This window comes from Pseudomonas sp. AC252 (genome assembly GCF_979258105.1).
In genome coordinates this window covers 1,762,450-2,223,822 of record NZ_OZ409837.1, presented here as the reverse complement: position 1 = coordinate 2,223,822, position 461,373 = coordinate 1,762,450, and the positions used below count along the sequence as shown (strand labels likewise).

At 60.0% G+C, this 461,373-nt stretch carries 378 protein-coding genes, 3 tRNA genes, 4 rRNA genes and 18 pseudogenes (2 of these 403 cut by a window edge); 230 read left to right on the top strand and 173 right to left on the bottom strand.

Features of this window, described 5'->3' with window-relative positions; translation table 11 throughout:
• On the top strand, positions 1 to 201 hold the end of the coding sequence (yrfG, locus tag ACZZZ4_RS10290; protein ID WP_071174081.1) for a GMP/IMP nucleotidase. Its footprint begins 462 nt before the window's first position; the window shows 201 of its 663 coding nt (coding positions 463-663); the start codon falls outside the window, past its left edge; it ends in the stop codon at positions 199 to 201.
• Positions 202 to 315: 114 nt separating this feature from the next.
• Here the strand turns inward: yrfG and lysM are convergent, their stop codons facing one another.
• The gene (gene lysM, locus ACZZZ4_RS10285) at positions 316 to 756 is read right to left on the bottom strand and encodes a peptidoglycan-binding protein LysM (RefSeq protein ID WP_129998339.1); all 441 of its coding nucleotides are present in this window, start codon (positions 754 to 756) and stop codon (positions 316 to 318) included.
• A 138-nt stretch (positions 757 to 894) separates the two neighbouring features.
• On the opposite strand from lysM, the gene ACZZZ4_RS10280 reads away from it, so the two are divergent.
• From ACZZZ4_RS10280 to ACZZZ4_RS10265, 4 genes are all read left to right on the top strand, one after another.
• The gene (locus ACZZZ4_RS10280; protein ID WP_039756453.1) at positions 895 to 1,782 is read left to right on the top strand and encodes a LysR family transcriptional regulator; all 888 of its coding nucleotides are present in this window, start codon (positions 895 to 897) and stop codon (positions 1,780 to 1,782) included.
• A gap of 92 nt (positions 1,783 to 1,874) precedes the next feature.
• Positions 1,875 to 2,714 (top strand): formate dehydrogenase accessory sulfurtransferase FdhD, encoded by an 840-nt coding sequence (fdhD, locus tag ACZZZ4_RS10275; protein WP_039756451.1) that lies wholly within the window; start codon positions 1,875 to 1,877, stop codon positions 2,712 to 2,714.
• Complete coding sequence (locus tag ACZZZ4_RS10270) at positions 2,711 to 5,059, top strand: FdhF/YdeP family oxidoreductase (protein ID WP_463547753.1); 2,349 nt, start codon at positions 2,711 to 2,713, stop codon at positions 5,057 to 5,059. Before fdhD ends, ACZZZ4_RS10270 begins: the two co-directional genes overlap by 4 nt.
• Positions 5,060 to 5,391: 332 nt before the next feature.
• Positions 5,392 to 5,877: a glycine zipper domain-containing protein gene (locus tag ACZZZ4_RS10265; protein ID WP_039756448.1), complete on the top strand. Its 486-nt coding sequence runs from the start codon at positions 5,392 to 5,394 to the stop codon at positions 5,875 to 5,877.
• A gap of 54 nt (positions 5,878 to 5,931) precedes the next feature.
• On the opposite strand, the gene ACZZZ4_RS10260 is transcribed toward ACZZZ4_RS10265, so the two are convergent.
• The 3 genes from ACZZZ4_RS10260 to ACZZZ4_RS10250 all read right to left on the bottom strand — a co-directional run bounded on the left by ACZZZ4_RS10260 (position 5,932) and on the right by ACZZZ4_RS10250 (position 9,786).
• A complete protein-coding gene (locus ACZZZ4_RS10260; protein WP_039756446.1) occupies positions 5,932 to 6,363 on the bottom strand; it encodes an acyl-CoA thioesterase in 432 nt (143 codons plus the stop codon).
• Positions 6,364 to 6,504: 141 nt separating this feature from the next.
• Positions 6,505 to 7,731, bottom strand: coding sequence for a 3-hydroxyacyl-CoA dehydrogenase (locus ACZZZ4_RS10255; RefSeq protein ID WP_415760857.1), 1,227 nt, complete (start codon positions 7,729 to 7,731; stop codon positions 6,505 to 6,507).
• Between the two features lie 123 nt (positions 7,732 to 7,854).
• Entirely contained in the window at positions 7,855 to 9,786 is a 1,932-nt protein-coding gene (locus tag ACZZZ4_RS10250) for a RecQ family ATP-dependent DNA helicase (protein ID WP_463547752.1), read from the bottom strand.
• Between the two features lie 298 nt (positions 9,787 to 10,084).
• Here ACZZZ4_RS10250 and ACZZZ4_RS10245 point away from each other — a divergent pair, with 298 nt between their 5' ends.
• The 3 genes from ACZZZ4_RS10245 to nadS all read left to right on the top strand — a co-directional run bounded on the left by ACZZZ4_RS10245 (position 10,085) and on the right by nadS (position 12,167).
• Positions 10,085 to 11,227: a lipase family protein gene (locus tag ACZZZ4_RS10245; RefSeq protein WP_415760859.1), complete on the top strand. Its 1,143-nt coding sequence runs from the start codon at positions 10,085 to 10,087 to the stop codon at positions 11,225 to 11,227.
• A gap of 335 nt (positions 11,228 to 11,562) precedes the next feature.
• Positions 11,563 to 11,877 carry a type II toxin-antitoxin system RelE/ParE family toxin gene (locus tag ACZZZ4_RS10240; protein ID WP_310404416.1) on the top strand — a complete coding sequence of 105 codons (315 nt, stop codon included), beginning with the start codon at positions 11,563 to 11,565 and terminating at the stop codon, positions 11,875 to 11,877.
• 2 nt (positions 11,878 to 11,879) lie between these two features.
• Positions 11,880 to 12,167, top strand: a complete 288-nt coding sequence (nadS, locus tag ACZZZ4_RS10235) for a NadS family protein (RefSeq protein WP_016772178.1) — start codon at positions 11,880 to 11,882, stop codon at positions 12,165 to 12,167.
• Between the two features lie 107 nt (positions 12,168 to 12,274).
• Here the strand turns inward: nadS and ACZZZ4_RS10230 are convergent, their stop codons facing one another.
• Both ACZZZ4_RS10230 and hslO read right to left on the bottom strand, forming a co-directional pair.
• Complete coding sequence (locus tag ACZZZ4_RS10230) at positions 12,275 to 13,816, bottom strand: phosphoenolpyruvate carboxykinase (protein ID WP_016772179.1); 1,542 nt, start codon at positions 13,814 to 13,816, stop codon at positions 12,275 to 12,277.
• A 181-nt stretch (positions 13,817 to 13,997) separates the two neighbouring features.
• Positions 13,998 to 14,900 carry an Hsp33 family molecular chaperone HslO gene (hslO, locus tag ACZZZ4_RS10225; protein ID WP_039756439.1) on the bottom strand — a complete coding sequence of 301 codons (903 nt, stop codon included), beginning with the start codon at positions 14,898 to 14,900 and terminating at the stop codon, positions 13,998 to 14,000.
• Positions 14,901 to 15,007: 107 nt separating this feature from the next.
• Between hslO and ACZZZ4_RS10220 the strand changes: the two genes are divergently transcribed.
• Positions 15,008 to 15,808: a phosphatase PAP2 family protein gene (locus ACZZZ4_RS10220; RefSeq protein ID WP_039756437.1), complete on the top strand. Its 801-nt coding sequence runs from the start codon at positions 15,008 to 15,010 to the stop codon at positions 15,806 to 15,808.
• A 97-nt stretch (positions 15,809 to 15,905) separates the two neighbouring features.
• Here the strand turns inward: ACZZZ4_RS10220 and ACZZZ4_RS10215 are convergent, their stop codons facing one another.
• Entirely contained in the window at positions 15,906 to 16,313 is a 408-nt protein-coding gene (locus ACZZZ4_RS10215; protein ID WP_039756436.1) for an RNA-binding S4 domain-containing protein, read from the bottom strand.
• 116 nt (positions 16,314 to 16,429) lie between these two features.
• Here ACZZZ4_RS10215 and rimA point away from each other — a divergent pair, with 116 nt between their 5' ends.
• From rimA to rimK, 3 genes are read left to right on the top strand one after another with little or no spacing between them, the layout of a single operon-like run.
• Positions 16,430 to 17,209 (top strand): S6 modification regulatory phosphodiesterase RimA, encoded by a 780-nt coding sequence (gene rimA, locus ACZZZ4_RS10210; protein WP_310404423.1) that lies wholly within the window; start codon positions 16,430 to 16,432, stop codon positions 17,207 to 17,209.
• Positions 17,210 to 17,224: 15 nt separating this feature from the next.
• A complete protein-coding gene (gene rimB / locus ACZZZ4_RS10205) occupies positions 17,225 to 17,704 on the top strand; it encodes a retropepsin-like aspartic endopeptidase RimB (RefSeq protein WP_016772184.1) in 480 nt (159 codons plus the stop codon).
• Positions 17,701 to 18,606 (top strand): 30S ribosomal protein S6--L-glutamate ligase, encoded by a 906-nt coding sequence (gene rimK / locus ACZZZ4_RS10200; protein WP_024011184.1) that lies wholly within the window; start codon positions 17,701 to 17,703, stop codon positions 18,604 to 18,606. Before rimB ends, rimK begins: the two co-directional genes overlap by 4 nt.
• Before the next feature lie 70 nt (positions 18,607 to 18,676).
• Here rimK and ACZZZ4_RS10195 read toward each other — a convergent pair.
• Both ACZZZ4_RS10195 and ompR read right to left on the bottom strand, forming a co-directional pair.
• A pseudogene (locus ACZZZ4_RS10195) lies at positions 18,677 to 19,989 on the bottom strand (ATP-binding protein).
• 114 nt (positions 19,990 to 20,103) lie between these two features.
• Positions 20,104 to 20,844, bottom strand: a complete 741-nt coding sequence (gene ompR, locus ACZZZ4_RS10190; RefSeq protein WP_039756430.1) for an osmolarity response regulator transcription factor OmpR — start codon at positions 20,842 to 20,844, stop codon at positions 20,104 to 20,106.
• A 358-nt stretch (positions 20,845 to 21,202) separates the two neighbouring features.
• On the opposite strand from ompR, the gene ACZZZ4_RS10185 reads away from it, so the two are divergent.
• The 7 genes from ACZZZ4_RS10185 (at position 21,203) to tauD (ending at position 29,589) form a co-directional block, all read left to right on the top strand.
• On the top strand, positions 21,203 to 23,527 hold the full coding sequence (locus tag ACZZZ4_RS10185; protein WP_039756429.1) for a Tex family protein: 2,325 nt from the start codon (positions 21,203 to 21,205) through the stop codon (positions 23,525 to 23,527).
• Positions 23,527 to 23,910: a PaaI family thioesterase gene (locus ACZZZ4_RS10180; RefSeq protein WP_463547751.1), complete on the top strand. Its 384-nt coding sequence runs from the start codon at positions 23,527 to 23,529 to the stop codon at positions 23,908 to 23,910. Before ACZZZ4_RS10185 ends, ACZZZ4_RS10180 begins: the two co-directional genes overlap by 1 nt.
• Before the next feature lie 246 nt (positions 23,911 to 24,156).
• Positions 24,157 to 25,740 carry a glutamate--cysteine ligase gene (gene gshA / locus ACZZZ4_RS10175; RefSeq protein WP_039756427.1) on the top strand — a complete coding sequence of 528 codons (1,584 nt, stop codon included), beginning with the start codon at positions 24,157 to 24,159 and terminating at the stop codon, positions 25,738 to 25,740.
• A gap of 257 nt (positions 25,741 to 25,997) precedes the next feature.
• Entirely contained in the window at positions 25,998 to 26,975 is a 978-nt protein-coding gene (gene tauA / locus ACZZZ4_RS10170; RefSeq protein ID WP_039756425.1) for a taurine ABC transporter substrate-binding protein, read from the top strand.
• A gap of 16 nt (positions 26,976 to 26,991) precedes the next feature.
• Positions 26,992 to 27,786, top strand: a complete 795-nt coding sequence (gene tauB, locus ACZZZ4_RS10165; RefSeq protein ID WP_463547750.1) for a taurine ABC transporter ATP-binding subunit — start codon at positions 26,992 to 26,994, stop codon at positions 27,784 to 27,786.
• The gene (gene tauC / locus ACZZZ4_RS10160; protein ID WP_039756422.1) at positions 27,783 to 28,616 is read left to right on the top strand and encodes a taurine ABC transporter permease TauC; all 834 of its coding nucleotides are present in this window, start codon (positions 27,783 to 27,785) and stop codon (positions 28,614 to 28,616) included. The genes tauB and tauC overlap by 4 nt, the downstream gene beginning before the upstream one ends.
• A 130-nt stretch (positions 28,617 to 28,746) precedes the next feature.
• Entirely contained in the window at positions 28,747 to 29,589 is an 843-nt protein-coding gene (gene tauD / locus ACZZZ4_RS10155; protein ID WP_039756420.1) for a taurine dioxygenase, read from the top strand.
• Between the two features lie 130 nt (positions 29,590 to 29,719).
• Here tauD and mgrA read toward each other — a convergent pair whose 3' ends face one another.
• The 3 genes from mgrA to ACZZZ4_RS10140 all read right to left on the bottom strand — a co-directional run bounded on the left by mgrA (position 29,720) and on the right by ACZZZ4_RS10140 (position 34,497).
• Positions 29,720 to 30,757 (bottom strand): L-glyceraldehyde 3-phosphate reductase, encoded by a 1,038-nt coding sequence (gene mgrA, locus ACZZZ4_RS10150; protein ID WP_039756418.1) that lies wholly within the window; start codon positions 30,755 to 30,757, stop codon positions 29,720 to 29,722.
• A 193-nt stretch (positions 30,758 to 30,950) separates the two neighbouring features.
• Positions 30,951 to 32,270 (bottom strand): LLM class flavin-dependent oxidoreductase, encoded by a 1,320-nt coding sequence (locus tag ACZZZ4_RS10145; protein ID WP_463547749.1) that lies wholly within the window; start codon positions 32,268 to 32,270, stop codon positions 30,951 to 30,953.
• 1 nt (position 32,271) lies between these two features.
• Positions 32,272 to 34,497: a TonB-dependent receptor gene (locus ACZZZ4_RS10140; RefSeq protein WP_463547748.1), complete on the bottom strand. Its 2,226-nt coding sequence runs from the start codon at positions 34,495 to 34,497 to the stop codon at positions 32,272 to 32,274.
• Between the two features lie 203 nt (positions 34,498 to 34,700).
• Between ACZZZ4_RS10140 and ACZZZ4_RS10135 the strand changes: the two genes are divergently transcribed.
• Together ACZZZ4_RS10135 and ACZZZ4_RS10130 are read left to right on the top strand one after the other, a co-directional pair.
• Positions 34,701 to 35,738: a LacI family DNA-binding transcriptional regulator gene (locus tag ACZZZ4_RS10135; RefSeq protein ID WP_463547747.1), complete on the top strand. Its 1,038-nt coding sequence runs from the start codon at positions 34,701 to 34,703 to the stop codon at positions 35,736 to 35,738.
• A 184-nt stretch (positions 35,739 to 35,922) separates the two neighbouring features.
• Positions 35,923 to 36,183, top strand: a complete 261-nt coding sequence (locus tag ACZZZ4_RS10130; RefSeq protein ID WP_463547746.1) for a hypothetical protein — start codon at positions 35,923 to 35,925, stop codon at positions 36,181 to 36,183.
• 26 nt (positions 36,184 to 36,209) lie between these two features.
• Here the strand turns inward: ACZZZ4_RS10130 and betT are convergent, their stop codons facing one another.
• Entirely contained in the window at positions 36,210 to 38,171 is a 1,962-nt protein-coding gene (betT, locus tag ACZZZ4_RS10125; protein ID WP_160768576.1) for a choline transporter BetT, read from the bottom strand.
• Positions 38,172 to 38,569: 398 nt separating this feature from the next.
• Positions 38,570 to 39,496: a serine O-acetyltransferase EpsC gene (epsC, locus tag ACZZZ4_RS10120; RefSeq protein WP_039756411.1), complete on the bottom strand. Its 927-nt coding sequence runs from the start codon at positions 39,494 to 39,496 to the stop codon at positions 38,570 to 38,572.
• A gap of 190 nt (positions 39,497 to 39,686) precedes the next feature.
• On the opposite strand from epsC, the gene ACZZZ4_RS10115 reads away from it, so the two are divergent.
• The 13 genes from ACZZZ4_RS10115 (at position 39,687) to ACZZZ4_RS10055 (ending at position 52,750) form a co-directional block, all read left to right on the top strand.
• Positions 39,687 to 40,685 (top strand): D-cysteine desulfhydrase, encoded by a 999-nt coding sequence (locus ACZZZ4_RS10115; protein ID WP_463547745.1) that lies wholly within the window; start codon positions 39,687 to 39,689, stop codon positions 40,683 to 40,685.
• 348 nt (positions 40,686 to 41,033) lie between these two features.
• Positions 41,034 to 41,834, top strand: a complete 801-nt coding sequence (gene tcyJ, locus ACZZZ4_RS10110) for a cystine ABC transporter substrate-binding protein (RefSeq protein ID WP_122508407.1) — start codon at positions 41,034 to 41,036, stop codon at positions 41,832 to 41,834.
• Positions 41,834 to 42,499, top strand: coding sequence for a cystine ABC transporter permease (tcyL, locus tag ACZZZ4_RS10105; protein WP_016772200.1), 666 nt, complete (start codon positions 41,834 to 41,836; stop codon positions 42,497 to 42,499). Before tcyJ ends, tcyL begins: the two co-directional genes overlap by 1 nt.
• Before the next feature lie 4 nt (positions 42,500 to 42,503).
• The gene (gene tcyN, locus ACZZZ4_RS10100; protein ID WP_039756407.1) at positions 42,504 to 43,253 is read left to right on the top strand and encodes an L-cystine ABC transporter ATP-binding protein TcyN; all 750 of its coding nucleotides are present in this window, start codon (positions 42,504 to 42,506) and stop codon (positions 43,251 to 43,253) included.
• Between the two features lie 459 nt (positions 43,254 to 43,712).
• Complete coding sequence (locus ACZZZ4_RS10095) at positions 43,713 to 44,477, top strand: hypothetical protein (RefSeq protein ID WP_463547744.1); 765 nt, start codon at positions 43,713 to 43,715, stop codon at positions 44,475 to 44,477.
• Positions 44,478 to 44,739: 262 nt separating this feature from the next.
• Positions 44,740 to 45,981, top strand: a complete 1,242-nt coding sequence (locus ACZZZ4_RS10090) for an SfnB family sulfur acquisition oxidoreductase (protein ID WP_463547743.1) — start codon at positions 44,740 to 44,742, stop codon at positions 45,979 to 45,981.
• A gap of 26 nt (positions 45,982 to 46,007) precedes the next feature.
• A complete protein-coding gene (locus tag ACZZZ4_RS10085) occupies positions 46,008 to 47,201 on the top strand; it encodes an SfnB family sulfur acquisition oxidoreductase (RefSeq protein WP_463547742.1) in 1,194 nt (397 codons plus the stop codon).
• On the top strand, positions 47,201 to 48,592 hold the full coding sequence (locus ACZZZ4_RS10080) for an LLM class flavin-dependent oxidoreductase (RefSeq protein WP_463547741.1): 1,392 nt from the start codon (positions 47,201 to 47,203) through the stop codon (positions 48,590 to 48,592). The genes ACZZZ4_RS10085 and ACZZZ4_RS10080 overlap by 1 nt, the downstream gene beginning before the upstream one ends.
• Before the next feature lie 85 nt (positions 48,593 to 48,677).
• Positions 48,678 to 49,487 carry a MetQ/NlpA family ABC transporter substrate-binding protein gene (locus tag ACZZZ4_RS10075; RefSeq protein ID WP_039756402.1) on the top strand — a complete coding sequence of 270 codons (810 nt, stop codon included), beginning with the start codon at positions 48,678 to 48,680 and terminating at the stop codon, positions 49,485 to 49,487.
• A gap of 2 nt (positions 49,488 to 49,489) precedes the next feature.
• On the top strand, positions 49,490 to 50,611 hold the full coding sequence (locus ACZZZ4_RS10070; RefSeq protein WP_463547740.1) for a methionine ABC transporter ATP-binding protein: 1,122 nt from the start codon (positions 49,490 to 49,492) through the stop codon (positions 50,609 to 50,611).
• Entirely contained in the window at positions 50,601 to 51,245 is a 645-nt protein-coding gene (locus ACZZZ4_RS10065) for a methionine ABC transporter permease (protein WP_039756400.1), read from the top strand. Before ACZZZ4_RS10070 ends, ACZZZ4_RS10065 begins: the two co-directional genes overlap by 11 nt.
• 412 nt (positions 51,246 to 51,657) lie before the next feature.
• Positions 51,658 to 52,014, top strand: coding sequence for a DUF6124 family protein (locus ACZZZ4_RS10060; protein ID WP_039756398.1), 357 nt, complete (start codon positions 51,658 to 51,660; stop codon positions 52,012 to 52,014).
• A gap of 106 nt (positions 52,015 to 52,120) precedes the next feature.
• Positions 52,121 to 52,750, top strand: a complete 630-nt coding sequence (locus ACZZZ4_RS10055; protein WP_463547739.1) for a class I SAM-dependent methyltransferase — start codon at positions 52,121 to 52,123, stop codon at positions 52,748 to 52,750.
• A gap of 90 nt (positions 52,751 to 52,840) precedes the next feature.
• Here ACZZZ4_RS10055 and ACZZZ4_RS10050 read toward each other — a convergent pair whose 3' ends face one another.
• From ACZZZ4_RS10050 to ACZZZ4_RS10040, 3 genes are read right to left on the bottom strand one after another with little or no spacing between them, the layout of a single operon-like run.
• Positions 52,841 to 55,894, bottom strand: coding sequence for an efflux RND transporter permease subunit (locus tag ACZZZ4_RS10050; RefSeq protein WP_415760871.1), 3,054 nt, complete (start codon positions 55,892 to 55,894; stop codon positions 52,841 to 52,843).
• Positions 55,891 to 56,955 carry an efflux RND transporter periplasmic adaptor subunit gene (locus ACZZZ4_RS10045; RefSeq protein ID WP_463547738.1) on the bottom strand — a complete coding sequence of 355 codons (1,065 nt, stop codon included), beginning with the start codon at positions 56,953 to 56,955 and terminating at the stop codon, positions 55,891 to 55,893. Before ACZZZ4_RS10045 ends, ACZZZ4_RS10050 begins: the two co-directional genes overlap by 4 nt.
• On the bottom strand, positions 56,952 to 58,055 hold the full coding sequence (locus ACZZZ4_RS10040; RefSeq protein ID WP_463547737.1) for an efflux RND transporter periplasmic adaptor subunit: 1,104 nt from the start codon (positions 58,053 to 58,055) through the stop codon (positions 56,952 to 56,954). Before ACZZZ4_RS10040 ends, ACZZZ4_RS10045 begins: the two co-directional genes overlap by 4 nt.
• Positions 58,056 to 58,179: 124 nt before the next feature.
• Here ACZZZ4_RS10040 and ACZZZ4_RS10035 point away from each other — a divergent pair, with 124 nt between their 5' ends.
• On the top strand, positions 58,180 to 59,340 hold the full coding sequence (locus ACZZZ4_RS10035) for an AAA family ATPase (protein WP_463547736.1): 1,161 nt from the start codon (positions 58,180 to 58,182) through the stop codon (positions 59,338 to 59,340).
• Between the two features lie 47 nt (positions 59,341 to 59,387).
• Here ACZZZ4_RS10035 and ACZZZ4_RS10030 read toward each other — a convergent pair whose 3' ends face one another.
• From ACZZZ4_RS10030 to ACZZZ4_RS09975, 12 genes and pseudogenes are all read right to left on the bottom strand, one after another.
• On the bottom strand, positions 59,388 to 60,260 hold the full coding sequence (locus ACZZZ4_RS10030) for a transporter substrate-binding domain-containing protein (RefSeq protein WP_415760873.1): 873 nt from the start codon (positions 60,258 to 60,260) through the stop codon (positions 59,388 to 59,390).
• The gene (locus ACZZZ4_RS10025; protein WP_129998357.1) at positions 60,257 to 61,039 is read right to left on the bottom strand and encodes an amino acid ABC transporter ATP-binding protein; all 783 of its coding nucleotides are present in this window, start codon (positions 61,037 to 61,039) and stop codon (positions 60,257 to 60,259) included. Before ACZZZ4_RS10025 ends, ACZZZ4_RS10030 begins: the two co-directional genes overlap by 4 nt.
• The gene (locus ACZZZ4_RS10020) at positions 61,036 to 61,695 is read right to left on the bottom strand and encodes an amino acid ABC transporter permease (protein ID WP_129998358.1); all 660 of its coding nucleotides are present in this window, start codon (positions 61,693 to 61,695) and stop codon (positions 61,036 to 61,038) included. Before ACZZZ4_RS10020 ends, ACZZZ4_RS10025 begins: the two co-directional genes overlap by 4 nt.
• Entirely contained in the window at positions 61,676 to 62,341 is a 666-nt protein-coding gene (locus tag ACZZZ4_RS10015) for an amino acid ABC transporter permease (RefSeq protein ID WP_129998359.1), read from the bottom strand. The genes ACZZZ4_RS10020 and ACZZZ4_RS10015 overlap by 20 nt, the downstream gene beginning before the upstream one ends.
• Before the next feature lie 590 nt (positions 62,342 to 62,931).
• A complete protein-coding gene (locus ACZZZ4_RS10010; protein WP_039756381.1) occupies positions 62,932 to 63,729 on the bottom strand; it encodes a MetQ/NlpA family ABC transporter substrate-binding protein in 798 nt (265 codons plus the stop codon).
• Between the two features lie 167 nt (positions 63,730 to 63,896).
• Positions 63,897 to 64,829 (bottom strand): sigma 54-interacting transcriptional regulator, encoded by a 933-nt coding sequence (locus ACZZZ4_RS10005; RefSeq protein ID WP_415760876.1) that lies wholly within the window; start codon positions 64,827 to 64,829, stop codon positions 63,897 to 63,899.
• 51 nt (positions 64,830 to 64,880) lie between these two features.
• Positions 64,881 to 65,462 (bottom strand): alpha/beta hydrolase, encoded by a 582-nt coding sequence (locus tag ACZZZ4_RS10000; protein ID WP_463547735.1) that lies wholly within the window; start codon positions 65,460 to 65,462, stop codon positions 64,881 to 64,883.
• 287 nt (positions 65,463 to 65,749) lie between these two features.
• Positions 65,750 to 66,151, bottom strand: a complete 402-nt coding sequence (locus ACZZZ4_RS09995) for an ExbD/TolR family protein (RefSeq protein WP_007972930.1) — start codon at positions 66,149 to 66,151, stop codon at positions 65,750 to 65,752.
• A 1-nt stretch (position 66,152) separates the two neighbouring features.
• A complete protein-coding gene (locus tag ACZZZ4_RS09990) occupies positions 66,153 to 66,878 on the bottom strand; it encodes a MotA/TolQ/ExbB proton channel family protein (protein WP_463547734.1) in 726 nt (241 codons plus the stop codon).
• Between the two features lie 45 nt (positions 66,879 to 66,923).
• On the bottom strand, positions 66,924 to 67,733 hold the full coding sequence (locus ACZZZ4_RS09985) for an energy transducer TonB (RefSeq protein ID WP_463547733.1): 810 nt from the start codon (positions 67,731 to 67,733) through the stop codon (positions 66,924 to 66,926).
• A gap of 272 nt (positions 67,734 to 68,005) precedes the next feature.
• Positions 68,006 to 69,349 carry an aryl-sulfate sulfotransferase gene (locus tag ACZZZ4_RS09980; protein ID WP_039756375.1) on the bottom strand — a complete coding sequence of 448 codons (1,344 nt, stop codon included), beginning with the start codon at positions 69,347 to 69,349 and terminating at the stop codon, positions 68,006 to 68,008.
• A 23-nt stretch (positions 69,350 to 69,372) separates the two neighbouring features.
• Positions 69,373 to 71,732: pseudogene (locus ACZZZ4_RS09975) on the bottom strand (TonB-dependent receptor).
• Positions 71,733 to 71,897: 165 nt separating this feature from the next.
• Between ACZZZ4_RS09975 and ACZZZ4_RS09970 the strand changes: the two are divergent.
• Positions 71,898 to 72,843 (top strand): annotated as a pseudogene (locus ACZZZ4_RS09970) (LysR family transcriptional regulator).
• A gap of 178 nt (positions 72,844 to 73,021) precedes the next feature.
• Positions 73,022 to 74,637, top strand: a pseudogene (locus ACZZZ4_RS09965) (alkaline phosphatase family protein).
• Between the two features lie 106 nt (positions 74,638 to 74,743).
• Here the strand turns inward: ACZZZ4_RS09965 and ACZZZ4_RS09960 are convergent.
• Positions 74,744 to 75,664 carry a TauD/TfdA dioxygenase family protein gene (locus ACZZZ4_RS09960; protein ID WP_039756365.1) on the bottom strand — a complete coding sequence of 307 codons (921 nt, stop codon included), beginning with the start codon at positions 75,662 to 75,664 and terminating at the stop codon, positions 74,744 to 74,746.
• A 182-nt stretch (positions 75,665 to 75,846) separates the two neighbouring features.
• On the opposite strand from ACZZZ4_RS09960, the gene ACZZZ4_RS09955 reads away from it, so the two are divergent.
• Positions 75,847 to 76,767 carry a LysR family transcriptional regulator gene (locus ACZZZ4_RS09955; RefSeq protein ID WP_129998367.1) on the top strand — a complete coding sequence of 307 codons (921 nt, stop codon included), beginning with the start codon at positions 75,847 to 75,849 and terminating at the stop codon, positions 76,765 to 76,767.
• Positions 76,768 to 76,871: 104 nt separating this feature from the next.
• On the opposite strand, the gene ACZZZ4_RS09950 is transcribed toward ACZZZ4_RS09955, so the two are convergent.
• The gene (locus tag ACZZZ4_RS09950) at positions 76,872 to 77,885 is read right to left on the bottom strand and encodes an ABC transporter substrate-binding protein (protein ID WP_310404511.1); all 1,014 of its coding nucleotides are present in this window, start codon (positions 77,883 to 77,885) and stop codon (positions 76,872 to 76,874) included.
• 396 nt (positions 77,886 to 78,281) lie between these two features.
• Here ACZZZ4_RS09950 and ACZZZ4_RS09945 point away from each other — a divergent pair, with 396 nt between their 5' ends.
• From ACZZZ4_RS09945 to ACZZZ4_RS09935, 3 genes are read left to right on the top strand one after another with little or no spacing between them, the layout of a single operon-like run.
• A complete protein-coding gene (locus ACZZZ4_RS09945) occupies positions 78,282 to 79,880 on the top strand; it encodes an ABC transporter permease (RefSeq protein ID WP_463547732.1) in 1,599 nt (532 codons plus the stop codon).
• Entirely contained in the window at positions 79,877 to 80,692 is an 816-nt protein-coding gene (locus ACZZZ4_RS09940) for an ABC transporter ATP-binding protein (protein WP_463547731.1), read from the top strand. The genes ACZZZ4_RS09945 and ACZZZ4_RS09940 overlap by 4 nt, the downstream gene beginning before the upstream one ends.
• Positions 80,693 to 80,706: 14 nt before the next feature.
• A complete protein-coding gene (locus tag ACZZZ4_RS09935; protein ID WP_463547730.1) occupies positions 80,707 to 82,317 on the top strand; it encodes an arylsulfatase in 1,611 nt (536 codons plus the stop codon).
• A 105-nt stretch (positions 82,318 to 82,422) separates the two neighbouring features.
• Here the strand turns inward: ACZZZ4_RS09935 and ACZZZ4_RS09930 are convergent, their stop codons facing one another.
• Complete coding sequence (locus ACZZZ4_RS09930) at positions 82,423 to 83,496, bottom strand: fatty acid desaturase (protein WP_463547729.1); 1,074 nt, start codon at positions 83,494 to 83,496, stop codon at positions 82,423 to 82,425.
• Positions 83,497 to 83,596: 100 nt separating this feature from the next.
• On the opposite strand from ACZZZ4_RS09930, the pseudogene ACZZZ4_RS09925 reads away from it, so the two are divergent.
• Positions 83,597 to 84,147: pseudogene (locus ACZZZ4_RS09925) on the top strand (AraC family transcriptional regulator); the annotation flags it as partial.
• Positions 84,148 to 84,300: 153 nt separating this feature from the next.
• Positions 84,301 to 84,600, top strand: a complete 300-nt coding sequence (locus tag ACZZZ4_RS09920) for a helix-turn-helix transcriptional regulator (RefSeq protein WP_463549265.1) — start codon at positions 84,301 to 84,303, stop codon at positions 84,598 to 84,600.
• Between the two features lie 3 nt (positions 84,601 to 84,603).
• Here ACZZZ4_RS09920 and ACZZZ4_RS09915 read toward each other — a convergent pair whose 3' ends face one another.
• From ACZZZ4_RS09915 to ACZZZ4_RS09900, 4 genes are all read right to left on the bottom strand, one after another.
• Positions 84,604 to 85,827 (bottom strand): type II toxin-antitoxin system HipA family toxin, encoded by a 1,224-nt coding sequence (locus ACZZZ4_RS09915; protein ID WP_039756349.1) that lies wholly within the window; start codon positions 85,825 to 85,827, stop codon positions 84,604 to 84,606.
• Positions 85,820 to 86,068, bottom strand: coding sequence for a helix-turn-helix domain-containing protein (locus ACZZZ4_RS09910; protein ID WP_039756347.1), 249 nt, complete (start codon positions 86,066 to 86,068; stop codon positions 85,820 to 85,822). The genes ACZZZ4_RS09915 and ACZZZ4_RS09910 overlap by 8 nt, the downstream gene beginning before the upstream one ends.
• A gap of 112 nt (positions 86,069 to 86,180) precedes the next feature.
• On the bottom strand, positions 86,181 to 87,569 hold the full coding sequence (locus ACZZZ4_RS09905) for a heavy metal sensor histidine kinase (protein ID WP_463547728.1): 1,389 nt from the start codon (positions 87,567 to 87,569) through the stop codon (positions 86,181 to 86,183).
• Positions 87,559 to 88,239 (bottom strand): heavy metal response regulator transcription factor, encoded by a 681-nt coding sequence (locus tag ACZZZ4_RS09900; RefSeq protein WP_039756344.1) that lies wholly within the window; start codon positions 88,237 to 88,239, stop codon positions 87,559 to 87,561. The genes ACZZZ4_RS09905 and ACZZZ4_RS09900 overlap by 11 nt, the downstream gene beginning before the upstream one ends.
• Positions 88,240 to 88,375: 136 nt before the next feature.
• Here ACZZZ4_RS09900 and ACZZZ4_RS09895 point away from each other — a divergent pair, with 136 nt between their 5' ends.
• Together ACZZZ4_RS09895 and uraH are read left to right on the top strand one after the other, a co-directional pair.
• A complete protein-coding gene (locus tag ACZZZ4_RS09895) occupies positions 88,376 to 88,861 on the top strand; it encodes a GlcG/HbpS family heme-binding protein (protein ID WP_039756342.1) in 486 nt (161 codons plus the stop codon).
• Positions 88,862 to 88,872: 11 nt separating this feature from the next.
• A complete protein-coding gene (gene uraH, locus ACZZZ4_RS09890; RefSeq protein WP_042610175.1) occupies positions 88,873 to 89,283 on the top strand; it encodes a hydroxyisourate hydrolase in 411 nt (136 codons plus the stop codon).
• Between the two features lie 158 nt (positions 89,284 to 89,441).
• Here uraH and ACZZZ4_RS09885 read toward each other — a convergent pair whose 3' ends face one another.
• The gene (locus ACZZZ4_RS09885; protein ID WP_039756339.1) at positions 89,442 to 90,119 is read right to left on the bottom strand and encodes a Crp/Fnr family transcriptional regulator; all 678 of its coding nucleotides are present in this window, start codon (positions 90,117 to 90,119) and stop codon (positions 89,442 to 89,444) included.
• An 84-nt stretch (positions 90,120 to 90,203) separates the two neighbouring features.
• Here ACZZZ4_RS09885 and ACZZZ4_RS09880 point away from each other — a divergent pair, with 84 nt between their 5' ends.
• On the top strand, positions 90,204 to 90,728 hold the full coding sequence (locus tag ACZZZ4_RS09880; RefSeq protein WP_039756337.1) for an Mpo1 family 2-hydroxy fatty acid dioxygenase: 525 nt from the start codon (positions 90,204 to 90,206) through the stop codon (positions 90,726 to 90,728).
• An 82-nt stretch (positions 90,729 to 90,810) separates the two neighbouring features.
• On the opposite strand, the gene ACZZZ4_RS09875 is transcribed toward ACZZZ4_RS09880, so the two are convergent.
• The 6 genes from ACZZZ4_RS09875 to dibA form a co-directional block, all read right to left on the bottom strand.
• Positions 90,811 to 91,800, bottom strand: coding sequence for a sulfate/molybdate ABC transporter ATP-binding protein (locus tag ACZZZ4_RS09875; protein WP_024011135.1), 990 nt, complete (start codon positions 91,798 to 91,800; stop codon positions 90,811 to 90,813).
• Positions 91,801 to 91,803: 3 nt separating this feature from the next.
• Positions 91,804 to 92,676, bottom strand: coding sequence for a sulfate ABC transporter permease subunit CysW (gene cysW, locus ACZZZ4_RS09870; protein WP_007917679.1), 873 nt, complete (start codon positions 92,674 to 92,676; stop codon positions 91,804 to 91,806).
• A gap of 12 nt (positions 92,677 to 92,688) precedes the next feature.
• On the bottom strand, positions 92,689 to 93,507 hold the full coding sequence (cysT, locus tag ACZZZ4_RS09865; protein WP_007952818.1) for a sulfate ABC transporter permease subunit CysT: 819 nt from the start codon (positions 93,505 to 93,507) through the stop codon (positions 92,689 to 92,691).
• 172 nt (positions 93,508 to 93,679) lie between these two features.
• Positions 93,680 to 94,693, bottom strand: coding sequence for a sulfate ABC transporter substrate-binding protein (locus tag ACZZZ4_RS09860; protein ID WP_039756333.1), 1,014 nt, complete (start codon positions 94,691 to 94,693; stop codon positions 93,680 to 93,682).
• A gap of 139 nt (positions 94,694 to 94,832) precedes the next feature.
• Complete coding sequence (gene oscA / locus ACZZZ4_RS09855; RefSeq protein WP_007917682.1) at positions 94,833 to 95,015, bottom strand: sulfur starvation response protein OscA; 183 nt, start codon at positions 95,013 to 95,015, stop codon at positions 94,833 to 94,835.
• Positions 95,016 to 95,313: 298 nt separating this feature from the next.
• Positions 95,314 to 97,233, bottom strand: a complete 1,920-nt coding sequence (dibA, locus tag ACZZZ4_RS09850) for a phosphodiesterase DibA (protein ID WP_463547727.1) — start codon at positions 97,231 to 97,233, stop codon at positions 95,314 to 95,316.
• 147 nt (positions 97,234 to 97,380) lie between these two features.
• Between dibA and desA the strand changes: the two genes are divergently transcribed.
• Complete coding sequence (desA, locus tag ACZZZ4_RS09845; RefSeq protein WP_463547726.1) at positions 97,381 to 98,565, top strand: delta-9 fatty acid desaturase DesA; 1,185 nt, start codon at positions 97,381 to 97,383, stop codon at positions 98,563 to 98,565.
• A gap of 197 nt (positions 98,566 to 98,762) precedes the next feature.
• Entirely contained in the window at positions 98,763 to 99,752 is a 990-nt protein-coding gene (locus tag ACZZZ4_RS09840; protein WP_039756328.1) for a GGDEF domain-containing protein, read from the top strand.
• A 134-nt stretch (positions 99,753 to 99,886) separates the two neighbouring features.
• On the opposite strand, the gene ACZZZ4_RS09835 is transcribed toward ACZZZ4_RS09840, so the two are convergent.
• From ACZZZ4_RS09835 to gabD, 3 genes are all read right to left on the bottom strand, one after another.
• Positions 99,887 to 101,098: an HDOD domain-containing protein gene (locus tag ACZZZ4_RS09835; RefSeq protein WP_463547725.1), complete on the bottom strand. Its 1,212-nt coding sequence runs from the start codon at positions 101,096 to 101,098 to the stop codon at positions 99,887 to 99,889.
• A 135-nt stretch (positions 101,099 to 101,233) separates the two neighbouring features.
• Positions 101,234 to 102,511 (bottom strand): 4-aminobutyrate--2-oxoglutarate transaminase, encoded by a 1,278-nt coding sequence (gabT, locus tag ACZZZ4_RS09830; protein ID WP_016772251.1) that lies wholly within the window; start codon positions 102,509 to 102,511, stop codon positions 101,234 to 101,236.
• A gap of 184 nt (positions 102,512 to 102,695) precedes the next feature.
• The gene (gene gabD / locus ACZZZ4_RS09825; RefSeq protein WP_203420253.1) at positions 102,696 to 104,138 is read right to left on the bottom strand and encodes an NADP-dependent succinate-semialdehyde dehydrogenase; all 1,443 of its coding nucleotides are present in this window, start codon (positions 104,136 to 104,138) and stop codon (positions 102,696 to 102,698) included.
• 432 nt (positions 104,139 to 104,570) lie between these two features.
• Here gabD and ACZZZ4_RS09820 point away from each other — a divergent pair.
• A tRNA-Arg gene (locus tag ACZZZ4_RS09820) sits at positions 104,571 to 104,647 on the top strand.
• 77 nt (positions 104,648 to 104,724) lie between these two features.
• Here ACZZZ4_RS09820 and ACZZZ4_RS09815 read toward each other — a convergent pair.
• Positions 104,725 to 104,994 carry a hypothetical protein gene (locus ACZZZ4_RS09815; protein WP_463547724.1) on the bottom strand — a complete coding sequence of 90 codons (270 nt, stop codon included), beginning with the start codon at positions 104,992 to 104,994 and terminating at the stop codon, positions 104,725 to 104,727.
• A gap of 48 nt (positions 104,995 to 105,042) precedes the next feature.
• Complete coding sequence (locus tag ACZZZ4_RS09810) at positions 105,043 to 105,603, bottom strand: YbhB/YbcL family Raf kinase inhibitor-like protein (RefSeq protein WP_016772253.1); 561 nt, start codon at positions 105,601 to 105,603, stop codon at positions 105,043 to 105,045.
• 137 nt (positions 105,604 to 105,740) lie between these two features.
• Between ACZZZ4_RS09810 and ACZZZ4_RS09805 the strand changes: the two are divergent.
• Positions 105,741 to 107,263 (top strand): annotated as a pseudogene (locus ACZZZ4_RS09805) (FAD-dependent oxidoreductase).
• A gap of 117 nt (positions 107,264 to 107,380) precedes the next feature.
• Here the strand turns inward: ACZZZ4_RS09805 and pgaD are convergent.
• The 24 genes and pseudogenes from pgaD to ACZZZ4_RS09685 form a co-directional block, all read right to left on the bottom strand.
• On the bottom strand, positions 107,381 to 107,902 hold the full coding sequence (gene pgaD / locus ACZZZ4_RS09800; protein WP_310404564.1) for a poly-beta-1,6-N-acetyl-D-glucosamine biosynthesis protein PgaD: 522 nt from the start codon (positions 107,900 to 107,902) through the stop codon (positions 107,381 to 107,383).
• Positions 107,899 to 109,254: a poly-beta-1,6-N-acetyl-D-glucosamine synthase gene (gene pgaC / locus ACZZZ4_RS09795; RefSeq protein ID WP_463547723.1), complete on the bottom strand. Its 1,356-nt coding sequence runs from the start codon at positions 109,252 to 109,254 to the stop codon at positions 107,899 to 107,901. Before pgaC ends, pgaD begins: the two co-directional genes overlap by 4 nt.
• Before the next feature lies 1 nt (position 109,255).
• A complete protein-coding gene (gene pgaB, locus ACZZZ4_RS09790) occupies positions 109,256 to 111,253 on the bottom strand; it encodes a poly-beta-1,6-N-acetyl-D-glucosamine N-deacetylase PgaB (protein WP_463547722.1) in 1,998 nt (665 codons plus the stop codon).
• A gap of 12 nt (positions 111,254 to 111,265) precedes the next feature.
• Positions 111,266 to 113,746: a poly-beta-1,6 N-acetyl-D-glucosamine export porin PgaA gene (gene pgaA, locus ACZZZ4_RS09785; RefSeq protein WP_463547721.1), complete on the bottom strand. Its 2,481-nt coding sequence runs from the start codon at positions 113,744 to 113,746 to the stop codon at positions 111,266 to 111,268.
• A 235-nt stretch (positions 113,747 to 113,981) separates the two neighbouring features.
• Positions 113,982 to 115,487: a YdgA family protein gene (locus tag ACZZZ4_RS09780; protein ID WP_129998385.1), complete on the bottom strand. Its 1,506-nt coding sequence runs from the start codon at positions 115,485 to 115,487 to the stop codon at positions 113,982 to 113,984.
• A gap of 294 nt (positions 115,488 to 115,781) precedes the next feature.
• A complete protein-coding gene (locus ACZZZ4_RS09775) occupies positions 115,782 to 116,417 on the bottom strand; it encodes a hypothetical protein (RefSeq protein WP_039756312.1) in 636 nt (211 codons plus the stop codon).
• 93 nt (positions 116,418 to 116,510) lie between these two features.
• Positions 116,511 to 117,953 (bottom strand): efflux transporter outer membrane subunit, encoded by a 1,443-nt coding sequence (locus tag ACZZZ4_RS09770; RefSeq protein ID WP_463547720.1) that lies wholly within the window; start codon positions 117,951 to 117,953, stop codon positions 116,511 to 116,513.
• The gene (locus ACZZZ4_RS09765; RefSeq protein ID WP_463547719.1) at positions 117,950 to 118,837 is read right to left on the bottom strand and encodes an efflux RND transporter periplasmic adaptor subunit; all 888 of its coding nucleotides are present in this window, start codon (positions 118,835 to 118,837) and stop codon (positions 117,950 to 117,952) included. The genes ACZZZ4_RS09770 and ACZZZ4_RS09765 overlap by 4 nt, the downstream gene beginning before the upstream one ends.
• Positions 118,834 to 119,043 carry a DUF1656 domain-containing protein gene (locus ACZZZ4_RS09760; RefSeq protein WP_016772264.1) on the bottom strand — a complete coding sequence of 70 codons (210 nt, stop codon included), beginning with the start codon at positions 119,041 to 119,043 and terminating at the stop codon, positions 118,834 to 118,836. The genes ACZZZ4_RS09765 and ACZZZ4_RS09760 overlap by 4 nt, the downstream gene beginning before the upstream one ends.
• Positions 119,040 to 121,103, bottom strand: a complete 2,064-nt coding sequence (locus tag ACZZZ4_RS09755) for an FUSC family protein (RefSeq protein ID WP_463547718.1) — start codon at positions 121,101 to 121,103, stop codon at positions 119,040 to 119,042. Before ACZZZ4_RS09755 ends, ACZZZ4_RS09760 begins: the two co-directional genes overlap by 4 nt.
• The gene (locus ACZZZ4_RS09750; RefSeq protein ID WP_463549264.1) at positions 121,100 to 121,528 is read right to left on the bottom strand and encodes a MarR family winged helix-turn-helix transcriptional regulator; all 429 of its coding nucleotides are present in this window, start codon (positions 121,526 to 121,528) and stop codon (positions 121,100 to 121,102) included. Before ACZZZ4_RS09750 ends, ACZZZ4_RS09755 begins: the two co-directional genes overlap by 4 nt.
• 361 nt (positions 121,529 to 121,889) lie before the next feature.
• Positions 121,890 to 122,171, bottom strand: coding sequence for a type II toxin-antitoxin system RelE family toxin (locus tag ACZZZ4_RS09745; protein ID WP_130912319.1), 282 nt, complete (start codon positions 122,169 to 122,171; stop codon positions 121,890 to 121,892).
• A pseudogene (locus ACZZZ4_RS09740) lies at positions 122,161 to 122,405 on the bottom strand (type II toxin-antitoxin system Phd/YefM family antitoxin). The gene ACZZZ4_RS09745 and the pseudogene ACZZZ4_RS09740 overlap by 11 nt, the downstream one beginning before the upstream one ends.
• Before the next feature lie 89 nt (positions 122,406 to 122,494).
• The gene (locus ACZZZ4_RS09735; RefSeq protein WP_122705336.1) at positions 122,495 to 122,740 is read right to left on the bottom strand and encodes a DUF2789 domain-containing protein; all 246 of its coding nucleotides are present in this window, start codon (positions 122,738 to 122,740) and stop codon (positions 122,495 to 122,497) included.
• A 78-nt stretch (positions 122,741 to 122,818) separates the two neighbouring features.
• A complete protein-coding gene (locus ACZZZ4_RS09730) occupies positions 122,819 to 124,414 on the bottom strand; it encodes an efflux transporter outer membrane subunit (RefSeq protein WP_463547717.1) in 1,596 nt (531 codons plus the stop codon).
• On the bottom strand, positions 124,411 to 125,478 hold the full coding sequence (locus ACZZZ4_RS09725; RefSeq protein WP_039756298.1) for an HlyD family secretion protein: 1,068 nt from the start codon (positions 125,476 to 125,478) through the stop codon (positions 124,411 to 124,413). The genes ACZZZ4_RS09730 and ACZZZ4_RS09725 overlap by 4 nt, the downstream gene beginning before the upstream one ends.
• A 27-nt stretch (positions 125,479 to 125,505) precedes the next feature.
• The gene (locus ACZZZ4_RS09720; RefSeq protein ID WP_463547716.1) at positions 125,506 to 127,044 is read right to left on the bottom strand and encodes an MFS transporter; all 1,539 of its coding nucleotides are present in this window, start codon (positions 127,042 to 127,044) and stop codon (positions 125,506 to 125,508) included.
• 223 nt (positions 127,045 to 127,267) lie between these two features.
• Complete coding sequence (locus ACZZZ4_RS09715) at positions 127,268 to 128,185, bottom strand: LysR family transcriptional regulator (RefSeq protein ID WP_016772273.1); 918 nt, start codon at positions 128,183 to 128,185, stop codon at positions 127,268 to 127,270.
• A 173-nt stretch (positions 128,186 to 128,358) separates the two neighbouring features.
• Positions 128,359 to 129,225, bottom strand: a complete 867-nt coding sequence (locus tag ACZZZ4_RS09710; protein ID WP_310404593.1) for an ABC transporter permease — start codon at positions 129,223 to 129,225, stop codon at positions 128,359 to 128,361.
• Between the two features lie 20 nt (positions 129,226 to 129,245).
• Positions 129,246 to 130,106 (bottom strand): ABC transporter ATP-binding protein, encoded by an 861-nt coding sequence (locus tag ACZZZ4_RS09705; RefSeq protein WP_463547715.1) that lies wholly within the window; start codon positions 130,104 to 130,106, stop codon positions 129,246 to 129,248.
• 17 nt (positions 130,107 to 130,123) lie between these two features.
• Positions 130,124 to 131,020 (bottom strand): TauD/TfdA dioxygenase family protein, encoded by an 897-nt coding sequence (locus tag ACZZZ4_RS09700; protein WP_463547714.1) that lies wholly within the window; start codon positions 131,018 to 131,020, stop codon positions 130,124 to 130,126.
• A gap of 358 nt (positions 131,021 to 131,378) precedes the next feature.
• Positions 131,379 to 132,746 (bottom strand): HlyD family type I secretion periplasmic adaptor subunit, encoded by a 1,368-nt coding sequence (locus ACZZZ4_RS09695; RefSeq protein ID WP_024011116.1) that lies wholly within the window; start codon positions 132,744 to 132,746, stop codon positions 131,379 to 131,381.
• Entirely contained in the window at positions 132,736 to 134,892 is a 2,157-nt protein-coding gene (locus ACZZZ4_RS09690) for a type I secretion system permease/ATPase (protein WP_039756281.1), read from the bottom strand. The genes ACZZZ4_RS09695 and ACZZZ4_RS09690 overlap by 11 nt, the downstream gene beginning before the upstream one ends.
• A 33-nt stretch (positions 134,893 to 134,925) precedes the next feature.
• Positions 134,926 to 136,278 carry a TolC family outer membrane protein gene (locus ACZZZ4_RS09685; protein ID WP_463547713.1) on the bottom strand — a complete coding sequence of 451 codons (1,353 nt, stop codon included), beginning with the start codon at positions 136,276 to 136,278 and terminating at the stop codon, positions 134,926 to 134,928.
• Positions 136,279 to 136,639: 361 nt separating this feature from the next.
• On the opposite strand from ACZZZ4_RS09685, the pseudogene ACZZZ4_RS09680 reads away from it, so the two are divergent.
• The 3 genes and pseudogenes from ACZZZ4_RS09680 to ACZZZ4_RS09670 all read left to right on the top strand — a co-directional run.
• Positions 136,640 to 140,089, top strand: a pseudogene (locus ACZZZ4_RS09680) (beta strand repeat-containing protein); the annotation flags it as partial.
• Between the two features lie 21 nt (positions 140,090 to 140,110).
• Positions 140,111 to 154,678, top strand: coding sequence for an immunoglobulin-like domain-containing protein (locus ACZZZ4_RS09675; protein ID WP_463549263.1), 14,568 nt, complete (start codon positions 140,111 to 140,113; stop codon positions 154,676 to 154,678).
• Positions 154,679 to 154,827: 149 nt separating this feature from the next.
• A complete protein-coding gene (locus ACZZZ4_RS09670; RefSeq protein ID WP_463547712.1) occupies positions 154,828 to 155,166 on the top strand; it encodes a tryptophan synthase subunit beta in 339 nt (112 codons plus the stop codon).
• A gap of 190 nt (positions 155,167 to 155,356) precedes the next feature.
• Here ACZZZ4_RS09670 and lapD read toward each other — a convergent pair whose 3' ends face one another.
• On the bottom strand, positions 155,357 to 157,309 hold the full coding sequence (gene lapD, locus ACZZZ4_RS09665) for a cyclic di-GMP receptor LapD (RefSeq protein WP_463547711.1): 1,953 nt from the start codon (positions 157,307 to 157,309) through the stop codon (positions 155,357 to 155,359).
• 14 nt (positions 157,310 to 157,323) lie between these two features.
• Positions 157,324 to 158,016: a cysteine protease LapG gene (gene lapG, locus ACZZZ4_RS09660; protein WP_039764200.1), complete on the bottom strand. Its 693-nt coding sequence runs from the start codon at positions 158,014 to 158,016 to the stop codon at positions 157,324 to 157,326.
• 196 nt (positions 158,017 to 158,212) lie between these two features.
• Here lapG and ACZZZ4_RS09655 point away from each other — a divergent pair, with 196 nt between their 5' ends.
• From ACZZZ4_RS09655 to ACZZZ4_RS09635, 5 genes are all read left to right on the top strand, one after another.
• Positions 158,213 to 158,923, top strand: a complete 711-nt coding sequence (locus tag ACZZZ4_RS09655) for a GntR family transcriptional regulator (RefSeq protein ID WP_039764199.1) — start codon at positions 158,213 to 158,215, stop codon at positions 158,921 to 158,923.
• Positions 158,924 to 159,619: 696 nt separating this feature from the next.
• Positions 159,620 to 160,396 (top strand): DUF3050 domain-containing protein, encoded by a 777-nt coding sequence (locus ACZZZ4_RS09650; protein ID WP_463547710.1) that lies wholly within the window; start codon positions 159,620 to 159,622, stop codon positions 160,394 to 160,396.
• Positions 160,393 to 161,322 carry a diiron oxygenase gene (locus ACZZZ4_RS09645; RefSeq protein WP_310409779.1) on the top strand — a complete coding sequence of 310 codons (930 nt, stop codon included), beginning with the start codon at positions 160,393 to 160,395 and terminating at the stop codon, positions 161,320 to 161,322. The genes ACZZZ4_RS09650 and ACZZZ4_RS09645 overlap by 4 nt, the downstream gene beginning before the upstream one ends.
• A 10-nt stretch (positions 161,323 to 161,332) precedes the next feature.
• Positions 161,333 to 164,725, top strand: a complete 3,393-nt coding sequence (locus tag ACZZZ4_RS09640; protein ID WP_463547709.1) for a non-ribosomal peptide synthetase — start codon at positions 161,333 to 161,335, stop codon at positions 164,723 to 164,725.
• Positions 164,726 to 164,747: 22 nt separating this feature from the next.
• Positions 164,748 to 165,215 carry an SRPBCC family protein gene (locus ACZZZ4_RS09635; RefSeq protein ID WP_415760915.1) on the top strand — a complete coding sequence of 156 codons (468 nt, stop codon included), beginning with the start codon at positions 164,748 to 164,750 and terminating at the stop codon, positions 165,213 to 165,215.
• Between the two features lie 126 nt (positions 165,216 to 165,341).
• Here the strand turns inward: ACZZZ4_RS09635 and ACZZZ4_RS09630 are convergent, their stop codons facing one another.
• Complete coding sequence (locus ACZZZ4_RS09630) at positions 165,342 to 166,127, bottom strand: methyl-accepting chemotaxis protein (protein WP_370593577.1); 786 nt, start codon at positions 166,125 to 166,127, stop codon at positions 165,342 to 165,344.
• A gap of 69 nt (positions 166,128 to 166,196) precedes the next feature.
• A pseudogene (locus tag ACZZZ4_RS09625) lies at positions 166,197 to 167,222 on the bottom strand (HAMP domain-containing protein); the annotation flags it as partial.
• Positions 167,223 to 167,534: 312 nt separating this feature from the next.
• Between ACZZZ4_RS09625 and ACZZZ4_RS09620 the strand changes: the two are divergent.
• The 4 genes from ACZZZ4_RS09620 to ACZZZ4_RS09605 all read left to right on the top strand — a co-directional run bounded on the left by ACZZZ4_RS09620 (position 167,535) and on the right by ACZZZ4_RS09605 (position 172,878).
• A complete protein-coding gene (locus tag ACZZZ4_RS09620; protein WP_039764190.1) occupies positions 167,535 to 168,035 on the top strand; it encodes a sigma-70 family RNA polymerase sigma factor in 501 nt (166 codons plus the stop codon).
• Positions 168,035 to 169,036, top strand: a complete 1,002-nt coding sequence (locus tag ACZZZ4_RS09615) for a FecR domain-containing protein (RefSeq protein WP_415760916.1) — start codon at positions 168,035 to 168,037, stop codon at positions 169,034 to 169,036. Before ACZZZ4_RS09620 ends, ACZZZ4_RS09615 begins: the two co-directional genes overlap by 1 nt.
• 86 nt (positions 169,037 to 169,122) lie before the next feature.
• A complete protein-coding gene (locus ACZZZ4_RS09610) occupies positions 169,123 to 171,624 on the top strand; it encodes a TonB-dependent siderophore receptor (protein ID WP_463547708.1) in 2,502 nt (833 codons plus the stop codon).
• A gap of 75 nt (positions 171,625 to 171,699) precedes the next feature.
• The gene (locus ACZZZ4_RS09605) at positions 171,700 to 172,878 is read left to right on the top strand and encodes a PepSY-associated TM helix domain-containing protein (protein ID WP_463547707.1); all 1,179 of its coding nucleotides are present in this window, start codon (positions 171,700 to 171,702) and stop codon (positions 172,876 to 172,878) included.
• A 66-nt stretch (positions 172,879 to 172,944) separates the two neighbouring features.
• On the opposite strand, the gene rrf (ACZZZ4_RS09600) is transcribed toward ACZZZ4_RS09605, so the two are convergent.
• From rrf (ACZZZ4_RS09600) to ACZZZ4_RS09565, 8 genes are all read right to left on the bottom strand, one after another.
• Positions 172,945 to 173,060 (bottom strand): 5S ribosomal RNA (rrf, locus tag ACZZZ4_RS09600).
• Positions 173,061 to 173,165: 105 nt separating this feature from the next.
• Positions 173,166 to 173,281, bottom strand: a 5S ribosomal RNA gene (gene rrf, locus ACZZZ4_RS09595).
• Between the two features lie 153 nt (positions 173,282 to 173,434).
• A 23S ribosomal RNA gene (locus ACZZZ4_RS09590) occupies positions 173,435 to 176,328 on the bottom strand.
• 247 nt (positions 176,329 to 176,575) lie between these two features.
• A tRNA-Ala gene (locus ACZZZ4_RS09585) sits at positions 176,576 to 176,651 on the bottom strand.
• Positions 176,652 to 176,681: 30 nt separating this feature from the next.
• Positions 176,682 to 176,758, bottom strand: a tRNA-Ile gene (locus ACZZZ4_RS09580).
• A gap of 81 nt (positions 176,759 to 176,839) precedes the next feature.
• A 16S ribosomal RNA gene (locus ACZZZ4_RS09575) occupies positions 176,840 to 178,376 on the bottom strand.
• Together the 16S, 23S and 5S rRNA genes with 2 tRNA genes alongside form the textbook arrangement of a ribosomal RNA operon.
• Positions 178,377 to 179,006: 630 nt before the next feature.
• Positions 179,007 to 180,227 (bottom strand): CaiB/BaiF CoA transferase family protein, encoded by a 1,221-nt coding sequence (locus ACZZZ4_RS09570; RefSeq protein WP_463547706.1) that lies wholly within the window; start codon positions 180,225 to 180,227, stop codon positions 179,007 to 179,009.
• Positions 180,228 to 180,241: 14 nt separating this feature from the next.
• The gene (locus tag ACZZZ4_RS09565; RefSeq protein WP_039757058.1) at positions 180,242 to 181,423 is read right to left on the bottom strand and encodes an acyl-CoA dehydrogenase; all 1,182 of its coding nucleotides are present in this window, start codon (positions 181,421 to 181,423) and stop codon (positions 180,242 to 180,244) included.
• Between the two features lie 156 nt (positions 181,424 to 181,579).
• Here ACZZZ4_RS09565 and ACZZZ4_RS09560 point away from each other — a divergent pair, with 156 nt between their 5' ends.
• From ACZZZ4_RS09560 to ACZZZ4_RS09515, 10 genes and pseudogenes are all read left to right on the top strand, one after another.
• On the top strand, positions 181,580 to 182,479 hold the full coding sequence (locus ACZZZ4_RS09560) for a LysR family transcriptional regulator (protein WP_039757059.1): 900 nt from the start codon (positions 181,580 to 181,582) through the stop codon (positions 182,477 to 182,479).
• 434 nt (positions 182,480 to 182,913) lie between these two features.
• Positions 182,914 to 184,035, top strand: a complete 1,122-nt coding sequence (locus ACZZZ4_RS09555) for a Re/Si-specific NAD(P)(+) transhydrogenase subunit alpha (protein ID WP_110644714.1) — start codon at positions 182,914 to 182,916, stop codon at positions 184,033 to 184,035.
• A gap of 15 nt (positions 184,036 to 184,050) precedes the next feature.
• Positions 184,051 to 184,371, top strand: a complete 321-nt coding sequence (locus ACZZZ4_RS09550; protein WP_003220416.1) for an NAD(P) transhydrogenase subunit alpha part 2 — start codon at positions 184,051 to 184,053, stop codon at positions 184,369 to 184,371.
• Positions 184,371 to 185,804 carry an NAD(P)(+) transhydrogenase (Re/Si-specific) subunit beta gene (locus ACZZZ4_RS09545; protein ID WP_463547705.1) on the top strand — a complete coding sequence of 478 codons (1,434 nt, stop codon included), beginning with the start codon at positions 184,371 to 184,373 and terminating at the stop codon, positions 185,802 to 185,804. The genes ACZZZ4_RS09550 and ACZZZ4_RS09545 overlap by 1 nt, the downstream gene beginning before the upstream one ends.
• A gap of 214 nt (positions 185,805 to 186,018) precedes the next feature.
• Positions 186,019 to 187,512, top strand: coding sequence for an acetyl-CoA hydrolase/transferase family protein (locus tag ACZZZ4_RS09540; RefSeq protein ID WP_463547704.1), 1,494 nt, complete (start codon positions 186,019 to 186,021; stop codon positions 187,510 to 187,512).
• A 321-nt stretch (positions 187,513 to 187,833) separates the two neighbouring features.
• The gene (locus ACZZZ4_RS09535; protein WP_007911656.1) at positions 187,834 to 188,049 is read left to right on the top strand and encodes a DUF1127 domain-containing protein; all 216 of its coding nucleotides are present in this window, start codon (positions 187,834 to 187,836) and stop codon (positions 188,047 to 188,049) included.
• Positions 188,050 to 188,382: 333 nt separating this feature from the next.
• A complete protein-coding gene (locus tag ACZZZ4_RS09530) occupies positions 188,383 to 188,700 on the top strand; it encodes a DUF2388 domain-containing protein (RefSeq protein ID WP_415760922.1) in 318 nt (105 codons plus the stop codon).
• 108 nt (positions 188,701 to 188,808) lie between these two features.
• Positions 188,809 to 189,126, top strand: coding sequence for a DUF2388 domain-containing protein (locus tag ACZZZ4_RS09525; RefSeq protein WP_039757068.1), 318 nt, complete (start codon positions 188,809 to 188,811; stop codon positions 189,124 to 189,126).
• A gap of 27 nt (positions 189,127 to 189,153) precedes the next feature.
• Positions 189,154 to 189,474 (top strand): DUF2388 domain-containing protein, encoded by a 321-nt coding sequence (locus ACZZZ4_RS09520; RefSeq protein ID WP_039757071.1) that lies wholly within the window; start codon positions 189,154 to 189,156, stop codon positions 189,472 to 189,474.
• Positions 189,471 to 191,433 (top strand): annotated as a pseudogene (locus tag ACZZZ4_RS09515) (DUF7844 domain-containing protein). The gene ACZZZ4_RS09520 and the pseudogene ACZZZ4_RS09515 overlap by 4 nt, the downstream one beginning before the upstream one ends.
• Positions 191,434 to 191,490: 57 nt before the next feature.
• Here the strand turns inward: ACZZZ4_RS09515 and trpA are convergent.
• Together trpA and trpB are read right to left on the bottom strand one after the other, a co-directional pair.
• Positions 191,491 to 192,300, bottom strand: a complete 810-nt coding sequence (gene trpA, locus ACZZZ4_RS09510) for a tryptophan synthase subunit alpha (RefSeq protein ID WP_024015029.1) — start codon at positions 192,298 to 192,300, stop codon at positions 191,491 to 191,493.
• Positions 192,300 to 193,532, bottom strand: a complete 1,233-nt coding sequence (gene trpB, locus ACZZZ4_RS09505; protein ID WP_039757076.1) for a tryptophan synthase subunit beta — start codon at positions 193,530 to 193,532, stop codon at positions 192,300 to 192,302. The genes trpA and trpB overlap by 1 nt, the downstream gene beginning before the upstream one ends.
• Before the next feature lie 113 nt (positions 193,533 to 193,645).
• On the opposite strand from trpB, the gene ACZZZ4_RS09500 reads away from it, so the two are divergent.
• Positions 193,646 to 194,563 (top strand): LysR family transcriptional regulator, encoded by a 918-nt coding sequence (locus ACZZZ4_RS09500; RefSeq protein WP_463547703.1) that lies wholly within the window; start codon positions 193,646 to 193,648, stop codon positions 194,561 to 194,563.
• Here ACZZZ4_RS09500 and ACZZZ4_RS09495 read toward each other — a convergent pair.
• A complete protein-coding gene (locus ACZZZ4_RS09495) occupies positions 194,536 to 194,862 on the bottom strand; it encodes an ElaB/YgaM/YqjD family protein (RefSeq protein WP_039757078.1) in 327 nt (108 codons plus the stop codon). The two genes, ACZZZ4_RS09500 and ACZZZ4_RS09495, sit on opposite strands and share 28 nt — an antisense overlap.
• Before the next feature lie 166 nt (positions 194,863 to 195,028).
• Between ACZZZ4_RS09495 and ACZZZ4_RS09490 the strand changes: the two genes are divergently transcribed.
• Entirely contained in the window at positions 195,029 to 195,244 is a 216-nt protein-coding gene (locus tag ACZZZ4_RS09490; protein WP_016772305.1) for a dodecin, read from the top strand.
• A gap of 129 nt (positions 195,245 to 195,373) precedes the next feature.
• The gene (locus ACZZZ4_RS09485; RefSeq protein ID WP_016772306.1) at positions 195,374 to 195,598 is read left to right on the top strand and encodes a DUF1161 domain-containing protein; all 225 of its coding nucleotides are present in this window, start codon (positions 195,374 to 195,376) and stop codon (positions 195,596 to 195,598) included.
• 162 nt (positions 195,599 to 195,760) lie between these two features.
• Here ACZZZ4_RS09485 and ACZZZ4_RS09480 read toward each other — a convergent pair whose 3' ends face one another.
• Entirely contained in the window at positions 195,761 to 196,762 is a 1,002-nt protein-coding gene (locus tag ACZZZ4_RS09480; RefSeq protein WP_415760925.1) for an LLM class flavin-dependent oxidoreductase, read from the bottom strand.
• Between the two features lie 240 nt (positions 196,763 to 197,002).
• On the opposite strand from ACZZZ4_RS09480, the gene ACZZZ4_RS09475 reads away from it, so the two are divergent.
• Together ACZZZ4_RS09475 and ACZZZ4_RS09470 are read left to right on the top strand one after the other, a co-directional pair.
• Positions 197,003 to 197,434, top strand: coding sequence for an OsmC family protein (locus ACZZZ4_RS09475; protein WP_463547702.1), 432 nt, complete (start codon positions 197,003 to 197,005; stop codon positions 197,432 to 197,434).
• Positions 197,435 to 197,674: 240 nt separating this feature from the next.
• Entirely contained in the window at positions 197,675 to 197,914 is a 240-nt protein-coding gene (locus ACZZZ4_RS09470; protein WP_125917048.1) for a DUF1161 domain-containing protein, read from the top strand.
• Between the two features lie 4 nt (positions 197,915 to 197,918).
• Here ACZZZ4_RS09470 and ACZZZ4_RS09465 read toward each other — a convergent pair whose 3' ends face one another.
• On the bottom strand, positions 197,919 to 198,338 hold the full coding sequence (locus ACZZZ4_RS09465) for a PA0061/PA0062 family lipoprotein (RefSeq protein WP_310409597.1): 420 nt from the start codon (positions 198,336 to 198,338) through the stop codon (positions 197,919 to 197,921).
• A 40-nt stretch (positions 198,339 to 198,378) separates the two neighbouring features.
• Entirely contained in the window at positions 198,379 to 198,801 is a 423-nt protein-coding gene (locus ACZZZ4_RS09460) for a PA0061/PA0062 family lipoprotein (protein ID WP_415760926.1), read from the bottom strand.
• Between the two features lie 58 nt (positions 198,802 to 198,859).
• Here ACZZZ4_RS09460 and ACZZZ4_RS09455 point away from each other — a divergent pair, with 58 nt between their 5' ends.
• The gene (locus tag ACZZZ4_RS09455; RefSeq protein WP_463547701.1) at positions 198,860 to 199,951 is read left to right on the top strand and encodes an aminopeptidase; all 1,092 of its coding nucleotides are present in this window, start codon (positions 198,860 to 198,862) and stop codon (positions 199,949 to 199,951) included.
• A 99-nt stretch (positions 199,952 to 200,050) separates the two neighbouring features.
• Here the strand turns inward: ACZZZ4_RS09455 and ACZZZ4_RS09450 are convergent, their stop codons facing one another.
• Together ACZZZ4_RS09450 and ACZZZ4_RS09445 are read right to left on the bottom strand one after the other, a co-directional pair.
• A complete protein-coding gene (locus ACZZZ4_RS09450) occupies positions 200,051 to 200,701 on the bottom strand; it encodes an HAD family hydrolase (protein WP_463547700.1) in 651 nt (216 codons plus the stop codon).
• A 28-nt stretch (positions 200,702 to 200,729) separates the two neighbouring features.
• The gene (locus tag ACZZZ4_RS09445) at positions 200,730 to 201,275 is read right to left on the bottom strand and encodes a gamma carbonic anhydrase family protein (RefSeq protein ID WP_016772314.1); all 546 of its coding nucleotides are present in this window, start codon (positions 201,273 to 201,275) and stop codon (positions 200,730 to 200,732) included.
• A gap of 89 nt (positions 201,276 to 201,364) precedes the next feature.
• On the opposite strand from ACZZZ4_RS09445, the gene prlC reads away from it, so the two are divergent.
• The 3 genes from prlC (at position 201,365) to ACZZZ4_RS09430 (ending at position 205,844) form a co-directional block, all read left to right on the top strand.
• On the top strand, positions 201,365 to 203,416 hold the full coding sequence (gene prlC / locus ACZZZ4_RS09440) for an oligopeptidase A (RefSeq protein ID WP_463547699.1): 2,052 nt from the start codon (positions 201,365 to 201,367) through the stop codon (positions 203,414 to 203,416).
• Positions 203,413 to 203,703, top strand: a complete 291-nt coding sequence (locus ACZZZ4_RS09435; RefSeq protein WP_039757098.1) for a YheV family putative zinc ribbon protein — start codon at positions 203,413 to 203,415, stop codon at positions 203,701 to 203,703. The genes prlC and ACZZZ4_RS09435 overlap by 4 nt, the downstream gene beginning before the upstream one ends.
• 113 nt (positions 203,704 to 203,816) lie before the next feature.
• A complete protein-coding gene (locus ACZZZ4_RS09430; RefSeq protein WP_463547698.1) occupies positions 203,817 to 205,844 on the top strand; it encodes a M3 family metallopeptidase in 2,028 nt (675 codons plus the stop codon).
• A gap of 5 nt (positions 205,845 to 205,849) precedes the next feature.
• Here ACZZZ4_RS09430 and ACZZZ4_RS09425 read toward each other — a convergent pair whose 3' ends face one another.
• Positions 205,850 to 206,497: a phosphatase domain-containing protein gene (locus ACZZZ4_RS09425; protein WP_039757100.1), complete on the bottom strand. Its 648-nt coding sequence runs from the start codon at positions 206,495 to 206,497 to the stop codon at positions 205,850 to 205,852.
• 279 nt (positions 206,498 to 206,776) lie between these two features.
• On the opposite strand from ACZZZ4_RS09425, the gene ACZZZ4_RS09420 reads away from it, so the two are divergent.
• From ACZZZ4_RS09420 to ACZZZ4_RS09410, 3 genes are read left to right on the top strand one after another with little or no spacing between them, the layout of a single operon-like run.
• Positions 206,777 to 207,523, top strand: coding sequence for a gluconate 2-dehydrogenase subunit 3 family protein (locus ACZZZ4_RS09420; RefSeq protein WP_039757101.1), 747 nt, complete (start codon positions 206,777 to 206,779; stop codon positions 207,521 to 207,523).
• A 2-nt stretch (positions 207,524 to 207,525) separates the two neighbouring features.
• A complete protein-coding gene (locus ACZZZ4_RS09415; RefSeq protein ID WP_463547697.1) occupies positions 207,526 to 209,310 on the top strand; it encodes a GMC family oxidoreductase in 1,785 nt (594 codons plus the stop codon).
• 12 nt (positions 209,311 to 209,322) lie between these two features.
• Complete coding sequence (locus tag ACZZZ4_RS09410) at positions 209,323 to 210,624, top strand: c-type cytochrome (protein ID WP_463547696.1); 1,302 nt, start codon at positions 209,323 to 209,325, stop codon at positions 210,622 to 210,624.
• Positions 210,625 to 210,694: 70 nt separating this feature from the next.
• On the opposite strand, the gene ACZZZ4_RS09405 is transcribed toward ACZZZ4_RS09410, so the two are convergent.
• A complete protein-coding gene (locus tag ACZZZ4_RS09405; protein WP_039757104.1) occupies positions 210,695 to 210,997 on the bottom strand; it encodes a hypothetical protein in 303 nt (100 codons plus the stop codon).
• A 235-nt stretch (positions 210,998 to 211,232) separates the two neighbouring features.
• Between ACZZZ4_RS09405 and ACZZZ4_RS09400 the strand changes: the two genes are divergently transcribed.
• The 3 genes from ACZZZ4_RS09400 to ACZZZ4_RS09390 all read left to right on the top strand — a co-directional run bounded on the left by ACZZZ4_RS09400 (position 211,233) and on the right by ACZZZ4_RS09390 (position 214,874).
• Positions 211,233 to 212,291, top strand: a complete 1,059-nt coding sequence (locus tag ACZZZ4_RS09400) for a PA0069 family radical SAM protein (RefSeq protein WP_463547695.1) — start codon at positions 211,233 to 211,235, stop codon at positions 212,289 to 212,291.
• Positions 212,292 to 212,528: 237 nt separating this feature from the next.
• Entirely contained in the window at positions 212,529 to 213,257 is a 729-nt protein-coding gene (locus ACZZZ4_RS09395; RefSeq protein ID WP_039757106.1) for a carbonic anhydrase, read from the top strand.
• Positions 213,258 to 213,347: 90 nt separating this feature from the next.
• Positions 213,348 to 214,874, top strand: a complete 1,527-nt coding sequence (locus tag ACZZZ4_RS09390; protein ID WP_463547694.1) for a SulP family inorganic anion transporter — start codon at positions 213,348 to 213,350, stop codon at positions 214,872 to 214,874.
• A 136-nt stretch (positions 214,875 to 215,010) separates the two neighbouring features.
• Here ACZZZ4_RS09390 and ACZZZ4_RS09385 read toward each other — a convergent pair whose 3' ends face one another.
• Positions 215,011 to 215,661 carry a hypothetical protein gene (locus tag ACZZZ4_RS09385; RefSeq protein ID WP_463547693.1) on the bottom strand — a complete coding sequence of 217 codons (651 nt, stop codon included), beginning with the start codon at positions 215,659 to 215,661 and terminating at the stop codon, positions 215,011 to 215,013.
• A 370-nt stretch (positions 215,662 to 216,031) separates the two neighbouring features.
• Here ACZZZ4_RS09385 and coxB point away from each other — a divergent pair, with 370 nt between their 5' ends.
• From coxB to ACZZZ4_RS09365, 4 genes are all read left to right on the top strand, one after another.
• Positions 216,032 to 217,159, top strand: coding sequence for a cytochrome c oxidase subunit II (gene coxB / locus ACZZZ4_RS09380; RefSeq protein WP_463547692.1), 1,128 nt, complete (start codon positions 216,032 to 216,034; stop codon positions 217,157 to 217,159).
• Between the two features lie 82 nt (positions 217,160 to 217,241).
• On the top strand, positions 217,242 to 218,828 hold the full coding sequence (gene ctaD, locus ACZZZ4_RS09375) for a cytochrome c oxidase subunit I (RefSeq protein WP_016772327.1): 1,587 nt from the start codon (positions 217,242 to 217,244) through the stop codon (positions 218,826 to 218,828).
• A gap of 129 nt (positions 218,829 to 218,957) precedes the next feature.
• A complete protein-coding gene (locus ACZZZ4_RS09370) occupies positions 218,958 to 219,509 on the top strand; it encodes a cytochrome c oxidase assembly protein (protein ID WP_016772328.1) in 552 nt (183 codons plus the stop codon).
• 25 nt (positions 219,510 to 219,534) lie between these two features.
• Positions 219,535 to 220,422 carry a cytochrome c oxidase subunit 3 gene (locus tag ACZZZ4_RS09365; RefSeq protein ID WP_129998069.1) on the top strand — a complete coding sequence of 296 codons (888 nt, stop codon included), beginning with the start codon at positions 219,535 to 219,537 and terminating at the stop codon, positions 220,420 to 220,422.
• Positions 220,423 to 220,498: 76 nt separating this feature from the next.
• Here the strand turns inward: ACZZZ4_RS09365 and ACZZZ4_RS09360 are convergent, their stop codons facing one another.
• A complete protein-coding gene (locus ACZZZ4_RS09360) occupies positions 220,499 to 220,702 on the bottom strand; it encodes a twin transmembrane helix small protein (RefSeq protein ID WP_463547691.1) in 204 nt (67 codons plus the stop codon).
• 70 nt (positions 220,703 to 220,772) lie between these two features.
• Between ACZZZ4_RS09360 and ACZZZ4_RS09355 the strand changes: the two genes are divergently transcribed.
• Genes ACZZZ4_RS09355 through ACZZZ4_RS09335 form a run of 5 tightly spaced genes read left to right on the top strand, consistent with a single transcriptional unit; the run spans position 220,773 to position 224,681 of the window.
• On the top strand, positions 220,773 to 221,513 hold the full coding sequence (locus tag ACZZZ4_RS09355; protein ID WP_463547690.1) for an SURF1 family protein: 741 nt from the start codon (positions 220,773 to 220,775) through the stop codon (positions 221,511 to 221,513).
• Positions 221,479 to 222,072, top strand: coding sequence for a hypothetical protein (locus ACZZZ4_RS09350; RefSeq protein WP_415760940.1), 594 nt, complete (start codon positions 221,479 to 221,481; stop codon positions 222,070 to 222,072). The genes ACZZZ4_RS09355 and ACZZZ4_RS09350 overlap by 35 nt, the downstream gene beginning before the upstream one ends.
• A gap of 10 nt (positions 222,073 to 222,082) precedes the next feature.
• A complete protein-coding gene (locus ACZZZ4_RS09345) occupies positions 222,083 to 223,162 on the top strand; it encodes a COX15/CtaA family protein (RefSeq protein WP_310409622.1) in 1,080 nt (359 codons plus the stop codon).
• Positions 223,150 to 224,049, top strand: coding sequence for a heme o synthase (cyoE, locus tag ACZZZ4_RS09340; protein ID WP_463547689.1), 900 nt, complete (start codon positions 223,150 to 223,152; stop codon positions 224,047 to 224,049). The genes ACZZZ4_RS09345 and cyoE overlap by 13 nt, the downstream gene beginning before the upstream one ends.
• A complete protein-coding gene (locus tag ACZZZ4_RS09335; RefSeq protein ID WP_463547688.1) occupies positions 224,046 to 224,681 on the top strand; it encodes an SCO family protein in 636 nt (211 codons plus the stop codon). Before cyoE ends, ACZZZ4_RS09335 begins: the two co-directional genes overlap by 4 nt.
• Positions 224,682 to 224,855: 174 nt before the next feature.
• Here ACZZZ4_RS09335 and ACZZZ4_RS09330 read toward each other — a convergent pair whose 3' ends face one another.
• The 3 genes from ACZZZ4_RS09330 to ACZZZ4_RS09320 form a co-directional block, all read right to left on the bottom strand.
• Positions 224,856 to 225,626, bottom strand: a complete 771-nt coding sequence (locus tag ACZZZ4_RS09330) for a MetQ/NlpA family ABC transporter substrate-binding protein (protein WP_434767273.1) — start codon at positions 225,624 to 225,626, stop codon at positions 224,856 to 224,858.
• Between the two features lie 65 nt (positions 225,627 to 225,691).
• The gene (locus ACZZZ4_RS09325; protein WP_039757124.1) at positions 225,692 to 226,366 is read right to left on the bottom strand and encodes a methionine ABC transporter permease; all 675 of its coding nucleotides are present in this window, start codon (positions 226,364 to 226,366) and stop codon (positions 225,692 to 225,694) included.
• Positions 226,366 to 227,373, bottom strand: coding sequence for a methionine ABC transporter ATP-binding protein (locus ACZZZ4_RS09320; RefSeq protein WP_039757125.1), 1,008 nt, complete (start codon positions 227,371 to 227,373; stop codon positions 226,366 to 226,368). Before ACZZZ4_RS09320 ends, ACZZZ4_RS09325 begins: the two co-directional genes overlap by 1 nt.
• A gap of 262 nt (positions 227,374 to 227,635) precedes the next feature.
• On the opposite strand from ACZZZ4_RS09320, the gene katE reads away from it, so the two are divergent.
• Entirely contained in the window at positions 227,636 to 229,777 is a 2,142-nt protein-coding gene (gene katE, locus ACZZZ4_RS09315; protein ID WP_310402706.1) for a catalase HPII, read from the top strand.
• 108 nt (positions 229,778 to 229,885) lie between these two features.
• Here katE and ACZZZ4_RS09310 read toward each other — a convergent pair whose 3' ends face one another.
• From ACZZZ4_RS09310 to ACZZZ4_RS09295, 4 genes and pseudogenes are all read right to left on the bottom strand, one after another.
• Complete coding sequence (locus tag ACZZZ4_RS09310) at positions 229,886 to 230,599, bottom strand: PA5502 family lipoprotein (RefSeq protein ID WP_039757129.1); 714 nt, start codon at positions 230,597 to 230,599, stop codon at positions 229,886 to 229,888.
• 37 nt (positions 230,600 to 230,636) lie between these two features.
• Positions 230,637 to 231,425 (bottom strand): zinc ABC transporter permease subunit ZnuB, encoded by a 789-nt coding sequence (znuB, locus tag ACZZZ4_RS09305; protein ID WP_016772340.1) that lies wholly within the window; start codon positions 231,423 to 231,425, stop codon positions 230,637 to 230,639.
• Positions 231,418 to 232,203 carry a zinc ABC transporter ATP-binding protein ZnuC gene (gene znuC, locus ACZZZ4_RS09300; RefSeq protein ID WP_039757132.1) on the bottom strand — a complete coding sequence of 262 codons (786 nt, stop codon included), beginning with the start codon at positions 232,201 to 232,203 and terminating at the stop codon, positions 231,418 to 231,420. The genes znuB and znuC overlap by 8 nt, the downstream gene beginning before the upstream one ends.
• A gap of 7 nt (positions 232,204 to 232,210) precedes the next feature.
• Positions 232,211 to 232,684, bottom strand: a pseudogene (locus tag ACZZZ4_RS09295) (Fur family transcriptional regulator); the annotation flags it as partial.
• Between the two features lie 66 nt (positions 232,685 to 232,750).
• On the opposite strand from ACZZZ4_RS09295, the gene znuA reads away from it, so the two are divergent.
• Positions 232,751 to 233,671 carry a zinc ABC transporter substrate-binding protein ZnuA gene (gene znuA / locus ACZZZ4_RS09290; RefSeq protein WP_415760944.1) on the top strand — a complete coding sequence of 307 codons (921 nt, stop codon included), beginning with the start codon at positions 232,751 to 232,753 and terminating at the stop codon, positions 233,669 to 233,671.
• A 128-nt stretch (positions 233,672 to 233,799) separates the two neighbouring features.
• Here the strand turns inward: znuA and ACZZZ4_RS09285 are convergent, their stop codons facing one another.
• Positions 233,800 to 234,753, bottom strand: coding sequence for a homoserine kinase (locus tag ACZZZ4_RS09285; protein ID WP_415760945.1), 954 nt, complete (start codon positions 234,751 to 234,753; stop codon positions 233,800 to 233,802).
• A 53-nt stretch (positions 234,754 to 234,806) separates the two neighbouring features.
• On the bottom strand, positions 234,807 to 235,097 hold the full coding sequence (locus ACZZZ4_RS09280) for a DUF2782 domain-containing protein (RefSeq protein ID WP_039757137.1): 291 nt from the start codon (positions 235,095 to 235,097) through the stop codon (positions 234,807 to 234,809).
• Positions 235,098 to 235,191: 94 nt separating this feature from the next.
• Here ACZZZ4_RS09280 and polA point away from each other — a divergent pair, with 94 nt between their 5' ends.
• A complete protein-coding gene (polA, locus tag ACZZZ4_RS09275; RefSeq protein WP_463549262.1) occupies positions 235,192 to 237,975 on the top strand; it encodes a DNA polymerase I in 2,784 nt (927 codons plus the stop codon).
• A 407-nt stretch (positions 237,976 to 238,382) separates the two neighbouring features.
• On the opposite strand, the gene yihA is transcribed toward polA, so the two are convergent.
• Positions 238,383 to 239,027, bottom strand: coding sequence for a ribosome biogenesis GTP-binding protein YihA/YsxC (gene yihA, locus ACZZZ4_RS09270; protein ID WP_039757139.1), 645 nt, complete (start codon positions 239,025 to 239,027; stop codon positions 238,383 to 238,385).
• A 191-nt stretch (positions 239,028 to 239,218) separates the two neighbouring features.
• Between yihA and ACZZZ4_RS09265 the strand changes: the two genes are divergently transcribed.
• The 7 genes from ACZZZ4_RS09265 to ACZZZ4_RS09235 all read left to right on the top strand — a co-directional run bounded on the left by ACZZZ4_RS09265 (position 239,219) and on the right by ACZZZ4_RS09235 (position 246,484).
• The gene (locus ACZZZ4_RS09265; protein WP_016772347.1) at positions 239,219 to 239,524 is read left to right on the top strand and encodes a c-type cytochrome; all 306 of its coding nucleotides are present in this window, start codon (positions 239,219 to 239,221) and stop codon (positions 239,522 to 239,524) included.
• A 30-nt stretch (positions 239,525 to 239,554) separates the two neighbouring features.
• On the top strand, positions 239,555 to 240,166 hold the full coding sequence (locus ACZZZ4_RS09260) for a c-type cytochrome (RefSeq protein ID WP_041476483.1): 612 nt from the start codon (positions 239,555 to 239,557) through the stop codon (positions 240,164 to 240,166).
• Between the two features lie 198 nt (positions 240,167 to 240,364).
• The gene (locus ACZZZ4_RS09255; protein ID WP_016772349.1) at positions 240,365 to 241,006 is read left to right on the top strand and encodes a thiol:disulfide interchange protein DsbA/DsbL; all 642 of its coding nucleotides are present in this window, start codon (positions 240,365 to 240,367) and stop codon (positions 241,004 to 241,006) included.
• A 14-nt stretch (positions 241,007 to 241,020) separates the two neighbouring features.
• The gene (locus ACZZZ4_RS09250; protein WP_024014985.1) at positions 241,021 to 241,899 is read left to right on the top strand and encodes an endonuclease/exonuclease/phosphatase family protein; all 879 of its coding nucleotides are present in this window, start codon (positions 241,021 to 241,023) and stop codon (positions 241,897 to 241,899) included.
• The gene (locus ACZZZ4_RS09245; protein ID WP_463547687.1) at positions 241,896 to 243,911 is read left to right on the top strand and encodes a GGDEF domain-containing protein; all 2,016 of its coding nucleotides are present in this window, start codon (positions 241,896 to 241,898) and stop codon (positions 243,909 to 243,911) included. The genes ACZZZ4_RS09250 and ACZZZ4_RS09245 overlap by 4 nt, the downstream gene beginning before the upstream one ends.
• A 101-nt stretch (positions 243,912 to 244,012) precedes the next feature.
• Positions 244,013 to 244,795 carry an N-acetylmuramoyl-L-alanine amidase gene (locus ACZZZ4_RS09240; RefSeq protein WP_129998056.1) on the top strand — a complete coding sequence of 261 codons (783 nt, stop codon included), beginning with the start codon at positions 244,013 to 244,015 and terminating at the stop codon, positions 244,793 to 244,795.
• 75 nt (positions 244,796 to 244,870) lie between these two features.
• Positions 244,871 to 246,484, top strand: coding sequence for an EAL domain-containing protein (locus ACZZZ4_RS09235; RefSeq protein WP_129998055.1), 1,614 nt, complete (start codon positions 244,871 to 244,873; stop codon positions 246,482 to 246,484).
• Here the strand turns inward: ACZZZ4_RS09235 and ACZZZ4_RS09230 are convergent.
• Together ACZZZ4_RS09230 and algB are read right to left on the bottom strand one after the other, a co-directional pair.
• Positions 246,481 to 248,271 (bottom strand): ATP-binding protein, encoded by a 1,791-nt coding sequence (locus ACZZZ4_RS09230; RefSeq protein WP_039757146.1) that lies wholly within the window; start codon positions 248,269 to 248,271, stop codon positions 246,481 to 246,483. The two genes, ACZZZ4_RS09235 and ACZZZ4_RS09230, sit on opposite strands and share 4 nt — an antisense overlap.
• Before the next feature lie 10 nt (positions 248,272 to 248,281).
• The gene (gene algB, locus ACZZZ4_RS09225; protein ID WP_039757147.1) at positions 248,282 to 249,628 is read right to left on the bottom strand and encodes a sigma-54-dependent response regulator transcription factor AlgB; all 1,347 of its coding nucleotides are present in this window, start codon (positions 249,626 to 249,628) and stop codon (positions 248,282 to 248,284) included.
• A gap of 428 nt (positions 249,629 to 250,056) precedes the next feature.
• On the opposite strand from algB, the gene ACZZZ4_RS09220 reads away from it, so the two are divergent.
• The 5 genes from ACZZZ4_RS09220 to ACZZZ4_RS09200 all read left to right on the top strand — a co-directional run bounded on the left by ACZZZ4_RS09220 (position 250,057) and on the right by ACZZZ4_RS09200 (position 254,524).
• Complete coding sequence (locus ACZZZ4_RS09220) at positions 250,057 to 250,341, top strand: hypothetical protein (RefSeq protein ID WP_039757148.1); 285 nt, start codon at positions 250,057 to 250,059, stop codon at positions 250,339 to 250,341.
• Between the two features lie 75 nt (positions 250,342 to 250,416).
• Positions 250,417 to 250,581 (top strand): DUF1328 domain-containing protein, encoded by a 165-nt coding sequence (locus ACZZZ4_RS09215; RefSeq protein ID WP_003177151.1) that lies wholly within the window; start codon positions 250,417 to 250,419, stop codon positions 250,579 to 250,581.
• A gap of 2 nt (positions 250,582 to 250,583) precedes the next feature.
• Positions 250,584 to 251,048: an inhibitor of vertebrate lysozyme family protein gene (locus ACZZZ4_RS09210; protein WP_129998053.1), complete on the top strand. Its 465-nt coding sequence runs from the start codon at positions 250,584 to 250,586 to the stop codon at positions 251,046 to 251,048.
• 716 nt (positions 251,049 to 251,764) lie between these two features.
• Entirely contained in the window at positions 251,765 to 253,096 is a 1,332-nt protein-coding gene (gene gltP, locus ACZZZ4_RS09205; RefSeq protein ID WP_039757150.1) for a glutamate/aspartate:proton symporter GltP, read from the top strand.
• Positions 253,097 to 253,294: 198 nt separating this feature from the next.
• On the top strand, positions 253,295 to 254,524 hold the full coding sequence (locus ACZZZ4_RS09200; RefSeq protein WP_463547686.1) for a nucleoside recognition domain-containing protein: 1,230 nt from the start codon (positions 253,295 to 253,297) through the stop codon (positions 254,522 to 254,524).
• 114 nt (positions 254,525 to 254,638) lie between these two features.
• On the opposite strand, the gene ACZZZ4_RS09195 is transcribed toward ACZZZ4_RS09200, so the two are convergent.
• The 9 genes from ACZZZ4_RS09195 to ACZZZ4_RS09155 form a co-directional block, all read right to left on the bottom strand.
• Positions 254,639 to 255,265 carry an ABC-type transport auxiliary lipoprotein family protein gene (locus ACZZZ4_RS09195; RefSeq protein ID WP_463547685.1) on the bottom strand — a complete coding sequence of 209 codons (627 nt, stop codon included), beginning with the start codon at positions 255,263 to 255,265 and terminating at the stop codon, positions 254,639 to 254,641.
• Positions 255,262 to 256,200, bottom strand: coding sequence for an MlaD family protein (locus tag ACZZZ4_RS09190; RefSeq protein WP_463547684.1), 939 nt, complete (start codon positions 256,198 to 256,200; stop codon positions 255,262 to 255,264). Before ACZZZ4_RS09190 ends, ACZZZ4_RS09195 begins: the two co-directional genes overlap by 4 nt.
• 1 nt (position 256,201) lies before the next feature.
• Complete coding sequence (locus tag ACZZZ4_RS09185; RefSeq protein WP_463547683.1) at positions 256,202 to 257,005, bottom strand: ABC transporter ATP-binding protein; 804 nt, start codon at positions 257,003 to 257,005, stop codon at positions 256,202 to 256,204.
• Positions 257,002 to 258,150, bottom strand: coding sequence for an ABC transporter permease (locus ACZZZ4_RS09180; RefSeq protein WP_463547682.1), 1,149 nt, complete (start codon positions 258,148 to 258,150; stop codon positions 257,002 to 257,004). The genes ACZZZ4_RS09185 and ACZZZ4_RS09180 overlap by 4 nt, the downstream gene beginning before the upstream one ends.
• Positions 258,151 to 258,204: 54 nt before the next feature.
• On the bottom strand, positions 258,205 to 259,233 hold the full coding sequence (locus ACZZZ4_RS09175) for a DUF5924 family protein (protein ID WP_039757156.1): 1,029 nt from the start codon (positions 259,231 to 259,233) through the stop codon (positions 258,205 to 258,207).
• A gap of 208 nt (positions 259,234 to 259,441) precedes the next feature.
• Positions 259,442 to 260,836: a M16 family metallopeptidase gene (locus tag ACZZZ4_RS09170; protein ID WP_310402758.1), complete on the bottom strand. Its 1,395-nt coding sequence runs from the start codon at positions 260,834 to 260,836 to the stop codon at positions 259,442 to 259,444.
• A gap of 176 nt (positions 260,837 to 261,012) precedes the next feature.
• Entirely contained in the window at positions 261,013 to 262,671 is a 1,659-nt protein-coding gene (locus tag ACZZZ4_RS09165) for a Na/Pi cotransporter family protein (RefSeq protein WP_039757158.1), read from the bottom strand.
• 326 nt (positions 262,672 to 262,997) lie between these two features.
• Positions 262,998 to 263,765, bottom strand: a complete 768-nt coding sequence (locus tag ACZZZ4_RS09160; protein ID WP_129998045.1) for a TerC family protein — start codon at positions 263,763 to 263,765, stop codon at positions 262,998 to 263,000.
• An 86-nt stretch (positions 263,766 to 263,851) separates the two neighbouring features.
• Complete coding sequence (locus ACZZZ4_RS09155; RefSeq protein ID WP_039757164.1) at positions 263,852 to 265,159, bottom strand: CitMHS family transporter; 1,308 nt, start codon at positions 265,157 to 265,159, stop codon at positions 263,852 to 263,854.
• Between the two features lie 328 nt (positions 265,160 to 265,487).
• Here ACZZZ4_RS09155 and ACZZZ4_RS09150 point away from each other — a divergent pair, with 328 nt between their 5' ends.
• Positions 265,488 to 265,898 (top strand): GFA family protein, encoded by a 411-nt coding sequence (locus ACZZZ4_RS09150; protein WP_129998044.1) that lies wholly within the window; start codon positions 265,488 to 265,490, stop codon positions 265,896 to 265,898.
• On the opposite strand, the gene ACZZZ4_RS09145 is transcribed toward ACZZZ4_RS09150, so the two are convergent.
• Positions 265,895 to 266,221 carry a DOPA 4,5-dioxygenase family protein gene (locus ACZZZ4_RS09145; protein ID WP_463547681.1) on the bottom strand — a complete coding sequence of 109 codons (327 nt, stop codon included), beginning with the start codon at positions 266,219 to 266,221 and terminating at the stop codon, positions 265,895 to 265,897. The genes ACZZZ4_RS09150 and ACZZZ4_RS09145 overlap by 4 nt on opposite strands.
• Before the next feature lie 81 nt (positions 266,222 to 266,302).
• Here ACZZZ4_RS09145 and ACZZZ4_RS09140 point away from each other — a divergent pair, with 81 nt between their 5' ends.
• The gene (locus tag ACZZZ4_RS09140) at positions 266,303 to 266,968 is read left to right on the top strand and encodes an NAD(P)-dependent oxidoreductase (RefSeq protein ID WP_039757167.1); all 666 of its coding nucleotides are present in this window, start codon (positions 266,303 to 266,305) and stop codon (positions 266,966 to 266,968) included.
• A gap of 59 nt (positions 266,969 to 267,027) precedes the next feature.
• Here ACZZZ4_RS09140 and ACZZZ4_RS09135 read toward each other — a convergent pair whose 3' ends face one another.
• Entirely contained in the window at positions 267,028 to 267,978 is a 951-nt protein-coding gene (locus ACZZZ4_RS09135; RefSeq protein ID WP_463547680.1) for a choline sulfate utilization transcriptional regulator, read from the bottom strand.
• Positions 267,979 to 268,092: 114 nt separating this feature from the next.
• Between ACZZZ4_RS09135 and betC the strand changes: the two genes are divergently transcribed.
• The 3 genes from betC to ACZZZ4_RS09120 all read left to right on the top strand — a co-directional run bounded on the left by betC (position 268,093) and on the right by ACZZZ4_RS09120 (position 272,325).
• Positions 268,093 to 269,607, top strand: coding sequence for a choline-sulfatase (gene betC, locus ACZZZ4_RS09130; protein WP_463547679.1), 1,515 nt, complete (start codon positions 268,093 to 268,095; stop codon positions 269,605 to 269,607).
• Positions 269,608 to 269,623: 16 nt separating this feature from the next.
• Positions 269,624 to 270,544, top strand: a complete 921-nt coding sequence (choX, locus tag ACZZZ4_RS09125; RefSeq protein WP_463547678.1) for a choline ABC transporter substrate-binding protein — start codon at positions 269,624 to 269,626, stop codon at positions 270,542 to 270,544.
• A gap of 212 nt (positions 270,545 to 270,756) precedes the next feature.
• A complete protein-coding gene (locus tag ACZZZ4_RS09120) occupies positions 270,757 to 272,325 on the top strand; it encodes a SulP family inorganic anion transporter (protein ID WP_463547677.1) in 1,569 nt (522 codons plus the stop codon).
• A gap of 106 nt (positions 272,326 to 272,431) precedes the next feature.
• Here ACZZZ4_RS09120 and aroE read toward each other — a convergent pair whose 3' ends face one another.
• The gene (aroE, locus tag ACZZZ4_RS09115) at positions 272,432 to 273,253 is read right to left on the bottom strand and encodes a shikimate dehydrogenase (protein ID WP_463547676.1); all 822 of its coding nucleotides are present in this window, start codon (positions 273,251 to 273,253) and stop codon (positions 272,432 to 272,434) included.
• Between the two features lie 9 nt (positions 273,254 to 273,262).
• Positions 273,263 to 274,177 (bottom strand): oxygen-dependent coproporphyrinogen oxidase, encoded by a 915-nt coding sequence (hemF, locus tag ACZZZ4_RS09110; RefSeq protein ID WP_463547675.1) that lies wholly within the window; start codon positions 274,175 to 274,177, stop codon positions 273,263 to 273,265.
• A 150-nt stretch (positions 274,178 to 274,327) separates the two neighbouring features.
• On the opposite strand from hemF, the gene ACZZZ4_RS09105 reads away from it, so the two are divergent.
• On the top strand, positions 274,328 to 275,305 hold the full coding sequence (locus ACZZZ4_RS09105; protein WP_463547674.1) for an NADPH:quinone reductase: 978 nt from the start codon (positions 274,328 to 274,330) through the stop codon (positions 275,303 to 275,305).
• A gap of 177 nt (positions 275,306 to 275,482) precedes the next feature.
• Here ACZZZ4_RS09105 and ACZZZ4_RS09100 read toward each other — a convergent pair whose 3' ends face one another.
• The 4 genes from ACZZZ4_RS09100 to ACZZZ4_RS09085 form a co-directional block, all read right to left on the bottom strand.
• A complete protein-coding gene (locus ACZZZ4_RS09100) occupies positions 275,483 to 276,190 on the bottom strand; it encodes a hypothetical protein (protein ID WP_463547673.1) in 708 nt (235 codons plus the stop codon).
• Between the two features lie 220 nt (positions 276,191 to 276,410).
• Positions 276,411 to 276,968 (bottom strand): L-threonylcarbamoyladenylate synthase type 1 TsaC, encoded by a 558-nt coding sequence (gene tsaC, locus ACZZZ4_RS09095; protein WP_463547672.1) that lies wholly within the window; start codon positions 276,966 to 276,968, stop codon positions 276,411 to 276,413.
• Between the two features lie 55 nt (positions 276,969 to 277,023).
• Positions 277,024 to 278,121, bottom strand: a complete 1,098-nt coding sequence (gene dprA, locus ACZZZ4_RS09090; RefSeq protein ID WP_463547671.1) for a DNA-processing protein DprA — start codon at positions 278,119 to 278,121, stop codon at positions 277,024 to 277,026.
• 84 nt (positions 278,122 to 278,205) lie between these two features.
• A complete protein-coding gene (locus tag ACZZZ4_RS09085; protein WP_463547670.1) occupies positions 278,206 to 279,231 on the bottom strand; it encodes a LysM peptidoglycan-binding domain-containing protein in 1,026 nt (341 codons plus the stop codon).
• Between the two features lie 159 nt (positions 279,232 to 279,390).
• Between ACZZZ4_RS09085 and def the strand changes: the two genes are divergently transcribed.
• Genes def through ACZZZ4_RS09060 form a run of 5 tightly spaced genes read left to right on the top strand, consistent with a single transcriptional unit; the run spans position 279,391 to position 283,989 of the window.
• Positions 279,391 to 279,897 carry a peptide deformylase gene (gene def, locus ACZZZ4_RS09080; RefSeq protein WP_016772378.1) on the top strand — a complete coding sequence of 169 codons (507 nt, stop codon included), beginning with the start codon at positions 279,391 to 279,393 and terminating at the stop codon, positions 279,895 to 279,897.
• Positions 279,898 to 279,953: 56 nt separating this feature from the next.
• The gene (gene fmt, locus ACZZZ4_RS09075; protein WP_463547669.1) at positions 279,954 to 280,913 is read left to right on the top strand and encodes a methionyl-tRNA formyltransferase; all 960 of its coding nucleotides are present in this window, start codon (positions 279,954 to 279,956) and stop codon (positions 280,911 to 280,913) included.
• On the top strand, positions 280,910 to 282,220 hold the full coding sequence (gene rsmB, locus ACZZZ4_RS09070; protein WP_463547668.1) for a 16S rRNA (cytosine(967)-C(5))-methyltransferase RsmB: 1,311 nt from the start codon (positions 280,910 to 280,912) through the stop codon (positions 282,218 to 282,220). Before fmt ends, rsmB begins: the two co-directional genes overlap by 4 nt.
• A gap of 21 nt (positions 282,221 to 282,241) precedes the next feature.
• On the top strand, positions 282,242 to 283,618 hold the full coding sequence (gene trkA, locus ACZZZ4_RS09065; protein WP_016772381.1) for a Trk system potassium transporter TrkA: 1,377 nt from the start codon (positions 282,242 to 282,244) through the stop codon (positions 283,616 to 283,618).
• 56 nt (positions 283,619 to 283,674) lie between these two features.
• Positions 283,675 to 283,989 (top strand): tetratricopeptide repeat protein, encoded by a 315-nt coding sequence (locus ACZZZ4_RS09060; protein ID WP_463547667.1) that lies wholly within the window; start codon positions 283,675 to 283,677, stop codon positions 283,987 to 283,989.
• Between the two features lie 51 nt (positions 283,990 to 284,040).
• Here ACZZZ4_RS09060 and ACZZZ4_RS09055 read toward each other — a convergent pair whose 3' ends face one another.
• Together ACZZZ4_RS09055 and ACZZZ4_RS09050 are read right to left on the bottom strand one after the other, a co-directional pair.
• The gene (locus ACZZZ4_RS09055) at positions 284,041 to 284,928 is read right to left on the bottom strand and encodes a lysophospholipid acyltransferase (RefSeq protein ID WP_039757181.1); all 888 of its coding nucleotides are present in this window, start codon (positions 284,926 to 284,928) and stop codon (positions 284,041 to 284,043) included.
• A gap of 41 nt (positions 284,929 to 284,969) precedes the next feature.
• Positions 284,970 to 285,527 (bottom strand): DNA-3-methyladenine glycosylase I, encoded by a 558-nt coding sequence (locus tag ACZZZ4_RS09050; protein ID WP_463547666.1) that lies wholly within the window; start codon positions 285,525 to 285,527, stop codon positions 284,970 to 284,972.
• 80 nt (positions 285,528 to 285,607) lie between these two features.
• Here ACZZZ4_RS09050 and glyQ point away from each other — a divergent pair, with 80 nt between their 5' ends.
• From glyQ to ACZZZ4_RS09030, 4 genes are all read left to right on the top strand, one after another.
• Entirely contained in the window at positions 285,608 to 286,561 is a 954-nt protein-coding gene (gene glyQ / locus ACZZZ4_RS09045) for a glycine--tRNA ligase subunit alpha (protein WP_129998029.1), read from the top strand.
• On the top strand, positions 286,558 to 288,612 hold the full coding sequence (gene glyS / locus ACZZZ4_RS09040; protein ID WP_463547665.1) for a glycine--tRNA ligase subunit beta: 2,055 nt from the start codon (positions 286,558 to 286,560) through the stop codon (positions 288,610 to 288,612). The genes glyQ and glyS overlap by 4 nt, the downstream gene beginning before the upstream one ends.
• Positions 288,613 to 288,616: 4 nt before the next feature.
• Entirely contained in the window at positions 288,617 to 289,156 is a 540-nt protein-coding gene (gmhB, locus tag ACZZZ4_RS09035) for a D-glycero-beta-D-manno-heptose 1,7-bisphosphate 7-phosphatase (protein WP_463547664.1), read from the top strand.
• Positions 289,157 to 289,239: 83 nt separating this feature from the next.
• Complete coding sequence (locus ACZZZ4_RS09030; RefSeq protein WP_415760976.1) at positions 289,240 to 290,019, top strand: lysophospholipid acyltransferase family protein; 780 nt, start codon at positions 289,240 to 289,242, stop codon at positions 290,017 to 290,019.
• Positions 290,020 to 290,186: 167 nt separating this feature from the next.
• Here the strand turns inward: ACZZZ4_RS09030 and ACZZZ4_RS09025 are convergent, their stop codons facing one another.
• Positions 290,187 to 291,722 carry a sensor histidine kinase gene (locus ACZZZ4_RS09025; RefSeq protein ID WP_463547663.1) on the bottom strand — a complete coding sequence of 512 codons (1,536 nt, stop codon included), beginning with the start codon at positions 291,720 to 291,722 and terminating at the stop codon, positions 290,187 to 290,189.
• 165 nt (positions 291,723 to 291,887) lie between these two features.
• Here ACZZZ4_RS09025 and ACZZZ4_RS09020 point away from each other — a divergent pair, with 165 nt between their 5' ends.
• Positions 291,888 to 292,607 (top strand): response regulator transcription factor, encoded by a 720-nt coding sequence (locus ACZZZ4_RS09020; RefSeq protein ID WP_415760978.1) that lies wholly within the window; start codon positions 291,888 to 291,890, stop codon positions 292,605 to 292,607.
• 101 nt (positions 292,608 to 292,708) lie between these two features.
• Here the strand turns inward: ACZZZ4_RS09020 and gyrB are convergent, their stop codons facing one another.
• The 4 genes and pseudogenes from gyrB to dnaA all read right to left on the bottom strand — a co-directional run bounded on the left by gyrB (position 292,709) and on the right by dnaA (position 298,914).
• Entirely contained in the window at positions 292,709 to 295,126 is a 2,418-nt protein-coding gene (gyrB, locus tag ACZZZ4_RS09015; RefSeq protein ID WP_024014948.1) for a DNA topoisomerase (ATP-hydrolyzing) subunit B, read from the bottom strand.
• Positions 295,127 to 295,131: 5 nt separating this feature from the next.
• Positions 295,132 to 296,233, bottom strand: a pseudogene (recF, locus tag ACZZZ4_RS09010) (DNA replication/repair protein RecF).
• A 14-nt stretch (positions 296,234 to 296,247) separates the two neighbouring features.
• Positions 296,248 to 297,351: a DNA polymerase III subunit beta gene (dnaN, locus tag ACZZZ4_RS09005; RefSeq protein WP_016772390.1), complete on the bottom strand. Its 1,104-nt coding sequence runs from the start codon at positions 297,349 to 297,351 to the stop codon at positions 296,248 to 296,250.
• Positions 297,352 to 297,390: 39 nt separating this feature from the next.
• Positions 297,391 to 298,914: a chromosomal replication initiator protein DnaA gene (gene dnaA / locus ACZZZ4_RS09000; protein WP_310402825.1), complete on the bottom strand. Its 1,524-nt coding sequence runs from the start codon at positions 298,912 to 298,914 to the stop codon at positions 297,391 to 297,393.
• A 566-nt stretch (positions 298,915 to 299,480) separates the two neighbouring features.
• Between dnaA and rpmH the strand changes: the two genes are divergently transcribed.
• The 5 genes from rpmH (at position 299,481) to mnmE (ending at position 303,405) form a co-directional block, all read left to right on the top strand.
• Positions 299,481 to 299,615 carry a 50S ribosomal protein L34 gene (gene rpmH, locus ACZZZ4_RS08995; RefSeq protein ID WP_003213577.1) on the top strand — a complete coding sequence of 45 codons (135 nt, stop codon included), beginning with the start codon at positions 299,481 to 299,483 and terminating at the stop codon, positions 299,613 to 299,615.
• A gap of 16 nt (positions 299,616 to 299,631) precedes the next feature.
• Positions 299,632 to 300,033, top strand: coding sequence for a ribonuclease P protein component (gene rnpA / locus ACZZZ4_RS08990; RefSeq protein WP_039757776.1), 402 nt, complete (start codon positions 299,632 to 299,634; stop codon positions 300,031 to 300,033).
• Positions 300,026 to 300,271 (top strand): membrane protein insertion efficiency factor YidD, encoded by a 246-nt coding sequence (yidD, locus tag ACZZZ4_RS08985; RefSeq protein WP_027901580.1) that lies wholly within the window; start codon positions 300,026 to 300,028, stop codon positions 300,269 to 300,271. The genes rnpA and yidD overlap by 8 nt, the downstream gene beginning before the upstream one ends.
• Before the next feature lie 2 nt (positions 300,272 to 300,273).
• On the top strand, positions 300,274 to 301,956 hold the full coding sequence (yidC, locus tag ACZZZ4_RS08980) for a membrane protein insertase YidC (RefSeq protein WP_463547662.1): 1,683 nt from the start codon (positions 300,274 to 300,276) through the stop codon (positions 301,954 to 301,956).
• Between the two features lie 81 nt (positions 301,957 to 302,037).
• Entirely contained in the window at positions 302,038 to 303,405 is a 1,368-nt protein-coding gene (mnmE, locus tag ACZZZ4_RS08975) for a tRNA uridine-5-carboxymethylaminomethyl(34) synthesis GTPase MnmE (RefSeq protein WP_463547661.1), read from the top strand.
• Positions 303,406 to 303,445: 40 nt separating this feature from the next.
• Here mnmE and ACZZZ4_RS08970 read toward each other — a convergent pair whose 3' ends face one another.
• The 3 genes from ACZZZ4_RS08970 to ACZZZ4_RS08960 form a co-directional block, all read right to left on the bottom strand.
• Positions 303,446 to 305,881 (bottom strand): TonB-dependent siderophore receptor, encoded by a 2,436-nt coding sequence (locus tag ACZZZ4_RS08970; RefSeq protein ID WP_463547660.1) that lies wholly within the window; start codon positions 305,879 to 305,881, stop codon positions 303,446 to 303,448.
• A gap of 118 nt (positions 305,882 to 305,999) precedes the next feature.
• Complete coding sequence (locus ACZZZ4_RS08965; RefSeq protein ID WP_463549261.1) at positions 306,000 to 306,947, bottom strand: FecR domain-containing protein; 948 nt, start codon at positions 306,945 to 306,947, stop codon at positions 306,000 to 306,002.
• A complete protein-coding gene (locus tag ACZZZ4_RS08960) occupies positions 306,947 to 307,453 on the bottom strand; it encodes a sigma-70 family RNA polymerase sigma factor (RefSeq protein ID WP_463547659.1) in 507 nt (168 codons plus the stop codon). The genes ACZZZ4_RS08965 and ACZZZ4_RS08960 overlap by 1 nt, the downstream gene beginning before the upstream one ends.
• Positions 307,454 to 308,024: 571 nt before the next feature.
• Here ACZZZ4_RS08960 and mnmG point away from each other — a divergent pair.
• The 18 genes from mnmG to ACZZZ4_RS08870 all read left to right on the top strand — a co-directional run bounded on the left by mnmG (position 308,025) and on the right by ACZZZ4_RS08870 (position 325,567).
• Entirely contained in the window at positions 308,025 to 309,923 is a 1,899-nt protein-coding gene (mnmG, locus tag ACZZZ4_RS08955; RefSeq protein ID WP_122603541.1) for a tRNA uridine-5-carboxymethylaminomethyl(34) synthesis enzyme MnmG, read from the top strand.
• The gene (gene rsmG, locus ACZZZ4_RS08950) at positions 309,920 to 310,564 is read left to right on the top strand and encodes a 16S rRNA (guanine(527)-N(7))-methyltransferase RsmG (RefSeq protein ID WP_016772399.1); all 645 of its coding nucleotides are present in this window, start codon (positions 309,920 to 309,922) and stop codon (positions 310,562 to 310,564) included. Before mnmG ends, rsmG begins: the two co-directional genes overlap by 4 nt.
• Positions 310,565 to 310,582: 18 nt before the next feature.
• The gene (locus tag ACZZZ4_RS08945) at positions 310,583 to 311,380 is read left to right on the top strand and encodes a ParA family protein (protein ID WP_016772400.1); all 798 of its coding nucleotides are present in this window, start codon (positions 310,583 to 310,585) and stop codon (positions 311,378 to 311,380) included.
• 9 nt (positions 311,381 to 311,389) lie between these two features.
• Entirely contained in the window at positions 311,390 to 312,262 is an 873-nt protein-coding gene (locus ACZZZ4_RS08940) for a ParB/RepB/Spo0J family partition protein (protein WP_463547658.1), read from the top strand.
• A 148-nt stretch (positions 312,263 to 312,410) separates the two neighbouring features.
• The gene (locus tag ACZZZ4_RS08935) at positions 312,411 to 312,818 is read left to right on the top strand and encodes a F0F1 ATP synthase subunit I (protein WP_008064605.1); all 408 of its coding nucleotides are present in this window, start codon (positions 312,411 to 312,413) and stop codon (positions 312,816 to 312,818) included.
• Between the two features lie 16 nt (positions 312,819 to 312,834).
• On the top strand, positions 312,835 to 313,704 hold the full coding sequence (atpB, locus tag ACZZZ4_RS08930; protein ID WP_016772402.1) for a F0F1 ATP synthase subunit A: 870 nt from the start codon (positions 312,835 to 312,837) through the stop codon (positions 313,702 to 313,704).
• A gap of 133 nt (positions 313,705 to 313,837) precedes the next feature.
• Positions 313,838 to 314,095, top strand: a complete 258-nt coding sequence (gene atpE / locus ACZZZ4_RS08925; protein ID WP_003097235.1) for a F0F1 ATP synthase subunit C — start codon at positions 313,838 to 313,840, stop codon at positions 314,093 to 314,095.
• A 58-nt stretch (positions 314,096 to 314,153) separates the two neighbouring features.
• The gene (locus ACZZZ4_RS08920) at positions 314,154 to 314,624 is read left to right on the top strand and encodes a F0F1 ATP synthase subunit B (RefSeq protein WP_016772403.1); all 471 of its coding nucleotides are present in this window, start codon (positions 314,154 to 314,156) and stop codon (positions 314,622 to 314,624) included.
• 12 nt (positions 314,625 to 314,636) lie between these two features.
• Entirely contained in the window at positions 314,637 to 315,173 is a 537-nt protein-coding gene (locus tag ACZZZ4_RS08915; protein ID WP_016772404.1) for a F0F1 ATP synthase subunit delta, read from the top strand.
• Between the two features lie 21 nt (positions 315,174 to 315,194).
• Entirely contained in the window at positions 315,195 to 316,739 is a 1,545-nt protein-coding gene (atpA, locus tag ACZZZ4_RS08910; RefSeq protein ID WP_016772405.1) for a F0F1 ATP synthase subunit alpha, read from the top strand.
• A gap of 50 nt (positions 316,740 to 316,789) precedes the next feature.
• Positions 316,790 to 317,650: a F0F1 ATP synthase subunit gamma gene (gene atpG / locus ACZZZ4_RS08905; RefSeq protein ID WP_007911960.1), complete on the top strand. Its 861-nt coding sequence runs from the start codon at positions 316,790 to 316,792 to the stop codon at positions 317,648 to 317,650.
• A 27-nt stretch (positions 317,651 to 317,677) separates the two neighbouring features.
• Entirely contained in the window at positions 317,678 to 319,057 is a 1,380-nt protein-coding gene (gene atpD, locus ACZZZ4_RS08900) for a F0F1 ATP synthase subunit beta (protein WP_039757213.1), read from the top strand.
• 45 nt (positions 319,058 to 319,102) lie between these two features.
• Complete coding sequence (locus ACZZZ4_RS08895; protein WP_016772407.1) at positions 319,103 to 319,528, top strand: F0F1 ATP synthase subunit epsilon; 426 nt, start codon at positions 319,103 to 319,105, stop codon at positions 319,526 to 319,528.
• Positions 319,529 to 319,645: 117 nt separating this feature from the next.
• Positions 319,646 to 321,013, top strand: a complete 1,368-nt coding sequence (gene glmU, locus ACZZZ4_RS08890) for a bifunctional UDP-N-acetylglucosamine diphosphorylase/glucosamine-1-phosphate N-acetyltransferase GlmU (protein ID WP_310402852.1) — start codon at positions 319,646 to 319,648, stop codon at positions 321,011 to 321,013.
• Positions 321,014 to 321,222: 209 nt separating this feature from the next.
• Positions 321,223 to 321,999 carry a DeoR/GlpR family DNA-binding transcription regulator gene (locus tag ACZZZ4_RS08885; protein ID WP_129998014.1) on the top strand — a complete coding sequence of 259 codons (777 nt, stop codon included), beginning with the start codon at positions 321,223 to 321,225 and terminating at the stop codon, positions 321,997 to 321,999.
• Between the two features lie 2 nt (positions 322,000 to 322,001).
• Positions 322,002 to 323,834: a glutamine--fructose-6-phosphate transaminase (isomerizing) gene (gene glmS, locus ACZZZ4_RS08880; protein WP_463547657.1), complete on the top strand. Its 1,833-nt coding sequence runs from the start codon at positions 322,002 to 322,004 to the stop codon at positions 323,832 to 323,834.
• A 75-nt stretch (positions 323,835 to 323,909) separates the two neighbouring features.
• Positions 323,910 to 324,836 (top strand): LysR family transcriptional regulator, encoded by a 927-nt coding sequence (locus tag ACZZZ4_RS08875; RefSeq protein ID WP_463547656.1) that lies wholly within the window; start codon positions 323,910 to 323,912, stop codon positions 324,834 to 324,836.
• Positions 324,837 to 324,940: 104 nt separating this feature from the next.
• The gene (locus tag ACZZZ4_RS08870; RefSeq protein WP_122692273.1) at positions 324,941 to 325,567 is read left to right on the top strand and encodes a glutathione S-transferase family protein; all 627 of its coding nucleotides are present in this window, start codon (positions 324,941 to 324,943) and stop codon (positions 325,565 to 325,567) included.
• Here the strand turns inward: ACZZZ4_RS08870 and ACZZZ4_RS08865 are convergent.
• Positions 325,550 to 326,986, bottom strand: coding sequence for a glycosyltransferase family 4 protein (locus tag ACZZZ4_RS08865; protein ID WP_463547655.1), 1,437 nt, complete (start codon positions 326,984 to 326,986; stop codon positions 325,550 to 325,552). The two genes, ACZZZ4_RS08870 and ACZZZ4_RS08865, sit on opposite strands and share 18 nt — an antisense overlap.
• 525 nt (positions 326,987 to 327,511) lie before the next feature.
• Here ACZZZ4_RS08865 and ACZZZ4_RS08860 point away from each other — a divergent pair.
• The 6 genes from ACZZZ4_RS08860 to ACZZZ4_RS08835 all read left to right on the top strand — a co-directional run bounded on the left by ACZZZ4_RS08860 (position 327,512) and on the right by ACZZZ4_RS08835 (position 335,798).
• Positions 327,512 to 329,089 (top strand): glycosyltransferase, encoded by a 1,578-nt coding sequence (locus ACZZZ4_RS08860; protein WP_463547654.1) that lies wholly within the window; start codon positions 327,512 to 327,514, stop codon positions 329,087 to 329,089.
• Positions 329,083 to 330,384 carry a glycosyltransferase gene (locus ACZZZ4_RS08855; protein ID WP_463547653.1) on the top strand — a complete coding sequence of 434 codons (1,302 nt, stop codon included), beginning with the start codon at positions 329,083 to 329,085 and terminating at the stop codon, positions 330,382 to 330,384. Before ACZZZ4_RS08860 ends, ACZZZ4_RS08855 begins: the two co-directional genes overlap by 7 nt.
• Entirely contained in the window at positions 330,381 to 331,535 is a 1,155-nt protein-coding gene (locus ACZZZ4_RS08850; RefSeq protein WP_310402860.1) for an acyltransferase family protein, read from the top strand. Before ACZZZ4_RS08855 ends, ACZZZ4_RS08850 begins: the two co-directional genes overlap by 4 nt.
• A complete protein-coding gene (locus tag ACZZZ4_RS08845; protein ID WP_039757225.1) occupies positions 331,529 to 332,356 on the top strand; it encodes a class I SAM-dependent methyltransferase in 828 nt (275 codons plus the stop codon). The genes ACZZZ4_RS08850 and ACZZZ4_RS08845 overlap by 7 nt, the downstream gene beginning before the upstream one ends.
• Positions 332,357 to 332,491: 135 nt before the next feature.
• Positions 332,492 to 333,676 carry a DUF3142 domain-containing protein gene (locus ACZZZ4_RS08840; RefSeq protein WP_463547652.1) on the top strand — a complete coding sequence of 395 codons (1,185 nt, stop codon included), beginning with the start codon at positions 332,492 to 332,494 and terminating at the stop codon, positions 333,674 to 333,676.
• Entirely contained in the window at positions 333,663 to 335,798 is a 2,136-nt protein-coding gene (locus ACZZZ4_RS08835) for a hypothetical protein (RefSeq protein ID WP_415761014.1), read from the top strand. Before ACZZZ4_RS08840 ends, ACZZZ4_RS08835 begins: the two co-directional genes overlap by 14 nt.
• Here ACZZZ4_RS08835 and ACZZZ4_RS08830 read toward each other — a convergent pair.
• Positions 335,795 to 336,424, bottom strand: coding sequence for a LysE family translocator (locus tag ACZZZ4_RS08830; protein WP_463547651.1), 630 nt, complete (start codon positions 336,422 to 336,424; stop codon positions 335,795 to 335,797). The two genes, ACZZZ4_RS08835 and ACZZZ4_RS08830, sit on opposite strands and share 4 nt — an antisense overlap.
• 145 nt (positions 336,425 to 336,569) lie before the next feature.
• On the opposite strand from ACZZZ4_RS08830, the gene ACZZZ4_RS08825 reads away from it, so the two are divergent.
• On the top strand, positions 336,570 to 337,043 hold the full coding sequence (locus ACZZZ4_RS08825; RefSeq protein ID WP_024014870.1) for an Lrp/AsnC family transcriptional regulator: 474 nt from the start codon (positions 336,570 to 336,572) through the stop codon (positions 337,041 to 337,043).
• A 111-nt stretch (positions 337,044 to 337,154) separates the two neighbouring features.
• Here the strand turns inward: ACZZZ4_RS08825 and lpdA are convergent, their stop codons facing one another.
• Positions 337,155 to 338,555: a dihydrolipoyl dehydrogenase gene (gene lpdA / locus ACZZZ4_RS08820; protein ID WP_463547650.1), complete on the bottom strand. Its 1,401-nt coding sequence runs from the start codon at positions 338,553 to 338,555 to the stop codon at positions 337,155 to 337,157.
• Positions 338,556 to 338,757: 202 nt separating this feature from the next.
• On the opposite strand from lpdA, the gene hflK (ACZZZ4_RS08815) reads away from it, so the two are divergent.
• From hflK (ACZZZ4_RS08815) to cfaB, 5 genes are all read left to right on the top strand, one after another.
• Positions 338,758 to 340,716 (top strand): protease modulator HflK, encoded by a 1,959-nt coding sequence (hflK, locus tag ACZZZ4_RS08815; RefSeq protein WP_463547649.1) that lies wholly within the window; start codon positions 338,758 to 338,760, stop codon positions 340,714 to 340,716.
• Entirely contained in the window at positions 340,713 to 341,717 is a 1,005-nt protein-coding gene (gene hflC, locus ACZZZ4_RS08810) for a protease modulator HflC (protein ID WP_463547648.1), read from the top strand. The genes hflK (ACZZZ4_RS08815) and hflC overlap by 4 nt, the downstream gene beginning before the upstream one ends.
• Positions 341,714 to 342,763, top strand: a complete 1,050-nt coding sequence (gene hflK / locus ACZZZ4_RS08805) for a protease modulator HflK (RefSeq protein ID WP_463547647.1) — start codon at positions 341,714 to 341,716, stop codon at positions 342,761 to 342,763. The genes hflC and hflK (ACZZZ4_RS08805) overlap by 4 nt, the downstream gene beginning before the upstream one ends.
• Positions 342,760 to 344,670 (top strand): cation-translocating P-type ATPase, encoded by a 1,911-nt coding sequence (locus ACZZZ4_RS08800; protein ID WP_463547646.1) that lies wholly within the window; start codon positions 342,760 to 342,762, stop codon positions 344,668 to 344,670. Before hflK (ACZZZ4_RS08805) ends, ACZZZ4_RS08800 begins: the two co-directional genes overlap by 4 nt.
• 176 nt (positions 344,671 to 344,846) lie before the next feature.
• Positions 344,847 to 346,034 carry a C17 cyclopropane fatty acid synthase CfaB gene (gene cfaB, locus ACZZZ4_RS08795; RefSeq protein ID WP_463547645.1) on the top strand — a complete coding sequence of 396 codons (1,188 nt, stop codon included), beginning with the start codon at positions 344,847 to 344,849 and terminating at the stop codon, positions 346,032 to 346,034.
• A 10-nt stretch (positions 346,035 to 346,044) separates the two neighbouring features.
• Here cfaB and cls read toward each other — a convergent pair whose 3' ends face one another.
• On the bottom strand, positions 346,045 to 347,484 hold the full coding sequence (gene cls / locus ACZZZ4_RS08790) for a cardiolipin synthase (protein ID WP_463547644.1): 1,440 nt from the start codon (positions 347,482 to 347,484) through the stop codon (positions 346,045 to 346,047).
• A gap of 131 nt (positions 347,485 to 347,615) precedes the next feature.
• On the opposite strand from cls, the gene ACZZZ4_RS08785 reads away from it, so the two are divergent.
• Complete coding sequence (locus tag ACZZZ4_RS08785) at positions 347,616 to 348,134, top strand: DUF3617 domain-containing protein (protein ID WP_039757244.1); 519 nt, start codon at positions 347,616 to 347,618, stop codon at positions 348,132 to 348,134.
• Positions 348,135 to 348,216: 82 nt separating this feature from the next.
• Here the strand turns inward: ACZZZ4_RS08785 and ACZZZ4_RS08780 are convergent, their stop codons facing one another.
• The 5 genes from ACZZZ4_RS08780 to ACZZZ4_RS08760 form a co-directional block, all read right to left on the bottom strand.
• Complete coding sequence (locus tag ACZZZ4_RS08780; protein ID WP_463547643.1) at positions 348,217 to 349,092, bottom strand: metal ABC transporter substrate-binding protein; 876 nt, start codon at positions 349,090 to 349,092, stop codon at positions 348,217 to 348,219.
• An 11-nt stretch (positions 349,093 to 349,103) separates the two neighbouring features.
• Positions 349,104 to 349,973: a metal ABC transporter permease gene (locus ACZZZ4_RS08775; protein ID WP_463547642.1), complete on the bottom strand. Its 870-nt coding sequence runs from the start codon at positions 349,971 to 349,973 to the stop codon at positions 349,104 to 349,106.
• A complete protein-coding gene (locus ACZZZ4_RS08770) occupies positions 349,973 to 350,641 on the bottom strand; it encodes a metal ABC transporter ATP-binding protein (RefSeq protein ID WP_463547641.1) in 669 nt (222 codons plus the stop codon). The genes ACZZZ4_RS08775 and ACZZZ4_RS08770 overlap by 1 nt, the downstream gene beginning before the upstream one ends.
• A complete protein-coding gene (gene folE2, locus ACZZZ4_RS08765; protein ID WP_463547640.1) occupies positions 350,638 to 351,534 on the bottom strand; it encodes a GTP cyclohydrolase FolE2 in 897 nt (298 codons plus the stop codon). Before folE2 ends, ACZZZ4_RS08770 begins: the two co-directional genes overlap by 4 nt.
• Positions 351,535 to 351,618: 84 nt before the next feature.
• On the bottom strand, positions 351,619 to 351,996 hold the full coding sequence (locus ACZZZ4_RS08760; RefSeq protein WP_463547639.1) for a glutamine synthetase: 378 nt from the start codon (positions 351,994 to 351,996) through the stop codon (positions 351,619 to 351,621).
• Between the two features lie 203 nt (positions 351,997 to 352,199).
• On the opposite strand from ACZZZ4_RS08760, the gene zigA reads away from it, so the two are divergent.
• Together zigA and ACZZZ4_RS08750 are read left to right on the top strand one after the other, a co-directional pair.
• Complete coding sequence (gene zigA, locus ACZZZ4_RS08755) at positions 352,200 to 353,405, top strand: zinc metallochaperone GTPase ZigA (RefSeq protein WP_463547638.1); 1,206 nt, start codon at positions 352,200 to 352,202, stop codon at positions 353,403 to 353,405.
• Positions 353,405 to 354,055, top strand: coding sequence for a DUF1826 domain-containing protein (locus tag ACZZZ4_RS08750; RefSeq protein WP_463547637.1), 651 nt, complete (start codon positions 353,405 to 353,407; stop codon positions 354,053 to 354,055). Before zigA ends, ACZZZ4_RS08750 begins: the two co-directional genes overlap by 1 nt.
• 4 nt (positions 354,056 to 354,059) lie before the next feature.
• Here ACZZZ4_RS08750 and ACZZZ4_RS08745 read toward each other — a convergent pair whose 3' ends face one another.
• On the bottom strand, positions 354,060 to 354,416 hold the full coding sequence (locus ACZZZ4_RS08745; protein ID WP_463547636.1) for an NADH:ubiquinone oxidoreductase: 357 nt from the start codon (positions 354,414 to 354,416) through the stop codon (positions 354,060 to 354,062).
• 40 nt (positions 354,417 to 354,456) lie between these two features.
• Here ACZZZ4_RS08745 and ACZZZ4_RS08740 point away from each other — a divergent pair, with 40 nt between their 5' ends.
• A complete protein-coding gene (locus ACZZZ4_RS08740) occupies positions 354,457 to 355,422 on the top strand; it encodes a CobW family GTP-binding protein (RefSeq protein WP_463547635.1) in 966 nt (321 codons plus the stop codon).
• Positions 355,423 to 355,428: 6 nt separating this feature from the next.
• Here the strand turns inward: ACZZZ4_RS08740 and ACZZZ4_RS08735 are convergent, their stop codons facing one another.
• Positions 355,429 to 355,842 carry a DUF3301 domain-containing protein gene (locus ACZZZ4_RS08735; RefSeq protein WP_076564658.1) on the bottom strand — a complete coding sequence of 138 codons (414 nt, stop codon included), beginning with the start codon at positions 355,840 to 355,842 and terminating at the stop codon, positions 355,429 to 355,431.
• Between the two features lie 117 nt (positions 355,843 to 355,959).
• Here ACZZZ4_RS08735 and pdxY point away from each other — a divergent pair, with 117 nt between their 5' ends.
• Positions 355,960 to 356,832 carry a pyridoxal kinase PdxY gene (gene pdxY, locus ACZZZ4_RS08730; protein WP_463547634.1) on the top strand — a complete coding sequence of 291 codons (873 nt, stop codon included), beginning with the start codon at positions 355,960 to 355,962 and terminating at the stop codon, positions 356,830 to 356,832.
• 115 nt (positions 356,833 to 356,947) lie between these two features.
• On the opposite strand, the gene ACZZZ4_RS08725 is transcribed toward pdxY, so the two are convergent.
• A complete protein-coding gene (locus ACZZZ4_RS08725) occupies positions 356,948 to 357,430 on the bottom strand; it encodes an acyl-CoA thioesterase (RefSeq protein WP_094469908.1) in 483 nt (160 codons plus the stop codon).
• 280 nt (positions 357,431 to 357,710) lie between these two features.
• Between ACZZZ4_RS08725 and ACZZZ4_RS08720 the strand changes: the two genes are divergently transcribed.
• Entirely contained in the window at positions 357,711 to 359,474 is a 1,764-nt protein-coding gene (locus tag ACZZZ4_RS08720) for a cation:proton antiporter (protein WP_129997989.1), read from the top strand.
• 21 nt (positions 359,475 to 359,495) lie between these two features.
• On the opposite strand, the gene ACZZZ4_RS08715 is transcribed toward ACZZZ4_RS08720, so the two are convergent.
• The 3 genes from ACZZZ4_RS08715 to uvrD all read right to left on the bottom strand — a co-directional run bounded on the left by ACZZZ4_RS08715 (position 359,496) and on the right by uvrD (position 363,388).
• Entirely contained in the window at positions 359,496 to 359,903 is a 408-nt protein-coding gene (locus ACZZZ4_RS08715) for an SMI1/KNR4 family protein (protein WP_024164487.1), read from the bottom strand.
• A 136-nt stretch (positions 359,904 to 360,039) separates the two neighbouring features.
• Positions 360,040 to 360,915 (bottom strand): Tim44 domain-containing protein, encoded by an 876-nt coding sequence (locus ACZZZ4_RS08710; protein WP_039757261.1) that lies wholly within the window; start codon positions 360,913 to 360,915, stop codon positions 360,040 to 360,042.
• Between the two features lie 289 nt (positions 360,916 to 361,204).
• A complete protein-coding gene (gene uvrD, locus ACZZZ4_RS08705; RefSeq protein ID WP_039757262.1) occupies positions 361,205 to 363,388 on the bottom strand; it encodes a DNA helicase II in 2,184 nt (727 codons plus the stop codon).
• A gap of 257 nt (positions 363,389 to 363,645) precedes the next feature.
• Here uvrD and ACZZZ4_RS08700 point away from each other — a divergent pair, with 257 nt between their 5' ends.
• From ACZZZ4_RS08700 to ACZZZ4_RS08690, 3 genes are all read left to right on the top strand, one after another.
• Positions 363,646 to 366,519 (top strand): putative bifunctional diguanylate cyclase/phosphodiesterase, encoded by a 2,874-nt coding sequence (locus ACZZZ4_RS08700; RefSeq protein WP_463547633.1) that lies wholly within the window; start codon positions 363,646 to 363,648, stop codon positions 366,517 to 366,519.
• A gap of 127 nt (positions 366,520 to 366,646) precedes the next feature.
• Positions 366,647 to 367,513, top strand: coding sequence for a transcriptional regulator HexR (hexR, locus tag ACZZZ4_RS08695; RefSeq protein WP_007962240.1), 867 nt, complete (start codon positions 366,647 to 366,649; stop codon positions 367,511 to 367,513).
• 233 nt (positions 367,514 to 367,746) lie between these two features.
• Positions 367,747 to 367,950: a PA3496 family putative envelope integrity protein gene (locus tag ACZZZ4_RS08690; RefSeq protein WP_080769340.1), complete on the top strand. Its 204-nt coding sequence runs from the start codon at positions 367,747 to 367,749 to the stop codon at positions 367,948 to 367,950.
• On the opposite strand, the gene ACZZZ4_RS08685 is transcribed toward ACZZZ4_RS08690, so the two are convergent.
• Entirely contained in the window at positions 367,892 to 368,854 is a 963-nt protein-coding gene (locus ACZZZ4_RS08685; protein WP_039757269.1) for a LysR family transcriptional regulator, read from the bottom strand. The two genes, ACZZZ4_RS08690 and ACZZZ4_RS08685, sit on opposite strands and share 59 nt — an antisense overlap.
• Before the next feature lie 190 nt (positions 368,855 to 369,044).
• Between ACZZZ4_RS08685 and ACZZZ4_RS08680 the strand changes: the two genes are divergently transcribed.
• Together ACZZZ4_RS08680 and oadA are read left to right on the top strand one after the other, a co-directional pair.
• Positions 369,045 to 370,460 carry an acetyl-CoA carboxylase biotin carboxylase subunit gene (locus tag ACZZZ4_RS08680; RefSeq protein WP_463547632.1) on the top strand — a complete coding sequence of 472 codons (1,416 nt, stop codon included), beginning with the start codon at positions 369,045 to 369,047 and terminating at the stop codon, positions 370,458 to 370,460.
• Positions 370,461 to 370,560: 100 nt separating this feature from the next.
• Positions 370,561 to 372,369 carry a sodium-extruding oxaloacetate decarboxylase subunit alpha gene (gene oadA / locus ACZZZ4_RS08675; RefSeq protein ID WP_039757270.1) on the top strand — a complete coding sequence of 603 codons (1,809 nt, stop codon included), beginning with the start codon at positions 370,561 to 370,563 and terminating at the stop codon, positions 372,367 to 372,369.
• Between the two features lie 210 nt (positions 372,370 to 372,579).
• On the opposite strand, the gene ACZZZ4_RS08670 is transcribed toward oadA, so the two are convergent.
• The gene (locus ACZZZ4_RS08670; RefSeq protein ID WP_463547631.1) at positions 372,580 to 374,769 is read right to left on the bottom strand and encodes an autotransporter family protein; all 2,190 of its coding nucleotides are present in this window, start codon (positions 374,767 to 374,769) and stop codon (positions 372,580 to 372,582) included.
• A gap of 369 nt (positions 374,770 to 375,138) precedes the next feature.
• Between ACZZZ4_RS08670 and ACZZZ4_RS08665 the strand changes: the two are divergent.
• Positions 375,139 to 376,475: pseudogene (locus tag ACZZZ4_RS08665) on the top strand (HipA domain-containing protein).
• On the top strand, positions 376,472 to 376,750 hold the full coding sequence (locus ACZZZ4_RS08660) for a helix-turn-helix domain-containing protein (protein WP_039757273.1): 279 nt from the start codon (positions 376,472 to 376,474) through the stop codon (positions 376,748 to 376,750). Before ACZZZ4_RS08665 ends, ACZZZ4_RS08660 begins: the two are co-directional and overlap by 4 nt.
• Positions 376,751 to 376,757: 7 nt before the next feature.
• Here the strand turns inward: ACZZZ4_RS08660 and ACZZZ4_RS08655 are convergent, their stop codons facing one another.
• Positions 376,758 to 377,594, bottom strand: a complete 837-nt coding sequence (locus ACZZZ4_RS08655; RefSeq protein WP_041476583.1) for an amino acid ABC transporter permease — start codon at positions 377,592 to 377,594, stop codon at positions 376,758 to 376,760.
• Positions 377,591 to 378,409 carry an ABC transporter substrate-binding protein gene (locus ACZZZ4_RS08650; protein ID WP_463547630.1) on the bottom strand — a complete coding sequence of 273 codons (819 nt, stop codon included), beginning with the start codon at positions 378,407 to 378,409 and terminating at the stop codon, positions 377,591 to 377,593. Before ACZZZ4_RS08650 ends, ACZZZ4_RS08655 begins: the two co-directional genes overlap by 4 nt.
• 113 nt (positions 378,410 to 378,522) lie before the next feature.
• On the opposite strand from ACZZZ4_RS08650, the gene ACZZZ4_RS08645 reads away from it, so the two are divergent.
• Entirely contained in the window at positions 378,523 to 379,425 is a 903-nt protein-coding gene (locus tag ACZZZ4_RS08645; protein ID WP_463547629.1) for a homocysteine S-methyltransferase family protein, read from the top strand.
• A 121-nt stretch (positions 379,426 to 379,546) separates the two neighbouring features.
• On the opposite strand, the gene ACZZZ4_RS08640 is transcribed toward ACZZZ4_RS08645, so the two are convergent.
• From ACZZZ4_RS08640 to ACZZZ4_RS08630, 3 genes are read right to left on the bottom strand one after another with little or no spacing between them, the layout of a single operon-like run.
• On the bottom strand, positions 379,547 to 380,218 hold the full coding sequence (locus ACZZZ4_RS08640; RefSeq protein ID WP_463547628.1) for a GNAT family N-acetyltransferase: 672 nt from the start codon (positions 380,216 to 380,218) through the stop codon (positions 379,547 to 379,549).
• A gap of 12 nt (positions 380,219 to 380,230) precedes the next feature.
• Positions 380,231 to 380,677, bottom strand: coding sequence for an N-acetyltransferase family protein (locus ACZZZ4_RS08635; protein WP_463547627.1), 447 nt, complete (start codon positions 380,675 to 380,677; stop codon positions 380,231 to 380,233).
• A gap of 10 nt (positions 380,678 to 380,687) precedes the next feature.
• Positions 380,688 to 381,311 carry an FMN-binding negative transcriptional regulator gene (locus tag ACZZZ4_RS08630; protein ID WP_129997980.1) on the bottom strand — a complete coding sequence of 208 codons (624 nt, stop codon included), beginning with the start codon at positions 381,309 to 381,311 and terminating at the stop codon, positions 380,688 to 380,690.
• Positions 381,312 to 381,403: 92 nt separating this feature from the next.
• On the opposite strand from ACZZZ4_RS08630, the pseudogene pdxR reads away from it, so the two are divergent.
• Positions 381,404 to 382,953 (top strand): annotated as a pseudogene (gene pdxR, locus ACZZZ4_RS08625) (MocR-like pyridoxine biosynthesis transcription factor PdxR).
• Here pdxR and ACZZZ4_RS08620 read toward each other — a convergent pair.
• From ACZZZ4_RS08620 to aspA, 8 genes are all read right to left on the bottom strand, one after another.
• A complete protein-coding gene (locus tag ACZZZ4_RS08620; RefSeq protein ID WP_463547626.1) occupies positions 382,910 to 383,221 on the bottom strand; it encodes a hypothetical protein in 312 nt (103 codons plus the stop codon). The pseudogene pdxR and the gene ACZZZ4_RS08620 sit on opposite strands and share 44 nt — an antisense overlap.
• 14 nt (positions 383,222 to 383,235) lie before the next feature.
• The gene (locus ACZZZ4_RS08615) at positions 383,236 to 387,513 is read right to left on the bottom strand and encodes a dermonecrotic toxin domain-containing protein (RefSeq protein WP_463547625.1); all 4,278 of its coding nucleotides are present in this window, start codon (positions 387,511 to 387,513) and stop codon (positions 383,236 to 383,238) included.
• Positions 387,514 to 387,650: 137 nt separating this feature from the next.
• Positions 387,651 to 388,745 (bottom strand): polyamine ABC transporter substrate-binding protein, encoded by a 1,095-nt coding sequence (locus tag ACZZZ4_RS08610; RefSeq protein ID WP_463547624.1) that lies wholly within the window; start codon positions 388,743 to 388,745, stop codon positions 387,651 to 387,653.
• On the bottom strand, positions 388,742 to 389,767 hold the full coding sequence (locus tag ACZZZ4_RS08605; RefSeq protein ID WP_133335582.1) for a histone deacetylase family protein: 1,026 nt from the start codon (positions 389,765 to 389,767) through the stop codon (positions 388,742 to 388,744). The genes ACZZZ4_RS08610 and ACZZZ4_RS08605 overlap by 4 nt, the downstream gene beginning before the upstream one ends.
• 256 nt (positions 389,768 to 390,023) lie before the next feature.
• Entirely contained in the window at positions 390,024 to 391,019 is a 996-nt protein-coding gene (locus ACZZZ4_RS08600) for an AraC family transcriptional regulator (RefSeq protein WP_415761046.1), read from the bottom strand.
• Positions 391,020 to 391,191: 172 nt separating this feature from the next.
• Positions 391,192 to 392,196, bottom strand: a complete 1,005-nt coding sequence (locus tag ACZZZ4_RS08595) for an asparaginase (protein WP_415761047.1) — start codon at positions 392,194 to 392,196, stop codon at positions 391,192 to 391,194.
• Positions 392,197 to 392,367: 171 nt separating this feature from the next.
• The gene (locus ACZZZ4_RS08590; protein WP_039757286.1) at positions 392,368 to 393,816 is read right to left on the bottom strand and encodes an alanine/glycine:cation symporter family protein; all 1,449 of its coding nucleotides are present in this window, start codon (positions 393,814 to 393,816) and stop codon (positions 392,368 to 392,370) included.
• A gap of 557 nt (positions 393,817 to 394,373) precedes the next feature.
• Complete coding sequence (gene aspA, locus ACZZZ4_RS08585) at positions 394,374 to 395,798, bottom strand: aspartate ammonia-lyase (RefSeq protein WP_016772472.1); 1,425 nt, start codon at positions 395,796 to 395,798, stop codon at positions 394,374 to 394,376.
• Positions 395,799 to 395,978: 180 nt separating this feature from the next.
• Here aspA and ACZZZ4_RS08580 point away from each other — a divergent pair, with 180 nt between their 5' ends.
• From ACZZZ4_RS08580 to ACZZZ4_RS08560, 5 genes are all read left to right on the top strand, one after another.
• On the top strand, positions 395,979 to 396,887 hold the full coding sequence (locus tag ACZZZ4_RS08580) for a LysR substrate-binding domain-containing protein (RefSeq protein WP_122748256.1): 909 nt from the start codon (positions 395,979 to 395,981) through the stop codon (positions 396,885 to 396,887).
• Between the two features lie 332 nt (positions 396,888 to 397,219).
• A complete protein-coding gene (gene purE / locus ACZZZ4_RS08575) occupies positions 397,220 to 397,711 on the top strand; it encodes a 5-(carboxyamino)imidazole ribonucleotide mutase (RefSeq protein WP_007920220.1) in 492 nt (163 codons plus the stop codon).
• 10 nt (positions 397,712 to 397,721) lie between these two features.
• Positions 397,722 to 398,804, top strand: coding sequence for a 5-(carboxyamino)imidazole ribonucleotide synthase (locus tag ACZZZ4_RS08570; protein ID WP_463547623.1), 1,083 nt, complete (start codon positions 397,722 to 397,724; stop codon positions 398,802 to 398,804).
• 111 nt (positions 398,805 to 398,915) lie between these two features.
• Positions 398,916 to 399,161: a GlsB/YeaQ/YmgE family stress response membrane protein gene (locus ACZZZ4_RS08565; RefSeq protein WP_039757291.1), complete on the top strand. Its 246-nt coding sequence runs from the start codon at positions 398,916 to 398,918 to the stop codon at positions 399,159 to 399,161.
• 93 nt (positions 399,162 to 399,254) lie between these two features.
• On the top strand, positions 399,255 to 399,791 hold the full coding sequence (locus ACZZZ4_RS08560) for a DUF3299 domain-containing protein (RefSeq protein ID WP_463547622.1): 537 nt from the start codon (positions 399,255 to 399,257) through the stop codon (positions 399,789 to 399,791).
• Between the two features lie 211 nt (positions 399,792 to 400,002).
• Here ACZZZ4_RS08560 and ACZZZ4_RS08555 read toward each other — a convergent pair whose 3' ends face one another.
• Positions 400,003 to 400,902 carry a D-hexose-6-phosphate mutarotase gene (locus ACZZZ4_RS08555; RefSeq protein ID WP_463547621.1) on the bottom strand — a complete coding sequence of 300 codons (900 nt, stop codon included), beginning with the start codon at positions 400,900 to 400,902 and terminating at the stop codon, positions 400,003 to 400,005.
• A gap of 57 nt (positions 400,903 to 400,959) precedes the next feature.
• Positions 400,960 to 401,364, bottom strand: a complete 405-nt coding sequence (locus tag ACZZZ4_RS08550) for an acyl-CoA thioesterase (protein WP_003229628.1) — start codon at positions 401,362 to 401,364, stop codon at positions 400,960 to 400,962.
• A gap of 377 nt (positions 401,365 to 401,741) precedes the next feature.
• Here ACZZZ4_RS08550 and ACZZZ4_RS08545 point away from each other — a divergent pair, with 377 nt between their 5' ends.
• From ACZZZ4_RS08545 to ACZZZ4_RS08510, 8 genes are all read left to right on the top strand, one after another.
• Positions 401,742 to 403,040, top strand: coding sequence for an MFS transporter (locus ACZZZ4_RS08545; RefSeq protein ID WP_039757299.1), 1,299 nt, complete (start codon positions 401,742 to 401,744; stop codon positions 403,038 to 403,040).
• A gap of 233 nt (positions 403,041 to 403,273) precedes the next feature.
• Complete coding sequence (locus ACZZZ4_RS08540) at positions 403,274 to 404,272, top strand: phosphate ABC transporter substrate-binding protein PstS (RefSeq protein ID WP_038359380.1); 999 nt, start codon at positions 403,274 to 403,276, stop codon at positions 404,270 to 404,272.
• Between the two features lie 472 nt (positions 404,273 to 404,744).
• Positions 404,745 to 406,778, top strand: coding sequence for an ABC transporter permease subunit (locus ACZZZ4_RS08535; protein ID WP_200890451.1), 2,034 nt, complete (start codon positions 404,745 to 404,747; stop codon positions 406,776 to 406,778).
• A gap of 16 nt (positions 406,779 to 406,794) precedes the next feature.
• On the top strand, positions 406,795 to 408,465 hold the full coding sequence (pstA, locus tag ACZZZ4_RS08530; protein ID WP_129997970.1) for a phosphate ABC transporter permease PstA: 1,671 nt from the start codon (positions 406,795 to 406,797) through the stop codon (positions 408,463 to 408,465).
• Positions 408,466 to 408,559: 94 nt separating this feature from the next.
• Complete coding sequence (gene pstB / locus ACZZZ4_RS08525; protein WP_016772482.1) at positions 408,560 to 409,393, top strand: phosphate ABC transporter ATP-binding protein PstB; 834 nt, start codon at positions 408,560 to 408,562, stop codon at positions 409,391 to 409,393.
• 111 nt (positions 409,394 to 409,504) lie between these two features.
• Positions 409,505 to 410,266, top strand: a complete 762-nt coding sequence (phoU, locus tag ACZZZ4_RS08520; RefSeq protein ID WP_039757305.1) for a phosphate signaling complex protein PhoU — start codon at positions 409,505 to 409,507, stop codon at positions 410,264 to 410,266.
• Between the two features lie 177 nt (positions 410,267 to 410,443).
• Positions 410,444 to 411,385, top strand: coding sequence for a response regulator (locus tag ACZZZ4_RS08515; protein WP_129997969.1), 942 nt, complete (start codon positions 410,444 to 410,446; stop codon positions 411,383 to 411,385).
• A gap of 208 nt (positions 411,386 to 411,593) precedes the next feature.
• Positions 411,594 to 412,490, top strand: coding sequence for a peptidoglycan DD-metalloendopeptidase family protein (locus ACZZZ4_RS08510; RefSeq protein ID WP_039757307.1), 897 nt, complete (start codon positions 411,594 to 411,596; stop codon positions 412,488 to 412,490).
• Positions 412,491 to 412,662: 172 nt separating this feature from the next.
• On the opposite strand, the gene ACZZZ4_RS08505 is transcribed toward ACZZZ4_RS08510, so the two are convergent.
• The 3 genes from ACZZZ4_RS08505 to phoB all read right to left on the bottom strand — a co-directional run bounded on the left by ACZZZ4_RS08505 (position 412,663) and on the right by phoB (position 416,239).
• The gene (locus tag ACZZZ4_RS08505; protein WP_016772486.1) at positions 412,663 to 414,003 is read right to left on the bottom strand and encodes a hemolysin family protein; all 1,341 of its coding nucleotides are present in this window, start codon (positions 414,001 to 414,003) and stop codon (positions 412,663 to 412,665) included.
• 123 nt (positions 414,004 to 414,126) lie between these two features.
• The gene (phoR, locus tag ACZZZ4_RS08500; protein WP_310403681.1) at positions 414,127 to 415,413 is read right to left on the bottom strand and encodes a phosphate regulon sensor histidine kinase PhoR; all 1,287 of its coding nucleotides are present in this window, start codon (positions 415,411 to 415,413) and stop codon (positions 414,127 to 414,129) included.
• Positions 415,414 to 415,549: 136 nt separating this feature from the next.
• Positions 415,550 to 416,239 carry a phosphate regulon transcriptional regulator PhoB gene (gene phoB / locus ACZZZ4_RS08495; RefSeq protein WP_007896474.1) on the bottom strand — a complete coding sequence of 230 codons (690 nt, stop codon included), beginning with the start codon at positions 416,237 to 416,239 and terminating at the stop codon, positions 415,550 to 415,552.
• 151 nt (positions 416,240 to 416,390) lie between these two features.
• Between phoB and ACZZZ4_RS08490 the strand changes: the two genes are divergently transcribed.
• On the top strand, positions 416,391 to 416,774 hold the full coding sequence (locus ACZZZ4_RS08490; protein ID WP_463547620.1) for a COG4315 family predicted lipoprotein: 384 nt from the start codon (positions 416,391 to 416,393) through the stop codon (positions 416,772 to 416,774).
• A gap of 115 nt (positions 416,775 to 416,889) precedes the next feature.
• Here the strand turns inward: ACZZZ4_RS08490 and ubiA are convergent, their stop codons facing one another.
• Together ubiA and ACZZZ4_RS08480 are read right to left on the bottom strand one after the other, a co-directional pair.
• Positions 416,890 to 417,780: a 4-hydroxybenzoate octaprenyltransferase gene (ubiA, locus tag ACZZZ4_RS08485; RefSeq protein WP_463547619.1), complete on the bottom strand. Its 891-nt coding sequence runs from the start codon at positions 417,778 to 417,780 to the stop codon at positions 416,890 to 416,892.
• Entirely contained in the window at positions 417,780 to 418,340 is a 561-nt protein-coding gene (locus tag ACZZZ4_RS08480) for a chorismate--pyruvate lyase family protein (RefSeq protein WP_463547618.1), read from the bottom strand. Before ACZZZ4_RS08480 ends, ubiA begins: the two co-directional genes overlap by 1 nt.
• A 201-nt stretch (positions 418,341 to 418,541) precedes the next feature.
• Between ACZZZ4_RS08480 and ACZZZ4_RS08475 the strand changes: the two genes are divergently transcribed.
• From ACZZZ4_RS08475 to ACZZZ4_RS08465, 3 genes are all read left to right on the top strand, one after another.
• Positions 418,542 to 418,709, top strand: a complete 168-nt coding sequence (locus tag ACZZZ4_RS08475; protein WP_003177199.1) for a rubredoxin — start codon at positions 418,542 to 418,544, stop codon at positions 418,707 to 418,709.
• Positions 418,710 to 418,729: 20 nt separating this feature from the next.
• Entirely contained in the window at positions 418,730 to 419,878 is a 1,149-nt protein-coding gene (locus ACZZZ4_RS08470) for an NAD(P)/FAD-dependent oxidoreductase (protein ID WP_463547617.1), read from the top strand.
• A 190-nt stretch (positions 419,879 to 420,068) separates the two neighbouring features.
• Positions 420,069 to 420,344, top strand: coding sequence for an HU family DNA-binding protein (locus ACZZZ4_RS08465; RefSeq protein ID WP_003213368.1), 276 nt, complete (start codon positions 420,069 to 420,071; stop codon positions 420,342 to 420,344).
• Between the two features lie 97 nt (positions 420,345 to 420,441).
• Here ACZZZ4_RS08465 and ACZZZ4_RS08460 read toward each other — a convergent pair whose 3' ends face one another.
• Positions 420,442 to 420,798, bottom strand: coding sequence for a hypothetical protein (locus ACZZZ4_RS08460; RefSeq protein WP_463547616.1), 357 nt, complete (start codon positions 420,796 to 420,798; stop codon positions 420,442 to 420,444).
• Positions 420,799 to 421,418: 620 nt separating this feature from the next.
• On the opposite strand from ACZZZ4_RS08460, the gene tssA reads away from it, so the two are divergent.
• The 36 genes and pseudogenes from tssA to ACZZZ4_RS08280 all read left to right on the top strand — a co-directional run.
• Positions 421,419 to 422,981, top strand: a complete 1,563-nt coding sequence (gene tssA, locus ACZZZ4_RS08455) for a type VI secretion system protein TssA (protein ID WP_463547615.1) — start codon at positions 421,419 to 421,421, stop codon at positions 422,979 to 422,981.
• Positions 422,982 to 423,012: 31 nt separating this feature from the next.
• Positions 423,013 to 423,516, top strand: coding sequence for a type VI secretion system contractile sheath small subunit (gene tssB, locus ACZZZ4_RS08450; RefSeq protein ID WP_016772498.1), 504 nt, complete (start codon positions 423,013 to 423,015; stop codon positions 423,514 to 423,516).
• Positions 423,517 to 423,544: 28 nt separating this feature from the next.
• Positions 423,545 to 425,020 carry a type VI secretion system contractile sheath large subunit gene (tssC, locus tag ACZZZ4_RS08445; protein WP_016772499.1) on the top strand — a complete coding sequence of 492 codons (1,476 nt, stop codon included), beginning with the start codon at positions 423,545 to 423,547 and terminating at the stop codon, positions 425,018 to 425,020.
• A gap of 9 nt (positions 425,021 to 425,029) precedes the next feature.
• Positions 425,030 to 425,437: a type VI secretion system baseplate subunit TssE gene (tssE, locus tag ACZZZ4_RS08440; protein ID WP_007920274.1), complete on the top strand. Its 408-nt coding sequence runs from the start codon at positions 425,030 to 425,032 to the stop codon at positions 425,435 to 425,437.
• Between the two features lie 11 nt (positions 425,438 to 425,448).
• Positions 425,449 to 425,742 (top strand): annotated as a pseudogene (locus ACZZZ4_RS08435) (PAAR domain-containing protein); the annotation flags it as partial.
• Between the two features lie 1,185 nt (positions 425,743 to 426,927).
• Positions 426,928 to 427,233, top strand: a complete 306-nt coding sequence (locus ACZZZ4_RS08430) for a hypothetical protein (protein ID WP_463547614.1) — start codon at positions 426,928 to 426,930, stop codon at positions 427,231 to 427,233.
• Positions 427,230 to 427,637 (top strand): hypothetical protein, encoded by a 408-nt coding sequence (locus tag ACZZZ4_RS08425; protein WP_205884319.1) that lies wholly within the window; start codon positions 427,230 to 427,232, stop codon positions 427,635 to 427,637. The genes ACZZZ4_RS08430 and ACZZZ4_RS08425 overlap by 4 nt, the downstream gene beginning before the upstream one ends.
• Positions 427,638 to 427,659: 22 nt before the next feature.
• The gene (locus ACZZZ4_RS08420) at positions 427,660 to 428,037 is read left to right on the top strand and encodes a hypothetical protein (RefSeq protein WP_039757332.1); all 378 of its coding nucleotides are present in this window, start codon (positions 427,660 to 427,662) and stop codon (positions 428,035 to 428,037) included.
• Between the two features lie 40 nt (positions 428,038 to 428,077).
• Positions 428,078 to 428,437 carry a hypothetical protein gene (locus ACZZZ4_RS08415; RefSeq protein ID WP_463547613.1) on the top strand — a complete coding sequence of 120 codons (360 nt, stop codon included), beginning with the start codon at positions 428,078 to 428,080 and terminating at the stop codon, positions 428,435 to 428,437.
• Positions 428,434 to 428,886, top strand: a complete 453-nt coding sequence (locus tag ACZZZ4_RS08410; protein WP_039757336.1) for a hypothetical protein — start codon at positions 428,434 to 428,436, stop codon at positions 428,884 to 428,886. The genes ACZZZ4_RS08415 and ACZZZ4_RS08410 overlap by 4 nt, the downstream gene beginning before the upstream one ends.
• 27 nt (positions 428,887 to 428,913) lie before the next feature.
• A complete protein-coding gene (gene tssF, locus ACZZZ4_RS08405) occupies positions 428,914 to 430,701 on the top strand; it encodes a type VI secretion system baseplate subunit TssF (RefSeq protein ID WP_463547612.1) in 1,788 nt (595 codons plus the stop codon).
• Positions 430,665 to 431,672 (top strand): type VI secretion system baseplate subunit TssG, encoded by a 1,008-nt coding sequence (tssG, locus tag ACZZZ4_RS08400; RefSeq protein WP_024014824.1) that lies wholly within the window; start codon positions 430,665 to 430,667, stop codon positions 431,670 to 431,672. The genes tssF and tssG overlap by 37 nt, the downstream gene beginning before the upstream one ends.
• Before the next feature lie 11 nt (positions 431,673 to 431,683).
• On the top strand, positions 431,684 to 434,341 hold the full coding sequence (gene tssH / locus ACZZZ4_RS08395; protein WP_463547611.1) for a type VI secretion system ATPase TssH: 2,658 nt from the start codon (positions 431,684 to 431,686) through the stop codon (positions 434,339 to 434,341).
• A gap of 10 nt (positions 434,342 to 434,351) precedes the next feature.
• Positions 434,352 to 435,872, top strand: coding sequence for a sigma-54 interaction domain-containing protein (locus ACZZZ4_RS08390; protein WP_463547610.1), 1,521 nt, complete (start codon positions 434,352 to 434,354; stop codon positions 435,870 to 435,872).
• Positions 435,873 to 436,169: 297 nt separating this feature from the next.
• On the top strand, positions 436,170 to 436,310 hold the full coding sequence (locus ACZZZ4_RS08385) for a hypothetical protein (RefSeq protein WP_003229566.1): 141 nt from the start codon (positions 436,170 to 436,172) through the stop codon (positions 436,308 to 436,310).
• 18 nt (positions 436,311 to 436,328) lie between these two features.
• A complete protein-coding gene (tagH, locus tag ACZZZ4_RS08380; protein WP_016772508.1) occupies positions 436,329 to 437,525 on the top strand; it encodes a type VI secretion system-associated FHA domain protein TagH in 1,197 nt (398 codons plus the stop codon).
• 5 nt (positions 437,526 to 437,530) lie between these two features.
• Positions 437,531 to 438,030: pseudogene (gene tssJ / locus ACZZZ4_RS08375) on the top strand (type VI secretion system lipoprotein TssJ).
• A 2-nt stretch (positions 438,031 to 438,032) separates the two neighbouring features.
• A complete protein-coding gene (tssK, locus tag ACZZZ4_RS08370; protein WP_016772510.1) occupies positions 438,033 to 439,364 on the top strand; it encodes a type VI secretion system baseplate subunit TssK in 1,332 nt (443 codons plus the stop codon).
• A gap of 5 nt (positions 439,365 to 439,369) precedes the next feature.
• A complete protein-coding gene (icmH, locus tag ACZZZ4_RS08365; RefSeq protein WP_016772511.1) occupies positions 439,370 to 440,245 on the top strand; it encodes a type IVB secretion system protein IcmH/DotU in 876 nt (291 codons plus the stop codon).
• Between the two features lie 14 nt (positions 440,246 to 440,259).
• Positions 440,260 to 443,799: a type VI secretion system membrane subunit TssM gene (gene tssM, locus ACZZZ4_RS08360; RefSeq protein WP_463547609.1), complete on the top strand. Its 3,540-nt coding sequence runs from the start codon at positions 440,260 to 440,262 to the stop codon at positions 443,797 to 443,799.
• Positions 443,799 to 444,527 (top strand): PP2C family protein-serine/threonine phosphatase, encoded by a 729-nt coding sequence (locus tag ACZZZ4_RS08355; protein WP_016772513.1) that lies wholly within the window; start codon positions 443,799 to 443,801, stop codon positions 444,525 to 444,527. The genes tssM and ACZZZ4_RS08355 overlap by 1 nt, the downstream gene beginning before the upstream one ends.
• A complete protein-coding gene (locus ACZZZ4_RS08350; protein WP_463547608.1) occupies positions 444,524 to 445,525 on the top strand; it encodes a serine/threonine-protein kinase in 1,002 nt (333 codons plus the stop codon). Before ACZZZ4_RS08355 ends, ACZZZ4_RS08350 begins: the two co-directional genes overlap by 4 nt.
• A gap of 28 nt (positions 445,526 to 445,553) precedes the next feature.
• Entirely contained in the window at positions 445,554 to 447,590 is a 2,037-nt protein-coding gene (locus ACZZZ4_RS08345) for a type VI secretion system Vgr family protein (RefSeq protein WP_463547607.1), read from the top strand.
• 28 nt (positions 447,591 to 447,618) lie between these two features.
• Positions 447,619 to 448,056, top strand: coding sequence for a hypothetical protein (locus ACZZZ4_RS08340; RefSeq protein ID WP_463547606.1), 438 nt, complete (start codon positions 447,619 to 447,621; stop codon positions 448,054 to 448,056).
• Between the two features lie 23 nt (positions 448,057 to 448,079).
• Positions 448,080 to 448,427, top strand: coding sequence for a M23 family metallopeptidase (locus tag ACZZZ4_RS08335; RefSeq protein WP_463547605.1), 348 nt, complete (start codon positions 448,080 to 448,082; stop codon positions 448,425 to 448,427).
• A 29-nt stretch (positions 448,428 to 448,456) separates the two neighbouring features.
• A complete protein-coding gene (locus tag ACZZZ4_RS08330; protein ID WP_463547604.1) occupies positions 448,457 to 449,443 on the top strand; it encodes a hypothetical protein in 987 nt (328 codons plus the stop codon).
• Between the two features lie 376 nt (positions 449,444 to 449,819).
• Positions 449,820 to 450,761, top strand: a complete 942-nt coding sequence (locus ACZZZ4_RS08325; protein ID WP_463547603.1) for a calcium sensor EFh — start codon at positions 449,820 to 449,822, stop codon at positions 450,759 to 450,761.
• Between the two features lie 8 nt (positions 450,762 to 450,769).
• On the top strand, positions 450,770 to 451,165 hold the full coding sequence (locus ACZZZ4_RS08320; protein WP_463547602.1) for a lysozyme inhibitor LprI family protein: 396 nt from the start codon (positions 450,770 to 450,772) through the stop codon (positions 451,163 to 451,165).
• 1,126 nt (positions 451,166 to 452,291) lie between these two features.
• Complete coding sequence (locus ACZZZ4_RS08315) at positions 452,292 to 453,431, top strand: lysozyme inhibitor LprI family protein (protein ID WP_463547601.1); 1,140 nt, start codon at positions 452,292 to 452,294, stop codon at positions 453,429 to 453,431.
• A 103-nt stretch (positions 453,432 to 453,534) separates the two neighbouring features.
• On the top strand, positions 453,535 to 454,929 hold the full coding sequence (locus tag ACZZZ4_RS08310) for a TIGR01777 family oxidoreductase (RefSeq protein ID WP_463547600.1): 1,395 nt from the start codon (positions 453,535 to 453,537) through the stop codon (positions 454,927 to 454,929).
• 9 nt (positions 454,930 to 454,938) lie between these two features.
• Positions 454,939 to 455,133, top strand: a pseudogene (locus tag ACZZZ4_RS08305) (alpha/beta fold hydrolase); the annotation flags it as partial.
• Between the two features lie 575 nt (positions 455,134 to 455,708).
• Positions 455,709 to 456,320 carry a hypothetical protein gene (locus ACZZZ4_RS08300; RefSeq protein WP_160768003.1) on the top strand — a complete coding sequence of 204 codons (612 nt, stop codon included), beginning with the start codon at positions 455,709 to 455,711 and terminating at the stop codon, positions 456,318 to 456,320.
• 202 nt (positions 456,321 to 456,522) lie between these two features.
• A complete protein-coding gene (locus tag ACZZZ4_RS08295) occupies positions 456,523 to 456,849 on the top strand; it encodes a hypothetical protein (protein ID WP_463547599.1) in 327 nt (108 codons plus the stop codon).
• Between the two features lie 56 nt (positions 456,850 to 456,905).
• Positions 456,906 to 457,487, top strand: a complete 582-nt coding sequence (locus ACZZZ4_RS08290) for a hypothetical protein (RefSeq protein WP_136493193.1) — start codon at positions 456,906 to 456,908, stop codon at positions 457,485 to 457,487.
• 458 nt (positions 457,488 to 457,945) lie between these two features.
• Positions 457,946 to 459,340 carry a TIGR01777 family oxidoreductase gene (locus ACZZZ4_RS08285; RefSeq protein ID WP_463547598.1) on the top strand — a complete coding sequence of 465 codons (1,395 nt, stop codon included), beginning with the start codon at positions 457,946 to 457,948 and terminating at the stop codon, positions 459,338 to 459,340.
• A 9-nt stretch (positions 459,341 to 459,349) separates the two neighbouring features.
• Positions 459,350 to 461,373, top strand: a pseudogene (locus tag ACZZZ4_RS08280) (alpha/beta hydrolase) (it continues 426 nt past the right edge of the window).

Sequence of the window (461,373 nt, the reverse complement as noted above, 5' to 3'; positions counted from 1 at the left end):
GATGCCTTGCAGGCGGACATCGGGTTTGATCCGGCGCGCAGCCTGTTTATCGACGACACCTTGCCGATCCTGCGCAGTGCGCGGGATTTTGGCGTAGCGCATCTGCTCGCGGTGAAAGAACCGGACAGCCGCAAAGGGCCCAAGGACACGGCCGAGTTTGCCGCAGTCGAGGACTACCGCGATTTGATTGCAGGACTCTGATCCCTGTAGGAGCTGCCGCAGGCTGCGATCTTTTGATTTGCTTTTTTAAAGTCAAAGTCAAAAGATCGTCCGATCGCGGCCGGAGCCTTCGGCAGCGCCTACATGGACAGCGCGTTATTTTGGAATGCGCAGCTTTTGCCCCGGATAAATCTTGTTCACATCCTTGAGCATCGGTTTGTTGGCTTCGAAAATCTTCTCGTACTGGTTGGCATTGCCATAGACGCGCAGGGAAATCGCACTGAGCGTGTCACCTGCCTTGACCTCGACAAACTCGGCAGCCACGACGACCGGTCCGGTCACCGTGATCTGATCATCGACACTGCCTACGCCCGCAATGTTGCCCACCGCGAGCAGAATCTTTTCCTTCTCTTCCTGGCTTGCCACCTCACCGGTGATTGTCACCTTGTCGCCATCCACGGTCGCCTGCACGTTGGGATTGCCCAGCCCGACCTTGCTGATATGTTCCTTCAACTGCTCGCTGGCATTGGCGTTTCCGGGAGTCAACAGATCAAGCAGTTTCTCACCGGCTTCTTTGACAAAACTCAAAAGGCTCATTGCATTCACTCCATGGAATAAAGGGTCAGTCGTCCAAGCCTAGACCACCCCAGCCGAACCCGGTTCCAGTCCGACCAATGACGCTGCCGCGCCGCAGGCGGTAGAATCGCCACACCCCGCCAACCGCCCGGAGCGAAGATGGACATCAAGCAGCTGAAATTCCTCATCGCCCTCGACGAAACCCGCCATTTCGGCCAGGCCGCCGCGCGCTGCCACATTACCCAGCCGACCCTGTCGATGCGTTTGCGCAGCCTCGAAGAAGAACTTGATCTGCCATTGGTCAACCGTGGCCAGCGCTTCGAAGGCTTCACCGCACCGGGCGAACGCGTGCTGGCGTGGGCGCGTACGGTGCTGGCGGCTTACGATGGCCTGCAGGCGGAAGCGGCGGCCTGTCGCGGCAACCTGATCGGTACGCTGCGCCTGGGTGTGGTGCCGCTGTCGAGTTTCGATCCGTTGCCGCTGATGCAACGTCTGCACGCGGCGCATCCGGAACTGCGCTTCGAGCTGTCGTCGCTGAGCTCGGAGCAGGTGCTCGAACACCTGGCGAACAACCGCATCGACATCGGCGTGTCGTATCTGGAACGTCTGGACAGCGAGCGCTTCGATTCGCTGGCCTTCAACGAAACGCGCATGGGCCTGCTCTACGACGAGCGCTCGTTCAGCTTCGGCGAAGCACCGCTGAGCTGGGAATCGCTGATCGAACTGCCGCTGTGCATGCTCACCAGCGGCATGCATTTTCGCCAGTCCATCGACCACAACTTCCACAGCCGTGGCCTGACGCCGCAACCGCTGCTGCAAACCGATGCCGTGCATCAATTGCTGCAAGCGGTCCACGGCGGTTTTTGCTGCGCGATCATGCCCCTCGACGGCGGCGCGGAAACCCTCGCCGATCATCTGCGTCTGCAACCGATCGAGAATGCCCACACCCTCGCGCCGCTGGGGCTGATCATGCGACGAGGGGCACCCCGCTCAGCGCTGGCGGAAGCCTGTTTCGCGCTCTATCAAAAATCGCCAAACGACGCTTGATCGACGGCATCTATCGGTAGATCGGTAATAGCGATTAGACGCGACAACTTGCCGCGCCTAGTCTTGACCTAGATCAAACCGTCGGTGATGCCATGAACGCCAAGCGCCCAGCCTGCGCGGCGCCAGCAATCGAAACGCCCGCGCCTGCCGCCAGCCAGACCTACAGCTACAGCGATTTACCCCTTGAGGCATCGGCCAGCACCGCGCTGGCCGAGGAAGTCGCGTTGGCGATCGCCTACAACGGCATCAGCCAGGCAGTGATGCTGGTCACCCCGACCGACCTCGAAGATTTCATCGTCGGTTTCAGCCTCGGCAGCGGCATCATCGAAGACGCCAGTGATATCTACGATCTGCAACTGACGGGTGCAGGCTCGGCGCAATACGCGCAGGTGACCATCGCCAATCGCGCATTCTGGAACCTCAAGCAACAGCGTCGGCAGTTGGCCGGCACCAGCGGTTGCGGATTGTGCGGCGTCGAAGCGGTTGAACAGGCGTTGCCTGATCTCAAGGTATTGCCTGGCGCAGCCTTGCCACCGATCGAATGGCTCGACGGCTTGCGCCAGCGCATCGGCGCGTTCCAGCCGCTCGGCCAGCACTGCGGCGCGGTGCATGCGGCGGTGTTCATGAATGCCAGCGGTGACTTACTGCTCGGCCGCGAAGACATCGGCCGCCATAACGCGCTGGACAAGCTGATCGGCGGACTGATCCGCCAGAAGATATCCACAGAGGGCGGGCTGGCGATCGTCACCAGCCGTTGCAGCCTCGAATTGATCCAGAAAGTCTTGCGTGCCGGCATCCAGACCCTGGTCAGCCTGTCGGCACCCACCGGCCTGGCCGTGCAATGGGCCCGGCGCCACAACCTCAATCTCATCCACCTGCCGCAGAAAAGTGCGCCGCGGGTGTACAGCCCCGCGATGGAGAATCAAGCGTGAGCCAACATCATCAAGCCGACCAGAAACCTGTCCCGCGTTACAAGCCTTACAAAGGTGCCGCCGGCGGCTGGGGCGCCCTGATCAGTGTGGCCCAGGCGTGGCTGACCAGCGACAACGCCCTGAAAAACCTGCGCATGATGCTCAAGACCAACCAGAACGGCGGTTTCGACTGCCCGGGTTGCGCCTGGGGTGATTCGCCGGAAAGCGGCATGGTCAAGTTCTGCGAGAACGGCGCCAAAGCGGTGAACTGGGAAGCGACCAAGCGTCGCGTCGATGCGAAATTCTTCGCCAAGCACAGCGTCACTTCCCTGCTGGAACAAAGCGATTACTGGCTGGAATATCAGGGTCGCCTGACCGAGCCGATGGTCTACGACGCCGAGTCCGATCGCTACAAGCCGATCAGTTGGGAAGATGCCTTTGCCCTGATCGGCAAGCACCTGCGCAATCTGCCAAGCCCGGATCAGGCCGAGTTCTACACCTCGGGCCGCGCCAGCAATGAAGCGGCGTATCTGTATCAGCTGTTCGTGCGGGCTTACGGCACCAACAATTTCCCTGACTGCTCGAACATGTGCCACGAGGCCAGCGGCGTGGCGTTGGCGCAGAGTGTCGGGGTCGGCAAAGGCACCGTGACTTTCGACGACTTCGAGCACGCCGACGCGATTTTCGTCTGGGGCCAGAACCCCGGCACCAACCATCCGCGCATGCTCGAACCGTTGCGTGAAGCGGTAAAACGCGGTGCCCAGGTGGTGTGCATCAATCCGCTGAAAGAGCGCGGTCTGGAGCGTTTCCAGCATCCCCAGCACCCGATCGAAATGCTCACCAATGGCGATAAGCCGACCAACACCGCGTACTTCCGCCCGGCACTCGGCGGCGACATGGCGGTGCTGCGCGGCATGGCCAAGTTCCTCCTGCAATGGGAACGCGATGCACAGAAGGCTGGCGAGCCGGCGGTGTTCGACCATGATTTTCTCAATGCCCACAGCGCCAACGTGCTGGAGTACCTCGCCATCGTCGACGACACCTCGTGGGAGCAGATCGTCGAGCAGTCCGGCCTGACGCTGGTCGAGATCGAGCAAGCCGCGCGCATGTACGCCAAAGGCAAGAACGTGATCATGTGCTGGGCCATGGGCATCACCCAGCACCGTCATTCGGTGCCGACCATCCAGGAAATCGCCAACCTGATGCTGCTGCGCGGCAACATCGGCAAACCGGGCGCCGGTCTGTGCCCGGTGCGCGGCCACAGCAACGTGCAGGGCGACCGCACCATGGGCATCAACGAGCGCCCACCGGTGGCGTTCCTCGATTCGCTGGAGCGTCGCTTCCAGTTCAAGGTGCCGCGTCATAACGGCCACAACGTGGTCGAGGCGATTCATGCGATGGCCGAAGGTCGCGCCAAGGTGTTCATCGGCTTGGGCGGCAACTTTGCTCAGGCCACGCCGGATAGCTCGCGCACCTTCGAAGCGCTGCGCAACTGTGACCTGACCGTACAGATCAGCACCAAACTCAACCGCAGCCACCTCGCTCACGGTAAAGATGCGTTGATCCTGCCGTGCCTGGGCCGCACGGACATCGATATCCAGACCGAAGGGCCGCAAGCGGTCACCGTGGAAGACTCGTTCAGCATGGTCCACGCCTCCAACGGGCAACTGCAGCCGTTGTCGAACCAGATGCGCTCGGAGCCGTCGATCATCGCTGGCATCGCTGCCGCGACACTGGGCAGCCAACCGGTGGACTGGAACTGGCTGGTGGCCGATTACGGGCGCATTCGCGAACTGATCGCCGATACCATCCCGAACTTCAAGGACTTCAACGACAAGATCAAGAACCCGGGCGGTTTCTATCTGGGCAACTCCGCTGGCGCTCGCAAGTGGAACACGCTGTCGGGCCGTGCCAATTTCCGCGCGAACCAGTTGCCGAAGGATCTGGTCCACGAGCGCACCCGTGCCACTGGGCAAGTGCCGGATCTGATCCTGCAATCGATGCGTTCCCACGATCAGTACAACACGACGATCTATGGTCTCGACGACCGTTATCGCGGCGTGAAGGGCCAGCGTGACGTGCTGTTCGCCAACGAGGCCGACATCATTCGTCTGGGCTTCCGTCCGGGACAGAAGGCCGACATCGTGTCGATCTGGGACGATGGTCGTGAGCGCCGGGTGAAAGGTTTTACATTGTTGGCGTTCGATATTCCTGCGGGGCAGGCGGCGGCGTACTATCCGGAGGTCAATCCGCTGGTGCCGCTGGAAAGTACGGGCGATGGCAGCCACACGCCGACGTCGAAGTTCATTGCGATACGGTTGGAAGCGGCGAGTGAAACGGGGTTGATCATGGCTAAATCGGCCTGAAGGGGTGTCAGTACCGGCCTATTCGCGAGCAAGCTCGCTCCCACATTGGAATGCGTTTCAAATGTGGGAGCGAGCTTGCTCGCGAAGGCGCTGGGACATTCAATACATTTCTTCCTGCCTGCAAGTTTTGAACGTCCACAAAAAAAGGCCGTTTTTGCATAAAAACGGCCTGTCCGAAGTAGCTAAAGACCGGCGAAAATCGGTTAAGTTCCGGTGAAAAAACAGTAACTTGCAATCTTGTATACAAGTCGTGTTATTCGTCGGATTTCGATTGTCACGCCCATTGCAGAGCCTCAGGATCGGCGCCGTCATCCCTTTGAGGCTCATCCTCTATGAAGTTCTCCTCGATTCTCTTGTTGTCCCTTGGCCTGGTCAGTGGCTTCGCTTCTGCCGGAGGCACCACCGAAGCAGGTGTGGGCGGCGCATTGGGCGGGGTTCTTGGCTCGGTCGTCGGTCAATCGCTAGGCGGCAATACAGGTTCCACCATCGGCGCAGCCCTGGGCGGCGCGGGTGGTAGCGCAGTCGGCGCAGACAAACGCAGCCGCGGCGAAGCGGCCATCGGTGGTGCACTGGGTGCAGCCGGCGGTAACGTGGTTGGTCGCAGCCTCGGCGGCACCACCGGCAGCCTGATTGGCTCCGCCGCAGGTGGCGGCGCGGGCGGCGCGCTGGGTAACTACATGGGCAACAAGAGCGACGACGATGATCGTCGTTACGACCGTCGCCATGATGACCGTCGCTACTACCGCGACCGTGGTCATCCAGGTCGCGGCCATGCCTACGGCCACCGCAAGCATCACAAGTACTATCGCCACCACTAAGGCGAAGGCTTGAACGAAAATCGCAGCCCTTGTGGCTGCGATTTTTTTGCGCCTTTAGATGACCAACTGCTCCAGAGCTCCGCGCAAACCGGCAGGAATCGGCACCGGCTGATTGCTCGCCCGATCGACAAACACATGCACGAATCGCCCCGCCGCACACGCCTCGCTTTCGCCGACCTTGAACACAGCCAGTTCGTATTGCACTGAACTGTTGCCCAGCTTGCCGACCCGCAGCCCGATCTCGATCAGATCCGGAAAAGCGATCGAGGCAAAATAATCGCAGGCCGAACTGACCACGAAACCCACCACCTCGCCGTCATGGATATCCAGGCCACCGACCTGGATCAGATAAGTGTTCACCGCTGTGTCGAAGAAGCTGTAGTAGGTGACGTTGTTGACGTGACCGTAGGCGTCGTTGTCGTGCCAGCGTGTGGTGATGGGCTGGAAGTGGGGGTAGTCGCAGCGTTGCGGTGTCGGGTTGGGCATTGATCAGGGATTCCTTCGGATTTTTCGGCGAGTCTAATTCAAACCGTGGCAGGCCCTTCGCGAGCAGGCTCGCTCCCACATTGGATCGCGCTCTTCTGTGGGAGCGAGCCTGCTCGCGAAAGTCAGCACAGCCGACCGGTGTCAACGCTCAGCAAACCCCTTCCCCTGCGCCGCCAGTTCGCCAATCAAGCGCGCCGGCTTCCACTGATCGCCCTGTCGCGTCTCCAGCGCCAGCAAGCGCTGATGAATGTCCGCCAGCCCTTGCTGATCCGCCCAGGCCATCGGCCCGCCCTTCTCCGCTGGAAAGCCATAGCCATTCAAGTACACCAGGTCGATGTCATGGGCTGAGCCGGCTATGCCTTCCTGCAGGATCTTCGCGCCTTCGTTAACCAGCGCCAGCACACAGCGCTCAAGGATTTCTTCAGGGCCGATGTCGCGACGCTGGAAACCCAGCTCCTCGCTGACCCGCAGCACCAGCGCATCCACTTCAGGATCATGCTCGGCCTGGCGGCTGCCCGGCTCATAGTGGTAGTAACCGTTACCGGACTTCTGCCCGAACCGGCCCAGTTCGCACAAGCGGTTATCCACCTGAACTTCCGGCGCATCCTGCCCTTTGCCAGCCAGTTCGCGGGCACGCCACTCCAGATCAATGCCAACCACGTCGTACATGCGAAACGGTCCCATGGCGAAACCGAAGCCCTGTAGCGCGGCATCCACCTGCTGTGGATACGCGCCTTCGAGGAGCATTTTGCGCGCTTCCAGTACATACGGATGCAGCATGCGGTTGCCGATAAAACCGTGACAGTTGCCCGACACCACGCTGACCTTGCCCATGCGCTTGCCGAGCGCCAGCGCTGCCTCCAGCGCCGCCGGCGATGTTTGCGCACCGCGCACGATTTCCAGCAGTTTCATGATATGGGCCGGGCTGAAGAAGTGCAGACCCAGCACCTGTTCCGGGCGCCGGGTTGCGGCGGCAATCGCGTCGATATCCAGCGCCGAGGTGTTGCTCGCCAGCAGAGCCTCGGGCTTGAGCAGTCCGTCGAGTTCGCGAAAGATCTTCTGTTTCAGCTCGAGGTTTTCGTACACCGCTTCGATCACCAGGTCGACATTGCGAATCGCCGCGTAATCCGCCGCCGCAGAGACGCGAACAATGCGCGCGTCCGCCTCGCCCTGATCGATGCGGCCCTGACGCACGTTGTGTGCATAGGTTTCGGCGACCGCTGTCAGCGCTTGCTCGAGCATCTGTGGATTGTTATCTACCCACTGCACGTTCACGCCAGCATTGGCCAGGCACATGACAATGCCACGGCCCATGGTGCCCGCGCCGATCACGGCAGCCTGCTGAATATCGAAGAGTGTCTGGCTCATGTTGTTCTCTTGTTGGCGATCCGAAGACAGATTCCAACCTTAGTCAGGCAACGGCGCTTTTTGAAGTTTATTAGCGTGATGATCGACATTCAGCGGATGAATGCAGCGCCCACAGACTCTCTGCTAATCGAGCAAGTGACTGTCCGCCCAATCGCGGACCTCTGCGTAGGGATACTCTTCCAACGTAGCAAAACCCGGTATCGCCCGCGCCTTGAGTTTGGTGAACAACGGCACGCTGATTCCGCACAGGAATCGCGTCAGGCGTTCGGCCGAGGGAACACCGCCTGTGTGCTGCTCATGCCTGTGGATAAATTCACCACACAGTTCTGCGAAGTTTTTATCCACAAGCGGCGGCAATGGCGGCTCGGGCAACCGCGCGATCTGGCCGTAACATACCGAACAATGGCAGCAATGCTCAGGGGCATTGTGATCACCGAAATACTCGGCCAAGCGATAACCCAGGCAGCGTTCGGTGGCGAACAGGTCAAGCATGGCGTGAATCCGCGCCACTTCGGTCTGCTCGTGGCGAGTGAAGTACTCGTGCAGCTCAGCGCTCAGGGCATCGCTGTGAAAATCGCTGTGCAGCAGGCTGTAAACCTCGGTCATCTGCTTGCTTTCAAGCTCGACCCAGCCCTTTTCCTGGAAATAATCCAGCGCCGTCACCACCCGATTGCGCTCGGCCGAATACTGCGAGTACATCGCCTCGAAATTCACCGTGGCCCAAGTGCGTGCGCGAGTTGACGTCTGGATGATCGCCGCAACGAAATCCCTGCGCTCGCCTTCGAAGCGCTGGAGCAGTGCTTCAGGCTCAAGCAGGTATTTGAAGCGGTACTCGGCGTAATAGGCGTAACGCGGTGCGATCAGACCTCGCAGTTCCAGCTGCACCAGCAAAGTCTTCAACGGCAACGAACGAATATTGCTCTGATCGGCCAGTGGCCCAAGCAGAAACTCCCACTGTCCTTCCGGTACCGAGGCTTTGAGCTCGTCGAGTACATAACGAATCCCGTCGCGTTCGGGCGTGTCGCCATAAACAAAATTTTCCAGCACGTTGAGGCTGTCGCGATTGGCCAGTACCAGGCAATCCGAAGGCTGCCCGTCACGCCCGGCGCGGCCGATCTCCTGACTATAGTTTTCGATGGATTTGGGCAGATCGAAATGCACCACGTTACGGATGTCGCTCTTGTCGATGCCCATGCCGAAAGCGATGGTGGCGACAATGCAGTTGGACTGCCCGGCCATGAAGCGGCGTTGAATGCCTTCACGCTGATCATGCGGCAAACCTGCGTGGTAAGCCTCGGCCTGGATTCCATTGCGTTGAAGGTGCTCGGCGATGTGCTCGGCGGTCTTCTGCAACGTCACGTAGACAATGCTCGGTTGCCCTGGGCGTTCGGTCATCCATTCGACCAGACGCCGGCGCTTGTCCTGACCGCGTACAGGCTCGACCAACAGGTTGAGGTTGGGCCGATAGAAACCGGTGGTGACCACATCGTCCGGAGCAATGGTGAATTTGGCCTGCATGTCGGCGATGACTTTCGGCGTGGCTGTGGCGGTTAGCAGCAGTGCCTGCGGGATGTTGAACTGACGCTGGTAGTCGGGCAGTTTCAGGTAATCCGGCCGAAAGTTGTGGCCCCATTCAGAAATGCAGTGCGCCTCGTCGACCACCAGTAACGAGATCGGCACCTGCTGCAGGAAATTGCGGAAGCGCTCATTTTTCAGGCGCTCGACGGAAATCATCAAAATCTTCAATTCACCCGAACGCGCACGGGCCATGACATCGCTGGCATCCTCGCGGCTCTGCGCCGAATCGATGCTTCCGGCCGAAATGCCGTGGCGCTTGAGAAACGCCAGTTGATCCTGCATCAACGCCAGCAACGGCGAAACCACCAAAGTCAGGTGTGGCAGTAAAAGTGCCGGCAGTTGGTAGCAAAGGGACTTGCCGGAGCCGGTGGGAAAGATCGCCGCCGCCGAACGCCCCGCCAGCACCGCGCTGACAGCGGCTTCCTGACCGGGTCGAAACTGGGGATAACCAAAAACCTGTTTCAGGGTGTCGTGCATTTGCTGTCACTCCTTTGACTGCTGCCATGTCCAAAGACTAGCGGGCGATTGCAGCGAGTCGAGAAAAGGTTGGAGGTAAAATCGATACCGAATAATACAGGGTATCAAGCGCAGACGAGGGTTCATCAGGTAGATGAAGTCTCCAGACAACTAAAAATTGTGGCAATAAAAATTTCATTACAGACCAAACAACAATGGATTTATTCAAACTACAAGAATCGAAACAACGAAAAACTTTATCAATCCAATCAACCCCAACTAGATTGCTTGCTCTTCCAAATAGAACGAGAGCAACAAAATGACAACTTTGACGATATTTTTCTGCGGCACCGGCTCCAACAAGTTTGATGACAAACATAAAAGCTTCTGGGATGGCGAAATCGTTTCTACGCTTGCTGCGCACCACAGCGGACGGGAATTTGCCGAGTGGATCGTCGTCGACGGCCCGGGCAGCGGCAATCTGCAAGCCGATGACCTGTTCACCAAGACCTCTGAATACGGCTTGTCCGGTACTCTGTTCGGTAAAGGCTGGGACGAAAACGTGCAACACGCCGTGAACATTATCAAAGGCAAATGCGACTGGCAGCGAAAACAACTGACTGAGACAGAATATAACCGCCTGAAAGCCGCAGGCATTCCGATTGACGATGTGAAAGTTGAAGGCTCCTGGTTCTGGCGCCAGTATAACTATGGCGATCGTAGTATTACCCAACAGAAATTACAGGAACAAATCATCAAGACTTTCCGCAAGGACGGCGTTATTCCGACACGAGTCAATCTGGTCGGCTGGAGCCGTGGCGGTATCAGTTGCCATATGCTCGCCAACGCAATGTTCAAGGACGCTGCACTCAAACATATTCCCGTGAATATCTTTGCGGTTGACCCGGTTCCGGGAATCGGCAACTTCCAGGAAAACCGCGTGAAACTCGAATCCAACGTCAAGGAATACATCGCCTTCTATGCCCGCGATGAGCGTTCGAAGGGCTTCAGCTGCGTGATTCCGCAAACCGCAACCGGCACAAAAACCTCGATCTATCCAATGGCCGGTCGCCACGCCACCCTCGCCGGCAACGCCACGGCACTCGGCGGCGAGCCGAGCAGCAGCAGCGATCTCAACGCGCTGATCGAACCCGGCCGTATCGTTCGCCATCTTGCCGAGACCTGCCTCAAGCGCTGGGGCGTGCCATTGAGCAAGACCCTTAACCTGAGCGATGCCGACCTGCTTCGTTTCACCGGCGCCATCGTCAGCGACGAAGCCCGCTACAAGAAGATGCACAGCCAGTCCTACACCTATTTCACCGAACTGGATAAAGGCGAGCGCTATGTCTCGCTGGGCAGCAAAGGCGTGCCGTTCTCGGCAGTCAAAGGCACGATTTACCGCCCGGCAACCGGACTGACCACGAGCCTGCTGGATATTTCCGGTTACCAGCATCTGCGTTGAAAGGGGTTGAAGCGACAGTAGTGACTGTCTGACACATTGTTCGTCCCGTTCCTACTTCACGCGATGCCTTGTCGGCTATCGCGAGCGGGTGGTGCGAACCTATAGTCGTGGTGTCGCTGCTTTGGTCAGCGACACCCACATCACCCACACCCTGTATCCGCTGACAGGTCGACTGCGACCTGCTGCAAGTCGCACAGACACAAATGCTCAACTGGAAAGCGCCGGCCTAAGCCGAGCAGCCTTATCACCGCCGATCTCTGTCGGCGATCAAGCACCAATCATCCTCATCAACACTTCAGCATTGCCTGAAAGTAAGTCACTGGCGTACATTGACCATGATTTTTATTGAGACTTCAGTCTTTACCCGCCGAGTAAGAGAGTTACTGGACGACGATGCCTACGCCACCTTTCAAACGCAATTGGTCGCAAACCCGTCTATTGGCGATGTAATCGAAGGAACCGGCGGGGTGCGCAAAGCACGAGTCGCCTCCAAAGGACATGGCAAACGGGGTGGCGCAAGGGTTATCTACTACCACTTCGTTTCAGCATCACAGATCGCGTTGTTGATGATTTATCCAAAAAACGAGCAGCAGGATCTTACCCCTGACGAACGGAAAGCACTGAAGGCCATGATTGGAAACTGGAGGTAACCATGAGCAAATTTTTTGATGAGCTGATGGAAAGCGTGCAGGAAATGGATGAGATTCTTCGGGGTGAAAAAAAGCCGTCCCGCGAATTCTATGTGGATGCATTACAGGTTAAACAGATTCGCAAAGCTACAGGAATGACGCAGGCAAAGTTCGCAGCCTTGATCGATGTTCAGTTGGGAACGTTACGTAATTGGGAGCAAGGTCGTCGTCAGCCGACGGGGCCGGCCAAAGCACTACTCAAGGCCATTCATAACGATCCTGTCCATGTACTGAGTGCACTGGCTGATTGACAGATAGCCAGGGCAAGCCAAGTCTTTGAGTCCAACCAAGCTGCATTTCAGATCGGAAATAAAAAACCGCCCCAAAGGGCGGTTTTTTATTCAGTGCAAACCATTACTTACAACTTCGGCCCAGCCGCCTTGATCGCGTCGCTCACTTCGAACTTCTTGAAGTTCTCGATGAACAGACCGGCCAGTGCTTTCGCTGCCTCGTCGTATGCTGCCTTGTCAGCCCAGGTGTTGCGTGGGTTGAGCAGGTTGGTGTCGACGCCCGGAACGGCCAGTGGCACGTCGAGGTTGATGGTGTCGAGGTGTTCGGTGGCAGCACCGATCAGTGCGCCGCTCTGGATCGCTGCGATCACTGCGCGGGTGGTCGGGATGTTGAAGCGTTGGCCGACACCGTAGCCGCCGCCGGTCCAGCCGGTATTGACCAAGTAGACCTTGGAGCCGAAACCGCGAATGCGCTTGATCAGCAGTTCGGCGTATTCGCCAGCCGGACGCGGGAAGAACGGTGCGCCGAAGCAGGTGGAGAAGGTCGACTTGATGCCGCTGCCTGAACCCATTTCAGTCGAGCCCACCAGTGCGGTGTAGCCGGACAGGAAGTGGTAGGCCGCTTGCTCTTCGTTGAGGATCGACACTGGCGGCAGCACGCCGGTCAGGTCGCAGGTCAGGAAAATCACCGCGTTTGGCTCGCCACCGAGGTTCTTCTCGGAACGTTTGGCAACGTGCTCCAGCGGGTAGGCGGCGCGACTGTTCTGGGTCAGGCTGACATCGGCGTAGTCGGCGTGCTTGGCGTCGTCGATAACGACGTTTTCCAGCACCGCGCCGTGCTTGATGGCTTTCCAGATGACCGGCTCGTTCTTCTCGGAGAGGTCGATGCACTTGGCATAGCAACCGCCTTCGATGTTGAACACCACGCCTTCGCCCCAGCCGTGTTCGTCGTCACCGATCAGGTAACGGCTTTCGTCCGCCGACAGGGTGGTTTTACCGGTGCCCGACAGACCGAAGAACAGGGTCACGTCGCCGTCTTCGCCGATGTTGGCAGCGCAGTGCATTGGCAGCACGTCAGCGGCCGGCAGCAGGAAGTTCTGCACCGAGAACATGGCTTTCTTCATCTCACCGGCGTAACGCATGCCAGCGATCAGCACTTTCTTCTGCGCGAAGTTGATGATCACGCAACCATCGGAGTTGGTGCCGTCACGCTCAGGCACGCACTCGAAGTTGGCGACGTTGAGCACTTGCCATTCTTCACGGCCAGCCGGGTTGTACTGTGCCGGATTGATGAACAGGCAACGACCGAACAGGTTCTGCCAGGCAGTCTGGGTGGTCATTTTCACGGCCAGGTAGTGATCTTCCGCCGCGCCTACATGCACGTGGGAAACGAAGTGCTCTTGCGCGTTGTTGAAAGCCTCGACGCGAGCCCACAGGGCATCGAACTTGTCGGCCGGGAACTTGCGGTTGATCGGGCCCCAGGCGATAGCAGCCTGGGTGGAAGGCTCTTCAACGATGAAACGGTCGACTGGCGAACGGCCGGTGCGGTGACCGGTGCGAACAACCAGAGCGCCGGTATCGGCAAGCTCGCCTTCACCGCGATTCAGGGCTTCTTTTACCAGATCATCAACACTCAGATCGGTGTACACGGCGTTATTGGCTTGCGTCATGAGGTTCCCCGTCGGCCAGTGGCCGAGTGTGCTCCAAACGTTTTGTAGTAGAAAGTCGTGCACTACTACCGCGAAAAAAGTGGGCCGGATTATGCCAGAAAAGCCCAAAAAGAGTAGGGTCCTCCCGTCGTAACGGCGATATTCCGTCATTGCGCAGTGAATTTACCTGCGCTGAACCGTTTTAGTGACGGGTATCTGACGGCGTATCGACGCCCGCGCCAGCGAACAATTGAGCGATATCAGCCGCGTCGAACAGGTACTGCTGATTGCAGAACTGGCAATCGATCTCGACTTGGCCACCCTGCTCGGCGGCCAGCGCCAGCGCATCCTCCAGCCCAAGACTGACCAGCGCATTGCCGGAGCGTTCCCGCGAGCAGCTGCAGCTGAAGCGCAGATGCTGCACATCGAACAGACGTACCTGCTCCTCGTGATACAGCCGATGCAGCACGGTTTCGTTGTCGAGGCTGAGCAGTTCATCGGCGCTCAGAGTGCTGGCCAACGCGGTGAGATGCTGCCAGCTAGCAGCGCGGTCCTCTTCGTCTTTCAAGCGATCGGCAGGGAGTTGTTGCAGCAGCATGCCGCGTGCACGACGACCGTCGGCGAACAGCTTGAAGCGTGTGCCGACCTGCTGCGACATGACGAAATAGTTGGTGAAGCAATCGGACAGGGTTTCGCCGTCGAGATCGACAATGCCCTGATAGCGCTGGCCCACAGTCGGATCGACAGTCAGGGCCAGAACGCCGTTCGGCATCAGGTCGCTGAGGGTAGCGTCGGCCGCGATCTGCTCGGCGTCATAGCGCGCCAGGCCACGGATCTCTCGCTCGCTGGAGCATTCGATCATCAGTAGCGGAATCGGCCCTTCCGAGCGCGCCTGCAAAATCAACAGGCCATCGAACTTGAGCGTGCCGACCAGCAACGAAGCGGCCGCCATCAGTTCGCCGAGCAACTGCGCGACCGGCTCCGGGTACGGGTGTTTGGCGAGGACTTCGGCGTAGCTGCGCTCCAGCGCTACCAGTTCGCCGCGAGTGTCGCTGTCATCGAAGATGAAGCGTTGAGTGAAATCGGTATCCGCTAGGTCGGTCATAGGTCTGGGTATCTGAATGTGATGACAAAATGATTACAAAACGTGAAAATTTGCGCTTGCTGGCACTTTTTTTGGTGCCGGCGCTTTTTCGCCATGGGAGGCATTTTATGAACAATCCGGGTTTGTTCCAATCAAGGTGGAACCTCGGCCGGCTGGTTCTGTGTAACGTAGTGCCGTTGGCGCTACTGGCTTTCTGGTTATGGCCTACCGGCCAGATGCTGTGTGTGATTTTCGACGAGTGGCTGTTCCGCTCACTGAATGCACCGCTGGCCAGCAACCCGATATGGCTCCACATCTGGGCAATTGCAAGTCTGCGCCCGTTCGACATCGTCGTCGGACTGATTCTGCTGACGCTGCTGATCAAGGGCGACTGGGTCTTCAGGGCGATCGACGTGCGCCGCGCATTCTTCGGTTTTTTCTCCATCCTGCTGTTGATGGTGGTGATTCGCGCGCTGTTTTCCAAATTCGCCGACCATATGGGCTGGCAGCACAGCAGCCCGTCGATGGTGCTTGAGGGCGCCGTACACATCAGTGATTACTTTCCGCACCTGGAAAAAACCTGGGAGCTGAAGGATCGCTCGGGCCAGAGCTTCCCGGGTGATCACGCTTCGGTGCTGTTGATCTGGGCACTGTTCATGGGCGTGTTCAGCCGCACGGTCGGGCAATTTCTGACGGTCTGGGGTCTGGCAGTGTTGTTTATGCTGCCGCGTCTGGTGGCCGGCGCGCATTGGGGCCAGGACGATTACATCGGTGGCGTACTGCTGGCGGTATGGGCGTTGGGCTGGGGCTACTACACGCCGTTTGCCTTTCACGCCGCGAACTTCTGGTTGAAGCTGACCGCCCCGGTTTTCGCATTGCTGGCCAAGTTGCCGCTGGTGTCGCGGATGAGTGTGGTGCGTAGCGCCTGATTCCGCGTCGTAGTCGATTCGCAAGCATGCTCGCTGCCACAGACGACTCGATCAAATGTGGGAGCGAGCCCGCTCGCGAAGAGGCCGGCATAACGTTTCAATCTTCGTTGCTGCTACCGCGAAACTTGAACAGATCTCGCCGCTGCTTCTTGCTCGGCTTGCCATCGGTGCTCACGCCCAACGACCCTGCCTTGCGCATCGCCGCAGCTGCTTCGCGCTTGGCGATACTCGCTTCGGTCTCGGCATACAGGGTCTGCGCCTCGGGTGCGCCCCGACGCACGATCGACAACGCCTCGACCCTCACCGTGCGCACTTCGAAGCCGGTGCGAATCTCGAACTCGTCACCGATGCGTGGTTCCTTGCCCGGTTTGCAGCGCTCGCCACGGCAATGCACCTTGCCACTTTCAATGGCTGCTTTGGCCAGCGCACGGGTCTTGTAGAAACGCGCCGCCCACAGCCATTTATCGAGACGGACCTTGTCGTCCTCTTCCTGCTTCTGTCCCATATGAATTCCTCGCTCAGCCAGTAGTCGGAACTGTACTACCGTTTCTGTCGGGCGCAAGAACTCGGCCCACCAGATAGACTGTGATCTTCGCCGCCTGACCGGCCTGGAGTGATCGAGTGACAAAATTTCCGACTTCATTGACCTCGCCAAAGGGCGGTTGCCAGGGCTGCCAGCAGAGCGAGCCGCTGGACTTCGATTTTGCCTTCGCCTACCAGCCGATCGTCGATCTGCGCGACCAATCGGTATTCGCCCATGAAGCGCTGGTGCGCGGTGTGGCCGGTGAGGGCGCGCTGTCCGTGTTAAATCAGGTTACAGAAGACAACCGCTACCGCTTCGACCAGCTCTGCCGGACTCGCGCCATCGAAGGCGCGGCCAGTCTTAATATGCAGACACACTTGTCGATCAACTTTTTGCCCAACGCCGTCTACCGTCCAGAGTTATGCATTCGCAGCACACTGGAGGCCGCACGAAAACACAACTTTCCGATCGACCGGCTGATTTTCGAAACCCTGGAAATCGAGCACGTAGATAATTATCGCCATTTGACCAATATTCTGCGTGAATACCGCGAATTCGGCTTCAAGACCGCCATCGACGATTTCGGTGCCGGTTATTCGGGGCTCAATCTGCTGGCTGATTTCCAACCGGACCTGATCAAACTCGACATGGCGCTGATCCGCGATATCGATCAAGACCGTGTCCGTCAGGTAATCGTGCGGGGGATTGTCACAATGTGTGCGGAGTTGAACGTTACAGTCATTGCCGAGGGCATCGAGAGCGCCGGGGAACGGGACTTCCTCGCGGACTGTGGAATATTTCTGATGCAGGGCTACTGGTTCGCCAAACCTGCTTTCAAAGCGTTGCCCCAGGTGCCAGACGAAGCCTGGAAGCGTTAACCCTTGGTTTTTTCTTTGAAGACATTTGATCATTTGACCGTTGTCGGTCTGCGCGAGTGGGTAGCGCTCCCAGGCCTGGGAGTCGCCGGTTTGCGCGCAAAAATCGACACCGGCGCCAGCACCTCCAGTTTGCACGCCACCGATATCGAACCGTTCGAACGTGACGGCGAGAAATGGGTGCGTTTCACCGCGCACCTCGGCACGGTGGTGCAGCTGCGTCACCGGCGCTGCGAAGCGCCGCTGGTCACGCGCAAAACCATCAAGAGCTCCAACGGCCATGCGCAGGTGCGCTACGTGATCAGTACCACGCTGGCTTTGGGCGATCGGGTCTGGCCAGTGGAATTCACTTTGGCCTGCCGCAAGTCCATGCGTTATCGCCTGTTGCTCGGTTCCAAAGCCCTGATCGATGGCCAACTGGTGGTCAATCCGGGCATCAAGTATGTACAAGACAAGCCGGTGTTCCCGGTATCTACCTCCTCCACAGGTGTTGCATGAAGATCGCTGTGCTGTCGCGTAATCCGCGTCTGTATTCCACCCGCCGTCTGGTCGAAGCCGGAATCGAGCGCGGGCATGAAATGGTAGTGATCGACACCTTGCGCGCCTACATGAACATCGCCAGCCACAAGCCGCAGATCCACTACCGCGGCAAACCGCTGGAAGGTTTCGACGCGGTGATCCCGCGGATCGGCGCGTCGGTGACGTTCTACGGCTGCGCGGTGTTGCGTCAGTTCGAAATGATGGGCGTGTTCCCGCTCAACGAGTCGGTGGCCATTGCCCGCTCGCGGGACAAATTGCGTTCGCTGCAGCTGCTGTCGCGGCGCGGAATCGGTTTGCCGGTCACCGGTTTTGCCCACTCGCCGGACGACATTCCCGATCTGATCGCCATGGTCAACGGCGCACCGCTGGTGATCAAGGTACTCGAAGGCACTCAGGGCATCGGCGTGGTGCTGTGCGAAACCGCGACGGCGGCAGAGTCGGTGATCGAAGCATTCATGGGCCTGAAGCAGAACATCATGGTTCAGGAATACATCAAGGAAGCCGGCGGCGCGGATATCCGCTGCTTCGTGGTCGGGGACAAAGTGATCGCGGCAATGAAGCGTCAGGCCAAGCCGGGCGAGTTTCGTTCCAACCTGCACCGTGGCGGCAGTGCCAGCCTGATCAAGATCACCCCGGAAGAACGCATGACCGCGTTGCGCGCGGCCAAGGTAATGGGCCTGGCAGTGGCGGGTGTGGATATCCTGCGTTCCAATCACGGGCCGCTGGTGATGGAAGTGAATTCGTCGCCGGGACTGGAAGGCATCGAGACCACCACCGGCAAGAATGTCGCCGGGATCATCATCGAGCATCTGGAAAAGAATGGCGGGCCGAATATGACCCGCACCAAGGGCAAGGGGTAGAGAAGCAGCTGCTAGCGGCAAGCTTCAAGCGGCAAGTGAAATCGCTCTTGCTTGTAGCTTGTAGCTGCTTCTAAACCGCATCTCGGGGCAACATCAATCCCAGCGGCAATCTCACCCGCGCCTCCAGTCCACCCCCGGACCGGTTGCGCAATTCGACATTGCCGCCATGCATCGCCGCAATCCTTTTCACGATCGCCAGTCCCAGCCCGGTACCTTTGCCACCGCGGGCCCGATCACCTCGGGTAAACGGGTTGAAGATCGCCTCAAGTTCGGACGGATCGATACCGGCGCCACGGTCCATCACACTCAGGACCACATACGGCGCGCTGGTATCTCCTGACACATAAGCCGCGACCTCAACACCCGTGCCGGCATGGTTCAAGGCGTTGCCGATCAGGTTGTTGAGCAGGCGTTTCATCGATACTCGACGTAGCGGAAACGGCTGGATCGGTTCCAGGCGCAAACGTACCTTCTCTTCATTCTGGTTGTATGGCGCGGCAACTTCGCGCACCAGATCGCTGAGGTCGACTTCTTCTACAGACTCATCGCGACCGTCGCGGATGAACGCGAGGAACTGGTCGAGAATCGCATCCATGTCTTCGATGTCGCGAACCATGTCGTCGGTGAGGTCGGTGTGATCGCCCATCAGTTCCAGCGACAGGCGCAAGCGCGTCAGCGGTGTGCGCAAGTCGTGGGAGACGCCGGCGAGCATCAGCTCACGCTCGCGCCCGGCCTGTTCGACGTCCTCGGCCATCTGGTTGAAGGCGCGGTAAACCTCGGTCATTTCGCTGGGCGTGTCGCTGATCGGCAGGCGCACGCTGCGGCCTTGGCCGAGTTGTCGCGCGGCATACACCAGACGCTTCAGCGGCTGGTTGAGCTGGCTGACGAAAATCCATGCCGACGCCGTCGATAGCAGGCCGATGGCGAGGAACCAGCCGAGCACGTTCCAGATTTTCTGGCCGCGCAGCGGATGTGGATACAGCGGTACTTTCAGCCAGCCATCGCCCAGGCTCGGCGCCCTCACCCACAATGCCGGCGGCGAGTGCATGCGCAAACGCACCTCGGTGTCGGCACCCAGTTCCGCCTGCATCTGACGTTGGTAGATTTCGCTGTACGGCCAGTGCTGCTCGCCTTCCGGCACACCGGCGCCAACCACGCGGATCAGGGTCGCGGCATCGGCGATTTTTGCGCGGTTTTCTTCGTCGGCGGCCCAATAGGCGCGCAGCGTCAGAGCGACGCCATGGCTGTATTGGCGATCCACCAGCACGTCCTCGTTCATCAACAGATAAACCAGGGTCAGCGCCTTGGAAAACAGCACGACGATCAGCACCAGCCAGAGGGTGCGGGAGAAAAACTTTGGGGGAACCAGACGGGGGTTTTCATCTTTAACCGCTACACACTTGCAGGAGCGAGCAATGCTCGCATATTGCGGATTGCGAGTCTGTGGCAATGGCCGTGCGACCAGAGCCTTGCAGACCCGCTCCTACAAATCACCGATCACTTGGTGGCGGTGCCATCCGGTACGAACACGTAACCCACGCCCCAGACGGTCTGGATGTAACGCGGTTTCGACGGATCGGGTTCGATCATCCGGCGCAGACGCGAGATCTGCACGTCGATGGAACGCTCCAGCGCATCCCATTCACGGCCACGGGCGAGGTTCATCAGCTTGTCACGGGTCAGCGGCTGACGCGCGTTCATCACCAGCGCCTTGAGTACCGCGAACTCACCGGTGGTGAGCATGTGCACTTCATCGCCACGCTTGAGTTCGCGGGTGGCCAGCGACAACACGTAATCACCGAAGGTGACGTTTTCGTCTTCGCTGCCCGGTGCGCCCGGTACCGGTGCGGCCTGACGGCGCAACACCGCTTTGACCCGCGCCATCAGCTCGTCCGGGTTGAACGGCTTGGCCAGGTAATCGTCGGCGCCCAGTTCAAGGCCCTTGATGCGGCTCAGCTCATCGCCCTTGGCGGTGAGCATGATGATCGGAATCTGGTTGTTCGCGCCGCGCAGGCGGCGGCACGCGGTCAGGCCGTCTTCGCCCGGCAGCATCAGGTCGAGGACGACCAGATTGAACACTTCACGCGCCAGCAGACGGTCCATCTGCTCGGTGTTCGGAACGGTACGGGCACGGTAGCCCTTGCTGACGAAGAAACGCTCCAGCAGGCTGCTCAGCCCCGGATCGTCATCAACGATTAGAATTTTTTCGCCTTCAGCCGTTTGTGCAGTGCTGCTCATTGGATGCTCCTTTTAGCTCGGCGCGCATTATGGCGTAGCTGCCGTTATACGCACCGTGTGCATTGTTAGCAGATTTTTCCTTCACTGCCAGAAAACCGGGGTTTATGCCTACAGGCTGCAACGCCCCCGAATGACAGAACGCTGGTTATAATGCGCGGCGTTTTGCGCCAGGCAACGTCTGAATCGTTACCGTAAGTGGCCGGTATTTTTTCTGGCCCTGTGCAGCAACTGTTCGATTTTACGGGTCAATGGGCTGCCTCTTGATCCAGGCAGCGGCAATCTACTAGCCGCTCAATCAGCCTCCAGGCCTTTATCTGCGTGCCTGAGAGCCTGCTTTCAAACTATGTCAGGTGGTTTTATGGACAGCATCAACAGCCGCATTGCCGAGGAACTCGGCGTACGCCCACAACAGGTCGAAGCGGCCGTCGCGCTACTCGATGAAGGTTCTACCGTTCCCTTCATCGCCCGTTACCGGAAAGAAGTCACCGGCAGCCTCGATGACACCCAGTTGCGTCATCTGGAAGAGCGCCTGCGCTACCTGCGAGAACTCGACGAACGGCGCATCAGCATCCTCGCCAGCATCGAAGAGCAAGGCAAACTCACTCCTGCCCTCGAGCGCGACATCAAGCTCGCCGACACCAAAACCCGTCTCGAAGACTTGTACCTGCCGTACAAGCAGAAGCGCCGCACCAAGGGCCAGATCGCCCTCGAGGCCGGCCTCGGCGAACTGGCCGACGGCTTGTTCAACGACCCGAACCTGTCGCCGGAAACCGAAGCCGCGCGCTTCGTCGACGCCGAAAAAGGCGTGGCCGATGTCAAGGCTGCACTGGAAGGCGCCAAGTACATCCTGATGGAGCGCTTCGCCGAGGACGCCAGCCTGCTGGAAAAGCTGCGCAATTTCCTCAAGCAGGAAGCGATCCTCAGTGCCCGCGTCATCGCCGGCAAGGAAGAGGAAGGCGCCAAATTCCGCGATTATTTCGAGCACGACGAGCCGCTGAAAAGCATGCCGTCGCACCGCGCCCTCGCCATTTTCCGCGGCCGCAATGAAGGCATTCTCAGCTCCGCGCTGAAAGTCGGCGATGAGCTGCCCGGCACCATGCACCCGTGCGAAGGCATGATCGGCCAGCAGTTCGGCATCCAGAACCAGAACCGCCCGGCGGACAAGTGGCTGGGCGAAGTGGTGCGCTGGACCTGGAAGGTCAAGCTCTACACCCACCTGGAAACCGATCTGCTGGGCGAGTTGCGCGATGGCGCCGAAACCGAAGCGATCAACGTCTTCGCGCACAACCTGCACGACCTGCTGCTGGCCGCTCCGGCCGGCCCGCGCGCGACCCTGGGCCTCGACCCGGGCCTGCGTACCGGCTGCAAGGTGGCCGTGGTCGACTCGACCGGCAAACTTCTCGATCACGCCACGGTTTACCCGCACGTGCCGCACAACAAATGGGATCAGACCATCGCCATTCTCGCCGCGCTGTGCGCCAAGCACTCGGTGGATCTGATCGCCATCGGCAACGGTACTGCCAGCCGTGAGACCGACAAGCTGGCGATCGAACTGATCAAAAAATATCCAGCGATGAAAATGACCAAGGTCATGGTGTCCGAAGCCGGCGCCTCGGTGTACTCGGCCTCGGAACTGGCGGCCAAGGAATTCCCGGACCTCGACGTGTCGATCCGTGGCGCCGTGTCGATCGCCCGTCGCTTGCAGGATCCGCTGGCCGAGCTGGTGAAAATCGATCCGAAATCCATCGGTGTTGGCCAATACCAGCACGACGTCTCGCAACTGAAACTGGCGCGCGGTCTGGATGCTGTGGTCGAGGATTGCGTGAACGCCGTGGGCGTGGACGTGAATACCGCCTCCGTGGCTTTGCTGGCGCGGATCTCCGGGCTCAACGCAACGCTGGCGCAGAACATCGTTGCTCACCGTGACGAACATGGCGCATTCAAAACCCGTGCAGCACTGAAGAAAGTCGCGCGCCTGGGCGAAAAAACCTTCGAACAGGCCGCCGGTTTCTTGCGCGTGATGAACGGCGACAACCCGCTGGATTCCTCGGCGGTGCACCCGGAAGCCTATCCGCTGGTGCAGCGCATTGCTGCTGAAACCGACCGCGACATCCGCTCGCTGATCGGCGATGCCGCGTTTCTCAAGCGTCTGGATCCGAAGAAATTCACCGATGAAACCTTCGGTCTGCCCACCGTCACCGATATCCTGCAAGAACTGGAAAAACCCGGTCGCGATCCACGTCCGGAGTTCAAGACTGCCGAGTTCCAGGAAGGCGTCGAAGACCTCAAGGACCTGCAACTGGGGATGATCCTCGAAGGCGTGGTAACCAACGTTACGGCGTTCGGTGCGTTCGTTGACATCGGCGTGCATCAGGATGGTCTGGTGCACATCTCGGCGCTGTCGGAGAAGTTCATCAAGGACCCACGCGAAGCGGTCAAGGCCGGTGACGTGGTGAAAGTGAAGGTCATGGAAGTCGACATTCCGCGCAAACGCGTGGGCCTGTCGATGCGCATGAGCGACACGCCGGGCGAGAAGGTCGACGGCGCCCGTGGCTCGCGTCCGGGCTCGGCACCGCGCCAGTCTTCGGGCAACGCGCCACGCAAGGAAACTGCGACCGCCGCGCCGGTGAACAATGCGATGGCCTCGCTGTTCGCCAACGCCAAGCAGTTGAAGAAACGCTGATGGAAATGCCGGCCGGGCTCGTCGAGAGCGCGTTTTTCAAGCTGTTGGGCTGCCGCCTGCACAGCCTCGACACCGGGGTGGCGCAAGTCGCCCTGGTGCTTGAGCCCGAACTGCGCAACCGTGGCGGCAAATTGCACGGCGGCGCGCTGTTCAGCCTGGTCGACATTGCCATGGGCCTGGCTTGCTCCAGCAGCCATGGCTTCGATCAGCAGAGCGCGACCATCGAATGCAAGATCAACTACATCCGTGCCGTTTCCGACGGCGAGGTGCTGTGCACGGCGCGGGTGATTCATCCGGGCCGGCGCACGCTGGTGGTCGAAGCCGAGGTGATGCAGGGCGACAAACTGGTCGCAAAAGCGCAAGGCACCTTCGCTGTCCTGTAGATGTTGCTCATCATTTTGAGTTAATTTCGGCGCAACGAATCCTGCAGGAGCTGCCGCAGGCTGCGATCTTTTGATCTTGGTGTTAAAAAACAAAATCAAAAGATCGCAGCCTTCGGCAGCTCCTACGGGTTATGTGTGCGGCTGACAGGCTAGAAAACCAGGCGATAACGCCAGTTTCAACTTCACCCTTGTAGACCGTCCTGCCCACCCCCATATTGGGGCGACTGACGCGTGAAGGAATCCAAATTGAGCGAACTTCTCAACCGCCGCCTGGCTCTGCTTGGCGAGCGCGCTAACCTCTCTCTGCTCAAGCAGTGCCTGCACGGTATCGAACGTGAATGCCTGCGCGTGACCAGTGAAGGTCGCCTGGCGCAAACGCCGCACCCCGAAGCCCTGGGTTCCGCGCTGACCAACGAACAGATCACCACCGACTACTCCGAGTCGCTGCTGGAATTCATCACGCCTGCCCTGCCGGATCCTGCCGACACGCTGGCGAGCCTGGACAAGATTCATCGTTTTGCCTACAGCAAACTCGGCAACGAGTACCTGTGGAGTCCATCGATGCCGTGCCCGTTGCCGGCCGAGGAAGACATCCCGATTGCCTATTACGGCACCTCCAACATCGGTCAGCTCAAGTACGTCTACCGCAAGGGCCTGGCCCTGCGTTACGGCAAGACCATGCAATGCATTGCCGGGATTCACTACAACTTTTCCCTGCCGGAACAACTCTGGCCATTGCTGCGCGAGGCCGAAGGTTTCGTCGGCACCGATCGCGATTTCCAGTCGGTGTCCTACATCGCGCTGATCCGCAACTTCCGTCGCTACAGCTGGCTGCTGATGTACCTGTTCGGTGCCTCGCCGGCGCTGGACGCCGGCTTCCTGCGCGGGCGTTCGCATCAGCTCGAGCAGCTCGACCCGGACACGCTGTATCTGCCGTACGCGACCAGCCTGCGCATGAGCGATCTCGGTTATCAGAGCAACGCCCAGGCCGGCCTGACACCGTGTTACAACGACCTGGCGAGCTATACCGACAGCCTGCGCGAAGCCGTGGCCACGCCGTATGCGCCGTATGTTGAAGTCGGTACGCACAAGGATGGTGAGTGGGTGCAGCTCAACACCAACATCCTGCAGATCGAAAACGAGTACTACTCCAACATCCGCCCGAAACGCGTGACCTACACCGGCGAGCGGCCGATCCAGGCGCTGATGGCGCGCGGCATTCAGTACGTCGAAGTGCGCTGCCTGGACATCAACCCGTTCCTGCCAATGGGCATCGACATCACCGAGTCGCGCTTCATCGACGCCTTCCTGCTGTACTGCGCGCTGAACGACAGCCCGCTGCTGACCAACACTTCGTGCGGCAACGCCACTTCGAACTTCCTTAGCGTGGTCAAGGAAGGTCGCCGTCCGGGCCTGCAATTGCAGCGTGACGGTCAGCCGGTCGAGATGAAGCAGTGGGCGGCCGAGCTGCTTGAGCAGATTGCTCCGCTGGCGGCGATGCTTGATCAGAGCGTTGGCGGTGATGCCCACAGCAAGGCGCTGGATGCGCAACTGGCCAAGGTCAACGACCCGTCGTTGACGCCATCGGCGCAGGTGTTAGCCGCCATGGCCGAGCACAAGGAAAGCTTTGCGCAGTTCTCCCTGCGTCAGAGCCAGGCCCATGCCGAGTTCTTCCGCAGCGAGCCGTTGGCAGCTGACGAGCAAGCGAAGTTTGAAGAACTGGCGCGCGCGTCGCTGGCGCAGCAGACCGAGCTTGAGCAGAACGAAGTCGGCGATTTCGACGTGTTTGTTGGTGCGTATCAGGCGAGTATCCTCGCCATCAGCAATTAAAGCCGCCCCGGCCATGATCGTTCCCACGCTCTGCGTGGGAATGCAGCCTGTGACGCTCCGCGTCGCTTCGGACGCAGAGCGTCCCTTGAGGCGTTACCACGCAGAGCGTGGGAACGATCAGTCAAAAGCTCACATCCTCTCCTGCCTTAGATTTTTCCGCTCATAAGCTCATTCGAAAAAGTTATTTATTTTTGAATTCTTAGATCATTTAGTCTCCGTTCACGCCGACATTCGGTCGCCTGATCTGGAGCTCTCAATTGAAACTGAATTTCCCGCTTCGCCTGCTCGCCGCCGCCTCGCTGGCCGCTGCAAGCTTCCTGGCCCAGGCGGCCGATCTCACCGTTGCCTACCAGACTACCGTCGACCCGGCCAAAGTCGCTCAGGCCGATGGTGCCTACGAGAAAGCCACCAAGGCCGACATCAGCTGGCGCAAGTTCGATAACGGCGCCGACATCATCGCCGCCATCGCTTCCGGCGATGTGCAGATCGGCTACCTCGGTTCGAGCCCGCTGACCGCCGCGATCACGCGCAAAGTGCCAGTGGAAACCTTCCTGATTGCCACGCAGATCGGCGCCGCTGAGGCACTGGTCGCGCGCGACGGCTCCGGCATCAAGACTCCGCAGGATCTGATCGGCAAGAAAATCGCCGTGCCGTTCGTGTCCACCGGGCACTACAGCCTGCTCGCCGCGCTCAAGCACTGGAACATCGACCCGTCGAAAGTCACTGTGCTCAACCTCGCGCCGCCAGCGATCATCGCGGCGTGGAAGCGCGGCGACATCGACGCCACTTACGTGTGGGATCCGGCACTGGGCGTCGCCAAGGAAAACGGCAAAGTGCTGATCACCTCCGGCGAGTTGGCCAAGTTCGGCGCACCAACCTTCGATGCGTGGATCGTGCGCAAGGACTTCGCCGCCAAGCACCCGGAAATCGTCACCGCATTCGCCAAGGTCACCCTCGATGCCTACGCCGATTACCGCAAGGATCCGCAGGCCTGGCTGGCCAACCAGAGCAACGTCGACAAACTGGTCAAACTCTCCGGCGCCAAGGCCAGCGACATTCCATTGCTGCTGCAGGGCAACGTCTACCCATTGGCGGCGGATCAGGTGAGCGACCTCGGCGCGCCGACCACCAAAGCCATCACCGACACCGCCGCGTTCCTCAAGGAGCAAGGCAAGGTCGAAGCCGTGCTGCCGGACTACGCGCCGTACGTCAGCGCCAAATACATCACCAACTGATCGGGAGATAACAGCGATGGCCTTGCTACAGCTGGAGCGCATCAGCGCACAGTACCCGGGCAGCCCGCAGCCGGTGCTGGCGGATATTTCTCTGACCCTGGGGCCGCAGCAACTGCTGGTTGCCCTCGGCCCGTCCGGCAGTGGCAAGACTTCGCTGTTGAACCTGATTGCCGGTTTCGTCGAACCGAGCGCCGGACGCATCACCCTCGACAGCGTGCCGGTCAAAGGTCCGAGCGCCGAACGTGGCGTGGTGTTCCAGGATGACGCGTTATTGCCTTGGCAGGATGTATTGGCCAACGTCGCCTTCGGCCTCGAACTGGCCGGTGTCGCCAAGGACAAACGCGAACAGCGCGCCCGGGAAATGCTCGCGCTGGTCGATCTCGCCGGTTTCGAAGACCGGCGCATCTGGCAATTGTCCGGTGGCCAGAAACAACGCGTCGGCCTCGCCCGCGCCCTTGCCGCCGACCCGCGCGTGTTGCTGATGGACGAGCCGTTCGGTGCGCTTGATGCATTCACTCGCGAGCAGATGCAGGAACTGTTGCTGCAAGTCTGGCAGCGCACTGCCAAACCGGTTTTTCTGATTACCCACGACATTGAAGAAGCGGTGTTCCTCGCCACGGACCTGATTCTGTTGGCACCGAATCCGGGGCAGATCGTTGAGCGGCTGCAATTGGATTTCGGTCATCGTTACGCCGCTGGCGAGTCGGCCCGTGCGATCAAATCCGATCCGCGTTTTATCGAAACCCGCGAGCACGTGCTGAGCAAAGTCTTCTCGCAACGCAGCGCCGTACCCCGGCAGGAGCGCGCATGAGCAGTTACGACGTTTCCGCTGCGGCGGTGAAAACACCTTCGGTGAGCATCCCGGTGCGCCGCAGCCTCAGCACTCGCTGGATCAGCCTGCTGACCCTGTTCGGCCTCTTGGCGATCTGGTGGGCGGTGACCGCGACCGGCCTGATCGAACCGTTGTTCTTGCCACCGCCTTCTGCCGTGCTGCAAAAGGGTTGGCTGCTGGCGACCTCGGGATACATGGATTCGACGCTGTGGCAGCACCTGGGCGCCAGCCTCAGCCGCATTGGTCTGGGCCTCGCTTTTGCGATTCTGACCGCCGTGCCGGTGGGCATTGCCATCGGCGCCAATCGCATCGCCCGTGGTGTGCTCGATCCGCTGATCGAGTTCTACCGCCCGATCCCGCCGCTGGCGTATCTGCCGCTGATCGTGATCTGGTGCGGGATCGGCGAGTTGTCGAAAGTGCTGTTGATCTATCTGGCGATTTTCGCGCCGATTGCCATCGCCACTGCAACGGGTGTGCGCACCGTTGATCCGGCAAAACTGCGCGCGGCGCAGTCGTTGGGTGCGACGCGCGTGCAGTTGATTCGTCATGTGATTTTGCCGAGCGCTCTGCCGGACATTCTCACCGGCGTGCGCATTGGTCTGGGCGTCGGCTGGTCGACGCTCGTCGCCGCTGAACTGATCGCGGCCACCAGCGGCCTGGGCTTCATGGTGCAGTCGGCGGCGCAATTTCTGGTCACCGACGTGGTGGTGCTGGGGATTCTGGTCATCGCCCTGATCGCCTTCGCCATGGAAATGGGCCTGCGCGCGTTGCAGCGCAGACTGGTGCCATGGCACGGCCAGGCGCACTAAATCGCTTTGTGAAAATTCCCCTGCTCGCGAAAGCGTCAGATCAGTCACTGCACTGTCGTCTGACACTCTGCATTCGCGAGCAGGCTCGCTCCCACAAAAGCATGACACTCCGAATTCGAAGAGAACGACCATGAGCACCCTCAACATCACCCCGTTAAGCTCGGCCCTCGGTGCGCAGATCAGCGGCGTCGACATCAGCCAGCCGCTGAGCCTGGAGCACCGCGACGCCATCGAGCAGGCGTTGCTCAAATACCAGGTGCTGTTCTTTCGCAACCAGCCGATCGAGCCGGCACAGCAGGCACGCTTCGCGCATTATTTCGGCGACCTGCACATTCATCCGATCTACCCGAACGTGCCGGAACAACCGGAAGTGCTGATCCTCGACACCGCCGTCACCGACGTGCGCGACAACGCAATCTGGCACACCGACGTGACCTTCCTGCCGACGCCGGCAATGGGCGCGGTGCTCAGCGCCAAGTTGCTACCGGAGTTCGGTGGCGACACGCTGTGGGCCAGCGGGATTGCTGCGTATGAAGCGTTGTCGGCGCCGATGAAAAGCCTGCTCGAAGGCCTCACCGCCACCCACGATTTCACTCGTTCGTTTCCGCTCGAGCGCTACGGCAACACGCCTGAAGCGCTGGCGCAGTGGGAAGAGGCACGACGCAAGAATCCACCGCTGTCGCACCCGGTGATTCGCACCCATCCGGTCAGCGGACGGCGCTCGCTGTTCGTCAGTGAAGGGTTCACCTCGAAAATCAACGAGCTCTCGGAAACCGAGAGCGAGGCGATCCTGAAGTTTCTGTTCGCCCACGCGACCCGGCCGGAATTCACTATCCGCTGGCGCTGGCAGAAAGACGACATCGCCTTCTGGGATAACCGCGTGACCCAGCATTACGCGGTGGACGATTACCGCCCGGCGCGGCGGGTGATGCAGCGGGCGACAGTGTTGGGGGATGTGCCGTTCTTCAAGTGATAGCTGATGATCGTTCCCTCGCTCTGCGTGGGAATGCATCAACGGACGCTCCGCGTTCGGCTTTAGATGGGACGCGGAGCGTCCCGGGCGGCATTCCCACGCAGAGCGTGGGAACGATCCTCTCAGCGGCTTATTCGGCTGTCGAAGGCTTCTCCCAAAGATTGATCCCGCCCTCCTGGGCAAACCGGTCGATCTCCGCCAGCTCTTCAGCGCTGAAATCCAGATTCTTCAACGCCCCCACGTTCTCGATGATCTGCTCCGGCCGGCTCGCGCCGATCAACGCCGAGGTCACTCGTGGATCACGCAGCGTCCACGCCAGTGCCAGTTGCGCCAGACTCTGGCCGCGACGCTGGGCGATCTCGTTCAACGCTCGCACGTGAGCAATGTTTTCTTCGGACAAGTGCGAAGCCTGCAACGAACCGCCGCCCGGGCGATTGACTCGCGCATCCGCCGGCACGCCGTTGAGGTACTTGTCGGTAAGCAGACCTTGCGCCAGCGGAGTGAAAGCGATCACGCCCGTGCCGAGCTCATCGGTGGTATCGAGCAAATCCTTTTCCACCCAGCGATTGAGCAGGTTGTACGCCGGTTGATGGATCAACAGCGGCACCTTCCACTCTTTCAGCAGCGCGGCCATTTCGCGGGTTTTCACTCCGGAATAGGACGAGATGCCGATGTACAGCGCCTTGCCCTGCTGCACAGCGGTGGCGAGGGCGCTGGCGGTTTCTTCCAGCGGGGTGTCCGGGTCGAAGCGGTGCGAATAGAAGATATCCACATAGTCGAGGCCGAGGCGTTGCAGGCTCTGGTCGAGGCTGGCCAGCACGTATTTACGCGAACCGCCGCCCTGGCCGTAAGGGCCGGGCCACATGTCCCAACCGGCCTTGCTGGAGATGATCAGCTCGTCGCGATATTGCTTGAAGTCCTCGCGCAGCAGGCGACCGAAATTGATCTCGGCGCTGCCGTAGGGCGGGCCGTAGTTATTGGCCAGATCGAAATGGTTGATGCCCAGATCGAACGCCGTGCGCAGCAAGGCGCGCTGGGTGTCGATCGGTGTGCTGTCACCAAAGTTGTGCCACAGGCCCAGCGACAATGCCGGCAGCACCAGACCGCTGCGACCGACGCGGCGGTAGGGAATGGAGTCATAGCGGTTTTCGGCAGCGGTGTAAGTCATCGAATCCTCTCTTGTCTGTCTTTTAGTCATCAGAAACCGGACACCTTTGTGGCGAGGGGATTTATCCCCGATGGGTGGCAAAGCCGCCCCAAAACCTGAAACCTAGGTGAATCAGGTGTACCGAGTGCGCTGGTTTTACGACTGCTTCGCAGCCGAACGGGGATGAATCCCCTCACCACAAAGGCCCCATCAATCATGCGAAGCGGTTTACAGGTCGGGCGAGCCCCAGGTTCTGCCGCAACGTGCGGCCTTCATATTCAGTTCTGAACAAGCCACGCCGTTGCAGTTCCGGTACCACGCCACTGGCGAAATCTTCCAGCCCGCCCGGCAGGTGCGGCACCAGCACGTTAAAGCCATCCGCTGCGCCTTGCTCGAACCATTCCTGCAGGCGATCGGCAATCTGCGCCGGCGTCCCGACCAGGCTGTAATGCCCACGTCCGCCAGCGATCCTGCGCCCGAGTTCGGCGAGGGTCAGATTCTCCCGCCCCGCCAGCTCAGTCAGCAGTTTCTGTCGGCTCCGCTGGCCGCTGTCAGTTAGCGGCAACTCTGGCAGAGGGCCGTCCAGCGGGTACTTCGATAAATCGAAGTTGCCCAGCATACGCCCAAGCAGCGCGACGCCCACCTCCGGTTCGACCAATTGCTGAAACGTTTCACATTTTTCCTGCGCTTCAGCCTCGCTGGCACCGACCACGACAAACACACCGGGCATGATTTTCAGCGAATCGGTGCTGCGCCCGAACCTGGCCAAGCGTCCCTTGATATCAGCATAAAACGCCTGTGCGGCGGCCAACGAAGTCTGCGCGGTGAACACCACTTCAGCGGTTTGTGCGGCCAACTCCCGCCCCGCCTCGGAAGATCCGGCCTGAACAATCACCGGTTGTCCCTGCGGCGAGCGCGCGACATTCAGCGGGCCTTTGACCCGGAAATGTTCACCGACATGGTCGAGCACGTGCAGCTTATGCGGGTGGTAATAGGCGCCGCTGGCCTTGTCGCGGTGGAAGGCATCGTCCTCCCAACTGTCCCAGAGCCCGGTAACCACCTGATGAAATTCGCGGGCACGGCTGTAGCGTTCGGCATGGCCGATGTGTGCATCGCGGCCAAAATTCAGCGCCTCGGCGGCGTTGTCCGAAGTCACCAGATTCCATCCGGCACGTCCGCCCGACAAATGATCGAGCGAAGCAAACTTGCGCGCCACGTGGTACGGCTCGTTGTAACTGGTGGTGGCTGTGGCAATCAGGCCGATGTGCTCGGTCAATGCACTCAGTGCCGAGAGCAAGGTCAGCGGCTCGAAGTGATCGGAGCGCGCCATGCGGCTGGCGATGTCATCGGTCGGTGCGGCGACGCTGTCGGCGACAAACAGCGCATCGAACTTTGCCGCTTCGGCGATCTGTGCCAGACGTTTGTAATGGGCGAAATCCAGCCCCGCATTCGCCGGCACATCCGGATGACGCCACGCCGCTACGTGATGCCCGGTGGCCATGAGAAACGCACCGAGTTTCATCTGCTTGCTCATCTCAGAAATCCTTGCGCAGTTGCACGCCGAAGTAGCGTTCGTCATCCCGTGGCACGGCGCGATAGATGTAGCTGCCGCCGCTGGCCAGCAATGGCGAATAGGACTTGTCGGCGAGGTTCTTGCCGAGCAGCGCGACGCGCCAGCCATTGCTGTAATCGGCCAGGGCGACGCTGGCGTTCCACAGCCCATAGGCGCCCTGTTTGGTATCGGGGTTCTGGCTGATGTCGTACTGCACTTCGCTTTGCCAGCTGTAGTCGGTGCCCAGTTCGATATCGAGACCGTTGTCCAGCGGGATGGTGTAGTCGGCACGCACGTAGCTTTTCCAGTCCGGGCTGAATGGCAGAGGTTTGCCGTTGACGTTGCACGACGCCGCCGCGCCGGCCGGGCAAGCGAACTCGTCGATGCGTGCGCGGGTATAGGCCAGTGCGCCGGAGAACTTCAGTTGCTGGGTGGCTTGCAGGGCGTAGTCGAGTTCGACGCCTTCACTGGTGACGCTGCCGGCGTTGATCAACCGCGTCACCACTTGCCCGGCGACGGTGTCGAAAAAGTTCGCCTGATAGTTGTCGTACTCGCTGTGGAAGATCGCCAGGTTGGTGGTCAGGCGATTGTTCCAGGAAGTGGCTTTGATCCCCGCCTCCCAGGTGTTGGACGTCTCCGGTTTCAGCGCTTCGGTATCGCGCGGTTGCATGTTGAAGAACACGTTGTAGGCCGGGCCTTTGTAACCGCGCGAATAGGTCAGGTAAGTGGTGACGGTATCGCTCAGGTCGTACTGCAAACCGAGGCGGCCGGACCAGCCATCTTCGTCCACCGAGCCTGAGCTGCTGGTCGCCGGTTGAATGCCGCTGACCGTGGTCGCCGACGTGGAAACGCGGCGGTGATCGTATTCCAGATCGTCGTGGGTATAGCGCAGGCCGGCGATGCCGCGAAAGTCCGAAGTGAAGTTCAGCGTGCTCTCGCCAAACACCGCGTAGCTGTCATTGGTGGTGCTGTAATCGGCGACACCACGGTCAGTGCGAGCGGTCGTGGTGAGGGTGCGCTGATAGGTCTCGTCGTCCTTGCCATGCATGTAGAACAGGCCGCCGACGTACTCAAGAAACTCGCCTTTCGGCGAGGCCAGACGCAGCTCTTGCGAGTATTGGTCGAAAGCCAGATCGCCCTTGTCCACCGTGCCGGGAAACGCGGCGGTCACGGTGCCAAGGCGATCGCCATCCTGATACTGGGTGTTGTCCCAGCCGCGCCATGCGGTGATCGACGTCAGGGTGTAATCGCCCAATTGCCAGTCGAGCTGGCCGGACAGGCCTTTGTTGACGTCCTCGATGTGAGAGCGGGTGTCGGTGTTGATGTCGCGATTGTGGCTGGTCGCATTCACCGGACGCAGCGCGTTGGCGAAGGCCGGCGTCAGCGCTTGGCTGACGACGCCATTGGGCGCGTCGTCGTGAGACTGCATGTAGTCGGCAATCAGGGTGAAGGTGACGTCGTCGTTCGGGGTGAATTCGAGTTTGCCGCGCACGCCGCGATGGTTGTAACCGTTGACCTCGTGGCCGTTGCGCTGGTTGTCGACATCGCCGTCGTAACTGCCGAACAGCGTGCTGATCGAGCCCTTCAGCGTGTCCGGAATCAGGCTGCCGCCGAGACCGAAACGGGTGCGGCTTTCGTTGCCGCTGTAGTACGACTGATCGATGTAGCCGTGGGTCTCGGCGGACGCTGCTCTGCTGGTGATGTTGAGTACACCGGCCGAGGCGTTCTTGCCGAACAGTGTGCCTTGCGGGCCACGCAGCACTTCGACGCGTTCGAGATCGAGCAGATCCAGCGTGGCCTGACCGGGCCGCGCGTACACCACGCCGTCGATCACTGTCGCCACGGTCGGCTCGACGCCCGGCGAGGTGGAAATGGTGCCGACCCCGCGCACAAACAACGAGGTGTCCTTGTTCGAGGCGCCAGTGCGGAAATTCAGCGAAGGCACTTGCTGAACGATGCTCGCCACGCCGTTACGGTTGTCGCGTTCCAGCTGTTCGCCGTCGAGCACCGAAACCGTCACCGGCACTTTCTGCAGCGATTCTTCACGCCGGGTCGCGGTCACCGTGACCGACTTCAGCGTCGGCTCCTGATCGCTGTTGTCAGCGGCAAACGCCGTGGGCAGCGGCAGCGCCGCCAGCCCGGTAAAAATCCATCCCGCCGCGCGAATCGACTGCGTCAGTGTGTGTGGTGCCCCAGGAAAATCACGCATAGGTATCCGCTCGAAAATGGCCCTGAACCACTGTCGTTCTGCGACGACAGTGCCTGAATCTGTCTTGGGCATTCGCTCGAGCGAGTAGCAGACAACGCGCTTTGTTAGCGCTAACATCGTCAGTATTGGCAACCCCGGCGTAGAGCGTCCAATACTCAAAAATTACTTTTATATTCGATTTGGTTTTTTAGAGGGATTGACTGTTGAACGACGAAAAACCGCGCAAACGCCGGGGCGCCGGCCGTGTGACGTTGAATGCCGTAGCGCGCGCAGCCGGGGTATCGGCGATTACCGTGTCGCGATATTTCAATCAGCCCGAGCAGGTTTCACCCGAGCGCCGCGAGCGTATTGCGGCGGTGGTCGCCGAGTTGGGTTACGTGCCAAATCTGGTCGCCGGCGGCCTGGCCTCGGCGCGGGGAAAAATCGTCGGCATGGTCATCCCCAACATCTCGGGGCCGATCTTCGCCAACACGATCCAGGGCTTCAGCGACACCCTCAGTCGTCACGGTTATCAACTGTTGCTGGCGTCGAGTTATTTCGATATCGAGCAGGAAGAAAATGCCGTGCGCGCGTTTCTCGGCTGGTCGCCGGCAGCGTTGGTGCTGACCAGCCACTTTCACAGCGCAGGCACCGAGAAAATGCTCGCCGAGGCGGATATTCCAGTGATCGAAACCTGGGATTACCAGCCGGAACGCGGGCCGATGCAGATCGGCTTTTCGCATTTCGAGGTGGGCGTGACAGCGGCAAGGCATCTGTTGGAGAAAGGCTATCAATGCATTGCCTTCGTACAGAACAGCGCGCCGGGGGACTTCAGCGCACTGGAACGCCGCGACGGTTATGCCGCCACTTTGCGCGCCGCTGGCCACGAGCCATGGGTCTTCACCCCGGATGCCGACCGCGCACCGTTCGAAGCTGGCAAACAAGCGATGGACGCCCTGATGATCGCCTCACCCCGCCCGGACGCAATCATCTTCGCCAACGACAACCTCGCCGCCGGCGGCCTCCTTGCCGGGCAACGCGCCGGTTTGAAAATCTCCGAAGACTGCGCCGTTCTGGGCTTCGGGGATTACCCGTTCGCCGAGATGCTTTTGCCAAGCCTCAGTACGATCAAACCACCGGCACTGGAGATCGGCGTACTGGCCGCAACACGGGTGCTGGAAAGCCTCGGGGTATTGCCGAGCGACGAAGTACAGCGGCTGAATCTGCTGCAATGCCGGGTTATGGAGCGGGAAAGCACCTGATGAATATGGCGGGGGCTGGATTGGCTATGCTCTAGGTCATACCGAGGTGGCCCCTTCGCGGGCAAGCCCGCTCCCACAGGGTTTTGCGTCGTTCACAAATTTTGTGTCCAAACCCGAAACCTGTGGGAGCGGGCTTGCCCGCGATGGCGACCGATCAGGAACCGCACATCCCGCAGGCACCACAATGCACACCGCCATCATCATTTTCTTCGGTCTGGTCCTGCTCGCGCTGATGCTCTACATCGGTGAGCGCATCGGCTTCAGCCGCCAGACCATGGCCTTCGGCTTCGCCGCCCTGTGGCTGGCGTTGACGGTGATTAATGGCGCGGTGGGGGTGGTGCATGCCGGCCAGTCCGTAGGGTCAGAAATAGCGATTGGCAGTGCGGTATTCGGCGTGCCGATGGCGGCAATGGTGTTGTTCATGGTGCTGAGCGCCGAGGCGTAAAAACGTCTCGGCGCTCGACCGTTGGATCAACGCACCAGATGCAGGAACTGCATGTGCCGTTCGTACTGGTCGAGGATGTCGTTGATGATCTGCTCTTTGGTGTAGCCGACCAGATCGTAGTCCTGACTGCCCTCGCTCAAGTGCACTTCGGCGCGGTAGTAGCGACGATTGTTGAGTTGCTTGGAACCCATGCCGCCGCGCGCGAACGATGGCGTGAAGTAGCCGCGCATCTGTACCTGATAGATGAACGGATGCTGCTCGCCATGGCCGATTTCCAGGCTGACGTTGTCATGCGCCGGATCCGGCTGAGTGACCACGTGCAGGCCTTTTTCGACGAACACGGCGGTCACTTCCTCGATCGCCGGACGCACCGTGCTTTCCATGAAGCGGTACACCTCGTCGCGGGACGGGAAGTGCACGGCCTGACTCAGGCGCTGGCGCCAGCCGCCGGTGCCACGCCGCGAACCGGAGACCGGCGCCAGCGAATGCAGCTGCGCGATCTGCTTCTGCGATTCCAGATAGAACGCCTTGTGCAGGCCCCACATCATCAGCAGCAGAATCAACGAGAACGGCAACGACGTCAGCACCACCGCCGACTTCAGCGCATCAATGCTGCCGGAGAACAGCAGCGCACTGGTGATAAGCGCGGTCATTGCGCCCCAGAACACCCGCAGCCATTTCGGCCCGTCTTCATCCGGGTTGCCGCCCTTGGCCGACAGGGTCGAGAGCACCACGGTGCCGGAATCCGCAGACGTCACGAAGAACACGAAGCTGATGAACACCGTCACGGCAATGACGGTCTTGCTCCACGGATAGGTTTCCAGCAGCAGATAAATGCTCATCGACGGATTATCGATGGCCGACATACCCAGCGCGCTCATGCCGTGGTTGAGCACCTGATCCAAGGCGCTATTGCCGAAGATCGACATCCACGCCAGGGTGAAACCGAGCGGAATCAAGAGCACGCCGAAGACGAATTCACGGATGGTGCGGCCACGGGAGATCCGCGCGATGAACAGGCCCACGAACGGCGACCAGGCGATCCACCAGGCCCAGTAGAACACGGTCCAGCCACCGAGCCAGTCGCTCGGTTTATCGTAGGCGTAAAGATCAAAGCTCTTCATCGGCAACGCGCCGAGGTAGTCGCCGACGTTCTGGATCAGGGTGTTGAGCAGGTGCTGCGTCGGCCCGGCAAACAACACGAATAGCAGCAGCCCGCAGGCCAGCAGCATGTTGATGTCCGACATCACCCGCACGCCTTTATCGACACCGGAGACCGCAACGATGATCGCCGCGCCCATCATCAGCGTAATCAGGCCGACCTGAATCCACTGGGTATGGGCGATGCCGAACAGATAATCCAGGCCCGAATTGAGGTGCAGCACACCGAAGCCCATGTCCGCACCGAGGCCGAACACCGTAGCGATGATGCCGAAGCCGTCGACTGCGTAGCCGATCGGGCCGTTGATGCGTTTGCCGATCAGCGGATACAACGCCGAACGCAGGGCCAGCGGCAGATTGTGCCGATAAGCGAAATAGGCCAGCGCCATGCCGACAAAGGCGAACACGCCCCAGCCATGCAGGCCCCAGTGCAGAAACAGAATTTGCATCGCCTGGCGTGCCGCATCGGCAGTGCCGGCCTCGCCTTGTGGCGGCTGCAGCATGTGCGTCAGCGGTTCGGAGACACAGAAGAAGAACAGCGTGATGCTGATCCCGGCGGCGAACAGCATGCCGGCCCAGGACAGGTAACTGAATTCGGGTTCGTCGTGGTCGGCACCGAGTTTTATCTTGCCGTAGCCGGATAAGGCGGTGACCACCACGAAGACCAGATACAGGGTCATCGCGAGCATGTAATACCAGCCGACCGTATTGGCCGCCCAGTTTTGCGCTTCCAGCAACCAGGCGCCGGCCTGCTCGGGGATGGCGATGACGACCAGACCAAACAGCAGAATGACCGTCGCGGCGAAGTAGAACACCGGCGGATTCATGCGTACCAGACCGCTGGCGGGGGTGGACGATGCACTCATGAAACGTGCACCTCGAAGGGTTGAAACGTGGCTGAAATGATCGGACTCAGCAAAGGCAAGCCTCCTGTTGTGAGCGGGCAGCGAACCACCGGTTTAACTTGAATGAACGTTCAAGTTAAACATGAATGGGGTGGTAAGGACTAATCGCAGGGCTGGGCGGTAGGTTTCCTACAGCGCCCAAAGAGGGGTATGACGCGGGTTTGGAGAGATTCGTTCACTGATGAATTGGCTTAAGGCCACTACCTTGATCCGGCCTGGAAATCTTTCGCGAGCAGGCTCGCTCCCACATTTGCAACGCATTCCAATTGTGAGCGAGCCTGCTCGCGAAGAGGCCCGATACAACAACACAGATTCAAGACCTACTTCTGCGTCCCATCATCATGCTGCAGATTCGCCTGGGTCAGATTCGCCCCCGCCGGCACACTGCGCGTCAGCCACACGTTGCCGCCAATGGTCGAACCCTTGCCGATGGTGATCCGTCCGAGAATCGTCGCCCCGGCGTAAATCACTACGTCATCCTCAACGATCGGGTGACGCGGATGGCCCTTCTGCAACTGGCCGTCTTCATCCGCCGGGAAGCGCTTGGCCCCCAGGGTCACCGCCTGATAAATCCGTACCCGCTCACCAATGATCGCGGTTTCGCCAATCACTACACCGGTGCCGTGATCGATAAAGAAACTGCGACCGATCTGCGCGCCCGGGTGGATATCGATGCCCGTCGCCGAATGCGCGATCTCCGCGCTGATCCGCGCCAGCAGCGGCAGCCCGGCACGGTATAAATGGTGCGCCAGGCGATGGTGAATCACCGCGAGAATGCCCGGATAGCACAGCAGCACTTCATCAACGCTGCGTGCCGCCGGGTCGCCGTGATACGCCGCCAGCACATCGGTGTCGAGCAGCGTGCGCAGACCCGGCAACGCGAGAGCGAAATCCTGCACGATCTGGATGGCCCGCGCCTCGACTTCACTGTCGTCCTGCGCGCTGTGGCGGGCAACGTAACGCAGCTCCAGGCGCGTCTGCGCCAGCAACGCATTCAACGCAACATCAAGCGTATGGCCGACGTAGAAATCTTCACTTTCTTCACGCAGATCCACAGGCCCCAGACGCATAGGGAACAGCGCGCCACACAGCGCTTCAAGGATTTCCGCCATTGCCGCTCGCGATGGCAATTCGCGCCCACCCTGCTCGCCGGATGCCCGGCCGTTCTGCGCACGCCACTGATCCCGCGCACTGCGCAGCTGGCTGACGATGGTCTGCAATTGCCAATGGCTGGAACGCTCGCTCACGGTAAAGACTCCTTACGGGCGGCCGGACTGTCTGGCCGCGTCAACGGCGCCTACTTTACGGCATGCCTCTACCGACGAATTAAGAACCGATAGTGCTGGCGTCAGTCCATTTGGCTATAAGCGATTGGCGGTTGCCCGGGCAAATGCGCCTGCCTATAGTCCATTCATTCTTCTGCGCCAGTACGGACTCATGATCAAACAACAGCTGCAACGCTTTCCCCGTCTCGAACTGCTGAGCCACCCCACGCCGCTGGAAAAACTCGAACGCTTGTCCGCTTGGCTCGGTCGCGAGGTGTATATCAAGCGCGATGACCTGACGCCGCTGGCAATGGGCGGCAACAAGCTGCGCAAACTCGAATACCTCGCCGCCGACGCGCTCGCGCAAGGCGCTGACACGCTGATCACGGCCGGTGCGTTGCAATCGAACCATGTGCGCCAGACCGCCGCGCTGGCCGCGAAACTCGGCCTGGGCTGTGTGGCGCTGCTGGAAAATCCGCTCGGCACCGACGACAGCAACTACACCGGCAACGGCAACCGCTTGTTGCTGGACCTGTTCGACACCAAGGTCGAACTGGTCGACAACCTCGATAATGCTGACGAACAACTGGCCGCCCTCGCCGCGCGCCTGCGCAGCAACGGCAAGAAGCCGTATCTGGTGCCGATTGGCGGCTCCAACGCGCTCGGTGCTCTGGGTTATGTGCGCGCCGGACTGGAACTGGCTGAGCAGATCAAGGACAGCGGCCTCGATTTCGCCGCTGTGGTGCTGGCTTCAGGCAGTGCCGGTACTCACAGTGGTCTGGGGCTGGCGCTGAGTGAGGCGTTGCCGCAACTGCCGGTGATCGGCGTGACCGTTTCACGCAGTGAAGAAGACCAGCAGCCGAAGGTCCAGGGTTTGGCCGAACGCACGGCAGAGCTGCTGGGCGTCGAGTTGCCGGCCAGCTTCAAGGTCGAGCTGTGGGACGAATATTTCGGCCCGCGTTATGGCGAGCCGAATGCCGGCACGCTGGCGGCGGTGAAACTGTTGGGGGCTCAGGAAGGTCTGTTGCTTGACCCGGTCTACACCGGCAAGGCCATGGCCGGTCTGCTCGACGGAATCGGCCGGCAGCGCTTCGATGATGGTCCGATAATCTTTCTGCACACCGGTGGCACGCCGGCGTTGTTTGCCTACAAGGATTTTCTGACAAGATGATCACTGCAGATTGCAGATATCTGTGGCGAGGGGATTTATCCCCGTTGGGTCGCGGAGCGGCCCCTTGCTTTCGCAAGTGAGTACAACGTCGCAGGACTTTGCAACTGTTGTGCAGCCGAACGGGGATAAATCCCCTCGCCACAACTGAACGGGCACATATTCCAAAAAACTATAAAAGAAACACAATCTAGTATTTTCAAGTCTAAAACAGACATCTTATAGTCTCGCCGCAGGCGAATTTCGGGCGAGACGCTTAAGCTGCTTTAAGGCAGGATAGCGCTGTCGACCAAATCACCCATTTGCCTACATTCCTTAAGCGTCTTCCATAAGAAAACACAGGGGCTTGTCATGAATTTTTCCGCACTACGTCGCACTCTGCTGGTCGGTTCGCTGGGTCTTGCGCTGAGCGCCGGCCTGATTGGCCAGGCAGTGGCCGGTGAGCAGTTGCAACAGATCAAGGACAAAGGCGTTCTCAACGTCGGCCTGGAAGGCACTTATCCTCCGTTCAGCTTCGTCGACGAGAATGGCAAGCTGTCCGGTTTCGAAGTCGAGCTGTCCGAAGCGCTGGCGCAAAAACTCGGCGTCAAGGCCAAGATTCAGCCAACCAAATGGGACGGCATCCTCGCTGCCCTGGAATCCAAACGTCTGGATCTGGTGGTCAATCAAGTGACCATCTCTGACGAGCGCAAGAAGAAGTATGACTTCTCTGAACCGTACACCGTCTCCGGCATTCAGGCCCTCGTGCTGAAGAGCAAAGAGTCGGCGTTGAACATCAAGACTGCTGCTGACCTGTCGGGCAAGAAGGTCGGTGTCGGCCTGGGTACCAACTACGAGCAGTGGGTCCGCGCCAACGTGCCGGGTGCCGACGTGCGCACCTACGATGATGATCCGACCAAGTTCGCCGACCTCAACAACGGTCGTACCGATGCCATCCTGATCGACCGCCTGGCTGCGCTCGAATATGCCAAGAAAGCCCCGAAAACCGTGGCTGCCGGTGAGGCTTTCTCCCGTCAGGAATCCGGTATCGCCCTGCGCAAAGGCGAGCCTGAACTGCTCGCTGCCGTGAACAAGGCGCTCGACGAACTGCGTGCCGACGGCACTCTTGAGAAACTGTCGAAGAAATACTTCAACGCAGACGTCACTAAATAATGGAAGAGGCTTTCCAACTCGCGCTGGATTCCGCGCCCTTTCTGTTGAAGGGCGCGTACTACACGGTAGTCCTCAGCCTTGGCGGGATGTTCTTCGGTCTGCTGCTGGGCTTCGGCCTCGCGCTGATGCGTCTGTCGCGCTTCAAATCAGTCAGTTGGCTGGCACGCATCTATGTGTCGTTCTTTCGCGGCACGCCGTTGCTGGTGCAGCTGTTCGTGATCTATTACGGCTTGCCGCAACTGGGCATGGAGCTTGATCCGCTGCCGGCAGCGCTGATCGGTTTCTCGTTGAACATGGCCGCCTACGCCTGTGAAATCCTCCGCGCTGCAATCGGTTCGATCGAACGTGGTCAGTGGGAAGCCGCTGCGAGTATCGGCATGACCCGCGCGCAGACCCTGCGCCGGGCCATCCTGCCGCAGGCGATGCGCACGGCTTTGCCGCCGCTGGGCAACAGCTTCATTTCGCTGGTCAAGGACACGGCGCTGGCCGCGACCATTCAGGTGCCGGAGCTGTTCCGTCAGGCGCAGCTGATTACCGCCCGGACTTTCGAAGTCTTCACCATGTATCTTGCCGCCGCACTGATCTACTGGATTCTGGCCACGGTGCTTTCGCACTTGCAGAACAAGTTGGAAGAGCGAGTCAATCGGCACGACCAGGAGTCCTGACGCGATGATTGTCGTGGAAAAACTGACCAAGCAATTCAAGGGTCAGGTCGTGCTCAACGGCATCGACCTTGAGGTAAAGGAAGGCGAAGTCGTCGCGATCATCGGCCCCAGCGGCTCGGGAAAAACGACGTTCCTGCGCTGCCTGAATTTCCTCGAAGAACCCACCAGCGGCCGGATCAAGGTCGGCGATATCGAAATCGATACCCGCCGCCCGCTGAACCAGCAGCAGAGCCTGGTGCGCAATCTGCGCCAGCACGTCGGCTTCGTGTTCCAGAACTTCAACCTGTTCCCCCATCGCACCGCCTTGGAAAACGTCATCGAAGGTCCGATCGTGGTCAAGAAGATGCCGCGCGACCAAGCGATTGCCCTGGGCAAAAAGCTGCTGACCAAAGTGGGGCTTGCCGGCAAGGAGGACGCTTATCCGCGTCGTCTCTCCGGTGGTCAGCAACAGCGCGTGGCGATCGCCCGGGCGCTGGCGATGGAGCCGGAAGTGATTCTGTTCGACGAACCGACCTCCGCCCTCGACCCGGAACTGGTCGGTGAAGTGCTGGCGACCATTCGCGGTCTTGCCGAAGAAAATCGCACCATGGTGATTGTCACCCATGAAATGGGTTTTGCCCGTGACGTGGCCAATCGCGTGGTGTTTTTCGACAAGGGCGTAATTGTTGAACAGGGTGAAGCCAAGGCATTGTTTGCCAACCCGAAAGAAGAACGCACCCAACAGTTTCTCAGCAAGTTTCTGAATCACGCCTGAGAACTTCCTTTGCAAGACCTCTCAACTTCCACGGATGGAAGTTACCTCTCTCCCGTCATTTCAATTTTTCTACTTTGTTACTTGCGGGCGCAAATATACATTGCGCAACGGTAACTCACATCCTCGATGTCGTCATATTTCCATACGTTTGCCCGCGAACAAACCCGCACCAAACGCTGGGGAATAGGCGTTTATCTGTAGCTGGTTTCGCGCCCAAGCCTAGGCATAGTGCTTCGATGATGTAGGAGCTTTCTGATTAACTTGTAATTCACGGATTAACTAAGCCCCGCTATTGACACCCCTCTCCGCAGACTTTTATCTAGTCGGCAACCGGCGCCCCTTAGTTCAAAAAACCCGCACTAAAACCGAACAAACAGTTGTCGCTTTTATTGCCAGTTGATTCGCGCCTTTTGTTTTCCAGAAACGGATTTCGCTGCAAGACTTCAAGGAGAGAAACCGATGACCCGCACTTCGCACACCCCCGAACTTGCAGCGCCAACACTGGCATGCGCACAGAAGACCGGCATCAACCTGACAACAGCAGCTCACCTGTTGATCGATGTGCCGCCCTACCCTGGCATGGATGATGGTGATCTGATCGAACTGTTCTGGAACAAATGCTATGTCGCCTCAAAAGTCCTCGGCACGGCCGATGTCGGTAAGTCAGTCAGCCTGCGGGTGCCGGAAAGTTTCGTTGCCAACGGTACCGCGCGCATTCACTACCGCGTGATGCAGGTCGGCCAGGGTCCGGCGTTATCGCCAGCCACCCGTGTGCAGGTCAAACTCGATTGCCCCGGAGGCCAGCCAACTGCGCAGTGCGAAGACGAAAATCAGCAACTGGCGCCGGTGGTCATCCCTGACACGATTCGCCGTCAGGGAGTAAATCCCAACCAGATCAAACGCGGCGTGCCGCTGACCATCGAGCCGTACCTGAACATGGCCGAGGACGATGCCATCACCCTGCGCTGGGGCGACGTGCGCATGGATCTGGCGCCTGTTACAGCAGCGGATGTCGGACTGCCGATTCAGGTCTGGGTACCACCGGCAGTCATCGTCGAAGCGGGCGAGGATCTGCGGCTGGACGTGACGTATTGCATCCTCGACCGGGTCGGCAACAACTCGCGCTGGGCGCCGCCGCGCACGTTGAAAATCGGTTGCGTGAATCCGTATGTGAAAGTCCCCTTGAAGCCCGAATTCAAGGCCGCTGAATCGCGCACCAAGTGAGACCTGCTCAGGATGGGAGGTCAGTGACCTCTCACCTGAAACTCACTAACCAATGCTGACATCCCCCTTCTATACATATTCCTAAAAGTTAGTTTATTTAATTTTTATACACGCTTAGGGTATATGCACCGGACCACCGGACATTCTTTCAATCGTCGCACTTCGCGGCGTTTTTCATGAGATGTGAGGTAGGTATGGTCCGGAACACAATCACCCCAGTGCAGATCGCCAGGGCATTGCGTGCAGCCAGGGAGCGGCACTGATGTCCAGTCTGGCAGATGCGAATCTGCAGTCCGATCAGGACATCGCCCCGCTGTTGTTGCCCGCGCAAGTGTTGCGCAACGATGCTCAAGCCATCAAGGCCGCCCATGAGCTGGCGCAAGTCGCCCGCGTGCAGGCGGCCAAACGCGACCGCCAACGCAAACTGCCATGGTCGGAAATCGAACAGTTCACCCGCAGCGGCCTCGGCAGCATTGCGATCCCACGTGAGTACGGCGGCCCGCAGGTTTCCTTCGTCACGCTGGCCGAAGTCTTCGCGATCATTTCCGCCGCCGACCCGGCGCTCGGGCAGATTCCGCAGAACCAGTTCGGCATCATCAATCTGGTGCTCGGCAGCGCCACCGAAGCGCAGAAAAAGCAATTGTTCCAGAGTGTTCTGGAAGGCTGGCGCATCGGTAATGCCGGCCCGGAACGCGGCACAAAAAATACTCTGCAACTGAAAGCGCGAATCACCGCCGACGGCGATGACTACGTGATCAACGGCCAGAAGTTCTACTCCACCGGCGCGCTGTTTGCGCATTGGGTCGCGGTGAAAGCGCTGAACGATGACGGCAGGCAAGTACTGGCCTTCGTCCGTCGCGGCACGCCTGGTTTGCGCATCGTCGATGACTGGTCGGGCTTCGGCCAGCGCACCACTGCCAGCGGCACGATCCTGCTGAACAACGTACGCGTCGAGTCGAGCCTGGTTATCGACAACTGGAAGATCAACGACAAGCCGAACACCCAAGGTGCAGTGTCGCAGCTGATTCAAGCGGCGATCGACGCCGGCATCGCACGCGGTGCTATCGACGACGCCATCGATTTCGTCAAAACCCGCGCGCGGCCATGGATCGACGCCAAGGTCGAGCGCGCCAGCGATGATCTCTACGTGATCGCCGATATCGGCAAACTGAAAATCGAACTGCACGCCGCCGAAGCGCTGTTGCGCAGGGCAGGACAAGTGCTCGATCAGGTCCACGCCGCACCGCTGACTGCCGAAGCCGCCGCCCGCGCTTCGATTGCCGTGGCTGAGGCGAAAGTGCTGACCACCGAGATTTCGCTGCTGGCCAGCGAAAAGCTCTTCGAACTGGCCGGCAGTCGCGCGACCCTCGCCGAATTCAATCTCGACCGTCACTGGCGCAACGCCCGCGTGCACACCCTGCACGACCCGGTGCGCTGGAAGTATCACGCGGTCGGCGCCTATCGCCTCAACGGCACTTTACCGGCTCGCCATTCCTGGATCTGAGACGACCAGACATCTGGAGGAAAAACATGACGCTTTCCCATCACGTCGCGGTCATCACCAGCGATGAGCAAGCCCTGATCGTTGCCAGCGACCTGGCCGAAGACTTCAAACGCGACAGCGCCATCCGCGACCGCGAACGCCGCCTGCCATTGGCAGAACTGGAAGTGTTTTCCCGTTCCGGCCTGTGGGGCATCAGCGTGCCGAAAGAATATGGCGGCGCGGGCGTATCCAATGTCACCCTGGCCAAAGTCATCGCGCTGATCGCCCAGGCCGACGGCTCGCTCGGGCAGATTCCGCAGAACCATTTCTACGCACTGGAAGTGCTGCGCGTGAATGGCAGCGACGAACAGAAACAGCGCCTGTACGCCGAGGTCCTCGCCGGCCAACGCTTTGGCAATGCCTTGGCAGAACTGGGCACCAAAACCGCCCACGACCGCGTCACTAGTCTCAAACGCGACGGCGCTGGTTATCGCATCAACGGTCGCAAGTTCTACTCGACCGGGGCGATTTACGCGCAGCGCATTCCAACGTCGGTGGTCGATGAAAACGGCGTACAGCAACTTGCCTTCGTCCCGCGCGAGAGCAAGGGCCTGACGGTGATCGACGACTGGAGCGGCTTCGGCCAGCGCACCACCGGCAGCGGCTCGGTGGTGTTCGAAGATGTGTATGTAGTGGCCGAAGATGTGCTGCCGTTCCAGAGCGCTTTCGAGCGCCCGACCACGGTCGGCCCGCTGGCGCAGATTCTTCACGCCGCCATCGACACCGGCATCGCCCGCGCCGCTTACGAAGACGCCCTGCATTTCGTGCGCAGCAAGACCCGCCCATGGATCGATTCCGGCAACGACAAAGCCACCGAAGACCCGCTGACGTTGAAAAGCTTCGGCCACCTGAGCATCCGCCTGCACGCCACCGAAGCCTTGCTCGAACGTGCCGGCGAATTTCTTGATGCCGCGCAAGCCGAAACCAACGCCGAAACCGTCGCCGCCGCCTCGATCGCGGTCGCCGAAGCGCGAGCGATCAGCACAGAAATCTCCCTCGCCGCTGGCAGCACGCTGTTCGAACTCGCCGGCAGCCAGGCCACCCTGAGCGAGCACGGCCTCGACCGCCACTGGCGCAACGCTCGCGTGCACACCCTGCACGACCCGGTGCGCTGGAAATATCACGCAGTAGGCAATTATTACCTCAACGATGAAAACCCTCCGCTGCGAGGGACGATCTGATGAGCGCTGCGAAAAAGAAGATTCTGCTCAACGCGTTCAACATGAACTGCATCGGCCACATCAATCATGGCCTGTGGACGCATCCGCGCGACACCTCGACCCGCTACAACACGATTGAGTACTGGACCGAACTGGCGCAGTTGCTGGAGCGCGGACTGTTCGACGGCCTGTTCATCGCCGACATCGTTGGTGTGTACGACGTCTACCAGAACTCGGTCGACGTCACGCTGAAAGAGTCGATCCAGTTGCCAGTCAACGACCCGTTGCTGCTGGTATCGGCGATGGCTGCAGTGACCAAAAACCTTGGCTTCGGCCTCACTGCCAACCTTACTTACGAGCCGCCGTATCTGTTCGCCCGGCGCATGTCGACGCTCGATCATCTGAGTCGCGGCCGCGTTGGCTGGAACATCGTCACCGGTTATCTGGACAGCGCCGCCAAAGCCATGGGCCTGCGCCAACAGGTCGAACATGACCGCCGCTACGACCAGGCCGAAGAGTATCTGGAGGTGTTGTACAAGCTCTGGGAAGGCAGTTGGGAAAACGGCGCGGTGCTTAACGACCGCGAACAGCGCATCTATGCCAACCCGGAAAAAGTGCACAAGGTCGAGCACAAGGGCGAGTTCTATCAAGTCGAGGGGTATCACCTTTGCGAACCGTCGCCGCAGCGCACGCCGGTGCTGTTTCAAGCCGGCAGTTCCGACCGCGGCTTGATATTCGCCGGGCGTCATGCCGAGTGCGTATTCATTAGTGGCCAGAACAAACCGTCGACCAAAGTACAGGTCGACAAGGTCCGCGCCAGTGCCGTCGAGGCCGGGCGTAACCCTGAAGACATCAAGGTGTTCATGGGCCTCAACGTCATCGTCGGCGCCACTGAAGAGGCGGCGTGGGCCAAGCATGCCGAGTACCTCAGCTACGCCAGTGCCGAGGCCGGCGTGGCGCATTTTTCCGCCTCCACCGGCATCGACTTTGCCCAGTACGAAATCGATGAGCCGATCCAGTACGTGAAGAGCAACGCCATTCAATCGGCAACGAAAAACCTGCAGAACAACGACTGGACCCGACGCAAATTGCTTGACCAGCACGCCCTCGGTGGCCGTTACATCACCGTGGTCGGTTCGCCCGAGCAAGTGGCGAATGAGCTGGAAGCGTGGATCGCCGAAACCGGTCTGGACGGCTTCAACCTGACCCGCATCGTTACCCCGGAAAGCTATGTCGATTTCATCGAACTGGTGATTCCCGAATTGCAGCGACGCGGCTCGTACAAGACCGCATATGACGGCGGCACCTTGCGCGAGAAGCTGTTTCACGCTGGGCCACAGCTGCCTGAGCAACACAGTGGATCTTCGTACAGGCATCAGAAGCTTCGCGAGCAGGCTCGCTCCCACATTTGAAATGCGTACCCCTGTGGGAGCGAGCCTGCTCGCGAAGAGGCCCTCCCCGGCACCACAAACTCATGCACTGACTGGAAAAACCATCATGACCAAAAAAATCCTGTCCCACCCAGTCAAAGCACTGGCCCTGGCCTTCGGCCTGTTCAGCTCGGCAGTGTTTGCTGCCGATGCGCCGCTGAAAATCGGCACCACCGCCGCGTTTGCGATTCCGCTGGAAGCCGCCGTCGAAGAGGCCTCCAAACAGGGCTTGAAAGTCGAGCTGGTGGAATTCACCGACTGGATCGCGCCCAACGTCAGCCTCGCCGCTGGCGACATCGACGTGAATTACTTCCAGCACATTCCGTTTCTGGAAAACGCCAAGGCCGCCTCCGGTTTCGACCTGGTGCCGTTCGCCCCGGGAATCATCAACAACGTCGGCCTGTATTCGAAGAAATACAAAAGCTTCGATGAACTGCCCGAAGGCGCCAGCGTCGCCATCGCCAACGATCCGATCAACAGCGGTCGCGGTCTGCAATTGCTCGCCAAGGCCGGTTTGATCACGCTGAAGCCGGGCGTTGGCTACAAGGCTACCGAGGACGACATTGTCGCCAACCCGAAGAAGATCAGGATCCTGCAGGTCGAAGCCGTGCAACTGGTGCGCGCGTACGACGACGCCGATCTGGTCCAGGGTTATCCAGCTTATATTCGCTTGGCGAAGACCTTCGATGCCGGCTCGGCGCTGCTGTTTGACGGTCTCGATCACAAGGAATACGTGATCCAGTTCGTCATCCAGCCGAAGAGCAAAACCGACCCGCGCCTGATCAAGTTCGTCGACATCTATCAGCATTCGCCAGCCGTCCGCGCGGCGCTGGACAAGGCCCACGGCAAGCTCTACCAAGCCGGTTGGGAAAGCTGAGCATGACTGCCGCGATCCAACGGCGACTGGAGCTTCCAGAGCCACAGCATGCCGAACAAACCGAGCTGCATCCCGAGTTGAATCGCGCCCACGTACGCTTTATCGGCGTAGGCAAAACCTACAACGGCCGGCAAGGTCCGGTCGCAGCGTTGCAGGGCATCGACCTGGCGATTCAGCGTGGTGAAGTGTTTGGCATCATCGGCCGCAGCGGTGCCGGCAAGTCGTCGCTGATTCGCACGATCAATCGCCTGGAGCAGCCAACGTCAGGGCGGGTGTTGATCGATCAGGTCGATATCGGCGAGTTCGATGAAAACCGCCTCGTCGCTCTGCGCCGGCGTATCGGCATGATCTTCCAGCACTTCAATCTGATGTCGGCCAAGACCGTCTGGCAGAACGTCGAGTTGCCGCTGAAAGTCGCCGGCGTGCCGAAGGAGCAGCGCGACAACAAGGTCCGCGAACTGCTTGAACTGGTCGGCCTGCACAGCAAGCACAAGGCTTATCCGGCGCAGCTCTCCGGTGGGCAGAAACAGCGTGTCGGCATTGCCCGCGCGCTGGTGCATGACCCGGACATTCTGCTCTGCGATGAGGCGACATCGGCGCTGGATCCGGAGACCACGCAGTCGATCCTCGGCCTGTTGCGCGAGATCAACAAACGCCTGGGCCTGACCATTGTGCTGATCACTCACGAAATGGCAGTGATCCGCGAGATCTGCGACCGCGTCGTCGTGCTCGAGCATGGTCATGTGGTCGAGCAAGGCCCGGTGTGGCAAGTGTTCGGCAATCCGCAACACGCAGTCAGCCAGACCTTGCTCGCACCGCTGCAACACACCTTGCCGGAAGAATTGCAGAGCCGTTTGCTGACGCAATCAACGGTTTCAAATGCAGCGGTGGTGTTGTGTTTGCAGTTCACCGGCAGTGCCGCTGATGAGCCGGATCTGGCCGCGTTGTTTGCGGCATTGGGTGGCCGAGTGAAGCTGCTTCAGGGCGGCGTGGAAAGGATTCAGGGTCATGCGCTGGGGCAGCTTTTACTGGCCGTCAGCGGCTCGGCGTTCAGCGCCGAGCAATTGCGCGAACGCGCCGGGCAATGGGCGCAACGAGTGGAGGTATTGGGCTATGTGGTTTGATCGCTTGCTGCAGGGTTTTATCGACACCTTCCTGATGGTGGGCGTGTCGTCGCTGATCGCGCTGCTGGTGGGGATTCCCATGGCGGTGATTCTGGTCACCAGCGACAAGGGCGGGATCTATGAAGCGCCGCTGTTGAACCGTGCGCTGGGCGCCTTCGTCAATCTGTTCCGCTCGATCCCGTTCCTGATTCTGATGGTCGCGCTGATTCCGTTCACCCGCCTGATCGTCGGCACTACCTATGGCGTGTGGGCCGCGGTGGTACCGCTGACAATCGCCGCAACACCCTTCTTCGCGCGGATCGCCGAAGTGAGTTTGCGTGAGGTCGATCATGGCCTGATCGAAGCGGCGCAGGCCATGGGCTGCCGGCGCTGGCATATCGTCTGGCATGTGCTGTTGCCCGAGGCACTGCCGGGGATTGTCGGGGGTTTCACAATCACCCTGGTGACGATGATCAATTCGTCGGCGATGGCTGGGGCAATTGGTGCTGGTGGGCTGGGGGATATCGCCTATCGTTACGGCTATCAGCGCTTCGACAGCCAGATCATGTTGACGGTGATTGTCTTGCTGGTGGCGTTGGTGGCGGTAATTCAGTTGGGTGGCGACAGGCTGGCGCGCGGGCTGAATAAGCGCTAAGGTCGATGGCGGCAGGTGGCCATCAACCAAGCCCCTGTGATCTCACTATTTTGGGCAATGCCCTTAGTCAAAATCAGATGATTCCTACACGATTTTTAGCGTTTCGCCAGCCCGAACCACGCGGGTTTGCAGGACGATTCCTAGAATAATTTGCCTGCTTGTACCCGAAATATCCGGTAGCTAATCTCCGGTCGTCACTGTTTTGCGGTGACCGGATTCAGTTGTCCGGATTCGCTGGGCGTACAGTCAGGCCTGACCTCGGCAGAGGCTTTAGCTGTCCGATGTTGGCTGTGTGCAGGGCACTTTCGGGTGCATCGATAACCGGCGGCCGGCGACTGATCTGCGTGCAGCCGCCGTCCTGCTCGTTTAGTCGCGAAATGGTTGGCTCCCACTTGATGTCAGGAGTTTACCCATGGAAAAAAATCTCACCGATCCGCCACTCAGCCTTACTTCCAGCAAGCGGTTCACCGAGGATTTGCTCAAGGATCGCTCTGCATTGTGTCGCGCCGTCGACTCGCATCTGGCCGGCACTCAGGTCACGTTGGCGGGACAGAAACGCGTCTACAGCATCAGCGAAGATGTGACGCTGGAGGACGCCCAATTATATGTCGCCGACCTGTTGCGCTGCGCATCGGTGACCGTCCATCAATGCGGTGACCAGCTCGGGGGCGCGGATCGGGCCATGGTGTTCTCGGTCTGGCACCTGCTGGAAATGGCCAAGGCGATGATGGACCGTTCGATCGATTGCCTGGGGGCGAAGCAGCACTGACGCCCCGGCACCCATCGCCGCCTGCGCTGGCGCCAGCGCAGGCGGCGTTTTTTTGCCGGTGAAAAAGCTTATAGTCCGACCTCACATTGCCAATACAGCATCGATCATGAAGCAGACGCCCAGCGACCTCGAACAGATCACCGCCACTACCCTCGGTCACTACAACTCGGTGGCCGAGGATTTCCGTGAAGGCACTCGCGACCACGATGTCAGCCAGAACATCGAGGCCCTGCTACGGCACATTCACGGTGAAGCGCCTTTCACGATTCTTGATTTCGGCTGCGGGCCGGGCCGGGATTTGCAAACCTTCACGCGCATGGGCCACGTCGCGATCGGCCTCGATGGCTCACAGGAATTCGCGCGCATGGCCCGCGAGGACAGCGGTTGCGAAGTCTGGCAGCAGGACTTTCTCAAGCTTGATCTGCCGGCCGAGCGCTTCGACGGGGTCTTTGCCAATGCGGTGCTGTTTCATGTGCCGTTGCAGGTGTTGCCGCAAGTGCTACGGCAACTGCACGGCACCTTGAAACCAGGTGGCGTGCTGTTCAGTTCCAATCCGCGCGGGGACAACCGTGAAGGCTGGAACGGGCCGCGATACGGCTCGTATCACGATCTGGAAGCCTGGCGCGGGTTGCTGACGGCGGCGGGTTTTGTCGAGCTTGAGCATTACTACCGCCCCGCCGGGTTGCCGCGTGAGCAGCAGCCATGGCTGGCGAGCGTGTGGCGTCGAGTTGATTGAAGATCAAAAGATCGCAGCCTTCGGCAGCTCCTACGCTGGAATGCGTTTCCCTGTAGGGGCTGATGTTGGCTGCGATCTCTGGTTCTTGCTTCAGGAAGATTCTTTTTCAGGCTCGCGAATCTTGTACCAGGCCACATACAGCGCCGGCAGAAACAGCAGCGTCAACAGCGTCGCCACCACGATGCCGCCAATCATTGCGTAAGCCATCGGCCCCCAGAACACTTCCCGGGCGATCGGGATCATGCCCATGCTCGCCGCCGCTGCGGTCAGCAGGATCGGCCGGCGCCGGTGTTCGGTGGCTTCGACCACCGCATCCCACGGCGCATAGCCTTTCTGCTCGAACTCATCAATCTGCGTCACCAGAATCACCGAGTTGCGGATGATGATACCGATCAGCGCGAGAATCCCGAGGATCGCCACAAAGCCCATCGGCGTGCCGGTCGGCACCAGCGCCAGCACCACGCCGATCAGCCCCAGCGGCGCCACACTGGCGACCAGGAACATCTTCTGCACGCTGTGCAACTGGATCATCAGGAACGTCGCCATGAGGAACAGCATCAGCGGCAGCACCTTGGCAATCGGCCCCTGGGCCTTGCCGCTTTCCTCGACCGTACCGCCGGTGGCGACCTTGTAGCCGACCGGCAGTTTCGAGGCAAAAGCATCGATTGAGGGCTTGAGCAGTTTCACCAGATCGGTCGGCTGAATCTCGTCGCGCACCGAGGCCTTGATGGTGATGGTCGGCAAGCGATCGCGACGCCACACCAGCGGCTGCTCCAGTTCATAGCGCACGGTGGCGAACGCCAGCAGCGGAATCGAGGTGCCGCTCGGCGTAACGATCTGCAGGTTCTGCAGGGTTTCCGGGGTGCCGCGTTCGGAGTCCACCGCGCGACCGACCACATTGATGAGGTAGATGTCGTCATCGACCTGGGTCAACGGCGAGCCGCTGACAATGCTGTTCATCAAATTCGCCACGTCTTCGGAGGACAACCCGAGTTGCCGCGCCTTGTCCTGAGCGATGTCGATGCGCAGGACTTTGCCCGGCTCGTTCCAGTCGTAAATGATCTCGCCGATGTGCGGGTTCTTGTCCAGCTCGGTTGCCAGATCGATGGCGTGTTTGCGTACCTGATCGACATCTTTGCCGCTGACCCGATACTGAATCGGACGCCCCACTGGCGGGCCCATTTCCAGGGCCTGCACGTAACTGCCGATGCCGACGAAGTCTTTGTGCAGGCGCTCGCGCAAGCGCTGACTCAGGGCCTCGCGGGCTTCGAAGTCTTTGCTGACGATCACCAGTTGCGCGTAGTACGGGTTCTGCAATTGCTGATCCAGCGGCAGGTAGAAACGGATCGCGCCCTGACCGATGTAAGTGCTCCAGCGCACGATGTCCGGATCGCCCTTGAGGGTCGCTTCGAGCTTGTCCACCGCTTTGCGGGTTTCATCGATCGAAGCGTTTTGTGGCAGGTTCAGGTCGACCAGGATTTCCGGGCGGTCGGATGCCGGGAAGAACTGGTTCTGCACGAAACGCATGCAGAACACCGCCAGCACGAACAACAGCACGGTGACGCCGATCGCCCACCAGCGATTGCGCATGGCCCATAGAAGCCCGCCGTTGAACGCCCGGCCGACGCGACCCGGCTCGGCGTCATGGGCCTTCACCTTGTCGCTGAGGATGTGTACGCCAATCACCGGCGCGAAGAACACCGCCACCACCCACGAGACGATCATCGCCACGGCGATCACTGCAAACAGCGTGAAGGTGTATTCACCCGCCGAACTGGCGTTGAGGCCGATAGGCACGAAACCGGCGACGGTCACCAGCGTACCGGTGAGCATCGGGAACGCCGTCGAGGTGTAGGCGAACGTCGCCGCCTGCTCCTTGCTCTCGCCCATTTCCAGGCGCGTAACCATCATTTCCACGGTGATCATCGCGTCGTCCACCAGCAGACCGAGGGCGATGATCAGCGCGCCGAGGGAAATCCGCTGCATGGTGATGCCGCTGTATTCCATGAACACAAAGACCATCGCCAGCACCAGCGGAATCGAGCAGGCCACCACCAGACCAGCGCGCACGCCAAGGCTGATGAAGCTCACCACCAGCACGATGATGACCGCTTCGAACAGCGCGCTGGTGAAACCGCCGACGGCCTCTTCCACCACCACCGCCTGATCGGAAACGGTGTGCACACCGACGCCGACCGGCAGGTCAGCAGTGAGCTGGTCGATCCGCTCGTGCAGTGCTTTGCCGAATTCCTGAACGTTGCCGCCCTTCTGCATGGCAATCGCCAGGCCGATTGCCGGTTTGCCGTCGAAACGGAATTCCGGCGTCGCCGGGTCGACGTAGCCACGGCTGATGTCAGCAATGTCGGCGAGGCGATAGAAACGGTCATTGAGTTTGAGATTGACCTCAGCCAGGTCTTTCTCCGAAGCGAATTGCCCCGATGTGCGCACGGAAATCCGTTCAGGTCCCGCCTCGATCACCCCGGCCGGGGTCACGGCGTTCTGCGATTGCAGGCTCTGCACCACCTGACGCTGATCGATGCCCAGCGCGGCCAGTTTGCGGGTGGAGAAATTCAGGTAAATCGTTTCGTCCTGCTGGCCGACCATTTCGATCTTGCCCAGCCCCGGCACGTTGCGGATTTCTGCGCGCGCCTGCTCCACATAATCGCGCAACTGGCGCATGGTCAGGCCGTCGGCGGTGAAGGCGTAGACCGAGCCGTACACGTCGCCGAATTCATCGTTGAATCCCGGCCCCTGAATGCCCTGGGGAAACTGGCCGCGAATGTCGTCGATCTTCTTGCGCACCTGGTACCAGATTTCCGGGATGTCCTTGGCGCTGGTGGTGTCGCGCAGATACACGTACACCGTCGATTCGCCGGGGCGCGTGTAGCTTTTCACGTAGTCGAGGGAATCGAGCTCTTCGAGTTTTTTCTCGATGCGGTCGGTGACCTGCTTGAGGGTTTCTTCCTGGGTCGCGCCCGGCCATTTGGTCTGGATCACCATGGTTTTGATGGTGAACGACGGGTCTTCTTCGCGGCCCAGATTGAAGTAGGAGAAAACACCCATCAGCAACCCGACAAACATCAGGTACCACACGAAAGACTGGTGCTTGAGGGCCCATTCGGAGAGGTTGAAAGAGCCTTTCATTGACTGTCCTCGTCAAGTTTTACCGATTGTCCGGGTTTGAGACTGTTGACGCCGGCGCTGACCACGCGCTCGCCGTTTTGCACACCGCCGGCCAGCACCACGCTGTTGTCGCCACGGCTGACCACGCTGACGTCGCGGGGGTTTACGGTTTTGTTCTGCGTGTCGATCACCCAGATTCGGGTTTTGCCATCGACTTCCTGCAACGCAGTCAGCGGCAGTTCGATGCGCGGCTTGATCGCCGAGCTGAGGGTCACGCTGATCGCGGTGCCGAGGCGGAAACCGTCCGGCGTTTCCGACAGGGTCAGGCGGGCGCGGCGGGTGCGCGTGGCGCTTTGTGCCTGGGGTTCGATCTCACGGATGATCGCCGTGGTGTTGATGCTCGGGTCGAGTTGCGCGGCCACCGAAAACACCACATCGCTGGGCAATTGATCGACCAGCGTATCGGGCAGATCGATCACTGCTTCCTTGATATCCGGTTGCGCCAGCGTTACCACTTGTTGCCCGGCCGTTACCACTTGCCCGGCTTCGGCGTTCCACGCAGTGACCACGGCTTTATGATCGGAGCGCAACTCGGTGTAGCTCAATTGATCCTTGCTCTGGCTCACCGCCGCGCGGGCCTGATCGAGCGAGGCCTGGGTGGTTTTCAGGTCGGTGTTGGCGACGTCCAGTTGCGCCTGCGCACCGACGCCGCGATCGAACAGCGCCTGCTGCCGGCGTGCGTTGGCCTGGGCGTTGATCAGTTGCGCCTGGATTCTCGCCAGATCGCCCTGGGCCGAACGCAACTGGTTCTGCTGATCGGACGGATCGAGGGTGGCGAGCAAGGTGCCCTTCTGCACTTCGGCGCCAACATCGACGTTACGGCTGGCGATGCGGCCGCCGACGCGGAAACCGGTGTTGCTCTCGTAACGCGCCTGAATGCTCCCGGCAAAGCGCCCGAGACTTTCTTCGTTCAGCGCTTTGACCGTGACCGACAGCACCGGGCGGACCGGCTCCGGCGGCGTTTCCTTTTCCGAACAAGCGCCCAGCAGCAGCGCCATGCACAACAGGCCGAGGCGCTTCATGGCTGCGCTCCCGGTTGCAGATCCTTGTAGGTGTTTTCGGCAATCTCGACTTTCATGCCGGGGTGCAGCAACTGACCGCCGGCGACGATGACTTTCTCGCCGCCCTTGAGGCCTTCGCTGATGATCACTTTGCCGGTCAGATAGCGACCGACCGTGACCGTATGCAACTGCGCTTCGCCTTTGTCATCGACCAGCCACACCGCCGGGTCGCTGATGTTTTTCGTCAGCGCCGACCAGGGCAGTTCCACCGCCGATTTGCCGGTGCCCTTGGCGGTGGCACTGACCACCGAACCGAGCTGCATGCCCGGCGGCAGCTTGTCGAGGCTGACCTTGACCTGCACGGTGCCCGATTGCGCCGACACCGATGGCGTGATCTCACGCACGGTGCCGGTGGTTTTGATCTCGGGATTGTCGAGCAGGCTGACCACGATCGAACGATCGGACGGACGCTCGGCCAGCAGCGATTCGTAGACATTGAACACCGCGTCGCGGTCGCCATCACGGGCGAGGCTGAAAATCGGCGCGGTGGCCTGCACCACCTGGCCGACTTCGGCCTGGCGTTCGGTGATCACGCCCGGCGCATCGGCGATCAGCGAGGTGTAGCTGAGCTGGTCCCCGGCGTTGGCCAATTGCGCCTGCGCCGCGCTCAATGCGCTCTGGCTGCTGCGTAGCGCCGCTTGCGCCGAATCGTATTCGCTCTGGCTGGTGTAGCCCTTGGGCAAGAGTTTTTGCTGACGCACGAAAGCGGCCGCCGCTTGTTTTACGCGGGCCTGTTCAGCGACGACCTGGGCTTGAGCGGAATCGACGTTGGTTTGCAGATCTTTAGGATCGAGTTTGGCCAGCACCTGTTTGGCGGTGACGCGGTCGCCGACGTCGACCATGCGCTGGATGATCTTGCCGCCGACGCGGAACGACAACTGCGTCTGCACTCGCGCCTGCACATCACCGGTGAGGGTCACCGCGGCGGCGTAGTTGGCCGGCTCGACCTCTTGGACAAAAACCCGCGGCAGGTATTCCTGAGCAGGTTTCTTGTCGCCGCAAGCGGTGAGCAAAGTGAACAGACTCAGCATGACCGCTGTTTTCATTCCGGGACTTGCCATGCAGACTCCTTCCTGTGTACGAACGTGCAAGTGACGATACGACTGTGAGCTTAGAACAGGGTTCAACGTTCGCCTGAGCGATCACAACATTTCCGTGTGGAAGCTGCCGAAGAGAGGGAATTCCATGCTTCATACCTTGGCCGTGGCCAATTACCGCTCGATCAACAAACTGGTGATTCCGCTCGGGCGCCTGAACCTGATTACCGGGCCCAACGGCAGCGGCAAGTCCAACCTCTATCGCGCCTTGCGCCTGCTGGCGGAAACCGCCCAAGGCGGCGTGGTCAATGCGCTGGCGCGTGAAGGCGGGCTGGACTCGACGTTCTGGGCCGGACCGGAAACCATCAGTCGACGCATGCGCAACGGTGAGGTGGCGATCGAGCCAACGGTGCGCCACGGCGTGAAAAGGTTGCGACTGGGATTCGCCGGCGAGGATTTCAGCTACGCCATCGGCCTGGGCCTGCCGGAGCCAAGCACTTCATGCTTTGCCCTCGACCCGGAGATCAAGCGGGAATGCATCTGGGCCGGCCCGGTGTTCCGCCCGGCGAGCCTGCTGGTCGATCGCAACGGTCCGATGATCCGCGCCCGCGAAGGTCGCGCCTGGGATGTGCTGGCGCAACACACGCCGAACTTCGACAGCCTGTTCGACCAGGTCGGCAATCTGCGCAGCTCGCCAGAAGTATTCCAGATGCGCGAATTCATCCGCCGCTGGCGCTTTTATGATCACTTTCGCAGCGATGCCGACGCGCCGGTGCGTCAGCCGCAACTGGGCACTCGCACGCCGGTGCTGCACCACGACGGCCGCGATCTGGCGGCGGCCTTGCAGACGATTATCGAGATTGGCGATCCGCAGGCGTTAACAGCGGCGATCAGCGATGCGTTTCCCGGCGCGCGACTGAAAATCGCGCCGTTGGCCGGTGGACGCTTCGCTATCGAGTTTTATCAGGAAGGCTTGTTGCGACCATTGTCGGCGGCGGAATTGTCAGACGGAACCTTGCGCTATCTGCTGCTGGTTGCGGCGTTGCTGACACCGCGACCGCCGACACTAATGGTGCTCAACGAACCGGAAACCAGCCTGCACCCGGACCTGCTGCCGGCGCTGGCACGGCTGATCATCCGCGCTTCGGAGCAGTGTCAGGTGTGGGTGGTGTCGCACGCGCGGCGATTGATCTCGGCGTTGCAGGAAGACCCGGAATGCAATTGCATCGTGCTGGAGAAGACGCTGGGGCAGACCGGGATTGTCGGGCAGCGGGTGCTGGATGAGCCGGCGTGGCATTGGCCAGACTAGCCCATTCGATCGTTCCCACGCTCTGCGTGGGAACGATCAACAGGCAATCACCCCTGCCACTTGCCCCCTTCAACAATCACACTCTCAGGGCGGGTGTCATCGCTCAGCTCTTTGCGCACATATTGGTCATACAGCTTGAGCAGGTATTTCTCCTCGCCCAATTTGGCCAGCTCGCTGTTGACCCAGTCACGCAACTCGAGATTGCCCTTTTTCACGGCCGGCGCAATCGGCGCCTCGGCTCCGAGCTTTTCTTCAAGCACGCGATACCCCGGGTTCTGCTTGGCCCAGCTGAACAGCACCAGATTGTCCTGCGCATAGGCATCGCCACGACCATTGGCCAAGGCTTGCAGCGACTCGGAGTTCTTTTCGAACTTGAGCAGTTTCCAGTCCGGATGGTTTTTGGTCAGCCAGATATCCGCGGTGGTGCCGGTGGTGACAATCGTGGTGCGCGTCGCCAGATCATTGAGTTTCTTCACCGAACTGCCCTGCGGCACCAGTGCCTGCACGGCGACCTTGAGGTTCGGGTTGGTGAATTCCACCGCTTCCTTGCGCTCCGGGGTGACGGTCATGTTGGCGAGGATCAGGTCGACCTTGTCGCTCTGCAAAAACGGAATGCGACTGGCCGGCTCGACGGCAACAAACTCGACCTTGTTTTCATCGCCGAGCAGATCTTTGGCGAAGCGCCGGCCAATGTCGGTGTCGAAGCCAACGTAGCGCCCGGCCTCATCGACGAAACCGAACGGGGGCTTGTCGGTAAATACACCAACGATCAATTTGTCGCGGGCCTTGATCTTGTCCAGATAACCGGCGGGTGCGGCGCTTTCGCTGGCGACCTTCGGCTTTGGTGGCTCTTCGGTTTTACCGCAACCGGCAAGCAAGGCGAGGCTAAGCAGGGGCAATAACAAAGCGGCAGTTTTCATAGCAGTTCCAGTTCCTTTTTCGGATTCGTTTCTGGCGATGTGGCAACGAAGGAGAACTTCTCCAGAAACTGCTGCGCGCGTGCGGTTTGCGGGTTCGTAAAGAAAATCTCGGGTGGGGACTGTTCGAGGATGCGTCCGGCATCCATGAACACGATGCGGTCGGCCACCGCGCGGGCGAAGGCCATTTCGTGGGTGACGATCAATAAGGTCATGCCTTCGCGGGCCAGACCCTGAATGACTTGCAGTACTTCCTTGACCATTTCCGGGTCGAGGGCGGCGGTGACTTCGTCGAAGAGCATGACGCGGGGGTTCATGCACAGCGACCGAACAATGGCGATGCGTTGCTGCTGGCCGCCGGAGAGCTGACGCGGGAAAGCATCGCGCTTGTCCAGGAGGCCGACACGTTCAAGCAAGGCTTCGGCCTGCTGTTGTGCTTCGCGGCGCTGGCGCTTCTGCACCTTGAGCGGGCCGAGCAGCAGATTGTCCAGGACGCTCATGTGCGGGAACAGGTGATAGCTCTGGAAGACCATGCCGATCTGCTGACGGATTTCGCGCCAGTCGATGGCATTGTCCAACAGTTCGCGCCCGATGAACTTCAAGCTGCCGCTGTGGGCCTCTTCCAAGCCATTGAGGCAACGCAGCAAGGTGCTTTTGCCGCAACCGCTGGGTCCGAGAATGACCACCACTTCGCCGCTCTGTACTTGCAGATCGACGCCATTGAGCACCTGCTGGGCACCATAGAATTTGTTGAAACCGTGAAACTCGATCAGTGCACTCATGCTTGCGTCCAGCGTCGCTCCAGCACGCGCGAAGCGGCCGAGAGCGGGTAGCAGATGAAAAAGAAAAACAGGAACAGCGCACCGTAAATCAGTACTGATTCGTAGGTGCGCTCGATGATCTGTTGGCCGACCTTGATCACATCGACGACGCCGATCAGCACCGCCAGCGAACTGGTCTTGATGATCCGCGTGTAGACGTTGATGGTCGGCGGCGTCATGCGCTTGAGTGCTTGCGGCAGCAGCACGTAGCCATACAGTTGCGCTGCATTGAGGCCGATCGACAGCCCCGCTTCACGCTGTCCGCGCGGCAACGAATGCAGCGCACCACGCGCTACCTCGCCAACCTCGCTGGCGCCCCACAGCGACAGCACCAGCACCGCGCACCACAAACTTGGCAGGCTCAGGCCAAAGAAAATCGGCAGACCGAAGAACAGCAGGTACAACCAGACCAGCACCGGTATCGCCCGGAACAGCTCCAGATAGATGCGCAAAATCGCGTTCAGCCACGCTACGTTCAACGTACGCAGAACACCGTAGAGCACACCGCCGACGGTGCTGATGGCGATGCTCAGAAATGAGATCGACAAGGTCTGACCGGCGCCTTTCGCCAGTTGCGGCAACGACACCCAAAGCAATTCAAGACCCGAACTGGCCATGCTGGAGCCTCCTTTCAAGACGGCTGAGCAACAGCGATAGCGGCAAGAACAGCAGCACGCAGATCAGCGTCAGCACGGCGAGCATTTCGTAGGTTTTGTAGTAGAGCGCGATATAGCTCTTGGTGGTGTAGAGGATTTCCGGCACCGCTACCGCCGAGACCACGGTGGTTTCCTTGAGCAGGAAAATGAAATTGGCGAACAGCGACGGCAAGCTGAGGATCCCGGCCTGCGGCAGGATCACGTAGCGCAGCAACTGGCCGTGAGACAGGCCAATCGACCGTCCGGATTCCAGTTGCGCCTGGGGCACCGCATCGACGCCGGCGCGCAGCACTTCGGTGAGATAGGCGCCGCCAAGGAAAGTCATGGTGATGATTGCCGCAGTGAAACCGGAAACCTGGATCCCCACTGCCGGCAGAGCGAAGTAGACGAAGAACAGCTGAATCAGCAACGGCGTGTTGCGCGCCAGCTCTACATAAAGGCCGACCATTTTCTGCAGGTATGGCGTGCGAAACACCAGAATCGTCGCGTTGAGCAGCGCGACCAGCAGCGAAGTGCCGATGGCGATCAGTCCGACCTGCAGCGTCACGCCGACGGCTTTGAGAAAGGCCGGCAGAGTGCTGAGGATAAAGGCGTAGTCGAAAGTCATGAAGCGTCCTGACGCCGCAGGGTAAGCGGCGGTGATGCAATCCATGGACAGCGGGTACCTGTCCGGCAGGCACTGACTTTATAGGTATAAAAACAAGAATTTAAATACCGTTAAAGCATATTGATATCACCCAAAAAACTATCCTGTGGGTTTGCCGGGAAGGAATAAGACGGCTATTTTTCTTTGCGCTGTAGGACGGATCTTTTTTCACGAAAGACCTCCAAGGAACCGCAGCTTTTGGCCAGACTCTCCGGCCCATTCACCACAAGGAAGAAAGACATGGACGTAAAAGTGCCGCAGCGGCTGGATCCGCAGGACATCGTGAAATTGCTCAGGGCGTTGCGCCGGGCGTTGAAAGCGCAGGTGGCCTGAGGTAACGGCAAGATTGATGGTTCCCCGCTCCGCGTGGGAGTGCAGCCCGGGACGCTCCGCGTCCCATTAAGGGCCGAACGCGGAGCGTCCGATGAGGCATTCCCACGCAAAGCGTGGGAACGATCTTTTCAACGGCTTGAAACGCACACACAAAAACGCCGATGCCCATCACTGGCCATCGGCGTTTTTACCTCTGAAGCAGGTTCACTCAAGTCAGATCAGAATGCCGGCAGCACCGCGCCGCTGTACTTCTTCTCGATGAACGCTTTGACTTCCGGGCTGGTCAGGGCCTTGGCCAGTTTCTGGATCGCGTCGCTGTTCTTGTTGTCCTCACGGGCCACCAGGAAGTTCACGTACGGCGAGTCGGCGCCTTCGATCACCAGCGCATCCTTGGTCGGGTTCAGCTTGGCTTCCAGCGCGTAGTTGGTGTTGATCATGTCCAGATCAACTTCTTTCAGCACGCGCGGCAGCAGGGCCGATTCCAGTTCCTTGAACTTGAAGTTGTGCGGGTTCTTGGCGATGTCTTTCGGCGTTGCCAGAGCGTTCTTCGGATCTTTCAGTTCGATCAGGCCGGCCTTTTGCAGCAGGATCAGGGCGCGGCCGCTGTTGCTGCCTTCGTTGGGGATGGCGATGGTCGCGCCGTCCGGCAGCTCAGCCAGAGTCTTGTACTTGCTCGAGTAGCCACCGAACGGTTCAACGTGAACGCCCTGCACGGTCACCAGATACTTCGCCTTGTCGTCCTTGTATTTACCCTGGTTGAAGCTGTCCAGATACGGCTTGGTCTGGAAGTAGTTGGCGTCCAGACGCTTCTCGCCAACCTGTACGTTCGGCTGCACGTAGTCGGTGAAGACTTTGATTTCCAGATCCACGCCTTCTTTGGCCAGGGTCGGCTTGATCAGCTCGAGGATTTCGGCGTGAGGCACCGGCGTTGCGGCAACCACCAGTTTCTCGCCGGCGTTGGCGAAAGAAGCCGTGAGCGCAGCCGCCAATGCGGTAAACAACAGAACCTTTTTCATGCAGTGTCCTTATCGAAAATCACGGTCGTCATCGACGACGGCATTAATACGTGTGCCAGTGAAGTGATATCGCTGGCGTGAGGCGGACAATACCCGGATTTTTTATTCCCGGACAATAACGTTTATTCAGCTTCATATTCCATTTTGTTCATGTTGAGGAAAACGGCTCACACCGCCTCGCTCAACTGAATCAGCCATTCTTTCAATGCCTTACGCTCTGCACCGCTGCCGCCGATGTGGGTCTGCCTTACCAGACGTTCGATCTGAACCTGCGGCGCAGACGCGTCGGGCAGGTTCAGGTGTTCCGGCAGAATCTCGTCACCGGTGCTGACCAACAGAGCGAAGTGGATGACATTTTCCAGCTCGCGGGTGTTGCCCGGCCAGCTGTGTTGTTCGAGTACATGCTGCGCGGCTTCGCTGATCAGCGGCACGGGCAGGTCGAGACGCTGGCTGTAGATGCCAAGGAAATACTCGGCCAGCGAGAGGATGTCGCCGGTGCGCGCGCGCAACGCCGGCAACTCCAGATGACCCTCGCTGAGGTAGTGATAGAGCCGTTCGTGGAATTTGCCGGCGTCCACCGCTTGCGCCAGATCGATGCTGGTGGCCGCGACCAGGCGCACATCCACCGGGCTTGGCTGATGCGCTCCGACACGGGTGACTTCGTGGTTTTCCAGCGCGGCGAGCAATTTGATCTGGATCGGCAGCGGCAGGTCGCCGATCTCATCCAGGTACAAGGTGCCGCCGTTGGCCGAACCGAACCAGCCGGCGCGGCTGCTGGCCGAACCGCTGTAACTGCCGGCGGCGTAGCCGAACAGTTCGGCGTCGGCGTAGGTCGGGCTGATCGCGCCGCAGTTCACCGAAACGAACAGACCGCTGCGGTCACTGGCGCGATGGATATGCCGGGCGAGCAGCTCTTTACCGGTGCCCGTCTCACCGCGAATCAACACTGAAATCGAACGCGGTGCCAGTTGCTCGAGTTCTTCGCGCAATTGCCGTGAACGCGGATCGACAAATACCAGCGCCTTGGCGCGAATGCTCAGGGGGCTTTTTTCCGCATCGGGAAAGGTCAGCAAGGGCTGACCGAAAGTTTCGAAACTCATGGCAGGCTCCCGCCCAAAACCGCCAGCCGACGGGGGCGTTGAATAATAAGGTCAGGCGCGACGGCGGGCGTGGTGTTCCAGACGATTTTGCAGGCGATAGAGATAGGCGAAACCCTGCTCCCAACGCTGATGCCCGGACTTGACGTTGATGTGCCCGGCCCCGGCAAGAATCCCCGCCTCCGCGCCCCAGTTGCGTGCCAGTTCCAATGCGCGCGGCGCACTGACGGCGGCGTCGTTGTCGGAGCTGACGACCTGGCTGGGGAACGGCAACAGATCTATCGGAATCGGTGCGAAGTTGCGCAGTGCTGGCGCGCACGCAGGACGCTCGACATCGGCCGGCGCGACCAGTAAAGCCCCGCGCACCTGACGCAGGTATTGCAGCGGCGCAGTCGCCGCCCAGTGAGCAACAGTGATGCAGCCGAGGCTGTGAGCGATGAGGATCACTGGTGTGCTGTCGGCGCCAATCGCTTCGGCCAGCGCGGCGACCCAGTCCTCACGGCGCGGCGTCAGCCAATCGGCCTGCTCGACCCGCGCGCTGTTCGGCAGGCTGTTCTGCCAATGGCTTTGCCAATGATCTTCTGGCGATCCCTGCCAGCCCGGCACAATCAGGTAACGGATTGATTCATTGCGCATGGGGAGCTCTCCTGCGTCGTGTCTGTTCCGGGTCGAGTATAGGGAGCGGAGTTATATTCGTTAAGGAATAAGAAGCTATTTATTAATACCCATAATGCATATGAGGCACGAATCCTGTGGGAGCGAGCCTGCTCGCGAATAGGGTGCATCAGTCGACGATGATGTTGTGGCGAATGGCGCATTCGCGAGCAGGCTCGCTCCCACATTGGAAAGTGTCGTGGGCAAAAAACGAATAAAAAAAGGGCCGCACCCTGCCAAGGAGACGGCCCCGGAAAAACGAAAATCTGTCACCGCGCGGTGATCACCGACAATTTGGTAATCCCTGCCCGTTCGATCGAAGCCATGGCTCGCGCCACTTCGCCGTAATTCACCCCGTCATCGGCCTGCAATTGCACGCGCACTTCCGGGTCCTTGGCCTTGGCCGACTTGAGGTTGAATTCCAGCAAGTCCGGTTGAATCTCGTCCTTGTTGATAAACAGCTTGCCGGCGCCGTCGATGCTCACCACAAGTGGGTCCTTCTGCTCGACCGGCGCCACCGCTTCAGTCTTCGGCAGGTTGATCGGTATCGCATTGGTCAGCAGTGGCGCGGTGACGATGAATACCACCAGCAGCACCAGCATCACGTCCACCAGCGGCGTCACATTGATCTCGCTGAGCACCTCATCCGTGTCTTGCGTGGAGAAGGCCATATCAGGACGCCTCCTTCACTTTTGCTGCGTTGCCGGGCGCTGCCACCTTGTGCGCGGTCGGGTGGATCAGCACGCGGAACGCGCTCTTCTGCGCCAGGCTGTAGAAGTCGTGGGCAAAATCGTCGAGATCCGCCGCCGTCAGTTTCAGACGGCGCAAAAAGTAGTTGTAAACCAGCACCGCCGGCACCGCGACGGCGATCCCCACGCCAGTCGCGACGAGTGCCGCACCGATCGGGCCGGCCACTGTCTCCAGGCTTGCCGAACCGGCAGCGCTGATGCCTTTCAAGGCCTCCATGATTCCCAATACCGTGCCGAACAGACCAATGAACGGCGAGGTGCTGCCGATACTCGCGACAACCGCCAGACCGGTTTCCAGCGAACGCCGTTCGCGGACGATCTGCTGGCGCAAGGCACGCTCAAGGCGATCCTGATGATTGATCGCCTGGCTCAGATCGTTGGCCTGCGGCGCCTCGCCCACCTGGATCGCAGCGTAACCGGCCTGCGCCACCCGCGCTGCGGCGCCGGGCTGGGTTTCGCTCAACTCGGCGGCGGCATCCAGGCTCGACGCCGCCCAGAAGCGTTTATGAAAGCGCCGATCCTGCGCCTTCAAACGACCGAACTGCACGGCCTTGAGCAACGCCAGGCCCCAGGTGGCGACGGAAAAAACCACCAGCAGCCAGATCACCGCGCTTTCGATGGATTCCAATGGAGATGCCAGTAACGTCATGATGTGTTCCCTCGTGTAAACATTTCGCGCGAATTTGGTTTCGGTTTAATGAATCTTGAAATCGATAGGCACGCTGACCCAGCCGTCCTGGGCGACATCACCCTGCTTGGCCGGGACGAAGCTCCAGCGCTTCACAGCGTTGAGCGCGGCGTCGTCGAGCTGCTGGCGGCCACTGCTTTTGGCAATCTGAATCTCGCCCGGTTTGCCGCTGGCCAACACATGCACGCGCAACAACACCGTGCCTTCCCAACCGCGACGCTGAGCCAGCGACGGATATTCCGGAGCCGGGTTTTTCAGATACGCAGCGTTAGCTGAAGCCGGCGTAACGGGCGCCGGTGCTGGTGGCGCAGGAGGCGCTGGCGCGGCGACCGGGGCTGCCGGTTTCGCTGGCGCAGGCGGTTGCTCTACTGCCTTCGGCGCCGGTTTGGGCGGCGGTTTCACCACTGGTTTGGGTCTGGCGATCGGCTTGGGCGGCGGCGGTTTTACCGCCAATTCCTCTTCCACCGGCGCTGGCGGTTCGACCACCGGTGCCGGTGGTGGCGGCGCAACAACCGGCGGCGCTGGCGGAGCCGGACGCGAAAACTCGATGGTCATCGGCGGAATTTCCGGCGGCACTACCGGCAGCACCGGCGTCGGTTTCTGGCTGACCCAGTAAATCACCGCGCCATGCACCAACAGCGCGAGCACACCGAGCAGAAGGGTTTCGCGCCGACTCAAAATACCCTTGGGCGCTCGCTGCAAACGCAACTGCCCCAACGGCACCCGGTGCGGCCGGCCAAGATCGACCAGTTCGCCACTCGGCGTATGCCGCCACAGCAAATCCCCTGCGCTGGCGGCGGTCTGGACATTGCCCATTGTTCAACTCCCTGCGGTCTCTTTCGTTCTACAAGCCAAAGCGATCAACCCGCCCTTCTTGAAGGCCCCACGGCGTAGTCGATGGGGTAATCATTAGGCTTGCACGCTTATCACCGAAAGTAATCTTTAACGTTATGTATAGACCTTCAAGGAATATACAAATTGCCGGTTTTTACCGAGGCCGCGCGCCACAAGGGCTGCAGCGATCGACGAAAAATCGCATGCTTTTACGGCATGAAAAGTATTCGTTCACGGCATTCATCCGCGCTCGGTTAACGACTGGCATTGGTTTGCTGGACGCCTACGGCAGGCGCGATCACTGCAGTTTCCGAGCGCGGCGTACCGGCCGGCACCCAGTCGTAGCTCACCGGCAGCGCTCGGTACACCCAATTGCTGATCGCGTCCCCACCCGGCGCTTTGCCCAGATACGGACTGACGTATTCCCAAACGTTTTCACCGTTGGCGGTTACCTGGAAAAACCGCCCGTTCATGCCTTCGTCGATCAAGGTGTTGCCGTTGGGCAAACGCCGCGCGCTGCTGATGAACGAGCTGTAGAACGCCCAGCCTGGCTGCTTCGAATTGGCCGCGCTGTACTGCCAGACGATCTGGTTTTTCTGCGGGTCGATTTCCAGCACCCGTGAACCGGATATCAAGCCAAGGGTGACGTTCGGATAGCCCGCCGAACCCTGGTTATCGAACACCAGCAGATTGCCGGCGCCAGGCAGTCCGGCGGGGATGATGTGTGCGTCGTGCTGACCGACGAACTGATCGACCGGGCGCGGCAGTTTCTGCGCGGTTTTCGGATTGATCAGCGGCAGGTTCGGCCCCAGCCGCCAGACCACTTTGCCGCTGGTTTTATCGATGATGGCGATGAAGTTGGCGTTGCGTGAATCGATCAACAGATTGTCCGGGCTGAAGCGCTTGTCACCGGCGTCGAACCACTTGTTCGGCCCAACCAGACTGAGATTGTTGATGTGCAGGTAATCCGGGTTGTCACTGGCGCGCACCAGTTTCAACTGCTCGGCGCTGAAGCCGAATTCGCCCAGATGTTCCGAGGCCAGCCACTGCCATTTCACTGCGCCGTCGGGGCTGACTTCGTAGATCACATCGTCGATGACTTCGGGCGCCTTGAAGCCGTTGACCTTGTGCACCTTGTTCGCCAGCACCACGGTGTTGCCATTGCTCAAGCGACGCTGATCGTGATGCTGCTGCGCCGCGCCATCGGGCGCTTTGTCGCCCCACTGCCAGACGACTTTGCCGTCCCAGTCGAGTTCGCCGACGCTCTGATTGCCCAGGCCATTGCCTGCCGAGCCGAGCTTGCCGGGATCCTTGTCACTCAATTGCAGCAGTACGTGGCCGCGTTTACCGCCGACCAATTGCGGGTCGATGATGGCTGAAGGGAAACCGGCCTGCGCCCAGGCTTTCACTTCGTTGCCGTTCATGTCGATCAGGTGCGTCCGCTTGTCGGCGCCGCTGAAGATCACGTACTGGTTGAACGCCCTGTCCGGGTCATAACGGGTGACGCCGGTCGGGTACACGCTGGGCGCGGCGAAGGCGCTGCTGCTCAGGACTGCGCCGGATAACAGCAGAGGTAAAGCGCTTTTGATGGGCAACATGGTGCAGCTCCTTGAAAGCTCAATCAGAAGTCGTAGCGACCGGTAACGCCGAGGGTCCGTGGCGTGCCGAGCAGGCCTTCATAGCCGCCGTTGCCGCCGGTCCACAAGGTCGTGTAGTAGGTCTTGTCGAAGGCGTTCTTCAGCCACAGCGAGACATCCCACTGGCCCTGATTGAAATCGCCGCGCAGGCCAGTGGAGAGGTTGACCACCGCGTAACTGGGGATCTGCCCATAATCGGAATCCTCCACCGTGCCTACCGCTTTTGAGCGGAACGCATAGCTGCCGGTGACGTAGGGTTCGAAGCCGTTAGCCAGATTCCATTTGTATTCGCCGTTGGCGTTGCCGATCCATTTCGACGCGCCGACGACTTGATGGCCGCTGAGGTCGCACGAGGCCGGTGCACCCGGAGCCTGGCTGACTTCCGGCGGGCACGGTGCATCTTTGTAAGAGAGGTAGCTGACGTCGTTGTACGAACCGTTGAAGTTCAGGGTAAGGCCACGCAACGGCACCACGGTGCTTTCGAACTCGATGCCGCGCGAGCGCACCGAACCGGCGTTGGTCAGGTATTGCACGCGGTTGGCGGCGTCATAGGCGTTGGTCTGGTAGGCGTTGACCTGGGTCCAGAACACGTTGGCGTTGAGTTGCAGGCGGCGATCCCAAAGGGTGCTTTTGAAACCGAGTTCGGCGTTGTTGGCGCGCTCGGTGCCGATCAATAACGAGTCGGCGCCAGCGGTAGGTGCGGAGCCGACCGCAAGGTTGACCCCGCCGGATTTCTCGCCATGGGACAGCGTGGCGTAACCAAGCACATCGTCGGTGATGCGATAGCTCAGGTTGAGCAATCCCGAGGGGCTGGAGCTGTACTGATTCAAGTCTCCGGAATCGTAGACGCCGGCACGGCCGCGGCGCGCATTGGCTGCCGCGCCCGCAACCGCTACACCGCCGAGCGGCGCGTTGCGGCTGACCGAGGCGTTTTTCTCTTCGTAGGTGCCACGCACCCCGGCAGTGAAATCGAGGCGCTCGCTCAGGTGCCAGGTGCCTTGGGCAAACAGGGCGAAACTGTCGGTCTTGATATGCCCCTTGCCGACGCTGGTGACGTTAGCCAGGCTACCGGCCGGCGTGCCGTTCCAGATGTCGGCCTGCGGGCCGTAATAGGCGAAGGATTTGTTGTCCAGATCCGAGCCGAAATAGTAGGCGCCGACGACGTAATCGAAGAAGTCACCCTTGGGCGAGGCCAGACGAAATTCCTGCGAATACTGTTTGTCTTCCACTGACACGCCAGCGTTGTAACTGGCCGGCACGTTGAGACCGTCGTCGTTGCGCGGGGTGAAATTCCAGAAGCGATAAGAGCTGACCGACGTCAAGGTGAAGTCACTCGGCAACGTCCAGTTGGCTTCCACCGACGTGCCGCCCTGATGCACGGTGACGTGCTGGTCGTTGTCGAGATTGACCTTGCGGTGCCGGCCGTTGACCAGCGTCGCTCCGGCCGCGCTGGCCCGCGATTCATACAGATTGACGCCGTTGATGGTCGGCCCGGTGTTGTAGAGCACGCGGGTGCCGGCGCTGGAATCTTCTTCGTTGTAATCGCCGATCCAGCGCAGATTGAAATCTTCATTGGGCTTGAACAACAGCTGCGCGCGAAAGCCCTCGCGCGAACCACCGTTGAGGTCGTGGCCGTCGTATTCGTTCTTGATGTCGCCGTCGCTGCGCGTGCGATAAGCGGAAAAGCGCCCGGCCAACTGATCATTGAGCGGCCCGGAAATCGTGCCCTTGGTCTGGAAGTAACCGTCCTCGCCAACCGAGGTTTCGATGCTGCGTTCCGGCGTGAAACTGGGTGCGCGGGTGCTGATGTTGATGACCCCGGCAGTGGTGTTCTTGCCGAACAGCGTGCCCTGCGGCCCACGCAGGACCTCGAGCTGCTCGATGTCCATCAGATCGAACACCGCCATCCCCGGACGGCCCAGATAAACGTTGTCGATGTACAGGCCAACGCTGCCTTCCAGGCCATCACTGGCCGGGTTGTTGCCCAGGCCACGGATGGACACGCTGGACTGGCGCGCATGCATATAGGCGACGTTGACGCTGGGCACCAGTTGCTGCAAATCCTGAATCCGATAGACCCGCTGCGTCTCCAGATTCTGCCCGCTGACCACGCTCATTGGCGTCGGCACATCTTGCGAGCTTTCTTCGCGGCGGCGGGTGGTGACGGTCACGGTTTCCAGCTGCGAACCATTGGCCGCTGCTGTGCCTGCGGGGACAGGCGGAGGGTTTCGGTTTCGGCGGCATAGCCGTGAGTCCAGCTGGCGCTGCCTGCCAGCAACAGCGCCAAAGGCAGGCGTTTGAGCCGTCGGGGAGATGGGGGTAACGCGAGATTCAACGGACTCATGGCGCGGCTCCTGGTTAAAAAACACACAGACATCTTCACTGCTGCATATTCTTTTCAGTTATTTATTTATGGATTTACAAATATTTACTGCATAAGAGATTGCCTTTATAAGGAGTCGACCTAATGCATATCCAATGCATTTCCCGGATATTTTTTATGTGAAAAATGCATATCGACTTGCGCCAATTGCGTCACTTCATCGCTCTGGTTGAGCAACGCAGCTTCGTCGCCGGCGCGCAGGCGGTGAACCTGTCGCAGTCGGCGTTCAGCCGCAGCATCCAAGCCCTGGAACACAGCGTCGGCTGCCAGTTGGTCGATCGTGGACGCAAGGAATTGCCGCCGACCAAACAGGGCCAGGTGCTGCTCGAACATGCGCGGCGCCTGGTCAGCGGTGCGCAGCAGATGGCTAATGAGATCAGCCAGTTCAATGGCCTCGAAGCCGGGGAATTACGCTTTGGTTGCGGGCCGGCGCCAGCCGCCGGGTTGATCCCGCGCGCGATCGGCGCCTTCATTGGTCGCTACCCGAAAGCGCGGGTGCAGTTTCAGGTCGATGACTGGCAGAGCCTGAGCAAACGCCTGCTCAGCGAAGAGTTCGAATTCTTCGTCGCCGATACCAGGCAATTCGAGGCGGATCCGGATTACCAGACCCACCGCCTGCGAGCGCGCAAATGGCATTTCTGCTGCCGCGCCGGGCATCCGTTGACGGCGTCTCGCACGCATCACCGCTGAGCAGTTGCTGAGTTATCCACTGGCGGTCAGCATCCGTCCGCCGAACTTGCGCAAGGTCATCGTCGACCTCAGCGGTCGTCCGGATTTCACCCCGAATGTGGAATGCGAAAACGGCTCGAGTCTGTTGAGTGTGGTGTTGCGCTCGGAGGCGATCGGAATTGTCGGCGCGTATTCCGATGCGCTGCATCTGGCCAAGGGTGAGCTGGTCTGTTTGAAAATCGAAGGCCTGGCCGATGATCTGGAGGAGCTGTACACCCGCTATGGCATTGTCAGCCGCGCCGGGTATCGGTTGTCGCCACTGGCCGAAGCGATGATCGAGCAGATCAAGGCGATTGATGCGCTGGATGAAGAGGTGTGTTCACTGGAGAATTTTGCGGTCTGAGCTGGCCGCTTCGCGAGCAGGCTCGCTCCCACAGGAATACGCATTTCAAATGTGGGAGCGAGCCTGCTCGCGAAGAGGCTGATGCAATCCCTGCATGATCTTCATTCCCCAAATGCACTTGCCGAACACCCTCACCGACAGCGAAAACCCTCACCTGTCCCACTGACCGGTGAACCCCATGCCTACCCCATCCAACCCCGTGCGCAACGTGTTGTACATCATGTGCGATCAACTGCGCCGCGATTACCTGTCCTGCTACGGACACCCACATCTGCACACGCCAAACATCGATCGCCTCGCTGCCCAAGGCGTGCGTTTCAGCCGCGCCTACACCCAAGGCACGATCTGCGGCCCATCGCGAATGTCGGCCTACACCGGGCGCTATGTCAGCAGCCATCAAGTGGCCTGGAACGCTGTGCCGTTGCCGCTGGATGAATTGACGATCGGCGATTACCTGCGACCTCACGGCATCCGCACCGCGCTGGTCGGCAAGACCCATGCGACGGCCAATGTCGACGCCTTGCAGCGCCTGGCGATCAACCCGGAAAGCGCGCAAACCGAGTTGCTCAATGAGGTCGGCTTCGAACCGTACCTGCGCCACGACGGTATCTACCCCGACGATCCGTCATTCGACGACAAGCGCGAATCCGCGCCCTATACCCAATACCTGCGCGCGCAGGGCTTCGATGGCAAGAATCCCTGGCACGACTGGGCGAATGCCGCCGAAGGCGAGAACGGTGAAATCCTCAGCGGCTGGAAAATGCGTCATGCGAATTTGCCAGCACGAATTCCCGAGCAACACTCAGAGACTGTCTACACTACAAATCGCGCCATCGACTTCATCACCGAGCAAGGCGAGAAATCCTGGTGTTTACACCTCTCGTACATCAAACCCCACTGGCCCTACATCGTACCGGCGCCATACCACGCCTTGTACAGTACGAAATCGATCCTGAAACCGGTCCGCGCGACGCCCTCCGCAGCCAGCAAACACCCCGTATACACTGCCTTTCGCCAGCAGGAGGAAAGCCTCAACTTCTCCCGCGATTCAGTACGATTGAATGTAATCCCCACCTACATGAGCCTGATCAGGCAAGTGGATGATCAGTTGGGGCGGCTGTTCGATTTTCTGCAGGACAATGGGCGTTGGGATGACACGCTGATTGTGTTCACCAGTGATCACGGCGACTTCCTTGGCGATCATTGGCTGGGCGAGAAGGAATTTTTGCTCGAGCAGGCAGTGGGCGTGCCGTTGATCGTGCGCGATCCTCGGGCGGCGGCGGATGTCACTCGCGGCACTGTCGATAAGCGGCTGGCGGAAACCATTGATGCATTGCCGACGTTTCTTCAAGCGTTGGGATTACCGGGTGCGGAACACCGGCTGGAAGGACGCTCATTGATCCCGCTGCTGCACGGGGAAATCCCGATTGGCGCCGTTATGCAATCAGCGAATACGACTACGCCTTTCAGGCCCCGGCGCGTGAACGACTGGGCCAGCCGATCGACCGTTGCCGCATGACCATGGTCCGTAGCGAGCGCTGGAAATACCTGGCGTACGACGACTTTCGACCGCAGCTGTTTGATCTGTTGAATGATCCGCAGGAGCTGAATGACCTGGGTGACGACCCGACGTACGCAGCGGTGCGCGAGGAGCATGCGGGGTATCTGTTTGAGTGGATGCGCGGGCTGAAGCGAAGGACGACGATCAGCCATCAGGAGATCGATTTGCGCGGGCAGCGGTTTCGTTATGGCGAGCCTGAAACCGACAAGGTTGTCCAGATCGGTGTGTGGTGAAAGCCCTTCGCGAGCAGGCTCGCTCCCACAGGGATTGGCGTCGATCACGTCCTAGTGTTCGGCACTAAACAACTGTGGGAGCGAGCCTGCTCGCGAAGAGGCCCGGTCAGACGCCGACGATATCAGAACCTTTGATGGTCTGACTCCGCTGCCCACTCACCCCCACCGGCACTTCGCCTTTGAGCGTCACCCGGCGCACCACCCGATCCTGGGTGCCGTAATCATCAATCGCGTAATGCTGCGTCGAGCGGTTGTCCCAGATCGCCACATCACCGGCCTGCCAGCGCCAGCGCACGGTGTTTTCCTGGCGGATCACATGGCTCTGCAGCAAGCCGAACAGGTGCGCCGAATCCGCCTGCGAATAACCCTTGATGCGTTTGACGAAATGCCCCAGCAGCAAGCTTTTCTCGCCGCTGATCGGGTGCACGCGCACCACCGGATGCTCGGTCTCGTAAACGGTCGAGGTGAAGACTTTGCGGTAGCGCTCCAGCTTCTCTGCCGAGACGTCCGGCTTCGCACCGGCGTAGTCGTACTCGTTGCTGTGCACCGCGGTGAGTTTGTCGGCGAGTTCACGCAGCTCGCTCGGCAAGCCGCTGTATGCCGTTGCGGTATTGGCCCAGAGCGTATCGCCGCCGAAGGCCGGGGCGACCACCGAGCGCAGGATCGAGGCTTTTGGGTACGCGTCGACGAAAGTCACGTCGGTGTGCCAGGAGTTGGCGCGCTGACCTTCGGCGCCGTCCAGCTCGAGCAGGTAACGGGTGCCTTCGCGCGATGGCACGGTCGGGTGCGCCACCGGCTCGCCGAGCAGATGGGCGAAGGCTTCCTGACGCTGATCGTCGAGCTGCGTCTGCTCGCGGAAGAACAGCACTTTGTATTCGACCAAGGCTTGCTGGATCGCTTCGACCGTGGCGGCGTCCAGCTCACCGGACAGGTGCACGCCGCGGATTTCGGCGCCGATACGACCGGCTACCGGGTGAATTTCCAGCGCGTGAGAAACAGGTTTTACGGCGAGTGCGGCATTGCTCATGGGAAGACCCTCATCGACGGTTTACGGTTTTGGCGGCAGCGAAACAACGCTCTATATATATTCCATTTACATCTAATAGATATTCACATGCTTCGTTGACGGAATAAGAGCTTGCATTTAAAACCTCAAACAACCCTCGTCGCAAATGCCTTCGAGCTATTTTTAGGATGCCGGAAAAGCATATGGATCTTCGCCAGTTGCGCTACTTCATCGCCCTCAACGAACACCGAAGTTTTGTCCGTGCGGCCGACGCCATGGGCATCACTCAACCGGCGTTCAGCCGCAGCATTCAAGGGCTGGAGCAGGAGTTCGGTTGCGTGTTGGTTGATCGCGGCAACAAGGATCTGCGCCCCACGCCCGAGGGCCAAGTGGTGCTGCAACATGCCTTGAGCCTGGTGCAGGGCGCAGCGTTGCTCAGCGCTGAAGTGACGCAAATGACCAAGCTCGACGCCGGCGAAGTGCACTTCGGCTGCGGGCCGGCGCCGGCGGTGAAACTGGTGCCGGACGCGGTGGCGCAATTCATCAATGCGCACCCGAAAGTGCGCACCTGTTTCCAAGTGGATAACTGGGAAAAACTCAGCCGCGCGCTGAGCCGCGAAGAGATCGAATTCTTCATCGCCGACATCCGCCATTTCGAGTCCGATCCGAATTTCCAGACGCAACCGCTGACGCCCAAGCGCGGGGTATTTTTCTGCCGGCCAGGGCATCCGTTGCTGGCCAAGGAAAGCCTGTCGACCAACGACATGTTCGACTACCCGCTGGCCGCCACACTGATCCCGCCAGGCATTCGCAAGCTGCTGGCGAACCTCAGCGGGCGCATCGATTTTTCGCCGACCATCGAGACCGAGCACTTTCCGGCGCTGGTCAAAGTGGTGCTGCAATCCAACGCGATCGGCGTCGGCACGGAGGAAGCGTTTGTCGAGGATGTCGCCAAGGGTTCGCTCGCGCTGCTGCACTGGCGCAACCTGCCGCAGAACCTTGAAAGCATGAACGCCCGCTGCGGCATCGTCAGCCGTACCGGGTTTCGGCTGTCGCCGGCGGCGAGGGCCATGATCGAGACGTTGGTCGCGGTGGATCGGCAGGACGTCAGCGTCGCTGTCTGAACCTTTTCGTGAGCAGGCTCGCTCGCTCCCACATTTGGCTATGAACCCGGTTCCAGTGTGGGAGCGAGCCTGCTCGCGAAGCGGTCAGTGCAGACGCTGGAGGTCTAAAGCCTGGCAGCAGAAAGCTCTGGCGCCACCCAATCACTGACCTTGAACGGCTTGCGAATCAGCTTCTGCTGCGCCGCCAGGTCGACCTTGTCCTGCAGGCCGCTCAAGAACACCGGATCCAGCGTCGACGGGAAAATCTCGCTCAAATTTTGATCCTTCAGGTCCTGAGCAAGAATCACCGGCGGATAACTGGCCAGCCCCGACACCAACTGCACATAGGCTTCTTTGTTGCTGTCCTGAGTCAGCCACTCGACCGCCTGCTGCTGTGCCTTGAGCAGTTTCGCAATGACCTCAGGATGGGCGTCGACAAATTTGCCATTACCCAGCAACACCGCCTGCACGCTGCCAGCGCCGCCGAGGTCCTTGGTGTTGAGCGGCAACTCCGCCAGGCCTTTGGCTTGCAAGGCACTCAGCGCGGAGCTGCCCCACGAGGCATCGATCTGCTTGGCCGCGAGTGCCGAGACTGCTGCGTTGAAGTCCAGGTTGATGACCTTCACGTCCTTCTCGCTGAGGCCCTGACTGGCCAGCGCCGCATCGAACGACAGCTGCGTCGCCGTACCGCGGAAGATCGCCACACGCTTGCCCTTGAGATCCTGCAGGGTCTTGATCCCCGAGCCCGGCACCACGCCGAGGTATTGCTTGACCCCGCGCGCCGTAGCGCTGAGCAGGCGCGTGTCCAGACCGTTGGACTTGCCAATGATCGCGGCGAGGTCGCCGAGATAGGCCAGATCGACCTGGCCATTGGCAAACGCCTCGTTGATCACCGGCCCGGCGCCCTTGAAGAAACTCCACTGGATCTTGATGCCCTGCTCGGCGAAGGCCTTCTCAAAGATCTGCTGATCGCGCAGTACATCGACGATGCCGCCGCCGCTGTGTTGAGTGCCGGCGCTGAGGTCGGGCACGGCGATGCGGATTTCCTTGAGCTCCTCGGCTTGGGCGCTGAGCGTGAGAAAGCCTGCAAGCGCCGGGGCGGCCAGCAGGCTGATGATTCGTTTGAAGGGAAGGTTCATGGGCACGGCTCCTTGATCGCTGAGGAGCCGAAAGTAGGCTGAATGCGCACCTTCACTTAAATACTATAAATGCACATTTTTATATCCATATGAGCTAAGCAAGGGCGTGTGCGGCTTGCAGCGCTATATGCATTAACAGCATCGAAAATATTCTTCGAATGCATTGGATGCGCGTAAGCAGGCAAGCCTTAAATGGATTCGCTTATCTCCCGATAGCATCTAATTCATTCTTGTTAGATCAGTTTCATATATGACGAAACCCAATGTGGGAGCGAGCCTGCTCGCGAAGAGGCCATGCCAGCCGCCATCAATGCTGACTGAAACAGCCATTTCACGAGCAGGCTCGCTCTCACATGAAAAGCGGTTCGCCATGCAACCCGACAACGGAGGTCACCCATGGCCCGTCAATCTCTGCTCAGCCTGCCGCTGGCCGCGCCGCCGCTGAAAAGCCGCCGCTCCTGGCCAAGTCTGAACCAACGTCTGCTGCCCTGGTTATTGCCCGTCAGCCTGTTCGTCCTGTGGTGGCTGGCCGCGCGCAATCAGTGGATGAGCGAGCAGATCCTGCCGGCGCCATCGCTGGTGTGGAGCAGCGCTGTGGAACTGGCCCAAGGCGAGTTGTGGAGTCATTTGTGGATCAGCCTGCAACGGTTGTTCTGGGGTTTGTTGGCAGGCGTTTCGACCGGTGCGGTGCTTGGCGCCGCGCTGGGTTTCAGTCGACGTTTGGAGCGCCTGGTTTTTCCGACATTCGCCGGGTTGGCGCAGGTGCCGACGCTGGCGTGGATTCCGCTGTTCATGGTGTTCTTCGGCATCGGTGAAGTGCTGAAACTGGTGGTGCTGATCAAGGCCATTGTGGTGCCGGTGACTTTGCACACACTGGTCGGCGTGCGCGATGCGCAACCGAAACTGCGCGAAGCCGCCGCCGTGTTGCGCCTGCCGCCGCGTCTGTTGATTCGGCGCCTGGTGCTTCCCGCTGCGCTGCCGGCGTTCATGGCCGGTGTACGGCTGGCCCTCGCCGCTGGCTGGACCTCGTTGCTGGCGGTCGAGCTGCTGGCCTCCAGTGAAGGCATCGGTTACCTGATGGTCTGGGCGCGACAGTTGTTCATGCTCGACATCGTGTTCGTGTGCATTGTGGTCATCGGTCTGATCGGCGTGGCGATGGATCGCGGCATTGGTCTGCTCGACCGCAAACTGGTGCACTGGCCGCACCCGGCCACCGCACACATTACTCGCGGCCCGCGCTATCAGGGCTGGCAGCGCCTGCAACCGTGGCTGCTGCCGCTGGGCTTGTTGGCGCTTTGGCAAATGGCCAATGATCAGCAATGGGTCGACGCGAATATTCTGGTCAGCCCGGCGGCTGTACTGAGCACGGCATGGGATGGACTGCTCGACGGCACGCTGGTCCACGGCATGGCGCTGAGCCTGAGCCGCACCCTCGGCGGCTTGCTGATCGGTGGCGGCCTCGGCTTCGCCTTGGGCCTGCTGCTCGGCCTGTCGCGTCTCAGTGAGCGGTTGCTCGGCCCGACCTTCGCCGCGCTGCGGCAGATTGCGATTTTCGCCTGGGTGCCGCTGCTCACCGCGTGGTTCGGTCTCGGCGAACTGGCCAAGTGGGTCTTTGTCGCTCTGGCTGCATTCTTCCCGCTGTTCATCGCCACCCAGCGCAGCGTCGTCAATCTGTCGCCGCAACTCAACGAAGCCGCGCAAGTGCTGCGCCTGAGCCTCGGCCAACGCCTGCGTCGACTGGTGCTGCCCGGCGCTGCGCCGGGGATTTTCGCCGGGCTGCGATTGAGCCTGATCTACGCCTGGCTCGGCACCATCGGCGCCGAATATTTCATGCCGTCCAATGGCGGCATCGGCAGTCAGATGATCGGCGCGCAGCAGCTGTTGCGCATGGATCTGATCATGGCCGGCATGCTGCTGGTCGGCCTCACCGGCGCCCTGCTCAACCTGATCGGCCAACGCCTGGAAATTCGCGCGACCCGCTGGAGACACGCATGAACGCACCAATTGTCAGCTTCAACCACGTAGGCAAATCCTTCGCCGTCAACGGTTTCGAACTGGAGGCGATTCGCGAATTCAACCTGGACATTGCCGAGGGCGAATTCGTCGCCATCGTCGGCTCCAGCGGCTGCGGCAAATCCACTCTGCTGCGTTTACTGGTCGGCCTTGACACCGAGTTTCGCGGGCAGATCAGTGTCGATGGCAAGGCCGTCAGCGGCATCGGCGGCGAGCGCGGCATCGTCTTTCAGGAGCATCGTCTGTTTCCGTGGCTGACGGTTGCCGACAACATCGGCCTGGGCCTGGTCAATGAACCGCTGAGCGGAGCGCAGAAACAACAACGCATCCAAGACTTTATCGAGCTGGTCGGCCTCAGCGATTTCACCGAGGCCTATCCGCATCAGCTTTCTGGCGGCATGGCGCAGCGCGTGGCGATCGCTCGCGGCCTCGTCGCCAGCCCACGAATCCTGTTGCTCGACGAACCCTTCGGCGCCCTCGACGCACTGACCCGCCAGCAAATGCAGGACGAGCTGTTGGCAATCCGAGAACGGGCAAAGATCACCACGATTCTGGTCACCCATGATGTCGAGGAAGCGATTTTTCTCGCTGACCGCGTGGTGGTGATGGAGCCGCGTCCGGGGCGGATCAAGCAAGTGGTCGACATCGCCCTGCCGCACCCGCGCCAGCGCAGCAGTTATGACTTCCATCAATTGCGTGAAGAACTGCTGCACGAGTTGACCAGTGACGACCATTACCAACCGAGCGCAGCGGTGCAGATCCGCGATCTGCCGCTGACGTTCATTGCCTGCTGAACAGGAGTTTCGCGATGCCGCAACGTCCCAACTTTCTGGTGATACTGGCCGACGACCTAGGCTTTTCCGACATCGGTGCGTTCGGCGGCGAAATCGCCACGCCGAACCTCGATGCGCTGGCCAACAACGGCCTGCGCCTGACCGATTTCCACACCGCACCGACCTGCTCGCCGACGCGTTCGATGCTGCTGACCGGCACCGATCACCACATCGCCGGCATCGGCACCATGGCTGAAGCATTGACCCCGGAACTGATCGGCAAACCCGGATACGAGGGCTACCTCAACGACCGCGTCGTCGCTCTGCCCGAGCTGCTGCGCGAGGCCGGTTACCAAACCTTGATGAGCGGCAAATGGCACTTGGGTCTGAAGGCCGAACTGGCGCCCCATGCGCGTGGTTTCGAGCGTTCGTTTTCACTGTTGCCGGGCGCTGCCAACCACTATGGTTTCGAGCCGACCTACGATGAGCAAACACCGGGCCTGCTGAAATCCACCCCGGCGCTGTACATCGAGGACGATCAGTTTGTTGACAAGTTGCCGAAAGATTTCTACTCCTCCGACGCGTTCGGCGACAAGCTGCTGCAGTACCTCAAGGAACGCGATCAGACCCGGCCGTTCTTCGCTTACCTGCCCTTCTCCGCGCCGCACTGGCCGCTGCAGGCACCGGCCGAGATCGTCGAGAAATACCGAGGCCGCTATGACGCCGGCCCGCAAGTGCTGCGCCTCGAGCGCCTGCAAAAGCTCAAGGCGCTGGGCCTGATCGAATCAGACGTCGAGCCGCATCCACTAATACAACTCAGCACACAATGGGACGCGTTGAGCGATGAACAAAAGCAAATTTCCGCACGCGCCATGGAGGTCTACGCGGCGATGGTCGAGCGCATGGACTGGAACATCGGCCGGGTCGTCGATTACCTGCGCCAGCAGGGCCAGCTCGACAACACGTTCATCCTGTTCATGTCCGACAACGGTGCCGAAGGCGCGCTGCTGGAAGCGTTCCCCAAGTTCGGCCCGGAGCTGATGACCTACCTCAACCAGCATTACGACAACAGCCTCGACAACATCGGCCGGGCCAATTCCTACGTCTGGTACGGGCCGAACTGGGCGCAAGTGGCAACCGCGCCGTCACGCTTGTTCAAGGCTTTCACCACCGAGGGCGGGATTCGCGTGCCGGCCCTGCTGCACTATCCGCAATTGCCGCTCAAAGGGCAGATCAGCCATGGTTTCGGCACAGTGATGGACATCACCCCGACCATTCTCGATCTGGCTGGCGTGCGGCATCCGGGCAAACAGTGGAAAGGCAAAGCCGTGGCGCCACTGCGCGGTAAATCATGGCTGGGCTTCTTGTCCGGCGAGACCGCGCAGGTGCATGACGAGCATACGGTCACCGGTTGGGAATTGTTCGGACGTCGGGCGATTCGTCAGGGGTCGTGGAAAGCCGTGTGGATCCCCGGGCCGGTGGGGCCGGCGACCTGGCAGCTTTATGATCTGGCGAGCGATCCGGGGGAGATTCATGATCTGGCGTTGAGTCAGCCGCAGAAACTCACTGACTTGATCGGGCATTGGCAGCGGTATGTGGAAGAGACCGGAGTGATCCTCAGTGCTTCGCCGTTTCAGCCGGATTGATAGGGTCTGACAGATCGTATTCGCGAGCAGGCTCGCTCCCACAGGAAACCGGATTCCAACTGTGGGAGCGAGCCTGCTCGCGAAGGGGCCTTTGAGCGCAACCCATCAAGCCCGGGCTGAACTCACCTCTTCATGCACCATTCCAGCCGGACGCGCAAACCGGTTCGCCCGGCCAAACGTGCCGAAATCATTAAAGCGCACGCCCATCTCGCGCATCACCTTGTGCGCCACCGGCACGGTCATCTGACGAATGTAAAACGGCTCCTTGACCACGAAGTGATGAATCCCGTGACTGCTGCCGAAGTTGAAGCAGAACGCTTGCAACGGCCACAGCCACCACGGGTTCAGCACCTGGCATTGCTGCAGCACATTGCCCGGTTCGACGTCGCCGTAGTAATGCATGTTCGAGCTGATGAAGTGCAGGCAAAAAGTGCGCAACACATTCGGGCCGATGATCACCACGGCGGCGATATCGATCACCTGCATCACCGAAAGCGTGGTGGCCGACCACTCGATGGGCGAGCCGAGCAAATGCGCGATGCCATTGGCCACGTGAAAGCCGAGAAACACATACCATGCGCCCCAATGCAGCAGCGCCAGCGGTGCGTAGACCTTGAGCACGCGTTTGCCGATGCTCCACTTGTGTGCCCAGGTCTTGGCGCGGAGCAGGCGGATAAACGCCGACATGACGTTATCGCCAACCATCAGCAGACGGGCAAACCCCCACGGCTCGCCGTTGGTGATTGCGCGCTCTTCCATGTCGGCTTCAGTGCCGGACACCTTGTGATGGTTGAGGTGCAGATGACGACGGATCCAAGGATTGATCGTGCTCGGCCGCGCCAGCCAGACCAGGCCCATCATCAGGTTGTGCGGCACGCGTTGTTTGCGGAAGTACATGCTGTGGATCAGGTCGTGTTCCAGCTCATGGGTCAGCGAGGCGAAAAAAGCATTGAACAGCAGGCACACCCACCAAGCCATATGGCCAGTGATGTACAGCGCCGCCGAAGCGATCATCCCGGCCAGCGCAAACGCCAGAATCCCCGCACCGAGGGCATCCTGGTGCCGAAGAATCGGGTAGCGCTCACGCAATTCCCCTCCTTTTGCCAGCACCACCTGGCGAATATATGCCGAACGCTGCGCCGCATTCAGTCGTTCAGGGCTTGCAGAAGTACCGTCCATGCTTCCATCCTCGGGTCTAAGATGAATGCATCGTGCCTTGCCGGGGTTCGATCCGCGCTAGCCAAGAACGCCAACCTGTTGACCGGACGCGCCAATCCGCATGAAGGAACCGACCTCCCTTGCCAGCTGGACCCGCGCCTTGCGCAAACAACTCGACGCGCTCGGGCTGGACAGCCTTGCCTTGTGCCAACAGGCTGGGCTCGACCCAGCGCTGATGGACGACCCCAACGCACGCTATCCGCTGTCCGGTACCACGCGTTTGTGGGCGCTCGCGGTTGAGGCCAGCGGCGACCCGGCGCTGGGCTTGCGCGTGTCGCGTTTCGTCAGCCCGACCACGTTCCACGCGCTCGGTTATGCGCTGGTGGCCAGCGGCAGCTTGCGCGAAGTGTTCGAGCGCATCGTGCGTTATCACCCGGTGGTCAGCGATGCGCTGGAGCTGGAGCTGAGCCGCCACGACGACCGCTATCAATTTCGCCTGAAAATCCCCCAGGCAACCCGGCGCCGGCCTTCGAAGCCATCGACGCCTTCGCCGCGATCTACGTGCGCACCTGCCGCAATCGCCTCGGCCGCGACTACGCACCGCTGGCGGTGTACTTGCGCCGCCCCGAACCGAGCGACGCCCAGCAATGGCACAAAGTCTTCCGCGCGCCGGTATGTTTTGCCGCCGCCGAAGACCGCCTGGAATTCGCCCTCAGCGACTTCGATAGCCACCTCGACGACGCCAACCCGGAACTGGCCGAACACAACGAAGCCGTACTCAAACGCACCCTGGCGCAGCTGCAACCGCTGACCTGGGAGCGCAAAGTGCGCGACGCCATCGAAGAACAATTGCCCGAAGGCGAACCGAGCGCCGAGCGCATCGCCCAGGCCTTGCACCTGAGCTTGCGCAGCCTGCAACGGCACCTGGCGGATGAAGGTTGCCGTTTCGACACGCTGCTCAACGAAAGCCGTGAAAATCTCGCGCTGTTGCACCTGCGCGATCCGCAGTGTTCGTTGAGCGAGGTGAGTTATCTGCTGGGCTTCGCCGACACCAGCAGCTTCAGCCGCGCGTTCAAGCGCTGGACGGGAATGACGCCGGGGCAGTTTCGCGATGGGTTGCGTTGAGTTTCAACTGGTGAGCAGGCTGCGCGCCAGACCCGCAGACCATTGTTCGATCATCGCAGCGCCCACCTCAGCGAAGGCAGGATGATTGGCGCTGTACTCCGCCATTTCATCCATCGCTTCCCGTACACCGTGCGCGACCATTTGCAGCAACTGGTTGCAACGCGCTTCACTCAGATTGCAGGCCGTACGGCCAAACTTCGTTAGCATTTTATGCTTGGGCCACGCCTTCGAACCGCCCAACAGCAGTGCCATGCTATCGCTCTTGATGTACACCGACGTGGTGATGATGTCGTACGCCGGAGCCAGCCTGACCAATGAGTGTTCGCCACAATCGTCATACAGCACGCCAAAATTTTTCAAATGAGCATCGCCGTTTTTCAATACCGCTGATAAGGCGACAATCTTGAAGAAAGCTTCCAATGCATCCTTAAGCAGCGAGGGCGAAACAAACGCCTTGATCTGCCGTGCGACTCCTTCGTAAGAACCATCGTATTTGGCCTTCGACGGCCAGCCGTTGAGCACGCAAAAGTCTTCGAAACCGAGGTATCCGGTCTCGCTCAAGTCAAAACGCTCGATGACGAGAAATTTGCCATGCTCGCTGAGTTCGAAATGCGGCACGTCGAGGCCACAAAGTTGCGCAGCGCGCATGCAGAAATATTCGTTGGTTGCCAGCTCGGGATACTCTTCGGCACGGAAGGCTTTGACCAGATGAGTCGAGCCTCGATGCGTCAGTCGGTCTATTGCAGCGGAACTGTCACGCACCAACACTTTGGGCTGCACGCCTGAAACCCCGGAATACTGCCCGTAGGTCTGCAAAAGATCCTCGAACAATCCTTGCGCACCGTCATGAACCAATAACTCAGCGAGCGAGGTTTCAGGTGGACGATCAGTTGTCGATGCGCTCGCGATCGAAAGACGCCCGAGTTGATGCGGGCCGACGATGCCCAGCAAAGCGAAGTCATCGAAGCCGCGCACGGCTTTGCTGAACCGCCGCATCAACTCATCGCGCAACGCACCCTCAGGCAGGTTCATCTCGAATATCGGATGGATGCCGCGTTCACAACCATAACTTTCCAGGCGTGTGGGCATGGTCAGCGAAACGGCATTTTCATCAATCGCATCGTTCCGATAGCTGAACACGCTGTCGACACCTGCGTGCCCGCGCCCCAATCTTCCAACCTCATGGCCGCCGACGCAGACCTGCAAGCGGTCCAATGCCTCAGTCATGGAAGTTCACCTTGCGCAGCGTGTCGAGTGTCGGACGTCGAGAGGCGCGGGGGATTGCGGCCAATTCGTAGCCGAATCCGTTAAGAATCGCTTCGACTTTGCGCAAACCGATTTCCGAGATTGTGTTGTTTTCAATCCCCGAGATTGTTGCGCGGCTCATGCCGTATTGCTGTGCCAAAGCCTGTTGCGACATTTTTTGAGCCTTGCGCAAGCTTCTGATCAATGCGCCAATCTTTTCCATAACCGCCTCTGATGCATTGCTTACGATGCAAACGATGCTTCAACCGAAATAATGCATCTTAAATGATGCAATTCGCGAAGCTTAGCGTAGATGGCCAGTCATCGCTAACGCCTTAGCACCGCATCACAAACCCCAACTCAAACACCGTCCCCGCCACAACACTACTCACCCGTACCTGCCCGCCGTGCAACTGCATGATCGACTGCACGATCGCCAACCCCAGCCCACCCGAATCTCCCGGCTCCGCACGTGAAGGATCGACGCGGTAGAAACGGTCGAACAGTCTGCCCAGATGCTCAGGCGCGATGACCGGGCCGTGGTTGTGCACTTGCAGCCAGCACATATCCGGTTCATCGCGGCGTTGCAGGCTGATCAGGGTGCCGGGGTCAGCATGGCGTACGGCGTTGGCCAACAGGTTGCCGAGGGCGCGTTGCAGCAGTTGCTGGTCGGCGAGCAACTCGCCGTGCATGCGGTTTTCAAGTCGAAGGCCGCGATCATCAGCCAGGGCTTCGAAGTAATCGCAGAGTTCGTCGCCGACGTTGCGCAAATTCAGTGATTGCAGATTGAGCGCGCGTTCGGCCTGCTCAGCGCGGGCGAGGAACATCAGGTTCTCGGCCATGCGCTTGAGCCGTTCGAACTCTTCCATGTTCGAGGCCAGCACTTCCTGATAGTCGGCCGTGCTGCGCGGGTGGTTCAGGGCCTGGCCGTTGCTGGCGAGCAAGGTGTGCAGCGGCGTGCGGATTTCGTGGGCGAGGTCGGCGGAGAATTGCGACAGGCGCTGCACGCTGTCGTCCAGCCGCGCGAGCATGGTGTTGAGCGCGTGCACCGGCTCGCGCAGTTCGCTCGGCGTGCCCTCGGTGGGCAGGCGTCGATCGAGGCTGCGCAGATCGATGCTGCGCACCGCTTCGCTCAACTGACGCAAAGGTTGCAGTCCCCGACGCAGCAACAGCAGGCCCAGCGCAAACGCGAGCAACGCGCCGAGGCCGACGGACAGATACAGACGCAGGCGATAACTGCCGAGCATCTGCTCGCGCTCGCTGAGCACTTTGCCGGCGATCACCGTCAGGGTTTCACCGTCGGGACCCTGCGCCTGGCCGGACAGCAGGGCCAGCTCGGCGCCGTCACTGGCCTGCCAGCTGAGCACGTCACGGCGCTGCGGCATTTGCTCTCGCGCTAATGCATTGAGCGCCGGCAATTCACGTTGGCGCGGGTTGATCGCGATCACGCTGGAGCCGTCGGCCCGGCGCACCAGCAACAGACTGTCGAGATTGCCGAGCATGTTCTGATACAACCGGGGCCGTGCCTGCAGGGCGTCGAGGCTGTCGCTGTCGGCGAGCAAGGCGCGCACTTGTTCTAGGCGCCCGAGCAGGGCCATGTCGTCCCGAAAGGCCAGTTCCGAGGCCAGCGAGCGGTAGAGAAACACGCCGATTGCGCTCAGCACCAGCGCGCAGACCATGGCGAAGGCCAGCGCCAATCGCCAGGCGATCGACTTACTCCACATCGTCCGGCGCTTCCAGTTGATAACCGACGCCGCGCACGGTGTGGATAAGTTTCGGCATGTACGGGTCGTCGACCTTGGCGCGCAGGCGACGCACGGCGACTTCGACCATGTTGGTGTCGCTGTCGAAATTCAGGTTCCACACCTGCGAAGCGATCAGCGTGCGCGAGAGCACTTCGCCCTGGCGGCTGGCGAGCAACTGCAACAGGGCGAATTCCTTGTTGGTCAGGGCAATGCGCTGGCCGCCGCGACTGACCCGGCGGCGCAGCACGTCGATTTCCAGATCGGCGATGGTGTACGACTCGGCTTCGCGCATCGGCCCGCGTCGCAGCAGCGTGCGCACGCGCGCGAGCAACTCGGCGAAGGCGAAGGGTTTGAGCAGGTAGTCGTCGGCGCCCAGCTCAAGACCACGCACGCGGTCTTCGATGGCGTCCTTGGCGGTGAGAAACAGCACCGGTGTGGCGCCGCGCTGGCGGATCAGTTGCAACAATTGCCAGCCGTTCAGACCCGGGAGCATCACGTCGAGGATGATCAGGTCGTATTCCTGCTGCTCGATAAAATAGCGGCCGTCGAGGCCATTGAGCGCCACATCCACGGCGAAACCCGACTCGCCCAGGCCCTTGGCGAGGAAATTGGCGGTTTTGGCTTCATCTTCTACGACCAGCAAACGCATGGCACACCTCGATTGATCAGGCACACAGGCTAGGCGTGTTCGGCGCCGTTGCCCATTACAAACTTGTAATCCGCCTGACGGGGTTCTGACGAAGTGCGCCGGTTAAGGTGCAGACCTTCTCAATCGGAGCCTGCACATGACCGTCAAATACCTTGTCGCCAGCCTGATCCTCGGCCTCAGCGGCGTTGCCAGCGCCACGCCAGAACTGCCGCGCCACGCCGATCTCGACCTGAAAACCGCACGCTGGCTGGCGGACAAGGCGATGAGCAGCTGCACCGGCACGGTGTCGGTACTCGACCGTGGCGGCAACCTGCTGGTGACTCTGCGTGGTGACGGCGTTGGCCCGCACAACACCGCCGCCAGCCAGCGCAAGGCCTACACCGCGCTGTCGACCAAGACGCCGACGCGGCTGTTCGCCGAGCGCGCCCGCAGCAACCCGGAAACCGCCAACCTCAACACCCTCGATGAATTGCTCTTGCTCGGCGGCGGCATTCCGCTGTTCGCCGGCAGCGAACTGGTCGGCGCCATGGGCGTGGCCGGTTCCGGCGGCGGTGAGCAAGACGAAAACTGCGCCCGCGCCGCCGCCGACAAGGCCGGCCTGAGCATCACCCGTTCCCACTAAGGAGATCCACCATGACCACCCTGCGCATGACCCTCGCCGCGCTCGGCCTGAGCGCTGTTTCCAGCCTGGCGCTGGCCGCCGGCAATCCGCTGAGCGTGCACGTGCTCAACCTGGAAAACGGCCTGCCGTCACCGGGCATCAATGTCACCCTGGAAAAACACGTCGGCGAAAACTGGCAGCCACTGGCTCAAGGCACCACTAACGAGCAAGGGCGGATCGCCGAACTGTTCCCGGCCAAACAGCCATTCGAAGCCGGTGAATACCGCGTGGTGTTCAAGACCGGCGAGTACTACCAGAAGATCAAGCACGAGACGTTCTTCCCGGAAATTCCGGTGATCTTTCAGGTCAAGCAGACTGATCAGCACTACCACATCCCGCTGCTGCTGAGCCCGTACGGTTTCTCGACCTATCGCGGTTCGTGATCCAAACGCAGATCCTTTGTTGGAACTGGTCTCTGTGGCGAGGGGATTTACCCCCGTTGGACTGCGCAGCGGTCCCATTTTTCAGGGCCGCTGCGCGCCCCAGGGGATAAATCCCCTCGCCACAGGTGCCAGTTCCGACATTGGATCGGCGTGAGTTTTTAGATCGTGGCCAAGGCACGCAGTCTTGCGGCATCGAGGATTTCGATTTCGCCGTAAGCCAACCCGATAATCCCCTGCCCCTGCAGATCCTTGAGAATCTGATTGGTGGTCTGCCGCGACAGCGACAGCATCGCCGCCAACTGCTCCTGCGGCAGTTGCAGCACCCGACGCGGTGCGTCGAGTTCGCCGTAGCCTTCGGCGATCATCAGCAAGCGATGCGCCAGACGTGCCGGGGCGGGCAGCAGGCTCAGCTGTTCGAGGTTGATGAAGGCCAGGCGCAATTTGTGGCTCATCAACAGCGCCAGATGCCGCCAGTACTGCGGCTGTTCGTCGAGCAATTTGAGCATCGTCGCCTGCGGGATATTCAGCAAGGTACACGGCCCGACCGCATAGGCGTCATGGGTGCGTGGCTGACCATCGAACAGGCAGATTTCGCCGAACCAGTGCGGCGCCTCCACCAGACTCAGCAACGCCTCCTTGCCCTGCTCGCTGACCGCCCCGATGCGTACGGCGCCATCGAGCACTGCATACAGACCGCACGGCGCATCGCCGCGCTGGAATAGCCGTTGCCCCGCCGTCAGCCGCCGCTCTCGGGCTAATGCCAGCAGGCTATCCTGAAAAGATCCGGGCAGATGGCTGAACCACTGACCGCTGAGCAACCGTGCACGAATTTGCATAACCACTCCTGGAGTGTCGCCTGCCCGACAGAACGAACGCGGATCCCGAGGGATGATGCATTCAACCCCACTGGAGGAACAACAATGAAAAGCCTCGTCGACCACCTCAGTCAATACGCCGCCTACCACCGCGACCCGCGCAACATCGCCAGCCACTTCATCGGCATTCCGCTGATCGTCGTGGCGGTGGCTGTCCTGCTGTCACGGCCGCAATGGACGCTGAGCGGGTTATGGATATCTCCAGCGGTTGTTGTGGCGCTGGCTTCGGCGTGGTTTTACCTGCGTCTGGAGTTGAAGCTCGGCGTGTTGATGACCGTGCTGATGGGGCTGTCGGTGTGGGCCGGGCATGCACTGGCGCAGCAGAGCACCCTGGTCTGGCTGAACAGCGGCCTGGCGATGTTCGTGATCGGCTGGGTAATCCAGTTTGTCGGGCATCACTATGAAGGGCGCAAACCGGCGTTCGTCGATGACATCAGCGGGCTGATAGTCGGGCCGTTGTTTGTCGTGGCCGAGCTGGCGTTTCTGCTCGGGCTGCGGCAGGAATTGAAACAAGAGATCGAGTTGCGGGCGGGGGTGGTGCGGGTCAATCCGAATCGCGCTGCTGTATAGATCGCATTCGCGAGCAGGCTCGCTCCCACATTTGGAATAAGTTTTCCCTGTGGGAGCGAGCCTGCTCGCGAAGCTTTTGCCTTTAAATATTGGCGACTTTCTGCCAGACCTTCGGCTTGAAGAACAAGGTCTCACCCTTGGCCAGGCCGATCAGGCTGTCGTGATCCTTGACCACTTCCGCTTCGATCAGATCCGTCTGCCCTTCCACTTTCAAGGTCACCCGCGTCGTCGCGCCCAGCGGGCGGATATCGCGCACTTCAGCGGCATGGTGATCTTCCAGCTCATGCCTGGACAACGACACTTCGTGCGGGCGGAACAGCACATGATTGTCGTCACTCAGCAGCAGGCGGTTCGAGTCGCCGAGGAAGTGATAAACGAAGTCGCTGGCCGGGTTTTCGTAGACGTCGCCCGGTGAGCCGATCTGCTCGATCACGCCTTTGTTCATCACCACGATGCGGTCGGCGACTTCCATCGCTTCTTCCTGGTCGTGGGTCACGAACACCGAGGTCAGGTTGATGTCTTCGTGCAGCCGCGCCAACCAGCGGCGCAGTTCTTTACGCACCTTGGCGTCGAGGGCGCCGAACGGTTCGTCGAGCAGCAGCACTTTCGGCTCCACCGCCAAAGCACGGGCCAGGGCGATACGCTGACGCTGGCCACCGGATAACTGCTCCGGGTAGCGATCCGACAGCCAGTCCAGTTGCACCATGTTCAGCAGTTCGTGAACCTTGGTGGCGATCTGGCTTTCGCTCGGGCGCTGGTTTTTCGGTTTCATGCGCAGGCCGAACGCGACGTTGTCGAACACCGTCATGTGGCGGAACAAGGCGTAATGCTGGAACACGAAACCGACGTTGCGATCACGCACGTCGTGGCCGGAAACGTCCTCGCCGTGAAAAACGATGTTGCCCTGATCCGGGGTTTCCAGACCGGCAATGATCCGCAGCAAGGTGGTTTTGCCGCAGCCCGACGGGCCAAGCAGCGCGACCAGCTCACCGCTGTGGATATCCAGGCTGATGTTGTCCAGCGCCTTGAACGCGTTGAAATTCTTGCTGACGTTACGCACTTCGATCGACATGAATTATTCCTCCGCGGCGCTGGCGCGCAGGCGGTTGATACGGTTTTCGCTCCACTGCTTGAGCAGCAGGATGAAGAGCGCCAGGATCAGCAACAGGCTCGCCACGGCGAACGCGGCCACGTGGTTGTATTCGTTGTAGAGGATCTCGACGTGCAGCGGCAAGGTGTTGGTCACCCCGCGAATGTGCCCGGACACCACCGACACCGCCCCGAATTCGCCCATGGCCCGCGCCGTACACAGCACCACGCCATAGATCAGGCCCCATTTGATGTTGGGCACGGTGACGTGCCAGAACATCTGCCAGCCATTGGCCCCGAGCAGGCGCGCGGCCTCTTCTTCCTGGGTGCCCTGTTCCTGCATCAACGGGATCAACTCGCGCGCCACGAACGGCACGGTGACGAAAATCGTCGCCAGCACAATGCCCGGCAGGGCGAAGACGATCTGGATGTCGTGATCCTGCAACCACGGCCCGAACAGGCCCTGCGCGCCGAACATCAGCACGTAGACCAGACCGGCAATTACCGGCGACACCGAGAACGGCAGGTCGATCAGCGTCACCAGCATGCTCTTGCCACGAAACGAGTATTTGCTCACGCACCACGCCGCGCTGACGCCGAACACCAGGTTCAGCGGCACCGAGATCAGCACCGCGAACACGGTGAGTTTCAGTGCCGACAGTGCGTCCGGTTCAAAGATCGCGGTGAAGAACGCACCGAGGCCATTCTTCAAACCCTGCGATACGACGATGAACAACGGCAGCAGCAGAAACAGGAAAAAGATCAGCCAGCCAAGACCGATCAGGATTCTGCGTGAAGTGGCACTGCCACGCCGCGCAGCGTTGGCCGAGGACGCGGCCGCAATAGACGATTGGGACATGTTCGCGCCTCCTTATGGGGTTTCGATGCGCCGCTGCAGCAAGTTGATCAGCAGCAACAGGACGAAGGAAACCACCAGCATCAGCACGCCGATGGAGGTGGCGCCGGTGTAATCGTACTGGTCGAGTTTGACCATGATCAGCAGCGGCAGGATTTCGGTTTTCATCGGCATGTTGCCGGCGATGAAAATCACCGAACCGTACTCGCCGACACCACGCGCAAACGCCAGGGCGAAACCGGTCAGCCAGGCAGGCAGCAGCGCTGGCAGAAGAATGTGCCGGAACACCTGCAACGGCTTGGCACCGAGGCAGGCGGCCGCTTCTTCGACTTCACGGGGAATATCGGCCAGCACCGGCTGCACCGTGCGCACCACGAAGGGCAAGGTCACGAAGGTCAGCGCGAGGGTAATGCCCAGCGGCGTGTAGGCAATCTTGAAACCGAGGTCGGCGGCGAACTGGCCGACCAGCCCGGTCGGCGTGTACAGCGCCGTCAGCGCGATACCGGCCACCGCGGTGGGCAGGGCAAATGGCAGATCGATCATCGCGTCGATCACCTTGCGCCCCGGGAAGGTGTAGCGCACCAGCACCCACGCCAGCAACGTGCCGATGATGCCGTTGATGATCGCCGCACACAGCGCGGTACCGAAGCTCAGCTTCAACGCCGCCAGCACCCGCGGTGCGGAGATGATCGTCCAGAACTGATCCCAGGTGAGTTGAGCGGCGTGGACGAACATCGCCGCCAGCGGGATAAGCACAATCAGACTGAGGTACACCAAGGTGTAACCCAGCGTCAGCCCGAAGCCGGGTATGACGGGGGAGATACGACGCGACATAAAAGTCCCTGGTTAAAAGCATTCCGCTGAACGCATCAATGTGGGAGCGAGCTTGCTCGCGAAGAGGGAGTATCAATCAACTCGAGGTCGTCTGACACTGCGCTTTCGCGAGCAGGCTCGCTCCCACATTTTCCGCGCCTGGCTTCAGGCTAGATGTGTGGCTGAAGTCAGATTACTGCGCCTGATAAATCTGGTCGAACACGCCGCCGTCGTTGAAGAATTTCGGCTGCGCGGATTTCCAGCCGCCGAAGTCCTTGTCGATGGTCACCAGCTCCAGTTTCGGGAACTGCTGGGCGTACTTGGCCGCTACGTCCTTGTCACGTGGACGATAGAAGTTTTTCGCGGCGATTTCCTGGCCGGCCGGGCTGTACAGGTGCTTGAGGTAGGCTTCGGCGATCTGCGCGTTGCCCTTCTTCTCGGCATTCTTGTCGACCACCGCCACGGGTGGTTCGGCGAGGATCGACAGCGACGGCACGACGATGTCGAACTTGTCCGCACCGCCGTCCTCTTTCAGCGCCAGGAACGCTTCGTTTTCCCAGGCCAGCAATACATCGCCCTGACCGTTGTTGACGAAGGTGATGGTCGAACCACGGGCGCCGGTGTCGAGGATCGGCACGTGTTTGAACAGGGTTTGTACGTATTGCTTGGCCTTGGCTTCGTCACCGCCGTTGGCTTTCAGGCCATAGGCCCATGCGGCGAGGAAGTTCCAGCGCGCGCCACCCGAGGTTTTCGGGTTCGGCGTGATCACCGAGACGTCGTTCTTGACCAGATCGCCCCAGTCCTTGATGCCTTTCGGGTTGCCCTTGCGCACCAGAAAGACAATGGTCGAGGTGTACGGCGTGCTCGCTTCCGGCAGACGCTTCTGCCAGTCGGCCGGCAGGCTCTTGCCGAGCTTGGCGATTTCGTCGATGTCACCGGCCAGGGCCAGGGTCACCACGTCGGCACGCAGACCGTCAATCACCGCACGGCCCTGCTTGCCCGAACCGCCATGGGATTGCTGGATTTTCACCGTGTCGCCGGCATGATCCTGCTGCCAGAACTTGATGAATTCGGCGTTGTATTCCTGATACAGCTCGCGCGTCGGGTCATACGACACGTTGAGCAGCTCGTAATCCTTGGCAACAGCGGAACCGGCAAACACGGCGCTGGCCAGCGCGGCCAGAGCGTAACGGCGAATCGACGACATGGTGAAAGCTCCTGAAATTCCTGGTGGTGGCTTTTTCTTGTGTATTGCTGGAATCGGTCCCGCTTCAAAGATCGCCGCCTTCGCCAGCTCCTGCACACAGCCCCCTGTAGGAGCCGCCGAAGGCTGCAATCTTTTGATCTCAGCCCGGTTGTTTACCGGGTTGCTGCAAACGGAATTTCTCTTTGCGTTCGATCTGTACGACCTGCGCGTTGTGCACAGTGATCTCCACCGCGCCGAACCGCAGATCGCGCAGGGCGCTCTGGATTTCACGCAAGATGGTGCTTTCGTCCTGACCGTCAACGCTGCGAAGGGATGCGCTCATGGTGCTGCTCCTTTGAAGGGGTTTTGCCTGGCAGTGGGCGACACTGCGTTCGGCGTGGGAGCAATATAAGAGAGGCATAGATATTCTTAAAAAGACTATTTAAGAATGTTTATATAACCAGAAAATAATAGGAGGAAGGGCAAGGGGTTTGCGCTGATTTGAACTCGTCAAGAGAACTTGTGGCGAGGGGATTTATCCCCGTTGGACTGCGTAGCAGTCCCATTTCTTGGGGCCGCTACGCGACCCAACGGGGATAAATCCTCTCACCACAAGGTCGGTGATAGCCAGATAGGTCTTTTCAGCCAATCAATGGCGTTTTCGCCCAATCAAGCCGATCCGCAGACACCGGCCGCCCAAACCAGTAGCCCTGCCCCAGATCGCATTCTTGCGCCAACAGAAATGTTGCCTGCTCAACCTGCTCGATCCCCTCGGCGTGCACCTGCATGCCCATGCTCCGCGCCAGCGCGATGATCACTCGGACAATCGCCACGTCATCCTCGTCCCACGGCAACCCGGCGACGAAGCCCTGATCGATCTTGAGTTTCTGCACCGGAAGACGCTTGAGCCGCAGCAGCGACGAATAGCCGGTGCCGAAATCATCGATGGCCAGGCGCACGCCGAGTTCGCGCAAGCGATGCATCTGTTCCAGCGCCACTTCCGGATCGTCCATCACCGCGCTTTCGGTGACTTCCAGTTCCAGATACGCCGGATCCAGTCCCGTGTCGTGCAGCACCTGCGCCACCTGCTGGTACAACTCGCGCCGGGCAAACAGCCGCGACGAAACATTAACCGCGACGAACGCCAGCACCACGCCGCTCTGCTGCCATTGGCACATCTGCCGGCAGGCCTGCTGCATCACCCAGGCATCGATGTCGGCGATCAGCCCGGTGCGCTCGGCAATCGGAATGAATTCCGCCGGCGACACCAGCCCGCGCTGCGGATGCTGCCAGCGCACCAGTGCCTCGACGCCGATCAGACGGCTGCTGTGCAGGTCATGCACCGGTTGGTAGTAAACGCGCAGCTCGTCCTGCTCCAGTGCGCGGCGCAGCTCGAAGGCGATTTCGACCCGTTGCTGGGCATGGGCGGTCAGCTCTTCGTTATACAGCGCGTAGCCATTGCGCCCGCTGCTTTTGGCCTTGAACAGCGCACTGTCGGCATTGCGCAACAACTGCTCGGCACTCAAGGCATCGCTGGGAAACAGGCTGATGCCGATGCTCGCGTTGATGAACAGTTGATTGCCATCCATCAGCAGCGGCTCTTTCAACGCATCCAGAATGCGTTGCGCCAATGCCGCCGCCTGCGTAGGCTGTGGACAACTTTCCGCGAGCACCGCGAACTCATCGCCGCCCAACCGCGCGAGGGTGATGCCGGGGCCGAACAGTGCCTGCAAACGCGTCGCTACGGCTTTGAGCAAGCGGTCGCCGACGTTATGCCCGAGACTGTCGTTGATCAGCTTGAAGTGATCCAGATCGAGCATCAGCAGCGCGCAGCCACGCTTGTGCGTCTGCGCCGACGCCAGCGCCTGCTCGGCGCGGTCGCTGAACAGCAGGCGATTGGGCAGATCAGTCAACGGATCGTGATGCGCCAAGTGTTTGAGCTCGGACTCGGAATCCTTGATTGCGCTGATGTCGGAGAACACCGCCACGTAATGGCTGAGCCGGCCGAAATCATCGTGAATCACCCGGATGGTCTGCCACTGAGGATAAATCTCGCCGGTCTTGCGCCGGTTCCAGATCTCGCCGCTCCATTCACCTTCGGCCTCGAGGGTGGCGAACATCGCCTGATAGAAGCCCGGCGGATGATGGCCGGACTTGAACAGGCTGGGCTGCTGGCCGATCACTTCATCGCGCCGATAACCGGTGATCTCGATAAAGGCGCGGTTGACGTGAACGATCAGGCCCCGGTGATCGGTAACCAGCACGCCTTCGCGGGTGCAATCGAACACAGCGGCCGCCTGACGCAGACGCTCACGGTCGGTGTGGCGCTCGCGCAGGCGGGCACCGATGCCGAGAAACCGACCCAGCCGCGCCCGCGCGAGGAAAATCAGCCCGGCGCTGACCGCTGCCAGCAAATAACCGTTGATCAGTTGCCAGCGGGCCAGCGCACTGGAGTCATCGAAGAATCTGCTTAATAAATGATCAGAAACCTGCAGCCACACGGCGGCCAGTACCAGGTAAAGCAGCGCTGCACGCAAGGCATCGCGGTAAGTCGCAGACATTCGGTCGTCCATGTCCCTACAAAAAGGTTGGAATTATAGGTGAAGAAACATTCAGCGACTTCTTATCTGAAAGGGCGACTGGTTTTATCTGTGTGCTTAGTGATAATGCAACGGCTGTTTTTATCTTTATCGAGGGCCCTATAGCCTATGTGGTACGAAGGTTTTCTTGGCTTGTCGGCCTGGTCACTGGTCGCGGTCACCCTGCTGATGACCCATGTGACGATTGTTGCCGTCACGGTCTATCTGCACCGTTACTCGGCCCACCGCTCGCTCGAGCTGAATGCGGGTCTCAAGCACTTTTTCCGTTTCTGGCTGTGGCTGACCACGGCGCAGAACACCCGCGAGTGGACCGCCATCCACCGCAAACACCACGCCAAATGCGAAACCGAAGATGACCCACACAGCCCGGTCATCAAGGGCCTGTCCACGGTGCTGCGCACCGGCGCCGAGCTGTATCGCAGCGAAGCGCAAAACCCGGAAACCTTGCGCATCTACGGCAAGAACTGCCCGGAAGACTGGATCGAACGCAACCTCTACAGCCGCTATCCGCTGCTGGGCGTGGCGATCATGGGCGTGATCGACCTGCTGCTGTTCGGCACCATCGGTATCACCATCTGGGCGATCCAGATGATGTGGATTCCGGTGTGGGCCGCTGGCGTCATCAACGGTCTGGGCCATGCGATCGGCTATCGCAATTTCGAATGCCGTGACGCGGCCACCAATCTGGTGCCCTGGGGCATCCTGATCGGCGGCGAAGAACTGCACAACAACCATCACACCTACCCCAACTCGGCCAAGCTGTCGGTCAAGAAGTGGGAATTCGACTTGGGCTGGGCGTGGATCAAGGTCTTCTGCTTCCTGCGTCTGGCCAAGGTGCAGCGGGTCGCGCCGATCGCCCACCGCGTCGAAGGCAAGGGCAGCCTGGACATGGACACCGCCATGGCGATCCTGAACAACCGTTTCCAGATCATGGCCCAGTACCGCAAATTGGTAATCGGCCCACTGGTCAAGCAAGAGCTGGCCAAGGTCGATCATTCGGTGCGGCACCAGTTCCACCGGGCCAAACGCCTGCTGTCGCGGGAAACCAGCCTGCTGGAAGACCGTCATCACTTGCGCATTCAAACCATGCTCGAACACAGCCAGGCGCTGAAAGTGATTTACGAAAAGCGCCTGGCGCTGCAGCAGATCTGGGTCAAGACCAGCTCCAATGGCCACGACATGCTCGCCGCCATCAAGGAGTGGATTCACGAGGCCGAGGCCAGTGGCATCCAGTCGTTACGTGATTTTGCCGATCAGCTGAAAACCTACTCGCTGCGTCCTGCGGCGGTCTGACCTGCACTGAGGCTGTGATCTGAAAGAGATCGCAGCCTCGTTGCACTCGGCAGCTCCTACGGCTCACCGCCCGGCGGGACTCGGTACTGGCCGGGAACTTCGCCGAAAATCCCCTATCTCAATGACACTTCGCCATCCCGGCGGGTTGTCCTGTGGCCGTCGTCGACATTGCGGCGCGCCCTTTGAGATTTGTGCCGATGGTCAACAACAACCAGAAAGACACATCCTTCACCCAATGGCCCGAGGCCGCGCAAACGCTGATGGCGCTGATGCACGCGCAAGGCGAAGTTGCGCGCCTGAGCGAGCGCGAACAGCTGATCAGCTCGCTGCTGGTCAGCGTCAACGCCGTGCTCTGGGCATTCAACTGGGAAACCCGCCAGGTGCTCTACGTCAGCCCGGCGTACGAACGGATTTTCGGCCGTTCGGCCGCGCTGTTGTTGGCTGACTACAACCAGTGGCGCGACAGCATTTATCCCGATGACTTGGAGTACGCCGAACAAAGCCTGGCCGAAGTCCTGCACCGAGGTGCGGTGGAAGATCGCGAGTACCGCATCATCGCCGCCGATGGCCAGGTGCGCTGGCTCAGCGACAAATGCTTTATCAATCGCCAGGAAGAGCCCGGGCAGCCGGTGATCATCGTCGGCATCGCCGAAGACATCACCGACAAAAAACACATGGAAACCGAGCTGCAACGCTTGGCCACCACCGATGTGCTGACGCAAAGCAGCAACCGCCGTCACTTCTTCGAATGCGCCCACCGCGAGTTCGCCGAGGCCCGCCGCCAAGGCACACCGCTGGCCTTCCTGCTGCTGGACATCGACGATTTCAAAGTAATTAACGACAGCTACGGCCACCCCGAGGGCGACAACGTGCTGCAGCGAATCGCCGAATGCGGCCGCGGCTCATTGCGCCGCGGTGACCTGTTCGGACGGATTGGCGGTGAGGAGTTCGCCGCGGTGTTCCCCGGCTGTGCACCGGAAATGGCGGTGCAAGTGGCGGAGCGCCTGCAGCAGGAGATCCAGCGACTGCGCTTCAACCATGACGGCCAAGCATTCAGCATCACCGTGAGCCAGGGCCTGACCAACCTCACCGACGAAGACAAGAGCCTGGACAGCCTGTTCGCCCGCGCGGATGCCGCGATGTATGAGGCGAAACGGCAGGGCAAGAACCGGATTATTGCGGCCTGATCCGGTCTCCGCGCCTGGTGCTGGACCTGTGGGAGCGAGCCTGCTCGCGAAAGCATTCTGTCAGTGAACTCAGAGCTGAATGACACACTGCCTTCGCGAGCAGGCTCGCTCCCACATCGGAATGTGGTGATCTGTCATTTGCGCATCCGCAGCAACTCCGGCAGCCCGATCTTGAGCAACCGCGCCGTCCGGCTCTTCGCCAGTTCCTCAACGCCTTCATGCTCGGTCAGCTGCGCCATCTGCGCCGCCATGTTCATCACCAATGCCTCGCGGGAATACACGCCGCCGCCCAACTGATAGACCGAAGCAATCAACTCGCGCAATTCCAGCGGCAGACGCCAGCGGGTGCGCAACGCCGAGCCATAAGAAGCGCCAAACTTCGCCAGCGCTTCACCGACCTCCTCCAGCTCGTCCAGCTCGCCGCCGGCCTGCTGCCATTCCTGCAGGCAGCGCAGCAGCGCCAGATCGCCGAGCCGATGCAACATGCCCGCGCAGTAGCAGCGCTCTTGGTCCAGATCGAGCAAGCGCGCCAGCGTCCGCGCATATTCCGCCGTGTGCAGTGACAGCCCCCAATTACGCTCAGCATAATCTGCCAGGCACGCATTGCTGAGCCGGGCGCTGCGTTTCAGCGCCAGCCCGAGGATCAGGTTCATGCTTTGCCCGGTGCCGAGTCGATGCAGCGCCTGAGCGAGGGTCTGCACGGGCGCTCCGTGATGCTGCGCAGCGCTGTTGGCAGCCGCGATCAGCACGGCGGTAATCTGCGGGTCGGTGCGCACTTCCTGCTCCAGCAGCTTCAGGTCCAGCCCTTCGGGATTGAGGCTGCGTTTGACCGCCACTTGCACGTCGGTCATCAGCGGCGCGCCATCGGCCTGCTCACGACGCCGCTCAAGAAATACCGACAGGGTCATGCCCGGTGCCAGCGCTGGCACTTCGCAAACCACTGCTTCGCCAGCGTTGAGCAGCAACCCCTGCAAGCGCTCGGTCAGGCCTTCCATGTTCAACGGTTTGGTCAGGTACGCCGTCGGCGCCAGCGGAATCGCTTCGCGCACGCTGGCGCTGTCGTTGCGGCTGCTCATCAAAATGAACGGCAGCGGCGGATTGCGTTTGCGCTGACGCACGCTGCGCAGCACATGCAGTCCATCGATGCCGGGCAGTTCCCAATCAACGATGGCCAGGTCATAAGGCACCTCGCCAAGCAACGACATTGCCTGCTGGCCATCGGCGCAAAGATCCAGCCGCGCGTCACAGCGCACGTTGAGCAGCACTTGTTTGAGCAGGTCGCGGGACCAGGGATCGGCCTCGGCAATCAACACTCGAGGTACGGCGGGTAAATCAACGGCAGTCATGCGCGCTCTCCTTGCAATGCCTGAACCTTAGCCAATGCTGGCGATTCGATACAGCGCAAACAGGTCCGATGTGTTTCTACGGGCATAAAAAAACCCGCCGAAGCGGGTTTTTGTCGAGCAGGTCACACCAATGGATCAGAGCTCGGAGAAGCACTCTTCGATGATCGCCAGGCCTTTGTCCAGTTGTTCGTCCGGCGACGTCAGCGGAACCAGCACGCGCAGCACGTTACCGTAAGTGCCGCAGGACAGCAGGATCAGGCCCTTGTCACGCGCCTTGGCCACCACGGCAGCCACGGCAGTCGGGTTCGGCTTGTGGCTGTCGCCGTTTTCGAACAGCTCGACCGCGATCATCGCGCCCAGCGCACGCACTTCACCGATCACCGGGTACTTGGCCTGAATGGCCTTCAAACCGGTGACCAGTCGCTCGCCGACAGCCTTGCAGCGGTCCAGCAGTTGCTCTTCTTCGAAAACTTCCATCACTGCCAGTGCAGCGGCGCAAGCGATCGGGCTACCGGCGTAGGTGCCGCCCAGGCCGCCCGGAGCGATGGCGTCCATGTATTCGGCCTTGCCGCACACGCCGGCCAGCGGGAAGCCGCCAGCGATGGACTTGGCGAAGGTGGTCAGGTCGGCGGCAACGCCCATCTGTTCCATGGCGAAGAAGGTGCCGGTGCGGCCAGCGCCGGTCTGCACTTCGTCAGCGATCAGGAGGATGCCGTGCTGGTCGCACAGCGCGCGCAGACGCTTCATGAATTCCTTCGGCGCAACGTAGAAACCACCTTCGCCCTGCACCGGCTCGATGATGATCGCAGCGATGTCTTTCGGCTCGGCGTCGTTCTTGAAGATGCGCTCGATGGAAGCGATCGAATCGTCGATGCTCACGCCGTGCAGTTCGTTCGGGTACAGCGCGCGAAAGATGCCGCCTGGCATCAGGCCCATGCCCGCCGAATACGGCACGACTTTACCGGTCAGACCCAGGGTCATCATGGTGCGGCCGTGGTAAGCGCCAGTGAAAGCGATCACCCCAGCACGGCCAGTGGCGGCACGGGCGATCTTCACGGCGTTTTCAACGGCTTCGGAACCGGTGGTAACCAGCAGGGTTTTCTTGGCGAAATCACCCGGCACCTTGGCGTTGATTTTTTCGCACAGCTCAACGTACGGCTCGTAAGCCAGCACCTGGAAGCAGGTGTGGGTCAGCTTGTTCAGCTGTTCGGTCACGGCGGCGATGATTTTCGGGTGCACGTGGCCGGTGTTGAGTACGGCGATGCCGCCGGCGAAGTCGATGAACTCGCGACCTTCAACGTCAGTCACGGTGGCGTTCTTTGCCGACTCGGCGAAGATCGGGTGAATCTGGCCAACACCACGAGGTACGGCATTGGTGCGGCGGGCCATCAGTTCAGCGTTAGTCTTGCTCATTACAGTCCTCATTCGCCGCTCATCGGGCGGCGTGGTCCAAGGATGAAGCGGGAGGAATCGGCGGTGGCAGCATGCGATGATCGACTGCCACGGCGTTCTGGCCGCAGAGAAAATTACTGTTTGAAACCACGCAAAGGGACAGCGCTCTCGTGCCCTTTGCGTTTGCAGCGATCCCTTACTCGGCTCAGATGCCCAGGCAGAGGTATTTGATTTCCAGGTAATCTTCGATGCCGTACTTGGAGCCTTCACGGCCCAGGCCCGAGGCCTTGATGCCGCCGAACGGCGCGACTTCGTTGGAGATCAGCCCGGTGTTGACGCCGACCATGCCGTATTCCAGCGCTTCGGCGACACGAAATACACGGCCTAGGTCGCGCGCATAGAAATACGAGGCCAGACCGAATTCGGTGTCGTTGGACATCGCGATTACTTCGGCTTCGTCTTTGAAGCGGAACAGCGGCGCCAGCGGACCGAAGGTTTCTTCCTTGGCCACGGCCGCGTTTTTCGGCACGTTGGTCAGGATGGTCGGCTCAAAGAAGTTGCCTTCCATCGCCTTGCCGCCAGCCAGTACGGTGGCGCCTTTGCTTACAGCATCAGCGATGTGTTCCTGAACCTTGGCCACGGCTTTCTCGTCGATCAGCGGGCCGGTGGTGGTGCCGTCTTCCAGACCGTTGCCGATCTTCAATTTCGCCACCGCCACTTTCAGCTTCTCGGCGAACGCATCGTAGACCGCGTCCTGAATGTACAGACGGTTGGCGCAGACGCAGGTCTGGCCGTTGTTGCGGTACTTGGAGATGATCGCGCCTTCGACGGCCTTATCCAGATCGGCATCGTCGAACACGATGAACGGCGCGTTGCCGCCCAGTTCCAGCGAGACTTTCTTGATGTCCTTGGCGCACTCGGCCATCAACTGGCGACCGATCTCGGTCGAGCCGGTGAAGGACAGTTTGCGCACGATCGGGTTGCTGGTCAGCTCGCTGCCGATGTCGCCGGCGCTGCCGGACACTACGCTGAACACGCCCGCAGGAATGCCCGCGCGCTGAGCCAGTTCGGCCAGGGCGAAAGCGGAGAAAGGAGTTTGCGAAGCCGGCTTGAGCACCATGGTGCAACCGGCAGCCAGCGCTGGGCCGGCTTTACGGGTGATCATTGCCGCCGGGAAGTTCCACGGGGTGATCGCAGCGGTGACGCCGATCGGCTGCTTGATAACGATCAGGCGCTTGTCCGGCTGATGGCCCGGAATCACATCACCGTAGATGCGCTTGGCTTCTTCGGCGAACCACTCGATGAACGATGCGGCGTAAACGATTTCGCCCTTGGCTTCGGCCAGCGGCTTGCCCTGCTCGAGGGTCATCAGGCGCGCGAGGTCGTCCTGGTTTTCGATCATCAGTTCGAACCAGCGACGCAGCTTGCCGGCACGCTCTTTGGCGGTCAGTGCACGCCAGGCCGGCAGCGCCTTGTCGGCGGCCTCGATGGCACGGCGGGTTTCAGCGGCGCCCATCTTCGGCACGGTGCCGAGGATTTCGCCGGTGGCCGGATTGTTCACCTTGATCGTCTGACCGTTGTCGGCATCGACCCAAGCGCCATCGATGAGGGCTTGCTGGCGGAACAACTGGGTGTCTTTAAGCTGCATGTCGGCTTTCCTTAACAGCACCGCGGCCTGCGCGGAGCAAATTATGATTGTAGAAAGGCGCCTCGCAAGGCTGCCGTCAGGGAAATCAGTGAGCGGATTGTGGCGCATCTACAGTGCACGACCGGGCGCACCTGCGCTGCAACATCCCGCCAAAGAGCGTTTGAAATCTCAAACGGATCGTAGGTTCAAAGGGGGTAAAGGACAATAGGTCGTTCGAAAAAAGAACAAAAATGGCGCTTTTCAGATCAACGTATCGAAAATCCGTGCCGCAGGAAAAACCTTAGATCAACCCCGGCAAAGCGCCAAGCGAGGGTTTTGCAGGACGTTACCGCTTTAAGGAATGCAGCGATTTCGCGCCGACACGCACACTGACAAAACCCGCCAAACCCGGCATGGACGCCCCGAGCCGACCTAGGTATGATGTCGCCCGCTGCACCAGTAGCTCAGCTGGATAGAGTACTGCCCTCCGAAGGCAGGGGTCGTGGGTTCGAATCCCGCCTGGTGCACCATGAATCAAACGAGAAAGCCCCGGACTGTGATGGTCCGGGGCTTTTTTGTGGGCGATGACAAGATCGCTTGAAGGCCGTCACTCCGTCGTCCAGTCAAACTCGTCATATTCATCGTCGTCATCCCCCTCCTCCTCAGCTTCGTCAAACACCTCGTCGTCTTCAACGAGGTCTTCTTCCGGCTGATTCAGCAGAAATTCCTTACGTGCCTCGGTTACTGCACGCCGCATTTGTTCGCCCTTTTCCGGGCAGTTGAGTAGCTGGGCGATGCGGTCGATTTTTGCTGCCACGGTGTCCTCCAGCGCATTGGCAATGGCTCGATAGTGCGCGTTTTCGCAGGGCAATGCCAAATGGCTGGGGAATCAGAGCAGTCAGCCGCCCGTGAGCGGCCGAAAACCTCAGCGGTGATAGCGCCGCACCGCGCTGCTGTTGCGCAGCACATGGCCTTTGATCTTTTCCATCAGCTCGGCACGGGTCAGGCCGGCAGGCAGGGCGTCCGGGGCGAGGTCGAGGGCGTAGATCTGGATGATGTAGTGATGCGCGCTGTCGCCCACTGGCGGGCATGGGCCCATGTAGTGGGTGTTGCCTTTGCTGTTGGTGCCGCCGACGCCTTCGAGGGCGGATTTGGCGCCGACGCCGGCCGCGATCTGGTGGGTGGTGGGTTTGATGCCGTAGTGAATCCAGTGATCGACGCCCAAGCCTTTCTGGCCATCCGGGTCGTGCATGACGATGGCGTAGCTCTGGGTACCGGCCGGGCCGGCGTTCCAGCTCAGCGCCGGCGACTGGTTTTTGCCGCCGCAGCCGGGTGCGTCGCTAGCCGCTGCCGAGGTGAACAGGCGGTTATCCGACACGCCGGGGATGCTCAGGGTGAAGCGCTCCTGGGCTTGCGCCGGGAACTGCACGCAGAGGGTCACGGCGATGGCCGCCAGCCATGGGTTGAGAGAGGTCAATCGGGTCATTCCGGGAGCACCTTGTGCAATGAGGCCGTCGTCGGCCCGCAAACTATAGCCGTACCGTTCATGCCTTGGCAGTAGCAAATGGCTGAACCTCACGCCGCAGCACCAACTCACAAGAAAAAGCCTGCGAGGAAGCCAAGATGTCCCTGCACCGTGTCGCCCGTTTTACCGATGTCCCGCAAGACCGTGGCCTGCAAGTCGAAATCGGCGACTGCAAGATTGTCCTGCTGCGTGCCAACGGCGAGTTGCGGGCGTTTCAGGGAGTTTGCCCGCATGCAGGTGCGCCGTTGGCCGAAGGCGCGTTGTGCCACGGCAGGTTGATCTGCCCGTGGCACAAAGCCGCGTACCGGGCCGAGGACGGTGGCCTGTGCGAGCCGCCGTCGCTGGACAGTCTCAAGCGCTATCCGCTGGAGTTGCGCGGCGATGACGTCTGGGTCGATGACCAGCCCCTGCCCGATTCGCACACCCCGCCCGCCGACGATCCAAGAACATTCGTGGTGGTCGGCGCCGGGGCGGCGGGCACGGCTTGCGCAGCGGCCCTGCGCGAGAAAGGTTTCGGCGGGCGCATTGTGCTGGTCGACGGCGAACCGGATGCCGGCTACGACCGCACGGTGTTGAGCAAATTTGTTCTCGCCGGGGAGATGTCGCCGAAAGAAGTCCCGCCCCTGCGCGATGCAGCGTTCTATGAAGCGCAACGCATCGAACGCGTGCAAGGCGAAGTCAGCGCAGTCGACGCCCAGGGCAAAACGCTTCATCTGAACAACGGTGGCATCCTGCGCTACGACGCCGCCGTGCTCGCCACCGGTGGCGCGCCCAACCCGCTGAAACTGCCCGGCGCCGAGCTGGCCAATGTCTTCGTCCTGCGCTCCAAGGTCCAGGCCGAACAGATTATCAACGCCGCGCAACCGGGTCAGCGCGCGGTGATCATCGGTGACAGCTTCATCGCCCTTGAATGCGCATCCGCCCTGCGCGAGTACGGCCTCGATGTCACAGTTCTCGCTCGCCACGCAATCCCGTTCGCCAAGCAATTCGGCGACGCCGTGGGCAAAGCGATTCGCGCGTTGCACGAAGAGCACGGGGTGAAGTTCATCAGCGAGCACGAGGCGAGTGAGATCTTTGGCGAAAAAAAGGTCGAGGGCGTGCTGCTCGACAACGGTCTGCGTCTGGCGGCGGATCTGGTTCTCGCCGGCGTTGGTGTTCACCCGGCCACTGAGCCGTTCGAATCACTGCCCGGGAAGAAGACCAATCGTTGCGCGTCGATGGCGGCATGCGCGCGACTGATGGCTTGTGGGCCATCGGCGATATCGCGACGTTTCCGCTGAGCGGCCAGCCAACCCGCATCGAGCATTGGCGCCTGGCCCAGCAACACGCGCGCATCGCCGCCGCCAACATGCTCGGTGGCGAGGAGCATTATCTGGATGTGCCGTTCTTCTGGACCTACCACTTCGGCAAGAACTACGACTATCTCGGACACGCGCAAGAATGGGACGAGGTCGAGTTCAGCGGCGAGCCGGAGAAGCCGCCATTCATTGGCCTGTTCGCAAAAGACGGCATCGTTGTTGCGGCGGTGGCCTGCGACAAGCAACGCGCGATGGCGCTGTTGGTTGAGCGGATGAAGCAGCCTTTGCGGATGAAAGAGGCGTGGACGCTGATTCAGGCGTGACATCGGTCCGGAGCTGCTTTGGAGCTGACGAGTGCAACGAGGCTGCGATCTCTTGATCTTGTTTTTACATAAGCAAAATCAAAAGATCGCAGCCTCCGGCAGCTCCTACAGCGGAGGTCAGGTCAGGCGGTTAACCGGCTCGCGATTGCCATCTTCTTCGGCATGCAGAAAGATCACCCGCTGTTGCTCCAGCGGCGCCGGCAAGGCCTGCTGTTGTACCGGCCAGAAATGCGTTTCCACGTGGCTGATGTCGCCGTCCTGGTCGTTGTGGATGGTCATGACCCCGGGCGTGCGCAGTTTCTGGAAACGCTCCTCGCACAGCTTGAAGCTTTTGCTCAGCCCTTCATCACCAATCACCGGCGAGGGCAAACGGCGCTGGGCGAAGCTGCGGCTTTTGCTTTGCTGGTACCGCGCCCAACCAATCAGGATCACCGCGTTGACCAGCGCCACCCACATATAAACCTGCAGAGTGCCCAAGGCATCGAATGCCGAGTGCTCGATACGCGGGCCGCCGGTGGTTTCGATCAACGGCCATAAGCCGCGTATCAACAGGAACAACAGACCAACCCAGGCCAGCACCGTGAGAATGACGTCGATCACCAGCAGAAAGGGCCGTTGGCGAGTGCGGATAATTTTCATTTGATCACTTCCTCCTGGTCGTCGCCCAGCGGGCGGATGCCCCGATCAGGACTGACCCAGCGCGCGCGTTTCTTGTGTTGGCTGAACAACACTTTGGGGAAACTGACCAACGTGGTCAGCAGACTGACGAGCCAGAACACCAGCGGGTACCAGACCACCCAGAACATGGTCTTGCCCAGACCCGGCTCATAGCGCCGATCGATGATGATGCTGACCGCGAACTGCATCAGGCAGACCACCGCCAGCAACAGACCGGTGAAGGCCGGTGGCATCAAGCGATCTACAGCGATTGCATCCGGCATGACCATGAACTTGCCCATGCCCCAGAAAATCACCGACAGCAGAAAGGTGAACGCCCAACCGGTGGACAGGCAGTATTCGAACAGCAGCGGCCACAGGTAGCGATGGCGGTACTGCCAGATGCCGCGAATGTTCTTGAACAGCACTTCGGCGCCACCCTGCGCCCAGCGCAGACGCTGTTTCCACAGGCCGCCGAGGGTTTCCGGCATGAGGATCCAGCACAGCGCACGCGGTTCGTAGAAGATGCTCCAGTGATCCAGTTGCAGCTTCCAGCTGATGTCGATGTCTTCGGTGATCATGTCCGGGCTCCAGTAGCCGACCCGGTTCAGTGCGGTGCGGCGGAACGCGACGATCACACCGGAGACGGTAAAGATGCGCCCGAATACCCGCTGCGTACGCTTGATCAGACCGATGATCGAGGAGAACTCGCCGACCTGCACCCGCCCGATCAAGGTCGAACGTGTGCGGATGCGCGGGTTGCCGGTCACTGCGCCAAGGCGCGCGTTATCCAGCATCGGCGCGACCAGATAGGCCGCCGTGTTCGGCGCCAGCAAGGCGTCGCCATCGATGCACACCAGATACTCGCTGCGCGCAGCGATCGCGCCCATGCGCAGGGCCACAGCCTTGCCCTGGTTTTCCGCCAGATGCAGGACCCGCAAACGAGGATCTTCCTTGGCCAGTGCGTCGAGCACTTCAGCCGTGTTGTCCTTTGAGCCGTCATTGATCGCGATCACTTCAATGTTCGGGTAGTGCTGGGCCAGTGCCGCGTGAATCGTATCGGCCGCGTTATCGCCTTCGTTGTAGCAAGGGATCAGGATCGAAATCAGTGGCTCGCCTTCCAGTGGCGGCGGCAGCGTGTCGTCCTGCCACGGCCAGTGGCGCTCCCAGTGCAGCCAGAAATACAGACCGCCAGCGATCCACAACCCGGACATGAACAGCGGGTAGAAGAACACGAACGACATCAGGAACTGGCCGGTCACCACGAAGATCAGCCCCAGCGGAACGCCAAGGACAATCGCCAGAACAAGCAGGGCTAACAGTCTATCCAGCATGTTATGGATTCCATTTGTTGGAGAGTGCAGGCCTTACGGTTTTCAGGTCTGGCAGGTTGTCGAGGAAGTTGTCCGGGTAGTAACCGAAACTGGTCGCGCCCTGACGCTTGAGCCGGCCCATCCAGTCCGCCAGATGCACGGCATCGATATCGGCCTGATCCTTCTGGTTCCAGTCGCGCGCCTGCAATTCGAACACCGTGCGGTTGAGCGCGCCGGGACGTTTTTTCACCGTGGCGACCAGTTCTTCCAGCCACGGGCCGGACTCGGCCAGCGTCTGTTTTTCCATCAACGGCATGGCCATCGGCGCCGTCCAGTCGTAGGTAGCGAGGAAGTCATCGAGGTTCTGTGCGAACCACGCTTCGCTGTCGGGATTGAGCATCGGCTCGGCGAAGATATTGCGCGCGGTCAGCACCTGCGGGCCACGAATCGCACGGACCTTGGCGGTCAGTTCGTTGGTGAAGTCGATCAGGTAGCGGCTCTTGAAACGCGTCCAGCGCTGCATCGCCGCCGGGTCCTCGCGCAGTGCGGCAATCGAACCCGGCAAGCCTTGTGCGGCGTAGGCCTTCAACGCGTCTGGAGTGGCATCTTCGAAATCCGACAGCACCGCGTCGTCATGGTAAAGAACGCCATCGATCGAGGTCAGACTCGCCAGGTCTTCGTAGATTTCCCCGATGATCCTGCGCACCTCGGGATTGAACGGTGACAGGCGTTTGTACTGCTTCGGATCGACCGATGTGGTACCGGTTTTCGGGTCCCAGCGGGTCACGCGCGGCAGCTTCGAATCCAGCTCGAAACTCAGCACCGGCATCCACGCATAGACCTTCACATGAGCGCGGGTGCGCAGTTGCCAGGCGACGCGGTCGAAGAGGTCGGCGCGCACAGGCAAGTGGCGGCTGGGGAAGTACAGCGAGTGCACCAGACCATCGCCCTTGGGGTCGGCAAAAGCTTGCAGAAACACCGTGGTGGGGCCCAGGTCAGAAATGCGCTGCACCAGTTTGCCGAGGTTGATGTCCTGTTGCGCCGGGTCCGGATCGTAGACGTTATCCAGATCGACATGCACCACGCGCATCGCCAACTCTTCCTGCACGCCGACGATGCTGTTGGCAAAATGCTCGCCGTCAGGATCGGACGTCACGAGAAAGCGCGGCCCGCTCATCAGGTTGTCGAGGGTGTCGAGACCGTCGTCCAGCGTCAGGGCCATTTCATAGCCCTCGTCCCCCACTACGCTCAGCGACGTGCCGTCAGCGGCACCGTACGGCCAGACCCAGACTCGCGGTTTGTAGCCAGTGACCTTGCGGATCTTCTCCGAAATAGTCTTCACGTCGGTACGAATGCGTGCCTGGAAATCGGCTTCGGATTCGTAGCGCTTGGTGACGGGGTCATAGCGCCGCGTCGCCGCCGCCGGCTGCAGGTTGCCCTGCGGGTTGGCAAGGATGCCCTTGTGGCTGGCGTCTGTATGGGCGGCGATTTCCACCAGCCCCGATCGGGAAATCTCGCGCACCTGCTCCCAGGTCAGAAAGTCCGAACGCTTGCGCGGCGTGCCGGCAAAGTCCACGGGCTGATTCAGCGGTGTGTCGATCCAGGTGCCGACCGGCGCCAGCAAGGCGTGCCAGTTGTACGCACGCAACACCGGCAAGACGCGGGTATAGAAGCTGGCATAGCCGTCGTCGAAACTGAGCAGCACGGCTTTCGCCGGCAATTCCGGACCACCCTTGCGAGCGGCCATGATCTGGTCGACGGTCACTGGTTTGTAGCCGTTTTCACGTAGCCAGGCGAGCTGCTCGATCATGCGCTCGGTGCGCACTGCCACCACGGCCTGATCGGGATCACGGTCTTCAACGTCGTGGTAGGCAATGCCGAGCACATGATTTTTCGGCCACGGTTTTTCACTGGCCGCGACCGGGCGCTCGGAGGGCGGCGCGAAGGCCGGGGCTTGCTGGGCGCAGGCGCTGATCAGCAGCGCTCCCAGCAGAAGGATGAAACGCGAGATAAAAGGCATCTTCAAACTCTTCTAGAAGCGGAAAGTGAGGTCGACGAGCAGACGCAGATCAGTTTCCCGATCACCGTCATAAGGCCGGTTGATCACACTGAACATGCCGCCCACATCGAACACGTCGTTCCAGGCGTACCGTTGGCCATAACCGAGCAACGCCATGCCGCCGGTGCCGTGGTCGCGTTGGCTGTAGGTGCCGGCGCCGGCCTGGAACTGCTGGCTCCAGGAAGTCTCGTAGCGGTGGTAGAGCACGTGGTTGACGTTGACCAGCGGCATCACGCTGAAGTCCGACTTCGGGTTGAAGTAGGGCACGTCATCGGATTTCGAGTTGTGGCTGGTGCCGACTTCCAGACCGGCGTCGACCTGGATGTTCGGCGCGCTGTAGAGACCTTCGCGCCCGGTGACCAACGCTTCGACACGGTTGTTGCCATCGCTGAAATGCGACGGGCTGACCGACACGCGCCACTCGCGGCTTTCGTTGGCGCGCCAGCGCAAGAACGCACTGCCGCCGTTGGCTTTGATGTCGCTGTTGAGCGCGCGCAGCGGCGTTTCCGCCGAGAGGTATTCGAGGCTGCCGCCGTATTGCCAGTGATCGTTGATGTCGCGGGCAATCGCCAGGCGCGCGCCCTGTTTGTCACCGAAGCCGTAATTGTGATTCGACACTTCGGCTTCGAGGGTCATGTCACGAGTACGCCGCTCCAGGCCGACACGCTGGAAACGATGGTGGCCGGTGCCTTCGGCGAAATCACCGGTGGCATAACCGGCACCGGCAAACACTCGCCAGTCTTCATTGATCGGCGGGCTGTACAGCGTGCTCTGGATACCGAAATCACGGCTGCCGCTGACCGCACCGGCGTCGCCACTGCCGCCACCGTTGGCTTTGCCGCCGTAGGCTTCGACGCGCAGTTCGGCCATGTCATGCACTTCCCGTTCGCGGGCCAGACGCTGCACCTGACGGTTGTCCGGATAGCGCGCGACCACATCGTCGACCAGCGCATCGTTCTGCCGCCACTCCTGCAATTCCATTGCGGTGCGCGCCTGAGCGACCTCCAGACCGGCATCGCGCGGTGCCGCGCTCTCGGCTTCCTTGAGTTGGCTTTCCGCGCGGCGTGGCCATTGGCGGGCGAGGTAGAGATCGGCCTGAGCCAGACGCAAGCCAAGGTTGCCCGGCGCCTGCTCGATCAGGGTCTGCAGCCGCTCTTCGCCGTGGGGCAGATCGGAACTGTAAGTGCCGGCCTGCGCCGCGAGTTGCTGGGCGTCCATCCATTCATCGTTGGGGTTGCCGATTGGCAGCCCCTTGAGCTCGACGCGCGGGCGCTGGGCTTTTGCTGCGTCTTCGGCGACCTTGCGCGCTTCGTCGGCGCGATCGCTTTCCAGCAGCGAGTAGTACAGCGCAGTGCTGTCCTCGAAGCGATCACCGGCGTCGGCGTCCGGCGCCGACAACACTTGGCGATACAGGTCGGTGGCAATCTCCGGCTCACGCTGATCGAGATAAGACGCTGCAACCCAACGCAGGGCATAGGTCGGAATCTGCACGCCCTCGGCTTGCAGCTTTTGATATTCGCTGATGACGTCGGCGGTGCGTGCGCGGGCCTTGAGCGCGCCCATGCGGTCGATGCGCCAGCGCGTCACGTCGTCGTGAGCAGTGGCGTCGGGCGTCCAGGTCGCGAGCAATTTGTCGTAATCGGCCAGCGCGCGATCGGCGATAACGTAGCGTTCCTTTTCATTGCGGGTGGCCAGTTCGGCGAGGCGCACGCGTTCGGCGGCGAGATCGCCTTCGAGACGGCGCAAAGTCACCGGATCAATCAGACCGGGACGTTGACTGGCCAGACGCAGCGCCGGTTCAGGCAGACGGGCCTTTTGCAGGGCGACCACGTACTCGCGGGCCACTTCCGGTTTGTTGCCGGCGCGGATGAAGGCCTGATCGAATTCGAACAATGCGTCGTACTGTTTGCCGGCGCGACCGAGTGCGTAGCCCAAGGCGAGACGGCGTGACGGATCGTCGGGTTTGGCGGCGACCAACGCCTGCGCGCGGGTGACGGCCTGATCGGGTTTGCCGGCATCGGCCTGGGTCAGCGCCAGGCCCAGTTGCAGGTCGGCGTTGTCCGGCTCCAGCGTCAGCGCCTTGTTGTAGACCTGAGTGGCCTGATCCCAGCGCTTGAGGTTGCGATAGGCACGCGCGGCGGCGGTCAGCGCCTGCACCGGCAGGACGCGGTCGCGGCCTTGGGTTTCATAGACTTTGACCACTTCGGCATCAAGACCGGCCCAACTGGCGATTTGCAGGTGATCGCTGACCTGACCGTCGCTGGCCTGGCCCGGCGGCACCTGACGCAACGCCGTCAGCGTAGGCGTGTAGTGCCCGGCACGGGCATCGCGCACCATTTCGTCGTAGGGTGTGTCGGCCAACGCCAACAGCGGCCAGAGCAACTGGCTGCAGAGGGCGAATCGGAACAAAGGGCGCAAACCACGATGTAATACAGGGCCATCAATACGCGGCATTTGTCAGCATCCTTACATGGCCAGCCGGGTCGCAATGCCCTCCTTGCCCATTCGTAACGGTGGCCGACAAAACAGCCTTCGGCCAAGCTTGGTGAGGCAGTCTGCACGCAAGCGTAGTCGAATTTTCACAACGCAATAATTGTTCAGAATCGGCCCATCTGTACAAAAGCCGTACAGCAAAACGCCCGACACCTGTTCACACAGGGGCCGGGCGTCCGGGGGCGCGATGTAGGGTTTATTGCTCTTGGGTAACGCCGGCAAACTTGCTCATGAGGAAGCCAATGAATTGCTCAACGGACATCTTCTGGCCGTTGAATTCGACCTGATTGGCCGCGTAATGCAGTTTGGTCACTACGTTGGTGCCATCGACGACAGCCAATTGCGAGCCGACCGCCATGCCGGCGAACATGTCCGCCGCTTCCCTGGACTGATCGACGATGGCTTTGGCGTCAGTCTGGCCATCGAGTTGCGCCTGCACGCTGAGCAGATCGACCAGCATCGGCTTGGACACCTGAATGTTCAGGTCGAGCAGCGCGATCAGTTGCTTGCCGAGTTGATCCGGCGGCAGATCCATCGATTGCGGCTTGGTCAGGTCGATCACCAGATTGGCACGGCTTTCACCGTTGGCGGTGTTGAATGACAGGTTTTCCAGCGCCAGTTGCGGGCCAGCCGCCAGCAGCTTCTGCAGATCGGCTTTGACCTGGGCGTTTTCCGCTTCGGTCAGATTCAGCTCCGGTGCCGGCAACCCCTGGGCGGCGGCTTCGGCAGCGGCTTTTTCGTATGGTTGCAACTTGGTCTGGTAGATCTGCATCAGCGACATGGTCGAAGGAATGTCGAGGTTCTTCAGGCTCATGGCCATGGCCGCCGAACCTACTTTCTTGTCGTTGAGCGTCACTTCGCCGATTTTGTAATCGGCACGCCCCGAGGCGTTGCTGCCGCTTTCTTCGGTGCGGTTCTTCATTTCGAAGTTCTTCACGCCCAGCACCATCGGCTTGGCGCCGAAAGTGGTTTTACTGCTGGTCACTTCCAGGGTGTTTTCCCCGGTGTAGTAGCCGTAGCTGCTCTTGGCGAGGTTGCTGGCCAGGGTCAGGCCATTGAGCTCGACCTGCACCGGCGCCTGGTCTTCCGACACGGTGACCAGTTTCAGATTGTCCATGTAACCGTCGGCCTTGACCTTCTGCGCCTGGGCGCTGGCGGCGATGTCCATGCTCAGCCCGGAAAACTTCAGGCTCGATTGCTCATCCAGCGCGGTTTCGAACGGCACCAGGTTCAGGGTGCTGGTGGTCGATTCGTCGTAGCCGATGTTAGTCACGCCCTTGAGCGGCGCGGCGCCGTTGGTGGCGGCGAACCATTTTTCCGTGGACGGGCTCTTTTCCAATTCATAGTTGCTGGTGGCCATGACCGGCAGCCACTTCAGCGACACCAGACGCGAGAACGGCAGCGGGCCGTGTTCGATGTGGTCAACGAACAGCAACTCGACCGGCGCATCACCGAACATCTCGCCTTCGCCCTTGAGGCGATAGTGCGCGGTGCTGGTGAAGGTGTGACGCTCCAGCGATACCAGTTCCAGCGACGCGGTGCCGTTGGAGCCGGCCATGGCGGTCTGCAACTCTTTGTTGGCGTTGGTCACGGCGTTGTTCAGTACGCCTTCGATCTTGGTCCCGGTGTACCAGGCCCCGCCTGCGCTGATCGCGCCGATGGCAACAACAATTCCGAGAAGCACGCCTGCTGATTTATTCATGAATGACCTGATCGGTTTCCGTGGCTGTGGATGAAGTCGTCTTCCTTGAACCCGGGATCGGGTCGCGGCTCGACTGTGCGCAATTGAGCGGTGGAGATTAGCACCGGGCGCGGACGACGGCCCAATGTTTAAAGGTTAAAGAGTGTCTATGGGGGGAATGGACCGCTGACAGGGTTGAAGAGTTTCCGCGTCAGGAAGGACGCTATCGCGAGCAGGCTCACTCCTACAGGGGGAACGCATTCCAAATGTAGGAGTGAGCCTGCTCGCGATAGCACCGGGTATATTCACAGCAAATCAGGAATACTGAACCTCGATTTCATCCAACTGATGATCAAAGCTCTTCAGCCGCGCGGTCCAGGTATAAACCAGCACCTCGAAGTCGCGATCGATCACCGCCCCGCCCGTGGTATCCGCGCGCACATCGCAGAAATCCAGCTGATAGCGCTCACGAGCCATGGCCGTGGCGACGTCGGACAGCTCGCGGGCGTTGTTCAGCCAGTGCCAGCCTTCATCGGCGATCTGCTTGTCGAGTTCCAGGCATTGCTTCTTCAGGGCTTCGAGGCTTTTTTCCAGCGGCGTGCCGGTGAGTTCACCCATGACTTCGGCGAAGGTTCGCCCGGGCTGCCAGTAGCTGCCCCAGAAGTAGCGGTCGAACACGGTCTCGACGCGGCGCAGGGCAACTTTGGTGTCCCAGATCAGCACGAGCATCTTGCCGCGCTCGAGCTGGCGCTTCTTGACTCGCTGCAGCTGAATCGAGGTCCACGCGACGACGACGATCGCCATCACCGCGATCAGCGCAACGGCGCTGTCGAGAAAAACCATCGCCGTGTCGATCTGGTGGGCCAGCATGATCCCGTAGAAATACGTGGCCGAGAGCAGCACCAGTGCGACCAGAGCGCACCAGAAGCCGAGAGCGTAAGGGTTTTTCATTATTGGTTTCCCCTGGGCCAGCACGAGCAATGTGCATTGCAGGAGCGCGTGGCATGGGGCGCCCCTCCAACACTTCAAAGCATAGCAACGGCCTCAGGGTTTGCTGGCGCCCGAGGTGTTCGTTCGTCCGCTTTCCCAGCCGCCGCCCAAGGCGAGGAACAAATCGATCTGGCTCATCGCGACCTGAGTATTGGCGGCGGCCAGTTGCGCAGTGACATCGGTGTAGGTACGGGTTGCTTGCAGGTCGGCGAGGAACGACTCGCGGCCGGCCTGGAAGAAGCGGTGAGTCTGCTCGGCGGCGAGCTTGGCCGACTGCTCGGCTTCGGCCAGCGCATCGCGGCGTTGCAGCAGCGCGCTGTACTGGGCCAGACCGGTCTGCGTTTCGCGGATGGCGTTGAGGACCACGCCGTCGAAATGCGCCAGCGCGCCCTGGGTGCTGGCCTCGGCTTCACGAATGCGCGCACGGGCGCCGTTGGTCGGTACTTTCCAGCTCAGCGACGGGCCAAAGCCCCAGCGGTTGGTCGACGGGTCGCCAAGGTCATCAATGATGCCGACGGTGCCGATGGTCGCGCCGATGCTGATGTCCGGGTACAGCTCACCGGTGGCGATGCCGATGCCGGCGGTTGCCGCTGCGAGACGCCGCTCGGCCTGACGAATATCCGGGCGGCGCTTGAGCAGCGCGGCGCCGTCACCGACCGGCACCAGTTGTGCGATCTTCGGCAACTCGGCGCAACTGGCGGTACCTGCCGGCAACTGTTCGACCGGTTTGGCCAGCAGCATCGACAGACGGAACAGCCCCGCCTGACGCGCGGCTTCATAGCGCGGCAAGTCGGCGCGCAGGGATTTGAATTGGGTCTGCGAACGGGTGACCTGAGTCTCGTCACCACGCCCGGCATCGCGCAGGCGCTGGATCAGCGTGGTGCTCTGCGATTGCAGATCGAGAGAGTGCTCGGCGATTTCCCGCTCTTCGTTGGCAGCGCAGACCTGCGTATAGGCGCGAACTACGTCCGCCACCAAGGTGATACGCGCAGTGTCGGCTGCGGCCTGAGTCGCATCGGCATTGGCTTTCGCCGCTTCGATGCCGCGTTGCAGAGTGCCCCACAGGTCGAACTGGTACGAAGCGCTGATACCGATATCGGCGATGTTGGCCACCGGGACTTTCTCTGGCAGGAGGAACGCCTGACCGGATTCCTGCAGGCGTTGGGCGCCCATTTTCACCCCGCCGCTCCAGCCACCAGCGGCCTCGGCTTCATCCACCTGAGCGCGCGCCCGCGACAGGTTCGCCGCCGCTACACGCAAGTCGGTGTTGGACGCCATGGCCTGCTGCACCAGTTGATCGAGGCGCGGGTCTTTATACAGTCGCCACCAGTCCGCCGGCACCGGCGCCGAGATTACCGGTTTGCCGGCAACTGCCAGCTCACCCTGAATGTCCTTGCGCTGCACCGCCGCGTCGGCGGGCAACTGATAATCCGGGCCGACCATCTGACAGGCCGAGAGCATCACGCCCAACCCGGCGATCAACCAGGCCCTGCTCATGGCTGCGACTCCTGCGGCTGATCGTCGATGATCGACACGGTGGCGGTACGCCCGGCGATCATGCGGAAGTCGGCCGGTACATCATCGAAAGCGATACGCACCGGAATCCGCTGCGCCAGGCGCACCCAACTGAACGCCGGATTGACGTTGGGCAGCAGGTTGCTGCCGCTGGTGCGGTCGCGGTCTTCGATGCCGGCGACGATGCTTTCGACATGCCCGCGCAATCGCGCGCTGTCGCCGATCACGCGGATATCCACCGATTGCCCGACATGAATACCGTCAAGTTTGGTTTCTTCGAAATAGCCGTCGATGTGGAAGGAGTTGCTGTCGACCACCGACAACACCGGACGCCCGGCGGTGACGAACTCCTGCGGACGCGGCGCGCGGTCATTGACGTAACCGTCGACCGGGCTGCGGATTACCGAGCGATCGAGGTTGAGCTGTGCACTGTCGACCGCTACCAACGCTTCGGCCAGCGCCGATTGCGCGCGGGCCACCCGCGACTGGCTTTCTTCCAGTTGCTCGGCCGGCACCAGATTGCCGAGGCCACGGTTACGCTTGGCTTCACGCTGGGCCTGGGCGAGGGTTTCTTCGCGATCGGCCACGGCGGCCTTGGCTTGGCGCAGGGCCAGTTTGAAGCGGTCCTGGTCGATGCTGAACAGCACCTGGCCACGCTTGATCAACTGGTTGTCCTTCACCTCGACCTGCTGGATCAACCCCGACACGTCCGGGGCGATCTGGATGATGTCGGCGCGAATGTGGCCGTCACGGGTCCATGGCGCGAACATGTAATACATCACCATGCGCCAGACGAGGACAACGGCAAAAGTCACGATCAGCAGGGTCAGGACCACACGACCGATGGTCAGAAACGGTTTTTTCATGTCATCAGGTATCGACTGAGTGAGTCCACGCCGTACAGCAGCACGGCGTAGAGCGCCACGTTGAACAATGCCCGGTGCCAGACCAGACGGTAAAAGTGCAGGCGTTGCAGCACGCCATGCACCAACAAAAACAGCACGTAAGTAATGCCCATCAGCACCAGCAGGGTCGGCAGGAAAATGCCGCTGATATCCAGATCACCGATCATAGGGGCGCTCCATCGGGCAGCGGTTCTTCGGGTTCGGCGCTGGAGACGAACTCAACGCCGGGCAGCAAGGCCAGACGCAGACCGCTCAGAGCGTGCAACAGGTGTCGACGGGTTTCATCGTCGCCCTCGCCGTTCAGCGCACGGCGGGTACGATCAAGTGTCATCAGCAGACCGCTCGGTGCCGGCAAGCGTTCGTCGGCTTTGAGGCAGGCGCGAAAATACTCGCCGACCTCGCCCACCACTTGTCGCAGCAGGGCGTTTGGTACGCCGGTAACGCGCGGGGTGTAGGCAAGCAAATCGAGCATGTTCAGACCGACACGTACTTCACGCATGGCAATGCCGGTGTCCTGACCGGTCAAGGCCAGACGCGGCAGGTGCTGCATCAGCCGATCAAGCAACTGCACGCCCAAATGACGATGCTCGGCGAGGCTGGCCGGTTCGGTCATGCTGACGATGTCTTTCCAGCTGAACCGGGTCAGACGCTTGGCCGCCAGCTCGGCACCGAACGGTCGCGCCACCAGCGTCCAGATGAAAGCGAACAACAACCCCAGTGGCCCGGCGAGGTTGGAGTTGGCGAAGGCGAAAAAATCCGCGTCGTAGGCACCCTGAATACTGATGAACGAGGAAGTGTTGACCAGCGTCAGCAGCATGCCGAGGTAGAAACGCGGCTGCACCGTCAGCGTGCCGATGCAAATGAACGGCACGGCGAACGCCAGCACCAGCATCGGGAAATCGTGCAGGTTGGGCAGAATCAGAAATAGATAAAGGCTGGCGAACAGCACTGACATCCCGGTCCAGAAAAAGAACCGGTAAATCTGCGGCGCCGGATCGTCCATCGAGGCGAAGAAGCTGCACGCCACCGCCGCCAGAATCACTGCGCTGCCGCCATCCGGCCAGCCGAGCAGGATCCACAGCACCGAAGCCACGATGATCGCCAGAATGGTCGAGGTCACCGAGTACAGCATCAGCCCGCGATCGATGAACGGCGTCAAGCGGCCGAGGCGCCAGTGTCGATAGACCGCGCGCCAGCTGTCCTGGCGCTCGCACAGGATCGCATCCTGCAGGCTGCGGCAGTCCTGCCACAGATCGATGAATTCACCGAGGCGATAGATCGCGTTGGAGAACAGCAACTGTTTGCGGTCCTCCAGTGCTTCGGCGCTCGGTTGCAGCGCGTCGAGTTGATCGCGCAGTGCTTGCCAGCGCTCGAGATTGGCGTCTGCGTGGCCCAACCACTCACGGGTCGACGTCAGCAACGGCTGGAATTTTTCCACCAGTTCCGGCGTGCGACGTTCGAGTGCGTACAGCGAATCCTCAAGGGCATCAATCACCGGCAACAGATGAATCATCCGCCCGCGCAGTTCCTTGGTATTACGCACGGTCTGTGGCCGCGCGCCTTCGTGAGGCAACTGGCCGATCATCAATTCGAGGCTGTTGAAATTGGCGACCATCGCCATGCGCAGCGCGGTGACTTCTTCCGGCTGCACATCGCGGCTGAGAAACTTCAGGCTGTAGCTCGTCGCATCGGCGAACCACTTGCTTACTGCATCGTTGAACACCGGCGCCAGCCGACGCGGCCAGAACATCGCACCGACCACCGCAGCGACGGCGATGCCAAGGAAAATCTCCTCGGTACGCGCCTCGGCCACGTCCCACACCGCCAGCGGATTATCCACCACGGGCAGGGCAATCAGCGGCAAGGTGTAGCCGGCCAGCATCAGCGCATAGCTGTTGGCGGTGCGCAGATGCAGGGACATGAACAGCAGAATGCCGGTCCACAACGCGATCACCACCACCAGCACATAGGGACTCTGTACGAACATCGGCACGAAGAGCACCGCCGCCGCCGCGCCCAGGAAAGTGCCCGCCGCGCGGTACAGCGCTTTGGAACTGGTCGGGCCGAGAAACGGGCTGGAGACGATGTACACCGTGGCCATCGCCCAATACGGACGCGGCATTTGCATGAGCAAGGCGATGTAAAGCGCAATCATCGACGCTGCAAAAGTACGGACCCCGTAAAACCAGTCACGGGCCGGCGGCATGCCAGTGAAAAAACCGTTCAAGAATTGACCACCACAGGCGAACTCGCCGCCTCAAAAGCCCTCAGTACCCGAAGCGTAGCTTCCAGATCGCTGCGCTCGATGCCTTCCAGCACTTCGTGGCGCAAGCGCACCAGCTCGGCTTCGACCGACTGCACCAGCTCGCGACCGGTGTCGGTCAGGCTCAGGCACTTGGCGCGCCGATCCTGGGCATCTTCGGTGCGACAGACGTAACCGGCATGGCACAGCTGATCGAGCAAGCGCACCAGCGAAGGACTCTCCATGCCCGCAGCCTGGGCGACTTGCACCTGGCGCACACCCTCGCCCAAACGCCCGATCATGAGCAACGGCACGGCGCAGGCTTCGGAAATTCCGTAGTTGACCAGCGTGGTCTGGCAGATCTTCCGCCAATGCCGCGCGGCCACCACCATGGCGCTGCTGATGTTCATCTGGAGACTGTCGAGGGAATCGGACACGGGATAACGGACACTGTTAGTTTGCTAACTATCAATATCGCATTGGAGGGGAATTTCAGTCAAGTTTTGAAACAAATCTCCCCACGCTTGGCCGAGGCGTACCACAAGTTGGATTTGTAATTTTTCGAAGAAAAAATCTAATGCGACGGACAGAACGAAATTTTTTTACAGTAAGGAGGTTTTTTTTCATCTGAGCCTTTTCGCGCAATTTTTTTTACATGCTGCGCCTCATGCCAGACGATACATCAACTGATCCCACACGTTGGTGGCCCAGTCCGGTCACTCAAGAATCTCATCGACAAACATCGGCCATTTGAATAAAGCGGGGGCTCGTTCAACGGTTCTTGGCAGTATCGTAAACACTGCTGCGTTCGCGCTTGCCAACCGCTAGCACGGAAACCACGACTCGTTCGTCGATGACTTGGTAAACCAATCGATACCCCGAGGCTTTGAGTTTGATTTTGTAGCAGTCGGGCATGCCGTGGAGTGCGTCAGCCGGGATTCTGGGAAGCTTCAGCCTCTCACCTAGCTTCTTTTTGAATTGCTCACGCAATGTATGACCCAGCTTGTTCCACTCTTTGTGCGCAGACGGCAGAAACTCAAGCTTATAAGTCATCCAGGCTTACCGAAATGGGCGTTTCGTGGAGGCGCGAACGAACAATGTCAGCCAGCTCAAGATCATCAAGCCGCTCCATCATTGCTTCATAAACTTCGGCCGGCACCATATAGCCCATGACGCGATTGTGGTTGAGGACAGCGACGGCCCCCCATGTGCACCGTTCAACACGGCAGTAGGATTTTTCTTTAATTCAGAGACACTGACAGCCATATCGGCGAGAACGCTTTGCATAATAAGAACCTCAAATTAGGACGTGATTTTGGTCTATTTATGCCATGTGGACAACTGTGGCGTTCAACGAGGATACAACTTCGCGATGATCACCCCACCCGCCCCTTACGCAACATCACATTCAACTGATCCACAACCTCCGCCCAATCCGCATCGTCGAGAATCTCCTCGCGCAGAAACTGCGCCTGACCTGCTGTCCAGAAAAACGCGTCAGCCAGATGCAAATCCGGCTTGAGCGGGGAATGGCTGGCGATGAATTGGTCGATGCCGGTCGGATCGTCATCAAGGCCGAGTTGTTTGAACAGGGCCGGTAGACTGTGCTGCGGATTTTCCATGATGCAACTCCTCTGCAATTCAGGTCCGGCGTTAGGCCGTTCGCTGCAATGGAGTTGATCATAGCTGTCGCGGCGGGTTCAGGGTCTGGCGACGTCAGGTGAGCCTGCGGCCAGTTGCGCTGCCGGATAGACCGACTGCCATCCGCCGCCCAGCGCCTTGTACAAACCGACCATCGCCAGGGAAACGCCGGTCGAGCTTTCCACCCATTGTTCCTGCGTGGCGAGCAAGGCGCTTTGCACGGTGAGGACGTTGACGAAATCGACCACGCCTTCGACGTATTGCTGTTGCGCGGTGCGCAAGGCGATCTGGTTCTGGCGCACGGCTTCGGCGAGGCTGTCACGACGGCGCTGACTGGCGTTGTAGGCGGTCAGTTGATCATCGATTTCATGCCAGGCGCGCAGCACGGTTTGCTGGTAGGCGATGGCTGCTTCCTGCTGCTGAGCTTCACGCAATTGCAGCATCCCGCGCAGGCGACCGCCGTCGAATAACGGCAGGCTGAATTGCGGGCCGATGCCGAAGGCACGCGAGCCCCATGAACCGAAATCGCTCAGCTGCATGGCCTGTGAACCGAGGTTGCCGGACAGGGTAATGCGCGGATAGAAATCGCCCTTGGCCACGCCGATGTTGGCGGTGGCGGCGTGCAGACGCGCTTCGGCCTGGCGGATATCCGGACGACGTTCGGCCAATTGCGACGGCAGACCGATGGCGACTTGCAGTGGCGACTGCGGCACTGCCGCGTCTGTGGATAACGCTTGAGCGAGGGCCTGCGGTGGTTCGCCCATCAACAGACTGATCGCGTTGATCAGTTGCGACTGACGCTGCTCCAGCGCTGGCAGGCGTGCTTCGATGGCGGCGACTTGCGCGGCGGCTTCGGCGACGTCGAGATCGGTCGCCACGCCATCGGCCAGCCGCAGCTGCGAAAGCTTCAGGCTGTGCCGGGCGACGTCGAGGTTCTGCTCGGTGACGGCACGGGTGTTCTGCACCCCGCGCAGCTGAATGTAGTTTTGCGCGGTGTCGGCGAGTACTGTCAGCAGCACACCACGACGATCATTTTCCGCCACTTCGAGATTGGCATCGGCGGCTTCAGTTTCACGGCGCACGCGCCCCCAGAAGTCCAGCTCCCATGAGGCGGAGAAACCGGCATCCCACAGGTTGAAGGCCTCGTCGCCGTTATTGCCCGATGGATCGTTCAAGCCTTTGCCACTGTTGCGTTTGCGCCCGTAACTGCCGGTAGCAGAGCTGTTCGGATAACGCTCGGCGGTGATCACTTGGCGCGCGGCGCGGCTTTGTTGCAGGCGGCTGCTGGCCAGCTGCAGGTCGAGGTTGCTGTTCAGCGCGCGCTGGGTAAGCGCGGACAGCTGCGGGTCGTGGAAGGTTTCCCACCAGCGTTCGTTCAAGGGTGCGCTGACGGCCTGGCTTGGCGCGGATTGACTCGGTTTGGCCCAGTCGGCAGGCTGAGGGGCTTCGGGTTTCTGGAAGTCTGGGCCGACGGTGCACGCGCTGAGGCTGACTGCAAGCAAGGCACTCAGAGTGAGTTGCTGCCAATGCCCCCGTCGCTGGCAAGCCAGCTCCCACAAAGATTGTGCAGGTTGTGCAAAATGGTTCAGCCTGCCAATGCCCCCTGTGGGAGCTGGCTTGCCAGCGATGAGGCCAGCCGATTCAACACCGATCATCGCTGCGTCACCTCGCGCCCGGACGCCTTTGAGCTGGCGGTATCAATACTCGCCTCGACCGACATCCCCACCCGCAAGCGCTCGGTCAGTGGCTGGCCCGGCTCCAGCACGATCTTCACCGGAATCCGCTGCACCACTTTGGTGAAATTTCCCGTCGCGTTATCCGGTTTCACCGCCGCGAAGGTCACGCCCGTTGCCGGCGCAATGCTCTCGACGCGGCCAGTCAGGGCTTCGCCGCCGAGGCTGTCGACCCGCACTTGCACATCTTGCCCGGGCTGCACATCGGTCAACTGGGTTTCCTGAAAGTTGGCGACCACGTAGGCCTGTTGCAACGGCACCACCGCCAACAGCTTGCTGCCCGGCGTGACGTAAGCCCCGACACGCACCGCACGCTCGCCGATCATGCCGTCCTGCGGCGCGGTGATGCGCGTATAGGACAGGTTGAAACTGGCGATCTCCAGCGCCGCCTGCGCATGTTTCAGATTGCCTTCGGCGGCGTTGCGCTGGGCGGTGAGAATCTCGACCTGCTTGCGTTCGGCCGCCAGTTTCGCGGTCGCGGTGTCGAGGCGCGCCGACGCCTGATCGATGCGCGTGCGCGCCTGCTGCGCGTTCTGCACGGTGCCGGCGCCGACACCGGCGAGGTGGTTGTAGCGGTTCAGTTCCTGTTGCGCGAAGGCCATTTCCGCTTTGGCCGAGACCACTGCGGCCTGCGCCTGAGCAATCAGCGAAGCCTGCCGCTCCAGGGTCGCGTTGGCGTTCTGCAACTGCGCACGCGCGACCAGGGTTTGCGCATCCGCCGCTTCCGCCGCTGCGCGCAAATCACGGTCATCGATCAGCGCCAGCAACTGCCCGGCCTTGACCTGTTGGTTGTCTTCGACCAGCACCTGCTTGATGAACCCGGCCACGCGCGGCACCACCAGCGTGTAGTCGGCCGAGACAAATGCGTCATTGGTGGTTTGCTCGGTGCGGTGGCCGAAAAGCCCGGGCATCGCCAGGTACACCAGCACGCCCACCGCCAGCGCGGCAGCCACGGCCACCGCGAGTTTTTGCTTGGATTGAGTCATAAAAAACCTTCAGTTTCAGTGCAGCAATCAGGACGGCGCGCGCGGCGGATAAATCCGCGTCGGCAGCCAGAAAATCAGCAGAATCAACGCCACGGCGACGCCAGCCATGCACAGGTACAAATCGGACGAAGTCAGCACCACGGCCTGCTCGTGCAAGCGGTGGGCGAGGCCCGGATCGCTGTGATCGGCCAGCGGCGAATTGCCGAGGCTGTCGACCAACATGCTCGAATGAAAATGCAGGCGCGATGTGGTCAGCGCTTCGATGACGCCGGTGGCAACCACCGCGGCCAGGCCTTTGACGGTGTTGAACCACGCCGACGCGAACGGCCCTTCCATCGGCGTGATACTACCGGTCGACAACATCAACAGCGGCAACACCGCCATCGGCTGGCCGAAAATCTGCAGCCATTGCAGCACGTAGAAATCGTCGCGAATCCACGCCGAAGTCAGGTGCGAACCGCCCAGGCAGGACAGCGCAAGCATGCTCAGACCAATGCCGAGCACCCAGCGGCAATCGACCCAGCGCAAATTGCACAACGCCGCCACCAGCGGCAGCGCGATCAACTGCGGCAACGCGGCGATGAGCATGATCGGCGCGGTTTGCGCCGGACGATAACCCTGCACCTGCGCCAGATAACTCGACGGAATCAGCACCACCGCCAACAACACGATCAGCACGCCGGCGAGGGTGATCAACGCGAACATCAGGTTGCGGATGCCGAGCATCTGCAGCTTGAAAAACGGAATCGGCTGCGACCATTCATTGATCAGAAAAGCCACCAGCAGCAGCGAACCGGCACCGAGCAAGGCGCAGATCAAACTTGATTCGAACCAGTCCAGCCGATTGCCCTGCAACAGGCCGATGACCAACATGCAGATCGCCGGAAAGCCCAGCAGCAAGCCTTTCCAGTTGAATGACTTGAGCCGCTCCAGGCGCAGCGGATCCTGCGGCAAGCCGTAGGCCACGGCAGCCATGGCGATCAGGCACGGCACGATGATCTGCCAGAAGGTCCATTGCCAGCCGACGTATTCAGTCCACAGACCGGCCAGCGGCGTGCCGAGTCCCGGGCCGAAAGTCGCGGTCAGTGCGTAGCCGGCCAGTCCGTACAGTTTGATGTTCGCCGGGAGGAAGCGCAGCGCAACGGTCATCAACATCGGCGGCAATGCGCCGCCCGCGAGGCCTTGGAGGATGCGCATCAGCAGCAGACTTTCGTAGCTCGGGGCGAACGGGCACAGCACGCCGAGCAGGGTAAACAGGCCGATCGCGCAGAGGGTGAAGCGACGCAGCGAGAAGGTCACCGAGCACCACGGCGCGAAGGCCATGGCCGCGACCGACGTGGCGGTGTAGCTGGCGACCAGCCAGGTGCCTTCGTCGTAGCCGATGTGCAGCGCCCCGCGAATATCGGCGAGTGCGACTTTGGTGACCATCTCGTTGAGGCCCGAGACCAGCACGGCCAACAGCACGCCGACCAGACCAATGATGATCCGCGCCCCGAACACCGGTGGCGCAGCCGCCGTCGCCGGGCTGGTCGCGGCGAGAGGCGCCGTGACCGTCAGGGATGTCATGAATGAAAACTCCGGGGGTGAAAATACCGGAGCATTTTAGTGGGGCTTGATGCTGACGAAAATTGACTTATTGGCAGGATATAAGTGCATCTGGTGCAGCAATGAACGCCCTGTGGGAGCGAGCTTGCTCGCGAAGGCGTCGTGCCAGCCAACTTCATCTGTGACTGATCCACCGCTTTCGCGAGCAAGCTCGCTCCCACAAGGTTTTGTGTCGGTCCGAAGGCTAGGGCTGTGCCGCCAGCCACGTTTCATCGCAGCAGGTCTTGAGGGTTTCGCGCAGCCAGCGGTGGGCCGGGTCCTTGTCGAAGCGCGGGTGCCAGGCCTGGGTCAGCATGAGCATGGGCAGCGGAATCGGCAGGTCGAATGAACGCAGTTTCAGGCCCAGCCGCCGCACGCTGAGCAGGGCTTCTTTGGGCACCGGCAGGATCAGGTCGGAGTCGGGCAAGGCAAACATCGCCGCGTGGAAACTCGGCGCGATCACCGCCACCCGGCGCTCCAGCCCCAACGCATTCAACGCCGTGTCGATCGGGCCGCGAGCGATGCCACGTCGCGACATGCTGATGTGGGAAAAACCGGCGTAGCGCTCAGCGGTGATTTCGCCATCGAGCAACGGATGATTCTCGCGCACCAGGCCGACGAAATGCGTGGAGAACAGGTTCTGTACCTTAACCTCCGGCGTAAGCGGACGGGTGTTGCTGACGCTCAGATCGATGCGTCCTTCGCGCAGCGCCTCATCGTCGCCATCGCCTTCCGGGACGAAGCGCAATTCGCAATGCGGGGCGAGCTGGTCGAGGGTGTCGAACAGCTTGCCGCCGTAAACGCCGACGAAGAAATCATTGGCGCGGATGCTGAAACGTCGACGCAAGGTGCCCAGCTCGACGCTATCGGCGGAGCGAAACAGCAGCGCCGCCTGCTCGACCACATCGCGCACCTGTTCGCGCAGCTCGAGAGCCTTGGGTGTCGGCACCAGGCCACGCCCGGCGCGCACCAGAATCGGATCGCCGATGGCTTCGCGGATCCGCGTCAGCGTGCGACTCATGGCCGCCGGGCTGAGATTCATCCGCCGTGCCGCACCGACCACACTGCCCTCGTCGAGCAAGGCATCGAGAGCGACCAGAAGGTTCATGTCCGGGAGTTGCATGCTGAGCACTCTTGGCTGATCTGGATTGATCACGGCGCAATGCTAGCAAACATCCTTAAAGAGTGGCGGCGCCAGCGCTGGCCTCTTCGCAGCAGGCTCGCTCCCACCTTAGAATGCGTTCTCATGTGGGAGCGAGCCTGCTCGCGAACAGGCCGGAACAGCCAACGAAGATCTCAGCGTTGCATTCCCCAGCGCTTGACGGTCACGCGCTCAAGGGTGGCAAACACCAGATTCTCCACCAGCAAGCCAATCAGAATCACCACCGCCAACCCGGCAAACACCTTGTCGGTGTACAGCTCATTGCGATTCTGAAAGATGTACCAGCCCAGCCCGCCCTTGCCACTGGTTGCGCCAAATACCAGTTCGGCGGCGATCAGGGTACGCCAGGCAAACGCCCAGCCAATCTTCAAACCGGCGAGAATCGAAGGCAGCGCCGCCGGAATCAGGATGAACAAGACCAAACGCAATCCCTTGAGGCCATAATTGCGCCCGGCCATTCGCAGCGTTTCGGAGACGCCGAGAAATCCGGCATAGGTGTTCAGCGCCAGCGCCCACAGCACCGAGTGCACCAGCACGAAAATCAGGCTGTTCTGCCCCAATCCGAACCAGAGCAGCGCCAGCGGCAGCAACGCAATCGCCGGCAACGGGTTGAACATTGAAGTCATGGTGCTGAGCAGATCACGTCCCAACTGGGTCGAGACCGCCAAAGTCGTCAGGGCAAAGGCGAGGACGATGCCGATCAAGTAGCCCTTGATCAGCACCACCAGAGATATCCACACCTTGGCCAGCAACTCGCCACTCAGCAGCCCGTCGAACAAAGCCTGCGCGGTTTGCAGAAAACTCGGCAGCATCAGGTCGTTGTTCTGAATCCGCGCGACCACTTCCCAGATAACCGCCAGCACGATCAGGATCAGGCTTTTACGCAGCCAGCCCTGTTGCCAAAGGCGTGTGCCGAGCGGCAATTCACGCTCGACCGGCACTGCGGTCAGCGGCTCGAGCACGGTTTCGAATTCTTCACGCACGGATGATGAATGGCTCATCGGGTAGACCTCCTGGCCGCTCAATAGGCGATGCGAATATCGTTGAAGTCGTGATCACGTTCGGTCTCCGGCACTTGGCCCTCATCGAACAGCAGACGATGAATACGCCGCGCCGACTCCTGAAACGCTACGCCGCCGAGACTGCGCAGATCGTATTGATGGCTGTGCACTTCGGCGCGCACCCGGCCCGGATGCGGCGACAGCAAGAGGATGCGATTGCCCACTACCAAGGCTTCTTCAATCGAGTGGGTGACGAACAACAGGGTGAAGCGCACCTCCTCCCAGAGCAGCAGCAACTCCTCCTGCATCTTGCGGCGGGTCAACGCATCGAGTGCAGCGAAGGGTTCGTCCATCAAAAGAATTTTCGGCTGCATCGCCAATGCGCGGGCGATCGCCACCCGCGCTTTCATACCGCCGGACAAGGTGTGTGGATAGACGTCGGCGAAAGCTGCAAGGCCGACCTTTTCCAGGTAGTGCAGCGCGCGCTCTTCCGCGTCTTTCTTGTTCAAGGTGCGCGAGGCGAGCAGCGGGAACATCACGTTCTGCTTCACGGTTTTCCATGGCGGCAACTGATCGAATTCCTGAAACACCACAATGCGGTCCGGCCCCGGCGCCTTGACGCGCTGCCCCTGCAGACGAATCTCGCCTTCGCAAGGCCGGATAAACCCGGCGACCGCTTTGAGCAGGGTCGATTTACCGCACCCGGACGGGCCGAGCAAAACGAAACGATCAGCCGGGTCGACGGCGAAACTGACTTGGTGGGTGGCGCGCACCACGCGTTGCGGCGTGCGGTATTCGAGGCTGACGTGATCGACGGCCAGCAACGCTTCGCTGCGGGCGATCGGGTTGCTGGCCGCGTGGCCTGGCAAAGGGGCGTTCATGGTCGATCTCCGGCAAATCAGAAAGGCGCGTCGCCCTGGATAGTCGTGCGATACAGCTTGCGGCGTAGATGCGCAGGGCAGCCGGCGGCGAGGTGGATCAGCGAGCGGTTGTCCCAGAACACCAGATCATGCGGTTCCCACTGATGCCGGTAGATGTTTTGCGGCAGCACGCTGTGGGCGAAGAGTTCGCCGAGCAACTGACGACTTTCGTCTTCCGGCAGACCGACAATTCGCGTGGTGAAGCCTTCGCTGACGAACAAGGCCTTGCGGCCGTTTTCCGGATGGGTGCGCACCACCGGATGCACTACTTCGGCGACCTGAGCCAACTGTTCCGGGGTCAGGGTCGGGCGCCAGTTGCCTTCGAATTTGGTTTCGCTGTAGCGCGCTGTGTAGGAATGCGCAGCGGAACGTCCTTCGACCGCAGTGCGCAACGCAGCGGGCAAGTCGTCCCAGGCTTTGTGCATGTCGGCGAACAGCGTGTCGCCGCCCTCGGCGGGCAGCTCCTGAGCGTGCAGCATCGAGCCGAGGCTCGGCAACTCTTTATAGGAAAGATCGGAATGCCAGAACTTGCCGGCGTCGCCGAGACCGAGGTTCTGGCCGTTCTCGATAATGTTGGAAACGATGAGAATTTCCGGGTGGTTGGCCAGCAGAAATTGCTTGAGCACATGGATCTGCAACACGCCGAAGCGGCGGCTGAAATCGATTTGCTGTTGCGGGGTGATCTGCTGATCGCGAAAGACCACGACATGGTGATCCAGGTGCGCGCGGTGAATGCGCGCGAAGTCCTGATCATTGACCGGCCGGCTGAGGTCGAGGCCAACGATCTCGGCGCCGACGGCACCGCTGAAGGGACGAATTTCGAAGATTTGCGGCGCGGCAATTGCGGCGCTTTCGGTGGCAGTAGCGGCGGACATCAATCATCTCCCACGCACGGCGCGCTCACGGACGCGCTCGTCGATCAGACACTCACGCTGGATTGCGTGTCGGTTCAGGTCGTGCGGCGCGCCGATTGGTCGGCAGGTACGCAGGCGGGTGACTTTATAGCTATAAGAATTGGAAATTAAATACCGTTAATGAATAACGATATGGCGATTGGTGAGGGGGTGGGTGACCATTTTTGTCACTTACCGACGGATATGTAGCGCTTCGGAAGACGCCTTCGCGAGCAGGCTCGCTCCCACAGGGTTCGCATATGGACTCCAGATATTTGTTGAAAACAGATAACTGTGGGAGCTGGCTTGCCAGCGATGAGGCCAGCGAGGCCACTGGGGATCAACGCTCGTGCAACGCTTCAGCCCGTGCGCGGATGATCGGCTTGAGCAAATAGCTCAACACCGATTTCTTGCCAGTGATGATATCCACCGAAGCGACCATCCCCGGAATGATCAGCAGTGGCTTTTCATCCGTGCCCAAGTGGCTGCGCTCGGTGCGCACTTTGATCACGTAGTAAGTGGTTTTCTTGTCTTCGTCGGTGATGGTGTCGGCGCCGATCTGCTCCAGCTGCGCCTTCAGCCCGCCGTAGATGGTGTAGTCATACGCGGTGAATTTGACGATCGCTTCCTGCCCCGGATGCAGAAAGGCAATGTCCTGGGGGCGGATCTTCGCTTCGACCAGCAGGGTGTCGTCCAGCGGCACGATTTCGACCATGTCGCTGCCCGGCTGGATCACGCCGCCAATGGTGTTGACCAGCAATTTATTGACAATGCCCCGCACGGGCGAGGTAACCAGCGTACGGCTGACGCGGTCTTCCAGCGCCTTGCCGGTGGCCTGGGCCTTGTTCAGATCGGTGCGCGCTTCGTTGAGCTGGGTCAGCGCTTCGCTGCGGAATTTGCCGCGGGTTTCGTCGATCTTGCGTTGCACTTCCTTGATCGCCGATTCGGCACGCGGAATGGCCAGCGTGGTCGCATCGAGCTGGCCGCGGGTTTCCACTTCGGCACGCTTGAGGCGCAACACTTCCACCGGCGAAACCGCGCCCTGCGCCACCAGCGGCTCGGACATGTTGATTTCCTGACGCTGCAAGCCGAGTTGCTGACGGTACTGCGCCTGCTTGGAGCTGAACTCACGCAGCTCTTGCTGACGCTGGATCAACTGCTCCTGCAGGCCGCCGATTTCATCGTGCAACTGCTGACGGCGGCTGATGTACAGCGACTCTTCGCTTTTCGCCTGGCCCGGCACGGCTTTGAGCACGTCCTCGGGGAAATTCAGCGGACGGTCATCGACTTCCGCGCTCAAACGCTCGACCCGCAGCAACATCGACAGGCGATCGGCCTCGGTTTCGCCGACGTTGGAGGCAAAACGTGTGTCATCGAGACGAATCAGCGGCGCTCCGGCCTCGACGATCTGGCCTTCTTTGACGAACAGCTCGGAGACGATACCGCCCTCCAGGTTCTGGATTTTCTGGATCTTCGACGACGGAATCGCCTTGCCGTCGCCCTTGGTCACCTCGTCGATCACGGCGAAGTTGGCCCAGAGCATGAGGAATACGAAGAAGCCGATGATCGCCCAGATGGTCAGGCGCACGACGCGCGGGGCGTCTTCGATCAGCGCCTTGTTGACCTCCGGCAGCGGCTGGCCCTGCAGCGAGGCAGAGCCCTTGAAGTAGCGACGGATCGACTCCTTGACACCGGACTTAAGCAACACTGATCTGCCCCTTCTTCAACGCTTCCATCACGGCGGCTTTCGGGCCGTCGGCGAGAATCTGCCCGCGATCGATCACCAGCAGGCGATCGACCAGCGACAACAGCGATGCCCGGTGCGTGACCAGCACCACGGTCTTGTTTTCAATTACCGCTGCGAGACGTTGCTTGAGGCGTTCTTCGCCGGTGTTGTCCATCGCACTGGTTGGCTCATCCATCAACAGAATCGGCGGATTGAGCAACAGCGCCCGGGCCAGGGCGACGTTCTGTCGTTGGCCGCCAGAGAGGTTTTGCCCGCGCTCGCCGACTTGCAGTTCATAGCCTTGCGGGTGCAAACGGGCGAATTCGTGGACGCCGGCCAGTTCGGCGGCTTGCAGCACCAGCTCGTCTTCGACGTAGCGCGCGCCGGACACCAGGTTGTCACGCAGGGTACCGGACAGCAGCTGAATGTCCTGCGGCACGTAGCCGATGTTGTAGCGCAGTTCGCTGACATCGATCTGGCGGATGTCCACGCCGTCGACCAGCAAGGCACCGTCGTCCGGTTGGTACAGGCCGACCAGCAGTTTAGCCAGCGAACTCTTGCCCGAGCCGCTGCGGCCGATGATGCCGATTTTTTCGCCGGGACGGATGACCAGGTTAATGTTCTTCAGCGCCGGGTTCTGCTGGTCCGGGTAGGTGAAGCTGAGTTGTCGGCATTCAATAGCCCCCTGCAAGACCTTGCGGCTCAGCGGACGCTCTTCGAAATTGCGCTCCTGGGGCAGTTCCATCATCTGGTCGACCGAAGTCATGGTCACCCGCGCCTGTTGATAGCGCGTCAGCAGACCCGACAGCGAGGCCAGCGGGCTCAGTGCGCGACCGCTGAGCATGTAGCAGGCGATCAGCCCGCCCATGCTCAGGTTGCCGGCGATGATCTGGTACACGCCGAAGACGATCATGATCACCCCGGCCAGTTGCTGGATCAGCAAGGTGATGTTCATCGCCAGACCGGAGAGCATTTTCACTCGCAGCTCGAGACGGCTGAGGGTGCCAATGGTTTGCTCCCACTGATACTGGCGCTCGCTTTCGGCGTTGTTGACCTTGACCGCATCCAGACCGGCGAGGGTTTCGATCAGGCTCGACTGGCGCTCGGCGCCCAGCGCCATGGTGCGCTCCATGGTCGCGATCAGCGGCTTCTGCAAGGCGTAGCCGATCAGCAGGGCAATCGGGAAGGCCAGCACCGGAATCCATACCAGATGCCCGCCGAGAATGGCGATGACGATGAAAATCAGAATGGTAAACGGCAGGTCGATCAGACTGGTCAGGGTCAGCGAGGCGAGGAAGTCGCGCAGGCTCTGAAACTCGTGGATGTTCTGCGCAAAACTGCCGACCCGCGCCGGGCGGTATTTCATCGCCATGCCGACGATGCGCTCGAACAGCGTGGCGGAGATGATGAGGTCGGTTTTCTTCCCGGCCAGATCCAGGCACAGGCTGCGCAGGCTCTTGAGGATCAAGTCGAAGATGTAAGCGCCGGTGATGCCCAGCGCCAGTACCCACAGGGTTGCTTCGGCCTGGTTCGGCACCACGCGGTCGTAGACGTTCATCACGAACAGCGGCGCGGCCATGGCGATGATGTTGATCAGGAAACTGGCGGCGATCGCATCGGCGTACAGCCAGCGCGAACGCTTGAGGGTGTCACGGAACCACGAGCGTGCACGCGGGATCAGCGTGCCGTGGTTGACGTCGAATTTGTGCTGCGGCTGGGCGAAGAACACTTTGCCGGTGTAATCGTCGCTCAGCAGTTCACGGCTGACCACCGACTCGCCGCCGTCGCTTTCGCTGAGCAGCACGCGTGCTTCGTTGTCGCCCTGCCAGCCGAGCAGGACGGCACTGCGGCCATCCTTGAGCAGCAACAGCGCGGGCATGGCGATCGCCGGAATTTCTTCTAGCTTGCGCTGCAACACCCGACCCTGCAGGCCGGCGCGAGCCGCTGCGCGCGGCAGCAGCTCGATACTCAAACGTTGTTTGGGCAGCGGCAGGCCGGTGGTCAGCATCGCCGCGCTGGCAGGCTTCTGGTGCAGCATGCACAGGGCGAGCAGACCATCCAGCAACGGATCGTCATGCAACGCGCGTGGATCATGGCTGAGTTGAACTCGACTGACTTCTGATTCCACGCTCGACACTCTTTAACAGTTGAAAGGGATAACTCAGTTCATCCCAGGCAGCTGGACCTTGGGCTTCACGTCGTTCTGCACAACGGATGCCAACGGCGCGACCACTCCCTGGCTTTTGAGCAATTGGCCCATGGTCGCCTTGATTCGATACTGAGTAAATAACTGAATGTTCTTGATTTCCGCCAGACGCCGCGAAGCAGTGAACAGTTCGTTTTCGCTGTCGAGCAAGTCCAGCAGAGTGCGTTCACCGAGACTGAATTGACGCTGGTAAGCGGTGCGCACCGAAGTGCTGTGATCGACGTATTGCTGAGCGATCGGTACCTGAGCGTTGGCGTTGTTCAGCGCGTTCCAGGCCAGGCCGAGCTCTTCGTTCAACTGCCGCAGGGCGTTGTTGCGGATGTCCAGCGCCTGGTTGGCCAGGTATGACTTGGATTCCAGATCGGCTTTGTTGCTGCCACCGGAATACAGGTTGAAACGCATGCGCAGCATGGCCTGCCATTCGTTGTTGTGGCCATTCTGGCCATCGAGATCGTTGTCGGCGGTACGCCCCAGCTCAGCGTCGAAGCGCGGGTAGAAGGTCGATTTGGCGGTGGCGAACTGCTTTTCGGCAGCGGCGATGTCCGACTCGGCGGAACGCAGGATCGGGCTGTTTTCCAGCATTTGCGCGCGGGCTTCATTGAGGTTGGCCGGCATCATCGCCATGAACGGCGCCGGACGCTCGAGCTGGTCGGGCATCTGGCCGACAGCGCTGAGGAAGTTGGTTTCCGCGTCGGCGAGGTTGGTCTGTTCGGTGATCAGGTTGTTGCGGGCTTGCGCCATACGGGCTTCGGCCTGATCAAGATCGGCACCGCTGCCGACGCCGCGCTGAGTGCGCAGCTGGATCTGGTCGTAGATGCGCTGGTGGCTCTTGAGGTTTTCCTCGGCCAGGCGGACGAATTCGCGACGCGTCAGCACGTCCAGATAGACCTGGGCGACGGTCAGTGCAGTACGCTCGGAAGTGCCCAGCAACGAGTAAGCACGGGAGCTGACGTTGGCTTGTTGACGCGCAACTTCGTTGGACGTCGCGAAACCGTCAAAAACCATTTGCGAGAGACGTAAACTTGACTCGCTGCGGTTCAACGTCTCCCAGTGATTGCCGCCACCGTTGGCTCGGGTGGTCACGCTATCAGTACCTTCACGGCCATAACCGCCCAGCAGATCGACCTTGGGCAGGTATCCCCCTTTCGCAGCCTTCAATTGATAATCCGCCGCCAAACGACTGTTGACCCCTGCCTGAATCTCCGGATGGACATCCAGCGCCCGTTGCATGGCTTCTGGTAAGGATTGTGCTTGTACAAAAGAGGCGGCGAGAGCGAAGGGAGCGGCAAGGAGCAAAAGCGAACGCATGGTTGGAATTTTCCCGGAACTTCTTGTCTTGAATCACAGCAAAAAAGTGGCGCTGCGTCGGATGATGGCAACCCGAAAGACCGTATGTCGGAAAGTTCAAAAAAGGAACTGGATGACAGGCTGAAGGACAGGTCGCCGCGGAAATATCAATGTGACATTAGTGGGGCGATTGTTTAGGATGGCTCCCAGAAGGTCAATAGTTTGGCATAAAGTTAATCGCGATAATTTATAGCCAGATTATTGACGGAAATCCAGCGTCAATAAGTTATCCATTTATAGAAAGTACGTCCAGACTGAAGTGGCGCCGACGCCCGTCAGGCCCATGGAAGTCAACTGAATGTGACACCCCGGAGAGTCTTCAATGAGCAGTGTTGTTGCCGTCGTCAAAAGCATTGTCGGTCAGGTTTTCGTGGTGTCCCCAGAGGGCGTGCGTCGCGTACTCGTTGAAGGCGATCGCCTGTATGTCGGCGACCAGATCGATACCGGTCTGTCCGGCGCGGTGTCGCTGGAACTGGCCGATGGCCGCATGCTCGATCTGGGCCGTGACACCCAGTGGAGCGCCAGCTCGCCTGACTCCAGCACTGACCTGGCCGAAGCCACCGCGCAGGCCGCGCCTTCTGTAGAAGAACTGCAGCAGGCCATTGCCGCCGGTGTCGACCCGACCACCGCGCTCGAATCCACTGCGGCCGGCCCGACCGCCGCAGGTACCGGTGGCGCCGCCGGTGGTGGTCACAGTTTTGTCATGCTCGACGCCACCGCTGGCCGCGTCGATCCGACCATTGGCTTTCCGACGGCGGGCATCAATTCTGCCGGCCAAGTCGCGCAGGACACCACCGGCGGCCTGACCACCGACACCACCACCAACGCGCTGCGTGACTCGACCCTGAGCCTCAGCGCCACGCCGACCATCACCGAAGCCGGCGGCGTGCTGGTGTACACCGCGACCTTGACTCAGGCGCCGCTGACCGACCTGACCATCACCCTCTCCAATGGCGCAGTGATCGTCATCCCGGCCGGCGCCACCACCGGCACCGTCAACGTGCCGCTGGCGCCGAACGACACGGTCTACAACGACCCGACCCAAATCGACGTGACCGTCACCGGCACCAGCGGCGGCAACGGAATTACCGTGACCCCGCCGACCGTCCCGGCGACCACGCAAGTGACTGACACCGTCGACACCACCACTGTTACATTGACGGCTGGCTCAAGCGTGACTGAGGGCGGTCAGATTACCTATACGGCGACGTTGACCAACCCGGCACAAACCCCGGTAACCGTCACCCTGTCGAACGGTTCGACCATTACCATCGGCGCGGGGCAGACTACCGGCACCGTCAACGTGCCGACGCCGGCCAATGACGTCTATAACAATGGCAGCACTGTCAGCACCACCATCACTGGCGCTACCGGTGGCAACTTCGAAAATCTGGTGCCGAACCCGACGCCAGCCGTTACCACCATCACAGATTCGGTCGACAACACCGGCCTGACCCTGACCGCGACCAACAACATCGTTGAAGGCGGCCAGATCACTTACACCGCAACACTGACCAACCCTGCGCAAACCCCGGTAACCGTCACCCTGTCGAACGGCTCGACCATCACCATTGCGGCCGGCGAGACCGTTGGCAGCGTCAACGTGCCGACTGCGGCCAATGACGTCTATAACAATGGCAGCACTGTCAGCACCATCATCACTGGCGCTACCGGTGGCAACTTCGAAAATCTGGTGCCGGACCCGACGCCAGCCGTTACCACCATCAAAGATTCGGTCGACAACACCGGCCTGACCCTGACTGCGACCAACAACATCGTTGAAGGCGGTCAGATCACTTACACCGCGACCTTGACCAACCCGGCGCAAACCCCGGTAACCGTCACCCTGTCGAACGGCTCGACCATCACCATTGCGGCCGGCGAGACCGTTGGCACCGTCAACGTGCCGACTGCGGCCAACGACGTCTACAACAATGGCAGCACCGTCAGCACCACGATCACTGGCGCTACCGGTGGCAATTTCGAAAACCTAGTGCCAAACACCACGCCAGCCGTTACCACGATCACTGATTCGGTCGACAACACCGGACTGACCCTCACTGCGACCAACAATATCGTCGAAGGCGGTCAGATCACCTACACCGCGACCTTGACCAACCCAGCGCAAACCCCGGTAACCGTCACCCTGTCGAACGGCTCGACCATCACCATTGCGGCCGGCGAGACCGTTGGCACCGTCAACGTGCCGACTGCGGCCAATGACGTCTACAACAACGGCAGCACCGTCAGCACCACCATCACCAGCGCGACCGGTGGCAACTTCGAAAATCTGGTGCCGAACGCGACGCCAGCGGTCACCACGATTACCGATTCGGTCGACAACACCGGCCTGACCCTGACCGCGACCAACAACATCGTTGAAGGCGGTCAGATCACTTACACCGCGACCTTGACCAACCCGGCGCAAACCCCGGTAACCGTCACCCTGTCGAACGGCTCGACCATCACCATTGCGGCTGGCGAAACCGTTGGCACCGTGAACGTGCCGACGCCGGCCAATGACGTCTACAACAACGGCAGCACCGTCAGCACCACCATCACCAGCGCGACCGGTGGCAACTTCGAAAATCTGGTGCCGAACGCGACGCCAGCGGTCACCACGATTACCGATTCGGTCGACAACACCGGCCTGACCCTGACCGCGACCAACAACATCGTTGAAGGCGGTCAGATCACTTACACCGCGACCTTGACCAACCCGGCGCAAACCCCGGTAACCGTCACCCTGTCGAACGGCTCGACCATCACCATTGCGGCTGGCGAAACCGTCGGCACCGTCAACGTGCCGACTGCGGCCAACGACGTCTACAACAATGGCAGCACCGTCAGCACCACGATCACTGGCGCTACCGGTGGTAATTTCGAAAACCTGGTGCCGAACGCGACGCCAGCCGTTACCACCATCACAGATTCGGTCGACAACACCGGCCTGACCCTGACCGCGACCAACAACATTGTTGAAGGCGGTCAGATCACCTACACCGCGACCTTGACCAACCCGGCGCAAACCCCGGTAACCGTCACCCTGTCGAACGGCTCGACCATCACCATTGCGGCTGGCGAAACAGTCGGCACCGTCAACGTGCCGACTGCGGCCAATGACGTGTACAACAATGGCAGCACCGTCAGCACAACGATCACTGGCGCTACCGGTGGTAATTTCGAAAACCTGGTGCCGAACACCACGCCTGCGGTGACCACCATCACCGACTCGATCGATGACACCGGACTGAGCCTCAGCGCCAGCGGTTCCGTGGCCGAAGGCGGCCAGATCACTTACACCGCGACGCTGACAAACGCAGCTGGCTCGCCAGTGACCGTGACCTTGTCGAACGGCGCTGTGATCACCATCAAAGCAGGCGAAACCACCGGCACAGCAACCGTTGCTGCACCGTCCGATGACGTCTATAAAGATGCCGGTTCCGTGCAGGCGACGATCACCAGCGCTACCGGTGGCAATTTCGAGAACCTGGTTCCAAGCACTGCGCCAGCCGTGACAACAGTCACCGACACCATCGACACTTCGACGGTCAAGCTGACCGCCGATACTTCGGTCGCTGAAGGCGGCACCGTGACTTACACCGCCACCGTCGGCGCTCCGGTCACCGGCTCGCCTGTGGTCGTGACTCTGGCTAACGGTCAGAACATCACCATCGCTGTCGGCCAGACCACTGGCTCCGTGACCTACACCGCACCGAACGATGCCTTGACCGGCAACGCTCCGCTGACCAACTCGATCACTGGCGTAAGCGGTGGCAACTACGAAGATCTGGTGGCGGACAAAACTCCAGTGTCGACCTCCGTCACCGACGTTGCCGACACCACCAATCTGTCGCTGAGCGCGACCGCTTCCGTGGCTGAAGGCGGCCAGATTACTTACACCGCGACTTTGACCAATGCTGCTGGCTCGCCAGTGACCGTAACCTTGTCAAACGGCGCCGTCATCACCATCAAGGCAGGCGAAACCAGCGGTAATGTGACCTTCCCGGCTCCGTCCGACGACGTCTACAAAGACGCCGGTTCCGTGCAGGCCACAATCACCAGTGCCACCGGCGGCAACTTCGAGAACCTCGTCCCGAGCACCACCCCAGCGGTCACTCAAGTCACCGACACCATCGATACCTCGACGGTCAAACTGACCGCCGATACCTCGGTCGCTGAAGGCGGCACCGTCACCTACACCGCCACTGTCGGCGCACCTGTCACCGGCACGCCGGTTGTCGTGACCCTGGCCAACGGCCAGAACATCACCATCGCCGTCGGCCAGACCACCGGCAGCGTTACCGCCCCGGTATCGAATGACGTGCAGATCGGTCACGCACCACTGACCAACTCGATCACCAACGTCAGCGGCGGCAACTTCGAAAATCTGGTCGCCGACAAGACCCCGGTCAGCACCACCGTGACCGACACCGTCGACACCACCAGCGTCGCGCTGACTGCCACCGGCAACGTCAACGAAGGCGGGCAGATCACCTACACCGCGACGCTGAGCAACCCGGCCGGTACGCCGGTCACCGTCAACCTGAGCAACGGTTCGGTCATCACCATTGAAGCCGGCAAGACCACCGGCACCGTGACCGTTCCGGCACCTGCCGATGACGTCTACAAAGACGCCGGCAAAGTCGAAGTCACCATCAAGGACGCCACCGGCGGCAACTTCGAAAACCTGGTGCCGAGCACTACGCCTGCGGTGACCAACGTCGCCGACACGGTCAACACCACGCACCTGACCCTCAGCGCAGAAAGCTATGTGCTCGAAGGCTCTTCGATCACTTACACCGCAACGTTGACCAACGCCGCGCAGACGCCGGTAACCGTCAACCTGAGCAATGGCCAGACCATTACCATCGAAGCCGGCAAGACCAGCGGTTCGGTGACGATTGCCGCACCGAGCGATGACGTCTACAAGGACGTCAGCAAGCTCACCGTAACCATGACCGACGCCAGCGGCGGTAACTTCGAAAAACTCGACGTCAGCAAGACCCCGGTCAGCACCACGGTCAACGACACCGTCGACACAACCGCACTGACCCTGACCGCCAGCGATACCGTCAGCGAAGGTGGCCAGATCACCTACACCGCGACCCTGAGCAACCCGGCCGGCACTGCGATGACCGTGACCCTGGCCAACGGCGCGGTGATCAACATCGCGGCCGGTGCTACCAGCGGCTCGGTGAATTTCCCGGCGCCCGCCAACACCCCGTACATCGATGGCAGCAACGTGCGGACGGCGATCGCCAGCCACAGCGGCGGCAATTTCGAGCGCGTCGAGGCCGATCGTTCGGCTGTGGTGACCAAAGTCACCGACGCCGTCGACACCACCAACATCAGCCTGAGCGCCACCGGCAGCGTTGCCGAGGGCGGCTCGATCGTCTACACGGCGACCCTGAGCAATCCGGCCGGCACCGCCATGAGCGTGACCCTGAGCAACGGCGCGGTAATCAACATTGCCAAGGGTGCGAGCACTGGCACTGCGACCGTCGCCGCGCCTGGCGATGACGTGTACAAGGACGCCGGCAAGGTCGATGCGAGCATCACCAAAACCAGCGGCGGTAATTTTGAAAATCTGGTGATCGACAAGACTCCTGCGGTAACTGATGTCACCGACACCATCGACAACAGCACTGTTTCGCTGACTGCCAGCGCCAGCGCGGTAGAAGGCGGCGTGGTTGTCTACACCGCGTCGGTGACCGCACCGGTCACTGGCTCGCCAGTGCTGGTGACCCTGTCCAACGGCCAGACCATCACCATTCCGGTTGGCGCCAGCAGTGCCAGCGTCAACTTCACCGCGCCGAACGATGCACAAGCCGGCGGCAACACCCTGAGCGTGAAAATCGACGGCGCCAGCGGTGGCAATTACGAAAATCTCGTGGCTGACCAGACCCCGGCGGTGACCTCGGTGACTGACGTCGCCGACACCACCAACCTGTCGCTGTCCGCGACCGGCTCTGTGGCCGAGGGCGGTTCGATTGTCTACACCGCGACTCTGAGCAACCCGGCCGGCACGCCGGTGACCGTGAATCTGAGCAACGGCTCGGTCATCACCATTGAAGCGGGCAAGACCACTGGCACCGTGACCGTTCCGGCACCTGCCGATGACGTCTACAAAGACGCCGGAAAAGTTGAAGTCACAATCAAGGATGCCACCGGCGGCAACTTTGAAAACCTGGTGCCGAGCACCACGCCAGCGGTTACTGATGTCACCGACACCGTCGACACCTCGACGGTCAAACTGACCGCCACCGAAACCGCGGCCGAAGGTGGCACCGTCACCTACACCGCCACCGTGGGCGCTCCGGTTACCGGTTCGCCTGTGGTCGTGACTCTGGCCAACGGTCAGAACATCACCATCGAAGTCGGCAAGATCAGCGGCAGCGTGAGCACTACCGCGCCGAACGACGTCCTCGCCGGCCACGCGCCGCTGACCAACTCGATCACCAACGTCAGCGGCGGCAACTTCGAAAACCTTGTTGCCGATCAGACCCCGGTCAGCACCACCGTGACCGACACCGTCGACACCACCAACCTGTCGCTCAGCGCGACCGGCGCGGTGAACGAAGGCGGCCAGATTACCTACACCGCAACCCTGAGCAACGCCGCCGGCACACCGGTCACCGTGACTCTTTCGAACGGTGCGACCATCCTCATCGAGGCCGGCAAAACCAGCGGCAGCGTGACGGTCGATGCTCCGAAAGACGACGTCTACAAAGACGCCGGCAGCGTTGAAGCGACCATCCAGAGCGCAACCGGCGGCAACTTCGAAAACCTCGTCACCAGCAAAGAGCCGGCGGTGACCACGGTCAACGACACCATCGACACTTCCACCGTGTCGCTGAGCGCAACCGCGAACGTTGCCGAAGGCGAAACCGTGGTCTACACCGCCACCGTGGGCGCGCCAGTGACCGGTTCGCCGGTGGTCGTAAGCCTTTCCAACGGCCAGACCATCACCATCGCTGTTGGCGAAACCACCGGCAGCGTCAACTACGTCGCGCCGAACAGCCCGCTGGCGGGCGGCAGCTCGCTGAGCGTGACCATCGACGGCGCCACCGGTGGCAACTACGAAAAACTCGTGGTTGACGGCAAGCCCGCCGACACCGTGGTATCGGACACTACCGACACCACCAACCTGAACCTGACCGCCAGCGATTCGGTCGCCGAAGGCGGCCAGATCACCTACACCGCCACCCTGACCAACCCGGCCGGCACACCGGTGACTGTGACCCTGTCGAACGGCGCCACGATCACCATCGACGCGGGTAAAACTACCGGCACCGTGACCGTCGACGCACCGAAAGACGACGTCTATAAAGATGCCGGCAAAGTCGAAGTGACCATTGAAGGTGCGACCGGCGGCAACTTCGAGAACCTTGTTCCGAGCGCGGTTCCAGCGGTGACGAATGTCACCGATACCATCGACACTTCGACGGTCAAACTGACCGCCGATACTTCGGTGGCTGAAGGCGGCATTGTCACCTACACCGCCACCGTCGGCGCTCCGGTTACCGGTTCGCCTGTCGTCGTGACTTTGGCCAACGGCCAGACCATCACCATCGGCGTCGGTCAGACCACTGGCACTGCAACCGCTGTTGCTGCGAACGATGCGCTGACCAGCAACGCGCCGATCACCAATTCGATCACTAACGTAACCGGCGGCAATTTCGAAAATCTGGTGGCGGATAAAACTCCGGTAGCGACCGCAGTTACTGATGTTGCCGACACTACAAATCTGTCCTTGAGCGCCAGCAACTCGGTGGCTGAAGGTGGCCAGATTACGTACACCGCGACTCTGACCAACGCCGCTGGCTCGCCAGTAACCGTGACTCTGTCGAACGGTGCTGTGATCACCATCAAGGCTGGCGAAACCACCGGCACCGCAACCGTTCCTGCACCGTCCGATGACGTCTACAAAGACGCCGGCTCTGTGCAGGCAACGATCACCAGCGCTACCGGTGGCAACTTCGAGCACCTGGTACCGAGCACTGCTCCAGCCGTGACGACTGTCACCGACACCATCGATACCTCGACCGTCAAACTGACTGCTGATACTTCGGTGGCTGAAGGCGGCACCGTGACTTACACCGCCACCGTCGGCGCGCCAGTCACCGGCTCGCCTGTGGTTGTGACTCTGGCCAATGGTCAGAACATCACTATCGCTGTTGGCCAGACTTCCGGGACTGCGACTTTCACCGCGCCGAATGATGCGTTGGCTGGTAATGCTCCACTGACCAACTCGATCACTGGCGTGACCGGCGGCAACTTCGAAGATCTGGTGGCGGACAAAACACCTGTCTCGACTTCTGTCACCGACGTTGCCGACACCACTAACCTGTCGCTGAGTGCGACCGGTTCCGTGGCCGAAGGTGGTTCGATTGTTTACACCGCTACACTGACCAACGCCGCTGGCTCGCCAGTGACCGTGACCCTGTCGAACGGTGCGGTGATCATCATCAAAGCGGGCGAAACCACCGGCACCGCAACCGTTCCTGCACCGTCCGATGACGTCTACAAAGACGCCGGTTCCGTCCAGGCGACGATCACCAGTGCCACCGGTGGTAACTTCGAAAATCTCGTGCCGAGCACCACTCCAGCGATCACTCAGGTCACTGACACCATCGACACTTCGACCGTCAAACTGACTGCTGATGCTTCGGTGGCTGAAGGCGGCACCGTGACTTACACCGCCACCGTTGGTGCTCCGGTTACCGGCTCACCAGTTGTGGTCACTTTGGCCAACGGCCAGACCATCACCATCGGCGTCGGTCAGACTACTGGCACCGCAACCGCTGTTGCTGCGAACGATGCACTGACCGGTCACGCGCCGATCACCAACTCGATCACTGGCGTAACCGGCGGCAATTTCGAAAATCTGGTGGCGGATAAAACTCCGGTTTCGACTGCAGTCACTGACGTTGCCGACACCACTAACCTGTCGCTGAGTGCGACTGGCTCCGTGGCCGAAGGTGGGCAGATTACTTACACCGCGACACTGACCAACGCCGCTGGCTCACCAGTGACCGTGACCCTGTCGAACGGCGCCGTGATCACCATCAAGGCTGGCGAAACCACCGGCACCGTGAACGTGGCAGCCCCGTCCGATGACGTCTACAAAGACGCCGGTTCCGTACAGGCGACGATCACCAGCGCTACCGGTGGCAACTTCGAGAGCCTGGTACCAAGCACTACGCCAGCGGTTACTCAGGTCACTGACACCATCGATACTTCAACGGTGAAGCTGACTGCAGACACCTCAGTTACCGAGGGCGGTACGGTGACTTACACCGCCACCGTTAGTGCGCCAGTTACCGGTTCTCCTGTCGTCGTGACATTGGCTAACGGCCAGGCCATCACCATCGGCGTCGGCCAGACCACTGGCACCGCAACCGCTGTTGCTTCGAACGATGCGCTGACCGGCAACGCGCCGATCACCAATTCGATCACTAACGTAACCGGCGGCAATTTCGAAAATCTGGTGGCGGACAAAACGCCTGTATCGACCGCAGTTACGGATGTTGCCGACACAACCAACCTGTCCCTGAGCGCCAGCAATTCGGTGGCTGAAGGTGGCCAGATTACGTACACCGCGACCCTGACCAACGCCGCTGGCTCGCCAGTGACCGTGACCCTGTCGAACGGTGCAGTGATCACCATCAAGGCTGGCGAAACCACCGGCACCGCAACCGTTCCAGCACCGTCGGATGACGTCTATAAAGACGCCGGTTCCGTACAGGCGACGATCACCAGCGCTACCGGTGGCAACTTCGAGAACCTGGTACCAAGCACTACGCCAGCGGTTACTCAGGTCACTGACACCATCGACACTTCGACGGTCAAATTGACCGCCGATACCTCTGTTGCTGAAGGCGGCACTGTGACTTACACCGCCACGGTCGGTGCGCCAGTTACCGGTTCGCCGGTCGTCGTGACTCTGGCCAACGGCCAGACCATCACCATCGGCGTCGGTCAGACCACTGGCACTGCAACCGCTGTTGCTGCGAACGATGCGCTGGCCGGCAACGCGCCGATCACCAACTCGATCACTGGCATGAGCGGCGGCAATTTCGAAAATCTGGTGGCGGACAAAACGCCTGTATCGACCGCAGTTACGGATGTTGCCGACACAACCAACCTGTCCCTGAGCGCCAGCAATTCGGTGGCTGAAGGTGGCCAGATCACCTACACCGCGACATTGACCAACGCCGCTGGCTCGCCAGTGACCGTGACCCTGTCGAACGGTGCAGTGATCACCATCAAGGCTGGCGAAACCACCGGCACCGTGAACGTGGCAGCCCCGTCCGATGACGTCTACAAAGACGCCGGTTCCGTACAGGCGACGATCACCAGCGCTACCGGTGGCAACTTCGAGAGCCTGGTACCAAGCACTACGCCAGCGGTTACTCAGGTCACTGACACCATCGATACTTCAACGGTGAAGCTGACTGCAGACACCTCAGTTACCGAGGGCGGTACGGTGACTTACACCGCCACCGTTAGTGCGCCAGTTACCGGTTCTCCTGTCGTCGTGACATTGGCTAACGGCCAGGCCATCACCATCGGCGTCGGCCAGACCACTGGCACCGCAACCGCTGTTGCTTCGAACGATGCGCTGACCGGCAACGCGCCGATCACCAATTCGATCACTAACGTAACCGGCGGCAATTTCGAAAATCTGGTGGCGGACAAAACGCCTGTATCGACCGCAGTTACGGATGTTGCCGACACAACCAACCTGTCCCTGAGCGCCAGCAATTCGGTGGCTGAAGGTGGCCAGATTACGTACACCGCGACCCTGACCAACGCCGCTGGCTCGCCAGTGACCGTGACCCTGTCGAACGGTGCAGTGATCACCATCAAGGCTGGCGAAACCACCGGCACCGCAACCGTTCCAGCACCGTCGGATGACGTCTATAAAGACGCCGGTTCCGTACAGGCGACGATCACCAGCGCTACCGGTGGCAACTTCGAGAACCTGGTACCAAGCACTACGCCAGCGGTTACTCAGGTCACTGACACCATCGACACTTCGACGGTCAAATTGACCGCCGATACCTCTGTTGCTGAAGGCGGCACTGTGACTTACACCGCCACGGTCGGTGCGCCAGTTACCGGTTCGCCGGTCGTCGTGACTCTGGCCAACGGCCAGACCATCACCATCGGCGTCGGTCAGACCACTGGCACTGCAACCGCTGTTGCTGCGAACGATGCGCTGGCCGGCAACGCGCCGATCACCAACTCGATCACTGGCATGAGCGGCGGCAATTTCGAAAATCTGGTGGCGGACAAAACGCCTGTATCGACCGCAGTTACGGATGTTGCCGACACAACCAACCTGTCCCTGAGCGCCAGCAATTCGGTGGCTGAAGGTGGCCAGATCACCTACACCGCGACATTGACCAACGCCGCTGGCTCGCCAGTGACCGTGACCCTGTCGAACGGTGCAGTGATCACCATCAAGGCTGGCGAAACCACCGGCACCGTGAACGTGGCAGCCCCGTCCGACGACGTCTACAAAGACGCCGGTTCCGTACAGGCGACGATCACCAGCGCTACCGGTGGCAACTTCGAGAGCCTGGTACCAAGCACTACGCCAGCGGTTACTCAGGTCACTGACACCATCGATACTTCAACGGTGAAGCTGACTGCAGATACCTCAGTTGCCGAGGGCGGCACCGTCACTTACACCGCAACCGTCGGCGCACCGGTTACCGGCTCGCCAGTGGTGGTCACTTTGGCCAACGGCCAGACCATCACCATCGGCGTCGGTCAGACCACTGGCACTGCAACCGCTGTTGCTTCGAACGATGCACTGACCGGCCACGCGCCGATCACCAACGCGATCACCAACGTCAGCGGCGGCAACTTCGAAAATCTGGTGGCGGACAAAACGCCTGTATCGACCGCAGTTACGGATGTTGCCGACACAACCAACCTGTCCCTGAGCGCCAGCAATTCGGTGGCTGAAGGTGGCCAGATCACGTACACCGCGACATTGACCAACGCCGCTGGCTCGCCTGTAACCGTGACTTTGTCGAACGGCGCCGTGATCACCATCAAGGCTGGCGAAACCACCGGCACCGCAACCGTTCCAGCACCGTCGGATGACGTCTATAAAGACGCCGGTTCCGTACAGGCGACGATCACCAGCGCTACCGGTGGCAACTTCGAGAGCCTGGTACCAAGCACTACGCCAGCGGTTACTCAGGTCACTGACACCATCGACACCTCGACCGTCAAACTGACCGCCGATACTTCGGTAGCCGAAGGCGGTACCGTGACTTACACCGCAACCGTCGGCGCGCCAGTTACCGGTTCGCCTGTCGTGGTGACTCTGACTAACGGCCAGACCATCACCATCGGCGTCGGTCAGACCACTGGCACTGCAACCGCTGTTGCTTCGAACGATGCACTGACCGGCCACGCGCCGATCACCAATGCGATCACCAACGTCAGCGGCGGCAATTTCGAAAACCTCGTCGCCGATAAGACCCCAGTCAGCACCACCGTGACTGACACCGTCGACACCACCAATCTGACCTTGAGCGCCAGCAATTCGGTTGCCGAGGGTGGCCAGATCACCTACACCGCGACATTGACCAACGCCGCTGGCTCGCCAGTGACCGTAACCTTGTCGAACGGCGCCGTGATCACCATCAAGGCCGGTGAAACCACTGGCACCGCAACCGTTCCAGCACCGTCCGACGACGTCTACAAAGATGCCGGCTCGGTGCAGGCAACGATTAAAACCGCTACCGGTGGCAACTTCGAGAACCTGGTACCAAGCACTACGCCAGCGGTTACCCAGGTCACCGACACCATCGATACTTCGACAGTCAAACTGACCGCCGACACTTCGGTAGCCGAAGGCGGCACCGTGACTTACACCGCCACCGTCGGCGCACCGGTTACCGGCTCGCCGGTCGTCGTGACTTTGGCCAACGGCCAGACCATCACCATCGGCGTCGGTCAGACCACTGGCACTGCAACCGCTGTTGCTGCGAACGATGCGCTGACCGGGAATGCGCCGATCACCAACTCGATCACTGGCGTGAGCGGCGGCAATTTCGAAGATCTGGTTGCGGACAAAACTCCAGTTTCGACTTCTGTCACCGACGTTACCGACACTACAAATCTGTCCTTGAGTGCCAGCAATTCGGTGGCTGAAGGTGGCCAGATTACGTACACCGCGACCCTGACCAACGCCGCTGGCTCGCCAGTGACAGTCACCTTGTCGAACGGCGCTGTGATCACCATCAAGGCTGGCGAAACCACCGGTACTGCGACCGTTCCTGCACCTTCTGATGACGTCTACAAAGATGCCGGCTCCGTGCAGGCGACGATCACCAGCGCTACCGGTGGCAACTTCGAGAACCTGGTACCAAGCACTACGCCAGCGGTTACTCAGGTCACTGACACCATCGACACTTCGACCGTCAAATTGACCGCCGATACCTCGGTGGCCGAAGGCGGCACCGTGACTTACACCGCAACCGTGGGCGCACCGGTTACCGGCTCGCCAATGGTGGTCACTTTGGCCAACGGCCAGACCATCACCATCGGCGTCGGTCAGACCACTGGCACTGCAACCGCTGTTGCTTCGAACGATGCACTGACCGGCCACGCGCCGATCACCAACGCGATCACCAACGTCAGCGGCGGCAACTTCGAAAATCTGGTGGCGGACAAAACTCCGGTTTCGACCGCAGTTACCGATGTTGCCGACACAACCAACCTGTCCCTGAGCGCCAGCAATTCGGTGGCCGAAGGTGGCCAGATCACCTACACCGCGACATTGACCAACGCCGCTGGCTCGCCTGTAACCGTGACCTTATCGAACGGCGCCGTGATCACCATCAAGGCCGGTGAAACCACTGGCACCGCCACCGTTCCGGCACCGTCCGACGACGTCTATAAAGATGCCGGTTCCGTGCAGGCAACCATCAGCAAAGCCACTGGCGGCAACTTCGAAAACCTGGTGACCAGCAGCACGCCTGCCGTGACCAGTGTTACGGACACCATCGACACCACCACCGTAAAACTGAGCGCAACCGCCACAGCGGCAGAAGGCGGCAATGTCGTCTACACCGCAACCGTCGGCGCCCCCGTCACCGGTTCGCCAGTTGTCGTAACGTTGGCCAACGGCCAGAACATCACCATCGCGGTCGGCCAGACCACCGGCACCGTAACGGCCATCGCACCGAACGATGCGCTGACCGGCAACGCGCCGATCACCAATTCGATCACTAACGTAACCGGCGGCAATTTCGAAAATCTGGTGGCGGACAAAACGCCAGTCAGCACCACCGTGACCGACACCGTCGACACCACCAGCCTGTCGCTGTCGGCAACAAACTCGGTGGCTGAAGGTGGCCAGATCACTTACACCGCGACCTTGACCAACGCCGCTGGCTCGCCAGTGACCGTAACCTTGTCTAATGGTGCCGTGATCACCATCAAGGCAGGCGAAACCACCGGCACCGTGAACGTTCCAGCGCCAGCTGACGACGTCTACAAAGACGCCGGCACCGTGCAGGCGACCATCAGCAGCGCCACCGGAGGCAGCTTCGAAAAACTGGTACCGAGCACCACGCCAGCAGTGACCAGCGTCACCGACACCGTCGACACCACCACCGTCAGCATCACTGGCAGCAGCTCGGTGACCGAAGGCCAGACCGCCAGCTATACCGTCAGCCTCAATCACCCGGCGCAGACCGAAGTGACCCTGAAAATCGTCTACAGCGGCACCGCCGCCGACGGTTCGGACTTCACTGGCGTGTACACCGTGAAGATCCCGGCGGGCGCCAGCAGCGCGCAGTTCAACGTCGCCACCCTCGATGACAAGATCACCGAAGGCACCGAGAACTTCGTGGTCAAGATCGATTCGGCTACCGGCGGCAACTTCGAGAACCTCGCGGTCAGCAGCACCAATGGCAGCGTCAGCACTTCGATCATCGACAACGATGCGCCACCGGTGCTCGATCTGGACGCCAACAACTCCAGCGGTGCGACCGGTGCCGATTACAAAGTGACGTTCACCGAGAACACCCCGGGCGCCGGCGTGTCGATCGCTGACACCGACATCAGCATCACCGACCCGGACAGCACGATGCTGACCGGTGCCACCGTGGTGCTGACCAACCGTCAGGACGGCGATGCGCTGAATCTGGGCAACAGCGTCAATGGCATCACCATCAATGCCAACAGCACCAACGGCACGGTGACCCTGACGCTCTCGGGTAACGCGACCCTGGCCGACTACATGCAGGCCATCAAGAACATCAGCTTCACCAACAGCAGCGAAAACCCGAGCACCGTGCCACGCATCATCACCGTGACGGTGACCGATGGCGGCAACTATTCGAACACCGCGACGACCACGGTCAACGTGGTGGCGGTCAACGATGCACCGGTCGCCGCGCCGAGCAATGTCACCGGCACCGAAGACACGCCGCTGGTACTCGGCTGGTCGATCTTCGGCGTCAGCGATGTCGACAGCCCGGCGAGCAGCCTCGGTATCAAGATCACGCAGCTGCCGGGCGAGGGCAAACTGCAGTATCTGGACGGTTCTACCTGGAAGGATGTGGCCAACAACCAGACCTTCAGCAAGGCTGACATCGACGCTGGCAAGCTGCGTTTCCTGCCGGATGCCAACGAGTCGGGCAGCAACGGTTACGGCGGCACCGGTCTGGGCAACAATCAGGCGGATTACGCACAGATCAAGTTCCAGCCTACCGACGGCCAGGCGCTGGGCAGCACCGGCACAGTGAAGATCGACATCACGCCAGTGGCGGATGCGCCGACCGTAGCCGTGGCTGACAACAGTGTGAAATCCACCGGCCTGATCAAGGAAGTCTGGACCGGTCTGTCGGGCCTGGGCACCGACGGCAGCGGCGCGAACTCGACCACTCTGAAAAGTGTGATCGATGCGGCCGGCAAGCCGAACTCCAGCGGTAACATCACCAATGTGCAGTCCGATGGCAGCGTCGCGGCCGGTACGGCTTCGAAGACCTCTGGCCTGATCTATCTGGAAGCCGGCAAGACCTACAGCTTCAGCGGCGTGGCCGATGACAGCCTGCTGATCACCATCGGCGGCAAGAACGTGGCTTCCGGTACCTGGGGCGCGGGCGGTGCGATCAATGGTTCGTTCACCCCGACCACCAGCGGCTACTACACCCTCGACATCTACCACCACAACCAGAGCGGCCCGGGCAGCTACGACGTCAACCTGTCGGTCAACGGCGGCACGCCGATCGATCTGAGCAACGCCGGCGTGCCGATCTACACCGGTGTGCAGGACCTGATCAACTCGGGCGTGACCGTCTCCGATCTGCACGGCACTAATGGCGAAGGCTATTACGACGGCTACAAGCTCAACACCGGCGCCGAAGGCACCACGGTGAAACTGTCGGCGATCAGCACCGCGCTGACCGACACCGACGGCTCGGAAACCCTGAGCGTGAAGATCAGCGGCGCGCCGGTCGGCTCGGTGCTCAGCGATGGCGCGGGTCATACCTTCACCGTTACCGCGAACAATGGCGAAGCCAACGTCACCGGCTGGAACCTCGGCTCTCTGACCGTGACTCCGCCGACCTACTACAACGGCCAGTTCAACCTGACCGTGACTTCGACGTCCACCGAACAGGTCGGCGGCTCGGCAAGCAGCAGCGCGACCATTCCGGTCACGGTAGTGCCTGCGGTGTACAACGCGGTCACCGCCACCTCGGGTGACGACAACGTCACCGGCACCGACGCCAACGACATCATCGTCGCAGACATCGGCGGCCTGACCGTGGTCCCGGGCACCAATTACAACATCGCGTTCATGGTCGACAGCTCGGGCAGCATGAGCGCCTCGTCGCTGAACGCTGCGAAAGACTCGCTGACCTCGGTGTTCAACAGCCTCAAGCAAAGTCTGGGCGGCAGCAATTCGGGCACGGTGAATATCTTCCTGGTGGACTTCGATACCCAGGTCAACAAGTCGGTGTCGGTGAATCTCAACGACCCGAATGCGCTGGCGCAACTCAAAGCCGTGCTGGATTCGATGGGCTCCGGTGGCGGCACTAACTACGAGGACGTGTTCAAGACCACGGCCAACTGGTTCCAGAGTGCCGACGCGGTGGCCAACAGCGGCGCGAAAAACCTGACGTACTTCATCACTGATGGCCAGCCGACCTATTACCAGACCGGCGAGCAAACCAATCCGACGCTGTATGGCAATGTGAAGCTCGACGACGTGGTGAAAACCAGCAACTACAAGCCGGGCGACACCTTCAGCACGTACATCGACAACACTCACGCATTGACGATCAACAGTGCCGGCACCGTGACTCTGCAGACCTACAGTTCGTGGTGGGGCTGGAGCAGCAGCAATCTGGGCACCATTCACGCTCAGGGTGACGGCACTTACGAGCTGTCGAACCTGGCCGGTACCGGTAACAGCACCAACTCGTCGACCACCAGCAACTCGACCAGCGGCTTTGCCTTGTTGAGCGGATTGTCGAACGTCGAAGCCATTGGCCTGAACAACGACGTCAGCCTCAACGACCTCAAGCCGTACGACTCGGACAAAACGCCGCAAACCAACATCGATCCGAAGGATCTGGCCAACTCGATCATCGGCCATACCGAAGCGACGATGCCAGGTAACGACACCGTCAACGGCGGCGAAGGCAACGACATCCTGTTCGGCGATCTGGTCAGCTTCAACGGCATTGCCGGCGAGGGTTACCAGGCGATGCAGGCGTTCGTCGCCAAGGAAACCGGCGTCGATGTCAGCAAAGTCAGCACCAGCAACGTGCACCAGTACATCACCGAGCACTATCAGGCGTTCGATGTGTCCGGTGCGCACGATGGCAACGACACGCTGCTGGGTGGCGCAGGCAATGACATCCTGTTCGGCTCGGGTGGCACCGACCTGCTCGACGGCGGCAAAGGCAATGACATCCTGCTCGGCGGCACTGGCAACGACACGCTGATTGGCGGTCAGGGCAACGACATCCTGATTGGCGGTTCCGGTGGCGACACCTTCGTCTGGAAATCGGGCGACACCGGTAACGACGTGATCAAGGATTTCAAAGCCAGCGAAGGCGACCGCATCGACCTGCGCGACCTGTTGCAGGGCGAAACCGGCAGCACGATCGACAACTTCCTGAAGATCACCACGGTCGATGGCACGTCGTCGCTGCAAGTCAGCTCGGCGGGCAAATTCAACTCGGGCGATGCCGCTGCGGCCACGCCGGACGTGACGATCAAACTGGAAGGCAACAACTGGGCGAGCGCCAACCTGCACAACCTGATTGCCGGCAGCGATCCGACCATCAAGGTCGACCACAACAACAGCTGAGGCTGAAACCAAAACGGCCGCCTCCTGTGAGGCGGCCGTCGCGTTTGCGGGCGATGCAGCGGTGACGATTTGATCGTCGCCCCGCATACTGGCGCGCAGTTGGCTATGCTGCTGACAGCATGACGCTGTTCATTTGTGAGGGATGCTCAATGTTTTACGTGCAACGCGATGCGCAAGGCCTGTTGATTCGCGTGGAAGCTGCGGCGTACGCCGAGGCCACGGAAACGCTGCCCGCCGATAACCATGAAATTCAGGCGTGGTACGCCAACGAAGCCGTGGAAAACAGCCTCAAACAGCTCAAGCAGAGCGACTTTGAAATGATTCGGGTACTCGACGACCTGATTCAGGTGCTGACCCAGAAAGGCGTGATCCGCGTCACCGACCTGCCGGCGGCGGCCCAGGCCAAACTGATGGACCGCACCCAGGCGCGTGAAGCGCTGGGCGGCTTGAGCCAGTTGATCGATGAGGATGAAGGCGGGTTGATCTGATCCTGGATCTTCACCGACTGGACTGGCCCTTTCGCGAGCAGGCTCGCTCCCACAATGATCGTTCCCACGCTCCGCGTGGGAATGCATCAAGGGACGCTCCGCGTTCCGACCGCAACTTAGTTATCACGGCCCGTCACCGTTGTGACGCAGAGCGTCACGGGCTGCATTCCCACGCAGAGCGTGGGAACGATCAGTTCAGGCCCCAGGGCTTCGGCTCACCGAGCAACTGCCCCTGCACGCCATACAGGCCCATCTCGCGAATCACTGACAGCTCCCCTTCAGTCTCGACCCGTTCGGCAATCAGCGGCAGATCGATGCTATGCGCCGCGCGCTGGATCGCTTCGATAAACAGGCGCTTGTCGCTCTCCTGATCGATCGCGCGGATGTAGCTGCCATCGATCTTCAAGTACGCCAGACCCAACCGCGCCAGATTGCCGATCATGCTGAAGCGCCCGCCGAAGCGCTGCAGGCTCAGCGAGAAACCGAGCTCGCGCAGGCGTCGGGTCAACTGCTCCAGCACTGCCTGTTCAGGCAATTGCTCCTCACCGATTTCCAGCGTCAGCCGCGCGCCGAGATTGGAATGCGCGCGCAGAATCTCGAAGACTTTGTTCAGCGCCTGCGGGTCGGCCAGCGTTGCCGAGGACAGGTTCAGCGCCAGCGAATCCTCGTGCCCTTTCATCTGCTCGAGCACGCGTTCAAGCATCAGGCGATCGAGCCGTGCGGTCCAGCCGAAGCGCTCCAGCCAAGGCAGGAAGCGTCCGGCGGGAATGGTCTGGCCCTGCTCGTCGAGCAGGCGTGACAGCACCTTGTAATGCAGCACCAGTTGCGTGTCCTGCGCAGCGACCACCGGCTGGAAGTACAGCTCGAAACGCTGCTGACTCAAGGCCTGATCCAGCAGTCGATGCCAGGCGTGATGATCGTCACCGACCTCCGCCACCAGACTCTGATCGATGCACGCCCAATTCTGCTCGCCCTGTCCTTCGGCCTGTGCGAGCGCCTGATCGCCCAGGGTCAGCACCGCTTGTGGTGAATCACCATGGGCAAACGGCGCCAGCCCGATGGAAGCCACCGCCGGCACATCGGTCGCGCCAGTGGCGTGCAGGCTGCTCAAGGCGTTGTCGAGATTCTGCGCCAACTGTAATGCTTCCTCGCGCACCAGCCCGGGGGCGAGCACGGCGAATTCACCGCCGCGAATACGCGTTACCAAGTCTTGGGTTTGCGGGTATCTGGCGCACTCGCGGGTCAGTTGCTCGCCGACGGCCTTGAGCAACTGATCAGTGCGCTGGCCGCCGAGACGCTGATTGAGCCCCGCCAGATCCTTGACCCGCAACAGCAGCAGATAACCGGAACTGGCCTGCTCCGGGTTGCTCACGCGGTTGTTCAGTTGCATCTCGAAATAGCGGCGGTTGGCCAGGCCGGTGAGGTTGTCCTGATAAGACTCGGTACGCAGTTTTTCACTGCGTTCGGCCTGCTCCTGGAACAGCGTCTTGAGCTTCTCGACCATCTGATTCATCGCCTGCACCACGCGACGCAATTCAGGCGTGCGCGGCAGATCCGGCAGGCTGAGAAACTCGCGGCGGGCAATCGCATGGGACTGCTGGACCATGTAATCGAGGGGCTTCAACTGCCGACGCAGCAACAGCGCGCCGAGCACCGCGCTCAATGCACCGCAGATCAGCAACCAGCCAAGGCTGCCCAGCGCGCTCTGCCACAGCTTGGCCACGGCGAACATCGGATGGCTGACCACCTCGACCCGCGCCGCCTGCTCCCAGCCACGGCTGACCAGCGCATCGCCACCGGCCGGCTCGAGGCCGATCAGTTTGACGAACCAGTCCGGCACATTGCTCACCGCCGGCGTGCCAGTGCGCTCGACGATGGTCTGGTCGGTCTTCACGTCGACCACGCGGATGCTCGCGTAATAACCGCTGTCGAAGATCGAGCTGACCAGCAGCTCGACCATCGCCGGGTCGTCGATATTCGGCGTCAGCGACAACGCCAGCGCCGTCGCCGCGTCCTGCGCGTGGGAGCGCAACTGGTTGACGTACTGGGTGCGCGAGCTCTCCAGGCTGACCATGAAGCTGCCGGTGAAGGCCACGACCAGGAACAGACAGATAGCGATCAACAGCTGTTTGAACAAAGACATCTGAGCGCGTGCTCCTAGTTAATCGTCTCGACCGGAAAACCTTCGGCCTGCATTTTTTTCAGCACATCCTGCCAGCGCGACAGGCGTTTGGTGTCGCCGACCTTTTTATTGCCCTTGGCGCCGGGCAAATACAGACCTTCGGCATTGAAAGAGTAGACCGGCAGCAAATCGGTCCGCTGCGACGCCGGCTGGATCGGATCGATCAGGCTGTCGAGCACCAGCGGCATGGCATCGGGGGTCGCATAGTACGTCAACACCATGTGCGCGCGGTTCTGGCGCAGCGCCTTGACGTAGGTGATGCGCAGCTTGTCACTGGAAACGCCGAGATGACGCAGGCTGAAATACTTGGCGATGGCGTAGTCTTCGCAGTCACCGGCGCCCTTCCACAGCGCTTCGATCGGGGTTTCCCAATAATCCACTTCGCGCCACAGATCGATGTCTTCGACGTAACGCACCTGCTTGTTGAAGAACAGGTTAACGACTTTGAGCTTGTCCATCTCACTGGCCTGCTTCTGCGTCGCCAGCAGATTCTGCCAGGCATCGATGCGCTGCTGCCCGGCGCCCAGTGGCCCATAGAGAGCAGTGGCCTTGCGGCTGATCGCGGAAAAATCCCAATCGGCGTGCAGACCGCCCAGCATGACGCCGGCCAGCAGCAATGCGCAGCCAAGCCAGCGCAAGGTCCGAGGGATCGCGAAACGTACCGCCACTGCAGGTTTCCAGGAGGACAGAAAGGAAGCGTTTGATGGTGAAGCTTAGCCCGGCAAAAAACAATGGCACCGTGAGATCATCGAACACGCGCTAGACTTGAGATTGCAGCGTTATGTTTTACAAGGTTTGACAACCTGTAGAGCAATCACTAGTGTCATTTGGATCCAAATATTGCGACCTACAGGGTGTGTTGTCGTGACTCAGAAGCCCAAACCGCTGCACAGCATCAAAGTCGAAGGACCGATTCCTGCGCATCTGGCCCGGTCCGTCATTGAAGAAACGCTACGCTCAGCCATCCTCGACGGGCGCTTGCCCTGCGGCACTGCACTCCGCCAGCAGGATCTGGCCGATCTGTTCGGGGTCAGTCGCATGCCGGTGCGCGAGGCCTTGCGCCAGCTCGAAGCGCAGGAGCTGCTCAGCGTCACCACGCACAAAGGCGCCGTGGTCGCGCCGCTGATCCAGGGCGATGCCACCGAAACCTACGAATTGCGCATTCTGCTCGAATCCGAGGCATTGCGGCAGTCGATTCCGTTGCTGACCGACGCCGAGCATCAACTCGCTGCCGGTTATATCGATGAGCTTGAAGCGCAACACGACTACAACGAGATCGGCCGTCTCAACCGTCTGTTCCACATGGCTTTGTACAGCAAGGCGCCGAACCAGCGACTGCTGCGCCTGGTGGAGGATGGCCTGAATGAAGAAGAGCGCTTTCTGCGCTTCAATCTGGAGGCGATGGGCTTGGGTACTCTGTCCCAGGATGACCACCGTGCCATGCTCCAGGCCGTGATCGAGAAGAACGTCCCTCGTTCGCTCGAATTGCTTGAGCAGCACCTCAACCGTGGCGTAGAGGTGATCACCCGCTATCTCGCTACTCCCGCGGCACAGAAGCGCCACACCTCACGCTGATATCCCGCAGCTCGAATAATCCCCTTACAAATCTTCGCGACCGCTCTGCTGCCGGCTCTGGCAGCGGATCGGCGTGCGCTTTTGCCCGCCTTGCCCTGACCGGCGCTTTTTTTGCACTCCACCAATGACCAATCGGTAATAGCCCTGACGGCAATTTACCCGCACTCTTCAAGCGCCAACCCTATAGAACGGGGACGCGCCGCCCTGACGGCACAGTCCCCGCAACAGGAACCTACGGAAGGAGCCTTGTCACGGGAAACAGGAAGTCCTGGCGCCGGTCCCGGCCAACTTTCGCCCCTATGAATTCAACCAATCTCCTTAGTTGAAAGTTGCTTCGAGTGAGGCATTCACTCTTGTTCATCAATTTTGGCCGTTATTAGCCGAAAGGAGTAACTACGCCTGAATAAAACTTGATTGGAAAGTTTTATCGACAACTCTCATATTCAAAAAACAGCCAACTTTAAATAATTGAAAATAAACTTGTTAAATGCTTTTGCCCTGTATTAGCTTTCTCTCGCCAAGTTTGAACCTAGCGGTTCCGCTCGGCACACCTCACGCAGCAAATGCAGCAGCCGTCGCGCCGCAACAGCGCCACACCGCAATCAAGTTACGCCCCGGACAAGTTCCATCCAACTTGCTCGACACTGACAGCAACTGAAAACAACTGTGCACTTCATATCACTGATAAAGGACATCATGATGCCTACCAAGCAGCAACTCGCCTTGAAGAAAGCCGAACTGAGTATTCATCCGATCTTTTCCGAGATTACTTCGTTATCGGTATTACGCCGTTTCATGGAAACCCATGTATTCGCCGTATGGGACTTCATGTCGCTGACCAAACGCTTGCAACAGGAACTGACTTGCACGCGTTTACCCTGGTTGCCGCCGCGCGATCCCCACGCCGCTCGGTTGATCAACGAGATCGTGCTGGGCGAGGAATCGGACGATCGCCTCGATGTCGGCCATTACAGCCACTTCGAGTTGTATCTGGATGCGATGCGCGAAATCGGCGCGAGCACCACGGCGGTGGAGCGTTTCGTCACGTTGCAGCAGGAAGGCGTGAGCTACGACGTCGCGTTGCAGAGCATCGATGTCGATCCAGCGGCGGCGCAGTTTGTCCGCGATACCTTGCGCATTGCCCTGGAAGCACCGGGACACAGCGTCGCCGCCGCGTTCCTGCATGGTCGCGAGAGCGTTATCCCGACCATGTTCCAGCGCATCCTCGATGACTGGGGCATCGGCATCGAACAGGCACCGACCTTTCGCTACTACCTGCAGCGACATATCGAAGTCGACTCCGAAGACCACGGTCCCGCCGCTGAACAGCTGCTGGAGCGTCTGGTCGATGGCGACCCGCAGCGCGCAGCTGAAGTCTACGCCAGCGCCATCGCCGCCGTGGAAAGCCGCATCGCCTTGTGGGACGGGCTGCGCTTGAGCATGAATGCAAAAGTTGCCGAGGTGGCCCAATGAACGCCGCCGACTATCAATCCTTCGCTGATGCCTGGGAAAGCCGCGCGACCATCCGCACTCGTCCGCGCCGGGTGCTGGAAGACGATCAGCGCCTGATCTACCCACTCAGCCGTCAGCCGCTGGTGCTCAGCGAAACCTTCCTGCGTGAATGCCCGCAGCAGCGCGATTTCGCGTTGGTGCAGACGTTGTACAAATTCATCAACGACGTAGTGATTTTCGAGACGGAAATCGTCAACAAGACCGCCCGCAGCATTGCCAAGAATCGCTTCGCCGTGGCTTTCCCTTTTGCCTGTCGCTATGACGCGATGACCGTGGTGGTCGATGAGGATTACCACGCGCTGGTGGCCATGGATTTCATGCAGCAAACGGTGGCGCTGACCGGCATCGAACCGATTCTGTTGCCCGACGAAATCGAACTGAGCCGGGCAATTCCCGCTGCTGTCGCGCTGGCGCCGGAACACCTGCGCAGCGCGGTGGAATTGATCTGCGTGGCGATCGCCGAAAACACCGTGACCGGTGATGTCGCGGCGTTCGCCCGCGACGATTCGGTCAAGCCGTCGATCAAAGGCCTGATGGCCGACCACTTGCTCGACGAGGGGCGCCACTCGAGCTTCTGGGCACGGATGGTGCGCATCTATTGGCACACCGCCAGCGACGCGGACCGCGAAACCATCGCGCAGATTCTGCCGGTGTTCATCGGCCATTACCTGACCAACGACATCCAGAAATCCTTCGACCTGCGCCTGATCGATGCGCTGTCAGTCGACGAAACCACGCGGCGTTCACTGCGCGAGGAGATCGCTGGATTCGCCTTTCCGATCAACCGCCATCACCCGCTGGTGGGCAACATCGTCAGGTTTTTCCACAACAGTTCGCTGCTCGACACACCGTCCGTGCAGCACGCGCTGCGCGACTATCTGGTTTGAGGAGGCCGACATGAAACGTCTCGATATTGTGCTCACCGGTGCCAGTCAGGCGATGACTGATCTGGCTCAGGAACTCGAACAGCACGGCCACGCAGTGACCCGCAGCGGCGCCACTCAAGCGGCGGTGGATCTGATCATCGACGATGGCTTTATCGCTGCCGGAGACTTCTGCGCGATTCCGCACCTGCACCTGCGTCTGGGGGTCGCTGCGCAAGAGCATGGCGGCCTGCCGACCCTCGACCTGCTGTGCTTCCTCGGCTCGTCGCTGATCAGCCGTGTGCCGATCGGCGATGAACCGTCCGGCAACGGTCAGTCGCTACGCCAACGAGCGCTCGCCCATGTGGTCGACGAAGTGGCGTTGCTGGTCAGCCGCTTTTCCCGCGATGCCGATTATTTGCGCCATGCACCGGCTCTTAGAACGCCGGATTTCGAACGCCTGGAAGATCTGCTGTTTCTCGACAAACTGGCGTACGTCCACCGTCTCAACGACACGGCAAACCCGGCGCTTCTGGAGCAGGCGCAAATCCCGCTGATCGAGCGCCTGCAACAGAGCCTGATTGAGCATGCCGAACGACCGGCGCTGCACCTCGGCGGACAGTCCATCAGCTACCGCCAGTTGCACGCCCACAGCCGGGCGATTCAACAGCGGTTGCTGCCCTTGCTTGAGCAACATCCGCAACCATGGGTAGTCGGCGTCTGCCAAGGCAAGAGCACGGCGCTGTTCGCCTCGATTCTGGCGGTTCTCGGCAGTGGCGCGGTGTACTTGCCACTGGAGCCGAGCCATCCATTGCCGCGTCAGCAATACATCCTGGAAAACGCCGGCGCGGTGCTGTTGCTTCACGATGGACAGCAGGCGCTCAGCGAATCGATTGCGGAGCTGGATGTCAGTGGCATCGCGGCGACGGACGCCGATCTCGATCAACCGCTGATGCTGCACCGTCCCGAGCTCGATGCGCCGTGCATGGCGCTTTATACCTCGGGCACCACCGGGCATCCGAAAGGCGTGCTGCTCAGCCAGGCCAATCTCGCCCACTTCACCGCGTGGTACGCCGACTACGTGCAATTGCGCGCCGAGAGTCGGGTGCTGCAGTTCTCGTCGCTGAGCTTTGATTCGTCGCTGATCGACATCTTCCCCAGCCTGCTCGCTGGGGCCGAACTGGTAGTCCCCGACGACAGCCAGCGCCGTGACCCGTTGCAACTGGTGGCGCTGATTCGCCGGCGGCAACTGACCCACGCCTTCCTGCCGCCGGCGCTGTTGAGCATTCTGCCGCTGCAACAACTCGAAGGCGTGCAGGTGATGACCGGCGGCGATGTCTGCGAGCCGTACGTCATCGAACAACTGACCCGCCAAGGCATCCTGCACAACCTGTACGGCCCGACCGAAGCCACCGTGCTGATCACCGCGCGTCGGCTGAAACCGGGCGACAGCAACCGCACGCTGGGGAGGCCGATCGCCAACAGTCGGGTACTGGTTCTCGACGATGATCTGCAACCTGTGCCCGATCAAACCGTCGGTGAACTGTTCATCGTCGGTCCTGGTGTCTGCCTCGGTTACCTGAACAATCCGCAGCAGACCGCCGAGCGTTATCTGAACCTGTCCTTGCCCGGCGGCGAAACACTGCGCGCTTACCGTAGCGGTGACATGGCCAAGTGGGGCGAGCACGGTATCGAGCTGTGCGGGCGGCGCGACAATCAGGTGAAAATCCGTGGCTTTCGCGTCGAACCGGAAGAGATCGAACGCTGCCTGCGAGAGAGCCGCTTGTATCGGCAGATCGCCGTGGTCATCGACAGTCAGCGGCGCATTCTGGCATTCCTCGCCCAGCCACAGACCGACAATGCCCGCGACGAACTTAAAGCCCATGCCCGGCAGTTCCTGCCCGACTATATGCAACCCGTGGCATGGACCGCACTGGCGCAGATGCCGTTCGCCAGTAACGGCAAAGTCGATCGCAAGGCGCTGTTGGCATTGCCGGTGACGGTCCAGAACAGCACGGCGAAATGCCTGCCGGTCAATGCTGACGAAGCGCTGCTGTTGGAGATCTGGGCCGAATTGCTGGAACTCCCGACCAGCGACATTTCCACTGACGAAAGCTTCTTCAATCTCGGCGGTCATTCGATCCTGCTGTCGCGGATGTTGCTGCGCTTGCGTGAGGAGTTCGGCCGGAGCATTTCGATCAATCGCTTCATCGAACTGCCCACTATCAGCAAACTGGCGACGCTGGTGCGCGGCACCGATGACAGCGCCGTGCTCAGCGCTCAGGCCATGGCCGACGCCGAGCGCGCGCTGGACATCGAACCGCTGCCGATCAGCCGCATGGGCGATGTGCACAAGGTCATCGTCACCGGTGCCAACAGTTTTGTCGGCGTGCACATCGTCGAAGCGCTGCTCGGGTGGGGCGCCAGCGAAGTGGCCTGTCTGGTGCGTGATAGCGCCGGGCAAACGGCGGCGCAACGCTTCGCTCAGGCACTGCACGAAAACCGTCTGGAGCACCTCGACCTGAGCCGTGTGCGGGTTTACGCAGCTGATATCAGCCGTCCGCAACTGGGCCTGGGCGATGAGGATTATCAGCACCTGGATCGCGAGTTCGGCGCGCTGGTGCACAACGCTGCCAACGTCAACCACGTGCTCGATTACGAGTCCCTGGCGGCGGACAACGTAGAGCCGATCTTTGCCCTGCTGAAGCTATGCGAAGGGCAGCGCAAAAAGGTCTTCAACTTCGTCTCGACGCTGTCGGCATCCAGCACCGTGGATGATGCCGGTCGGGTGCTGGAACTGCCCGCCGCCGCGACGCCGCCGATCTACATTCGCAACGGCTACAACCTGTCGAAGTGGGTCGGCGAACGCATCCTTGAACGAGCGCGCGAGCGCGGTGTACGGGTCAATCTTTATCGCCCCGGCAACATAAGCTTCAACAGCCTCAGCGGCGTTTGCCAGCCACATAAAAATCGCTTGATGCTGATGCTCAAAGGCTCGATCCAGCTCGGTCAGGTGCCGGCCTTTGCGCTGAATTTCGACCTGATGCCGGTGGACTTTCTCGCCCGCTTCATCGCCTTCCATGCCAGCCGTTATTCAGCGGATCGCGCGGTGTTCAACCTGCACAACCCCGAGCCGCTGAGCTGGGATGCCTACGTCGCTTCGTTCCGCGAAACCGGCAGCGAGTTTTCGCTGGTCAGCGTCGCCGACTGGCAGCAGCAATTGAACCGGGTCGACGCCGACAACGCGCTGTTTGGCGTGCTCGGTTTCTACCTAAATGGTTTCGAAGAAGACATCGGCGACATCTCGCTGATCGGCCACGCCAACGCCGCGGCCGGCGTGCAGCAGATGGGCGCGCACTACCCGCAGAAATCCCCGGCGCTGCTACGTCGCGGCTGCGACTACCTGAAAGAAATCAACTTCATCTGACTCATCCACAAGGAGCAATACCATGAGCAATCTGCAACCCGACACCCTGATCAAAAACCCGCAAGGCTGCCACGTTGTGTCCTCGGTGGAAGTGCCGGCGGACGCGGCGCAAGTCTGGGCGGTGGTCGGCGATTTCGCCGGCTTCAATCATTTCATTCCGGCGCTGTCGCACACCGAAATGACCGGCGAAGGCGTGTCATCGCTGCGCAAGAAAATCTTCAAGGACGGCAACGTCGTGGTCGAACAACTCAACTCCCGCGATGAACAGGCGCGGCACATGACCTGGACGACGATTTACAACACGTTGGGGGTGGCGAATCTGTGGGCGGCGATGCAGGTGGAATCGCTCAGCCAAGGGAAGTCGCGAGCGACCTGGACGATCGTTGCCGAACCGGCTGCGGGTGGGGATGAAGCATTGCCGGGGTTCAGGGATTTCGTGCAGGGGTTTGCCGATGATGCGATGGGCAATGTGCTGAAGCTGTTTGTTTAAGGCATCGGTTTGGCGGTGAGTGAACCGCCGCTTTCGCGAGCAGGCTCGCTCCCACATTTGGAATGCATTTCCCTGTGGGAGCGAGCCTGCTCGCGAAGAACGATAACGCGGTCTGCGATCTGTGAATCAGATCTTGAAACTGTCAACCAACTGCTTCAACCGGTTCGCCTGCTGCGACAACGCATCACAGTCCTTCAGCGTTTCATTGAGGTTGGCCACGCTCTGCTGGTTCAACAGGTTGATCTGGTTGACGTCGACGTTGAGGGTTTCCACCACCGCCGTCTGCTCTTCAGTCGCCGCTGCAACCGATTGGTTCATGCCGTCGATTTCGCCGATGCGCTGGGTCACGCTGACCAGGCGCAAACCGGCCTGATTCGCCACTTCCACGCTCTGCTCGCTAGACGCCTGGCTGGCGTTCATCGTGCTCACCGCTTCGCGCGAGCCGACCTGCAGCGAGGTGATCATCTTGTGGATTTCTTCCGCCGATTCCTGGGTGCGGTGCGCAAGGTTGCGCACCTCATCGGCGACCACGGCAAAGCCGCGCCCGGCCTCACCGGCACGCGCGGCCTCGATGGCAGCGTTGAGCGCCAGCAGGTTGGTCTGCTGCGAGATGCCTTTGATCACATCGAGAATGTGGCCAATGTTGTCGGTGCTCGCGTTCAGGGTTTCGATCTGCGTGCACGACAGGCTGATCTTCTGCGACAGCTCGGTCATCGCCTGAATGGTCTGCTCGACCACCTGACGACCATCATCGGCCTGCTCGGAAGCGCCACTGGCGTGCTGCGAAGCATCCGCCGCGTTGCGCGCAATCTCCTGAGTGGCGGCGCCCAGCTGATTGATCGCCGCCGCGACGCTGTTGGTGCGTGCACTTTGCTCATCGGAACCGACGATCGAAGCGTTGGACGAAGCCATCACCCGTTGCGACAGGTCATGTACGTGACGGGTCGCCGACGACACTTCGGAAATCGATGCGTGGATCCGTTCAACGAACTGGTTGAATGCGCTGCCCAATTCACCGAACTCGTCTTTGCTCTCGACCACCAGACGCCGGGTCAGGTCGCCTTCGCCCTGGGCAATGTCTTTCATCGCGCGGCCCATCGTGGTCAGTGGACGCATCAGGACGTTGATCAACAGGCTCAGCAGCAGCGCAATCGCCGCGACCGCGACAAACATGGCGATCAGCGCCGAGGTGCGGAATTGGCTGAGGGCGGCGTAGGCCTTGTCACGATCGATCGACAGACCGATGTACCACTGAGCGTTCGGCAAATCGCTGACCGGGGTGAATGAGAGAATGCGTTCCTGGCCGTTGAGCACCACGTTCTGGTTACCCTTCTCGATGCGCACGCTGGTGTTCGGGTAAATATCCTTGAGGTTTTTCATCACCTGATCTTTGTCCGGGCTGACGATCACCTGACCGTCGGCACTGACCAGAAACGCATGGCCGAGGCCACCGAAATCCACCGAGTTGATGATCTTCACCAGGGTTTCCAGGCTCAGGTCACCACCGACCACACCGAGCAATTCACCGTCCTTTTTCACCGGCATGGCGATGGTCACCACCAAACCACCGACGGCCGCCATGTACGGCGGGGTCAGCATGGTTTTATCGGCGGCCACGGCCTGCTTGTACCAAGGGCGCTGACGCGGATCGTAACCGTCCGGCATCTTCGCATCGGGACGCTGGGTGAAGACACCGTTGGCCTGCCCGACATAAGTGAACTGAAAGTTCGACGTGAAGGCCGGTTGATCGACGAGGCCGGGGAGGTCGGCAGTTCTGCCTTGATGGGCAACGTTCTGCGCGAGGTTTTCCAGCACCAGAATGCGCCCGCTCATCCAGTTCTGCACGCTGCTGGCGGTGAGGTCACCGGCCTGTTGCACGGAGGACTGCAGGTTCTGGCGAATGGTGTTTCGCTGCAGATAATCGTTGTAGAGCGTGAACAATGCGAACGCCAGGACGACGACGCCCGAAGCGGCAAGGAGGATTTTATGGCTGAACTTGAGATTCATTTCATGGGGCTTCTTATGCCAAAAGTGGGGATGCGTTTCCGGATGCAACATTCCATGTACGACGCAGGCAGCGTTCTTCTGGCCGCTCTACTTTGGTGCACGCATTTCTCACCAGTCTGTCGGCCAGCGGCGGAGAAATCTTAGGGGCGCGTGAGAAATGGACGGGGTTTGTGCAGGATTCCCGCCGAACGGCGTGCCAGAGCCGCTGCGAGGGAATTTTTCGCATCGACATGGGGGCGACAGTTGCAAAATCTGTAACCCTTGATGACAATGCGACTAATTATCATTTGTGACGTTCGGGCTGGCGTGGTCATGTCTTCACCTGAGTTGGTCGTACAGGCGCTTTACGGTAGTCATCACGGCTGGCTCAACGCTTGGCTGCGCGCGCGGCTGGGCAACGCAGCGGATGCAGCGGATCTGGCTCAGGACACTTTCCTGCGCCTGCTGCAACGCACTGAACGCCTCGAACTGAAAGCGCCTCGAGCTTTCTTGCGAACCATCGCGCGCGGTCTGGTGATCGATCATTGGCGCCGCGAGGAAATCGAGCGGGCCTATCTGGAGACGATTGCTCACTTGCCTGAAGGCGAAGTACCTGACGCCGAATCGCGCGCGTTGGTGCTGGAACTACTGGAAAGCATTGCGCGCATGCTTGAAGGACTGAAGCCGAAAGTGCGTCAGGCATTTCTCCTGGCGCAGTGCGAAGGGTTAACGCACAAACAGATCGCCGAGCAGTTGGGCGTGTCGGTACGTTCTGTGGAACGCTACGTCGCCGATGCGCTGTATCACTGCTATGTGTTGCGGTATGAAAACTGATGCCTGTGGATAACCTCTCACTCGCTCGCCGCGTCGAACCGCGCCAACAGGTGGTCAAGCAAGCGATTCACTGGCTGCTGCGGCTGCGTAATAACCACGGCAATTCGCGGCTGACTCGCCAATGCGAGCAGTGGCGCGCCGAGCATCACGAACACGAAATCGCCTGGCAGCGGGTGCAGTCGCTGCAAGCCGAATTGAGTTCCAGTCTGCGCGCCGTGCCGGGTGCGCAGGTCGCTTTCAACACCTTGGAAAACAGTGCGCAGGGGCTGGGCCGACGCCAGGCCTTGAAGTTGTTGTCGGGCGCGCTGTTGGTGGGCTCCGCCGCGTGGCTGGCCAAGGACAGCGCCGCCTGGCAGCAATGGAGTGCCGACTACGCGACGGCGACCGGCGAACGGCGCGGTTTCCAGTTGCCAGACGGCACGCGCATCGAACTGAACACCGCCAGCGCCGTGGATCTGGAGTACACCACGCAGCAGCGCCTGATCAAACTGACCCGTGGCGAGATCATCGTTACCTGCGGCGGCGCTGACGAAGGCGCGGCGGCCGATCGACCGCTGCGCGTACAGAATCGCCACGGCAGTTATGCGCCGGTCGATGCGCGTTTCATTTTGCGTCAGGACGATCAGTGCACGCGGCTCAGCGTTACTCGTGGCCGGGTGTTGGTTCGCGCTGGCGGTCTTTCCCTCGAAGCACTCGCCGGGCAGAGTTTTCTGGTCGATCAAAGCGGTTTGCGCGCAGCGCCGACGCCGGATATGGATGCGGGCGCCTGGCTCGACGGTTTGATTGTCACGCGCAATATGCGGCTGGGTGACTTCCTCGCTGAAGTCGGCCGTTATCGCCCGGGTTATCTCAATTGTTCGGCGGCGATCGCAGACCTGCGCCTTTCTGGGGTGTTCCGTCTGGAGGACACCGACAGGCTGCTGGCGGTCCTGCCGCAGACGCTGCCGGTGCAATTGCGTTATCGCACCCGCTGGTGGGTGACCCTGGAACGTGCAGTGTGATTATTTTTGGCGGGTTTTCGCAGGCAGTCCGGCTTAGTCAGTAAGCACTTCAACTCAGCCCCCGCGACTGCCTACGGAAATCCACAATGACTGTCCGCGCCACTTGTAAGAACCCTCTGAATTTCACTGCAGAATCGACTCTACTGCGCCATGCGGTTCGCGCGGCACTGCTGACCACCGCGCTGGGCGTCAGCGTATTACCGAGCCTGAGTCTGGCCGCCAACACCGGCACCGAGATCAGCCACAGCTACAACATTGCTGCTGGGCCATTGGGCGAGGCGTTGAATCAGTTCGCCCGGCAGGCCGGCATCACCTTGGCGATGACGCCGCAACAGACTCAAGGTCAGCAATCTCCCGGCGTGCAGGGTGAATATTCGACCGACCAGGCCTTGAGCCATTTGCTCGGCGGTTCCGGACTGGAAGCCGTCAGTCAGGACGGCAGCAGTTACATTCTTCGCCCACTCGCTGAAAGCGAAGCACTGGCCTTGCCGACCACCGATATCAAAGGCTTCGCCCTCGGCAACGCGCTGGGCAGCATGGCCGGCTACAACGCCACGCACAGCCAGATCGCCACCAAGACCAGTACCGCCCTTCTGGAAACTTCGCAAAGCGTGTCCGTGGTCACACGTGAGCAGATGGATGACCAAGGCTCACAAACTGTCTCGCAAGCGATGCGTTACGCCCCGGGCGTGCTGACCAATCCGTACGGCGCCACGCACCGTTACGACTATGTAGCGATGCGTGGCTTCAACGACGGCTCGGTGGACAACATCTATCTCGACGGCCTCAAGTCGATGGGCGACAGCGGCACTTACAGCACCATGCAGGTCGATCCGTATTTCCTTGAGCGTGTGGACATTCTCAAAGGCCCGTCGTCCGTGCTGTACGGCCGTAGCTCGCCCGGCGGTCTGGTCGCACTGACCAGCAAAAAGCCGTTGTACGAGGCTTATCATCAGGTTCAGGCCACAGTAGGGACGCAAGGCCAGCGCGGGGTTGGGTTTGACTTCAGCGGTCCGGTCGATGACGACAAGCGCATTGCCTATCGTCTGACCGGATTGAGCGATCAGTCCGACACGCAATTCGATCACAACAAGGAAAAACGCTTCGCCCTCGCGCCGACGTTGAGCATCGATTTCAGCGAAGACACCTCGCTGACCCTGCAGGCCTACCTGCAACACGATCCGGACGGTGGCTACCACGGCGGCGTTCCGGCGGACGGCACGATCCATCAGCGCAATGGCGAGCGCATCTCGCCGCGCTTCTTCGAGGGCGAGCCGGGGATCGACGGCTACTCCCGTGACCAGCAATCGTTCGGCTATCAGTTCGAACATCGCTTCAACGATGTCTTCACCGCCCGGCAGAACTTCCGCTATCTCGATTCCAAAGTGAACATGGATCAGGTCTACGCCTATGGCTGGACCACCCCGACCAGCAATGAACTGAACCGTTATTACACCGGCGGTGACGAGCGCCTGCATGCGTTTATCGTCGACAACATGCTGCAGGCCGAATTCTTCACCGGCGCGACCAAGCACACGGTGCTGATGGGCGCGGATTATCAGCGGCGTAAAACGGTGGTCGACTGGACCAGCGGTGGACTGGCGCCGATCAATGCGTTCAATCCGGTGTATGGCAATTCGGCGATCGAAATGTACGGCGACACCAGCTATCTGCGTCGTCTGGAGCAGACCGGTGTGTATCTGCAAGACCTGATCGAAATGGACAAGTGGCGCTTCTCGCTGGGCCTGCGTCAGGACTGGGTGGAGACATCCGATGAAAACCGTATTGCCGAAGCGGGGCGCCCGGTTGATACAGAGATCAATGATCGCCGCACGAAACTCACTGGGCGTGCCGGCGCTTTATACCTGTTTGATAACGGTCTGGCGCCATACATCAGCTACTCCGAGTCATTCAACCCGAACTCCTATGCCGACAGCGCCGGCAATCCACTGGCCCCCACCGATGGCACGCAGTGGGAAGTCGGTTTGAAGTACCAGCCGCCGGGCACCGACAACCTGTTCACCGCCTCGCTATTCCGCATCGACCAGGAAAACCTCGCCACCAAACTGCCCCAGGAAAACTTCTATCGCGCGGTCGGCGCTGTGCGCTCGCAGGGTCTGGAGCTGGAAGCGCACATGCAACTGACCGACAACTTCAAGGTGCTCGGCAGTTACACCTTCACTGACATCGAATATTCGAAATCGATGATCAGTACCTTGAGTACGCCGACCGATGTCATCGAGAACAAGGGTAACTCGCCGACTCAGGCGCCGCGACACATGGCCTCGCTGTGGGCTGACTACAAGTTCGACAGCGCCGCACTCGATGGGCTGCGCTTGGGCGGTGGGGTGCGCTATGTCGGCTACAGCTGGGCCGATGCGGAGAACACGATGAAGGTGCCCTCTTACACGCTGTTCGACGCCTCGATTGGTTATGACCTGGGCAAGATTGGTTTGAAGGGTGTTGATGTTCGGCTCAATGCAAACAACCTGACCAATGAATCCTATGTCGCGTCCTGCGCCAGTCTGAACTTCTGCTACATGGGCGAAGAACGCAACGTAGCGGCGACCGTCAGCTATCAGTTTTAAAGCTATGTCCTGTGCATAAAAAAGCCAGCCCCTGCTATCAGGGGCTGGCTTTGTCGTTTATTCGGGGTGTCTTGCATGCGTGCATTTCTGGTTTTGTTGCATCGTTATATGGGCTTGGCTACTGCTGTGTTTCTTGTGTTGGCGGGCCTCACAGGCAGTGTACTGGCGTTCAATCATGAACTGGATGAGTGGCTGAACCCGCAATTCTATGAGGCGACTTCACAGGGTGAGCGCTTGCCGCCGGGCGCGTTGGTCGATGCGGTGCAGACTGCGCATCCGAAACTGCAAGTCTGGTACATGGAGTATCCGCAGGAGGCGGGGCATACGGCGCTGCTGGCGGCAGTTCCACGCAAAGATCCAGCAACGGGTCAGCCGTTCAATGAGCGTAATCAGGTGTTTTATCTGGATCCGGTGAGTGCGGAGCACAAAGGCGCGCGTTCTTGGGGCGAATGCTGCTTTCAGCGGGAGAACTTCATCCCGTTCATTCTGGAGTTTCACTACAACCTGACATTGCCCGGTAACTGGGGATTGCTGTTGATGGGTGGGGTGGCCATCGCGTGGGTGATCGACTGCTTTATAGCATTGTGGCTGACCTTGCCGCGCGGCAAGCCCTTCTGGAAGAAGTGGGCGACTGCGTGGAAGGTGAAAGGCGGGCATGCCTACCGTTTGAACTTCGATCTACATCGCGCCGGCGGATTGTGGGTGTGGCTACTGTTGTTACCGATCGCCGTCAGCAGCGTGGCGATGAACTTGCCGAGCCAGGTGTTCAAGCCTGCGGTTTCGTTGTTTTCGCCAATCGAGCCGAGCGTTTATGAAGCCAGAGGACGAATGCCCGCTGATCAACTGGGGACGACACTGTTAAGTTATCAACAGGCGTACGAAAGGGCATTGCAGGAAGGGAAACGATTAGGACTGACGGCGGCAATCGGCGAGTTGTATTACAGCTTTGAGTACAACTTCTACGGCGCAGGGTTTGGACAGCACGATACGGACGCACACGGTAAATCCTGGTTGTTCTTTCACGGTACCGACGGACGCTTGTTAGGACAGGAAATCGCCGGACAGGGCACGCTGGGAGAGCAGTTCTATCGACTGCAGTTGCCGATACATGGGGGACGGATCATCGGGGTGACAGGGCAGATAATGATCGCAGTATTGGGTGTGTTGATTGCGGGGCTGTCAGGGACGGGGGTATATATCTGGTGGCGCAAGTGGCAGGCAAGACGCAGCAGCAAGAGTCGCAGAACGGCCTGATCTTTTATACACGCTTAAATGACAAAACCCCTGTCTGCGTTAGCAGACAGGGGTTTCGGAATTCAATCTTGACGATGACCTACTCTCACATGGGGAAACCCCACACTACCATCGGCGATACATCGTTTCACTTCTGAGTTCGGGATGGGATCAGGTGGTTCCAATGTTCTATGGTCGTCAAGAAATTCTTTATCTGGCCCGTCAACACGGTAACAGGCCAGCAAAAACAGGAACTTCTACTAAAACAAAACCCCAACTGCTTTCGCAGTTGGGGTTTCAGAATTTAATCTTGACGATGACCTACTCTCACATGGGGAAACCCCACACTACCATCGGCGATGCATCGTTTCACTGCTGAGTTCGGGATGGGATCAGGTGGTTCCAACGCTCTATGGTCGTCAAGAAATTCGGGTACTGACTCGTGACCAGATGGTCTCGCTTCAGCAAATTGGGTATGTGACAGCTGGTGTTTGTGCGTTTCGAACTTTCGGTTCGTTTCGTCTTCACACACCGCAATCTGGTGCCTTCTCAGGTCAGCAAATTGCTTGGGTGTTATATGGTCAAGCCTCACGGGCAATTAGTATTGGTTAGCTCAACGCCTCACAGCGCTTACACACCCAACCTATCAACGTCGTAGTCTTCGACGGCCCTTCAGGGAACTCAAGGTTCCAGTGAGATCTCATCTTGAGGCAAGTTTCCCGCTTAGATGCTTTCAGCGGTTATCTTTCCCGAACATAGCTACCCGGCAATGCCACTGGCGTGACAACCGGAACACCAGAGGTTCGTCCACTCCGGTCCTCTCGTACTAGGAGCAGCCCCTCTCAAATCTCAAACGTCCACGGCAGATAGGGACCGAACTGTCTCACGACGTTCTAAACCCAGCTCGCGTACCACTTTAAATGGCGAACAGCCATACCCTTGGGACCGGCTTCAGCCCCAGGATGTGATGAGCCGACATCGAGGTGCCAAACACCGCCGTCGATATGAACTCTTGGGCGGTATCAGCCTGTTATCCCCGGAGTACCTTTTATCCGTTGAGCGATGGCCCTTCCATACAGAACCACCGGATCACTAAGACCTACTTTCGTACCTGCTCGACGTGTCTGTCTCGCAGTCAAGCGCGCTTTTGCCTTTATACTCTACGACCGATTTCCGACCGGTCTGAGCGCACCTTCGTACTCCTCCGTTACTCTTTAGGAGGAGACCGCCCCAGTCAAACTACCCACCATACACTGTCCTCGATCCGGATAACGGACCTGAGTTAGAACCTCAAAGTTGCCAGGGTGGTATTTCAAGGATGGCTCCACGCGAACTGGCGTCCACGCTTCAAAGCCTCCCACCTATCCTACACAAGCAAATTCAAAGTCCAGTGCAAAGCTATAGTAAAGGTTCACGGGGTCTTTCCGTCTAGCCGCGGATACACTGCATCTTCACAGCGATTTCAATTTCACTGAGTCTCGGGTGGAGACAGCGCCGCCATCGTTACGCCATTCGTGCAGGTCGGAACTTACCCGACAAGGAATTTCGCTACCTTAGGACCGTTATAGTTACGGCCGCCGTTTACCGGGGCTTCGATCAAGAGCTTCGCGTTAGCTAACCCCATCAATTAACCTTCCGGCACCGGGCAGGCGTCACACCCTATACGTCCACTTTCGTGTTTGCAGAGTGCTGTGTTTTTAATAAACAGTCGCAGCGGCCTGGTATCTTCGACCGGCATGAGCTTACGGAGCAAGTCCTTCACCCTCACCGGCGCACCTTCTCCCGAAGTTACGGTGCCATTTTGCCTAGTTCCTTCACCCGAGTTCTCTCAAGCGCCTTGGTATTCTCTACCCAACCACCTGTGTCGGTTTGGGGTACGGTTCCTGGTTACCTGAAGCTTAGAAGCTTTTCTTGGAAGCATGGCATCAACCACTTCGTCACCCAAAGGGTAACTCGTCATCAGCTCTCGGCCTTAAGATCCCGGATTTACCTAAGATCTCAGCCTACCACCTTAAACTTGGACAACCAACGCCAAGCTGGCCTAGCCTTCTCCGTCCCTCCATCGCAATAACCAGAAGTACAGGAATATTAACCTGTTTTCCATCGACTACGCTTTTCAGCCTCGCCTTAGGGACCGACTAACCCTGCGTCGATTAACGTTGCGCAGGAAACCTTGGTCTTTCGGCGTGGGTGTTTTTCACACCCATTGTCGTTACTCATGTCAGCATTCGCACTTCTGATACCTCCAGCAAGCTTCTCAACTCACCTTCACAGGCTTACAGAACGCTCCTCTACCGCATCATCCGAAGATGATACCCGTAGCTTCGGTGTATGGTTTGAGCCCCGTTACATCTTCCGCGCAGGCCGACTCGACTAGTGAGCTATTACGCTTTCTTTAAAGGGTGGCTGCTTCTAAGCCAACCTCCTAGCTGTCTAAGCCTTCCCACATCGTTTCCCACTTAACCATAACTTTGGGACCTTAGCTGACGGTCTGGGTTGTTTCCCTTTTCACGACGGACGTTAGCACCCGCCGTGTGTCTCCCATGCTCGGCACTTGTAGGTATTCGGAGTTTGCATCGGTTTGGTAAGTCGGGATGACCCCCTAGCCGAAACAGTGCTCTACCCCCTACAGTGATACATGAGGCGCTACCTAAATAGCTTTCGAGGAGAACCAGCTATCTCCGAGCTTGATTAGCCTTTCACTCCGATCCACAGGTCATCCGCTAACTTTTCAACGGTAGTCGGTTCGGTCCTCCAGTCAGTGTTACCTAACCTTCAACCTGCCCATGGATAGATCGCCCGGTTTCGGGTCTATTCCCAGCGACTAGACGCCCTATTAAGACTCGCTTTCGCTACGCCTCCCCTATTCGGTTAAGCTCGCCACTGAAAATAAGTCGCTGACCCATTATACAAAAGGTACGCAGTCACAGAACAAAGTCTGCTCCCACTGCTTGTACGCATACGGTTTCAGGATCTATTTCACTCCCCTCTCCGGGGTTCTTTTCGCCTTTCCCTCACGGTACTAGTTCACTATCGGTCAGTCAGTAGTATTTAGCCTTGGAGGATGGTCCCCCCATATTCAGACAAAGTTTCTCGTGCTCCGTCCTACTCGATTTCATGACTAAGAGATTTTCGCGTACAGGGCTATCACCCACTATGGCCGCACTTTCCAGAGCGTTCCGCTAATCTCAAAGCCACTTAAGGGCTAGTCCCCGTTCGCTCGCCACTACTAAGGGAATCTCGGTTGATTTCTTTTCCTCAGGGTACTTAGATGTTTCAGTTCCCCTGGTTCGCCTCTTGCACCTATGTATTCAGTACAAGATAACCATCTTATGATGGCTGGGTTCCCCCATTCAGACATCTCCGGATCAAAGTCTGTTTGCCGACTCCCCGAAGCTTTTCGCAGGCTACCACGTCTTTCATCGCCTCTGACTGCCAAGGCATCCACCGTATGCGCTTCTTCACTTGACCATATAACCCCAAGCAATCTGGTTATACTGTGAAGACGACATTCGCCGAAAATTCGAATTTCTCAACTAAGAGAACTCACAAATTTTACCTTAGCCTGATCCGTTACCAGTGAAAGTAACGTTCAGTCTATCTTTCTATCACATACCCAAATTTTTAAAGAACGATCTAGTCAAAGACTAGAAATCAACATTCATCACCGAACCGGTGGAATGCTCATTTCTAAGCTTTCAAACTTCAGAAGCAGTAGTGGTGGAGCCAAGCGGGATCGAACCGCTGACCTCCTGCGTGCAAGGCAGGCGCTCTCCCAGCTGAGCTATGGCCCCGTATTTCTACAGGCGTTTCCCACACAAAATTGGTGGGTCTGGGCAGATTCGAACTGCCGACCTCACCCTTATCAGGGGTGCGCTCTAACCAACTGAGCTACAGACCCAATTTCGGGCTGCTTCTATCGTCTTCTTCAATGAATCAAGCAATTCGTGTGGGAGCTCATGCAGCAGCTGATGTCGTCGATTAAGGAGGTGATCCAGCCGCAGGTTCCCCTACGGCTACCTTGTTACGACTTCACCCCAGTCATGAATCACACCGTGGTAACCGTCCTCCCGAAGGTTAGACTAGCTACTTCTGGTGCAACCCACTCCCATGGTGTGACGGGCGGTGTGTACAAGGCCCGGGAACGTATTCACCGCGACATTCTGATTCGCGATTACTAGCGATTCCGACTTCACGCAGTCGAGTTGCAGACTGCGATCCGGACTACGATCGGTTTTATGGGATTAGCTCCACCTCGCGGCTTGGCAACCCTTTGTACCGACCATTGTAGCACGTGTGTAGCCCAGGCCGTAAGGGCCATGATGACTTGACGTCATCCCCACCTTCCTCCGGTTTGTCACCGGCAGTCTCCTTAGAGTGCCCACCATTACGTGCTGGTAACTAAGGACAAGGGTTGCGCTCGTTACGGGACTTAACCCAACATCTCACGACACGAGCTGACGACAGCCATGCAGCACCTGTCTCAATGTTCCCGAAGGCACCAATCCATCTCTGGAAAGTTCATTGGATGTCAAGGCCTGGTAAGGTTCTTCGCGTTGCTTCGAATTAAACCACATGCTCCACCGCTTGTGCGGGCCCCCGTCAATTCATTTGAGTTTTAACCTTGCGGCCGTACTCCCCAGGCGGTCAACTTAATGCGTTAGCTGCGCCACTAAGAGCTCAAGGCTCCCAACGGCTAGTTGACATCGTTTACGGCGTGGACTACCAGGGTATCTAATCCTGTTTGCTCCCCACGCTTTCGCACCTCAGTGTCAGTATCAGTCCAGGTGGTCGCCTTCGCCACTGGTGTTCCTTCCTATATCTACGCATTTCACCGCTACACAGGAAATTCCACCACCCTCTACCATACTCTAGCTTGCCAGTTTTGGATGCAGTTCCCAGGTTGAGCCCGGGGATTTCACATCCAACTTAACAAACCACCTACGCGCGCTTTACGCCCAGTAATTCCGATTAACGCTTGCACCCTCTGTATTACCGCGGCTGCTGGCACAGAGTTAGCCGGTGCTTATTCTGTCGGTAACGTCAAAATTGCAGAGTATTAATCTACAACCCTTCCTCCCAACTTAAAGTGCTTTACAATCCGAAGACCTTCTTCACACACGCGGCATGGCTGGATCAGGCTTTCGCCCATTGTCCAATATTCCCCACTGCTGCCTCCCGTAGGAGTCTGGACCGTGTCTCAGTTCCAGTGTGACTGATCATCCTCTCAGACCAGTTACGGATCGTCGCCTTGGTGAGCCATTACCTCACCAACTAGCTAATCCGACCTAGGCTCATCTGATAGCGCAAGGCCCGAAGGTCCCCTGCTTTCTCCCGTAGGACGTATGCGGTATTAGCGTTCCTTTCGAAACGTTGTCCCCCACTACCAGGCAGATTCCTAGGCATTACTCACCCGTCCGCCGCTGAATCCAGGAGCAAGCTCCTTTCATCCGCTCGACTTGCATGTGTTAGGCCTGCCGCCAGCGTTCAATCTGAGCCATGATCAAACTCTTCAGTTCAAACATCTTTGGGTTTTTAAGAAACCCTAAACTTGGCTCAGCAATCGTTGGTTACATCTTTGATTTCTCGCGGAGTAACTTGTGATGCTGATAATCTTGTTGACTATCAGTCTGACTGCACAAGCACCCACACGAATTGCTTGATTCAGTTGTTAAAGAGCGGTTGGTTAAGATCTTTCATCTCAACCGAGGCGCGCATTCTACAGCAGCCTCATTTGCTGTCAAGTGATTATTTTCAGAAGTTTTCGAAGAATTCTTCAACAACTTCAACCACTTGCGCTTCCGATCTCTCGTTAGCGGGAGGCGAATTCTACAGCGTTAATCGCTGCTGTCAACACCTCTTTTTCTCCGCTTTCGACCGAGAAGATCGAACCGTTAAAAGAGCTACACATCACTGCTCTTTCAACTCCTTCCAGGCTTCGATGATCTGAAGCAAGCCACTGTCGAAAACTGCTTAACTCTTTGAATCTCAAGGAGTTTTCCGTTTCGACTGCGCCGGAAGTGGGGCGAATTATAGACCTCTGGAATCTGCCGTCAACCGTTAATTTCGCTTTTCTTTCAATAAGTTGCGTATTGGTTAAAAAACATCCAATCAGATGAGAAAAGAGCGCCTTCTATATAGAAGAAGACTTAAAGGACGCCTTCCTCCTTCAACATAGTCACCGCACCTGCCTTCAGACCCAGCACCCGCTGCAGAACCTCTAATGTGTGCTCACCCAATAAAGGAGGCGCATGGCGATATTCAACGGGCGTCTCCGACAATCGAATCGGGCTGGCCACCTGAGGCACCATCCCCGCCAATGCATGAGGCAGTTCGATCGCCAGACCGCGCGCCTTCACTTGTGGGTCTTCAAACACCTGCGACAGATCATTGATCGGCCCACAAGGCACACCCGCCAGCTCCAGTTGTGCAACCCACTCGGCCGTCGTCTTGAAGACAGTCGCCTGGCGAATCAAGGGAATCAACACCGCGCGGTTCGCCACCCGCAGCTTGTTCGTCGCGAAGCGTGGATCATCCGCCCACTGCGGTTGCCCCGCGACTTCGGCGAACTTGCGGAACTGCCCGTCATTACCCACGGTAAGGATGAAGTCACCATCCGCCGTAGGGAAGTCCTGATAAGGCACGATATTCGGATGCGCATTACCCAGGCGCTTTGGCGCAGTGCCCGTGGTCAGGTAGTTCATCGCCTGGTTGGCCAGACACGCGACTTGCACATCCAGCAACGCCATATCGATGTGTTGGCCGCCACCGCCATGATCGCGGTGAGCCAACGCCGCGAGGATCGCCACCGTCGAATACAGCCCGGTGAGAATATCCGTCAGCGCCACGCCCACTTTCACCGGGCCAGCGCCTTCATCTCCTTCAGGTCGACCAGTCAGACTCATCAAGCCGCCAAGGCCCTGGATCATGAAGTCATACCCTGCGCGCTTGGCGTAAGGGCCGGTCTGGCCGAAGCCGGTGATGGAGCAATAGATCAGATTTGGGTTGAGCGCCTTCAGCGATTCATAGTCCAGACCATAGGCCGCCAGACCACCTACTTTGAAATTCTCAATCAGAATGTCCGACTTTGTCGCCAGGTCGCGCACCAGCTTCTGCCCTTCAGGCCGGGTGAAGTCGATGGTTACCGATTGCTTGTTGCGGTTGGCCGACAAGTAATACGCCGCTTCCGACGTATTCTCGCCATAAGCGTCTTTAAGGAAGGGCGGACCCCACGCGCGAGTATCGTCACCATTGCCGGGGCGCTCGACCTTGATCACTTCGGCGCCAAGGTCGGCGAGGATCTGTCCGGCCCAAGGCCCGGCCAGCACTCGTGATAAATCCAGTACCCGCAGATGCGACAGTGCGCCCATGGTCCGCTCTCCTATTAATAGAACGCTTGCAGACCGGTTTGCGCACGCCCGAGGATCAGCGCGTGAACGTCGTGGGTACCTTCATAGGTATTCACTACTTCTAGGTTAACCAAGTGACGGGCCACGCCGAACTCATCAGAGATGCCATTGCCACCAAGCATGTCGCGCGCCATCCGTGCGATATCCAGCGATTTGCCGCACGAGTTGCGTTTCATGATCGAAGTGATTTCAACGGCGGCGGTACCTTCGTCTTTCATACGCCCCAGACGCAGACAGCCTTGCAGTGCCAGGGTGATTTCGGTCTGCATGTCGGCGAGTTTCTTCTGCACCAGTTGAGTCGCGGCCAACGGTCGACCGAACTGCTGACGATCCAGCGTGTATTGGCGTGCGGTGTGCCAGCAGAACTCGGCGGCGCCCAGCGCGCCCCAGGAAATGCCGTAGCGTGCGGAGTTGAGACAGGTGAACGGACCTTTCAGGCCACGCACGTCCGGGAAGATGTTTTCTTCCGGCACGAACACGTTGTCCATGACGATCTCACCGGTGATCGAAGCGCGCAGGCCGACCTTGCCATGAATCGCCGGAGCGCTCAGACCTTTCCAGCCTTTCTCCAGAACGAAGCCACGGATATCGCCGGCATCGTCCTTGGCCCAGACCACGAAGACGTCAGCGATCGGGCTGTTGGTGATCCACATTTTCGCGCCGGTCAGGCTGTAGCCGCCATCGACCTTGCGCGCCCGAGTGATCATCGCGCCCGGATCGGAACCGTGGTTCGGCTCGGTCAGACCGAAGCATCCGATCCATTCGCCGGATGCCAGTTTCGGCAAGTACTTTTGTTTCTGTGCTTCGGTACCGAATTCGTTGATCGGCACCATCACCAGTGAGGATTGCACGCTCATCATCGAGCGATAGCCAGAGTCGACGCGCTCGACCTCACGCGCGATCAAGCCATAACTGACGTAATTCAGACCGCTGCCACCGTACTGCTCGGGAATGGTCGCGCCGAGCAGGCCGACTTCGCCCATCTCACGAAAGATTGCCGGGTCGGTCTTCTCATGACGGAATGCTTCGAGGACACGCGGCGCCAAGCTCTGCTGAGCGAACTGCTCGGCAGTGTCGCGGATCATGCGCTCTTCTTCGGTGAGCTGTTGATCCAGCAGCAGGGGATCGATCCAGTTGAAGCTAGCTTTACCGCCCATGAGTGTGCCCTCGCATCGGGTGAATTAACGTGGCATTCATCCTAGGCGCGGTTCGTCATCGCGGCAAACGAGGATTTCGCATCCTGTTGTGCTAATTTCTCACTTCGAACCGTCGCGGAATGCCATTTATGCGGCGCATTAGTGAGGTTGACGTACATGCGTAGGAAGATCCCCAGCACCGCCGCACTTATCAGCTTCGAAGCTGCCGCCCGCCATGAGAGCTTTACCCGGGCCGCTGAAGAGCTGTCGCTCACCCAAGGCGCCATTTGCCGACAGATCGCCAGCCTCGAAGAGTTCCTCAGTGTGCAACTGTTCCGGCGTTCGCGACGAGGGGTGAAGCTGACGGAAGCGGGACTTTCCTACAGTCGCCGGGTGGCGACTCAGCTCGATGCAGTGGAACGCGACACCCTCTCGGTGATGGGCCAGCAGGGCACCAACGTCATCGAGCTCGCAGTCGTCCCGACCTTCGGCACGCAATGGCTGCTGCCACGCCTCAAGGATTTCCAGCTCAAGCACCCGGAAGTGACCGTCAATCTGACCAACCGCACCCGGCCATTCCTGTTTGCCGACACCCAATTCGATGCCGCGATCTACTTCGGTGATGCCGATTGGTCGGGTACCGAATCCCACAGATTGATGGGCGAGAATCCGATGCCGGTGTGCAGCCCCGCCCTACTCGGCGATCGCAAGCAACTGACAGCGCAAGCCATCGCCGAGCTACCGCTGCTGCAGCAGACCACCCGACCCTACGCCTGGCGCCAATGGTTCAACTCGCAACAACTGAATATCCCTCGCGACATGACAGGTCCACGCTACGAGCTATTCTCCATGCTTGCCCAGGCAGCCATGCACGACATGGGCGTCGCGCTGATTCCGCCGTTTCTGATTCAGCGCGAGCTGGCAGAGAAACGGCTGGTGGTTGCCAACCCTCAAGCGCTCTCCAGCATCAAGGCCTATTACCTAATGATTCCGGAGCGAAAGGTCGAATCGGCATCGCTGAAGGCATTTCGCGACTGGCTGGTAAATCAAGCGCAGAGCTACAGCCTAGAAGAATAAAGGCTCTGCGCAATACTTAACCCCGTAGTCAGAAAAAACAAAGCCCTACAGATATAACTATTTGTCGCTTTCGCGCAGACTGTATCCGAAACTCGTACAGACGTCCCACAAGCTGCCAAACACGTGGCTTTGAGCCTCAAATGGTGACTCATTGCTGCCTATTCACGCCACCGATGCGAAATTTTTCTAAATTCAGCCAGAATCCTTGCAGGGCACGGTCTGCAAGGGGTTCACCTGGCCATCTGCGACATTCGGTCACGGCATGACTTGTAGTTAATTTTCCGTCACCCGTCATAATCCCTTGAAGGGCATAAAGTTCGCCTGCAAAATGCCGCGCCCCGCCCTGATTCGGCGGGATAGTGCTGATCGGCCGCCCCAGTCGCACCATCCGTAGTGCATGGGTTTACTCAATAAGATCACGCAGGAGATTTGACGTGCACATTGGTGTTCCTCTCGAAACCCAGACCGGTGAAACACGGGTTGCTGCAACCCCGGAAACCATCAAGAAGCTGATCAGCCAAGGCCATAAGGTCACTGTACAAAGCGGCGCCGGCGTCAAAGCCAGTGTTGTTGACAGTGCCTATGAAGCGGCCGGCGCAAGCATTGGCAGCGCCAATGATGCGTTTGGCGCCGAGCTGATACTCAAAGTGGTCGCGCCAAGCGATGCCGAACTGACGCTGATCAAGCGCGGTACGGTGCTGGTGGGCATGCTCAACCCATTCAACAACGAGACCATCGCGAAGATGGCTGAGTGCGGCATTACCGCGTTCGCCCTCGAAGCGGCGCCGCGTACCTCGCGGGCGCAGAGCCTTGATGTGTTGTCGTCGCAAGCGAACATCGCCGGTTATAAAGCGGTGCTACTCGCCGCTCACTATTACCCACGCTTCATGCCGATGCTGATGACTGCTGCGGGCACCGTGAAAGCGGCGCGCGTGCTGATTCTCGGCGCGGGTGTGGCCGGTCTGCAGGCGATTGCCACGGCGAAACGTCTGGGTGCGGTGATCGAAGCGTCTGACGTGCGTCCAGCGGTGAAGGAACAGATCGAATCCCTCGGCGCCAAGTTCGTCGACGTGCCGTACGAGACCGATGAAGAGCGCGAATGTGCCGTCGGTGTCGGCGGTTACGCGCGGCCCATGCCGGCGAGCTGGATGCAGCGTCAGGCCCAGGCTGTGCACGAGCGCGCCAAGCAGGCCGATATCGTCATCACCACCGCGCTGATTCCGGGCCGCAAGGCGCCGACGCTGCTGAGCGCCGAGACCGTGGCGCAGATGAAACCGGGCTCGGTGGTCATCGACCTCGCCGCCGCCCAGGGTGGTAACTGCCCACTGACCGTCGCCGATCAGGTCGTCGTGGAAAACGGTGTAACCATCGTCGGCCCGACCAACCTCGCCGGTGAAGTCGCTGCCGATGCTTCGGCGCTGTACGCACGCAACCTGCTGGACTTCCTCAAGCTGGTGTTCACCAAGGAAGGCCAGTTCGACGTCAACCTCGAAGACGACATCGTCGCCGCGTGCCTGATGTGCCGCGACGGCCAAGTCATCCGCAAAAACGCCTAAGCAGGGATTCAGACGATGGAAGAGCTTATCTCCCCCGGTATCTACAACCTGATCATCTTCGTGCTGGCGATTTATGTCGGTTACCACGTGGTCTGGAACGTTACGCCTGCGCTGCACACGCCGTTGATGGCGGTGACCAATGCCATTTCCGCGATCGTGATAGTCGGTGCCATGCTCGCGGCCGCACTGACCGTCACGCCGCTGGGCAAGACCATGGGCACGCTGGCTGTGGCACTGGCGGCGGTCAATGTGTTCGGTGGCTTCCTGGTCACCCGCCGCATGCTTGAGATGTTCAAGAAGAAAGCCCCGAAAGCAAAAGAAGAGGCGCCGAAGTAATGAGCATGAATCTCGTCACGACGCTCTACCTGATCGCGTCGATCTGCTTTATCCAGGCCCTCAAAGGCCTTTCGCACCCGACCACTTCGCGGCGCGGCAACCTGTTCGGCATGCTTGGCATGGCGTTGGCTATCATCACCACGATCGGCCTCATCTATAAGTTGGGCGCTGAGCTGGCTACGGCTGGTATCGGTTATGTCATCGTTGGTCTGCTGGTCGGCGGCACCGCCGGTTCGATCATGGCCAAGCGCGTTGAAATGACCAAGATGCCGGAACTGGTAGCGTTCATGCACAGCATGATCGGCCTCGCGGCGGTGTTCATTGCCATTGCGGCGGTAGTTGAGCCGCAGTCGTTGGGTATCGTTAAACAGCTGGGCGATGCGATCCCGGCGGGCAACCGTCTGGAGCTGTTCCTCGGCGCTGCGATCGGTGCGATCACCTTCTCCGGTTCGGTGATTGCCTTCGGCAAGCTCTCGGGCAAGTACAAGTTCCGCCTGTTCCAGGGCGCGCCGGTACAATTCGCCGGTCAGCACAAACTCAATGCGGTTCTGGGTCTGGCTACGCTGGTGCTCGGCCTGACCTTCATGTTCAACGGCAACCTTACGGCGTTCGCACTGATGCTGGCGCTGGCGTTCGTGATGGGCGTGCTGATCATCATCCCGATCGGCGGCGCCGACATGCCGGTGGTGGTGTCGATGCTCAACAGCTATTCCGGCTGGGCGGCGGCGGGCATCGGTTTCTCGCTGAACAACTCGATGCTGATCATTGCCGGCTCGCTGGTGGGTTCGAGCGGCGCGATTCTCTCGTACATCATGTGCAAGGCGATGAACCGTTCCTTCTTTAATGTGCTGCTCGGCGGTTTCGGCAATACAGCCGATGCAGGTCCCGCTGGTGCGCAGGAAGCCCGTCCGGTGAAATCCGGCTCGGCTGATGATGCTACCTTCCTGCTGACCAACGCCGACACCGTGATCATCGTCCCGGGTTACGGCCTGGCAGTGGCCCGTGCACAACACGCGCTGAAGGAACTGACCGAGAAGCTGACCCATCGCGGCGTAACCGTGAAGTACGCGATCCACCCGGTTGCCGGTCGCATGCCTGGGCACATGAACGTCCTGCTCGCCGAGGCCGAAGTGCCTTACGACCAGGTGTTCGAGATGGAAGACATCAACTCCGAATTCGGCCAGGCCGACGTGGTGCTGGTGCTCGGTGCGAACGACGTGGTCAACCCGGCCGCGAAGAACGATCCGAAGTCGCCGATTGCCGGCATGCCGATTCTCGAAGCGTTCAAGGCCAAGACCATCATCGTCAACAAGCGCTCGATGGCCAGCGGCTATGCCGGTCTGGACAATGAACTGTTCTATCTGGACAAGACCATGATGGTTTTCGGCGATGCGAAGAAAGTCATCGAAGACATGGTCAAAGCGGTCGAGTAATTCACCGTTGCAATAGCGAACGCCCCGACCTTTCGGGGCGTTTTTGTTTGCGCCACACACTGGACAATTTACCGCGTTGTTGCAGATCCGGTAACGGTGTTTTACTGCAAACCCGCGAAATAGAGGCCTCGTTTGCGACCTTGGTAGCGGGACAGGCGCCGGCCAAATTCACTAGACTGCGCATCCTGCTACTCGTTGCCCGAGATAATAATCCATGTACCGTGACCGTATTCGCCTGCCTTCGTTGTTGGATAAAGTGATGAGCGCTGCCGACGCTGCCGCTCTGATTGAGGACGGCATGACCGTCGGCATGAGCGGTTTCACCCGCGCCGGCGAAGCCAAGGCCGTTCCCCAAGCACTGGCCGAGCGCGCCAAGGTCACGCCGCTGAAGATCAGCCTGATGACCGGCGCCAGCCTGGGTAACGACCTCGACAAGCAACTGACCGAGGCCGGCGTGCTGTCGCGGCGCATGCCGTTTCAGGTCGACAGCACGTTGCGCAAGGCAATCAACGCCGGCGAAGTGATGTTCATCGACCAGCATCTCTCGGAAACGGTAGAGCAGTTGCGCAACCAGCAATTAAAGCTGCCGGACATTGCCGTCATTGAGGCAGTCGCCATCACCGAACAAGGCCACATCGTGCCAACCACTTCGGTGGGCAACTCGGCCAGCTTCGCGATCTTCGCCAAACAAGTGATCGTCGAGATCAACCTGGCCCACAACGCCAACCTCGAAGGCCTGCACGACATCTATATCCCGACGTACCGCCCGACGCGCACGCCAATCCCGCTGGTGAAAGTCGACGATCGCATCGGCAGCGCGGCAATTCCGATTCCGCCGGAGAAGATCGTCGCGATTGTCATCACTCAGCAGTCGGACTCGCCGTCTACAGTGTCGGTACCGGACGTTGATACCAACGCTATCGCCGAACACCTGATCACCTTCTTCAAGCAGGAAGTTGCGGCCGGGCGCATGACCAACAAGCTCGGCCCGCTGCAGGCTGGGATTGGCAACATCGCCAACGCGGTGATGTGCGGCTTGATCGACTCGCCGTTCGAAGACCTGACCATGTACTCCGAAGTGCTGCAGGACTCGACCTTCGACCTGATCGATGCTGGCAAGCTGAGCTTCGCCTCAGGCAGCTCGATCACCCTGTCCGAGCGGCGCAACAGCGACGTGTTCGGCAACCTGGAGAAGTACAAGGACAAACTGATTCTGCGGCCGCAGGAGATCTCCAATCACCCGGAAGTGGTGCGCCGGCTGGGCATCATCGGCATCAACACCGCGCTGGAGTTCGATATCTACGGCAACGTCAACTCCACCCATGTCTGCGGCACGCGGATGATGAACGGCATCGGCGGCTCCGGCGACTTCGCGCGCAATGCGCATCTGGCGGTATTCGTGACCAAGTCGATCGCCAAGGGTGGCGCGATTTCCAGCGTGGTGCCGATGGTCAGCCACGTCGACCATACCGAGCATGACGTCGACATCCTGGTGACCGAAGTCGGCCTCGCCGACCTGCGTGGCCTGGCGCCACGGGAGCGTGCACGAGTGATCATCGACAACTGCGTGCATCCAGACTTTCGCCAGGCACTGAATGACTACTTCAGCGCTGCCTGTGCAATCGGCGGTCATACCCCGCACATTCTGCGCGAAGCACTGAGCTGGCATATGAACCTGGAAGAAACCGGGCGCATGCTGGCGGTGTGATTCACACAGATAATCACCGAGGCAAACACAGTTTTGCCTCGGTGGGTGTGCGCGAGAAGCAGGATCGCAAAAAACTGTACTGCTGTACCGGTCTTTTCCTACAGCAAAGTCCTATTCAATCCCCAGATACGAGCCGAAATGCACCAACCGAGTGCAGACAGGTACAGTTTGCCCAATTTCGACCCGTACACCATGCATAAACAGTTAACTGCTCGCTCACAATACAAATGAACTGTATCTACAGAGACTATCCAAACGAGAGGATCATGGGCACCAGTCAAACCACTACCTGATCCCGCCACAAGCGGAAGGATGTCAACCATGGAACGTACACTCAGTTCCGAACTGTTCTTCGAAGACAAAGCTGTAAACACCCAGGCTTCCCTGCCTCTGCGCGTTATTGCCAACCTGATGTTGTGGCAGCGCCGCATCTCCAGCCGCCATCAACTGGCTCGTCTGGACTCGCGTCTGCTGGCCGACGCCGGTATCAGCGAAGCACAACGCTACGAAGAGTTGAGCAAGCCGTTCTGGCGCTAAGCAGCGTCGCTGGCTCTGGTCTTCAGACCCACCGCCAGCAACCCGAATTGCACAAGCAGAACCCGTCGTGGGAAACCACGACGGGTTTTGTCGCTTCAGGGGCTTTGAATGCTCTAAAACGCATAACTGAATGAGCACAGGTACAATTTTCGAATTCTCGTATGACGCCAGTACAGTCATCCAGAACCTTTGGAGTATCACTGGCCACCACTGGGCGAACCGCATTTGCCAGCCTAATATCCCTGCAGAACGTGGCGAACGTTGCGCAACAGGCGTCTGACTCCTCAGATACCGAGCCACCTCTCACTACGGTTTATCCAAAGGAGTTCCATCATGACCCGTCTTCGTCTGCTCAGTGCCGCCGCCCTGCTGGCCGTGGCTGCCAACGCCAGCGCTACCAGCTTCATCGTCACCACCGACTCGATCGTCGGCGCGCTGAAGGCTTCTTCCGATGCCACTTCCGATGTGACCTCCTCTTTCCGTGACGACAAGATCGTCCTTGCCGCCCGCGACGATGCCGCCAGCTTCGTCGCCAGCGAAGGCGACATCCGCGGGGTGAAACTGGAAAGCGCGCTGGACCACATCCGCCATCACGCGCCACAACTCAATGCCACCGACGCCCAATTGGCTCAGGCCATTCTGACCCTCTGATCGTTTGCCGCATGGCGGGACACGCCAGCCGTGTCCCGATGTTTCAATGCTGGCTCTGGCCCGGGCATTTGCGCTAGCCTTCAGGCTCGTCAACAGTTGTCGAGTCCCATGCGCTTTCTTCCAACTCTGCTCATCTCTTCTACTTTATTCGCTGCCTGCTGGGCGATGTCTGCCAACGCCTTCGATGCTTTCAATGCGTCGACCCAAGGCACGGTTGTCAGCGGTTACGCCACCAGCATGGTGTCTTCTGCGCCGTTCGACCGTAAACTGCTGCTCGCCGCCCATGATGACGCGGCTGCCTTTGTTGCCAGTGAAGGTGAATGGCGAGGCGCACGGCTGGAATCCGCGCTGCATTACCTGCGCAAAACCCGGCCGAAACTTCATGCCAGCGACCTTGAACTGGCAGAGGCAATTCTCGTCCAATAGTTATCCTTGTCCTTCCGGAGTCGTTCCATGCGTAGCCCGCTGATTGCTGCCGCCCTTGGCCTGTTTGTGTTGGCCGATGTGGCCCAGGCGCACACCCTGGTAGCCACCAGTAACATCATCGTTCGTGCCTCCCAGCGCACCATCGATTTCACCTCCGATACCACCACGTCGATTCGCGATTCGAAAATCATCCGCGAAGCCCACGACGACGCCGCCAGTTTCGTCGCCAGCAACGGTGACATCCGTGGCGCGCACCTCGAAGCCGCCCTCAACACCTTGCGTACCCGCGTGCCGGAAGCACGCGACGCCAGTGACCAGGTACTCGCCGAAGCCATCCTCGCACTGTGAGGTCCGTTGGCGCCTGGCTGCTGGCCGGAGCGTTGTTGCTGCTTGGCAACAGCGCCCACGCCGGCCTGCAATTGCGGCTCAAGACCGAGGGTTTGAGCCCGGCTCAAGTACAGGCCAGTCAGGCGCTGATCGATGAAGCCATGCACAAGCTGCCGCCGAGTTTCATCGAGCGGCTGGATCGGCGCATTGATGTCGGCTGGACCGATGACATGCCTGCCAACGCTTACGGGCAGGCAACGCTGGTTGCCGAGCTCGATCTGAATCGCAAGCTGCTCGACGGTCTCACCGATGGCAGCGCGGCGAAAGAGAAAACCAATCGCCCCCACGGCACTGTGCGCCAGGAACTGCTGGCCACGGTGCTGCACGAAATCACCCACATTTATGATCGCGCGCGTTTATGGCCAGGCGCCGAACGCACGCTGATCCAGCGCTGCTCCCGACGCTTCAACAGCGCCGGGCTGATCGGCATTCCCGATGAGTGTCGCGGGCAGAACGGTCGCCGCTTCACCATCAGCGACGACCCGCGCCTGCTCGACCTCGCCGGGTGGCAGCAATACGTCGGCCGCCGCGGCGAGCGCGAACAACACAATCGCCAGGTCGCGCGCAGCCCGGATCTTTACGAGATCTCCAGTCCCAAGGAATTCGTTGCGGTCAACATGGAGTACTTCCTCCTCGACCCGAGCTACGCCTGCCGCCGCCCGGCGCTGTATCGCTACTACAAGGACCATTTCGGCTGGGCGCCGCCAGCACTGGGACACCTGCAGCAAGAGCTTCGCCTTTCTCAATGCGGGCAATGACTTCGCCAAGCAGCCCTTGGGACAAGTCGATCCGGAACGGGTCTACGCGGTCGATTACCTGCTGGCCGAGGCCAATCAGAACTGGGTCAGCCGCTGGGGCCACAGCATGCTGCGCCTGGTGATCTGCGCCCCCGGTCGCCCGCGTGGCCCGGATTGCCGCCTCGACCTCGATCAGCACTTGGTGTTGTCCTATCGCGCCTTCGTTGGCGATGTGCAGCTGTCGAGTTGGGATGGTCTGGTCGGCAAATACCCGTCGCGGCTGTTCGTGCTGCCGCTGGCGCAAGTGATCGACGAATACACCAAAACCGAGCTGCGCAGCCTCGCTTCGGTGCCGCTGAACCTGTCTCGCGAGGAAATCGAAGGCGTGGTCGAACATGCCGCCGAGATGCACTGGAGCTACGACGGCAACTACTTCTTCCTGTCCAACAACTGCGCGGTAGAAGGCTTGAAGCTGTTGCGCAGCGGCAGCAATAACAGCCAGCTTGTCGGGCTCGACAGCATCATGCCCAACGGCTTGCTCGAAGTGCTCAAGGGCCGTGGTCTGGCCGATACCAGCGTGCTAGACGATCCGAAAGAAGCGCTACGCCTGGGCTACCGCTTCGACTCGTTCCGTGATCGCTATCAAGCGATGTTCGATGTGCTGAAGAAGCAGCTGCCGATCAAGCAGACCACTGTCGAAGACTGGCTGTCACTCAGCGCTGAACAACGCCGCGAATGGTTTGACCGCGCCGACCTGCGCACCAGCGCGGCGCTGTTGCTGCTCGAGCAGGCGAGTTTTCGCCGGCAGCTGTTGCTGGCGCAGGACGAGGTCAAGCAACGCTACCTCGGCGCCCGCGAGCTGGAAAACGGCGGCATGGACAAAGCCAACGCGACGCTGCAGGAGATCCTCGCCAACAGCGGCTTCCTCAGCCGCCCGGCGGAACTGCTCGATTCCAAAGGTTATGGACTGCCGCAGCCAAACGAGTTCAGCCGACTGGAAGCGGAAAGCAGTCAGCGCCAGAAGAAGCTGCTGGCGCTGTCCGGCGACCTTGATACCGAAGTGCGCAAACTGCTCGAACCCAAGCGCGCCGCCGAGATTGCCGCGAGCGAGGCCAATGTCAAACAGATTGGCGAGCACCTGCGCAAACTGCACAAGGCATCAGGCGGACTGCAATTGCCCTGAGCACAAAAAAAGGCTTCAGAACGATGTTCTGAAGCCTTTTTGGTTTTCCCTGCGGTCTTAGACGCGAGCCTTGCGCACGCCTTGGGACAGCGCCGAACACAGACTCAACACGCCATCGATGGCCTGCTCAGGCGTATCGGCACTGGCGATGTGATCGATCAACGCCGAGCCCACCACCACACCGTCAGCCAGACGCGCGATCGCTGCGGCCTGCTCCGGTGTTCGGATACCGAAACCGATGCTGATCGGCAGGTCGGTATGCCGACGCAGACGTGCAACCGCCTCTTCCACATGCTCCAGAGTCGCTGCACCGGCACCGGTGACACCCGCGACGGACACGTAATAGACAAAACCGGAACTGCCGTTGAGCACGCGCGGCAGACGCGCGTCGTCAGTGGTCGGCGTGGTCAGGCGGATGAAATCCAGACCGGCAGCCTGCGCCGGGTCGCACAGTTCTTCGTTGTGCTCTGGCGGCATGTCGACCACGATCAGGCCGTCAACGCCAGCCTCTTTGGCTTCGGCGATGAAGCGCTCGACGCCGAATTTGTGGATCGGGTTGAAATAGCCCATCAACACCAGCGGCGTGTCGCTGTTGCCTTCACGGAACTCGCGAACCATTTGCAGGGTTTTCGCCAGATTCTGCTTGGCGCCCAGTGCGCGAATGTTGGCCAACTGGATCGCCGGGCCATCGGCCATCGGATCGGTGAACGGCATGCCCAGTTCGATCACATCGGCACCTGCGGCAGGCAGGCCTTTGAGGATTGCCAGCGAAGTGTCGTAGTCAGGATCACCGGCAGTGACAAAGGTCACCAGCGCCGCACGATTTTGTTGCTTGAGGTCGGCAAAGCGGGTTTGCAGGCGGCTCATCAGTGTTTCTCCTGCTGCGACTGTTGCATATGGTGCATCACGGTTTGCATGTCCTTGTCACCGCGGCCCGAGAGGTTGACCACCATCAGGTGATCCTTCGGCAGCTTCGGTGCGCGTTTGAACACTTCGGCCAGAGCGTGGGCGCTTTCCAGGGCAGGAATGATCCCTTCCAGACGGCAGCATTTGTGGAACGCTTCAAGGGCTTCGTCGTCGGTCACCGAGGTGTACTGGACGCGGCCGATGTCATGCAACCAGGCGTGTTCAGGGCCGATGCCCGGATAGTCGAGGCCGGCTGAAATCGAGTGGGCGTCGATGATCTGGCCATCGTCGTCCTGCAGCAGGAAAGTGCGGTTACCGTGCAGCACGCCCGGCACGCCGCCGTTCAGACTGGCCGCGTGCTTGCCGGTTTCGATGCCGTAACCGGCCGCTTCGACGCCAATGATTTCCACGCTCTTGTCGTCGAGGAACGGGTGGAACAGGCCCATGGCGTTGGAACCGCCACCGATGCACGCCACCAGGCTGTCCGGCAGACGACCTTCCTGGGCTTGCAGCTGATCACGGGTTTCCTTGCCGATGACGGCCTGGAAGTCGCGGACCATTGCTGGATACGGGTGTGGGCCGGCTACGGTGCCGATCAGGTAGAAGGTGTTGTCGACGTTGGTCACCCAGTCGCGCAGGGCTTCGTTCATCGCGTCTTTCAGGGTGCCGGTACCAGCGACAACCGGAATCACTTCAGCGCCGAGCAGTTTCATGCGGAAGACGTTGGCCTGCTGACGTTCGATGTCGGTGGTGCCCATGTAGATCACGCAGTCCAGACCGAAACGCGCAGCAACGGTGGCCGTAGCCACGCCGTGCATGCCGGCGCCAGTCTCGGCAATGATGCGCTTCTTGCCCATGCGCCGCGCCAGCAGAATCTGGCCGATGCAGTTGTTGATCTTGTGCGCGCCGGTGTGATTCAGCTCTTCACGCTTGAGGTAGATCTTGGCGCCGCCGCAGAATTCGGTCAGGCGCTCAGCGAAATACAGCGGGCTCGGGCGTCCGACGTAGTCGCGCTGGAAGTAGGCCAATTCTTCTTTGAAGGCCGGATCTTCCTTGGCCGCTTCGTACTCGCGAGCCAGGTCGAGGATCAACGGCATCAGGGTTTCCGCTACATAACGGCCACCGAACGCACCGAACAGGCCGTTGGCGTCGGGGCCGTTACGCAGATCGGAGGTGTGCGAAGTCTGGGTCATGGGTCGCTCCAGGTGGATTCGGTCAGAAGACAATGACGACCACTCTACCCCTGACTTTCCAGGCTGAAAACCGATAAGATCGCCTAAACCTGTCAGGAAAACTCACAGATACCATGAGCCATGACCTTCCCCCGCTGAATGCCTTGCGCGCCTTCGAGGCCACCGCCCGACTGAACAGTGTGAGTCAGGCTGCCGAACAGCTGCACGTCACCCACGGCGCGGTCAGCCGCCAGCTCAAGGTGCTTGAGGAACATCTCGGCGTGAGCCTGTTCATCAAGGACGGGCGCGGCTTGAAACTCACAGATGCCGGCGTGCGTCTACGCGATGCCAGCGGTGAAGCGTTCGATCGGCTGCGCAGTGTTTGCGCCGAACTCACACAAAGCACAGCGGATGCGCCATTCGTGCTGGGTTGTTCGGGGAGCCTGCTGGCGCGCTGGTTTATTCCCCGCCTGGGGCGGCTGAACGCTGATTTGCCGGATCTGCGTCTGCACCTGTCGGCCGGTGAAGGTGATCTCGATCCCCGGCGCCCGGGCCTTGATGCGTTATTGCTGTTCGCCGAACCACCGTGGCCGGCCGATATGCAGGTCTATGAACTGGCGGCGGAACGCATCGGCCCAGTGATGAGCCCATTGTTCAGTGGTTATCAGAACCTGCACGACGCTCCTGCCGCAGAATTGCTCGAGCAGCCCTTGCTGCACACCACCTCTCGCCCGCAAGCCTGGCCCAGTTGGGCGCAGCAAAACCACCTCGATCCCAAGGCGTTGAAGCTCGGGCAAGGTTTTGAGCATTTGTATTATTTGCTGGAGGCGGCTGTTGCAGGTCTCGGCGTGGCAATCGCTCCGGAGCCGCTGGTAATCGAAGATCTGAAGGCGGGTCGCCTGGTTGCGCCGTGGGGCTTTTGCGAAACCCCGGCGCAACTGGCGTTGTGGCTACCCAAGCGCGCCGCGGACGGGCGCGCCCGGCAACTGGCGCAGTGGCTCAAGAACGAGCTGCGCCAGACTGATCACTCGCCGCGCTTGAACAAAAAGTAGGCAGCGAGCAGACCGATGGCACCGACAGCCACGCCGGCTGTGGTCCATGGGTGTTCCTGCGCGTAGTCACGAGTGGCAATGCCGGTCTCGCGGGTTTTCACTTTGACTTCTTCGTACGCGTCGCTGAGCAGATGACGGGAATGTTTCAGCGCACTTTCAGCGTTGCTTTTCAGCGCCTTGAGGGTCTTGCGCGACTCGTCCGAAGCATCGTCTTTCAAGCTTTCCAACGATTTGAGCAGACTCTCGATCTCGGCTTCCATGCTTTGCAACGAGGCTTTACGTAAAGAGGTGTTGGCCATGGTGGCTCTCCTGCATTGGTGATGAGTGGCGTGTGTTGGTTGGGACTTCACCACTTCGAGAAAGTGCAGAAATTCTGAACTTCGGCAGCGCAGCGGCGCCGAAATCAACAGTGCAATTGCCTGCTAGTCTCAATTTCACACGCCATTCCAACCCAAGGAGATCGCCATGAGTGACCATCACACGTACAAGAAAGTCGAACTGGTCGGTTCGTCCACCACCAGCATCGAAGACGCCATCAACAATGCCTTGGCCGAGGCCAACAAGACCCTGCGCAATCTGGAATGGTTTGAAGTGACTGAAACCCGCGGCCACATCGAAAACGGCCAGGTAGCGCACTTTCAGGTCACGCTGAAAGTCGGCTTCAAGATTGCCGCCAGCTGAGTTTGAGCTAGTCTTCTGAACTTGCGCGCTGGCCGAGTGCCATAGGGAATGGCAAAGCGCTACAAGGTGAGCGCATCGGGTGGATGACTCGATGCCCGCCTCTTTCAATCCGACCAGGGAGTGCGACCGATGAAGAAGTTCATGTTGGCAGTAGGTTTGTTGAGCCTTGCGGGTGGTGCATTTGCAGCCGGCAAACCTTGTGAAGAGCTGAAAAGCGAAATCGCAGCGAAGCTCGACGCCAAGGGCGTTTCCGGTTATTCGCTGGAGGTTGTCGACAAGGGTGCAGCGGCTGATGGCGATGTCGTCGGCAGCTGCGAAGGCGGCAGCAAGGAAATCGTCTACAAGCGCGGTTGATTGCGCCTGAAATACAAAAGCCGACGTCGATGCGTCGGCTTTTTTATGCAGAACAGATTTCTTTGTAGGAGTGAGCCTGCTCGCGATCGCGGTGTGACAGTCACAAATGCTGTGACTGAAGAAATGCCATCGCGAGCAGGCTCACTCCTAAAAAAGTGCGCTTTATCCCTTCATGACTTGGGCCAGCAGCTCGTAGGAATGCACGCGATCCGCATGCTCGTACAGGTCAGAGGTGAAAATCAGCTCGTCCGCCTGGGTCTGCTCGATCAACACCTCAAGCCTGGCGCGGATCTTCTGCGGGCCGCCGACCATGGCGAGGCCGAGGAAATCGCCCACCGCTTCACGTTCATGGGGCAGCCACAGACCGTCCATGGTTTTCACTGGCGGACGCTGCACCAGGCTCTGGCCACGCATCAACGCAAGAATGCGCTGGTACACCGACGTCGCCAGGTAATCGGCTTGCTCATCGGTATCCGCTGCCACCAACGGCACGCCGAGCATTACGTACGGCTTGTCGAGCACCGCCGACGGCTTGAAGTGGTTACGGTAGATGCGAATCGCCTCGTGCATGAAGCGCGGCGCGAAGTGCGAGGCAAAGGCGTAAGGCAAGCCGCGCTCACCCGCCAATTGCGCGCTGAACAGGCTTGAACCGAGCAGCCAGATCGGCACGTTGGTGCCGGTGCCGGGCATGGCGATCACCCGTTGCTCAGGGGTGCGCGGGCCGAGGTAGCGCATCAGTTCGGCGACGTCTTCAGGGAAGTCGTCAGCGCTGCCCGAGCGCTCACGGCGCAAGGCGCGGGCGGTCATCTGGTCCGAGCCGGGCGCGCGGCCCAGACCCAGGTCGATGCGTCCCGGGTACAGGCTCTCGAGGGTGCCGAACTGCTCGGCAATCACCAGCGGCGCATGATTGGGCAGCATCACCCCGCCGGAACCGACACGGATCGTTGAAGTGCCACCAGCCAGATAGCCGAGCAACACCGAAGTGGCCGAACTGGCGATGCCGTCCATGTTGTGGTGTTCGGCGACCCAGAATCTTGTGTAGCCGAATTTCTCGGCATGCTGCGCCAGGTCCAGCGAGTTGTGCAGCGATTGCGCCGCGCTGCCGTTTTCGCGCACCGGCACCAGGTCGAGGGTGGAAAATTTAACGTCGGACAGTTTTTTCATGAACCTGCATCTCCGGGTGGGGAGGCAGGTTTTTCTTGCAAACGAAAACCTGCCAAATCCATAAGCGTGTTTTATGGAATGAGGGCATATACCCGAGATTCAATAGCAGCAACGAAATTTCCTACTAAAAAAGTCAACGATTCAGCCAGGCTGAACTTTGTTCTGCCGTCTATCCTCAGAAGCCTTGCTAGTAAAAACCGCGACGGCGCGGCGTTCCGCGCCACATTTGAGGAGGCAGACATGGCTATCGTGAAAAAGGCATCGGCGCATTGGGAAGGCGACCTGAAAACCGGTCTCGGCTCGATCTCCACCGAAACCGGCGTACTGCGCGACGCACCGTACGGCTTCAAGGCGCGCTTTGAAGGCGGCAAGGGCACCAATCCGGAAGAACTGATCGGCGCGGCCCACGCAGGATGCTTCTCCATGGCGTTTTCGATGATTCTCGGCGACGCCGGCCTGAAGGCAGACAGCATCGACACCAACGCTGAAGTTACTCTCGATCAGGTTGACGGCGGCTTCGCGATCACTGCGGTGAAGCTGATTCTCAAGGCGAAGATCCCGGGCGCAACTCAGCAACAGTTTGAGGAGTTGAGCAACAAGGCCAAGGAAGGTTGCCCGGTTTCCAAGGTGCTGAATGCGAAGATCACCCTTGAGGCTTCGCTGGTCAGCTGATTCGGCGTTTGCAGCGCTGACGCGTTCGCGAGCAGGCTCGCTTCCACAGGGGATTTGTGCACATCGCAGATCCGGTGTGGGAGCGAGCCTGCTCGCGAAGGCAATCTCGAAACCAGCTCAGCGGCCGGCAATTAATACAAGGTGTGAGCAAAGTCAGAACCCGCTCTGTAAAAATGTGGTCGAATAATCGACAGCAGCTTCAGCGCACACCCGTGCGCGCTGCCTCAAGGAGCTTCATCGATGAAACGTATTGGCTTGGCGATCCTTTGCAGTGCACTGGCCACGTCCGCTTTCGCAGCCCCCAAGGACTGCGAAGAGCTCAGAAAGGAAATCGAGATCAAGATCCAGGCGAAGGCCATTCCCTCATACACACTGGAAATCATCACGGCCGAAGAGGCGAAGCAGCACGACTCAGCCATGATCGTCGGTTCTTGCGAGAACGGCACCAAGCGCATCATCTATCAGAAAAACGACAGCTGAAGCGCTAGATGATGCAGTTGAACTCGCGGTCTTCAGCAACGATTTCGCGTTTGGCATTGTACAAACGTGCGCTCGGCGTGAATGCCAACGAACGTCCTTCCAGCAGATAACGCTGGCCGGCTTCGAAGTGGTCGTAGCGGATCGTCAGATAACACAAACGCTCGACCGGGCCGGTGAGCAGACTGCCACCGCCGCCAAACACTTCGAAGTCAAAACGCACCCGCAGCTCGTGGCTGCCGGGCGTCACCTGGAAGAAGCGCCCGTCGTTCAAGCGCTGGTTGTCGAGGCGCTCGGCCATCAGCAACTTGCCGCCGGGGCTTGGCGTTGAGAAGTCGACCCAGGCCATGTGCGGGTCAACCGGTGGCAATGGCGTCTGGCAACCGGCGACGAGACCGACAACGAACAACAGCAGCAAGGTACGCATGGTGGATATCCGCAGGTTTTAACAGCCAGCATAGCGCCGATCAACTGCTCTGACAGCCCGCCGGCGTACCCCGACCGACGACCTTGCGCTGTTCGTCATAAAGCTTGGCCCAAGGCCGGAAGCCGATGCTGCCCGCCTGCAACTGATAGCGCTGGCCGGCGTTGAAATCCTTGAATTTCACGCTCAACTGGCAATCGCGCCACAGCGGTTCGGCAGTCGGGCCGATGTTGGTGGCTTCGACCGGAAACTGATAGCGCACCTTCAGCTCATGGCTGCCGGGCTGCACTTCGAAATAACGTTTGTCGACAGCCTGTGTGGCATCGACTTGCACGGCTTGCAGTGCCGTGTCGTGTTGGCGGGCGTCGAGATCGATCCAGGCTTGCGAAGGGTCGGGGTCGGGCATTCCGAATCCGGCACAACCGGCCAGCGTCAGCAGGCCTCCTGTCAGCATCAACATGCGCATAGCGGTGCTCCTTGAGGCGGGATAGTCTTGGGGCAGACTTTCCGGGGAATTTCTTATTTTGATCAGGCCGTATTCCAGCCTTGGGTTACTTGATCGCGTTTTTCCGATTTTGTTTCCGGGTGTGTTGTTTTTGTTGCTCAACGGTTGCGCCAGCGTCAGCTATTACAGCCAGTTGGCCAGCGGACAATTGCAGTTGCTGCGCGCGCGGGAGCCGGTCGAGCAAGTCATTGCCGACCCAAGCCGCGATGCCAAATTGCGCGCGCATCTGGCTCAATCACAAAAGGCCCGCGCGTTCGCCAGCGAGCATCTGCACCTGCCGGACAACCAGAGCTATCGCCTGTACGCCGACCTTGGCCGGCCGTTCGTGGTGTGGAACGTGTTCGCCACCACAGAGTTTTCCCTCACGCCGCAGAATCACTGCTTCCCGATTGCCGGCTGCGTGGCCTATCGCGGCTACTACAGCCAGAGCGCCGCCCGTGGCGAAGCGGCGCTTCAGCGCTTGCAGGGCATGGACGTGTCGATCGGCGGGGTCGAGGCGTACTCGACGCTTGGCTGGTTCAATGACCCGATCCTCAATTCGATGATGGGCTGGGGCGATGAGCGGCTGGCCACGCTGATTTTTCATGAGCTGGCGCACCAGAAGTTCTATGTAAAGGACGACACCGAGTTCAACGAGTCATTTGCCACGTTTGTCGAGCAGGAAGGGACGCGGCAGTGGCGGGCGTTTCGCGGCTTGCCGGCGGAGTCGGATGCCAGGCTCAAGCAGCGTGACCAGTTCATCGAACTGGTACTCGCCACGCGCTCACGACTGGAGAAGCTGTATGCGCAGCCACTGTCGGTCGAGCAGATGCGAGAGCGCAAAGCGGCGGAGTTCGAGCGCTTGCGCCGGGAGTATCGGGTCATGCGCGACAGTCAGTGGGCCGGGGACAAGCGCTATGACGCCTGGGTCAACGCGCCGCTGAACAACGCGCGACTGTTGCCGTTCGGGCTGTATGACCAGTGGGTGCCGGCGTTCGCGGCCGTGTTCCGGCAGGTGGGTGGGGATTGGCCGAGGTTTTATGCCGAGGTTGAGCGGTTGGGACGATTGCCGGTTGATGAGCGCAAGGCGGCTTTGAGGGCCTTGGCCATTCCTGAGTCCTCCAGCGGCTGAACGGCTCTCATCGCTGGCAAGCCAGCTCCCACAGGGCAGCGGTGAGCCTGAAGATATCGCTAACCTGTGGGAGCTGGCTTGCCAGCGATAGCCATCTGATCAGCGCTGCAAAAACGCCTGATGCAACTCGTCCAAGGTTTCAAAGTGATAAGCCGGCGCCTCGGCATTCAACTCCTCGAAACTGCCAAACCCATAGCCCACCGCCGCTGCATCCAAGCCGTTGCTGCGGGCGCCGATCAGGTCATGCTTGCGATCGCCGATCATCAGGGTCTGCGCCGGGTCGAGGCGTTCTTCCTCAAGCAGGTGCGCAATCAGCTCAACCTTGTTGGTGCGCGTGCCGTCCAGTTCGCTGCCGTAGATCATTTTGAAATGCCGGGCGAAGTCGAAGTGCCGGGCGATCTCGCGGGCAAATACCCACGGCTTGGACGTCGCGATGTACAACTGCCGCCCCTGCCCGCTCAAGGTTTCCAGCAACGGCGTCACCCCGTCGAACACCCGATTCTCGTAGAGCCCGGTGACCTTGAAGCGCTCGCGATAGAAATTCACCGCTTCCCAGGCCTTGGCCTCGTCGAAATCGTAGAACTGCATGAACGCTTGCAGCAGCGGCGGACCGATGAAGTGTTCCAGTTTGCTCAGGTCCGGTTCGTCGATGCCGAGGTTGGCCAAGGCAAATTGAATTGAGCGGGTAATGCCCTCACGCGGGTCGGTCAGGGTGCCATCGAGGTCGAACAGTACGGTCTGGTAATGCATGGAAATTCCCGGGCAGGTGTAGGGCGATTCAGAGCTGGTCGTAGCCTTCGGCCAGATGCAGGTCCTTGAGCTTGACGTAATTCGCCGCGCTGTAAGTAAAGAAGGCGTTTTCCTTATCGGTCAGCGGGCGCACTTGCTTGACCGGGCTGCCGACGTACAGGAAGCCACTTTGCAGGCGCTTGCCCGGCGGCACCAGGCTGCCAGCGCCAATGATCACGTCGTCCTCGACCACGGCGCCGTCCATGACAATGCTGCCCATGCCGATCAACACGCGGCTGCCAACGGTGCAGCCGTGCAGCATGACCTTGTGGGCGATGGTCACGTCATCGCCGATCAGCAGTGGAAAACCGTCCGGGTTGAACGGGCCGGCGTGGGTGATGTGCAGTACGCAGCCATCCTGCACGCTGGTGCGCGCGCCGATGCGGATGCGGTGCATGTCGCCACGGATCACCGTCAGCGGCCAGACTGAGCTGTCTGCGCCAATTTCGACGTCGCCGATCACCACCGCCGAACCGTCGACGAATGCGCCGTTGCTCAGGCGGGGGGTGTGATTCTGGTATTTGCGAAGGGACACGATTAGTTCTCTCTCTGTCGCCGATAGCTGCGGTGAGTGTCGATTGTAATTAAGATGGGCGCATGTTTCTTCCAGCCAAGGTGCCAACCGTGAGCGTGAACAACCCTCTTTTGCAGTCCTACGACCTGCCGCCGTTCTCCACGATCCGTGCCGAACACGTCCTGCCCGCCATCGAAACCATCCTCGCGGACAACCGCGCCGCCATCGCCGACATTCTCAAGACCCAGGGCAAGGACCCGACCTGGGCCGGTCTGGTGCTGGCGATGGACGAACTCAACGATCGTCTCGGTGCGGCATGGAGCCCGGTCAGCCATCTTAACGCCGTGTGCAACAGCGCCGAACTGCGCGAAGCCTACGAGTCGTGCCTGCCGGCCCTGAGCGCCTACTCCACCGAAATGGGCCAGAACCGCGAACTGTTCCAGGCGTATGAAGCGCTGGCCAACAGTCCGGAAGCTGCCAATTTCGACGTCGCGCAAAAAACCATCCTGGAACACGCCCTGCGCGATTTCCGCCTGTCGGGTATCGACCTGCCGGAAGCCGAGCAGAAGCGTTACGCCGAAGTGCAGAGCAAATTGTCCGAGCTCGGCAGCCGCTTCTCCAACCAATTGCTCGACGCTACGCAGGCCTGGACCAAGCACATTACCGACGAAGCCGCCCTCGCCGGCCTGACCGATTCGGCCAAGGCGCAGATGGCTGCCGCCGCGCAGGCCAAAGGTCTGGATGGCTGGTTGATCACCCTGGAATTCCCCAGCTACTACGCGGTGATGACCTACGCGCAAGACCGTGCGCTGCGCGAAGAAGTCTACGCCGCCTACTGCACCCGCGCCTCGGATCAAGGCCCGAATGCCGGCCAGAACGACAACGGCCCGGTGATGGAAGAGATCCTCGACCTGCGTCAGGAACTGGCCCGACTGCTGGGTTTCGCCAGTTTCGCCGAGCTGAGCCTGGCGACGAAAATGGCCGAATCCAGCGATCAGGTACTGAGCTTCCTGCGTGATCTGGCCCAGCGCAGCAAGCCGTTCGCCGCGCAGGATCTGCAACAGCTGCGCGCTTACGCCGCCGAACAGGGCTGCGCCGATCTGCAAAGCTGGGACAGTGGTTTCTACGGCGAAAAACTCCGCGAGCAACGCTACAGCGTCGCTCAGGAAACCCTGCGCGCCTACTTCCCGATCGATAAAGTCCTCAGCGGCCTGTTCGCCATTGTCCAGCGTTTGTACGGCATCGAGATCGCCGAGCAGAAAGACTTCGACACCTGGCACCCGGACGTACGCCTGTTCGAGATCAAGGAAAACGGCCAGCACGTCGGCCGCTTCTTCTTCGACCTGTATGCCCGCGCCAACAAGCGTGGCGGCGCGTGGATGGACGGCGCCCGCGACCGTCGCCGCACCGTCGACGGCGTGCTGCAAAGCCCAGTCGCCAATCTGGTATGCAACTTCACCCCGGCCGACAGCGGCAAGCCTGCGCTGCTGACCCACGATGAAGTGACTACCCTGTTCCACGAGTTCGGCCACGGCCTGCATCACCTGCTGACCCGCGTCGAACACGCTGGCGTCTCCGGCATCAATGGCGTGGCCTGGGATGCGGTCGAACTGCCGAGCCAGTTCATGGAAAACTGGTGCTGGGAGCCGGAAGGCCTGGCACTGATCTCCGGCCACTACGAGACCGGCGAACCCCTGCCGCAGGACCTGCTGGAAAAAATGCTCGCGGCGAAGAACTTCCAGTCCGGCCTGATGATGGTGCGTCAGCTGGAGTTCTCGCTGTTCGACTTCGAACTGCACGCCACCCATGGCGATGGCCGTAGCGTGGCGCAAGTGCTCGAGGGCGTACGTGACGAGGTCTCGGTGATGCGTCCACCGGCCTACAACCGCTTTCCCAACAGCTTCGCGCACATCTTCGCCGGTGGTTACGCGGCCGGTTACTACAGCTACAAGTGGGCTGAAGTGTTGTCCGCCGATGCCTTCTCCAAGTTCGAAGAACACGGCGTGCTCAACGCTGAAACCGGTCGCGCCTTCCGCGAAGCGATTCTGGCGCGCGGCGGCTCGCAGGCACCGATGGTGCTGTTCGTCGACTTCCGTGGCCGTGAGCCGTCGATCGACGCGCTGTTGCGCCACAGCGGTCTGAGTGAGGACGCGGCAGCATGAGCGAAGGCCCTGTGATCACCAAGAAGCGCTTCATCGCCGGGGCAGTCTGCCCGGCGTGCAGCGAGCCGGACAAGTTGATGATGTGGAACGAGGACGGCGTGCCACACCGCGAATGCGTGGCCTGCGGTTACTCCGACACCCTCAACGAGCAGGGGTTGTCGGTGCCTAAAGAGCTGGGCACGCGGGTCAATACCAGCGCGCTCAAGCCTGCCGCCGACAAAACGGTCCAGGCCGTGCAGTTCTTCCCCAACCCCAAGTTGAAGAAAAAGCCCGACGAGCAGCAGTGACAATTACCGCCACCTGCCGATGACCATCGGCAGGTGGCGGTAACTATCTACCACCGCGCCCCTGCGCTTCCTGATTAGGCTGGTCAATCCAGCCCTCTCTCACGGAAGACGCCATGCCTGACATCAATCCTCTCCTGCAACACTGGCAGTTGCCGCCCTGGTCGGCGGTACGCGCCGAGCATTTGTTGCCGGCTGTCGAGTACATCGTTGCCGACAACCTGCTGATTATCGATAACGTCATCGCCAATCAGGTCGATCATCCCAACTGGGACGACGTGGTAATTGCCATTGATGAAGCCGACGCGCGCCTGGCGGAAACCATGGCGATCATCGAGTTCCTGACGGTGATCCACTCCGACGATGCCGACTGGTTACTGCAGAGCACACTGAGCAGCAATGCCGCAGCACGATTCAGCGCGACGAGGAGCAGTCATCGGGGGTTGCTCGAAACCTATCAGCGGTTGGCAAAGAGCTCGATTGCCGCCAGCTTCAGTGATTCGCGCAAAACCTCGCTGGCGAAAATCCTGCGCAGATTTCGTCTGGCCGGCACTGAGTTGCCAGCAGCGCAGCGAGCACAGCTGGCGCAGTTGAACGAGGACATCGACCTGCAGGAAAAGCGCTTTCTGGCCAACCTCGCCGCAGCCAACGCCGCCTGGTACAAACACATCGATGATCAGACTGTGCTGGAAGGGCTGACGCCCGATGTGCAAGCGCATCTGGCTGCCAACGCCAAACAGGCTGGGCTTTCCGGCTGGCGGCTTACGCTGAATCAGCACACTTTCGAACAGATCATGACCCACGCGCAGAACCGCGCATTGCGAGAGGAGTATTTCAAGGCTTACTACACCCGTGCCTCGGATCAGGGGCCCACGGCCAGGCGCTTCGACAATGAGCCTGTACTGGCGAGGCTGTTGATCTCGCGGCATGCGAAGGCAAAGTTGCTGGGCTTCGACAATTTCGCCCAATTGCGCCTGCACAACCGCATGGCCACGCATACCGATCAGGTCAGCCGTTTCCTGCATCAACAGATCGCGCTCAATGCCGCGCAACTGGCGCGTGACACCGCAGAACTGCGAGTCTTCGCCCGCCAGTGGGGCATCGCGCAGGTGCAGGCGTGGGATCAGGACTTCCTCGCGGAACAGCTGCGCCTGCAGCAACTGGACGGGGCACTTCATGACCTTCGCGAGTATTTCCCGCTCAATGCCACTCTGCGCAGCCTGTGCCGGTTCGGCGAGCATCTGTTCGGCATCACCCTTGTTGAGGACCCGCAGGGCGAACGCCTCGATGATCAGGTTCGATTATTCGAGGTCAGTGAGCATGGGCAGCCGATCGGCTATATCTACATCGACCCATTCCATCGTGACACTGGCAGCGATTACGCCTGGACCGGTGTGCTGCGCAATCGGCGCATCACCGCCGAAGGCCGGCCGGTACTGCCGATCGCCTCGCTGCAAAGTAATTTCACCGCTGCCGCTGCCGGCCACCCCGATCTGCTTTCTCACCAGGACCTGCGCGTGCTTCTGCACGAGTTCGGGCATTGCCTGCATCACGTGCTGACGCGCTCGCCTCATTACAACCTGTCAGGCATATCGCAATTGAGCCGCGACGCGGCCGAATTTACCGGTCAACTGTTCGAACACTGGGCGCGGTCAGGGGAATTCCTGCGCTGGCTGGGCACGCATCACGAAACCGGCGAGCGTCTTGGCGAAGCGCAGATCAACCGTGCACTGCTTGCTCTCGGCGCTCAGCGCAGTCGAGACACGGCAATGCTGCTGATGAGCGCACTGCTGGACTTCGAGCTGCACCGCAGTCAGGGCGACGGGCGCAGCGTTCAGCAGGTATTCGATGAGGTTCAAGGCGTGTTCCCTCATTTGCAACTGCCGGCAGAATGCCGCTTCGCCAACAGCTGCGACTATCTTGCGACCGGTTACGAAGCTTCGTTGTATGCCTACAAGTGGTCAGGCGTGCTGGCGAGCGAGGCATTCAAACGCTTCGAACGCGAAGGCATGTTCAACGAGCAGACCGGCCGCGATCTGCGTGAAACGCTGCTTTCGGCTGACATGAAATCGCTGCCCGAAGCGCTGCACGCTTTTCTCGGCCAGCCGATCAACCCTGAGCTCTTCGCGGCGCTGCCAGACTGAGCCGATCAACGCTGGACGTGCGCCGAGTCGAACCAACTCTTCATCGAGCACATGGCGAATGCACTGGTGCTGCATTCGCCATTGACCAGCGCCTCGTGCAATCGGTCAACGTCGACTTGCATCACGTAACGCACGCTGTCGTGAAAATGCTGGCTGTCACCAAAACCGCCCTCGGTCATTTCCTTGAGCGCCTGCTCTTTGCTCCAGCCCTGCACTACCACGCGGTACATCGCCGCCATCAGTCCGGTGCGGTCAGAACCGTGCTTGCAGTGCATCAGCACCGGGCCATCAGCTTCAGCGGACTGAATCGCGCGCAGGGCCTTGAGCACATCACTGTCGTCGACATGATTGGTGCGATACGGCAACTGCACCTGCTTGACCCCGGGCGTGGACAGCCAGTCACTATCGGTTTCAGGCAGGAAGTTGATCACTGTGACGACATGCAGACTGTTCAGCAACGGCACCGCGCCACGACTCGGCAGGGCACTGCGATACAGGGTCGGCGACATGCGGAACAGGTTGAACTGCGCCTCGACCGGCTGCGCCCAATCGGCCGGGCGGGGCGATATTGCGTCGGCCGCCCGGGCGGCCATGCCATGCAACAGCGCGACAAGCGAAAAACACAAAGCGGGGAAAAAGCGCACTCGAGACATGCTGGGCTGACCGTTTCGGCAATCTTCATGGAAGGAATCTCAGCTTCGACGTTCGGCGGTCAATGCGCCGTGAGCCGGCCGTCAAAGAAATGTGAATCGTCGCCTCGCCGGGCTTTTTTCCGTGCAAACGGTTTTTCTTGATGCTTAGCCTGCTACCATTTGTCACATGATGTTGCAGACGTGGCGCTCCTTTACCGGGACAGACACCCGTCACCGCGACGCAATATTCCTCGAGCTGCTCGCAGAAGCGGCTGACTTCTATGCCTGATGAGGTACCCCATGTCTGATCAAGATCGAGACAACCCGCGGCGTGAGTTCTTGCGCAAATCCCTGACCCTGATTCCGGTGGTCACCCTTGCCGGTACCGGCCTGGGCAGCAGCGTGCTGCAAGCCGCCCCTGAAAGTGCGCCAGCGCCTGCCGCGCCGAAACCTCTCCTTGCCACCGCAGGCGATTATCAGCCGAGCTTTTTCACCGCTGAAGAATGGGCATTCATCAACGCCGCCGTCGCGCAGTTGATCCCCAACGATGCGCAAGGCCCCGGCGCGCTCGAAGCCGGTGTGCCGGAATACATCGACCGCCAGATGAACACCCCGTACGCCGCCGGTGCCCTGTGGTACATGCAAGGCCCGTTCAATGCCGACGCTGCGCCGGAGATGGGCTGGCAGAGCAAACTGGTGCCCAAAGACATCTATCGCCTCGGCATCGCCGCCACGGATCAGTGGGTAAAAGGTCTCAGCGGTAAAACATTTGCCGAGCAAGACAGCGCTACCCGAGACGATTTGCTCAGGCAACTTGAAGCCGGCAAGCCGCAGTTCGCTGCGGTGCCAGCGAAGATCTTCTTCAATCTGCTGCTGCAAAACACCAAGGAAGGTTTCTTCTGCGACCCGATCCACGGTGGCAACAAAGGCATGGTCGGCTGGACCATGATCGGTTTCCCCGGCGCCCGCGCCGATTTCATGGATTGGGTGGAACGCAACGAGCAATACCCCTTCCCGGCAGTGTCGATTCGCGGCGAGAGGGCGTAAGCATGGCAACGGTAATGAAGAAGGTTGATGCAGTCATCGTCGGTTTTGGCTGGACCGGCGCGATCATGGCCAAGGAACTCACCGAGGCGGGTCTCAACGTGCTGGCGCTGGAGCGCGGGCCGATGCAGGACACTTACCCCGACGGCAACTATCCGCAGGTGATCGACGAACTCACCTACAGCGTGCGGAAAAAGCTCTTTCAGGACATCTCCAAAGAGACGGTGACCATTCGCCACAGCGTCAACGACATCGCCCTGCCCAACCGCCAACTGGGCGCGTTCCTGCCGGGTAATGGCGTCGGCGGCGCCGGGCTGCATTGGTCTGGCGTGCACTTTCGTGTCGACCCGATCGAATTGCGTATGCGCAGCCATTACGAAGAACGCTATGGCAAGAGCTTCATCCCCAAGGACATGACCATCCAGGATTTCGGCGTCAGCTATGAAGAGCTGGAACCGTTTTTCGACTTCGCGGAAAAAGTCTTCGGCACCTCCGGCCAGGCCTGGACGGTGAAAGGCCAATTGGTCGGTCAGGGCAAGGGCGGCAACCCATACGCGCCGGATCGCTCCAACCCGTTCCCGCTTCAAGCGCAGAAGAACACCGTATCCGCACAACTGTTCGGCAAAGCGGCTACAGAAGTCGGTTACAAACCCTACAACCTGCCTTCGGCCAATACTTCGGGGCCGTACACCAATCCCTACGGCGCCCAGATGGGTCCGTGCAACTTTTGCGGTTTCTGCAGCGGCTACGTCTGCTACATGTATTCCAAGGCCTCACCGAACGTGAACATTCTGCCGGCGCTCAAGCCCCTGCCGAATTTCGAACTGCGCCCCAACTCCCATGTGCTGCGGGTCAATCTCGACAGCACGAAAAGCAAAGCCACCGGCGTCACTTATATCGACGGCCAGGGCCGCGAGATCGAGCAGCCGGCGGATCTGGTGATCCTCGGCGCATTCCAGTTGCACAACGTGCGTCTGATGCTGCTTTCCGGGATCGGCAAACCGTACGACCCGATCAGCGGCGAAGGCGTGGTCGGACGTAACTTCGCCTACCAGAACATGGCCACCATCAAGGCGTTCTTCGACAAGGACACCCACACCAACAACTTCATCGGCGCCGGCGGCAACGGCGTGGCGGTGGACGATTTCAACGCCGACAACTTCGACCACGGCCCGCACGGCTTCGTCGGCGGCTCGCCGATGTGGGTCAACCAGGCCGGCAGCCGACCGATTGCCGGCACCTCGAACCCGCCCGGCACACCGGCCTGGGGCAGCGCGTGGAAACGCGCCACCGCCGATTACTACACCCACCAAGTGTCAATGGACGCCCACGGCGCGCATCAGTCCTACCGTGGCAACTACCTCGATCTCGATCCGGTGTACCGCGATGCCTACGGCCTGCCGCTGCTGCGCATGACCTTCGACTGGCAGGAAAACGACATCAAGATGAACCGCTTCATGGTCGAGAAGATGGGCAAGATCGCCCAAGCCATGGGCCCGAAAGCCATTTCAGTGATCGGCAAGCAAGTCGGCGACCACTTCAACACCGCCTCGTACCAGACCACCCACCTCAACGGTGGCGCGATCATGGGCACCGATCCGAAGACCAGCGCGCTGAACCGCTATTTGCAGAGCTGGGACGTGCATAACGTGTTCGTCCCGGGCGCCTCGGCGTTCCCGCAGGGCCTGGGTTATAACCCGACCGGTCTGGTGGCGGCGCTGACCTACTGGTCGGCGAAAGCGATCCGCGAGCAATATCTGAAAAACCCCGGCCCGCTGGTTCAGGCTTAAGGAGCGATGACCATGAAAAATTTCGTTATCGCCACCCTCGCCCTGCTCGGCAGCATGGCAGTCTATGCGGCCAACGTTGATCAAAATCTGATCAAGCACGGCGAATACCTGGCCCGCGCCGGCGACTGCGTGGCCTGCCACACGGCCAAGGGCGGCAAGCCGTTCGCCGGCGGCCTACCGATGGAAACGCCGATCGGCACGATCTACTCGACCAATATCACCCCGGATAAGACCGGCCTTGGCGATTACAGCTTCGAAGACTTCGATCAGGCCGTGCGTCATGGTGTGGCCAAAAACGGCAGCACGCTTTACCCGGCGATGCCGTATCCGTCCTACGCGCGGGTCAACCAGGCCGACATGCAGGCGCTGTATGCGTATTTCATGCATGGCGTCGAACCGGTGGCGCAGGCGAACAAGGCCAGCGATATCCCGTGGCCGTTGAGCATGCGCTGGCCGCTGATGGGCTGGCGCTGGCTGTTCGCGCCGAAGGTCGAGGATTACCAGACCACGTCGGACGATCCGGTGATTGATCGCGGCGCGTATCTGGTTGAAGGCCTCGGCCACTGCGGCGCCTGTCACACCCCGCGCGCGCTGACCATGCAGGAAAAATCCCTGAGCGCAGCGGACGGCAGCGAATTCCTCGCCGGCAGCGCACCGCTGGAAGGCTGGATCGCCAAGAGCCTGCGCGGCGATCACAAGGATGGCCTCGGCAGCTGGAGCGAAGAGCAATTGGTGCAGTTCCTCAAGACCGGGCGCAGTGATCGCAGTGCGGTGTTCGGCGGCATGAGTGATGTGGTGACCCACAGCATGCAGTACATGAGCGACGCCGACCTCACCGCGATTGCCCGCTATCTCAAATCGCTACCGGCCAATGATCCGGCGGATCAGCCGCATCAGTACGACGAGAAAGTTGCCAAAGAGCTGTGGAACGGTGATGACAGCCAACGCGGCGCGTCGGTGTACATCGACAACTGCGCGGCCTGCCACCGCACCGACGGCCATGGCTACACCCGCGTGTTCCCGGCGCTGGCGGGCAATCCAGTGCTGCAAACGGACGATCCGACCTCGCTGATTCATATCGTGCTCAAGGGCGGAACCTTGCCGGCCACGCACACCGCGCCGTCGACCTTCACCATGCCCGGTTTCGCCTGGCGCCTGTCGGATCAGGAAGTCGCGGATGTGGTGAGCTTCATTCGGGGCAGCTGGGGTAACCAGGGCGCGCCGGTCAGTGCCAAAGACGTTGCGCATCTGCGCAGCGAAGATATGCAAAACACCTCCGGAGATGATCTCGGCCAGGTTACCCAACATCAATAAAAACAAGCCCCCTGTATGATGTAAGCATGCAGGGGGCTTTTATTAATTTATTTGTGGCAATTACTTCTGCTTACGGGTTAATGATGGCCACATAAGCTTTGGCCAGTGCGATCAACTTTGCCTTGTCATCGCTATCAATATCGCCGTCGCCATCGACATCTTTCTTGTCAGTGCGAATGGTGAACGTTTTGCCCTTGTCAGCCGATACCGCCACAACGTAAATCGAATCGACCAGTGCTTCGGTCGACAGCTGCTGCTCTGCATTCCAGCCCAGCTCCTTGCGTGCCAGTTGCAGCGAAACAATAGTGTTGGAGTCGGTGATGCTCGGCTGCATCATTTGCAGAAAAACACCGCGTTGATTCAAATAAGACATTCAATCAAATCCTTTTAATTAGTTGCCCGGAGTCTGTCGCCGGGAGTTCCAGAGCCTATATAGGGGACCTGAGTTCAGCAATTAGGCATCTGTATCCTGACTTGTCGTGACCTGATTAAAATTGGTCAGTGAAACGCTGTGCGGTATCACTATTGGCAAAGCATCGCTGAACGGTACTGGATCACAGCGCGCGCCCTCGGATACTGTATGCATATACAGAAGCGAGGCTCGTTCGATGATCATCCAAGTTCCGCCCCGCGGTCGCGGCACCGCAACCAACCCGCACAACCGCTTTGCGCCGAGCCGTTCGGTGGCCGAGGACGATGGCTGGTATCAGGAAGTACCGCCGACGCAAAACACCGAAGTGATCATCGAAAAGGCCAAATCGATCATCAGCCGCAACACCTCGCCGGATCTGCCCTTCGACCGTTCGCTCAATCCCTATCGCGGCTGCGAACACGGCTGCATCTATTGCTACGCACGACCCAGCCACGCCTACTGGGACATGTCGCCGGGCCTTGACTTCGAAACCCGGCTGATCGCCAAGACCAATGCCGCCCAGGTCCTGGAAGAACAGCTGAGCAAACCCGGCTATCAATGTGCGCCGATCAATCTGGGCTCCAACACCGACCCGTATCAGCCGATCGAGCGCGAATACACAATCACCCGACAGACGCTGGAAGTGCTGCTGCGCTATCGCCATCCGGTCACCATCGTCACCAAAGGCTCGCTGATTCTGCGCGATCTCGATTTGCTCACCGAACTGGCGCAGCAACGGCTGGTGTCGGTGATGATCAGCCTGACCACCCTGGACGACGAACTCAAACGCATCCTCGAACCGCGCGCCGCTGCACCCAAGGCACGCCTGCGCGCGATCCGGGTGATGCGCGAAGCAGGCATTCCGGTCGGCGTGCTGTGTTCGCCGATGATTCCGATGATCAATGACAGCGAAATCGAAAGCCTGCTTTCCGAGGCCTACGCTGCCGGTGCGCAAAGCGCTGCCTACATGATGCTGCGCCTGCCGCTGGAAGTCGCGCCCCTGTTCGAGGAGTGGTTGCAGGCGCACTATCCTCAGCGTGCCGCCCATGTGCTGAGCCTGATCCGCCAGAGTCGCGGCGGCGAACTCTACGACAGCCGTTTCGGCGCGCGGATGCGTGGTGAGGGGCCGTTTGCCGACCTGCTCGCACAAAGATTTGCCAAGGCCATCAAAAAGCTTGGTCTGAACAAACGCGAGGGCTATAACCTCGACTGCACGTCCTTCTGTCCGCCGGGTCGCCAGATGTCGTTGATTTAGCGACAATTGGCTTTGGGTTGACGGGTTGGAATCCTTCCGCCGAAACACGCCGGTCACGTTTTTTGTGACCTGGAACACACGTTCTAGAGCGTTTGATTCAGTTTCAGTTAAGTTTCGGCGGCTACCTTGTTCATCGAGTGACTGACGGGTCGGGATGACCCGGATGGTTTAAACAGCCACTGGCTTCATACCGGAATACCGGGGAAGACTCCCTGAATCCGCACAAGAGGATGAATCATGAGTGACAAGGATAAACAGTCGTTGGCTGCCTCGGCGCAAACCCCTGAAGCGGAATCCGCCGATGCAGCACTGCGACAGATCGTTGATGGCTTTTTACGCTTTCATCATGACGTTTTTCCGCAGCAGGAAGAACTGTTCAAGAAGCTCGCCACCGCCCAGGCGCCCAAGGCGATGTTCATCACCTGTGCCGACTCGCGCATCGTTCCCGAGCTGATTACCCAGAGCTCGCCGGGCGATCTGTTCGTCACCCGTAACGTCGGCAACGTGGTGCCGCCCTACGGTCAGATGAACGGCGGCGTCTCCACCGCGATCGAGTACGCGGTACTGGCGCTGGGCGTGCAACACATCATCATTTGCGGCCACTCCGATTGCGGCGCCATGCGTGCGGTACTCAACCCCGACAGCCTGGAAAAAATGCCCACGGTCAAAGCCTGGCTGCGCCACGCTGAAGTCGCAAAAACCATGGTGCACGACAACTGCAACTGCACCGACGAAAAAGAAAGCATGCCGATCCTCACCGAGGAAAACGTCATCGCCCAGCTGCAGCACTTGCGTACCCATCCTTCGGTAGCCTCGCGCATGGCGAACGGTCATCTGTTCATCCATGGCTGGGTCTACAACATCGAAACCAGCGAAATCAAAGCTTACGACGCGGACCAGGGTCGTTTCCTGCCTCTCGACGGCAGCCATCCGATTCCTGTGGCGACGCCCAAAGCGCGCTTCTAAATCTTCCCAACAATCTGTGTGGTATGACGCCGGCCGCTGATTCAGCGGCCCGGCCTCGCCACGCCTGAAGAAAACTTCGGGAGAATCGCCATGCGTGCGGCTCAATTGAAAGCTGTGTTGCCACGGGAGCTGCTCGCTTCCGTGGTTGTGTTTCTGGTCGCCCTGCCACTGTGCATGGGCATCGCGATTGCGTCAGGGCTGCCGCCGGCCAAGGGTCTGATCACCGGTATCATCGGTGGTCTGGTGGTCGGTTGGCTGGCGGGTTCGCCGTTGCAGGTCAGCGGACCGGCGGCGGGGCTGGCGGTGTTGGTGTTCGAACTGGTGCGCCAGCATGGCATGGAGATGCTCGGGCCGATTCTGCTACTTGCCGGTTTTCTGCAACTGGTCGCCGGGCGCCTGAAGCTTGGCTGCTGGTTCCGGGTCACGGCGCCAGCGGTGGTGTACGGCATGCTCGCGGGCATTGGCGTGTTGATCGTGCTCTCGCAAATCCATGTAATGCTCGATGCCAAGCCGCAGCCTTCCGGGCTCGACAACCTCACGGCGTTCCCCTCGGCCGTAGCGCAAGCCTTGCCGTCGTTCGGCTGGCAGGCGGGTCTGCTCGGCTTGTCGACGATTGCGGTGATGTGGCTCTGGGAAAAATTCCGCCCGCATTCGCTGCGCTTCATTCCCGGCGCATTGCTCGGTGTGGGCCTGGCGACGGTGGCGAGCCTGATGCTGGCGTTGCAGGTCAAACGCGTTGAGGTACCGGCAAATCTGGCCGAGGCGATCGATTGGCTCAAACCTGCCGACCTGATGAGCCTGGCCGACCCGACACTGCTGATTGCCGCGTTTGCCGTGGCGTTTATCGCCAGCGCCGAAACCCTGTTGTCCGCCGCAGCGGTGGACCGCATGCACAGCGGTGTGCGTTCGGATTTCGACCGAGAGCTGTCGGCGCAAGGTGTCGGCAACATGCTCTGCGGCCTGGTCGGCGCGCTGCCGATGACTGGGGTGATCGTGCGTAGTTCGGCCAACGTTCAGGCCGGTGCGACCACGCGTTACTCGACGATTTTCCATGGTCTGTGGCTGCTGGCATTCGTGCTGTTGCTGTCGAGCGTGCTGCAAAGCATTCCGGTGGCGAGTCTGGCGGGTGTGCTGGTGTATACCGGTTTCAAACTGGTCGACTTGAAAGCTTTCCGTGGTCTGGGTCGATACGGGCGGATGCCGATGTTCACCTACGCTGCGACGGCGCTGGCGATCATCTTCACTGACCTGCTCACCGGTGTGCTGATCGGCTTCGGGCTGACCATGTTGAAGCTGGCGTTCAAGGCTTCGCGCCTGAAGATCAGCCTGATCGACCTGCCGCAGGACGGTGAGATGGAATTGCGCCTGGTCGGCGCGGCGACGTTCCTCAAAGTGCCGGCGCTGACCCAGGTGCTGGGCAGCATTCCTCACGGCACGACGGTGCATGTGCCGCTGAATAACCTGAGCTACATCGACCATTCCTGTCTCGAGTTGCTTGAGGAATGGGGCCGGGCGAATGCAGCGAACGGGTCGAAGCTGCTGATCGAATCGCGTGGGTTGAAGCGCAGGCTGGAAGGCCGGGTGCGGACCAATACCGGGATTGGTGCGGCGGGTTAGAAGTCGACCTCAAAACGCAAACCCTGTGGGAGCGAGCCTGCTCGCGAAAACGGAACATCAGCCAACAGAGATGTTGAATGATCGACCGCATTCGCGAGCAGGCTCGCTCCCACACTGGATTTATGACACAAGAAAATCAGGCAGCAGGCTGATCCAGCTCAAGCCCCACACCCAAGCGGCGGCTCATGCACGGCCAGCGTTTCCACGCCGCGCCGGTGTCCGGGCTGCTGAGTTTTTCGCGGTAGGCTTCTACCGATTCCAGGGCAAAACTCTCGTCGTTGAGCATCTCGTCGATCGCGTGATGCACCGCTTCGTCCAGTTGGTTGGCGAATGCCTCACCGATCAGTTGGTGAGCAATCAGGTTGGCGACCGTCATGTCCAAGGGGATCAATGGCTGGCCGAAATGCTTGATGTACAGGTCGTTGACCTCTTCGACAAAACGGTGCGCCAGATAGGCCTCGTCGAGCAGGCTGTCCAGGCCGACGTGTCCGGCCATGATCGCCGGCGGCTGGAGGAAATACTGCTCGGCGATTTTCAGTACCGGTTTGATCTGCGATTCGATACCCGCTTCCCTGGCGACTTCATTGGCTGCATCCAGCAGGTCAGGTACTTCATCAATGTAGGCGGCGACAAAACGTGTCAGCACACCATTGGCGTCGGCTTCCGGCAACTGGATCGCCGGGTGCAGGTGAGGCAGCTTGCTTTCCAGCTGACGGGTCAGCAGGCCGGTGTCTTTTTCGTGCTGTTGGGCTTTTTGGATCTGCTCGCGCAATGCGGCGGTGTTCATGAAAACTCCAGGAAACAAGGCAATGAAATAGGGAAGACATAACTTAGCTGGCTTACGAAAAACGCTAAGACGCATTTGTCATAATTATTTCATCCTTGATGCAGCTGCGTTATATCCATTTGCCACCACTCGTCTGCATCCTTCTCCATTCGGGCACTTGAACGCAAGCGGCGGTTGTTTCAGCTCATTTACGTGCGCCAGTTGCATTTCCCGGACGCTGTCTATACTCGCCAATGAATGGAGTTAGCTGATGACGCCCGACTGCACCCGCAGCAAGGCCCGGCGATTCAAGTTCGTAGTCTGATGCAGCCGCTCCCTTGCCGCAGGCGATACGCCGGCGGGATAACAAGAACGATAAGGGGAACCCGCAATGATGCGACATCCACATGTCTGGATGGGCCTCCTGTTGTGGTCGATTTTCAGCCAGGCCAATGCAGCCTGGACTGTGAATATGGCGCCTGGAGCGACTGAAATCAGTCACGCAGTATTCGACCTGCACATGACCATTTTCTGGATCTGTGTGGTGATTGGGATCATCGTCTTCGGCGCCATGCTCTGGTCGATGATGGTGCATCGCCGCTCCACCGGCCAGGTCGCCGCGAAATTCCACGAAAGCACCGGCGTCGAGATCATGTGGACCATCGTGCCGCTGCTGATCCTCGTGGCCATGGCCGTTCCCGCCACCGCAACGCTGATCAAGATGTACGACACCAGCGAGCCGGACATCGATATCCAGATCACCGGTTATCAGTGGAAGTGGCATTACAAATACCTGGGCCAGGACGTCGAGTTCTTCAGCAACCTGGCCACCCCCGCCGAGCAGATTCACAACAAGCAAGCCAAGGGCGAGCATTACCTGCTCGAAGTCGACAAGCCATTGGTGCTGCCGATCGGCGCCAAGGTGCGCTTTCTGGTGACCTCGGCTGATGTCATTCACTCTTGGTGGGTGCCGGCGTTTGCGGTCAAGCGCGATGCGATCCCCGGATTCGTCAACGAAGCCTGGACGCGCATCGACAAGCCCGGTCTCTACCGTGGCCAGTGCGCCGAATTGTGCGGCAAGGATCACGGTTTCATGCCGATCGTGGTCGAGGTCAAGGAACAGGCCGACTACGAAAAATGGCTCGCCGAGCGCAAGGCCGAGGCCGCGCAACTTAAAGAACTGACCAGCAAAGAATGGACCCTCGACGAACTCAAGGAGCGCGGCGACAAGGTTTACCACACCACTTGCGTGGCCTGTCACCAGGCCGAAGGCCAGGGCCTGCCGCCGATGTTCCCGGCGCTCAAGGGCTCGAAAATCGCCACCGGGCCGATCAAGGATCACCTGAGCATCGTCTACCACGGCAAACCCGGCACCGCCATGGCGGCGTTCGGCAAGCAGCTGTCGGAAGTCGATATCGCAGCGGTCGTGACTTACGAACGTAACGCCTGGGGCAACAACAAGGGCGACATGGTCACGCCAAAAGAAGTGCTGGAGCTGAAACAGGCGGAAAGCAAATGAGCCGGTCAATTGCGTATTCAGTGAACCGGTCGGGGCAGCGCGCCCTGGCCTGCCCCGTCCACTTTCGTAAAGGAGACCGGCCATGAGCGCTGTCATCGATGACCACGGTCACGCCGACCACGCCCACGGCCCCGCCAAAGGCCTGATGCGCTGGGTGCTGACCACCAACCACAAGGACATCGGCACGCTGTACCTGTGGTTTGCCTTCTGCATGTTCCTGCTCGGCGGCTCGTTCGCCATGGTCATTCGCGCCGAGCTGTTCCAGCCCGGCCTGCAGATCGTCCAGCCGGAATTCTTCAACCAGATGACCACCATGCACGGTCTGGTCATGGTGTTCGGCGCGGTGATGCCGGCGTTCGTCGGTCTCGCCAACTGGATGATTCCGCTGATGGTCGGCGCGCCGGACATGGCCCTGCCCCGGATGAACAACTTCAGTTTCTGGCTGTTGCCGGCAGCGTTTCTGCTGCTGGTCTCGACCCTGTTCACGCCCGGTGGCGGACCGAATTTCGGCTGGACCTTTTATGCGCCGCTATCGACGACCTACGCACCGGAAAGCGTGACGTTCTTTATCTTCGCCATCCACTTGATGGGCATCAGTTCGATCATGGGCGCGATCAACGTGGTCGCGACCATCCTCAACCTGCGCGCGCCCGGCATGACCCTGATGAAAATGCCGCTGTTCGTCTGGACCTGGCTGATCACCGCGTTTCTGCTGATCGCAGTGATGCCGGTGCTCGCCGGCTGCGTGACGATGATGCTCATGGACATCCACTTCGGCACCAGTTTCTTCAGTGCTGCCGGCGGCGGTGACCCGGTGCTGTTCCAGCATGTGTTCTGGTTCTTCGGCCACCCCGAGGTGTACATCATGATCCTGCCGGCGTTCGGCGCGGTCAGCCAGATCATCCCGACCTTCGCGCGCAAACCGCTGTTCGGCTACACCTCGATGGTCTACGCCACGGCGAGCATCGCGTTCCTGTCGTTCATTGTCTGGGCGCACCACATGTTCGTGGTCGGCATTCCGCTGGTGGGCGAGCTGTTCTTCATGTACGCGACCATGCTGATCGCCGTGCCGACGGGTGTGAAAGTGTTCAACTGGGCGAGCACCATGTGGCAAGGCTCGATGACCTTCGAGACGCCGATGCTGTTTGCCGTGGCGTTCGTCATCCTGTTCTCCATTGGCGGTTTCTCCGGGCTGATGCTGGCGATCGCCCCGGCGGACTTCCAGTATCAGGACACCTACTTTGTCGTTGCGCATTTCCACTATGTGCTGGTGCCGGGGGCGATCTTCGGCATCTTCGCCTCGGCCTATTACTGGCTGCCGAAATGGACCGGGCACATGTACGACGAAACCCTCGGCAAGCTGCATTTCTGGCTGTCGTTCGTCGGCATGAACCTGACCTTCTTCCCGATGCACTTCGTCGGTCTTGCAGGGATGCCACGGCGGATTCCGGACTACAACCTGCAGTTCGCCGACTTCAACATGGTCTCGTCGATCGGCGCATTCATGTTCGGCGCCACGCAGATCTTCTTCCTGTTCATCGTCATCAAGACCATCCGTGGCGGCGCACCGGCCCCGGCGAAACCGTGGGATGGCGCCGAAGGCCTGGAGTGGAGCGTGCCGTCGCCGGCGCCGTATCACACCTTTACCACGCCGCCGGAAGTGAAATGAACACCTTCAGCCTTGTGAAAATCTCTGTGGGAGCTGGCTTGCCAGCGATGGCTGCCTGCCTGACACACCGCGGGGGTGCCATCGCTGGCAAGCCAGCTCCCACAGGTTTCTCGGCAGAGGTCAAACACCATGGCTGACTCGATCTCGCTGAAGAAACTCGTCACCCGTCTGCTGCTGGTGGTGGTGGCGATGTTCGTCTTCGGTTTCGCCCTGGTGCCGATCTACGACGTGATGTGCAAAGCCTTCGGCATCAACGGCAAGACCGGCGGCCAGTATGCAGGCGAGCAAGTGGTCGACACCTCGCGCCAGGTGCGCGTGCAGTTTCTCTCGACCAACACCGCCGACATGCCGTGGGACTTTTACCCGAAACACGACGAGCTGACCGCCAACCCCGGCGCGGTGAACGAGATGGTCTTCATCGCGCGCAATCCCACCGACAAACCGATGAGTGCGCAAGCGGTGCCGAGCATCGCGCCGAGCAACGCGGCGGCGTTTTTCCACAAGACCGAATGCTTTTGCTTTACCCAGCAGGTGCTGCAACCCGGTGAACAGATCGAAATGCCGGTGCGTTTCATCGTTGACCGTGACATGCCCAAGGAAGTGAAGCACCTGACGCTGTCCTACACGCTGTTCGATATCACCGCCCGACATCCGCCGGTGGCTGTTAACACTGGCGGTTGAGCGTGCCCGATAAGGAGAACAATAAATGGCAACTCATGAGCATTATTACGTCCCGGCCCAGAGCAAATGGCCGATCATCGCTACGCTCGGGATGTTCGTCACCGTGTACGGCCTGGCCACCTGGTTCAACGATCTCAAGGCCGCGCGCCCGGAATCCCACGGCCCGCTGATCTTTTTCGTCGGCGGCCTGCTGCTGGCGTACATGCTGTTCGGCTGGTTCGGTGCGGTGATCAAGGAAAGTCGCGCGGGGTTGTACAGTCCGCAACTGGATCGCTCGTTCCGCTGGGGCATGAGCTGGTTCATCTTTTCCGAAGTGATGTTCTTCGTCGCTTTCTTCGGCGCGCTGTTCTACGTGCGCCACGTGTCCGGGCCGGCGCTGGGCGGCGAGGGGCCGAAAGGCATCGCGCACATGCTCTGGCCGAATTTCGAATTCGTCTGGCCGTTGCTGCACACACCAGACCCGAAACTGTTCCCGCCACCCAAAGAAGTCATCAGCCCGTGGGGCCTGCCGCTGATCAATACGATCCTGCTGGTCAGCTCCAGCGTGACCATCACCATCGCCCACCATGCGCTGAAGAAAGGCCATCGCGGCGCGCTGAAACTGTGGCTGGCGATCACCGTGCTATTGGGCGTCGCGTTCCTCGGTTTCCAGGCCGAGGAGTACATCCACGCCTATAAAGAGCTGGGGCTGACCCTCGGTTCGGGCATCTACGGTGCGACGTTCTTCATGCTCACCGGCTTCCACGGCGCCCACGTGACCATCGGCACGATCATCCTGTTCGTGATGCTGATGCGGATCATGAAGGGCCACTTCGACAACGAGCACCAGTTCGGTTTCGAAGCGGCGAGCTGGTACTGGCACTTTGTCGATGTGGTGTGGATCGGCTTGTTCTTCTTCGTCTATGTGCTCTGAAAACAGCTGCAAGTGGCGAGCTGCAAGCTTCAAGTCAAAGCGGGATGGCCTCTAACTTGTAGCTTGCCGCTCGCGTCTACCACGGCGCATGGGACACCAACTGGCCGCTGTAGAAACCCCAGGCCATCAGGCCGACGGTGATTACGGCCAGTGCCACCCGAACACTCAAGGCGATGACCAGCCGATGGGAGCTGCTGTCGTCCTTGACCAGGAAAAACAGGCCGCTGAACAGGCTGATGACCGTGGCAATCAGCATCAGGACGATCGCTGCTTTGAACATGGCAAGACTCCGGGGGACAGGCGATGCACTTGAGTATAGCGATCGCGATGACTGACTTTATGGCGCGCCCATGAAGCGCTTTCGCCCGGGCGTGATCCCCACCTTAGTGGTCGGCCTGTTGCTGCCGCTGATGGTTGCGCTGGGCTTCTGGCAACTGGGCCGGGGCGCGGAGAAAACCGCGCTGCTGGCCAGTTACGCCGAACGTCGCGTGGCCGAACCGATGGCCAGCAGTGAACTGCTCGCCAGCGCCGACCCGGCTTACCGCCGCGTGCGCCTGCACGGCCAGTTCGACCCTGCCCACACGCTACTGCTGGACAACCGCCAGCGTGGCGGCAAGGTCGGCGTCGAGTTGCTGCAACCGTTTCAGGATCAGCGCAGCGGCCTGTGGCTGCTGGTCAATCGCGGCTGGCTGCCTTGGCCCGACCGGCGCGTGCCGCCGCAATTCACTACACCGGCCGAGACACTGACGCTCGATGCCTGGGTCTACGTCGCCCCCGGCGCGACGTTCCAGTTGCACGCCGATCCGGTCAGCCATGTCTGGCCGCAAACCATCACCGCCGTCGAGCCGGACAAGTTGTGGCAAACCCTGGAGCGCGACGGTTTCGCCTTTGAGCTGCGCGCCGAACCCGGCCCGGCCAGCTATCAGACCGATTGGCCGGTAGTCGCGATGGGCCCGGAAAAACACCTCGGCTACGCCGTGCAATGGTTCGCCATGGCCACGGCCCTGCTCGGTCTTTACTTCTATTTCGGCTGGCACCACGCAAAGGAGAAACGCCATGGGAAGCGCCATGAATCCACCCAGCATGTCTGAGGCCAAACCCGTTCCCAGCCGCCGGCGTGGGCGCATTCAGTTGCTGCTGATTGTGCTTGGCGTGGTCGGGCCGATGCTGCTCGCCACCGGCATGTACAAATTACAGTTCTGGGTGCCGGAAGGACGCAGCTATCACGGCGAGCTGATCGGCAACGGCCAGACCCGCGCCGACCTCGGCGTGCAGGCCGATGAGCAGCGCTGGCAGATTCTGGTCACGGCGCCGAAGGATTGCGCAGTCGATTGCCAGCAACTGGTTTATCTGGCGCGGCAGATCCAGATCAGCCTCGGCCGCGAAGCCGGACGTGCCAGCCATGCCCTCGCCGCCGCGCAACCGTTGGGCGCCGACTACGCCGCCAAGCTCGACCGTGAATATCCGCAATTGCAGCGTTACCCACTGGATGCCGGAGTGTTTGCCAGGACCACCGGCGACAAAGCCGTGCCGCAGCTGTGGATCGTCGACCCGCACGGCAATCTGGTGCTGCGCTACGAGCCCAATGTGAAGGGCAAGGATCTGCTTAACGACCTGCGGCATCTGCTGAAACTGTCGAACATCGGATAAGGGCATCGTCATGGCCAAACCTGGATTTCGCCTCGCGCTGTTTGCCACCCTGCTGGCACTGATTGTGGTGCTGCTCGGCGCCTATACGCGCCTGACCCACGCCGGCCTCGGCTGCCCCGACTGGCCGGGCTGTTACGGGTTTATCAGCGTGCCGAAAAGCGAGGCGCAACTGGCCCATGCCGAGCTGCATTTCCCTGACGCGCCGGTGGAGGCGCACAAGGGCTGGAACGAGATGATCCACCGCTACTTCGCCGGCACTCTGGGTCTGCTGATTTCAGTATTGGCCGGGCGCGCCTGGGTCAACCGGCGCCATCCGGGCCAACCGGTGAAACTGCCGCTGTTTCTGCTGGCGGTGGTCATCGCTCAGGCAGCGTTCGGCATGTGGACGGTGACACTCAAGCTCTGGCCGCAAGTGGTTACCGGGCATTTGCTCGGCGGCTTCGCCACGCTGAGTCTGCTGTTTCTGCTGACGCTGAGGTTGTCCGGCGTGCTGCCGGCGCTGACGGTACCGAAGCGCCTGCAATACTGGGCGACGGCCGGGCTGCTGCTGGTGATCGGCCAGATCGCCTTGGGCGGCTGGGTCAGCTCCAACTATGCAGCGGTGGCCTGCATCGACTTCCCCACCTGCCATGGCCAATGGCTGCCGCCGGCGGACTTCGCCAATGGCTTTCACCTGACTCAGCACATCGGCCCGAATTATCTCGGCGGACAACTCGACAGCGATGCGCGCACGGCGATTCACCTGACTCACCGCATCGGCGCTTTGCTGGTGACGGTCGTGCTGCTCGGTCTGGCGTGGCAGTTGAAAGCCGTGGGCATGACCCGTTTGGCCGGATTGCTGCTGATCGCCCTCGCCGCGCAGATCACCCTCGGCATCAGCAACGTGCTGTTTCATCTGCCGCTGCCGGTGGCCGTCGCCCACAACGCTGGCGGCGCGGCGTTGTTGCTGACCCTGGTGCTGGTCAATTATCACGCGCGCACCAGTCTGCTGCGGGTGAGCCAACCGGTGCTGGCGCGCTGGCGCTTCAGTGCACCCAAACCTGCCGTCGCGCCCATTGCATTGAAAGGAGAAACGCCATGGCGAGTCTGATCGGCGAACGTCCAGCGCAGGCGCTGTGGCGCGATTATCTGGAGCTGACCAAACCGAAAGTCGTGGTGCTGATGCTGATCACCTCGCTGGTCGGCATGTTCCTCGCCACCCGCGCGGGCGTGCCATGGACGGTGCTGGTGTTCGGCAATCTGGGCATTGCCTTGTGTGCAGGCGGCGCGGCAGCGGTCAATCATGTGGTCGACCGGCGCATCGATGCGGTGATGGCGCGTACGCACAAACGGCCGCTGGCCGAAGGCCGGGTTTCACCTGCGGCGGCGCTGACCTTCGCCTTGGTGCTGGCATTGCTCGGCCAGGCGCTGCTGCTGACCTTCACCAATCAGCTGACCGCTTGGCTGACTCTCGCTTCACTGCTCGGTTACGCCGTGATCTACACCGGTTTTCTCAAGCGCGCGACGCCGCAGAACATCGTCATCGGCGGCCTCGCTGGCGCCGCGCCACCGCTGCTTGGCTGGACCGCCGCCACCGGCCATGTCAGCGCCGAACCGCTGTTGCTGGTGCTGATCATCTTCGCCTGGACCCCGCCACATTTCTGGGCGCTGGCGATTCATCGCAAAGAGGAATACGCCAAGGCCGACATTCCGATGCTGCCGGTGACCCATGGCGAGCACTACACAAAAGTGCACATTCTGCTGTACACCTTCGCGCTGCTGGCGGTGAGTCTGCTGCCGTACGTGATTCACATGAGCGGCGTGCTGTATCTGGTCTGCGCGCTGGCATTGGGCGCGCGGTTTCTGCAATGGGCCGTGGTGCTGTACCGTGGCACTCGGCCGCACGCGGCGATCAACACCTTCAAGTACTCTATCTGGTACCTGTTCCTGTTGTTCATCGCCCTGCTCGTAGACCACTACTTACTGTTGAACCTATGACCCGAACCCAGAAAACCGTCTTCATCCTCGTTGCCGTGATCGCATTGATCCTCGGGCTTACCGTCAACAAAGTGCTGAGCGGCAAAGGCCAGGGCGACCCGACTGCGCTGATCGACGCCGGCATCATCCTGCTGCCGCAGAGCCGCAACCTGCCGGACGTGACCATGACCGATCAGGACGGCAAACCGGTGGCGATTGACGAGTTGAAAGGCAAGTGGAGTCTGTTGTTCTTCGGCTACACCTTCTGCCCGGACATCTGCCCGACCACCCTGGCGCAACTACGGCAGATCAAGAGCGAGCTGCCGAAAGAGGCGGTGGATAAATTGCAGATCGTGCTGGTCAGCGTCGACCCCAACCGCGATACGCCGAAGCAGTTGAAGCAGTACCTGGGCTATTTCGATCCCCAGTTCATTGGCCTGACGCCAACCTCGATCGAGGAGCTGCAGAAGGTCGCGAACGCGGTGAGCATTCCGTTCATTCCGGCCGATACCAGCAAGCCGAACTACACCGTGGATCACAGCGGCAATCTGGCCGTGATCGGCCCGGACGGCACGCAGCGCGGGTTTATTCGCGCGCCGTTGAACAATGCCAAATTGGTTGCGCAACTCCCGGTGATGCTTGAGCGCCAGTAGGAACACCACTGAACCATTGTGGGAGCGGGCTTGCTCGCGAATGCGGTGGGTCAGATAAAGACATGTTGGCTGACACACCGCATTCGCGAGCAAGCCCGCTCCCACACGGACGATATTCCAGGCACAAAAAAGGAGACGCCATTGGCGTCCCCTTTTTCATTGCAGCAACCGGAATCAGAACGCCGGCAACACCGCGCCTTTGTACTTCTCTGTAATGAACTGCTTCACTTCCGGGCTGTGCAGTGCAGCCGCGAGTTTCTTCATCGCGTCGCTGTCCTTGTTGTCCGCGCGGGACACGAGGATGTTCACGTATGGCGAGTCGTTGCCTTCGATCACCAGCGCATCCTTGGACGGATCAAGCTTGGCTTCCAGCGCGTAGTTGGTGTTGATCAGCGCCAGATCGACCTGGGTCAGCACACGCGGAATGGTCGCGGCTTCCAGTTCACGGAATTTCAGGTCTTTCGGATTCTGCGAGATGTCCTTGATGGTCGACAGGATATTGCTCGGGTCCTTCAAGGTGATCACGCCCGCCTTGGCCAGCAGCAACAGCGCACGGCCGCCGTTGGTGGCGTCGTTCGGGATGACTACGTTGGCGCCGCCGGGCAGGTCTTTCAGATCCTTGAGCTTGCTCGAGTAAGCGCCCAGCGGCTCGAGGTGCACGCCGGTCACGGCAACGAGGCTGGTGCCCTTGGCCTTGTTGAATTCATCGAGATACGGCTGGTGCTGGAAAAAGTTGGCGTCGAGGCGCTTTTCCGCGACCTGGACGTTCGGCTGAATGTAGTCGGTGAAGACCTTGACCTTCAGATCCACGCCTTCCTTGGCCAGGGCCGGTTTGACGAACTCGAGGATTTCCGCGTGCGGCACCGGGGTGGCGGCAACGGTCAGGGTCTCGGCGTGGGCCGAAAACGCCGCAACAGCGGCGAAAGCAGCGATCAGTTTTTTCATTCAGCTAACTCCTTTTCAGAGCGCCCGCCATATTGGCAAGCGCCTTTCTAGATGATCGAAACCAGTTATTTGCGCGAGAAATGCACGACCAGACGGTCGCCCACCATTTGCAGCACCTGTACCAGAATCAACAGCAGCACCACGGTGACGATCATCACGTCGGTCTGGAAACGCTGGTAGCCGAAACGGATCGCCAGGTCACCCAGACCACCAGCGCCGACCACACCGGCCATCGCCGTGTAGGACACCAGTGTAATCGCTGTCACCGTAATCGCTGCGAAGATGCCCGGGCGGGCTTCCGGCAGCAACGCGTTCATGATGATCTGCCGGGTGGTTGCGCCCATCGACTGAGTCGCTTCGATGATGCCGCGGTCGACTTCGCGCAGCGCAGTTTCCACCAGACGCGCAAAAAACGGCGTGGCGCCGACCACCAGCGGCGGGATCGCCCCGGCCACGCCCAGCGAGGTGCCGGTGATCAGCACGGTGAACGGGATCATCACGATCAGCAAAATGATGAATGGCAGCGAACGCAAAATGTTCACCACCAGCGACAGCACTGCGTAGACGCCACGGTTTTCCAGCAACTGACGCGGACTGCAGAGAAACAGCAGGACGCCCAGTGGCAGACCGAGCAGCACGGTGAACAACAGCGAACCGCCGAGCATCAGCATCGTGTCGCCAGTCGCCAACCAGATTTCGTACCAGTCGATATTGGCGAAGAAACTCATCAGGTCAGCCATTAGCGCAACACCTCCATGTGAACGTCAGCGGCGGTGAAGCGGGCGAACGCCGCCTCCATGTCGCCACCGGTGACAGCGAGGGTCAGTTGCCCGTACGGAATGTCTTTGATGCGGTCGATGCGCCCGGCAAGGATGCTGTAGTCGACGCCGGTTTCCCGGGCGACGGTGCCAAGCAGCGGCGCGTAGGTCGCTTCGCCCTGGAAGGTCAGACGCACGATACGCCCCGGCACGTGGGCGAAATCGTCACGCTGTTCGCTCTCGTCGATCTGCTCGCTTTCCTGGACGAAACGCTTGGTGGTCGGATGCTGCGGATGCAGGAACACATCGGCCACCGGCCCCTGCTCGACGATCACGCCGGCGTCCATCACCGCGACCTGATCGCAGACGCGCCGGATCACGTCCATCTCGTGGGTGATCAGGACGATGGTCAGTTTCAGTTCGCGATTGATTTCCGCCAGCAGTTGCAGAACCGATGCGGTGGTCTGCGGGTCGAGGGCGCTGGTGGCCTCGTCGCACAGCAGAATCTTCGGCTTGGTCGCCAGCGCACGGGCAATGCCGACGCGTTGCTTCTGACCGCCGGACAGTTGCGCCGGGTACTTTTTCGCGTGGTCGGACAGACCGACCCGCGCCAGCAGCTCGGCCACCCGTTGATTGATTTCACTGCTCGACAGCTCACCGGCCAGGGTCAGCGGCAAGGCAACGTTGTCGGCGACTGTCTTGGAGGCGAGCAGGTTGAAGTGCTGGAAGATCATCCCGACCTGCTGACGGAAACGGCGCAGGCCGTTGGCATCCAGTGCGGTGACTTCTTCGCCGTCGACGATGATCTTGCCGCCACTGCAATCTTCCAGGCGATTGATCAGACGCAGCAGGGTACTTTTGCCCGCACCGGAATGGCCAATCAGGCCGAACACCTGGCCGTTCTCGATGGCGAGACTGGTCGGGTGCAGCGCGGGAATATCCTTACCGGCGACGCGGTAAGTCTTGTGGACGTTTTGAAACTCGATCACGTAGCGAACCTTGTGGGGCGCGTTGGAAAAGGATCAGCGGTAAGCCGGGCGCGCATTTTAGCCTGTCCGTATAGAGGTTCTTAGCATTTATTTCGCAAATAACCTTCGATTTGGCAATAACGCGATCAAAGGTCAGATAAACGGAACGGCTGAAACGCTCATCAGTCACTAAGTAAGCGACTTGAAACCCTGGGTGCCGTGCCCGGGAATCACTCAAGGGTCTGCGGAAGGCATCCGGGGCCAAACGAGGAGTTTACGTCTGATGAGCATCAAAAAGCCTGCACCTGCTAAAAGCGAGATGGCCGGAACCGACACCCCGGATCGCGCCAACACCAACGCCAAGCTCGACAGCCTGGAAGACTTCCGCTCCGACGCCACCGGTCAGGCACTGCGCACCAATCAGGGCGTGAAGATCGCCGACAACCAGAACACCCTCAAAGCCGGGCCACGCGGGCCGTCGTTGCTGGAAGACTTCATCATGCGTGAAAAGATCACGCACTTTGACCATGAGCGGATTCCAGAGCGTATCGTCCATGCGCGTGGTACCGGCGCGCACGGTTTCTTTCAGACCTACGAGAACCATGCAGCGCTGACCAAGGCCGGTTTCCTACAGGATCCGGGCAAGAAGACCCCAGTATTCGTGCGTTTTTCCACGGTGCAGGGTCCACGGGGTTCCGGCGACACCGTGCGTGACGTGCGCGGCTTTGCGGTGAAGTTCTTCACCGACGAGGGCAACTTCGATCTGGTCGGCAACAACATGCCGGTGTTCTTCATTCAGGACGCAATCAAGTTTCCGGACTTCGTGCACGCGGTGAAACCCGAGCCGCATAACGAAATCCCAACCGGCGGCTCGGCGCACGACACGTTCTGGGACTTCGTCTCGTTGGTGCCGGAATCGGCGCACATGGTGATCTGGGCGATGTCCGACCGGGCCATCCCGAAAAGCCTGCGCAGCATGCAGGGCTTCGGTGTCCACACCTTCCGCCTGATCAACGCCGAGGGCAAATCACGTTTCGTCAAATTCCATTGGCGCCCTACCGCCGGCACCTGCTCGCTGGTGTGGGACGAGGCGCAGAAGCTCGCCGGTAAGGACACCGACTACCATCGTCGCGACCTGTGGGAAGCGATCGAGATGGGCGACTACCCCGAATGGGAACTGGGCGTACAGATCGTCGAAGAAGAGAATGAACACGACTTCGACTTCGACATCCTCGACCCGACCAAGATCATTCCCGAAGAAATCGTGCCGATCACGCCGCTGGGCAAAATGACCCTGAACCGCAACCCGGACAACTTCTTCGCCGAAACCGAGCAGGTCGCCTTCTGCCCCGGCCACATCGTCCCGGGCATCGATTTCTCCAACGACCCGCTGCTGCAAGGTCGGCTATTTTCCTACACCGACACGCAAATCAGCCGACTCGGCGGGCCGAACTTCCATGAGCTGCCGATCAACCGTCCGGTCGCGCCATTCCACAACGGCCAGCGCGATGCGCAGCACCGCACCACCATCGACAAGGGTCGTGCCTCTTACGAGCCGAACTCGATCGACGGCGGCTGGCCAAAGGAAACCCCGCCGGCGGCACAGGACGGTGGTTTCGAGAGCTATCCAGAGCGCATTGACGCGGCGAAGATCCGTCAGCGCAGCGAGTCGTTCAGTGATCACTTCTCCCAGGCCCGCTTGTTTTTCAACAGCATGAGCGAGCACGAGAAAGAGCACATCATCGCCGCCTACAGCTTTGAGTTGGGCAAGGTCGAGCGTGAGTTCATTCGTGCCCGTGAGGTGAACGAGATCCTCGCCAATATCGACCTGACCTTGGCCAAACGCGTAGCGGAAAACCTCGGTTTGCCGGCACCAGCCAAAGGTACGGTCGAAGTGCGCAAGACCTCGCTGGAGCAATCGCCAGCGCTGAGCCAGGCCAACCTGCTGCCGGGCAATATCAAGACGCGCAAAGTGGCAATCCTTGCCGCCAACGGCGTTGATGCTGCGGCCATCGATGCGATGAAGAAAGCCCTTGAAGCCGAAGGCGCCCACGCGAAACTGCTCGGCCCGACCTCGGCGCCAGTCAAGACAGCTGACGGCAAGGCGTTGCCAGTGGATGCGTCGATGGAAGGTATGCCTTCAATCGCGTTCGATGCGGTGTTCGTACCGGGTGGCGCGGCGTCGATTACCGCGTTGAGCGGTGACGGCGTGGCGCTGCATTATCTGCTGGAGGCCTACAAGCACCTGAAGGCGATCGCGCTGCACGGCGAGGCCAAGCAATTGCAGGACTTGCTGAAGCTCGACGCGGATGCGGGGCTGTTGCAGGGCGCGGATGTGGGTGCGTTGACCAAACCGTTCTTCGCCGCGATTGGCGAGCATCGGGTGTGGGCGCGGGAGCCTAAGGCCAAGGCGATTCCGGCTTAAGATCTTTATTGGCTGAGAGGACGCTTTCGCGAGCAGGCTCGCTCCCACAGGTACGCTGTTGCACCTGTGGGAGCGAGCCTGCTCCGGGCGGCGTTCCGACGAAGCTAGTTATGGCTTGCGCGGGCTTAAAACCATCTGCGCCGGCACTGTGCGCAAGATCTGCTTCTCGATCTGCAAATCAAAGTCAGGATCGAGCTTCTTGACTCGCTTGCTCAGCAACGTCGCCAGCCACGGATAATCCGCAGTGCGCGGGGCCTGGATGCTGACGGCGCAGTCGTAATTCACCACATCGGCGGCGATTGCATCGAGCTGTCGTTGCAGCTTGTGAATATCGCCGATGTTCAGCGCAACCGTGGTGCTTTCGGCGGTCGGGTCGATGACCTTGGCTTTCGGCCGTGCTTCAGCAGCCAGCAGCGCCGCTTCAGCCTTTTCCAGCTCGGCCTTGCGCGCTTCGGTAATCGCGCCGTTGACGCCGCCGGTCAGCGCCGGCGCCTTGGGCATCAAAGCACGGGCGCGGCTGAGCGCGGTGGCAGCGGCGTTGACATCGCCTTTCTGCAGGACGATCTGGCTGCGGCGCAGATACGCCTCGGCCAGCTGCCGCTGATATTGTTCAAGGGACTGATCGTTGGGGGTGTCGGCCTGCAACGCGGCCAACTGGTCTTCGGCGGTGGCCAGTTCGCTGCTGGCCAGGCTTTGCTCCAGCTGTGCGATGGCCGTAGCCCGCGCATCCGGGACTTCGGTCACCGGCGGCGTGCTTTGGCAGGCGCCCAGCAGCACGGAAAATGCGACAAGGAGCAGATAACGGGAGGCGAACGGCTTCATTCCTGCGACTCTCTAATTGCGCAAAAAGCGGCCAAGTCTACACCCCACGACGGGGCAGAACAAAACTCAACAGAAACAGCGCGGCTGCCGTCACCACGATAGACGGCCCCGCCGGGGTGTCCTTGAACCACGACAACGCCAGCCCGCCGCACACTGCGAGCATGCCCAGCAGGCTCGCGCCCAGCGCCATCTGCTCCGGCGAACGGGCGTGACGCTGTGCCGCAGCCGCCGGGATGATCAGCAGCGAAGTAATCAGCAGCACGCCGACAATTTTCATCGCCACCGCAATCACCACCGCGATCAACAGCATCAGCGCCAAGCGCAAACCCGCAACCGGCAAGCCTTCGACCCGCGCCAGTTCTTCGTGCACGGTGACCGCCAGCAGCGGCCGCCACAGCGTCACCAGCAACACCAGCACCGCTGCGGTGCCGCCGAGAATCCATGCCAGGTCGCTCGGACTGATAGCCAGCAAGTCGCCGAACAGATAGGCCATCAGGTCGATCCGCACTTCATGCATGAAGCTTAGTACCACCAGGCCGAGAGAGAGCGTGCTCGGCGCAAGAATTCCCAACAGCGTGTCGGACGCCAGCGGCTGGCGCTGTTGCAGCGTCACCAAGAGCACCGCCAGCAGCAGGCAACCGACCGTCACCGCCACCGTCGGGCTGACATCCAGCAAAAAGCCCAGTGCCACACCGAGCAGTGCGGCATGGGAAAGGGTGTCGCCGAAATAGGCCATGCGCCGCCACACCACAAACGAGCCGAGCGGTCCGGCCACCAGCGCCAGCGCCAGACCTGCAAGCAGGGCATACAAGAGAAAATCAGCCATGCTTGCAGCCGTCTCCATGAACGTGAGGTTGCCCGCTCAGCGGGCCTTTGACCACCGAACCGTGCAGGTCGTGGGCGTGGTCGTGATGGTGGTGATAGATCGCCAGGCTCGGCGCGTTCTTGCCGAACAGCTCGACGAATGCCGGGTCGCCGCTGACCTGCTCGGGATGCCCGGAGCAGCAGACGTGACGGTTGAGACAAACCACCTGATCGGTGGTGCTCATCACCAGATGCAAATCGTGGGAGACCATCAGCACGCCGCAACCGTGGCGGTCGCGCAGCCGGGTGATCAGGCTGTACAGCTCGGCCTGCCCGGCCACGTCGACGCCCTGCACCGGCTCGTCGAGCACCAGCAACTCAGGCTCGCGCAGCAGTGCCCGGGCCAGCAGCACGCGCTGCATTTCGCCGCCGGAAACGCTCTGCACCGGGCTGTCGATCACGTGTTCGGCGCCAACTTCCTTCAACGCGGCCAGCGCGCGCGGACGGTCGACACCGGGCACCAGGCGCAAGAAGCGCAGCACTGACAGCGGCAGCGTCGGATCGACATGCAGTTTCTGCGGCATGTAGCCGACGCGCAGCTTCGGCTTGCGCCAGACGCTGCCGCTGTTCGGCTTCAACAACCCGAGCACGGCGCGCACCAGCGTGGTCTTGCCGGCGCCGTTGGGGCCGATCAGGGTGACGATCTGCCCCGGCTCGACGCTCAGCTCGATGTTGTCCAGCACGGTCTGCCCGGCAAACGTGACGGCGACCTGTTCCAGACGGATCAGCGCATTGCTCATCAGGCCCCTGGCAACCGGCGCACAGGCCGACCACTTCGACCGTCTGCGCTTCGACAATGAAACCGACGTCTTTGGCGCTGTCGATAATCGCGTCGCTGATTACTTTTTGTTCAAGTTCGATCGCGGCGTGGCAGTCGCGGCAAATCAGGAACTGGCCCTGATGCGCGTGCTCGGGATGCACGCAGCCGACGAAGGCATTCAGCGAGGAGATGCGATGGACCAGGCCGTTTTCCAAAAGAAAATCCAGCGCGCGGTACACCGTTGGAGGCGCGGCGCGGCGGCCGTCCTGCTCGCTGAGCACCGCAAGGATGTCGTAGGCACCCAGCGGCTTGTGGCTTTGCCAGACCAGTTCCAGCACGCGGCGGCGCAGGGCAGTCAGACGCAGACCTTTTTGCGCGCACAAGGTATCGGCCTCGGACAAAGCGCTGTGCACGCAATGGGAGTGGTCGTGGGGACGGCTGGCAATCGGTGTAATAGGCATGAGCGGCGACGAGATTTGCTGGAGACGTTATTATGTTACCCGTTCTCGCTTCCTTGAGTGGTCATCGTGTCCCGACTTTTTTCTGTTTTTGTGGCTTTTGTTGCCAGTTTTCTGCTGATCGGTACGGCTCAGGCCGAGGTCAAAGTGCTCACCAGCATCAAACCGTTGCAGTTGATTGCCGCTGCCGTGCAGGACGGCGTGGCGATTCCCGAAGTGCTGCTGCCGCCGGGGGCCTCGCCGCACAATTACGCCCTGCGCCCATCCGACGTACGGAAGGTGCAGTCGGTCGATCTGCTCTACTGGATCGGCCCGGACATGGAAGGCTTCCTGCCGCGCGTGCTCAGCGGTCGCAGTCAGCCGAGTGTTGCCGTGCAGGATCTGCCGGGGCTGAAGCTGAGGCATTTTGGCGCGGATAACCACTCCCACGCCGAAGAGGCCGACGAACATGATCACGATCACCGCCCCGGCTCGCTGGATGCGCACTTGTGGCTGTCACCGCTCAACGCGCGGGTGATCGCCGACAAAATGGCCGCCGACCTCAGTGCTGCCGACCCGGCCAATGCCCAGCGCTATCAGAGCAATGCCAAAGCCTTCGATGAACGTCTGGATGCGCTGGACCAGCGCTTGAAGAAGCGTCTCGCCAATGTCGAAGGCAAGCCGTACTTCGTTTTTCACGAGGCGTTTGATTATTTCGAAGATGCCTACGGCCTGAAGCACGCCGGGGTGTTCGCGGTAGCCGCCGAAGTACAGCCCGGCGCCCAGCATGTCGCGGCGATGCGCAAGCGCTTGCAGGAAGTGGGCAAGACCTGTGTGTTCAGCGAGCCGCCATTGCGTCCGCGCCTGGCGGAAACGCTGGTGACTGGCCTGCCGGTGAAGCTGGCGGAACTGGATGCGTTGGGCGGGTACACCCCGGCGACGGCTCAGGGCTATGAGCAGGTGCTGGAAAAACTCGGCAATGATCTGGCCGGGTGTCTGGAATCGTTGTAACCCCATAAAACCTGTGGGAGCGAGCCTGCTCGCGAAAGCGGTGGGTCAGTCAGCAAAAATGCTGAACGGGCCGCCGCCTTCGCGAGCAGGCTCGCTCCCACAGGTTCATGTTTGCTTGGCGAATCTACTCAGAGGGCGAATGGCAACGGTGTATTGACCTTCTGCCGCTGCGCCAGGCGCTGCTCGAATTCCTGCGGATCGTGAATCAACACATCCTGCCCGGCGAACTGCTCAGCGGCGATCAAGCGTGACAACCAGAACCGCACACAGGCCACACGCAACATCGTTGGCCACAACTCAGCTTCCGCCGCCGTGAACGGGCGCAGCGCCGCATAGGCACCGAGAAATGCCCGGGCACGCGGGCCATCGATCACGCCCTCCTCATCCGAACACCAGTCGTTCAAGGCAATCGCCACGTCGTACAGCATTGGCCCCGAACAGGCGTTGTAGAAGTCGATCAGCCCGGTCAGGTGAGTGCCTTCGAACATCGCGTTGTCGCGGAACAGGTCGGCGTGAATGTTGGCGCGAGGCAGCGCAAGGATCCTCTCTTTACGCTCGGTGATCTCATCCAGCGCCTTTTGCAGCAAGGCACGCGGCTCATCGCTCAGGTGCGAGAGAAATTCAGTGCCCTCTTCCAGCATCCAGTCCAGACCACGATCGGTCTTGCGCTTGATCATGCGCTCGCCCTGGGTCGCCAGGTGCAGATGCGCCTGCAATTCGCCGACCTGGGCGCAATGCTGGGCGTTGGCGACCTTGATGTGCTTGCCCGACAGGCGCGGTTGCAGCAATGCCGGCTTGCCTTTGAGTTCACGCAAGGCCACGCCGTCAGTGGTGCGCAGGGCGTAAGGCACGGGCAGATCAGCTTCGTGCAGCACGTCGAGCAGGTCGATGAAAAACGGCATCTCCTGCACCGGGCCGCGTTCGACCAGGGTCAGGACAAACTCGCCCTGCTCCAGGCTGATGAAGAAATTGGTGTTTTCGCTGCCGGCGGCGATCCCCTGGAAATCAAGCAGGCGGCCGAGCCCGTAAGGGGCGAGAAAGGTTTCCAGCTCGGGCCGAGCCAGGGGAGTGAACACAGACATGTCTTAACTGCCAGTACGGGCGCCGCAACGGCGGCGCCGGGTGAATTAAAAATCTACTTCCATTCGAATATCTTCCATGACGGGATCAGCATATCCGGCTGATCCGAGCGGATGAAATTGGCATCCGTCCCGTCGGCGCGCACCAGAAAGTACGGCGGCGCGCCCTTCGGCGTGACTTTGATCGCATAGAGGAAACCGTTCTGACGGTACTCCTGAATAGTCTTGTCGCCCTCCGTGCGGATGGTGACCTCGGGGTCGCCGCCCGGCGCATCATCCGCCGCCATCGCGGCCAGTGGTGAGACAGCGATCAACCCGACCAGCAGCAAGCGATTTAACGTACGCATGATAACCTTGTCCCTTTGTCGTCAACGGTCCCGCTATTCTAGCCCCGGACCCGCCGAAAAGGTTGATCCTGCTCATGAGCCAAGCCCCCTCGTCCTGGTGGACGGTTCGTCTTACCTGTACCGCGCCTTTCATGCACTGCCACCACTGACCACGTCCAAAGGCCTGCCGACCGGTGCGGTCAAAGGCGTGTTGAACATGCTCAAGAGTCTGCGCAAGCAGTACCCGGACAGTCCGTTTGCCGTGGTGTTCGATGCCAAGGGCGGGACATTTCGCGATGAGATGTACGCCGAATACAAGGCCAACCGGCCGAGCATGCCCGATGACATGCGCGTGCAGATCGAGCCGCTGCACCAGAGCGTGATCGCCCTCGGCTTCCCGCTGCTGTGCGTCGACGGCGTCGAGGCCGACGATGTGATCGGCACCCTGGCCCGCAGCAGCGCGGCGGCCGATCGCCCGGTGATCATTTCCACCGGTGACAAGGACATGGCGCAACTGGTCGACGGCCACATTACCTTGGTCAACACCATGTCCGGTAGCTCGATGGATGTGGAGGGCGTGAAGGAGAAATTCGGCGTCGCTCCGGAGCAGATCATCGATTATCTGGCGCTGATGGGCGATTCGTCCGACAACATCCCGGGCGTCCCGGGCATCGGCCCGAAGACGGCGTCCGGCCTGCTGGTCGGCGTCAACGGCGGTCTGACCGAGCTGTACGCCAACCTCGACATCGTGCCGACCCTGCCGATTCGCGGGGCGAAAACCCTGGTGGCCAAGCTTGAAGAGCACAAGGAAATGGCTTTCCTCTCCTATCAACTGGCGACCATCAAGATCGACGTGCCACTGGATATCGGCCTCGATGATCTGCAGATGGGCGCGGAAGATCCGGCCAAACTCTACGAGCTGTATACCCTCTTGGAATTCAAGAGCTGGCTCAATGATCTGGATCGCGATGCCAAGCGTCTGGAACTGAGCGCGGCGGCCGAACCCGCGCAGGCGGGCGATCTGTTCAGCGCGCCGCAAGCCGAGGCACCTGCTGCCCCTGCCGAGGCCGCGTACGAAACCATCCTCGATCAGGCTCGCTTCGACGTCTGGCTGGAAAAACTGCGCAACGCCAAGCTGATCGCCTTCGACACCGAAACCACCGGCATCGACGCGCAGAAGGCGCAACTGGTCGGTCTGTCGTTCGCCGTGCAGGCCAACGAAGCTGCCTACATCCCGCTGACCCACTCCTACATCGGCGTGCCGGAGCAGCTGGATCGCGACACCGTACTGCGCGCACTCAAGCCGATTCTGGAAGACCCGAACAAACTCAAGGTCGGCCAGCACGCCAAGTTCGACATGAACATTCTGGCCAACTGCGCCATTGGCGGCGATCAGAATGAAGGCATCAGCGTGCGCGGCATCGCCTTCGACACGATGCTTGAGTCCTACGTGCTCAACTCCACCGCGACCCGTCACGACATGGACAGCCTCGCGCAAAAGTATCTCGACCACACCACGGTGAGCTTCCAGGACATCGCCGGCAAAGGTGCCAAGCAGCTGACCTTCGACCAGATTGCCCTGGAACAGGCCGGGCCCTACGCCGCCGAAGACGCCGACATCACCCTGCGCCTGCACCAGACCCTGTTCGAGAAACTCAGCGCGATTCCGAGCCTGGCCAGCGTGCTGACCGACATCGAAATCCCGCTGGTACCGGTGCTGGCGCGCATCGAACGCCAGGGCGCGTTCGTCGATGCCGAGTTGCTGGGCATTCAGAGCATTGAGCTGGGCAACAAAATGGTCGCGCTGGAGCGTGAAGCCTTCGAAATCGCCGGGGAAGAATTCAACCTCGGCTCGCCGAAGCAGCTCGGCGTGATTCTTTATGAAAAGCTCGGCCTGCCGGTGCTGAAGAAAACCGCCAAGGGCCAGCCGTCCACCGCTGAAGAAGTGCTGGCGAAACTCGCCGAAGACGATCACCGCTTGCCGAAGGTGCTGATGGAGCACCGTTCGATGAGCAAGCTGAAAAGCACTTACACCGATCGCCTGCCGGAGCAGATCAACCCGCGCACCGGGCGCATCCACACTTCGTATCATCAGGCCGTGGCCTCGACCGGGCGCTTGTCATCCAGTGATCCGAACCTGCAGAACATCCCGGTGCGCACCGCCGAAGGCCGGCGTATTCGTCAGGCGTTCGTCGCGCCAAAAGGCTACAAATTGCTGGCGGCAGACTATTCGCAAATCGAGTTGCGGATCATGGCCCACCTGTCCCGCGACGAAGGCCTGATGAACGCCTTCCGCAACAATCTCGACGTGCACACCGCGACCGCTGCCGAAGTGTTCAAGGTCGAGCTCGATCAAGTGACATCCGACCAGCGCCGCAGCGCCAAGGCGATCAACTTCGGTCTGATCTACGGCATGGGCGCGCAGAAGCTCGGCAAGGACATTGGCGTCGACACCAAGACCGCCAAGGCCTACATCGACACCTACTTCGCCCGTTATCCAGGCGTGCGCGAATACATGGAGCGCACCCGCGCGCAGGCGGCGGATCAGGGTTACGTCGAAACTTTCTTCGGTCGTCGCCTGTATTTGCCGGAGATCAACTCGAACAAGCCACAGGAGCGCGCCGCCGCAGAACGCACGGCGATCAACGCACCGATGCAGGGCACGGCGGCGGATATCATCAAAAAAGCCATGGTGGCTGTGGATAACTGGCTGACCACGTCGGGGCTGGATGCCCGGGTCATCCTGCAGGTGCACGATGAACTGGTGCTGGAAGTTCGCGAGGAGCTGGTCGAGCAGGTCAGCGCCGAGATTCGCCTGCACATGAGCGAAGCGGCGAAACTGGATGTGCCGCTGCTGGTGGAAGTTGGCGTAGGCAACAATTGGGATGAGGCGCACTGAGTGTTGCACAGTTGCCGCGACGTGACGTCGCGGCAAGCCCCAGGAACCGGGCTTAGACCGATAAATGCTTGAGGCTATTCCAAAGCTTTTTGAAAAAAATCTGAACTAATCTGTCGATCGAACACTCAGAGGTACTGAATGGCTGGTGAAGCCCTTCGATGCTCCTATGTTGTGTTAAGTGTTGGCAGATATCTGAACCCCGCCCTAGCGGTTCGGAACTTGAACCCCGGAATTTCTCCCTCCCCAATGAAATCCGGGGCTTTTTTTGCCAAAAAATCGGCTGTAGCGCGGCCATGGTGCGTTAAAAGCATCGCTAAAAATGCTCATTTAGGTCCCCTAAACTCCGCTTTTTAGCGCTACTTTTGCCTTGCCTTGCCACACTACAACCAATTTTTCCCCATTCCGAATTACTCGGCTGCCGCCTCGGCGCCTTTGTCTGCCAGTTCCATCCAGTCGGCCAGCACAGTGTAGGCCTCTTCCAGGCCCATGCGTTTTGGTGCGGAGAACAACTGGATGGTGATCGAGTCGCCCCAGCCTTTGCGGATTTCCGACTGTACTTTCAGCAGGGTGTTCTTGGCGGCGCCGTAAGTGAGCTTGTCGGCCTTGGTCAGCAGAATGTGCATCGGCATGCCGGCGGCGACGGCCCAGTCGAGCATCAGCAGGTCGAAGTCGGTCATCGGATGGCGGATGTCCATCATCAGAATCAGACCTTTCAAACTTTCCCGACCACCGAGGTATGCCTCAAGGTGGCGCTGCCAGTGTTGCTTGAGCGGGATCGGTACTTTTGCATAACCGTAGCCCGGCAGGTCGACCAGACGGCGATCATCGTCTAGCTTGAAGAAGTTCAACAGCTGTGTGCGACCCGGAGTTTTCGAGGTGCGCGCCAGACTGGCGTGGGTCAGGGTGTTCAGCGCGCTGGATTTGCCAGCGTTGGAACGACCGGCAAACGCCACTTCGAAGCCTTCGTCGTCTGGGCATTGATCGACTTTGGCGGCACTGAGCATGAACGTGGACTGTTGGCACAGGCCGAGGATGGGATTCTTGAGTTGCATGGGATTTCCGATGTGGGCGGCGCCGGGATTGGGCGCGGAACGCGGTGTCGCTTCCGTTTCAGTGACGCCAGTATATAATGCCGCAGATTTTGTGTGTGCTTTGTCCCAGCGAAGGATGAAGTTCACGAGAGCGACAGACTTTGATTGCGCATTAGAACGCAGAACGCTCTCAACCCTGAAAAGGTCGTTTTATGACGAAATGGCTGCTGGCTGCCGGAGTCTTGATGCCGCTTTACAGCGCACAGGCTACACAGGATCCGGAAGCTGTGTACAACCGTGTTTGTGGTGCCTGTCATTCCGGCCAACTACCCATGGCGCCCGCAAGAGGCGATCAGGAAGCTTGGACGCCGAGGTTGGCGAAAGGTATGGGGACGCTGGTGCAACACGTGACCCAGGGTTTCAAGGCGATGCCGCCGCGTGGTTTGTGCATGGACTGCAGTGCCGAGGATTACCAGGCCATCATCCTGTGGATGAGCGAGAGTAAGCCCGGTCCATAACTTAACCCTTAGCCGTAGTTGGATTAGCTGATGAACAAATTGATCGTGAGTCTGCTGTTGACCGTGGGAATTTCAGGTATCGCCCATGCTGCCGGCGATGCCGCAGCAGGCCAGGCCAAAGCTGCCGTGTGCGGGGCCTGCCATGGCCCGGACGGCAACAGCATGGCGCCAAACTTTCCGAAACTGGCCGGTCAAGGTGAACGCTACCTCGACAAGCAATTGCACGACATCAAGTCGGGCAAGCGCGTGGTGCTGGAAATGACCGGGCTGCTGACCAACCTGAATGACCAGGATCTGGCCGACATCGCTGCGTACTTCGCCAGCCAGAAAGGCAGCGTCGGCGCCGCCGATCCGAAGATCGTCGCGCGCGGTGAAGCGCTGTTCCGTGGCGGCAACCTGGAAAAAGGTCTGCCAGCCTGCACCGGCTGCCACTCGCCGAACGGCGCCGGCAATGCTGCAGCAGGCTTCCCGCACCTGGGCGGCCAGCATGCGCAATACATCGCCAAGCAACTGACCGATTTCCGCAAGGAAGAAGGCGGTCGCGCCAACGACGGCGACGCGATGACCATGCGCACCATCGCGCGCAAGCTGAGCGACGAAGACATCGCCGCGGTTTCCAGCTATATCCAGGGCCTGCACTGAGGCCTGATTCGAGGGTTGAACGAGGCGCGTAGCGCCTGCCACGTTAACGCTCGATTAATCCTTCGCAGCAAGTATAAAAAGGGTGGCTCTGGCCGCCCTTTTTTGTGGCCGCTGCCGTTACACTACAGCACTCATGCCCGCCAGGATCTGTGTCGCAACAGGTCGAGCGAGGCGACCCAAATTGTTCAGGAGTAAAGCATGCGTAATCTGATCATCAGCGCCGCCCTCGTCGCTGCCAGCCTGTTCGGCGTCACCGCCCAGGCCGCTGAAGCCCCTGCCGCCCCTTACGTCGAACTGGCCAACCCGGTGCCGGTGGCAAAGCCTGGCAAGATCGAAGTGGTCGAGCTGTTCTGGTACGGCTGCCCGCATTGCTACGCTTTTGAGCCAGTGATCAATCCATGGGTTGAAAAACTGCCGTCCGATGTCAACTTCGTGCGCATTCCCGCCATGTTCGGCGGCCCATGGGACGCTCACGGCCAGATGTTCCTGACCCTCGAAGCCATGGGTGTCGAGCACCAGGTGCACAACGCCGTGTTCAATGCGATTCAGAAAGAACACAAGAAGCTCACCGACAAGAACGACATGGCTGACTTCCTCGCCACTCAAGGCGTGGACAAGGACAAGTTCCTCGCCACCTTCGACTCGTTCGCCATCAAAGGTCAGATCGTCAAGGCCCGTGAGCTGGCGAAGAAGTACGAAATCACTGGCGTACCGACCATGATCGTCAATGGTAAATACCGCTTCGACATCGGCTCTGCCGGTGGTGCCGAGCAAGCATTGAAGCTGGCTGACGATCTGGTCGCCAAAGAGCGAGCGGCGAACAAGGCTGCTGCCAACTAAGCGCGGCATCCGCCATGCGCCGCTGGAAGTCCGAACGCATCGTTGGCCTGCATGATCCGCAGGTCAACGAGCATCATCTGGCGTCTACGGGCCTGCCCGCAGACCAGCGTCTGCGCTTGCTCAGCTTCAACATTCAGGTCGGCATCAGCACCGAGCGCTATCGGCATTACCTGACCCGCAGCTGGCAGCATCTGCTGCCGCACACCGGGCGTTCCGGCAATCTGCAGAAGATCGGTGACCTGCTCGGCGACTTCGATCTGGTCGCCCTGCAGGAAGCCGATGGCGGCAGCCTGCGTTCAGGCTACGTCAATCAGGTCGAACACCTGGCCCACCTCGGCGCCTTTCCCTACTGGTATCAACAACTCAATCGCAACCTCGGTCGACTGGCCCAGCACAGCAATGGCGTGCTCAGTCGCCTGAAGCCGTGGGCGATCGAGGATCACCCGCTGCCCGGCCCGAAAGGTCGCGGTGCGATCCTGCTGCGCTTCGGCGAAGGTCCGGAAGCGCTGGTGGTGGTGATGATGCACCTGGCCCTCGGCGCGCGGACGCGCAGCCTGCAACTGGCCTACATTCGTGATTTGATCAGCGGCTACAAGCATCAGGTGCTGATGGGCGACATGAACACCCACGCCAGCGACCTGCTCGAACACTCGCCGTTACGCGATCTCGGCCTGCTGGCCCCGCAGGTGGAAGCGACCTTCCCCAGCTGGCGCCCACAGCGTTGCCTTGATCATATTCTGCTCAGCCCGACCCTGACCCTGGAAAAGGTCGAGGTGCTGGCTCAGCCCATTTCCGATCACCTGCCGGTCGCGGTGGAAATTCGTCTGCCGGGTTCGCTCACGGCCGACGCATTGCCCGCGTTGAGCCCTGCCCCTCGCGGAACCTGTGAATGAGCGACGACGCCCAGCGCTGGAAAGAGAAATACCTCAAGAGCATCGAACAGCAAGACAAGCTCGAGCGCCGCTGGGCCGCGCGACTCGACCTGCTGCGACGCGGTCTGGTGCGCAGCACGCTGGCGGCCGAGGGCACCGACAAGGCCGTCGATCAGTGCATGAAGGAAATGCGCGAAGTCGTGCGCACCGATGACATGGACGCCGGCCTCGCCGCCCTGCTGCCGCGCCTGGAAAAAGCCGTGCTCGACTCCGAGCAGCGCCGTGAAACCCGCATCGATCAGGTCAGCACCGCGCTGACCGCGCTGGTCACCCAGTTGCAGGCCCTGCCCTTGCCGCGCGAAGTTGCGCAACCGCTGAAGAAATTCGCCAAACAACTGGACAGCCGCGTCGGTCAGGCGCGGGAAATGCCGCTGCTGCTGAGCGAACTCAGTAGCCTGCAGGGCAAGGCCTTGAGTCAGTTGGAAACGCCAGCCGAGCCTGGCCGGCCGGGGCTGTTGCAGCGTTTGTTCGGCAGCCGTGACGGTGAGGAAGCCGCTGTACCAGCGGCAGACACACCAGCAACACCAGTGCCACAGGCGGTCGGAGCCCGGCAACCCGAATCGGAGCCTGCGCAAACGGCACCGGTCGCCAACACTGAGGCAGCGATCGCAGCACCCGAGACCATCATCAAGACGCCTGCCCAGACGCCGCCTTCTGAGCCGGAAGTCGTTGCGTACGCTGCGCCTGAGGTCGCCTCGAATGGCGAGCCAGCGCAGGTTGAGCCAGCCGCTCCCGCCGAGATAATCGTCGCTGCGCCAGCCATCGAGGCACTCGATCCCGACGAACTGAGCCATCCCGGCGACCTATCGCCGCTGTCCCTCGACAGCCTGCCCCTCCCGGAGCCGATCGCCCAGGCCTTGGCCGCCATAGACCCGGATCAGTCCGAGCACGACATCCTCTTCGCTCTGCCGGACTCACCCGAACCGTCCTACAGCTCCGTGGCCCGGCATATCGAAGACACGCTGATCGGCCTGCTCGATGACCTGACCCTGCCCGAACGTCACCGGCCGCAAGCCGAAGCCATGCGCGAACGGCTCAAGCACGGATTGAACTGGTACGAATTGCTGCCGATCCTCGACGATCTCGCAACCTTGATGCTGGCGATTACCGACAGCGGCCAGCACGAATTCGAAGCTTATCTGCAACAACTCAACGAACGCCTCGAAGCGTTTCAGAGCAATCTGCAAGCGGCCAGCGAAGGGCATGCCGACAACAGCTCGGCGGCGCGGGCCATGGACACGCAGATCCGCGAGCAGGTCGACGGCTTGCAAAGCAGCGTTCAGCAAGCGGCGGACATCGATGACCTCAAGCATGTGCTGGAGAATCACCTGGAAGGCCTGCTCGGCACCATGGACCAGCACCAGAAACAGCGCGACGCCCGCGAGCAGGAAGTCGCCGCCAGGTTGAAAAGTCTGTCGGAGCGGGTCGCGCATATGGAACAGGAAGCCTTGGGCTTCCGCGAACACCTCGAGGAGCAGCGGCAGAAAGCCCTGATCGATCCGCTGACCGGTCTGCCCAACCGCGCGGCGTGGAGCGAACGCCTAGAGCATGAAATCCAGCAGTGGCAGCAGCACGGCAACACCCTGAGCCTGGCCATGCTCGACCTCGACCACTTCAAGCGCATCAACGACAGCTACGGCCATCTGGCCGGCGACAAGGTGCTGAAGATCATCGCCACGGTATTGCGCAAACGCCTGCGCGGCTCGGATTTCATCGCCCGTTTCGGCGGTGAAGAGTTCGTGCTGTTGCTGCCGGCAACGCCGCCGGCGATTGGCGCGAAGCTGCTGGAAACCCTGCGCGCGGCGATTGAGGCCTGCCCGTTTCATTTCAAGGGCGAACGCGTGACCATCACGATTTCCATGGGACTCGCCTCATTCAGGACGGGAGAACACAGCGATCTGGTGCTTAAAAGAGCCGATCAGGCGCTGTATAGAGCGAAAAATGCCGGGCGTAACCGAGTCGAGCTGGGCTGAGGCAATTGTTCCAATTTGTTTAAATCCGCTCGTTGGCGGCTTGAGGCCAGATCCGTACGTTACACTGTTGCATTATTGTCTTTTGTGTATCGTCCTCTGCCATGAAATTCTTTGCCCTTGCTGCTTCGTTGCTCGTTCTCGCCGGTTGCGTCAGCGGCCCGCGTTATGACACCAGCCACCCTTCGGCCAATTACGACAGCCGCATCCAATTCGTTGTGGTGCATTACACCTCGGCGTCGCTGGAGCGTTCGCTGCAACTGCTGACCCATGGCGAGGTCAGCAGCCATTACCTGATCGGCGATGACAAGAGCGCCACCGTCTACAAACTGATGGACGAAAACCAGCGCGCCTGGCACGCCGGCGAAAGTCAGTGGCAGGGCCGCACCTGGCTGAACTCCAGCTCCATCGGTATCGAAATCGTCAACCCCGGCTACAAGGACACCCCGACCGGACGCCTGTGGTATCCGTACAGCGAAGCGCAGATCCAGTCGTTGATCACCCTGCTCAAGGACATCAGCCAACGCAACGGCATCAGCCCGCGGCACATCATCGGTCACAGCGACATCGCGCCGTTGCGCAAGCTTGATCCGGGGCCGCTGTTCCCCTGGAAACGTCTCGCCGCCGAAGGTCTTGGCCTGTGGCCGAACGAGCAAGCGGTGGCGCGTCAGCAGGCTATTTTCAACAGCAACCCGTTGCCGGAAATCGGCTGGTTCCAGGCGCAACTTGCGCGACTGGGTTACGACACGCCGCAGACCGGTGAGCTGGATATCGCCACGCGCCATGTCCTCGCCGCGTTCCAGATGCATTACCGCCCTGCCCGCTTCGACGGCACACCGGATGCACAAACCGCGGCACTTCTTTTGGTCCTCAACCAGACAAAATAATGACGCCCGCCCGACGGTCAGGGCGAAATCGCAATCAGCAGCTATAACTCATGGTAATTCTTCGGAAATCCATTAATGGCTGCTACCCGAGAGACGCTGCGTAGCTGGTTTTATCGCCCCGGTTTTTTGGCGATGATCGCGGCTGTCCTCAGCGCCAGCCTGTTGATCGCCGGCGGTATGTTCGCGGCGATGCGGCAGATGGAATTGCGCGAGAGCCAGGAAATGAATGCCCAGGGCGAGCGTTTCCTCGCGCGCCTCGAACAATTGTTCGGCCAGTTGCGCGAAAGTCTCGACGACCTTGAAGCCCAACCCTTGCGCGGCTGCGATGAGGAAATGATCGCGACCTTGCAGCAAGTCACCTTCAACTACCGCTTCGTCTATGAAGCCGCCTACATGGACGCCTCGCGGTTCTGCTCCAACCGGCCGCGTCAGGAAGGCCTGTCATTGGCTCGCGCGCCGGACATTCAGGGCCCGACCTACAGCTATTGGCTGAACACCACCACCGAACCCGATGAAAACCGCGCGGCGCTGATGCTCGGTCGCGGTAACTTTCGTGTCGCCACCTCCCGCGGACATTTGACTGACATGGTCGATCTGTCGCCCGGCAGCAGCCTGCTGGTGGTGCTCGATCACGGCAGCCGCGCGATTCCGGTGCTCGGCACAGCGCAGGTCTGGCCGCCGACCGAACCCTGGCCGCCGCAAAGCCGCGACGCGCTGCAAGTCACGCAGACGCGGCTGATCTACCGCATGCCCACCAATAACCCGGAATATCAGCTGGTACTGATCACGCCGCGCACGGGCATGCACGTCCCGGCGGTGTGGTGGTGGCTGCTGCCGGTGTGTCTGATCGCCGGAGCCATTGTCGGCTTTCTGACCTTCCTCCTGGTGCGTCAGCGCCAGTCGCTGGATGCCGAGCTGCACGGGGCGATCCGCCGCGGTGAGCTGCAAGTGCTGTATCAGCCGATCTTCGACCTCGACAGCCGCAACTGCGTCGGCGCCGAAGCCTTGCTGCGCTGGCGGCGACCGGACGGCACGCTGACCAGCCCCGACCTGTTCATTCCGATGGCGGAAAACACCGGGCAGATTCGGCAGATGACCGACTTCGTCTTGCAGCGTCTGCTCGAACAGCTGGGCCAGTTACTACGCGCCAACCCGCAGTTGTACATATCAGTGAACCTCGCAGCCTGCGATGTCATGGTGCCGCGCATCGGCCTGGTCATGGCGCGGCTGCTGGCGTTGCACCGTGTCGCCGCGCGACAGATTGCTTTCGAGGTCACTGAACGCGGCCTGATCGATGTCGTGGTGGCGCGGGAGAACCTGCAAGCCTTGCGCGACGTCGGCCATCAGGTGCTGATCGATGATTTCGGCACCGGCTATTGCAGTCTCGCCTACCTGCAGACCCTGCCGGTGGATTGCCTGAAAATCGACAAGGCGTTCATCGATGCGCTGGGCCATGACGCGGCGAGCAGCGGCGTCGCTCCGCACATCATTCACATGGCGCAGGCGCTGGATCTGAAAGTGATTGCCGAAGGCATCGAGCTGGAATCGCAAGCGACACTGCTCAGCAGTGAGGGCGTGAAATTTGGTCAAGGCTGGTTGTTTGCCCACGCGCTGAGCGCCGTACAGTTCATTGAACTGATCACCCGCGGCAGACGCCTCGCCGGGCGGCGTATGGACGACGAAGCCTAAACCGCCAGCGCCATGTAGAACTGCGTGCCCTGCCCCGGCCTCGAATAGACGCCCATGCGTCCGCCGTGCAACTGGACGATTTCCTTGCACAGTGCCAGGCCAAGGCCGGCGCCGCCCTTCTTGCGCCCGACCTGCACGAACGGCTCGAAGATCCGCCCCTGCTGGCCGTAGGCAATGCCCTCGCCATTGTCTTCGACGCTGATGATCACCCGCTCGCCATGGCGGCGCGCCTGCAGACGGATCTGCCCGTCGCGGGCGGTGTGGCGCAGAGCATTGTCGATCAGGTTGTCGAGAACGCGATCGAGTTGCGCCTGATCGGCCTGCAATCTCGGCAATGGCCCTTGAATCTCGACGTTCAGCGCCACACCTTTGGCCGCCGCCGCGTCGGCAAAGCGCAGTTGCGCCTGCTCGAGCAAGTCCTCGATGGAACATGGCGCCAGGGTGAGTTTCTGCAGACCGTTCTGGTAGCGCGAGAAATTCAGCAAGTCGTTGATCAACTGCATCAAGCGCTGCATTTCTTCGTTGACCGTATCCAGCAGGTCAGCCTCACGCGACTCCGCCGGGAATTTCGCCCGCTCACGAAACAGCCCGAAGGCCATGTGCATGCCCGTCACCGGCGTGCGCAATTCATGGGAAGCGCGCAAAACGAACTCGCTACGAACCCGCTCAAACGCACGCTGCTCGGTGACGTCGTGCAGGACCATGACCGCACCGAGAATATGCCCTTGGGTATGACTGACCGGCGTCAGGCTGTAGGTCAGCAGCCGCGATTCACCATCGACTTCGATACTCAGGTCTTCCGGCGCCCGCTCCAGCGTGCCGCCGCGCAGAACCAATTGCAGTTGCGCATCCAGTTCCGGGCGACCGAGCGCGGTGCCCAAGCCTTGGCCCAGTCGATCGTCTTCCCAGCCCAACTGGCGCTGAGCCACCGGGTTGAGGTGTTCGAGCTGGCCTTGGCGATCAATCATCAACAAACCGTCGTCGATACTGTCGAGCACCGCTTGCAGCCGTTGTTGACCGGCCAACAGTTCGTCGACATTCATCGCCTGATGTTCACGCAACGCCTCGGCCATCAGGCCGAAGCGCCGCGACAACAGGTTGACCTCCATCGCCGTGGAAATCGGCAGCGTCACGTCGTAGTTACCCTGGCCGATGTTGTCGGCAGCCTTGGCCAACGCTTCGATAGGCGCGCCGAAACGTCGGGCGATGCCTTGGGCGGTGACGAAACCGATGATCAGCACCGCCAGCCCGACCAGGCCAAGCAGCCCGGCAATCAGCAAGGCCCGTTCGCGGGCAGCGTGCTGGACGGCGTTGATGGTTTCCAGTGCGTGTTTGTGCTCGGCGATCAAACCGTTACGGAGAATATTGAAGCGCTCGCGGAAATCCGCGCTGGTGCTGGCGTCCTTTGCCGCTTCGGCGGTCACGTCGAATGAGGCGAGGAAATTCAGGTAATCGGCTTTGGCCTGGCGAAACCCGTAAGGCTGGTCGTCGCCCTCCGGCTGCTGGGCGATGCCTTGGTCGAGCAATTCGAAATAGTGCTGCTTGGACGCTTCGAACGCAACGGGATCGGGCTTTTGCGCAAGCATGATGATCAGTTGATCACCGAGGGTCTGGCGCAGCTTGAGGCCCAGATCGAGGGTGACAAAATTGCTGCGCACCAGCGCTTCCTGCGAACCGGCCATCTGCATCACGCTGACCAGCCCGAGCAACAGCCCGAGCAAGGCCACGGTGATCAACGCGGAAATGCTCAGGAACAGGCGCGTGCGCAGCTTGATCGCCAGTTTCATCGCGCGCTGCTCACAGGTTGTACTGCTTGCGTTTGCGGTACAGGGTCGAGGCGTCGATGCCGAGGGTTTTCGCCGCTTGATCCAGGGTGCCGGCGGTGGCCAGCACCGCTCCGATGTGCGCTTTCTCCAGCTCATCCAGGCTCAGCGCCGCGCCGACCCGTGGCGCGTTGTTGGCCGGTTGTTCGGCCATGCCCAGGTGGCTGATTTCCACGCGCTCCTGCGGGCAGATGATGCTGGCCCGCTCGACCACGTTGCGCAGTTCGCGAATATTGCCCGGCCAACGATAGCCGAGCAGTGCTTCCCGTGCCTCGTCGCTGAAGCCGCGCGCTGGCCGCGCGTACTCTTTGACGAAGCGTGCAAGGAAGCGGTCGGCGAGGGTCAGGATGTCCTCGGCGCGCTCGCGCAAGGGCGGCAGATGCAGAGTGATGACGTTGAGGCGATAGAGCAGGTCTTCGCGGAAGCGTCCGTCGCGGACCATGTCTTCGAGGTTGAGGTTGGTGGCGGCGAGAATGCGCACGTCGGCACGGCGAGTGACTGGATCGCCGACCCGCTCGTATTCCTTGTCCTGGATGAAGCGCAGCAACTTGGGTTGCAACGTCAGCGGAAAGTCGCCGATCTCGTCGAGAAACAGCGTGCCGCCGTCGGCCTGGTTAACTCGACCCAGCGTGCTTTCGCTGGCGCCGGTAAACGCACCACGGCTATGGCCGAACAGCTCGCTTTCCATCAGCTCGGCAGTCAGGGACGGGCAGTTGATGGTGACGCAGGACTTTTTCTCGCGCTTGCTCCAGCCGTGGATCGCACGGGCCAGCTCACCTTTACCCGTGCCGGACTCGCCAAGGATAAGAATGTTGGCGTCGGTGCTTGCGACCTGACGGGCCGTTTCCAGCACGACTTTCATCGCCGGGCTGTGGGAATCGAGGCCGTCTTTCGGTTTACGGATCTCGCCCTCCAGCGCTTCAAGACGCGCGGAGAGCTGGCGCACTTCCAGTTGCTTGGCGGTAGCCAGGCGCAGTTGATCAGGGCTGCACGGCTTGACCAGATAGTCGGCGGCGCCGGCCTGGATGGCGTCGACGGCGGTGTCGACCGCTGAGTGAGCGGTGACAATCACCACGCGCATCCATGGCGCTTGAATGCGCATTTGCGCGAGGACGTCGAGACCGTTGTCCTCGCCCAGGCGCAGATCGAGAAAGCACAGGTCGAAGACCTGGCGTTGCAGCAATGCTTCGGCCTGAGCCGCGCTATTGGCGGTGGCTACCGTATAGCCTTCGTCTTCGAGGCAATAACGAAACGTACGCAGGATGGCGGATTCATCGTCCACCAGCAGAATGCGGCCTTGTTGCTCAGTGGCAGATTCCATTTTTCCTACGCTCCATAGTGATTAGTCTTGGGTTAGTCCCGGAAAAATCGGGCAAGTTGCATGGTTGATTCTGAACGATACCAGCCATAGGAGGGTAGCTCTCTACTGCCATAACGGCCAATTCATTGATTTCGTTGAGTTTTAAAACATTCTGCGTTTTGCAGGGCAGATCCTGCGTCCTCTTCTGACATCTGCGTACCGGTAGCAATTCCATATCATCGAAATTTCCCACGAAATAATCGTGCATTGCGCACGACCGCAGAAGAGCCATCGTGCAGGATGCGTCGCAGGAAATTTCTCATAGACAGATAAGTCATTGTTTTTATTGATATTTTTTGACATGAAAAAACTGGCATGCAGGCTGCAATACCTCACTCAGCCCGGGCAGATCAGGACTGCCCCAACTGAACAAGCGTGAGGAACACAGGATGACTCGCCCAACTGCCGCCCAAGTACGTATCTCGCCTCTGCAGATCCAGCAAGGTCTGTTCGGTGTACTGGCGTTGTTGATCACCCTGATCGTCTGCCAGCAATACATGAGCTGGGAAAACAGCCGCAAACCCGAGCCACTGATTTCGATGCAGCACAGCACGCAAAAGCACTTCAGTGCCGTGAGCAGCAGCCAGGCCGAGAACGCTTCGATGCACATGATCGACGTAGACCAGGCGCAACCGCTGGATCAACTGCCACGAGAAGAGCGCTGGGTTTTCTAAGTCGATCAACTGATTCGGACGCCTGAGCGTCGGAAACCGGAAACACCCCTAAATAGAGAAGTAAGGAGAATCACCATGTTGAGCTGGGCAATTACATTCTTGATCATTGCCATCATCGCCGCCGTACTGGGCTTCGGTGGTATCGCGGGCACCGCCACGGGTATCGCCAAGATTCTCTTTGTCGTGTTCCTGGTGATGTTCATCGCTTCCTTCTTCTTTGGCCGTCGCGGCCGAGGTTAACGATGATCGGTCTCAAGACATTGGCCGCCGCCCTGCTTCTGGGCGGCAGTGCCATGGCCATGGCGGCCAATGACGGCCAGACCCGGGTCAACGAGCTGCTCGCCTCTGACGCGCAGTACCGTGAAACCTGGGAAGGCGTGATCAAAAAGGAAGAGCGCGTACCGGAATGGGTGATCAACCTGTCCGGCACCTCCGAACAACAGATGAATGCCGTTACGGAAGATGGCGACAAGTATCTGGTCGGCCCGCTCTGCGAGAGTCAGGACAAATGCCTGAATCATCGTTTGATCGTTGCCTTCAGCTTCGACAAGGATGACGCCTACGCCATGCTGGTCGATGTGCCGGAAGGTCTGCCGCAGGACAAGTCGCCAACGCGGCATGCGACCTATCGCTTCTTCGGCAAACCTGATCAGGGTATGCAGGATCTGCTGATGGAAACCCTGAAGAAAGATCCGAAGTGGTACTGACGCAGGAAGCGCAAGGTTTTCGAACACGAAAGCAGCGCCCCGCTGCTTTCCATTGCGCCACCCGATAAGGGCCGGTGCATGACCAGGGGGCCGGGACGTTCTGACTGATACAGGGTCGGAGTGACCTACGGGTACAGGGAGTACCTGCGCAAGGGCCGGGTCAGGGTAAAAGCTGCGCCGCAGGTTCGTCGACCCGATGGTCTGACGAATCTGCGCTGGGCTTTGAATGTCGTAAAACATTGATCCAGTACGCCAATTCCCTTCTATTAATCGTCGACACTGCGCAAGAAAACATTTCGCGGTGTTTCGCGGCGACCGTATATCGACAAAGATCGCGCTCGGTCCGTGCGACTTCTAGTCTTGCGATTCAGACTTTTTCCAGAAATTTCCGCTGATTTTGCCTGTGCAAAATTTAACCAGCCTACGCTGTAATGGCCGGTTCACGGCACTTATGCCGGCACAAATGTCACAATCGAACCGCTTGGGACGCCAGTTTCAATTGAAAAAGCTCATGCCGATTCGGCATAGGGTAGGCGTTTACGGCATTAGACGGCGCCACCTTGCATCGGAATAGTTGCGCCTTTTTTCGCCTGCCGAAGAGCCGTAAATACGCGCTTCGGGGCACCTTATACGGAGGCAGATGCACAGACTTTTCCGCTGATGAGCGTTCCAGTTCCTGCATGTGCCTGAGTCAAACGCAAGTAAGGGTAAAGATAATGAAGAAGGCAAAAATCAGCCTCGCCTGGCAGATCCTCATCGGTCTGGTTCTGGGGATTGCACTGGGTGCGTTGCTCAACCACTTCAGCGCCGAGAAGGCCTGGTGGATCAGCAACGTCCTGCAACCGGCAGGCGATATCTTTATCCGTCTGATCAAGATGATCGTGATCCCGATCGTCATTTCCTCTCTTATCGTCGGCATCGCTGGCGTCGGCGACGCCAAGAAGCTTGGGCGTATCGGCCTGAAGACCATCATTTATTTCGAAATCGTCACCACCATCGCCATTGTGGTCGGCCTGGTGCTGGCCAACGTGTTCCATCCGGGCACCGGCATCGACATGAGCACCCTGGGCACTGTGGATATCTCCAAGTACCAGGCGACTGCTGCCGAAGTGCAGCATGAACATGCGTTCATCGAGACCATCCTCAATCTGATCCCGTCGAACATCTTCGCGGCCATGGCCCGCGGCGAAATGCTGCCGATCATTTTCTTCTCTGTGCTGTTCGGGCTCGGCCTGTCGAGCCTGCAGTCGGACCTGCGCGAGCCGCTGGTGAAGATGTTCCAGGGCGTCTCGGAAAGCATGTTCAAAGTCACCCACATGATCATGAACTACGCCCCGATCGGCGTATTCGCACTGATCGCGGTGACCGTGGCCAACTTCGGCTTCGCCTCGCTGCTGCCGCTGGCGAAACTGGTGATCCTGGTTTACGTCGCCATCGCCTTCTTCGCCTTCGTCGTGCTGGGCCTGATCGCCAAGCTGTTCGGCTTCTCGGTGCTCAAGCTGATGCGCATCTTCAAGGATGAGCTGGTACTGGCCTACTCCACCGCCTCCTCGGAAACCGTGCTGCCACGTGTCATCGAGAAAATGGAAGCCTACGGCGCACCGAAAGCCATCTGCAGCTTCGTGGTACCGACCGGTTACTCGTTCAACCTCGACGGCTCGACCCTGTACCAGTCGATCGCGGCGATCTTCATTGCCCAGCTGTATGGCATCGACCTGTCGATCAGCCAGCAACTGCTGCTGGTGCTGACCCTGATGGTCACCTCCAAAGGCATCGCCGGGGTACCGGGCGTGTCCTTCGTGGTGTTGCTGGCGACCTTGGGCAGCGTCGGCATTCCGCTGGAAGGTCTGGCGTTCATCGCCGGTGTCGACCGCATCATGGACATGGCGCGTACCGCACTGAACGTGATCGGTAATGCCCTGGCGGTGCTGGTGATCGCGCGCTGGGAAGGCATGTACGACGACGCCAAGGGCGAGCGCTACTGGAACTCCCTGCCGCACTGGCGCAGCAAGGAAAAACTGCCGGCTGGCGAGATTTCCAAGAACTGATGCAAAACCTTGTAGGAGTGAGCCTGCTCGCGATAGCGGTACACCAGACAACAGAGATGTTGAATGTGCTGCCCTCATCGCGAGCAGGCTCACTCCTACAATGGATCGAGTCAGACAAATAAACCCCGGAGCAATCCAGGGTTTGTCGTTTCTGGCCACCCCGCTATCATTCGCGGCATTCTTCGGGGGATTTGACTGATGCTTAATGGCCTGTGGCTTGGCTTCTTCATCGTGGCAGCAGTATCGGCACTGGCGCAGTGGCTGATCGGCGGCAACGCCGGGATCTTCGCGGCGATGGTGGAAAGCATTTTCGCCATGGCCAAGCTGTCGGTCGAAGTCATGGTGCTGCTGTTCGGCACCCTCACCCTGTGGCTGGGCTTTCTGCGCATCGCCGAAAAGGCCGGGATCGTCGAGTGGCTGGCCAAGGTCCTCGGCCCGCTGTTTCTGCGGCTGATGCCGGAAGTCCCGGCCGGCCACCCTGCCCTCGGCCTGATCACCCTGAACTTCGCCGCCAATGGCCTGGGCCTGGACAACGCCGCGACGCCGATTGGGCTCAAGGCGATGAAGGCCCTGCAGGAACTCAATCCCAGCGCCACCATCGCCAGCAACGCGCAGATCCTCTTTCTGGTGCTCAACGCCTCGTCGCTGACCCTGCTGCCCGTGACCATCTTCATGTACCGCGCCCAGCAAGGCGCGCCGGATCCGACCCTGGTGTTCCTGCCGATTCTGCTGGCGACCAGTTGCTCGACCATTGTCGGTTTCCTCTCCGTAGCCTTCATGCAACGCCTGCGCATCTGGGACCCGGTGGTGCTCGCCTATCTAGTGCCAGGCGCGCTGATCCTCGGCGGCTTCATGGCTCTGCTCGGCACGCTTTCCGCGACAGCACTGGCGGGATTGTCGTCGATCCTCGGCAATCTCACGCTGTTCGGCCTGATCATGCTGTTTCTGCTGATCGGCGCGCTGCGCAAGGTCAAGGTTTACGAGGCGTTCGTCGAAGGCGCGAAAGAGGGCTTCGATGTGGCGAAGAATCTCTTGCCGTATCTGGTGGCGATGCTGTGTGCGGTTGGCGTGCTGCGCGCCTCTGGTGCGCTGGATTTCGGCCTGGACGGCATTCGCCATCTGGTCGAGTGGGCCGGTTGGGACACGCGCTTCGTCGATGCGCTGCCGACGGCGATGGTCAAACCGTTCTCCGGCAGCGCCGCACGGGCGATGCTGATCGAGACGATGCAGACTTCCGGCGTCGACAGCTTCCCGGCGCTGGTCGCGGCGACGGTGCAGGGCAGTACCGAAACCACGTTCTATGTGCTGGCGGTGTACTTCGGCGCAGTGGGCATTCAGCGCGCACGGCATGCGGTGGGGTGTGCGTTGCTGGCTGAGTTTGCCGGGGTGGTGGGTGCAATCGCTGTCTGCTACTGGTTCTTCGGCTGATAGATAACCCTGTGGGAGCTGGCTTGCCAGCGATGAGGGCAGCACATCCAGAATCTCTGGTGGCTGACACACCGCCATCGCGGGCAAGCCCGCTCCTACAGAGGTTGTGATGTGTCAGCGGGGTTGTGGGGCGAGTTTCTGGCCTTGCTCCACAGCCCAGGCGACGACCTTGGCCGTAAGGCGATCACTGGCCTGGCCAAACCCGGCGACCACCGCCGGCACCTGCACATCGTTCAACGGCTGGCGCTCTTCGAAGCGACGGCTGGCGAGGATACGCTGGTCATAGCCACGCACCAGCAACGCATCGACCCGCACCACAACGCCGGCCTGGGTGCCCTGATATTCGCTCTGGAATGCCTGCAAACTGCCGCCCAGTTCCAGATCCGCCTGGAAGTTGCTGTCGTCGGTGCTCAGCAGCGTCACCCGGCCATCCCGCGCGAAGCCATCAAGCAAGCGATTGCGCAGCAGCACCGGCGCCGGGTCGCTCCAGCGCGAGCCTTTGTAGCTGCTGATCACATCACCCTGCGGGATCACGGCAATGCTCGGCCGGTTCAGTGCTTCGCTGGCCTGCAATTTGTTCAAGCGCAGCGACCACGACTGCGTCGCCGCCGGGCTGGCCGAGGCGGGCGCTTGGGCGGCGGGCAGGCGGTAGACATCCGAAGGTTCCGACTCGGGCAAGATCGAGCACGCGCCGATCAGGGTCAGGCCGGCGCCGAGCAGGGCGATTCGAGTCAGCTTCATGGGGTGAATTCCTTGTTCTTGTCGCTGCCCAGCAGGTAGCCGCTGGGGTTGGCCTCAAGGCGTTGGGAAATGGCACGCAGCGAGGTCAGCGTCTCGCGCAGTTCGCGAATCGCCGGGGCCAGGCCGTTGAGGCCTTGCATGCCGTTATCCAGCGAATTCTGGTTTTTGCTGAGCAAGCCGTTGATGGTCACGCTGCTGTGCTCCAGCGACTTCATCGCCTGTTCGGCACTGCCCAAGGCCTGCTTGCCCTGATCGTTAAGCAGGCCGTTGGCGTTGCGCATCAACAGTGAGGTCTGCTCGAGCATGCTGCCGGCCTGTTTGCCGACGGTCGCCAGTTGCTGCATGGCTTGTTTGATGTCACCGCGCTGATCGTTGATGGTGCCGGTGGTCTGTTCCAGATGGGCGAGGGTCTTGCTCACGCGGTCGACGTTTTCCGCGGAGAACATATGGTTGGCGTTTTGCAGCAGGGCGCTGATGCCGGTCATCAAGTCGCTGCTGTCGTTGAGCAGGCGCGAAATAGGCGAGGGCGAAGCGATCAGCGTCGGCAACTGGCCATCATGACCGCGCAGCTTCGGGCTCTCTGGAGTACCGCCGCTGAGCTGGATGATCGAGGTGCCGGTAATGCCGGTCAGTGCCAGTTTCGCCTGGGTGTCTTCCTTGACCGGCGTGTCGCCCGCCAGACGAATCCGCGCCAGCACCCGACGTGGGTCCTGCGGGTCGAGGCGCAGGCTGACCACATCGCCGACCTTGATCCCGCTGTACTGCACCGAGCTGCCCTTGGACAGACCGCTGACCGCCTCGTTGAACACCACTTCGTAATCCTTGAACTCGGTGTCGACGCTGGATTTGGCCAGAAACAGGCCGAAGAGCAGGGCGCCGGCCACGACGATCACCGTGAACAGGCCGATCAACACATGATGGGCTCGGGTTTCCATATCAGACCTCGTTGAGCAGTTTGGCGGCGTCCAGCGCCGAGCGGCCGCGCGGGCCGTGGAAGTATTCGTGAATCCACGCGTCGTCGGTTTCCGAGACGACGTCGATCGGGCCGGCAACCAGCACTTTCTTTTGCGCCAGCACCGCCACGCGATCGGTAATGGTGTACAGCGTGTCGAGGTCGTGGGTGACCAGAAACACACTCAGACCCAACGCATCACGCAAGGTCAGGATCAATTGATCGAACTGCGCCGCGCCAATCGGATCGAGGCCGGCGGTGGGTTCGTCGAGAAACAGAATGTCCGGATCCAGCGCCAAGGCCCGCGCCAACGCCGCGCGCTTGATCATGCCGCCGGACAGCGACGCCGGGTATTTGTCCGCCGCCGACAACGGCAGCCCGGCCAGCGCCAGTTTCACCGCCGCCAGATGCTCGGCGTCGTGACGGCTGAGGCCGGCGTGTTCGATAAGCGGCAGGGCGACATTCTCGGTCACGGTCAGCGAGGAAAACAGCGCGCCTTTCTGGAACAAGACACCAAAGCGCCTTTCGATCAATGAGCGTTCATGCTCAGGCAGATTCGGCAGGTTCTGGCCGAAGACTTTGACGATGCCTTCGCTGGGCCGGTTCAGCCCGACGATGCTGCGCAGCAGCACCGACTTACCGGTGCCGGAGCCGCCGACCACGGCGAGGATTTCGCCTTTGTACACGTCCAGATCAAGGTTCTCGTGCACGCTCTGCGGGCCGAAGCGATTGCACAGGCCACGGACTTCGATCACCGCCTCCGAGGGCGCGCGGGGTAGACGACTCACCAGCCCATCTCCATGAAAAACAGCGCAGCCACCGCATCGAGCACGATCACCACGAAAATCGACTGGACCACGCTGGAGGTGGTGTGCGCGCCGACCGATTCGGCGCTGCCGCTGACCTTGAAGCCTTCCAGGCAACCAATCGCCGCGATCAGGAAGGCGAAGATCGGCGCCTTCACCAGCCCGACCAGAAAATGCTGAATGCCGATGTCCGATTGCAGCAGCGAGAGGAACATCGCCGGCGAGATGTCCAGCGACACTGCGCAGACCACGCCGCCGCCGACGATCCCTGAGAGCATCGCCAGAAACGTCAGCATCGGCAGCGCCACCAATAGCGCCAGCACGCGCGGCACCACCAGCAACTCGATCGGGTCGAGGCCGAGGGTACGGATCGCGTCGATTTCTTCGTTGGCCTTCATCGAGCCGATCTGTGCGGTAAAAGCACTGGCGGTGCGCCCGGCCATCAGGATTGCGGTGAGCAGCACGCCGAATTCACGCAGGAAGGAGAAGCCGACCAGGTCCACGGTAAATATCGTCGCGCCGAAACTGGCCAGCACCGTGGCGCCGAGAAATGCCACCACCGCGCCGACCAGAAAGGTCAGCAAGGCCACGATCGGCGCTGCGTCGAGGCCGGTCTGCTCGATGTGCGCGATCATCGGCGTGATGCGCCAGCGCTTGGGCCGCAACAGGCCACGAGCAATGACTTCGAGAATGAGGCCGACGAAGCCGAGCAGCTGCAGCGTGTCGGTCCAGACCTTATCCACCGCGCGGCCGATGCGCGTCAGCAGTTGCACACTGACGCTGACTTCCGGTTCCTTGAGCGGCACGCAGAAATCGTTCAACGAGCAATACACGGTTTGCAGCAAGGCGCGATCGGCTGTCGACAGGGTGCAATCAGGGTGTTCGGCGGACTTGCCGAGGCGCTCGGAGCCGAGCAGTTCGACCAGCAACGAGGCGCCGGCGGTGTCGAGGGCACCGAGGCCGTTCAGATCGATCGGGGTATTGGCGTCGTACTGGCCGTTGAGCTTTTCGCTCAGGTGCTTGAGCGCCGTGTAGTGGGCGAGCGTCCAGTCGCCGGTGACCCGCAGGCGGGCAGGGCTGAGCGCGGTGTCCAGGTGGGCACTGCCGGGGATTGGGCTGCTGGTCATAAGCTCCGTGCTTGTACGGCCGTTACGAGAGCCTACGTAATAGCACGAACCGGATTACTTTTCTTTGGCCGGTGTGCTGTCCGTAATTGCGAAACGCAACACGCCGATCAACTGCCCGTCCTCGGTCAGCACCCGCACCTGCCATTTGCCCGCCGGGTTACCCGGGAAATTCTGTTTGTGCGTCCACGCCCGGTAGCCTTCCTTGCGCCCGCCATGGATGTCGAGGGCGATGCGGTCGACTTCTTTGCCGTTGAAAGTCCACACATGATAAATCCGCTCGTCGAGGCCGCGCGGCGCGTTGATCGCGGTGTAGGCGTAGAGCCCGCCAGCGCGGATCTGCTCAGCGCTGACGGTATCGAGGCTGGCGCCGGGGGTGCGATCCTGCAGCTGCGTGCTGATCGCCACGTCGGTCATCCACAGCGTTGCCGGCGGCACCCACGAACGCAGCGCCCAACCGACGCCGCCGATGCCGACTGTGATGAACAGAATCGCCAGGGCGTTGCGTACCGTGCGGATCGGGAAGATCGACGCCAGGCTCGGGAACGACAGCAGTACGGCAATTCCCAGCGCCCATTTGAAACTCTGCGCGGTGGTCAGATGCATGATCACCGGCAGCGCGGTGAGCAGGGCGGCGAACAGGGTCAGGGTGTGCAGCGCGAGAAACGCCCAGCGCCGTGGCGCCAGCCATTTGTAATAGAGCGGATCGACGATGGAGATCAGGGCGGCAATGCCGAGCAGCCCGGTGAATATCAACTGGCCGCTGTTCCAGGTTGTGGTGATGAAGAAGAACGGCAGAACGAAGAACAGGCTTTCCTGATGGATCATCTGCGTCGCGTAGCGCAGCAGCGGCTGGGGAATCTCGCGCTTGAAGATCCGCGTGAACAGCCCGGTCAGGGTGTTTTCCAGCATCAGCCAGATCCAGCTGAGCAGCATGATCACCGTGATCCAGCTCGCCAGCCCCTGTTGGCGATCGACGAGGATGAAACTGCCGACCCCGGAAATGAAACCACCCGCCGCGATCAACCCGGGGTAGCGCTTCATCAGCTCGAAAAGGCGCTGGATAAGGAGGGTCAGTTTTGGCATTTTGGCGGTTCACGACGATATGGGGAAAATCCCGGAAAGGTTAACGCCGCATGCCCCCTGTGGCGAGGGGATTTATCCCCGATCGGCGGCGCAGCCGTCGTAGATCCTGCGAGCGAATTTTGTCTGGATCTACCGAGCTGCCCTTATTGGGGCTGCTGCGCAGCCCATCGGGGATAAATCCCCTCGCCACAAGTGCTCACTCACAGGATTAATGGCTTCCAGCAATTTTGTGGCGGCGATGCAGGCGCCAGCCGATCACGATCAGCAGCAACACCCCGACACCACCCGCGACCAGCCACAACACCTGATCATCACTGATCAACGGTTTCTCGATCCTGATATACCCCGGCTGCAACAGCAGCTCGCGCATCGCCTTGTTCGCCGCTTCCAGCGTCACCCCCTGCAACTCCCGCGCGGGATTGGCAAAGCGGCCATCCTGATAGTCGGCCAGCGCGCTCCAGTAATAGTCCGCCAGTGCGCTGTTGCCCTGCACGGCCCAGGCCTGGTGGGCGATGGCGGCTTGCTTGATGCGGGCGAAGGTGCTCGGGTCGAGGCCGTTTTTCAGCAGGTCGGCCTTGAGGTCATCGAGTACCTGGATGGCTTCGTCGACGTCATCGCGATCCAGGTCAGCGTTGAGGCTCATGAAACCAACACCGCCGAACACTTCACGCTCGGCCCACGGCCCGTACGACAAGCCATGGTTGAGACGAATCTGCCGGTACAGTGCCCAGTCGAGATAATCCTTGAGAATGTCGAACGTCTGGTCGTACTGATCGTCGAGCACCGGTTCCGGCACCAGCCAGTGCAGCTTGGCGCTGTCGCCGATAAAGCCACGGGTGAGGGTGCGCTCATGGGCGGCGCTGGTGCGGATGTCCGGCAGCGCCCGGTGTTCGGTGGGCTCGACCGGCTCCAGCTCACCCCAGGTGCGCTCGAGATAGGCCGGCAGCAGTTTGTCGAGTTCGCCGACGACGATCAGGGTCATGTTGTTCGGCGCGTACCAGGCCTTGCGTACCTTCTCCAATTGCTCTTGGGTGAGATGGCCGACTTCGGCGCGCTGCGGGCATTTCAGGCCCAACTCGACAGCCAGTTGACTGCTCGCGGTATGACCGAGGTCCTGACGGTCGAGGAAACGTTGCAGCTTGGTGTAATGCCCGCCGTCCTCACGCTCGACCACCCGTTTGGCGGCGTTGATTGCGTTGTCGTCGATGCGTGTCTGGGTCAACAGCGCGAGCAGCAGGTCGAGCACCTTGCGCTGGTTTTTTGCCGGGGCTTCGATGACAAAAGTGGTGTCGGCATTGCTGGTGAACGCATTCCAGTCACCGCCGAGCGCCTGCATGCGCTCTTCCAGACCACCTTCGCCAGTGGCGTCGATACCGCTGAACAGCAGGTGTTCGAGCAAATGCGGCAGCTCTTTTTCGTTGCAGTCGAAGTCATCGAGACCAACGCCGACCACCAACCGGATTGCCACATGTCCACGCTCGGTGCCGGGTTTGAGCATCAGTTGCAAACCGTTGGGCAGCGCATAGCCTTCGACCTGAAACCGATCCAGGGCAAACGCGGGCAGGGAACCGAGCAACAGACAGGCGAACAACAGGCAACGCATAACAGGCTTCCATACGGCTGATTTGGAGATCCGTGTCGTCAGTCAGGGCCGCATCGCTGGCAAGCCAGCTCCCACAAGGATCTGCGGCGCTCACAAAACCCTGTGGGAGCTGGCTTGCCAGCGATGACGGTCTCAAGGCTGAACCACTGTAACTGACTGACCCCAGCCCCAGACGTTCAAGGTGAATGCGTAATGTCAGCCATGTCATCCACCGCCAGCGCGCCGGTGTCCGCGGTTTCCAGCACGACATAGGCGCTGCTGCAGAACAGCGAATTGAGCCGCTTCATGTCGGCGATCAACTCCAGATGCAGCGAACTGGTCTCCAGGCTCTGGACGATCTTGCGCTGCAATCGGCTGACGTGAGCGTGGGCCAGACGCCGTTCCTGCGCGCGAAAACGGCGTTTCTCCCGCAGCAACTGCCGGGCGCTCTCGCGGTCGCCGCTGAGAAACACCGACAGCCCCAGACGCAGGTTGGCGATCAGTTGTTGTTGCAGCCCGGCAAGATCTTCCAGGCCTTCTTCGGAAAACGAACGGCGCTGCGAAGTCTTCTGCTGCTGGATCTTGCGCAGCATGCGCTCGATCAGGTCGGCGGCGAGTTTCAGGTTGATCGCCAGTTCGATGATCTCGGCCCAGCGCCGACTGTCGTGCTCGCCGAGATCCTCGCGGGGCATCTGCGCCAGATACAGCTTGATCGCGCTGTACAGGGCCTCGACATCGTCGGTCAGGCGGCGCATCTCCTGGGTGACGGCGGTCTGCTTGCCGCGCAGCACATCCAGGGAGGCGTCGAGCATGTTGTCGAGCAGATCGCCCATGCGCAGGGTTTCCCGCGCGGCATTGGCCAGCGCCAGGCTCGGCGTGACCAGCGCGGTCGGGTCGAGATGACGCGGTTTGGCGGTACCGTTGACCTCCGGCCGCTCCGGCAGCAGCCACGCACAAAGACGCGCCATCGGCCCGACGCTAGGCAACAGGATCAGGCAGCGCGTGGTGTTGTAGAGCAGGTGGAAGCCGATGACCATTTCCTGCGGGCTGAAATCGAGGCTGTCGATCCAGTGCACCAGCGGATCGAGCACCGGGATGATCAGCAACAGGCCGATCAGTTTGTACAGCAGACTGCCCAACGCCACCTGGCGGCCGGCGGCGTTCTGCATGCTGGTACTCATGAAGGCGAGGATGCCGCTGCCGATGTTGGCGCCGATCACCAGACCGATCGCCACCGGCAAGCTGATCACCGCAGCCCCGGCCAATGTAGCGGTGAGCAGCACGGCGGCGAGGCTGGAGTAGGAAATCATCGCGAACAGCGCGCCGACAAGGGCGTCGAGGAGGATGTCACCGGTCAGCGAGGCGAAAATCACTTTCACCCCTTGCGCGTGAGTGATCGGCGCAGCGGCCTCGACGATCAATTGCAGGGCGAGAATGATCAGCCCCAGGCCGATCGACACCCGGCCCATTTGCCCGAGCCGCGTCTGTTTGCGCGACAGAAAGAAAATCACCCCGAGGAAAATCAGCAGCGGCGACAGCCACGACAAATCAAACGTCAGCACCCGCGCCATCAACGCGGTGCCGACGTCGGCGCCAAGCATGGTCGCCAGCGCTGGCGTCAGCGCCATCAAACCCTGGCCGACAAACGAGGTAACCAGCATCGCCGTGGCGTTGCTGCTCTGGACCATGGCGGTGACGAGAATACCGGCGATGAACGCCAGCCATTTCTTCGACATGTTCTGGCCGATGACATGTCGCAGATTGGTGCCATAAACCCGCAGGATGCCGGTTCGGACGATGTGCGTGCCCCAGATCAGCAGGGCGACGGCGGACAGCAGATTGAGCAGGGTGAGCATGCAGACCCCCTGTAGTAGCAGCGCCCCAGAGGGGCAAGTGGACGGCACCGCGCGGTTTCTACGTTTTTGATACTTAAGCTGTAGTTGGCTAACGGTCTCGGCGCCAGCATTGCACAGCTAAAGAGGGGATTGAAACAAAAGTGTCATCAAAACAAATTCATCCACTCACCGAATCCGACACCTTTCCCCTCTATTGCCCAAAACAACTGTGGGAGCGAGCCTGCTCGCGAAAGCGGAGTGCCAGTCAACATTGTTGTCGACTGGCACTCCGCTTTCACGAGCAGGCTCGCTACCACAGGGATGTAGCGCGCTGCTGGACTACCGGGTTATTGGCCCGGTACATCCTTGCGCAGTTTCACCGGATCCTGCTGCTTCTTCTTGCGCGCGATCGCACCGCGCATCTTGATGTTGATCGCTTCCACCGCCAGCGAGAACGCCATGGCGAAGTAGACGTAGCCTTTTGGCACGTGCACGTCGAACGATTCGGCGATCAGCACGGTACCGACCACCAGCAGGAACGACAGCGCGAGCATTTTCAGCGACGGGTGCTTGTCGATGAATTCGCTGATCTTGCCCGACGCCAGCATCATCACCAGCACCGCCACGACGATCGCCGCAACCATGACCGGAACGTGCGAGACCATGCCGACAGCGGTGATGACCGAGTCCAGCGAGAACACGATGTCGATGATCGCGATCTGGATGATGGTGTAGAGGAAGTTGCCGCCCTTGCCCGACGGTGCGTCGTCGCCTTCTTCCTCGCCTTCCAGCGCGTGGTACATCTCCTGCGAGCTTTTCCACAGCAGGAACAGGCCACCGAAGAACAGGATCAGGTCGCGGCCGGAAATGCCTTGACCGAACACTTCGAAGAGGTCGGCGGTGAGGCGCATGACCCAGGTGATCGACAGCAGCAACAGGATCCGCGTGATCATGGCCAGGCCAAGACCGAAGATCCGCGTGCGCTGCTGCATGTGTTTGGGCATGCGGCTGACCAGGATCGAAATCATGATGATGTTATCGATACCGAGGACGATTTCCAGGGCGGTCAGGGTAAAGAAGGCAACCCAGATTTCGGGGTTGGTCAGCCAATCCATGTGTATTCCTTTGAGCAATTTGTTGAACCGAAAAAGGTCCGGGCTTCAAACCGCGAAGCCAGGACCCGTAACGGTGAGTCTTGGGCTTATAGAGTGCTGAACACCGGGAAAGTCCCCAACAGCAGTGCAGCAATCAGAATGCAGATGCACACCAGGATCGCCCATTTCAGGGTGAAACGCTGGTGATCACCGAAATCGATACCGGCCAGCGCCACCAACAAGTAGGTCGACGGCACCAACGGGCTCAGCAAGTGGACGGGCTGGCCGACGATCGAGGCACGGGCCATTTCCACCGCAGTGATCCCATAGTGGCTGGCCGCTTCGGCCAACACCGGCAACACGCCGTAGTAGAACGCGTCGTTGGACATGAAGAAAGTGAACGGCATGCTCACCAGCGCCGTGATCACCGCCAGGTACGGGCCGAGGAAATCCGGAATCACCGCCAACAGGCTCTTCGACATCGCATCGACCATGCCGGTGCCCGACAGGATACCGGTGAAGATACCGGCCGCAAAGATCAGCCCGACCACTGCCAGCACGCTGCCGGAATGCGCGGCGACGCGATCCTTCTGCATTTGCAGGCATGGGTAGTTGACGATCATCGCGATACTGAACGCCACCATGAACAGCACCGGCAGCGGCAACAGGCCGCCGATCAGTGTGCACATCAGGCCGAAAGTCAGTGCGGCGTTGAACCAGATCAGCTTCGGACGCCGTGCGTCAGGGAATTGCGAGACGCTGATTTCACTGTGATCGATCTCATCGCCGACCAAGTGCAGTTCCCCGAGGCGGGCACGCTCACGCTTGCCGTAGAAGTAGGCAATCAGCAGGATCGCTACGACACCAGCGGCCATGGCCGGGATCATCGGCACGAAAATGTCCGACGGGTCGACATGCAGGGCACTCGCAGCACGGGCAGTCGGGCCGCCCCACGGAGTCATGTTCATCACGCCGCCGGCGAGGATGATCAGACCGGCCATGATCCGCGGGCTCATACCGATGCGGCTGTACAGCGGCAGCATCGCGGCCACGCAGATCATGTAAGTGGTCGCGCCGTCACCATCGAGGGAAACGACGAGCGCCAGAACGGCGGTGCCGACCGAAACTTTCAGTGGGTCGCCCTTGACCAGTTTGAGGATCTTGCGCACGGCCGGGTCGAACAGGCCGGAGTCGATCATCAGGGCGAAATACAGAATGGCGAACATCAACATCACGCCGGTTGGCGCCAGCTTGGTGATGCCTTCGAGCATCATCGGACCGATTTTCGGCGCGAAACCACCAAACAAGGCGAACAGGATCGGGATGATAATCAGGGCGATCAGCGCGGACAGGCGCTTGGTCATGATCAGGAACATAAACGTGATGACCATGGCGAAGCCAAGGAAAGTCAGCATGGGGATACTCCAGGCGTAGCGCGGCTAATGGAATGAGCGGATCGGATGTGATCAGCGCAGAACGGGAGGCGCGAGGCGTACGGGTGGAGTGACCAGCAGGAAGCAGGAGAAACGGCGGGTTGCAGAGGACATCAGAATCACCATTGTTGTTGTTAATTGGGCCGGGCCTGTGGAGCAAACACAGGTCTTGGGCCAACCGGTCTGTTGCCGGGAGTGAGGCGATCCTAATCGGGGAAGCTTTCAGCTACCTTTCGCTATTGAAAGCGGTGAATGAACAGCCAACCGGTGGTCGGATACGGCGAGCGCCAATAAACACGGGAGAAGGGCGATGGATACGAATCAGGCGCATGAGGGTGGCTGTCACTGCGGACACATCCGCTATCAGTTCAGCGGTCCGTTGCGCGATATCGCTCACTGTCATTGTTCAATCTGCCGCAAGGTCAGCGGCGGCATCGTCACCACTTGGATCACCGTGCCGGCGGAAAAATTTCAATGGGTGAAAGGGACGCCGGCCCGCTATGACTCGTCAGCCAGTTGCGTGCGGTTTTTCTGCGCAAACTGCGGCGCGCAACTGGCATTGGTGACCGCGCTCAGCCCCGACAACATCGACGTGACCATCGCTACGCTGGATCATCCGGAAACGGCGCCGGCCGAGCGGCATATCTGGACCGACAGCCGATTGCCATGGCTGCATCTGGATGAACATCTGCCGGGCGAAGCCGAAGAAACCCTCGATTAAAACACCGACAGATCCAGCAGCCGCACCGCGCCCATCCAGATCGCGTGTTCGGTGTGGTCAAGCAAGTCGTCGCCCGTGTCCGGATGCAGGAACACCACCAGGTCTTTGCGGTTGAGCGCCAGCCATGGCAGCACCTCGCCGATCAGCTCGGGACCGAAGGCCAGTTGGCAGCTCCAGTCGGGGTGCGGCCCTACCGGGCGCTCGTGCACACGGCCCATCTTCAGCGCAAACAACTGCGCGGCCTGTTCGCACAAGGCCCGCGCCTGGTCGATGGTCTGCGCGTCGAAATAGACATGGGCGTGATAACCCTTGATCCCTTGCATCGTGTCGCCTCTCAATCGGTTCGAACCCTTGGCTGTTTCCACCGTCACAGGCCATATAGGACAACAATAAGGAAAACAGCCATGAAAAATGCCGAAACCCCAGTGGTGAAAGTGGTGCTCTATGGTGCCATGGCCAGCCTGGGCGGTGCGTTGATGGCTGAATTACTGCGCCGCCAACACGAAGTCATCGCCATTCTCGATGATCTCACTGCGCTGGCGCCGCGTCCGGGCTTGCGCACCAAGACCGGCGATCTGTTCGATGCCGAGCGAGTCAATCAGAGCGTTGCCGGCAGTTCGGCGGTGATCTGCCTGCTGGACGCGCCAGGGCTGCCGTTCAGCAGCGACCACGTCGAGCGCTCGGTGACTCTGGGGCCGGTTGAACAGGTGCTGGCAGTCGACGCGTTGGTCGAAGGTTTGCAACTGGCCAGCGTGCCGCGCCTGTTTCTGGTCGGCAATTTTGCCGTGCTCGACGAACCTGACAGTGACGAACGTCTGCAACGTCACGCTGCCGAAGAAATCCTCGAGGCAGTACAAAGCAGCTCACTGCGCTGGACCCTGGTCAATGCGCCGCATGGCGTGGCCGGGTTGACCATCGAGCACTTCAGTCAGGTCGGCGGCAATCTCGAACCGGGACTGGCCGAACCGCTGGAGCGCCTGAACCGTGTCGCGGTGGGCATCGCCGATGAGCTGCGGTTGAATCTGCATGTCGGTGAGCATGTGAATTTTGTGGCGGCTTCTGATTCGTAAAAGATCGCACCCGTGGAGCTGCCGAAGGCTCGAGCCGCGATCGGATGCTCTTTTACTCTTCACACCGCAATCGAGGGCAGGGCCAGACCGTTCAGCGATTCCGCACTGCTGGCCTGTTCCGCCATTAACCAATCAACAAATTCCCGAATCAACGCACCCCGACGCTTGCGTTGCGGCAACACCACGTAATACCCCAGCCGCGACAGCGTGGTTTCCGCCAGTGGCCGGCACAGCAACCCCTGCACCAGCAAGTTATCCACAAGGTGCCGCCAGCCAATGGCCACACCTTGCCCGCCAATCGCAGCCTGAATCAGCAAAGTGTAATTGTCGAAGCGCAACTGCCCCGGTGCCGGTGGCGTAGTCAGGCCCAACTGACGAAACAAGCCACTCCAGTCGAACCAATTACTGCTGTTTTCCCCACGCAGATGCAGCAGCGGAAACTCCAGCAGCGCCTGCACAGGCAACGGCAATGAGCGGTCCTTGAGCAACAGCGGACTGCACACCGGAAACACTTCTTCGCTGAACAGCCAGTGGCTCTCACCCTGCTTGAAGCGACCATCGCCAAACAGGATCGCCACGTCGATGTCGGTGCGCAGCATGTTGTGGTTGCGCTCGCTGGTGACCAGGCTGACATCGATGTGCGGATTGGCTTCGTGAAAGCGGTGCAGGCGCGGCATCAACCAATAGGCGGCGAACGCAAAATCCGTGGCCACTTGCAGCACTTCATGTTGTTGCTGAGTGCTGATTGCGCTCAATCCTGCGTCGATATTCTGCAACCCGAGGGTAACTTGCTCGAACAGCAGGGCGCCCACTTCGGTCAGTTCAATGCCCCGATAAATACGATCGAACAGACGCGTACCGAGCTGTTCTTCCAGACGTTTTATCTGCTGGCTGATCGCCGGTTGCGTAGTGCCGAGCTCTACCGCAGCAGCGGTAAAGCTGCGATGGCGTGCCGCTGCCTCAAAGGCGCGGAGCAGATCGAGGGACAGGTCACCGAGGGCTTCATACATAAGCTGTGCTTATCCTAGTTATTGTCCGGCGCGGGCTTTACCGAAACAGGCATGGACTCCATGCTCGATCGCAGCACTCTCGCATAAATATTCAACATGGAATGCCGCGATCACATGAAGCGCAAGAACATTCTTTTCATCATGGCCGATCAAATGGCCGCGCCAATGTTGCCGTTCTACGGCCCATCGCCAATCAAACTGCCGAATCTGTCCCGCCTCGCCGCCCAAGGCGTGGTGTTCGATTCTGCTTATTGCAACAGCCCGTTGTGTGCACCGTCGCGTTTCACCCTGGTCAGCGGTCAGTTGCCAAGCAAGATCGGCGCTTACGACAACGCTGCCGATTTCCCTGCCGATATCCCCACTTATGCGCACTACCTGCGCCGTCTCGGCTACCGCACCGCGCTGTCGGGCAAGATGCATTTCTGTGGGCCCGACCAGCTGCACGGTTATGAAGAACGCCTGACCAGCGATATCTACCCGGCGGATTACGGTTGGGCGGTGAACTGGGACGAGCCGGACGTGCGGCCGAGCTGGTATCACAACATGTCTTCGGTACTGCAGGCCGGGCCGTGCGTGCGCACCAATCAGCTGGATTTTGATGAAGAGGTGGTGTTCAAAGCGCAGCAGTACCTGTTCGATCACATCCGCGAAGACGGCGACCAACCGTTCTGCCTGACCGTGTCGATGACCCATCCGCACGACCCGTACACGATTCCCAAGGCCTTCTGGAATTTGTACGACGATGCCGATATCCCGTTGCCTACAGCCATGAACCAGGACGAACTTGATCCACACTCGCAACGCCTGCTCAAGGTTTACGACCTGTGGGACAAGCCGCTGCCTGTGGATAAAATCCGCGATGCCCGTCGCGCCTACTTCGGGGCTTGCAGCTATATCGACGACAACGTCGGCAAACTGCTGCAAACGCTTGAGGAAACCGGGCTGATTAACGACACCATCATCGTTTTCTCCGGTGACCATGGCGACATGCTCGGCGAGAAGGGGCTCTGGTACAAAATGCACTGGTTCGAGATGGCCGCGCGAGTGCCGCTGTTGATCAGCGCGCCGGGGCAATTCGAAGCGAGCCGGATCAGCGCCGCCGTTTCCACCGCCGACCTGCTGCCAACGTTCGTTGATCTGGCCGGTGGCACGCTCGAGCCAGGCTTGCCGCTGGACGGTCGTTCGTTGCTGCCGCACCTGCAAGGGCAGGGCGGGCATGACGAAGTGTTCGGCGAATACATGGCCGAAGGTACCGTCAGCCCGCTGATGATGATTCGCCGTGGCGCCTACAAATTTATCTACAGCGAAAGCGACCCGTGCCTACTCTTCGATGTGGATAACGATCCGCGCGAAGAAGAGGAGCTCAGCCAGTCGCCGCAACATCGTCAGCTGTTCGAAGACTTTCTCGCTGAAGCGCGGACCAAGTGGGACATCCCGGCGATCCACCGGGAGGTGCTCGCCAGCCAGCGCCGACGCCGTTTCGTCGCCGATGCGTTAACCATCGGCAAGCTGAAGAGCTGGGATCACCAGCCGCTGGTCGATGCCAGTCAGCAATACATGCGCAACCACATCGACCTCGATGATCTGGAGCGCAAGGCCCGTTATCCACAACCCTGCCAAAACCAATAATGTTGAGGGGAAGTCCATGCGCAAGTTATCCACAGCTGTGACCGTTGGCCTGATCGCATTGAGCAGCGCCTCGGCCTTCGCCGAGCAAGGCTGCGAAACCGTGAAGATGGCCGATCCAGGCTGGAGCGACATCGCCGCAACCAATGCCATCACCGGATTTCTGCTCGACGGCATGGGCTACAAGGCCAAGATCGACACCCTCGCGGTGCCGATCACCTTCGGCGGCTTGAAGGATGGCCAGGTGGATGTGTTTCTCGGCAACTGGATGCCGGCGCAGCAGGGCTTCTATGACAAGTTCGTCGCCACCGGCGATGTGACGCAACTGGCGAAAAATCTCGAAGGCACGGAATTCACCCTCGCCGTCCCCGACTATGTCTGGGAGGCGGGCGTGCATGATTTTGCCGACCTGAACACATTCGCCGACAAGTTCGACAAGAAAATCTACGGCATCGGTTCGGGCGCGCCAGCGAACATTTCGTTGCAGGAAATCATCAAGAAGAACGACTTCAACATGGGTCAGTGGAAGCTGATCGAATCCAGCGAGCAGGCGATGCTCGCCGAAGTGTCGCGGGCTGTGAAGAAACAGAAATTCGTCACCTTCCTCGGCTGGACCCCGCACCCGATGAACGTGCAACTGAAAATGCGCTATCTGAAAGGCGGCGAAAAATACTTTGGTGACACCGGCAACGTGTTCACCCTGACCCGCAAGGGCTACGCCGAGGCCTGCCCGAATGTGGGCAAGTTGCTGACCAATCTGGCGTTCACCCAGGACATGGAGAACAGCATCATGGCCGAGGTGGTGAACAAGAAGGTCAGCAATACCGAAGCGGCGAAGGCGTGGATCAAGGCCAATCCGGCGGTGCTGGACAAGTGGCTGGACGGGGTGAAGACCTTGGATGGCAAGGATGCGTTGGTGGCGGTGAAGGCCAAACTGTAATGCTATCTGACTGTCGACCACTTACCTGTGGCGAGGGGATTTATCCCCGATCGGCTGCGAAGCAGTCGCCAGATCCGTGAACTCGATACACCTGACTCACCTGGAACTCTGGGTTTGGGGGCCGCTTCGCGGCCCATCGGGGATAAATCCCCTCGCCACAATGATTGCCGTGTCCTGATAGGCTTGCCTGAAAAACCCAACCGCGAGGACCCATGGCCTTACCCAGCCGCCATTCACTGTTTCCTTTCCTGAGCTGGCTGCCAAGGCAAACCCGCGCCAGCGTCGGACGGGACCTGATCGTCGGCCTCAGCGGTGCGATTCTCGCCTTGCCCCAGTCGATTGCCTACGCACTGATTGCCGGGCTGCCACCGGAATACGGGCTTTATGCGGCGATCATCCCGGTATTGGTCGCGTGCCTGTGGGGTTCGTCATGGCATCTGATCTGCGGCCCGACGGCAGCGATTTCCATCGTGCTGTACGCCAGCGTCAGCCCGCTCGCGGTGCCGGCGTCCGAGGACTACATCACCCTGATCCTGCTGCTGACCTTTCTCGCCGGGATTTTCCAATGGCTGCTCGGCTTGCTGCGCTTCGGCGCGCTGGTGAATTTCGTTTCGCATTCGGTGGTACTCGGCTTCACTCTCGGTGCTGCGGTGGTCATCGCCACCGGGCAATTGCCCAATCTGCTCGGTCTGGAACTGCCGGCCAACACCACGGCGCTCGCCAGCCTGATGGATCTGCTGCGACATCTGGGGGCTGTGGATAAACCTTCGTTGATCCTTGGCGTCGCCACGGTAATCGTCGGTGTGGCCCTGAAAAAACTCCTGCCGCGCTGGCCGACGCTGTTGCTCACGCTGGTGCTGGCCAGTCTGCTGGTCTGGATCTGGCCAGCGATGTTCGGCCATGTGCATCTGGTCAGCGCTTTCGTCGGGCGCTTGCCGCCGTTCAGCCCCTTGCCGCTGGATCTGGAGGTAATCCTGCGCCTGCTGCCGAGCGCCGTGGCGGTGGGCATGCTCGGGCTGGTCACCAGCCTGTCGATCGCCCGTTCGATTTCGGCGCGCTCGCAGCAGTTGCTCGACGCCAATCAGGAAGTCCGCGCACAGGGTCTGTCGAACATCGTCGGTGCGTTCTTTTCCGGGTCGCTCTCAGCCGGATCGTTTACCCGCTCGGGATTGAGTTATGAGGCAGGTGCCTGCTCGCCGCTTGCCGGGGTGTTTTCGGCGCTCTGGGTAGCGCTGTTCGCGGTGTTCGGCGCGGGGCTGATCGCCCATATTCCGATCCCGGCCATGGCCGGCAGCATTCTGTTGATCGCCTGGGGGCTGGTCGATCACCGCGGCATTCGCGCCTTGCTGCGGGTCAGCCGCGCCGAGTTCGTGGTGATGGCGCTGACCTGCCTCGCGACTCTGCTGCTGGAATTGCAGACGGCGATCTACGCCGGGGTGCTGGCTTCGTTGTTTTTCTACCTCAAGCGCACCTCGCAACCACGGGTGCAGCATTGGCGCGACGGTGACGACGACGTGCTACGGGTGGGCGGTTCGATCTTTTTCGGCGCCAGCCATTACCTGCAAGTGCGCCTGCAACGGTTGCACGGAGCGCGGGTGGTGATCGAGGCACAGCAGATCAACTTCATCGATTATTCAGGGGTGGAGATGCTGCATCAGGAAGCGCGGCGCCTGCTGGGCCAGGGGCGCAGCCTGACCTTGCGCCGGGCGCGGCCGCCAGTGGTGGAGGAATTGCGCAAATTGGAAGGGCCGGAGAAATGCCCGATCCGGTTTGAAGACTGAGCACCGCATACCTTTGTAGGAGTGAGCCTGCTCGCGATTGCGGTGTGTCAGAGACGAAATTTCAACTGACACACCGCAATCTCGAGCAGGCTCACTCCTACAGGGGTTATTGCGCTAGCTGGCGGCGCAGTTCGGCGAGTACCGGCGCGGTATCCGGGCGTACGCCGCGCCACAGCAGGAACGCCTCGGCCGCCTGCTCGGCGAGCATGCCCAGACCATCCATCGCCAGCGCCGCGCCGTGCTCAGTGGCCCAGCGGCAGAATGCGGTCGGTTCCTTGCCGTACATCATGTCGTAGCACAGGGTCTGGCCCGGCTCGATCAGACTTGGCGCGATCGGCGGCACGTCACCGGTCAGGCTGGCGGAGGTGGCGTTGATGATCACGTCCACCGGCTCGCGCAGCCAGTCGAAACCACTGGCCGACACCGGCCCCAGATCGGCAAATAATTCCGCCAGCAGCTCAGCCTTGTCCACCGTGCGATTGGCGATGATCACCGAGGCCGGTTTCTCCGCCAGCAACGGCTCCATCGCACCACGCACCGCGCCGCCGGCACCGAGCAAAAGGATGCGCTTGCCGGTCAGGCTGAACCCGGCATTGACCGTCAGATCGCGGACCAGGCCTGCGCCATCGGTGTTGTCGCCGAGCAGTGATCCATCGTCCAGTTTGCTCAAGGTGTTCACCGCACCGGCGCGCTGCGCGCGGGCGGTCAGGCTGTTGGCCAGACGGTAAGCGTCTTCCTTGAACGGCACTGTCACGTTGGCGCCGCGCCCTTCGCGAAAAAACGCCGTGGCGCAGCCGGCAAAATCATCCAGCGGCGCGAGCAGCGTGCTGTAATCAAGGCGCTGGCCGGTCTGTTCGGCGAACAGCTGGTGAATCATCGGCGACTTGCTGTGGCCGATCGGGTTACCGAAAACAACGTAACGATCCATCACAAGTCCTCAGGCCTCGGCCAGCCAGTCGCGATCCTGCAGGAAGTATTCGGTCAGGCGCGCTTCTTCGCTGCCCGGCTCGGCCTTCCAGTCATAACCCCAGCGCACTTGCGGCGGCAGCGACATCAGAATCGATTCGGTACGGCCGCCCGACTGCAGGCCGAACAGGGTGCCACGGTCGTAAACCAGGTTGAATTCGACGTAGCGGCCACGACGGAATTCTTGGAATTCGCGCTGCTGAGCGGTGAAGGCGTCATTCTTGCGCCGCTGCACGATCGGCAGGTAGGCCTCGATGTAGGCGTCACCGATGGCGCGCATGAAGGCGAAACTGGTGTCGAAGTCCCACTCGTTCAGATCATCGAAAAACAAGCCGCCTATACCGCGTGGCTCGTGACGGTGCTTGATGTGGAAGTACGTGTCGCACCAGGCCTTGTACCGCGGATAGACGTCGGCACCAAACGGCGCACAGGCTTGCTCGGCGACGCGGTGCCAGTGAATGCAATCTTCCTCGACGCCGTAATACGGGGTCAGGTCGAAACCGCCGCCGAACCACCAGACCGGTTCTTCACCTTCTTTTTCAGCGATGAAAAAGCGCACGTTGGCGTGGGAGGTCGGCACATGCGGGTTGTGCGGGTGAATGACCAGCGACACGCCGAGTGCCTCAAAACCGCGCCCGGCCAGCTCCGGCCGATGGGCGCTGGCCGAGGGCGGCAGGCCGCTGCCGAATACGTGGGAAAAGTTGACGCCGCCCTTTTCGATCAGCGTGCCGTTTTCCAGCACGCGGGTGCGACCGCCACCGCCCGCCGGCCGGGTCCAGGCGTCTTCGGCGAAGCTTTTGCCGCCGTCTTCGGTTTCCAGTGCTGCGCAGATGCGGTCTTGCAGATCGAGCAGATAGGCCTTTACGGCGTCGGTGCGGGTCGTCATGGCTTCACCTTGAATCGGGCGGCGCCCCGGCAGGCGGGCGGCGCAAATGGGCGCGTAGCATACCATCGCGGACCGGCGCGCCGCAGTTGACGAAGATCAAGCAGGGGAGTTGGATAGGGGGCTTACCGATGACCCAAGGAGAGCAGGCAGATGGCAAAGCGTATCCAGTTCCGCGCCCACGGCGGTCCCGAAGTGCTCGAGTATGTTGACTACGAACCGGCGGCGCCCGGACCGAACCAAGTGCGCGTGGCCAACCAGGCGATCGGCCTGAACTTCATCGACACCTATTACCGCAGCGGCCTCTATGCGCCACCCACGTTGCCTTCTGGCCTGGGTTCGGAAGGCGCCGGTATCGTCGAAGCGGTGGGCAGCGGCGTCACCCGGTTCAAGGTCGGCGATCGCGTGGCATACGGCAGCGGCCCGCTCGGCGCCTACAGCCAGTTGCATGTTCTGCCGCAGGACAATCTGGTGCACCTGCCCGATCAAATCAGTTTTGAAACGGCCGCCGGGGTCATGCTCAAGGGCCTGACCGTGCAGTACCTGCTGCGCCAGACCTACGAGCTGCAGGGCGGCGAAACCATTCTGTTTCACGCCGCAGCCGGTGGCGTCGGCTCGCTGGCCTGCCAATGGGCCAAAGCGCTGGGCGTGAAGCTGATCGGCACCGTCAGCTCCAAGGAAAAAGCCGAACTGGCCAAGGCCAACGGCGCCTGGGCCACCATCGACTACAGCCATGAAAACGTGGCCGAGCGCGTGCTGGCACTGACTGACGGCAAGAAAGTCCCGGTGGTGTACGACGGTGTCGGCAAGGACACTTGGCTCACATCCCTGGACAGCGTGGCCCCACGTGGCCTGGTCGTGAGCTTCGGCAATGCTTCGGGCGCGGTCGACGGCGTCAATCTGGGCATTCTCGCCGCCAAAGGCTCGCTGTACGTCACCCGGCCGACACTGGCGACCTACGCCAACAACGCCGAGAACCTGCAGCGCATGGCCGACGAGCTTTTCGAGATGATCATCAGCGGCAAACTGAAGGTCGACATCAGCCAGCGCCATGCATTGGCGGATGCGGCGAAAGCGCAAACCGAACTGTCGGCACGGCGCACCACCGGTTCGACGATTCTGTTGCCGTAATTCCAAGTGGATACTCGGCGAACTCTTCCATGAGTTCGCCGAGTATCTTGCAGCTATATCAAATACATCTTGCGGTGAAGTTTCTTCGCTGCCGGCCTACGCCCTGCAAACTTCCTGCGCAACTTCCTGGATTCATATACAAGCCATTTCTCAGCCCATTCTTCAATCACTGGCGGATCAATACTGGCGGTTGTATTCATCACGATACTCCGGCTGATGCGCGTTCATGTTCACAGGCTGATCCAGGGCCATCAACACTTGCCGCCATTCGGCAGACAACAGCCAATAATCGCCCCGGGCACGTTGCTCGATATGCATTGCCTGCGAAGCAATCGGTGTCAGGCCGAAGCGCTGATACAGTTGCCGCTGTGGCGATCTGCACAAGGCTGTCACTCCCTGATATCCGCGATCGATCGCCCATTCCGCCGCAGTGGCAAGCAGACCATTTACCGACACCGGCCGGTGCTGCTGGGAATGGGTGATCAGGCGGCTGAACTCGACGTGGCGCGCCAATGCCACTGTGGGAGAAACATGGTGCTGGGCCAGTGAGGCCCATTCGAAGGGCGCCGGGGTTGCCCGCAGCACCGCAATAAGCTGATCTCGCTGATACAACAAAAAGTGCGTACTGCGTGAGGTAATCGCCAATCGGGTCTCCAGCGCCCGGGCTCTGGAGGTGAGCATGTAATGCTGCAATCGCAGGCGAAACTGTCGATTGATGAAGCGTTCAAACTCCCCGGCATCCGACCCTGCCTCAAGAATGGCCACACGATACTCGGCCCGTTGATTCTTGAGTGTTTCCTGAAAGCCCTGCAGATAATCCTTGAGGTGTAAATCCGTAATATCCATTACTTCTCCGCAGCCATTAACATTTCGAAGTTGCTTCAAGCACACTGAAGAATGGTTGCTTTTGAAAATCTCGCCACTGCGCGTGTTCTGATAATCACGTGGGAAAACTTACAGATATTGCAGACCCAAAGATTCGTCTGACGCATGAAAGAACAATGGCATCGGATAAGTTTTAAACAGACACCGGAATCAATCGCTGGCATGCGCAAAACTCCTCGGCAATAGCGCCGAGGAGTCCGCAAAAATAAAAAGAATGGCGTCAGTCAGGACGAACGACGTTACCGGTGGCGAGGTCGCGGATCACGCTGGGGTTCTTGCGCCCGCCAAGGCTGCCGCCGAGCACCAGATCGACTTGCCCGCGGAAATACTGCTCGACGCGCAAACGCGTGCGCGCTGGCGGTCGCCCCTGTGGGTTGGCCGAAGTCGAAATCAAAGGCCCGACCAGCGAGCACAAATCGCGCACTTGCGGGTGATCACTAACCCGCAGCGCCACGGTGTCATGCACGCCTGTGACCCATTCCGGCAACAGGTTCTGATGCGGCACCAGCCAGGTATTCGGCCCCGGCCAGGTACTGGCCATGCGGTCGATCCAGTCCTGCGGGAAGTCCTCGAACAGGAAATCGAACTGACGGATGTTGTCCGCGACCAGGATCAGACCTTTGCTGACCGAGCGATTCTTGATCGCCAGCAAGCGGTCCACTGCGTCTTCATTCCACGGGTCGCAACCCAGCCCCCAGACGGCTTCGGTTGGATAGGCAATCACCGCGCCGGCGCGAACTTCACGCGCGGCTTGTTGCACACGCCAACTGTTGACCATGAAAAAACTCTCCACAAACAGGTTTCGCGCAGTTTACCGATCTTCCTCGTAAAACCTAGCTTGTCCGCGCCAGCCAGCGACCGTTTTCGCACACCGCGCGGCCGTCGATCTCCAGCTCGGTCAGCGCCGCCAGCACTTTCGGCAGTGCCCAGCCGCAGCTTGCGGCCAGGGCCTCGCTGGTGTGCGGCGCCGCGTGCAGCAGCGCCAGCAACGGGTGATCGGCCTGCGCCGCCGCCGTGGATAACAGCGGCTGCTGCCAGCCGCGCAGGGCTTCGAGGATATGTTCGATAGTCTCCACCAGCACCGCCCCGTCGCGAATCAACTGGTGACAACCGCGCGCGCCGGGGTGATGGATCGAGCCCGGAATCGCATAAACCTCGCGGCCCTGTTCGGCTGCCAGCCGCGCCGTGATCAACGAGCCGCTGGCAACACTGGCCTCGACCACCAGCACGCCGAGGGACAACCCGCTGATGATGCGGTTGCGCCGGGGAAAGTTGCTCGGGCTCGGCCCGGCGTCCAGCGGAAACTCGGAAAGCACCGCGCAGCCCGAGGCAATCATCGCCTCAGCCAGGCGTTTATTGCGCTGTGGATAAAAATTTTCCAGCCCCGTGCCGAGCACACCCACGGTCAAGCCACCAACATCCAGAGCAGCCTGGTGGGCAGCAGCATCGATGCCCAGCGCCAGACCACTGTTGATGACAAAACCGGCCCCGGCCAGACTGCGGGAAAACGCCGCCGCCGTGTCCATCCCGGGACGCGAAGCGCGACGGCTACCGACCATCGCCAGCTGCGGTTTCTCCAGAATCGACGGATCGCCGGCAACGAACAGGAGTGGCGGCGGATCGGGAATTTGTGCCAGCAACGCTGGATAATCCGCTTGGTCCCACATCAGTAAATGTTGGTCGGGGTGCTCTAGCCAGCGCATTGCGTGGCTGGCGCCGTCACGCACCGTCGGACAGCGCCTTGCCTCGCCACAGTTCGCCGGCAACCCCAGCGAGCGCCAGGCACTGGCTGGCGCGCTGATGGCTTTCGACGCCGAGCCGAAGGCTTCGAGCAGTTTGGCGAAACGCTTGGGGCCGATATCCGGCATGCGGTGCAGGCGCAGACGCGCTTCCAGTTCCGCCGGGGAAATGGCCGTACTGACAGACAACATGAATGGATCATCCTTGATCGTTCTATGCTCCGAACCATTCGGAACAAGCTGTGGATAACTCTGTTGGTAACTTGTTAAGCAAGCTTACGGATTTCGCACCTTGTCGAGCACCGCCAGCGAGCGTGAAGCATTGAGGACCAGGCCGTAACTGAGTTTGTCGTAGGTGCGGAACACCATCAGCAGGCCGGCGCGTTCATCGGGGATCTTCAGCGGCTGGCCAGTGATCCGGTCACGCACGGTTTCGCCGGTTTTCATCACCGCCAGGACATTACCTTCGGCCAGACCGTCTCGTTTGCCCTTGTTCAGGGTGACCACGTCCATCACACCGATCTGCGTGACGCCGCGCGGTACATCGATGATCAGCCCGTCGATGGAACGCTTCGGCGCGCTGGGCATGAAAGTCGAATTGATCGAACGTTCTTCACCGCCGAACAAGCGGTCACCGAGTCTCACTTCCTGGGTGGTGCGTTGCAGGGCGAGAGTGGCGACGTCGCCTTCGCTGGCAACAATTTCGCCGCCACCGATATCGTCGGCGTTGATGCCGAGAAACTCCTTGGTTTGCGGGTCGGTGTAGACCTTGCCCTGGCGGAAGATGCCGTACACCGGTTGCTCCGGATCGAAATGGCCGCGGGCGAAGATGCGGTCACCGGTACCACTGAGCACGCGTTCGGCATCGCCGGCGACGATGTAAGGCGCCTTGTCGAAATCTTCGGCCTTGTCGACGATGCGATTGCTCAGCAGAAAGCTGTTGATCGATTTCAGCGGAATGCTCGGAATCGCCTCGGCCACCGGGCTGGTGCGGATTCGTGGCGAAAGTTTGATGGTGCCGCGCGACTCGCCCCGATTGACGGTCAGTTGCGGCTGGCCGTTGACGTAGCTGAGGGTCAGCGTGTCGCCGGGGTAGATCAGGTTGGGGTTTTCGACCTGCGGGTTGGCCCGCCACAGTTGTGGCCATTGCCACGGCTCGCGCAGGTATTTGCCGGAAATGTCCCAGAGGGTATCTCCGGAAACCACCGTGTATTGCTGTGGAAAACCGTCCTTGAGTTGCACTTGCCCTTGTGCGGCGCCGGCCGAAGCCAGGAGCAGCAGGGCGAGTAGTGTTTTCCTCATGCAGTGAATCCCTTTATCATGTGCATTCGCGTGAATCGTCAGAGCCCCCGTGGCTCGCTTCTGTTTTTCAGAAGCTACGCTTCACAACGGTAGCCTGCATCCTCGGACCCGCCAGGCCATCGACCCGACTTTACTCAACGTGTGCAGCAATCGAAGCCTATGGCCATTTTAAACATCCTCGAATTTCCGGACCCGCGTCTGCGCACTATCGCCAAACCAGTGGCTGTAGTGGACGACGAAGTGCGCCAGTTGGTCGACGACATGTTTGAAACAATGTATGAAGCGCCGGGCATCGGCCTCGCCGCGACCCAGGTCAACGTGCACAAACGTATCGTCGTCATGGACCTGTCCGAAGACCGTACCGAGCCACGGGTGTTCATCAACCCCGAGTTCGAACCGCTGACCGACGAGATGGATCAGTATCAGGAAGGCTGCCTCTCGGTACCAGGCTTCTACGAAAACGTCGACCGCCCGCAAAAGGTCAAGATCAAGGCCCTGGACCGCGACGGCAAGCCCTATGAGCTGATCGCCGAAGGCCTGCTCGCGGTGTGCATCCAGCACGAATGCGACCACCTCAACGGCAAATTGTTCGTCGACTACCTGTCCACGCTCAAACGCGACCGGATCAAGAAGAAGCTGGAAAAGCTGCACCGCCAGAACGCTTGATGCCCCTCTTCAAAGGCTTGCTGCGGCAAGCCTTTTTCTTTTATGAGACGCCTTTCATGACTGAGCCACTGCGCATTGTTTTTGCCGGTACCCCGGAATTCGCCGCTGAACACCTCAAGGCCCTGCTGAGCAGCCCGTACGAGATCGTCGCGGTCTACACCCAGCCGGATCGCCCGGCCGGCCGTGGGCAAAAACTGATGCCGAGCCCGGTCAAACAACTCGCCCTGGAAAATAATATCCAGGTGTTGCAGCCACCGACCTTGCGCAATGCCGACGTCCAGGCCGAACTGGCTGCGCTGAAGCCGGATTTGCTGGTAGTGGTCGCCTACGGTTTGATCCTGCCGCAAGCGGTGCTGGATATACCGCGTCTGGGTTGCATCAACAGCCATGCATCGCTGCTGCCGCGCTGGCGGGGTGCGGCGCCGATCCAGCGCGCGGTCGAACACGGCGATGCCGAAAGCGGTGTGACCGTGATGCACATGGAAGCCGGCCTGGATACTGGGCCGATGCTGCTCAAAGTGGTCACCCCGATCACTGCTGAGGACACCGGCGGCACCCTGCATGATCGCCTCGCCGAGATGGGGCCGCCCGCTGTGGTGCAGGCGATTGCCGGTCTCGCTGCCGACACCCTGAAAGGTGAGGTGCAGAACGACGAACTCGCCACCTATGCGCACAAGCTGAACAAAGACGAGGCTCGAATCGACTGGAGCCGTCCGGCGGTGGAGCTGGAACGTCTGGTCCGCGCCTTCAACCCATGGCCCATCACCCACAGCACGCTCAATGGCGAAGCGTTGAAAGTGCTGGCCGCGACCGTGGCCGACGGCAATGGCGCTCCGGGTGAAATCCTCAGCGCCAGCAAGGACGGCCTGATTGTCGCCTGCGGTGCACGAGCGCTGTGCCTGACCCGCCTGCAATTGCCCGGCGGCAAGGCGCTGAACTTCAGCGACCTGTTCAACAGCCGTCGCGAGAAATTCGCCGTCGGCAGCGTGCTCGGCGCAGCGGTGGACGCGCAATGAACCCGCGTCTGGCCGCCGCCAAGGCTCTCGCCGCTGTGCTCAGCGGCAAGGCCTCGCTGAACAGCTCTCTGCCGACGCAACTGGACAAGGTCGAGGACCGAGATCGCGGCTTCACTCAGGATCTGGCCTTCGGCACCGCGCGCTGGCAGCCACGCCTGTCGGCACTGGCGGAAAAATTGCTGCAGAAACCGTTCAAAGCCGCCGACGCTGACGTCGAGGCTTTGCTGCTGGTTGGTCTGTACCAATTGCTCTACACCCGCGTGCCCGCGCATGCCGCCATCGGCGAAACCGTCGGTTGTGCCGACAAGTTGAAAAAGCCTTGGGCCAAAGGTCTGCTCAACGCCGTGCTGCGCAATGCCCAGCGCGAAAGCGAGACGATCTTCGCCGAACTGGAACGCGATCCGGTGGTGCGCACCGCACACCCGCGCTGGCTGCAAAAATCCCTGAAAGCCTTCTGGCCGGAACAATGGGAGGCGATCTGTGCAGCGAACAACGCGCATCCGCCGATGATCCTGCGGGTCAACCGCCGCCATCACAGCCGCGATGCTTATCTGGCGCTGTTGGGCGAAGCCGGGATTGCCGCGACGCCATGCGTTTACAGCCGCGACGGCATCGTCCTCGAAGCCGCTGCCGACGTGCGCAGCCTGCCGGGTTTCGCCGAAGGCTGGATCAGCGTGCAGGATGAAGCTGCGCAACTGGCCGCCGACCTGCTCGATCTGGCGCCGGGGCAACGGGTGCTCGACGCCTGCTGCGCACCCGGCGGCAAGACTTGCCACATCCTCGAAGCCGAGCCAGCGCTGACCGGCGTGGTGGCAGTGGATCTGGAAGCCAAGCGTCTGGTGCGGGTGAAGGAAAACCTTGAGCGCCTCGGCCTCAACGCTGAACTGATCGCCGCCGACGGTCGCGATATCGATAAATGGTGGGACGGCAAACCGTTCCAGCGCATCCTCCTCGATGCACCTTGCTCGGCCACTGGGGTGATCCGCCGCCATCCGGACATCAAGCTGACCCGCCAGCCCGACGACATCGTCGCCCTCGCGCAACTGCAAGGCGAGCTGCTCGATGCCATGTGGAAGACCCTCGAAGTCGGCGGCATCCTGCTCTACGCCACCTGCTCGACGCTGCCGACCGAGAACACCGAAGTCATCGCCGCGTTCCTCGAACGCACACCCGGTGCGCGGGAACTGGATCTGGCCACCGCGGCCGGGATCAAGCAGCCCCACGGTCGCCAATTGCTGGCCCAGCAGGGCGGACATGACGGGTTCTACTACGCCAAGCTGATCAAGATCGCTGCCGCGCGCGGCTAAACGGATTCATGGAGTGACTGGATGAAAATCATCATCCTCGGTGCGGGACAGGTCGGCGGTTCGCTGGCCGAACATCTGGCCAGCGAGGCCAACGACATTACCGTGGTCGACACCGACGGCGAGCGTCTGCGCGACCTCGGCGACCGCCTCGACATCCGCACCGTGCAGGGCCGTGGCTCGCTGCCGTCGGTGCTGCGTCAGGCCGGTGCCGATGACGCCGACATGCTGGTGGCGGTGACCAATAGCGACGAAACCAACATGGTCGCCTGCCAAGTCGCGCACACGCTGTTCCATACCCCGACGAAAATCGCCCGGGTGCGCGAAGCGTCGTACCTCAATCGCGAGGAGCAACTGTTCCAGAACGAGGCGATTCCGGTCGACGTGCTGATCAGTCCCGAGCAAGTGGTGACCAACTACATCAAGCGCCTGATCCAGCATCCCGGCGCCCTGCAGGTGATCGACTTCGCCGAAGGCGCGGCGCAACTGGTGGCGGTGCGCGCCTATTACGGCGGGCCGCTGGTCGGCCAGCAATTGCGCCAGTTGCGTGAGCACATGCCGAATGTCGAAACCCGCGTTGCAGCGATCTTTCGCCGTGACCGACCGATCCTGCCCCAGGGCGACACGGTGATCGAGGCGGATGACGAAGTCTTCTTCATCGCTGCCCGTGAGGATATTCGCGCAGTGATGAGCGAAATGCGCCGCCTCGACGAGACCTACAAACGCATCGTCATCGCCGGTGGCGGGCAGATCGGCGAGCGCCTGGCCGAGGCCATCGAAAGCCGTTACCAGGTGAAGATCATCGAGATGAGCCCGGCGCGTTGCCGTTATCTCTCCGACACGCTCGACAGCACTGTGGTGCTGCAGGGCAGCGCTTCGGACCGAGACCTGCTGCTGGAAGAGAACATCGCCGACGCCGATATCTTCCTCGCCCTGACCAATGATGACGAAGCCAACATCATGTCCTCGCTGCTGGCCAAACGGCTGGGGGCGAAGAAGGTCATGACGATCATCAACAACCCGGCCTACGTCGACCTGATCCAGGGCGGCGACATCGACATCGCCATCAGCCCGCAACTGGCGACCATCGGCACCTTGCTCGCCCACGTGCGCCGAGGCGATATCGTCAGCGTGCACTCACTGCGGCGCGGCGCGGCGGAAGCGATCGAGGCGATTGCCCACGGTGATGCGAAGTCGAGCAAGGTCATTGGTAAACCGATCGAGAAGATCGGTCTGCCGCCGGGTACCACGATCGGCGCGGTGATCCGCAACGAGAAAGTGATCATCGCCCACGACGACACGGTGATCGAAGCGGGCGACCACGTGATTCTGTTCCTTGTGGATAAAAAGCATATTCGCGATGTGGAGAAGCTGTTTCATGTGGGGCTGAGCTTTTTCTGAGGTTGATCGTTCCCACGCGGAGCGTGGGAACGATCACTCAAACGAGGTTGCAAAAAATGCTCGAATCCCTGGAAAAAATGCTCGCCAAGGGTGTGGATAACGCTTTGTTGCGCTTCGGCCTGGGTAAGGGGTATCTGGATCTGGGCGAAAACGCCAAGGCTGCCGAGCATTTTCAGCGTTGTGTCGCGTTCGACCCGAAATACTCGGCGGCGTGGAAGCTGCTGGGCAAGGCGCAGCTGGCGCTAGGCGATCACGCCGCTGCGCGTGAGGCCTGGGAACAGGGCCTGGAAGCCGCCCGCGCCCACGGTGACAAACAGGCCGAGAAGGAGATGACGGTGTTCCTGAAGAAGCTCGAGCGGCAGGCGCTTTGAGCTACAGACGGGCCAAGGCGTCTGCTTTAACCGTCACCCAAGCGAAGTTGCTCAGTACCAGCGCGCCTCACCAGGCGGACGCTTCTTGAAGCGTTTCATGCTCCACATGTACTGGCTCGGATACGCCGCGACGTAACGCTCGACCACTTTGCTCATGGCTGCGCAGGACTCGGCGGTATCGGTGCTGTACATCGCTTCTGGCGCGGCTTCGAGAATGACTTTGTAGCCCGAGCCGTCAGGCAGGCGCAGGGCATGCAGGAACACCCCGACCGCTTTGCCGCCGGCCAACATGTTCGGCACGAATTTGCTGGTCAGCGCCTGAGTGGCGAAGAACGGCACGAAAATCCCGGCGGATTCGGCCGGCTCCGGGTCGGCGGGGATGCCCACGGCACCACCCTTACGCACTTCCTTGATGACGCTGAGAATGCCTTCCTTGGTCGACGCCGCGACCTTGTTGCCCAGCTGCACGCGCTGTTTGCGCAGCAATTCATCCACTGCCTTGAGCTTCGGCGGACGGTAGAAAATGATCGGTTTGCACTGGCTGCAATAGAAGTGGTTGAGCACTTCCCAGTTGCCGAGGTGGCTGGTGATGCCGACCACGCCTTTGCCCGAAGCCAGCGCGTCTTTCAACACATCGAGACCTTCGACCTCACGGACCAGATCGATCGAGCGCTGCGCCGGCCAGATCCACGCGCAGGCGCTTTCGGTCAGCGACTTGCCGATGTCCTTCAGACTCTGCCCGACCAGACGCTCACGTTCGGCCGCATCCATCTGGGGAAAACACTTGGACAGGTTGATCCGCACCACGTCGCGGGAACGGTTGGGGGTTTTCCACATGATCCAGCCGATCGCCGAACCCACGGCCTGCACGGCCCGCCATGGCAACAGGGCAAACAGCCGCAGAGCGCCTACCAGCAAGGCGCCTTTAAACTTTTCCACAGGTCACTCCTGATCTTTGTGCTGTGCGCGAGGCGGGCATTCTAACCGGCGTTGGCAAGCTGCGCGTAGCGGTCGCAATTCTGGGTGTGGTCCATGACCATGCCCGAGGCCTGCATCAGCGCGTAGCAAATGGTCGGACCGACGAAGGTGAAGCCGGCTTTTTTCAGCGCCTTGCTCATCGCCAGCGCTTCCGGGGTGATCGCCGGGACTTCGCTGCGATCCTTGAAATGATTGATGATCGGTTGCTCGCCCACGAACGACCACAGAAATGCCACCGGATCCTCCAGCGCCAGCCACGCCTGGGCGTTGCGCCGGGCGGCGTTGAGTTTCAGGCGATTGCGGATGATGCCCGGATCAAGCATGAGCTCGTCGATCTCGGCGTCGCTCATCTGCGCCACGCGCTGCACGTCGAAGCCGAACAACACCTCGCGATAGCGCTCACGTTTGCGCAACACGGTTATCCACGACAGCCCGGCCTGGAACCCTTCGAGCAAAAGCAACTCGAACAAACCCTGCGCATCGCGTAGCGGCGTGCCCCACTCCTGATCGTGATAAGCCATGTACAGCGGATCTTCGGTACACCAAAAGCAGCGTGGCATAAGGCTCCAGGGGCGTGCGCAGCAACGAATCGGGTATACTCCCGCTCTTTAAATCGCAGCCCAAGAAACAGGTGAATTTCGTGAGCCAGCCTACGCCAGCCGTGCGTACCTTCCAAGACTTGATCCTCGCGCTCCAGCAATACTGGGCCGAGCAAGGTTGTGTGGTACTTCAGCCCTACGATATGGAAGTAGGCGCCGGCACTTTCCACACCGCGACCTTCCTGCGCGCCATCGGCCCGGAAACCTGGAACGCCGCGTACGTGCAGTCAAGCCGCCGTCCGACTGACGGCCGTTACGGCGAAAACCCGAACCGTCTGCAGCACTACTACCAGTTCCAGGTCGTGCTCAAGCCGAACCCGGACAATTTCCAGGAACTGTACCTGGGCTCACTCAAGCATGTCGGCCTCGACCCGCTGGTGCACGACATCCGCTTCGTCGAAGACAACTGGGAATCGCCGACCCTCGGCGCCTGGGGTCTGGGCTGGGAAGTCTGGCTCAACGGCATGGAAGTCACCCAGTTCACCTACTTCCAGCAGGCCGGCGGCATCGAGTGCTACCCGGTAACCGGCGAGATCACCTACGGTCTCGAGCGTCTGGCGATGTACCTGCAAGGCGTCGATTCGGTCTACGACCTGGTCTGGGCTGACGGCCCGTTCGGCAAAGTCACCTACGGCGATGTGTTCCACCAGAACGAAGTGGAGCAGTCCACCTACAACTTCGAACACGCCAACGTCGACAAACTGTTCGAGCTGTTCGACTTCTATGAAAGCGAAGCCAAGCGCCTGATCGAACTCGACCAGCCGCTGCCGTTGCCGAGCTACGAAATGGTCCTGAAGGCGTCGCACACCTTCAACCTGCTGGATGCGCGCCGGGCGATCTCGGTGACTGCGCGTCAGCAATACATTCTGCGCGTACGCACCCTGGCGCGTTCCGTTGCGCAAGCCTACCTGCTGGCACGCGCCAAGCTGGGCTTCCCGATGGCGACCCCGGACCTGCGTGATGAAGTACTGGCCAAGCTGGAGGCTGCACAATGAGTGCGCAAGATTTTCTGGTTGAACTGGGCACCGAAGAACTGCCACCCAAAGCCCTGAACACTTTGGCTGATGCGTTCCTCGCCGGTATCGACAAGGGCCTGCAAGCCGCCGGCCTGAGCTACGAAAGCAAAACCGTCTACGCCGCACCACGGCGTCTGGCTGTGCTGATCACCGCGCTGGCCACTCAGCAGCCGGATCGCAGCATCAACCTCGATGGCCCGCCGCGTCAGGCGGCGTTCGACGCTGACGGCAATCCGACGCAGGCCGCCCTCGGCTTCGCCAAGAAGTGCGGCGTCGAGCTGAGCGAAATCGACCAGAACGGTCCGAAACTGCGCTACAGCCAGAACATCGCCGGCAAGCCGACCGCGAGCCTGCTGCCAACCATCGTCGAAGATTCGCTGAACGACCTGCCGATCCCGAAACGCATGCGTTGGGGTGCGCGCAAGGACGAATTCGTGCGTCCAACCCAGTGGCTGGTGATGCTGCTCGGTGACCAGGTCATCGACTGCACGATCCTTGCGCAGAAGGCTGGCCGTGACTCCCGTGGCCACCGTTTCCATCACCCGCAAAGCGTGCGCATCAGTTCGCCATCGAGCTACCTCGCTGACCTGCGTGCCGCTTACGTATTGGCCGATGCCAACGAGCGTCGCGAGATCATCAGCAAGCGCACCGAAGAGCTGGCTACCCGTCAGGAAGGCACCGCAATCGTGCCGCCGGCGCTGCTCGACGAAGTGACCGCACTGGTCGAATGGCCGGTGCCGCTGGTGTGTTCCTTCGAGGAACGCTTCCTCGACGTGCCGCAGGAAGCGCTGATCACCACCATGCAGGACAACCAGAAGTATTTCTGCCTGCTGGATGCCGACGGCAAATTGCTGCCACGTTTCATTACCGTGGCCAACATCGAAAGCAAAGACCCGCAGCAGATCATCGCCGGTAACGAGAAAGTGGTTCGCCCACGTCTGACCGACGCCGAGTTCTTCTTCAAGCAGGACAAGAAGCAGAAGCTCGAAGACTTCAACCTGCGCCTGCAGAACGTGGTGTTCCAGGAAAAGCTCGGCAGCGTCTACGACAAGGCCGAGCGCGTATCGAAACTGGCGGCGTACATCGCCGCACGCATCGGCGGCAACGCTTCGTGGGCCGCCCGCGCGGGCCTGCTGTCGAAGTGCGACCTGGCCACCGAAATGGTCGGCGAGTTCCCGGAGATGCAAGGCGTCGCCGGTTACTACTACGCCCTCAATGACGGCGAGCCGCAGGACGTCGCGCTGGCCTTGAACGAGCAGTACATGCCACGCGGTGCCGGGGCTGAATTGCCGGCGACCCTGACCGGTGCAGCCGTGGCCATCGCCGACAAGCTCGACACCCTGGTCGGCATCTTCGGTATCGGCATGCTGCCAACCGGCAGCAAAGACCCGTATGCCCTGCGCCGTGCGGCACTGGGCGTGCTGCGTATCCTGATCGAGAAACAACTGGACCTGGACCTGAACGACGCCGTGGCTTTCGCGGTGAATGCATTCGGCGCCAAGGTCAAGGCTGCCGGCCTCAACGAAGCTGTGCTGGAATTCATCTTCGACCGCCTGCGGGCGCGTTATGAAGACGAAGGCGTCGATGTCGCTACTTACCTGTCGGTCCGTGCCCTCAAGCCGGGATCGGCACTGGACTTCGACCAGCGTGTGCAAGCGGTGCAGGCCTTCCGCAAACTGCCGGAAGCGGCAGCGCTGGCAGCGGTGAACAAGCGTGTGTCGAACCTGTTGAGCAAGGTCGAAGGCTCGGTACCGACCGTGGTCGAAGCCAAGTATTTCGACAACGCCAACGAGTTCTCGCTGTATTCGGCAATCCAGCAAGCGGACCAAGCGGTGCAGCCAATGGCCGCGGCGCGTCAGTACAACGAATCGCTGGCACGCCTGGCCGCCCTGCGCGAGCCGGTCGACGCGTTCTTCGACGCGGTGATGGTCAATGCCGACGATGCCAACGTGCGGGCCAACCGTTACGCGCTGCTGGCGCGTCTGCGTGGCTTGTTCCTGGGTGTTGCCGACATTTCGCTGCTGGGTTGAGGGAATGCTGTTGAAACTGCTGATTCTCGATCGTGACGGCGTGATCAATTACGACTCCGATGCCTACATCAAGTCGGTGGAGGAGTGGATTCCGCTGCCCGGCTCGATCGAAGCGATCGCGCAGTTGAGCAAGGCCGGCTGGACGGTGGCGGTGGCCACCAACCAGTCGGGCATTGCTCGCGGCTATTACGACATCGCCACCCTCGAGGCCATGCACGCGCGCCTGCGCGAGCTGGTCGCGGAGCAGGGCGGCGAAGTTGGCTTGATCGTGTATTGCCCGCATGGCCCGGACGAAGGCTGCGATTGCCGTAAACCGAAACCGGGAATGTTGAAAACCATTGCCGAGCATTACACGGTGCCGTTGACCAATGTCTGGTTCGTTGGCGACAGCCTTGGTGACCTGGAGGCCGCCAAAGCCGTCGATTCACAGCCAGTTTTGGTGAAGACCGGGAAAGGCGAAAAGACTCAGGGCAAAACCCTGCCGGTGGGCACTCTGATTTTTGACGATCTGGCGGCGATTGCCGCAGAACTTATCCACAACTAGAGTACTTCTGAATTTCCTGGCCAGGGATTGCTCGGGAGTGCGCTTGAACAGTCGGGCATTGCCCCGTAACGGTAACCGTCGCCATGTCGATACTGCGGGCCTTCAGAATCTTTGTTTTCTATCTGCTGCTGGGTACAACAGCGTTGCTGTGGTGCAGCCTGAGCTTTTTCATCGCGCCGTTTCTGTCATTCAAGGCGCGCTATCGTTTCATCAATGTCTACTGGTGCCGTTGCGCCCTGTGGCTGACCAAGGTGTTCCTTGGCATCCGCTACGAAATCAAAGGCGCGGAAAACGTGCCAGACCGGCCCTGCGTGATTCAGTCGAACCACCAGAGCACTTGGGAGACGTTCTTTCTCTCCGCTTATTTCTCGCCATTGAGCCAGGTGCTCAAGCGCGAATTGCTGTACGTGCCGTTCTTCGGCTGGGCCATGGCCATGCTGCGCCCGATCGCCATCGACCGCGACAACCCGAAAGCCGCGCTCAAACAAGTCGCAGCCAAAGGCGACGAACTGCTCAAGGACAACGTCTGGGTGCTGATCTTTCCTGAAGGCACACGAGTCCCCTACGGCACCGTCGGAAAATTTTCCCGCAGTGGCAGCGCTCTGGCAGTGAATGCGGCGCTTCCGGTGCTGCCGATTGCACACAATGCCGGCAAATTCTGGCCAAAAATCGGCTGGGGCAAACAGTCCGGAGTGATCACCGTGGTCATCGGCGAACCGATGTATGCCGAAGGCAGCGGGCCGCGCGCCATCGCTGATCTGAATGACCGCGTGCAGGCGTGGAACGAGAAAACCCAGCGCGAAATGGGTTCGCTGCCTCAGGCGCCACAAGCACCGGCAGCCAGTGATCAACTGGCTGTCTGAATTTTGTGGATAACCTGTGTACGCTTTCGTTTAAAAAGTCCGCAATCGCTATCTAACTTATTGTTTTTTAACTATATTTCTATATGGACAAATTGAACGAAATCCGTGCATAAGTTTTATTCCGATGTAAAAAAACCGGTCCTTATAGCCGGTTTTTTTGTGCTTGTTCATTCGGCAATCAGCGGCAACTCGATGCGGAATGTGGTTCCCGCATCGACCACGCTGTGACACTCGATCGTACCGCCATGATGATCAATTACAGCTTTGACCATCGACAGACCCAGGCCCACGCCGTCGATGCCTTGGGCTGAGGAGAAACGCCGATACTGGCTGAACAGGTCAGGCAATTCATCAGCAGCAATCCCTTTGCCCTGATCGGTCAATTCGCAGCGCAGCCATGACCCACAACAGCTGACCTTCAGTTGCACGGTGCTGTTTGCCGGACTGTACTTGATGGCGTTTTCCAGGAGATTGAACAGGGCGCGCGTCAGCAATCCCTGATCGGCGAGAATCAGCCGCTCCTGGCATTCCTCATCAACTTCGTTGAGTAGCTCGATGCGTTTCTGCTGTGCGATGGGCAGGGCCTGATCAAGGACGTCCAATACCAGCATCGCGAACAACGTCGGGCGGAACTGGTAGGTCTCGGACTCAGCTCGCGCCAACAAGACGAAACCATCGGTCAGATCCAGCGCGCGGCGCACCTGACGCTCAATCTGCTCGAACAACGGCGCATCAGCGCCCGCTTGATGGCGATGCACATCGAGCAGGGCGAGGATCGCCGAATGCGGCGCGCGCAGGTCGTGGGAAAGAAAGCGCAGGAGGACGCCGCGTTGCTCCTCGGCGGCGCGCTCGGCGCTCAAATCCGTCAGGCTGAGCAGCCAACCGATCGGTGTATCGCCATCGACCGGTAGCAACGCCGCTCTTTCCAGGCGCAGGCTGCGCTCCTTGTGATCGCGAAACTCCAGTAGCGCCAGCGTGGCCAGCGCCGGTCGCGGTGCTGTGGATAAATCCGGATAGCCGAGCCGAGCCAGTTGCTCGAGTACTTCATCGCCTACCAATGGATCTTCGAACAGCTCACGGGCTTTGCGATTGCCCAGCAGAATCTTGCCCTGCGGATCACTGATCAGCGTCGCCACTGGCAGGTATTCCAGGCCATCGGCAATGAAGCGCCGGGTATCGCGGGTGCGGCTCATGGCTTGTTCGAGCGCCATGATCTGGCCTTGCAGTTGATCAGTTCCGGTGAAACGAGTCCGGCGTCGTTCCGGGAAGACTTTCGGTTCACTGTCCAGACGCGCCAGCTCCCAGCCGAAATAGGTCAGCACCACACTCAAGCGCCGCCAGTTCCAGATCAGGTAACCGAACAACATGCCCAGCGCCGCAGATGTCGGCGACCACCAGTAGCGGATCTCGGCAAGCAGGGCACTGCTGATCAGCGCACCGGCCATGCCGATCAAGGTTACCCACAGCGCCCAACGCGGTCGCCACAGCAACAATCCCAGCACACACGCGACCATCGTCACCGACAGCAGCGCGCCAAGCGCCGGCGACGGATTGTGCAGATTGACCTGAGCGCGATAAGACAACAGGCCAGTCAGCGGTAACAGCACTAGACTTATCCACAACCACTCGCGCACCAACCGCCGGAACAGACGCTGGACCTGGCTCGGCTCCCGACTTTCAAATCGGCGTTGAGGTTTATTCATGGCGCAAACGGCAAAGCGATGTGGGATGTGTTCATAGGTCTCAGGTCTGAGGCGTAGACCCGAAGAATCATAGCGGACGTCGACTACCGACGGGCTGCTTCTTTCATCGCGGCCGGGGAGTCGCTATTGTCGACATCCCAGCCCCAGCGACAAGGAACACCGCCGATGCGCGTTGCCATTCTGGACGACGAACCCGCCGAACTGCGCCGGGTCGAGCAAACCCTGGAGCAAATGGCCGAAGTTGGGGAACAGCCGTGGTCACTGCACAGCTTCGAGCGTGGCGAAGACTTGTTGCGCCAGTTACGCCGGGAAACGTTCGACCTGCTGATCCTCGACTGGCAACTTCCCGACCTCACGGGTCTGGCACTGCTGCGCTGGACCCGTGAACACATGGACGCGCCACCGGCCGCGATCATGCTCACCAGTCGCGACGGCGAAAGCGATATCGTTCAAGCCCTGAATGCCGGGGCCGATGATTATGTCAGCAAGCCGTTTCGCCCCAACGAGTTGAAGGCGAGGGTGGCGGCGGTATTGCGCCGGCATAGCCAACCGCGCAGTGCGGCAGGTGAAGTACAAACGTTTCACGACCTGACTTTCGACGACGCCGAATTGACCGTAACCCGCGAAGGCAAACCGATCCTCATGACTGAGCGCGAATACCGACTGGCGCGGTGTCTGTTCAGCAACCTGGGGCGGCCATTGTCGCGGGATTATCTGTACGAGCGCTTCTGGCCGAACGAGGAAACAACTTCCTCGCGGCCGCTGGATACGCATATCTACCGATTGCGCAACAAGCTCGGGCTGACGGCAGATCGGGGTTGGCAGTTACTGACGATCTATGGGTATGGCTATCGTCTCGAAAGTGTCGCAACTGCGGTCGAGTAGCCCATCCCAAGCAAAATGCCCCGACTGGCTTGGAAGGACAGACCCCGAAATAAAAAAGGCCAACGCGATGCGTTGGCCTTTTTCGTTGACGACAACCTGGATCAGAAATCCAGGTTCGAAACCGCCAGCGCGTTACTCTCGATGAAGTCCCGGCGAGGTTCGACCGCATCACCCATCAGGGTGTTGAAGATCTGGTCTGCGCCAATGGCATCTTCGATGGTGACTTTCAGCATGCGTCGCACGCTTGGGTCCATGGTGGTTTCCCACAGCTGATCAGGGTTCATTTCGCCCAGACCTTTGTAGCGCTGGATGGTGTGGCGCTTGGTGCTTTCGGCCATCAGCCAGTCGAGGGCTTCCTTGAACTCGGTGACGGCTTTCTTGCGCTCGCCACGCTGGATGTACGCGCCTTCGTCGAGCAGGGTGCTCAGTTGCGCGCCCAGGGTGACCACGGTTTTGTAGTCGTTACTGCCGAAGAAGTCGCGGTTGAAGGTGACGTAGTTCGACAGGCCGTGGGAGATCAGTTCGACCTCCGGCAGCCAGACGCCACGTTCACGGTCTTCGCGCAGGCTGGCCTTGTAGACCAGGCCGGACTTCTCGTTGGTGCGCAGGCGAACTTCATACTGGGCCAGCCACTCTTGCATCGCTGCGTGGTCGCCCAGAGTTTCGAGGCTGACGGCCGGCAGATAGATGAAGTGCTCGGTCAGCTCCTGTGGGTACAGGCGCGACAGGCGCTTGAGCGTCTTCATGACCATGCGGAAGTCGTTGACCAGACGTTCCAGCGCTTCACCGGAAATGCCCGGGGCTTCTTCGTTCAGGTGCAGGCTTGCATCTTCCAGGGCCGACTGCGTCATGTACTCTTCCATGGCGTCGTCGTCTTTGATGTATTGCTCTTGCTTGCCTTTCTTGACCTTGTACAGCGGTGGCTGGGCAATGTAGATGTAGCCACGCTCGATCAGCTCCGGCAGCTGACGGAAGAAGAAGGTCAGCAGCAGGGTACGGATGTGCGAACCGTCGACGTCAGCATCGGTCATGATGATGATGTTGTGATAGCGCAACTTGTCGATGTTGTACTCTTCGCGACCGATGCCGCAACCCAGCGCGGTGATCAGCGTGCCCACTTCCTGGGACGAGATCATCTTGTCGAAACGGGCTTTCTCGACGTTGAGGATCTTGCCCTTCAACGGCAGGATCGCCTGGGTCTTGCGGTTACGTCCCTGCTTGGCAGAGCCGCCCGCGGAGTCACCCTCCACCAGGTACAGTTCGGACAGCGCCGGGTCTTTTTCCTGGCAGTCAGCGAGTTTGCCCGGCAGGCCGGCGATGTCCAGCGCGCCTTTGCGGCGGGTCATCTCACGGGCCTTGCGCGCAGCTTCACGGGCACGGGCGGCGTCGATCATCTTGCCGACCACCAGCTTGGCTTCGTTCGGGTTCTCCAGCAGGAAGTCGGAGAAGTACTTGCCCATCTCCTGTTCAACCGCGGTTTTCACTTCGGAAGACACCAGCTTGTCTTTGGTCTGCGAGCTGAACTTCGGATCCGGCACCTTCACCGAGATGATGGCGGTCAGGCCTTCACGGGCATCGTCACCGGTGGTGGCGACTTTGTGCTTCTTCGCCAGTCCTTCCTGCTCGATGTAGTTGTTCAGGTTACGCGTCAGTGCCGAACGGAAGCCCACCAGGTGGGTGCCGCCGTCGCGCTGCGGAATGTTGTTGGTGAAGCACAACAGGTTCTCGTTGAAGCTGTCGTTCCACTGCAGGGCGATTTCCACGCCGATGCCGTCTTCGCGCTGGATGTTGAAGTGGAACACCTGGTTGACCGCAGTCTTGTTGGTGTTCAGGTATTCAACGAACGCACGCAGGCCGCCTTCATACTTGAACAGTTCTTCCTTGCCGCTGCGCTCGTCCTTGAGGACGATGCCGACACCGGAGTTGAGGAAGGACAGTTCACGAATGCGCTTGGCGAGGATGTCCCAGCTGAAGTGAATGTTCTTGAAGGTTTCGCTGGAAGCCTTGAAGTGGATCTGGGTGCCGGTGGTCTCGCTGTCGCCAACGATGGCCATCGGTGCCTGAGGCACGCCATGGACGTAGGTCTGTTCCCAGATCTTGCCACTGCGGCGGACGGTCAGGACCAGTTCTTCGGATAGTGCGTTCACTACCGAAACACCTACACCGTGCAGACCGCCGGAAACCTTGTAGGAGTTGTCGTCGAACTTACCGCCAGCGTGGAGGACGGTCATGATGACCTCGGCGGCGGAAACGCCTTCCTCTTTATGCACGTCTACCGGGATGCCACGACCGTTGTCTTTAACGGTGATGGATTCGTCCGGGTGGATGATGATGCTGATGTCGTCGCAATGGCCGGCGAGGGCTTCGTCGATCGAGTTGTCGACCACCTCGAACACCATGTGGTGCAGACCGCTGCCATCGTCGGTGTCACCAATGTACATACCGGGACGTTTGCGTACGGCATCCAGGCCTTTCAGCACTTTAATGCTCGTTGAGTCGTACGTATTTTCTTCGCTCAATGCCTTCACTCCCGATGGTCGTGGGTCTGGGTGATACGGCCCTGTTCCACGTGGAACAAAGCGACTGGCGTTTCCGTCTGCCAGCCTTCCCTCAGTAATTCGTGATCTACACAGGTGATGAACACCTGGCAGCGTAAGTCTTCCAGCAAGCGGCACAGCGCGCGACGGTGGCTCTCGTCCAGCTCGGACGGCAAGTCATCCACCAGATAAATACACTGTCCGCGACGGGCCTGGCTGACCAGATGCCCTTGGGCAATCCGTAGCGCACAGACCACCAATTTCTGCTGACCCCGGGACAGGATGTCTGCGGCATTGTGTGCGCCCAATCTGAGACGCAAATCAGCGCGTTGCGGTCCGGCCTGGGTGTGCCCCATCTGCTGGTCCCGTTGCACGGAACCGGCGAGGACGGCGCTCAATTCGCGGTCCTTGTCCCAGCCTCGGTAATAGCTGAGCGTCAAACCCTCAAGCTCAACCAGTTCGCTCAAGGTCTGTTCGAAGACCGGTTTCAAGGCTGTGATGTAAGCGCGGCGGTATTCATCAATTTCAGCGCTGGCCTGGCACAGTTCCCTGTCCCATACCGCTTGCGAAACGGCGTCAAGTGTACCATGCCGCAGCCAGGAGTTTCTCTGGCGCAGCGCCTTCTGCAAACGCTGCCAGGTGGCCATGAAACGCGGTTCAACGTGGAACACACCCCAGTCGAGAAACTGCCGGCGAATCTTCGGCGCGCCTTCCAGCAGACGGAAGCTGTCCGGGTTGATCAACTGCAACGGCAGGATCTCCGCCAGCTGCGCAGCGCTACGGGCGTTCTGGCCATCGATGCGAATCTGGAACTCGCCCTGACGGTCGCGAGAAATCCCCAGGGCACTGTGTCCGCCTTCAGCCAGCTCAACCTGACCGAACACGGTACAGGCGAGCTGTTCGTACTGAATCACCGGCAAAAGCCGCGTGCTGCGAAACGAACGGGCGAGCCCCAGCAGATGAATGGCTTCCAGAACACTGGTTTTGCCGCTGCCGTTGGCGCCGTAAAGAATGTTGATGCGGGGAGGGGGAGAAGGTCACCGGGTGCAGATTGCGCACCGCGGTGACCGAAACACGACTTAACGACATTCAGGATCAGCTGATTACAGACGCATCGGCATGACAACGTAAGCCGAGTCGTCATTGTCGGACTCTTGCACCAGCGCACTGCTGTTGGAGTCGGACAGGATCAGGCGAACCTGCTCGGTGGTCATCACGCCCAGCACGTCGAGCAGGTAGCTGACGTTGAAGCCGATTTCCAGCGAGCCGCCGTTGTATTCAACGCCCACTTCTTCTTCCGCTTCTTCCTGCTCCGGGTTGTTGGCCTGGATCTTCAACTGACCGCTGGCCAGTTGCAGACGGATACCGCGGTATTTCTCGTTGGACAGAATCGCGGTACGACTGAACGCTTCACGCAACGCCTGACGATCGCCGAGTACCAGCTTGTCGCCACCTTTGGGCAGTACGCGTTCGTAATCCGGGAATTTACCGTCAACCAGTTTCGAGGTGAAGGTGAACTCGCCCGTGGTGGCGCGAATGTGATGCTGACCGAGGACGATGCTGACATTGCCATCCGGCTCGGTGAGCAGACGCGCCAGCTCAAGGATACCTTTGCGCGGCACGATCACCTGATGGCGATCCGGCTGACCGATATCGGCCTGCATCGAGCACATCGCCAGACGGTGACCGTCGGTGGCCACGGCGCGGATCACACCAGCGGAAACTTCCAGCAGCATGCCGTTGAGGTAGTAACGCACGTCCTGCTGGGCCATGGCGAAGCTGGTGCGTTCGATCAGACGACGCAGTTTGCTCTGCTCCAGGCTGCAGGTCAGCGAGCCCGGGCCTTCTTCGACGGTCGGGAAATCGTTGGCCGGCAGGGTCGACAGGGTGAAGCGGCTACGACCGGCCTTCACTACCAGCTTCTGCTCGTCGACCTTGATGTCGATCAGCGCATCGTTGGGCAGGCTCTTGCAGATGTCCATCAGCTTGCGCGCCGGCACGGTGATGGAACCTGTTTCAGCCGGCTCCTCAAGTTGCACGCGACCGACCAGCTCGACCTCAAGGTCGGTACCGGTCAACGACAGTTGCTGGCCTTCGACGACCAACAGCACGTTGGACAGTACCGGCAAGGTCTGTCGGCGCTCGACGACGCCTGCGACCAGTTGCAGGGGTTTCAACAGGGCTTCGCGTTGAATGGTGAAATGCATGGTCTAGTCCCTTGCCTTAATAAGCTGCGCTGGTATTCATCAGGTGGTCAGTGTACGCAGCAGGTTCTTGTAGTCCTCGCGGATGTCCGCGTCGGATTCCTTAAGTTCATTGATCTTGCGGCAAGCGTGCAGCACCGTAGTGTGGTCGCGGCCGCCAAACACATCGCCGATTTCCGGCAGGCTGTGGTTGGTCAGTTCCTTGGACAACGCCATGGCCACCTGACGCGGACGAGCCACCGAGCGCGAACGGCGCTTGGACAGCAGGTCGGAAATCTTGATCTTGTAATACTCGGCGACGGTGCGCTGAATGTTATCCACAGAGACCAGTTTGTCCTGCAACGCCAACAAGTCTTTCAGGGATTCGCGAATCAGCTCGATGGTGATGTCGCGGCCCATGAAGTGCGAGTGGGCGATCACGCGTTTCAGCGCGCCTTCCAGTTCGCGGACGTTCGAGCGGATGCGCTGGGCAATGAAGAACGCGGCGTCATGGGGCAGCTCGACTTTGGCCTGATCGGCCTTCTTCATCAGAATCGCCACACGGGTTTCCAGCTCAGGCGGCTCGACGGCAACGGTCAAGCCCCAGCCAAAGCGGGATTTGAGACGTTCTTCAAGGCCTTCGATTTCTTTCGGGTAGCGGTCACTGGTGAGAATGACCTGCTGGCCACCTTCAAGCAAAGCGTTGAAGGTGTGGAAAAACTCTTCCTGGGAGCGCTCCTTGCGGGCGAAGAACTGAATATCGTCGATCAGCAAGGCGTCCACCGAACGGTAGAAACGCTTGAATTCATTGATCGCGTTCAGTTGCAGCGCCTTGACCATGTCGGCCACGAAACGCTCGGAATGCAGGTACACGACCTTGGCATTCGGATTCTTCTTTAATAGATGGTTGCCCACTGCGTGCATCAAGTGGGTTTTACCCAAGCCGACGCCACCATAAAGGAAGAGCGGGTTGTAACCGTGCTTGGGATTGTCCGCCACCTGCCAGGCCGCCGCACGGGCGAGCTGGTTGGATTTACCTTCAACAAAATTCTCGAAGGTGAACGTGCGGTTGAGATAGCTGGTGTGCTTGAGCGCACCTTCTACCTGCACGGTGCGCTGTTCGGCGCGAACCGGCGCCTGCTGCGAGGCGGCACCGGCCATCGGGTCGAAGCTGTCGCGGGAAGGCTCTTCACTGACTTCAGCGGTTTTCTGCGTGGAACGCTTGGCCGGAGCAGGCGCGGGCGCTGGTGCCGGGTTGCTCGACGGCGCGTTGTTGGCCTGCGCCTGAGCAACCTGCGCGGCCGCCAGTGGTGCATTGGGTGCGGCACGAGGTGCCGAGCTGCGTTTGCTGCCTATTAACAAGGACAGCGACGGCGTCGAGCCATTGCCATGTTCATCGAGCAATTCGAGGACGCGGCCCAGGTACTTTTCGTTGACCCAGTCCAGCACGAAACGATTGGGTGCGTAGACGCGCAACTCGTCGCCTTCGGCTTCGACCTGTAGTGGACGGATCCAGGTGTTGAATTGTTGGGCAGGCAGCTCTTCGCGCAAAAGCTCTACGCACTGCTGCCAAAGTTCCACTGACACGGATATCCCCTAAGTTGAAAGCCGGTGAGGCAAAAACAAGCGGCCATTGTAGCGGCGAGCGGTTCACTTATCCACATGCAGGTAGGTCCCTCACCATCATTTATCAATGCGTTAAAGCATTAAAAGGCGACCAACGGCATGTGAATAAGCCCTGTGGATAAACACCTCTGAGGGCACTGGACAAGTAGGGGCCAAACTCGGTGGATAACCAGCCTGTGGATAACAGCCCATTCCACGCACAGCTTATCCGACAGCGCAGCACAGGCTGAACACGGTTTTCCACTGTAGTTGTCATTCTCTGTACACCGCACAGAATAAGGCCTGATAGCAGTTATCCACAGAAGATTGCGTGTCTAGCTTTTACAAGCTTTACAGAAAAGCTTTAAATAATTCCCTTCTTTATTTTTATATCTGGCTGACAGGCCTTCGAGCGCAAACCCTGCCTCGATCTATTTATAAGGAAACGCTGGTTGGAAATTGACCTGAGGGCTTGCTTTCTCTAGAATCCCCGGTCTCTTAAAACGGGGGCCATTCCGGCCCGTTGTGGACGAACCAGGTAACACGACATGAAACGTACTTTCCAACCAAGCACTATCAAACGCGCTCGTACCCACGGTTTCCGTGCTCGCATGGCTACCAAGAACGGCCGCGCAGTCCTGTCGCGTCGTCGCGCCAAAGGTCGTGCGCGTCTGGCAGTTTGATAATCCGGTACTGGAGGTGAGTCAGGACTTCAGTCGGGAAAAGCGTCTGCTTACCCCCCGGCATTTCAAGGCAGTCTTTGACTCCCCTACCGGCAAGGTTCCGGGGAAAAACCTCCTGCTCCTTGCACGCGACAACGATCTTGATCACCCCCGTCTAGGGCTGGTTATCGGGAAAAAGAGTGTAAAGCTCTCCGTTGAACGCAATCGCCTCAAACGTCTGATGCGCGAATCGTTCCGTCTGCACCAGGATTCACTGGTCGGCTGGGACATCGTTATCGTCGCGCGCAAAGGTTTGGGTGATGTAGAAAACCCCGAATTGATTCAGCATTTCGGCAAGCTCTGGAAGCGTCTGGCACGCAACAAGCCCGTTCCGGCAGTCAAAACCGAAACTGTAGGGGTAGACAGTACCGATGCGTAAACTGGCCCTCGTTCCGATCCAGTTTTATCGCTATGCCATTAGTCCTCTAATGGCCAGCCACTGTCGCTTCTACCCCAGTTGTTCCTGCTACGCGTATGAAGCCATTGAAAATCATGGCCTTCTGCGCGGTGGCTGGCTGACCTTTCGTCGTTTAGGTCGCTGTCATCCGTGGAATCCCGGTGGTTATGACCCGGTTCCACCTGTCCCTACCTCCCGTTCTTCTTCGATGGCCGAGTAATCATGGATATCAAACGCACGATCCTGATCGTCGCCCTGGCAATCGTGTCCTACGTCATGGTTCTTAAATGGAACCAGGATTATGGCCAGGCTGCCCTGCCGACTCAGAATGTTGCTTCCAGTACGACTACATCCGGTTTGCCGGACACCGCCACTGGCACAAATACTGCCGCCAGTGACGATATTCCGCGCGCCGCCAGCGATACCAGTGCACCAGCGGAAACGCCGGTTGCTGCCAGCAAGGACCTGATTCAGGTCAAGACCGATGTGCTCGATCTGGCGATCGATCCACAAGGTGGCGACGTTGCGCAACTGACTCTGCCTCTGTATCCACGCCGTCAGGACCGTCCTGACGTTCCGTTCCAGCTGTTCGATAACGGCGGCGAACGTGTGTATCTGGCGCAAAGCGGTCTGATCGGTACCAACGGTCCGGACGCAAACCCGGCCGGTCGTCCGGTTTATTCCTCGGAGAAGAAGGTTTACCAACTGGCTGACGGTCAGGATCAACTCGTCGTTGACCTGAAATTCAGCAAGGACGGCGTGAATTACATCAAGCGTTTCACCGTGAAACGTGGCCTGTATGACGTTGCCGTCTCCTACATTGTGGATAACCAGAGCGCTCAGCCCTGGAACGGCGCAATGTTTGCCCAGTTGAAGCGAGACGCCAGTGCTGATCCGTCGTCGACCACGGCTACTGGCACCGCGACTTACCTGGGCGCTGCCCTGTGGACAAGTTCCGAGCCGTACAAGAAAGTGTCGATGAAGGACATGGACAAGGCGCAGCTCAAGGAAACTGTCACCGGTGGCTGGGTAGCCTGGCTGCAGCACTACTTCGTGACCGCGTGGATCCCGGCCAAGGGCGAAAACAACATCGTCCAGACCCGTAAGGACAGCAAAGGCAACTACATCATCGGTTACACCGGTCCTACTCTGACCGCTGCTCCAGGTGCAAAAGTTGAAACCAGCGCTGTGCTGTACGCCGGTCCGAAAAGCCAGGCTGTACTGAAAGAGTTGTCCCCAGGTCTGGAACTGACCGTCGACTACGGCATTCTGTGGTTCATTGCCCAGCCGATCTTCTGGCTGCTGCAACATATCCACGCCATCGTCGGTAACTGGGGCTGGTCGATCATCTTCCTGACCATGCTGATCAAAGGGATCTTCTTCCCGCTGTCGGCAGCCAGCTACAAATCGATGGCGCGCATGCGTGCCGTGGCACCGAAACTGGCTGCGCTGAAAGAGCAACATGGCGATGACCGGCAGAAAATGTCGCAGGCCATGATGGAGCTGTACAAGAAAGAGAAGATCAATCCACTGGGCGGCTGCTTGCCGATCCTCGTGCAGATGCCGGTCTTCCTGTCGCTGTACTGGGTTCTGCTGGAAAGCGTGGAAATGCGTCAGGCGCCGTTCATGCTGTGGATCACTGACCTGTCGATCAAGGATCCGTTCTTCATTCTGCCGATCATCATGGGCGCAACCATGTTCATCCAGCAGCAGCTGAACCCGACGCCTCCGGATCCGATGCAGGCGAAGGTCATGAAAATGATGCCAATCATTTTCACGTTCTTCTTCATGTGGTTCCCGGCGGGTCTGGTGCTGTACTGGGTTGTGAACAACTGCCTGTCGATTGCACAACAGTGGTACATCACGCGTAAGATCGAAGCGGCAACGAAAAAAGCCGAGGCGTAACTTGCACTGTGGATAACACCACTCAAAACGCCCCCTAGTGGGGCGTTTTGCTATCTGCCACTTTTGTCTGGATGCCGCTTTATGAGCACACCCCGTGAAACCATCGCCGCCGTCGCCACCGCTCAAGGGCGCGGCGGTGTGGGCATCGTCCGTATTTCGGGGCCGTTGGCCAGCGTGGCGGCAAAAGCCATCAGCGGCCGAGAACTGAAACCGCGTTACGCCCATTACGGGCCGTTTTTCAGTGACGACCGGCAGGTGCTGGATGAAGGTCTGGCTTTGTATTTTCCGGGGCCGAACTCTTTCACAGGCGAAGACGTGCTGGAACTCCAAGGCCACGGCGGCCCAATCGTGCTGGACATGTTGCTCAAACGCTGTCTGGAACTGGGCTGCCGTCTTGCCCGTCCGGGTGAATTCAGCGAGCGCGCCTTCCTCAATGACAAACTCGATCTGGCCCAAGCCGAGGCAATCGCCGACTTGATCGAAGCCAGTTCTGCCCAGGCTGCACGCAATGCGCTGCGTTCATTGCAGGGTGCGTTTTCCCAGCGTGTGCATAACCTGACCGAGCAGCTGATCGGCTTGCGTATCTACGTCGAAGCCGCCATCGACTTCCCGGAAGAGGAAATCGATTTTCTCGCCGACGGCCACGTATTGAGCATGCTCGACAAAGTACGCGATGAGTTATCCACAGTGCTCCGCGAAGCGGGACAGGGTGCGTTATTGCGTGATGGCATGACCGTCGTCATCGCTGGTCGGCCGAATGCCGGAAAATCCAGCCTGTTGAATGCTTTGGCCGGTCGTGAGGCCGCCATCGTTACCGAGATTGCTGGCACCACGCGGGATATCCTGCGCGAACATATCCACATCGACGGCATGCCGTTGCACGTCGTCGATACTGCGGGACTGCGTGACACCGATGATCATGTGGAAAAGATCGGTGTGGAACGGGCCTTGAAAGCCATCGGTGAAGCGGATCGGGTTCTATTGGTAGTCGATGCGACCGCACCAGAGGCACTCGATCCTTTTGCCTTGTGGCCGGAATTCCTCGAGTCTCGGCCGGATCCGACGAAAGTCACCCTGATCCGCAACAAAGCCGATCTGTCCGGCGAAGCGATTGCTCTGGAAACCAGTGACGACGGCCACGTGACCATCAGTCTCAGCGCCAAGTCTGCCGAAGGCCTCGACCTGCTGCGTGATCACCTCAAGGCGTGCATGGGTTACGAGCAGACGTCGGAGAGCAGTTTCAGCGCACGTCGCCGGCACCTGGAAGCACTACGCCACGCCAGCGCGGCACTGGAACATGGCCGCGCGCAACTCACCCTGGCCGGGGCTGGCGAGTTGCTCGCCGAGGATTTGCGCCAGGCTCAGCATTTCCTGGGTGAAATTACCGGGGCGTTCAGCTCTGATGATTTGCTCGGAAGGATTTTCTCCAGCTTCTGCATCGGTAAATAGAAAAGGGCTGTGGATAATTCATCCACAGCCCTTTTTTTATTCACCAGTTATAGGACACCGTACCGAGCAAAGTACGATCCTCACCCCAATAGCAGCGGCCTGCGTCGTTGCAGCCCGACACATATTCCTTGTCGAACAGGTTCTTCGCATTCAGATCGACACTCCAGTGTGTATCGATCTGATATCCAACAGCCGCGTCGATCAATGTGACGTCGCCGGCATCCAGCTTTCCGTATAGAGAAGGCGAGGTGTAGGTAAACGCACTGTCGAAATAGCGTACGCCACCGGCCACATACAAGCCTTTCAGATCACTGTCGAGGAAGCGATATTTCGCCCAGACCGAGGCCTGATTACGTGGCACGCCGGTCATTTGATGGCCTTTAACCAGCGATGTCGCTGCATCCTTGGTGATCTTCGCGTCGGTGTAGGTATAGGCCGCCGTGACATTGAGGTTCTGCGTCAGATTGCTGTTGAGTTCCAACTCCACACCCTTGGCGCGGCTTTCACCCACTTGGCGATAGGTCGACGTGGTTGCGTCGAAATAGGTGTCGTCCTTCTTGCGCAGGTCATACACCGAAGCGGTGAACGCGGTGTCCCAGCCGATCGGTTCGTACTTCAAGCCCACTTCGTACTGGCTGCTGGTGATCGGATCAAGCGGTGCGCCGGCATTGGAAATCTGCTGCACCGGCACGAACGCAGTGGAGTAGCTGACATATGGCGTCATGCCGTTGTCGAACTGATACATCACGCCGCCCTGATAGGTGAACTTCCTGTCCTCGGAGCTGATGTTGCTGCCTCGCGCCACTTTGTCGCGGAAGTCGCTGTCGACCCAATCTTGACGTCCGCCGACCAGGAACAGCCAATGGTCGTATTTGCTCTGGATCTGTGCATAAACGCCTTTCATCTGCTGCTCAAGCAACGTGTTCTGCACAGCAATTGGCGTCGTCGGATCACGCAGGTAGACCGGGTTGTAGATGTCGATCGGCCCGACAATGCCGGCATTCCAGTCCTGGTTGAACGAGGTGCGATCGTAGCTGGCGCCAAACAGCACGGTGTTCTCCAGTTCGCCAGCCTGGAATTTGCCTTCGAGCTGGTTATCCAGCGAATACACCATGGATTTGTTGAAGCGATCATAGGCGGTCATGTTCAACCGCGTGCCGAAGCCGGCGTTGTTCAGATTGCCCGGCCAGGTTTCGTGGCGGGTGATGCGCGACTGCATGTAGCGCGAGTTCTGGCGGAACTGCCAGTCATCGTTGAACGAGTGGCTGAACTCGTAACCGGTGCTCCAGGTTTCCCGTTCGAAAGTATTCCAGTCCGGGTCGCCGAGCATGGTGCCTTTGGACAATTTCCCGTTGGGATTGCTCAGCAACGTGCCGGCGGCCGGCAGACCGAGCTCCATGTTGGTGTGGTCTTTCTGGTAGTTGGCCAGCAGTGTCAGCGTATTGAAGTCGTCGAAATTCAGGGACAGCGAAGGGGCGATATAAATGCGGTCGTCAGGCACGTGATCGGTCTGGGTATCAGATTTGCGCCCCAGCATCACCACGCGTCCGAGAACGTTGCCGCTGTCATTGAGCGGGCCGGAGACGTCGACGCCGATTTGCCGGCGATTGTTCGAGCCATAGCCCAGCTGCACTTCGCCCTGAGGCGCGGCAGTAGGACGCTTGCTGACCAGATTGACCAGACCGCCCGGCGCATTTTCGCCATACAGCAGCGAAGAAGGGCCGCGGAATACCTCGACCCGTTCAAGTCCGTACGGCTCGGTGCTGGTGTCATAGCGATTGCCCTGCACGCGCAGTCCATCTCGGAGCAGACCGTAGCCGTAATCGGTGGCGTTGAAGCCGCGGATATAGAACAAGTCCCCCGCCAGACTGTCGCCGGCGGCGAACGGTGGGGCGAATATCCCCGGTACATAGCCGAGGACGTCGGTGAGTGTCTGGGATTTCTGATCCTTGATGCGTTGTCCGGTTACCACTGACACCGAACGCGGTGTTTCCGACAGCGGGGTACTGGTTTTCGTACCGATCCGGCTGTTTTGCGCCTTGTAACCGACGTCGGCGGCGTAATCCAGATCCATTGGATTGGCCAACTGCGCGTTGATGTTGGTCGGCGCCAGTTCGAGGGAATCTCCGTTGGGCAAGGCCTGCAGAATGTAACTGCCGGGGGCTTGCGGCACGGCCTGTAATCCAGAGCCTTGCAACAATTGAGCGAAACCCTGTTCGACGCTGAAGTCACCGTTCAACCCGGCACTGCGCAAGCGGCTGGTCTGCTGCGGCGAGAACGACAGAATCACATTGGCGGCAGCGGCGAACTGGCTCAAGGCACTATCCAGCGGGCCGGCGGCGATGGCGAAGCGCTGGGATGGCGACGCCGCGAAGGCGCTGTTGCTGATCACCAAACAAGACGCAGCGCTAGCCATCAATAAGCTGTATGCAATGCAGTGTGGAGAAAAGCGCTGACGGAACGTGGGAAGACGCATAGGTGGATTAGCCCTGAGGGTGGCGAAGAGCCGCGTTTATCGCGATTACCTTTAGGGCCGGGTCAGAGCAGAAAAAGACAACCCTGTTTACGATTATTTTTCCCCAGCCGTTTTTTGATCAAACGCTGTGGCTGATCGAAACCCAGTAACGACTGAAATAGCGGACGTTGATCGGCAACGAAGCCCGAAGGTTGGCCAACACTGTGTCGGTCGAATCGAGCCGGAAAGTCCCGGAGACCCGCAGATCCCGAGCGCGGCGATCACAGTGCAATACACCGCTGCGATAGCGACCCAATTCTGCGATGACATCGCCCAAGCGCGCATTCAGGACGATCAATTGGCCGTTGATCCAGGCCACTTCTGATGACTGGAAGGGACGACTGAGGCCGATATGCCGACTGTCGAAATCCGCGCCTTCGCCTGCTTTCAGGATTTGCACAGCGGTGGATGAGTGCGCAGGTTGGACGCTGACTCGATCCTCCAGCACGCCGACCCGGGTTGAGTTCGGCATCTGATGCACCGAGAACCGGGTGCCCAATGCTTGTATCCGCCCGTCACGGGTTTGCACATAGAACGGCCGCTGATCGCCAGGCTTGCCGGTTTGGACGAGGATTTCACCGGCACGCAGTTGGATCAGGCGTTGTGCTGCGTCGAAAGAGACATTAATGGCCGAGTTGGTGTTGAGCTGGATCTGGCTACCATCGGCCAGGCTGATGGTCCGACGCTGACCTACACCGGTTTTATAGTCGGCCCAGACGTTGCCGAGGGATGTGTGTCGTTGAACGTTCCAGCCAACGAAACCTGTTCCCGCTGCAAGCAGTAGCAGTTTGAGTACCTGGCGTCGTTGTTGGCCATTATTGAGCGCATGTCGTTTCAGATCCTGCGGCAGCGTACCGAGGTGGCGCTGCAATTGTTCCATCTGGTTCCACGCCGCCAGATGCGCCGGATCGCTGTCTATCCACAACTGCCAGACCTTTTGTTCGGCAAGGCTCGGTGGCTGAGATTGAAACTGCACGTACCAACTGGCGGCAGTCTCGAATACCTGACGGTCTGCAGCGGCGGCCATCATGGTTGCGCCAGGATCAGGGCGCATTCAGTCAGGGCGCGGATCATGTGTTTTTTCACAGTGGTCAGCGAGACCCTCAATTGCACGGCGATCTGTTGATAAGTCAGTCCGTCGACTTGCGAAAGCATGAAGATCTGCCGTGTCCGCGTGCCCAGCCCGGTCAACGCTTTATCCACAGCAACCAGGGTTTCAATGATCAGCGCTCTGTCTTCTTCGCTGACGATTGTCGCTTGCGGCCGAGCTGCGAGGGTCTGCAGATAAGCGCTTTCAATCGCCCTCCGCCTATAACGATCGATGACCAAGCCGCGCGCAATGGCCGTCAGGTAATCCCTTGGCTCACGAATATGAGCTGCATTGCGCGCCGCCAGAACTCGCAAAAACGTGTCATGTGCCACATCGGCTGCATCGCAGGCGTTGTGCAGTTTGCCCTTGAGCCAGCCATATAGCCACGAATGATGTTGCTCGTAGATTTGCTCGATCGCAGCTGTGTGGGCGGGTAGGGGCATGGGAGAAACTGGCGAGTTAATGATAATGGCTATTATTAGCCTCTGTAACGTCCTCTCACAATAGCCTTTTCATTTTCTGCCCTTGGCTTGCCAACCGCCACCGATCCCTTCGCTGGCGCTTTTCTTGTGTCCGGGAAAAGCCATGTTGGCGATTTTCTCTGGGTTAAGCCCTGTGAATAACTGCCAATGAGGTCAGTTGATAAACGGGCTTGAAAACTGGATATAAACCCCTCTGTGGATAACCTACCCTTTCATCCACAGGATTACAGCGGTTATCCAAGGGCCTCATTGCCACATGAGCACAGAGTTTTAAACCTCTGTACAGCTTGTTAAATAAGGCTTGTGGCGATCTATCCACAGAAACGGTGCTCACTAAGAATAAACATAAAAACAAAGGTTTTATAAATTTCTCTCTTTTTTATTCTTTTAACCTCGAGTTCTCCACAGCTGGTTAAATTTTGTGCAAAGGGTTCTTTAGAAAGGGCGAAGTCCCTATACTTGCCGACCAGGTCCAGAAACCTGAGCTCAACTATTTCCTGAATGACCTACTTAAGCAGGCACGAGGTGCGTGGTGGATTTCCCTTCCCGTTTTGAAGTGATCGTCATCGGCGGCGGTCATGCCGGTACCGAGGCAGCACTGGCGTCAGCACGCATGGGGGCAAAAACCCTGTTGCTGACGCATAACGTGGAAACCCTCGGCGCCATGAGTTGCAACCCAGCCATCGGTGGCATCGGCAAAAGCCATCTGGTCAAGGAAATCGACGCCCTCGGCGGCGCGATGGCCATGGCTACCGATAAGGGCGGCATCCAGTTTCGCGTGTTGAACAGCCGCAAAGGCCCGGCCGTACGGGCCACCCGTGCGCAAGCCGACCGGATTCTCTACAAGGCAGCTGTCCGCGAAATTCTTGAAAACCAGCCGAACCTGTGGATATTTCAACAGGCTGCTGACGACCTGATCGTCGAGCAGGAGCAAGTCCGTGGTGTGGTTACACAGATGGGTCTGCGTTTCTTCGCCGATTCCGTGGTGTTGACCACCGGTACCTTCCTCGGCGGACTTATCCACATCGGTTTGCAGAATTTTTCCGGCGGTCGCGCCGGTGATCCACCGTCGATTGCTCTGGCCCACCGTCTGCGTGAGTTGCCATTGCGTGTCGGGCGTTTGAAAACCGGTACACCGCCGCGCATTGATGGCAAGTCTGTGGATTTCTCGGTAATGACCGAGCAACCGGGCGATACGCCGATTCCGGTGATGTCGTTCATGGGCAACAAAGAACAGCATCCGCGTCAGGTCAGCTGCTGGATCACCCATACCAATGCCCGCACCCACGAAATCATCGCGGCGAACCTTGATCGTTCGCCGATGTATTCCGCTGCCGGTGAAATCGAAGGCGTCGGCCCGCGTTATTGCCCATCGATCGAAGACAAGATCCACCGCTTTGCCGACAAGGAAAGCCATCAGGTGTTCATCGAACCGGAAGGTCTGACCACCCATGAGCTGTACCCGAACGGGATATCCACAAGCCTGCCGTTCGACGTGCAATTGCAGATCGTGCAATCGATCCGCGGCATGGAAAACGCACACATCGTGCGTCCGGGTTATGCGATCGAGTACGACTACTTCGATCCGCGCGACCTGAAGTACAGCCTGGAAACCAAAGTGATTGGCGGTCTGTTTTTCGCCGGGCAGATCAACGGCACCACCGGTTACGAAGAAGCTGGCGCTCAAGGTCTGCTCGCCGGGGCCAACGCCGCACTGCGCGCGAAGGGCAAAGAAGCCTGGTGTCCGCGCCGCGATGAAGCGTACATCGGCGTTCTGGTCGACGACCTGATCACCCTCGGTACCCAAGAGCCGTACCGCATGTTCACTTCGCGGGCCGAGTACCGCCTGATTCTGCGCGAGGACAACGCCGACCTGCGTCTGACCGAAAAAGGTCGCGAGCTTGGTCTGGTCGATGACGCGCGCTGGGCGGCCTTCTGCAAGAAACGCGAAAGCATTGAACTCGAAGAACAGCGCCTGAAAAGCACTTGGGTACGGCCAAATACCCCGCAGGGCGATGCGATTGCCGAGAAATTCGGCACGCCGCTGACCCACGAATACAATTTGCTCAACCTGTTGAGCCGTCCGGAAATCGATTACGCCGGTCTGGTCGAAGTGACCGGGCAGGGCGCAGAAGATCCACAGGTCGCCGAGCAGGTTGAGATCAAGACCAAGTACGCCGGTTACATCGACCGTCAACAGGACGAAATCGCCCGTCTGCGCGCCAGTGAAGACACCAAATTGCCTGTGGATATCGATTACACCAACATTTCCGGTCTGTCCAAGGAGATCCAGAGCAAGCTCGGCGCCACACGTCCCGAGACCCTGGGCCAGGCCTCGCGCATTCCGGGCGTTACCCCGGCAGCGATTTCGCTGTTGATGATTCATTTGAAAAAACGCGGCGCGGGCCGTCAGTTGGAGCAAAGCGCTTGAGTGCCAAGGTCACTTCGCAACACGCCGAAGAGTTATCCACAGGAGCCCGCGAGCTCGGTGTCAATCTCACAGAAACTCAGCACGAATTGCTGCTGGGTTATCTGGCCCTGTTGATCAAATGGAATCAGGCTTACAACCTGACCGCCGTGCGCGATCCGGACGAAATGGTTTCGCGGCACTTGCTCGATAGTCTGAGCGTGATGTCGTTCATCGAAAACGGTCGCTGGCTCGACGTTGGCAGTGGTGGTGGCATGCCTGGTATCCCGCTGGCGATCCTGTACCCGGACTCGCAAGTGACCTGTCTGGACAGCAACGGCAAGAAAACCCGCTTCCTGACCCAGGTCAAGCTCGAACTGAAGCTGGATAACTTGCAGGTTATCCACAGTCGCGTCGAAGCGTTCCAGCCTGCGCAGCCATTCAACGGGATCATTTCCCGGGCCTTCAGCAGCATGGAAAACTTCACCAACTGGACTCGCCACCTGGGCGATGCCGATACACGCTGGCTGGCAATGAAGGGCGTTCATCCGGCCGATGAGCTGGTAGCATTGCCGGCAGATTTCAAACTCGATAGCGAACACGCCCTGGCCGTCCCCGGTTGCCAAGGCCAACGCCATCTGCTGATACTGCGCCGCACGGCATGATTGGGAACACAAGCAAGAATGGCTAAGGTATTCGCGATAGCGAACCAGAAGGGTGGTGTGGGCAAAACCACCACCTGCATCAACCTCGCAGCATCCCTGGTCGCGACCAAGCGCCGGGTGCTGTTGATCGATCTCGATCCACAGGGCAACGCCACCATGGGTAGCGGTGTGGATAAACATGGTCTGGAAAACTCGGTCTACGATCTGCTGATCGGTGAATGCGACCTGGGCCAGGCCATGCATTTCTCCGAGCACGGCGGTTATCAGCTGCTGCCGGCCAACCGCGATCTCACCGCAGCTGAAGTCGTGCTGCTGGAAATGCAGATGAAGGAAAGTCGTCTGCGCAGCGCGCTGGCGCCGATCCGTGACAACTACGATTACATTCTGATCGACTGCCCGCCGTCGCTGTCGATGCTTACGCTCAACGCATTGGTCGCCGCTGACGGGGTGATTATCCCCATGCAGTGCGAATACTTCGCTCTGGAAGGTTTGAGCGACCTTGTGGATAACATCAAGCGCATCGCCGAGCTGCTCAATCCGAACCTGAAAGTCGAAGGCTTGCTGCGCACCATGTACGACCCGCGCCTGAGCCTGATGAACGATGTTTCGGCGCAGCTCAAGGAACACTTCGGCGATCAGTTGTACGACACGGTGATCCCGCGCAACATCCGCCTGGCCGAAGCACCGAGCTACGGCATGCCGGCGCTGGCTTACGACAAGCAATCGCGTGGCGCCCTGGCCTATCTGGCTCTGGCGGGCGAGATGGTTCGCCGTCAGCGCAAAAATTCACGCATTGCTGCCGCTCAGCCAACTTAAGGAATCCCCATGGCCGTCAAGAAACGAGGTCTCGGACGTGGACTGGATGCACTGCTGAGTGGTCCGACGGTCAGCGCGCTGGAAGAACAAGCCGCGCAGGCTGACACACGCGAATTGCAGCACCTGCCGCTGGATCTGCTGCAGCGTGGCAAATATCAGCCGCGCCGCGACATGGACCCGCAGGCCCTGGAAGAGCTGGCGCAGTCGATCAAGGCTCAGGGCGTGATGCAGCCGATCGTGGTACGCCCGATTGGCGGCGGTCGCTTTGAGATCATTGCCGGTGAGCGCCGCTGGCGCGCCAGTCAGCAGGCCGGGCAGGAAACCATTCCGGCGATGGTCCGCGATGTGCCGGATGAAACCGCCATTGCGATTGCGCTCATCGAGAATATCCAGCGTGAAGACCTCAATCCGATCGAAGAAGCAATGGCTTTGCAGCGCTTGCAGCAGGAATTCCAGCTGACCCAGCAGCAGGTTGCCGAGGCTGTGGGTAAGTCACGTGTGACTGTGGCTAACCTGTTGCGACTTATTGCGCTTCCGGAAGTGATCAAGACCATGCTGTCGCACGGTGACCTGGAAATGGGTCACGCACGTGCCTTGCTCGGTCTGCCGGACAATCAGCAGGTCGAAGGGGCGCGACATGTTGTCGCACGAGGACTGACCGTGCGCCAAACCGAGGCACTGGTTCGTCAGTGGTTGAGTGGCAAACCGGAGCCGGTTGAAGCCGCAAAACCCGATCCGGACATCGCTCGCCTCGAGCAGCGTTTGGCCGAGCGCCTAGGCTCTGCGGTGCAGATTCGCCATGGCAAGAAGGGCAAAGGCCAATTGGTGATTGGGTATAACTCGCTCGATGAGCTTCAAGGTGTGCTCGCACACATCCGCTGAAACATTTCCTCATGTAGCGCGCAGTCGGAAATCACTACCTGACAGTTGAATAGGGGCAGAACCGCCCCTATACTCTGCGCGCATTTTGTCGGCACAAATTATGCCAAGTTATTGAATTTCGGCAGCCGACCATTGGAGAGCAACTGTGATGGAAACCCGCACGCCAAACCGCTTGCCTTTCCATCGCCTGGCGGTTTTTCCGGTGTTGATGGCTCAATTTGTCGTTTTGCTCATTGCCGCTTTGGCGCTCTGGCAATGGCATGGAGTCGTTGCCGGATACTCGGGACTTTGCGGAGGCCTGATAGCCTTGCTGCCCAATGTTTATTTCGCTCACAGGGCATTTCGGTTTTCCGGCGCCCGAGCAGCCCAGTCCATCGTCCGGTCTTTTTATGCCGGCGAGGCAGGCAAACTTATTTTGACGGCAGTGCTGTTTGCACTGGTGTTCGCAGGTGTGAAGCCACTGGCGCCGATCGCAGTATTCGGCGTGTTCGTGCTGACGCAGTCGGTCAGCTGGTTCGCTCCCCTGCTGATGAGAACAAGACTTTCGAGACCTTAGGGCGTTTGAGGCAACCATGGCAGAGACAACCGCTTCGGGCTATATCCAGCACCACTTGCAGAACCTGACTTTCGGTCAGCTACCCAACGGCGGCTGGGGCTTTGCCCACACCGCAGCAGAAGCCAAGGAAATGGGCTTCTGGGCTTTCCACGTCGATACCCTCGGCTGGTCGGTCGCGCTGGGTCTGATCTTCGTTCTTCTTTTCCGCATGGCGGCAAAGAAAGCGACTTCGGGTCAGCCGGGTGCCTTGCAGAACTTCGTTGAAGTATTGGTCGAATTCGTCGATGGCAGCGTGAAAGACAGCTTCCATGGCCGTAGCCCGGTGATTGCACCGCTGGCACTGACCATCTTCGTCTGGGTGTTCCTGATGAACGCCGTCGACCTGGTACCGGTCGACTGGATTCCTCAGCTGGCCATCCTGATCTCCGGCGATGCCCACATCCCGTTCCGCGCCGTGTCGACCACCGACCCGAACGCGACCCTGGGCATGGCGTTCTCGGTGTTCGCACTGATCATTTTCTACAGCATCAAGGTCAAGGGCATCGGCGGCTTCATCGGCGAACTGACCCTGCACCCGTTCGGCAGCAAGAACATCTTCGTTCAGGCCCTGCTGATCCCGGTGAACTTCCTGCTGGAATTCGTCACCCTGATCGCCAAGCCGATCTCTCTTGCTCTGCGTCTGTTCGGCAACATGTATGCCGGCGAGCTGGTGTTCATTCTGATCGCTGTGATGTTCGGCAGCGGCCTGCTCTGGCTCAGCGGCCTGGGCGTTGTTCTGCAGTGGGCGTGGGCAGTGTTCCACATCCTGATCATCACCCTGCAGGCGTTCATCTTCATGATGCTGACCATCGTCTACCTGTCGATGGCGCACGAAGAAAACCATTAAGACCAGTCTCGACTAGTCTGATGTCCTTCCCGGTAAAACGGGAAGGGGCTCCTTGCGGGGCATCTGAAACGATTTGTTTTACCGCTTTAATCTAAAAAACCTAAACCATACGACGTAAAAGTCGGGAGGAAAGATGGAAACTGTAGTTGGTCTAACCGCTATCGCTGTTGCACTGTTGATCGGCCTGGGCGCACTGGGTACCGCAATTGGTTTCGGCCTGCTGGGCGGCAAGTTCCTGGAAGGCGCAGCGCGTCAGCCAGAAATGGTTCCAATGCTGCAAGTAAAAATGTTCATCGTTGCCGGTCTGCTCGACGCCGTAACCATGATCGGTGTTGGTATCGCTCTGTTCTTCACCTTTGCGAACCCGTTCGTTGGTCAGATCGCTGGCTGATTACTCGGATCTTCCGGGTAATTTGGTGTGATGGACAACGTAACTGCGAGGTGTTGGCGTGAACATTAATGCGACCCTGATTGGCCAGTCCGTTGCGTTCCTGATTTTTGTACTGTTCTGCATGAAGTATGTATGGCCTCCGGTCATCGCTGCTCTGCACGAACGTCAAAAGAAGATCGCTGATGGTCTGGACGCTGCCAGCCGTGCAGCTCGCGACCTGGAGTTGGCCCAAGAGAAAGCGGGTCAGCAACTGCGCGAAGCGAAAGCTCAGGCAGCTGAAATCATCGAGCAAGCCAAGAAACGCGGTAACCAGATCGTCGAAGAGGCTGTTGAAAAAGCCCGTATCGACGCTGACCGTGTGAAGGTTCAGGCTCAAGCCGAGATCGAACAGGAACTGAACAGCGTCAAAGACAAGCTGCGTGCCCAAGTGGGCTTGCTGGCTGTTGGCGGCGCCGAGAAGATCCTGGGTGCCACAATCGATCAAAACGCGCACGCAGAGCTGGTTAACCAACTGGCTGCTGAAATCTAAGCGAGGGCGATCATGGCAGAACTGACCACGTTGGCCCGACCTTACGCTAAGGCGGCCTTCGAGCACGCTCAGGCCCACCAGCAACTGGCCAATTGGTCAGCCATGCTCGGCCTGGCAGCAGCGGTGTCGCAAGACGACACCCTGCAGCGCGTGCTCAAGGCCCCGCGACTGACGAGCGCAGAAAAGGCCGCCACGTTCATTGACGTGTGCGGCGACAAGTTTGATGAAAAGGCACGCAATTTCATCAACGTCGTTGCCGAGAACGACCGTCTCCTGCTTCTGCCGGAGATCGCCGCTCTGTTCGACCTGTACAAGGCCGAACAAGAGAAATCGGTAGACGTTGAAGTAACCAGTGCATTTGCATTGAACCAAGAACAGCAAGACAAACTCGCCAAGGTTCTCAGTGCACGACTCAACCGGGAAGTGCGCCTGCAAGTTGCGGAGGACGCTGCCTTGATTGGTGGTGTCGTGATCCGCGCCGGCGACCTGGTTATCGATGGCTCGATTCGCGGCAAAATCGCGAAACTTGCCGAAGCATTGAAATCTTGAGTTTGAAGGGGCAGCAGAGCAATGCAGCAACTCAATCCTTCCGAAATAAGTGAAATTATCAAGGGCCGCATCGACAAGCTCGATGTGACCTCCCAAGCCCGTAACGAAGGCACTGTCGTCAGCGTATCTGACGGCATCGTGCGGATTCACGGTCTGGCCGACGTCATGTACGGCGAGATGATCGAGTTTCCGGGCGGCGTCTACGGTATGGCCCTCAACCTGGAGCAGGACTCCGTAGGTGCCGTGGTATTGGGCTCCTACCAGTCGCTGGCTGAAGGCATGAGCGCCAAGTGCACCGGCCGCATCCTCGAAGTTCCTGTTGGTAAGGAATTGCTGGGTCGCGTAGTCGATGCTCTGGGTAACCCTGTTGACGGCAAAGGTCCACTGGGCAACACCGAGACCGACGCGGTCGAGAAAGTTGCTCCAGGCGTGATCTGGCGTAAGTCGGTAGACCAGCCTGTACAGACTGGCTACAAGGCTGTCGATGCCATGATCCCTGTCGGCCGTGGCCAGCGTGAGCTGATCATCGGTGACCGTCAGATCGGTAAAACCGCTCTGGCGATCGACGCGATCATCAACCAGAAAGACAGCGGCATTTTCTGCGTCTACGTTGCAATCGGTCAGAAGCAATCGACCATCGCCAACGTGGTTCGCAAGCTGGAAGAAAACGGCGCCCTGGCCAACACGATCATCGTGGCTGCCAGTGCTTCGGAATCTCCTGCGCTGCAATTCCTGGCACCGTACTCCGGTTGCACCATGGGTGAATTCTTCCGCGACCGCGGTGAAGACGCGCTGATCGTTTATGACGATCTGTCCAAGCAGGCAGTGGCTTACCGCCAGATTTCCCTGCTGCTGCGCCGTCCACCAGGCCGTGAAGCTTACCCAGGCGACGTGTTCTATCTCCACTCCCGTCTGCTGGAGCGCGCATCCCGCGTTTCGGAAGAATACGTAGAGAAGTTCACCAATGGCGCAGTGACCGGCAAAACCGGTTCCCTGACCGCACTGCCGATCATCGAAACCCAGGCTGGCGACGTTTCCGCGTTCGTTCCGACCAACGTGATTTCCATCACCGACGGTCAGATCTTCCTGGAATCGGCCATGTTCAACTCGGGCATCCGTCCTGCAGTGAACGCCGGTGTTTCGGTATCCCGTGTGGGTGGTGCCGCTCAGACCAAGATCATCAAGAAGCTCTCCGGTGGTATCCGTACCGCTCTGGCTCAGTACCGTGAACTGGCGGCATTCGCCCAGTTCGCTTCTGACCTGGACGAAGCGACCCGCAAGCAACTTGAGCATGGTCAGCGCGTTACCGAGCTGATGAAGCAGAAGCAATACGCACCAATGTCGATCGCTGACATGGCGCTGTCGCTGTATGCCGCTGAGCGTGGGTTCCTGACTGACATTGAAATCGCCAAGGTCGGCAGCTTCGAACAAGCGCTGATCGCTTTCTTCAACCGCGATCACGCCGATTTGATGGCCAAGATCAACGTTAAAGGTGACTTCAATGACGAAATCGACGCTGGCATGAAAGCCGGTATCGAGAAGTTCAAGGCCACCCAAACCTGGTAAGCCGCAGCGGGAGCCGCGAGGCTCCCGCTTGCTAACCTGATAGGTGTTACATGGCAGGCGCAAAAGAGATTCGCAGTAAGATTGCGAGCATCAAAAGCACGCAAAAGATTACCAGCGCCATGGAAAAAGTGGCGGTCAGCAAAATGCGCAAGGCACAAATGCGCATGGCTGCTAGCCGTCCTTATGCGGAGCGTATCCGCCAGGTAATTGGGCATCTGGCCAACGCCAACCCGGAATACCGCCACCCGTTCATGATCGACCGCGAAATCAAGCGCGTTGGTTATGTTGTGGTGAGCAGTGACCGTGGTCTGTGCGGCGGCTTGAACACCAACCTGTTCAAGGCCCTGGTCAAGGACATGGCGGTAAACCGCGAAAACGGCGTCGAGATTGATCTGTGTGTAGTCGGTAGCAAGGGTGCGGCCTTTTTCCGCAACTTCGGCGGTAACGTCGTTGCAGCTATCAGCCACCTGGGTGAAGAGCCGTCGATCAATGATCTGATCGGCAGCGTCAAGGTGATGCTGGATGCCTACCTGGACGGCCGTATCGACCGCCTGTCCGTGGTGTCCAACAAGTTCATCAACACCATGACGCAACAGCCTACCGTGGAGCAGTTGATTCCACTGGTGGCAACCCCGGATCAGGATCTCAAGCACCACTGGGACTATCTCTACGAACCGGACGCCAAGGAGCTGCTTGACGGCTTGATGGTCCGTTACGTCGAGTCGCAGGTCTACCAGGCGGTGGTCGAGAACAACGCGGCTGAACAGGCTGCGCGGATGATCGCGATGAAGAACGCTACCGACAACGCCGGTGATTTGATCAGCGATTTGCAGCTGATCTACAACAAGGCGCGTCAGGCTGCGATCACCCAAGAGATCTCGGAAATCGTCGGCGGCGCTGCCGCGGTTTAACGGTTCAAATATTCAGAGGATCCAGCTATGAGTAGCGGACGTATCGTTCAAATCATCGGCGCCGTTATCGACGTGGAATTTCCACGCGACAGCGTACCGAGCATCTACAACGCGCTGACTGTACAAAGCGCGGCCGCAACCACCCTGGAAGTTCAGCAGCAGCTGGGCGACGGCGTGGTGCGTACCATTGCGATGGGTTCCACCGAGGGCTTGAAGCGCGGTCTGGAAGTCAGCGACTCTGGCGCAGCCATCTCCGTACCGGTCGGTAAAGCGACCCTGGGCCGGATCATGGACGTCCTCGGTAACCCGATCGACGAAGCTGGCCCGATCGACACCGAAGAGCGCTGGGGCATTCACCGCGCAGCACCTTCGTTCGCCGAGCAAGCAGGCGGCAACGACCTGCTGGAAACCGGCATCAAGGTTATCGACCTGGTTTGCCCGTTCGCCAAGGGCGGTAAAGTCGGTCTGTTCGGTGGTGCCGGTGTAGGCAAAACCGTAAACATGATGGAACTGATCCGTAACATCGCCATCGAGCACAGCGGTTATTCCGTGTTCGCCGGTGTGGGTGAGCGTACTCGTGAGGGTAACGACTTCTACCACGAGATGAAGGACTCCAACGTTCTGGACAAAGTGGCACTGGTTTACGGTCAGATGAACGAGCCGCCGGGAAACCGTCTGCGCGTAGCACTGACCGGCCTGACCATGGCCGAGAAGTTCCGTGACGAAGGTAACGACGTTCTGCTGTTCGTCGACAACATCTATCGTTACACCCTGGCCGGTACTGAAGTATCCGCACTGCTGGGCCGTATGCCTTCGGCAGTAGGTTACCAGCCGACCCTGGCTGAAGAGATGGGCGTTCTGCAGGAACGTATCACTTCGACCAAGGAAGGTTCGATCACCTCGATCCAGGCGGTATACGTACCTGCGGACGACTTGACCGACCCGTCGCCAGCGACCACCTTCGCCCACTTGGACGCCACCGTCGTTCTGTCCCGTGACATCGCTTCCCTGGGTATCTACCCGGCGGTAGATCCACTGGATTCGACTTCGCGTCAGCTGGACCCGAACGTGATTGGCCAGGACCACTACGACACCGCTCGCGGCGTTCAGTATGTTCTGCAGCGTTACAAAGAGCTGAAAGACATCATCGCGATCCTGGGTATGGACGAGCTGTCGGAAGCCGACAAACAGTTGGTTAACCGTGCTCGTAAGATCCAGCGCTTCTTGTCGCAGCCGTTCTTCGTGGCTGAAGTCTTCACCGGTGCTTCGGGTAAATACGTTTCCCTGAAAGACACCATTGCTGGCTTCAAAGGCATCCTCAACGGTGACTACGACCACCTGCCAGAACAAGCGTTCTACATGGTTGGCGGCATCGAAGAAGCGATCGAGAAAGCCAAGAAACTGTAATCCCGGCGCCCGGCAACGGGCGCTAATTTAGGTTGAGGCAATCAGATGGCTATGACAGTCCATTGCGATATCGTCAGCGCGGAAGGGGAAATCTTTTCCGGCCTGGTCGAGATGGTGATTGCGCACGGTGCACTGGGTGATCTTGGTATCGCTCTGGGTCACGCGCCGCTGATCACTAATCTCAAGCCGGGTCCGATCCGCCTGATCAAGCAAGGCGGGGAAGCCGAGGTGTTCTACATCTCCGGTGGTTTCCTCGAGGTTCAGCCGAACATGGTCAAGGTACTTGCCGATACCGTGCAACGTGCCGCCGACCTGGATGAAGCTCAGGCTCAGGCAGCTCTCAAGGCTGCCGAGAATGCCCTGAACGAAAAAGGCGCGGACTTCGATTACGGCGCCGCTGCCACTCGTCTGGCCGAGGCTGCAGCCCAGCTGCGCACCGTCCAGCAGATCCGCAAGAAGTTTGGCGGTTAATCCGTCAGCCGCTTGTTGTGCGATTGATAAAAAAGGGTAGCCTCGGCTACCCTTTTTCTTTTCCGAATTCCCACAAACCGGTCGCAGTCGCTGACCACCCAGGATTGGTAGCCAGTCATGTCTCTCGAAATCGTTATCCTCGCGGCCGGTCAAGGCACTCGCATGCGCTCGGCGCTGCCCAAGGTGCTGCACCCGATTGCCGGCAACTCCATGCTTGGTCATGTTATCCACAGCGCCCGACAACTTGATCCACAACGCATCCACGTGGTGATCGGGCACGGTGCCGATGCGGTGCGGGAGCGTCTGGCAGCTGATGACCTGAATTTCGTGTTGCAGGACAAGCAACTGGGCACCGGCCATGCCACCGCTCAAGCGGTGCCGTTCATCGAAGCGGGCACCGTGCTAATCCTCTACGGCGATGTGCCGCTGATTGAAGTGGAAACCCTGCGACGTCTGCTCAAGCATGTCGTGCCCGGGCAGATGGGTTTGCTCACTGTTGAGCTGGATGACCCGACCGGTTACGGCCGCATCGTGCGTGATGCTGACGGCAAGGTCGCGGCAATCGTCGAGCACAAAGATGCCAGCGAAGCGCAACGTGCGATCACCGAAGGCAACACCGGCATCCTCGCTGTGCCGGCCGATCGCCTGGCTGACTGGATGAGTCGCCTGTCGAACAACAACGCGCAGGGCGAGTACTACCTCACCGACGTGATCGAAATGGCGGTCAGCGATGGTTTGGTCGTGGCTACCGAACAACCGCACGACCCGATGGAAGTGCAGGGCGCCAATGATCGCAAGCAGCTCTCTGAACTGGAACGTCATTACCAGTTGCGCGCCGGCCGTCGCCTGATGGCTCAAGGCGTTACCCTGCGCGACCCGGCCCGTTTCGACGTACGTGGCGAAGTCAGCGTAGGCCGCGATGTGCTGATCGATATCAACGTGATCCTTGAAGGCAAGGTGATCATTGAAGACGACGTACAGATCGGCCCGAACTGCGTGATCAAGGACAGTACCCTGCGCAAAGGCGTGATCATCAAGGCCAACAGTCATATCGAAGGTGCCATTCTCGGTGAAGGCAGCGACGCCGGTCCCTTCGCGCGTTTGCGGCCGGGCACTGTGCTCGAAGCGCGCGCCCATGTGGGTAACTTCGTTGAGCTCAAAAATGCGCACATGGGCGAGGGTGCCAAGGCTGGGCACTTGACCTACCTGGGCGATGCCGAAATCGGCGCGCGCACCAACATCGGCGCTGGCACCATCACCTGCAACTACGATGGCGCCAACAAGTGGAAAACTGTTTTGGGCGCGGATGTGTTCATCGGTTCCAACAACTCGTTGGTTGCCCCTGTGGATATCTCCAACGGTGCGACGACTGCGGCCGGCTCGACCATCACGCAAAATGTGGATAACGCTCAGTTGGCGGTAGGCCGAGCCCGTCAGAAGAACATCGACGGCTGGAAGCGCCCGGAAAAAATCAAAAAATCCTGATTTATCCACAATCCCCCTGTGGGAGCGTGCCTGCTCGCGAAGGCGTCGTTTCAGCCAACCTCAACGTTGAATGAACAACCGCTTTCGCGAGCAAGCCCGCTCCCACACTCATTTCAATCTTTCTGAATTTTTCTCCCCGCGTCTTGACGGCAACCTTTCGATAGCGTTTCATTGCTTGCGTTATCTTTCGAAACGAAACTTAGGTCGCCATGTCCAAGCGCAACACTCCCCAGCGTCGTCATAACATCCTCGCCTTGCTCAATGAGCAGGGCGAAGTCAGTGTCGATGAGCTGGCCAAGCGTTTCGAAACTTCCGAAGTTACGATTCGCAAGGATCTCGCGGCGCTGGAAACCCATGGTCTGTTGCTGCGTCGTTACGGCGGTGCGATCACCATGCCGCAAGAACTGGTCGCAGAAGCGGCGCAGAGTATTTCCAAGTACAAGCAGGCGATCGCCCGCGCGGCGGTAAAACGCATCCGCGAACACGCGCGCATCATCATCGACAGCGGCAGCACCACTGCGGCGATGATTCCCGAACTGGGCCAGCAACCGGGCCTGGTGGTGATGACCAACTCGCTGCATGTCGCCAATGCTTTGAGCGAACTGGAACACGAGCCGGTATTGCTGATGACCGGCGGCACTTGGGATCCACACTCGGAATCCTTTCAGGGCCAGGTCGCCGAGCAGGTACTACGCTCCTACGACTTCGATCAACTGTTCATCGGCGCCGACGGCATCGATCTGGTTCGCGGCACTACCACATTCAATGAACTGCTCGGCCTCAGCCGGGTGATGGCCGACGTTGCGCGGGAAGTCATCGTCATGGTCGAGGCCGATAAGATCGGCCGCAAGATTCCCAACCTGGAGCTGCCCTGGAGCAGCATCCATACCCTCATTACCGATGATCGCCTGACCGTCGAGGCACGCGATCAGCTTCAGGCCCGCGGGATCACGTTGATCTGTGCGGCTGTCAGTCAGGAGAAATAACCATGTGTGGCATTGTCGGTGCAGTAGCTGAACGTAATATCACCGCCATCCTTCTTGAAGGCCTGAAGCGCCTCGAATACCGCGGCTATGACAGCGCCGGTGTGGCGGTTTATACCAACGACCAGACCCTGGAACGCATGCGTCGTCCGGGCAAGGTCAGCGAACTGGAAACCGCACTGGCCGAACAGCCGCTGGCCGGCCGCCTCGGTATCGCCCACACCCGTTGGGCGACCCATGGCGCGCCGTGCGAGCGCAACGCTCACCCGCATTTTTCCGGCGACATTGCCGTTGTGCACAACGGCATCATCGAGAACCATGAAGCCCTGCGTGAGCAACTCAAAGCGTTGGGTTATGCGTTCAGCTCGGACACCGACACCGAAGTCATCGCCCACCTGCTGACCCACAAGCTCAAGGAACAACCGGACCTGACGGCCGCGCTCAAAGCGACCGTCAAGGAGCTGCACGGTGCCTACGGTCTGGCGGTGATCAATGCACAGCAACCGGATCGTCTGGTCGCCGCGCGCAGTGGCAGCCCTCTGGTTATTGGCCTGGGTCTGGGCGAAAACTTCCTCGCTTCCGACCAACTCGCTCTGCGTCAGGTCACTGACCGTTTCATGTACCTGGAAGAAGGCGATATCGCTGAAATCCGTCGCGACAATGTGCAGATCTGGGACATAAACGGCAATGCCGTCGAGCGCCAGACCGTGCAATACACCGACGGTGCCGAAGCCGCCGACAAGGGCGAGTTCCGCCACTACATGCTCAAGGAAATCCACGAACAACCGGCCGTGGTTCAGCGCACCCTCGAAGGTCGCCTGGGCAACAATCAAGTGCTGGTTGAGGCCTTCGGTCCGCAAGCCGCCGAGCTGTTCGCCAAAGTGCGCAACGTGCAGATCGTCGCCTGCGGCACCAGTTATCACGCCGGCATGGTCGCGCGCTACTGGCTCGAGGAACTGGCCGGCATCCCGTGCCAGGTCGAAGTCGCCAGCGAGTTCCGTTATCGCAAAGTGGTGGTGCAGCCGGACACGCTGTTCGTGACCATTTCGCAGTCCGGCGAGACCGCTGACACCCTCGCGGCCCTGCGCAATGCCAAGGAGCTGGGCTTCCTCGCCAGCCTGGCGATCTGCAACGTCGGCATTAGCTCGCTGGTGCGTGAATCCGACCTGACCCTGTTGACCCAGGCCGGTCGCGAAATCGGCGTGGCCTCGACCAAAGCCTTTACCACGCAACTGGTCGGCCTGTTGCTGCTGACCCTGTCGCTGGGTCAGGTGCGCGGCACTCTGGCCAACGGCGTCGAAGCCACACTCGTCGAAGAACTGCGTCGCCTGCCGACCCGTCTCGGCGAAGCGCTGGCGATGGACAGCACCGTGGAAAAAATCGCCGAGCTGTTCGCCGAGAAAAACCACACTCTGTTTCTCGGCCGTGGCGCGCAATTCCCGGTGGCGATGGAAGGTGCTTTGAAGCTCAAGGAAATCTCCTACATCCACGCCGAGGCCTACCCGGCCGGCGAGCTCAAACACGGCCCGCTGGCACTTGTGGATAACGACATGCCGGTGGTCACCGTCGCGCCGAACAACGAACTGTTGGAGAAGCTCAAGTCCAATTTGCAGGAAGTCCGCGCCCGTGGCGGTGAGCTGATTGTGTTTGCCGACGTCAAGGCCGCGATGACCAATGGCGAAGGCACTCACGTAGTGCAGATGCCACACATTCACGACATTCTTTCACCGATCCTTTATACGATCCCACTGCAACTGCTGTCGTATTACGTTGCCGTGCTCAAGGGCACCGACGTCGATCAACCGCGTAACCTGGCGAAATCGGTCACTGTGGAATAAGTTATCCACCGTTGATCTACGCTCCCACAATCGCAGCCTCGGCTGCGATTGTCGTATCCGCCACCGAGGAATCCCATGGACCGCTTTCAGGAAATGCAGATCTTCGTTGTCGTTGCCCAGGAGCAAGGCTTTTCGGCGGCGTCGCGGCGTCTGGGTTTGTCGGCGGCAAGTGTCACGCGGGCGGTGGCGGCGCTGGAGCAGCACATTGGTACGCAGTTGCTGGTGCGCACTACGCGCACCGTGCATCTCACCGAAGCCGGGCAGCGATACTGCGATGACTGCCGGCGGATTCTCGCCGAAGTGCAGGAGGCCGAGGATTCGGCGGCTGGCAGCCATGCCTTGCCCCGTGGGCAATTGACGATTACTGCGCCGGTGTTGTTTGGCGATCTTTTTGTCACGCCAGTGATGGCCGATTACCTCTGTCGTTACCCCGATGTGTCGATCAACGCGCTGTTGCTGGATCGGGTCGTCAATATGGTCGAGGAGGGCATCGATGTTGCGGTGCGCATCGGTGAGTTGCCGGACAGCAATCAACATGCGATTCGTGTCGGGGAAGTGCGACGGGTGATTTGCGCTTCGCCGACGTTTCTGGCTGAACACGGCCGACCGGAGCATCCCCAGGCCCTGGCCGCGCTGCCGGTGGTGGCGACATCCGCGATAGGCCAGCAACGTAACTGGCCGTTTCTCGACGGCGGTGAAGCCCTCAGCGTGCGCACCGAACCGCGCCTGACCGTCACGGCCAATCAGTCGGCGATCACCGCCGCGCGCAAAGGCCTGGGCCTGACGCGAGTGCTGTCCTATCAAGTCGCGGACAAGGTGGCGACGGGCGAGCTGGAAATCGTCCTCGCCGAGTTTGAATTGCCGCCGTTGCCGATTCATGTGGTGTATCAGGGCGGGCGCAAGGCGCCGGCGCGGATCCGCAGTTTTGTCGACTTCGCCGTGAAGGCGCTGCGCGAACATCCGGCGTTGAACCCAGCGGCGTTATTGCACGAGATGAAATAATCGATTGCAGCGGCTGGTTATTCTGTTGTCCCGGCAACCCATGGATGATGACGCTATCGGCGCGCTCATCCCCGTAGCGACGTCACTTTCCAGCGGAGTCGACCATGCAAGCGATCAAACTCTACAACTTTCCCCGTTCCGGCCATGCCCACCGCGTCGAGTTGATGCTGTCGCTGCTGCAACTGCCGACCGAGCTGATCTTCGTCGACCTGGCCAAGGGTGAGCACAAGCAGCCGCAGTACCTGGCGATCAACAGCTTCGGCCAAGTGCCGGCGATTGATGACAACGGCGTGGTGCTGGCCGATTCCAACGCGATTTTGGTTTATCTGGCGCAGAAGTATGGCAACGGTCGCTGGCTGCCGACCGACCCGGTGGGCGCAGCCCATGTGCAGCGCTGGCTGTCGGCGGCGGCGGGACCGATCGCATTTGGCCCGGCGGCGGCACGCCTGATCACGGTGTTTGGTGCGCAACTGAATGCCGAAGAAGTCATTGGCCGTGCGCACAACCTGCTCAAGGTGATGGAGCTGGAATTGGGCAAGACAGCGTATCTGGCGGGCGAAGAGCCGACCATCGCTGACGTGTCTGCCTACAGCTACATTGCCCACGCGCCAGAGGGCAATGTCTCGCTGGATGACTACGCCAACGTTCGCGCCTGGCTGGCGCGGATCGAAGCGTTGCCGGGTTTTGTCGCGATGCCGCGTACGGTGGCCGGGCTACAGAAAACTGCCTGACGGACGCAGTCGCGGATATTCGCCAAGCCCCGGCGGCTCATCTACCGCTTCACTTGCGCTCTCGCGGGTAACGCCGGCTTGCGTGGCCTGTCCCGCAAGGACGCGTCGCGCAATGCGCTCGACCAGTTGCTGACTTGCTTCGCGCCAGTCAATCCAGCGCCATTCGTTGACATCCTTGCTGGCAGGGAACTGGCCGCTGGCCTCGAAGGCCTTGATCAGGTCGGTCAGGCTTTGCGGCTCCTGCAGATCGAAATAGGCCATGAACTCGCCGCCTATTTCACGAAATGCCGCGATGTCACTTCCCATGGCCGGCAAGCCTCGTTGCATGGCTTCTACCAGAGGCAGGCCGAAACCTTCGACAAATGACGGAAAGACCAATGAGCTGGCTCGCGTATAAGCATGCTCGAGGCTGGTGTCGCTCAGGTTGTTGAACATGAACAGGCGTCGGTTGAGCTCGGGATGATGCCGTATTCGCGATAGCAACTCGTCGCACTTCCAGCCGATGCGCCCTGCGATGCATAGCCTGGCGCCGGAACCGCCCGCCCAGGCACGCTCGAAAGCATCGAGCAGATACGCATGGTTCTTGCGCGGTTCGATCGTGCTGACCATCAGGAAAACCGGGCCGGGTGCCTCGAACATTTGGTGCAAAGCGGGTTCCACTGCTGCTGCCGAATTGTGCAAGTCCAGCTCGGAGCCCAAATGAAAGTAGTCGAACCAGCGCTTTTCAGCCTGCGCGGGGCCGAGTCGGCGCTGCAGTTCATGGCGCACCTCGTCGCGCACAGTGGCGGAAATGGCCATGTAACCGTCGGCAGTGCGGCACACCCAGTCAAACCACTCACTGAACACCTGCGCGGGCCGGGCTTCGTAGAAATGGGGATGCGTCAGGGGAATGAGGTCATAGATCACCGCAATGATTGCGACGCCTTCGCGCTTGAGCCGTTCGACATGGGGAAAGAAATCCGAATGCCACGACGAGTCCAGCAACACCAGTTGATCATCAGGCTGGTGCTGCAACGGTGAACAGCGCTTGAGTAACTGGAAATGCCGCAGGCGGGTGAACAATCGCAGCGGCAAACCAAATACGGCGAATGAGGTCAGGCGATACGCCACATACAGCGCCCTCCGTGTCAGCTTCGACGGGCATTTGGCGTCGCGGCGCTGATGCCATTGCCAGAAGCGATGAGCGAGGCGTTCCAGGCGATCAGCGAATGTCGCGAGGGCGTTGAACACCGGCGTGTTCAGGGGCGCCAGGCGCAAGACCCGATAGAGCTGGCCATTGAGCAATACCACCGGTATGCACTCGCTATCACCAACACTGGAGGGCAGTTTGTTAATGACATTGCGCACCACCCGCTGAATCCCCGAATTGAGTTTCGGGTGGTTGAATACGTGTGTGCACTCCACCAACAGTCGAGTCATAGCGCGCGCTCCGAGTTCGCCGCTCCTGCGGACACCAAACTTAGGCGCGGAGAGTGATGCGCGAAACTGGCGAGACCCGTGACAAGCAGGCAATTTTTCAAAACCACGACCCCTTGGGCTGATCTTTCGCCATTTCCTACACGCGGTGTAGAAGGGGCTGTCAGACCGAGAGAAAAACCCGGTAGGACAACAGGCGAAACAGTTGTTGTATTTGTTCTGCGATCAATCTGTGCCAATTGCACGACAATTTCAACAGGCCAAACCGTGACCGGTCAGTTCTGGATAGCGTAGACCGATTTATTCACGCGGGACGGTTCCCGAACCCTCGATGGATGTGTTTAGAATGCCCCTTGTCGCGATAATCCGAACGGTGTTTCGGGGGTTGCGGCGCAGAGTGAAACTGACCACTAAAACAAGAACTAAGACGTGCCTGATGAAGGACGCGTGCCGGTACTACCGGGCCGATCCAGTATCTGGTCGTCACAGCATGAAGTTGCCGGTATGGCTGCTTTATCGTGGGATGCCATGAATTTCATTCTTTACTCAGACGTCAACGACAACTCCATCAGCCAGAGTCTTGGTCGTCCCGAATACAGTTATTACTTTGTGCTCAAGGCTTATCGTCCATTGCTGGAAAGCCTCGGTCGTGTGCACGTCGTTTCCACGGTGGCAGAAGTCGACCCGCTCTATCGGCGACTGCTCGCCGCTGGCGAAGACAGCGTATTCCTGTCGTTCGCCCCTCCTCAGAAAACCCCGGCCGATCTTCATTGCCCGACGATGTGCGTCGTGGCGTGGGAGTTCGATTCGATTCCCGACGAACAGTGGGACAACGACCCACGCCAGGACTGGACGCAAATGCTCGCGCGCCAGGGCCGGGTTATCACCTTGTCGAGCCACACTGCCCGGGCGATCCGGCGAGCCATGGGTGAGGATTTTCCGGTGCTGGTGTTGCCGACAGCGCTATGGGAAAAGTTTTCCGATATTCGTCAGGCGCATGTCCCGGCATCGATCAACGCGGGCGCAACCTTGGCGATCAAAGGCTGTATTTTCGATAGCCGCGAACTCGACTTGTCGGCCGATGCGCTGATCCCCGCTCCGTTGACGCCTGAAGAAGAGGCTGCGCTGGCGGCTGAAATAGAAGCCGCGCGTCCACCGCCGCTGACACTCAAGCGCCGGTTCGTCATCGCCCGGCACTATCTGCGCCTGTGGGCACTGGATCTCGGGCGTGACCTGGCAGAGCCGGTCCCAAGGGTAAAATACCTGCAGAACTGGTACTGGGAGGGGGTTCGTGATCGCGTTCCCGACAACCTTCACGCTTGGCTCGAGCAACGTCTGCCCGCCATTTGCGGCGCGCAACCGATTCTGGTCAGCGAACCACCGCCGCTGGACCTGCCGGCCACCGACCGCATCGTTGAAACCCGTGTCGACGGTGTGGTGTACGTTTCGGTGTTCAATCCCAAGGATGGCCGCAAGAACTGGCATGAACTGATTACCGCGTTTTGCTGGGCATTTCGCGAGCAGCCAGACGCGACCCTGGTGGTCAAGATCACCCAGAACGATCTGGCCTTGTATTACAGCGAATTGATGACGTTGCTCGCGCAGCTCAGCCCGTTCGCTTGCCGCGTTGTGGTGATGCACGGCTACCTTGACGACGCGCAGTATGCCGAGCTCTACAAGGCGGCGACGTTCTACGTCAATGCCTCGCGCTGCGAAGGTTTGTGCCTGCCGTTGATGGAATTCATGTCCAGCGGCAAACCGGTGATCGCGCCTGCCCATACGGCCATGGAGGATTACATCGACGAGTCGGTGGCATTCGTGGTCAGGTCCAGCGAAGAGTTGACGATCTGGCCCCAGGACACGCGGATTATTTACCGCACCCTGCGCTACCGACCGGACTGGGGTTCGCTGAAAAGCGCCTACGAAAACAGTTACCGCATGGCCACTGCGCACCCGCAGGATTACCAGCGGATGTCGGCCGCCGCCATCGAGCGGATGCACGATTACTGTGCGTTCGCGCCATTGCAGACACGCCTGGCGGATTTTTTCGCGCTGGCTCCCAAGGCCACTGATATCGAGCCTGTTCTGGATAACGCCTCATGCTGATCATCATTCATTCTGAAACCAATCAGCACACCATTACGCAAAATCTGGGGCGGTCGGAGTACAGCTATTACTTCGTGCTCAAGGAATATCGACCGGTTCTCGAACGAATCGGGCGCGTTATCGAAGTGGCTGATCCGCAGACGCAAGTCGACGCGCTCTATGGCGAATGCCTGGCGCGAGGCGAGCCTTGTGTATTCCTCTCGTTTTCGCCACCGCACCGCACTCCAGTCGATCTGGCGTGTCCGACCGTGCCGGTGTTTGCCTGGGAATTCAGCACGATCCCCAACGAGCCGTTCGCCGGTGAGCCACGCAACGACTGGCGCAGCGTTTTGCACGCCTGCGGAGCGGCTGTCACCCATTCCAATTATACCGTCGCTGCGGTCCGCGAAGCCATGTCCGCGGACTACCCGATCAGCGCCATCCCGGCGCCGGTCTGGGACCGCTTCGCCGCACGCGGGATGCAAGCACAGGATCATTGCGCTGCCGAGCCGCTGCGCTTGACGATCAAAGGGCTGGTGGCCGACAGCCGTCAGCTCGACTTGAATGCCTTCGCCCCAGAGCATTTGCGCAGCGGCGAGGGCATTGATTTTGCCGCACCGGTGACCGAGCAGACCCTGTCCCTTGAGGGCGTGGTGTATACGTCAGTGTTCAATCCCGGCGATGGCCGCAAGAATTGGGAGGACATGCTCAGCGCGTTCTGTGTGAGCTTTCGCGAAGTCGAAGACGCTACCCTGGTGCTGAAACTGACACACTTCGATGCTGAAGAGGCGCTGGCTGACATCCTCCATCATTTGTACAAAAACCAGTCCTATCGGTGCCGTATCGTGTTGATTCACGGTTATCTCGCCGATCCGGACTACGAGCGACTCGTGCAGGCGACTCGTTATGTCGTGAACACGTCCTACGGGGAAGGCCAGTGCCTGCCTCTGATGGAGTTCATGTCTTGCGGCAAGCCCGCAGTAGCGCCTCGAACCACGGCAATGATCGATTACCTGAGCGCTGAGAACGCGTTTCTGATCGAGTCCACCGACGAACTGACAGCCTGGCCGCACGATCCGCGCAAGGCATTTCGCACGCTGCGGTACGTGACCAACTGGGCATCATTATGTGAGGCCTACCGGGCCAGTTACGACGTTGCAAAAAATCAGCCGCAGCGTTATGCCGCGATGTCCGCACAAGCGGTCGACAGCCTGCAGGCTTTTTGCAGTCAGGCCGTGGCAGAGCAGCGCCTGCGGGAATTTCTTGCACAGTTGTTCGAACACCGTGCCGCTGCAGGGGAAGCCTGCCAAGCATGAACGGCAAGCGCATCATGGATATAGAAGTGCTGCGCGCCGTCGCCGTACTGGGAGTATTGTTCCATCACCTGCAGGGCAGTCTGTTCGCGGACCCGGTGCCTTTGCTGGACAGCATTCACGGCAGTCTGCAAACGTGGTGGGGCGTCGATCTGTTTTTCGCCATCTCCGGTTTTGTCATCGCTCGCAGCCTGGTTCCGGCGTTGCAAGGTTGTACCAGTCGCCAGGAGTGTTGGCAGCAGACGCGCAACTTCTGGCTGCGCCGCGCCTTTCGCCTGCTGCCGTCGGCTTGGCTATGGCTCGCGCTGATGCTGCTGGCCTGTGTGTTCCTCAATCGCTCCGGCGCTTTCGGTACCTGGCATGCCAACGTGCAAGCGACCCTGGCCGGCGTGTTGCAATACGCCAATTTCCGTTTTGCCGACAGCTTCTTCCGATATGAATACGGCAGCAGTTTTGTCTACTGGAGCCTGGCGCTGGAGGAGCAGTTTTATCTGCTGTTTCCGCTGCTGATCCTGCTATTTCGCCAGCGCCTGGTCTGGGCGCTGCTGGCGCTGGTCGCGGTGCAGATTCTGACCGTGCGCACCCCGTTTTTGATGGTGGTGCGCACCGACGCGCTGGCCCTTGGCGTGCTGTTGGCGATGTGGAGCGCACGGCCCGGTTATCAGCGCTGGCAGCCAACCTGGCTGGCTCCACCGTGGGCGGGGATTTCAGCCTTGATCGCCCTCGCATTGCTGCTCAGCTTCATGGCCACCGATCGTTTCACCTTCGCGCCTTATCGCATCGGTTCAATCGCCCTGCTCAGTGCCGTGCTGGTGTGGATCGCTTCATACAACCGCGATTACCTGGTGCCTGCCGGTGCGGTGCAACGGTTACTCGCGTGGATCGGCAGCCGCTCCTATGGCATTTATCTGATCCATATCCCGGCCTATCAACTGGTGCGTGAAGTGATTTTCCGTTTGCAGAGCGCCGGTTTGCCGAGTCCTGCCGGGCATCCGGTGTGCACGCTGTTGCTGGCGTGCGCACTTATCGTGTTGCTCAGTGAACTGAACTACCGCTTGATCGAAATGCCGATGCGCAACCGTGGCGCCGCGTTGGTCAAGCGCCTCGGCACGCCCCGATCCGCCCTTCCATCCACTGGAGCCACCTCATGCTGAGCCTTTTGAAGAAACTCACGAACGCCTCGCCGGCGCAGCCTGTTGCGGCGGTTGCCGAGAAGACCGACCCGTACATGCTCGGCCTGCACGATGCGATGCTCAGCGGCTGGTTCAATCAGCAAACCGGCGAACTGTTCACAGGGTTTCCGGTAAGCCCCGACGACACGCTGCTCGACGTCGGCTGCGGCGATGGCGGTAACGTGCATTTTTGCGGCACGCGCGGGGCGAAGATCATCATTGCCGATATCGATGCGGCCAAGGTTGAAGCCACCCGCCAGCGCTTGAGCGATACTCCGGCGCGCGATGTTGAGTGCCACGTCACCGATTGCAATCCGCTGCCGATTGCCGACGCCACGGCGACACGTGTGGTCTCGACGGAAGTGATCGAACATGTCGACGACCCTGCGCAGTTTCTCGCTGAGCTGGTACGGGTTGGAAAACCTGGCGCGTTGTACCTGCTCAGTGTGCCGCACCCGAGCTCCGAAGACCTGCAAAAGGACATCGCCGCACCCGAGTACTTCCAGAAACCCAATCACATACGCATCATCAGCGAAGAGCAGTTCAAGGCGATGGTCAGCGACGCCGGGCTGGAAATCATCAGCCATAGCCAATACGGCTTTTACTGGTCGATGTGGATGATGCTGTTCTGGGAAGCCAAGGTCGAATTCAGCAACCCGGATCACCCACTGCTCAATCACTGGGCCGACACGTGGCAAGCGGTACTCGACTCCCCGCGCGGGGCGCAGATCAAACAGGCGCTGGATGCGGTGGTGGCGAAGAGTCAAGTGATCATCGCGCGTAAACCAGCGGCATCCGTGTAGGAGCTGCGGCACGCTGCGATCTTTTGACCTGGAGTCTTGAAGCAAGATCAAAAGATCGCAGCCTCGTTTCACTCGTCAGCTCCTACGGGTTTTTTGTGTAACCTTGCGGCCTGTGGTCTCAGGGATTTTCAGGGTATGCGGTTTATCGTGGGTCTGTTTCTTGGCGTCTTGCTTGCGGGTTGCGAGCAACACGTCGCACCTGCCCTGGACCAGCAACTCTATGTCTGGCAGCGGCAATGGACGTCCGCGCATGCGCCGGCATTGAGCGATAGTCGCAGTGACTTCTCGACGTTGCGGGTGCTGGCATTGCAGGGTTTTCCCGGTACCCGTTGGAGCAGGGCGCAGGTCGATCCAGCGTTATTGAAAGCGGATGGCCGATCGTTGATCGCGGTGGTTCGCCTCGACGGCCAGCTTCGATCACTGGATCAGGAGCAGGTCACCGCGCAGATTCTGCAAGTCGTCGCCGACTGGCAGGCACGGGGCCTCACGCTGAGCGGCGTCGAGATCGACCACGATGCCGGCAATGCACGGCTGCCCGCGTACGCTGAGTTCCTCAAGCATTTGCGCGCGGCTTTGCCGCCATCTCTACCTTTGAGCATCACCGCGCTGCCGGCCTGGCTCGACAGTGCGCAATTGCCGGCACTTTTGCACAGCGTTGATAGCAGCGTGCTGCAAGTCCATGCCGTGAGCGATCCGCGACTGGGTCTTTTCGACGCCAAGCAGGCGTTGAAATGGGCCAAGGCCTGGGCCCGTATCAGCGACAAACCCTTCTATCTGGCGCTGCCAGCTTATGGCGTTGCGCTGTTGAGCGCTGACGGTGGCGCGCCGGTGGTGGAGAGTGAAGTACAACTGGAGCGCGGCGGGCAGCGCCGGGAGCTGCTTGCCGATCCGCTGCAACTCAGCCAACTGGGCAAGACCTTGCGCGAGGATCCACCCGAGCATCTGGCCGGGCTGATCTGGTTTCGCTTGCCGCTAGCCAACGATCGGCGCGCCTGGAGCCTCACCACTTTGCGTGCCGTGGCTCGTGGCGATGTGTTGAGCAGTCAGTTGCGCTTGTCATTCAAAGAGCAGGGCGGTCTCTATGACATCCAGCTCGAAAACCATGGCAATCTCGACAGCCCTTGGCCCGCGCAAATCACGCTGAAGGCGCAGGATTGTGCAGGCGCCGACGCGCTCGCCGGTTATGCATTGCAACAAAGCGCCAATCTGCTTACCTTCACCCGCCTGCGAGACGGCCGCTTGCCGGCGGGCGGGCAGTGCGCTGTCGGTTGGGCGCGTTGTGCACATATTGATCAAGGAGGTTCGCATGTTGACCCGTAACTGGCCCCGCCATCTGCTTTGCCTGAGCCTCAGCCTGCCGCTGGGTTCGGCGCTGGCCTGCGGCCCGGACTTCCCGATGCGCCTGCTCGACAATCGCGCACAGACCTTGGCCGATCTGCCCGAGGGCAGTTTCAGCTTCGAGGTCAGTCGCCTCGGTAAAACCATTGCCGGGCTGAAAAATGTCACTGCTGCGACCCATAACCCCAACGACTATGCCGAAGACAACGCGTCAGAGTTGGCGCGCGAACAGGCTGAGCAGGTGGGCCTGAGCGCTGAGCAATACGCCGTGGTCAAGCGACTGCGCGGGCTCAGCGATGCGCATCAGGCCGAGGAGCAGGGCGCCAGTCTGCCGGCGGAAATCCGTTTGTACGTCGCCGGCGCCGTGGCCTTTGCCACCGGCGATCAGCAATTGGCCACAGAGTATTTCAACAAAGTGCTGGCGCTGCCGGCAGACCAGCGCCCGTTGCGCAGCACGTGGGCGGCGTATTCCCTGGGGCGCATCGCTTTTGCCCTGAGCAACGAGGCGCACGATCGTATCGAAGCGCTGGAACAGGCGCGTGATGCCTTTCGCCAGGCCCGGCAGTTGAGTATCGATGGCTTCAGCGATCCGCTGGAACTGGGCGTTGCCAGCCTCGGTGAGGAGGCGCGGGTGCTGCGCAGTGCCGGGGACTGGAGCGGCGCCATCGAACTGTACGAAGCACAGAACCTGCACGGTTCGGCCGTCGGTTACACCTCGCTCAAGCAACTGATGAACGAACTGGCCGAATTGCCGGAATCTCAGCTGGCGAAGCTGCTGCAGCAGCCAGCGGTGCAGCAACTGGTCACGGCATCGCTGGTCAGCCGTCAGGGCTGGTCATTTGGTGAGCAGCCGCCAAACGAGAAGAAACTGGTGACGCTGTTGCAGAACAGCACGCGTGGCAGCCTCGACAATGCCGATCGACTGGCGGCGATGAGTTATCAACAGGGCGACTACGCGTCCGCCAAGGCCTTTCTGGTAAACGCCGGCGACGGCGGGCTGGCCTGGTGGCTGCGGGCAAAACTCGCAGTGCGTGACGGCGATACGACTGCCGCTGCCGCCGCCTACGCCAAAGCCGCCCAGGCCTTCCCGCAAAACGAAGACTGGGGTTATCGCCGCACGCCGGACTGGGCGTTTGAAACGGTGCAGCCAAAATGTCGGGTCGAGGGCGAAAGCGCGATCCTGGCGCTGCAACGCGGCGAGTATCTGCAAGCCTTTGTGCAGTTGTATCGCAGCAATAGCCTTTACTGGTTCGATGCCGCGACAGTTGCCGAGCGCGTGATGACGGTCGATGAGCTCAAGCGTTATGTCGATGAGAACGTGCCGGCGCCGCCGCCATTGACCCAACAGGAGCGCGACAACTATGTGCCGCTGTCGGCGGCCGCCAATCTGCGCAATCTGCTCGGTCGGCGCTTGCTGCGTGAGGGGCGTTACGAGGAAGCGGTCGCTTATTTCGCCAGTGACGATCTGCAGCACAAGGCCAGGCTGTATGGCGAGCAACGGCTCAAGGCCGAGTCGGCGTGGTGGCCGAGCAAACGCGCCAGTGCGTTGTACAACGCCGCATGGACGGCCCGGGAGTGGGGCATGGACATCCTCGGTTATGAGATGGCGCCTGATTACGCCACCTTCGGCGGCAATTACACGCTGGAGAGCACGAAGCTGGATGTCGGCCCGCTGATTTCCACGGCGGAAGTGCAGCGCCAGCAGGCCAGCGCCGCGCAACCGGATCAGCGTTATCACTATCGTTTTGTCGCTACGGCATTGGCCAGTCGCGCCGCCGATAACCTGCCGCACACCAGTCAGGCGTTTGCGGCGGTGTTGTGCAACGCGGCCGGCTGGAACAGCAGCCTTGAAGACCAGAGTGCGCTGTACCAGCGCTACGTCAAGGAAGGTCCTTATGTGCTGTGGGCGGTGGACTTCGGTAATCAATGTCCTTACCCGGACTTCGAGAATGCTGACAAGCGCTACGTCACCCAGGTGACCGATGCTGTACGTGCGACGCTGCGGCCGTACAAGTGGCCGGTGCAGATTGGCGTCTTCGTCGTGGTCACGGCCATCGCGTTACTACTCATTACCCGTCGTCAGCGCAAGGTACGCAAGGCTTAAGCCTGCTGAATGAAGCTCAGGCGCACGGCAAAACCAATCAACAGGCTGCCGAACAGCCATTGCTGAATGCGCTGGGCGGTCGGACTGTGTCGCAGCCAACGGCCCAGTGCCGCGCCGGTCATGGCGACAACACTGTCGAACAGCAGCCCGACGCTGACCAGCACCAGGCCGAGCACGGCGAACTGTGTCAGCACCGGCGCGCCGTCGCTGACGATAAACTGTGGTAACAGCACTGAGCAGAACAGCAAGGCTTTGGGGTTGAGCAGGTTGGTCAGCAGGCCGCGCCGGATCGCTTGGCGCCACTGATCCTCAGTAGGTGTCGGTTCTCCTGTTTGCAGGTTGGGAACCAGTGAGCTGCGAAAACATTGAATGCCGATCCACAGCAGATACGCCGCACCCGCGATGCGCACCACATCAAACGTCCACGGTGCGGTTTTGAACAGCGCCGCCAGGCCCAATGCCGCCAGTGCCACGTGACAGGCACGGGCGATGGCCAGGCCCAGCGCTGTGGCCAGCGCCGCACCTCGACCTTGCCGCGCACCGGTTTGCAAGAGCAAGATCATGTCCGGTCCCGGCAGTAGCAGAACCACAGCCAGCGTCAGGATAAACAGCCACAGGCTTGCCACATCACACCCCTTTTCGATGTCGATTTACTTCGGCCAGTCTAGAGCGAGAGGGCAGGGCAGGTGCTTGCGTAGTCGGCTTCAAACCGTGGCGGGTTTGGCATAACCTGCTGGTTTTCAATCGCCAGACTATCGGGATCTGCCAAAGATGAAACTCGACGCCTATGACCGCAAGATTCTCGCCGCGCTGCAACGCAACGGCCGCTTGAGCAATGTCGAGCTGGCGGAGGAAATCGGCTTGTCGGCCTCGCCGTGTCTGCGCCGGGTGCGCATGCTGGAAGAGGCGGGGGTGATTCGAGGCTACCAGGCCAATCTCGATCGCGATGAAGTCGGGCTGGGGCTGACGGTGTTTGTCGGGGTCAAGGTCGAGCGGCACAACGAAGAACGCGCCGAGGCTTTTTATGCCGCTGTTACTGCGCTGCCAGAGGTGGTCTCAGCATTTCTGGTGTCCGGCGAATCGGATTTCCTGTTGCAAGTGGTCGTCCCTGACTTGCGCGCTTATGACCGCTTTGTCAGTGCGCACCTCCTGAAACTGCCGGGGGTGAGCGATATTCGCAGCAACTTTGCCATTCATACGGTGAAAGCGCCGGGGGCGTTGCCGTTGGGGCATCTTCCGCTGTAGACCGAGTAGGGGCCATTCGCGAGCAGGCTGGCTCCCACAGGGGGAACGCGATGCTCCTTGTAGGAGTGAGCCTGCTCGCGATAGCGATTAACCAGACGCCGTATTTCCAAGCTACATCTGCGTCGCCATCCCCTCGACATTCATCGCTGCCTGACGCAACGCTTCCGAGCGCGTCGGGTGCGGATGGCAGGTCAGGGCGATGTCCTCGGCCGACGCGCTGAACTCCATCGCCACACAGAACTCGCCGATCATCTCGCTCACGCTCGGCCCGACCAAGTGCACGCCGAGCACTTCGTCCGTGCGCTCGTCGGCGAGGACTTTGGCAAAGCCTTCTGTTTCGTGATTGATCTTCGCCCGGCTGTTGGCGGTGAAGGGAAACTTGCCGACCTTGTAGGCACGGCCCTCGGCCTTGAGCTGTTCTTCGGTCTGGCCGACGCTGGCCAGTTCCGGTTGGGTGTAGATGACGTTGGGGATCAGCGCGTAATTGACCTCGCCAGCCTTGCCGTGGATCTGCTCGACGCAGGCCATGGCCTCGTCTTCAGCCTTGTGCGCGAGCATCGGCCCGGACGTGACGTCGCCGATCACCCAGACCCCGGCGGCTTCGGTGCGATGTTGCTGGTTGGCGAGCATGCCGCGTTTGTCGGTACTCAGGCCGACGTTCTCCAGCCCTAGGCCCTGGGTGTATGGCCGGCGCCCGATGGCCACCAGCACATAGTCGGCTTCGATCAGCTCAGCCGTGCCACCGGCGGCAGGCTCGACGCTCAGCTGCACGCCTGTAGCTGAACTGGTGGCGCTGGTGACCTTGGAGCTCAATTTGAAGGCGATGCCTTGCTTGCTCAGCGCGCGCTGCAAGGTGTTGCCGGCCTCGCCATCGACGCCGGGGCAGATGCGATCAAGGTATTCGACCACGGTGACCTGCGCGCCGAGTCGCCGCCATACCGAACCCAGCTCCAGGCCGATCACCCCGGCGCCAATCACTACCAGGTGCTTGGGCACTTCACTCAGCGACAACGCGCCAGTGGAATCGAGGATGCGTTTGTTGTCGATTTCTACGCCGGGCAGGGGAGTGGGCTCGGAGCCGGTGGCGATGATGATGTCCTTGGCGCTGAGCTCGGTCTTGTTGCCCTGATCATCGGTCACCGTGACCTTACCTGGGCCGTCGATGTGGCCCCAGCCCTTGATCCAGTCGACTTTGTTTTTGCGAAACAGAAATTCAATGCCCTTGGTCAGGCCAGCAACGCTTTCGTCCTTCTGCTTCATCATCTGCGCGAGGTTCAGTGTTGGTTTGACCTCAATGCCGAGATTGGCGAACTCGGTGCCCACTGCAGCGGCGTACAGCTCTGAGGCGTGCAACAAGGCTTTGGACGGCATGCAACCAACGTTGAGGCAGGTGCCGCCGAGGGTCGCGCGTCCTTCGACGCAAGCGGCTTTGAGGCCAAGCTGGCCGGCGCGGATCGCTGCGTTATAACCGCCGGGCCCGCCGCCTAGAATTACTACGTCATAGTTGCTCATGCGCTTGCTCCACATTGCTCGAAGGGGATAGCCAAGATTAGTCGCGATAAAAATTATGTACGTAATATGAGCTTTGCCGGACATTTCGGTCAAGGCTTCAGGCAAGCGACAGCTGCGGCGTTTTTGAATAGCGGTAAATGTGTACGAATATTTCACAGTTTCCGTTATATCGTAACGCTAAGACCAATTTAGCCGGGGTGATATGCAAGTCGATTTTGAGTTGGACGCTACGCCAGTAGCCGAGCTGCCGCGCTTTCAGCAAGCTGGCGAGCAGGGACGCAAGTTGCGTTGGCTGGCTTGCGGACTCGGCGGGTTGGCCGGGCTGGGCTGGCTGTTGGCGTTTTTCATCGGCTTATTTGCGCCGCAATCCGTGTGGTTGCCGTTGTTGGTCAATCAGAGCGCAGCGTTGCTGGTGCTGGTTGCCGGGCTGCAATCGGCCTGGTGGGTGGCGCAATGGCGCGCGCGGGTGATGCATCCGCCAACTGCGCAACCGGGGGTGGAGGAGGGCGTCGCTGCCGAAGGTTGGTACGAGAGGCTGCTGGAGCGATTGAGTCTGCGCGGCCGGTATTTGCTAGGACAAATCGGCGCGCCGGCATTGTGGCTCGCTGGCTGGGCATTGCTGGTTCTGCTCAGCACCGACCAAGTGTGGAGTCTCGCTTTACCTGCGGCGGCCTTGGGCCTGTCGGCAAACGTTGGTGCAGCATTGACGTTGTTGCTGGCCTTCGCCTTGCTGGTGCTGGAGCGGCAACTGGCGCAGGACCCTCCAGCGCAGTGGCCAGAAGCGGCTGCGCTGGCGCAACTGACCCGCGTGGTGATCATCACCCTGTTGATCGGTGCACTGTGTCTGTTGTTTGCCAGCGAGCACGCCGTCTGGCCGATTCGCGTTGCAGTGCTCAGCGCAATCTTGCCGATGCTGGTTGCCCTTGAACTGTTGTTGCGCGCGGCGCTGTCAGTCTTCAGCCCGCGCCGCGAACAGCTCGAACCGACCCTGCTGGCGCGCAGTTTTATCGCCGATATGCTGCGTTGGCCGCCGCAGCCGTGGCTGGCGTTACAGCATGAAATGCACAACCGTTTCGGCATCGATTTGCGCCAGATCTGGGCCTTCAGTTACATGCGCCGGGCGTTGTTGCCGGTGTTGGCAGTGGTCGCCCTTAGCGGTTGGCTGCTGACAGGGGTACATGAAATTCCCCTGCAAGGTCGCGGCATCTATGAGCGCTTCGGTAAACCGGTACAGGTTTTCGGCCCGGGTTTGCATAGCGGGTTGCCTTGGCCATTGGGGCGTGTGATCTCCGTTGAAAACGGCGTGGTCCATGAACTGGCGACCAGTGTCAACGACAAGCCAATCACCGTGCCGTCCGACTCCGCTGAAGGCCCAGCGCCGCTGACCGCCAACCGTTTGTGGGACGCCAGCCACGTTAATGACAAGTCCCAGGTCATCGCCAGCAGCCGGGGCACGCAGCAGGGCCTGCAAATCGTCAACATGGACGTGCGCTTCGTCTATCGCATCGGTTTGAACGACGAGGCGGCACTCGCCGCGACTTATAACAGCGCCGATGTACCGACGCTGATTCGCAGCATCGCCAGCCGCATTCTGGTTCACGATTTTGCCTCGCGCACCCTCGACGGACTGCTCGGCGACGACAGGGCAGGGCTGGCCGAGGAAATCGGTCGCGCAGTGCAAAGTGATCTGAACAGATTGAACAGCGGCGTGGAGATCCTCGCCACAGTCGTCGAAGCGATTCATCCACCGGCCGGCGCGGCGAATGCCTATCACAGTGTGCAAGCGGCGCAGATCGGCGCGCGGGCGTTGATCGCTCGCGAACGCGGGGCGGCTGCGCAGGCCACTAACGAGGCGCAGTTGCAGGCGAGTACGGCGCGGGATCAGGCAACGGCCAATGCGCGGGAAATCAACGCCGCTGCGCAAACGGCAGACCTTAAATTCAGCGCCGAGCAAAAAGCCTTCGCCAGTGCTGGCCAGGCCTTCGTGCTGGAGCAATATTTCAACCAGCTCAGTCAGGGCTTGAGGAAAGCCAGGTTGCTGGTGCTCGATCATCGACTCGGCGGCAGCGCAAATGCGCCAACCATCGATCTGCGCACTTTCACGCTGCCGGCTGATCCGTCGCCCGCCCGTACCACCGCTCAACCAGGAGCCACCCATTGAGCCAGTCGCCTGTTCAAGACGTTCACGACCACAGCGGGCATCACCATCATCACGGCGATCCGCAAGAGGCCGGTCCATTTCCATGGCGGCGTATGGCTTGGGCTGCGTTGCTGGTGGCGTTTGCCATTGCCGCCGCGAGTCTGGTGCAAGTGCGCTCCGGTGAAGCCACGGTCATCACCCGTTTCGGTAATCCTTCGCGGGTATTGCTTGATCCCGGTTTGAGCTGGCGATGGCCTGCACCGTTCGAGGCGGCGATCCCGGTGGACTTGCGTCTACGTACCACCTCAAGTGGTTTGCAGGACGTAGGCACCAAGGACGGTTTGCGCATCATTGTTCAGGCCTACGTGGCGTGGCAGGTGCAGGGTGATCCTGAACACGTGCAGCGCTTCATGCGTGCCGTGCAGAATCAGCCGGACGAAGCGGCGCGGCAGATTCGCACCTTTGTCGGCTCGGCACTGGAGACCACGGCCAGCAGTTTCGATCTGGCCAATCTGGTCAATACTGATGCCAAACAAGTGCGCATCGGTGATTTTGAAGCGCAGTTGCGTCAGCAGATCGACCAACAGTTGCTCGCCACTTATGGCGTGCGTGTGGTGCAGGTGGGTATCGAGCGGCTGACTTTGCCCTCGGTCACACTCAGCGCCACGGTCGACCGCATGCGCGCTGAGCGTGAAACCATTGCCACGGAACGTACAGCCATTGGCAAACGCGAAGCGGCGCAAATTCGCTCCGCCGCCGAGCGCGATGCGCGAATAGTCCAGGCTGATGCAACGGTGAAAGCCGCTGACATTGAAGCGCAGTCACGGGTTGAGGCTGCGCAGATTTATGGTCGCGCCTACGCCAGCGCGCCGCAGCTTTACAACCTGCTGCGCTCGCTCGATACCCTCGGCACCATTGTCACACCGGAAACCAAACTGATTCTGCGCACCGATGCTGCGCCGTTCCGTGTGTTGGTCGACGGCCCACCGGCGCTCGACAAAAAAGCCGGATCGCAACCATGAGCGAAGAAGTTCCACGTGGAACACATGCGTTGAACAGTCCGTGGATTCAGGCCGGCCGTCTGACCTTCATCGCCTTGTATGTGATCACTGTTTTGGCCGCATTAGCATGGGCGGTCTCGAATGTCCGGCAGATTGATCCGCAAAACCGCGCAGTAGTACTGCACTTCGGTGCGCTGGATCGCGTTCAGAATGCCGGACTGTTATGGGCGTGGCCGCAGCCGTTTGAGCAGGTGGTTCTGTTGCCGACGGCGGATCGGGTGATCGAGCGTCGAGTGGAAAATCTGTTGCGCAGTGACGAGGCGCTGAAGGCAGACCGGGTAGCGTCCTTCGCCACGCCATTGAGCGATGCACTGGCCGGGTCTGGTTATTTATTGACCGGTGACGCCGGCGTAGTGCAATTGGACGTGCGAGTGTTTTACCAAGTCTCCGATCCCTATGCGTTCGTGTTACAGGGCGAACATGTGCTGCCAGCGCTCGATCGGTTGGTAACGCGCAGCGCCGTGGCCCTGACCGCCGCGCGAGATCTCGACACCATTCTGGTTGCTCGCCCGGAATTGATCGGCGCCGACAATCAGGCAGCCGAGCGGCGCGAGCGATTGCGCGGTGATCTGGTGCAAGGCATCAACGCGCGTCTCGCCGAGCTGAAGGCGAGCGGTCAGGGCATCGGTATCGAGGTGTCACGGGTCGATGTGCAATCGAGTCTGCCGGAGCCCGCGGTCAGTGCCTTCAATGCGGTCCTCACCGCCAGTCAGCAGGCCGATAAAGCCGTGGCCAATGCGCGAACCGAGGCGGAAAAGCTTACGCAATCTGCCAACGAACAGGCTGATCGCACGCTGCAGGTGGCTCACGCGCAGGCGAGCGAGCGCCTCGCGAAATCCTCGGCCGATACTGCTACCGTCTCAAGTCTGGCCACGTCTGCCGATCCGCAAATGCTCCTGCGTCTGTATCGCGAGCGCATGCCGAAAATTCTCGGTCAGGCCGGCTCTGTCACTAGCGTGAACCCGAGAGACGATTCCCGGTTGATCATTCAAGGAGCCAGTCAATGACGGCGACTACCGCTGCTCCAAGCCTGTTGTCCTCGGCTGAACAACGTCGCGCCGCGCGTCAGTTGACCCTGGCGATGCTTGCGCTCGGACTGCTGGGCCTGGGTTTGCTCTGGCGCTGGACCGTCCCTGAGCAGATTGGCGTCAGTCAGTTATTGCTCGGTTTTGCCTCTCTATTGGTAGCGGTTCCGGTGATGCGTTCGGCGTGGTACAGCCTGCGTTATCCAAGCCTGCATGGCATCACCGATCAATTGATCGCGCTGGCGATGCTCGGCGCCTGGGCGACCGGTGATCTGCTCACCGCGGCGTTGTTGCCGATCATCATGATCTTCGGCCATGTGCTTGAGGAGCGCAGCGTCATCGGTTCCCAGGAAGCAATCAACGCACTTGGCCAGTTGACCCGCAGCCATGCGCGCAAGCTACAAGCGGACGGTTCGATCATCGAAGTGGACAACGGCATGCTCAGCGCTGGCGATGTTGTCGAGGTGCGGGCCGGTGATCGGGTGCCGGCGGACGGTCGGGTGTTATCCGGCGAAGCGAGTCTCGATACGGCGTCGATTACCGGTGAGTCGGTACCGGTGGATGCGGACGTCGGCATGCTGGTGTTCGGCGGCGCGATCAACCTCGATGGATTGCTGCGTGTCGAAGTCACTCGCACCGGCGACGAATCCACTTTGGGCAAAGTCATCGCTTTGATGCAGAACGCCGAGCGCTCGAAACCGCCGATCACGCGATTGCTCGAACGCTATGCCGGCAGTTATATGGTGCTGGTCTTGTTGCTGTCAGCGGTGACCTGGTTCGCCACCAACGATGCACAGGCGATGCTCGCGGTGTTGGTGGCAGCGTGTCCGTGTGCATTGGTGCTGTCGGCGCCGGCCACGGCAATTGCCGGTGTCGCCGTTGCTGCGCGCCATGGGATTCTGATTCGCAGCTCGGCATTTCTTGAAGAGCTTGCCGATCTGACCTCGCTGGTGGTCGACAAGACCGGCACGCTGACTTACGGCACGTTGCGCTTGCAGGCGATCGACAGCCTGAATGCGGACACCGCCGAAGCGCAGACACTGGCCGCCAGTCTTGGCGCGGCAAGCAGTCATCCGGTGAGCCGGGCACTTGCGGGGATGGCCGATCAAGAGACCTATTGGCCTCTAACTGATATCCATGAGCGCCAAGGGTTGGGTGTAGTGGCGATGACAGGGAAGGGCGAAGCTGCGCTCGGTCGTCCAGAGTTGTTCGCGCAACTGGGCATCACTACAGCCCTTGTTCCCGAACATGATGGCCCGATCGCCGGCCTGGCTTTGAACGGCAAGTTCCTCGCCTGGCTGTTGCTCGCCGACAGCGTCAAACCGGAAGCACGCATTGCCTTAAACGAATTGCGCGAACTGGGGCTGGGACGACAACTGCTGCTGACGGGTGATCGTCAGAGTGTCGCCCGAACCTTGGCGCAGGAAGTCGGGCTGAATGAAGTCCAGGCGCAAGCGCTACCAGAAGACAAACTAAACCGAGTGCTCAAGGAAATCGACCACGGCTTCCGGCCGATGGTAGTTGGCGATGGCATCAACGATTCACTTGCGCTAAAGGCCGGGGTCGTCGGCGTGGCGATGGGCGCTGGCGGCGCCGACATTGCATTGGCGTCGGCGGACATTGTCCTGATCGGCAGCGATCTGCGTCGCCTCGGTACCTGTGTGCGCTTGAGCCGTCAGTGCCGGCGCGCCTTGCAGGTCAATGTAATCATCGGTCTCGGCTGGACGCTGGCCATCGTGGTCTTCGCGGCTTTCGGTTGGCTTGGCGCCGCAGGGGCGATGATCGCAGCGCTGCTGCATAACCTGAGTACCCTGTTGGTGTTGGGCAACGCCGGACGTTTGCTGCGTTTTCAGGAGCCATTGCTCAAGCTCGACGCTCAGGCGAAATGAAAGAAAATTCATCGAACCGCGGGCTGAACAGGCAGTCATTTATCGTAAGGCGCGTGGTATCTGCTGTTCAGCCGAGGCGCTGGTGACGATAGACACGGCTTATCGAATCGATAGCCTGCTATTTTTTCAGGTTGGTCTACCCTCAGATCAGACGTCTGAAACAAGGGGGATTTTCCATGCTCGCGCAACTTCCACCGGCCTTGCAGAACCTGCAGCTACCGCTTCGCCTGCGACTCTGGGACGGCCATGAGTTCAATCTGGGCCCGACGCCCAGCGTGACCATCGTCGTCAAGGACCCGCAGATGGTCACTCAATTTACCCACCCAAGCCTGGATGCGCTGGGTGCGGCGTTCGTCGAAGGCAAGCTGGAACTGGAGGGCTCGATCAGCGAGGTGATCCGGGTTTGCGACGAATTGAGCAGTGCGCTGCTCGACGAGGAAGAAGGCAGCCAGCCAGTGCGTGCGCATCACGACAAAGACACTGACGCCAAAGCCATTTCCTACCACTACGACCTGTCGAATGCGTTCTACCAGCTGTGGCTGGACAGCGACATGGTGTATTCCTGTGCCTATTTCGAAACCGGCAGCGAAACCCTCGAGCAGGCGCAGCAAGCCAAATTCCGCCATCTCTGCCGCAAGCTGCGTTTGCAGCCGGGCGAGTATTTGCTGGATGTCGGCTGTGGTTGGGGCGGTCTGGCGCGGTACGCGGCGCGAGAGTTCGGTGTGAAGGTTTTCGGTATTACTTTGAGCAAGGAGCAGTTGGCGCTGGCGCAGGAGCGGGTTAAGGCCGAAGGGCTGGAAGACCAGGTCGAGCTGCAATTGCTCGACTATCGCGATTTGCCGCAGGACGGTCGCTTCGACAAGGTTGTCAGCGTCGGCATGTTCGAACACGTCGGCCACGCCAATCTCGCCGAGTATTGCGCGACGTTGTTCGGCGCGGTGAAGGAGGGCGGGCTGGTGATGAACCATGGGATCACCGCCAAGCACACCGATGGCCGTCCGGTTGGACGCGGTGCTGGCGACTTCATCGAAAAATACGTTTTCCCCAACGGCGAGTTGCCGCATCTGTCGATGATCTCAGCCGAGATCAGTGAAGCCGGGCTGGAAATCGTCGATGTCGAAAGCCTGCGCCTGCATTACGCGCGCACGCTTGATCACTGGAGCGAGCGACTGGAAGACAACCTCGAAGCCGCGGCGAAGCTGGTACCCGAGCAAGCGTTACGTATCTGGCGCCTGTACCTGGCTGGTTGCGCATATGCGTTCGCGCGGGGCTGGATCAATCTGCATCAGATCCTTGCCGTGAAAGCGCATCCCGATGGCAGCCACGAACTGCCGTGGACCCGCGAAGACATTTACAACCCCTGATACCGAGCGTTCAGAGAATGGGCGAAATCAGCCGGGCGATCCGCATGCCGACCTGTTGCAGGCGGTGGATCTCCCGGCTTTCTTCTTTAGCCACTTCATCGGCTTGGGCGAAATCCTCGTTGAGCATGCGTTCCACGCAGGCGGCGAACTCGCTGTCAACGGTCAGCAACATCACTTCGAAATTCAGGCGGAACGAGCGATTGTCCAGATTGGCGCTGCCGATGGCGCTGATCTCGCTGTCGATCAATACCACTTTCTGGTGCAGAAAACCCGGTCGATAGCGGAACACCCGAACGCCGGCACGCACCGCCTCAAAGGCATACAGGCTGGACGCGGCATAGACGATGCGGTGATCAGGCCGCGACGGCAACAGCAGTCGAACATCGACCCCGCGTAGCACCGCCAGCCTCAATGCCGCGAACACCGCTTCGTCCGGGACGAAGTAAGGGCTGGTGATCCATACCCGCTGCGTTGCCGCATGAATGGCTTCGACGAAAAACAGCGAGCAGGTTTCGTAGGCATCCGCCGGACCGCTGGCGAGCAATTGGCAAAGCACGCCATCCTCCGGATACGCATCCGGGAGGATCAACGGTGGCAATGTTCGAGCAGCCCAGAACCAGTCTTCGGCAAACGATTCCTGCATGCAGGCCACCACCGGCCCGCGTACTTTGACGTGGGTGTCACGCCACGGCGCCAATGGCGGCTTCTCACCCATGTATTCATCGCCGACGTTATGCCCGCCGACAAAGCCGACTACGCCATCGACCACGACGATTTTTCGGTGGTTGCGGAAGTTGACCTGAAAGCGGTTGAGCCAGCCGCTGCGTGTGGCGAAGGCTTTGACCTCGACGCCGGCATCACGCAGCGCTTGCACGTAATGATGGGGCAGGGCGTGGCTGCCAATGCGGTCGTAGAGTAAGTGAACGGAAACGCCTTCGGCGGCCTTCTTCAACAGCAAGTCACGCAAGCGCTGGCCGAGCCGATCGTCGTGGATGATGAAAAACTGGATCAGCACGGCTTCCTTCGCTTGTGCGATCGCCTGGAAAATCGCATCGAAGGTCGCGGTGCCGTTCACCAGCAGTTGCACTTCGTTGTTCGCCAGGCACGGCATGCGCCCCAGTTTAGGCATCGCGCGCAGTGAGGCGTAGGCACTCGAAGCGCGAGCGGCGAGGGCTTCTTCCACCCAAGGGCGCCAGTTCAGTTCGGAGATGGCCAGGCGCATCTGCTCGTTTGCCTGGCGGCGGGCCTTGATGTAGCCATCGAAGGTGCTGCGACCAAAGACCAGATACGGAATAAGCGTGAGGTAAGGAATGAAGATCAGCGACAATGCCCAGGCGATCGAGCCTTGCGCGGTGCGCACGGTGAGCACCGCATGGATCGCCGCGATCGACCCGAGTGTGTGCAACAGGGCGATCAGGTAACCGAAAATGTGCGGTCCGAAAAAATCCATGGGGCAGCCTTGCTCCGCGAAATGCAATGCTTAACAGACCATGTTCTGCGGCGAATGTCTCTATTTAATCGGTGCATGAACCGACGCAACCGGCCGGCGTCTAACGGCCACAACTGATCAGGAGTTTCTCGATGAACGTTCGTCTGCTGGGTTTGGCGCTGGGCATGAGTTTGGCTTTGCCGGTGGTTGCACAGGCACAAATGCTGCAGCCAGGATTGTGGGAGATGACTTCGAGCAATCTGAAGGTCGATGATCAGGCCATGGACGTGCAATCGATTCTTGGCCAGATCCAAGGCCAGATCACTCCGCAGCAGCGCGCGGCGCTGGAGAAGAATGGCATCAATATCGGCGGCAAAGGCATCCGCGCCTGCCTGACACCGCAGCAAGTGGCGACCAACGACATTCCGTTGGCCGACCCGCAATCGGGCTGCAAACAACAGATCACCGAACGCACCGGCAACCAATGGAAATTCCGCTTCAGCTGCCCGAAAGCCCAAGGCACCGGCGTAGCGACATTCCTCAGTGACCGCGAATTCACCACCGTCGCCAATGGCACCTTCAACGCCATTGGTATCAACCAGAAAGGTAGTCTGGAAACCCGTGCGGTGTGGCTGGGTCAGGATTGCGGTACGGTAAAACCTCGCGCATAAACCCTTCGCCGCGCTCCCCAGCTGGAACCCATTCCAACTGTGGGAGCGAGCCTGCTCGCGAATCGCCAGAACACCACACAGCTCATGGCTGGCTCAACGCCTTGTACAGCGTATTGAGGTTGTATTCGAACAGCCCGGTAAAGGTGCTCGCCGGTCCACTCGCCCCCAGTGCATCCGAGTACAGTGTGCCGCCGATGTGCGCACCGCTTTCATCCGCGATCTGCTTGAGCAGGCGCGCGTCCTTGATGTTTTCCATGAACACCGCTTTGACCTTGGCCTGGCGAATCTGCGTGATCAGCGCAGCGACTTCGGCGGCAGAGGGTTCGCGTTCGGTGGACAAACCCTGTGGCGCGATAAAGTCGATGCCATAGGCCTGACCTAAATAGCCGAAGGCATCATGGCTGGTAACAATCTTGCGATTGCCCGGCGGCAGTGCGCCAAGTTTGCTCTTGGCTTCGGCGAGCAGAGTGTAGATCTGTTTGAGATAGGTCTGGCTGTTGCGCTCGTAGTCAGCCTTGTTGGCCGGGTCAGCGGCAATCAGCGCTTTGGTGATGTTGGCGACATACAACTGGGCGTTCGCCAGGTTGTGCCAGGCGTGTGGGTCAGGAACGGTTTCGCCGTCTTCATCGAGCGAACGTGGTATCACCCCGCGACTGGCACTGATCACCGTCGCCCTGCTGTCGGTGCTGGTCACCAGGCGATCCAGCCAAGGCTCGAAACCGAGGCCATTCTTGATGATCACTTTGGCTTTGAGCAACGCCTTGGCATCGTCCGGGGTCGGCTCGTAGGTGTGCGCATCGGCATCCGGTCCGACCATGTTGGTGATCTGAACGTGCTCGCCGCCGACGTGATGAACCATGTCGGCGAGGATGCTGAAGCTGGTGACCACCGGCAGTTTTTCGGCGGCCGACAAGGACATCGACAGCATCAGGCTGAACAGCACGAATAGAGCGCGCATCGGGAAACACCTCATTGGGACGTGAGCAAAGGCGGGCGGCGCAACAAACCGTGAACCGGTCCGAACACTACCGACAGCAGATAGCCGCCCCCCGCGACCAGCACGATGGCCGGGCCGCTGGGCAGCGAGTAGTAGAACGACAGCAGCAAACCCAGCCAGACCGACACGCAGCCCACGACGGCGGCGACGGCAATCAGTATCGGCAAACGGCGACTCCAGAATCTCGACGCGGCAGCCGGAAGCATCATCAGCCCGACTACCATCAGTGCGCCGATGGCCTGAAAGCCGATCACCAGATTCAGCACGACCAGAGTCAGGAACACGCCATGAGCCAGTGGCCCGAGGCGACTGACCGTGCGCAAGAACAACGGGTCGAGTGTGTCCAACAGCAGGGGTTTGTAGATCGCGGCCATGGCCATGAGGCTGATCGCCGAGACCCAAAGCATGCCGGTCAGCGTCGGTCCATCCACGGCTAGCGCCGAGCCGAACAACAGATGCAAAAGATCAAGGCGTTTGCCGGCGAGGCCGAGAATCAGCACGCCGCTGGCCAGTGAGATCGGATAGATCGCGGCGAGGCTGGCGTCCTCGCGCAAACCCGTACGCCGGGTGATCCAGGCCGCCAGTCCGGCCATGCTCAGACCGGCTCCCATGCCACCGAGGGTGAGGGCGGGAAGGCTCAGACCGGCAAACCAGAATCCCAGCGCTGCACCGGGGAGAATGCCGTGGGCGACAGCGTCACCGATCAGACTCATCCGTCTGAGAATCAGAAACACGCCCAAGGGTGCCGTGCTGCACGCCAGCACCAAGCCGCCAAGCAAGGCCCTGCGCATGAACACGAAGTCGCCGAAGGGTTGCCAGAAATGGCTGAGGGTGGCGAGCATCAGGCCACCTGCATGCGCGCTGTCGGCTGGATCAGTTCCCGACTGGTTCCGTACACGCAGTGGCCGTTTTTGATCAGCAGGGTATTCGGAATGTGTTGGCGGACAGCCGCCAGATCATGGCAGATCACGACCAGTGTTCGGCCCCCGGCGTGCCAGTGGTGGATGTGTTGCCAGAGCAGTTGCTGGCCGAGTTCGTCGAGTGCGGCGTGCGGTTCATCGAGCAACAGCACCGGGGCGTCAGCGAGGCTCAGGCGTGCGAGCAAGGCGCGTTGTAACTCACCGCCTGACAGAGCCATCAACGGGCGCTGTTCGAGCCCACTCAAGTGCCAGTCTTCCAATGCGTTTTTCAGTCGCTGTGTGCGCAGTTGTGTCGAGAGCCGACGGCCCCAGAAACCTGCGGCGATGAGCTCTTCGAGGCTGATTGGGAATTGGCGATCAAGGTGCTGCTGTTGCGGCAGGAAGGAAATTCCGCTTTGTCGTGGAACAGCCATGTCTACTTTGCCAGCCAAAGGTTTTTGCAAACCGGCGATGACTTTCAGCAGGCTGCTTTTGCCGCAGCCGTTGGCGCCGATGATGGCGGTCAGGCTGGCGCTTTCGAACTCAAGACTGAGAGGCGTCGTCAGCGGTTGGCCAGGCGTGCCCCAGACCAGCGATTGGCAGCGGATCATGGCTGCTCCCGTTGCCAACTGCTCTCTGCAACAGCGTCGTGGGCATGCAGGCTTTCGGCGTGGATCACGCGAATGTGGAATTGGTTGATGCCGGGCGTGCGTTGCAGTGCCAGGTTGAGACGGCGCGCGGCGTCTTCGCAGAACATCAGGTTCTGCCCATTGGCGAGTGCGAAGGCTTGCTCGTCGGGGCGTTTTACTGCGGTCTGCACGGCGGTGCCGAGGGCTGCTTCAGCGTCATTGATGATCGCGGTCAGCGGTAGCTCATCGATGAAGTTGTCGAGTTGCAGGTGCAGTTGTGCGTAGCTGCGTTGGCTGTGCGGTGTCGCTACGATCCCTTTGGTTGAGCCGAGCCATGCCAGGACATCTTCATGTTGCAGAGTCTTGTTAGCGAAATCGTCAATGAATTGCTGTTGGATCAGCTGTCTTGCCAAGGCTGCGGAGCATGGGCACGTCGAGGAATAGGGCAGTTCAATTTTTAGTTCCACGTGGAACATTTGCTGTTTCAGGCTCGCTGAAATGGACGCCGTATAGGATTTCCAGCCGGCTAAGGGGCTGACCAACGCGGGTCGTTTCAGCAGCAAGTCGGTGTGAATGTTCAGATATGCGCAGGCGGATAGGCCTTGGTGACTTCGCAGAAAACGCTCGAGTACCTGATGCAGCACAGCGGGAGAAAGGCCTCGCTGCTCGAGCGCTTCGAGGGCCAAATACAAGCGCGACATGTGAATCCCGCGCGCTTCACTATCATCCAGACTCACGCCAGCGTCGACTCTGGCGCTGAGGCGCTGGCCTTCAAGCAAAACGGGCAGAGCGATCTCACGCATTCCCACCCAATCGAGAGGCATTGCCTGGCGTGCAGATTGTGCGGCGATATCCGGGAGAGTAAGAGCATTCATGGTTTGAGACCGTCGTATTGAACTCTTTTAACGTTACATTATAGCATTCCATTGAGCGATGTTTTTTTCATGAAAAGGTTTTCACTAGCAGCCCGTCATTCGGCTACAAGTGAACCTTACGCTGCTACCGCCTGAACTGGAAAAGCGGTTGATGGTCGTCCAGCCGACACGACGGGTATAGCCAACCCAAGCCTCGCCATCGGAGGCGATGCCGGTAAAAAAGGTTAATAGGCCGAAACGGCTGTTGGTCTGCGCCCAATAGCGATGGCCGTCCTTCTCGTATCCGCGCAGGTAAAGCGTGGTGCCCACCGTATTGACGCTATAGGCATTGCCGTCGGCGTCCACGCACGCCAGCAGATTAGCGCTGCGTGTGCAGTGCGCGAGCGCCGGCATCTGCGCTTGGGCTTGGCCGGCCAGCGACATAGCAAAGCTCAAGAGCAGGTATTTCAACCCGTTGTGCATTGGGAATTCCCACGGTCGGTGGTGCGGCAATTTGCGTAATCCTGGGTCGGACTGGCAAGCTTGAGTTGTTATACTATAACATAGGCAGCAACCAGCCTGAGTTGCCGATCATTCGATTGCCTTCGTTGCCCCGCATACATGAAGCGCGATACGCCAAGACCGATCTAAAGCGCAGATCGGCTGCCCTTAACAAGGATTATCCAATGTCAGCCAAATTGCCCGTCACCGTACTTTCAGGATTTCTCGGTGCTGGAAAAAGTACACTTTTAAATTACGTACTACGTAACCGAGACGGCTTGCGCGTTGCGGTGATCGTCAACGATATGAGCGAAATCAACATCGATGGCAGTGAAGTCCAGCGCGATGTCCGCCTGAACCGCGCTGAGGAAAAGCTCATCGAAATGAGCAATGGCTGTATTTGCTGTACGTTGCGAGAAGATCTACTGGAAGAAGTCAGCAAACTCGCCCGCGAAGATCGCTTCGATTACCTTCTGATCGAATCCACCGGCATTTCCGAACCGCTTCCGGTCGCTGAAACCTTCACCTTCCTTAATGAACAGGGGCAAAGCCTCGCTGACATCGCGCGCCTGGATACCATGGTCACGGTCGTCGACGGGGTGAATTTCCTGCTGGATTACCAGACGGCCGAGAGCCTTGCCTCTCGCGACGAAATGCTCGGTGAAGAAGACGAGCGATCCATCACCGATCTGCTGATCGAGCAGATCGAATTCGCCGACGTCTTGCTGATCAGCAAAATCGACCTGATCAGCCAGCACGAGCGTGAAGAACTCACCGCCATCCTCAAGCGCCTGAATACCCAGGCTGAAATCATCCCAATGACGATGGGCGAAATCTCCTTGGAGAAAATCCTCAACACCGGTCGTTTCGATTTCGAACAGGCCGCACAAGCGCCCGGATGGCTACAGGAATTGCGCGGTGAGCACGTCCCGGAAACACAGGAATACGGCATCGCCTCCACGGCGTACCGCGCCCGCCGGCCATTTCACCCACAACGCTTTTTCAGCTTCATCGATCGGCCTTGGCTGAACGGCAAGCTGCTGCGCTCCAAAGGCTTCTTCTGGCTCGCCAGCAAACCCACCGATGCCGGTAGCTGGTCGCAGGCCGGCGGCTTGATGCGGCATGGATTCGCCGGTCGCTGGTGGCGTTTCGTGCCAAAGAATCAATGGCCCGAGGATCAGGAAAGCGTCCAGACGATCATGGGAAATTGGACCCAAAGCGTAGGAGACTGCCGGCAGGAGCTGGTTTTCATCGGTCAAAACATAGATTTCCTACAACTGTCCGCCGAACTCGATGCCTGTCTGCTGACCGACGAAGAAATGGCAACGGGTGTAGAAGGCTGGCGCTTGCTGCCTGATCCATTCGGTCCTTGGCACGAAGAGGCCGCCTGATGCTCGCACTCAAAGATCAGCCGCTGCTTACCCGTCATCAGCACCAGGGCGTGACCCCGCAAACGTTGACGCGAATCCTGGAAGACCAGACCAATCTCGCCGTCTGGCAACGTCAGCTGCCCGTGCACATTGCCGATTTTGCGCAATTGGTGCTGTCACTCAACGAGCCCTTGGCCGAGTCGCTGTGTCTGGAATTGCCCGACGAAGATGCCGAACCGGATCTCGCCGGTCTGGCTGCAGGGCTGCGTGATCTGCAAGGTTTCGAAGGTTTCATGAGCGACCTTAAATGGCTGATCAGTGCCTTCGCCTGCCTGCTCGGTGCGCGGCGTATCGGCGTGCGTTTGCGTGTGCTGGACAAGGCCATGTGTCCGCGCTTCCACGTCGATCACGTGCCGGTGCGCTTGATCACTACTTACGCTGGCATCGGCAGCCAATGGCTTGAGGAGGGCGCGATGGATCGCCTGCAACTTGGCCAGGCCGATGCCGAACCGCAAGATCCAGCGTCGATTCGCCAGCTCAACAGCGGCGATGTCGCGCTGCTCAAAGGCGAAAAATGGCACGGCAATGAAGGCTTCGGCCTGATCCATCGATCGCCGCAACCGGCGCCCGGTGAACGCCGTCTGCTGCTGACCCTCGACTGGCTCGGCTGACACATCAGGGCTTGCGCCAGACGCCCTGGCTCTGGCCTTCGCAATACGGCTTGAGATACGCCGCGTCAGTGGCCACGCCGTAATAGTGGATATCCTGGCGATAGGGCATATTGGCGACTTGCGCGTTGCTGCATACGCCGAAAGCTCCGTTCGGGCACTGGTCGACGTATTCCACCTCGACCTTCTGCCCGGCCAGCGTCGGTTGGCAGAAGCCATCATTGAACAATTTCTGCGGAATCGTCCGGTTCTGCTGACAGACTTTGACGTCGAGCCGTTCGCCCTGTGTGTGCACCACGCAGGCCTGAGCCCACGCTTCACTCGACAGCAGCGCCAACAGCAACGACCATCCCGACCAGCGCATCTTCGATCTCCTCAATAACTGTCCGCAGAAAGTACCCGCCATGTTGCAGAACATTCCGACCCACGTCATCGCCGGCCCGTTGGGCGCCGGCAAGACCAGCCTGATTCGCCTGTTGCTGGCGCAACGGCCTGCGGACGAACGGTGGGCGGTGCTGATCAACGAGTTCGGCCAGATCGGTCTGGATGCAGCATTGCTGACGAATGACGCCGATGGTATCGCACTGGGCGAGGTGGCCGGGGGCTGCCTGTGTTGCGTCAATGGCGCGCCATTCCAGATCGGCCTCGGCCGCCTGCTGCGCAAGGCCAGGCCAGATCGACTGTTTATCGAGCCATCCGGGCTGGGCCATCCGGCGCAGTTGCTCAAGCAATTGAACGAGGCGCCGTGGCTGGGCGTGCTGGCGGTTCAGCCCTGTGTGCTGGTTCTGGACGCTCAGGCATTGCACGCGGGTAGAGCCTTGCCGGACGCCCAGCAGCAAGCGTTGGCCAGCGCGGGTTTGCTGTTGTTGAACAAGGCGGAAGATCTCGATGAAGCGGTTCGAGAGAAAATCGCCAGCCAGTTTCCGCCCGTCAGGCTGATCTGGACGCAGCAAGCCCAGCTATCTCTGAGCGAGCTGCCGGGGCTGAAAGCAAAAGCAAACGAAGGCGCAGGTAACCTGCCGCTGCCCACTGGATTGGCACAGCTGCCAGCGGTCTGGGGCGATCCGGCCGAACCGATTTGCCTGAGTCAGACGCAGGAGGGCGGGTGGAGCATCGGTTGGCGCTGGCACCCGCGGCAGGTATTTGATCAAGCGCGCATCGCCGATTGGCTGGCCGCTCTCGACTGGAAGCGGGCCAAACTGGTTATCCACACCGCGAATGGCTGGATCTCGGCCAATGCACTGGATAATGCCGAACTGAGTTGGCAAGCCAGCGAATGGCGTAAAGACTCAAGAATCGAGCTGATCTTTGCCGAGCCGCAGAACATCGAACAGCTGAAGATCGATTTGGCTGCATGCCGGATTCAGTGAGTCAGCTCAAGGCTTCCACTTGGTATGTTCCTGGCGCCACTGGCTCAGCTCGATGACTTCGGCGCGAGGCTTGTGCACTTCGACCACCGGCGGTGTGTCGTCGAACGGCGCCGGGTAGGGCGCCAGTTCAATCTGCGCACTGTGCGCGCCGAACTGGGTGACGGTGCCGTTATGGCGGCTTTCGCCGGTCACGGTGAACTCGAAGTTGTAGACCCGCGCCAGTCGTCGGCGACCGTTGGCATCCTTGATCAAACCGATTTTTTTCAGCGCGACGTTACCGTCCAGCAGCTCGACGCCGACATTGGTGCAATGCTGCTTGACCCGCTCCAGCGCGCGCTCGCGCAGGCCGTGGTTGTGCCATAGCCAGGCGCCGGCAGCGGCGAACAGCATCAGCACGAAGATGTTTTCCAGGGTCAGCATCTACATCGAACTCCAAATGATGGCGTCAGCTTAACTGTCTCGCCGGTCTGTCGTACAGGCTGTGTTTCGTCGCATACTGCGCGGCTTGAATTTCAATCGTTTTACGGAATGACCCGAATGAAACGTACGCCTCATCTGCTCGCCATCCAGTCCCACGTGGTGTTTGGCCACGCCGGCAACAGCGCTGCGGTTTTTCCGATGCAGCGCGTCGGGGTCAACGTCTGGCCGCTCAATACCGTGCAGTTCTCCAACCACACCCAGTATGGTCAGTGGTCCGGTGAAGTGCTGGCGCCACAGCAGATTCCCGAGCTGATCGAAGGCATCGCCGCGATTGGCGAGCTGGGCAACTGCGACGCGGTGCTCTCCGGCTACCTCGGCAGCGCCGCGCAGGGTCGGGCAATTCTCAGCGGCGTGGCGCGGATCAAAGCGGTCAATCCAAAGATGCTGTACCTGTGTGATCCGGTGATGGGCCATCCGGAGAAGGGCTGCAGTCTGCCGACGGAAGTCAGCGACTTTCTGCTCGATGAGGCTGCTGCTGTGGCGGACATCATGTGTCCGAACCAGTTGGAGCTGGACAGCTTTTCCGGGCGCAAGCCGCAGTCGTTGTTCGATTGCCTGGCGATGGCCCGTGCGCTGCTGGCGCGGGGGCCGAAAGCGGTGCTGGTCAAGCATCTGGATTACCCGGGCAAGCCGGCGGATGGTTTTGAAATGCTGCTGGTGACCGCCGAGGGCAGCTGGCATCTGCGCCGTCCGTTGCTGGCGTTTCCGCGTCAGCCAGTGGGCGTCGGCGATCTGACCTCTGGTCTGTTCCTGGCACGGGTGCTGCTGGGCGACAGCCTGCTGGCAGCGTTCGAATTCACCGCAGCGGCGGTGCATGAGGTCTTGCTGGAAACCCAGGCGTGCGCCAGTTATGAGCTGCAACTGGTGCGGGCGCAGGATCGCATTGCGCATCCGCGGGTGAAATTCGAGGCTACAGCGATCAGTCTCTGAGACCGGGTCGTCTTTATTCGCGAGCAGGCTCGCTCCCACAGGAAGAATGCATTCCAAATGTGGGAGCGAGCCTGCTCGCGAAAGCCATTTGTCAGGCAACATCAATCAAGGCTGATCAGGCGTCGCCCTTGATCTCCTGATAACGCTTCTCCAGCTCCTGACGAATCTGCCGGCGCTGCTGCGCCTGTATGAAGCGGCGTTTGTCTTCGCTGTTCTGCGGTTGCAGCGGCGGCACGGCGGCCGGCTTGCGCTGATCATCCACCGCGACCATGGTGAAGAAGCAGCTGTTGGTGTGGCGCACCGAGCGTTCGCGAATGTTTTCGGTGACGACTTTGATACCGACTTCCATCGACGTGTTGCCGGTGTAGTTGACCGAGGCCAGGAACGTCACCAGTTCGCCGACATGAATCGGCTCGCGGAAAATCACCTGATCCACCGAAAGCGTTACCACGTAGCGCCCGGCATAACGGCTGGCGCAAGCGTAGGCCACTTCGTCGAGGTATTTGAGCAGGGTGCCGCCGTGGACATTGCCAGAGAAGTTGGCCATGTCGGGGGTCATCAGTACCGTCATCGACAGCTGGGCGTTTCCGGGTTCCATAACGTTCTCACGGGTCAAGGCTGATGGCTGGAAGCGCCTCTGCGGGCGCTTGGTGGCTTTTCGAAAAGCACCGTTATCGGGACGCCGGGCGACACGCTGCCGTCACGCCGCTATCGATCTGTTTCCATATATTGCACCGGCTTCCAGAGCGAAGTCGCGGTGTTAACCTGCAAAAGCCCTGCCCACGGGCAATTCCTACATCAAAAAGCGGATTTTTACCCTGCTCGCGCAGAACGTTCTGACGTCTGTCCGCGCGCCTCGTCATCAAGGAGCCCACGCCATGCATGCCATCAGTTTTATTCAGGACCTGGCAGTGATCATGCTGGTCGCAGGCGTGGTGACCGTGCTGTTCCACCGTTTCAAGCAGCCTGTGGTACTCGGCTACATCGTTGCCGGCTTTATCATCGGCCCGCACACACCGCCGTTCGGCCTGATCCACGACGAAGAAACCATCAAGACCCTGGCCGAACTCGGGGTGATTTTCCTGATGTTCTGCCTCGGCCTGGAGTTCAGCCTGCGCAAGTTGTTCAAGGTCGGGGCGACGGCGTTCATTGCCGCGTTCCTCGAGATCATCCTGATGATCTGGATCGGCTACGAGATCGGCCGCTGGTTCGACTGGAGCACTATGGATTCGTTGTTCCTCGGAGCGATTCTGGCGATTTCCTCAACCACCATCATCGTCAAAGCGTTGAATGACCTGAAGATGAAAAACGAGCGCTTTGCGCAGCTGATCTTCGGTGTGCTGATTGTCGAGGACATCCTCGGCATCGGCATCATCGCGCTGCTGTCGAGCATCGCCGTCAGTGGCACGGTGAGTTCAGGGGAAGTGTTTTCCACGGTCGGCAAGCTGTCGCTGTTCATGATCGTCGCGCTGGTCATCGGCATTCTGTTGGTGCCGCGTTTGCTGGCTTATGTGGCGAAGTTCGAAAGCAACGAGATGCTGCTGATCACCGTGCTCGGCCTGTGTTTCGGCTTCTGCCTGCTGGTGGTCAAGCTCGAATACAGCATGGTGCTCGGCGCTTTCCTGATCGGCGCGATCATGGCCGAGTCTCGGCAATTGTTGAAGATCGAACGACTCGTCGAGCCGGTTCGCGACTTGTTCAGTGCGATCTTTTTTGTCGCGATCGGGCTGATGCTCGACCCGCAGATTCTCATCGAATACGCCTGGCCGATTGCGGTCATTACGGTGGCCGTGGTGCTCGGCAAGATGTTGTCCTGCGGCCTCGGTGCGTTTATTGCTGGCAACGACGGACGAACCTCGCTACGGGTCGGCATGGGGCTGTCACAGATCGGCGAATTTTCCTTCATCATCGCCGCGCTGGGCATGACCTTGCAGGTGACCAGTAACTTCCTCTACCCGGTCGCTGTAGCCGTTTCGGTGATCACCACACTGCTGACGCCGTATCTGATCCGGGCGGCGGACCCACTGTCGATCAAACTCTCGGCGGCCGTGCCCAAGCGGCTCGGGCGGGTGCTCGGCATGTATGGTGAATGGTTGCGCAGTATTCAGCCGCAAGGGGAGGGCGCGCTGCTGGCGTCGATGATCCGGCGGATCCTGTTGCAGGTCGGGGTCAATCTGGCACTGGTGATTGCGATCTTCTTTGCCGGCGCATACTTCGCCGAGCGCATGTCGTTGTGGCTGCAGGACTGGATCAGCGATCCGAGCTGGCAGAAGGCACTGATCTGGGGCGGGGCGTTGCTGGTCTCGCTACCATTTCTGATCGCGGCTTATCGCAAGCTCAAGGCGCTGTCGATGCTGCTGGCGGAGATGGGCGTCAAGCCGGAGATGGCCGGTCGTCACACACAGCGAGTGCGCCGGGTGATCGCCGAAGTGATCCCGATTCTCTCGCTGCTGGTGATTTTCCTGCTGTTGGCAGCCTTGTCGGCCAGTATCCTGCCGACCAACAAGCTGCTGGTGCTGATCGCCGTCGTGGCGGCCGCCGTAGCGGCGCTGCTGTGGCGCTGGTTCATCCGCGTGCATACGCGCATGCAGGTGGCGCTGCTGGAAACCCTCGACAACCACAAGGAGTCGTCGGGGCATTGACCCTCAGGGGCGTCTGGCGGCTCAGCTTTCCAGCCAGACGTCCCGCGCCCAGTGCCACACCGATTCCCATGATTCTTCGGTGATCAGCTCTTCTTCGCCGGACCACAGCACCACGGTGCCGTCTTCTTCAACGCAGTAGTAATTGTCGCCGTCCTGGCAGATCGGAATCAGGTCGCGCGGCACGCCGGCGTCCCAGGCATTGGCGGCAACGTCCGGCAGGTAAGTGTGCGATTGCGGGTCGGTGACGGTTACCGGCTCGAGGCTGCCATAGACCACGTCGCTGACGGTCAGCAAAAACTCTTTGAAGACGAACGGAATGTTGATGAAGAGTTCTTCTTCGATCTCCACCAATTGGTCTTCGTCAGGCAATTCCAATGGAACCGGCACGGGTTCGTTGGCTTCGCGCAGTTGTTCGATGATTTCTTCCACGTCCGGGATCCTCTTGCTTGAATGGCGCGGTTTATATGGGCCGGTTTATACAGTAGCTCGCTATAGATGCAACCGTGAAATGAAAAACCCCGGCCGAGGCCGGGGTTCTGTTACCGCAAGTGAAGCGCAGCAGGGATCAGCCGTTCTGGCGGATACCGGCGACCAGCCAAGGCTGGTTGTCGCCCTGCGGACGTTCCATGTTCCAGCTTTCGCTGAACACTTCGCCCTGGTCGAAACGCGAGGTTTTCGACACGCCGGTGAAGGTCAGGGTGGCGATGGTCTTGTCGGCACGATCGTCGACGCCGTCCAGTTGCACCTGCAGGTTGTCGATGTAGGTCGACTGGAAGCCGTCGCCCAGATCCGCACGCTCACGCTTGAGGAACTCAAGCATTTGCGGGGTCACGAACTCGGCGATCTTGTCCATTTCGTTGGCGTCCCAGTGCTGCTGCAGCGACTGGAAGTGGCTGCGCGCAGCTTCAAGGAAGCGCTGTTCGTTGAACCAGGCCGGTGCATTGATCACTGGACGGGCGGCAACCGGAGCAGCCGAACCACCGAAGATCGAACCCATGGCGGCAGGCTTCTGCTCGAACACTTCACGCTGCATCGGCGCGCCGGCCGGAGCGAATTGCTCCTGCTGCTTGCGACGACGGGCGGCGATGAAGCGGAAGATCACGAACGCGATCAGGGCCATGATCAGGATGTCGAAGATCTGCATGCCCTGGAAGCCGTCGCCCATGAACATCGATGCGAGCAGGCCACCGGCGGCAATACCCGCCAGTGGGCCGAGCCAGCGCGAAGCACCGCCGGCCTTGGCCGCGGCGCCAGCAGCACCGGCAGCGCCAGCGGTCGCTGCTGCGCCGCCCACGCCAGGAGAAGAAGGAGCCATCTGGCTGGTCTGGTGCGTCGGCGCAGCGCCGGCGCTTTTGCCACCACCAAAGCGCTTGGCGTTGGCGTCGAGGCTCATCGTCAGGCCGATGCACAACGCCATGGCGATGCTAAGAAAACGTTTCATAAAGGGTATTCCCGTTTTGTGGAGACACGCGCGCCATGTTGCACAGCTGAAGTGTTACTGGCTAGCGAGAGAGTGTTTCGGGCTTTTGCCTGACAGGTCGCGTTCAGCTTGGCGAGGCAATCAGCCGATGTACTTTTGTCTGTAGGAAAAGGCGATAGGTTCAGAGAGATATGGGCCTCTTGTAGGAGTGAGCCTGCTCGCGATGAGGGTGTGTCAGCTACACATTGGTGACTGACAGACCGCTATCGCGAGCAGGCTCACTCCTACACAAAAGCAATCGAGCCGGGCGTTAGATGGCCTCGAGCTTGGCATAACCGAGCATCAGCCACTTGCTGCCTTCGCTGAAGTTCACCTGCACCCGGGCCTGGGCGCCGGAACCTTCGAAGTTGAGGATCACCCCTTCGCCGAAGATCGAGTGACGTACAGCCTGACCGAGCACAAGACCGGTTTCCGGGATCTCGCTGCCGCTGAACAGATTGCTGCCGCTCATCGACTGGTTGCCGCCGAACGGACGGCTGACGCTGTTGGACAGGCGCACTTCCTGAATCAGGCCTTTGGGCACTTCGCGGACGAAACGCGACACCTTGTTGTAGGTTTCGCTGCCGTACAGGCGGCGGGTCTCTGCGTAAGTCATCACCAGATTCTGCATCGCCCGGGTGATACCGACGTAAGCCAGGCGCCGTTCTTCCTCGAGACGCCCCGGTTCTTCGAGGCTCATCTTGTGCGGGAACAGGCCTTCCTCCATGCCCACGAGGAACACGTAAGGGAATTCCAAGCCTTTGGCGCTGTGCAGGGTCATCAGCTGAACGCTGTCTTCGTGCTCGTCGGCCTGAGTGTCGCCGGCCTCCAGCGATGCGTGGCCGAGGAACGCCGCCAGTGGCGTCAGTTCTTCGTCCTCTTCGGTGTTTTCGAAGTTGCGCGCGGCGCTGACCAGTTCCTCAAGGTTTTCTACCCGGGCCTGACCTTTTTCGCCTTTTTCCGCTTCGTGATAGGCGATGAGGCCGGACTGCTCGATGACGGTTTGCGTCATCAGGTGCAGCGGCATCTCGGCGCACTTGGCGGCGAGGTTCTCGATCAGTTCGATAAACGCACCGAGCGCACTCGCGGCGCGCCCGGTCAGGCCTTTGTTGGCGACCAGTTGGCGCATCGCTTCCCACATCGACACATCGCTGTGTCGCGCATGTTCGCGAATCGCTTCGACGGTTTTTTCGCCGATGCCGCGGGCCGGTACGTTGATCACCCGTTCCAGCGCCGCATCGTTGCCGCGACCTTCAAGCAAACGCAGATAGGCCATGGCGTTCTTGATTTCGGCGCGTTCGAAGAAGCGCTGACCGCCATAGATGCGGTACGGGATGCGCTCGCGCAGCAGGGCTTCTTCAAGCACCCGCGACTGGGCGTTGGAGCGGTACAGAATGGCGATATCGCTACGGGCCAGACCGGTTTTCAGCGCGCTTTCGATGGTTTCCACCACGTAACGGGCTTCGTCGTGTTCGTTGAACGCGGCGTACAGATTGATCGCTTCGCCGTCGCCACCGTCGGTCCACAGCTCTTTACCGAGACGCCCGGTGTTGTTGGCGATCAGCGCGTTGGCGGCTTTGAGGATGCCAGCGGTGGAGCGGTAGTTCTGCTCCAGACGAATCGTCTCGGAATCCGGGAAGTCGGAAGAGTACTGATGAATGTTTTCGATCTTCGCGCCGCGCCAGCCGTAAATCGACTGGTCGTCGTCGCCGACCACCATCAGGCTGTCGCCGCCCTTGCCGAGCAGGCGCAACCAGGCGTACTGCACGGCGTTGGTGTCCTGGAACTCGTCGACCAGAATATGCCGGAAGCGCTTTTGGTAGTGCGCCAGCAGGCCCGGGTGATCACGCCACAGGTCGAGGGCGCGCAGCAGCAGTTCGGAGAAATCGATCACGCCGGCCCGCAGGCACGCTGCCTCGTAGGCTTCGTAGATGCCGCGCATGGTGGCGAGGAACAGGTCGCCGCTGGCTTGAATGTGTTGCGGCCGCAGACCTTCGTCTTTCTGGCCGTTGATGAACCACTGCGCCTGTCGCGCCGGCCAGCGTTGCTCGTCCAGGCCCAGCTCGCGGATCACCCGTTTGACCAGACGCTGCTGGTCATCGCTGTCGAGAATCTGGAAGGTCTGGCTCAGGCCCGCTTCCTGCCAATGCGCCCGCAGCAAGCGGTGCGCGAGGCCGTGGAAGGTGCCGACCCACATGCCGGCCGGGTTGATGCCCAGCAACTGCTCGATGCGATGGCGCATCTCGGCAGCGGCCTTGTTGGTGAAGGTCACCGACAGGATGGAGTGGGGTGAGGCGTTTTCGACCTGGATCAACCAGGCGATACGGTGCACCAGCACTCGGGTTTTACCGGAACCGGCGCCGGCCAGGACCAACTGACGGCCAACGGGGGCCGCTACGGCCTGGCGTTGGGCATCGTTGAGGGAGTTCAGCAGAAGGGAGAGATCATCGCGCATCGGGGCATTCTAGGGTGCGCCGCAGGCCCGGGCAAACCGCGTGTTGCATTAGCCGATGAAAGTGCTGCCGATGACGACCGGTCGGTCATTGGCTGCAGGCTTCGGCCCGTCTCGCTTGAGGGCTTGCCTCCATGCGCAAGCGGCGGAAAAAATCCCTGAAATTGTGATCCGCGGCAGTTTGGCAACGGGATCGGCTTGTGTATGCTCCGTGCACGTTTCGGGCGCACGCCCTCCTTATAAGAACAAGAACGTTGCCCATGACCCTCAGCGCCGAACTGTCGGGCCCCTCCGTGGAGCCCCGGCTAATCCGCAAGCACTATGCCGTCGAAATGGCGGTGGAGCGCACGCGTCTGCTGTATCAGGGCTCGTTGTTGCCCACGCTGTTCATGTTGATTAACGGTCTGGTCTGCGCCGCTCTGCTCTGGAGCCCGCAGCGCTACTTCGTGGTCAGCGTCTGGCTGGTCTGGCTGCTGTCGCTGGTCGCGTTGCGGGTGATTCAGGTGGCCGCGTTCGATTCGGCGATTCCCGATCGCCAGGCCCAGCCGATCTGGTTCCGCATGTTCTTGCTCGGTTCGACCATGACCGGCCTGACGCTGGCTGGAGCCGGTATCGCTCTGGTACCCGCCGACAATTTCATTCAGCAAGCCTGGGTGTTCGGCCTGATCGGCGCGGCGACGCTGTCGGCCAGTGTCGCCTACGCGGTGAGCCTGCCGGCGTTCCTCTCGTTTACCTTGCCGTGCCTGCTGCCAGCGATCGGCTACCTGTTCTGGGGCGGCGACGATCAGGCCCGGGGCTGGGGCTGGCTGGGGCTGATCCTGCTCGGTTCGTTGAGCGTGGTGGCGTGGCAGGTCAATCGGCTGATTGATCGCGGCTTGCTCCGGCGTTTTCAGAATCAGCACCTGATCGAGCATTTGCAGCAAGCACAAACGCGCAGCGAACAACTCAATCAGGAGCTGGGCAAAGAGATCGAACAGCGCCGCTGTGCCGAAGCGCAATTGCGTGAAGCACAGGTTGATCTTGAAAATCGCGTGGCCCAGCGCAGCCGCGAACTGGATGCGGCCAATCAGGCCCTGAGCAAAAGCGAAGCGCGCCTGGCGCTGGCGCTCAAGGCCAGTGAGCTCGGGCTGTGGGACTGGAACCTGCAGACCGACGAAGTCCATCACACGCAGATTCAGGAACTGTTCGGCCTCGCCCCGGAATACGTCACCGCGCTGCTGCGCGACCTCAAGCCGCGACTGCACCCCGAAGACGTGCCGTCACTCAAGTTCGCCCTGGTCGAGCATTTGAAAGGGCGCACCGAGGATTATCAGGTCGAATATCGCCTGCGCCACGGCGACGGCCACTGGGTGTGGATCGAGGACCGTGGTCGCGCCGTGGAGCGCAGCGCCAGCGGCCGGGTGATCCGCATGGTCGGCACCCGCCGCGATATCAGCGCCAGCAAAAACCTCGAAGAGCAGCAGCGGTTGGCGGCGACGGTGTTCGAAGCAGCCAGCGAAGGCATCGTGATTCTCGACCCGGACTACGCGCTGATTGCGATCAACCAAGCGTTCAGCCGTGTCAGCGGTTATGAGATCGACGACATGCTTGGGCGCAACGTCGTCGAGTTGCCGTGCAGCCGCGATGCCCGTCGTCACTACGTGGCGATCCGTCATGCGCTGGAGCAGTACGGCAGTTGGCAGGGTGAGCTGGTGGAAACCCGCAAGAATGGTGAGCTGTACCCGCAGTGGCTGCAGCTCAATGCGGTGCGCGACAGTCGCGGCAATGTCAGCCATATCGTCGGCTTCTTCGCCGATCTCTCAGCGCGGCGTGCCTCGGAAGAGCGCATGCGCTATCTGACTCATTACGACGAGCTCACTGGCCTGGCCAACCGCTCACTGTTCCGCGAGCGTCTGCACGAAGCCCATCAGCGGGTGCGGCAGGGCGGGCGCCGCAGTCTGGCGTTGCTGCACATCAATCTTGATCGCTTCAAATTGCTCAATGACAGCCTCGGCCATGAAGTCGCCGATCAGCTGCTGCAGAAGATGGCGCGGCGGCTGGTCAATGCCTTGCCGGAAGCCGACACCATTGCGCGCCTGTCCGGTGACGAATTTGCCGTGCTGTTCGATGCCTACGGCAATCTGTCGAGCCTGGCGCGGGTGGCGACGCGGTTGTCGGCCAAGCTGCGTTTGCCGCTGAGTGTCGACGGGCATGAACTGGTGGTCAGCGCTTCCATGGGCATCAGCCTGTTGCCGGACAATGCGCGGGAGATTTCAGCGCTGGTCAGCCAGGCGAACATGGCCATGCAGCACGCCAAACATCTGGGCGGCAACAATTTCCAGTTCTTCACCGACAGCTTGCAGGCCAGCACACTCGAACGCTTGCAGCTGGAAAACCACTTGCGCAGGGCTATTGAGGAACGGCAGCTGACCGTGTTCTACCAACCGAAACTGTGCCTGCAGAGCGGTCGCCTGAATGCCGCTGAAGCGCTGGTGCGCTGGGATCATCCGAGCATGGGCCAGGTGCCGCCGGCGGATTTCATTGGCCTCGCCGAGGAGACCGGTCTGATCGGGCCGATCGGTGAATTCGTTTTGCGTCAGGCGTGCTGGCAGGCGTGCGAATGGCAGCGCCAGGGCCTGGCGCCGATCCGCGTGTCGGTGAACCTGTCGGTGCATCAGCTGCGCCAGGGCAAGCTGGTCACTCTGGTGCGGCAGGTGCTGGAAGAAACCGGGCTGGCGCCGCACTGCCTTGAGCTCGAATTGACCGAAAGCCATTTGCTCGACAGCGTCGAACACATCATTGCGACGTTCCAGCAACTGCGCGATCTGGGGGTGAAACTGGCGATCGATGATTTCGGTACCGGTTATTCCTCGTTGAGTTACCTCAAGCGAATTCCGGTGGATTACGTGAAGATCGATCAGGCGTTCATTCGCGGCTTGAGCGTCGGCAGTGCGGACGCTGCGATCACTCGCGCGATCATCGCTATGGCTCACGGGCTGGCGCTGAAAGTCGTGGCAGAGGGCGTTGAGCGGCAGGATCAGCTGGAATTTCTGCGCGTGGAGCGTTGCGACGAGGTGCAGGGTTATCTGATCAGCCGGCCGGTGGACGCTGCCAGTCTGGCCGGGCTTTTGCGCGATCAGGGAAATCCGCAGTAAGGGCTACATACAGCTCAGCGTGCCTGATGCCGGGACATCGAGTTACGCTTTGAGCAGGCAAAATGCCCATTCATGTAGTATAACTACAAGCTTGCTACATCCTTGCCCACAAGAAGAGTCCAGCCCCTTGAATCTGCTGCAACACATCGCCCAGTCACGTCACCTGTTACGCAAGTCGGAGCTCAAGGTCGCCGACCACGTGCTGCTTGACCCTGCGGCAGTGATGCACAGTTCCATGGCCGACCTGGCTCACAGCGTCGGTATCAGCGAGCCGACCATCGTGCGCTTCTGCCGCGCGATCGGTTGTTCCGGCTTTCAGGATCTCAAACTGAAACTGGCGCAAAGCCTGGCCGCCGGTGCCAGCTTCGGCCAGTTCGCGATCCACGAAGACGACTCCGTCGCCGACTACAGCCTGAAGATTTTCGACACCACGCTGCACACCCTGATGGAAGTGCGCGAGAAACTCGACCCGGTGGAGTTGCAGCGCGCAGTGACGCTGATGTCCCAAGCGCAGCGTGTCGAGTTCTACGGCTTCGGTGCTTCCGGTGCGGTGGCGGCGGATGCACAGCACAAGTTCTTTCGTTTGCTGTTGACCGCGGCGGCGTATTCCGACCCGCACATGCAGGCGATGTCAGCGGTGACGCTGAAGCCCACCGATGTGGCGATCTGTATTTCCCAGTCGGGGCGTTCAAAGGATTTGTTGATCACCGCAAACCTTGTTCGCGAGAGCGGGGCATCGCTGATCACCCTGTGCCCGAGCCAGACGCCATTGGCGGAGTTGTCGACGGTGAACCTCGCGATCGATGTACATGAAGACACCGAAATCTATACACCACTGACTTCGCGTATCGCCCACCTGGTGGTGATCGACGTTCTGGCGATGGGCGTGGCCATGGCGCGCGGGCCGAGCCTGGTCAATCACCTCAAGAGCGTCAAGCGCAGTCTGCGCAGTTTGCGTTTGTCTCCAAAAGCCGTGAAAGCCCTGGATGATTGAGCAAGGTCGTTCCGACCTTGTTCGCGAGCAGGCTCGCTCCCACAGGGGATCTCCTGAGAACATAAATTCTGGGTCATAACGGGATCAAATGTGGGAGCGAGCCTGCTCGCGAAAGCGTCTTCAACAACAGCACATCCCTGCGCACATTTCATCACATTGTCATCCCGGCGCAGCCAAACCGTCATCCCCCACGCCTATCGTGAAACTCCCGTACTCGCCCTGGGAGACTCGAAATGGCTCAGCCCTACGAAGAACGCAACAGCGCCGCGAAAACCCGTCGTCAGCAGGAAGATCAGCGCCGCATGGAATTTCGCCGCGCAATTGAAGATCGCTTCGAACTTCGCCAGCTTCAGGCCGAGATCGGCGATTTTCCCGAGATCACTCACTGGCAGGCAGCGCCCGCAGCTTCCCGTCGAAACGCTCAACCAACGCAATAATCTGCGCCCGTTCGCTGCGGATAAACGCCAGGAAGGCGTGCGCCACCGGTGACAGCCGTTTGGCTTTGGCCTGCACCAGACACCAGCTGCGCATCAGCGGCAACTCTTCGACCGGCAGCTCGACCAGGCCGCCGGTCGCCAGCTCCAGGTTCAGGGCGTGGCGCGTCAACAGCGCCAGGCCCAGACCCGCCAACACGCATTCGCGCTGGGCTTCGGCGGACGCCACTTCCTGGGTCTGGGTGAAGTGCACGCGCTTTTCCTTGAAGTATTCCTCGCAGGCCAGACGCGTGCCCGAGCCTGGCTCGCGGATCAGCAGCGTATACGGCTCGAGATCCTGCAAGCGCAACGGGCCCATGTGCGCCAGCGGGTGATCCGGGCGCGCCACGGCGACAATCGGATTGTTCAGAAACGGCAGAAACTCCAGGCCCATGTCCTGCGGCACCATCGACATGATCACCAGATCATCGCGGTTGTCCGAGAGACGGCGAATGACTTGGCCACGGTTGACCACGGTCAGCTGCAAATTGACTTCCGGATGCTGGCGCTTGAACGCAGCGAACAGGTGCGGCACAAAATATTTGGCGCTCGATTCCACTGCCAGTTTCAGTTGGCCCTGCAGTGATCCCTGCATGTCCGACAGTTGCATATCGAGGTTTTCCAGGCGCCCGAAAATGTCGCGACTGGCACGTTGAAGCGCTTCCGCCGCCTCGGTCATGTAGAGTTTTTTGCCGACATAATCGAATAGCGGCTGGCCGATCAGCTCTTCAAGCTGACGAATCTGTAGGCTGACGGCCGGTTGTGTGAGGGACATTTCCTCGGCGGCGCGGCTGTAGGAGCGCAGATCGCACACTTCATTGAAGATTTGCAGTTGACGCAAGGTCATACGCATCAATGACTTACGCATATTATTCGGGCTCGGTTGGCGGTCGGATATTTCGACTATAAGTGTTTACTTATGCATGACCCAATTATTATTCATTTTTGTTAATCCCTTGGCAGCGCTAGTGTGGACCTGCGACCGAATTGAAACATTTGGTCACGCGTCGACCTGGGTCTAGCAGGTCGTGGTGCCACCGGCTCAAGGGAACCTCCAAGTGATAAAAAAGATCCTGATCGCCAACCGTGGTGAGATTGCCGTACGAATCGTACGAGCCTGCGCCGAAATGGGCATTCGCTCGGTTGCGATTTTCTCCGATGCCGATCGTCATGCCTTGCATGTGAAGCGTGCGGACGAGGCCCACAGCGTCGGAGCCGAGCCGCTGGCCGGCTACCTGAACCCGCGCAAGCTGGTGAACCTGGCGGTGGAAACCGGCTGCGATGCGCTGCACCCCGGCTACGGTTTCCTGTCGGAAAACGCCGAGCTGGCGGAAATCTGCGCCGAGCGCGGTATCAAATTCATCGGCCCGTCGGCGGAAGTCATCCGGCGCATGGGCGACAAGACCGAAGCGCGGCGCAGCATGATCAAGGCCGGCGTACCGGTGACGCCCGGTACCGAGGGCAATGTCTCCGGCATCGAAGAAGCCTTGGTCGAAGGCGACCGCATCGGTTACCCGGTGATGCTCAAGGCCACCTCTGGTGGTGGCGGTCGCGGTATCCGTCGCTGCAACAGCCGCGAAGAACTCGAACAGAACTTCCCCCGGGTCATCTCCGAAGCCACCAAGGCGTTCGGTTCGGCGGAAGTGTTCCTGGAAAAATGCATCGTCAATCCCAAGCACATCGAAGCGCAGATCCTTGGCGACAGCTTTGGCAACGTCGTGCACCTGTTCGAGCGTGACTGCTCGATCCAGCGCCGCAACCAGAAGCTGATCGAGATCGCGCCCAGCCCGCAGCTGACCCCGGAACAACGCGCCTACATCGGCGACCTGTCGGTGCGTGCGGCCAAGGCTGTGGGTTACGAGAACGCCGGTACCGTGGAGTTCCTGCTCGCCGAGGGCGAGGTGTACTTCATGGAAATGAACACGCGGGTGCAGGTGGAACACACCATCACCGAAGAAATCACCGGCATCGACATCGTCCGCGAGCAGATTCGCATCGCTTCCGGCCTGCCGCTATCAGTGAAGCAGGAAGACATCCAGCACCGTGGCTTTGCGTTGCAGTTCCGTATCAACGCCGAAGACCCGAAGAACAACTTCCTGCCGAGTTTCGGCAAGATCACCCGTTACTACGCCCCCGGCGGCCCGGGCGTGCGCACCGACACGGCGATCTACACCGGCTACACCATTCCACCGTTCTACGACTCGATGTGCCTGAAACTGGTGGTTTGGGCACTGACCTGGGAAGAGGCGATGGACCGTGGCCTGCGCGCCCTCGACGACATGCGTCTGCAGGGCGTGAAGACCACCGCCGCCTACTACCAGGAAATCCTGCTCAACCCGGAATTCCGTAGCGGCCAGTTCAACACCAGCTTCGTTGAAAGCCACCCGGAACTGACCAACTACTCGATCAAGCGCAAACCCGAAGAGCTGGCCCTGGCCATCGCCGCCGCCATCGCCGCCCACGCAGGCCTATGAATGAAGCAGCTGCGAGCTTTCAGCTGCAAGCGGCAAGTAAAAGCAGATTGGCTTTTCTTGCAGCTCGTAGCTTGAAGCTTGCCGCTATGAGGAGATACCAATGACTAAGAAGATCTTCGTTACCGACACCATCCTGCGCGACGCTCACCAATCGCTGCTCGCCACCCGCATGCGCACCGAAGACATGCTGCCGATCTGCGACAAGCTCGACAAGGTCGGCTACTGGTCGCTGGAATGCTGGGGCGGCGCGACGTTCGACGCCTGTGTGCGCTTTCTCAAGGAAGACCCGTGGGAGCGCCTGCGCCAACTGCGTGCGGCGTTGCCCAACACCCGTCTGCAAATGCTCCTGCGCGGGCAGAATCTGCTCGGCTATCGCCATTACAGCGACGACGTGGTCAAAGCTTTCGTCGCCAAAGCAGCGGTGAACGGCATCGACGTGTTCCGCATTTTCGATGCGATGAACGATGTGCGTAACCTGCGCGTGGCCATCGAAGCGGTGAAGGCTGCCGGCAAACACGCACAGGGCACCATCGCCTATACCACCAGTCCGGTGCACACCATCGATGCTTTCGTCACCCAGGCCAAGCAAATGGAGTCCATGGGTTGCGACTCGGTGGCGATCAAGGACATGGCCGGTCTGCTGACCCCGTATGCCACCGGTGAACTGGTGCGCGCGTTGAAAGCCGAGCAGTCGCTGCCGGTGTTCATCCACTCCCACGACACCGCCGGCCTGGCCGCCATGTGCCAGCTCAAGGCGATCGAAAACGGCGCCGACCACATCGACACCGCAATCTCCAGCTTCGCCTCGGGCACCAGCCATCCGGGCACAGAGTCGATGGTTGCCGCGCTCAAGGGCACCGAGTACGACACCGGCCTGAATCTGGAGCTGCTCCAGGAAATCGGCCTGTACTTCTATGCCGTGCGCAAGAAGTACCACCAGTTCGAAAGCGAATTCACCGCCGTCGACACCCGTGTGCAGGTCAACCAGGTGCCGGGCGGGATGATCTCCAACCTCGCCAACCAGTTGAAAGAGCAGGGCGCTCTGAATCGCATGGGCGAAGTGCTCGCAGAAATCCCGCGCGTACGTGAAGACCTCGGCTTCCCGCCGCTGGTGACCCCGACCTCGCAAATCGTCGGCACCCAGGCGTTCTTCAACGTACTGGCCGGCGAGCGCTACAAGACCATCACCAACGAAGTGAAGTTGTATCTGCAGGGCGGCTACGGCAAGGCGCCGGGCGTGGTCAATGAAAAGCTGCGGCGTCAGGCGATCGGCAGCGAAGACGTCATCGACGTGCGCCCGGCCGATCTGCTCAAGCCGGAAATGACCAAGCTGCGTGCCGATATCGGCGCACTGGCCAAGTCCGAAGAAGACGTACTGACCTTCGCCATGTTCCCCGACATCGGCCGCAAGTTCCTCGAAGAACGCGCCGCCGGCACTCTTACGCCGGAAGTGCTGTTGCCGATCCCGGAAGCAGGTGCCGTTGCTTCGGCAGGCGGCGAGGGCGTGCCGACCGAGTTCGTCATCGACGTCCACGGCGAAACCTACCGCGTCGATATCACCGGTGTCGGCGTCAAGGCCGAAGGCAAGCGCCACTTCTATCTGTCCATCGATGGCATGCCGGAAGAAGTGGTGTTCGAACCGCTCAACGAGTTCGTCGGCGGTGGCAGCAGCAAACGCAAACAGGCCTCGGCGCCAGGCCACGTCAGCACCACCATGCCCGGCAACATCGTCGATGTGCTGGTCAAGGAGGGCGACACCGTCAAGGCGGGCCAGGCGGTACTGATCACCGAAGCGATGAAGATGGAAACCGAAGTCCAGGCCGCCATTGCCGGCAAGGTCACCGCGATTCATGTGGCCAAGGGCGACCGGGTCAACCCGGGCGAAATCCTCGTCGAGATCGAAGGCTGAGATAACAGTCGCGATCCAACGCTTTAAACCTCGGGGGAGCAGGTGCTCCCCTTTTTTTGCCTGTGATTTTCGATATTTCTCAGCTCGCTTGAGGAGCCGATGTGGGAGCGAGCCTGCTCGCGAATGCGTCGGACGAGCCAACATCATCTGCAAGTGATCCACCGCTATCGCGAGCAGGCTCACTCCTACATCGGGAGCGTGCTTAATCCATCAGAACGCCATGCGCCATTGACCCGCTACGCCATATGTTCGGCTGTCGTTGCCCAGCTCACCCGTCAAGCCCACGCCCAGCGTGTGCGCCGCTGAAATACCAAGATCGACCCCCGCATCCACCGACAGAGCGTTCCTATCCAGTGCCGCGCCGGTCACTTCGAAACGCTTGCCCCCCTTGAGCAGTTGTTGGCGAGTGTCGCTGTCGATCTCGTCGAAAGTATGTTTCCAGCCGGCGCTCAATCGCGGAGTCAAATGCATGCCGTTATCCAGCGTGTTGACCTGCGCAACCCGCAGACCGAAGGTGCTGCTGAAGTTGTCGCGGGTCTGGCCGTAGACTTTCAATGCCGCGTCGCCTCCTTTTTCGTTGTAGCTGTCGCGCTGATAACGCTGATAGCCGAGGCTGGCGAAGGGTTCGAGGGTCACGTTGTTGCGGCCCAGGTTGAACCCGGCCTCGGCAAATGCTTGCTGAGTATTGGCGTCGTAATTGCCCTTGAGACGATCGCTGAAACCCTTGAACGCTACCCGCCGTGTGCTGCTGCCGTCATGGCTGGCGTAGGTAGCGCCGAGACGCAGCGATAGCGGGCCATCCTGACGCACGGCGTAGGCGCCGAGGTGCCAGCTGTCGAGGTCGCCGTCGTACTGGCGGGCATCGAGTTTCGTCTGCGATTTGCCGCCGAGCAGGCCGACATGCCAGTGCTCGTCGAGTCGCCAGTCAGCGCCCATGACCAGCCCTTGAGTGGCATGTTGAAGGATGCCGTCGGCGTCGCGGTCAATCTTGCCGCCGTGGCCCAATGCCTGAAACCACACCCGCCCGGAGCCTTCGCTGCCCGAGGCCTGATGAGTTGAACTGCGCGAGCCGTCAGTAGAGCCGGAACGGTTGTCCAGTTGGCGCATCGCCGAGAGCATGCTCGCACTGACCGGCGTGACACTGCTCAGTGTGGCTTTGGCGAGATTGGCATTGCTGCCGGCGGCGAGTTGATCGAGCGCGATCGGAGCCGTGGCTTTGTCACTGATCAGCAGCGCCGCGACGGCGGTGTTGATGGGCTTTGCAGGCTCGGACGTGGGCTGTGCGGTGGTTTGTGCAGTTACGATTTCGTTGGGTATCGATGATTCCACCGATGCGGAGTCTTCAATCAAGGTCGCAACTGAGGTCAGGGCAGGGGCTGGAGCTGCTATCACCGCTCTCATTGAAGCTGGAGCGGGCGTTGTCGCGATCGGTACAGCGGGAGAAGTCGGCTGCTCTGGCTCGATAATACTGCCTGCAAGTTCGCCTGCATTTTCTGTAAGAGCGAGGCTTTGAAGCGGTTCACCATTGCGAGCGTAAGTCAGTCCAACCGACTTCTTGTTGTATTGAGCTGTGGCGGTCATATAGGCCAGATCGTTCTCTATCCTGCCGAATTCGCCTTTTACCTCTCGGGCCTCAATGATTTTGTATTGGCTGCTCTGCGGATATTCACCGGGAGCCGAAACAATTTTCAGGGTGGCACCTTCGAGTTGGGCTGTACCATCGACCTTGATCGTCTGACCACCAGCGGGAGTGACCTCGTAAGACAAATCGGCACCAGGCGCCAAGTGCAAATTACCTTTCACTCGCGGTGCGCCAAGCGCTGCATTGACGGTGAGCAGCCCACCCACCTCAAGATTTCCCACCGTGCCTTTACCGGCGAAACTGCCGCCATTCTGGACATACACATCGCCCTTGATGCTGCCGAGGTTGGTCAACGCTCCACCGCTGTTGACCAGAACACCTTCATGGAAATCGCCTTTGGAGCTCAGCGTCCAGTTGCCTTGGGCGACGAATAACCCATTGAAGTTGCGCGTGTCGTTCAACGTGCCGCCATCCGCAGCATTAAGGAACAACACATTATCGCCCTTGCCGCCATCCAGCCGACCCGTGAAGCTTGCGCCGTCGGTTAGAGTAATCAAGTCGTTGACGTCAGTCCCTTTGAACAAGGTTTCCGGTGTCGTAAAGGTTATCGGTACCGTGCTCGCGTCGGTGAGAAAACCCTGTAGCCGTTCCATCGCCTGTTGCCTGGGGTTGGTTTCGGGCTGCTCCGTCGTTTCCATGCTTGGGGGCTGCTCTATTGCTTCAGTGGATTGCTCGGCGTTAGCCAGCGCTACGCCACCCATTGCCAATGAAATAGCCAGAGCCAAGTGTTTTGGTGCGAATAGGTGTTGAGTGGGCATCAAGTTCGACCTCCTTATCGAGAAGACCCAACTCTATTGCTGCCCGAAAAAACCGATGTCGGCCGCTTCCCGCATCCACGCAGGCGACATCGGATCGTTGTGTAGAAAATCCTCACTGGTTTTCACAAAACAGAGCTTTTGCGCAGTGGTGGCTGTTCTTTTTCCTACGGCTTTCTCCCGTTGAAGAACCTTCACCGGTGGCACGTCAGACCCTTAACTGCATTAATTTGCGTTCAGCCAGCCACATGGGAATGCTAATCTGCATTTTGTTGCAGATATTCCTGCGCACAAGACTGCTTGGATGCACTATATTGCATGTTATGGGAATTTTTCCTCGTTTAACTGCATTAAAATGCACATGGAATCAACATGTACAGCCTGACACTCCAGATCTTCACCGCCGGGCAATGGCACGACGCGATGATTCTTGATTTCGATAATCCGGAAAAAGGCTTCGAAAGCCGCTGCAGTTTTGGCTATGAAGCGGACTATCTGGTGGAAAACATTGAGTTGATCGGGTCGCCTTTTTCCCAAGCCGTGAGTGCCCTGTATCCGCTGGATTGGGAAGGTCGGCGCGCGAAGACGCCAGCCTTTGTCCACGACATCGCACCGGCAGGCGCAGCCAAGCGGTTTCTACTTGCCCTCCTGGGTCAGGAAAGACCCGCCGAGATCAGCGCCGATCTGTTTCTGCTGGGCCGCAGTACACCGGCCCCCATTGGCAACATGCGAATAAAGGAATCGGCGGAAGCAGTCGATGAAAGGAAGCCGATCGGATTCAAGCGCGAGGAGGTCATTAGCCGCGACAATCGCTTTCTTGAATATGCCTACGAGCTGGGCGCGGCCATCGGTGGCGCGACGGGGGCAGGTGGTGAAGCTCCGAAGAGAACAGTGCCGGGCTTCTGTATCCCGATGCGGTATTGGACGATGAAGAAGTGCGACAGCACTGGTTCGTGAAATTCGCCAGAAACAGGGGCGGGCAGACCGACCAGGACATCCTGCGCAGCGAATTCCATTACTACAAAGCGCTGCAGACACTGGGCATCGAAACGGTCGCGGCGGAAGGCCTGGCCTTGGAAGAGGCGAGCAAACCGAGTGTGTGGATGCGGCGTTTTGATCGACAAGTGAAAGATGGGGCGGTGTCGCGTTTCGCCGTCGAATCGGTTTATTCGCTGGCTGGAGTGACGACGCCAGGCAGTGCCATGAATCATCTGGAAGTGATCCGCATGCTCGCCGGGCTCTGGCGCAAAGCGGGTCAGGCCAGCCAGATTCCCAGCCTCGTCGCCGATTATCTGCGTCGCGACCTGATCAATAAAATCCTCGGAAACTCCGATAACCACGGTCGTAACACGGCGATTATCCGGCAAGAGAACGCTTTCCAGCTCGCGCCTATTTATGACCTCGCCCCGATGGTCATGGATGACGAAGGCGTGACTCGTACGACCAAGTGGCCAAAAGAGTTGGAGCGGGCGGGAGATGTCGATTGGCGAGGTGCCTGCCGCGTATTGGCCGATAGCGCGGATCCGCACGAATCGTTGACGGGGCTGGATGCCTCAGCGCTGTTCGAAGGCCTGCGCGCGGATGCCCGCCGTCTGGCCGCACTGCCGGATATTCTTGCAGCCAGCGGTTTGCCCGCCAGAACCATGAATCACCCGAGCGTTCACCTGAAAAACCTCGAGCAACGTTTGAAAGAGTGGGACCTGCAATGAGTCTGACCGTCCTCGAGCGCACGGCGCTCATCGAAAGCATTCAGCAAGCGCTGGCCGAAGGCACTCTGGAAATCGGTGACGCCGTGCGCCGTTTACGGGTCGAAGTCACCGGTCTGCATCAGACTCAGTTCGCGAAGATGTGCAAGATTTCAGTGCGCACGCTGGTGCATATCGAACATGGCGAAGGCAATCAGACCCTGAAGTCGCTGAACGCGGTGTTCCGCCCCTTCGGCATGAAAATGGGCGTTGTGCGAATACGCCGGGACACCATTTGAATGCACCTCAACTACGCCGCACATACGCCTTGCCGTAATGCCGCTCCATCCGTGCCTGAATCAGCTCCAGCCCGATCGACATCAGCCAGTAGATGATCGCCGCCGTGGTGAGCATTTCGATGTAGCGATAACTTGAGCGCCCATATGACTGGGCGAGAAACATCACTTCCCAGACGCCCATCACCGAGATCAGCGACGAGTCCTTGAGCATCGAGATGAACTGGTTGGTGGTCGGCGGGATGATGGTGCGCATGGCCTGGGGCAGGGTGATGCGCCAGAAGATCACGCTTTCGCGCAGACCCAGCGCCAGGGAGGCTTCGCGTTGGCCGTGATCGACGCCGAGGATCCCGGCGCGGAAGATTTCGCTCAGGTACGCGCCGTAATTCAGCGACAGGGCAATGATGCCGGCGACGATGGCGCCGGGGACGATGCCCAGTTGCGGCAGGCCGAGGTAGATCAGCAGGATCTGGATCAGCAGCGGCGTGCCGCGAAAGAACGAGGTGTAGAAACTGGCGATGCCGAACGCCACGGCGCTGTTCGACAGGCGCGCCAGGGCGGTGATGAAACCCAGCAGCGAGGAGGCGATGATCGAGCAGGCGCAGAGGAACAGCGTCAGCGCTGCGCCTTGCAGAAATCCGTTCGGCGCCAGCTTCAGGCCGACCAGGTTGGGCAACTTGTCGAGGATGATCGCGAACTTCAGGTCGAAGCTGAGAAAGAATCCGGCGAACAGGCAGAACAGCGCAGCCCAGGTCAGATAAAGGCGCGTACGGAAACCGAAGAGCTTTTGCAGGCGTGTCTCAGCCACCGGTTGCGGTGGCTGTGGCGGGGTCGGAAAGGAAGTCATTGGCTGATATCGGCGCCGATCCATTTCTGCGACAGCTTGCTCAGGGTGCCGTCCTGTTTCAGCTGGGCAAACACCTCGCGTACCTTGGCGTCCCACTGCGGGTCACCCTTTTCGATGGCCACCGAGTTGGGTTCCGAGTAGAGCGGTTCGCCGGCCAGTTTGAAACGCTGGTCCTGGTTCAGGCGCGGCTGCGCGGTGACCAGATTGGTGAGGATCGCATCCAGGCGCACGCCGGCGCCCAGGCCCAGATCCTGGAAGGCGACGTTGTCGGTGTCGTACGGAGCGATCTGCACATCCTCGAACGGATACTCCAACTGGGTATCCTCGGCGCCTTCGATGATCAGATTCTTGTTCAGATAGCTTTCGTAGCTGGAGGCGCTGGTCAGGCCGACCTTTTTGCCGCTCAGGTCCTTGGCGCTGTGGATGCGATCGTCCTTGGCATTGACCACAATCACCGCTGGCGAAGCGTAGTACTCGACCGGGAAGTCGAACACTTCGGCGCGGGCCTTGCTCGGGGTCATCGAGCAGATGCAGATGTCGTAGCGCCCGCTCCAGCGGCCGGCGGCGATCACATCCCAGGACGGCGTTTCCAGACGCAGTTTGACGCCAAGCTTGTCCGCCACCGCTTTGGCAACGTCGACATCGAAACCGTCGAGTTGATTCTGCTCATTGAGAAACGAGAAGGGCGGATAACTCTCCATCAGCACACCGACCAGCTCTTTTTTCTGCTCGACACGGTCCAGCGTCGCGCCGCCGAAGGCTTGGGTGGAGGCCAGAATGGTCAGGCCCAGGGCCAATAGCGGTTGGAATTTCACAGTCGATCCCTGTTGAAAAAAGAGGTTGTTATTAACCGAGTGGTGCGTATTAAATAGTTATAAGAACGACTCTGATAGTGAGTTATTTTCATAAGCATATGAGTGAAAAGCATATGGGCGCAGCGAACAGGGTCATTCTCGATGGCGGCATGGGCCGCGAGTTGCAACGCGCCGGCGCGCCGTTTCGCCAACCGGAGTGGTCGGCACTGGCGCTGAGTGAAGCGCCGCAGGCGGTCGAGGCGGTGCATGCCGCTTACATCAACAGCGGCGCGGACGTGATCACCAGCAACAGTTACGCGGTGGTGCCGTTTCACATTGGCGAGGCGCGCTTTGCGGCTGAAGGCCAGGCGCTTGCGGCACTGGCTGGGGAGTTGGCGCGGCGGGCCGTGCAGGCATCGGGCAAGCCAGTGCGTGTTGCCGGTTCGTTGCCGCCGCTGTTCGGCTCGTACCGTCCGGACCTGTTCGAAGCGGATCGGGTAAGCGAATTGCTGACGCCGCTGATCAAGGGGCTGGCCCCGCACGTTGATCTATGGCTGGCGGAAACCCAGAGTTCGATTGTCGAGGCGCGGGCCATTCACGCCGGGTTGCCGAAGGACGGCAAACCGTTCTGGCTGTCGTTCACCCTCAAAGATGAAGACACCGATGCAGTGCCGCGCCTGCGCTCCGGTGAGCCGGTAGCCGAAGCGGCTGCGGTGGCGGCTGAACTCGGCGTCGAAACCCTGCTGTTCAATTGCAGTCAGCCGGAAGTGATTGGCGCGGCCATCGACGCAGCGCGCGCAACGTTCGAGCGTCTCGGTGTGAAGATCGATATCGGCGCGTATGCCAACGCGTTTCCTCCGCAACCGAAAGAAGCCACGGCCAACGACGGGCTCGACCCGTTGCGTGACGATCTCGATCCGCCGGGGTATCTGCACTGGGCGCTGGACTGGCAACAGCGCGGCGCCAGTCATCTGGGTGGCTGCTGCGGGATCGGCCCGGAGCATATTGCGGTGCTGGCGCAGGAGCTGCGTCGTTAAGCCAGACCCCGCCAATTGTGGGAGCGAGCCTGCCCGCGAAAGCGGTCAGTCAGTCAATATTTGCGGTGACTGACAAACCGCCTTCGCGAGCAGGCTCGCTCCCACAGGGGCTTTGTGACGATCAGCTACGGCACTCGGCCAAGCCTTTCACCTGGCCAGCTGGGGTCTGGTTTTCATCGCTCAGCCAGCGCTCGAACCCGGCACCAATCGCCGGCCATTCCGCATCCAGAATCGAATACCACGCGGTGTCGCGGTTCTGCCCCTTGACCACCATGTGCTGGCGGAACACGCCTTCAAAGCTGAAGCCCAGACGCTCGGCCGCGTATTTGGAGCGGGCGTTGCCGTTGTTGCACTTCCATTCCAGGCGCCGGTATCCCAGCTCGAACGAGTACTTGGCCAGCAGGTACACCGCCTCGGTGCTTTTCGGCGAGCGTTGCATTGGCGCACCGAAAGTGACGTGGCCGATTTCGATGCGGCCCTGGGCCGGGACGATCGACATCAGGCTGAGGATGCCTTGGACCTGACCCGTCGCACGGTCGACGACGCTGAAAAAATAAGGGTCGCTGTTGGCCGCATGATTGTTCAGCCAATCGTTGAACGCGCTGCGCTCGGGAAACGGCCCGTAAGGCAAGTAATCCCAGAGTTTCGGATCAGCCCCTGGCCCTTCGAGGGCGGCGAAGAGTTGATCGGCATGGCGCGCCGGGTCGAGTTTTTCCAGGCGAATGAAGCGGCCTTCGAGCAGCGTGGCGGAGGGGGCGGGGACGCCTTTCCAGTCAGCGAGTGAAGCGGTCATGTGCGCGTCTCCTTAAAGGGCTTTACGAAACTGGATGAAGCCCGGGCGTTCAGCGATGCGCTCGTAGAGCTGGATCGCCGTTGCATTGGTTTCGTGGGTCAGCCAGTGGACTTTGCAGCAGCCATCGGCCTTGGCGGTAGCGTAGACATGCTCGATCAACAGCCGGCCGACTCCAGTGCCACGGGACTCGGGTACTACCAGCAGATCCTGGAGATAGCAGGAATTTTCGACGCTCCAGTTCGAGCGGTGATAGATGTAGTGCACCATGCCCAGCGCTTTGCCCTCGGCCCAGGCGAGGGTGGCGTGGGTCGGTTCGTTCGGGTCGAGAAAGCGCTGCCAGGTGCTATGGGTGACGGCGTCTGGCAGCTCGGTATTGTAGAAGCGCAGGTAGGCCTGCCACAGGGGCAGCCAGGTGGCGTGGTCATTGGCGCTGACCGGGCGAATGTCGATCTGGGTCATGCGGGTTTCCTTAGCGCATCAAGCGGGCGAGGGTCTGGTCGTTGGCGTCGGGGCTGGCGGCAAGGCCGTCGCGCACGCCGGCGATATCTTCGGCGCTGCGGTTCTGGCTGAGCTTGCGTTTGCCCTCGAGGCGGTCGATGGGAATGGCAAAACCGACAATGGCCTTGAGCATGCCATCAATGTAATCGGCCGGTGCATCATCGACCGACCATGGCTGGGCACGGCCCGCTTCGTGACGGTCAGTGAGGGTGCTGACGATATCGAGCAGGCGCCCGCCATCGCTGAAGGTTTCGGCATGGCCGTAGGCGTGCACGGCGATATAGTTCCAGGTCGGCACGACCTTGCCGTGCTCGGCTTTGCTCGGGTAGAAGCTCGGGCTGACGTAGGCGTCTGGTCCGGCAAAGATCAGCATCGCCTCGGCGCCGTCCCGCAGGTCCTTCCACTGCGGATTGGCCTTGGCCAGATGGCCATAGAGCGTGCCGTACTCACCCTGTTCGCGATGCAGCAGCACCGGCACGTGGCTGGCTTGCAGGCCGCTCGCACCGTGGCTGACGAGAATGGCCAGGCGCGTGGCGAGTATCAGTTCGTGCAGTTGGGACAAGTCTTCGATGGCAAAGGCGCTTGGCGTGTACATGGACAGATTTTCCTTGGCGAATGCCTGCATCCTAGGCAGGCTATTGGTCCGTTGTAAGAGCCATTGATGAGCCATTTCATAGGTCCATTGCCATGCCTGAACTACCGCCGCTGTCGATGCCTTTCAATCCGGCCGGAATCGAACTCGATCGCCGTCAGGGCCTGAGCCGCCAGCTCTATCAGGCCTTGCGCCAGCGGGTGCTTGATAGGCGCCTCGTTAGCGGCACGCGATTGCCGGCCAGCCGTGACCTGGCCGCGGCGCTGGGCATTTCCCGCAACAGTGTGGTGCGCGCCTACGATCAGTTGTATGCCGAAGGCTTTATCGAAGGACGCGTCGGCGACGGTACTTACGTGGCGCAATTGGTGCAGGCATCCACGCCGAAGAAAAACTATCCACAAATTCATCCACAGGCTTGTCAACAGGCTTACCCACAGCCTTATCCACAAATTGGCTGGATTTACCTGTGAATCCATCCAGCAAAGTTATCCACAGCGACGGATTTTCCCGCATCGAAAAGCATCATTTGCCGCGACCACCGAGCGGTCCGCCGCGCGCTTTTCGGGTGGGCGTGCCGGCATTCGATCTGTTTCCGTTCGAGGTCTGGGCCAAGCTGAACGCGGCTTTCTGGCGTAAACCGGATCTGCAGCAACTGTGTTACGGCGATCCGGCCGGCGATGCACGACTGCGCGGCATGATCGCCGCTTATTTGCGCAGTTCCCGCGGCATGCAGTGCACGGCTGAGCAAATTGTGATCACCAGTGGCGCGCAGCAGGGCATCAGCCTTTGTGCACAGTTGCTGGTCGAGCCTGGGGACGGCGTGGAGATCGAGAATCCGGGCTATCGCGCGGCCGGGCATGCCTTCGCTGTAGCGGGGGCGAAATTGCATGGGGTGGCGGTAGACAGCGATGGCATCGACTGCAGCGCCATGGCTCAGCTCAGCGATTGTCGGGTGGCTTACGTCACGCCGTCCCATCAGTACCCGACCGGCGTGGTGATGAGCCTGGCCCGGCGTCTGGAGTTGCTCGCCTGGGCCGAGCGTGTCGGTGGCTGGATCGTCGAGGATGATTACGATGGCGAGTACCGCTACACCGGCGCACCGCTGGCGCCGTTGGCGGCACTTGATCGTCAGGGTCGTGTGCTCTACGTCGGTACGTTCGGCAAAGTCGCTTTTCCGGCGCTGCGCCTCGGTTATCTGGTGCTGCCACCAGCGCTGGTCGACGCGTTCGCGCAACGCCGCGCCGTCGATGTGCGGCACTCGGAGGTCAGCACCCAAGCGGTGATGGCCGAGTTCATGGCTGCCGGACACTTCCAGCGGCATATCCGCCGCATGCGCCGGGCTGCGCTGAGCCGGCGCAACTGCCTGCTCGAAGGCTGGCCGACGGTCGCCGGCGTCGGTCAACTGCCCGCCGTGCCGGCCGGGCTGCACTTGACCGTCGCCGTGGACAGCATCGAGCGCGAGCAGCAATTGATCGCTCAGGCCGCTGAGGTCGATGTCGAAATCAACGGCTTGAGCAGTTACTGGTTGCCGGACTCGACTACACCGATGGCCCAGCGCGCCGGCCTGGTGCTGGGTTTTGCCGCTGTGCCGGAGTCTGCGATCACAGCGGCACTGGCGCGCTTGCGACAGGTTTGGCGAGGTTGAAGAACAACGCTTCGGCCGAGCGACTGGAAATTTCGCTGCGATGGATTTCAATCAGTTGCTGGTTGCTCGGCTGGCTGGGCTCGTAGGCGCCGCCCATCCGTTGTTGGGCGACGGTTTTCATATGCCCGCGAATGAACGATGGATCAGGCGCGTCGGCGCTGCTGTAGTGAAAATGGGCGTAGCACAGGACCTTGTCATTGTGAGCATCACGAATTCGGTACTCGTCGAGGAAATCATGCTGGCGGTGTCGGATGGGCCGCCGGGTCACGGTTTTATCGATGGTTATTTCCCCTTTTCCTTCAGCCACTGCACGCCCGCCGCCGTAGGTAGCTGCTGTTTGACCAGACGAATGCGCGTGCTGGTGCCTTTCTCTTCCAGGTTTTTCGCCGCCTTGTCGAGCGCGTGATTGAGCGTTTCGGAGGGTTCATGCTGGCCGGCGGTAAGGTTCTTGGCGGTCAGGGATTCGTCGATCGCCGCGATGGCCGTGCGCAGAAGTGCGGCGTGCTGGTGGTATTCCTCCTCGACCTCCACCGGTATCCGCGCGCCGCGTTTGAGGCGCGCCTCGATGCGCCGATGGAATGCCGCCAGACCATCGATCAGCGCCTGGCCGTCGCGAACGCTTTTCTTCAAGTCGGCTGCGGATGTTGGTGTCGGTGCAGGCGGCGTTCGCTGTTCGACCCAGACACCGGGCGACTCTTCGTGAAAAGTGGCAATGACACCCGTCAGAGGAGCGCGAACTTCCATCAGGTCGGTCGTGTTATCACCGACGCTTTTCTTGCGTTCGCCGACCACGGTGCCTTTTGATCGTGTCTGGAAAATCTGTCGATTCGAGGCAGACGCGGATGACGTTGACGTTCCGGCCTGCGGCACCAGCAAATGCCGGTAGCGCAGCAGGTCGGCGAGGCGTTTGTCGGCGGCCGCTTTGAATGCAATCACCCGCGTTTGTACATGTTTGAGTCGGTCAGTGTGGAGCTGGTCGGAGTATTCGCTGGCCAGATCGTTGAAGCGCTGGTCTACCGAGTCGAACTGTTGTGCAACGTTGCTCAAGGCGTCAATGCGTCCGCGCAGATCGCCCAGGCCTTCATCGGCGCTCAGGTCCAGCGAGCTCTGGATATTCAGTGCAGCGTCTTCGACCAGATCGGCCAACGCCTGTTGAGCGCTGGCATGATCCGCGGTGTCGCCAGGCTTGATACATATTCGCTCGGCGAGGCTGATTTGCAGCACCTTGAGGTCATCCAACTGGTAATCCGGCAGGGCGTTCTGATACACACGCATTGCCTCCACAGCGTCTTTTCCCAACAGCTTCATTTCTTCGAAGCAGGCTTGTGCGGCCTCCATTTTCTCGATGATGCTTTGAGTGACGTCATTCAGGCTCACGGCCGCCAGACTGAATGCCTCTGGATCGGCGTTGGTCCCATCCGCGATCATCGTCTGCATACCCTCGACACTCTGTTGAAACTGAGAAGAGTGCTCGCTGAGCCACTCCTGGCCCAAAAACAACTGCATCTGCAAGCGCTCGGTCATGACGGTGCGGTAATTGGGAATAGTCTGGTTGAGGTTCAACTCTTTGATCTGTTGAATGTTCGCCGCGTACTCCTGATGTTGTGCATCCAGTGTCGCGAGATATTCGGTGCGTGCCTGTGCACGGGCCTGTGGCAGAGCATCGCGCAAGGCATCTCGGTCGGCGTTCAGGCGGGTCTCCTTGGTATGCAGTGTTGTATCGAACCTGGCAATTTTCTCGCAGAGCGCTTTCGCGACGGCCTGCCTGCTGTCCCGGGATTTTTGCAGTGCCGAGTCCAGGCCGCCGCCGCGCAGACGCAGGCGCAAATCGATCACCCACTCGCCCCTGGCGGAATAGGCCAGCGTCGGACCGATGCGGTGTGGTTGTTGGCGCGAGTCGATAATCTGTACGTTGCCGTGCGCGTTGCGCATCACTTCGAACCAGCGCCGACCGACCTGGGCGTACCAGGTCTTACCGTGGGCGTAGAGGCCTTGGTGCGTGCCTTTGCTTGCAGCGGCGCCGAGACCTTTGGGAGGGTCGACGGTGAATCCGTCGAGGAGCTTGGCCAGTGCCTGCGGCGACCGTTTCAGTGCGGTGATGATGTCGATGGAGGTAGTGTGGGCGCCGGGCAGTTCAGCGCTGGTGATATCTGGCAGTTGCAGTGCTTTGGGGACTTTGGCGGCCGCTTTGATGGGCTTTGTTTCTTCTTCTGCCTGGGCCACCCGTTCACGTGGCGGTGCTTCGCCAACGGCCGCTCGATGTGCGAGCACCATGCCCAAGGCCAGGAGGATGTCGGCAATTGCGGTCCATGCGACCTTGCCCGACGGCTGGTTGGCGACATCGGTAACCTCTTGCAGATCGTCCATGATTTGCCAGATCCATGCCGCCGTGCCGACGCTGCGTCCCAGGAACGGCAGAGCGGCATTGAACATCAGCCAGCCGCCCTGTTTCAGGGTGGCCCAGCGTGCCTCGGCGTTGGACACCGATTGGCGGTCGGCTTGGGTGAGCAGAGCCTTCACGTTGCGCTCATGCAGCGTGTCCAGCACATTGCCGGTCAGCGCTTGTGTGCCCAGCGCGACCGGGCCGGACATGTCCAGAGCCGTCGTCGGATTGACCAGCATCTGCGGGATTGTCCATATCGATGGCAGCCTGGCGGTAAAGACGAACTGGCTGTAGTTGAAACGTACATCATCGGCCAGCCACGCCAGCACCGAATCGCGCAGATGTCGCGAATGCTGGATCGCGTAGAGGAGGTTGGCGTATCCGGGGAATTGCATCAACGTCATCTCGAAGAGCGGACGGTAAAGCAGGCAGGGACCTTTGTTCGCCTCGCGCGGGCCGATGACGTACATATTGGCCACGCTGTCGGCTGCGCAGCTGCTGCGGTGTGCAACGAAGGCCAGTGGACGGACCACGATTTCCTGACCATCGACGTATCGTTCTGCGTCGGTCGCCGCCAGTGCTGCTGCAACGTAGCGATACCCCGCATCATCAATGTCTGCTCTGCCCTGGATCTTGTGTTGCAACGCCAGCAATGGCAGCTCGATGCGTAACTGACTGGTATATAACGCTTTCAAGGCTGACGCCTGATCGGCGTCGTCTATCAGACGCGCCTTCAGGTGCGCCGGATAGGTCCTGCCGATATCCACGGCGCTGACCAGTTTTTCCAGATAGGCCACAGTCATCCAGTCAGGCGCTGAGCTGGCAGCTTTGTAGTTCACGGTCTTGTTGCCCAATGGCAGGCCGGCAAGGTTCTGCAGGGCCAGTTCCGGCAACGTCAGGGTCTGCGTGCTGGTATTGCCGGGCAATACGAACGTTCCCCAGACCACGAGGCTGGTGATCGTAATCTCGATGTCATCGAGCTTGATGTCCTTGGCACTCGGCTGGTCCTTCGACATCTGCTCCTTCAGGGCATCACGAGTGTATGCGTGCAGGCCGATGACCTCGCTTTGAAACGTTTTGCCGTTGTGTTCATGTTGCACCGTGGTCAGGTCCAGCAAATGCCGGCTGTAGCGCGCCTGATCGACGGCCGACGCATCGTTCAGCCACGGCGGCAGCATCGGTCGCAGACGTTCGAAATGTTCCTCAAGGCGCGGGGTTGGTTCGGCGCTCTGGCCCTGGGTACCGGTGTGCGGATAGACGCGGTTGAGCGGCCGATCAGCAAAAAAATTGATTCTGCCCAGGGCGTCGGCCTCGATCGAAATCAAGGTGCAGGCCTGATGGTCGAAAAAGTTGCCCTGCGGTTCGACCAGCCGCCACGTGAGTTTCGGATCTGCGGGGGTTGCGCCGAAGCGTTGCTGCAGATCTTCGCCAAGCGCTTGCAGCGAATCGAAGGACTGGAAACCCCGGGTGACCGCGTGGGTGAGAATCACGGTACGTTGTGCATCTGTACCAATCAGCACCGCCATATCGAGCAGGGTCATGTGTGCGTTCTGTCCGGCGCCCTCCCGGTCGAGGTCGATCAGGCAGGCGCGGGTGGTGTATTTGTCGGTGGCCATGCGCTGCAGTTTGTCGGGCTCCCGGAAAACCGCCTCGGCGATGGCGGCTTGAGTGGCATCCCGGCCAAGGCTGGCATCGGCTTTCCATAAATTGCGCAACGCTTGCGACAATTGCTGCCAGCGCGGCTGCCCGGGGTAGGTGAACTCATCCCAGTATTTGACGTGCTGTTCTTTGTAAGCGATGAACAACAGGGGGGCGAGTTCATTGAGCAGCAGGCTGATCGCTTCGATTTTAACTGGCAGTTGAACGGGGGCAGGCCACGCGGGCTGCTGGGTCAGATAGTGCTCGCCGTCCAGGTACGTCACGGTTTTGCCGGTCATGCCGAGGCGTACCAGCGCATCCGTCAGCGTTTCAACATTGGGCCGACCGGCGAAGACCTGATCATTGTCGATCTCCCACGTCGGCTCTACGATCATGGCCAGTTGCGGATCGATCTCGAGGTCGGGATACAGCGTCTTCAGTGCCGGGGCCAGCGTTTTCGCGGCCACTTCGTGGAGTGAAGGGCCGGTGACCAGTTGGGTCACGATATCGACGGCACTGGGTGTGGGGAGTTCGGGCATCAGTGATTCCTGCTCTGTCGGGCGCCGAAAGCCGGCGGATCAGGGCAAGGTAAAAGGCGCTACGTTCGCGCGTGCGGTACATAGATCTGCCAGGCAAAAAAGACCCGCGTGTGCGGGTCCTGGATGCGGCGCGGGAATCAGGTCCCGGATTTGATTTTGGTCCACGCCCGCGTCCGCGCGCGTTCGGCATCCCGAGGCAGCGGTTGCAAGGTGTACAGCGTGTTCATGGCAGCGTCGGTCGGGTACAGGTTCGGGTTGTTGCGTATCGCCGGATCGACCAGGCCAGTGGCGTCCTTGTTCGGGTTTGGATAGCCGACAAAATCGCTGACCGGGGCAATCACCGCCGGTTGCAACAGATAGTTGATGAAGGTGTAAGCGTCCTCGGTGTTCTTCGCGCCTTTGGGAATGGCGAGCATGTCGAACCAGATCGGCGCACCCTCTTTGGGCAAGCGCATGTCGACCACCACGCCGTTTTTCGCTTCCTTGGCGCGGTTGGCCGCCTGCGAGAAGCTCCCGGAATAACCGACGGCCACGCAGATGTCGCCGTTGGCGATATCAGCCATGTATTTGGACGAATGGAAGTAGGTCACGTAAGGGCGGATCTTCATCAGCAGCGCTTCGGCCCCGGCGTAATCCGCCGGCTTCTTGCTATTGGGGTCGAGGCCGAGGTGTTGCAGGGCCAGCGGCAGAATCTCCGACGGCGAGTCGAGCAGGGCGACGCCGCACTGCTTGAGCTTGCTGATGTTCTCCTCCTTGAAGATCAGGTCCCAACTGTCCACGGGCGCGTTGTCACCCAGCGCTGCCTTGATCTTGGCCGGGTTGAAACCAATGAGGATGGTGCCGTACATGTACGGCACGGCAAACTTGTTTCCCGGATCATTGGCTTCGATCAGCTTCATCAGTTTCGGATCGAGGTGATTCCAGTTCGGCAGCTTGCTGCGATCCAGCGGCTGGAACACCCCGGCCTCGATCTGCTTGGCGAGAAACACGTTGGACGGCACCACCACGTCATAGCCGGAGTTGCCGGTGAGCAGCTTGGCCTCGAGCGCTTCGTTGGTGTCAAAGATGTCGTAGATCAGTTTGGTCTGGCTGTTCTGGGCCTTGAAGTCGTCCAGCGCCTTGGGCGTGATGTAGTCGAACCAGTTGTAGACGCGCAGCGTGCGTTCTTCGGCGTGGGCGCCAGCACTCAGCAGGGCCGCGCACAGCGCCGAGGCGATCAGTCGCTTTTTCATTGTTCAAAACCTTCCAGCACGTTCACTGCGTTGATGCCGATTTCCTCCACCGCGTAACCACCTTCCATGACGAACAGGGTCGGCTTGCCGAGGGCGGCGATGCGTTTGCCCATGGCCAGGTAATCCGGGCTGTCGAGTTTGAACTGCGAGATCGGATCGTCCTTGAACGTGTCGACCCCGAGGGAGACGACGATGATGTCCGCGCCATAGCGATCGATCTCGTCGCAGGCCTGATCCAGCGCCGCGCTCCAGACATCCCAGCCAGAACCGGCCGGCAGCGGATAGTTGAAATTGAAACCTTCACCGGCGCCTTCGCCGCGTTCGTCGTCGTAGCCGAGAAAGAACGGAAACTCCGCTTCCGGGTGGCCGTGGATCGACGTGAACAGGACGTCGCTGCGTTCGTAGAAGATCGACTGGGTGCCGTTGCCGTGGTGGTAATCGACGTCAAGGATCGCGACTTTCTTGTGGCCCTGATCGAGGAAGGCCTGAGCGGCGATGGCGGCGTTGTTGAGGTAGCAATAACCGCCCATCAAGTCGCTGGCGGCATGGTGTCCTGGTGGACGGCACAATGCGAAGGCCGCGCGTGCGCCACGCTGGATTTCTGCCTGCGCGGTAAGCGCCACTTGCGCCGCGCTGTAGGCCGCTTGCCAGGTGCCGGCGGTAATGGGCGCGCCGCCATCGAAGCTGTAATAACCGAGCTGGCCGTGCAGGCTGGTCGGTTTGATCGCACGCAGGGTGCGCGCCGGCCAGGTGTAGGGCAGCAAGTCGCCGTCGGTGTTGAACTCGGTCCAGCGCTGCCACGCGCCTTTGAAAAATTCCAGATAGTCGCGGCTGTGAATGCGCGCGATCGGTTCCAGGCCGAAATCCTTCGGCGCTTCGACTGCACCGAGGTTTTGCTTCTGCACGCGTTGCAACACATGGTCGGCACGCGACGGCATCTCGAAGCACGGCTTGAGCTGGCCATCGATAAGTTCGCAGCGGCCATGGTGCAAGTGGTGATCGTCTGAGTAGATCGTCAGCATTTGTTGTTCTCCGCAAGGCTGATCCGGTGGTCTTCAGTGTTGCGGCGCAACTTGAATCGGAGAACGTCGGGAGCGGCCAAAAGGGGATCGATATGGCCAAAACCTCTGACCGAAATTCGCCCCTTGATAACGCTGGCTCAAGGGTGAAATACCAACGTTTCTAGGAGTGAGCCTGCTCGCGATAGCGGTCTGTCAGGCAAAGAATGTGTTGGATGATAAATAGCCATCGCGAGCAGGCTCACTTCTACAGGGAGCATCAATGCGGCCGGAACTGACTCGGCGCCACGCCGCTCCAGCGCACAAACGCATGCCGGAAACTCGCGGTCTCGCTGAAGCCCAGCGTCTCGGCGATCCGATAGATCGGCAACTGATCCTCACACAACATCTGTTTGGCTCGCTCGAAGCGCAGTTCGTCGAGCAGTTCCTGATAACTGCTGCCCATGTCTTTCAAATGCCGGCGCAGGGTCCGCGGTGAGCACTTCATCTGCTGCGCCAGCCCCTCCAGGCCCGGCGCGGCATTCAATTGCGCGCTGAGCAACTGCCGAATCCGCCCCAGCCAGGCCTGACGTCCGGTGAACTCCAGATTCTGCTTGCGGCAGCGCTCGGCCATCGCTTGATGGGTAATGGCGTCGGCCAGCGGCAGCGGCTGATCGAGCCAGTGGCGGTCGAAGGCGAAGGCGTTGTCCTTGGCCGAAAAGTGCAGCGGCGAGTTGAAGGGTTCAGCGTAGCTGGCGCGGTAGTCCGGTGCGGCATGTTCGAAGCGCGTGGCGCGCAGCGGCAACGGGTGGCCGAGCAAGTCGTCGCAGATGACTTTCAGCGACACCAGACAGAATTCGGCGTTGAACACCGCCATCGCCGCGCTTTCACGGTAATCAGCAGCGACGAACCAGACCTGCTCGCCATCGTCTTCCAGGCTCAGTTCGAACAACGTGCCCAACAGCGCCGGATAACGGATCGCCAGCCGCAAAGCGTCACCGAAGGTGGCACAGGTCAGCAGGGCGTAACCGAGCATGCCGTAACAGGACACGTGCATGCGCCGGCCCAATTCGAGGCCGATGTCACGCTTGAGCGCGACCGCATTGGTGCAGACCTGCATCTCCTGATGGGTGGTGATGCGCGTATCGGCTCGCTGCAAATCCGCCGCCACGATGCCGCTGCCAGCCAGCAAGGCCTCGCTCGACAGACCTTGGGCCTTGAATGTGTTGAGGATCAGCGAGACCGCATTGAGGGTGGTGAGGTGGGAGTGGAGCATGAGGTCTTCCAGCCTGGAGGTGGCTGGGACGCAGCAATTTATATGCCGTACAAAAATCCCTTGTGGGAGCGAGCCTGCTCGCGAAAGCGGTGTGTCAGCCACACGAATGCCGAATGTGTCATGGCTTTCGCGAGCAGGCTCGCTCCCACAGGGGGATTTGCGTTATGACAGATCAGCTCAGTTCGCCGCAGAGATCCAGTTCGATCAATCGTCGCACTTCCGCCGTTTCCAGCCCGGCCCCCAGCAAGCCATGCAATTTGCCGAACGCCGCCTCGCGGGTCATGCCGCCACCGGACAACACGCCCACGCCCCGCAAGCGGCTTCCCGCCTCGTAGACATCCAGCTCTACCCCGCCTTCATGGCATTGCGTCACTGCAACCACTACCACGCCGTTATCCCGTGCGCGGCCAAGGCTGGCGAGGAACTCGGGGTTGTCGCTCGGCCCTGTACCGCTGCCGTAGCACTCCAGCACCAGGCCTTGAATGCCGCTGTCGAGGAGACCGTTCAGCACTTCTGCGCTGACGCCCGGGAAAAGCGGCAGTACGGCGACCTTGGCCAATTGCTTCGGCTGGTTATAGTTCAGCGACGCTGGAATTGAAGTGGCTTTGACGCCGCCGCCCTGACGCTCCAGGCGCTTGAACGGATGCCGCCCGAAGCTGCGCACTTTCGCGCAGCGGGCCGGTGCCAGCAGTTCGCCGTGGAAGTACAGATGCACGCCCGGCGCCAGGCCCTGGCCGAGGGCGCCCAGCGCGCCGCCGAGGTTTTCCCAGGCATCGCTGTCGGTCACGCCTGCCGGCAACATCGAGCCGGTGAAACACACGCGGGCATGCAGGCCGAGCAACTGAAAACTCATCGCCGCCGCGCTGTACGCCAGCGTGTCAGTGCCGTGCAGGATCAGCACGCTGTCGCAGCCTCGCACGTCTACGGCATCGACTACCGCTTCGCGCAGTTGCTGCCAGTAGGCCGGGGTCATGTTGGCGCTGTCGATCAGCGGCGACATTTCGCGGAATTGCCACTGCGGCACCACCAGCTCAGGCTGGCTGTGCAGGTAGTCGCGCATCCGCGCTTCGAAACCGGACGCCGGGGCCAGACCGTTGGCGCTGGCCTGCATGCCGATGGTGCCACCGGTGTAGAGCACCATGACGTGTTGAGCGGCGGGATAGGTCGACGAGCTCATAGGATTCTCCGAAACGATGAGGGTCCTGTGGGAGCGAGCCTGCTCGCGAAAGCGGTGTGTCATTCAACAATGATGTTGGCTGAAAGCCCGCCATCGCGAGCAGGCTCGCTCCTACAGGTTATTGCATCACAATAACTGACGGGCGCAGGGGATGCGCCCGTCATTCACCTGTCAGCGTTGCGCTGCAGGTACGCCTTGCGGCGCAGTTTCAGTTTGGCCCGCTGCTGCTGGCGGGTTGGCCGGCCAGGCGTTGCGATCCAGGTCCAGGTCGGCGAACTTGCTCGAATCGAACACTGGCTGTTTGACGCCGGCGCGGCGCTGCTCGTCGTAGTCGCGCATCACCCGCAGGCCGACCTTGAACAGCATGGCCAGGGCCACCAGGTTGACGAAGGCCAGGCAGGTCATGGTGATGTCGGCGAAGGCGAATACCGTCGTCAGGTCCTGCATCGAACCCCACACCACCAACGCCAGCACCAAGCCACGGAACAGCATCAGCAAAGCGCGGTTGCGGCTGAGGAACTGCAGGCTGTTTTCGCCCAGGTAGTAGTTGTAGAGGATGCAGGTGAAGACGAAGAGTGACAGCGCGACGCTGACGAACATGCGACCCCAGTCACCGACCACTGCAGCCAGCGAGTTCTGGGTCAGAACGATACCGTCACCCTCGAAGCCCGGGGTGTAGAAGCCTGAGAGAAGGATCAGCAGCGCGGTGCAGGTGCAGATCACGAAGGTGTCGAGGAACACGCTGAAAGCCTGGACCACGCCCTGCGCGCCCGGGTGCTTGACGGCGGCCACAGCGGCGACGTTCGGCGCACTGCCCAAGCCCGCTTCGTTGGCGAACACGCCACGCTTCACGCCCATGACAATGGCGCTGCCGAGCAGACCGGCAAAGGCCGGGTCGAGGCCGAAGGCGCTCTTGAAGATGGTTTCCAGCATGGCCGGCACGTGTTCGATCTGGGTGCCGATCACGTACAGGGTCACGCCGATGTAGGCCAGGGTCTTGATCGGTACCAGCAGGTCGGAGACCGAGGCGATGCGCTTGATCCCGCCGATAAAGGTGATGGCCAGCAGCACCGCGAGGACAATCCCGGTGTGTTGTGGGTTGAAGTCAAAGGCGTTCTGCAGCGAGTGGGTCACGGTATAGGACTGCAGGCCAATGAAGGCGAAGCCGTAGGTGACCAGCAGCAGAACAGAGAAAACGATCGCCATGCCTTTGAGCTTGAGCCCGTGCTGGATGTAGTAGGCCGGGCCACCACGGTACAGGCCGTCGCCATCGGCGCGCTTGTAGACCTGGGCCAGGGTGCACTCGAAGAAGCTGCTGGACATGCCGACCAGTGCGGTCACCCACATCCAGAACACCGCACCCGGACCACCAAGGGTCACGGCGATGCCGACACCGGCAATGTTGCCTGCACCGACGCGGCCGGCAAGGCTGAGCATCAAGGCCTGGAACGAGCTGAGTTGCCCGGCGCTGCCTTTGAGGCTGTCGCGGAACACCGCGAACATGTGGAAGAAGTGACGCAGTTGAACGAAACGCGAGCGAATCGTGAAGTAGCTACCGAGCCCGACAATGAGCACGATCAGTACTTTCCCTGAGAGGAAGTCGTTGATGACTTCGAGCATGGATTTATCCTCGCTGTTTTTTGTGGGTGCAAATGCTGGATCGGAGAAACATCGTGTTACACCGGCATGCACGCGGCACGACGGGCGAGGCGAAGGTTTCGTCCCGGATCCATATCGCGGGTTTTGTTATTAGTTCGGGTTTCGCATGGGTTATGGCCTCGTTACCGACGACCGCTCACGCGAAGAGGGGCGGCACTATACCGATCAGTGGCGCGCCCGTCTGCACGGTAGTGGTGCAAGCGACGAAACGAAGCTTTGAAACACTTGGCGTTTGTGGCGAGGGGATTTATCCCCGTTCGGCTGCGAAGCAGTCTTAAACCATTGCACGCGGTGTTTCTGGTACATCCTTATTGTTGGTATCGGGGCCGCTTCGCAGCCCAACGGGGATAAATCCCCTCGCCACAAGGGCTCACCTCCATATTGTTCAGTCCCCCTACATTCGGGTCTCAGAATAAACAGTTAAAAAAAGGGCTCGGGGACAAAATCCCCAAGCCCTCAAAAGGTGAGAGGTGTCTAGTCCCTCGACCTGGTGAGCGGTGCTGCAAGTTCGCGTCGGCTCAGGCTTTGAGCGGAACCAGACGCGGGGCGATCATGTTTTCCGGGCGCAGGATGTCGGCGAGCATGGCTTCGTCGAGCAGGCCTTCTTCGCGCACCAGTTCCAGCACGCCGCGGCCGCTTTCAAGAGCGATACGGGCGATGCGGGTGGCGTTCTTGTAGCCGATGTACGGGTTCAGTGCGGTAACCAGACCGATCGAATGTTCGACCAGTTCACGGCAGCGTGCTTCGTTGGCGGTAATGCCGACGATGCAGTGCTCGCGCAGCATGTCCATGGCGCGCTGCAGCAGGCGGATCGAGTCGAGGATCTTGAAAGCGATCAGCGGCTCCATCACGTTCAGCTGCAATTGGCCGCCTTCGGCTGCCATGGTCAGCGCCAGATCGTTACCGATGACCTGGAACGCGACCTGGTTCACAGCTTCCGGGATCACCGGGTTGACCTTGCCGGGCATGATCGAGCTGCCCGGCTGACGCGCCGGCAGGTTGATTTCATTGATGCCGGTACGTGGCCCGCTGGACAGCAGGCGCAGGTCGTTGCAAATCTTCGACAGCTTGACCGCGGTGCGCTTGAGCATGCCGGAGAACAGCACGAACGCGCCCATGTCGGAGGTCGCTTCGATCAGGTCGGCAGCCGGTACCAGCGGTTGGCCGCTGATCAGTGCCAGACGCTGAACGGCCAGTGCCTGATAACGCGGGTCGGCGTTGATGCCGGTGCCGATCGCGGTGCCGCCCAGGTTGACTTCGGTCAGCAGTTCCGGGGCCAGCGTTTTCAGGCGCGCCAAATCTTCGCCCATGGTGGTGGCGAACGCGCGGAATTCCTGGCCTAGGGTCATCGGCACGGCGTCTTGCAGTTGGGTCCGGCCCATTTTGAGCACGTGGTCGAACTCTTTGCCCTTGGCCGCGAAGGCCTGGATCAGGCTGTCGAGACTGGCCAGCAGCGCGTCGTGACCGAGCAGCAGACCCAGACGGATCGCCGTCGGGTAAGCGTCGTTGGTCGACTGCGCCATGTTCACGTCGTCGTTCGGGTGCAGGTACTGGTATTCGCCTTTCTCGTGGCCCATCGCTTCCAGAGCAATGTTGGCGATCACTTCGTTGGCGTTCATGTTGGTGGACGTGCCGGCGCCACCTTGAATCATGTCGACCACGAACTCTTCGTGGTAATCGCCGCGGATCAATCGGGCACAGGCTTCGCTGATGGCAGCGTGCTTGGCTTCGCTCAGGTGACCCAACTCGCGGTTGGCGTCAGCGGCGGCCTGTTTGACCATCGCCAGGCCCACAACCAGTTTCGGGTAATGCGAAATCGGAACGCCCGAGAGGCGGAAGTTGTTCACCGCTCGCAGGGTCTGGATGCCGTAATACGCATGGGCCGGTACTTCAAGGGCGCCAAGCAGGTCGGTTTCTGTGCGGAAAGATGCAGCGGAGGACATGATAGAAATCATCTCGATAAGGACCCGGTCTGTGCCGGAACGCTGCGAATGCTAGGCTTGTGGGGATTTTTGGGCCAATGCTGTTAAGCGCTGCCCTATGCACATTCGGCATAATGCCCATGTGACGCCGCCTGTGCGGCAGACGTGTGACCTGTTTTGGTGCGTGTCCGGGAGGACGTGATGAATCTGGAAAGCAAATGGCTCGAGGACTTCAGTGCCCTGGCCGCCACCCGCAGCTTCTCGCAGGCGGCCGAACGGCGCTTCGTGACCCAACCGGCGTTCAGTCGGCGGATCCGCAGCCTCGAAGCGGCACTGGGGCTGACCCTGGTCAACCGCTCGCGCACGCCGGTCGAACTGACGGCGGCGGGGCAGTTGTTTCTGGTGACCGCGCGCACCGTGGTCGAACAACTCGGTGAAGTGCTGCGCCATCTGCATCATCTGGAAGGCGGGCAGGGTGAAGTGATGCAAGTCGCTGCCGCGCACTCGTTGGCCTTGGGCTTTTTTCCGCGCTGGATCGCCCAGTTGCGCAACGAAGGGCTGAACATCGCCACGCGGCTGGTGGCCACCAACGTTGGCGACGCCGTGCATGCACTGCGCGAAGGTGGCTGTGATCTGATGCTGGCGTTCTACGACCCGGATTCGGCGATGCAGATGGACCCGGAAATCTTCCCGTCGCTGCATCTCGGCCAGACGGAAATGCTGCCAGTGTGCGCGGCGGATCTGGATGGCAAACCGCTGTTCGATCTGGAAGGCGAGGCGAGCGTGCCTTTGCTGGCTTATAGCGCCGGGGCGTTTCTCGGCCGTTCGGTCAACGGCCTGCTGCGCCAGCGCCAGTTGCGCTTCACCACGATCTACGAAACCGCCATGGCCGACAGCCTGAAAAGCATGGCGCTGGAAGGCCTCGGCATTGCCTGGGTACCGCAACTGAGCGTACGCGCCGAACTGGCCCGCGGTGAGCTGGTGGTGTGCGGCGGCCCGCAGTGGCATGTGCCGCTGGAGATCCGCCTGTACCGCTGCGCATTGGTGCGCAAGGCCAACGTGCGCTTGCTGTGGCGCAAGCTTGAGGGCGGTGCTGCACAAAACACCTGACCCCATCGAAGAACCCTGTGGGAGCTGGCTTGCCAGCGATTGCGGTGGTTCAGTCACCCTCTCTTTTTACTGATGCGACGCCATCGCTGGCAAGCCAGCTCCCACAGGGATCGGGGGATGTCTTTTCGCTGACCGCAAGGTCAATAAAACCGGGCGTTTCGCTCATTTGACAGATGGTCGTTTCGGGGGCTGTTTATTGCTTTCTTTGCGGTATACTGCGCGGCCTTCGGCCGGCACGTCCGGCCATTTTTCGTACAATCAAGCCACGCAACCTGCGTGGCTTGTTGTTTTATGACGCGCCTGCGGGCGCTCCAGAGAGAAGAGGCGCGACGATGAGTGCACTGGTTGGCGTGATCATGGGCTCCAAGTCCGATTGGTCCACCCTTAGCCACACCGCCGATATGCTGGAAAAGCTCGGCATCCCGTACGAGGTCAAGGTGGTTTCCGCTCACCGCACCCCGGATCTGCTGTTCCAGTACGCCGAAGAGGCTGAAAGTCGCGGCATCGAGGTGATCATCGCCGGTGCCGGTGGCGCAGCCCACTTGCCTGGCATGTGTGCGGCCAAGACCCACTTGCCGGTGCTGGGCGTGCCGGTGCAGTCGGCCATGCTCTCGGGCGTCGATTCGCTGCTGTCGATCGTACAGATGCCGGCAGGCATTCCGGTCGCCACCCTGGCTATCGGCAAGGCCGGCGCGATCAACGCCGCGCTGCTCTCGGCGAGCATCCTCGGCGCCAAGCACCCGCAATTTCACGCGGTACTGAAAACCTTCCGTGCCGAGCAGACAGACAGCGTCCTGGACAATCCAGACCCACGTATTGCCTGAGGTTGTTGAGATGAAGATCGGTGTAATCGGTGGCGGCCAGTTGGGTCGCATGTTGGCCCTGGCGGGCACTCCGCTGGGGATGAACTTCGCTTTTCTCGACCCTGCGTCGGACGCCTGTGCGGCCGCGCTGGGCGAACACCTGCGGGCCGATTACGGCGATCAGGATCATCTGCGTCAGTTGGCCGATGAAGTCGATCTGGTGACCTTCGAATTCGAAAGCGTCCCGGCCGAAACCGTGGCGTTTCTTTCGCAATTCGTGCCGGTCTACCCGAGCGCCGAAGCCCTGCGCATCGCTCGTGACCGCTGGTTCGAAAAGAGCATGTTCAAGGACCTCGGCATTCCGACCCCGGCCTTCGCCGACATCCAGTCGCAAGCTGACCTGGACGCGGCCGTCGCTTCGATCGGCCTGCCGGCCGTGCTGAAAACCCGCACCTTGGGTTATGACGGCAAGGGCCAGAAAGTCCTGCGCAAGCCGGAAGAGGTTGCCGGTACGTTCGCCGAGCTGGGCAGCGTTGCCTGCCTGTTGGAAGGCTTCGTGCCGTTCACCGGTGAAGTGTCGCTGATCGCCGTGCGTGCCCGCGATGGCGAAACGAAGTTCTACCCACTGGTGCACAACACCCACGACAGCGGCATTCTCAAGCTGTCGGTAGCCAGCACCGATCACCCGTTGCAGGCGCTGGCAGAGGATTATTCCAGCCGTGTGCTCAAGCACCTCGACTACGTCGGCGTGATGGCTTTCGAGTTCTTCGAAGTCGACGGTGGCCTGAAGGCCAACGAAATCGCCCCGCGCGTGCACAACTCCGGGCACTGGACCACCGAAGGCGCCGAGTGCAGTCAATTCGAAAACCACCTGCGTGCCGTGGCCGGCCTGCCGCTGGGTTCGACCGCGAAGGTCGGCGAGAGCGCGATGCTCAACTTCATCGGCGTGGTACCGCCGGTTGAGAAAGTCATCGCCATCGAAGACTGCCATTTGCATCACTACGGCAAAGCGTTCAAGGCCGGACGCAAGGTCGGCCACGCCAACCTGCGCTGCGCCGACATGGCCACGCTGCAGGCGCAGATCATCAAGGTCGAAGCGCTGATCGCCGAGTAAAACAGTTTCATGTGGCAGCGGCGGAACCATTCAGGGGCCGCCGTTCTCTCATGGCAGGATGCCAAAGTCTGTCTAGGCTTTGGCATATCTACCAAATCAGAGGGAAATGCCATGGGAATTATCGGAACCATCTTTATCGGCTTGATCGTCGGCCTGCTGGCTCGGTTCCTGAAACCGGGCGATGACAGCATGGGCTGGATCATGACCATCCTGCTCGGTATCGGCGGTTCGCTGGCGGCCACCTACGGCGGCCAGGCTCTGGGCATCTATCAGGCAGGCGAGGGCGCAGGTTTCCTTGGCGCACTGGTCGGCGCGATCGTGTTGCTGGTGATCTACGGTCTGATCAAAAAGAACTGATCGAAAGCGACAAAGCCCTCTCGGCCATCGCGGTCGGGAGGGCTAGAATGCGCGGCGACTCACCGTCCATTCCTTTGCCTGCCGAGCACCTTCATGCGCCGTCTTCTGTTGACTCTCCTCTTGCTGGGCAGCTATCTCGCCCACGCCGGCGAACTGCCGGAAACCGACTGGCTGGAACTGATGCCCAAGTCGGATCAAAAGGCCCTTGAGGCCATGCCTGAAATCGATCACAACTCGCCCGAAGCCACCGGCACCTTCACCGAGAAGGGCGGGATGAAGCAGGCCAAAGGTCTGCCAGCGGTGATGTATTCGACAAAAACCGTGGCGTCGATGAACGACAAACACATCCGCATCGGCGGTTACCCGGTGCCGCTGGAGTCCGATGCCAAGGGCCGCAGCACGTTGTTCTTCCTCGTGCCGTATCCGGGCGCCTGCATCCACGTGCCGCCACCGCCGCCGAATCAACTGGTGCTGGTGCGATATCCCAAGGGCTTGAAGCTGGACGACATCTACACACCGCTGTGGGTGACCGGCACGCTGAAGATCGAGAAGGTCAGCAATGACTTGGCTGATGCAGCGTATGCGCTGGAGGCAGACAAGGTGCGGGTGGTGCAGGAGGCTGACCTCTAAAGCGCGCCGCACATAAATTTAGGAGCGAGCCTTTTTGGTGAGGGGATTTATCTGTGGTGAGGGGATTTATCTGTGGCGAGGGATTTATCCCCGCTGGACTGCGCAGCAGGCCCCAGCTTTTGATTTAGAAAAAGCGGGGGCCGCTGCGCGACCCAGCGGGGATAAATCCCCTCGCCACAGGGCTCTTTGCCCTTTTGTATGGCGCTAGAGCTTAGAGCGGCGTAGCAGCTACGCTGACACCCATGGTATGGCTCGCCCCCGGCGCCAGGGTCACCAGATCATCCATCACATTCGCCGTTTCGATGCACAGCATGCGCTGCCAGCCATCGTTGTCCATGTCCGGCAGGGCGGCGGCGCGGTCGATCCATGGGTTCCAGATCACCGCCGTGCGCGAGCCGGTGGAGGTCAGCACAATGCGTCGCTCCCAGGTCGGATCAACGATGCTCAGCTGCGGCGGAGCATCGAGGTAGATGCGGTCGGTCTCGCCGCTGAAATGCAGATCGCCGCTCTGGCTGGCTGTATTCCAGTCATCCAGGGTCTCGATGTAGTTGAGCCCGGCCACACCGTCGACATGCACATTACGCACGTCACTCACGGCGAAATAGGTGTGCAGCGCCTGACTCAGCGTGACGCTGTCAGTGCCCCGGTTATGGCTGGTCAGGCTGTAATGCAGTTGCTCCGCCAGATGCAGGGTCAGGGTCAGATCGACCTCGTGGGGCCAGCCCGGCAGGCCACCTTCCGGGTAGGGCAGCTTGAACTCGACCTTGATGCCGTCAGCCTCTGATTCGATGTTGCCCAACTGCCAGTCCATCGCCCGCACCAGACCGTGCGCGGGCGCCGGTTGCTCGCCGGTGTACATGGCCTGCACGCTGTGCGGGTTGCGTTCGAACTTGCCGAACCACGGCCAGCACACCGGCACGCCGGCGCGGATGCTCTTGCCGGTCTTGAACTCGGCCTTGTCGTTGAGCCAGATGATCGGCGGCTGGCCGTCGATCTGATAACTGAGGATGTGCGCGCCTTGCTGGGCCACCAGCACTTCGGCCTTGCCGTGGCGGATGCGCCAGCAGTTCAGTTCATCCTGTTTGACGGCTTCAACGTTGGGCGTGTTCATGGGCAACTCTCGATCAGACACTGGGGACGACTATCGACCGCAAAACGGCGGCGAGGTTTAACGCGCGCGTGGCGGCACCGAACGGGTGCGACCGCTGCCGTCGATGGCGACGAAAACGAAAACCGCTTCGGTGACCTTGCGCCATTCGCTGGACAGTGGGTCATCGCTCCACACTTCGACCATCATCTGGATCGAGCTGCGGCCGATTTCCAGGGTCTGGGTATAAAAGGACAGCTGCGCGCCGACCGCGACCGGGACGAGAAACGCCATGCGGTCAATGGCGACAGTGGCGACGCGACCGCCGGCAACGCGGCTGGCCATGGCGGTGCCGGCCAGATCCATTTGCGCGACCAGCCAGCCGCCGAAAATATCGCCAAAGCCGTTGGTTTCGCGCGGAAGGGCGGTGATTTGCAGGGCCAGGTCGCCCTGTGGGATCGGATCTTCTTGTTCGAGCTCTATCATGCCGAGGGGCCTCTGACCCGTGACTCTTCGTGGGTATTGCGAGTGGTAGCCGTCTTCAAGAAAAACGATTCAACACCGAACACACTGCGTTCGTCACGTTTTCCATCAGGCGCCTAAAGGGAAACTCTGCGAAAAAGGCTAAATCCCGAGCAAAGGACGGGCCAACAACGTTTTCGCACAGTAACCTCTTACAAATCCTGCGCAGGTGGCGAGTATATCGGTCGATAGACCCCGCGACGACCACCCGGTTCTGATTTCGACCGTCAATTACGCGCCTCTATGTGCTTTTTCGAACAATTTGCTATGGTGCCGAACCTGTCCGAGCCACCGCCAGCGTTGTTGTGGCGACAGATTCGACTATAAGAGAAGCCCTTGCCATGACCACAGCGCCTTCGAGCCTCGCGCAGCCCGAGCAACCCGCACGACCGTTGACCCGCAATGACTACAAGACTCTGTCGCTGTCCGCCCTCGGCGGGGCGCTGGAGTTCTACGATTTCATCATCTTCGTCTTTTTCGCCACCGTCGTCGGCAAACTGTTCTTTCCTGCCGACATGCCCGAGTGGCTGCGCTTGATGCAGACCTTCGGCATCTTTGCTGCGGGCTATCTGGCGCGGCCGTTGGGCGGCATCGTCATGGCGCACTTCGGTGACCTGCTGGGGCGCAAGAAGATGTTCACCCTGAGCATTTTCATGATGGCCGTGCCGACGCTGATCATGGGCCTGCTGCCGACCTACGCGCAGATCGGCATCTGGGCGCCGATCCTGTTGCTGCTCATGCGGGTGATCCAGGGCGCGGCGATTGGAGGTGAAGTGCCGGGGGCGTGGGTCTTCGTTTCCGAACACGTACCGCAAAAGCACATCGGCTACGCCTGCGGCACCCTCACCAGCGGCCTGACTGCCGGCATCCTCCTCGGCTCGCTGGTCGCCACGGCGATCAACAGCATTTATACGCCAGCCGAAGTGGCGGATTACGCCTGGCGGATCCCGTTCCTGCTCGGCGGCGTGTTCGGCCTGTTCTCGGTGTACCTGCGCCGCTGGCTGCACGAGACACCGGTGTTCGCTGAGCTGCAACTGCGCAAGGCACTGGCCGAAGAAGTGCCGCTGCGCGCAGTGCTGCGTGATCATCGCGGCGCCATTGCCATTTCGATGCTGCTGACCTGGTTGCTGTCGGCCGGTGTTGTCGTGGTGATTCTGATGACGCCGACCGTGCTGCAAACGGTCTACCACTTTTCGCCAACCACAGCCTTGCAAGCCAACAGCCTGGCCATCGTGTTCCTCAGCCTCGGCTGCATTGGTGCCGGCGCATTGGCCGACCGCTTCGGCGCCGGTCGGGTATTCGTGTTCGGTTGCCTGGGCCTGCTGATCAGCTCCTGGACCTTCTACCACAGCCTCGCCGATCATCCGGACTGGCTGTTCCCGCTGTACGCGCTGACTGGTCTGCTGGTCGGCACCATCGGCGCAGTGCCGTACGTGATGGTCAAGGCGTTCCCGCCGGTGGTGCGTTTCAGTGGGCTGTCGTTCTCCTACAACGTTGCGTACGCAATCTTCGGTGGCCTGACGCCGATGGTGGTGAGCCTGCTGCTCAAGGAAAGCGCGATGGGGCCGGCTTACTATGTAGCGGTGTTGTGCGGCGTGGGGATGGTGGTCGGTGCGTGGCTCTGGAAAAACGGCCGCTGATTAACGGCTGATCGTTCCCACGCTCTGCGTGGGAATGCATCCCGTGACGCTCTGCGTCACCTCTCGAAGCGGACGCGGAGCGTCGCTGGCGGCATTCCCACGCGGAGCGTGGGAACGATCTGTCGCGACATACTGGCCTTTCATCCAATTGTCATATTTCAGCCATAGAGTGTTCACATGGCCTGCTGATACTTGGCCCCGACTTAACACACCCTATCTGCTAGGAGTAAGGCATGAAACTGAAGCGTTTGATGGCGGCAATGACTTTTGTCGCTGCTGGCGTTGCGACTGCCAACGCGTTCGCCGCTGTTGACCCTGCTATCCCGAGCTACACCAAGACCACTGGTGTGTCGGGCAACCTGTCCAGCGTCGGTTCCGATACCCTGGCCAACCTCATGACCCTGTGGGCTGAGAACTACAAAAAAGAATACCCGAACGTCAACATCCAGATTCAGGCTGCAGGTTCGGCTACCGCGCCACCTGCGCTGACCGAAGGCACCTCTAACCTGGGCCCGATGAGCCGCAAGATGAAGGACACCGAACTGGCGGCCTTCGAGCAGAAATACGGCTACAAGCCAACCGCCATTCCGGTTGCCGTGGATGCCCTGGCCGTGTTCGTGCACAAGGACAACCCGATCCAGCACCTGACCATGGAACAGGTTGATGCGATCTTCTCGTCGACCCGTCTGTGCGGCGCCAAGGCCGACGTGAAAACCTGGGGCGACCTGGGTGTGACCGGCGATCTGGCCAACAAGCCAGTGCAACTGTTCGGCCGCAACTCGGTATCCGGCACCTACGGCTACTTCAAGGAAGAAGCCCTGTGCAAAGGCGACTACAAGCCTAACGTCAACGAACAACCAGGTTCGGCGTCGGTAGTGCAGTCGATCAGCTCCTCGCTCAACGGCATCGGTTACTCGGGCATCGGTTACAAGACCGCCAGCGTGAAAACCGTACCGCTGGCCAAGAAAGGCAGCACTGACTTCATCGAAGACACCGAAGAAAACGCCCTGAACGGCAAGTATCCGCTGTCGCGCTTCCTCTACGTTTACGTCAACAAAGCCCCGAACAAGCCTCTGGCCCCGCTGGAAGCCGAGTTCGTGAAGCTGGTGCTGTCGAAACAGGGTCAGGAAGTGGTAGTGAAAGACGGCTACATCCCGCTGCCAGCCAAGGTTGCTGCCAAAGCACTGGCTGACCTCGGTCTGCAGGAAGGCGGCGCAGTCGCCAAGAAGTAACACCCTGAGGCCGGCCTGAAGCCGGACTCCTGTGGGAGCGAGCCTGCTCGCGAAGGGGTGGTCACATGCAGCATAAATGTGACTGACCCGACGCTTTGGCGAACAGACGCGCTCCTGCAACCACCAAATTTTCGACTCCGCTGCCGGACTTCCGGCTGGCGGATTTGCTGCGTCACTGCATTGTCATCTTTCTGTCATACAGGATCGCTAGGGTGTGCGCATGAATGATCTGGCCAATTCCCCAATGACTACGACTTCCCCTCCCAAGCGCATTGATTTCAATACGCCTGAGCTGCAACGCAAGCGCCGTATTCGTGCGCTCAAGGATCGCTTCACCCGTTGGTACGTCCTCGTCGGCGGCCTGGCGGTGCTCGCGGCCATCACCCTGATTTTCTTTTTCCTCGCTTACGTCGTCGCGCCGTTGTTTCAAGGCGCTGACCTGACTGCGAAAGACTCGATCACCCCGGCCTGGATGCAGGACGCCGGCAAGCCGCTGATGATCTCGCTCGAAGAGCAGAATCAGGTGGCCATGCGCGTCTCCGACAAGGGCCAGGCGCTGTTTTTTGATATCGACAGTGGCGCTGAATTGAAGCGCGTCGATCTGCCATTGCCGGCCGGTGCCAGCGTAACGTCCATTGGCGAAGACCAGCCGGGTCATCCGCTGGTGGCCGTGGGCTTGTCCAACGGTCAGGCGCTGGTGTTCCGTCATACCTATAAAGTCAGCTACCCGGACGGTAAGAAAACCATCAGCCCGGCCATCGAATACCCGTACGGCGAGGCGCCGATTGCGCTGAACGAGAGCGGCGGTGCGCTGGAACATGTCAGCCTCAACGCCACTGATTCGACACTGATGCTGGTTGGCTCCACTGGCTCGCAACTCAATGTGCTGTCGCTGACCAGCGAAGAAAACATGATGACCGGCGAAGTCACCAACGAGCAGAAGCGTATCGATCTGCCGCAGATGACCGAGCCTGTGAAAAACATCTTCGTCGACCCGCGCCAGCAGTGGCTGTATGTAGTCAACGGGCGCGCCCAGGCCGACGTGTTCAGCCTGCGCGACAAGAGCCTCAACGGGCGTTACAAGTTGCTGGAAAATGCTGACGCCGAAGTCACTGCCACCACGCAACTGGTCGGTGGCATTTCGCTGATCGTCGGTGACTCCAAGGGTGGTCTGGCGCAGTGGTTCATGGCCCGTGACACCGATGGCGAGCTGCGCCTGAAGCAGATCCGCACCTTCCAGATGGGCACCACGCCAATCGTTGAAATCGCTGCCGAAGAGCGCCGCAAAGGCTTCCTCGCCCTCGATGCCAGCGGCAAGCTCGGCGTGTTCCACAGCACCGCGCACCGCACGTTGCTGGTCGATCAGGTGGTTGAAGGGCAAGGCCTGTTCGGTCTGTCGCCGCGCGCCAACCGCGTGATCGTCGAAGCCGGCGGCAAGCTGCAACCGCTGCTGCTCGACAACCCGCACCCGGAAGTCTCGTGGAGCGCGTTGTGGAGCAAGGTCTGGTACGAGAACTACGACGAGCCTAAGTACGTCTGGCAATCGACCGCGGCCAACACCGATTTCGAACCGAAACTGAGCCTGTCGCCGCTGACCTTCGGCACCCTGAAAGCTGCGTTCTACGCCATGCTGCTGGCCGCGCCACTGGCCGTTGCGGCAGCGATTTACACCGCGTATTTCATGGCTCCAGGCATGCGCCGCAAGGTCAAACCGGTGATCGAATTGATGGAAGCGATGCCGACGGTGATCCTCGGTTTCTTCGCCGGCCTGTTCCTTGCGCCGTATGTCGAGGGCCATCTGCCGGGCATCTTCAGTCTGCTGATGTTGCTGCCGATCGGCATTCTGGTGGCCGGTTTCACCTTCAGTCGCCTGCCTGAATCGATCCGCCTGAAAGTCCCGGATGGCTGGGAAAGTGCGCTGCTGATTCCGGTGATCCTGTTTGTGGGCTGGCTGTCGCTGTACATGAGTCCGTTCATGGAGAACTGGTTCTTCGGCGGCGACATGCGCATGTGGATCTCCCACGACCTGGGCATCACCTATGACCAGCGCAACGCTCTGGTGGTCGGTCTGGCCATGGGTTTTGCGGTGATCCCGAACATCTACTCGATCGCTGAAGACGCCGTGTTCAGCGTGCCGCGCGGCCTGACCCTGGGTTCGCTGGCCCTGGGTGCGACGCCATGGCAGACCATGACTCGCGTGGTGATCCTGACGGCCAGCCCGGGCATCTTCTCGGCGCTGATGATCGGCATGGGCCGTGCGGTCGGCGAAACCATGATCGTGCTGATGGCCACCGGCAACACCCCGGTCATGGAGATGAACCTGTTCGAAGGCCTGCGCACCCTGGCCGCCAACGTCGCGGTGGAAATGCCCGAGTCGGAAGTCGGCGGCAGCCACTACCGCGTGCTGTTCCTCTCGGCGCTGGTGCTGCTGTTGTTCACCTTCGTCATGAACACCCTGGCAGAACTGATTCGTCAGCGTCTGCGCAAGAAATACTCGTCGCTTTAAGCAAAGGTAGAAGTCTGTGAAACAGAACTCCCTGAAAGGATGGTTCAAGAGCGGCGCCCCGGGCGTCTGGATCAGCGGTGGCGCGGTGTCCATCGCGGTCATCATGACCATTGGCCTGTTGGCGGTGATTGCCGTGCGCGGTCTCGGTCACTTCTGGCCGGCGGATCTGATCCACGCTCACTACGACGTACCGGGCCAGGCCAATCATCTGGTGATCGGCGAAGTGGTACAGAAAGAAGAAGTGCCGCGCGCGCGTCTGAAGAGTGCCGGTTTGCCGGTGCCGGACGAGGGTCCGGAGTTCATGACTCGCGAGCTGATCAAGGTCGGCAACCGTGACCTGAACGGCAACGACTTCACCTGGATCGTCGGCGAGTGGCTGACCAACCAGACCACGCCGCCGGAGTTGATGGCGATCGAGCGTCGTGAGTGGGGTAACTTCTACGGCTACCTGGTCAACGTCAAACAGGACGGCAAGGTCATCGCGGAGGGCGAGGCCGCATGGCCTGAGCTGCAGGCGCGCATTGATCGTGTGAACGGCCTCGCTGCGCAACTGAAGTCGTTGGAAAAAACCGACATCGGCGCGATCAACGCCGGCCTCGAACGCATCCGTCTGCACGGCCGCAAGCTGGAGCTGGAAGGCAAACTCGACGCCACCGCACAAGCGGACATGGAATCCGAGCGCGCCGAGCTGAACGCGCGCTATCAGGACATCGAAGCGCGCCTGGCCGACCTGCATGCGCAGTTCAACCGCGACGCACTGACTGCTCGCGATGCCAACGGCAAGGAAATCGAAATCGGTCTGGGCAAAGTGGTTCACGCCTACCAGCCGAACGCGATGAGCACACTGACCAAACTCGGTTTCTACTTCAGCAAAATCTGGGAATTCCTCTCCGATGACCCGCGTGAAGCGAACACCGAAGGCGGGATTTTCCCGGCGATCTTCGGCACCGTGATGATGACCCTAATCATGGCGATGATCGTCACCCCGTTCGGCGTGCTGGCGGCGGTGTACCTGCGCGAATACGCCAAGCAGAACACCCTGACCCGGGTGATCCGCATTGCGGTGAACAATCTTGCCGGCGTACCGGCGATCGTTTACGGCGTATTCGGTCTGGGTTTCTTCGTTTACGTACTCGGTGGTTCTGTGGACCGCTTGTTCTTCCCTGAAGCACTGCCGGCGCCGACCTTCGGTACCCCGGGCCTGCTCTGGGCCTCGCTGACCCTGGCGTTGCTGGCCGTGCCGGTGGTGATCGTGGCGACCGAAGAAGGTCTTGCGCGCATCCCGCGCACCGTGCGTGAAGGTTCGTTGGCCCTCGGCGCGACCAAGGCGGAAACGCTGTGGAAGATCGTTATCCCGATGGCCAGCCCGGCGATGATGACCGGCATGATCCTCGCTGTGGCGCGTGCCGCCGGTGAAGTGGCGCCTTTGATGCTGGTGGGTGTGGTGAAACTGGCGCCGTCGCTGCCGGTGGACGGCAACTACCCGTATCTGCACCTGGACCAGAAGATCATGCACCTGGGCTTCCACATTTATGACGTCGGCTTCCAGAGCCCCAACGTCGAAGCAGCCCGCCCGCTGGTGTACGCCACCGCGCTGCTGCTGGTGCTGGTGATCGCGACGCTGAACCTGTCGGCGGTGTATATCCGCAACCACCTGCGCGAAAAATACAAAGCACTGGACAGCTAAAGCCATTAGCCACAAGCGGCAAGCTACAAGCCGCTTTTGCTCAAACTTGCAGCTTGCAGCTAGAAGCTTGCAGCTACGAACGGAGTGAGACCCCATGCAGCACGAAACACACAGCCACGGCATCAACATGTCTGCCCTGGGCCGCGACAAGCAGAGCCTGGACCTGGCGCAGGAAACCGTCGCCATCGAAGTGCCGGGCCTGAGCCTGTACTACGGCGAGAAACAGGCACTGTTCGACGTCAGCATGAACATCCCCAAGCAGCGTGTGACTGCGTTCATCGGCCCGTCCGGCTGCGGCAAGTCGACGCTGCTGCGTACCTTCAACCGGATGAACGATCTGGTCGACGGCTGCCGTGTCGAGGGCGCGATCAACCTGTACGGCAACAACATCTATCGCAAGGGCGAAGACGTCGCCGAGCTGCGTCGTCGCGTCGGCATGGTGTTCCAGAAGCCCAACCCGTTCCCGAAGACCATCTACGAAAACGTGGTCTACGGTCTGCGCATTCAGGGCATCAACAAGAAGCGCATCCTCGACGAAGCCGTTGAATGGGCGTTGAAAGGCGCGGCATTGTGGGACGAGGTCAAAGACCGGCTGCACGACTCGGCCCTCGGCCTTTCCGGCGGTCAGCAACAGCGTCTGGTGATCGCGCGCACCATCGCGGTCGAGCCGGAAGTACTGCTGCTCGACGAACCGTGCTCGGCTCTCGACCCGATCTCGACGCTGAAAGTCGAGGAGCTGATCTACGAGCTGAAGTCCAAGTTCACCATCGTCATTGTTACCCACAACATGCAACAGGCGGCACGGGTGTCCGACTACACCGCGTTCATGTACATGGGCAAACTGGTGGAATTCGGCGACACCGATACCCTGTTCACCAATCCGGCGAAGAAGCAGACCGAAGACTACATCACCGGTCGTTATGGCTGATCGAACAGCTGCAAGCCGCAAGTTTCAAGCGGCAAGAAAGAGCGGTTCGAGTACGACACAAATCAGCTTGCAGCTTGTAGCTTGCAGCTCATGGCTTTTGCGGAGCAAATCATGATTTCGAAGGAAGGTTTAACCCATCACATTTCCGCGCAGTTCAACGCCGAACTGGAAGAAGTGCGCAGCCACCTGCTGGCCATGGGCGGGCTGGTCGAGAAGCAGGTCAACGACGCGGTCACGGCGCTGATCGAGGCCGACTCCGGCCTGGCTCAGCAGGTGCGTGAGATCGACGACCAGATCAACCAGATGGAACGCAACATCGACGAAGAATGCCTGCGTATTCTCGCCCGTCGTCAGCCGGCGGCGTCCGACCTGCGTTTGATCATCAGCATTTCCAAGTCGGTGATCGATCTTGAGCGCATCGGCGACGAAGCGACCAAGATCGCCCGCCGTGCCATCCAGTTGTGCGAAGAAGGCGAAGCGCCGCGCGGTTACGTCGAGGTTCGTCACATCGGCGACCAGGTGCGCAACATGGTCCGCGATGCGCTGGACGCGTTCGCGCGTTTCGACGCTGATCTGGCACTGTCGGTGGCGCAGTACGACAAGATCATCGACCGCGAATACAAAACCGCCTTGCGTGAGCTGGCCACCTACATGATGGAAGATCCGCGCTCGATCTCGCGGGTGTTGAGCATCATCTGGGTCCTGCGTTCGCTGGAGCGCATCGGCGATCATGCGCGCAACATCTCCGAACTGGTGATCTACCTGGTGCGCGGCACCGACGTGCGCCACATGGGCCTCAAGCGCATGAAGGAAGAAGTTGAAGGCACAAGCACTGAAACCGCTAATGTTCCGGGCGAAGCTGACGATAAGTAAGATTGCCTGAGAAAAGCGCCCGGCCCTCTGGCCGGGCGTTTTTGTTTGCGCTTTACACAAGGCAGATCGAATTAAAAAGCAGCACCCGCGAACGAAAAGTCCCGGCGTGACTGAAGAGTTTTGGCAATGTGCCATCAGCCAGCGTTATGCTTGCCGGGATTTTAATAGGGGTGTTGGATGAGCAAGATCAGTGTGTTGGTCGTGGACGATGCTTCGTTCATTCGTGACCTGGTGAAAAAGTGCCTGCGTAATTACTTCCCGGGAATCCGCACCGAGGACGCCATCAACGGCAAAAAGGCCCAGGCCATGCTGGCCAAAGAGGCTTTTGACCTGGTGCTGTGTGACTGGGAGATGCCGGAAATGTCCGGCCTCGAACTGCTGACCTGGTGCCGCGAGCAGGACAACCTCAAGACCATGCCGTTCGTCATGGTCACCAGCCGTGGCGACAAGGAAAACGTCGTGCAGGCGATTCAGGCCGGCGTTTCCGGCTACGTCAGCAAGCCGTTCACCAACGAGCAACTGCTGACCAAGGTCAAGCAGGCACTGAACAAGGTCGGCAAGCTCGACACCCTGATGAACAGCGCGCCGACCAAGATGAATTCGGCGTTCGGCAACGACTCGCTGAGCGCACTGACCGGCGGCAAGCCTGCCGTGGTCGGTGGTGCTCCGGCTGCTGCTGCGGCCAACCCGTTTGCCAAGCCCGCCGCTGCAGCTGCGCCATCGCGTGGTTTGCTCAACAGCCCGCCGGTTCAGGCGCCCGGTGCGTCGAAGGCGCCAGTCGGTGGTCGCGGGCAGGGCCAGCTGCGCCTTCCAAGCGGTACTCAGCAATGCGTGATCAAGGCCTTGAGCATCAAGGAGGCGCTGCTGGTAGTGAAACGCACCGAGACCCTGCCGCAGATCCTCGACAGCGCTGTGCTTGATCTTGAGCAGGGCGACAACGCCGAGATTGCGCGCCTCAACGGTTACCTGCACGCCATCGTCGCCCACGAGCAGAAAGCCGACAGCGACTGGCTGCAACTGACCTTCCGCTTCGTCGACCAGGACGCGCAGAAGCTCGACTACATCTCGCGCCTGATCGCTCGTGGCACGGCGCAGAAGCACTTCGTACCCGGCGCGTGATCTTCATCGCCTGATAGGCCGCCTTCGCGAGCAGGCTCGCTCCCACCTTGGAACGCATTCCAAATGTGGGAGCGAGCCTGCTCGCGAAGGGGCCAGCCAAAACACCAACCATCTCCCGTGCAGGCGAATTTGAAACATCTGTCGACTAGCCTGGTCTGTCTCAGCTGCTAGGCTGATTCCCAGGCCTTCCTTCGACAGACTTTTGCCCATGCTCGCGCGCCTGCTGTTTTTCTGCGGTCTCTGCCTGGCCTCCGGGCTGGCGATGGCCATGACCATCTACAAATCCACCGACGCCAACGGTGTGGTCTCGTACAGCGACCGCCCGAGCAAGGGCGCGAAAGTCTTCGTGTTCCAGGACCGGATGGTCGAGCACCTTGATCGCCAGGTGTACCTGGACATCAAAAAGCAGAAGGGCGTCGACGTGGTGTTTGCGCGCAACGATCTGTATGCGCCGGTCGAGGTTGCCCTGGCCTTCATCGGCACGAGCAATGTGCGTGGCGCGCCCGCGCAGGCGATCCGTCGCGTGCTGCCACCGCGCAGCAACACGCGGCTGGCGCTGCTGACGGCGATCAGCCGTGACCAGCCGCTGGTGTATTCGCCGCAGTTCCAATATTCGCTGGGCGACCCCGCAGGCACCGCGCAGAGCTATCGCTATCCGCTGCCCTGGCGTGGCGGGCCGTTTCGCCTGAGTCAAGGCGCCAACGGCCAGTACAGCCACTACGGGCCGAAGAATCGCTACGCCATGGACATCGCCATGCCGGTGGGCACGCCGATCATCGCCGCGCGAGCGGGAGTGGTGGTCAAGACCGAGAACTCCCAGAGCGGGCGCGGCACCGATGCCTCCGGCAATTTCGTCCGGGTGCTGCACGACGACGGCACCATGGGCGTGTACCTGCATCTGAAACAAGGTTCGGTGAGCGTGCGCGAAGGCCAGCGGGTCAAGGTCGGCAGCCCGCTGGCGCTGTCCGGCAACACCGGCAACAGCAGCGGCCCGCACCTGCACTTCGTGGTGCAGCGCAATACCGGGGAAGGGCTGGTGTCGATTCCCTATCAGTTCAACCAGCCGCTGGGGGCGTTGCCCAACTTTGCGTTGGGCAAGCAGTAGGCGCGATAGGGTGTTGAGGGTTTTTGTGGCGAGGGGATTTATCCCCGTTGGGCCGCGAAGCGGCCCCAAATATTGCAACTGTGTACTAACTGACTGCATTCAATGGTTTTGGGACGGCTGCGCCGTCCAACGGGGATAAATCCCCTCGCCACAAGAGCCCCCCAAACTCCCATCAATCCAGCATCAACACCTTGGCCAGGACAATCTTCGGCCCTTTCATCTTTTTGATGATGATCCGCAGGCCTTCGACTTCCAGCACTTCTTCCTCTTCCGGCACCCGTTTCAGGGTTTCGTAGACCAGCCCGGCGAGGGTTTCCGCTTCAATGTGATCAAGATCGATGCCCAACAGGCGCTCGACCTTGAACAAAGGCGTATCGCCGCGCACCAGCAGCTTGCCCGGCTGATAGGCGAGAATGCCGCGTTCAGCCTTGCGGTGTTCGTCCTGAATATCGCCGACCAGCACTTCCAGCACGTCTTCCATGGTCAGGTAGCCGATGATGTTGCCGTCGGCCTCCTCGACCACGGCGAAGTGCGAGCCACCCTTGCGGAACTGCTCCAGCAGCTGCGACAGCGGCATGTGCCGCGATACGCGCTCCAACGGGCGGGTCAGCTCGGCCAAGTTGAACGACTCGGGAATGTGGTCCAGCGCGGCCAGTTCCAGCAGCAGATCCTTGATGTGCAGCAGGCCGACGAACTCCTGGCGCTCGCTGTCGTACACCGGATAACGGCTGAACTTGTGGCGACGGAACATCGCCAGGATTTCCTTCAGCGGCGCGTTGAACTCCAGGGTGATCAGGTCTTCGCGGGAGTTGGCCCAGTCGACCACTTCCAGCTCGCCCATTTCCACCGCCGAAGCCAATACGCGCATGCCCTGATCGCTCGGATCCTGGCCACGGCTGGAGTGCAGGATCAGTTTCAGTTCTTCGCGGCTGTAATGGTGTTCATGGTGCGGGCCGGGTTCACCTTGCCCGGCGATACGCAGAATCGCGTTGGCGCTGGCATTGAGCAGGTAGATCGCCGGGTACATCGCCCAGTAGAACAGGTACAGCGGCACTGCCGTCCACAACGACAGCAGCTCGGGTTTGCGGATCGCCCACGACTTGGGCGCCAGCTCGCCGACCACGATGTGCAGGTACGAAATGATGAAGAACGCGGTGAAGAACGACACGCCTTTGATGATCTCGGGCGAGTCGACGCCGACCGCGCTCAGCAGCGGTTCGAGAATGTGCGCGAATGCCGGCTCACCGACCCAGCCCAGACCGAGGGAGGCAAGGGTGATGCCGAGCTGACACGCCGACAGGTAGGCATCGAGCTGACTGTGCACGGTGCGCAGGATGTGCCCGCGCCAGCCGTGTTGTTCAGCGATGGCCTCGACCCGGGTCGAGCGCAATTTGACCATGGCGAATTCCGCCGCAACGAAAAAGCCGTTGAGCAACACCAGGATCAGAGCAAAAAGGATCATGCCGAAGTCGGCGAAAATGGTAGCGAGGGACAAGCCAGGGGAAGGGTCCATGATGGAGTTTTGCGGGTTCCGTGTGATTCGAAAGTAGGGACAGACAGCGCCTGAAAGGCAGGCACAAGGCAGCCAATGTAGCGGCTGACTGTGCGATTGCCTAGTGGCGTGTGCCGGGCGGCATCACTCGGTGGCGCTGATCGCCCGTGCGCTGGCCACCTGGGCCGGGGCGAAATGGCAAGTGAACGTGCTGCCGTGGCCGGGCACGCTGCTGATTTCCATGCGCGCGCGGTGGCGCAGCAGCACGTGCTTGACGATGGCCAGGCCTAAGCCGGTGCCGCCGGTATTGGAATTGCGACTGGAGTCGACACGGTAGAAGCGTTCGGTCAGGCGCGGCAGGTGTTTGCTGTCGATACCGATGCCGGAATCCTGCACGCTCAGGTGCGCGCCTTGCTCGTCGCCCCACCAGCGAATGCGGATGTTGCCCTCGGCCGGGGTGTACTTGACCGCGTTGAACACCAGATTGGAAAACGCACTGCGCAGCTCGGCTTCGCTGCCCTTGAGCAGCAGGCGCGCATCGGCTTCAAGGCTGATGCGCTGGTTTTTCGCCCCGGACAACTGCTGCGCATCGCTGGTGATCGATTGCAGCAGCGTGTCGATCTGCACTGGCTGGTTGTCCGACGGGTAGTCGGTGGCTTCCAGTTTCGCCAGCAGCAACAGATCGTTGAGCAACGTCTGCATGCGCCCGCCCTGTTGCTGCATCTGCTGTAGCGCCCGGCTCCAGCGCGGGTTCACTTCTTCGACATTGTCCAGCAGGGTTTCCAGATAGCCGCAGATCACCGTCAGCGGTGTGCGCAGCTCGTGGGAGACGTTGGCGATGAAGTCCTTGCGCATCTGTTCCAGCTGATGAATGCGTGTGACATCGCGCACCAGCATTAGGTGTTCATTGTTGCCGTAGCGGGTCAGATACAGCTGAATGCGCACGCGATCGTTGGTCGGCGAAGGGATTTCCAATGGCTCGGCAAAGCTGTCCTGCTCGAAGTATTCCTTGAAGCGCGGATGGCGCACCAGGTTGGTCACCGGTTGGCCGCTGTCCTGCGGAGTCTTCAGGCCGAGCAGGGTTTCGGCGGCGCGGTTCCACCATTCGAGGTTGCCGTCGCTGTCGAGCATGATCACCGCGTCTTTCAGCGCGGCGGTGGATTCCTGCACCCGGTCGATCACCGCCTGCAGACGCCCGCGCACCCGTTGGTCGCGGCGTTGCAGGTGATAAATGCTGTCGAACACCTCGCCCCACAGGCCATAACCATCGGGCGGTGCTTCGTCGGGTTGATGCTGGCGCAGCCATTCGTGCAGACGCAGCAATTGCTTGAGCGTCCAGGCCAGATAAAGCCCCAGACCCGCCGCCAGGCTCCAGCCGTAATAGCCGGTGATCAGACCGATCACCAGGCAGGCGGTGACCAGCAACAGCATGTGGCGAATCAGGGTGCCATGCCAGTTTTGATTCACGGGGCGTCCTTAGCCGCAGCGTCAAGTTTCAAGCTACAAGCTGCAAGTCAGAGCGGCTCGCTGTTTCTTGCCGCTTATAGCTGAAAGCTTGCAGCTGCTTTTATGCTTTTGTGGAGAACCGATAACCGGTGCCGCGCACGGTTTGTACCAGATTTTCGTAAGCGTCGCCGAGGGCCTTGCGCAGGCGACGGATGTGCACATCGACGGTGCGCTCTTCGACATAGACGTTGCCGCCCCAGACCTGATCGAGCAACTGGCCACGGGTGTAGGCGCGTTCCTGATGGGTCATGAAGAATTGCAGCAGGCGGTATTCGGTCGGGCCCATCTCGGCAGGTTTGCCGTCGATGGTCACGCGGTGGCTGATCGGGTCGAGCAGCAGGCCGCCGACTTCGATCGGCGCTTCGCCATCGGTCGGCCCGGCACGGCGCAGTACAGCCTTGAGGCGGGCGACCAGTTCACGCGGCGAAAACGGTTTGGTGATGTAGTCGTCGGCGCCGACTTCCAGACCCTGGATCTTGTTGTCCTCTTCGCCCTTGGCGGTGAGCATGATGATCGGGATGTCCCCGGTCAGCTCGTCACGCTTGAGGCGTCGGGCCAGTTCGATGCCCGAGGTGCCGGGCAGCATCCAGTCGAGCAGGATCAGGTCCGGCTTGCGGTCGACGATGATGGCGTGGGCCTGCTGCGAGTTCTCCGCCTCGAGGCAGTCATAGCCGGCCATTTCCAACGCCACGGCGATCATTTCGCGAATGGGCGCTTCGTCGTCGACGATCAGAATGCTCCTGCCAACCATGCCTTAATCCTCTTGTCATTTAACTGTCTTGCGCCGCATTAGATAACGGAATTATTGCAGTCGTGTGACAGTATTTCAGCGCGACGGCGTTTGTGCCGATCCTGAACTAAGCTCTAAGTCCGAATCCTGACAACCACAAAAGAAGGTTTCCATGACTCAGATGACTGTTTCTTTCAAAGCCCTGCTGATGGCCGCAGCCCTGACATTACCGGGGCTGGCCATGGCGGCCGATCCGGCGATGGAAAAGGACGGCATGTACACCGACCACAAAGGCATGACCCTGTACACCTTCGCCAAGGACTCCGCTGGCAAGTCTGCCTGCAATGACAAATGCGCGGCGAACTGGCCGCCGTTGATGGCGCAGGCGGGTGACAAATCCATGGGCGACTGGACGGTGATCAAGCGTGACGACGGCTCGATGCAGTGGGCCTACCAGGGCATGCCGCTGTACACCTTCGTGATGGACAAGAAGGTCGGCGACATGACCGGCGACGGCAAAATGGACGGCGCCTGGAAAGTCGCCAAGGCCAAATAACCACGGTCCAAAACCCTGTGGGAGCGAGCCTGCTCGCGAAGCGTTGTGTCAGTTATCGCAGAGGTGACTGACATGACGCCTTCGCGAGCAGGCTCGCTCCCACAGGTGTCATGCATTAGCGCAATGCGTAATCCAGCACGATCCCGACAAATATCGCCAACCCAGCCCAGTGGTTGTGCAGGAACGCGTTGAAGCAGCGCATGCGATCGCGATCACGGGTGTACCAGAACTCCCACGCATAACACCCGGCCGCCACCAGCAAGCCGAGTCGGAACCAGATCCCCAGCTCGAACTTCGACCCGGCCAGCATCAGGCAGCCCAGTGACAATGCCTGCAAGCTGAGGACGATCACCCGATCCGCCTCGCCAAACAGAATCGCTGTGGATTTCACGCCGATCTTCAAGTCGTCATCGCGATCGGTCATCGCGTAATAGGTGTCGTAACCCACCGTCCACAGCAAATTGGCAATCCACAGCAGCCACGCCGCCGCCGGCAACTCGCCGGTCTCGGCGGTGAAGGCCATTGGCATGCCCCAGGAAAACGCCGCCCCCAGCACCACTTGCGGGTAATAGGTGTAGCGCTTCATGAACGGATACGTGAACGCCAGCGCCAGACCGCCCAGCGACAGCCAGATCGTCGGCGCGTTGGTGCACAGCACCAGTAGAAAACTGATGCCCATCAGCACGGCAAAGAACACCAGCGCTTCCTTCGAGCTGATCCGGCCAGCAGCGAGCGGCCGTTGCGCGGTGCGTTTGACGTGGCCGTCGACCTTGCGGTCGGCCCAGTCGTTGATCACACAGCCGCCGGCACGGGTCAGCACTACGCCAAGAACAAAAATCACCACGTTGGCCAGCGACGGCGAGCCCTTGCCGGCAATCCACAATGCCCACAGCGTCGGCCACAGCAGCAGGTAAATGCCGATCGGCTTGTCCATGCGCGTCAACTGAACGAAATCCCAGGCGCGCGGGTTCAGACGGTTGAGGGACTTGAGCAGGCTCTGATACATCAGCAATTCTCCGGATGGGCGCGGGCGGCGTCCCACAGGCTCGGCAGGAAGATTTCCGCGACCAGCACACTCAGCGCGCCACGGTCGAAACGCGAACGCCGGCCCCATAGCTCAGGGGCTTGCACCGCTGGCGGCAACCATTGTTCGGGGTAGTGGCAGACTTCAATGGCGCGGCGCTGAAATGCCCGATCACAAAACAGCAGTTCACCCAACGAGCGGCTGCCCAGTTCATCCATGTGCAAGCCATCACCTTGCAGGGCCGCCCGCGAGGCAACGCTGCGGGCAAACACCCAGGCTTCGCCGTGGCCGCGCAAATAAACCTCACGGACCCAGCCTTCGCTGCCGTCGGCCAGCTCCAACGCCGCGCATTCATCAGCGCGCAGGGTGTCCCAGCCCTCGAACAGCGGCGACACGCTGAAGCCATCCTCGGACAAACGGGTCAACCGGCGGGTCAGCGAACCTTCGTCGAACAACCAGTCGAGGGTCAACGGATCGGGGTGGGGCGTCAGGCGGGCTTGGGTCAGCCAGAGCGGGGCGGGGCAGGCATTTGAATGTTGCACAATGAGTCATTATTGGCCGCAAATGAGGCGGCGAGCTTACCATGGCGGGCGACAAGATCGAGCGGCGCCGGCCGCCGTTGCGCCGAACAGGCTTGCATCTGCCCGGCACCCTCAGTACAAAACGCCCTGGGCCGGATGGCAACGCTGCACCCATCGACCGTCCGCGCCGGCACTACGCCTGAACCCCGAGGAAGTACCTGAATGAAGAAGTGGCAATGTATCGTCTGTGGCCTGATCTATAACGAAGCCGACGGCTGGCCGGATGACGGCATCGCGCCGGGCACCCGCTGGGAAGACGTTCCGGCAGACTGGCTGTGCCCCGACTGCGGCGTCGGCAAGATGGACTTCGAAATGATCGAAATCAACTAAGCAAATCAGAGGAGTAAGGCATGAGCGCACCAGTCGTCATCATCGGCACCGGGCTTGCGGGCTACAACCTGGCCCGCGAGTTTCGCAAGCTCGACAGCGAAACCCCGCTACTGCTGATCACCGCCGACGACGGCCGCTCTTACTCCAAGCCGATGCTCTCCACCGGTTTCGGCAAGCACAAGGACGCCGATGGCCTGAGCATGGCCGAACCCGGCGCCATGGCCGAGCAGTTGAAAGCCGAGGTGCGCACCCACACGCGCATCAGCGGTATCGACGCCGGCCACAAACGCTTGTGGATCGGTGAAGAAGCCGTGCCCTATCGCGACCTGATTCTGGCCTGGGGCGCGGAAACCGTGCGCGTGCCGATCGAAGGCGACGGCGCGGAACTGGTATTCCCGATCAACGATCTCGAAGACTACGCGCGCTTCCGTGCCGCGGCGGCGGGCAAGCGTCGGGTGTTGTTGCTCGGCGCCGGGTTGATCGGCTGCGAATTCGCCAATGACCTGATTCTCGGCGGCTACGAAGTGCAACTGGTCGCGCCGTGCGAACAGGTCATGCCGATGCTCTTGCATCCTGCCGCTGCGGCGGCCGTGCAGGCCGGGCTGGAAAGTATCGGGGCGCAGTTTCACCTCGGCCCGGTGCTGACCCGGCTGGAGAAAGTCGCCGATGGCCTGGAAGCGCACCTGTCCAACGGCCAAATCATCCCGTGCGATGTGGTGGTCTCGGCGATCGGCCTGCGCCCGCGCATCGATCTGGCGGCCGCAGCCGGCGTGCAGGTCAATCGCGGCGTGATGGTCGATCGTTACCTGAAGACTTCCCACGCCAACATTTACGCCTTGGGCGATTGCGCCGAAGTCGACGGGCTCAATCTGCTTTACGTGATGCCACTGATGAGCTGCGCGCGTGCCTTGGCGCAAACCCTCGCCGGAAACCCGACCGCGGTCAGCTACGGGCCGATGCCGATCACCGTGAAAACCCCGGTGTGCCCGCTGGTGGTGTCGCCGCCGCCGCGCGGCAGCGAAGGTGTCTGGAGCGTCGAAGGGCAGGGCGCCGATATCAAAGCGCTGTGCCACAGTGCCGACGGTCATTTGCTCGGTTACGCCCTGACCGGCGGGGCGGTCATGGAAAAACTGGCCCTGAACAAACAGCTGCCGCCGCTGCTGGCGTAAATGCCGGTCGTTCTGTCGTAAACACCGCTCTTTTGCCCCGACAAAGGTCGTGGGGAGACTGGCGCCGCCGCTGGCGGCGTGCCATTCTCACTCCCGTCTGCCGCAGAGTAGAGCCTGCGGCGCCTTGGGCGCTGTTCCAACGAGAACAGCACGGACATAACAACAAAAAACCGTCAAAGGGGCTTCACTAATGCGTAAACCAGAACTCGCCGCTGCAATCGCCGAAAAGGCAGACTTGACCAAAGAACAGGCCAACCGCGTCCTGAACGCCGTCCTCGAAGAAATCACCGGCGCCCTGCACCGCAAGGACAGCGTGACGCTGGTCGGCTTCGGCACCTTCCTGCAACGCCACCGCGGCGCCCGCACCGGCAAAAACCCGCAGACCGGCGAACCGGTCAAAATCAAGGCCAGCAACACCGTGGCGTTCAAGCCAGGCAAGTCGTTGAAAGACAGCGTCAATCCTTGATGGCGGCGTGCTCCCCTGAATAACGGGGAGAACCGCAAATGAAAAATGGGCACACCGATTGCGGTCGGGTGCCCATTTTTTGTGGCTGCCTCTTGGCTTACTGGCGTCGGAAGCAAGCCTTGCCGTTGCCGAAATCCACGGCCAGGCAGTTTGGCTCGATCGCCAATTGCAGGTCCTGGAACAGCCCGCCCAGATCGCTGTTGGAGGCAGGCTTGGTTTTGCTCTTCAGCACCACTGTCTGGTTTTCCACCTTCCAGGTGCCTTTGGCAAAGCCGTCGGCGCTGCCATAGGCCACACCGGCATCAAAGGTGCCGTCCTTTCGCAACAGCAACTCGGCGCCCATTTCCATTGCGCCGGTCAGGTAGTAATGGCCGTCCAATGGTGGGGTTTCCGCTGACGCTTGGGTGATGGGCAGCCACATAAGCGCGGCGAAAAATATGGGTTTCAATTCCATGAGTTAAAGCTCCTGACCATTGGTTTTCATGTAAGAAGTATCCCTGAGTTTTGTCAGAGTATTCTCCGGCATGAAGTGAAGGGATTTCTGGAGACGGATGCATCGATAACTATCGAGTTTGCACTGCAGGGGCGTGTTTCTTGAAGATAAAAGTTTCAAGTTAATGAAATGCCATCATTGTGCTAGCACTTTTCGTGTTGTTCGTTGTCGCGGGCGAATGGTTGAAAGATGGCTATCCGTATTCGGAAGTGTCCTACTTCTATTTTTTTGAATTTGGCATGCTGCACGCCGCTTGGGGGTACGAGCGTAAGGTAAACTCGCCCGGCCGTGGCGCAGGGCTCTGGGTCAAGGGTTTGACAGGGTCATGGAAAATTCGTCGTGTATTAATCGGCCTCAGGGAAACCCCTGCGACATATAGGGCGATCTCCTACAGACCTCAACGAACAGTTCGTCTTGTTGTTTAATCAGATGCTTGCTAGTGGCCATCATAGTGATTACGATGCGCCCACTTGAAAGAGCACATCTCAATTGGATGAGTCGCTGAACTGCTCTTCGATACTGTCCCGCGTTGCTGAAACTCCATTCGCACGCATGACTGTAATCCTTAATAAAGGCCATGGATGTCCTACTCAAGCAAACTTTCCGCCCATTACCTCGAACTCGCAAAAGTCTCTGTTTCCAAAGAGAATTTCGCGGGCGAAGACGTTCGTTTCTCGAGCGAATTCGAGGCGCTGGAAAGTGAGCTGGCCAAGGCTTCGTCGATGCACGAAAGCGGGCAGATCGACTGGCTGAAAATCCGCGAAAACAGCGAAAATCTGCTGCGTACCCAATCCAAGGATTTGCGTGTCGGCGCCTGGCTGACCTGGTCGCTGTACCAGCGCGAATCCTTCCCCGGGCTGCTCGCCGGCCTCGGTCTGCTGCACCATCTGTCGGAAAACAACTGGGCCGACGTCCACCCGCTCAAACCCCGCACCCGTGCCGCCGCGATCGGCTGGCTGGTGCCGCGTCTCGAGCAGGTCATCACCGAAAACATTGCGATCAAAGAGCAGTTGCCGATGTTCCGGCAGCTCTCCGAGCACCTGTCCGGCCTCGAAGCGGCGTGTGCTGAGCATCTTGGCGATGATTCGCCGCTGCTGCTGCCGATCTCCCGTCGCCTGAAAACCATGATCCAGCGCGCGGCCGACAACCAGCCGGCCCCCGGCGTTGTGGGCGCGGCGGTGGCGCAGGTCAAGCAGGCTGCGAGTCAGTTGCTCACCCCCGGCGCGCCGATCGACAACGAGCGCGATGCGCACAAAGCCCTGCGCGCGCAGCAGGAAAGCGCCCGCCCGTTGTGCGCCTGGTGGCTCAAGCAGAAGGCCACCGATCTGCGCGCCCTGCGCCTGAACCGTACGCTGCTGTGGATGACCATCGACGCGGTGCCCGAGCGCAACGCCGAGCAGATCACCGTGCTGCGCGGCCTGCCGCTGGAAAAGCTCAAGCTCTATCAGGACCGTGTCGATCAGGGCAAATACGCCGACCTGTTGGTGGAACTGGAGGCGAGCCTGGCGAAGGCGCCGTTCTGGTTCGATGGCCAGAGGATGGTCTGGGAATGTCTCCAGAACCTCAACGCCGAATTGGCAATGCGCGAAGTGGAAATCCACTTCGCGCTTTTGATTCAGCGCCTGCCGGGCATCATCGAGTTGCGCTTCCATGACGGCGCGCCGTTTGCCGATCCGTCCACCCGGGCGTGGATCGCCGCCAATGTCATGCCGCACCTGCAAAGCGCCAGCGCGCCGCGCAAGGTCGAAAGCGAGAACGTCGAAACCCAGCCGGCGTGGGAAAAAGCCCTCGAGGAAGTCCAGCCGATCCTGCGCAAGGAAGGTTTGAAGCCGGCCGTGCAGATTCTCAAGCAGGGTCTGCAATCTGCCCACGGTGGCCGTGAACGCTTCTTCTGGCAGTTCACCCTCGCGCGGCTGTGTTTCCTGGCCAAGAAATACGAACTGGCCAAGAACCAGCTCGAAACCCTCGATCAGACATTACAGGACTCAGGCCTGCACGCCTGGGAGCCCGATCTTGCATTGGAAGTGCTGCATCTACTGCATAGCTGCTGCGAATTGTTGCCGCAGAACCATGCCGTACGTGAACGCAAGGAAGAGATTTATCGCAGGCTGTGCCACCTCGACCTCGAAGTGGTACTCGAATAGGCCCAGGGCCACAACCGCAAGGAGAAAAGCCATGGCCAAAGAAGGCTCGGTAGCCCCCAAGGAACGCATCAACGTCACCTTCAAACCCGCCACCGGCGGTGCTCAGGAAGAGATTGAACTGCCGCTGAAGCTGCTGGCAATCGGTGACTACACCCACCGCAAGGACGATCGCAAAATCGAAGATCGCAAGCCGATCAGCATCGACAAGATGACCTTCGACGAAGTGTTGGCCAAGCAAGAGCTGGGTCTGACGCTGAGCGTGCCGAACCGTCTGCAGGAAGATGGCGAGGCTGAAGAGCTGGCCGTGCAATTGCGCGTCAATTCGATGAAGGACTTCAACCCGGCCAGCCTGGTCGAGCAAGTGCCTGAGCTGAAAAAACTGATGGAACTGCGCGATGCGCTGGTGGCCCTCAAAGGCCCGCTGGGTAACGCACCTGCGTTCCGTAAAGCGATCGAAGGCGTGCTCGCCGACGACGAATCCCGCGGTCGCGTACTCGGTGAGCTGGGCCTGAACGCCGCAGCCCCGGACGCCTGAGACTCCAGTAGCCAAGGAAGCCAACACAATGAGCACTAGCGCAGCACAAGAGAAGAGCGCCGCCAGCGGCGAATACAGCATTCTCGACAGCATCATCGCCGAAACCCGTCTGACCCCGGACGACGAAGCCTACGACATCGCCAAGCGTGGCGTGTCGGCGTTCATCGAAGAGCTGCTCAAGCCGCAGAACAACGGTGAGCCGGTCAAGAAAGCCATGGTTGACCGCATGATCGCCGAGATCGATGCCAAGCTCAGCCGTCAGATGGACGAGATCCTGCACCACCCGGATTTCCAGGCGCTGGAATCGTCGTGGCGTGGCCTGCAGTTGCTGGTCGACCGCACCAACTTCCGCGAAAACATCAAGATCGAAATCCTCAACGTCTCCAAAGAAGACCTGCTGGACGATTTCGAAGATTCGCCGGAAGTCATGCAGTCGGGCCTGTACAAGCACATCTACACCGCTGAATACGGCCAGTTCGGTGGTCAGCCGGTGGGCGCAATCATCGCCAACTACTACATGTCGCCAAGCTCGCCAGACGTCAAGCTGATGCAGTACGTGGCCAGCGTTTCGTGCATGTCCCACGCGCCGTTCATCGCTGCCGCCGGGCCGAAATTCTTCGGCCTGGAAAGCTTCACCGGCCTGCCGGATCTGAAAGATCTGAAAGACCACTTCGAAGGCCCGCAATTCGCCAAATGGCAGAGCTTCCGTACCTCGGAAGACTCGCGCTACGTTGGCCTGACCGTGCCGCGTTTCCTGCTGCGCAACCCGTATGATCCGGAAGAAAACCCGGTGAAATCGTTCGTGTACAAGGAAACCGTTGCCAACAGCCACGAGCACTACCTGTGGGGCAACACGGCTTACGCGTTCGGCACCAAGCTGACCGACAGCTTCGCCAAATTCCGCTGGTGCCCGAACATCATCGGCCCGCAGAGCGGTGGCGCGGTTGAAGACCTGCCTTTGCACCATTTCGAAAGCATGGGCGAAATCGAAACCAAGATTCCTACCGAAGTATTGGTTTCCGACCGTCGTGAATACGAACTGGCCGAGGAAGGCTTCATCTCCCTGACCATGCGTAAAGGCTCCGACAACGCGGCGTTCTTCTCCGCCAGCTCGGTGCAGAAGCCGAAGTTCTTCGGCATCAGCGCAGAAGGCAAGGCCGCAGAGCTGAACTACAAGCTCGGCACCCAACTGCCGTACATGATGATCGTCAACCGTCTGGCTCACTATTTGAAAGTGTTGCAGCGCGAGCAACTCGGTTCGTGGAAAGAGCGTACCGACCTCGAGCTGGAACTGAACAAGTGGATCCGTCAGTACGTGGCCGACCAGGAAAACCCGAGCGCCGAAGTCCGTGGCCGTCGTCCGCTGCGCGCTGCGCAAGTCATCGTCAGTGACGTTGAAGGCGAGCCGGGCTGGTACCGCGTGAGCTTGAACGTGCGCCCGCACTTCAAGTACATGGGTGCCGATTTCACCCTGTCGCTGGTTGGCAAGCTGGACAAAGAGTAAGAGCGACTCATGGACGGATACGGCAGCCTGTTCGAACGCCTCAACGGCGACGCACAACTACGCAAGGGCAACAGCCTTGAGGCTTGCGCCATGGCGTCAGTGGCTGCCCATCTGGCCAAAATGCTCAGCACCCGGGCCGGCAGCGTGCAAACGCTGGCCGACTACGGGTTGCCCGATCTCAATGACATGCGCCTGAGCCTGCACGACTCGCTGAGTCAGGCCCGCCTGGCTATCGAAAACTTCATCGAAGCCTACGAGCCACGCCTGAGCAATGTGCGTGTCATTTCCCTGCCGCGTGACCACGATCAACTGCGCCTGGCCTTCAGTATCGAAGGCCTGCTGGAAGTTGAAGGGTTCAAGCGTCAGGTCAGTTTTTCCGCGCGCCTGGATGGCAGCGGTCAAGTCAAGGTCACCTAAGGAGATCCCCGATGTCTGGCAAACCCGCAGCACGCGTATCCGACCCCACCGCTTGCCCACTTCCTGGCCACGGTACAAACCCGATCGCCGCCGGTTCCGGCGACGTGTTCTTCGACGGCCTCGCGGCCGCCCGCCAAGGCGATGCCTCGGCGTGTGGTGGTGCGCTGGTTGGCGATCTGGCGACCACGGTCTTGATCAATGGCAAACCGGCCGCCACGGTCGGCTCCGTTGGATCTCACGGGAACAAGGTTACGGCTGGGTCCGGGACGGTGATTATCGGCAATTCGCATACGCCAGCGCCATTTTCGGGGCTTGCCGCTATAGCGCTTGTCGCGGCGCTGGATTACCGACTGGGTTTGAAGTCCGGTGGCAACTCGGTACTGACGCCGCTGGAAATTCCAGACTTCGACGAGCTGAAATCAGGAACATCGAAAAACCGTGAGTTGGTCGATTTCGTTGTCGAGAACCGCATGGACGCAGCTGACAGTGTGAAGCTGGAAGTGCTGGACGGCGAGAAGCTGGTATACGCCGAAGCCAACACTGCGCCGTTCCTGCCACCAGGCAAGCATCCATGGCAATGGGACGGCTACGACACGGCCGGCATCCTTGATACCAAAGTCCTGAAAAGCCCGAACCTGAAAGTGCGCCTCACCGCGACCGGGGCGGGGAAACAGCACGTGACTGAAGTGAAGCTTGATTGCTCGGCTGGAGAGGTGAAGTGGGTCGATACGCGCATCGACCGCAACGCCAAGACCGTTGAAGTCACGTTACGCCCGAGCTTTTCAGACGGCGGCAGTAGTGGTTCCACCGCCGGACTGGTACCCACGCCTTTCAGCACGTTGCTCGGCTGGGCCAAGGAAGGTATCGAGTTGTACTGGTCGCGTAATGGCTCACGCGGCGGCGGTATCGCTGAGGGCATCACGACCAGCAAAGGCCTGTACAAAGTCACCGTCAAAACCGAGATCAACGTCGAGCCCAAAGCCGGGAATTTCCCTCTGATTGATTCGCTATCGGCGGACTTCGGTCGTTCTACCAGTCTTGCGATTGCCAGAAAGGTTTATCACAACGCCGGTTATGCCTTTGACCAACTCGTCAAGCGGCAAGGCCTCACGGCTGCGAATGCTGCCAACTTTGCCCGGGAGGAGTTCAAAGAGACCTCGGCCCACGAGTTTGGGCATTTGATTCTCAACGAATACGGTGGCGGACTCATCCCGAGTTATTCCTGGACCCACAAAGAAACCTCTACGTTGATGCAGAACCCCAAGGCGAACCACCCGACGCCAGGCACGGGGGAAGTGGATGTCATGCATTATTTCAGCAGCTATACCCAGTCGGCTTCCAGTTTGCAGATGCGCATGGCCGCTTCCGAGCAAGACGTTAAAAGCCTGCTCTGGCTGGCAAGGATCGAATTTGATGACTAGATTCGCCGGCTTCATCCTGATGGTTTTTCTCTGTACGGCTGCGCTGCGCAGCAGGTTTACAACAACCACGTGTACATCGAAAACCGCTGCGGCCAGCTTCTGGAATTGAAGGCTTCCAACAGCTCCAACATGCATTCGCTGGACCGCAACATGAAGGTCGGGGAAGGCGAGCGCGCGCTGGTGGCAAGCTTTGTCTCTTATGGCGAAGACGTGTTTGAGCAAATTCCGGGCAATTACCTGCTGACGATCAAGGACGCCGCTGGTACCAGGACCATCGACGGCCATGAGTTGAGTACGCGCCTGAATGGTGTGCGAAAGGTCAGCGAAGGGACACAGCGCGAGTGGACAATCAGCGAGGCATCGGTTTGTCCATGAAACTGCCAAGGACGATTTTGATGATGAGATGGGCAAGCTTCTTCGCGTGCTTCGTTTCGCTGACTGCATGCGCTGCGCAGCAGGTCTATCGCAATGATGTTTACCTGCTGAACACTTGTGGAGTACCACTGGAGCTGACGCTGGCGAACGACTCCAACTATGACGATCAGCCACGCAGTTTCACGTTAAACCAGAACCAGCGCAGTTCCATCGGTAACTACCAGTCATTCGGTGAAGACGTATCGGGTCAGATCAGCGACCAGTACAGCCTGTCGATCAGAAGCCAGAACGCGACTAAGTCTATCGATGCGCAGACCTTGCGAAATGAAATAGCGAGCACCAAAAAAACCGAAGAAAAAGCAGTCCGTTCGTGGACAGTCGATAACGGGGCTCTCTGCCCATGAAGCACTTGTTCGGGTTGGCTCGATGAAACTCAGAGCCTGGCAATGCCTCATCGCTTTTCTCAGCTCGGTCGGTTTGCTGACGATTGTGGTCGGCTTGACGCTGCTGGTGCGAATGGAAAGCTCGACCGAGCCAAAGCTGTTCGCTCATCCCCACGCGTTGTGGGTTGGAGCCGAGGATGGCGGGGTATTCGTCGAGATTACCAAGCACGAAGCGCCGGACTATTACGTGGAAATTCGTCACGAAAATGGTGGGATGTGGACTGAAGGCTGGGTTCGATATGGCACCAGGGACAGCCATCCACTCAGCGCTGCGGCAATTGGTGGCTACGGCGGTGAAGAGCTCTATGTCTATACGGGTGTCGCGATCACGCCGCAAAAACAGGGAGTTGCGCAGCGATGAATAGATACGTGCCAGCGACCCCGGGGCAGGAGGCGGATGCATGACCGATTCAGGTCGCTTCGGAATGATTTGGCTGCAGCGCTTGCTATTCGTGGTGGGAGCGTTCGCCTGCATGCTCTATTTTTCTGCGCACGCGCTTTCCAACGCTTTGATGTTGCTGATGGACCGCGAAAATTTTATCCCTGCGCAGTCGTCCATCTGGACATTCGAACCTTACGAAATCAATCAAGGTTCTTCGTCTTACTGGCTCTACGGTGAGGACAGGGACAACTATTACTTTTTTGCGTACGTCCCTGAACATCCATATCGCGTGATCGCAAAAGACAATGGGTGCGCAGGCTTCGACAAGCGCGATGTCCGCACATGGTGCATGGATCACGCTGTGGAGGTTCGCAGATGACCGACTCATCAAGCGAGATGCTTATGCTCAGTCGCGCGCAACTCAGCTTCTTCATGGCTGCGTTGTGGCTGCCACTGCTGGCGGTGTTGGCGATTACTTCCTATGACCTGTGGAATGGCGAGTATTTAACATCCGAGTCGTCCGGAATTTATTGGCAGTACCTGTTGTGGTGGGGCGTTCCCGGGCTTCTGGGTTTCTCGCTGTGGATGTCCCGATCGGCGCAGCGCCGGAACGAGCAACAGGCATTGCGGATGGTTTGGTGGGCGCCAGTGAAGTTCATCCCGTTCTATGCCGTGCCCTGGATGCTGTATGGCTTGTTCAGTCTGATCGTCCGTCCGCTGAGTGATGCTTACATGGCGTACGGCTGGATCTCGGTTGTGCCGTTCCTGCTGATTGGCGGCTATGTCTGTGCCGGCGTGACCGTCGCGCTCTACAGGATATTTTTTTGATGAGTTCCACTACCAGGCAGGTAACCCGTGTCCTTTAACCACTACTACCAAAGCGAACTCACCGCACTGCGCCAGCTCGGTCGCCGTTTCGCCGAGCGTAGTCCGGCGCTGGCGCCGTATCTGGGGCAGGCCGGGCGGGATCCGGATGTGGAGCGGTTGCTCGAAGGCTTTGCGTTTCTGACCGGGCGCCTGCGGCAGAAGCTTGATGACGAGCTGCCGGAGCTCAGCCATTCGCTGATGCAACTGCTGTGGCCGAATTACATGCGCCCGCTGCCGGCGTTCAGCATTTTGCAGTTCGATCCGCTCAAGCGTTCCGGGCCGGCGTTGCGCGTCGAGCGTGATACGCCGATTGAAAGCAAGCCGATCGAAGACGTGCGTTGCCGCTTCCGCACCTGCTACCCGACCGAGGTGTTGCCGCTGGATCTGGCCGCGCTGAATTACTCGGTGAAGGGCGATGGCTCGCTGCTCAGCCTGCGCCTGGAAATGAGCGCTGACGGCCACCTCGGCGAACTGGAGCTGAGCAAATTGCGCCTGCACTTTGCCGGCGAGCGCTACATCAGCCAGATGCTGTATCTGAGCCTGCTGCGCAATCTTGATGGCATCGAACTGATCCCGCTTGACGGCGCCGGCAAGCCGATCGATGGCGTCAGCGGCAAGCCGATGGCGTTCAAGATTCCCGGCGACCGGGTGAAACCGGTGGGTTTTGCCGAAGAAGAAGCGTTGATTCCGTATCCGCTCAACACTTTCCGTGGCTATCGCTACCTGCAGGAATACTTCGCCTTCCAGGACAAATTCCTGTTTGTCGACGTCAACGGTCTGGACATCCTCAAGGCGCTGCCGGAAGACACCCTCAAGCAGATGCGCGGCCTCGAATTGCGTTTTGACATTCGCAAGAGCGGCATCATGCGCATGCGCCCGACGCTCGATAACGTGAAGCTGTTCTGCACGCCGATCGTCAATCTGTTCGAGCACGACGCGCTGCCGATTCGTCTCGATGGCAAGCAGGACGAGTACCTCCTGCTGCCGGCGGAATACGACCTGGAAAACTGCGGTGTGTTCTCGGTGGAAACCGTGACCGGCTGGAAACCCGGCGGCCTCGGTTATCAGGAGTACGTGCCGTTCGAATCCTTCGAGCACGACCCGAGTTTCGACGTGCCCAATAGCCGTCCGCATTACAGCATCCGCCAGCGTTCGTCGCTGTTGCATGACGGCCTCGACACTTACCTGAGCTTCGGCATTCGCCACACCGAAGCCCACGAAACCCTGTCGATCGAGCTGATGTGCACCAACCAGAACCTGCCGAAAAAGCTCAAGCTCGGCGACATCTGCATGGCCAGCGAGCAGACCCCGGAATTCCTCAGTTTCCGCAACATCACCCCGGCCACGTCGAGCTTCGCGCCGCCGCTGAACCGTGACTTCCTGTGGAAGCTGATCAGCAACATGTCGCTTAACTATCTGTCGCTGGCCGACGTCAATGCGTTGAAGGTGATTCTGGAAACCTACGACTTGCCTCGCTACTACGACCAGCACGCGGAAAAGGTCAGCAAACGCCTGCTCGGCGGCCTAAAGCACATCAAGCATCACCACGTCGACCGCCTGCATCGCGGTCTGCCGGTGCGCGGTCTGCGCACCGAACTGACCATCGACCCGGAAGGCTATATCGGCGAAGGCGACCTGTTCGTCTTCGCTTCGGTTCTCAACGAGTTTTTCGCGCTTTACGCCAGTCTCAATTCATTCCATGAGCTGCGGGTAAAAAGCACACAGGGAGAGGTGTACCAATGGACACCACGTATGGGCCTGCAGCCTCTGCTTTAAGCGGGCTGACCAAGGTAATACGCGAGTACTCGCTGTTTCAGGCCGTGCTGCTGGTGATCGACCGGCTGCGCGAGGCACACCCGCATCTGAGCGAAGACGATCTGTACGATCAGGTCGAGTTTCAGGCCAACCCGAGCCTGGGCTTTCCGCGCAGCGACGTCGATCGCGTGGAGTTTTTCGAAGAGCACGGCAAGATGCGCGCGCGCATGCGTTTCAACCTGATCGGTCTGGTCGGCTCCGGTTCGCCGCTGCCGGCGTTCTATGGCGAACAAGCCCTGGGTGACAGCGAGGACGGCAACCCGACGCGCAATTTTCTCGACCTGTTCCACCATCGTCTGCAACGGCTGATGCTGCCGATCTGGCGCAAGTACCGTTACCGCGCGAGCTTCCAGAGCGGCGCGATCGACCCGTTCTCGGCGCAACTTTTTGCGCTGATCGGCCTGGGCGGCGACGAGATCCGCAAGGCCAAGGAACTCAACTGGAAACGCCTGCTGCCGTACCTCGGCCTGCTCAGTTTGCGAGCGCACTCGGCGGCGTTGATCGAAGCCGTGCTGCGTTACTACTTCAAGCACGAAGACCTGGTCATCGAGCAGTGCATCGAGCGCCGCGTGGAAATTCTCGACGAGCAGCGCAATCGTTTGGGCCGCGCCAACAGCGTACTCGGCGAAGACCTGGTGCTGGGCGAACACGTGCGCGATCGCAGCGGCAAATTCCGCATTCACATCACCGAACTCGACTGGCAGCGATTCCATGAATTCCTGCCGATCGGTTTCGGCTACCAGCCGCTCTGCGCGCTGGTGCGGTTCACCTTGCGTGACCCGCTCGATTACGACATTCGCCTGGTCCTGCGCCAGGAAGAAATCCGCGAACTGCGCATCGGTGAGCAGAACGCCTGTCGCCTCGGCTGGACCAGCTGGCTGGGCCGCGAGAAAGCGGACGGCGTGGTGACCCTGGGCAGCAAAATTCATTAAGGACGTGAGCCATGATCAACGTAGACCTGCAACAACTCATCCAGGCGCTGGACGCCGAAACCCGTCGTGATCTGGAACGTTCGGCCGAGCGTTGCGTCGCCCGTGGCGGCAGCAAGATTCTGGTCGAAGACTTGCTGCTGGGCTTGCTCGAACGCCCGAACGGCTTGCTGTCGCGCGCGTTGCAAGATGCTGACGTCGACGCCGGTGAACTGACCGCTGCATTGCAATCGCGGGTCGAGCACAGCGCTTCGCGCAACCCGGTGTTCGCCCCGGAACTGGTGCAGTGGCTGCAAGACGCACTGCTGGTGGCCAACCTCGAACTGGGCCAGACCCAGGTTGAAGATGCGGCGCTGATCCTTGCGCTGCTGCGCAATCCGATGCGTTATGCCGGCAGCCGTTATCAGCCGCTACTCGCCAAGCTGAACATCGATCGCCTGAAAGAATTTGCCCTGTCGCAACAGGAGCAACCGGCGGCCAATGGCAAACCGCCGGCGCAAGGCGAATCGCTGTTGCAGCGCTTCACCCACAACCTGACCCAGCAGGCCCGCGACGGCAAACTCGATCCGGTGCTGTGCCGCGATGGCGCGATCCGGCAGATGGTCGACATCCTCGCCCGTCGCCGCAAGAACAACCCGATCGTCGTCGGTGAGGCCGGTGTCGGTAAGACCGCCATCGTCGAAGGTCTGGCTTCGCGCATCGCTGCTGGTGAAGTGCCGCAGGTGCTCAAAGGCGTTGAATTGCTGTCGCTGGACATGGGCCTGTTGCAGGCCGGCGCCAGCGTCAAAGGTGAATTCGAGCGTCGTTTGAAAGGCGTGATCGACGAGGTCAAAGCCTCGCCGAAACCGATCATTCTGTTCATCGACGAAGCCCACACGCTGATCGGCGCGGGCGGCAATGCCGGCGGTTCCGACGCGGCCAACCTGCTGAAACCGGCGCTGGCCCGTGGCGAACTGCGCACCATCGCCGCGACCACCTGGGCCGAGTACAAGAAATACTTCGAGAAAGACCCGGCGCTGGCCCGTCGCTTCCAGCCCGTGCAACTGCACGAACCGACTGTCAGCGAAGCGGTGACCATTCTGCGTGGTCTGGCTCAGGTCTACGAGAAGAGCCACGGCATCTACCTGCGTGATGACGCGGTGGTGTCCGCTGCTGAATTGTCCGCGCGTTACCTGGCCGGTCGGCAATTGCCGGACAAGGCTGTCGACGTCCTCGACACTGCGTGCGCCCGCGTGCGCATCAGCCTCGCTGCGGCCCCGGAAAGTCTCGAGCGCCTGCGTGGCGAACTGGCTGAAGGTGGCCGTCAGCGCCAGGCGCTGCGCCGCGATGCCGAAGCTGGCTTGCTGATCGACCACGAAGCGCTGGAGGCACTGGAAGCGCGGCTGGACGAAGCCGAAAGCGAGATGGTTGCGCTCGAGACCTTGTGGACTGAGCAAAAAGCACTGGCCGAGCGCCTGCTGGAACTGCGTCAGCAACTGGCCAAGGCCCGCGAAGCCGCAGCCGTCGAGCCGACCGTCAGCGTGGAAGAAGACGCCGAAGGCACCGTGATTGAAACCGTGGTCGCCGAAGTCGAAGAAGGCCAGAGCGTCGAAGCGCTGGAAGCCCAATTGCATGAAACCCACGCCGCGTTGACCGCTGCGCAAGTCAAAGAACGTCTGGTCAGCTTCGAAGTCTGCCCGCGTCTGGTTGCCGAAGTGATCAGCGCCTGGACCGGCGTGCCGTTGGCGCAGCTGGCCCGCGAGCACAACGCCAAGGTCGCCAGTTTTGCCACCGATTTGCGCACACGCATCCGTGGTCAGGAGCAAGCCGTGCACGCGCTGGATCGCTCGATGCGCGCCACCGCTGCCGGTCTGAACAAGCCTGACGCACCGGTCGGTGTGTTCCTGCTGGTCGGCCCGAGCGGCGTCGGCAAAACCGAAACCGCGCTGGCACTGGCGGACCTGCTGTATGGCGGCGATCGCTTCATCACCACCATCAACATGTCCGAATTCCAGGAAAAGCACACCGTCTCACGTCTGATCGGTGCACCGCCGGGCTACGTCGGTTACGGCGAGGGCGGCATGCTCACCGAAGCCGTGCGTCAGAAGCCGTATTCGGTGGTGTTGCTCGATGAAGTCGAGAAGGCTGATCCGGACGTGCTCAACCTGTTCTACCAAATCTTCGACAAAGGCGTGGCCAACGACGGCGAGGGTCGCGAGATCGACTTCCGCAACACGTTGATCCTGATGACCTCGAACCTCGGTAGCGACAAGATCAGCGATCTCTGCGAAAACGGCGCACGGCCGACCGCCGAAGTGCTCGAAGAAACCATTCGCCCGGTGCTCAGCAAACACTTCAAACCGGCGCTGCTGGCGCGGATGAAAGTGGTGCCGTACTACCCGGTGGGCGGCCCGGTGCTGCGCGAGCTGATCGAGATCAAACTCGGCCGTCTCGGCGAGCGCCTGAACCGTCGTCAGCTGGACTTCAGCTGGTGCCAGAACCTCGTCGATCACCTGTCCGAGCGCTGCACGCAAAGCGAAAGCGGCGCGCGCCTGATCGATCATCTGCTCGATCAGCACGTGCTGCCGCTGGTCGCCGATCGTCTGCTTGATGCGATGGCGACCGGCGAAAGCCTCAAGCGTGTGCATGCCACGCTCGACGGCAACTCCAGCGTGACCTGCGAGTTCGTCTGAGGTGGGCGTGATGTTCACTCAGGTGCCGCAGCCACTGGTCTACGCCGAAGCGTTGCTGGCGCAGTTCGCCAGTCTGTCGCGGGCGGCGGACAGTGCTGCGCTGCTGAGTGAGTTCGTCCGTGGCCTGGCCGAGCTGAGTGGCTGCGAACTGACGCAGCTGTACCTGCTCGACGCCACCCACACCTGCCTGGGGATGAATGCCGAGTGCCTCGACGGCGCGCTGCAACCGCGTCAGGCGGCGAGCCTGCCGGCGGATTACAACGGTGAACAACTGCTTCAATTCGCCCTGTGCCAGAACCGCGTGGTGTGCCTCGACGACCTGACCGGCAGCCTGCACGAAACCAGTTTTCTGCCGGCGACGAGCACGCCGTGGCAGTCGCTGTTGTGCGTGCCGCTGGTCAATCAGCACAAGTCGGTTGAGGGCTTGTTGCTGTGTGCCAGTCGTCGTCGCACTGACTTGCAGGGTTTCGCCGACTCCCTTGGCCAGCTCGGCTCGTTCGTGCTCGGCCAACTGCATCTGCTGCAACGCCTGCGTCAGCCAGCAGCCGAATCGGCCACCGCCACTCGCAGCGTGCCGAGCATCAGCGGCTACGGCCTGATCGGCAAAAGCGCGGCGATGCGCCAGACCTATTCGCTGATCAGCAAGATTCTTCACAGCCCGTACACCGTGCTGTTGCGTGGCGAGACCGGCACCGGCAAGGAGGTGGTGGCACGGGCGATTCACGATTGCGGCCCGCGTCGCTCCCAGGCGTTCATCGTGCAGAACTGCGCGGCGTTCCCGGAAAACCTGCTGGAAAGCGAACTGTTCGGCTATCGCAAGGGCGCCTTCACCGGTGCCGATCGCGATCGTGCCGGGCTGTTCGATGCGGCCAATGGCGGCACGTTGCTGCTCGACGAAATCGGTGACATGCCGTTGTCGCTGCAAGCGAAGATTCTGCGTGTGTTGCAGGAAGGCGAGATTCGTCCGCTGGGTTCCAACGACACCCACAAGATCGACGTGCGCATCATCGCCGCGACGCACCGTGATCTGGCGGCGCTGGTCAGCGAAGGCAAGTTCCGCGAGGACCTGTATTACCGCCTCAAGCAATTCCCGATCGAACTGCCGGCCCTGCGTCAGCGCGAAGGCGACATCCTCGACCTGGCCCGGCATTTCGCCGAGAAGACCTGCACGTTTCTGCAGCGTGATCCGGTGCGCTGGTCGGACTCGGCGCTGGAGCATCTATGCGGTTACACCTTTCCCGGCAACGTTCGCGAACTCAAGGCACTGGTCGAGCGTGCGGTGTTGCTCTGCGAGGGCGGCGAGTTGCTCGCCGAGCATTTTTCCCTGCGCCTGGAAGCGATGCCCGAGGACAACAGCGGCCTGAATCTGCGCGAACGCCTGGAGCAGGTAGAGCGCACATTGCTGCTCGATTGCCTGCGCAAGAACGACGGCAACCAGACCCTCGCCGCCCGCGAACTGGGCCTGCCACGGCGCACGCTGCTGTACCGCCTCGGGCGCCTGAATATCAATTTGGGTGACTTTGATGGTTGAGCTACAGCACTTCTTCGAACCCAACACATACCCTGTGGCGAGGGGATTTATCCCCGTCCGGCTGCGCAGCAGTCGCAGTCCGGCATATACGGTTTCACTGAGAAATCGCGCTGGCAGGTTATGGGGGCGCTGCGCACCCCAACGGGGACAAGTCCCCTCGCCACGGGAGGTCGCCGTACCTCCAGGCTATGGCTCAAGGCCCCGATCTAGAGGCTTCGAGCCCACCTCAAAAACTTATTTCAGCGCCGCCCGCAAGGGTCGGCGCTTTGTGCTTTGTCTACACCTGGAGACCCTCTGATGTCTGTTCGTCACTGGCACGCTGTCCTGCTGACCCTCGTCGTTCTATGCGGCCTTGGCGGCTGTAGCGGCAATTACAAATTCAACGACAACGACTATCGCCCGTTGGGTGATCCGCAAGCGGTCAATCGCGGCAAGTGACCGCAAGGAGCATCAAACATGGAATTGGTTTTCGAAATGCTGAACACCAAGCAGTTCGTGCCCACCGAGCTGTGCCAGCGGACCTTCAAGCAGGCCGGTGGCGTGATCGGGCGCGGCGAGGACTGCGACTGGATCATCCCTGACCGCAAGCGTCACCTGTCCAATCACCACGCGATTGTCAGCTACCGCGAGGGCTCGTTCTTCCTCACCGACACCAGCAGCAACGGTGTCCAGGACGGCAGCAGCGGCGCACGCCTGCACAAGGGCGAGCCGGTGCGCATCGAGCACGGCAGCACTTACATTCTTGGTGACTTCGAGATCCGCGCGCGGCTGGTCCGTGACCCGGCGACCTTCGACGGCGAAGTCGGCCGCCCGCGCGCGGCTGGCAGCATCATTCCGGACGACGCGTTCCTCGATCTCGACCCGCTCAATGCCCTCGAACAGCAAGAGCGCGTGTACTCGGAAATCGACGAACTACTGTCGCCTACCGCTAAGCCGGAAGACTCCCGTCAGCGTGCCGACTACGCGCGCATCGACATGGAAAGCCTGATGGTCCCGGAGCTGATTGCTGCCCCGGTCGAGCCCGAGCCGGCGCCTGCGCCGAAAGCCGTTGAGCGTCAGAGCGAAGGTTTCTGGGAGCACTTCGGCGCGGCGCTGGGCGTCGACGTCAAAGGCCTCAGCCACGACGAACGCGAAGCGTTGGCGCTCAACGCTGCGCGCCTGCTGCGCCAGAGCATCGGCGGTTTGCAGCAAAGCCTGCGTACCCGCTCCGAGCTGAAAAACGAATTGCGTCTGGCCCAGACCACTGTGCAAGGCACCAACAAGAACCCGCTGAAATTCGCCGTCGATCCGAGCGAAGCACTGCAGATTCTGTTGCAGCCAAGCAAGCCCGGACACCTGCCGGCCGAGCAGGCGATCTCCCGCGCATTCCGTGATCTGCAGGCGCACCAAGTGGCTTTGCTCACCGCCAGTCGCGCCGCCGTGCGTGGCACGCTGGAGCACTTCTCGCCAGAACAATTGACCCTGCGGTTCGAGCGCGACAGCAAGCCATTGATCGCCACTTCGGGCGGGCGCTGGAGAGCATTCGGCCGCTACCACCAGGCACTGCGTCAGGACGATGACTGGAGCGAGCGTCTGCTGGCCCGCGACTTTGCCCAGGCTTACGAAGAACAGATCCGCCTGATCTCCACCCTCCACACCGACCACCAAGGATGATGCGCATGTCTCGCCGCTCGACCGCTTTTTCAAGACGCTGACTGCGCTCACCGTGCTGGTGCTGCTGGCCGGTTGCTCGTCGCTGTCGCCGTACTCGAAAGTGACCAAGATCAACCTCAAGCTGACCGGCAGCGATCAGCTCAACCCGGACCTCAACGGGCGGCCGTCGCCGATCGTCGTGCGCCTGTTCGAACTCAAGCACCCGGTGACCTTCGAAAATGCTGATTTCTTCAGCCTCTACGAACGCGCCAAAGAATCCCTCAACCCGGACCTGGTGGCCAGCGAAGAACTCGAACTGCGCCCGGGTGAAACCGTGGAACTGAAACTCAGCGTGGAGGAGGGCAGCCGTTACGTAGGCATCCTCGCTGCCTATCGCGACCTGGCGGATACCCAATGGCGGCACACCGTGCAGATCACTCCGCTGGAACTCACCGAGGCTGATCTGACCCTCGATCAGGCCGGTATCCGCAACACCCAACAAGTGCTCGCCAAGGCGGATGACTGATCATGAACACCCATAAAGTCATTTGGCAGGAAGGCATGCTGCTGCGTCCGCAGCACTTCCAGCACAACGATCGTTATTACGATCACCAGATGAAAACCCGCACGCAATTGCTCGGTGGCTACACCTGGGGTTTTCTCAATCTGGAGATCGACTTGCAGTTTCTCAACATGGGCAAACTGGTGATCAGTGAAGCCTCGGGGATCCTGCCGGACGGCAGCCTGTTCGAACTCGGTGGCAACACCGAACCGCTGGCGCTGGACGTGCCGCCGAACACCGGCAACACGCCGATCTATCTGGCGCTGCCACTGGTCACCGGCAACCACATCGAGGCCCGGCGCCCGGAGCAATCCGATGTGCTCGCGCGCTACACCGCGTATGACGCCGAAGTCGCCGACTCCAACGCCGGCGACGATTCCGCCAGTCAAGTCAGCTGCGGTCGTCCGGATTTCAAGCTGTTGCTCGGCGAGCAGCAGAGCGACCAGGCCTACGTGAAGCTGAAAATTTGCGACGTACTCGACACCACGCCCGACGGCGTGATCAGCCTCGACCCGGATTTCGTCCCGACCTACATTCAGGCCCACGCTTCCAGCTACCTGCTGTCGTGCCTGAAAGAAGTCATCAGCATGCTCAGTCACCGTGGCGACACCATCGCCGAGCGAATTCGCTCCAACGGCAAGGTCGGCGGCGCTGAAGTCGGCGACTTCATGATGCTGCAACTGATCAACCGCACCGAACTGCTGCTGCGCCATTACCTCGGTCTGGAACAAGTGCACCCGGAAGAGTTGTACCGCACGCTGCTGACCATGCTCGGCGATCTGGCGACCTTCTCCGGCGAGAGCAAACGCCCGCGTCTGGACAGCCGCTATTCCCACGCCGATCAGGGCGCAAGCTTCCGCAAACTGATGGAAGCGATTCGTCAGGTGCTGTCGATGGTGCTCGAACAGCACGCCATCGAGTTGATCTTGCAGGCGCGTCAGTACGGCATCATCGTCTCGCCGTTGCACGACCACAAACTGCTCGGCTCGGCCTCGTTCGTGCTGGCAGCCAGTGCCAATTGCGACTCCGAAGAACTGCGTCAGCGCTTGCCGCAGCACCTCAAGGTCGGCCCGGTGGAACGCATCCGCCAACTGGTCAACCTGCACTTGCCGGGGATCAAGGTCAAACCGTTGCCGGTGGCCCCACGGCAGATCGCGTTCCACTCGAACAAAACCTATTTCATCCTCGAACTCAGTTCCGAAGACCTGGCACAACTCGAGCGCTCCGGCGGTTTCGCGTTCCACGTGTCCGGCGAATTCGCCGAGCTTGAACTGAAATTCTGGGCCATCAGGAACTGACCGACATGATCAAGGAAACGGATTACAACCAGGACGACAAAACCGTCCTGCTCGACCGTCAGGGCCACGGACCGGCATCGAGTCCGCTGACCGACTTCGCCGCGCCGCCGCGTTTCGAGCAACTGGAAGAACGCATGATCTACGCCGCGCGCCTGCGTCCGGCGGAGGCGTTCAACATCAGCCTCAACTCGCTGGTCGCGGCCTCGTCCGACCTGCTTTCGGAAGTGGTGCGTCTCAAGCACAGCGAAACACGCGAAGACCTGTATGCGCTGAATGAGCGGCTGACCGCCGGGCTGAAATTGTTTGAAGTACGCGCCCTGCACAATGGCGCAGAAAGCAGCCAGGTGATGGCCGCGCGTTACGTGCTCTGCACCGTGGTCGACGAAGCCGTCGTGACCACGCCGTGGGGCAACGAAAGCGAGTGGTCGCAGATGAGCCTGCTGAGCAGCTTCCACAACGAAACCTTCGGCGGCGAGAAGTTTTTTCAGCTGCTCGATCGGCTGTCGAAAAACCCGGTCAAGCACCTGCCGATGCTCGAACTGATGTACCTGTGCCTGTCCCTCGGTTTCGAGGGCAAGTACCGCGTTCAGGCGCGCGGCATGCTTGAGCTTGAAGGCATCCGCGACGCCTTGTACCGGCAGATCCGTCAGTTGCGCGGCGACGTGCCGCGCGAGTTGTCGCCGCACTGGGAAGGCCTCAACGATCAGCGCCGCAACCTGGTGCGCATCGTGCCGGCGTGGATGGTGGTGCTCTTTACTCTGGTCTGCCTGGTGGTGATGTATTCGGGCTTCGCCTGGGTCCTGAGCGAACAACGCGACACCGTTCTGCATCCTTATCAGCCGCTTGATCCAGCCGCGGTGCAACCGCAGGCGCAGCCGTAAAACAGGGACGTGTGATGAAAAAGTTTTTCAAGAAAGTCGGCGCCTTCCTGCGCCAGACCTGGGTCTGGACTCTGCTGCTGGTGCTGTTCGTGGCGCTGCTGGTGTGGTTCGTCGGCCCGTTGTTGGCGGTCGATGATTACAAGTTCTGGGAAAGCGCGACCTCGCGCCTGCTGACCATCAGCGTGCTGTTCCTGATCTGGGGCCTGACCATGGTCTTCGTCAGCTGGCGCGCGGGTATCCGCAAGAAAGCCGAGGAAGAAAGCGAGGACGGCCAGGACCGCATTCGTCGCGAAGAGCTGATCGACGAAGAACAGAAAGAGTTGAAGGCGCGGTTCAAGGACGCCCTGAAAACCCTGAAGACCTCGAGCCTGTATCGCGGTCGCAGCGAGCGCTGGCGCAGTGACTTGCCGTGGTACCTGCTGATTGGTCCGCAGGCCTCGGGCAAAACCAGCCTGCTGGACTTCTCCGGTCTGGAATTTCCGATCAACAAGATCGACCGCAAGCTGACCCGCGACACCCTCGGCACCCGTCATTGCGACTGGTATTTCGCCGATCACGGTGTACTGATCGACACCGCCGGGCGCTACACCACTCAACCGGACGCGGAAGTCGACGGCAACGCCTGGACCACCCTGCTGGAGCTGCTGCGCAAGCGTCGTCGCGGCCGTCCGTTGAACGGCGTGCTGGTGACCATTCCGGTGGAAACCCTCACCGGCGGCAGCGAGCAGGACATCGACACCCTCGCGCGCCAAGTGCGCAGCCGTCTGCAGGACGTGCACCAGAAACTGCACGTCGACGTGCCGGTGTATCTGGTCCTGAGCAAGGCTGACAAGCTGCTCGGCTTCGACGAGTTCTTCGATCAACTGACCCGCGAAGAAAGCGATCAGGTGCTCGGCACCAGTTTCCGCAAGGATCAGGTCGGCACCGACGTCGCGGTCCTGCGCAACGAGTTCGAAGAGCTGCTGCGCCGCCTGAACAGCCAAGTGATCATGCGCATGCACTCCGAGCGCGACACTCAGCGCCGTGGCCGCATCCTCGACTTCCCGCATCAGTTGGGGCAGATCGGCGAGCGTCTGTGCCTGTTCGTCGACATGGCGTTCACCGGCAACCGCTATCAGCGCGCCACGCAACTGCGCGGTTTCTATCTGACCAGCGCACCGCACCTGACCCAGGAAATGGATTCGACCACCGCCGGCATCGGCGCCAGCCTGGGCATGAACGCCGGCGTGCTGCCGACTCTGCGCAGCGGTCGTTCGCGGTTCATCCACCACTTGCTCAGCCAGGTGATTTTCCCCGAGGCCGATCTGGCCGGTCTGGACAAGCGCGAGCGCAGCCGCATTCATTGGGGCCAGCGTGCGCTGTACGTCGGCGCTCTGGCGGCACTGGCACTGTTCGGCATGCTCTGGGCCGGTGGTTTCTCGGCCAACTACGAGCGTCTGGAAAACCTGCGCACGCTGGCACAGAACTGGACCCAGCAACGTTCGGCCGTAACGCCGCGCGATGACGCCATGGGTGTGCTGAAAGTTCTCGACACCAGCTACGCCGCGACTCAGGTGTTCCCGAGCAAGGGCGACGTCTCGTACCACGAGCGTGGCGGCCTGTATCAGGGCGAAGAGATCAACCCGGTGGTGAAAACCGCCTACGAGCGTGAGCTTGAAGCGCAGTTGCTGCCACGGGTCGCGACCATGCTCGAAGGGCAGATCCGCGCCAACATGAAGGATCGCGATCGCCTGCTCAACAGCCTGCGCGCGTACCTGATGCTGAACATGAAGGATCGTCGCGACGCGGCGTGGCTCAAGGACTGGGTCGCCACTGACTGGTCGCAGCGCTACACCGGCAACACCGCGGTGCAGAACGGTCTGAACACGCACCTTGAGCGTTTGCTCAGGCAGCCGTTCATCTATCCGCTGAACGATCAACTGGTGACCCAAGCGCGTCAGGTTCTGCGCAGCGAATCGCTGGCCAACGTGGTTTACCGCATGCTCCGCGAGCAGGCGCGCAACCTGCCGGATTACCGCTTCAGCCAACACCTCGGCCCGCAAGGCTCGTTGTTCATCGGCACGGAATACGTGATCCCGGGTTTCTACACCCAACAGGGTTATCAGCAGTATTTCTCGGTGCAGGGCGCGGCGCTGGTCACCGATATCCTGCGTGACAACTGGGTGCTGGGCGAAGGCGCGGGCATCAGCGACATGGACTTGCGTCGCCTGATGGTCGAGCTCGAGCAGCTGTACTTCCGCGACTACGCCAACTATTGGAGCGAAGCCGTTGGCCAGGTCGCATTGCCGCCAATCAGCGACGCTGGCGAAGGCGCCGAGCAACTGGCGGGCCTGACTTCGGCTAACTCGCCGGTCCTCGCATTGCTCACCGAAGTACGTGAAAACACCCGCTTCGAAGCCGCTGCTGATCCGGTCGATGAAGCTGGCGAAGCCGCCGATGCGCTGGCCGGGCAGAAGGGCAAGCTGGGCAAGGTCGGCAAACTCGCCGCGGCTGCCGCCGACAAGGCTTCGGCGCTGAACGTGGCGAAGAACCTGCCGGATACCGCGAAGAAATCCCTGCAACGGCGCTTCGAACCGCTGCATCGTCTGCTTGATGACAACAACGGCCCGGGCGCTGACCTCACGCCAGCGTTCAGCGCGCTCAACGACCTGCAACTGCAACTGGCCGGTCTGGCCCGTTCCAGCACGCCGGAGCAAGCCGCGTTCGAGATGGCCAAGACGCGCATGAGCGGCCAGCGTGATGCGCTGACCAACCTGCGCAATGCCTCCGGTCGTCTGCCGCGCCCGCTGAGCGTGTGGTTCAACGTGCTGGCCGAAGACTCGTGGCGCCTGGTGCTCAACGATGCCTATCAATACCTGAACGGTCGTTATCAGAACGAGCTGTACAGCGTGTATGGCAAAACCATCAGCAAGCGTTACCCGTTCAGCGCCAGCAGCACCAGCGATGTGGCGATCAGCGACTTCCGCGAGTTCTTCCGTGCTCAAGGTACCGTCGACCGCTTCTTCGACAGCTACATGCGTCCGTTCGTCAGCGGCGATCCGGGCAACTACCGCATGCGCAGCGTCGACGGTCACAGCCTGCCGGTATCGAAGGTCTACCTCGATCAGATGGCGGCGGCGCAGACCATTCGCCAGAGCTTCTTCTCGATCAACCCGGCCGAGCCGACCGTGCAGTTCAAACTGGAGCCGTACACCCTCGATCCGGCGGTCAGCCGTTCCGAATTCAAATTCGGCGACAAGACCATGGAATACCGTCACGGCCCGATCCTGCCTATGACCTTCAAGTGGCCGACCGATGCTGAAGACGGGCGCACCAGCCTGGTCATGGACAAGATGGCCGGGCGCCCGATCGGGATCGAGAAGAACTCCGGCCCATGGTCGCTGTTCCGTCTCTTCGACCTGATGCAGACCGAGTACCTGAACGGTCGTGACGTGCTGGTACTGAAGGCAGACGTGGGCGGCCTGCGCGCCAACTACCTGCTGACCAGCCAGCGCACGCCGAACCCGTTCGACATGGGCGTACTGCGCACCTTCCGTATGCCGGTGCAGCTCTGATGCTGGTGGCCAGTCCCTGGCGCAGCGCGGCGCGTACCGACCCGGGCAAGGTGCGGGCGCGCAACGAAGATGCCTTCCTCGACTCGCCGCAGCACGGGCTGTGGGTGGTCGCGGACGGCATGGGCGGTCATCAGGGTGGCGACATCGCCAGCCAGTTGATCGTCGCCAGCCTGGCTGAGTTGCCGCAACACGAGGACTTCGACGAACGCCTCAAAGCCATCCGCCAGTGCCTGCACTGGCTGAACCGGCGTTTGGGGCAGGAGTTGACCGTCACCGCCGGACGCCACGACAGCATCATGGGCAGCACCGTTGTGGCGCTGCTGGTGGAAGGCAATCGCGCGGCCTGCATCTGGGCCGGCGACAGCCGTTGCTACCTGTGGCGCGGGCAGCGTTTGTATCAGCTGTCCAAGGACCATTCGCTGCAACAGCAACTGATCGACGAGCAGCAAATGAGCGTCGAACAGGCGGCAGCACACCCGGCGGCTCAGGCACTCACCCGAGCCGTCGGTGCCGCTGACACACTGACCCTGGATGTGCTTGAACTCGAGGTCTATCCGGGCGATGTGTTTTTGCTTTGCAGCGATGGTTTGTATCAGGGCCTGAGCAGCGACGCCCTCGGCAACGCCCTCAGCCTCAGCGCGCCGCATGTCGCGCTGGAACGTTTGTTCGACGGCGCTCTGCGTGGCGCCGCGCGCGACAACCTGACTGCCGTGGTGATCCGCCAATGAGTGAACTCGAATCGCCCATCGATGACCTGCTGATCAGCGAAGAACAGGCCAGCAACCTGACCTACTTCGCCTTCGCCAAGGGCAACAAGGCCGAACCGCTGCTGACGCCGACCAAGGCCAGCATCGGTGCGCTGCCGGATGTACTCGCCGGTCGCTACCACCTCGAGCGTCTGCTCGGGGCCGGTGGCATGGGCGCCGTTTACCGGGCGCGGGATCTGCTGCATGAGCAGTTCGGCGATCCCGACCCTTACATTGCGCTGAAAATCCTCAGCGAAGAATTTGCCGAATCGCCGGATGCCAGTGCCTTGCTCTACAGCGAGTTCGCCCTGACCCGACGCCTGCGCCACGACAACGTTGTGCGTGCACACACCTTTGAAGTCGACACCGATTGCCAGCGGGCCTTCATCACCATGGAATACATGCGTGGCCTGACCCTGGACAAATTGCTCTGCGAGCGGCCCCTCGGCCTGCCGTGGCAAGAATTGCGCGACATCGTCCTGCCGCTGCTCGACACGCTGGCCTATGCCCACCGTCGCGGCGTGCTGCACGGTGATCTGAAACCGAGCAACGTCATGCTCAGCGAAGACGGCCTGCGCCTGTTCGACTTCGGTCTGGGGCAGGCAGAGGAGGGCATCTTGCCCGGCCTGCCGCACCTGAGCCGCGAACGCTTCAACGCCTGGACCCCGGGCTACGCCGCCCCCGAACTGCTTGAGGGCCAACCGTTGTCGGCCAGCGCGGACGTGTACGGCGTGGCCTGCGTGATCTATGAACTGGCGGGCGGCAAACACCCGTTCCGCCGCTTACCCTCGACCCAGGCCCGCGACGAGCACCTGGAGCGCGAGCTGCGCGCCCCAGCGAATCTACCCCAGCACGGCTGGCAAGCGCTGCGAACCGCGCTGAGCTTCAACCCGGCAGAACGCACCATCACTGCCCAACAATTGCGTGACGCCTTGGGCGCCACTTCGTCCTGGCTGCAACGTCTGCGACTTCGGGCGTAACGGATGACATTCGAACAGGGAGCACACGATGTTCAACTCAGCTAACGAAACCCACTTCAGCCTCAAGGTCGAAGACTACGTCGGCGACCTGCAAGTGCTGTCGTTCACCGGCACTGAAGGCATCAGCCAGCCGTATCGTTTCGACCTCGAACTGGTCAGCGAAAACCCCGATCTGGACCTGGAAAAACTCCTGCACAAGCAGGCGTTCCTTGCGTTCGATCCGCAGGGCTCCGGCATTCACGGCCAGATCTACCGCGTCGCCCAGGGCGATGCCGGCAAGCGCCTGACCCGCTACAAGGTCTCGCTGGTGCCGCAACTGCAATACCTGCATCACCGCACCAACCAGCGCATCTACCAGCAGATGTCGGCGCCGAAAATCATCGCGCTGATCCTCGACGAACACGGGATCAAGGGCAACGCCTACAGCTTCCAGCTGAGCCAGCCGTGCCCGGATCGCGACTACTGCGTGCAGTACGACGAAACCGATCTGCACTTCGTTCAGCGCCTGTGCGAAGAGGAGGGCATTCACTACCACTTCCAGCACAGCGAAAAGGCCCACCTGCTGGTGTTCGGCGACGACCAGACCGTGTTCCCCGACCTCGGCCAGCCGACCGCGTACGTGCAGGGCAGCGGCATGGTCGCCGAAGAACCGGTGATCAAAGGCTTCAAACTGCGTTTGGAAACCCGCACCAGCCGCACCACGCGCCGCGACTACGACTTCGAAAAACCGCGCCTGCAGATGGAAGCGGCTTACAAACCCGATGGCGAGAGCACTGAACCGGATCTCGAAGACTACGACTACCCGGGCCGCTTCATCGACCGCGCGCGCGGCAAGTTCCTCAGCCAGCGCGCCCTCGAACGCCACCGCGCCGACTACCGCCAGGCCGAAGGTCGCGGCGACCAGACCAAACTGGTCAGCGGCCACTTCATGGAAATGTCCGACCACCCGCGCAGCGAGTGGAACGACCTCTGGCTGCTCACCGAAATCTTCCACGAAGGCAAACAACCGCAAGTCCTCGAAGAAGGCGTGACCAGCGACACCACCGACAACAAAGACGACTTCCACCAAGGCTACCGCAACACCTTCCTCGCCACCCCGTGGGACGTGTTCTACCGCCCGGCCCTCGAACACCCGAAACCACGCGTGCTCGGCAGCCAGACCGCCATGGTCACCGGCCCCAAAGGCGAAGAAATCCACTGCGACCAGTACGGCCGCATCAAAGTGCAATTCCACTGGGACCGCGAAGGCCTCGCCGACGACAAAACCAGCTGCTGGCTGCGCGTCTCCAGCTCCTGGGCCGGCGACCGCTACGGCGCCATCAGCATTCCGCGCATCGGCATGGAAGTCCTCGTCACCTTCCTCGAGGGCGACCCCGACCAACCGCTGGTGACCGGTTGCCTGTACCACAAGGAAAACCCAGTGCCATACGCACTGCCGGCGAACAAAACCCGCAGCGTGTTCAAAACACTCAGCTCACCGGGTGGTGGCGGCTACAACGAACTGCGCATTGAAGACAAGAAAGGCGCCGAGCAGATCTACATCCACGCCCAGCGCGATTGGGATGAAAACGTTGAGCATGACCAGAAGATTCGGGTCGGCAATGAGCGTCACGACACGGTGGTTAAGAACACCTACACCGAGCTGAAGGCCGAAGAACACCGCACCACGATTTCCGACCGCAAGGTAGAAGCGAAGCTGGATGATCACCTGACGATTGGGCAGAACCAGCATGTGAAGCTGGGGACTGCGCAGCTGACCAGTGTCGGGAAAGAGATACACCTCAAGGCTGGGGACAAGATCGTTATTGAGGCGGGGACGGAGCTGACCATTCTTGGGGGTGGGAGCTTTATTAAGCTCGATGGCGGTGGAGTTACGGTGGTTGGGCCGGTGATCAAGATCAATGCGGGTGGCTCGGCTGGCTCCGGCACGGGGATCGGGATTAAACCGCCAGTGCTGCCGGGGGCGGCGGATAAGGATAAGGCGGGGAGTTTGATGGATCAGGCGTTGGGGAATGCGGTGCCTGAGAAGGTTAAGCCGAAGGCTTTTTTTGTGTTTTCTGAGTGATCACTCATTTGTCTAAAGGGGTTGATACATGAACTGCCAACGTAAATTTTTTATTGCATTGATAATGTCAATGTTTGCATTTCTTTCAAACTGCGCAATGGCAAGTGGAGCTGATTTAAAATCTTGTCCATCGACGACGTTCTCAGAGTTTCTCTCTGTTTATCTGGAAAATCCTTCCGTTCAACAGAAATTTACCCATATTCCGTTAAAAAAAATAATTACTGTAGATGCTGAGCCTGAACCTGAGCAAAAAACAGTCCTGCTGGATAAGAATCAGGTAGTGTTTCCAGTGATTTTCGGAAAAGAGAAACGAGTTGCCGCCGGTGTTGGAGTGACAGTCTTAGAGAATTTCAACGGTGTTGCTAAAATAAAAATAGAGAAGCCGGATACCGATTACCAGGTTTTTTATGTGTTTAAGTTGGAAGGGTGTTGGTTTTTGGACGAAATTCAAGACTATTCACTTTGATAGAAGTTTAATAAGGAAATTGTATGTCTTTCAATGAAGTGATGCTCCGCGTTCTGCCGCCAGTTGATGGTCACCAACCTCATATTACAGGAGTTTATGGCGAGCAGCGTGCGAGTGGCCCTCACGGAGGGACCGATTTTAATTATATTGGTGGCCAAAACGGGATAAATCTGGAGAACCCCAAAGTCTATGCGCCAATAGCCGGTACCGTAACATTTACCGGTGGGAATTACGGGACGATAAAAATCAAAGATGCGGATGGCAATAGCCACGAGATTCTGCATACGAGCAGCCACGTTGTAAGTCAGGGATCTACCGTTGCGGCGGGTGATGAAATTGGCACTATGGGGGGAAAGGGCCGAATGGCGTAACTCAGTATCCACGCCATGTTCACTATCAAATGAAGGATCCGAACGGCAACCTTATTAGTCCAGAGGTCTGGTGGGGGCAACAGACTGTTGCTCCGAGCTCAGCAACACCTGAATCAACTGTGTTTAGCCTTCTTAATTTTCAGTTTCCGTTCCGAAAACCCGGTGGCGGACGGTATAAAGATGCGGAAGAGATTTTTTCTGCAATCCAAGGTGAAACTTCAGGTAATTACCTTCTAGGTAGTCACAAATTTTGGCATGGGGGGATTCATATAAGTAGTTCCAGCGCTCCTCAATGCATTAGTGATGAGCCTATTCGCTGTATGGCTGATGGAGTGGTTGTCGCCTACCGGCTGAATAAAGATTACGAGAAATCAGAATTCGAGGGTGAGGGTGAGCTTAAGTACTCAAGCTCCTTTTGCTTAGTGCGGCATGATTACAAATCTCCGCCAAATACTGAGATTACACCTAGTACGAATAACACGCTGACGTTCTACAGCTTGTACATGCATTTGCTGCCATTTCAGCATTACCCGCTAGAACAGGGTGGAGGAACTATTGCTCGTTCGAAACCTGGGTATTGGCAAGGTAAAGTTCGTGCAAAAGTCACTGGTAGTGGTCTAGTCTTACGGAATGCACCTGCTACATTGACTGATGGAGCCAACGCCGGAGCGAAAAAAGGCAGCTCCATGGTTTTGAGCACTAATAGTATTATCGAATTCGATAGTTCGAAAATCCTCAATCTTAAGCTTAATGGAAAACTGCTTAGGATGGCCGAGTGTGTATTTATTCCGAGCTCCTCGAATCCACCCACCGGACTAAAAAATCAAAGTACAGCTGTGCCGTCAAGCTTTTGGGCGTGCGTAGAGGATGTAAGTCCAAATCGTGTTGTCGAATGGCAGGAGTTAACGCCGGCGAGTTTTGATGCAGTTGTACCAATGAATATGAAAATTAAAGCGGGAGACACGATTGGATACCTTGGCTTGAATGAGGTCTTGGCTGGGCCTAATGGGGGGTAGCCCGTAAGCATCAAGTTCATTTAGAGATTTTTACACTTGATCCAAAAGTCGACGATTTTCTGAAAAATACGGCTGGAATAAAAAAGGGAAAACGATATATTCACCTACCCTCTGGTACTGTTTTGACCAAAAAAACTCCAGAGGTAGGAAGTGTGACGCTGGAAGTGGATCATTGTGTTGAGTTGAGCAAGTCTCCGATATTTAAAGACCCTACTGAATGGTACGAAATATCTGTTAAGGAAAACGGTCAAGATATTAAAGGGTTAATAAAGAAGGCAGAAGCAAAGCTCGTAACTCAACATGACTGGGAAAAGCTGGGCTTTCGTGTTGTAAAGGAAAGCAATTCGAATTCTGACGGTTTTTGGATCCTGATGAAATGCCACCTTTTTTCCAAGAGCTATATGATGATCTGGATAAATTTGGCAATCACGATGACAAGGTGACGCCAGAAGATTTTCCTGAAGCAATGAAAAATGCAGAGTTTCGAGAGCACTGGTCTAAGTTGGTCGCATACCATCCCACTGAGTGGAAGGAAAAATCAGAATCTGCAAAATGGAGTCGTCTAAACCAGCTGCTCGAAGGATCTCCGGCGATTCTTAAGTTAGAAAAGGAACGCATTGATAAGCTGGTTTTTTGGGATGACCCAGTTATTCAAGAAAAGGGTCTTGGTGATGGAGTTATTTGGCATTTTCATCCGATCGCAATGATCGGAAATTTCTTAGCAAAGGAAGCGTCAAAGGCTGGTCAAATTACCTATGATGCTGAAGGCAATGACATCCCGGGTTCACCGTTTTTCAGCCGCCATATTCACTGGCCGGGAAATGACTTGTCAGGGGTTACCTTAGGGCGTGGATATGATATGGGGTTTAGATCCGAAACGGAAATATACAATCATATGATCGCTGCTGGGGTAGATGATGCTCAAGCTACGAAGATATCTAAAGCTCGGCAGTATAAGGGGACTAATGCAAGAAACTTCGTGGCTCAGAATCGCGCCGATATAGGAACGATAACGCTTGAGCAGCAAGAAGCTCTATTTGATTTGATTTATCCGGGGTATGTTGCTAAGGCAATTGCAAACTATAATCACTGGACAACTCCTTTCTCAGAGCGTCTGGAGTGGGATGCATTAAGCCAGATCGTTAAAGATATTCTGGTAGATTTTGTATACCAGGGGTTCACAAAAGGGGCAAATCCAATGAAGGCAGGGATGAAGGATGATGTTGATCAGTTAATAAGCTATATTGAGAACAATCCTACAATTAGACAGTACGAAGAAGGTCGAAAACGTGCTGCTTATCTGAGAAAAAATCGTTAGGAAAATATATGAGAAATTTATTAATTTTTTCTGCTCTCTTGATCCCCTTGTCAGTTGCTGCGGCACAACCGGACTGTGCTAATATTTCTACCAGTCAACAAGTAGATGTCTGCGCAAAGCATGCGAAAGAATCTGCAGATGCGAAGCTTAATAGCAGTTATAAGGATTTAATAAAAAGGGTTGGATCTCAATATCAAGCTGACGCTAATCTTCACGACGAATTCATGAAAAAGCTGAAAGAGTCTCAGCGTGCGTGGCTGAAACTACGTGATACGAATTGTGCTCTTGAGGCATTTGAAGTAGAAGTTGGGCAGCCAGCTTATGTAACTACTGTGAATAACTGCGTCGCGCGAATGAGTCTGGATCGCTCTGTTTATTTAGATAAAACTTTGCCTGATTTGTAGTAAAGAGGGGGAATCTATATTTTATCTGTCCCCCCTTGTTTTTTGAGTAAGAGGGATAATGAAAGGGGTTCAAGAAAAGGAGGCTGTTTTTTTGCTCGACGAGAGATTTTTAATAGATGTTACCCAATTTTTGCACTTTGTCTGGGCCTCCATGCGAACTATCTGGAAATCTGGGAGGTGACTGCACGAATGAGCCGCAGTTGTTTATGCCTCGAAGTTGTTGCGAACGCAGCGCTAGCCCTAGAGCGTAATATTTCTGGTGCATTCGGCTTGATAGGCGTGGGAAGTGGCGTAGCGGGGGTAACGGTACGGATTTATTAGTTTGGCATGCTTGCAGGAATAACAGATTCCAAGCCCTTGCTGCGCAAATGAATATCAACTAAGAGGTCATTTGCTATGCTCCGTTTTTTTATGTTTGCTTTCGTTCTTCTTATCGCAAAATTCAGCAGTGCGCAAGATGTAGATTACCTTCAGGGGCGAGTGCTACAGGGCCCGTTTAAAACTAATGTTGTAAAGGGGGGAACTCTCCTTCTTGCAGACAGGGAACGCAGAATTTCCGGTTTCTTTAGTTTTGGATGTTGTTGGTGTCGATAATAAAAAAATAGAAGCCTTGTCGATAAATATGATGTCGCAGGCTCGGACCCAAAAATCGAGTCGATTTTCTTTTATCCAGTAAAAGGTAAGAAAAATGTACTTGTTTTGGTTTCTTGGGAAATCACGAGTAGAGGAATTGGAACGTACGGTACCCTTTATCAAGTTTATGGGTATGAAAAAAGTGCGGGTAATAAATTGGTTGTGAATAAGCTTGTCAGGTTTGATAAGAACTTGAGTGGGATGGAAGGGTATCAAGAAGGTGATGAGCAACATTTTCCTTACGTTAATGCAGGGTTGATAAAGACCTATATTGCTAAAGTGATTAGCTCTAAATAATTAAAGATAATCTTGGCAATAAAAGGGAGCGGATTTTGTTTGGCTCAATCCGGCCCCTTGTCTAGCTATATTCCACGCCTTGATTCTTTATAGTCAATGCTAGCGTCGCCCGACGAAATGCGATGGGAAGGGCTTACTTGTCGCGCTCCGAAAGGTTTAACATTTGAAATTTGTATCACCCGTTGAGACTTCATTAATGGCTGAATCAATGAGAAACATATTTCCAGTTCCTGGAATTTTATCGTTAGCCTTTTTGCTTTTTAGTACGGTTGCGCATTCCGCGAGTTTTGATTGCGGCAAGGCTTCAACGGACGTAGAAAAGAAAATTTGTAATTCTCCATCTTTGTCCATAATGGATGAAAAGTTGAGTGAATTTTTCAAGCCGTTAAAGATTCGACGGGCTTTTCAAATAATCGAAAGCGATTGGCTGGAGTCGGAGCGTAATTCTTGTGAGTCAGTTGAGTGTTTAGAGGATGCTTATGCTCAGCAGATACAGTTTCTGTCGCCGATCCCTATTGCGCCTAGGCCGATCCAGAAAGACATTAAGTTGATGCTGGGGGATAAGCCATATACGCAGTTTGAGCGCTCATGGAAGGTCGTTGATTTAGCATGGCTTCCCAATGAAAAGGGGGTTGTCGAACGATTTGTAATCTCCGCCGAAACAATCTCAGGCATGTTGTATGTCATCGTATTTGAAGGGCATTTTGATCCAGCGATGATTGCGTACAGGGGCAATCTTTATGAGTACGTTGATCGCAATGACAGGCAAGTACTGCACACCATTGCGAAAGATATCGGCTTTGATGGTGCTCTGAGTCTGGGGTCGAACGACGAAGGCAAAAGGTTTGCGGGAATTCTGGACGGGTCGTTTTACTATCGACAGCAGCTATCGAAAAATCAGTTGCGGGGGATGGTTTATAAACTCGGCTCCAAGCTGCCGCCGGTTGAAAGTAGTTTATTGTTTCAGCAGTGGCCAAATACTGATGAAAATGCTGTAAGTGGTTTGACATTCGGCTGGGGTGGAGAGTATGGAAAGTTGCAAGCGTATTATTCGCATACCCTAGGGTATGAAACGATAGCGCCGGTTGGTGGGCCGGATGCTAGTTGGAATATTTATAATCCAATCTGGAGCAAATCAAGGCCGATTTTTTATTTCAAGAATGGCGATGAAACTGTTTGGCGTGCCAATGTTGCGGATAAGACGCTGACGAAAATTGCGAAGGCCAGTGATGAAGGAATGATTCAGAATCCTACGCCTATCGATGTTAACGGGCGCGAAGCGATCGTTTATCTGAATGGATCTACTCTGAAAATGGCTATCTCACTTGAAGAATAAGTACGACTTAAAAACATACCTTAGAAAGTTGTTAGGATTTTTTTCTGGTGCCACCATTTTCCATTAAACTCCCCACCCCCAAGGAATGCGCTCAGGACACGGAATGCCAGCCCCCTCGACCTCGCTTCGCCCCGCGTTAGTGCTCTGGCTATACGCCGCCGCAATCGTGCACATTCTCGCCGGTCTCACCCTGACCTGGGCCGGTCACTCCGGTTTACTCGACGGCTATCTGCACACCCTCGAACTCGCATTCTGGGGCGTCGACCCGGTGCCCGCCGCAGGCCACGAACAACAAGTCTGGTGGCTCGCGCTGTTCGGCGCGACGCTACAAAGTTATTCGCTGTACATGCTCGCGCTGGTGCATCTGGGCAATCGCTTGAAAGCCCCGGCAGTCTGGGGTTGGTTGATCGCTGGCATCCTGTTATGGGCGCCGCAGGACATGTGGCTCTCGGCGCAACAACAGGTCTGGTCGCACCTGTGGCTCGACGGTTTTGCGTTGCTGGTGTTGTTGCCTCCGTTGTTCTGGCTGTATCGGCATGACCGCCGGAAGGCTTCTTCAGTAAAGGCACCGAGCCAATCCAACCCGTTTTCCGATGGCGCCTACAAACGAGTGCTAATCACCGGCGGCACCGGGTTCATCGGTGAAGCCTTGGTCAATCAATTACTCGATGCGGGCCACTCGGTCAGCGTACTGACGCGCGATCCGTTGAGCGCGGCAAATCTATTCAGCGGTCGCGTCCGCTGCGTGCATTCGCTCAATGAATTCAGCCACGACGACACCTTCGACGTAGTGATCAATCTCGCCGGAGCACCCGTCGCCGGCCCGCGCTGGAGCCCCAAGCGTCAGGCGCAACTGCTCGCCAGTCGAGTCGGCACCACCGAAGCGTTGATGACCTGGCTGAAGAACACCAAGCAAAAACCAGCACTGTGGATTCAAGCCTCGGCCATCGGTTTCTACGGCGTGCGCGATGCCAGCGAAAGCCTCGACGAACAGGCTAGCAAGGGTGACGGTTTCATGGCCGAACTCTGTGCGCGTTGGGAAGCCGCCGCGCAACCGGCCACCGAGTTTGGCGTGCGTCAGGTGGTGCTGCGCCTAGGCGTAGTGTTCGGTCCCGGCGGTGCGTTGACGCCGTTGCTGCTGCCGTTCCGCCTGGGTTTCGGCGGGCGCATGGGCGATGGTCAGCAGATCATGAGTTGGGTGCATCGCGACGATGTGCTTCAGGTGATCGCGCGGGCTTTCAACGACGACACTCTGCGTGGCACCTACAACATGGTCGCGCCCGAAACGGTTAGTCAGGCGGCGTTCGCCGAGCAGGCCGGCAAGGTCCTCAAGCGTCCGGTGTGGTTGCACATTCCCGCCGCGCCAGTGCGTGCAATGGCGGGGGAGATGGCGCAGCTGTTTTTCGATGGTCAGCGCGTGGTGCCGCAGCGTTTGACCGAGGCCGGCTACACATTCCGCTATCCAACCCTCGACGCCGCTCTGCGCGATCTGACCTGAGGCTCGTCCATGAGCAAGCCGTTGATGTACCTGCTGGCCGGCAACGGCAGCGCCGCCGATTGGTGGGATGACGCGCTGCCGCACTTCCAGCGCTACGAAGTCGTGCCGCTGGAGTTGCCGGGCTTCGGCGCCAATCCGCTGCCACCCTGCGAGGATCTGGCGGACTACGCGCAGACCTTGTTGGCGATGACGCAGAGGGGCAGTGGGAAATGGGGACAGACCACGGTTTTAGTAATTACCCGAAAACGTGGTCTGTCCCCTTTTTCTACCATTCAGCGAGCTGTTCCAGAGTGGGGGGCAGGGATACATAATTTATCTCCTATCGGTAATTGTAGTCCTGGCGATGGCCCTAAATATATTGGGAGAGGGGTTATTCAAATGACTGGGCGTGAACTCTACTCGAAATACGGTACCTATCGAGGTAAGAATTTCGTTTCTGGTATGGCCCATTTGGACGTTTCGGACGTAGCAGACAACGCCTGTGATAGTGCTGGATACTATTGGGTAAAAGAAGATTTAAGGGACAGGACCCTCGCTGGTTCTTGGGTTCTAAGAGGTGTAAAAAACATACATAGAGACGCTGACGCACTTAGCGGAACAGAGCTAAGTACCGCAGCGGGATTGGCAGCGGCAGACACGAAAGTTCTTTCTTTGACCCGGCAAATAAACAGGGCTTCTCTTCACCTTGCCAGACGTCGCCACTTTTTTAAACATGCCTACTATTTTCGTTCCGAGTTAGTGTCTACACCGCCGAGTGCTTTTCATAAAAGGTCCTTGTAATGAAAAAATTATTGATTCGTCTCTTTGGGTTGTCTTTAGCCACAGTTTTGTCGGTGGCTCAGTCACATCCTCTGGTTATGTGTGGAGTTTCAATTCCAGACATCCCAGGCTTTAAATTGAACGTAAAACTTGAAGATGGTATTTGCTATGGAGAACTGGTCTCGAACGTAAGCTTGAGGCCAGATATTTTGACAGAGGAGAATGTCTTTTTAATTGAGCCTGTCGAGTTTGAAAAAAGCTTAGATGCATCTGGCCGCTTTGATAGCAATGGTAAATATAAATACAGCTATGCTGCGGATGAAGCTTTGCAACAAGGGTCAGAAACGGGAGAGGTGGATCTTGCTCATTCGTCAGCGTCGGGCTCCGCCGCAGTCAGAGTATTAATGTCCCCTTTTATGCTTTGGGACTCTGAAAAAGACAGAGCTGCAGCTGAGAGTAAGTACTCGGTGAGAAAAAAGGGGCTGTGGTTCGACTGTTTCTATGGGTTGAAAGGCGTGAAAGGTGCAACGGTCAAATTTTCTGCATGCGTGCCTAGGTCAAACCTCAAAAGTGATCCTAAGTTATCTGATATTAGATCTTCATTTGAGGCTATGACACCGAGCAAAAATTAGTAGATACAGCGGGGTAGGGGGACGGGCTGGCAACTTAATCCGTCCCCCCTCGTTCCGTTTACGTTTTCGCTTCCTGTCTCGCCGCTATCAACTCTTCCAGATGATCCAACTCACGTTCCACCATGTGGGAAATGGGTGGGAAATGGGTGGGAAATGGGTGGGAAATGGGAACAGATCACGGTTTTTGTAATTACCCAAAAACGTGGTCTGTCCCCTTTTTTCCATAGCGAATCGAGCATATGGCGGGAAATTAGGTAACGGCAATATATCGTCTGGTGAGGGGTGGAAATATCGTGGTAGAGGTCTTAAACATTTAACGGGTAAAGCAAACTATCAAGCCTTTAAGGATTATCATAAAACGTTCTGGGATGAAGAAGTTGATTTTGTTGGTCAGCCGGATATCTTGCATACACAGTTTAAATACTCTGTTCGTTCGGGTGTTTATTTCTGGCTTAAAAACAATATTTTTGTAGAAGCGGATAAGGGTGATGCGGACGAAAACGTAGATGCTGTTACTCGTATTATTTAACAGAGATACTGATAGTTATGATGAACGTCGGAAGCATTTCCAGAGGATATATAAAAATGAAAAAATATTTGAAACTGTCTAAAATTCGTTGCATTTTTGCGATGGTCATAAGCTTAGTCGTATCCAATGTGTTAGCAGATGCGGCACCTACATTGAGTGAGTTTCATCCAGCGGTCGTGGCTTCAGTAGGAGAAAAAAAGATTGCAGTGTTCTTTTTAAAAAATAGTCTGAAAAAACTGGTGAACGGAGAGTATGTTGCTGACGCCGAAATATATTATTCTCCGATTGGTTCAGATAAAACATTTTTCAAATATGTTTGGAAAGTTGAGGGTGATCAAATTGCCTCCGTCTTCTTCTACGATTGGAAATCTCCGGAGCGACGCGGTAAATCAATGTATGTCTTGGTGAAGAGCAAGCTGTCTGACTCCGCGTTTGATGGTTTTTCGTATTCAGTCATGGAGCTTCCGCTCAGGGTCGATGGTGAAAACGCTTCATTGCTCTATTTCACAGGTGACCCATCTGATCCAGCTTTGGAAAACTGCAAGGATGGAAAGGACTTAGTTTCTGGAGCGAAGGTGGTTTGCAGTTATAAAGACGCTGCAAGTATTAAAAAATATTTTACCGCGCAGGATAAATGAAATTTCGAAGTCGCATGGGGGTTCGGCTTTGTTAGTTTCGTGCGATGGCTATTTTATCGTTGAGCATGAGTAAATCTGCCCCGTTTGGGTGAAATGGAGACATGGGTGAAATGGGGACAGTGAAATGGGGGCAGACCACGATTTTAGCAATTACCCGAAAAACGCGGTCTGTCCCTTTTTTCTTTTATGGTCTGTCCTCTTTTTCTTTTAGCCTGTTATCAAATGGCGGCTGACAAAGGTGACCAGTTGGGCGTCTTCAACGTGGGGCGATTGGGATCGTCAGCCACGGCGCCGATCAAAGCCAGCCACTGCATTTGAATTTCGAGGGGCTGTTTGAGGCGGTTTTTGCAAAAGTTTTGTCTGAATCCCTCACGCTAAAACGTTTAACGCTTGAGCATCTGACGACCGCGATTTTCCTTTAAACTCCCCACCCCCAAGGAACGCGCTCAGGACACGGAATGCCAGCCTCTTCTTCCTCGCTTCGCCCAGCGTTGGTGCTTTGGCTATATGCCGCTGCGATCACGCACATCCTCGCCGGTCTTACCCTGACCTGGGCCGGTGACTCCGGCTTGCTCGATGGCTACCTGCAAGTCCTCGAACTGTCGTTCTGGGATGCCGATGCGGTTCCCACCGCCGGCCACGAACAACAAGTCTGGTGGCTCGCGCTGTTCGGCGCGACGCTGCAAAGTTATTCGCTGTACATGCTCGCGCTGGTGCACTTGGGCAATCGCTTGAAAGCCCCGGCAATCTGGGGCTGGTTGAGCGCCGGCATCCTGTTATGGGCGCCGCAAGACATGTGGCTCTCGGCGCAACAACAGGTCTGGTCGCACCTGTGGCTCGACGGTTTTGCGTTGCTGGTTTTACTGCCACCGTTGTTTTGGCTGTATCGGCATGACCGCCGAAACTCCCCTTCAGTAAAGACTCCGAGCCAATCCAACCCGTTTGCCGGCGGCGCTTTCAAGCGTGTGCTGATCACTGGCGGCACCGGGTTTATCGGTGAAGCCTTGGTCAACCAACTGCTAGACGCCGGCCATTCGGTCAGCGTCCTAACGCGCGATCCGTTGGACGCGGCCAACCTGTTCAACGGCCGCGCTCGCTGTGTGCATTCGTTCAGCGAGCTCAGCCACGACGAAGCCTTTGACGTAGTGATCAATCTCGCCGGCGCCCCTGTTGCCGGCCCGCGCTGGACTCCCAAACGTCAGGCGCAACTGCTCGCCAGTCGAGTCGGCACCACCGAAGCGTTGATAACCTGGCTGAAACACACCAAGCACAAACCAACGCTATGGATTCAAGCATCAGCCATCGGTTTCTACGGCGTGCGCGATGCCAGCGAAAGCCTCGACGAACACGCCAGCAAGGGCGATGGCTTCATGGCCGAACTCTGCGCGCGTTGGGAAGCCGCCGCGCAACCGGCCACCGAGTTTGGCGTGCGTCAGGTGGTGCTGCGTCTCGGTGTGGTGTTCGGCCCGGGCGGTGCGTTGACGCCGCTGCTGATGCCGTTACGCCTGGGTTTCGGCGGGCGCATGGGTGATGGTCGGCAGATCATGAGCTGGGTGCATCGCGACGATGTGCTTCAGGTGATCGCGCGGGCTTTCAACGACGACAGTCTGCGCGGCACCTACAACATGGTCGCGCCCGAAACGGTCAGTCAGGCAGCGTTCGCCGAGCAGGCTGGCAAGGTCCTCAAGCGTCCGGTGTGGTTGCACATTCCCGCCGCGCCAGTGCGTGCAATGGCGGGGGAGATGGCGCAGTTGTTTTTCGACGGTCAGCGCGTGGTGCCGCAGCGTTTGACCGAGGCTGGCTACACGTTCCGCTATCCAACCCTCGACGCCGCTCTGCGCGATCTGACCTGAGGATCGTCCATGAGCAAGCCGTTGATGTACCTGCTGGCCGGCAACGGCAGCGCTGCCGATTGGTGGGACGACGCACTGCCGCACTTCCAGCGCTACGACGTGGTGCCCCTGGAGTTGCCGGGCTTCGGCGCCAATCCGCAGCCACCCTGCGAGGATCTGGCGGACTACGCGCAGACCTTGCTGGCGATGACTGAGCAGGGCAGCGCGATCATGGCGGTCGGGGTCAATGCGTTGCTGGTGTTGCATGCGTTGCAGCGTCGGCCCGGACACTTTTCGCGCAGTGTTCTGTTGGCGCCGGTTGGGGCGTTTTTGTGGCAGCGGCGCTTGCCGGCACTGATGTCGCCGCTGCCGATTCGCAAGACCATTCACTGGCTACTGTCGAACAAACCCACGCTGTTCGCGCGCAAGTTCTCCAACCAGACCTGGACGCCCGCGCAGTACCAGCGCATGGGCGCCGGCTATGCGCGCTGCCGTGCGTTCGTGCCGCACTGGGATCTGATTCGCGGCGATACCGCGTTGCCACTGCTGGAGTGGATCACCAATCGGGTCGAGTTGGTTTGGGGCGATCAGGACGCGGTGCTCGGCATTGAGCAAGCGGCGGCATGGTCGGCGATTCTCGCTCGCGCCGACCTGACCATCAGCCTCAAATCTGGTTGGGGTCATTACCCGTGGATCGACTCGCCCGCGCAGTTCGCGCAGTGGCTGGAGTCCGGCGAGCGCGGGTTTGTCGCGCACACCAAGGGTGGGCGTTTGCGCCTGGCTGAACTGGCCCGGCAAGCGGTACCGGCAGCGCTGACCCTCAACGATTGCAGCGATCCGCGTCTGCCGGGATTTCTCGCCGCCCAACCTGATGTGACCTGGGCGGTGCGCTCCTCCAGTTATGGCGAAGATCAGGCCGATTCGGCGAATGCTGGTTTGAGCACGACCTATCTGCGCGAGCCATCCGCCAATGTGCCGAAACGCATTGCCGATCTGACGGCCGAAGGCGTCGAGGAAGTGGTGGTGCAACGCTTCATCACCCCGGTAGTGTCCGGGATTGCCTTCGTACGCCATCTCTCGGTAGAACTTGAGTGGGTTGAAGGCCATCTCGAATCGCTGGCCGACGGTCACGTCAGCCCCTCGCGAGCAACGCTTTCGCGGCTCGGCGATGCTTGGCGCAGCGGCACGTACACGCCATCCCACGGCTTGACCGAAGACCTGCTCTGGCACTTTCTGCAAGACGTGCTGCGCGTGTTCCACTACGTGCCCGGCGACGTCGAATGGGCTTGGGATGGCTCGCAATTGTGGTTGCTGCAATACCGGCCGATCAGCGATTACGGCTGGCGCCGCCACCTGACTGCCGCCAACATCGCCGAGATCCTGCCGCCGCAACCGAGCGTGTTGGTGGAACACGCCCAGCGCCGCGCGGCAGCGAGTATTCCGGCGATCATGGCGCGTTGGGATGCGCGGGTGCTGCAGGACAACGAGCCGTTCACCGCGGTGTTCGGCGGCGCGTCCTACATCAACAATGACCTGTTTCTCGCCCGGCTGGCCGACTGGGGCATTAGCGCCGATAACTACGCTGGTGAAGTTGGCGGCGCGACGCCACATCTGCCGTGGCAACCACTGAGGATGTTGCGTTCGTTGCCGTTGTTTTGGCGTATGCAACGCAAGGCTCGCGGTCATTTGCTGAACCTTGAAAATGGCTTGCAGCGCTTCGATCAGGAACTCGCCGAACTCGTCGCCCAAGCTGCCGATGGCCAACAACTCGCGGACTGGTTCACCCGGTTTTACGTGTTCGTGGTGCAAGGCAATCTGTGTATCGCCACGGCGCTGGCCAGCAGCGGCGGTGACTGGCTGGGCCGCCCGCCAACCGCTTACGACAACCTTGAAAACAGTCCTCACCGCTTGCCTTGGGAAACCGATCCGGCCACCCCTCGGCCCGCGTCGAGCGATCTGCCGCTACAGCCATTCCCGCAATGGCCGGGGCTGATCCGCCTCGCGCATTCGACTGGCCTGCCGGGCCTGCGCGGTTACTACCTGCAAGTGCGCGA

Coding starts and splice junctions, on each gene's coding strand:
- lysM (WP_129998339.1), bottom strand. CDS start 756: ATGAGCCTTTTGAGTTTTGTCAAAGAAGCCGGTGAGAAACTGCTTGAT.
- ACZZZ4_RS10280 (WP_039756453.1), top strand. CDS start 895: ATGGACATCAAGCAGCTGAAATTCCTCATCGCCCTCGACGAAACCCGC.
- fdhD (WP_039756451.1), top strand. CDS start 1,875: ATGAACGCCAAGCGCCCAGCCTGCGCGGCGCCAGCAATCGAAACGCCC.
- ACZZZ4_RS10265 (WP_039756448.1), top strand. CDS start 5,392: ATGAAGTTCTCCTCGATTCTCTTGTTGTCCCTTGGCCTGGTCAGTGGC.
- ACZZZ4_RS10260 (WP_039756446.1), bottom strand. CDS start 6,363: ATGCCCAACCCGACACCGCAACGCTGCGACTACCCCCACTTCCAGCCC.
- ACZZZ4_RS10255 (WP_415760857.1), bottom strand. CDS start 7,731: ATGAGCCAGACACTCTTCGATATTCAGCAGGCTGCCGTGATCGGCGCG.
- ACZZZ4_RS10250 (WP_463547752.1), bottom strand. CDS start 9,786: ATGCACGACACCCTGAAACAGGTTTTTGGTTATCCCCAGTTTCGACCC.
- ACZZZ4_RS10245 (WP_415760859.1), top strand. CDS start 10,085: ATGACAACTTTGACGATATTTTTCTGCGGCACCGGCTCCAACAAGTTT.
- ACZZZ4_RS10240 (WP_310404416.1), top strand. CDS start 11,563: ATGATTTTTATTGAGACTTCAGTCTTTACCCGCCGAGTAAGAGAGTTA.
- nadS (WP_016772178.1), top strand. CDS start 11,880: ATGAGCAAATTTTTTGATGAGCTGATGGAAAGCGTGCAGGAAATGGAT.
- ACZZZ4_RS10230 (WP_016772179.1), bottom strand. CDS start 13,816: ATGACGCAAGCCAATAACGCCGTGTACACCGATCTGAGTGTTGATGAT.
- hslO (WP_039756439.1), bottom strand. CDS start 14,900: ATGACCGACCTAGCGGATACCGATTTCACTCAACGCTTCATCTTCGAT.
- ACZZZ4_RS10220 (WP_039756437.1), top strand. CDS start 15,008: ATGAACAATCCGGGTTTGTTCCAATCAAGGTGGAACCTCGGCCGGCTG.
- ACZZZ4_RS10215 (WP_039756436.1), bottom strand. CDS start 16,313: ATGGGACAGAAGCAGGAAGAGGACGACAAGGTCCGTCTCGATAAATGG.
- rimK (WP_024011184.1), top strand. CDS start 17,701: ATGAAGATCGCTGTGCTGTCGCGTAATCCGCGTCTGTATTCCACCCGC.
- ompR (WP_039756430.1), bottom strand. CDS start 20,844: ATGAGCAGCACTGCACAAACGGCTGAAGGCGAAAAAATTCTAATCGTT.
- ACZZZ4_RS10185 (WP_039756429.1), top strand. CDS start 21,203: ATGGACAGCATCAACAGCCGCATTGCCGAGGAACTCGGCGTACGCCCA.
- ACZZZ4_RS10180 (WP_463547751.1), top strand. CDS start 23,527: ATGGAAATGCCGGCCGGGCTCGTCGAGAGCGCGTTTTTCAAGCTGTTG.
- tauB (WP_463547750.1), top strand. CDS start 26,992: ATGGCCTTGCTACAGCTGGAGCGCATCAGCGCACAGTACCCGGGCAGC.
- tauC (WP_039756422.1), top strand. CDS start 27,783: ATGAGCAGTTACGACGTTTCCGCTGCGGCGGTGAAAACACCTTCGGTG.
- tauD (WP_039756420.1), top strand. CDS start 28,747: ATGAGCACCCTCAACATCACCCCGTTAAGCTCGGCCCTCGGTGCGCAG.
- mgrA (WP_039756418.1), bottom strand. CDS start 30,757: ATGACTTACACCGCTGCCGAAAACCGCTATGACTCCATTCCCTACCGC.
- ACZZZ4_RS10145 (WP_463547749.1), bottom strand. CDS start 32,270: ATGAGCAAGCAGATGAAACTCGGTGCGTTTCTCATGGCCACCGGGCAT.
- ACZZZ4_RS10140 (WP_463547748.1), bottom strand. CDS start 34,497: ATGCGTGATTTTCCTGGGGCACCACACACACTGACGCAGTCGATTCGC.
- ACZZZ4_RS10130 (WP_463547746.1), top strand. CDS start 35,923: ATGCACACCGCCATCATCATTTTCTTCGGTCTGGTCCTGCTCGCGCTG.
- betT (WP_160768576.1), bottom strand. CDS start 38,171: ATGAATCCGCCGGTGTTCTACTTCGCCGCGACGGTCATTCTGCTGTTT.
- ACZZZ4_RS10115 (WP_463547745.1), top strand. CDS start 39,687: ATGATCAAACAACAGCTGCAACGCTTTCCCCGTCTCGAACTGCTGAGC.
- tcyJ (WP_122508407.1), top strand. CDS start 41,034: ATGAATTTTTCCGCACTACGTCGCACTCTGCTGGTCGGTTCGCTGGGT.
- tcyL (WP_016772200.1), top strand. CDS start 41,834: ATGGAAGAGGCTTTCCAACTCGCGCTGGATTCCGCGCCCTTTCTGTTG.
- tcyN (WP_039756407.1), top strand. CDS start 42,504: ATGATTGTCGTGGAAAAACTGACCAAGCAATTCAAGGGTCAGGTCGTG.
- ACZZZ4_RS10095 (WP_463547744.1), top strand. CDS start 43,713: ATGACCCGCACTTCGCACACCCCCGAACTTGCAGCGCCAACACTGGCA.
- ACZZZ4_RS10090 (WP_463547743.1), top strand. CDS start 44,740: ATGTCCAGTCTGGCAGATGCGAATCTGCAGTCCGATCAGGACATCGCC.
- ACZZZ4_RS10085 (WP_463547742.1), top strand. CDS start 46,008: ATGACGCTTTCCCATCACGTCGCGGTCATCACCAGCGATGAGCAAGCC.
- ACZZZ4_RS10080 (WP_463547741.1), top strand. CDS start 47,201: ATGAGCGCTGCGAAAAAGAAGATTCTGCTCAACGCGTTCAACATGAAC.
- ACZZZ4_RS10075 (WP_039756402.1), top strand. CDS start 48,678: ATGACCAAAAAAATCCTGTCCCACCCAGTCAAAGCACTGGCCCTGGCC.
- ACZZZ4_RS10070 (WP_463547740.1), top strand. CDS start 49,490: ATGACTGCCGCGATCCAACGGCGACTGGAGCTTCCAGAGCCACAGCAT.
- ACZZZ4_RS10065 (WP_039756400.1), top strand. CDS start 50,601: ATGTGGTTTGATCGCTTGCTGCAGGGTTTTATCGACACCTTCCTGATG.
- ACZZZ4_RS10060 (WP_039756398.1), top strand. CDS start 51,658: ATGGAAAAAAATCTCACCGATCCGCCACTCAGCCTTACTTCCAGCAAG.
- ACZZZ4_RS10055 (WP_463547739.1), top strand. CDS start 52,121: ATGAAGCAGACGCCCAGCGACCTCGAACAGATCACCGCCACTACCCTC.
- ACZZZ4_RS10050 (WP_415760871.1), bottom strand. CDS start 55,894: ATGAAAGGCTCTTTCAACCTCTCCGAATGGGCCCTCAAGCACCAGTCT.
- ACZZZ4_RS10045 (WP_463547738.1), bottom strand. CDS start 56,955: ATGAAGCGCCTCGGCCTGTTGTGCATGGCGCTGCTGCTGGGCGCTTGT.
- ACZZZ4_RS10040 (WP_463547737.1), bottom strand. CDS start 58,055: ATGGCAAGTCCCGGAATGAAAACAGCGGTCATGCTGAGTCTGTTCACT.
- ACZZZ4_RS10035 (WP_463547736.1), top strand. CDS start 58,180: ATGCTTCATACCTTGGCCGTGGCCAATTACCGCTCGATCAACAAACTG.
- ACZZZ4_RS10030 (WP_415760873.1), bottom strand. CDS start 60,260: ATGAAAACTGCCGCTTTGTTATTGCCCCTGCTTAGCCTCGCCTTGCTT.
- ACZZZ4_RS10025 (WP_129998357.1), bottom strand. CDS start 61,039: ATGAGTGCACTGATCGAGTTTCACGGTTTCAACAAATTCTATGGTGCC.
- ACZZZ4_RS10020 (WP_129998358.1), bottom strand. CDS start 61,695: ATGGCCAGTTCGGGTCTTGAATTGCTTTGGGTGTCGTTGCCGCAACTG.
- ACZZZ4_RS10015 (WP_129998359.1), bottom strand. CDS start 62,341: ATGACTTTCGACTACGCCTTTATCCTCAGCACTCTGCCGGCCTTTCTC.
- ACZZZ4_RS10010 (WP_039756381.1), bottom strand. CDS start 63,729: ATGAAAAAGGTTCTGTTGTTTACCGCATTGGCGGCTGCGCTCACGGCT.
- ACZZZ4_RS10005 (WP_415760876.1), bottom strand. CDS start 64,829: ATGAGTTTCGAAACTTTCGGTCAGCCCTTGCTGACCTTTCCCGATGCG.
- ACZZZ4_RS10000 (WP_463547735.1), bottom strand. CDS start 65,462: ATGCGCAATGAATCAATCCGTTACCTGATTGTGCCGGGCTGGCAGGGA.
- ACZZZ4_RS09995 (WP_007972930.1), bottom strand. CDS start 66,151: ATGGCCTTCTCCACGCAAGACACGGATGAGGTGCTCAGCGAGATCAAT.
- ACZZZ4_RS09990 (WP_463547734.1), bottom strand. CDS start 66,878: ATGACGTTACTGGCATCTCCATTGGAATCCATCGAAAGCGCGGTGATC.
- ACZZZ4_RS09985 (WP_463547733.1), bottom strand. CDS start 67,733: ATGGGCAATGTCCAGACCGCCGCCAGCGCAGGGGATTTGCTGTGGCGG.
- ACZZZ4_RS09980 (WP_039756375.1), bottom strand. CDS start 69,349: ATGTTGCCCATCAAAAGCGCTTTACCTCTGCTGTTATCCGGCGCAGTC.
- ACZZZ4_RS09960 (WP_039756365.1), bottom strand. CDS start 75,664: ATGAGCAATGCCGCACTCGCCGTAAAACCTGTTTCTCACGCGCTGGAA.
- ACZZZ4_RS09955 (WP_129998367.1), top strand. CDS start 75,847: ATGGATCTTCGCCAGTTGCGCTACTTCATCGCCCTCAACGAACACCGA.
- ACZZZ4_RS09950 (WP_310404511.1), bottom strand. CDS start 77,885: ATGAACCTTCCCTTCAAACGAATCATCAGCCTGCTGGCCGCCCCGGCG.
- ACZZZ4_RS09945 (WP_463547732.1), top strand. CDS start 78,282: ATGGCCCGTCAATCTCTGCTCAGCCTGCCGCTGGCCGCGCCGCCGCTG.
- ACZZZ4_RS09940 (WP_463547731.1), top strand. CDS start 79,877: ATGAACGCACCAATTGTCAGCTTCAACCACGTAGGCAAATCCTTCGCC.
- ACZZZ4_RS09935 (WP_463547730.1), top strand. CDS start 80,707: ATGCCGCAACGTCCCAACTTTCTGGTGATACTGGCCGACGACCTAGGC.
- ACZZZ4_RS09930 (WP_463547729.1), bottom strand. CDS start 83,496: ATGGACGGTACTTCTGCAAGCCCTGAACGACTGAATGCGGCGCAGCGT.
- ACZZZ4_RS09915 (WP_039756349.1), bottom strand. CDS start 85,827: ATGACTGAGGCATTGGACCGCTTGCAGGTCTGCGTCGGCGGCCATGAG.
- ACZZZ4_RS09910 (WP_039756347.1), bottom strand. CDS start 86,068: ATGGAAAAGATTGGCGCATTGATCAGAAGCTTGCGCAAGGCTCAAAAA.
- ACZZZ4_RS09905 (WP_463547728.1), bottom strand. CDS start 87,569: ATGTGGAGTAAGTCGATCGCCTGGCGATTGGCGCTGGCCTTCGCCATG.
- ACZZZ4_RS09900 (WP_039756344.1), bottom strand. CDS start 88,239: ATGCGTTTGCTGGTCGTAGAAGATGAAGCCAAAACCGCCAATTTCCTC.
- ACZZZ4_RS09895 (WP_039756342.1), top strand. CDS start 88,376: ATGACCGTCAAATACCTTGTCGCCAGCCTGATCCTCGGCCTCAGCGGC.
- uraH (WP_042610175.1), top strand. CDS start 88,873: ATGACCACCCTGCGCATGACCCTCGCCGCGCTCGGCCTGAGCGCTGTT.
- ACZZZ4_RS09885 (WP_039756339.1), bottom strand. CDS start 90,119: ATGCAAATTCGTGCACGGTTGCTCAGCGGTCAGTGGTTCAGCCATCTG.
- ACZZZ4_RS09880 (WP_039756337.1), top strand. CDS start 90,204: ATGAAAAGCCTCGTCGACCACCTCAGTCAATACGCCGCCTACCACCGC.
- ACZZZ4_RS09875 (WP_024011135.1), bottom strand. CDS start 91,800: ATGTCGATCGAAGTGCGTAACGTCAGCAAGAATTTCAACGCGTTCAAG.
- cysW (WP_007917679.1), bottom strand. CDS start 92,676: ATGTCCCAATCGTCTATTGCGGCCGCGTCCTCGGCCAACGCTGCGCGG.
- cysT (WP_007952818.1), bottom strand. CDS start 93,507: ATGTCGCGTCGTATCTCCCCCGTCATACCCGGCTTCGGGCTGACGCTG.
- ACZZZ4_RS09860 (WP_039756333.1), bottom strand. CDS start 94,693: ATGTCGTCGATTCGCCGTTACGCTCTGGCCGCGCTGGCCAGCGCCGTG.
- oscA (WP_007917682.1), bottom strand. CDS start 95,015: ATGAGCGCATCCCTTCGCAGCGTTGACGGTCAGGACGAAAGCACCATC.
- dibA (WP_463547727.1), bottom strand. CDS start 97,233: ATGTCTGCGACTTACCGCGATGCCTTGCGTGCAGCGCTGCTTTACCTG.
- desA (WP_463547726.1), top strand. CDS start 97,381: ATGTGGTACGAAGGTTTTCTTGGCTTGTCGGCCTGGTCACTGGTCGCG.
- ACZZZ4_RS09840 (WP_039756328.1), top strand. CDS start 98,763: ATGGTCAACAACAACCAGAAAGACACATCCTTCACCCAATGGCCCGAG.
- ACZZZ4_RS09835 (WP_463547725.1), bottom strand. CDS start 101,098: ATGACTGCCGTTGATTTACCCGCCGTACCTCGAGTGTTGATTGCCGAG.
- gabT (WP_016772251.1), bottom strand. CDS start 102,511: ATGAGCAAGACTAACGCTGAACTGATGGCCCGCCGCACCAATGCCGTA.
- gabD (WP_203420253.1), bottom strand. CDS start 104,138: ATGCAGCTTAAAGACACCCAGTTGTTCCGCCAGCAAGCCCTCATCGAT.
- ACZZZ4_RS09810 (WP_016772253.1), bottom strand. CDS start 105,603: ATGACCCGATTGACCTCTCTCAACCCATGGCTGGCGGCCATCGCCGTG.
- pgaD (WP_310404564.1), bottom strand. CDS start 107,902: ATGAAAATTATCCGCACTCGCCAACGGCCCTTTCTGCTGGTGATCGAC.
- pgaC (WP_463547723.1), bottom strand. CDS start 109,254: ATGCTGGATAGACTGTTAGCCCTGCTTGTTCTGGCGATTGTCCTTGGC.
- pgaB (WP_463547722.1), bottom strand. CDS start 111,253: ATGCCTTTTATCTCGCGTTTCATCCTTCTGCTGGGAGCGCTGCTGATC.
- pgaA (WP_463547721.1), bottom strand. CDS start 113,746: ATGCCGCGTATTGATGGCCCTGTATTACATCGTGGTTTGCGCCCTTTG.
- ACZZZ4_RS09780 (WP_129998385.1), bottom strand. CDS start 115,487: ATGAATAAATCAGCAGGCGTGCTTCTCGGAATTGTTGTTGCCATCGGC.
- ACZZZ4_RS09775 (WP_039756312.1), bottom strand. CDS start 116,417: ATGAAAAACCCTTACGCTCTCGGCTTCTGGTGCGCTCTGGTCGCACTG.
- ACZZZ4_RS09770 (WP_463547720.1), bottom strand. CDS start 117,953: ATGAGCAGGGCCTGGTTGATCGCCGGGTTGGGCGTGATGCTCTCGGCC.
- ACZZZ4_RS09765 (WP_463547719.1), bottom strand. CDS start 118,837: ATGAAAAAACCGTTTCTGACCATCGGTCGTGTGGTCCTGACCCTGCTG.
- ACZZZ4_RS09760 (WP_016772264.1), bottom strand. CDS start 119,043: ATGATCGGTGATCTGGATATCAGCGGCATTTTCCTGCCGACCCTGCTG.
- ACZZZ4_RS09750 (WP_463549264.1), bottom strand. CDS start 121,528: ATGAACATCAGCAGCGCCATGGTGGTGGCCGCGCGGCATTGGCGGAAG.
- ACZZZ4_RS09745 (WP_130912319.1), bottom strand. CDS start 122,171: ATGACTTATAAGCTTGAGTTTCTGCCGTCTGCGCACAAAGAGTGGAAC.
- ACZZZ4_RS09735 (WP_122705336.1), bottom strand. CDS start 122,740: ATGGAAAATCCGCAGCACAGTCTACCGGCCCTGTTCAAACAACTCGGC.
- ACZZZ4_RS09730 (WP_463547717.1), bottom strand. CDS start 124,414: ATGATCGGTGTTGAATCGGCTGGCCTCATCGCTGGCAAGCCAGCTCCC.
- ACZZZ4_RS09725 (WP_039756298.1), bottom strand. CDS start 125,478: ATGACTCAATCCAAGCAAAAACTCGCGGTGGCCGTGGCTGCCGCGCTG.
- ACZZZ4_RS09720 (WP_463547716.1), bottom strand. CDS start 127,044: ATGACATCCCTGACGGTCACGGCGCCTCTCGCCGCGACCAGCCCGGCG.
- ACZZZ4_RS09715 (WP_016772273.1), bottom strand. CDS start 128,185: ATGCAACTCCCGGACATGAACCTTCTGGTCGCTCTCGATGCCTTGCTC.
- ACZZZ4_RS09710 (WP_310404593.1), bottom strand. CDS start 129,225: ATGAGCCATTCATCATCCGTGCGTGAAGAATTCGAAACCGTGCTCGAG.
- ACZZZ4_RS09705 (WP_463547715.1), bottom strand. CDS start 130,106: ATGAACGCCCCTTTGCCAGGCCACGCGGCCAGCAACCCGATCGCCCGC.
- ACZZZ4_RS09700 (WP_463547714.1), bottom strand. CDS start 131,020: ATGTCCGCCGCTACTGCCACCGAAAGCGCCGCAATTGCCGCGCCGCAA.
- ACZZZ4_RS09685 (WP_463547713.1), bottom strand. CDS start 136,278: ATGCGTTCGCTTTTGCTCCTTGCCGCTCCCTTCGCTCTCGCCGCCTCT.
- ACZZZ4_RS09670 (WP_463547712.1), top strand. CDS start 154,828: ATGTTTTACGTGCAACGCGATGCGCAAGGCCTGTTGATTCGCGTGGAA.
- lapD (WP_463547711.1), bottom strand. CDS start 157,309: ATGTCTTTGTTCAAACAGCTGTTGATCGCTATCTGTCTGTTCCTGGTC.
- ACZZZ4_RS09650 (WP_463547710.1), top strand. CDS start 159,620: ATGATGCCTACCAAGCAGCAACTCGCCTTGAAGAAAGCCGAACTGAGT.
- ACZZZ4_RS09645 (WP_310409779.1), top strand. CDS start 160,393: ATGAACGCCGCCGACTATCAATCCTTCGCTGATGCCTGGGAAAGCCGC.
- ACZZZ4_RS09640 (WP_463547709.1), top strand. CDS start 161,333: ATGAAACGTCTCGATATTGTGCTCACCGGTGCCAGTCAGGCGATGACT.
- ACZZZ4_RS09635 (WP_415760915.1), top strand. CDS start 164,748: ATGAGCAATCTGCAACCCGACACCCTGATCAAAAACCCGCAAGGCTGC.
- ACZZZ4_RS09630 (WP_370593577.1), bottom strand. CDS start 166,127: ATGGCTTCGTCCAACGCTTCGATCGTCGGTTCCGATGAGCAAAGTGCA.
- ACZZZ4_RS09620 (WP_039764190.1), top strand. CDS start 167,535: ATGTCTTCACCTGAGTTGGTCGTACAGGCGCTTTACGGTAGTCATCAC.
- ACZZZ4_RS09615 (WP_415760916.1), top strand. CDS start 168,035: ATGCCTGTGGATAACCTCTCACTCGCTCGCCGCGTCGAACCGCGCCAA.
- ACZZZ4_RS09610 (WP_463547708.1), top strand. CDS start 169,123: ATGACTGTCCGCGCCACTTGTAAGAACCCTCTGAATTTCACTGCAGAA.
- ACZZZ4_RS09605 (WP_463547707.1), top strand. CDS start 171,700: ATGCGTGCATTTCTGGTTTTGTTGCATCGTTATATGGGCTTGGCTACT.
- ACZZZ4_RS09570 (WP_463547706.1), bottom strand. CDS start 180,227: ATGGGCGCACTGTCGCATCTGCGGGTACTGGATTTATCACGAGTGCTG.
- ACZZZ4_RS09565 (WP_039757058.1), bottom strand. CDS start 181,423: ATGGGCGGTAAAGCTAGCTTCAACTGGATCGATCCCCTGCTGCTGGAT.
- ACZZZ4_RS09560 (WP_039757059.1), top strand. CDS start 181,580: ATGCGTAGGAAGATCCCCAGCACCGCCGCACTTATCAGCTTCGAAGCT.
- ACZZZ4_RS09550 (WP_003220416.1), top strand. CDS start 184,051: ATGGAAGAGCTTATCTCCCCCGGTATCTACAACCTGATCATCTTCGTG.
- ACZZZ4_RS09545 (WP_463547705.1), top strand. CDS start 184,371: ATGAGCATGAATCTCGTCACGACGCTCTACCTGATCGCGTCGATCTGC.
- ACZZZ4_RS09540 (WP_463547704.1), top strand. CDS start 186,019: ATGTACCGTGACCGTATTCGCCTGCCTTCGTTGTTGGATAAAGTGATG.
- ACZZZ4_RS09535 (WP_007911656.1), top strand. CDS start 187,834: ATGGAACGTACACTCAGTTCCGAACTGTTCTTCGAAGACAAAGCTGTA.
- ACZZZ4_RS09530 (WP_415760922.1), top strand. CDS start 188,383: ATGACCCGTCTTCGTCTGCTCAGTGCCGCCGCCCTGCTGGCCGTGGCT.
- ACZZZ4_RS09525 (WP_039757068.1), top strand. CDS start 188,809: ATGCGCTTTCTTCCAACTCTGCTCATCTCTTCTACTTTATTCGCTGCC.
- ACZZZ4_RS09520 (WP_039757071.1), top strand. CDS start 189,154: ATGCGTAGCCCGCTGATTGCTGCCGCCCTTGGCCTGTTTGTGTTGGCC.
- trpA (WP_024015029.1), bottom strand. CDS start 192,300: ATGAGCCGCCTGCAAACCCGCTTTGCCGACCTCAAGCAACAAAATCGT.
- trpB (WP_039757076.1), bottom strand. CDS start 193,532: ATGACCCAGACTTCGCACACCTCCGATCTGCGTAACGGCCCCGACGCC.
- ACZZZ4_RS09500 (WP_463547703.1), top strand. CDS start 193,646: ATGAGCCATGACCTTCCCCCGCTGAATGCCTTGCGCGCCTTCGAGGCC.
- ACZZZ4_RS09495 (WP_039757078.1), bottom strand. CDS start 194,862: ATGGCCAACACCTCTTTACGTAAAGCCTCGTTGCAAAGCATGGAAGCC.
- ACZZZ4_RS09490 (WP_016772305.1), top strand. CDS start 195,029: ATGAGTGACCATCACACGTACAAGAAAGTCGAACTGGTCGGTTCGTCC.
- ACZZZ4_RS09485 (WP_016772306.1), top strand. CDS start 195,374: ATGAAGAAGTTCATGTTGGCAGTAGGTTTGTTGAGCCTTGCGGGTGGT.
- ACZZZ4_RS09480 (WP_415760925.1), bottom strand. CDS start 196,762: ATGAAAAAACTGTCCGACGTTAAATTTTCCACCCTCGACCTGGTGCCG.
- ACZZZ4_RS09475 (WP_463547702.1), top strand. CDS start 197,003: ATGGCTATCGTGAAAAAGGCATCGGCGCATTGGGAAGGCGACCTGAAA.
- ACZZZ4_RS09470 (WP_125917048.1), top strand. CDS start 197,675: ATGAAACGTATTGGCTTGGCGATCCTTTGCAGTGCACTGGCCACGTCC.
- ACZZZ4_RS09465 (WP_310409597.1), bottom strand. CDS start 198,338: ATGCGTACCTTGCTGCTGTTGTTCGTTGTCGGTCTCGTCGCCGGTTGC.
- ACZZZ4_RS09460 (WP_415760926.1), bottom strand. CDS start 198,801: ATGCGCATGTTGATGCTGACAGGAGGCCTGCTGACGCTGGCCGGTTGT.
- ACZZZ4_RS09450 (WP_463547700.1), bottom strand. CDS start 200,701: ATGCATTACCAGACCGTACTGTTCGACCTCGATGGCACCCTGACCGAC.
- ACZZZ4_RS09435 (WP_039757098.1), top strand. CDS start 203,413: ATGAGCGAAGGCCCTGTGATCACCAAGAAGCGCTTCATCGCCGGGGCA.
- ACZZZ4_RS09430 (WP_463547698.1), top strand. CDS start 203,817: ATGCCTGACATCAATCCTCTCCTGCAACACTGGCAGTTGCCGCCCTGG.
- ACZZZ4_RS09425 (WP_039757100.1), bottom strand. CDS start 206,497: ATGTCTCGAGTGCGCTTTTTCCCCGCTTTGTGTTTTTCGCTTGTCGCG.
- ACZZZ4_RS09420 (WP_039757101.1), top strand. CDS start 206,777: ATGTCTGATCAAGATCGAGACAACCCGCGGCGTGAGTTCTTGCGCAAA.
- ACZZZ4_RS09415 (WP_463547697.1), top strand. CDS start 207,526: ATGGCAACGGTAATGAAGAAGGTTGATGCAGTCATCGTCGGTTTTGGC.
- ACZZZ4_RS09410 (WP_463547696.1), top strand. CDS start 209,323: ATGAAAAATTTCGTTATCGCCACCCTCGCCCTGCTCGGCAGCATGGCA.
- ACZZZ4_RS09405 (WP_039757104.1), bottom strand. CDS start 210,997: ATGTCTTATTTGAATCAACGCGGTGTTTTTCTGCAAATGATGCAGCCG.
- ACZZZ4_RS09400 (WP_463547695.1), top strand. CDS start 211,233: ATGATCATCCAAGTTCCGCCCCGCGGTCGCGGCACCGCAACCAACCCG.
- ACZZZ4_RS09395 (WP_039757106.1), top strand. CDS start 212,529: ATGAGTGACAAGGATAAACAGTCGTTGGCTGCCTCGGCGCAAACCCCT.
- ACZZZ4_RS09390 (WP_463547694.1), top strand. CDS start 213,348: ATGCGTGCGGCTCAATTGAAAGCTGTGTTGCCACGGGAGCTGCTCGCT.
- ACZZZ4_RS09385 (WP_463547693.1), bottom strand. CDS start 215,661: ATGAACACCGCCGCATTGCGCGAGCAGATCCAAAAAGCCCAACAGCAC.
- coxB (WP_463547692.1), top strand. CDS start 216,032: ATGATGCGACATCCACATGTCTGGATGGGCCTCCTGTTGTGGTCGATT.
- ctaD (WP_016772327.1), top strand. CDS start 217,242: ATGAGCGCTGTCATCGATGACCACGGTCACGCCGACCACGCCCACGGC.
- ACZZZ4_RS09370 (WP_016772328.1), top strand. CDS start 218,958: ATGGCTGACTCGATCTCGCTGAAGAAACTCGTCACCCGTCTGCTGCTG.
- ACZZZ4_RS09365 (WP_129998069.1), top strand. CDS start 219,535: ATGGCAACTCATGAGCATTATTACGTCCCGGCCCAGAGCAAATGGCCG.
- ACZZZ4_RS09360 (WP_463547691.1), bottom strand. CDS start 220,702: ATGTTCAAAGCAGCGATCGTCCTGATGCTGATTGCCACGGTCATCAGC.
- ACZZZ4_RS09355 (WP_463547690.1), top strand. CDS start 220,773: ATGAAGCGCTTTCGCCCGGGCGTGATCCCCACCTTAGTGGTCGGCCTG.
- ACZZZ4_RS09350 (WP_415760940.1), top strand. CDS start 221,479: ATGGGAAGCGCCATGAATCCACCCAGCATGTCTGAGGCCAAACCCGTT.
- ACZZZ4_RS09345 (WP_310409622.1), top strand. CDS start 222,083: ATGGCCAAACCTGGATTTCGCCTCGCGCTGTTTGCCACCCTGCTGGCA.
- cyoE (WP_463547689.1), top strand. CDS start 223,150: ATGGCGAGTCTGATCGGCGAACGTCCAGCGCAGGCGCTGTGGCGCGAT.
- ACZZZ4_RS09335 (WP_463547688.1), top strand. CDS start 224,046: ATGACCCGAACCCAGAAAACCGTCTTCATCCTCGTTGCCGTGATCGCA.
- ACZZZ4_RS09330 (WP_434767273.1), bottom strand. CDS start 225,626: ATGAAAAAACTGATCGCTGCTTTCGCCGCTGTTGCGGCGTTTTCGGCC.
- ACZZZ4_RS09325 (WP_039757124.1), bottom strand. CDS start 226,366: ATGGCTGACCTGATGAGTTTCTTCGCCAATATCGACTGGTACGAAATC.
- katE (WP_310402706.1), top strand. CDS start 227,636: ATGAGCATCAAAAAGCCTGCACCTGCTAAAAGCGAGATGGCCGGAACC.
- ACZZZ4_RS09310 (WP_039757129.1), bottom strand. CDS start 230,599: ATGAAGCCGTTCGCCTCCCGTTATCTGCTCCTTGTCGCATTTTCCGTG.
- znuB (WP_016772340.1), bottom strand. CDS start 231,425: ATGGCTGATTTTCTCTTGTATGCCCTGCTTGCAGGTCTGGCGCTGGCG.
- znuC (WP_039757132.1), bottom strand. CDS start 232,203: ATGAGCAATGCGCTGATCCGTCTGGAACAGGTCGCCGTCACGTTTGCC.
- ACZZZ4_RS09285 (WP_415760945.1), bottom strand. CDS start 234,753: ATGTCTGTGTTCACTCCCCTGGCTCGGCCCGAGCTGGAAACCTTTCTC.
- ACZZZ4_RS09280 (WP_039757137.1), bottom strand. CDS start 235,097: ATGCGTACGTTAAATCGCTTGCTGCTGGTCGGGTTGATCGCTGTCTCA.
- yihA (WP_039757139.1), bottom strand. CDS start 239,027: ATGCAACTCAAGAATCCCATCCTCGGCCTGTGCCAACAGTCCACGTTC.
- ACZZZ4_RS09265 (WP_016772347.1), top strand. CDS start 239,219: ATGACGAAATGGCTGCTGGCTGCCGGAGTCTTGATGCCGCTTTACAGC.
- ACZZZ4_RS09260 (WP_041476483.1), top strand. CDS start 239,555: ATGAACAAATTGATCGTGAGTCTGCTGTTGACCGTGGGAATTTCAGGT.
- ACZZZ4_RS09255 (WP_016772349.1), top strand. CDS start 240,365: ATGCGTAATCTGATCATCAGCGCCGCCCTCGTCGCTGCCAGCCTGTTC.
- ACZZZ4_RS09250 (WP_024014985.1), top strand. CDS start 241,021: ATGCGCCGCTGGAAGTCCGAACGCATCGTTGGCCTGCATGATCCGCAG.
- ACZZZ4_RS09245 (WP_463547687.1), top strand. CDS start 241,896: ATGAGCGACGACGCCCAGCGCTGGAAAGAGAAATACCTCAAGAGCATC.
- ACZZZ4_RS09240 (WP_129998056.1), top strand. CDS start 244,013: ATGAAATTCTTTGCCCTTGCTGCTTCGTTGCTCGTTCTCGCCGGTTGC.
- ACZZZ4_RS09235 (WP_129998055.1), top strand. CDS start 244,871: ATGGCTGCTACCCGAGAGACGCTGCGTAGCTGGTTTTATCGCCCCGGT.
- ACZZZ4_RS09230 (WP_039757146.1), bottom strand. CDS start 248,271: ATGAAACTGGCGATCAAGCTGCGCACGCGCCTGTTCCTGAGCATTTCC.
- algB (WP_039757147.1), bottom strand. CDS start 249,628: ATGGAATCTGCCACTGAGCAACAAGGCCGCATTCTGCTGGTGGACGAT.
- ACZZZ4_RS09220 (WP_039757148.1), top strand. CDS start 250,057: ATGACTCGCCCAACTGCCGCCCAAGTACGTATCTCGCCTCTGCAGATC.
- ACZZZ4_RS09215 (WP_003177151.1), top strand. CDS start 250,417: ATGTTGAGCTGGGCAATTACATTCTTGATCATTGCCATCATCGCCGCC.
- ACZZZ4_RS09210 (WP_129998053.1), top strand. CDS start 250,584: ATGATCGGTCTCAAGACATTGGCCGCCGCCCTGCTTCTGGGCGGCAGT.
- gltP (WP_039757150.1), top strand. CDS start 251,765: ATGAAGAAGGCAAAAATCAGCCTCGCCTGGCAGATCCTCATCGGTCTG.
- ACZZZ4_RS09200 (WP_463547686.1), top strand. CDS start 253,295: ATGCTTAATGGCCTGTGGCTTGGCTTCTTCATCGTGGCAGCAGTATCG.
- ACZZZ4_RS09195 (WP_463547685.1), bottom strand. CDS start 255,265: ATGAAGCTGACTCGAATCGCCCTGCTCGGCGCCGGCCTGACCCTGATC.
- ACZZZ4_RS09190 (WP_463547684.1), bottom strand. CDS start 256,200: ATGGAAACCCGAGCCCATCATGTGTTGATCGGCCTGTTCACGGTGATC.
- ACZZZ4_RS09180 (WP_463547682.1), bottom strand. CDS start 258,150: ATGACCAGCAGCCCAATCCCCGGCAGTGCCCACCTGGACACCGCGCTC.
- ACZZZ4_RS09175 (WP_039757156.1), bottom strand. CDS start 259,233: ATGCCAAAACTGACCCTCCTTATCCAGCGCCTTTTCGAGCTGATGAAG.
- ACZZZ4_RS09170 (WP_310402758.1), bottom strand. CDS start 260,836: ATGCGTTGCCTGTTGTTCGCCTGTCTGTTGCTCGGTTCCCTGCCCGCG.
- ACZZZ4_RS09165 (WP_039757158.1), bottom strand. CDS start 262,671: ATGCTCACCCTGCTCAATCTGCTGTCCGCCGTCGCCCTGCTGATCTGG.
- ACZZZ4_RS09160 (WP_129998045.1), bottom strand. CDS start 263,765: ATGGATTGGCTGACCAACCCCGAAATCTGGGTTGCCTTCTTTACCCTG.
- ACZZZ4_RS09155 (WP_039757164.1), bottom strand. CDS start 265,159: ATGCTGACTTTCCTTGGCTTCGCCATGGTCATCACGTTTATGTTCCTG.
- ACZZZ4_RS09150 (WP_129998044.1), top strand. CDS start 265,488: ATGGATACGAATCAGGCGCATGAGGGTGGCTGTCACTGCGGACACATC.
- ACZZZ4_RS09145 (WP_463547681.1), bottom strand. CDS start 266,221: ATGCAAGGGATCAAGGGTTATCACGCCCATGTCTATTTCGACGCGCAG.
- ACZZZ4_RS09140 (WP_039757167.1), top strand. CDS start 266,303: ATGAAAAATGCCGAAACCCCAGTGGTGAAAGTGGTGCTCTATGGTGCC.
- ACZZZ4_RS09135 (WP_463547680.1), bottom strand. CDS start 267,978: ATGTATGAAGCCCTCGGTGACCTGTCCCTCGATCTGCTCCGCGCCTTT.
- betC (WP_463547679.1), top strand. CDS start 268,093: ATGAAGCGCAAGAACATTCTTTTCATCATGGCCGATCAAATGGCCGCG.
- choX (WP_463547678.1), top strand. CDS start 269,624: ATGCGCAAGTTATCCACAGCTGTGACCGTTGGCCTGATCGCATTGAGC.
- ACZZZ4_RS09120 (WP_463547677.1), top strand. CDS start 270,757: ATGGCCTTACCCAGCCGCCATTCACTGTTTCCTTTCCTGAGCTGGCTG.
- aroE (WP_463547676.1), bottom strand. CDS start 273,253: ATGGATCGTTACGTTGTTTTCGGTAACCCGATCGGCCACAGCAAGTCG.
- hemF (WP_463547675.1), bottom strand. CDS start 274,177: ATGACGACCCGCACCGACGCCGTAAAGGCCTATCTGCTCGATCTGCAA.
- ACZZZ4_RS09105 (WP_463547674.1), top strand. CDS start 274,328: ATGGCAAAGCGTATCCAGTTCCGCGCCCACGGCGGTCCCGAAGTGCTC.
- tsaC (WP_463547672.1), bottom strand. CDS start 276,968: ATGGTCAACAGTTGGCGTGTGCAACAAGCCGCGCGTGAAGTTCGCGCC.
- dprA (WP_463547671.1), bottom strand. CDS start 278,121: ATGTTGTCTGTCAGTACGGCCATTTCCCCGGCGGAACTGGAAGCGCGT.
- ACZZZ4_RS09085 (WP_463547670.1), bottom strand. CDS start 279,231: ATGAGGAAAACACTACTCGCCCTGCTGCTCCTGGCTTCGGCCGGCGCC.
- def (WP_016772378.1), top strand. CDS start 279,391: ATGGCCATTTTAAACATCCTCGAATTTCCGGACCCGCGTCTGCGCACT.
- fmt (WP_463547669.1), top strand. CDS start 279,954: ATGACTGAGCCACTGCGCATTGTTTTTGCCGGTACCCCGGAATTCGCC.
- rsmB (WP_463547668.1), top strand. CDS start 280,910: ATGAACCCGCGTCTGGCCGCCGCCAAGGCTCTCGCCGCTGTGCTCAGC.
- trkA (WP_016772381.1), top strand. CDS start 282,242: ATGAAAATCATCATCCTCGGTGCGGGACAGGTCGGCGGTTCGCTGGCC.
- ACZZZ4_RS09060 (WP_463547667.1), top strand. CDS start 283,675: ATGCTCGAATCCCTGGAAAAAATGCTCGCCAAGGGTGTGGATAACGCT.
- ACZZZ4_RS09050 (WP_463547666.1), bottom strand. CDS start 285,527: ATGCCACGCTGCTTTTGGTGTACCGAAGATCCGCTGTACATGGCTTAT.
- glyS (WP_463547665.1), top strand. CDS start 286,558: ATGAGTGCGCAAGATTTTCTGGTTGAACTGGGCACCGAAGAACTGCCA.
- gmhB (WP_463547664.1), top strand. CDS start 288,617: ATGCTGTTGAAACTGCTGATTCTCGATCGTGACGGCGTGATCAATTAC.
- ACZZZ4_RS09030 (WP_415760976.1), top strand. CDS start 289,240: ATGTCGATACTGCGGGCCTTCAGAATCTTTGTTTTCTATCTGCTGCTG.
- ACZZZ4_RS09025 (WP_463547663.1), bottom strand. CDS start 291,722: ATGAATAAACCTCAACGCCGATTTGAAAGTCGGGAGCCGAGCCAGGTC.
- ACZZZ4_RS09020 (WP_415760978.1), top strand. CDS start 291,888: ATGCGCGTTGCCATTCTGGACGACGAACCCGCCGAACTGCGCCGGGTC.
- dnaN (WP_016772390.1), bottom strand. CDS start 297,351: ATGCATTTCACCATTCAACGCGAAGCCCTGTTGAAACCCCTGCAACTG.
- rpmH (WP_003213577.1), top strand. CDS start 299,481: ATGAAACGTACTTTCCAACCAAGCACTATCAAACGCGCTCGTACCCAC.
- yidD (WP_027901580.1), top strand. CDS start 300,026: ATGCGTAAACTGGCCCTCGTTCCGATCCAGTTTTATCGCTATGCCATT.
- yidC (WP_463547662.1), top strand. CDS start 300,274: ATGGATATCAAACGCACGATCCTGATCGTCGCCCTGGCAATCGTGTCC.
- mnmE (WP_463547661.1), top strand. CDS start 302,038: ATGAGCACACCCCGTGAAACCATCGCCGCCGTCGCCACCGCTCAAGGG.
- ACZZZ4_RS08970 (WP_463547660.1), bottom strand. CDS start 305,881: ATGCGTCTTCCCACGTTCCGTCAGCGCTTTTCTCCACACTGCATTGCA.
- ACZZZ4_RS08965 (WP_463549261.1), bottom strand. CDS start 306,947: ATGGCCGCCGCTGCAGACCGTCAGGTATTCGAGACTGCCGCCAGTTGG.
- ACZZZ4_RS08960 (WP_463547659.1), bottom strand. CDS start 307,453: ATGCCCCTACCCGCCCACACAGCTGCGATCGAGCAAATCTACGAGCAA.
- ACZZZ4_RS08945 (WP_016772400.1), top strand. CDS start 310,583: ATGGCTAAGGTATTCGCGATAGCGAACCAGAAGGGTGGTGTGGGCAAA.
- ACZZZ4_RS08940 (WP_463547658.1), top strand. CDS start 311,390: ATGGCCGTCAAGAAACGAGGTCTCGGACGTGGACTGGATGCACTGCTG.
- ACZZZ4_RS08935 (WP_008064605.1), top strand. CDS start 312,411: ATGGAAACCCGCACGCCAAACCGCTTGCCTTTCCATCGCCTGGCGGTT.
- atpB (WP_016772402.1), top strand. CDS start 312,835: ATGGCAGAGACAACCGCTTCGGGCTATATCCAGCACCACTTGCAGAAC.
- atpE (WP_003097235.1), top strand. CDS start 313,838: ATGGAAACTGTAGTTGGTCTAACCGCTATCGCTGTTGCACTGTTGATC.
- ACZZZ4_RS08915 (WP_016772404.1), top strand. CDS start 314,637: ATGGCAGAACTGACCACGTTGGCCCGACCTTACGCTAAGGCGGCCTTC.
- atpA (WP_016772405.1), top strand. CDS start 315,195: ATGCAGCAACTCAATCCTTCCGAAATAAGTGAAATTATCAAGGGCCGC.
- atpG (WP_007911960.1), top strand. CDS start 316,790: ATGGCAGGCGCAAAAGAGATTCGCAGTAAGATTGCGAGCATCAAAAGC.
- atpD (WP_039757213.1), top strand. CDS start 317,678: ATGAGTAGCGGACGTATCGTTCAAATCATCGGCGCCGTTATCGACGTG.
- ACZZZ4_RS08895 (WP_016772407.1), top strand. CDS start 319,103: ATGGCTATGACAGTCCATTGCGATATCGTCAGCGCGGAAGGGGAAATC.
- glmU (WP_310402852.1), top strand. CDS start 319,646: ATGTCTCTCGAAATCGTTATCCTCGCGGCCGGTCAAGGCACTCGCATG.
- ACZZZ4_RS08885 (WP_129998014.1), top strand. CDS start 321,223: ATGTCCAAGCGCAACACTCCCCAGCGTCGTCATAACATCCTCGCCTTG.
- glmS (WP_463547657.1), top strand. CDS start 322,002: ATGTGTGGCATTGTCGGTGCAGTAGCTGAACGTAATATCACCGCCATC.
- ACZZZ4_RS08875 (WP_463547656.1), top strand. CDS start 323,910: ATGGACCGCTTTCAGGAAATGCAGATCTTCGTTGTCGTTGCCCAGGAG.
- ACZZZ4_RS08870 (WP_122692273.1), top strand. CDS start 324,941: ATGCAAGCGATCAAACTCTACAACTTTCCCCGTTCCGGCCATGCCCAC.
- ACZZZ4_RS08865 (WP_463547655.1), bottom strand. CDS start 326,986: ATGACTCGACTGTTGGTGGAGTGCACACACGTATTCAACCACCCGAAA.
- ACZZZ4_RS08860 (WP_463547654.1), top strand. CDS start 327,512: ATGAATTTCATTCTTTACTCAGACGTCAACGACAACTCCATCAGCCAG.
- ACZZZ4_RS08855 (WP_463547653.1), top strand. CDS start 329,083: ATGCTGATCATCATTCATTCTGAAACCAATCAGCACACCATTACGCAA.
- ACZZZ4_RS08850 (WP_310402860.1), top strand. CDS start 330,381: ATGAACGGCAAGCGCATCATGGATATAGAAGTGCTGCGCGCCGTCGCC.
- ACZZZ4_RS08845 (WP_039757225.1), top strand. CDS start 331,529: ATGCTGAGCCTTTTGAAGAAACTCACGAACGCCTCGCCGGCGCAGCCT.
- ACZZZ4_RS08840 (WP_463547652.1), top strand. CDS start 332,492: ATGCGGTTTATCGTGGGTCTGTTTCTTGGCGTCTTGCTTGCGGGTTGC.
- ACZZZ4_RS08835 (WP_415761014.1), top strand. CDS start 333,663: ATGTTGACCCGTAACTGGCCCCGCCATCTGCTTTGCCTGAGCCTCAGC.
- ACZZZ4_RS08825 (WP_024014870.1), top strand. CDS start 336,570: ATGAAACTCGACGCCTATGACCGCAAGATTCTCGCCGCGCTGCAACGC.
- lpdA (WP_463547650.1), bottom strand. CDS start 338,555: ATGAGCAACTATGACGTAGTAATTCTAGGCGGCGGGCCCGGCGGTTAT.
- hflK (WP_463547649.1), top strand. CDS start 338,758: ATGCAAGTCGATTTTGAGTTGGACGCTACGCCAGTAGCCGAGCTGCCG.
- hflK (WP_463547647.1), top strand. CDS start 341,714: ATGAGCGAAGAAGTTCCACGTGGAACACATGCGTTGAACAGTCCGTGG.
- ACZZZ4_RS08800 (WP_463547646.1), top strand. CDS start 342,760: ATGACGGCGACTACCGCTGCTCCAAGCCTGTTGTCCTCGGCTGAACAA.
- cfaB (WP_463547645.1), top strand. CDS start 344,847: ATGCTCGCGCAACTTCCACCGGCCTTGCAGAACCTGCAGCTACCGCTT.
- cls (WP_463547644.1), bottom strand. CDS start 347,484: ATGGATTTTTTCGGACCGCACATTTTCGGTTACCTGATCGCCCTGTTG.
- ACZZZ4_RS08785 (WP_039757244.1), top strand. CDS start 347,616: ATGAACGTTCGTCTGCTGGGTTTGGCGCTGGGCATGAGTTTGGCTTTG.
- ACZZZ4_RS08780 (WP_463547643.1), bottom strand. CDS start 349,092: ATGCGCGCTCTATTCGTGCTGTTCAGCCTGATGCTGTCGATGTCCTTG.
- ACZZZ4_RS08775 (WP_463547642.1), bottom strand. CDS start 349,973: ATGCTCGCCACCCTCAGCCATTTCTGGCAACCCTTCGGCGACTTCGTG.
- ACZZZ4_RS08770 (WP_463547641.1), bottom strand. CDS start 350,641: ATGATCCGCTGCCAATCGCTGGTCTGGGGCACGCCTGGCCAACCGCTG.
- folE2 (WP_463547640.1), bottom strand. CDS start 351,534: ATGAATGCTCTTACTCTCCCGGATATCGCCGCACAATCTGCACGCCAG.
- ACZZZ4_RS08760 (WP_463547639.1), bottom strand. CDS start 351,996: ATGCACAACGGGTTGAAATACCTGCTCTTGAGCTTTGCTATGTCGCTG.
- zigA (WP_463547638.1), top strand. CDS start 352,200: ATGTCAGCCAAATTGCCCGTCACCGTACTTTCAGGATTTCTCGGTGCT.
- ACZZZ4_RS08750 (WP_463547637.1), top strand. CDS start 353,405: ATGCTCGCACTCAAAGATCAGCCGCTGCTTACCCGTCATCAGCACCAG.
- ACZZZ4_RS08745 (WP_463547636.1), bottom strand. CDS start 354,416: ATGCGCTGGTCGGGATGGTCGTTGCTGTTGGCGCTGCTGTCGAGTGAA.
- ACZZZ4_RS08740 (WP_463547635.1), top strand. CDS start 354,457: ATGTTGCAGAACATTCCGACCCACGTCATCGCCGGCCCGTTGGGCGCC.
- ACZZZ4_RS08735 (WP_076564658.1), bottom strand. CDS start 355,842: ATGCTGACCCTGGAAAACATCTTCGTGCTGATGCTGTTCGCCGCTGCC.
- pdxY (WP_463547634.1), top strand. CDS start 355,960: ATGAAACGTACGCCTCATCTGCTCGCCATCCAGTCCCACGTGGTGTTT.
- ACZZZ4_RS08725 (WP_094469908.1), bottom strand. CDS start 357,430: ATGGAACCCGGAAACGCCCAGCTGTCGATGACGGTACTGATGACCCCC.
- ACZZZ4_RS08720 (WP_129997989.1), top strand. CDS start 357,711: ATGCATGCCATCAGTTTTATTCAGGACCTGGCAGTGATCATGCTGGTC.
- ACZZZ4_RS08710 (WP_039757261.1), bottom strand. CDS start 360,915: ATGAAACGTTTTCTTAGCATCGCCATGGCGTTGTGCATCGGCCTGACG.
- uvrD (WP_039757262.1), bottom strand. CDS start 363,388: ATGCGCGATGATCTCTCCCTTCTGCTGAACTCCCTCAACGATGCCCAA.
- ACZZZ4_RS08700 (WP_463547633.1), top strand. CDS start 363,646: ATGACCCTCAGCGCCGAACTGTCGGGCCCCTCCGTGGAGCCCCGGCTA.
- ACZZZ4_RS08690 (WP_080769340.1), top strand. CDS start 367,747: ATGGCTCAGCCCTACGAAGAACGCAACAGCGCCGCGAAAACCCGTCGT.
- ACZZZ4_RS08685 (WP_039757269.1), bottom strand. CDS start 368,854: ATGCGTAAGTCATTGATGCGTATGACCTTGCGTCAACTGCAAATCTTC.
- oadA (WP_039757270.1), top strand. CDS start 370,561: ATGACTAAGAAGATCTTCGTTACCGACACCATCCTGCGCGACGCTCAC.
- ACZZZ4_RS08670 (WP_463547631.1), bottom strand. CDS start 374,769: ATGCCCACTCAACACCTATTCGCACCAAAACACTTGGCTCTGGCTATT.
- ACZZZ4_RS08660 (WP_039757273.1), top strand. CDS start 376,472: ATGAGTCTGACCGTCCTCGAGCGCACGGCGCTCATCGAAAGCATTCAG.
- ACZZZ4_RS08655 (WP_041476583.1), bottom strand. CDS start 377,594: ATGACTTCCTTTCCGACCCCGCCACAGCCACCGCAACCGGTGGCTGAG.
- ACZZZ4_RS08645 (WP_463547629.1), top strand. CDS start 378,523: ATGGGCGCAGCGAACAGGGTCATTCTCGATGGCGGCATGGGCCGCGAG.
- ACZZZ4_RS08640 (WP_463547628.1), bottom strand. CDS start 380,218: ATGACCGCTTCACTCGCTGACTGGAAAGGCGTCCCCGCCCCCTCCGCC.
- ACZZZ4_RS08635 (WP_463547627.1), bottom strand. CDS start 380,677: ATGACCCAGATCGACATTCGCCCGGTCAGCGCCAATGACCACGCCACC.
- ACZZZ4_RS08630 (WP_129997980.1), bottom strand. CDS start 381,311: ATGTACACGCCAAGCGCCTTTGCCATCGAAGACTTGTCCCAACTGCAC.
- ACZZZ4_RS08615 (WP_463547625.1), bottom strand. CDS start 387,513: ATGCCCGAACTCCCCACACCCAGTGCCGTCGATATCGTGACCCAACTG.
- ACZZZ4_RS08610 (WP_463547624.1), bottom strand. CDS start 388,745: ATGAAAAAGCGACTGATCGCCTCGGCGCTGTGCGCGGCCCTGCTGAGT.
- ACZZZ4_RS08605 (WP_133335582.1), bottom strand. CDS start 389,767: ATGCTGACGATCTACTCAGACGATCACCACTTGCACCATGGCCGCTGC.
- ACZZZ4_RS08600 (WP_415761046.1), bottom strand. CDS start 391,019: ATGCTCCACTCCCACCTCACCACCCTCAATGCGGTCTCGCTGATCCTC.
- ACZZZ4_RS08595 (WP_415761047.1), bottom strand. CDS start 392,196: ATGAGCTCGTCGACCTATCCCGCCGCTCAACACGTCATGGTGCTCTAC.
- ACZZZ4_RS08590 (WP_039757286.1), bottom strand. CDS start 393,816: ATGCTCGAAGTCATCAACGACTTCCTCTCAGGGAAAGTACTGATCGTG.
- aspA (WP_016772472.1), bottom strand. CDS start 395,798: ATGTCCTCCGCTGCATCTTTCCGCACAGAAACCGACCTGCTTGGCGCC.
- ACZZZ4_RS08580 (WP_122748256.1), top strand. CDS start 395,979: ATGAATCTGGAAAGCAAATGGCTCGAGGACTTCAGTGCCCTGGCCGCC.
- purE (WP_007920220.1), top strand. CDS start 397,220: ATGAGTGCACTGGTTGGCGTGATCATGGGCTCCAAGTCCGATTGGTCC.
- ACZZZ4_RS08570 (WP_463547623.1), top strand. CDS start 397,722: ATGAAGATCGGTGTAATCGGTGGCGGCCAGTTGGGTCGCATGTTGGCC.
- ACZZZ4_RS08565 (WP_039757291.1), top strand. CDS start 398,916: ATGGGAATTATCGGAACCATCTTTATCGGCTTGATCGTCGGCCTGCTG.
- ACZZZ4_RS08560 (WP_463547622.1), top strand. CDS start 399,255: ATGCGCCGTCTTCTGTTGACTCTCCTCTTGCTGGGCAGCTATCTCGCC.
- ACZZZ4_RS08555 (WP_463547621.1), bottom strand. CDS start 400,902: ATGAACACGCCCAACGTTGAAGCCGTCAAACAGGATGAACTGAACTGC.
- ACZZZ4_RS08550 (WP_003229628.1), bottom strand. CDS start 401,364: ATGATAGAGCTCGAACAAGAAGATCCGATCCCACAGGGCGACCTGGCC.
- ACZZZ4_RS08545 (WP_039757299.1), top strand. CDS start 401,742: ATGACCACAGCGCCTTCGAGCCTCGCGCAGCCCGAGCAACCCGCACGA.
- ACZZZ4_RS08540 (WP_038359380.1), top strand. CDS start 403,274: ATGAAACTGAAGCGTTTGATGGCGGCAATGACTTTTGTCGCTGCTGGC.
- ACZZZ4_RS08535 (WP_200890451.1), top strand. CDS start 404,745: ATGCAGGACGCCGGCAAGCCGCTGATGATCTCGCTCGAAGAGCAGAAT.
- pstB (WP_016772482.1), top strand. CDS start 408,560: ATGCAGCACGAAACACACAGCCACGGCATCAACATGTCTGCCCTGGGC.
- phoU (WP_039757305.1), top strand. CDS start 409,505: ATGATTTCGAAGGAAGGTTTAACCCATCACATTTCCGCGCAGTTCAAC.
- ACZZZ4_RS08515 (WP_129997969.1), top strand. CDS start 410,444: ATGAGCAAGATCAGTGTGTTGGTCGTGGACGATGCTTCGTTCATTCGT.
- ACZZZ4_RS08510 (WP_039757307.1), top strand. CDS start 411,594: ATGCTCGCGCGCCTGCTGTTTTTCTGCGGTCTCTGCCTGGCCTCCGGG.
- ACZZZ4_RS08505 (WP_016772486.1), bottom strand. CDS start 414,003: ATGGACCCTTCCCCTGGCTTGTCCCTCGCTACCATTTTCGCCGACTTC.
- phoR (WP_310403681.1), bottom strand. CDS start 415,413: ATGCTGTTGCTGGTCACCGCCTGCCTGGTGATCGGTCTGATCACCGGC.
- phoB (WP_007896474.1), bottom strand. CDS start 416,239: ATGGTTGGCAGGAGCATTCTGATCGTCGACGACGAAGCGCCCATTCGC.
- ACZZZ4_RS08490 (WP_463547620.1), top strand. CDS start 416,391: ATGACTCAGATGACTGTTTCTTTCAAAGCCCTGCTGATGGCCGCAGCC.
- ubiA (WP_463547619.1), bottom strand. CDS start 417,780: ATGTATCAGAGCCTGCTCAAGTCCCTCAACCGTCTGAACCCGCGCGCC.
- ACZZZ4_RS08475 (WP_003177199.1), top strand. CDS start 418,542: ATGAAGAAGTGGCAATGTATCGTCTGTGGCCTGATCTATAACGAAGCC.
- ACZZZ4_RS08470 (WP_463547617.1), top strand. CDS start 418,730: ATGAGCGCACCAGTCGTCATCATCGGCACCGGGCTTGCGGGCTACAAC.
- ACZZZ4_RS08465 (WP_003213368.1), top strand. CDS start 420,069: ATGCGTAAACCAGAACTCGCCGCTGCAATCGCCGAAAAGGCAGACTTG.
- ACZZZ4_RS08460 (WP_463547616.1), bottom strand. CDS start 420,798: ATGGAATTGAAACCCATATTTTTCGCCGCGCTTATGTGGCTGCCCATC.
- tssA (WP_463547615.1), top strand. CDS start 421,419: ATGTCCTACTCAAGCAAACTTTCCGCCCATTACCTCGAACTCGCAAAA.
- tssB (WP_016772498.1), top strand. CDS start 423,013: ATGGCCAAAGAAGGCTCGGTAGCCCCCAAGGAACGCATCAACGTCACC.
- tssC (WP_016772499.1), top strand. CDS start 423,545: ATGAGCACTAGCGCAGCACAAGAGAAGAGCGCCGCCAGCGGCGAATAC.
- tssE (WP_007920274.1), top strand. CDS start 425,030: ATGGACGGATACGGCAGCCTGTTCGAACGCCTCAACGGCGACGCACAA.
- ACZZZ4_RS08425 (WP_205884319.1), top strand. CDS start 427,230: ATGAAACTGCCAAGGACGATTTTGATGATGAGATGGGCAAGCTTCTTC.
- ACZZZ4_RS08420 (WP_039757332.1), top strand. CDS start 427,660: ATGAAACTCAGAGCCTGGCAATGCCTCATCGCTTTTCTCAGCTCGGTC.
- ACZZZ4_RS08415 (WP_463547613.1), top strand. CDS start 428,078: ATGACCGATTCAGGTCGCTTCGGAATGATTTGGCTGCAGCGCTTGCTA.
- ACZZZ4_RS08410 (WP_039757336.1), top strand. CDS start 428,434: ATGACCGACTCATCAAGCGAGATGCTTATGCTCAGTCGCGCGCAACTC.
- tssG (WP_024014824.1), top strand. CDS start 430,665: ATGGACACCACGTATGGGCCTGCAGCCTCTGCTTTAAGCGGGCTGACC.
- tssH (WP_463547611.1), top strand. CDS start 431,684: ATGATCAACGTAGACCTGCAACAACTCATCCAGGCGCTGGACGCCGAA.
- ACZZZ4_RS08390 (WP_463547610.1), top strand. CDS start 434,352: ATGTTCACTCAGGTGCCGCAGCCACTGGTCTACGCCGAAGCGTTGCTG.
- ACZZZ4_RS08385 (WP_003229566.1), top strand. CDS start 436,170: ATGTCTGTTCGTCACTGGCACGCTGTCCTGCTGACCCTCGTCGTTCTA.
- tagH (WP_016772508.1), top strand. CDS start 436,329: ATGGAATTGGTTTTCGAAATGCTGAACACCAAGCAGTTCGTGCCCACC.
- tssK (WP_016772510.1), top strand. CDS start 438,033: ATGAACACCCATAAAGTCATTTGGCAGGAAGGCATGCTGCTGCGTCCG.
- icmH (WP_016772511.1), top strand. CDS start 439,370: ATGATCAAGGAAACGGATTACAACCAGGACGACAAAACCGTCCTGCTC.
- tssM (WP_463547609.1), top strand. CDS start 440,260: ATGAAAAAGTTTTTCAAGAAAGTCGGCGCCTTCCTGCGCCAGACCTGG.
- ACZZZ4_RS08355 (WP_016772513.1), top strand. CDS start 443,799: ATGCTGGTGGCCAGTCCCTGGCGCAGCGCGGCGCGTACCGACCCGGGC.
- ACZZZ4_RS08350 (WP_463547608.1), top strand. CDS start 444,524: ATGAGTGAACTCGAATCGCCCATCGATGACCTGCTGATCAGCGAAGAA.
- ACZZZ4_RS08345 (WP_463547607.1), top strand. CDS start 445,554: ATGTTCAACTCAGCTAACGAAACCCACTTCAGCCTCAAGGTCGAAGAC.
- ACZZZ4_RS08340 (WP_463547606.1), top strand. CDS start 447,619: ATGAACTGCCAACGTAAATTTTTTATTGCATTGATAATGTCAATGTTT.
- ACZZZ4_RS08335 (WP_463547605.1), top strand. CDS start 448,080: ATGTCTTTCAATGAAGTGATGCTCCGCGTTCTGCCGCCAGTTGATGGT.
- ACZZZ4_RS08330 (WP_463547604.1), top strand. CDS start 448,457: ATGAAGGATCCGAACGGCAACCTTATTAGTCCAGAGGTCTGGTGGGGG.
- ACZZZ4_RS08325 (WP_463547603.1), top strand. CDS start 449,820: ATGCCACCTTTTTTCCAAGAGCTATATGATGATCTGGATAAATTTGGC.
- ACZZZ4_RS08320 (WP_463547602.1), top strand. CDS start 450,770: ATGAGAAATTTATTAATTTTTTCTGCTCTCTTGATCCCCTTGTCAGTT.
- ACZZZ4_RS08315 (WP_463547601.1), top strand. CDS start 452,292: ATGGCTGAATCAATGAGAAACATATTTCCAGTTCCTGGAATTTTATCG.
- ACZZZ4_RS08310 (WP_463547600.1), top strand. CDS start 453,535: ATGCCAGCCCCCTCGACCTCGCTTCGCCCCGCGTTAGTGCTCTGGCTA.
- ACZZZ4_RS08300 (WP_160768003.1), top strand. CDS start 455,709: ATGAAAAAATTATTGATTCGTCTCTTTGGGTTGTCTTTAGCCACAGTT.
- ACZZZ4_RS08290 (WP_136493193.1), top strand. CDS start 456,906: ATGAAAAAATATTTGAAACTGTCTAAAATTCGTTGCATTTTTGCGATG.
- ACZZZ4_RS08285 (WP_463547598.1), top strand. CDS start 457,946: ATGCCAGCCTCTTCTTCCTCGCTTCGCCCAGCGTTGGTGCTTTGGCTA.